The sequence below is a fragment of the Ruegeria atlantica genome, from assembly GCF_947495585.1.
In the GTDB taxonomy this organism is placed as follows: Bacteria; Pseudomonadota; Alphaproteobacteria; order Rhodobacterales; family Rhodobacteraceae; genus Ruegeria; species Ruegeria atlantica_G.
The window spans coordinates 572,622-1,028,449 of sequence record NZ_CANLZK010000001.1; the positions used below are offsets into that span (position 1 = coordinate 572,622).

448 protein-coding genes, 9 tRNA genes, 1 other RNA gene and 3 pseudogenes (2 of these 461 cut by a window edge) are annotated in these 455,828 nt (G+C 57.2%); 244 read left to right on the forward strand and 217 right to left on the reverse strand.

The window, feature by feature from the left end; genetic code table 11:
* From QMP16_RS02770 to QMP16_RS02810, 9 genes are all read left to right on the forward strand, one after another.
* Positions 1-718, forward strand: the 3' portion of a protein-coding gene (locus QMP16_RS02770) for a lysophospholipid acyltransferase family protein (protein ID WP_282118510.1). Its footprint begins 161 nt before the window's first position; 718 of the gene's 879 nt are visible here — the last part of the coding sequence; its start codon lies off the left edge, out of view; the stop codon is at positions 716-718.
* Between the two features lie 8 nt (positions 719-726).
* Positions 727-1,536: a glutamate racemase gene (gene murI / locus QMP16_RS02775; protein WP_282151131.1), complete on the forward strand. Its 810-nt coding sequence runs from the start codon at positions 727-729 to the stop codon at positions 1,534-1,536.
* A gap of 94 nt (positions 1,537-1,630) precedes the next feature.
* On the forward strand, positions 1,631-2,659 hold the full coding sequence (gene argC / locus QMP16_RS02780) for an N-acetyl-gamma-glutamyl-phosphate reductase (RefSeq protein ID WP_282151132.1): 1,029 nt from the start codon (positions 1,631-1,633) through the stop codon (positions 2,657-2,659).
* Between the two features lie 7 nt (positions 2,660-2,666).
* On the forward strand, positions 2,667-3,113 hold the full coding sequence (gene ccmE, locus QMP16_RS02785) for a cytochrome c maturation protein CcmE (protein WP_108858699.1): 447 nt from the start codon (positions 2,667-2,669) through the stop codon (positions 3,111-3,113).
* A gap of 124 nt (positions 3,114-3,237) precedes the next feature.
* Positions 3,238-3,849, forward strand: a complete 612-nt coding sequence (locus QMP16_RS02790) for a holin-associated N-acetylmuramidase (protein WP_282151133.1) — start codon at positions 3,238-3,240, stop codon at positions 3,847-3,849.
* Positions 3,840-4,418, forward strand: coding sequence for a holin family protein (locus tag QMP16_RS02795; protein WP_282151134.1), 579 nt, complete (start codon positions 3,840-3,842; stop codon positions 4,416-4,418). The genes QMP16_RS02790 and QMP16_RS02795 overlap by 10 nt, the downstream gene beginning before the upstream one ends.
* A 74-nt stretch (positions 4,419-4,492) precedes the next feature.
* Complete coding sequence (locus QMP16_RS02800) at positions 4,493-6,457, forward strand: heme lyase CcmF/NrfE family subunit (protein ID WP_282151135.1); 1,965 nt, start codon at positions 4,493-4,495, stop codon at positions 6,455-6,457.
* Positions 6,454-6,909: a cytochrome c-type biogenesis protein gene (locus QMP16_RS02805; RefSeq protein ID WP_058271538.1), complete on the forward strand. Its 456-nt coding sequence runs from the start codon at positions 6,454-6,456 to the stop codon at positions 6,907-6,909. The genes QMP16_RS02800 and QMP16_RS02805 overlap by 4 nt, the downstream gene beginning before the upstream one ends.
* A gap of 75 nt (positions 6,910-6,984) precedes the next feature.
* A complete protein-coding gene (locus QMP16_RS02810) occupies positions 6,985-7,761 on the forward strand; it encodes an enoyl-CoA hydratase-related protein (RefSeq protein ID WP_282151136.1) in 777 nt (258 codons plus the stop codon).
* 5 nt (positions 7,762-7,766) lie between these two features.
* Here the strand turns inward: QMP16_RS02810 and bmt are convergent, their stop codons facing one another.
* Both bmt and QMP16_RS02820 read right to left on the reverse strand, forming a co-directional pair.
* Complete coding sequence (bmt, locus tag QMP16_RS02815) at positions 7,767-8,783, reverse strand: betaine--homocysteine S-methyltransferase (protein ID WP_282151137.1); 1,017 nt, start codon at positions 8,781-8,783, stop codon at positions 7,767-7,769.
* A gap of 115 nt (positions 8,784-8,898) precedes the next feature.
* The gene (locus QMP16_RS02820) at positions 8,899-9,216 is read right to left on the reverse strand and encodes a DUF1476 domain-containing protein (RefSeq protein ID WP_058277863.1); all 318 of its coding nucleotides are present in this window, start codon (positions 9,214-9,216) and stop codon (positions 8,899-8,901) included.
* 187 nt (positions 9,217-9,403) lie between these two features.
* Between QMP16_RS02820 and purC the strand changes: the two genes are divergently transcribed.
* The 6 genes from purC to QMP16_RS02850 all read left to right on the forward strand — a co-directional run bounded on the left by purC (position 9,404) and on the right by QMP16_RS02850 (position 15,169).
* A complete protein-coding gene (gene purC / locus QMP16_RS02825) occupies positions 9,404-10,159 on the forward strand; it encodes a phosphoribosylaminoimidazolesuccinocarboxamide synthase (RefSeq protein ID WP_058271542.1) in 756 nt (251 codons plus the stop codon).
* A 138-nt stretch (positions 10,160-10,297) separates the two neighbouring features.
* The gene (locus QMP16_RS02830) at positions 10,298-10,966 is read left to right on the forward strand and encodes a MarC family protein (protein ID WP_282151138.1); all 669 of its coding nucleotides are present in this window, start codon (positions 10,298-10,300) and stop codon (positions 10,964-10,966) included.
* 118 nt (positions 10,967-11,084) lie between these two features.
* Positions 11,085-11,315, forward strand: a complete 231-nt coding sequence (purS, locus tag QMP16_RS02835; RefSeq protein ID WP_282151139.1) for a phosphoribosylformylglycinamidine synthase subunit PurS — start codon at positions 11,085-11,087, stop codon at positions 11,313-11,315.
* Positions 11,316-11,338: 23 nt separating this feature from the next.
* On the forward strand, positions 11,339-12,007 hold the full coding sequence (purQ, locus tag QMP16_RS02840) for a phosphoribosylformylglycinamidine synthase subunit PurQ (RefSeq protein ID WP_282151140.1): 669 nt from the start codon (positions 11,339-11,341) through the stop codon (positions 12,005-12,007).
* 36 nt (positions 12,008-12,043) lie between these two features.
* The gene (locus QMP16_RS02845) at positions 12,044-13,822 is read left to right on the forward strand and encodes a sensor histidine kinase (RefSeq protein ID WP_282151141.1); all 1,779 of its coding nucleotides are present in this window, start codon (positions 12,044-12,046) and stop codon (positions 13,820-13,822) included.
* Positions 13,823-13,834: 12 nt separating this feature from the next.
* Positions 13,835-15,169, forward strand: coding sequence for a sigma-54-dependent transcriptional regulator (locus QMP16_RS02850; protein ID WP_108858689.1), 1,335 nt, complete (start codon positions 13,835-13,837; stop codon positions 15,167-15,169).
* Positions 15,170-15,488: 319 nt separating this feature from the next.
* Here QMP16_RS02850 and QMP16_RS02855 read toward each other — a convergent pair whose 3' ends face one another.
* A complete protein-coding gene (locus tag QMP16_RS02855) occupies positions 15,489-15,710 on the reverse strand; it encodes a hypothetical protein (protein ID WP_186437365.1) in 222 nt (73 codons plus the stop codon).
* Between QMP16_RS02855 and QMP16_RS02860 the strand changes: the two genes are divergently transcribed.
* Positions 15,678-18,506: an Rne/Rng family ribonuclease gene (locus QMP16_RS02860; RefSeq protein ID WP_282151142.1), complete on the forward strand. Its 2,829-nt coding sequence runs from the start codon at positions 15,678-15,680 to the stop codon at positions 18,504-18,506. The two genes, QMP16_RS02855 and QMP16_RS02860, sit on opposite strands and share 33 nt — an antisense overlap.
* 46 nt (positions 18,507-18,552) lie before the next feature.
* On the opposite strand, the gene QMP16_RS02865 is transcribed toward QMP16_RS02860, so the two are convergent.
* Entirely contained in the window at positions 18,553-18,786 is a 234-nt protein-coding gene (locus QMP16_RS02865) for a sulfurtransferase TusA family protein (protein WP_282151143.1), read from the reverse strand.
* 105 nt (positions 18,787-18,891) lie between these two features.
* Here QMP16_RS02865 and QMP16_RS02870 point away from each other — a divergent pair, with 105 nt between their 5' ends.
* The 4 genes from QMP16_RS02870 to QMP16_RS02885 all read left to right on the forward strand — a co-directional run bounded on the left by QMP16_RS02870 (position 18,892) and on the right by QMP16_RS02885 (position 23,222).
* Positions 18,892-19,644 (forward strand): cytochrome c biogenesis CcdA family protein, encoded by a 753-nt coding sequence (locus QMP16_RS02870; RefSeq protein ID WP_058271899.1) that lies wholly within the window; start codon positions 18,892-18,894, stop codon positions 19,642-19,644.
* A gap of 63 nt (positions 19,645-19,707) precedes the next feature.
* Positions 19,708-20,922: a hypothetical protein gene (locus QMP16_RS02875; RefSeq protein WP_282151144.1), complete on the forward strand. Its 1,215-nt coding sequence runs from the start codon at positions 19,708-19,710 to the stop codon at positions 20,920-20,922.
* Positions 20,919-22,268: a cytochrome P450 gene (locus QMP16_RS02880; protein WP_282151145.1), complete on the forward strand. Its 1,350-nt coding sequence runs from the start codon at positions 20,919-20,921 to the stop codon at positions 22,266-22,268. The genes QMP16_RS02875 and QMP16_RS02880 overlap by 4 nt, the downstream gene beginning before the upstream one ends.
* A gap of 72 nt (positions 22,269-22,340) precedes the next feature.
* Complete coding sequence (locus QMP16_RS02885) at positions 22,341-23,222, forward strand: fructose bisphosphate aldolase (protein WP_282151146.1); 882 nt, start codon at positions 22,341-22,343, stop codon at positions 23,220-23,222.
* A 3-nt stretch (positions 23,223-23,225) separates the two neighbouring features.
* Here QMP16_RS02885 and QMP16_RS02890 read toward each other — a convergent pair whose 3' ends face one another.
* The 5 genes from QMP16_RS02890 to fumC all read right to left on the reverse strand — a co-directional run bounded on the left by QMP16_RS02890 (position 23,226) and on the right by fumC (position 26,193).
* Entirely contained in the window at positions 23,226-23,828 is a 603-nt protein-coding gene (locus QMP16_RS02890; protein WP_282151147.1) for a DNA-3-methyladenine glycosylase I, read from the reverse strand.
* Between the two features lie 64 nt (positions 23,829-23,892).
* Positions 23,893-24,111 (reverse strand): ribbon-helix-helix domain-containing protein, encoded by a 219-nt coding sequence (locus QMP16_RS02895; protein ID WP_058277874.1) that lies wholly within the window; start codon positions 24,109-24,111, stop codon positions 23,893-23,895.
* Positions 24,108-24,284 carry a DUF4169 family protein gene (locus tag QMP16_RS02900; RefSeq protein WP_282151148.1) on the reverse strand — a complete coding sequence of 59 codons (177 nt, stop codon included), beginning with the start codon at positions 24,282-24,284 and terminating at the stop codon, positions 24,108-24,110. The genes QMP16_RS02895 and QMP16_RS02900 overlap by 4 nt, the downstream gene beginning before the upstream one ends.
* On the reverse strand, positions 24,281-24,805 hold the full coding sequence (gene aroQ / locus QMP16_RS02905) for a gamma subclass chorismate mutase AroQ (RefSeq protein WP_282151149.1): 525 nt from the start codon (positions 24,803-24,805) through the stop codon (positions 24,281-24,283). Before aroQ (QMP16_RS02905) ends, QMP16_RS02900 begins: the two co-directional genes overlap by 4 nt.
* A complete protein-coding gene (fumC, locus tag QMP16_RS02910; protein WP_058271555.1) occupies positions 24,802-26,193 on the reverse strand; it encodes a class II fumarate hydratase in 1,392 nt (463 codons plus the stop codon). The genes aroQ (QMP16_RS02905) and fumC overlap by 4 nt, the downstream gene beginning before the upstream one ends.
* Positions 26,194-26,400: 207 nt before the next feature.
* Here fumC and QMP16_RS02915 point away from each other — a divergent pair, with 207 nt between their 5' ends.
* Positions 26,401-26,964 (forward strand): hypothetical protein, encoded by a 564-nt coding sequence (locus QMP16_RS02915; protein ID WP_348774576.1) that lies wholly within the window; start codon positions 26,401-26,403, stop codon positions 26,962-26,964.
* A gap of 33 nt (positions 26,965-26,997) precedes the next feature.
* On the opposite strand, the gene QMP16_RS02920 is transcribed toward QMP16_RS02915, so the two are convergent.
* From QMP16_RS02920 to QMP16_RS02950, 7 genes are all read right to left on the reverse strand, one after another.
* Entirely contained in the window at positions 26,998-27,459 is a 462-nt protein-coding gene (locus QMP16_RS02920; RefSeq protein ID WP_282151150.1) for an SspB family protein, read from the reverse strand.
* Between the two features lie 76 nt (positions 27,460-27,535).
* Entirely contained in the window at positions 27,536-28,789 is a 1,254-nt protein-coding gene (chrA, locus tag QMP16_RS02925; protein WP_282151151.1) for a chromate efflux transporter, read from the reverse strand.
* Entirely contained in the window at positions 28,786-29,601 is an 816-nt protein-coding gene (locus tag QMP16_RS02930) for a chromate resistance protein ChrB domain-containing protein (RefSeq protein WP_282151152.1), read from the reverse strand. Before QMP16_RS02930 ends, chrA begins: the two co-directional genes overlap by 4 nt.
* A gap of 126 nt (positions 29,602-29,727) precedes the next feature.
* A complete protein-coding gene (locus QMP16_RS02935; protein ID WP_282151153.1) occupies positions 29,728-30,159 on the reverse strand; it encodes an ester cyclase in 432 nt (143 codons plus the stop codon).
* 99 nt (positions 30,160-30,258) lie between these two features.
* Positions 30,259-30,604, reverse strand: a transfer-messenger RNA (tmRNA) gene (gene ssrA / locus QMP16_RS02940).
* Positions 30,605-30,640: 36 nt separating this feature from the next.
* On the reverse strand, positions 30,641-31,003 hold the full coding sequence (locus QMP16_RS02945; RefSeq protein WP_058277883.1) for a DUF4345 family protein: 363 nt from the start codon (positions 31,001-31,003) through the stop codon (positions 30,641-30,643).
* 10 nt (positions 31,004-31,013) lie between these two features.
* Entirely contained in the window at positions 31,014-31,745 is a 732-nt protein-coding gene (locus tag QMP16_RS02950; RefSeq protein WP_282151154.1) for a FadR/GntR family transcriptional regulator, read from the reverse strand.
* 86 nt (positions 31,746-31,831) lie between these two features.
* Here QMP16_RS02950 and QMP16_RS02955 point away from each other — a divergent pair, with 86 nt between their 5' ends.
* From QMP16_RS02955 to QMP16_RS03040, 18 genes are all read left to right on the forward strand, one after another.
* The gene (locus tag QMP16_RS02955) at positions 31,832-32,623 is read left to right on the forward strand and encodes a DUF2182 domain-containing protein (RefSeq protein WP_282151155.1); all 792 of its coding nucleotides are present in this window, start codon (positions 31,832-31,834) and stop codon (positions 32,621-32,623) included.
* A 4-nt stretch (positions 32,624-32,627) separates the two neighbouring features.
* Entirely contained in the window at positions 32,628-33,332 is a 705-nt protein-coding gene (locus QMP16_RS02960; RefSeq protein WP_282118485.1) for a DUF1326 domain-containing protein, read from the forward strand.
* Entirely contained in the window at positions 33,332-33,838 is a 507-nt protein-coding gene (locus QMP16_RS02965) for a DinB family protein (protein WP_282151156.1), read from the forward strand. The genes QMP16_RS02960 and QMP16_RS02965 overlap by 1 nt, the downstream gene beginning before the upstream one ends.
* Positions 33,839-34,942 (forward strand): dimethylsulfoniopropionate demethylase, encoded by a 1,104-nt coding sequence (locus QMP16_RS02970; protein WP_282151157.1) that lies wholly within the window; start codon positions 33,839-33,841, stop codon positions 34,940-34,942.
* 58 nt (positions 34,943-35,000) lie between these two features.
* The gene (gene acuI / locus QMP16_RS02975) at positions 35,001-35,996 is read left to right on the forward strand and encodes an acryloyl-CoA reductase (RefSeq protein WP_282151158.1); all 996 of its coding nucleotides are present in this window, start codon (positions 35,001-35,003) and stop codon (positions 35,994-35,996) included.
* 185 nt (positions 35,997-36,181) lie between these two features.
* A complete protein-coding gene (gene frr, locus QMP16_RS02980; RefSeq protein WP_058271567.1) occupies positions 36,182-36,745 on the forward strand; it encodes a ribosome recycling factor in 564 nt (187 codons plus the stop codon).
* 9 nt (positions 36,746-36,754) lie between these two features.
* Complete coding sequence (locus QMP16_RS02985; RefSeq protein ID WP_282118480.1) at positions 36,755-37,486, forward strand: isoprenyl transferase; 732 nt, start codon at positions 36,755-36,757, stop codon at positions 37,484-37,486.
* Positions 37,483-38,265, forward strand: coding sequence for a phosphatidate cytidylyltransferase (locus tag QMP16_RS02990; RefSeq protein ID WP_282118479.1), 783 nt, complete (start codon positions 37,483-37,485; stop codon positions 38,263-38,265). The genes QMP16_RS02985 and QMP16_RS02990 overlap by 4 nt, the downstream gene beginning before the upstream one ends.
* Positions 38,265-39,437, forward strand: coding sequence for a 1-deoxy-D-xylulose-5-phosphate reductoisomerase (gene dxr, locus QMP16_RS02995; protein ID WP_282151159.1), 1,173 nt, complete (start codon positions 38,265-38,267; stop codon positions 39,435-39,437). The genes QMP16_RS02990 and dxr overlap by 1 nt, the downstream gene beginning before the upstream one ends.
* 4 nt (positions 39,438-39,441) lie before the next feature.
* The gene (rseP, locus tag QMP16_RS03000; RefSeq protein WP_282151160.1) at positions 39,442-40,794 is read left to right on the forward strand and encodes an RIP metalloprotease RseP; all 1,353 of its coding nucleotides are present in this window, start codon (positions 39,442-39,444) and stop codon (positions 40,792-40,794) included.
* Between the two features lie 90 nt (positions 40,795-40,884).
* Complete coding sequence (locus tag QMP16_RS03005) at positions 40,885-41,013, forward strand: hypothetical protein (protein ID WP_282151161.1); 129 nt, start codon at positions 40,885-40,887, stop codon at positions 41,011-41,013.
* 124 nt (positions 41,014-41,137) lie between these two features.
* On the forward strand, positions 41,138-43,498 hold the full coding sequence (bamA, locus tag QMP16_RS03010) for an outer membrane protein assembly factor BamA (protein ID WP_282151162.1): 2,361 nt from the start codon (positions 41,138-41,140) through the stop codon (positions 43,496-43,498).
* Between the two features lie 7 nt (positions 43,499-43,505).
* A complete protein-coding gene (locus tag QMP16_RS03015) occupies positions 43,506-44,090 on the forward strand; it encodes an OmpH family outer membrane protein (protein ID WP_282151163.1) in 585 nt (194 codons plus the stop codon).
* Between the two features lie 72 nt (positions 44,091-44,162).
* Positions 44,163-44,636, forward strand: coding sequence for a 3-hydroxyacyl-ACP dehydratase FabZ (fabZ, locus tag QMP16_RS03020; protein WP_282151164.1), 474 nt, complete (start codon positions 44,163-44,165; stop codon positions 44,634-44,636).
* The gene (lpxA, locus tag QMP16_RS03025; protein WP_282151165.1) at positions 44,633-45,418 is read left to right on the forward strand and encodes an acyl-ACP--UDP-N-acetylglucosamine O-acyltransferase; all 786 of its coding nucleotides are present in this window, start codon (positions 44,633-44,635) and stop codon (positions 45,416-45,418) included. The genes fabZ and lpxA overlap by 4 nt, the downstream gene beginning before the upstream one ends.
* A 3-nt stretch (positions 45,419-45,421) precedes the next feature.
* The gene (locus QMP16_RS03030) at positions 45,422-46,216 is read left to right on the forward strand and encodes an LpxI family protein (protein WP_282151166.1); all 795 of its coding nucleotides are present in this window, start codon (positions 45,422-45,424) and stop codon (positions 46,214-46,216) included.
* Positions 46,216-47,382: a lipid-A-disaccharide synthase gene (lpxB, locus tag QMP16_RS03035; RefSeq protein WP_282151167.1), complete on the forward strand. Its 1,167-nt coding sequence runs from the start codon at positions 46,216-46,218 to the stop codon at positions 47,380-47,382. Before QMP16_RS03030 ends, lpxB begins: the two co-directional genes overlap by 1 nt.
* Before the next feature lie 31 nt (positions 47,383-47,413).
* On the forward strand, positions 47,414-47,950 hold the full coding sequence (locus tag QMP16_RS03040) for a hypothetical protein (protein ID WP_282151168.1): 537 nt from the start codon (positions 47,414-47,416) through the stop codon (positions 47,948-47,950).
* A 10-nt stretch (positions 47,951-47,960) separates the two neighbouring features.
* On the opposite strand, the gene mnmA is transcribed toward QMP16_RS03040, so the two are convergent.
* Entirely contained in the window at positions 47,961-49,106 is a 1,146-nt protein-coding gene (gene mnmA, locus QMP16_RS03045; protein WP_282151169.1) for a tRNA 2-thiouridine(34) synthase MnmA, read from the reverse strand.
* 129 nt (positions 49,107-49,235) lie between these two features.
* Between mnmA and QMP16_RS03050 the strand changes: the two genes are divergently transcribed.
* From QMP16_RS03050 to QMP16_RS03070, 5 genes are all read left to right on the forward strand, one after another.
* Positions 49,236-49,529, forward strand: a complete 294-nt coding sequence (locus QMP16_RS03050; protein ID WP_108858661.1) for a DUF1153 domain-containing protein — start codon at positions 49,236-49,238, stop codon at positions 49,527-49,529.
* A gap of 82 nt (positions 49,530-49,611) precedes the next feature.
* Positions 49,612-50,328 (forward strand): response regulator transcription factor CtrA, encoded by a 717-nt coding sequence (gene ctrA / locus QMP16_RS03055; protein ID WP_113790658.1) that lies wholly within the window; start codon positions 49,612-49,614, stop codon positions 50,326-50,328.
* 124 nt (positions 50,329-50,452) lie between these two features.
* Positions 50,453-52,579, forward strand: a complete 2,127-nt coding sequence (ligA, locus tag QMP16_RS03060) for an NAD-dependent DNA ligase LigA (protein ID WP_282151170.1) — start codon at positions 50,453-50,455, stop codon at positions 52,577-52,579.
* The gene (gene recG, locus QMP16_RS03065) at positions 52,576-54,666 is read left to right on the forward strand and encodes an ATP-dependent DNA helicase RecG (protein WP_282151575.1); all 2,091 of its coding nucleotides are present in this window, start codon (positions 52,576-52,578) and stop codon (positions 54,664-54,666) included. Before ligA ends, recG begins: the two co-directional genes overlap by 4 nt.
* A gap of 111 nt (positions 54,667-54,777) precedes the next feature.
* Positions 54,778-54,900 (forward strand): hypothetical protein, encoded by a 123-nt coding sequence (locus tag QMP16_RS03070; RefSeq protein ID WP_282151171.1) that lies wholly within the window; start codon positions 54,778-54,780, stop codon positions 54,898-54,900.
* 185 nt (positions 54,901-55,085) lie between these two features.
* Here the strand turns inward: QMP16_RS03070 and QMP16_RS03075 are convergent, their stop codons facing one another.
* Positions 55,086-55,724, reverse strand: coding sequence for a MarC family protein (locus QMP16_RS03075; RefSeq protein ID WP_282151172.1), 639 nt, complete (start codon positions 55,722-55,724; stop codon positions 55,086-55,088).
* 59 nt (positions 55,725-55,783) lie between these two features.
* Positions 55,784-56,236 carry an iron-sulfur cluster assembly scaffold protein gene (locus tag QMP16_RS03080; RefSeq protein ID WP_282151173.1) on the reverse strand — a complete coding sequence of 151 codons (453 nt, stop codon included), beginning with the start codon at positions 56,234-56,236 and terminating at the stop codon, positions 55,784-55,786.
* Positions 56,237-56,284: 48 nt separating this feature from the next.
* On the opposite strand from QMP16_RS03080, the gene hisI reads away from it, so the two are divergent.
* Positions 56,285-56,674, forward strand: a complete 390-nt coding sequence (gene hisI, locus QMP16_RS03085) for a phosphoribosyl-AMP cyclohydrolase (RefSeq protein WP_282151174.1) — start codon at positions 56,285-56,287, stop codon at positions 56,672-56,674.
* Between the two features lie 6 nt (positions 56,675-56,680).
* Here the strand turns inward: hisI and gluQRS are convergent, their stop codons facing one another.
* From gluQRS to QMP16_RS03105, 4 genes are all read right to left on the reverse strand, one after another.
* Entirely contained in the window at positions 56,681-57,577 is an 897-nt protein-coding gene (gluQRS, locus tag QMP16_RS03090) for a tRNA glutamyl-Q(34) synthetase GluQRS (RefSeq protein WP_282151175.1), read from the reverse strand.
* Positions 57,574-58,188, reverse strand: a complete 615-nt coding sequence (locus QMP16_RS03095) for a class I SAM-dependent DNA methyltransferase (protein WP_282151176.1) — start codon at positions 58,186-58,188, stop codon at positions 57,574-57,576. The genes gluQRS and QMP16_RS03095 overlap by 4 nt, the downstream gene beginning before the upstream one ends.
* Before the next feature lie 37 nt (positions 58,189-58,225).
* Positions 58,226-59,566 (reverse strand): methylenetetrahydrofolate--tRNA-(uracil(54)-C(5))-methyltransferase (FADH(2)-oxidizing) TrmFO, encoded by a 1,341-nt coding sequence (trmFO, locus tag QMP16_RS03100; RefSeq protein ID WP_282151177.1) that lies wholly within the window; start codon positions 59,564-59,566, stop codon positions 58,226-58,228.
* Between the two features lie 264 nt (positions 59,567-59,830).
* The gene (locus tag QMP16_RS03105) at positions 59,831-60,616 is read right to left on the reverse strand and encodes an enoyl-CoA hydratase (protein WP_282151178.1); all 786 of its coding nucleotides are present in this window, start codon (positions 60,614-60,616) and stop codon (positions 59,831-59,833) included.
* Positions 60,617-60,674: 58 nt separating this feature from the next.
* On the opposite strand from QMP16_RS03105, the gene QMP16_RS03110 reads away from it, so the two are divergent.
* Positions 60,675-61,118, forward strand: coding sequence for a PaaI family thioesterase (locus QMP16_RS03110; protein WP_282151179.1), 444 nt, complete (start codon positions 60,675-60,677; stop codon positions 61,116-61,118).
* Between the two features lie 58 nt (positions 61,119-61,176).
* Here the strand turns inward: QMP16_RS03110 and QMP16_RS03115 are convergent, their stop codons facing one another.
* Positions 61,177-61,404: a DUF1127 domain-containing protein gene (locus QMP16_RS03115; RefSeq protein WP_058271589.1), complete on the reverse strand. Its 228-nt coding sequence runs from the start codon at positions 61,402-61,404 to the stop codon at positions 61,177-61,179.
* Positions 61,405-61,503: 99 nt separating this feature from the next.
* Here QMP16_RS03115 and QMP16_RS03120 point away from each other — a divergent pair, with 99 nt between their 5' ends.
* Positions 61,504-62,907 (forward strand): PLP-dependent aminotransferase family protein, encoded by a 1,404-nt coding sequence (locus QMP16_RS03120; RefSeq protein WP_282151180.1) that lies wholly within the window; start codon positions 61,504-61,506, stop codon positions 62,905-62,907.
* A gap of 4 nt (positions 62,908-62,911) precedes the next feature.
* Here the strand turns inward: QMP16_RS03120 and QMP16_RS03125 are convergent, their stop codons facing one another.
* Positions 62,912-63,274 (reverse strand): nuclear transport factor 2 family protein, encoded by a 363-nt coding sequence (locus QMP16_RS03125; RefSeq protein ID WP_282151181.1) that lies wholly within the window; start codon positions 63,272-63,274, stop codon positions 62,912-62,914.
* A 242-nt stretch (positions 63,275-63,516) separates the two neighbouring features.
* Between QMP16_RS03125 and rplM the strand changes: the two genes are divergently transcribed.
* Complete coding sequence (gene rplM, locus QMP16_RS03130) at positions 63,517-63,975, forward strand: 50S ribosomal protein L13 (protein WP_058271592.1); 459 nt, start codon at positions 63,517-63,519, stop codon at positions 63,973-63,975.
* Between the two features lie 5 nt (positions 63,976-63,980).
* A complete protein-coding gene (gene rpsI / locus QMP16_RS03135) occupies positions 63,981-64,466 on the forward strand; it encodes a 30S ribosomal protein S9 (protein ID WP_109311665.1) in 486 nt (161 codons plus the stop codon).
* Positions 64,467-64,539: 73 nt separating this feature from the next.
* On the opposite strand, the gene QMP16_RS03140 is transcribed toward rpsI, so the two are convergent.
* From QMP16_RS03140 to QMP16_RS03175, 8 genes are all read right to left on the reverse strand, one after another.
* The gene (locus QMP16_RS03140) at positions 64,540-65,700 is read right to left on the reverse strand and encodes an ABC transporter substrate-binding protein (protein WP_282151182.1); all 1,161 of its coding nucleotides are present in this window, start codon (positions 65,698-65,700) and stop codon (positions 64,540-64,542) included.
* 30 nt (positions 65,701-65,730) lie between these two features.
* Positions 65,731-67,617: an AMP-dependent synthetase/ligase gene (locus tag QMP16_RS03145; RefSeq protein WP_282151183.1), complete on the reverse strand. Its 1,887-nt coding sequence runs from the start codon at positions 67,615-67,617 to the stop codon at positions 65,731-65,733.
* A 5-nt stretch (positions 67,618-67,622) separates the two neighbouring features.
* The gene (locus QMP16_RS03150) at positions 67,623-68,396 is read right to left on the reverse strand and encodes an ABC transporter ATP-binding protein (protein WP_282151184.1); all 774 of its coding nucleotides are present in this window, start codon (positions 68,394-68,396) and stop codon (positions 67,623-67,625) included.
* Positions 68,393-69,157 (reverse strand): ABC transporter ATP-binding protein, encoded by a 765-nt coding sequence (locus tag QMP16_RS03155; RefSeq protein ID WP_282151185.1) that lies wholly within the window; start codon positions 69,155-69,157, stop codon positions 68,393-68,395. Before QMP16_RS03155 ends, QMP16_RS03150 begins: the two co-directional genes overlap by 4 nt.
* Complete coding sequence (locus QMP16_RS03160; RefSeq protein ID WP_282151186.1) at positions 69,154-70,251, reverse strand: branched-chain amino acid ABC transporter permease; 1,098 nt, start codon at positions 70,249-70,251, stop codon at positions 69,154-69,156. The genes QMP16_RS03155 and QMP16_RS03160 overlap by 4 nt, the downstream gene beginning before the upstream one ends.
* A gap of 3 nt (positions 70,252-70,254) precedes the next feature.
* A complete protein-coding gene (locus tag QMP16_RS03165) occupies positions 70,255-71,130 on the reverse strand; it encodes a branched-chain amino acid ABC transporter permease (RefSeq protein WP_058277918.1) in 876 nt (291 codons plus the stop codon).
* A 75-nt stretch (positions 71,131-71,205) separates the two neighbouring features.
* Complete coding sequence (locus QMP16_RS03170) at positions 71,206-72,234, reverse strand: alcohol dehydrogenase catalytic domain-containing protein (protein WP_282151187.1); 1,029 nt, start codon at positions 72,232-72,234, stop codon at positions 71,206-71,208.
* A gap of 183 nt (positions 72,235-72,417) precedes the next feature.
* Positions 72,418-72,912 (reverse strand): hypothetical protein, encoded by a 495-nt coding sequence (locus QMP16_RS03175; protein ID WP_282118451.1) that lies wholly within the window; start codon positions 72,910-72,912, stop codon positions 72,418-72,420.
* Between the two features lie 666 nt (positions 72,913-73,578).
* Between QMP16_RS03175 and QMP16_RS23630 the strand changes: the two are divergent.
* From QMP16_RS23630 to QMP16_RS03190, 3 genes and pseudogenes are all read left to right on the forward strand, one after another.
* Positions 73,579-73,722, forward strand: a pseudogene (locus QMP16_RS23630) (IS256 family transposase); the annotation flags it as partial.
* A gap of 500 nt (positions 73,723-74,222) precedes the next feature.
* On the forward strand, positions 74,223-75,479 hold the full coding sequence (locus tag QMP16_RS03185; protein WP_282151188.1) for a hypothetical protein: 1,257 nt from the start codon (positions 74,223-74,225) through the stop codon (positions 75,477-75,479).
* 380 nt (positions 75,480-75,859) lie between these two features.
* Entirely contained in the window at positions 75,860-77,659 is a 1,800-nt protein-coding gene (locus QMP16_RS03190) for an SUMF1/EgtB/PvdO family nonheme iron enzyme (protein WP_282151189.1), read from the forward strand.
* Positions 77,660-78,240: 581 nt separating this feature from the next.
* On the opposite strand, the gene QMP16_RS03195 is transcribed toward QMP16_RS03190, so the two are convergent.
* From QMP16_RS03195 to QMP16_RS03205, 3 genes are all read right to left on the reverse strand, one after another.
* Positions 78,241-80,535: a hypothetical protein gene (locus tag QMP16_RS03195; RefSeq protein ID WP_282151190.1), complete on the reverse strand. Its 2,295-nt coding sequence runs from the start codon at positions 80,533-80,535 to the stop codon at positions 78,241-78,243.
* Positions 80,528-81,649 (reverse strand): hypothetical protein, encoded by a 1,122-nt coding sequence (locus tag QMP16_RS03200; RefSeq protein ID WP_282151191.1) that lies wholly within the window; start codon positions 81,647-81,649, stop codon positions 80,528-80,530. Before QMP16_RS03200 ends, QMP16_RS03195 begins: the two co-directional genes overlap by 8 nt.
* 347 nt (positions 81,650-81,996) lie before the next feature.
* Positions 81,997-87,609 carry a RecQ family ATP-dependent DNA helicase gene (locus tag QMP16_RS03205; protein WP_282151192.1) on the reverse strand — a complete coding sequence of 1,871 codons (5,613 nt, stop codon included), beginning with the start codon at positions 87,607-87,609 and terminating at the stop codon, positions 81,997-81,999.
* A 110-nt stretch (positions 87,610-87,719) separates the two neighbouring features.
* Between QMP16_RS03205 and QMP16_RS03210 the strand changes: the two genes are divergently transcribed.
* Positions 87,720-87,926: a hypothetical protein gene (locus QMP16_RS03210; RefSeq protein ID WP_282151193.1), complete on the forward strand. Its 207-nt coding sequence runs from the start codon at positions 87,720-87,722 to the stop codon at positions 87,924-87,926.
* 114 nt (positions 87,927-88,040) lie between these two features.
* On the opposite strand, the gene QMP16_RS03215 is transcribed toward QMP16_RS03210, so the two are convergent.
* Complete coding sequence (locus QMP16_RS03215) at positions 88,041-88,430, reverse strand: hypothetical protein (RefSeq protein WP_170393097.1); 390 nt, start codon at positions 88,428-88,430, stop codon at positions 88,041-88,043.
* A 380-nt stretch (positions 88,431-88,810) separates the two neighbouring features.
* On the opposite strand from QMP16_RS03215, the gene QMP16_RS03220 reads away from it, so the two are divergent.
* From QMP16_RS03220 to QMP16_RS03250, 7 genes are all read left to right on the forward strand, one after another.
* Positions 88,811-89,602: a hypothetical protein gene (locus tag QMP16_RS03220; protein WP_282151194.1), complete on the forward strand. Its 792-nt coding sequence runs from the start codon at positions 88,811-88,813 to the stop codon at positions 89,600-89,602.
* A gap of 81 nt (positions 89,603-89,683) precedes the next feature.
* Complete coding sequence (locus QMP16_RS03225; RefSeq protein WP_282151195.1) at positions 89,684-90,091, forward strand: helix-turn-helix domain-containing protein; 408 nt, start codon at positions 89,684-89,686, stop codon at positions 90,089-90,091.
* Positions 90,092-90,314: 223 nt separating this feature from the next.
* Entirely contained in the window at positions 90,315-92,084 is a 1,770-nt protein-coding gene (locus QMP16_RS03230; protein WP_282151196.1) for a hypothetical protein, read from the forward strand.
* A gap of 188 nt (positions 92,085-92,272) precedes the next feature.
* Entirely contained in the window at positions 92,273-93,793 is a 1,521-nt protein-coding gene (locus tag QMP16_RS03235) for a hypothetical protein (protein WP_282151197.1), read from the forward strand.
* 287 nt (positions 93,794-94,080) lie between these two features.
* Positions 94,081-94,467, forward strand: coding sequence for a hypothetical protein (locus QMP16_RS03240; RefSeq protein WP_282151198.1), 387 nt, complete (start codon positions 94,081-94,083; stop codon positions 94,465-94,467).
* A 10-nt stretch (positions 94,468-94,477) separates the two neighbouring features.
* Positions 94,478-94,891, forward strand: coding sequence for a hypothetical protein (locus QMP16_RS03245; protein WP_170393091.1), 414 nt, complete (start codon positions 94,478-94,480; stop codon positions 94,889-94,891).
* A 687-nt stretch (positions 94,892-95,578) separates the two neighbouring features.
* Positions 95,579-96,658, forward strand: coding sequence for a tyrosine-type recombinase/integrase (locus QMP16_RS03250; RefSeq protein ID WP_282151199.1), 1,080 nt, complete (start codon positions 95,579-95,581; stop codon positions 96,656-96,658).
* 256 nt (positions 96,659-96,914) lie between these two features.
* Here the strand turns inward: QMP16_RS03250 and QMP16_RS03255 are convergent.
* Positions 96,915-97,004, reverse strand: a tRNA-Ser gene (locus QMP16_RS03255).
* Between the two features lie 117 nt (positions 97,005-97,121).
* On the opposite strand from QMP16_RS03255, the gene QMP16_RS03260 reads away from it, so the two are divergent.
* The 10 genes from QMP16_RS03260 to QMP16_RS03305 all read left to right on the forward strand — a co-directional run bounded on the left by QMP16_RS03260 (position 97,122) and on the right by QMP16_RS03305 (position 105,067).
* Positions 97,122-97,970, forward strand: a complete 849-nt coding sequence (locus QMP16_RS03260) for a DUF2059 domain-containing protein (protein ID WP_282151200.1) — start codon at positions 97,122-97,124, stop codon at positions 97,968-97,970.
* Positions 97,970-98,770 (forward strand): DUF2059 domain-containing protein, encoded by an 801-nt coding sequence (locus tag QMP16_RS03265; protein ID WP_282151201.1) that lies wholly within the window; start codon positions 97,970-97,972, stop codon positions 98,768-98,770. The genes QMP16_RS03260 and QMP16_RS03265 overlap by 1 nt, the downstream gene beginning before the upstream one ends.
* A 208-nt stretch (positions 98,771-98,978) precedes the next feature.
* On the forward strand, positions 98,979-99,590 hold the full coding sequence (locus tag QMP16_RS03270; protein WP_282151202.1) for a 50S ribosomal protein L21: 612 nt from the start codon (positions 98,979-98,981) through the stop codon (positions 99,588-99,590).
* An 11-nt stretch (positions 99,591-99,601) separates the two neighbouring features.
* Complete coding sequence (gene rpmA, locus QMP16_RS03275; protein ID WP_058271644.1) at positions 99,602-99,871, forward strand: 50S ribosomal protein L27; 270 nt, start codon at positions 99,602-99,604, stop codon at positions 99,869-99,871.
* 84 nt (positions 99,872-99,955) lie between these two features.
* Positions 99,956-100,456: a GNAT family N-acetyltransferase gene (locus tag QMP16_RS03280; protein ID WP_282151203.1), complete on the forward strand. Its 501-nt coding sequence runs from the start codon at positions 99,956-99,958 to the stop codon at positions 100,454-100,456.
* Positions 100,453-101,061 carry a LysE family translocator gene (locus QMP16_RS03285; protein WP_282151204.1) on the forward strand — a complete coding sequence of 203 codons (609 nt, stop codon included), beginning with the start codon at positions 100,453-100,455 and terminating at the stop codon, positions 101,059-101,061. The genes QMP16_RS03280 and QMP16_RS03285 overlap by 4 nt, the downstream gene beginning before the upstream one ends.
* Positions 101,058-101,594 (forward strand): GNAT family N-acetyltransferase, encoded by a 537-nt coding sequence (locus QMP16_RS03290; RefSeq protein WP_058277925.1) that lies wholly within the window; start codon positions 101,058-101,060, stop codon positions 101,592-101,594. The genes QMP16_RS03285 and QMP16_RS03290 overlap by 4 nt, the downstream gene beginning before the upstream one ends.
* A 37-nt stretch (positions 101,595-101,631) precedes the next feature.
* Entirely contained in the window at positions 101,632-102,666 is a 1,035-nt protein-coding gene (gene obgE / locus QMP16_RS03295) for a GTPase ObgE (protein ID WP_108858609.1), read from the forward strand.
* Positions 102,654-103,760 carry a glutamate 5-kinase gene (gene proB / locus QMP16_RS03300; protein WP_282151205.1) on the forward strand — a complete coding sequence of 369 codons (1,107 nt, stop codon included), beginning with the start codon at positions 102,654-102,656 and terminating at the stop codon, positions 103,758-103,760. The genes obgE and proB overlap by 13 nt, the downstream gene beginning before the upstream one ends.
* Positions 103,761-103,804: 44 nt before the next feature.
* Positions 103,805-105,067, forward strand: a complete 1,263-nt coding sequence (locus QMP16_RS03305; protein WP_282151576.1) for a glutamate-5-semialdehyde dehydrogenase — start codon at positions 103,805-103,807, stop codon at positions 105,065-105,067.
* Here the strand turns inward: QMP16_RS03305 and QMP16_RS03310 are convergent.
* The gene (locus QMP16_RS03310; RefSeq protein WP_282151206.1) at positions 105,064-105,660 is read right to left on the reverse strand and encodes a histidine phosphotransferase family protein; all 597 of its coding nucleotides are present in this window, start codon (positions 105,658-105,660) and stop codon (positions 105,064-105,066) included. The genes QMP16_RS03305 and QMP16_RS03310 overlap by 4 nt on opposite strands.
* A 44-nt stretch (positions 105,661-105,704) precedes the next feature.
* Between QMP16_RS03310 and QMP16_RS03315 the strand changes: the two genes are divergently transcribed.
* The 5 genes from QMP16_RS03315 to tsf all read left to right on the forward strand — a co-directional run bounded on the left by QMP16_RS03315 (position 105,705) and on the right by tsf (position 109,504).
* Complete coding sequence (locus QMP16_RS03315) at positions 105,705-105,887, forward strand: DUF3553 domain-containing protein (RefSeq protein WP_282118443.1); 183 nt, start codon at positions 105,705-105,707, stop codon at positions 105,885-105,887.
* A gap of 98 nt (positions 105,888-105,985) precedes the next feature.
* The gene (locus QMP16_RS03320; RefSeq protein ID WP_282151207.1) at positions 105,986-106,741 is read left to right on the forward strand and encodes a GNAT family N-acetyltransferase; all 756 of its coding nucleotides are present in this window, start codon (positions 105,986-105,988) and stop codon (positions 106,739-106,741) included.
* A gap of 4 nt (positions 106,742-106,745) precedes the next feature.
* Positions 106,746-107,582, forward strand: coding sequence for a lysophospholipid acyltransferase family protein (locus tag QMP16_RS03325; RefSeq protein ID WP_282151208.1), 837 nt, complete (start codon positions 106,746-106,748; stop codon positions 107,580-107,582).
* A gap of 166 nt (positions 107,583-107,748) precedes the next feature.
* Positions 107,749-108,552: a 30S ribosomal protein S2 gene (gene rpsB, locus QMP16_RS03330; protein WP_282151209.1), complete on the forward strand. Its 804-nt coding sequence runs from the start codon at positions 107,749-107,751 to the stop codon at positions 108,550-108,552.
* Between the two features lie 76 nt (positions 108,553-108,628).
* Entirely contained in the window at positions 108,629-109,504 is an 876-nt protein-coding gene (gene tsf, locus QMP16_RS03335; protein ID WP_282151210.1) for a translation elongation factor Ts, read from the forward strand.
* A 369-nt stretch (positions 109,505-109,873) separates the two neighbouring features.
* Here tsf and QMP16_RS03340 read toward each other — a convergent pair whose 3' ends face one another.
* The 3 genes from QMP16_RS03340 to QMP16_RS03350 form a co-directional block, all read right to left on the reverse strand.
* Positions 109,874-110,629: a LuxR family transcriptional regulator gene (locus QMP16_RS03340; protein WP_282151211.1), complete on the reverse strand. Its 756-nt coding sequence runs from the start codon at positions 110,627-110,629 to the stop codon at positions 109,874-109,876.
* The gene (gene aroQ / locus QMP16_RS03345) at positions 110,626-111,075 is read right to left on the reverse strand and encodes a type II 3-dehydroquinate dehydratase (protein ID WP_282151212.1); all 450 of its coding nucleotides are present in this window, start codon (positions 111,073-111,075) and stop codon (positions 110,626-110,628) included. The genes QMP16_RS03340 and aroQ (QMP16_RS03345) overlap by 4 nt, the downstream gene beginning before the upstream one ends.
* 126 nt (positions 111,076-111,201) lie before the next feature.
* On the reverse strand, positions 111,202-112,203 hold the full coding sequence (locus tag QMP16_RS03350) for an NADPH:quinone oxidoreductase family protein (protein ID WP_282151213.1): 1,002 nt from the start codon (positions 112,201-112,203) through the stop codon (positions 111,202-111,204).
* A 134-nt stretch (positions 112,204-112,337) separates the two neighbouring features.
* On the opposite strand from QMP16_RS03350, the gene QMP16_RS03355 reads away from it, so the two are divergent.
* Positions 112,338-113,156, forward strand: a complete 819-nt coding sequence (locus tag QMP16_RS03355) for an SDR family oxidoreductase (RefSeq protein WP_282151214.1) — start codon at positions 112,338-112,340, stop codon at positions 113,154-113,156.
* A 23-nt stretch (positions 113,157-113,179) separates the two neighbouring features.
* Positions 113,180-114,205, forward strand: coding sequence for a phosphotransferase family protein (locus QMP16_RS03360; protein WP_282151215.1), 1,026 nt, complete (start codon positions 113,180-113,182; stop codon positions 114,203-114,205).
* 8 nt (positions 114,206-114,213) lie between these two features.
* Here the strand turns inward: QMP16_RS03360 and QMP16_RS03365 are convergent, their stop codons facing one another.
* On the reverse strand, positions 114,214-114,822 hold the full coding sequence (locus QMP16_RS03365) for a 2-hydroxychromene-2-carboxylate isomerase (RefSeq protein WP_282151216.1): 609 nt from the start codon (positions 114,820-114,822) through the stop codon (positions 114,214-114,216).
* 196 nt (positions 114,823-115,018) lie between these two features.
* Here QMP16_RS03365 and QMP16_RS03370 point away from each other — a divergent pair, with 196 nt between their 5' ends.
* Complete coding sequence (locus QMP16_RS03370; protein WP_282151217.1) at positions 115,019-116,248, forward strand: serine hydrolase domain-containing protein; 1,230 nt, start codon at positions 115,019-115,021, stop codon at positions 116,246-116,248.
* A 49-nt stretch (positions 116,249-116,297) separates the two neighbouring features.
* Positions 116,298-117,167 carry an acyl-CoA thioesterase gene (locus QMP16_RS03375; RefSeq protein WP_282151218.1) on the forward strand — a complete coding sequence of 290 codons (870 nt, stop codon included), beginning with the start codon at positions 116,298-116,300 and terminating at the stop codon, positions 117,165-117,167.
* On the opposite strand, the gene QMP16_RS03380 is transcribed toward QMP16_RS03375, so the two are convergent.
* The 12 genes from QMP16_RS03380 to QMP16_RS03435 all read right to left on the reverse strand — a co-directional run bounded on the left by QMP16_RS03380 (position 117,164) and on the right by QMP16_RS03435 (position 128,934).
* Positions 117,164-117,931, reverse strand: a complete 768-nt coding sequence (locus QMP16_RS03380) for an SDR family oxidoreductase (protein ID WP_282151219.1) — start codon at positions 117,929-117,931, stop codon at positions 117,164-117,166. The two genes, QMP16_RS03375 and QMP16_RS03380, sit on opposite strands and share 4 nt — an antisense overlap.
* A gap of 120 nt (positions 117,932-118,051) precedes the next feature.
* A complete protein-coding gene (locus tag QMP16_RS03385) occupies positions 118,052-119,281 on the reverse strand; it encodes an acyl-CoA dehydrogenase (protein WP_282151220.1) in 1,230 nt (409 codons plus the stop codon).
* A 125-nt stretch (positions 119,282-119,406) separates the two neighbouring features.
* Positions 119,407-120,096, reverse strand: a complete 690-nt coding sequence (gene phoB, locus QMP16_RS03390) for a phosphate regulon transcriptional regulator PhoB (protein ID WP_058277939.1) — start codon at positions 120,094-120,096, stop codon at positions 119,407-119,409.
* Between the two features lie 12 nt (positions 120,097-120,108).
* Positions 120,109-120,810, reverse strand: coding sequence for a phosphate signaling complex protein PhoU (gene phoU / locus QMP16_RS03395; protein WP_282151221.1), 702 nt, complete (start codon positions 120,808-120,810; stop codon positions 120,109-120,111).
* Between the two features lie 16 nt (positions 120,811-120,826).
* Positions 120,827-121,624 (reverse strand): phosphate ABC transporter ATP-binding protein PstB, encoded by a 798-nt coding sequence (gene pstB / locus QMP16_RS03400; RefSeq protein WP_058271912.1) that lies wholly within the window; start codon positions 121,622-121,624, stop codon positions 120,827-120,829.
* A gap of 12 nt (positions 121,625-121,636) precedes the next feature.
* Complete coding sequence (pstA, locus tag QMP16_RS03405) at positions 121,637-122,998, reverse strand: phosphate ABC transporter permease PstA (protein ID WP_282151222.1); 1,362 nt, start codon at positions 122,996-122,998, stop codon at positions 121,637-121,639.
* Positions 122,995-124,467, reverse strand: a complete 1,473-nt coding sequence (gene pstC, locus QMP16_RS03410) for a phosphate ABC transporter permease subunit PstC (RefSeq protein ID WP_282151223.1) — start codon at positions 124,465-124,467, stop codon at positions 122,995-122,997. The genes pstA and pstC overlap by 4 nt, the downstream gene beginning before the upstream one ends.
* A gap of 82 nt (positions 124,468-124,549) precedes the next feature.
* The gene (locus QMP16_RS03415) at positions 124,550-125,590 is read right to left on the reverse strand and encodes a substrate-binding domain-containing protein (RefSeq protein WP_108858624.1); all 1,041 of its coding nucleotides are present in this window, start codon (positions 125,588-125,590) and stop codon (positions 124,550-124,552) included.
* A 196-nt stretch (positions 125,591-125,786) separates the two neighbouring features.
* On the reverse strand, positions 125,787-126,833 hold the full coding sequence (locus tag QMP16_RS03420; protein WP_282151224.1) for an ATP-binding protein: 1,047 nt from the start codon (positions 126,831-126,833) through the stop codon (positions 125,787-125,789).
* 31 nt (positions 126,834-126,864) lie between these two features.
* Complete coding sequence (locus QMP16_RS03425; RefSeq protein ID WP_282151225.1) at positions 126,865-127,389, reverse strand: gamma carbonic anhydrase family protein; 525 nt, start codon at positions 127,387-127,389, stop codon at positions 126,865-126,867.
* Complete coding sequence (gmk, locus tag QMP16_RS03430; RefSeq protein WP_058271617.1) at positions 127,386-128,027, reverse strand: guanylate kinase; 642 nt, start codon at positions 128,025-128,027, stop codon at positions 127,386-127,388. The genes QMP16_RS03425 and gmk overlap by 4 nt, the downstream gene beginning before the upstream one ends.
* 16 nt (positions 128,028-128,043) lie before the next feature.
* A complete protein-coding gene (locus QMP16_RS03435; RefSeq protein WP_282151226.1) occupies positions 128,044-128,934 on the reverse strand; it encodes a YicC/YloC family endoribonuclease in 891 nt (296 codons plus the stop codon).
* A 245-nt stretch (positions 128,935-129,179) separates the two neighbouring features.
* On the opposite strand from QMP16_RS03435, the gene QMP16_RS03440 reads away from it, so the two are divergent.
* Entirely contained in the window at positions 129,180-129,854 is a 675-nt protein-coding gene (locus QMP16_RS03440) for a PAS domain-containing protein (RefSeq protein ID WP_282151227.1), read from the forward strand.
* A gap of 60 nt (positions 129,855-129,914) precedes the next feature.
* Here QMP16_RS03440 and QMP16_RS03445 read toward each other — a convergent pair whose 3' ends face one another.
* On the reverse strand, positions 129,915-131,285 hold the full coding sequence (locus QMP16_RS03445) for a class II 3-deoxy-7-phosphoheptulonate synthase (protein ID WP_282151228.1): 1,371 nt from the start codon (positions 131,283-131,285) through the stop codon (positions 129,915-129,917).
* Between the two features lie 169 nt (positions 131,286-131,454).
* Here QMP16_RS03445 and QMP16_RS03450 point away from each other — a divergent pair, with 169 nt between their 5' ends.
* Complete coding sequence (locus tag QMP16_RS03450) at positions 131,455-132,459, forward strand: GlxA family transcriptional regulator (RefSeq protein WP_282118425.1); 1,005 nt, start codon at positions 131,455-131,457, stop codon at positions 132,457-132,459.
* A 7-nt stretch (positions 132,460-132,466) separates the two neighbouring features.
* Here QMP16_RS03450 and QMP16_RS03455 read toward each other — a convergent pair whose 3' ends face one another.
* Positions 132,467-133,561 (reverse strand): PQQ-dependent sugar dehydrogenase, encoded by a 1,095-nt coding sequence (locus tag QMP16_RS03455; protein WP_282151229.1) that lies wholly within the window; start codon positions 133,559-133,561, stop codon positions 132,467-132,469.
* Positions 133,562-133,714: 153 nt separating this feature from the next.
* On the opposite strand from QMP16_RS03455, the gene QMP16_RS03460 reads away from it, so the two are divergent.
* From QMP16_RS03460 to QMP16_RS03500, 9 genes are all read left to right on the forward strand, one after another.
* Positions 133,715-134,896: an ABC transporter substrate-binding protein gene (locus QMP16_RS03460; RefSeq protein WP_108858629.1), complete on the forward strand. Its 1,182-nt coding sequence runs from the start codon at positions 133,715-133,717 to the stop codon at positions 134,894-134,896.
* Between the two features lie 130 nt (positions 134,897-135,026).
* On the forward strand, positions 135,027-135,815 hold the full coding sequence (locus tag QMP16_RS03465; RefSeq protein ID WP_282118423.1) for an ABC transporter ATP-binding protein: 789 nt from the start codon (positions 135,027-135,029) through the stop codon (positions 135,813-135,815).
* Entirely contained in the window at positions 135,812-136,654 is an 843-nt protein-coding gene (locus QMP16_RS03470; RefSeq protein WP_282118422.1) for an ABC transporter ATP-binding protein, read from the forward strand. Before QMP16_RS03465 ends, QMP16_RS03470 begins: the two co-directional genes overlap by 4 nt.
* Positions 136,647-137,090, forward strand: a complete 444-nt coding sequence (locus QMP16_RS03475) for a hypothetical protein (protein WP_282151230.1) — start codon at positions 136,647-136,649, stop codon at positions 137,088-137,090. The genes QMP16_RS03470 and QMP16_RS03475 overlap by 8 nt, the downstream gene beginning before the upstream one ends.
* Before the next feature lie 248 nt (positions 137,091-137,338).
* Positions 137,339-137,662 carry a hypothetical protein gene (locus tag QMP16_RS03480; protein WP_170557293.1) on the forward strand — a complete coding sequence of 108 codons (324 nt, stop codon included), beginning with the start codon at positions 137,339-137,341 and terminating at the stop codon, positions 137,660-137,662.
* Between the two features lie 222 nt (positions 137,663-137,884).
* On the forward strand, positions 137,885-138,238 hold the full coding sequence (locus tag QMP16_RS03485; RefSeq protein WP_282151231.1) for a hypothetical protein: 354 nt from the start codon (positions 137,885-137,887) through the stop codon (positions 138,236-138,238).
* A gap of 116 nt (positions 138,239-138,354) precedes the next feature.
* The gene (locus tag QMP16_RS03490) at positions 138,355-139,365 is read left to right on the forward strand and encodes a branched-chain amino acid ABC transporter permease (protein WP_058271609.1); all 1,011 of its coding nucleotides are present in this window, start codon (positions 138,355-138,357) and stop codon (positions 139,363-139,365) included.
* Positions 139,362-140,675: a branched-chain amino acid ABC transporter permease gene (locus QMP16_RS03495; RefSeq protein WP_282151232.1), complete on the forward strand. Its 1,314-nt coding sequence runs from the start codon at positions 139,362-139,364 to the stop codon at positions 140,673-140,675. The genes QMP16_RS03490 and QMP16_RS03495 overlap by 4 nt, the downstream gene beginning before the upstream one ends.
* A 187-nt stretch (positions 140,676-140,862) precedes the next feature.
* Positions 140,863-141,114: a hypothetical protein gene (locus QMP16_RS03500; protein ID WP_282151233.1), complete on the forward strand. Its 252-nt coding sequence runs from the start codon at positions 140,863-140,865 to the stop codon at positions 141,112-141,114.
* Positions 141,115-141,155: 41 nt separating this feature from the next.
* On the opposite strand, the gene QMP16_RS03505 is transcribed toward QMP16_RS03500, so the two are convergent.
* Positions 141,156-142,697, reverse strand: a complete 1,542-nt coding sequence (locus QMP16_RS03505; protein ID WP_282151234.1) for a helicase HerA-like domain-containing protein — start codon at positions 142,695-142,697, stop codon at positions 141,156-141,158.
* A gap of 432 nt (positions 142,698-143,129) precedes the next feature.
* Between QMP16_RS03505 and QMP16_RS03510 the strand changes: the two genes are divergently transcribed.
* Positions 143,130-143,738 carry an invasion associated locus B family protein gene (locus tag QMP16_RS03510; RefSeq protein ID WP_109311523.1) on the forward strand — a complete coding sequence of 203 codons (609 nt, stop codon included), beginning with the start codon at positions 143,130-143,132 and terminating at the stop codon, positions 143,736-143,738.
* 63 nt (positions 143,739-143,801) lie between these two features.
* Here QMP16_RS03510 and QMP16_RS03515 read toward each other — a convergent pair whose 3' ends face one another.
* The 4 genes from QMP16_RS03515 to QMP16_RS03530 are packed head-to-tail and all read right to left on the reverse strand — an operon-like array spanning position 143,802 to position 148,041.
* Positions 143,802-145,010 carry a beta-ketoacyl-[acyl-carrier-protein] synthase family protein gene (locus QMP16_RS03515; protein ID WP_282118416.1) on the reverse strand — a complete coding sequence of 403 codons (1,209 nt, stop codon included), beginning with the start codon at positions 145,008-145,010 and terminating at the stop codon, positions 143,802-143,804.
* A 9-nt stretch (positions 145,011-145,019) separates the two neighbouring features.
* Entirely contained in the window at positions 145,020-145,277 is a 258-nt protein-coding gene (locus tag QMP16_RS03520; RefSeq protein ID WP_058271604.1) for an acyl carrier protein, read from the reverse strand.
* Between the two features lie 32 nt (positions 145,278-145,309).
* Positions 145,310-146,401 (reverse strand): UDP-3-O-(3-hydroxymyristoyl)glucosamine N-acyltransferase, encoded by a 1,092-nt coding sequence (gene lpxD / locus QMP16_RS03525; protein WP_282151235.1) that lies wholly within the window; start codon positions 146,399-146,401, stop codon positions 145,310-145,312.
* Positions 146,402-146,436: 35 nt separating this feature from the next.
* Positions 146,437-148,041, reverse strand: coding sequence for a L,D-transpeptidase family protein (locus tag QMP16_RS03530; protein WP_282151236.1), 1,605 nt, complete (start codon positions 148,039-148,041; stop codon positions 146,437-146,439).
* A gap of 354 nt (positions 148,042-148,395) precedes the next feature.
* Between QMP16_RS03530 and QMP16_RS03535 the strand changes: the two genes are divergently transcribed.
* Positions 148,396-148,965: a YcbK family protein gene (locus tag QMP16_RS03535; RefSeq protein ID WP_113790634.1), complete on the forward strand. Its 570-nt coding sequence runs from the start codon at positions 148,396-148,398 to the stop codon at positions 148,963-148,965.
* A gap of 265 nt (positions 148,966-149,230) precedes the next feature.
* On the opposite strand, the gene QMP16_RS03540 is transcribed toward QMP16_RS03535, so the two are convergent.
* The 9 genes from QMP16_RS03540 to QMP16_RS03580 form a co-directional block, all read right to left on the reverse strand.
* Positions 149,231-149,307 (reverse strand) — tRNA-Arg (locus QMP16_RS03540).
* A gap of 66 nt (positions 149,308-149,373) precedes the next feature.
* Positions 149,374-150,594, reverse strand: a complete 1,221-nt coding sequence (locus QMP16_RS03545; RefSeq protein ID WP_282151237.1) for a cysteine desulfurase — start codon at positions 150,592-150,594, stop codon at positions 149,374-149,376.
* A 13-nt stretch (positions 150,595-150,607) separates the two neighbouring features.
* Entirely contained in the window at positions 150,608-151,174 is a 567-nt protein-coding gene (locus QMP16_RS03550; RefSeq protein WP_282151238.1) for a Yip1 family protein, read from the reverse strand.
* Positions 151,171-151,656 carry a YIP1 family protein gene (locus QMP16_RS03555; protein ID WP_058277968.1) on the reverse strand — a complete coding sequence of 162 codons (486 nt, stop codon included), beginning with the start codon at positions 151,654-151,656 and terminating at the stop codon, positions 151,171-151,173. Before QMP16_RS03555 ends, QMP16_RS03550 begins: the two co-directional genes overlap by 4 nt.
* Positions 151,656-152,936, reverse strand: coding sequence for a SufB/SufD family protein (locus QMP16_RS03560; RefSeq protein WP_282151239.1), 1,281 nt, complete (start codon positions 152,934-152,936; stop codon positions 151,656-151,658). Before QMP16_RS03560 ends, QMP16_RS03555 begins: the two co-directional genes overlap by 1 nt.
* Complete coding sequence (sufC, locus tag QMP16_RS03565) at positions 152,936-153,691, reverse strand: Fe-S cluster assembly ATPase SufC (RefSeq protein WP_282151240.1); 756 nt, start codon at positions 153,689-153,691, stop codon at positions 152,936-152,938. Before sufC ends, QMP16_RS03560 begins: the two co-directional genes overlap by 1 nt.
* 70 nt (positions 153,692-153,761) lie before the next feature.
* A complete protein-coding gene (gene sufB, locus QMP16_RS03570) occupies positions 153,762-155,282 on the reverse strand; it encodes a Fe-S cluster assembly protein SufB (RefSeq protein WP_058271676.1) in 1,521 nt (506 codons plus the stop codon).
* Between the two features lie 17 nt (positions 155,283-155,299).
* The gene (locus QMP16_RS03575) at positions 155,300-156,343 is read right to left on the reverse strand and encodes a cysteine desulfurase family protein (RefSeq protein WP_282151241.1); all 1,044 of its coding nucleotides are present in this window, start codon (positions 156,341-156,343) and stop codon (positions 155,300-155,302) included.
* A 60-nt stretch (positions 156,344-156,403) separates the two neighbouring features.
* Positions 156,404-156,862, reverse strand: coding sequence for an Rrf2 family transcriptional regulator (locus QMP16_RS03580; protein WP_058277972.1), 459 nt, complete (start codon positions 156,860-156,862; stop codon positions 156,404-156,406).
* A 177-nt stretch (positions 156,863-157,039) separates the two neighbouring features.
* Here QMP16_RS03580 and QMP16_RS03585 point away from each other — a divergent pair, with 177 nt between their 5' ends.
* The 6 genes from QMP16_RS03585 (at position 157,040) to QMP16_RS03610 (ending at position 162,879) form a co-directional block, all read left to right on the forward strand.
* Positions 157,040-157,693: an alpha/beta hydrolase gene (locus tag QMP16_RS03585; RefSeq protein ID WP_058271679.1), complete on the forward strand. Its 654-nt coding sequence runs from the start codon at positions 157,040-157,042 to the stop codon at positions 157,691-157,693.
* Entirely contained in the window at positions 157,693-157,938 is a 246-nt protein-coding gene (locus QMP16_RS03590; protein ID WP_058271680.1) for a hypothetical protein, read from the forward strand. The genes QMP16_RS03585 and QMP16_RS03590 overlap by 1 nt, the downstream gene beginning before the upstream one ends.
* Positions 157,935-159,092 (forward strand): HD domain-containing protein, encoded by a 1,158-nt coding sequence (locus tag QMP16_RS03595; RefSeq protein ID WP_282151242.1) that lies wholly within the window; start codon positions 157,935-157,937, stop codon positions 159,090-159,092. Before QMP16_RS03590 ends, QMP16_RS03595 begins: the two co-directional genes overlap by 4 nt.
* A 391-nt stretch (positions 159,093-159,483) precedes the next feature.
* Complete coding sequence (locus QMP16_RS03600) at positions 159,484-159,819, forward strand: DMT family transporter (protein WP_282151243.1); 336 nt, start codon at positions 159,484-159,486, stop codon at positions 159,817-159,819.
* Between the two features lie 76 nt (positions 159,820-159,895).
* Entirely contained in the window at positions 159,896-161,713 is a 1,818-nt protein-coding gene (gene typA, locus QMP16_RS03605; RefSeq protein ID WP_282151244.1) for a translational GTPase TypA, read from the forward strand.
* Positions 161,714-162,045: 332 nt separating this feature from the next.
* Positions 162,046-162,879 (forward strand): hypothetical protein, encoded by an 834-nt coding sequence (locus QMP16_RS03610; RefSeq protein WP_282151245.1) that lies wholly within the window; start codon positions 162,046-162,048, stop codon positions 162,877-162,879.
* Between the two features lie 146 nt (positions 162,880-163,025).
* On the opposite strand, the gene QMP16_RS03615 is transcribed toward QMP16_RS03610, so the two are convergent.
* The 4 genes from QMP16_RS03615 to recA form a co-directional block, all read right to left on the reverse strand.
* Positions 163,026-163,649: a transglutaminase-like cysteine peptidase gene (locus QMP16_RS03615; RefSeq protein WP_282151246.1), complete on the reverse strand. Its 624-nt coding sequence runs from the start codon at positions 163,647-163,649 to the stop codon at positions 163,026-163,028.
* A 366-nt stretch (positions 163,650-164,015) separates the two neighbouring features.
* The gene (locus QMP16_RS03620; RefSeq protein ID WP_170557245.1) at positions 164,016-164,303 is read right to left on the reverse strand and encodes a DUF1330 domain-containing protein; all 288 of its coding nucleotides are present in this window, start codon (positions 164,301-164,303) and stop codon (positions 164,016-164,018) included.
* Between the two features lies 1 nt (position 164,304).
* The gene (gene alaS / locus QMP16_RS03625) at positions 164,305-166,974 is read right to left on the reverse strand and encodes an alanine--tRNA ligase (RefSeq protein ID WP_282151247.1); all 2,670 of its coding nucleotides are present in this window, start codon (positions 166,972-166,974) and stop codon (positions 164,305-164,307) included.
* 246 nt (positions 166,975-167,220) lie between these two features.
* Positions 167,221-168,288 (reverse strand): recombinase RecA, encoded by a 1,068-nt coding sequence (gene recA / locus QMP16_RS03630; protein WP_108858591.1) that lies wholly within the window; start codon positions 168,286-168,288, stop codon positions 167,221-167,223.
* 192 nt (positions 168,289-168,480) lie between these two features.
* Here recA and QMP16_RS03635 point away from each other — a divergent pair, with 192 nt between their 5' ends.
* Entirely contained in the window at positions 168,481-169,074 is a 594-nt protein-coding gene (locus tag QMP16_RS03635; protein WP_282151248.1) for a sulfotransferase family 2 domain-containing protein, read from the forward strand.
* Here QMP16_RS03635 and QMP16_RS03640 read toward each other — a convergent pair whose 3' ends face one another.
* From QMP16_RS03640 to guaB, 3 genes are all read right to left on the reverse strand, one after another.
* Complete coding sequence (locus QMP16_RS03640) at positions 169,075-171,369, reverse strand: ATP-binding protein (protein ID WP_282151249.1); 2,295 nt, start codon at positions 171,367-171,369, stop codon at positions 169,075-169,077.
* Positions 171,370-171,473: 104 nt separating this feature from the next.
* The gene (locus QMP16_RS03645) at positions 171,474-172,631 is read right to left on the reverse strand and encodes an RsmB/NOP family class I SAM-dependent RNA methyltransferase (RefSeq protein ID WP_282151250.1); all 1,158 of its coding nucleotides are present in this window, start codon (positions 172,629-172,631) and stop codon (positions 171,474-171,476) included.
* Between the two features lie 83 nt (positions 172,632-172,714).
* Complete coding sequence (gene guaB, locus QMP16_RS03650) at positions 172,715-174,163, reverse strand: IMP dehydrogenase (RefSeq protein ID WP_282151251.1); 1,449 nt, start codon at positions 174,161-174,163, stop codon at positions 172,715-172,717.
* Between the two features lie 218 nt (positions 174,164-174,381).
* On the opposite strand from guaB, the gene QMP16_RS03655 reads away from it, so the two are divergent.
* Positions 174,382-176,424 (forward strand): ASKHA domain-containing protein, encoded by a 2,043-nt coding sequence (locus QMP16_RS03655; RefSeq protein ID WP_282151252.1) that lies wholly within the window; start codon positions 174,382-174,384, stop codon positions 176,422-176,424.
* Positions 176,425-176,547: 123 nt separating this feature from the next.
* On the opposite strand, the gene QMP16_RS03660 is transcribed toward QMP16_RS03655, so the two are convergent.
* The 5 genes from QMP16_RS03660 to QMP16_RS03680 all read right to left on the reverse strand — a co-directional run bounded on the left by QMP16_RS03660 (position 176,548) and on the right by QMP16_RS03680 (position 180,529).
* Positions 176,548-177,510, reverse strand: coding sequence for a DUF6492 family protein (locus tag QMP16_RS03660; protein ID WP_282151253.1), 963 nt, complete (start codon positions 177,508-177,510; stop codon positions 176,548-176,550).
* A 240-nt stretch (positions 177,511-177,750) separates the two neighbouring features.
* A tRNA-Gly gene (locus QMP16_RS03665) sits at positions 177,751-177,824 on the reverse strand.
* A 384-nt stretch (positions 177,825-178,208) separates the two neighbouring features.
* Complete coding sequence (locus QMP16_RS03670; RefSeq protein WP_058277989.1) at positions 178,209-179,270, reverse strand: methyltetrahydrofolate cobalamin methyltransferase; 1,062 nt, start codon at positions 179,268-179,270, stop codon at positions 178,209-178,211.
* Between the two features lie 9 nt (positions 179,271-179,279).
* On the reverse strand, positions 179,280-180,206 hold the full coding sequence (locus QMP16_RS03675; protein WP_282151254.1) for a methylenetetrahydrofolate reductase: 927 nt from the start codon (positions 180,204-180,206) through the stop codon (positions 179,280-179,282).
* 26 nt (positions 180,207-180,232) lie between these two features.
* Positions 180,233-180,529, reverse strand: a complete 297-nt coding sequence (locus tag QMP16_RS03680; protein ID WP_058271696.1) for a virulence factor — start codon at positions 180,527-180,529, stop codon at positions 180,233-180,235.
* Between the two features lie 241 nt (positions 180,530-180,770).
* Between QMP16_RS03680 and QMP16_RS03685 the strand changes: the two genes are divergently transcribed.
* On the forward strand, positions 180,771-181,883 hold the full coding sequence (locus tag QMP16_RS03685) for a Ppx/GppA phosphatase family protein (RefSeq protein ID WP_109311858.1): 1,113 nt from the start codon (positions 180,771-180,773) through the stop codon (positions 181,881-181,883).
* Positions 181,883-182,599: an RlmE family RNA methyltransferase gene (locus QMP16_RS03690; protein WP_058271698.1), complete on the forward strand. Its 717-nt coding sequence runs from the start codon at positions 181,883-181,885 to the stop codon at positions 182,597-182,599. The genes QMP16_RS03685 and QMP16_RS03690 overlap by 1 nt, the downstream gene beginning before the upstream one ends.
* A 1-nt stretch (position 182,600) precedes the next feature.
* Here the strand turns inward: QMP16_RS03690 and QMP16_RS03695 are convergent, their stop codons facing one another.
* The 3 genes from QMP16_RS03695 to QMP16_RS03705 all read right to left on the reverse strand — a co-directional run bounded on the left by QMP16_RS03695 (position 182,601) and on the right by QMP16_RS03705 (position 185,651).
* The gene (locus QMP16_RS03695) at positions 182,601-182,789 is read right to left on the reverse strand and encodes a hypothetical protein (protein WP_058277992.1); all 189 of its coding nucleotides are present in this window, start codon (positions 182,787-182,789) and stop codon (positions 182,601-182,603) included.
* A 97-nt stretch (positions 182,790-182,886) separates the two neighbouring features.
* Positions 182,887-184,788 carry a multiheme c-type cytochrome gene (locus tag QMP16_RS03700; RefSeq protein WP_282151255.1) on the reverse strand — a complete coding sequence of 634 codons (1,902 nt, stop codon included), beginning with the start codon at positions 184,786-184,788 and terminating at the stop codon, positions 182,887-182,889.
* Positions 184,785-185,651, reverse strand: coding sequence for a YihY/virulence factor BrkB family protein (locus QMP16_RS03705; protein ID WP_282151256.1), 867 nt, complete (start codon positions 185,649-185,651; stop codon positions 184,785-184,787). The genes QMP16_RS03700 and QMP16_RS03705 overlap by 4 nt, the downstream gene beginning before the upstream one ends.
* A 178-nt stretch (positions 185,652-185,829) precedes the next feature.
* Between QMP16_RS03705 and QMP16_RS03710 the strand changes: the two genes are divergently transcribed.
* The 8 genes from QMP16_RS03710 (at position 185,830) to QMP16_RS03745 (ending at position 194,257) form a co-directional block, all read left to right on the forward strand.
* Entirely contained in the window at positions 185,830-186,915 is a 1,086-nt protein-coding gene (locus QMP16_RS03710) for an AI-2E family transporter (RefSeq protein WP_282151257.1), read from the forward strand.
* Between the two features lie 3 nt (positions 186,916-186,918).
* Positions 186,919-188,031 carry an acetoin utilization protein AcuC gene (locus tag QMP16_RS03715; protein ID WP_282151258.1) on the forward strand — a complete coding sequence of 371 codons (1,113 nt, stop codon included), beginning with the start codon at positions 186,919-186,921 and terminating at the stop codon, positions 188,029-188,031.
* Positions 188,032-188,139: 108 nt separating this feature from the next.
* A complete protein-coding gene (locus tag QMP16_RS03720) occupies positions 188,140-189,117 on the forward strand; it encodes an AAA family ATPase (protein WP_282151259.1) in 978 nt (325 codons plus the stop codon).
* A gap of 17 nt (positions 189,118-189,134) precedes the next feature.
* The gene (locus tag QMP16_RS03725; RefSeq protein ID WP_282151260.1) at positions 189,135-190,082 is read left to right on the forward strand and encodes a DUF58 domain-containing protein; all 948 of its coding nucleotides are present in this window, start codon (positions 189,135-189,137) and stop codon (positions 190,080-190,082) included.
* Complete coding sequence (locus tag QMP16_RS03730) at positions 190,079-190,552, forward strand: DUF4381 domain-containing protein (protein ID WP_282151261.1); 474 nt, start codon at positions 190,079-190,081, stop codon at positions 190,550-190,552. Before QMP16_RS03725 ends, QMP16_RS03730 begins: the two co-directional genes overlap by 4 nt.
* A gap of 41 nt (positions 190,553-190,593) precedes the next feature.
* Positions 190,594-191,535 (forward strand): VWA domain-containing protein, encoded by a 942-nt coding sequence (locus QMP16_RS03735; protein ID WP_282151262.1) that lies wholly within the window; start codon positions 190,594-190,596, stop codon positions 191,533-191,535.
* Positions 191,532-193,037 carry a VWA domain-containing protein gene (locus QMP16_RS03740; protein ID WP_282151263.1) on the forward strand — a complete coding sequence of 502 codons (1,506 nt, stop codon included), beginning with the start codon at positions 191,532-191,534 and terminating at the stop codon, positions 193,035-193,037. The genes QMP16_RS03735 and QMP16_RS03740 overlap by 4 nt, the downstream gene beginning before the upstream one ends.
* Entirely contained in the window at positions 193,034-194,257 is a 1,224-nt protein-coding gene (locus QMP16_RS03745) for a hypothetical protein (RefSeq protein ID WP_282151264.1), read from the forward strand. Before QMP16_RS03740 ends, QMP16_RS03745 begins: the two co-directional genes overlap by 4 nt.
* 2 nt (positions 194,258-194,259) lie before the next feature.
* Here the strand turns inward: QMP16_RS03745 and QMP16_RS03750 are convergent, their stop codons facing one another.
* Positions 194,260-194,913 (reverse strand): Crp/Fnr family transcriptional regulator, encoded by a 654-nt coding sequence (locus QMP16_RS03750; protein WP_233493432.1) that lies wholly within the window; start codon positions 194,911-194,913, stop codon positions 194,260-194,262.
* 221 nt (positions 194,914-195,134) lie between these two features.
* On the opposite strand from QMP16_RS03750, the gene QMP16_RS03755 reads away from it, so the two are divergent.
* From QMP16_RS03755 to cls, 3 genes are all read left to right on the forward strand, one after another.
* Positions 195,135-196,745 carry an arylsulfatase gene (locus QMP16_RS03755; RefSeq protein ID WP_282151265.1) on the forward strand — a complete coding sequence of 537 codons (1,611 nt, stop codon included), beginning with the start codon at positions 195,135-195,137 and terminating at the stop codon, positions 196,743-196,745.
* Between the two features lie 73 nt (positions 196,746-196,818).
* On the forward strand, positions 196,819-197,793 hold the full coding sequence (locus QMP16_RS03760) for an HAD family hydrolase (protein WP_282151266.1): 975 nt from the start codon (positions 196,819-196,821) through the stop codon (positions 197,791-197,793).
* 24 nt (positions 197,794-197,817) lie between these two features.
* Entirely contained in the window at positions 197,818-199,230 is a 1,413-nt protein-coding gene (cls, locus tag QMP16_RS03765; RefSeq protein ID WP_282151267.1) for a cardiolipin synthase, read from the forward strand.
* On the opposite strand, the gene QMP16_RS03770 is transcribed toward cls, so the two are convergent.
* Complete coding sequence (locus QMP16_RS03770; protein ID WP_109311846.1) at positions 199,227-199,661, reverse strand: ion channel; 435 nt, start codon at positions 199,659-199,661, stop codon at positions 199,227-199,229. The genes cls and QMP16_RS03770 overlap by 4 nt on opposite strands.
* Before the next feature lie 170 nt (positions 199,662-199,831).
* Between QMP16_RS03770 and QMP16_RS03775 the strand changes: the two genes are divergently transcribed.
* From QMP16_RS03775 to QMP16_RS03785, 3 genes are read left to right on the forward strand one after another with little or no spacing between them, the layout of a single operon-like run.
* Positions 199,832-200,479, forward strand: coding sequence for an ABC transporter ATP-binding protein (locus tag QMP16_RS03775; protein WP_282151268.1), 648 nt, complete (start codon positions 199,832-199,834; stop codon positions 200,477-200,479).
* A complete protein-coding gene (locus tag QMP16_RS03780) occupies positions 200,476-202,890 on the forward strand; it encodes an ABC transporter permease (protein WP_282151269.1) in 2,415 nt (804 codons plus the stop codon). Before QMP16_RS03775 ends, QMP16_RS03780 begins: the two co-directional genes overlap by 4 nt.
* Complete coding sequence (locus QMP16_RS03785; protein WP_282151270.1) at positions 202,880-203,920, forward strand: lipocalin-like domain-containing protein; 1,041 nt, start codon at positions 202,880-202,882, stop codon at positions 203,918-203,920. Before QMP16_RS03780 ends, QMP16_RS03785 begins: the two co-directional genes overlap by 11 nt.
* 14 nt (positions 203,921-203,934) lie before the next feature.
* Here QMP16_RS03785 and QMP16_RS03790 read toward each other — a convergent pair whose 3' ends face one another.
* The 3 genes from QMP16_RS03790 to QMP16_RS03800 all read right to left on the reverse strand — a co-directional run bounded on the left by QMP16_RS03790 (position 203,935) and on the right by QMP16_RS03800 (position 208,043).
* Positions 203,935-204,366 (reverse strand): universal stress protein, encoded by a 432-nt coding sequence (locus QMP16_RS03790; protein WP_058271716.1) that lies wholly within the window; start codon positions 204,364-204,366, stop codon positions 203,935-203,937.
* Entirely contained in the window at positions 204,363-206,972 is a 2,610-nt protein-coding gene (locus QMP16_RS03795; protein ID WP_282151271.1) for a TRAP transporter permease, read from the reverse strand. The genes QMP16_RS03790 and QMP16_RS03795 overlap by 4 nt, the downstream gene beginning before the upstream one ends.
* Before the next feature lie 102 nt (positions 206,973-207,074).
* Complete coding sequence (locus tag QMP16_RS03800) at positions 207,075-208,043, reverse strand: TAXI family TRAP transporter solute-binding subunit (protein ID WP_058271718.1); 969 nt, start codon at positions 208,041-208,043, stop codon at positions 207,075-207,077.
* A gap of 419 nt (positions 208,044-208,462) precedes the next feature.
* Here QMP16_RS03800 and QMP16_RS03805 point away from each other — a divergent pair.
* Positions 208,463-209,925 (forward strand): annotated as a pseudogene (locus QMP16_RS03805) (BCCT family transporter).
* A gap of 332 nt (positions 209,926-210,257) precedes the next feature.
* Here the strand turns inward: QMP16_RS03805 and QMP16_RS03810 are convergent.
* Positions 210,258-210,343: transfer RNA gene (locus tag QMP16_RS03810), tRNA-Leu, on the reverse strand.
* 146 nt (positions 210,344-210,489) lie between these two features.
* On the opposite strand from QMP16_RS03810, the gene QMP16_RS03815 reads away from it, so the two are divergent.
* Complete coding sequence (locus QMP16_RS03815; protein ID WP_282151272.1) at positions 210,490-211,068, forward strand: YqaA family protein; 579 nt, start codon at positions 210,490-210,492, stop codon at positions 211,066-211,068.
* Positions 211,065-211,529 (forward strand): disulfide bond formation protein B, encoded by a 465-nt coding sequence (locus QMP16_RS03820; RefSeq protein ID WP_282151273.1) that lies wholly within the window; start codon positions 211,065-211,067, stop codon positions 211,527-211,529. The genes QMP16_RS03815 and QMP16_RS03820 overlap by 4 nt, the downstream gene beginning before the upstream one ends.
* Positions 211,530-211,535: 6 nt before the next feature.
* Here the strand turns inward: QMP16_RS03820 and QMP16_RS03825 are convergent, their stop codons facing one another.
* Complete coding sequence (locus QMP16_RS03825; RefSeq protein ID WP_058278012.1) at positions 211,536-212,120, reverse strand: HNH endonuclease; 585 nt, start codon at positions 212,118-212,120, stop codon at positions 211,536-211,538.
* Between the two features lie 213 nt (positions 212,121-212,333).
* Between QMP16_RS03825 and QMP16_RS03830 the strand changes: the two genes are divergently transcribed.
* The gene (locus QMP16_RS03830; RefSeq protein WP_282151274.1) at positions 212,334-212,939 is read left to right on the forward strand and encodes an rRNA large subunit pseudouridine synthase E; all 606 of its coding nucleotides are present in this window, start codon (positions 212,334-212,336) and stop codon (positions 212,937-212,939) included.
* A gap of 31 nt (positions 212,940-212,970) precedes the next feature.
* A complete protein-coding gene (locus QMP16_RS03835) occupies positions 212,971-213,396 on the forward strand; it encodes a VOC family protein (protein WP_282151275.1) in 426 nt (141 codons plus the stop codon).
* A 4-nt stretch (positions 213,397-213,400) separates the two neighbouring features.
* On the opposite strand, the gene QMP16_RS03840 is transcribed toward QMP16_RS03835, so the two are convergent.
* From QMP16_RS03840 to QMP16_RS03855, 4 genes are read right to left on the reverse strand one after another with little or no spacing between them, the layout of a single operon-like run.
* Positions 213,401-213,703 (reverse strand): putative quinol monooxygenase, encoded by a 303-nt coding sequence (locus QMP16_RS03840; RefSeq protein WP_282151276.1) that lies wholly within the window; start codon positions 213,701-213,703, stop codon positions 213,401-213,403.
* Positions 213,697-214,200, reverse strand: a complete 504-nt coding sequence (locus tag QMP16_RS03845) for a GNAT family N-acetyltransferase (protein WP_282151277.1) — start codon at positions 214,198-214,200, stop codon at positions 213,697-213,699. The genes QMP16_RS03840 and QMP16_RS03845 overlap by 7 nt, the downstream gene beginning before the upstream one ends.
* A gap of 2 nt (positions 214,201-214,202) precedes the next feature.
* A complete protein-coding gene (locus QMP16_RS03850) occupies positions 214,203-214,868 on the reverse strand; it encodes an alpha/beta hydrolase (RefSeq protein WP_058271726.1) in 666 nt (221 codons plus the stop codon).
* Positions 214,865-215,497: a DNA-3-methyladenine glycosylase family protein gene (locus QMP16_RS03855; RefSeq protein WP_282151577.1), complete on the reverse strand. Its 633-nt coding sequence runs from the start codon at positions 215,495-215,497 to the stop codon at positions 214,865-214,867. Before QMP16_RS03855 ends, QMP16_RS03850 begins: the two co-directional genes overlap by 4 nt.
* 97 nt (positions 215,498-215,594) lie before the next feature.
* Here QMP16_RS03855 and QMP16_RS03860 point away from each other — a divergent pair, with 97 nt between their 5' ends.
* Positions 215,595-216,812: an MFS transporter gene (locus QMP16_RS03860; protein ID WP_282151278.1), complete on the forward strand. Its 1,218-nt coding sequence runs from the start codon at positions 215,595-215,597 to the stop codon at positions 216,810-216,812.
* Here the strand turns inward: QMP16_RS03860 and QMP16_RS03865 are convergent.
* Positions 216,809-217,225 carry a MarR family winged helix-turn-helix transcriptional regulator gene (locus tag QMP16_RS03865; protein ID WP_282151279.1) on the reverse strand — a complete coding sequence of 139 codons (417 nt, stop codon included), beginning with the start codon at positions 217,223-217,225 and terminating at the stop codon, positions 216,809-216,811. The two genes, QMP16_RS03860 and QMP16_RS03865, sit on opposite strands and share 4 nt — an antisense overlap.
* A 91-nt stretch (positions 217,226-217,316) precedes the next feature.
* Here QMP16_RS03865 and QMP16_RS03870 point away from each other — a divergent pair, with 91 nt between their 5' ends.
* Positions 217,317-217,907 carry a YceI family protein gene (locus tag QMP16_RS03870; RefSeq protein WP_282151280.1) on the forward strand — a complete coding sequence of 197 codons (591 nt, stop codon included), beginning with the start codon at positions 217,317-217,319 and terminating at the stop codon, positions 217,905-217,907.
* On the opposite strand, the gene QMP16_RS03875 is transcribed toward QMP16_RS03870, so the two are convergent.
* The 3 genes from QMP16_RS03875 to cysS are packed head-to-tail and all read right to left on the reverse strand — an operon-like array spanning position 217,908 to position 221,718.
* A complete protein-coding gene (locus QMP16_RS03875; RefSeq protein WP_282151281.1) occupies positions 217,908-218,690 on the reverse strand; it encodes a squalene/phytoene synthase family protein in 783 nt (260 codons plus the stop codon).
* A complete protein-coding gene (gene cimA / locus QMP16_RS03880) occupies positions 218,687-220,321 on the reverse strand; it encodes a citramalate synthase (RefSeq protein WP_282151282.1) in 1,635 nt (544 codons plus the stop codon). The genes QMP16_RS03875 and cimA overlap by 4 nt, the downstream gene beginning before the upstream one ends.
* Entirely contained in the window at positions 220,321-221,718 is a 1,398-nt protein-coding gene (gene cysS / locus QMP16_RS03885) for a cysteine--tRNA ligase (protein WP_282151283.1), read from the reverse strand. Before cysS ends, cimA begins: the two co-directional genes overlap by 1 nt.
* Before the next feature lie 215 nt (positions 221,719-221,933).
* On the opposite strand from cysS, the gene QMP16_RS03890 reads away from it, so the two are divergent.
* Together QMP16_RS03890 and QMP16_RS03895 are read left to right on the forward strand one after the other, a co-directional pair.
* Positions 221,934-222,278 carry an MmcQ/YjbR family DNA-binding protein gene (locus QMP16_RS03890; protein WP_282151284.1) on the forward strand — a complete coding sequence of 115 codons (345 nt, stop codon included), beginning with the start codon at positions 221,934-221,936 and terminating at the stop codon, positions 222,276-222,278.
* Positions 222,279-222,336: 58 nt separating this feature from the next.
* Positions 222,337-223,524 carry a pyridoxal phosphate-dependent aminotransferase gene (locus QMP16_RS03895; protein ID WP_282151285.1) on the forward strand — a complete coding sequence of 396 codons (1,188 nt, stop codon included), beginning with the start codon at positions 222,337-222,339 and terminating at the stop codon, positions 223,522-223,524.
* A gap of 6 nt (positions 223,525-223,530) precedes the next feature.
* Here the strand turns inward: QMP16_RS03895 and QMP16_RS03900 are convergent, their stop codons facing one another.
* Positions 223,531-224,049: an outer membrane protein gene (locus tag QMP16_RS03900; protein WP_282151286.1), complete on the reverse strand. Its 519-nt coding sequence runs from the start codon at positions 224,047-224,049 to the stop codon at positions 223,531-223,533.
* A gap of 417 nt (positions 224,050-224,466) precedes the next feature.
* Here QMP16_RS03900 and QMP16_RS03905 point away from each other — a divergent pair, with 417 nt between their 5' ends.
* Positions 224,467-226,011 carry a trimethylamine methyltransferase family protein gene (locus tag QMP16_RS03905; RefSeq protein WP_282151287.1) on the forward strand — a complete coding sequence of 515 codons (1,545 nt, stop codon included), beginning with the start codon at positions 224,467-224,469 and terminating at the stop codon, positions 226,009-226,011.
* A gap of 54 nt (positions 226,012-226,065) precedes the next feature.
* On the opposite strand, the gene QMP16_RS03910 is transcribed toward QMP16_RS03905, so the two are convergent.
* Both QMP16_RS03910 and QMP16_RS03915 read right to left on the reverse strand, forming a co-directional pair.
* The gene (locus QMP16_RS03910) at positions 226,066-226,311 is read right to left on the reverse strand and encodes a hypothetical protein (RefSeq protein ID WP_108859061.1); all 246 of its coding nucleotides are present in this window, start codon (positions 226,309-226,311) and stop codon (positions 226,066-226,068) included.
* A 544-nt stretch (positions 226,312-226,855) separates the two neighbouring features.
* Positions 226,856-230,476 carry a vitamin B12-dependent ribonucleotide reductase gene (locus tag QMP16_RS03915; RefSeq protein ID WP_282151288.1) on the reverse strand — a complete coding sequence of 1,207 codons (3,621 nt, stop codon included), beginning with the start codon at positions 230,474-230,476 and terminating at the stop codon, positions 226,856-226,858.
* Positions 230,477-231,010: 534 nt separating this feature from the next.
* Here QMP16_RS03915 and QMP16_RS03920 point away from each other — a divergent pair.
* A complete protein-coding gene (locus QMP16_RS03920) occupies positions 231,011-231,445 on the forward strand; it encodes a hypothetical protein (RefSeq protein ID WP_109311824.1) in 435 nt (144 codons plus the stop codon).
* A gap of 10 nt (positions 231,446-231,455) precedes the next feature.
* On the opposite strand, the gene QMP16_RS03925 is transcribed toward QMP16_RS03920, so the two are convergent.
* The 4 genes from QMP16_RS03925 to pdxH all read right to left on the reverse strand — a co-directional run bounded on the left by QMP16_RS03925 (position 231,456) and on the right by pdxH (position 233,305).
* Positions 231,456-231,532: transfer RNA gene (locus QMP16_RS03925), tRNA-Pro, on the reverse strand.
* 43 nt (positions 231,533-231,575) lie between these two features.
* Entirely contained in the window at positions 231,576-232,043 is a 468-nt protein-coding gene (locus QMP16_RS03930) for a DUF192 domain-containing protein (RefSeq protein ID WP_282151289.1), read from the reverse strand.
* A gap of 7 nt (positions 232,044-232,050) precedes the next feature.
* Positions 232,051-232,557 (reverse strand): cold-shock protein, encoded by a 507-nt coding sequence (locus QMP16_RS03935; protein ID WP_432653392.1) that lies wholly within the window; start codon positions 232,555-232,557, stop codon positions 232,051-232,053.
* 142 nt (positions 232,558-232,699) lie between these two features.
* Positions 232,700-233,305, reverse strand: coding sequence for a pyridoxamine 5'-phosphate oxidase (gene pdxH / locus QMP16_RS03940; protein WP_109311823.1), 606 nt, complete (start codon positions 233,303-233,305; stop codon positions 232,700-232,702).
* 135 nt (positions 233,306-233,440) lie between these two features.
* Here pdxH and fabI point away from each other — a divergent pair, with 135 nt between their 5' ends.
* The 5 genes from fabI (at position 233,441) to trpE (ending at position 239,444) form a co-directional block, all read left to right on the forward strand.
* The gene (gene fabI, locus QMP16_RS03945) at positions 233,441-234,247 is read left to right on the forward strand and encodes an enoyl-ACP reductase FabI (protein WP_108858520.1); all 807 of its coding nucleotides are present in this window, start codon (positions 233,441-233,443) and stop codon (positions 234,245-234,247) included.
* 4 nt (positions 234,248-234,251) lie between these two features.
* Entirely contained in the window at positions 234,252-234,761 is a 510-nt protein-coding gene (gene gpt, locus QMP16_RS03950) for a xanthine phosphoribosyltransferase (RefSeq protein ID WP_058271741.1), read from the forward strand.
* A 57-nt stretch (positions 234,762-234,818) separates the two neighbouring features.
* Positions 234,819-235,994, forward strand: coding sequence for an aminotransferase (locus QMP16_RS03955; protein WP_282151291.1), 1,176 nt, complete (start codon positions 234,819-234,821; stop codon positions 235,992-235,994).
* 84 nt (positions 235,995-236,078) lie between these two features.
* The gene (locus tag QMP16_RS03960; RefSeq protein ID WP_282151292.1) at positions 236,079-237,920 is read left to right on the forward strand and encodes a peptidylprolyl isomerase; all 1,842 of its coding nucleotides are present in this window, start codon (positions 236,079-236,081) and stop codon (positions 237,918-237,920) included.
* 12 nt (positions 237,921-237,932) lie between these two features.
* Positions 237,933-239,444: an anthranilate synthase component I gene (trpE, locus tag QMP16_RS03965; protein ID WP_282151293.1), complete on the forward strand. Its 1,512-nt coding sequence runs from the start codon at positions 237,933-237,935 to the stop codon at positions 239,442-239,444.
* A gap of 45 nt (positions 239,445-239,489) precedes the next feature.
* Here the strand turns inward: trpE and QMP16_RS03970 are convergent, their stop codons facing one another.
* Positions 239,490-241,082, reverse strand: coding sequence for a divergent polysaccharide deacetylase family protein (locus tag QMP16_RS03970; protein WP_282151294.1), 1,593 nt, complete (start codon positions 241,080-241,082; stop codon positions 239,490-239,492).
* 195 nt (positions 241,083-241,277) lie between these two features.
* Here QMP16_RS03970 and QMP16_RS03975 point away from each other — a divergent pair, with 195 nt between their 5' ends.
* From QMP16_RS03975 to lexA, 6 genes are all read left to right on the forward strand, one after another.
* Positions 241,278-241,859 (forward strand): anthranilate synthase component II, encoded by a 582-nt coding sequence (locus tag QMP16_RS03975; protein ID WP_058271745.1) that lies wholly within the window; start codon positions 241,278-241,280, stop codon positions 241,857-241,859.
* Complete coding sequence (gene trpD, locus QMP16_RS03980) at positions 241,856-242,875, forward strand: anthranilate phosphoribosyltransferase (RefSeq protein ID WP_282151295.1); 1,020 nt, start codon at positions 241,856-241,858, stop codon at positions 242,873-242,875. The genes QMP16_RS03975 and trpD overlap by 4 nt, the downstream gene beginning before the upstream one ends.
* Positions 242,872-243,684: an indole-3-glycerol phosphate synthase TrpC gene (gene trpC, locus QMP16_RS03985; RefSeq protein WP_282151296.1), complete on the forward strand. Its 813-nt coding sequence runs from the start codon at positions 242,872-242,874 to the stop codon at positions 243,682-243,684. Before trpD ends, trpC begins: the two co-directional genes overlap by 4 nt.
* Positions 243,684-244,157 carry a cyclic pyranopterin monophosphate synthase MoaC gene (moaC, locus tag QMP16_RS03990; protein ID WP_282151297.1) on the forward strand — a complete coding sequence of 158 codons (474 nt, stop codon included), beginning with the start codon at positions 243,684-243,686 and terminating at the stop codon, positions 244,155-244,157. Before trpC ends, moaC begins: the two co-directional genes overlap by 1 nt.
* Entirely contained in the window at positions 244,154-245,326 is a 1,173-nt protein-coding gene (locus QMP16_RS03995) for a molybdopterin molybdotransferase MoeA (protein ID WP_282151298.1), read from the forward strand. Before moaC ends, QMP16_RS03995 begins: the two co-directional genes overlap by 4 nt.
* 78 nt (positions 245,327-245,404) lie before the next feature.
* The gene (gene lexA, locus QMP16_RS04000; protein ID WP_058271750.1) at positions 245,405-246,103 is read left to right on the forward strand and encodes a transcriptional repressor LexA; all 699 of its coding nucleotides are present in this window, start codon (positions 245,405-245,407) and stop codon (positions 246,101-246,103) included.
* Here lexA and QMP16_RS04005 read toward each other — a convergent pair.
* The gene (locus tag QMP16_RS04005; protein ID WP_282151299.1) at positions 246,100-248,142 is read right to left on the reverse strand and encodes a ComEC/Rec2 family competence protein; all 2,043 of its coding nucleotides are present in this window, start codon (positions 248,140-248,142) and stop codon (positions 246,100-246,102) included. The genes lexA and QMP16_RS04005 overlap by 4 nt on opposite strands.
* A 78-nt stretch (positions 248,143-248,220) precedes the next feature.
* Between QMP16_RS04005 and gltX the strand changes: the two genes are divergently transcribed.
* Entirely contained in the window at positions 248,221-249,621 is a 1,401-nt protein-coding gene (gene gltX / locus QMP16_RS04010) for a glutamate--tRNA ligase (protein WP_282151578.1), read from the forward strand.
* Positions 249,622-249,742: 121 nt separating this feature from the next.
* Positions 249,743-251,038: a citrate synthase gene (gene gltA, locus QMP16_RS04015; protein ID WP_108858508.1), complete on the forward strand. Its 1,296-nt coding sequence runs from the start codon at positions 249,743-249,745 to the stop codon at positions 251,036-251,038.
* A gap of 56 nt (positions 251,039-251,094) precedes the next feature.
* Here the strand turns inward: gltA and QMP16_RS04020 are convergent, their stop codons facing one another.
* On the reverse strand, positions 251,095-252,159 hold the full coding sequence (locus QMP16_RS04020; RefSeq protein ID WP_282151300.1) for a PA0069 family radical SAM protein: 1,065 nt from the start codon (positions 252,157-252,159) through the stop codon (positions 251,095-251,097).
* Positions 252,160-252,459: 300 nt separating this feature from the next.
* Between QMP16_RS04020 and QMP16_RS04025 the strand changes: the two genes are divergently transcribed.
* The 3 genes from QMP16_RS04025 (at position 252,460) to QMP16_RS04035 (ending at position 255,112) form a co-directional block, all read left to right on the forward strand.
* The gene (locus QMP16_RS04025; RefSeq protein ID WP_108858505.1) at positions 252,460-253,158 is read left to right on the forward strand and encodes a corrinoid protein; all 699 of its coding nucleotides are present in this window, start codon (positions 252,460-252,462) and stop codon (positions 253,156-253,158) included.
* Between the two features lie 157 nt (positions 253,159-253,315).
* Positions 253,316-254,368 carry a Hint domain-containing protein gene (locus QMP16_RS04030; protein WP_282151301.1) on the forward strand — a complete coding sequence of 351 codons (1,053 nt, stop codon included), beginning with the start codon at positions 253,316-253,318 and terminating at the stop codon, positions 254,366-254,368.
* Between the two features lie 75 nt (positions 254,369-254,443).
* Complete coding sequence (locus QMP16_RS04035; RefSeq protein ID WP_282151302.1) at positions 254,444-255,112, forward strand: DUF1638 domain-containing protein; 669 nt, start codon at positions 254,444-254,446, stop codon at positions 255,110-255,112.
* A 3-nt stretch (positions 255,113-255,115) separates the two neighbouring features.
* Here QMP16_RS04035 and QMP16_RS04040 read toward each other — a convergent pair whose 3' ends face one another.
* Entirely contained in the window at positions 255,116-255,526 is a 411-nt protein-coding gene (locus QMP16_RS04040; RefSeq protein WP_282151303.1) for a SufE family protein, read from the reverse strand.
* A gap of 139 nt (positions 255,527-255,665) precedes the next feature.
* On the opposite strand from QMP16_RS04040, the gene QMP16_RS04045 reads away from it, so the two are divergent.
* Positions 255,666-256,190, forward strand: a complete 525-nt coding sequence (locus QMP16_RS04045) for a hypothetical protein (protein ID WP_282151304.1) — start codon at positions 255,666-255,668, stop codon at positions 256,188-256,190.
* Positions 256,191-256,196: 6 nt separating this feature from the next.
* Here the strand turns inward: QMP16_RS04045 and rnd are convergent, their stop codons facing one another.
* From rnd to purM, 3 genes are all read right to left on the reverse strand, one after another.
* Positions 256,197-257,354, reverse strand: coding sequence for a ribonuclease D (gene rnd, locus QMP16_RS04050; RefSeq protein ID WP_282151305.1), 1,158 nt, complete (start codon positions 257,352-257,354; stop codon positions 256,197-256,199).
* Positions 257,355-257,470: 116 nt separating this feature from the next.
* Positions 257,471-258,067 carry a phosphoribosylglycinamide formyltransferase gene (gene purN, locus QMP16_RS04055; RefSeq protein WP_282151306.1) on the reverse strand — a complete coding sequence of 199 codons (597 nt, stop codon included), beginning with the start codon at positions 258,065-258,067 and terminating at the stop codon, positions 257,471-257,473.
* Positions 258,064-259,110 (reverse strand): phosphoribosylformylglycinamidine cyclo-ligase, encoded by a 1,047-nt coding sequence (gene purM, locus QMP16_RS04060; protein ID WP_282151307.1) that lies wholly within the window; start codon positions 259,108-259,110, stop codon positions 258,064-258,066. The genes purN and purM overlap by 4 nt, the downstream gene beginning before the upstream one ends.
* Before the next feature lie 107 nt (positions 259,111-259,217).
* On the opposite strand from purM, the gene QMP16_RS04065 reads away from it, so the two are divergent.
* A tRNA-Ile gene (locus tag QMP16_RS04065) sits at positions 259,218-259,294 on the forward strand.
* A gap of 483 nt (positions 259,295-259,777) precedes the next feature.
* Here QMP16_RS04065 and QMP16_RS04070 read toward each other — a convergent pair.
* From QMP16_RS04070 to QMP16_RS04080, 3 genes are all read right to left on the reverse strand, one after another.
* Positions 259,778-259,948, reverse strand: coding sequence for a hypothetical protein (locus tag QMP16_RS04070; RefSeq protein WP_158507028.1), 171 nt, complete (start codon positions 259,946-259,948; stop codon positions 259,778-259,780).
* Between the two features lie 235 nt (positions 259,949-260,183).
* Complete coding sequence (locus QMP16_RS04075) at positions 260,184-260,471, reverse strand: hypothetical protein (RefSeq protein ID WP_282151308.1); 288 nt, start codon at positions 260,469-260,471, stop codon at positions 260,184-260,186.
* 111 nt (positions 260,472-260,582) lie between these two features.
* Positions 260,583-261,902 (reverse strand): ATP-binding protein, encoded by a 1,320-nt coding sequence (locus QMP16_RS04080; protein ID WP_282151309.1) that lies wholly within the window; start codon positions 261,900-261,902, stop codon positions 260,583-260,585.
* A gap of 44 nt (positions 261,903-261,946) precedes the next feature.
* Between QMP16_RS04080 and QMP16_RS04085 the strand changes: the two genes are divergently transcribed.
* The 3 genes from QMP16_RS04085 to QMP16_RS04095 all read left to right on the forward strand — a co-directional run bounded on the left by QMP16_RS04085 (position 261,947) and on the right by QMP16_RS04095 (position 263,219).
* Entirely contained in the window at positions 261,947-262,861 is a 915-nt protein-coding gene (locus QMP16_RS04085) for an MBL fold metallo-hydrolase (RefSeq protein WP_282151310.1), read from the forward strand.
* Between the two features lie 77 nt (positions 262,862-262,938).
* A tRNA-Asn gene (locus QMP16_RS04090) sits at positions 262,939-263,013 on the forward strand.
* Between the two features lie 131 nt (positions 263,014-263,144).
* A tRNA-Asn gene (locus QMP16_RS04095) sits at positions 263,145-263,219 on the forward strand.
* 20 nt (positions 263,220-263,239) lie between these two features.
* Here the strand turns inward: QMP16_RS04095 and QMP16_RS04100 are convergent.
* The 4 genes from QMP16_RS04100 to zwf form a co-directional block, all read right to left on the reverse strand.
* Positions 263,240-264,859 (reverse strand): long-chain-fatty-acid--CoA ligase, encoded by a 1,620-nt coding sequence (locus QMP16_RS04100; protein WP_282151311.1) that lies wholly within the window; start codon positions 264,857-264,859, stop codon positions 263,240-263,242.
* Positions 264,860-265,043: 184 nt separating this feature from the next.
* Positions 265,044-266,657, reverse strand: coding sequence for a glucose-6-phosphate isomerase (gene pgi / locus QMP16_RS04105; protein ID WP_282151312.1), 1,614 nt, complete (start codon positions 266,655-266,657; stop codon positions 265,044-265,046).
* Positions 266,658-266,662: 5 nt separating this feature from the next.
* On the reverse strand, positions 266,663-267,334 hold the full coding sequence (gene pgl, locus QMP16_RS04110) for a 6-phosphogluconolactonase (protein WP_282151313.1): 672 nt from the start codon (positions 267,332-267,334) through the stop codon (positions 266,663-266,665).
* Positions 267,331-268,785: a glucose-6-phosphate dehydrogenase gene (gene zwf, locus QMP16_RS04115; protein WP_282151314.1), complete on the reverse strand. Its 1,455-nt coding sequence runs from the start codon at positions 268,783-268,785 to the stop codon at positions 267,331-267,333. The genes pgl and zwf overlap by 4 nt, the downstream gene beginning before the upstream one ends.
* A gap of 161 nt (positions 268,786-268,946) precedes the next feature.
* Here zwf and QMP16_RS04120 point away from each other — a divergent pair, with 161 nt between their 5' ends.
* The gene (locus QMP16_RS04120; RefSeq protein ID WP_282151315.1) at positions 268,947-269,900 is read left to right on the forward strand and encodes a radical SAM protein; all 954 of its coding nucleotides are present in this window, start codon (positions 268,947-268,949) and stop codon (positions 269,898-269,900) included.
* Here QMP16_RS04120 and QMP16_RS04125 read toward each other — a convergent pair whose 3' ends face one another.
* Both QMP16_RS04125 and QMP16_RS04130 read right to left on the reverse strand, forming a co-directional pair.
* Positions 269,901-270,596, reverse strand: coding sequence for a hypothetical protein (locus QMP16_RS04125; protein ID WP_282151316.1), 696 nt, complete (start codon positions 270,594-270,596; stop codon positions 269,901-269,903).
* A gap of 91 nt (positions 270,597-270,687) precedes the next feature.
* Entirely contained in the window at positions 270,688-270,957 is a 270-nt protein-coding gene (locus QMP16_RS04130) for an usg protein (protein ID WP_058271768.1), read from the reverse strand.
* A 193-nt stretch (positions 270,958-271,150) separates the two neighbouring features.
* On the opposite strand from QMP16_RS04130, the gene gyrA reads away from it, so the two are divergent.
* Positions 271,151-273,880, forward strand: a complete 2,730-nt coding sequence (gene gyrA, locus QMP16_RS04135) for a DNA gyrase subunit A (protein WP_282151317.1) — start codon at positions 271,151-271,153, stop codon at positions 273,878-273,880.
* Between the two features lie 17 nt (positions 273,881-273,897).
* Here the strand turns inward: gyrA and QMP16_RS04140 are convergent, their stop codons facing one another.
* The 4 genes from QMP16_RS04140 to QMP16_RS04155 all read right to left on the reverse strand — a co-directional run bounded on the left by QMP16_RS04140 (position 273,898) and on the right by QMP16_RS04155 (position 278,707).
* Entirely contained in the window at positions 273,898-275,010 is a 1,113-nt protein-coding gene (locus tag QMP16_RS04140; protein ID WP_282151318.1) for a DsbA family protein, read from the reverse strand.
* Positions 275,011-275,280: 270 nt separating this feature from the next.
* A complete protein-coding gene (locus QMP16_RS04145) occupies positions 275,281-276,750 on the reverse strand; it encodes a carboxypeptidase M32 (RefSeq protein ID WP_282151319.1) in 1,470 nt (489 codons plus the stop codon).
* Positions 276,751-276,755: 5 nt separating this feature from the next.
* Positions 276,756-277,901 (reverse strand): heme A synthase, encoded by a 1,146-nt coding sequence (ctaA, locus tag QMP16_RS04150; protein ID WP_282151320.1) that lies wholly within the window; start codon positions 277,899-277,901, stop codon positions 276,756-276,758.
* 62 nt (positions 277,902-277,963) lie between these two features.
* Complete coding sequence (locus tag QMP16_RS04155) at positions 277,964-278,707, reverse strand: RNA methyltransferase (RefSeq protein WP_282151321.1); 744 nt, start codon at positions 278,705-278,707, stop codon at positions 277,964-277,966.
* A gap of 153 nt (positions 278,708-278,860) precedes the next feature.
* Here QMP16_RS04155 and QMP16_RS04160 point away from each other — a divergent pair, with 153 nt between their 5' ends.
* From QMP16_RS04160 to QMP16_RS04175, 4 genes are all read left to right on the forward strand, one after another.
* Positions 278,861-279,481: a thiamine phosphate synthase gene (locus tag QMP16_RS04160; protein ID WP_282151322.1), complete on the forward strand. Its 621-nt coding sequence runs from the start codon at positions 278,861-278,863 to the stop codon at positions 279,479-279,481.
* A gap of 54 nt (positions 279,482-279,535) precedes the next feature.
* The gene (locus QMP16_RS04165) at positions 279,536-280,429 is read left to right on the forward strand and encodes a PfkB family carbohydrate kinase (RefSeq protein ID WP_113790158.1); all 894 of its coding nucleotides are present in this window, start codon (positions 279,536-279,538) and stop codon (positions 280,427-280,429) included.
* Positions 280,426-281,340: a pseudouridine-5'-phosphate glycosidase gene (locus QMP16_RS04170; protein WP_282151323.1), complete on the forward strand. Its 915-nt coding sequence runs from the start codon at positions 280,426-280,428 to the stop codon at positions 281,338-281,340. The genes QMP16_RS04165 and QMP16_RS04170 overlap by 4 nt, the downstream gene beginning before the upstream one ends.
* 67 nt (positions 281,341-281,407) lie before the next feature.
* The gene (locus tag QMP16_RS04175; protein WP_282151324.1) at positions 281,408-282,085 is read left to right on the forward strand and encodes a DUF502 domain-containing protein; all 678 of its coding nucleotides are present in this window, start codon (positions 281,408-281,410) and stop codon (positions 282,083-282,085) included.
* Here QMP16_RS04175 and QMP16_RS04180 read toward each other — a convergent pair whose 3' ends face one another.
* Positions 282,086-283,111 carry a patatin-like phospholipase family protein gene (locus tag QMP16_RS04180; RefSeq protein WP_282151325.1) on the reverse strand — a complete coding sequence of 342 codons (1,026 nt, stop codon included), beginning with the start codon at positions 283,109-283,111 and terminating at the stop codon, positions 282,086-282,088.
* Between the two features lie 64 nt (positions 283,112-283,175).
* Positions 283,176-283,949, reverse strand: a complete 774-nt coding sequence (locus tag QMP16_RS04185; RefSeq protein ID WP_282151326.1) for a 3-hydroxybutyrate dehydrogenase — start codon at positions 283,947-283,949, stop codon at positions 283,176-283,178.
* 293 nt (positions 283,950-284,242) lie between these two features.
* Here QMP16_RS04185 and QMP16_RS04190 point away from each other — a divergent pair, with 293 nt between their 5' ends.
* Positions 284,243-286,057, forward strand: a complete 1,815-nt coding sequence (locus QMP16_RS04190; RefSeq protein ID WP_282151327.1) for an extracellular solute-binding protein — start codon at positions 284,243-284,245, stop codon at positions 286,055-286,057.
* A gap of 469 nt (positions 286,058-286,526) precedes the next feature.
* Positions 286,527-286,763 (forward strand): hypothetical protein, encoded by a 237-nt coding sequence (locus QMP16_RS04195; RefSeq protein WP_058271932.1) that lies wholly within the window; start codon positions 286,527-286,529, stop codon positions 286,761-286,763.
* Here the strand turns inward: QMP16_RS04195 and QMP16_RS04200 are convergent.
* Positions 286,752-287,375, reverse strand: coding sequence for a helix-turn-helix domain-containing protein (locus tag QMP16_RS04200; RefSeq protein ID WP_058271780.1), 624 nt, complete (start codon positions 287,373-287,375; stop codon positions 286,752-286,754). The genes QMP16_RS04195 and QMP16_RS04200 overlap by 12 nt on opposite strands.
* Positions 287,376-287,440: 65 nt before the next feature.
* Between QMP16_RS04200 and QMP16_RS04205 the strand changes: the two genes are divergently transcribed.
* The 5 genes from QMP16_RS04205 to QMP16_RS04225 all read left to right on the forward strand — a co-directional run bounded on the left by QMP16_RS04205 (position 287,441) and on the right by QMP16_RS04225 (position 293,493).
* On the forward strand, positions 287,441-288,958 hold the full coding sequence (locus tag QMP16_RS04205; protein ID WP_282151328.1) for a class I adenylate-forming enzyme family protein: 1,518 nt from the start codon (positions 287,441-287,443) through the stop codon (positions 288,956-288,958).
* Positions 288,955-289,614, forward strand: a complete 660-nt coding sequence (locus QMP16_RS04210) for a DsbA family oxidoreductase (RefSeq protein ID WP_282151329.1) — start codon at positions 288,955-288,957, stop codon at positions 289,612-289,614. The genes QMP16_RS04205 and QMP16_RS04210 overlap by 4 nt, the downstream gene beginning before the upstream one ends.
* Before the next feature lie 75 nt (positions 289,615-289,689).
* Positions 289,690-290,898, forward strand: a complete 1,209-nt coding sequence (locus QMP16_RS04215; RefSeq protein WP_282151330.1) for a multidrug effflux MFS transporter — start codon at positions 289,690-289,692, stop codon at positions 290,896-290,898.
* A gap of 280 nt (positions 290,899-291,178) precedes the next feature.
* Positions 291,179-292,843 carry a tetratricopeptide repeat protein gene (locus QMP16_RS04220; protein ID WP_282151331.1) on the forward strand — a complete coding sequence of 555 codons (1,665 nt, stop codon included), beginning with the start codon at positions 291,179-291,181 and terminating at the stop codon, positions 292,841-292,843.
* Positions 292,840-293,493, forward strand: a complete 654-nt coding sequence (locus tag QMP16_RS04225) for an SH3 domain-containing protein (protein WP_282151332.1) — start codon at positions 292,840-292,842, stop codon at positions 293,491-293,493. The genes QMP16_RS04220 and QMP16_RS04225 overlap by 4 nt, the downstream gene beginning before the upstream one ends.
* Here the strand turns inward: QMP16_RS04225 and mfd are convergent.
* Positions 293,490-296,948, reverse strand: coding sequence for a transcription-repair coupling factor (gene mfd, locus QMP16_RS04230; protein ID WP_282151333.1), 3,459 nt, complete (start codon positions 296,946-296,948; stop codon positions 293,490-293,492). The genes QMP16_RS04225 and mfd overlap by 4 nt on opposite strands.
* 19 nt (positions 296,949-296,967) lie before the next feature.
* The gene (locus tag QMP16_RS04235) at positions 296,968-297,495 is read right to left on the reverse strand and encodes a component of SufBCD complex (RefSeq protein ID WP_282151334.1); all 528 of its coding nucleotides are present in this window, start codon (positions 297,493-297,495) and stop codon (positions 296,968-296,970) included.
* 119 nt (positions 297,496-297,614) lie between these two features.
* Between QMP16_RS04235 and hemB the strand changes: the two genes are divergently transcribed.
* The 4 genes from hemB (at position 297,615) to QMP16_RS04255 (ending at position 302,467) form a co-directional block, all read left to right on the forward strand.
* The gene (gene hemB / locus QMP16_RS04240) at positions 297,615-298,613 is read left to right on the forward strand and encodes a porphobilinogen synthase (RefSeq protein ID WP_109311774.1); all 999 of its coding nucleotides are present in this window, start codon (positions 297,615-297,617) and stop codon (positions 298,611-298,613) included.
* Between the two features lie 142 nt (positions 298,614-298,755).
* Positions 298,756-299,328 carry a YSC84-related protein gene (locus QMP16_RS04245; protein ID WP_058278080.1) on the forward strand — a complete coding sequence of 191 codons (573 nt, stop codon included), beginning with the start codon at positions 298,756-298,758 and terminating at the stop codon, positions 299,326-299,328.
* Positions 299,329-299,500: 172 nt separating this feature from the next.
* Positions 299,501-301,963: a penicillin acylase family protein gene (locus tag QMP16_RS04250; RefSeq protein ID WP_282151335.1), complete on the forward strand. Its 2,463-nt coding sequence runs from the start codon at positions 299,501-299,503 to the stop codon at positions 301,961-301,963.
* Between the two features lie 108 nt (positions 301,964-302,071).
* On the forward strand, positions 302,072-302,467 hold the full coding sequence (locus QMP16_RS04255; RefSeq protein ID WP_282151336.1) for a nuclear transport factor 2 family protein: 396 nt from the start codon (positions 302,072-302,074) through the stop codon (positions 302,465-302,467).
* A 12-nt stretch (positions 302,468-302,479) separates the two neighbouring features.
* Here QMP16_RS04255 and QMP16_RS04260 read toward each other — a convergent pair whose 3' ends face one another.
* The 5 genes from QMP16_RS04260 to trkA all read right to left on the reverse strand — a co-directional run bounded on the left by QMP16_RS04260 (position 302,480) and on the right by trkA (position 307,334).
* Entirely contained in the window at positions 302,480-302,764 is a 285-nt protein-coding gene (locus QMP16_RS04260) for a putative quinol monooxygenase (RefSeq protein WP_282151337.1), read from the reverse strand.
* 18 nt (positions 302,765-302,782) lie between these two features.
* Positions 302,783-304,054, reverse strand: coding sequence for a GTPase HflX (hflX, locus tag QMP16_RS04265; RefSeq protein ID WP_108858469.1), 1,272 nt, complete (start codon positions 304,052-304,054; stop codon positions 302,783-302,785).
* Complete coding sequence (gene hfq, locus QMP16_RS04270; protein WP_005982826.1) at positions 304,054-304,293, reverse strand: RNA chaperone Hfq; 240 nt, start codon at positions 304,291-304,293, stop codon at positions 304,054-304,056. Before hfq ends, hflX begins: the two co-directional genes overlap by 1 nt.
* Positions 304,294-304,419: 126 nt before the next feature.
* Positions 304,420-305,958, reverse strand: a complete 1,539-nt coding sequence (locus QMP16_RS04275; protein ID WP_282151338.1) for a TrkH family potassium uptake protein — start codon at positions 305,956-305,958, stop codon at positions 304,420-304,422.
* Entirely contained in the window at positions 305,958-307,334 is a 1,377-nt protein-coding gene (gene trkA / locus QMP16_RS04280; RefSeq protein WP_282151339.1) for a Trk system potassium transporter TrkA, read from the reverse strand. Before trkA ends, QMP16_RS04275 begins: the two co-directional genes overlap by 1 nt.
* A gap of 96 nt (positions 307,335-307,430) precedes the next feature.
* On the opposite strand from trkA, the gene QMP16_RS04285 reads away from it, so the two are divergent.
* The gene (locus QMP16_RS04285; protein ID WP_113790140.1) at positions 307,431-307,913 is read left to right on the forward strand and encodes a hypothetical protein; all 483 of its coding nucleotides are present in this window, start codon (positions 307,431-307,433) and stop codon (positions 307,911-307,913) included.
* 12 nt (positions 307,914-307,925) lie between these two features.
* On the opposite strand, the gene QMP16_RS04290 is transcribed toward QMP16_RS04285, so the two are convergent.
* From QMP16_RS04290 to dusB, 5 genes are all read right to left on the reverse strand, one after another.
* Complete coding sequence (locus tag QMP16_RS04290) at positions 307,926-309,335, reverse strand: sigma-54-dependent transcriptional regulator (RefSeq protein WP_108858466.1); 1,410 nt, start codon at positions 309,333-309,335, stop codon at positions 307,926-307,928.
* The gene (locus tag QMP16_RS04295) at positions 309,332-311,620 is read right to left on the reverse strand and encodes a sensor histidine kinase NtrY-like (protein ID WP_282151340.1); all 2,289 of its coding nucleotides are present in this window, start codon (positions 311,618-311,620) and stop codon (positions 309,332-309,334) included. Before QMP16_RS04295 ends, QMP16_RS04290 begins: the two co-directional genes overlap by 4 nt.
* 99 nt (positions 311,621-311,719) lie before the next feature.
* Positions 311,720-313,087 carry a response regulator gene (locus QMP16_RS04300; protein ID WP_282151341.1) on the reverse strand — a complete coding sequence of 456 codons (1,368 nt, stop codon included), beginning with the start codon at positions 313,085-313,087 and terminating at the stop codon, positions 311,720-311,722.
* Between the two features lie 38 nt (positions 313,088-313,125).
* The gene (locus QMP16_RS04305) at positions 313,126-314,190 is read right to left on the reverse strand and encodes a two-component system sensor histidine kinase NtrB (RefSeq protein WP_282151342.1); all 1,065 of its coding nucleotides are present in this window, start codon (positions 314,188-314,190) and stop codon (positions 313,126-313,128) included.
* Positions 314,187-315,173, reverse strand: a complete 987-nt coding sequence (gene dusB / locus QMP16_RS04310) for a tRNA dihydrouridine synthase DusB (RefSeq protein ID WP_282151343.1) — start codon at positions 315,171-315,173, stop codon at positions 314,187-314,189. The genes QMP16_RS04305 and dusB overlap by 4 nt, the downstream gene beginning before the upstream one ends.
* 181 nt (positions 315,174-315,354) lie before the next feature.
* Here dusB and QMP16_RS04315 point away from each other — a divergent pair, with 181 nt between their 5' ends.
* From QMP16_RS04315 to QMP16_RS04340, 6 genes are all read left to right on the forward strand, one after another.
* Positions 315,355-316,485, forward strand: a complete 1,131-nt coding sequence (locus QMP16_RS04315; RefSeq protein WP_282151344.1) for a bifunctional 2-C-methyl-D-erythritol 4-phosphate cytidylyltransferase/2-C-methyl-D-erythritol 2,4-cyclodiphosphate synthase — start codon at positions 315,355-315,357, stop codon at positions 316,483-316,485.
* A complete protein-coding gene (locus QMP16_RS04320) occupies positions 316,482-316,979 on the forward strand; it encodes a phosphatidylglycerophosphatase A family protein (RefSeq protein WP_282151345.1) in 498 nt (165 codons plus the stop codon). Before QMP16_RS04315 ends, QMP16_RS04320 begins: the two co-directional genes overlap by 4 nt.
* Positions 316,976-317,452 (forward strand): CinA family protein, encoded by a 477-nt coding sequence (locus QMP16_RS04325; protein WP_282151346.1) that lies wholly within the window; start codon positions 316,976-316,978, stop codon positions 317,450-317,452. The genes QMP16_RS04320 and QMP16_RS04325 overlap by 4 nt, the downstream gene beginning before the upstream one ends.
* Positions 317,453-317,612: 160 nt before the next feature.
* Positions 317,613-318,794 (forward strand): ammonium transporter, encoded by a 1,182-nt coding sequence (locus tag QMP16_RS04330; RefSeq protein ID WP_109311760.1) that lies wholly within the window; start codon positions 317,613-317,615, stop codon positions 318,792-318,794.
* A 143-nt stretch (positions 318,795-318,937) separates the two neighbouring features.
* The gene (locus tag QMP16_RS04335; protein ID WP_282151347.1) at positions 318,938-319,618 is read left to right on the forward strand and encodes an orotate phosphoribosyltransferase; all 681 of its coding nucleotides are present in this window, start codon (positions 318,938-318,940) and stop codon (positions 319,616-319,618) included.
* Positions 319,619-319,843: 225 nt separating this feature from the next.
* A complete protein-coding gene (locus tag QMP16_RS04340) occupies positions 319,844-321,334 on the forward strand; it encodes a replicative DNA helicase (RefSeq protein ID WP_282151348.1) in 1,491 nt (496 codons plus the stop codon).
* A 3-nt stretch (positions 321,335-321,337) separates the two neighbouring features.
* On the opposite strand, the gene QMP16_RS04345 is transcribed toward QMP16_RS04340, so the two are convergent.
* Positions 321,338-321,877: a GNAT family N-acetyltransferase gene (locus tag QMP16_RS04345; RefSeq protein WP_282151349.1), complete on the reverse strand. Its 540-nt coding sequence runs from the start codon at positions 321,875-321,877 to the stop codon at positions 321,338-321,340.
* A 230-nt stretch (positions 321,878-322,107) separates the two neighbouring features.
* Between QMP16_RS04345 and alr the strand changes: the two genes are divergently transcribed.
* The 8 genes from alr (at position 322,108) to QMP16_RS04385 (ending at position 328,621) form a co-directional block, all read left to right on the forward strand.
* On the forward strand, positions 322,108-323,142 hold the full coding sequence (gene alr / locus QMP16_RS04350; protein ID WP_282151350.1) for an alanine racemase: 1,035 nt from the start codon (positions 322,108-322,110) through the stop codon (positions 323,140-323,142).
* Positions 323,139-323,921, forward strand: coding sequence for an MlaE family ABC transporter permease (locus tag QMP16_RS04355; RefSeq protein ID WP_282151351.1), 783 nt, complete (start codon positions 323,139-323,141; stop codon positions 323,919-323,921). The genes alr and QMP16_RS04355 overlap by 4 nt, the downstream gene beginning before the upstream one ends.
* A complete protein-coding gene (locus QMP16_RS04360) occupies positions 323,918-324,664 on the forward strand; it encodes an ABC transporter ATP-binding protein (protein ID WP_108858454.1) in 747 nt (248 codons plus the stop codon). Before QMP16_RS04355 ends, QMP16_RS04360 begins: the two co-directional genes overlap by 4 nt.
* Positions 324,665-324,732: 68 nt before the next feature.
* The gene (locus QMP16_RS04365; protein ID WP_282151352.1) at positions 324,733-325,116 is read left to right on the forward strand and encodes a hypothetical protein; all 384 of its coding nucleotides are present in this window, start codon (positions 324,733-324,735) and stop codon (positions 325,114-325,116) included.
* Positions 325,117-325,120: 4 nt separating this feature from the next.
* Positions 325,121-325,570 (forward strand): paraquat-inducible protein A, encoded by a 450-nt coding sequence (locus QMP16_RS04370; RefSeq protein WP_108858452.1) that lies wholly within the window; start codon positions 325,121-325,123, stop codon positions 325,568-325,570.
* A gap of 147 nt (positions 325,571-325,717) precedes the next feature.
* Entirely contained in the window at positions 325,718-326,500 is a 783-nt protein-coding gene (locus tag QMP16_RS04375) for a DNA repair protein (RefSeq protein ID WP_282151353.1), read from the forward strand.
* Positions 326,501-326,620: 120 nt separating this feature from the next.
* Positions 326,621-327,982 carry a DNA repair protein RadA gene (gene radA, locus QMP16_RS04380; RefSeq protein WP_058271934.1) on the forward strand — a complete coding sequence of 454 codons (1,362 nt, stop codon included), beginning with the start codon at positions 326,621-326,623 and terminating at the stop codon, positions 327,980-327,982.
* 39 nt (positions 327,983-328,021) lie between these two features.
* The gene (locus QMP16_RS04385) at positions 328,022-328,621 is read left to right on the forward strand and encodes a CvpA family protein (protein ID WP_058271814.1); all 600 of its coding nucleotides are present in this window, start codon (positions 328,022-328,024) and stop codon (positions 328,619-328,621) included.
* A gap of 204 nt (positions 328,622-328,825) precedes the next feature.
* On the opposite strand, the gene QMP16_RS04390 is transcribed toward QMP16_RS04385, so the two are convergent.
* On the reverse strand, positions 328,826-329,161 hold the full coding sequence (locus tag QMP16_RS04390) for a hypothetical protein (protein WP_282151354.1): 336 nt from the start codon (positions 329,159-329,161) through the stop codon (positions 328,826-328,828).
* Between the two features lie 800 nt (positions 329,162-329,961).
* On the opposite strand from QMP16_RS04390, the gene QMP16_RS04395 reads away from it, so the two are divergent.
* The 4 genes from QMP16_RS04395 to QMP16_RS04410 all read left to right on the forward strand — a co-directional run bounded on the left by QMP16_RS04395 (position 329,962) and on the right by QMP16_RS04410 (position 332,865).
* A complete protein-coding gene (locus QMP16_RS04395; protein ID WP_282151355.1) occupies positions 329,962-330,102 on the forward strand; it encodes a hypothetical protein in 141 nt (46 codons plus the stop codon).
* 36 nt (positions 330,103-330,138) lie between these two features.
* The gene (gene purF, locus QMP16_RS04400) at positions 330,139-331,662 is read left to right on the forward strand and encodes an amidophosphoribosyltransferase (protein ID WP_282151356.1); all 1,524 of its coding nucleotides are present in this window, start codon (positions 330,139-330,141) and stop codon (positions 331,660-331,662) included.
* Positions 331,663-331,930: 268 nt separating this feature from the next.
* Entirely contained in the window at positions 331,931-332,179 is a 249-nt protein-coding gene (locus tag QMP16_RS04405) for a hypothetical protein (RefSeq protein ID WP_282151357.1), read from the forward strand.
* Positions 332,180-332,220: 41 nt separating this feature from the next.
* Positions 332,221-332,865, forward strand: a complete 645-nt coding sequence (locus QMP16_RS04410; protein ID WP_282151358.1) for an SDR family NAD(P)-dependent oxidoreductase — start codon at positions 332,221-332,223, stop codon at positions 332,863-332,865.
* A gap of 59 nt (positions 332,866-332,924) precedes the next feature.
* On the opposite strand, the gene QMP16_RS04415 is transcribed toward QMP16_RS04410, so the two are convergent.
* The 4 genes from QMP16_RS04415 to QMP16_RS04430 form a co-directional block, all read right to left on the reverse strand.
* Positions 332,925-333,767, reverse strand: coding sequence for an ATP-binding protein (locus QMP16_RS04415; RefSeq protein ID WP_282151359.1), 843 nt, complete (start codon positions 333,765-333,767; stop codon positions 332,925-332,927).
* 117 nt (positions 333,768-333,884) lie between these two features.
* Positions 333,885-334,760: a twin-arginine translocase subunit TatC gene (tatC, locus tag QMP16_RS04420; RefSeq protein WP_058278110.1), complete on the reverse strand. Its 876-nt coding sequence runs from the start codon at positions 334,758-334,760 to the stop codon at positions 333,885-333,887.
* A complete protein-coding gene (gene tatB, locus QMP16_RS04425; RefSeq protein WP_058271821.1) occupies positions 334,757-335,215 on the reverse strand; it encodes a Sec-independent protein translocase protein TatB in 459 nt (152 codons plus the stop codon). The genes tatC and tatB overlap by 4 nt, the downstream gene beginning before the upstream one ends.
* A gap of 6 nt (positions 335,216-335,221) precedes the next feature.
* Complete coding sequence (locus tag QMP16_RS04430; RefSeq protein ID WP_058271822.1) at positions 335,222-335,437, reverse strand: twin-arginine translocase TatA/TatE family subunit; 216 nt, start codon at positions 335,435-335,437, stop codon at positions 335,222-335,224.
* A 217-nt stretch (positions 335,438-335,654) separates the two neighbouring features.
* On the opposite strand from QMP16_RS04430, the gene QMP16_RS04435 reads away from it, so the two are divergent.
* Together QMP16_RS04435 and QMP16_RS04440 are read left to right on the forward strand one after the other, a co-directional pair.
* A complete protein-coding gene (locus tag QMP16_RS04435) occupies positions 335,655-335,963 on the forward strand; it encodes a hypothetical protein (protein ID WP_282118279.1) in 309 nt (102 codons plus the stop codon).
* A gap of 15 nt (positions 335,964-335,978) precedes the next feature.
* Entirely contained in the window at positions 335,979-336,650 is a 672-nt protein-coding gene (locus tag QMP16_RS04440; protein ID WP_282151360.1) for a helix-turn-helix transcriptional regulator, read from the forward strand.
* 61 nt (positions 336,651-336,711) lie between these two features.
* Here the strand turns inward: QMP16_RS04440 and QMP16_RS04445 are convergent, their stop codons facing one another.
* The 8 genes from QMP16_RS04445 to QMP16_RS04480 all read right to left on the reverse strand — a co-directional run bounded on the left by QMP16_RS04445 (position 336,712) and on the right by QMP16_RS04480 (position 344,135).
* Complete coding sequence (locus tag QMP16_RS04445; protein ID WP_282151361.1) at positions 336,712-337,878, reverse strand: LysM peptidoglycan-binding domain-containing M23 family metallopeptidase; 1,167 nt, start codon at positions 337,876-337,878, stop codon at positions 336,712-336,714.
* A 63-nt stretch (positions 337,879-337,941) separates the two neighbouring features.
* Positions 337,942-338,592, reverse strand: a complete 651-nt coding sequence (locus QMP16_RS04450; RefSeq protein WP_058271826.1) for a protein-L-isoaspartate(D-aspartate) O-methyltransferase — start codon at positions 338,590-338,592, stop codon at positions 337,942-337,944.
* Positions 338,589-339,371: a 5'/3'-nucleotidase SurE gene (gene surE, locus QMP16_RS04455; RefSeq protein ID WP_282151362.1), complete on the reverse strand. Its 783-nt coding sequence runs from the start codon at positions 339,369-339,371 to the stop codon at positions 338,589-338,591. Before surE ends, QMP16_RS04450 begins: the two co-directional genes overlap by 4 nt.
* Positions 339,372-339,491: 120 nt before the next feature.
* Positions 339,492-340,577, reverse strand: a complete 1,086-nt coding sequence (locus QMP16_RS04460; protein WP_234998988.1) for an ABC transporter ATP-binding protein — start codon at positions 340,575-340,577, stop codon at positions 339,492-339,494.
* Positions 340,578-340,657: 80 nt separating this feature from the next.
* The gene (locus QMP16_RS04465) at positions 340,658-341,704 is read right to left on the reverse strand and encodes a methyltransferase domain-containing protein (RefSeq protein ID WP_282151363.1); all 1,047 of its coding nucleotides are present in this window, start codon (positions 341,702-341,704) and stop codon (positions 340,658-340,660) included.
* A gap of 105 nt (positions 341,705-341,809) precedes the next feature.
* A complete protein-coding gene (locus QMP16_RS04470; RefSeq protein ID WP_282151364.1) occupies positions 341,810-342,922 on the reverse strand; it encodes a hypothetical protein in 1,113 nt (370 codons plus the stop codon).
* 2 nt (positions 342,923-342,924) lie between these two features.
* The gene (locus QMP16_RS04475) at positions 342,925-343,704 is read right to left on the reverse strand and encodes an SDR family oxidoreductase (RefSeq protein ID WP_282151365.1); all 780 of its coding nucleotides are present in this window, start codon (positions 343,702-343,704) and stop codon (positions 342,925-342,927) included.
* Between the two features lie 68 nt (positions 343,705-343,772).
* A complete protein-coding gene (locus QMP16_RS04480) occupies positions 343,773-344,135 on the reverse strand; it encodes a nuclear transport factor 2 family protein (RefSeq protein WP_282151366.1) in 363 nt (120 codons plus the stop codon).
* A 109-nt stretch (positions 344,136-344,244) separates the two neighbouring features.
* Here QMP16_RS04480 and QMP16_RS04485 point away from each other — a divergent pair, with 109 nt between their 5' ends.
* From QMP16_RS04485 to QMP16_RS04500, 4 genes are all read left to right on the forward strand, one after another.
* A complete protein-coding gene (locus tag QMP16_RS04485; protein WP_282118272.1) occupies positions 344,245-345,852 on the forward strand; it encodes a peptide chain release factor 3 in 1,608 nt (535 codons plus the stop codon).
* A gap of 21 nt (positions 345,853-345,873) precedes the next feature.
* Positions 345,874-346,311, forward strand: coding sequence for a hypothetical protein (locus QMP16_RS04490; protein ID WP_282151367.1), 438 nt, complete (start codon positions 345,874-345,876; stop codon positions 346,309-346,311).
* The gene (locus tag QMP16_RS04495; protein ID WP_282151368.1) at positions 346,308-347,237 is read left to right on the forward strand and encodes a glycosyltransferase family 2 protein; all 930 of its coding nucleotides are present in this window, start codon (positions 346,308-346,310) and stop codon (positions 347,235-347,237) included. The genes QMP16_RS04490 and QMP16_RS04495 overlap by 4 nt, the downstream gene beginning before the upstream one ends.
* Positions 347,238-347,406: 169 nt before the next feature.
* Positions 347,407-348,837: a DEAD/DEAH box helicase gene (locus tag QMP16_RS04500; protein ID WP_282151369.1), complete on the forward strand. Its 1,431-nt coding sequence runs from the start codon at positions 347,407-347,409 to the stop codon at positions 348,835-348,837.
* Here QMP16_RS04500 and QMP16_RS04505 read toward each other — a convergent pair.
* Genes QMP16_RS04505 through QMP16_RS04515 form a run of 3 tightly spaced genes read right to left on the reverse strand, consistent with a single transcriptional unit; the run spans position 348,834 to position 350,838 of the window.
* On the reverse strand, positions 348,834-349,736 hold the full coding sequence (locus QMP16_RS04505) for a DMT family transporter (RefSeq protein WP_282151370.1): 903 nt from the start codon (positions 349,734-349,736) through the stop codon (positions 348,834-348,836). The two genes, QMP16_RS04500 and QMP16_RS04505, sit on opposite strands and share 4 nt — an antisense overlap.
* Positions 349,737-349,757: 21 nt before the next feature.
* Positions 349,758-350,642, reverse strand: coding sequence for a fatty acid desaturase (locus QMP16_RS04510; RefSeq protein WP_282151371.1), 885 nt, complete (start codon positions 350,640-350,642; stop codon positions 349,758-349,760).
* The gene (locus tag QMP16_RS04515; protein WP_058278218.1) at positions 350,635-350,838 is read right to left on the reverse strand and encodes a DUF2061 domain-containing protein; all 204 of its coding nucleotides are present in this window, start codon (positions 350,836-350,838) and stop codon (positions 350,635-350,637) included. Before QMP16_RS04515 ends, QMP16_RS04510 begins: the two co-directional genes overlap by 8 nt.
* A 106-nt stretch (positions 350,839-350,944) precedes the next feature.
* On the opposite strand from QMP16_RS04515, the gene QMP16_RS04520 reads away from it, so the two are divergent.
* Positions 350,945-351,808, forward strand: coding sequence for a helix-turn-helix domain-containing protein (locus tag QMP16_RS04520; RefSeq protein ID WP_282151372.1), 864 nt, complete (start codon positions 350,945-350,947; stop codon positions 351,806-351,808).
* 93 nt (positions 351,809-351,901) lie between these two features.
* Complete coding sequence (locus QMP16_RS04525) at positions 351,902-352,084, forward strand: hypothetical protein (RefSeq protein ID WP_058271838.1); 183 nt, start codon at positions 351,902-351,904, stop codon at positions 352,082-352,084.
* On the opposite strand, the gene QMP16_RS04530 is transcribed toward QMP16_RS04525, so the two are convergent.
* The 4 genes from QMP16_RS04530 to QMP16_RS04545 are packed head-to-tail and all read right to left on the reverse strand — an operon-like array spanning position 352,081 to position 355,622.
* Positions 352,081-352,842, reverse strand: a complete 762-nt coding sequence (locus QMP16_RS04530; RefSeq protein WP_282151373.1) for an SDR family oxidoreductase — start codon at positions 352,840-352,842, stop codon at positions 352,081-352,083. The two genes, QMP16_RS04525 and QMP16_RS04530, sit on opposite strands and share 4 nt — an antisense overlap.
* The gene (locus tag QMP16_RS04535; RefSeq protein WP_282151374.1) at positions 352,839-354,305 is read right to left on the reverse strand and encodes a carnitine 3-dehydrogenase; all 1,467 of its coding nucleotides are present in this window, start codon (positions 354,303-354,305) and stop codon (positions 352,839-352,841) included. Before QMP16_RS04535 ends, QMP16_RS04530 begins: the two co-directional genes overlap by 4 nt.
* Positions 354,306-354,313: 8 nt before the next feature.
* Complete coding sequence (locus QMP16_RS04540; protein ID WP_282151375.1) at positions 354,314-354,652, reverse strand: hypothetical protein; 339 nt, start codon at positions 354,650-354,652, stop codon at positions 354,314-354,316.
* A gap of 55 nt (positions 354,653-354,707) precedes the next feature.
* The gene (locus tag QMP16_RS04545) at positions 354,708-355,622 is read right to left on the reverse strand and encodes a 3-keto-5-aminohexanoate cleavage protein (protein WP_282151376.1); all 915 of its coding nucleotides are present in this window, start codon (positions 355,620-355,622) and stop codon (positions 354,708-354,710) included.
* A gap of 133 nt (positions 355,623-355,755) precedes the next feature.
* Here QMP16_RS04545 and QMP16_RS04550 point away from each other — a divergent pair, with 133 nt between their 5' ends.
* Entirely contained in the window at positions 355,756-356,742 is a 987-nt protein-coding gene (locus QMP16_RS04550) for a GlxA family transcriptional regulator (RefSeq protein ID WP_282151377.1), read from the forward strand.
* Between the two features lie 70 nt (positions 356,743-356,812).
* On the opposite strand, the gene QMP16_RS04555 is transcribed toward QMP16_RS04550, so the two are convergent.
* From QMP16_RS04555 to QMP16_RS04570, 4 genes are all read right to left on the reverse strand, one after another.
* Complete coding sequence (locus tag QMP16_RS04555) at positions 356,813-357,859, reverse strand: aldo/keto reductase (RefSeq protein ID WP_282151378.1); 1,047 nt, start codon at positions 357,857-357,859, stop codon at positions 356,813-356,815.
* Between the two features lie 289 nt (positions 357,860-358,148).
* Positions 358,149-359,342 (reverse strand): NADH:flavin oxidoreductase/NADH oxidase family protein, encoded by a 1,194-nt coding sequence (locus QMP16_RS04560; protein ID WP_282151379.1) that lies wholly within the window; start codon positions 359,340-359,342, stop codon positions 358,149-358,151.
* Positions 359,343-359,496: 154 nt separating this feature from the next.
* Positions 359,497-359,955, reverse strand: a complete 459-nt coding sequence (locus QMP16_RS04565) for a DNA polymerase III subunit chi (protein WP_282151380.1) — start codon at positions 359,953-359,955, stop codon at positions 359,497-359,499.
* A 4-nt stretch (positions 359,956-359,959) separates the two neighbouring features.
* Positions 359,960-361,426 (reverse strand): leucyl aminopeptidase, encoded by a 1,467-nt coding sequence (locus QMP16_RS04570; RefSeq protein WP_282151381.1) that lies wholly within the window; start codon positions 361,424-361,426, stop codon positions 359,960-359,962.
* A gap of 240 nt (positions 361,427-361,666) precedes the next feature.
* Here QMP16_RS04570 and lptG point away from each other — a divergent pair, with 240 nt between their 5' ends.
* The 5 genes from lptG (at position 361,667) to rsmA (ending at position 368,062) form a co-directional block, all read left to right on the forward strand.
* The gene (lptG, locus tag QMP16_RS04575) at positions 361,667-362,767 is read left to right on the forward strand and encodes an LPS export ABC transporter permease LptG (RefSeq protein WP_282151382.1); all 1,101 of its coding nucleotides are present in this window, start codon (positions 361,667-361,669) and stop codon (positions 362,765-362,767) included.
* Positions 362,767-364,929 (forward strand): LPS-assembly protein LptD, encoded by a 2,163-nt coding sequence (locus tag QMP16_RS04580; RefSeq protein ID WP_282151383.1) that lies wholly within the window; start codon positions 362,767-362,769, stop codon positions 364,927-364,929. The genes lptG and QMP16_RS04580 overlap by 1 nt, the downstream gene beginning before the upstream one ends.
* Positions 364,920-366,173: a peptidylprolyl isomerase gene (locus QMP16_RS04585; protein WP_058277601.1), complete on the forward strand. Its 1,254-nt coding sequence runs from the start codon at positions 364,920-364,922 to the stop codon at positions 366,171-366,173. The genes QMP16_RS04580 and QMP16_RS04585 overlap by 10 nt, the downstream gene beginning before the upstream one ends.
* Entirely contained in the window at positions 366,170-367,135 is a 966-nt protein-coding gene (gene pdxA, locus QMP16_RS04590; RefSeq protein ID WP_282151384.1) for a 4-hydroxythreonine-4-phosphate dehydrogenase PdxA, read from the forward strand. Before QMP16_RS04585 ends, pdxA begins: the two co-directional genes overlap by 4 nt.
* A gap of 84 nt (positions 367,136-367,219) precedes the next feature.
* The gene (gene rsmA / locus QMP16_RS04595) at positions 367,220-368,062 is read left to right on the forward strand and encodes a 16S rRNA (adenine(1518)-N(6)/adenine(1519)-N(6))-dimethyltransferase RsmA (protein WP_282151385.1); all 843 of its coding nucleotides are present in this window, start codon (positions 367,220-367,222) and stop codon (positions 368,060-368,062) included.
* A 58-nt stretch (positions 368,063-368,120) separates the two neighbouring features.
* Here rsmA and QMP16_RS04600 read toward each other — a convergent pair whose 3' ends face one another.
* The 3 genes from QMP16_RS04600 to prfA all read right to left on the reverse strand — a co-directional run bounded on the left by QMP16_RS04600 (position 368,121) and on the right by prfA (position 370,852).
* Entirely contained in the window at positions 368,121-368,717 is a 597-nt protein-coding gene (locus QMP16_RS04600) for a DUF4167 domain-containing protein (protein ID WP_108858419.1), read from the reverse strand.
* Positions 368,718-368,954: 237 nt separating this feature from the next.
* Positions 368,955-369,800: a peptide chain release factor N(5)-glutamine methyltransferase gene (prmC, locus tag QMP16_RS04605; RefSeq protein ID WP_282151386.1), complete on the reverse strand. Its 846-nt coding sequence runs from the start codon at positions 369,798-369,800 to the stop codon at positions 368,955-368,957.
* Complete coding sequence (prfA, locus tag QMP16_RS04610) at positions 369,797-370,852, reverse strand: peptide chain release factor 1 (RefSeq protein WP_282151387.1); 1,056 nt, start codon at positions 370,850-370,852, stop codon at positions 369,797-369,799. The genes prmC and prfA overlap by 4 nt, the downstream gene beginning before the upstream one ends.
* A 63-nt stretch (positions 370,853-370,915) precedes the next feature.
* Here prfA and QMP16_RS04615 point away from each other — a divergent pair, with 63 nt between their 5' ends.
* The gene (locus tag QMP16_RS04615; RefSeq protein ID WP_082637102.1) at positions 370,916-371,203 is read left to right on the forward strand and encodes a hypothetical protein; all 288 of its coding nucleotides are present in this window, start codon (positions 370,916-370,918) and stop codon (positions 371,201-371,203) included.
* Here QMP16_RS04615 and QMP16_RS04620 read toward each other — a convergent pair.
* From QMP16_RS04620 to QMP16_RS04640, 5 genes are all read right to left on the reverse strand, one after another.
* Positions 371,144-371,551 carry a DUF1499 domain-containing protein gene (locus QMP16_RS04620; RefSeq protein WP_282151388.1) on the reverse strand — a complete coding sequence of 136 codons (408 nt, stop codon included), beginning with the start codon at positions 371,549-371,551 and terminating at the stop codon, positions 371,144-371,146. The genes QMP16_RS04615 and QMP16_RS04620 overlap by 60 nt on opposite strands.
* A gap of 63 nt (positions 371,552-371,614) precedes the next feature.
* On the reverse strand, positions 371,615-372,562 hold the full coding sequence (gene speB, locus QMP16_RS04625; protein ID WP_282151389.1) for an agmatinase: 948 nt from the start codon (positions 372,560-372,562) through the stop codon (positions 371,615-371,617).
* Positions 372,559-372,960: a DUF5360 family protein gene (locus tag QMP16_RS04630; RefSeq protein ID WP_282151390.1), complete on the reverse strand. Its 402-nt coding sequence runs from the start codon at positions 372,958-372,960 to the stop codon at positions 372,559-372,561. Before QMP16_RS04630 ends, speB (QMP16_RS04625) begins: the two co-directional genes overlap by 4 nt.
* Positions 372,957-373,919 carry an agmatinase gene (gene speB / locus QMP16_RS04635; RefSeq protein ID WP_282151391.1) on the reverse strand — a complete coding sequence of 321 codons (963 nt, stop codon included), beginning with the start codon at positions 373,917-373,919 and terminating at the stop codon, positions 372,957-372,959. Before speB (QMP16_RS04635) ends, QMP16_RS04630 begins: the two co-directional genes overlap by 4 nt.
* Before the next feature lie 12 nt (positions 373,920-373,931).
* Positions 373,932-375,095 carry a M20 aminoacylase family protein gene (locus QMP16_RS04640; RefSeq protein ID WP_282151392.1) on the reverse strand — a complete coding sequence of 388 codons (1,164 nt, stop codon included), beginning with the start codon at positions 375,093-375,095 and terminating at the stop codon, positions 373,932-373,934.
* Between the two features lie 66 nt (positions 375,096-375,161).
* Between QMP16_RS04640 and mazG the strand changes: the two genes are divergently transcribed.
* From mazG to QMP16_RS04655, 3 genes are all read left to right on the forward strand, one after another.
* Positions 375,162-376,019 (forward strand): nucleoside triphosphate pyrophosphohydrolase, encoded by an 858-nt coding sequence (gene mazG / locus QMP16_RS04645; protein ID WP_282151579.1) that lies wholly within the window; start codon positions 375,162-375,164, stop codon positions 376,017-376,019.
* Between the two features lie 63 nt (positions 376,020-376,082).
* On the forward strand, positions 376,083-377,024 hold the full coding sequence (locus tag QMP16_RS04650) for a nucleoside hydrolase (protein WP_282151393.1): 942 nt from the start codon (positions 376,083-376,085) through the stop codon (positions 377,022-377,024).
* The gene (locus QMP16_RS04655) at positions 377,021-377,470 is read left to right on the forward strand and encodes a GNAT family N-acetyltransferase (RefSeq protein WP_282151394.1); all 450 of its coding nucleotides are present in this window, start codon (positions 377,021-377,023) and stop codon (positions 377,468-377,470) included. The genes QMP16_RS04650 and QMP16_RS04655 overlap by 4 nt, the downstream gene beginning before the upstream one ends.
* A 48-nt stretch (positions 377,471-377,518) precedes the next feature.
* Here the strand turns inward: QMP16_RS04655 and QMP16_RS04660 are convergent, their stop codons facing one another.
* From QMP16_RS04660 to QMP16_RS04685, 6 genes are all read right to left on the reverse strand, one after another.
* Positions 377,519-377,686: a hypothetical protein gene (locus QMP16_RS04660; protein ID WP_282151395.1), complete on the reverse strand. Its 168-nt coding sequence runs from the start codon at positions 377,684-377,686 to the stop codon at positions 377,519-377,521.
* A 151-nt stretch (positions 377,687-377,837) separates the two neighbouring features.
* The gene (locus tag QMP16_RS04665; RefSeq protein WP_282151396.1) at positions 377,838-378,377 is read right to left on the reverse strand and encodes a GNAT family N-acetyltransferase; all 540 of its coding nucleotides are present in this window, start codon (positions 378,375-378,377) and stop codon (positions 377,838-377,840) included.
* Positions 378,378-378,423: 46 nt separating this feature from the next.
* Positions 378,424-379,701, reverse strand: a complete 1,278-nt coding sequence (eno, locus tag QMP16_RS04670; protein ID WP_058271864.1) for a phosphopyruvate hydratase — start codon at positions 379,699-379,701, stop codon at positions 378,424-378,426.
* A 145-nt stretch (positions 379,702-379,846) separates the two neighbouring features.
* Entirely contained in the window at positions 379,847-380,728 is an 882-nt protein-coding gene (locus tag QMP16_RS04675; protein ID WP_282151397.1) for a DMT family transporter, read from the reverse strand.
* 136 nt (positions 380,729-380,864) lie between these two features.
* Complete coding sequence (locus QMP16_RS04680; protein WP_058277587.1) at positions 380,865-381,278, reverse strand: Fur family transcriptional regulator; 414 nt, start codon at positions 381,276-381,278, stop codon at positions 380,865-380,867.
* 71 nt (positions 381,279-381,349) lie between these two features.
* Positions 381,350-382,054, reverse strand: coding sequence for an endonuclease/exonuclease/phosphatase family protein (locus QMP16_RS04685; RefSeq protein WP_282151398.1), 705 nt, complete (start codon positions 382,052-382,054; stop codon positions 381,350-381,352).
* Positions 382,055-382,259: 205 nt separating this feature from the next.
* On the opposite strand from QMP16_RS04685, the gene QMP16_RS04690 reads away from it, so the two are divergent.
* Positions 382,260-383,147 (forward strand): DMT family transporter, encoded by an 888-nt coding sequence (locus QMP16_RS04690; RefSeq protein WP_282151399.1) that lies wholly within the window; start codon positions 382,260-382,262, stop codon positions 383,145-383,147.
* 85 nt (positions 383,148-383,232) lie between these two features.
* Entirely contained in the window at positions 383,233-384,204 is a 972-nt protein-coding gene (locus tag QMP16_RS04695; RefSeq protein ID WP_282151400.1) for a cation transporter, read from the forward strand.
* A gap of 11 nt (positions 384,205-384,215) precedes the next feature.
* Here QMP16_RS04695 and QMP16_RS04700 read toward each other — a convergent pair whose 3' ends face one another.
* Positions 384,216-385,634, reverse strand: coding sequence for a protein adenylyltransferase SelO (locus QMP16_RS04700; RefSeq protein ID WP_282151580.1), 1,419 nt, complete (start codon positions 385,632-385,634; stop codon positions 384,216-384,218).
* Positions 385,635-385,719: 85 nt separating this feature from the next.
* On the opposite strand from QMP16_RS04700, the gene QMP16_RS04705 reads away from it, so the two are divergent.
* From QMP16_RS04705 to QMP16_RS04715, 3 genes are all read left to right on the forward strand, one after another.
* On the forward strand, positions 385,720-386,139 hold the full coding sequence (locus QMP16_RS04705) for a cupin domain-containing protein (RefSeq protein WP_282151401.1): 420 nt from the start codon (positions 385,720-385,722) through the stop codon (positions 386,137-386,139).
* A gap of 3 nt (positions 386,140-386,142) precedes the next feature.
* Positions 386,143-387,045 (forward strand): fatty acid desaturase, encoded by a 903-nt coding sequence (locus tag QMP16_RS04710; RefSeq protein WP_282151402.1) that lies wholly within the window; start codon positions 386,143-386,145, stop codon positions 387,043-387,045.
* 170 nt (positions 387,046-387,215) lie between these two features.
* A complete protein-coding gene (locus QMP16_RS04715) occupies positions 387,216-387,836 on the forward strand; it encodes a hypothetical protein (protein ID WP_282151403.1) in 621 nt (206 codons plus the stop codon).
* A gap of 181 nt (positions 387,837-388,017) precedes the next feature.
* On the opposite strand, the gene QMP16_RS04720 is transcribed toward QMP16_RS04715, so the two are convergent.
* Complete coding sequence (locus QMP16_RS04720) at positions 388,018-389,091, reverse strand: anhydro-N-acetylmuramic acid kinase (RefSeq protein WP_432653393.1); 1,074 nt, start codon at positions 389,089-389,091, stop codon at positions 388,018-388,020.
* Positions 389,092-389,299: 208 nt separating this feature from the next.
* On the opposite strand from QMP16_RS04720, the gene QMP16_RS04725 reads away from it, so the two are divergent.
* Entirely contained in the window at positions 389,300-390,568 is a 1,269-nt protein-coding gene (locus QMP16_RS04725; protein WP_282151405.1) for an MFS transporter, read from the forward strand.
* Positions 390,569-390,659: 91 nt separating this feature from the next.
* Entirely contained in the window at positions 390,660-391,913 is a 1,254-nt protein-coding gene (gene tyrS / locus QMP16_RS04730; protein WP_282151406.1) for a tyrosine--tRNA ligase, read from the forward strand.
* Positions 391,914-391,995: 82 nt separating this feature from the next.
* On the opposite strand, the gene QMP16_RS04735 is transcribed toward tyrS, so the two are convergent.
* Positions 391,996-393,015, reverse strand: a complete 1,020-nt coding sequence (locus QMP16_RS04735) for a hypothetical protein (RefSeq protein ID WP_282151407.1) — start codon at positions 393,013-393,015, stop codon at positions 391,996-391,998.
* A gap of 204 nt (positions 393,016-393,219) precedes the next feature.
* Between QMP16_RS04735 and QMP16_RS04740 the strand changes: the two genes are divergently transcribed.
* Together QMP16_RS04740 and QMP16_RS04745 are read left to right on the forward strand one after the other, a co-directional pair.
* The gene (locus QMP16_RS04740; RefSeq protein WP_282151408.1) at positions 393,220-393,975 is read left to right on the forward strand and encodes a 3-hydroxyacyl-CoA dehydrogenase; all 756 of its coding nucleotides are present in this window, start codon (positions 393,220-393,222) and stop codon (positions 393,973-393,975) included.
* Between the two features lie 9 nt (positions 393,976-393,984).
* The gene (locus tag QMP16_RS04745; protein ID WP_282151409.1) at positions 393,985-394,536 is read left to right on the forward strand and encodes a sugar O-acetyltransferase; all 552 of its coding nucleotides are present in this window, start codon (positions 393,985-393,987) and stop codon (positions 394,534-394,536) included.
* Here QMP16_RS04745 and QMP16_RS04750 read toward each other — a convergent pair.
* The 3 genes from QMP16_RS04750 to QMP16_RS04760 all read right to left on the reverse strand — a co-directional run bounded on the left by QMP16_RS04750 (position 394,533) and on the right by QMP16_RS04760 (position 397,715).
* Positions 394,533-396,341: an ABC-F family ATP-binding cassette domain-containing protein gene (locus QMP16_RS04750; RefSeq protein ID WP_432653394.1), complete on the reverse strand. Its 1,809-nt coding sequence runs from the start codon at positions 396,339-396,341 to the stop codon at positions 394,533-394,535. The two genes, QMP16_RS04745 and QMP16_RS04750, sit on opposite strands and share 4 nt — an antisense overlap.
* A gap of 67 nt (positions 396,342-396,408) precedes the next feature.
* Positions 396,409-397,143: a GNAT family N-acetyltransferase gene (locus tag QMP16_RS04755; RefSeq protein WP_282151410.1), complete on the reverse strand. Its 735-nt coding sequence runs from the start codon at positions 397,141-397,143 to the stop codon at positions 396,409-396,411.
* Positions 397,144-397,241: 98 nt separating this feature from the next.
* Positions 397,242-397,715, reverse strand: a complete 474-nt coding sequence (locus QMP16_RS04760; RefSeq protein ID WP_058274497.1) for an outer membrane protein assembly factor BamE — start codon at positions 397,713-397,715, stop codon at positions 397,242-397,244.
* An 84-nt stretch (positions 397,716-397,799) separates the two neighbouring features.
* Between QMP16_RS04760 and QMP16_RS04765 the strand changes: the two genes are divergently transcribed.
* The 8 genes from QMP16_RS04765 (at position 397,800) to QMP16_RS04800 (ending at position 403,193) form a co-directional block, all read left to right on the forward strand.
* Positions 397,800-398,336 carry a YceD family protein gene (locus QMP16_RS04765; protein ID WP_282120524.1) on the forward strand — a complete coding sequence of 179 codons (537 nt, stop codon included), beginning with the start codon at positions 397,800-397,802 and terminating at the stop codon, positions 398,334-398,336.
* Positions 398,337-398,542: 206 nt separating this feature from the next.
* Positions 398,543-398,749 (forward strand): 50S ribosomal protein L32, encoded by a 207-nt coding sequence (rpmF, locus tag QMP16_RS04770; RefSeq protein WP_037316137.1) that lies wholly within the window; start codon positions 398,543-398,545, stop codon positions 398,747-398,749.
* Between the two features lie 24 nt (positions 398,750-398,773).
* Positions 398,774-399,862 (forward strand): phosphate acyltransferase PlsX, encoded by a 1,089-nt coding sequence (gene plsX, locus QMP16_RS04775; protein WP_058277573.1) that lies wholly within the window; start codon positions 398,774-398,776, stop codon positions 399,860-399,862.
* 21 nt (positions 399,863-399,883) lie between these two features.
* Positions 399,884-400,855: a beta-ketoacyl-ACP synthase III gene (locus QMP16_RS04780; protein WP_282151411.1), complete on the forward strand. Its 972-nt coding sequence runs from the start codon at positions 399,884-399,886 to the stop codon at positions 400,853-400,855.
* Between the two features lie 96 nt (positions 400,856-400,951).
* Positions 400,952-401,254: an integration host factor subunit alpha gene (gene ihfA / locus QMP16_RS04785; RefSeq protein WP_058274526.1), complete on the forward strand. Its 303-nt coding sequence runs from the start codon at positions 400,952-400,954 to the stop codon at positions 401,252-401,254.
* Between the two features lie 18 nt (positions 401,255-401,272).
* On the forward strand, positions 401,273-401,914 hold the full coding sequence (locus tag QMP16_RS04790) for a MerR family transcriptional regulator (protein ID WP_282151412.1): 642 nt from the start codon (positions 401,273-401,275) through the stop codon (positions 401,912-401,914).
* Between the two features lie 61 nt (positions 401,915-401,975).
* A tRNA-Pro gene (locus QMP16_RS04795) sits at positions 401,976-402,052 on the forward strand.
* A 61-nt stretch (positions 402,053-402,113) separates the two neighbouring features.
* Positions 402,114-403,193 (forward strand): 2'-deoxycytidine 5'-triphosphate deaminase, encoded by a 1,080-nt coding sequence (locus QMP16_RS04800; protein ID WP_282151413.1) that lies wholly within the window; start codon positions 402,114-402,116, stop codon positions 403,191-403,193.
* A 52-nt stretch (positions 403,194-403,245) separates the two neighbouring features.
* Here the strand turns inward: QMP16_RS04800 and QMP16_RS04805 are convergent, their stop codons facing one another.
* The 6 genes from QMP16_RS04805 to argS form a co-directional block, all read right to left on the reverse strand.
* Positions 403,246-403,416 carry a hypothetical protein gene (locus tag QMP16_RS04805; protein WP_159089934.1) on the reverse strand — a complete coding sequence of 57 codons (171 nt, stop codon included), beginning with the start codon at positions 403,414-403,416 and terminating at the stop codon, positions 403,246-403,248.
* Between the two features lie 63 nt (positions 403,417-403,479).
* On the reverse strand, positions 403,480-404,136 hold the full coding sequence (gene scpB, locus QMP16_RS04810; protein ID WP_282151414.1) for an SMC-Scp complex subunit ScpB: 657 nt from the start codon (positions 404,134-404,136) through the stop codon (positions 403,480-403,482).
* Positions 404,129-404,923 (reverse strand): segregation and condensation protein A, encoded by a 795-nt coding sequence (locus tag QMP16_RS04815; protein WP_058274503.1) that lies wholly within the window; start codon positions 404,921-404,923, stop codon positions 404,129-404,131. Before QMP16_RS04815 ends, scpB begins: the two co-directional genes overlap by 8 nt.
* The gene (gene nagZ / locus QMP16_RS04820; protein ID WP_282151415.1) at positions 404,913-405,920 is read right to left on the reverse strand and encodes a beta-N-acetylhexosaminidase; all 1,008 of its coding nucleotides are present in this window, start codon (positions 405,918-405,920) and stop codon (positions 404,913-404,915) included. The genes QMP16_RS04815 and nagZ overlap by 11 nt, the downstream gene beginning before the upstream one ends.
* Complete coding sequence (locus QMP16_RS04825; protein WP_282151416.1) at positions 405,917-407,029, reverse strand: SPOR domain-containing protein; 1,113 nt, start codon at positions 407,027-407,029, stop codon at positions 405,917-405,919. Before QMP16_RS04825 ends, nagZ begins: the two co-directional genes overlap by 4 nt.
* Positions 407,030-407,068: 39 nt before the next feature.
* The gene (gene argS, locus QMP16_RS04830) at positions 407,069-408,814 is read right to left on the reverse strand and encodes an arginine--tRNA ligase (protein WP_282151417.1); all 1,746 of its coding nucleotides are present in this window, start codon (positions 408,812-408,814) and stop codon (positions 407,069-407,071) included.
* 131 nt (positions 408,815-408,945) lie between these two features.
* On the opposite strand from argS, the gene QMP16_RS04835 reads away from it, so the two are divergent.
* The gene (locus QMP16_RS04835; RefSeq protein WP_282151418.1) at positions 408,946-409,497 is read left to right on the forward strand and encodes a hypothetical protein; all 552 of its coding nucleotides are present in this window, start codon (positions 408,946-408,948) and stop codon (positions 409,495-409,497) included.
* Here QMP16_RS04835 and QMP16_RS04840 read toward each other — a convergent pair whose 3' ends face one another.
* Positions 409,498-410,640: a deoxyguanosinetriphosphate triphosphohydrolase gene (locus tag QMP16_RS04840; protein ID WP_282151419.1), complete on the reverse strand. Its 1,143-nt coding sequence runs from the start codon at positions 410,638-410,640 to the stop codon at positions 409,498-409,500. It abuts the gene before it with no gap.
* Positions 410,641-410,716: 76 nt separating this feature from the next.
* On the opposite strand from QMP16_RS04840, the gene QMP16_RS04845 reads away from it, so the two are divergent.
* A complete protein-coding gene (locus tag QMP16_RS04845; RefSeq protein ID WP_282151420.1) occupies positions 410,717-411,040 on the forward strand; it encodes a HesB/IscA family protein in 324 nt (107 codons plus the stop codon).
* A 282-nt stretch (positions 411,041-411,322) separates the two neighbouring features.
* Positions 411,323-412,102: an exodeoxyribonuclease III gene (gene xth, locus QMP16_RS04850; protein ID WP_282151421.1), complete on the forward strand. Its 780-nt coding sequence runs from the start codon at positions 411,323-411,325 to the stop codon at positions 412,100-412,102.
* Positions 412,103-412,106: 4 nt separating this feature from the next.
* On the opposite strand, the gene QMP16_RS04855 is transcribed toward xth, so the two are convergent.
* Together QMP16_RS04855 and dksA are read right to left on the reverse strand one after the other, a co-directional pair.
* Positions 412,107-413,258, reverse strand: coding sequence for an FAD-dependent monooxygenase (locus QMP16_RS04855; protein ID WP_282151422.1), 1,152 nt, complete (start codon positions 413,256-413,258; stop codon positions 412,107-412,109).
* Between the two features lie 70 nt (positions 413,259-413,328).
* Positions 413,329-413,751: an RNA polymerase-binding protein DksA gene (gene dksA / locus QMP16_RS04860; RefSeq protein ID WP_058274529.1), complete on the reverse strand. Its 423-nt coding sequence runs from the start codon at positions 413,749-413,751 to the stop codon at positions 413,329-413,331.
* A gap of 372 nt (positions 413,752-414,123) precedes the next feature.
* On the opposite strand from dksA, the gene QMP16_RS04865 reads away from it, so the two are divergent.
* From QMP16_RS04865 to QMP16_RS04885, 5 genes are all read left to right on the forward strand, one after another.
* A complete protein-coding gene (locus tag QMP16_RS04865) occupies positions 414,124-414,969 on the forward strand; it encodes an AAA family ATPase (RefSeq protein WP_109311345.1) in 846 nt (281 codons plus the stop codon).
* Positions 414,970-415,085: 116 nt separating this feature from the next.
* Positions 415,086-415,535 carry a GNAT family N-acetyltransferase gene (locus QMP16_RS04870; protein WP_282151423.1) on the forward strand — a complete coding sequence of 150 codons (450 nt, stop codon included), beginning with the start codon at positions 415,086-415,088 and terminating at the stop codon, positions 415,533-415,535.
* On the forward strand, positions 415,532-416,899 hold the full coding sequence (locus QMP16_RS04875) for a DUF2927 domain-containing protein (RefSeq protein ID WP_282151424.1): 1,368 nt from the start codon (positions 415,532-415,534) through the stop codon (positions 416,897-416,899). Before QMP16_RS04870 ends, QMP16_RS04875 begins: the two co-directional genes overlap by 4 nt.
* Positions 416,900-416,902: 3 nt before the next feature.
* Positions 416,903-417,073: a hypothetical protein gene (locus QMP16_RS04880; protein ID WP_186437468.1), complete on the forward strand. Its 171-nt coding sequence runs from the start codon at positions 416,903-416,905 to the stop codon at positions 417,071-417,073.
* A gap of 3 nt (positions 417,074-417,076) precedes the next feature.
* Positions 417,077-418,261 (forward strand): vWA domain-containing protein, encoded by a 1,185-nt coding sequence (locus QMP16_RS04885; protein ID WP_282151425.1) that lies wholly within the window; start codon positions 417,077-417,079, stop codon positions 418,259-418,261.
* Between the two features lie 3 nt (positions 418,262-418,264).
* Here the strand turns inward: QMP16_RS04885 and trhA are convergent, their stop codons facing one another.
* Positions 418,265-418,933 carry a PAQR family membrane homeostasis protein TrhA gene (gene trhA / locus QMP16_RS04890; protein ID WP_282151426.1) on the reverse strand — a complete coding sequence of 223 codons (669 nt, stop codon included), beginning with the start codon at positions 418,931-418,933 and terminating at the stop codon, positions 418,265-418,267.
* Positions 418,934-419,153: 220 nt separating this feature from the next.
* Here trhA and QMP16_RS04895 point away from each other — a divergent pair, with 220 nt between their 5' ends.
* Positions 419,154-419,840 (forward strand): M48 family metallopeptidase, encoded by a 687-nt coding sequence (locus QMP16_RS04895; RefSeq protein WP_282120510.1) that lies wholly within the window; start codon positions 419,154-419,156, stop codon positions 419,838-419,840.
* A 71-nt stretch (positions 419,841-419,911) separates the two neighbouring features.
* On the opposite strand, the gene QMP16_RS04900 is transcribed toward QMP16_RS04895, so the two are convergent.
* The 5 genes from QMP16_RS04900 to QMP16_RS04920 are packed head-to-tail and all read right to left on the reverse strand — an operon-like array spanning position 419,912 to position 425,126.
* Entirely contained in the window at positions 419,912-420,454 is a 543-nt protein-coding gene (locus QMP16_RS04900) for an RSP_2648 family PIN domain-containing protein (RefSeq protein ID WP_282151427.1), read from the reverse strand.
* Positions 420,451-421,653, reverse strand: coding sequence for an RSP_2647 family RNA methyltransferase (locus QMP16_RS04905; protein WP_282151428.1), 1,203 nt, complete (start codon positions 421,651-421,653; stop codon positions 420,451-420,453). The genes QMP16_RS04900 and QMP16_RS04905 overlap by 4 nt, the downstream gene beginning before the upstream one ends.
* 38 nt (positions 421,654-421,691) lie before the next feature.
* Positions 421,692-421,964 carry a hypothetical protein gene (locus QMP16_RS04910; protein ID WP_282151429.1) on the reverse strand — a complete coding sequence of 91 codons (273 nt, stop codon included), beginning with the start codon at positions 421,962-421,964 and terminating at the stop codon, positions 421,692-421,694.
* On the reverse strand, positions 421,951-424,740 hold the full coding sequence (locus QMP16_RS04915) for a glutamine-synthetase adenylyltransferase (RefSeq protein ID WP_282151430.1): 2,790 nt from the start codon (positions 424,738-424,740) through the stop codon (positions 421,951-421,953). The genes QMP16_RS04910 and QMP16_RS04915 overlap by 14 nt, the downstream gene beginning before the upstream one ends.
* Positions 424,737-425,126, reverse strand: coding sequence for a nuclear transport factor 2 family protein (locus tag QMP16_RS04920; protein ID WP_282151431.1), 390 nt, complete (start codon positions 425,124-425,126; stop codon positions 424,737-424,739). The genes QMP16_RS04915 and QMP16_RS04920 overlap by 4 nt, the downstream gene beginning before the upstream one ends.
* 147 nt (positions 425,127-425,273) lie before the next feature.
* Here QMP16_RS04920 and QMP16_RS04925 point away from each other — a divergent pair, with 147 nt between their 5' ends.
* From QMP16_RS04925 to QMP16_RS04945, 5 genes are all read left to right on the forward strand, one after another.
* Positions 425,274-425,696, forward strand: a complete 423-nt coding sequence (locus tag QMP16_RS04925) for a DUF2852 domain-containing protein (RefSeq protein ID WP_282151432.1) — start codon at positions 425,274-425,276, stop codon at positions 425,694-425,696.
* A gap of 65 nt (positions 425,697-425,761) precedes the next feature.
* Positions 425,762-426,193, forward strand: coding sequence for an RDD family protein (locus QMP16_RS04930; protein WP_282151433.1), 432 nt, complete (start codon positions 425,762-425,764; stop codon positions 426,191-426,193).
* A 77-nt stretch (positions 426,194-426,270) separates the two neighbouring features.
* Positions 426,271-427,095, forward strand: coding sequence for an arginyltransferase (locus QMP16_RS04935; protein WP_282151434.1), 825 nt, complete (start codon positions 426,271-426,273; stop codon positions 427,093-427,095).
* Positions 427,096-427,101: 6 nt separating this feature from the next.
* On the forward strand, positions 427,102-427,491 hold the full coding sequence (locus tag QMP16_RS04940) for a VOC family protein (RefSeq protein ID WP_282151435.1): 390 nt from the start codon (positions 427,102-427,104) through the stop codon (positions 427,489-427,491).
* A gap of 413 nt (positions 427,492-427,904) precedes the next feature.
* Positions 427,905-429,932 carry an NADH:flavin oxidoreductase gene (locus QMP16_RS04945; RefSeq protein WP_282151436.1) on the forward strand — a complete coding sequence of 676 codons (2,028 nt, stop codon included), beginning with the start codon at positions 427,905-427,907 and terminating at the stop codon, positions 429,930-429,932.
* A 97-nt stretch (positions 429,933-430,029) separates the two neighbouring features.
* Here QMP16_RS04945 and QMP16_RS04950 read toward each other — a convergent pair whose 3' ends face one another.
* Positions 430,030-430,236: a hypothetical protein gene (locus tag QMP16_RS04950; RefSeq protein WP_282151437.1), complete on the reverse strand. Its 207-nt coding sequence runs from the start codon at positions 430,234-430,236 to the stop codon at positions 430,030-430,032.
* 72 nt (positions 430,237-430,308) lie between these two features.
* Positions 430,309-431,166 carry a recombinase family protein gene (locus QMP16_RS04955; RefSeq protein WP_282151438.1) on the reverse strand — a complete coding sequence of 286 codons (858 nt, stop codon included), beginning with the start codon at positions 431,164-431,166 and terminating at the stop codon, positions 430,309-430,311.
* A gap of 20 nt (positions 431,167-431,186) precedes the next feature.
* On the opposite strand from QMP16_RS04955, the gene QMP16_RS04960 reads away from it, so the two are divergent.
* The 3 genes from QMP16_RS04960 (at position 431,187) to QMP16_RS04970 (ending at position 432,229) form a co-directional block, all read left to right on the forward strand.
* Positions 431,187-431,351: a hypothetical protein gene (locus tag QMP16_RS04960; protein ID WP_282151439.1), complete on the forward strand. Its 165-nt coding sequence runs from the start codon at positions 431,187-431,189 to the stop codon at positions 431,349-431,351.
* Between the two features lie 112 nt (positions 431,352-431,463).
* On the forward strand, positions 431,464-431,763 hold the full coding sequence (locus QMP16_RS04965) for a hypothetical protein (RefSeq protein ID WP_282151440.1): 300 nt from the start codon (positions 431,464-431,466) through the stop codon (positions 431,761-431,763).
* Between the two features lie 133 nt (positions 431,764-431,896).
* Complete coding sequence (locus QMP16_RS04970) at positions 431,897-432,229, forward strand: hypothetical protein (protein WP_282151441.1); 333 nt, start codon at positions 431,897-431,899, stop codon at positions 432,227-432,229.
* Between the two features lie 666 nt (positions 432,230-432,895).
* On the opposite strand, the gene arcC is transcribed toward QMP16_RS04970, so the two are convergent.
* Genes arcC through QMP16_RS04995 form a run of 5 tightly spaced genes read right to left on the reverse strand, consistent with a single transcriptional unit; the run spans position 432,896 to position 438,995 of the window.
* Entirely contained in the window at positions 432,896-433,834 is a 939-nt protein-coding gene (gene arcC / locus QMP16_RS04975) for a carbamate kinase (protein ID WP_282151442.1), read from the reverse strand.
* Between the two features lie 3 nt (positions 433,835-433,837).
* The gene (gene argF, locus QMP16_RS04980; RefSeq protein ID WP_282151443.1) at positions 433,838-434,836 is read right to left on the reverse strand and encodes an ornithine carbamoyltransferase; all 999 of its coding nucleotides are present in this window, start codon (positions 434,834-434,836) and stop codon (positions 433,838-433,840) included.
* Between the two features lie 59 nt (positions 434,837-434,895).
* The gene (locus QMP16_RS04985; RefSeq protein WP_282151444.1) at positions 434,896-436,122 is read right to left on the reverse strand and encodes an arginine deiminase; all 1,227 of its coding nucleotides are present in this window, start codon (positions 436,120-436,122) and stop codon (positions 434,896-434,898) included.
* The gene (locus QMP16_RS04990; RefSeq protein WP_282151445.1) at positions 436,119-437,498 is read right to left on the reverse strand and encodes an amino acid permease; all 1,380 of its coding nucleotides are present in this window, start codon (positions 437,496-437,498) and stop codon (positions 436,119-436,121) included. Before QMP16_RS04990 ends, QMP16_RS04985 begins: the two co-directional genes overlap by 4 nt.
* Before the next feature lie 9 nt (positions 437,499-437,507).
* Entirely contained in the window at positions 437,508-438,995 is a 1,488-nt protein-coding gene (locus QMP16_RS04995; RefSeq protein ID WP_282151446.1) for a YfcC family protein, read from the reverse strand.
* Positions 438,996-439,886: 891 nt separating this feature from the next.
* Between QMP16_RS04995 and QMP16_RS05000 the strand changes: the two genes are divergently transcribed.
* Positions 439,887-441,509, forward strand: coding sequence for an arylsulfatase (locus tag QMP16_RS05000; RefSeq protein WP_282151447.1), 1,623 nt, complete (start codon positions 439,887-439,889; stop codon positions 441,507-441,509).
* Positions 441,510-441,690: 181 nt separating this feature from the next.
* The gene (locus QMP16_RS05005) at positions 441,691-441,930 is read left to right on the forward strand and encodes a hypothetical protein (protein ID WP_282151448.1); all 240 of its coding nucleotides are present in this window, start codon (positions 441,691-441,693) and stop codon (positions 441,928-441,930) included.
* A 336-nt stretch (positions 441,931-442,266) separates the two neighbouring features.
* Here QMP16_RS05005 and QMP16_RS05010 read toward each other — a convergent pair.
* Positions 442,267-442,973: pseudogene (locus QMP16_RS05010) on the reverse strand (IS6 family transposase).
* On the opposite strand from QMP16_RS05010, the gene QMP16_RS05015 reads away from it, so the two are divergent.
* Complete coding sequence (locus QMP16_RS05015) at positions 442,857-443,381, forward strand: alpha/beta-hydrolase family protein (protein WP_282151449.1); 525 nt, start codon at positions 442,857-442,859, stop codon at positions 443,379-443,381. The pseudogene QMP16_RS05010 and the gene QMP16_RS05015 sit on opposite strands and share 117 nt — an antisense overlap.
* 388 nt (positions 443,382-443,769) lie before the next feature.
* On the opposite strand, the gene QMP16_RS05020 is transcribed toward QMP16_RS05015, so the two are convergent.
* The 3 genes from QMP16_RS05020 to QMP16_RS05030 form a co-directional block, all read right to left on the reverse strand.
* Positions 443,770-446,124 (reverse strand): TRAP transporter large permease subunit, encoded by a 2,355-nt coding sequence (locus QMP16_RS05020; protein ID WP_282151450.1) that lies wholly within the window; start codon positions 446,122-446,124, stop codon positions 443,770-443,772.
* A 17-nt stretch (positions 446,125-446,141) separates the two neighbouring features.
* Positions 446,142-447,068, reverse strand: coding sequence for a TRAP transporter small permease subunit (locus QMP16_RS05025; protein ID WP_282151451.1), 927 nt, complete (start codon positions 447,066-447,068; stop codon positions 446,142-446,144).
* A gap of 121 nt (positions 447,069-447,189) precedes the next feature.
* The gene (locus QMP16_RS05030) at positions 447,190-448,272 is read right to left on the reverse strand and encodes a TRAP transporter substrate-binding protein (protein ID WP_109311369.1); all 1,083 of its coding nucleotides are present in this window, start codon (positions 448,270-448,272) and stop codon (positions 447,190-447,192) included.
* Positions 448,273-448,520: 248 nt separating this feature from the next.
* On the opposite strand from QMP16_RS05030, the gene QMP16_RS05035 reads away from it, so the two are divergent.
* Both QMP16_RS05035 and QMP16_RS05040 read left to right on the forward strand, forming a co-directional pair.
* The gene (locus QMP16_RS05035) at positions 448,521-449,954 is read left to right on the forward strand and encodes a cache domain-containing protein (protein ID WP_282151452.1); all 1,434 of its coding nucleotides are present in this window, start codon (positions 448,521-448,523) and stop codon (positions 449,952-449,954) included.
* Positions 449,951-450,598 (forward strand): response regulator transcription factor, encoded by a 648-nt coding sequence (locus QMP16_RS05040; protein ID WP_058277545.1) that lies wholly within the window; start codon positions 449,951-449,953, stop codon positions 450,596-450,598. Before QMP16_RS05035 ends, QMP16_RS05040 begins: the two co-directional genes overlap by 4 nt.
* Before the next feature lie 83 nt (positions 450,599-450,681).
* Here the strand turns inward: QMP16_RS05040 and QMP16_RS05045 are convergent, their stop codons facing one another.
* Positions 450,682-451,065 (reverse strand): bleomycin resistance protein, encoded by a 384-nt coding sequence (locus QMP16_RS05045; protein ID WP_282151453.1) that lies wholly within the window; start codon positions 451,063-451,065, stop codon positions 450,682-450,684.
* Between the two features lie 48 nt (positions 451,066-451,113).
* Entirely contained in the window at positions 451,114-451,959 is an 846-nt protein-coding gene (locus QMP16_RS05050) for a HalD/BesD family halogenase (RefSeq protein WP_282151454.1), read from the reverse strand.
* A 422-nt stretch (positions 451,960-452,381) separates the two neighbouring features.
* Here QMP16_RS05050 and QMP16_RS05055 point away from each other — a divergent pair, with 422 nt between their 5' ends.
* From QMP16_RS05055 to QMP16_RS05065, 3 genes are all read left to right on the forward strand, one after another.
* A complete protein-coding gene (locus QMP16_RS05055; RefSeq protein WP_058274261.1) occupies positions 452,382-454,133 on the forward strand; it encodes an acetolactate synthase 3 large subunit in 1,752 nt (583 codons plus the stop codon).
* 67 nt (positions 454,134-454,200) lie between these two features.
* A complete protein-coding gene (gene ilvN / locus QMP16_RS05060; protein ID WP_282151455.1) occupies positions 454,201-454,761 on the forward strand; it encodes an acetolactate synthase small subunit in 561 nt (186 codons plus the stop codon).
* A 291-nt stretch (positions 454,762-455,052) separates the two neighbouring features.
* On the forward strand, positions 455,053-455,787 hold the full coding sequence (locus QMP16_RS05065) for a helix-turn-helix domain-containing protein (protein ID WP_282151456.1): 735 nt from the start codon (positions 455,053-455,055) through the stop codon (positions 455,785-455,787).
* Between the two features lie 5 nt (positions 455,788-455,792).
* Here the strand turns inward: QMP16_RS05065 and QMP16_RS05070 are convergent, their stop codons facing one another.
* On the reverse strand, positions 455,793-455,828 hold the final stretch of the coding sequence (locus tag QMP16_RS05070; RefSeq protein ID WP_282151457.1) for a DUF2189 domain-containing protein. Its footprint extends 747 nt past the window's final position; 36 of the gene's 783 nt are visible here — the last part of the coding sequence; the start codon falls outside the window, past its right edge; its stop codon occupies positions 455,793-455,795.

Genomic DNA, 455,828 nt, shown 5'->3' on the forward strand with positions numbered 1-455,828 from the left:
TTTCTGGTCGGTCATGGTTGAGAGGTACGGGCTTTCGCTGGACGTGGTCGGCGGATCGTTGTCGAACATCCCCCGAACCGGGCCGCTGATCCTGATTGCCAACCACCCGTATGGCATTTTGGACGGAATGATGATGGGTCACATTTTGTCCGAAACGCGCGGCGATTTTCGCATTCTGGCAAACCATGTGTTTCGCAAGGCTGAAGACTTGGACAACATTGTCTTGCCGATATCGTTTGAAGAAACGAAAGAGGCGATGAAGCAGAATATTGAAACGCGCAAAACCGCGCTGAACTATCTTGGTGATGGCGGTGCCATTGGGATATTCCCGGGTGGAACGGTCAGCACTGGCTTAAAACCGTTCTCTCATCCGATGGATCCGGGCTGGCGCGGGTTTACCGCAAGAATGGTGGCTAAATCCAACGCGACTGTCGTGCCGGTTTTCTTTGACGGACACACCTCGCGCTTGTTCCAGATTGCCAGCCATCTGCACAACACTTTGCGTATGGGATTGCTAATAAAAGAGTTCAAGAAACGCGTCGATACGCCGGTTAAAGTGGTCATCGGAGAGCCGATTTCCCGCGACGTTTTGGACCCGTTATCCACTGACAAACGCAAGATGATGGATTTCTTGCGCAAAGCCACGTATGAGCTGTCCCCGAAGCCGCTGAAGTCTTATGACTATGGCTATGAATTTGAGGAACGGCATCGCGCCTGAAGGGGCAAATGGCAGTAGGCATCTTTGATTCCGGGTTGGGCGGCTTGACCGTCCTGAACGCCGCGCAGAAACGTCTGCCCGACGTGGATTTTCTGTATTTCGCGGACAGCGAACACGCGCCCTACGGCGTGCGGGACGCTGAAAACATTTACGACCTGACACGCAGGGCGGTAAACGATCTGTGGAACCGGGGCTGTGACCTGGTGATTCTGGCCTGCAATACTGCTAGTGCTGCGGCGTTACGCCGGATGCAGGAAGAGGGGGTGCCCGAAGGCAAGCGCGTGCTTGGCGTGTTTGTTCCGCTGATCGAAGCGCTGACGGAACGGCAGTGGGGTGACAACAGCCCGCCGCGGGAAGTCGCCGTCAAACACGTGGCCCTGTTCGCGACGCCTGCCACAGTGTCCAGTCGGGCCTTTCAGCGGGAATTGGCGTTTCGGGCCATCGGTGTCGATGTCGAGGCGCAGGCCTGTGGAGGTGTCGTGGACGCCATCGAAGACGGTGACATGATCCTGGCCGAAGCGCTGGTGCGGTCACATGTGGATGCGCTGAAGCGCAAGATGCCCGAGCCGCAGGCGGCGATACTTGGGTGCACCCATTACCCGCTGATGGCCGAAACCTTCCAGCGAGCCCTCGGGACGGATGTTCAGGTGTACAGTCAGGGTGATTTGGTCGCCGAAAGCCTGGCGGATTACTTGCAACGGCACCCGAGAATGCAGGGTGACGGCGACGGTGGCTTTCTGACCACCGGTAAGCCCGCGTTTGTCAGTGACAGGGCGACGCAATTCCTCCGACGACAAATCACCTTCGAGGCCGCCTGACTTAGGTCAAGGACGCAGCCTGTTTGATCCCGTAGTTCAACGACCGTCACACCGGCGATCGTATCCTGTGACACACTGAAACAAGAGGTCTCACATGACCCATAGAATCGCAATTTTGGGCGCATCTGGTTATACCGGCGCTGAACTGGTGCGGCTGATCGCCGAGCACCCGAATATGGACATCGTCGCGCTGGCCGCCGAGCGTAAGGCTGGTCAGTCGATGGCGCAGGTCTTTCCGCATCTGCGGCACATGGACTTGCCGGATCTGTGCAAAATTTCCGAAATCGACTTTTCGCAAGTCGACCTGTGTTTCTGCGCTTTGCCGCATAAAACCAGCCAAGAGGTCATTCGGGACCTGCCCAAGAACCTGAAGATCGTCGATCTGTCTGCGGATTTCAGGCTGCGCGACCCCGAAGAGTACGAAAAGTGGTACGGAAACCCGCATGTGGCAATGGAGCAGCAGGAAGAGGCGGTCTATGGCCTGACCGAGTTCTATCGGGATGAGATCCGCAATGCGCGCCTTGTGGCCGGAACCGGCTGCAATGCGGCAACTGGTCAGTACGTGCTGCGCCCGCTGATTTCTGCCGGCGTCATTGATTTGGACGATATTGTGTTGGATCTGAAATGCGCTGTGTCCGGGGCAGGGCGGTCGCTGAAGGAAAACCTGCTGCATGCAGAGCTTAGCGAAGGCTACAACGCCTATGCGATTGGCGGCACGCACCGCCATCTGGGTGAGTTTGATCAGGAATTCTCGGCTCTGGCCGGGCGGACCGTTCATGTGCAATTCACACCACACCTGATCCCGGCCAACCGGGGTATTCTGGCAACGACTTATGTCAAGGGTGATCCGAGCAGCGTTTATGAGGCGCTGGCAAAGGCTTACGTAGACGAACCCTTTATCCAGATGCTGCCCTTTGGCGAGGCACCCTCGACCCACCACGTGCGGGGATCGAACTTCTGCCATATCGGTGTGGTGGCAGACCGGATCGAACGCCGTGCCATCGTGATCGGCGCGCTGGATAACCTGACAAAAGGTAGCAGCGGGCAAGCCTTGCAGAACGCCAACCTGATGTTAGGTGAGGATGAAACCCGGGGCCTGATGATGGCCCCCTTGTTCCCGTGAGGACGGTATGAAAACGCTCAAGAAACGTCGTCGAATTCAGGTTATTGTGCTGGCAGCTGTCGCTTTGGCGCTTTCGACGGCGTTGATTGGGTATGCCATGCGGGACGGCATCAATTTCTTCCGTTCACCCAGCCAGGTGATCGCCGAGCCCCCCAAGCCGACCGAAGTATTTCGGATTGGCGGGCTGGTCGAAGAAGGCTCGATCGTGCGGGGGCAGGGCAAGACGGTACGCTTCGTCGTGACCGATGGTGGCGATAGTGTTCCCGTAGCTTTTACCGGCGTTCTGCCGGACCTGTTCACAGAAAATCAGGGAATGATCGGCACTGGATCTTACGTAAATGGCGTTTTCGAAGCCACTGAAATTCTTGCCAAACACGATGAAACCTACATGCCGAAAGAGGTCGTAGACGCCTTGAAGGAACAGGGTGTCTATAAGGAGGTCGACGGAGGCTGATTCAGGACCGAATTCTAGTTTGAAAACAAGGGCGTTGCGTGCACATGACACTCAGCGCCCTTTTTAATTGCCACGGGTTAACTAATTTGCCCGAGCCTTTTCGCAATCACAGGCGGAGGGTGCGATGCAGACGGTTCAGCAAATTGCGACTGAGATCGTGGGGCGAGAGGGCGGGTTCGTAGATGACCCGGATGATCCGGGCGGCGCAACAAACTATGGTGTGACGGTTCATGCCATGCGGCGTCTGGGTCTGGATTTGTCCGGTGATGGAGTGGTGGACCGAACGGATGTGCGAAGGCTCAGCAAAGCACAGGCCACCGACATTTTCGTCCGGCATTATTTTGAGCTTCCGCGCCTGAGTCTGTTGCCCAAGATGGTTCAACCCTCGGTGTTTGACATGTACGTCAATGCAGGTTCGCAGGCAGTCCGCATTCTGCAGCGATTGTTGCGCGAAATGGGATTCGACGTAGCCGTTGACGGTGTTGTCGGTCCACAGACAGCTCGGGCATGCCAAAGCGCGGCCAAGTCCGACCCGGTAACGTTCGCAGATGCCTATGGGGTCGCGCGCCGCAACTATTACTTCCGTCTCGCGGATCGAAGGCCCGCGTCCCGAAAATACGCGCGTAGCAGGGCGGGCGGTAAAGGGGGCTGGATCCGGCGGGCGGAAGAGTTTGTTTCGCCGCCCTACCACCTAACGGATGCAGAGTTTCAAATGAGGGTTTCACGATGGGATTGATCTCGGGTATTTTGGGTTTTCTGTTTGGAAACGAGCGCAACATCATACGTGAAACCGTCGAAGTCTTTCGGGAAAATGCCGAAAGCGGCGCCGAGAGGGGTTTGCAGGTTCGACAGCAAGCCGTCAGTCAGTTCGGGGCGGAATTCCATGGCGCTGGAAAAGCTCCGTTTGATAGCGTTATCGACGGTCTTAACCGCCTGCCGAGACCTGCGATGGCACTGGGAACGCTTGGTCTTTTCGTGGCGGCCATGGTCGATCCGATCTGGTTTTCGGCGCGTATGCAGGGGATCGCCTTGGTGCCCGAGCCGTTGTGGTGGTTGCTGGGGGTGATCGTATCCTTCTATTTTGGCGCGCGTCATCAGGCTAAAGAGCAAGAATTGCAACGTGAGATTTCGGCCACAATGATGCGCACTCCGCAGGTACTTGGGAACATAAAGGCGCTGGCGGCGATGCGTAGCGACAGCGTGGGTGTGGCCAATGCCGACCCGGACGCGGCACTGACAGCAGAAACAATAAAATCCGACGAAAACCCAGCGTTAGAGAAATGGCGGCGTAAAAGGACCGGCTGACCCGCGACACTATGTTCGCGGCAAGAGGGCGAAAGTGATTGGTGCTTGTCACGCAACAGGATTATATCCGGGGCATGATTACAGAACTTGGCCATTTCGCCCTGATCCTCGCCTTCCTCGTCGCAATCGTGCAGTCGATCGTTCCCTTGATCGGCGCAGCCAAACGCTGGGTCGGCTGGATGGGGGTCGCGGAACCCGCCGCAATCGTCCAGTTCTTGCTGGTTTCATTCTCGTTCGGAGCCTTGGTCTGGGCGTTCGTGACTTCGGACTTTTCCTTGCGTGTGGTCGTCGAGAACAGCCATTCGGCCAAGCCGATGCTGTACAAGATCAGCGGGACATGGGGAAATCACGAGGGCTCGATGCTGTTGTGGGTTCTTATCGTGTCGTTGTTCGGAGCAATGGCTGCCTTTTTTGGGGGCGGCTTGCCACCGACATTGAAAGCGCGGGTTCTGTCGGTTCAATCGATGATTGCGGTGGCGTTTTTTGCGTTCATCCTGTTTACCTCGAACCCCTTTGATCGGCTGATCGTCGCCCCGTTTGACGGTCGCGACCTGAACCCGTTGTTGCAGGATCCCGGCTTGGCCTTCCATCCGCCGTTCCTTTATCTGGGTTATGTGGGGCTTAGCATGGCATTCAGTTTTGCTGTGGCGGCCCTGATCGAAGGGCGCGTTGATGCCGCATGGGGCCGCTGGGTGCGTCCGTGGACCCTCGCCGCGTGGATATTCCTGACCATTGGCATCGCTCTGGGATCATGGTGGGCCTATTACGAACTGGGTTGGGGGGGCTTCTGGTTCTGGGACCCGGTGGAAAACGCCTCGTTCATGCCATGGCTTTTGGCCGCTGCCTTGTTGCATTCCGCCATCGTAGTTGAAAAACGCGAAGCGTTGAAAAGCTGGACCATCCTGTTGGCCATCATCGCATTTGGCTTTTCGCTGATCGGGACATTCATCGTGCGGTCGGGCTTGCTGACATCTGTGCATGCCTTTGCAAATGACCCGGAACGCGGCGTCTTTATCCTGATCATTCTGGTGCTCTTCATCGGTGGGGCACTGACCCTGTTCGCGGCCCGCGCGCAAGCGATGGAGGCAAAGGGTGTGTTCAGCGTGGTCAGCCGAGAAAGCGCTTTGATTCTAAACAACATTCTGCTGGCCGTCAGCTGTTTCGTGGTGTTTTTCGGAACGATGTGGCCGATGGTGGCCGAGATGGCGTTTGACCGTAAGCTCTCGGTCGGGGCGCCATTCTTCAATGCCGCCTTCACGCCCTTCATGGTGGCCTTGGGAATTGCTTTGCCGATAGGGTCCATGTTGCCATGGAAACGGGGCAAATTGGGCAAGACGGCATATTCCCTGCGCTATGTGTTCATCTTGTCGGTCGCGTTGGCCCTGTTGGTCTGGGTTATGCAGACCGGACGCAGCGCCCTTGGGCCAATCGGACTGTTTCTTGGGGCCTGGATCACTTTAGGTGCGGCTGTGGACTTGTGGAGCCGCACCGGTCGCAAAGGCAGCATCCAACGTTTGTTCCGTTTGCCGGGCGCGGACTGGGGTAAAGCGGTGGCTCATACCGGGCTAGGCGTGACCATCTTTGCCATTGCCGGTCTGACCGCGTGGGAGGTTGAAGATATCCGCGTTGCGCAGCCCGGTCAGCCGTTTGAAGTTGGGCAGTTCACACTGACGCTTGGAAACGTCCGCGAAGTTAAGGGACCGAACTATTTCTCAACCACTGCGGATGTTCAGGTTGAAAAGAACGGGCGGTCCATGGGCACGCTGCATCCCGAGAAACGCAATTATCCCGTTGCCCGGATGCCTACTACCGAGGCGGCAATCGACTATCGCTTTTGGGGTGACCTCTATGTCGTGATAGGGGACCAGCAAGCCGATGGTGGCTGGGTCATGCGGACCTATATCAAACCTCTGGCCAACTGGATCTGGGGCGGATGTATCCTGATGGCACTGGGCGGGCTTCTGAGCTTGACGGACCGCAGGTTCCGGGTGGCGGCGGGTGCGCGCAAAGCACCCACGGGTGGAGTACCGGCGGAATGAAGCGTCTGATCCTGATTTTCGCCCTGATTGCATCGCCCTTGTTTGCGGTGCAGCCAGACGAGGTACTGGAGGATCCGGTCCTGGAGCAACGCGCGCGTGACCTGAGCACCGGCCTGCGCTGCCTTGTCTGCCGCAATGAAAGCATCGACGAAAGCAATGCCGAACTTGCTCGCGACCTGCGCCTGCTGCTGCGCGAACGGCTGGTCGCGGGCGATACGGATGAGGAAGCGGTCGATTTTATCGTGGATCGTTACGGTGAATACGTTCTGTTAAAGCCGACGGTTACGGGGGCGAACCTGATGCTTTGGCTTGCCGGTCCGATCATGCTGTTGATCGCCGCCGTGATAGGCTGGAGTTTTTTACGCAACCGATCTCAGGCGGTGGGCACTGAAGTCAAGGACGGCCTCAGCGAAGCTGAGAAAGAACGCCTGCGCCAGATTCTTGACGACTGACCCACCGTATTTCTTTCCCTTCGTCTTGAATTGAGTCAGGGTTCCCTAATGCCGTGAGCATGGGGAGAGGACTACATGGATTATGAGGCTATACTGCTGGAAATCACTGACAATCTGGCAGTGGTAACTCTGAACCGACCAGACAAGATGAACGCGCTGACCGCACAGATGCGGGCCGAGGTCACCCATGCGATGACACATGCGGCCCGGCATACGCGGGCCATCGTGCTGACGGGGGCAGGGGGTGCCTTCTGCTCGGGTCAGGATCTGGGCGATTCTTCCAGCACGGGCCGGATTGATCTGGAACGTACGCTACGCGACGAATACGATCCGATGTTGGAATCCATCTACAACTGTCCGGTGCCAACCATCGCCGCGGTCAACGGACCAGCAGCCGGGGCCGGGGCAAACATTGCTCTCAGCGCCGATGTGGTGATTGCGACTGAAAGCGCGTATTTCCTGCAGGCTTTTTCCCGTATCGGTCTGATGCCGGATGCAGGCGGCACATGGTTTCTGCCACGACAGATGGGGTTCGCCAAAGCCATGGGGGCGGCTTTGTTCGCCGACAAGATCAGCGCCAGACAAGCGGATGAATGGGGCATGATCTGGGAAGCGGTGGCTGACGACGATTTCGACGCGCATTGGCGCAAGCGGGCCGCTTATCTGGCCAACGGTCCGACTACCGCGTTTGGCGCGATCAAACAGGCGATCCGCGGAACCTATGACAACACTCTGCCGCAGCAACTGGAGATGGAGGCGCATTTGCAGGGTGATTGCGGTCGTTCACGCGACTTTGCCGAAGGCGTCGTGGCCTTCATGGAAAAACGCCCCCCGAAATTCGAGGGGCGTTGAACAATTTAAGCGCGACGCCGGCGGCGATTGCGCCGTTCAGGCACTGCCGCATCGTCTCCGGTACCGTCCGAAGCTGATGAGAACGGGCCCAAAGCATCCGTAATCTGATCCAGTGTCGGGCGCGTGCCGCGGCTGCTTGTATCCAGTGCCTCGCGCATTTTGCGCAAGTGATCTGGCATGGTGCCACAGCACCCGCCGATGATCGTGGCACCCGCATCCCGTGCCATCGCGGCGTACTGCCCCATCAATTCAGGTGTGCCGTCATAGTGGATGTGGCCATCGACATATTTTGGAATGCCCGCGTTGCCTTTGGAAATCACCGGACGTTCTGTTCCCTGCGCCGCAAATCCAAGCACAGTACGCAGGATGTCCGACGCACCGGTGCCGCAGTTGGCACCGAATGCAATCGGCGGATTGGGCAGGGTTTCGACCAGTTGGGCCAGATCAGCAGAGGTCACACCCATCATGGTACGTCCGGCAGTATCAAAGCTCATGGTGCCACACCAGGGCATGTCGGCCAGCGCAAAAGCTTCCGCCGCCGCTCTGAATTCCTCTGGTGCGCTGATGGTTTCGACCCATAGAACGTCCGCGCCACCTTCTTTCAGCGCTTCGGCTTGCTCGTGAAACATCTCAACAGCGCCGGCATGGGACAGGCTGCCAATCGGTTCCATGATCTCACCGGTGGGGCCAACCGAGCCTGCGACAACAACGGTGCGTCCGGATTTGTCCGCCACTTCACGGCCCAGTTCGGCACCGATCCGGTTCAACTCACCAACCCGGTTCTGGGCGTCGTGCAGTTTCAGGCGCGCGGATGTGCCGCCGAAGGTGTTGGTCAGAAACAAGTCGCTGCCGGCATCAACCGAACCTTGGTACAAAGCGCGGATTTTATCCGGTGCTTCGACATTCCACAGCTCGGGCGCGTCACCTGATTGCAGGCCCATATTGAACAAGTTCGTGCCTGTGGCACCATCGGCCAGCAAAGCATCATTTGTTTCCAGAAGTTTATTGAGCGCATTTGTCATGGGGGTATTCCCAAATAGCCGAATAGGGCCGTTAAAAATAGAGACGCCCCGTGTCTCATGACCGGGGCATCAAATCAAATTCATAAAACTCATGAAGATCATGAGCCGAGTGTTTTTATTCGGTTTCGCTCAGGACCTGCGCTTTGGCTTGGGGCAAAAGCTCGGCCATTTTTGCGCGGATTTCCTCATCGGACGACAGCGCGCCCAAATCACCGGAAACCTTGCGCACGACATCTTCGTGCCCGGCCTCTTCGAAATCGGCGATTACTACGGTTTTGGCATAGGCTTCGGCGTCCTCGCCGGACTTGCCCATCTTTTCTGCGGCCCAGAGGCCCAGCAATCTGTTGCAGCGCGCCTGTGCTTTGAACTGCATTTCTTCGTCATGAGCGAATTTTGCTTCAAAAGCGTTTTCGCGTTCGTCAAAAGTGGTCATTGGTTGCGGACCTCATAGCTTACATCTTCTTAATTGATGATATGACTATAGCTGAGCGCCTGTGCAAGGGAATTGCGCTGTGTCAAAGCCTCTCGGTCCGCTGAACTTGCGGGAAAGTGGGGCTTGGACTATGAGGGCGCCAACGCGAAGGGACTCATTCCCTCGCCCCGGACTGGAAAGGTCGCTCATGGCGCGTCGCAAAAAGATCTACGAAGGTAAGGCCAAAATTCTGTATGAAGGCCCGGAACCCGGCACCATTGTGCAGTATTTCAAGGATGATGCCACCGCGTTCAATGCGGAGAAGAAGGACGTCATTGACGGTAAGGGCGTGTTGAACAACCGCCTGAGCGAGTTCTTCATGACTGGCCTCAACCAGATTGGCGTTCCGACCCATTTCATCCGTCGCCTGAACATGCGTGAGCAATTGGTGCGCAATTGCGAGATTGTTCCGCTTGAAATCATCGTGCGCAACTATGCCGCGGGAACAATGTCGAAACGTTTGGGCATTGCCGAAGGGACGCAACTGCCGCGCCCGATTGTCGAGTATTGCTACAAAGACGACGCATTGGGTGATCCGCTGGTCACCGAGGAACATATCGCCGCTTTTGGCTGGGCCAGCCAACAGGACATGGACGATATCCTGAGCCTCGCGCTGCGCGTCAATGACTTTATGAGCGGCATGATGTTGGCTGTCGGCATTCGTCTGGTCGATTTCAAGATCGAGATTGGCCGTGTTTATGACGGGGATTTCCAGCGTTTGATCGTGGCCGATGAAATCAGCCCCGACAGTTGCCGTCTGTGGGATATCGAAACCGGTCAAAAACTGGACAAAGACGTATTCCGCCGCGATCTGGGCAGTCTGACGGACGCCTATTCCGAAGTCGCACGCCGGCTGGGCGTTTTGCCGAAAAGTAACGTCGCTAAGCCTACGCTGATCAACTGATCACACAGGCGAACCGCATATTGTTAAAAGCATCGCTTTACCCAAAGCGGTGCTTTTTTCTTTGTATCTGGCGGTTTGACAGGGTTACCGGTTGTCCGGCATTGTCGGGCAAATTCGAAAACGAGGGTGGCGCTATACATGGCCGAATTGTTTGATCAGGCAGTTTTTCTAAAATTCCTTGCAGCCCTTCTGGCTATTTTCAACCCGCTCTACGGAATCCCGATTTTTCTTAGCATGACAAAAGGATATTCGGCCCCCGAACGTCGGCGGGTAGCGTTTATCGTGACAGGGACGGTGATTATAGTCGGTCTGATAGCGGTTGTGATCGGAGAAGAGATCCTGGCTGTGTTCGGGATCGACATACCTTCGTTCCGTATTGCCGGGGGGCTAATCATCTTCGGAATTGGTATGTCGATGCTGAACGCGTCGGACAGGCCGCAAGGGGATCAGCAAGCTGTAGAGGATGGGCATAGGAAAAAAGAAAACATCGCCGTTGTACCGCTTGCTATTCCGTTGACTATCGGGCCTGGCACTCTTGCGATAACAATCGTTTACTCTCATACGCTTAGCGATGGTGCCGAAGTAGTAACCCTTGGAACGGCAATCGTGATCGCCTGTTTGATCGTTGGCTTAGGCTTGTTGTTCGCCGATCCGATCTCGCGCCTATTGGGTATGACGATGATTAATGTCATCACCCGGGTCATGGCCCTCATATTGGTGGCGGTGGCAATCGAGATGGTTTTGACAGGCACATTCAATGCAATCGACGCGCACTATCCCGGTTTGAATTCCGGAGGTGGCGGGTAGCGGGTGTAAGTGCGGTCATCTGCCCACTTCAAGAAGGGTTGTCGAACGCCTTTCAGCACGTTATCCCCCGCGCAACGGAACGGGCCGACAACATCGGTCCTCAGCTGGAGTTGCGAGAATGAAAGCACGTGTGCATGTGATGCTCAAGAACGGGGTCCTCGACCCGCAGGGTGAGGCGGTGCGTCACGCATTGGGTGCCATGGGCTTTGATCAGGTCGAAGGTGTGCGGCAGGGCAAGGTGATCGACCTTGAACTGGCCGATGGCGCGACCGAGGCAGACATCACCGAGATGTGCGAAAAGCTGTTGGCCAACACGGTCATCGAACGCTACGAAGTCGAACTGGTCTAAACCTTATCCCCGGAGGCCCCGCTATGCGCGCAGCTGTCATCGTATTCCCAGGCTCGAACTGTGACCGGGATCTTGCCGTCGCTTTCGAACAGGCGGGTTTTCAGGTCGATATGGTCTGGCACAAGGACGCCGCGCTGCCCGAAGGCGTGGATATCGTCGGTGTTCCGGGCGGCTTTTCCTACGGCGATTACCTGCGCTGCGGCGCCATCGCCGCGCAGTCACCGATATGCAAGGCCGTGGTTAATCACACCGAACGCGGTGGTTATGCGGTTGGTGTGTGCAACGGGTTCCAGATCCTGACTGAAACCGGCATACTGCCGGGCGCTTTGCTGCGCAATGCCGGTCTGAAATACATTTGCCGCACAGTCGGCCTGAAGGTGGAAACCAGCGACAGCGCCTTCACCGAAGGTTACAATGCAGGCGATGTGATCGGTATTCCAATCGCGCACCATGATGGTAACTATTTTGCGGATGACGCCACACTGGCCAAACTGCAGGATCAGGATCGGGTCGCGTTCACCTATACCGAGAATCCGAACGGCTCGGTCGGGGATATTGCCGGTATCCTGTCTGAAAACCGCCGGGTGCTGGGAATGATGCCACACCCTGAACGTGCGGCAGACGACGGCCATGGCGGTACGGACGGAACGGCATTGTTCCGCGCATTGTCTGGCGTTCTTGCCCCAGCGTGACTTGAGCTTACGTCGCAGCCCGCGTAACTTTCTGGGATGAGTTCCGAAGTTCGCTCTGGCTGGTCCTTTCTGACAAAACCGTTTCGTGGTGCGCCATTGGGTTGGCGGCTGCGCTTGGCGGTTATCTTTCTTTTGATCGCAACGGTTACCACGGTTTACGTGACCAACCGTCTACTGACGGACCGGTTTACCGAATCCACACGAAACCGGGCCGAAGTGCGGCTGGCGCTGTACTCAGGCAACTTGCTGAGCGAACTGCGCCGAAACGCAATTGTTCCGCAGCTATTAGCGCGCGACCCCACGTTGATTTCCGCGCTGCAGTCCAGTGACTATTCGCTGTCCACCCAGCGTTTGATCTCGTTTGTTGAAGAGATCGGTGCGGCCTCGCTGATGTTGCTGGACGGTGATGGACGTACTGTTGCGGCCACTGATCGCGCGCGTTTGGGAGAGCCACACCGCGGTTCGCCGTATTTCATTGATGCGGTGCGGGCGAATTCGACAATCTTCACGGTGATTGAAAAAGATTCGGGCGGCTACAGCTTTGTCTATTCAAGACGAATGGAGGCGAATGCCGAGGTTCTTGGCGTTATCGTGGTCGAAGTTGACCTGCAGAAATTCGAGCGCGCCTGGGCAGGTATTTCCGACGCTGTGATGGTGACGGACAGCACCGGGACGATCATTCTGTCGACTGAACCGCAATGGCGCGGGCTTGAAGAAAACGCCGCATTGCTGCGCCAGCCGGCGCAAGGTGCTATCCAGCGTGCAATTCGTGCCACGACCGACTGGACCGCCTTGCCGCCAGACGCCTACCTGCAGGGCGAGGCAGTGATGCGGATGGAAACGCGCATCCCGTTTCGCGGCTGGAAAATGACCTCGTTCACCACCTACGAGTCGATTAGGGAAAAAGTGAACAGTGTTATCGCGCTTGAGATCATGGGTTTTGCGATTCTTCTGGCCTTGGCCTTCTACGCGCTTAGCCGTCGAGCCACGTTCCGCATGGCGTTGTTCCAGCGCGAGTCGGCAGAGCTCCGCGCATTGAACTCAAGGCTGAAGCGGGAAATTGCTGAGCGGGAACGGGTTGAAAAAACACTGGAAGTTGCCGAACAGACGCTGGCGCAAAGCTCAAAACTGGCCGCTTTGGGCGAGATGTCGGCGGCCGTGAGCCATGAGCTAAATCAACCTCTGGCTGCAATGAAAACCTACCTTGCTGGCGCGCGTCTTTTGCTGCGTCGGAATAGGCCGGAAGAGGCGCTGGCAAGCTTTGGTCGGATCGATGGTCTGATCGAAAGGATGGGGGCGATTACCCGCCAGCTCAAATCCTATGCGCGGAAGGGTGCGGATACGTTTTCCCCAGTAAATCTTAGTGAAGCACTGGCATCGTCCCTGTCCATGATGGAGCCGCAGCTGCGCCAGCGTCACGTCAAGATCACCCAGATATTGCCCGACGAACCCGTGTCAGTTATGGGCGATCGGATGCGGATTGAGCAGGTAATGGTGAACCTCTTGCGCAATGCGCTGGACGCCACCAAATCAGTATCCGAACCGGATATCGAAATCATACTGGCAGCGGGCGATACGGCGGTGCTCACAGTGCGCGATAACGGCTATGGAATCGAGAACATCGAAAACCTGTTCGAACCGTTCTATACTACGAAACAGCCCGGCGACGGGGTCGGTCTGGGGCTTGCCATCTCATCCGGGATCGTGAACGACCATGGTGGACGGCTGACAGCACGAAACAGCCCGCAAGGCGGGGCCGTGTTCGAGATGCAGTTGCCGATACTGGGAAGCGACGGCCTAGAGGCCGCGGAATAACGAGGAATGACTATGGCACAGGCCATGAAGATCGCCATTGTGGATGACGAACAGGACATGCGCCAGTCGATCAGCCAATGGCTGGCACTGTCGGGATATGACACGGAAACCTTCGCCAGCGCAGAGGACGCGCTGAAAGTGTTGGGACCGGAATATCCGGGTATCGTGATCTCGGATATCAAAATGCCCGGCATGGACGGCATCCAACTTCTGAAAAAGTTGATGGGCGCCGACAGTACGCTGCCGGTCATCATGATCACCGGCCACGGGGATGTGCCGATGGCAGTTGAGGCGATGCGCGTCGGGGCGTTTGATTTTCTAGAAAAGCCTTTTAACCCGGATCGCATGTCGGAACTGGCCAAACGCGCCAGCAACGCGCGCCGACTGACCTTGGACAATCGTGCCCTGCGGCGTGAGCTGTCAGGTGGAACCCAGATCATGAACAAACTGATCGGGGCCAGCCCGGTCATGGAACGTCTGCGCGAAGATATCCTCGATCTGGGGCAGGCCGATGGCCATGTACTGATCGATGGTGAGACCGGCACTGGCAAGACACTTGTGGCCCATGCGCTGCACGCGGTCGGCAGCCGCGCTGGCAAGAAGTTCGTACTGGTGTCCTGTGCCGCGCTTGAGGAAGAGGCGCTGTCGAAACGCCTGTTTGGCCCGATGATGCCGGAAGATGCGCAATTGCCCGCGATCGAAGAGGCGCGGGGCGGTACACTTGTGCTGGAAGACGTAGAAGCACTGAGCGATACGCTACAGGCCCGGTTGCTAAGCGTGATGAACGATCAGGGCACCCCGGCTGAAACCCGGATCATCGCAATTTCGAACCTGCAGGAAGCAGGCAAGACCAGCGAAGACGTTCTGCGCCCGGACCTGTTCTACCGTCTTGCTGCGTTGCGGATCACCATGCCGCCTCTGCGCCAGCGTGGCGAAGATATCCTGACGTTGTTCACCCGACTGAGCGAGCAGTTTTCTGAAGAATATGGCTGCGAAGCGCCGCAAGTGAGTGCCCAAGAAGCGGCGCAGCTGTTGCAGGCGCCCTGGCCGGGAAATGTGCGGCAGTTGATCAACATCGCGGAACGGGCTGTTCTGCAATCGCGACGTGGATCGGGGACGATTGCGTCGCTGTTAATGTCTGATCACGAAGAGATGCAGCCGGTCATGACGACCGAAGGCAAACCGCTTAAGGAGTATGTTGAGGCGTTTGAACGGATGCTGATCGACAATACAATGCGGCGGCACAAGGGATCGATTGCGTCTGTGATGGACGAACTTTGCCTGCCACGCCGGACCTTGAACGAGAAAATGGCGAAATACGGGCTGCAGCGCTCGGACTATTTGTGAGAAAGAGTGGGGGCCAGCCCCCTCTTGAGCCTGCGGCTCAAATCACCCCCGGGATATTTCTGGCCAGATGAAGTGATCCCGGGGCTTTGTATTGTTCTTCTCGCAGTTTGCCCATTGTGTTTTCCACAGGACTGCTTTTATTGTATCTGGACGGGCAGGGCTAATTTGCGCCCAAAAGTCCCGAATCTTTGAGTTTCGCTGCTCTGCCGTTGATGGTGATCAATCCCGCAAGGCAAAGCAGACCGATTATGCCCCATAGGGGCAGATGAACGCCTGAGCCCGCATCAGCGGGCGAAAGGAATAAATGGGCAGGCGGCGGTTAGATCTGCGCCTGTCGGAGAAGAACCGCGATGACGCGCGCGCAACGATTGAGTATACGGGCAGGGGGCCACAGCGCCAGACCCTGCCGCGCGCCGTCCGAAATCGCCCTGACAAGACACCACCCCAAAAGCGCCTGTCCCCCCGGACGGGTAAGGACAACGCGTTTGGCGCGGTGCACCAAGGACACATGGCTAAGAAAATGCTTATCGATGCCACCCACGCGGAGGAAACCCGCGTCGTGGTGGTTGACGGAAACAAGGTCGAGGAATTCGATTTTGAATCCGAAAACAAACGCCAGCTTGCTGGCAACATCTATCTTGCAAAAGTAACCCGGGTCGAACCGTCGCTACAGGCGGCCTTTGTTGATTATGGCGGGAACCGGCATGGTTTCCTGGCGTTTTCGGAAATCCATCCGGATTACTATCAGATCCCGGTTGCCGACCGCGAAGCGCTGATGGAAGAAGAGCGCGCTTATGCCGAGGCAATGAAAGCGCGCGACGAAGCCGAAGAGACCAAGCCGAAGAAACGCCGGTCGCGGTCGCGGACGAAGGCTGCGGACGTGAAATCCGACGATGCGGTCGAGTCGATTGAAGTATCGAACGAACCCACCGGTATGGAAACCATTGATCTGGACGAAAGCGAAGACGGCGCTGATGGGCCAGAGCTTGAGGGGACATCCCCGGCAGATCGCGTTGCTGAAACACCGGTAGAAGAGCCTTTTGATGATGCGGGGGCGCCTGAAGCAGACGCTGAAGGTGCAGCCGAAGGTACGTTGTCGGAAGACGGTAGCGAGGCAGCGAATAGCTCTGATGCGCCTGCAATCGAAGCGACTGAAGCCAAAGATGAAGAAACTGCCGACAAGTCCGATGACGCAGTTAACGAAACAGAGGCACAAGATGCACCCGAAGCTTCGGGGGACGCGACCGAAGAAAACGAGGGCAAGTCTGAAGAAGAAACGCGGCCCGATGCCACCGCGAAGGACGATTCAATTGAATCCGTCGCCGACGAAGATGACAGCGAAGACATTCGCCCGGTTCGCAAGCCGCGGCCACGTCGCTATAAGATTCAAGAGGTTATCAAGGTCCGTCAGGTCTTGCTGGTGCAAGTCGTCAAGGAAGAACGTGGCAACAAGGGCGCTGCCCTGACCACCTACTTGTCTCTGGCAGGTCGGTATTGCGTTCTGATGCCGAATACCGCCCGTGGTGGCGGGATCAGCCGCAAAATCACCAATGCGCCGGACCGTAAAAAGCTCAAGGAAATTGCTGCGGAAATTGACGTTCCAACCGGTGCGGGTCTGATTATCCGGACAGCCGGTGCCAAGCGAACAAAATCTGAGATCAAGCGCGATTATGAATACCTGCAACGCATGTGGGAGCAGATCCGCGAGCTGACGTTGAAATCGATCGCGCCTGCGAAAATCTATGAAGAAGGCGATCTGATCAAACGGTCGATCCGCGATCTCTATAATCGCGAAATTGATGAGGTTCTGGTCGAGGGTGAAGGCGGCTATCGCATCGCCAAGGACTTCATGAAGATGATCATGCCGTCGCACGCGAAGAACGTGAAACGGTACGAGGATGCGCTGCCGCTGTTTGCACGCTATCAGGTCGAAAGCTATCTGGCGGGGATGTTCAACCCGACTGTTCAGCTGAAATCGGGTGGGTATATCGTGATCGGCGTGACCGAAGCGCTGGTCGCGATTGATGTGAACTCGGGTCGGGCGACGAAAGAAGGCTCGATCGAGGAAACCGCGCTCAAAACCAACCTTGAGGCCGCGGAAGAGGTGGCCCGCCAGCTGCGTCTGCGCGACCTGGCCGGTCTGATCGTCATCGACTTTATCGACATGGACGAGCGCAAGAACAATCTCGCCGTCGAAAAGCGTATGAAAGAACGGCTGAAAACAGACCGTGCGCGCATACAGGTCGGCCGTATCTCGGGCTTTGGCCTTATGGAGATGAGCCGCCAGCGTCTGCGTCCCGGCATGTTGGAAGCCACAACTCAGCCATGCCCGGCTTGCCACGGAACAGGTCTGATCCGGTCGGACGACAACATGGCGCTGTCGATCCTGCGGCAGATCGAGGAAGAAGGCACACGCCGTCGTTCGCGCGAGGTGCTTGTTCGTTGCCCTGTCAGCATCGCAAACTTCCTGATGAACCAGAAACGCGAGCATATCGCACAGATTGAGGCCCGCTATGGCCTGTCTGTGCGTGTTGAAGGCGACGTACATCTGGTCAGCCCGGATTTCTCGATGGAGAAATTCAAGACGGCAAGCCGGATCGTTCCCGAAGCCAGCGCGCCCGTTGTTTCCGTGGATGCGTCCCTGATGGATCTTGTCGACGCCAGCGAGGAAGAGCCGGTCGAAGAGGAAACCACTGTTCAGGCCGAAGAGGATGCCAAGCCCAAGCGCAAGCGTCGTCGCCGCCGTCGGAAAAAGAGCAATGGTTCTGACGAAGCTCCTGAGGTGAACGCTGAAGAGGGTGACGCGGCGGCGGCCGAGGAATCGGATGAAGCCAAAACCGAAGCGGCAGATGACGCAAAACCCGAGGGTGAAGCATCTGAGCCTGCCGAAGAGGAAAAAGCAGCCAAGCCCAAGCGTCGCCGCGCACCGCGCCGCAAGAAAAAGGACGCGGAACCTGTTGAAGTTACAGAAGAAGTCGCTGCTGAAGCTGTTGTGAGCAAGGATGCCCAGGCCGCAAGCCCTGAAGCACCGGCCGAGGAAACTGGTGTGACAGATGCACCTGTGGAAGCTCCTGTCGAAACCGCCGAGAAGGTTGAACAGGCCGAATCGGTGGCAGAACTGCCCACGCCCGAAGCGGAAAGCGTCGTTGAAGAAAAGGTTGAACCTGCAGAGGCCGAACAACCCGAACCTGTGGCCGAAGTGGCCGCAGAAGACCCGCAAGAACCAGCGGACGTAATGGTTGAAGAAGCCGCTGAGCCGGTTCTGGAGGTCGTGGCCGAAGAACCGGAGCAGCCGGCCAAACCCAAGCGGCGTGGTTGGTGGTCACTGGGTCAGTAACAAGAAGAGGCGGGCCATGTGCCCGCCTTTTTCTTTTGGGCCGATCTTAGTGAGATTTCTGGATCAAATAGATCTGATGGCCGTCTGCGTCTTCCTGCGACAGCAATTGATGCCCACTCTCAGAGCAGAAATGCGGGACATCAATTATGGCGGCAGGATCATCTGCCAGCACGCGCAGAACGGCGCCCGCAGGCATGGATTTCAAACGCTTGCGCGCTTTCAGGACGGGCAAAGGGCACAACAGACCCAGCGCATCGAGTGTTTCTGATGAATTTGACATAAGGTTCAGATATTTCCACTTTGGCAGGGTGTCCAGCGTGCAACCACGAGGATGTGACCGAATGGCCCCGTGACGTTGGCCGCCCCATACCATATGTGCTGAAACATGTTCGGTATAGATATCATCGACGCGGGCCTGCTGCCTGCCATGTTCATCGCGATGCTGGGCGGGTTGATCAGCTTTCTGTCGCCCTGCGTTTTGCCCATCGTTCCGCCGTACCTGGCTTATATGAGCGGTGTGACGATCAACGAAATGCAGGATGAGGCGAAAGCACGCCGCAAGGCAACCTTGGCCGCTCTGTTCTTTGTTCTGGGTCTGTCTACGGTGTTTTTGTTGCTGGGTTTCACCGCTTCTGCCTTCGGGGTGTTTGTCCTGCAGAACCAGGTGTTGTTCGCAAAGATCTCTGGCGCTGTGGTCATCGTCTTTGGCCTGCATTTTCTGAACGTCTTCCGCATCCCCTTTCTGGATCGCGAGGCCCGGATTGAGACTGGTGATTCCGGTGGATCAGTGTTTGGGGCTTATATCCTTGGTCTGGCCTTTGCGTTTGGCTGGACACCGTGCATTGGGCCGCAGCTGGGCGCGATCTTGTCGCTGGCCGCGTCCGAGGCCTCGGTCGCACGGGGAACCCTGTTGTTGGGCGTCTATGCGGCGGGCCTGGGTATTCCGTTCCTGCTGGCTGCGATGTTCCTGAACCGGTCGATGTCGGTGATGAATCGGATCAAGCCTTACATGGGCACGATCGAAAAGGTGATGGGTGGCTTGTTGCTCTTCGTGGGCATCATGCTGATCACTGGCCTGTTCACTGAATTCAGCTGGTGGCTGTTGGAGACATTCCCGGCGCTGGCAAATTTCGGATGACCTGCTGATCTGACTTACCTTGACGCTTAGCCTGCGTTAACCTGCGCTGCAGAAGGTAAGGCCATGAGCAGTCAGAAAAATCAACCTCGGGTGTGTAAACGCCGGGTATTCTACATACCCGGCTACGACCCGATTCCGCCGCGGCGGTATCGTGAGCTTTATCGCACCGAAGGCAAGCTGCAGGCCGAGATTTCCGGTTATGAAATTTCGACGTCCGCCAAGTCAGGCGATGGCCCCTATGGGTGGCATGTCACATCGCGTCAGGACGGCGTCGAGGTTCAAGTAGATGTGGATGTACTTGTCTGGTCGGATCTGGTGCGTGACAGCATGTCGAACTCGATCCCGGCGACCTATCTGCAACTGGTGCGGACCGCATGGATCTATATGTCGTCCGGAACGCTGTGGCGCCTGATGCGGTTGCGCAAGGGGCCGGTGATTGCCGCACTGTATCCAGTTGGAATGTTGCTGGCTCAACTGCTGTTGGCGATCTTGCTTGCCGGGGCCATGACATGGGTTTTGATGCTGTTTATCGGCTGGCTGGGCGTAATCCTTGCGGTTGGAGCCGCTTACGGTCTGATGCGCTGGTTTCGCCAGCAAGACGGCCAGCTTTTTGCCTATTACCTGATGCATGATTATGCCTATTCCGCAAAACTCAAAGGGGCGACGCCAGTTGAATTGCGCAATCGCCTGCATGTATTCGGTGCATTGATCCAAGAGGCGCTGAATTCAGACGCAGATGAGGTGCTGGTCGTCGGCCATAGCTCAGGGGCCCATCTGGGTGTCAGTGTTCTGGCCGATGTTATCCGAGACAGCAGGCAGCGCGACGATAGCCCCGCGTTTTCGTTCCTGACATTGGGGCAGGTCGTGCCCATGGTGTCATTTCTACCCGAGGCGCGGGGTTTGAGGGCAGATTTGCATTTCTTGTCCACGCAGGAAGGCCTGACCTGGGTCGACGTCTCGGCCCCCGGTGACGGCTGTTCTTTTGCGCTGTGCGATCCGGTTTCCGTCAGCGGTGTCGCCACCGCCGAAAAGAAATGGCCTCTGGTTCTGTCTGCGGCCTTTACACAGACTCTGTCCCCCGAACGCTGGAAGAACTTGCGATGGAAATTCTTCCGCCTGCATTTCCAGTATCTCTGCGCGTTCGACAAGCCCGATCGGTATGACTATTTTCGTATAACTGCCGGGCCTCAAACCTTAGGTCAGAGGTTTGAGGGCCGGGCACCGTCGAAATCACGGATGGATAAGCCGGTCTCAAAATACGTTTCGGTGAAGGCATGACGCCGCCCAAGCCAACTTCACGCCCCGATAAAGTATCGCTTTGGCGGTATCTGAAGTTGTTTCGCAAGGATATTCTGTCAGCCCAACCCCAAAGGCTGTACCGCGCCTGGATGGCTGAATTTCGCACGCCGTTCTTTCGATCATACTTGGTAAATCAGCCAGAATTGATCGACACAGTTCTGAAAAAACGCCCTGATGATTTTCCCAAATCTAACCGCATAAGTGAGGGGCTGCGTCCGTTGCTGGGGGACTCTGTCTTCCTGACCAATGGGGACACCTGGAAGAGGCAGCGCAGGATAATTGATCCCGCGTTCGAAGGCGGCCGTTTGAAAGATACCTTTCCGGCGATGCATGCGGCTGGTCAAGCAGCGGTAGACCGGTTGCGTCCGCAGTCAGGCGGTGTCGTTGAGTTTGAAGAGGTCACCAGCCATATCGCGGCGGATGTCATCTTTCGCACCTTGTTTTCGGTGCCCATCGAACACGAAATTGCCGCTCAGGTTTTTGACAAGTTTCGCAGCTATCAGCGTGAACAACCCATTCTGAACATAGCGGCCTTTGTCCCTCTGCCAAAATGGTTGCCGCGATTGCATTCGAGACGCACCAAGAAGAATGCAAAGGATATCAGGGCGCTAATCCAGCGACTTACGGCGGATCGGGCTGAACTGATCGCTCGTGGTGGCGCGCCGGATGATCTGGCAACCAAGATCATGACCACGCGTGATCCCGAAACTGGGCGTGGGTTTGACACGCAGGAAATGGTTGATCAAGTGGCGATCTTCTTTCTTGCCGGGCATGAAACCAGCGCGTCCGCTCTGGCCTGGACGCTGTATCTGTTGGCCATGTATCCGGAATGGCAGGACAGTCTGGCCGAGGAAGCTGCGGCGCTCGACACGCCCGATTTTTCTGTAATGTCGCGGCTAAAGCTTAGCCGGGATGTGTTCCGCGAAGCGCTGCGGCTTTATCCGCCCGTGCCGATGATGGTTCGTGAAGCGAAATGCCCCGAACGTTTCCGCAACAGGGATGTCCCCGAAGGGTCGCAAATCGTGATCAGTCCGTGGCATCTGCATCGGCAGGAAAGGCTCTGGGAACGTCCCGACGAATTTGATCCGACCCGGTGGGGAACTGAGAATGGAAAGACCTGTCAGCGCAACGCGTACATTCCATTCTCGACAGGATCCCGCGTATGTCCCGGTGCCGGGTTCGCCATGATCGAGGGGCCGCTTCTGTCATCCATGCTGCTGCGACACTTCCGGTTCGAGTTGGTCGCGGGACAAACGCCCATTCCGGTCGCGCATTTGACCGTCCGATCGAAAGACGGAATTTGGTTGCGCTTGGTTGAGCGCTAACAAACTACCATCCTTTCACGCCTTGCTGTATGCGGTTTGAAATCGCGGAATCATATTGAACGGGAAAGTCTTATGTCATCAGCAGAACAGCGCGCACAAATGTCCAACGGCGCAGGATTCATCGCAGCATTGGATCAAAGCGGTGGCTCGACCCCCAAGGCGCTGGCGCTTTATGGCGTGGACGCATCTGAATACAGCTCGGACGAAGAGATGTTCGGTGAAATCCAGAAAATGCGCGCGCGGATCATTCTGGCGGATGATTTCACCAAGGACAAAGTGATCGGCGCGATTCTTTTCGAACGCACTCTGGGCGAGCAAATTGATGGTCAGAAGGTCGCCGACTATTTGTGGTCAGTGAAAGGCATTGTACCTTTCCTCAAGATTGACAAAGGCTTGGAAGACGAAGCGAATGGCGTTCAGATGATGAAACCCATCCCGGGTCTGGCCGCAACATTGGCCAAAGCCGATGGTGTTTTCGGGACCAAGGAGCGCTCGGTCATTCATGAGGCAAACGCCGAAGGCATCGCGGCGGTTGTTGCACAGCAGTTCGACGTTGCGCGTGAAGTCGTGGCTTCCGGAATGGTTCCGATTGTTGAACCTGAGGTGAACATCAACTCCGCCACCAAAGCCGAAGCCGAAGACATTCTGAAGGCTGAAATCCTGAAAAACCTTGATCAGTTGGCTGACGGACAGGACATCATGCTCAAGTTGACGATCCCTAACCAAGCTAACCTCTATGACGAATTGGCCGATCATCCGCGTGTTCTGCGCGTGGTTGCGCTGTCGGGTGGTTATTCGACGGAACAGGCCTGCGATCTGCTGGGCCAGAACGGTAAGATGATCGCGTCCTTCTCGCGCGCGTTGACCGAAGGATTGTCAAAAAAGCAATCAGATGCCGAGTTCAACGCGGCCTTGGGCGGAAACATCGACAAGATTTTCCGCGCGTCAATCTAAACACTATTGGGGTTTGGTGAATTCGCGGCGCAACTGCGCCGCTTTTTCACGCATGACGCAACCTTCGGCGTGATCATTCACCAGCCCCATTGCCTGCATAAAGGCAAACACGGTCGTCGGCCCGACAAACTTCCAGCCCCGTTTCTTCAGGTCTTTCGACAACGCCACAGATTCCGGCGACGTTGAAGCGGTTTGCGGGGTAGGCGGTGTATCCGCCTCGTACCGCCACACATATGCGGCCAGAGACGCTTCGGCAGCGACTAACTCTTGCGCGCGGCGTGCGTTGTTAATCACGGCCTCGATCTTTCCACGATGTCGCACAATTCCTGCATCTTGTAACAAGCGCTTTGTATCTGCATCATCAAACGCGGCTACTGTGTTGATATCAAAAGCTTTGAAAGCTTTCCGAAAGTTCTCGCGCTTGGACAGGATAGTGCGCCAGCTTAGACCGGATTGAAAGCTTTCGAGGCATAGCTTTTCGAACAGACGCTGGTCGTCACCAACCGGATACCCCCATTCCTGATCGTGATAGTCAAAGAACTCGGGCGCGGCCTGACACCACGCGCAGCGTGGTTTTCCGTCTGGCCCTAGAACTGTATCAACCACCGGCCTGTACTCCTTTTGTTCCTGATTACTGTAAGCGGTTTCAGGATGTCAGAGCAAGACTGATCTACTTGGATTGATACCAGTGTAGAATGAAAACCCGTATGGCCGATGCAAGTCCGATGTCCGGGTCACGCTCGACATCAATTTCGGCCGCCAGAGCGTTGATCGGTAGGTTTTTTTCCTTGGCAATGGTCCGGAACGCCTGCCAGAATTCATCTTCCAGCGATACGGATGTCCGATGGCCTTTCAGCGTCAGGGATCGTTTGACCGGGCGTCCGCTCATTTGTCCAACTTACGGCCTTCGTGGTCTTGGTTCAGCTTGTGTTGCTGCTTTTTTGCCAGATCCTTTTCGGCCTTGGTGCGGCCAAAAGCAACGGCATTTTGATCAGCGCGGGCCTTGTTTTCGGTCCGCACTTTTTCTTTTCGAAATTTGTTCAGATTGACCGGTTCCGTCATTGCGCATGTCTCACTTTGGTCAGACTATCGAACAATTCCGCACGGCTGTCATCTGAAAGGCATTCGACATTCACGGTGTCCAGAAAATCAGCCTGCGACGCAGTTGAGACCGTTGGTTGATCCGACAATGTGTCAAGGATTTGCCCGCCCAAATCCAACAGAGCGGGGCGTATTTCGGTCGTCAGATCCGCATAGTTTTCGGGAACAGAGGTTTGGTCTTCGGTCCACCGTTCAATCCAACAGGATTGAATCTCTTTCGCGGCTTCGATCTGCGCTTCGAAAAACAGCTGAGCGCTGTCCGGGTCAACGCCCGCAAGCGCTGCTTGTTCCAAGGTTTTGTCAATCACGACTTTTTCACGCTCAAGGTCTTCGACCGGGCGGTCATTGGCGTGTTTGAACGCAGCAACGTCCTGCATCCATTCCAGCCGAGAGTCGATCAGGTCGAACAGGTCAGCGTGAGCCGAGGTCGCTGTGCCCGCAATAAGCAGGCACAGGCAGGCAGGCTGACGCCACCCGATCACTTGGGGCCGATCATGTGCTCGGGCCGCACGACCGCATCGAATGTCTCCTCATCAACAAAGCCCAGCGCAATGGCCTCTTCCTTGAGGGTCGTGCCGTTCTTATGCGCCGTTTTGGCGACAGTAGTGGCGTTGTCGTAACCGATGGTCGGGGCCAGCGCCGTGACCAGCATCAGGGATTCCTTCATCAGCTTATCGATGCGTGGTTCATTGGCCTTGATGCCCAGCAGCATACGCTCGGTAAAGCTGTCGGTGGCATCACCCAGCAGCTGAATGGATTGCAGCAGATTGTACGACATCATTGGATTGTAGACGTTCAACTGGAAATGACCCTGTGAGCCAGCGAACTTCATCGCCGCATCGTTGCCTATTACATGCGCTGCCACCTGAGTCAGCGCTTCGGCCTGTGTTGGGTTCACCTTGCCGGGCATGATCGACGAACCTGGCTCATTTTCCGGCAGGATCAACTCACCCAAGCCAGACCGCGGGCCAGAGCCCAGGAACCGGATGTCGTTGGCGATTTTGTAGCAAGAGCCAGCAATAGTCGCCAGCGCGCCCGACAGGAAGACCATAGCATCATGGGCGGCAAGCGCTTCGAATTTGTTGGGTGCGGTAACGAAGGGCAGGCCGGTGATGTCAGCCATGTTCTTTGCGACGGCCTCATCCCAGCCATCATGCGTGTTCAGACCGGTGCCAACAGCTGTGCCGCCTTGTGCCAGTTCATAGATGCCGGGCATCGCGGCTTCGACCCGGGCGATACCCTGACGGATCTGGTGTGCATAGCCGCCGAATTCCTGTTCCAGGGTCAAAGGAGTCGCATCCTGAGTGTGTGTGCGGCCGATTTTGATGATACCTGCGAACTCTTTCGCTTTGGCTTCTAGCGCGGATGCAAATTTCTCAAGCCCGGGCAGCAATACGTCGCGCACGCTCATGGCGGTGGCGATGTGCATTGCCGTCGGGAAAGTGTCGTTCGACGACTGACCCATATTGCAGTGATCGTTCGGGTGCACAGGCTCTTTCGAGCCGATCACACCGCCCATGATTTCAATCGCGCGGTTTGCGATGACCTCATTCGAGTTCATGTTCGACTGAGTGCCAGAACCGGTTTGCCAAACGACCAGAGGGAAGTTGTCATCGAACTTGCCTTCAATCACCTCGCTTGCGGCCTGAATGACGGCATCGGCGATCTCAGCATCCAGCTTGCCGATGGCCTTATTCTCCATCGCACAGGCCTTTTTGATGACGCCCAGCGCACGCACGATAGCGACGGGCTGCTTTTCCCAGCCGATCGGAAAGTTCATGATCGAGCGTTGAGTCTGTGCACCCCAATATTTGTCGGCGGGAACTTCCAACGGGCCAAAGCTGTCGGATTCGGTGCGGGTCTGGGACATCGGTCACTCCGTCTAGTATGCAGTCGTATGCCGTTTACCCGTGACGGCGTCATCGCGCAATCGGCCAGTTGCGCGCACCATAAGCGTAAGCCGACCAAAGGTATAGGCGTTGGGGTGGGGCATTTTTCTTTGATACACAGGTACTAGGACCATTGTGTGCGCCTGTGACTGGGGTAGAATAGCAAGATCAAAACGCTGGAGGGTCAGGTGCTGCAATTTAACCGGGTTAATCCGCTGCGGTTTATCGCATTCGCGGTGGGTGCCGTATTCTGGCTTGTCTTTGCTAATCTTCAGGCCCAGGCCGGGGACATCACGCCCTTTATCGGGGATTACGTCGGTTCAGCCAATTTAGTTGACGATGATGGTACCGAAACCCCACGCGATATGAGCGTTTCGATCCATGAAACGAAAGAAGGGTTCAATGTCAGTTGGAAGACCACGACCTATAAGCCGGATGGCCGGGTCAAAGATCAATCCTTCTCGATCGATTTCAAGCAATCTGACAGGTCCGACGTGTATTCAGCGGCGATGAAGCGCAATGTGTTTGGTCACGAGGTCCCCCTGGACCCGATGCAGGGTGAACCGTTCGTATGGGGCCGGATCGAGGGCGAGACACTGACGGTGTTTTCGTTGTTCATTGATGAAAACGGTGGCTATGAATTGCAGCAGTTCGATCGTAAGTTGGCCGACGGTGGGCTGAACCTGTCCTTTTCGCGGTTCCGTAACGGGATTAAATCCCGCTCGGTCGATACGTTCCTCGAAAAACAGTAAATCCCGCGAGAGGCGGGGTTTGTAAGTCTGAGCTTACTTTCTGAAGCTGTCCAGTGAAACGACATCCGCGTCTTGCTGGACCGGAGTTTCCTCAACCTCAATCGATTCTTCGACGATATGGGTCGCAACCTCTTCTTCGTCTTCCGGACTTTCGAAACGAAGTCCGAATTCAACCGACGGATCCACGAAGGTTTTGATCGCATCATACGGAATATAAAGCGGTTCTGGTGCGTCACCGAAATTCAGCGTGATCGCGAAACCGTTGTCGCCGACATCAAGGTTTTCGAACCAGTGCTGCATGACGACCGTCATTTCTTCGGGGTAACGTTCGCGCAGCCAGTCAGCTATTTCAACTCCGTCCTGCCGTGTATCGAACGTGATAAAGAAATGATGCGCCCCAGGCAGACCGTTTTCAGAAACGTTTGTCAGAACCTTCTGAATGAGGCCGCGCATCGCGGTGTGCATCAGGGTTCCATAATCGATGTCCTGCGACATGTGTGATCCTCAAAAGTGGTTACCCCAAGCATAGGGGATTCGTTCGGAAACGAAAGACCGGGAGATGGTGGATTGTTCAAAGAAAATGAAATCCAACTCCGGCTATGGCCATCAGAGCCAGGGTCATTCCCATGCCGAATTTTAGTTTAAATATCAACACCCCGGCCATGAACGTTAAAAGCAGTGCTTTTATGTTCAGTGTCGCAAGTTCGGGCCATTGGATGGTTAATGGCCCCCATGCCGATTCCGGGATTGTGCCGAAAAGAACGTTAAGAGCAAACCACACGGAAAGGTTGAGAATCACACCGACAACCGCCGCTGTTATCCCGTGCAAGGCTGCGGACAGCCGTGGGCGGGCGGCCAGTTGGTCAAGATAGGGCGCGGCAAGGAAGATCCACAGGAAGCATGGAACAAACGTGGCCCAGAGCGCGACGGCACCGGCAGCAAGTGCCAAAGGGATGCCGCCCGAAATCTGCCCCGTCAGCATGGCCACAAATTGCGTCACCAGTATCAAAGGACCCGGCGTTGTTTCCGCCAGCCCCAGCGCATCAATCATCTGATCTGTGCTGATCCACTGATACTTGTCGACGACGGTTTGGGTCATATACGCCAGAACCGCATAGGCGCCGCCGAACGTAACAACCGCCAGACGGGCGAAGAACCACCCGAGATCGCTCAGCAATTTCTGACCAGTCACGTTCAGCAACACCAATGGGCCAAGCCATAGGGTCAGCCAGATGGCGCAGGTGCGTAGCGGGCGCGTCGCGCCGGGGGCAGGAGGTGTTTGGACGGTGTTGGCCTCACCCTTGAAACTCAGATACCCCCAAAGCGCCGCAGCCAGAATGATCAAGGGAAAAGGCAGGTTAAAGGCAAAGATTGCAACAAAGCCCAATCCGGCGATTGCCCGGTGCTCCACATCGGTCAGGGCTTTGCGCGACAGGTTTCTAAGCGCCTGAAGGACAATGATGATTACAGTTGCCTTCACCCCAAGGAAAGCGGCCTGAACCAGAGGCAGATCACCAAAAGCTGCGTAAAGCCCGACCAAAACGGCGATGATCAGCGCGCCGGGGATGACGAACAGGCCGCCGGCGATCAACCCTCCGATCACGCCGCGCAGCCGCCAGCCGGCATATGTGGCAAGTTGCATGGCCTCGGGTCCGGGCAATAGCATGCAAAGAGACAGCGCCCGCAGATACGATTGTTCGTCCAACCACGGGCGTTTTTCCACCAATTCCTGATGCATCAGTGAGATTTGCGCCGCAGGCCCCCCAAAGGACAAAAGCCCGATGCGACCAAAGATACGGACCAGCTCCGATAGGGTCGGGGTCATGATTTGCGGTCCATTGGCCAGTCGTGTTGTTCTTCAAACCCGTCGCGCGCCCAGCGATACAACGCATCGTACAGATGCATTCCTGCAGCAAGGTTTTCGTGATCGTCACGGTATTGGCGGGACAACCCGACAGAGACAGCAAGCAACCCGGCGGCTTCTGGAGCGAGGTCATGGCGATTGGTGTCTGCGGCCCTAACGATCATTGCAAGCCGATCCAGCGCGGGCGTGTGCAGTGCGAATTCGTCCAGCATGGTGTCAAAGGTGCATTTGTCTTGCCGGTGGCTCCAATGAGCGCCTTCGATGTCAAAAGGGGTCGCGTCAAATATTGCAGCGGTGGCGTCGACTTCCGACGGGGCAACAAACAGAAACCGGGCATTTGGGTCCACAAACCGCCGGATCAGCCAAGGGCAGGCGATGCGATCGATCTTTGGTCGGTGTCGAGTTACCCAAAGGGATCCTTTGGACATCAGCATCGAAAACGCTTTCGCAGGCACACGCGGAGCGTCCGGCATGTCTCGCCACGCAAACATGCCGCCCTCCAGATACTCGGCCTGAACACCTTCGCCCCGCAACAAAGAAACGACGGCCTGGCTGAGTTTCTTGCCTTTCTGGCAAATTACGACTGCAGGTCGGTCACCGATCAGGTTGACCAGCCCTTCGATATCTTTCGCAGGATGGCGTATTGAGCCGGGGATAAGATACGGGTCAGCCTCAAAATCCACATCCATACAGATGTCGATCAGAATGGGGGATTGCGGCGTACCTATCAGTCTTAACAATTGCTTTGGGGTGATCGAGTTTGGCGCGGGCACAGCATGTCTCCTGGTTTTGTCGGATACATGCGAAACTTGGGCTGACGCCTCACGGGGTGTTCGCAATCTTACCCCATGGCACTTGCTACCGCGTAAGCGCCGAGGGGGTCAAGATTGCTTATTTGGTCAGGCCCAATCCAGCCTTTGACCGGTCATACACACAGGCAAAGTGTCCTGCGGGAACTGGCCGAGCTGTTCGAAGAGTGAGATGAAATCGAACTGGTTATACGCCTCAACCATTCGGCCGTTTTTGATCCGTCCCATGACGCTGCCGGTGGCCTGAAGCGGGGCACCATTATCGGCGCGCGTCGTGCGCAGGTGAATGATGGCGGATATCCAATCGCCGTTTTCGATGATTTTGGGCATATCGACCTGAATGTCGCCAAGGATGTGGCGAAAGGCCATGACCAGATCCCGGAAATCATCCGCACCGACCTGCATTTCCGGAATAAGCCCTTCGGCCATGGCTTCGGGGGCAAAATACTGGTCAATCGCGTCTGTATTGCCGTTTTCCCAAACCTCGGAATACCACTCTCTGAGTAAATCTGCGTGCGACATCCCAGCTCTCCTTATTTTGCTGGGGTCAGCATGAGACCAAAAAGTGAAAAAACTCTGAACATGTACATGCTCAGCGAAAAACTCAGACTTTAGGTGGAAAGTGCAGGTTTCTGTTGCCAGGTACCTGCGAACCCCGCCTTACGCGGCTAGGCGCAAGGGCTTAAGTTTCGGTCTTGCTACTGCTTACGCAGCAACTGCAACCGGAGCACGATTGTCATTTGCAATTGTACTTTTCGGGCCGATACGGTGGCACCCCGCCGAGACAAAGCTAACCCCTTTAGACGTTCGTCGATCCTATTTCGGCCCCATGATCCCCAAATGAAGGATGTTGGTGGAGCCGCCGGGTACCGCCCCCGGGTCCGATCCGCTTATTACGAGCGCGTTTATGTCCATAGTCCCGAAGGACATACCCTATATAGGTGAGCCTGCCGCCGGATGCAAACCGGGAATCTTGCCGGGCGTTGGAAATAATTACAGTGGGTTAGGCGGCCCTGTTGATGTTGGCCAGTATCAACCAAAGTGCAAGGACCAGTTCGATTCCACCAAAAGTAGCCGCCTTGACCAATGGTGGGTTGTCCAGAAAGACTGAAACAAACCGGCCCAATGCCGCGCCCGCGTAGACAACACCCAGCATTGCGTAGGCCATCGGGTTGTTGAGGAACAAAACAGCCACGCCAGTGACGACGAAAAGCCCGCCGACCGAAGCACGCATCTCGCTCAGCCCCATGTTGCTGTTGGTGGTGCTCAGATCCAGCGCGCCCAAGGTAAAGCTAGGCGCGAGAAACCCGAACAGGCCGAACCCAATGGTCATGAGGGCTGCAATCACGTTCAAAGCGGTGGTCATTTTATTTTCCTTACGCCGGATTACGTCGCTGCTGCGCCACGTCTTGCGCCAATTGCCTTGTGTAGCTCTCAAGCTCATCTAGCGTCGTGTCCACTTTGGTCGAGTCGCGATCTTCCAGCGCATTGGCGATTTGATTGTGGAAGGCAATAATTGCTTCCCGGGACCGCGCTGTGAAAGTGATCATGTTCATCAATGGCTGCATGGCTTCGACCGCGCCGGCCAGTTGATAAGACAGTACGGGATTGCCGGCACCATCAACCAGCGCCCGGTGAAACGCCACGTCCGAAGCGCAGAATGCTTCATCTGTCAGGCCGGGTTGGGATTGGCGGTGAACTTCGGCACGCATGGTGGCCAACTGATCCGCTGTACGGCGTTGCGCGGACAAGGCGGCGCAGGCGCGTTCGAGAGCGAAGCGCGCTTCGCAGGCGGTGTCGAAACTGACCGCATTCATCGACAGCAACAGGGTCGATGTCGTGATCTGCTGGGAATACGCGCCCTCAAAACTCAACCGGTTTACAAATGCACCACCGCTTGCACCGCGTTGCGTGCGGATCAGGGATTGCGCCGCAAGACGCTTCAATGCCTCCCGCACGGTTGGGCGAGATACCTGGAATTGCTCGGACAATTCTGCCTCGGAGGGCAAACGTTCATCCACGATCAATTCGCCCGAGATGATTGCGTCACGAATAGCCTGAGCGATCTGAGCCGACAGATCAGCAGGTTTTTTGGGGTCGATTTTCATATTCCGGGGACCGTTGGTGAATTTTTATTTGTCTGACATTTAAAAGTCTGACATTTGAAAAGCAAGGACTGAGTCGGGAGGAGCGCGTGAGTCGCACAGTTCTACGCACCGCATTTTGGCTGGGGTTTTATGCCCTGATCCTGTCCGCGTGGTGGTTCATGTTCACCATGAGCCGCGACATGGATCTGGATTGGATCGGTCGCCCCGGCCCAATGGGTCAGGCCATGGCGGCCATGGACCCGCGCATGGACATGTATATGCCCATGGCCGAGTTTGGCCCGCTGTTCTGGATGTGGGCTATCATGATGGCGGCGATGATGCTGCCGACGCTCGTGCCGACGTTACGCAGCTATGACGATCTGATCCGCAGCGCCAATGGCTCGCGCGCAGGTTGGTTGGGTGTTCTGTCCGGATATCTGGTCGTCTGGGTTGGCTTTGCAGCTTTGATCACCGCTGTTCAGTTGGCGCTGTTGTTTGGTGGGGTCGTTGACATGCTGGGCATCGGCAAATCCGGGTATTTCGCAGGTGGCCTAATGATCGCCGTCGGCGCATTTCAGTTCACCCGCTCGAAAGAGGTCTGCCACGGCGTCTGTCACGCCCCTATGACCTATTTCCTGGGGCACTGGAAAACCGGGTTCACTGGCGGATTGCGCATGGGGCTGGGACTGGGCGCATTCTGTGTGGGCTGCTGCTGGGGCTTCATGGCGCTTGGTTTTGTTGGCGGTGTCATGAGCCTGTTGTGGATGGGTCTCGCGACCCTGTTCATGGTTTTGGAGAAACTACCCCAGATCGGGCACGCAGTGACCCGACCGATGGGATTTGCATTGATAGCGGGCGGTCTTGTTCTGCTCTTCTATCCAATAAGCTACGGAGGATAAGCCTATGGCTAAGAACAGAAAACCCGAGGCCGACAAGCTGCCGATCAGTCAGCGCATTGACAGCCGTATGCCCAATCCCAAGCGGCGCGAGATGAGCCCGACAGATTGGGCAATCAAAGGCGAATTGATCCTGAACTGCTCGTGCGATGTGTTCTGCCCCTGCGTGGTTTCATTAGGCGCGCACCCTCCGACCGAGGGGCATTGCCACGCGTGGATGGGAATTATCGTTGATGAGGGCCACTATGAAGGCGAAGACCTGTCCGGTCTGAACGTCGGACTGCTGGTCGATATTCCGGGCCGAATGGGCGAAGGGCAGTGGAAAGTGGCCGCTTATGTCGATGAGCGTGCCAGCGGCAAGGCCTACAACGGGCTGTTGCAAATCTTCAGCGGTCAGGCAGGCGGGACCACCGGTTTGTTTACCATGCTGGTCAGCGAGATTATCGGGGCCGAGCGCGCGCCGGTTCAGATTGAGCGCGACGGCAACAAACGCCGCATCGCGATCGGCCGCAAGATTCAGGGTGAAATTGAGATGCTGGGCGGCAAGGACCCCGAGCATCCGGTCATGGTGTCAAACTCGAAATATTGGATGGGTCCGGACATCATCGTGGCCCGCGGCACCAAGTCCAAGGTGCGCGACTACGGCCGTGTCTGGGATTTTGGCGGAAAATCTGCCGAAATCTGCCCAATCGACTGGCACGGGCCAAAGTGATGATCACCGCGGCCTATGCGCAGGAGATGGCCCGATATAATCACTGGCAAAACAGCCAGTTGAAGGGGTTTCTTGCCGCGCTTTCGAATGAGAAACTGAACCGCGAACGTGGAGCGTTTTTTGGTTCGATCCTGGGCACGGCAAATCATCTGCTTTGGGGGGACTGGATATGGATGTCGCGGTTTGACAAAGGGCAGGGTCCCGGCGGCGGTATCCCGGAAAGCCCGTCACTTTGCGCCGATCTGGCGGAATGGTTGCCGTTGCGCGATCAAATCGACCAGCGGACAACCCAATGGGCCGCGTCCTTGAATGACGAGGACCTGCGCGGCCCGTTCACATGGTTCTCGGCCGCCAAAGAAGCCGGTGTTACAAAACCGTATGCGCAATGCGTCATTCATTTCTTCAACCACCAAACACATCACCGGGGCCAGCTGCATCAGATGCTGACTGAGACGGGTTCGGCCGCTCCGGTGAGCGATCTGGTTTTTCTGCCTGAGGAGGCTTAAGTGGCTCAGATCTCACTCTCGCGTCGCCTGCGCCGAACACCTTTTTCGGATGGTGTCGAAGCTGCTGGGGTTAAAGGATATACGGTTTATAATCGTATGTTATTGCCCACTGTTTTCGATTCTGTTGAGGCGGATTATCGGCACTTGAAAAGCCATGTGCAGGTTTGGGATGTATCGTGCGAACGGCAGGTCGAACTGCGTGGGCCGGACGCCGCGCGGCTGATGCAGATGCTAACGCCGCGGGATCTGCGGAGGATGTTGCCCGGTCAGTGCTTTTACGTTCCCATTGTCGATGAAACAGGCGGAATGCTGAATGATCCTGTGGCGGTGAAGCTTTCGGAAGATCGGTGGTGGATTTCGATTGCCGACAGTGACTTGCTGCTTTGGGTCAAGGGCATTGCCAACGGATACCGCCTGGATGTGCTGGTCGACGAACCCGATGTGTCTCCGCTGGCGATACAGGGGCCGAAGGCGGATGACCTGCTGGCCCGTGTTTTTGGCGACCGGGTGCGTGACATTCGTTTCTTTAAATTCGACAAGTTCGAGTTCGAGGGACGTGAACTCGCAATCGCACGGTCTGGTTATTCCAAACAAGGTGGTTTCGAAATCTATGTCGAGGGTTCGGACATCGGTATGCCCTTGTGGAACGCCCTTTTCGCGGCGGGTGAAGACCTGCACGTCCGCGCGGGCTGTCCCAATCTAATCGAACGGATTGAGGGTGGGTTACTGTCATACGGCAACGACATGACCGACGACAACACGCCGCATGAATGCGGTTTGGGCAAGTTCTGTAACACCCATACGGCGATCGGTTGTATTGGCCGAGACGCTCTGCTGCGCGTGGCCAAAGAGGGCCCGGTGCAACAAATCCGTCCGATCTCAATCCAAGGAGACGCCGTGCCGCCATGCGACCGCCCTTGGCCGGTGGTAGCTGCAGGCAAGCGGATTGGTCAGATTACGTCGGCCGCTTGGTCCCCGGATTTCGACACCAATGTGTCAATCGGTATGGTCAAGCTGAGCCATTGGGAACCCGGCACACGGATCGAAATTGAAACACCGGACGGAATGCGTGGCGCAACCGTGCGAGACAAATTCTGGATATGAATGGGAATTATCAGTTCAGCAAAGGCTGGTGACCGGTTGAAAAGAAAGGAAAATTGAAATGTTCAATGCGTTGGTAATGGATAAGGACGAAGACAGCGGACTGGCAAGCGCTTCGCTCAAACAGCTTTCCGTTGGGGATCTGCCCCATGGCGAAGTGACAATCGCTGTTGAGTATTCAACCGTGAACTACAAGGACGGCCTTTGTATGTCGCCGAAGGGCGGCGGGCTGGTGCGCAGCTATCCGCACGTGCCCGGCGTTGATTACAGCGGCACGGTCGAGGCGTCCTCGGACGATCGCTACAAACCCGGCGACAAGGTCGTTCTGACCGGCTGGCGCGTGGGTGAAGCGCATTGGGGCGGATATTCCCAAAAAGCCAACGCCCTGGCGGATTGGCTAGTTCCCTTGCCCGAAGGTTTGGACACACGTCAGGCCATGGCAGTGGGCACGGCCGGTTTCACAGCGATGTTGGCGGTTATGGCACTTGAGGATCAAGGCATGCAGCCGGGTCATGGTCCAGTGCTTGTTACCGGGGCCGCTGGTGGTGTTGGTTCGGTTGCGACCGCCATTCTGGCCAATTTGGGCTATGAGGTGGCTGCCGTGACAGGCCGGCCAGAGGCGGGTGAATATCTGAAATCACTCGGCGCCACCACGATTGTCCCACGCGAGGATCTCAATGAAACCGTGAAACGCCCGTTGGAAAGCGAGTCCTGGGCCGGGTGCATTGACGCAGTGGGGGGCGAGATGTTGGCCCGAGTGCTGGGTCAGATGAAATACGGTGCCTCAGTCGCAGCTGTTGGACTGGCCGGAGGGGCAGGGCTGCCCGCAAGCGTCATTCCGTTCCTGTTGCGCGGTGTCAACCTGCTGGGCATCGATAGTGTGATGCAGCCCTATGACAACCGGGTTCGCGCATGGCAACGCGTCGCAACCGACCTGCCGATGGACAAGCTTGAGGCAATGGTTCATCCCGCGACCCTGGGCGATCTGCCTCAATTAGGTGCGGATATCCTAAAAGGGCAGGTCAAAGGCCGTGTTGTTGTCGATGTAAACGCCTGATTCCTATGCACATAGTCGAACCGGCTGACATCGATGTTGGCCGGTTCAGTTGCCATTGAAAGAACCCGAAAATGCCAGAAACACCTCTGGTCATTGGCTCAATTCCGGATCATCATTGCTATACATCCCAATTGCGATGGACTATGAGCCATGCAAACATCACCTGAAGACGGGGAGTGAGCAGCATGTCTGACGATTTTGAACTAGACACCGACGATCTGAAGCGCCGTATGGATGGCGCTATGGGCAACCTTAGAACTGAATTCGCTTCGCTGCGAACGGGCCGTGCGTCGGCGTCGATGCTGGAACCGGTCATGGTTGATGCATATGGGTCGATGACCCCAATCAACCAGGTCGGTACCGTGAACGTCCCCGAACCGCGTATGGTGACGGTGAATGTTTGGGACAAAGGCCTGGTGGGCAAGGTTGAAAAAGCGATCCGTGAAAGCGGTCTGGGCATCAACCCCCAGCTGAACGGCACCATCATCATGCTGCCGATCCCCGAATTGAACGAAGAACGCCGCCGCGAGCTGGGCAAGGTTGCCGGGCAATATGCCGAGCACGCCCGTGTTTCGATCCGTAACGTCCGTCGCGATGGCATGGACCAGATCAAGAAAGCCAAGGCTGACGGCATGTCAGAAGACGATCAGAAGTTCTGGGAAAGTGAAGTCCAGGACCTGACCGACCAGATGATCAAGAACGTAGACGCCGCGCTTGAAACCAAGCAGGCCGAGATCATGCAGGTCTGAGCCCGCATTATGCCTGACACAACTCAACCCTCACCCGCTATCGGGCCACGCCACGTAGCCATCATAATGGATGGGAACGGGCGTTGGGCGCAGGCGCGCAACCGGCCCAGGCTGTTTGGGCATCAGGCCGGTGCCCGGCGGGTACGAGAAGTGGTTGAGGCCTGTCCGGAATTGGGCATCAAGTATCTGACCGTCTTTGCCTTCTCGACCGAGAATTGGAAACGGACCCAGGTGGAAGTCGCCGGCTTGATGAGCCTGTTTCGACGGTACATCATCAAAGAAGCACGCAACTTGACCAAAGCCGGTGTGCGCGTACGCTTTATTGGTGATCGGGTTCGGCTGGATTCCAAGCTGACCGAACTGATGGACACTTTAGAGGCTGCAACTCAACACAACGATCTGGTGCATCTGACCATTGCGTTAAATTATGGCGGGCGGGATGAAGTTGCCCGGGCGACCAAACGGTTGGCGCGTGACGTCGCCGAAGGCCGCTTGCGCCCCGAAGATGTGGACGAGGAAACCCTGCCCAAGTATTTGGATACACATGTTCTTCCCGATCCGGATTTGGTGATCCGGACCAGTGGCGAAGCCCGTATATCCAACTTTCTTTTGTGGCAATCGGCCTATTCGGAATACGAATTCATCGACACGCTCTGGCCCGACTTCACCTCGGCCGAGCTGGAACGGCTGTGCCGAAACTTTGGAAGCCGCGACCGGCGGTTCGGAGCGGTTCCGGCATGAGCGAGGGCCGATGGTCTGACCTAACCGCCCGTGTTCTGTCTGCTGCGGTGCTTGTGTGCATCGGCTCGGTCGAAGTGTGGCTGGGCGGCCTGTGGTTCGAAGCCTTTATCGCAATCGCCTGCGGATTGATGACTTGGGAACTGGTGCGGATGATCGATCCGGACCGCAATGGTGTGGCGATCCAGTTGGGCATCCTCACCGGTGTTGCTGTCGTTCTTAGCTATCATCTTCCGCCGCTTTATACGCTGCCATTCCTGCTTGCGCCGGCCTTGGTCGGAGCAGGGCAGATCAGTCGATCCAAGGGGATCTACGCGCTTTTCGCTTTCTGGATTGCTGCATCGGGTCTGGGCTTCATCTCAATCCGCGAAAACATGGGGTTCGGCTGGATGGTCTGGCTTATCTCGGTGGTCGTGGCAACGGATGTTGCAGGATACTTTGTTGGCAAAACCTTTGGCGGCCCTAAGTTCTGGCCTAAGGTCAGCCCAAAGAAAACATGGTCGGGCACCGCAGGCGGGTGGGCAGCAGCAGCTTTGGTTGGCACGATCTTTGCAGTTCATGCCGGCTTTGGCGTCATGTTTGTGGTAATTTCGGTGCTTGCGTCGATGGCCAGCCAGGCCGGGGACATTGTCGAAAGCGCAACAAAGCGCAAATTTGCGGTCAAAGACAGCTCGAACCTGATACCAGGTCATGGCGGGTTTCTGGATCGCTTTGACGGCATGATGGGCGCGGCCCTGTTCGTTTTGATAGCCGGGATTCTCTATTCCCCCGGAGCGATGTGATGCGCAAAATCTCAATCTTCGGCGCGACCGGATCAATTGGGCAAAATACGATTGATCTGATTGATCGCGACCCCGCGTCCTATGACGTCGTCGCTCTGACAGGCGGGGCGAATATCGAAAAGCTGGCGGAAGATGCCCGGCGTTTGAACGCCGATGTGGCAGTTACGGCCTATGAAGACCGGTTGGATGATCTGCGCACGGCCCTTGCGGGCTCGGGCGTCAAAGTGGCCGCTGGTCAAAATGCGCTGACGGACGCTGCGGCACGGCCTGCCGATTGGGTTATGTCGGCCATTGTGGGCGCCGCCGGTCTGGAACCGGGCCTTGAAGTGCTCAGGCAGGGCGGCACGTTGGCGTTGGCCAATAAGGAAACGCTTGTCTGCGCCGGTGCGTTGGTTCTTGAGACGGCCAAAGCGAACAATGCGCGACTTTTGCCGGTCGACAGCGAACATTCAGCCGTATTTCAGGCGCTTGTCGGCGAGGATATGTCTGCGGTCGAGCGTATCATCATCACAGCAAGTGGCGGCGCGTTCCGCGATTGGCCACTGAGCAAGCTAGCGCATGCAACAGTCGAGCAAGCCTCGAATCATCCGAACTGGGACATGGGTCAGCGGATCACAATCGACAGCGCGTCTATGTTCAACAAAGCGCTGGAGCTGATTGAAACCAAAGAATTCTTTGGCGTGTCTCCGGATCAGATCGAAGTGCTGGTGCACCCGGAATCCATCGTTCACGCTCTGGTCGGGTTCCAGGACGGCGCTGTCATGGCCCATATGGGCGCCCCGGATATGCGCCATGCCATCGGGTACGCTCTCCACTGGCCCGATCGGAAGGACTTGCCGGTCGAACGGTTGGATCTTGGAAAACTGAGGCAGCTCAGGTTCAGCGAACCTGATGAGGCGCGGTATCCCGCGCTGCGCTTGGCACGCGCCGTGATGGAACGCGGCGGCCTGTCAGGCGCTGTTTTCAACGCCGCCAAAGAACGGGCGTTGGATCGGTTCATTGCGCGTGAAATCGGTTTCCTTCAGATGGCCGACATAGTCGAGACCGTTCTGGACAGGTTTGAGGCCGCAGGCGACCTTATTGATGCCCCTTTAACCCTTGATAACGTGCTGCAAACGGACCATTTGGCACGTACGTGGGTCGATGACATCGTCATCCAACGAGCAGGATAGAATTTTGGACGTACTTTCTCTGATCCCTCAGTTCGGCAATTTGCTGTATACGATCATTGCCTTTGTCATCGCACTTTCGGTGATCGTGGCGGTGCACGAGTACGGCCACTACATTGTTGGACGCTGGTCCGGTATTCATGCCGAGGTGTTCTCGGTCGGGTTTGGCCCGGTTCTCTGGAGCCGCATCGACAAACGCGGCACGCGATGGCAGATCGCCGCACTGCCTTTTGGTGGGTATGTCAAATTCCTGGGCGATGCGAATGCGGCGTCGGGCAAAGACGAAGCCGCGATGGAGGAATTTACCGAGCAGAGCCCGGAGGATTTGCGCCGCACTATGCATGGGGCACCTCTTTGGGCCCGGTCGGCCACAGTTGCAGCAGGTCCGGTTTTCAATTTCATCATGTCGATCCTGGTGTTTGGTCTGATTTTCCTGACCCAGGGTGTGACTAAGGACCCACTGACCGTCGGGACCTTGCACCCTTTACCCGGCACCGTTCAGCAATTGCAGGACGGTGACGAAATCATCGCCATTGGCGGTGTCGCGGTGCCCGATTTTGACGAGGCGGGCGCGTGGACTGACTTTGTTGACGCGTTGCCGGTGGAACCGGTTCTGGATTATACAGTAATCCGCGATGATCAGAGCGTGGATGTGACCGGCCCCTGGCTGTTTCCGCCGCTGATCCAGCAAGTTAGCCCCCGCAGTGCGGCCATGGATATCGACCTTCAGCGTGGTGATGTCATCACATCTGTCAACGGAGACCCGATCTTTGCTTTCGATCAGTTGAAAGAGCATGTCGAAGGGTCCGACGGGAAAGTTCTGCTGTTGAATGTCTGGCGCAACGGGGCCGATCTTGAATTCGCCCTTGCCCCGCGCCGCACCGACGAACCACAGGCAGAAGGCGGCTTTGTCACGCATTGGCGCATTGGTATCGTTGGCGGCATGATGCTGGAACCTGCGACTGAATCTGCTGGTGTACTCGAATCTATTTCGGGCGGTGCACGTCAAACCCTGCGCGTCATAGACGGCTCACTGTCAGGTATCTGGCACATGATTACCGGTGCCATCAGCACCTGCAACATGTCCGGCCCGATTGGGATTGCCGAAACCTCGGGTGCCATGGCCAGCCAAGGTGCGCAAAGCTTCATCTTCTTTATCGCCGTGCTGTCTACCGCTGTTGGCCTGCTGAACCTGTTTCCAATACCGGCCCTGGATGGCGGACATCTGGTGTTTTATGCCTATGAAGCTGTTACAGGCAAACCGCCAAGCGATGGCGCGCTGAAGATATTGATGGGGGTAGGGGTATCCTTGATCCTCGGCTTGATGATCTTCGCCCTGTCCAACGATCTGTTCTGCTGATTGCGGCAATGCGCGCCAACAATAGCCGCAATTTCGCCCCAATCCGCAGATAGTTTTATCGCGTCTCAATTTTATTCGGCAGATGCTCAAATGACCAAGGCACTTCGAAAATCGTATCAAAGCTTTAGCTTCCTTTTCATGTTGAACTGGGACTTTTTGCTGTTTTTCGGTGCGACTGCACTCGCCATCGGCGGCTGGACCTTCTTGGCCAACATGTGATTCTTACCAAAAATTGAACATGATTGGCAGCGGCCCACTGGGCCCCTTTGTGTTTTCGTCTTTTGACAAGGAAACCTAATCTCGCTACTCAACAATAAAGTCCTAAAATTCGGGTAGAAAAAAAATGACTGATAGGCGAGGCGCAGGCACATCCTGCGGGGGGCAGAAGCCAGCAAACAATATTTTGTGGCAGACGCTACGTATTTTTTCTTTTGTTTTTGTAGCAAGCTTTACCTTCCTGCCGGAGGCTGCGCGCGCGCAAAGCTACACTATCAATTCGTTCGATGTTGAGGGTAACCGGCGGATCGAAAGTTCGACAATCATTGCCCGGACTGGAATCCAACCCGGCCAGACAGTGACCGCCGGACAGTTAAACGATGCGTTTCAGCGTTTGCTTGACAGTGGTGTTTTTGAGACAGTTGAGCTGACGCCGCGCGGGAACACTCTGGTGATTGAGGTCGAAGAATATCCGACGATCAACCAGATCAGCATCGAAGGCAATCGTCGCGTAAAAGACGATCTTCTGCTTGAGGCCATCAATTCTCAGCCCCGCCGGGTTTTCACACCACAGCTTGCCGAAGCGGACGCGGATCAGATCGCTGAAATCTATTCAGCGCAGGGCCGCGTTTCCGCGACCGTCATCCCGCGCATCATTCGCCGCAGCGACAACCGTGTCGATCTTGTCTTTGAAATTGCCGAGGGCACCACGATCGAGGTCGAGCGTGTCAGCTTTGTCGGCAACCGGGCATACTCGGATCGCCGCTTGCGGCGAATTCTTGAGACTAAGCAGGCCAACATTCTGCGCACGTTCCTGCGCGGCGACACGTTTATAGCTGACCGGATCGAATTTGATAAACAAGTCATCCGCGACTTCTATCTGTCGCGCGGATACGTCGATTTCCGTGTGAACAGCGCAAACGTTGAATTCACCCGCGAACGTGACGCGTTCTTCCTGGTTATGAACATCACCGAGGGGCAAAAGTTCTCGTTCGGCAAGATTTCGACCGTCAGTGAAATTCCTGGGGTGGATCCTGCCGCTTATCAAGCAGCGTTGAAAATCCGTCCGGGCGTGACTTATTCCCCGTCTCTGATCGAAAGCTCGATCGCCCGCCAAGAACGGTTGGGTTTGAAACAGGGTGTTGATTTCCTTCGGGTCGAACCGCGGGTCACGCGTAACGCACGTGATCTGACGCTGGACGTTCAGTTTGTTCTGACCAGAGGGCCGCGGATCTTTGTTGAACGCATCGACATCGAAGGCAACACAACGACATTGGACCGCGTGATCCGCCGCCAGTTCGATACGGTCGAAGGTGATCCGTTCAACCCACGCGAAATCCGCCAGAGTGCTGAACGTATCCGTGCTCTTGGGTTCTTTGCCGTGGCAGATGTTGAGCCGCGCGAAGGGACCACGCCCAGCCAGGTGATTGTGGATGTGGATGTCGAAGAGCAGCCCACCGGCTCCTTGAGTCTTGGTGGTAGCTACTCGATTTCCGACGGTTTCGGGATTGCAATTGGCCTGAACGAATCCAACTTCCTGGGTCGCGGTCAAAACCTTGGGTTGACCCTGTCGACGGCGCAGGATTCCGAACAATACATCATTAACTTCACCGAACCATATTTGCTGGGTCGCCGGTTGCAGTTCGATCTTGGTCTTGGCCTGGCATCGACGAATTCGAGCTTTGCGAGTTACGATACCAAGCGCGTCTTCTTCGAGCCGCAGCTGAGCTACGCGATCAGCGAATTGTCTTCGCTCCGTCTCCGCTATGGTTGGAACCGCAGCGAGATGACGCAGCAAGATGATGAAGTGAACGGTGCTGTTATCGCCTCGGAGATTGAGCAGGGTAAACGGACATCCAGCACATTGGGCGTATCCTACCTCTATGATAGCCGACGCGGTGGTCTGAACCCGAATGCGGGCGTTTTGTTTGAGGTGGGCGTCGATGCGGCCGGTCTTGGCGGCGACAACGAGTTCTACAAGACCACAGCGCGCGGCATCGCGCAGACACGTGTCCTGAACGAGGAAGTTGTTCTGCGGGCATCGATGGAAGTAGGTGCACTGCATTGGCAGGGCGACGACTTCAGTCGTGTGATCGACCGCTTCTTGATTGGTCCGAACACGTTCCGTGGCTTTGAACCTGCGGGTCTGGGTCCGCGTGACCTGTCGAACGGTCAAGACGATGCGATCGGTGGTAACTATTACTGGGTTGCCCGCTTTGAATCAGACTTCCCGCTTGGCCTGCCCGAAGAACTGGGTCTGCGCGGCGGTGTGTTCTACGATGTTGGTAACGTCTACAACATCAACAACGTGAACACCGCTGGTGCCGACATCGTGGGCGCGGACGGGTCTGTCCGCCATGTGATCGGTGTGTCGGTTCTGTGGGAAACGCCTTTTGGGCCGCTGCGGTTCAACTTCTCGAAAGCCTTGAAGAAAGAAGATTTCGACAAGGAACAGAACTTTGACCTGACCGTTCAGGCACGGTTCTGATCGCCAGATGTTGAAGCGGATATGTAATGAAGTGCAGGGCCCAATTCGGGCCCTGTGCGTTTTTCTGGTGCTGGCCTGCGTGTCGACCGCTCAGGCGCAGCAATTAGGCGTTCCTCAGGCGAATGTTCTGACACTGTCCAGCGACCGGTTGTTTTCCGAGTCGCAATTCGGTCGCCGCGTCATGCGCGAGATCGAAATCGAAGGCACATTGCTGGCCGACGAGAATGAACGGATCGTCGCTGAGCTGAGCAAGGAAGAAAAAGACCTGACCGAAAAGCGCGCAGAACTGCCAACCGAGGAGTTTCGCCCTCTGGCCGAGGCCTTCGACAATAAGGTTCAGTCGCACCGCGAAAGTCAGCGCGCCAAACTGGACGCGCTTGCGCGCCAAAGCGAGGAAGCGCGCCAGACTTTTCTGGTTCTTGTGCAACCGATCCTGATCGAGTTGTTGCGCGAATCCGGGGCATCGGTGGTTATCGAGCGGTCCAATGTCTTTCTCAGCTCGGACCGAACCGATGTGACGGACACGGCGATTGCGCGGATCAATGAACAGATTGGCGATGGCAGCCAACTTGAAGACGAAAGCAAAGAATAGGTTTGCTTGCCCTTAAGGCGCGGTGTTGCTAACCACGCGTCAAAGAGAAATCCAGAACGGGACGACTGCACTATGACCACGGAAACCAAAAGCGCAGACATTCAGCTGATCCAGCGGATATTGCCTCACCGCTATCCGTTTCTGCTGGTCGACAAAGTCGTCGAAATCTCGGGCTTTCAATCGGCTGTTGGCATCAAGAATGTCACCATGAACGAGCCGCATTTCCAAGGGCATTTTCCGGGAACCCCGATCATGCCGGGCGTGACCATTGTCGAGGCGATGGCACAGACCGCAGGGGTCATGCTGGGCGTGGGCATGGATGTAATCGACAGCGAGCTGCTGATCTATTTCATGAACATCGACAAATGCAAATTCCGTCGCAAGGTGATCCCGGGCGACGTGCTTGAGATGCATGTCGAAACGGTTCGCGGTAAAAAGGGTGGCAAGATCTTCAAATTTGCCGGTCGCGCCACGGTCGAAGGAGAGGTCGCGGCCGAGGCCGAGTTTTCGGCCTATGTCGACTGGGATATGGAAAAGACCACATGAGCGGCATCCATCCAAGCGCAATCATCGAAGACGGCGCGCAGATTGGTGAAGGCTGCGTCGTAGGTCCGTTCTGCTACGTGGGTTCTCAGGTCAAGCTTGCGGATCGGGTCGAGCTGAAATCGCATGTTGTGGTGACCGGCGATACCTCGGTTGGTGAAGAGACCGTGATCTTCAACTTTTCGGTCATTGGAGAGATCCCGCAGGATTTGAAGTTCGGCGGTGAGAATACGCGTCTTGAGATCGGCACGCGCAACCGGATTCGCGAACATGTCACTGTGAATACCGGGACCGATGGCGGCGGCGGCGTTACGCGGATTGGGGATGATTGTCTGCTGATGGCGGGCGTGCATGTGGCCCACGATGTCCAGATTGGCAATCGGGTGATCATGGTGAACCATGCCGGCGCAGCGGGTCATTGCATCATTGAGGATGACGTGATTGTCGGTGGTATCTCTGGATTGCATCAGTGGGTCCGCGTCGGGCGTGGCGCGATCATCGGCGCGTTGACCATGGTTCCAAATGACGTGATCCCATATGGCCTGGTTCAGGCGCCGCGTGGCGAACTTGATGGTCTAAATCTCGTCGGCCTCAAACGGCGCGGTGTCTCACGTGAGGATATTGCCGCTTTGCGGGCGGCCTTCCGCGAATTGTCGACTGGCGATGGTACGTTCATGGAGCGCGCGCACCGGGTCGGCACGGATAACGAAAGTGAATACGTTCAGCGGATCGTCGATTTCGTGACCGGACATTCGGATCGGTCTTTCCTTACACCGGGGAAATAAACAATGCTGGCGCTGATTGCTGGAACAGGCGTTTTGCCGGGTGAAGTTGTCGCGCAACTGTCCGACCGCCCGGTGGTCTGTGCGATGGAGGGCTTCCGCCCGGATACTCTGACCCCGGACGTCGAGTTTCCATTGGAACAGGTTGGAACATTTATCGCCGACATCAAGGCGCGGGGTGTGACCCAAATCTGTATGGCAGGTGCGGTGGGACGCCCGCCCATTGATCCCGCAAGGATCGACGCGGCAACAATGCCTTTGGTCCCAATCCTGCAACAAGCTATCATGTCCGGCGATGATGCGGCGCTGCGCGCGGTTATCGGCATTTTTGAGGATGCAGGTCTGGAGGTTAAGGCAGCCCAGGAAATCGCGCCGAACCTTCTTCCGAAACTGGGATGTCTGACGCAGGCGCAACCGTCTGAGGCCGATCTGACGGATGCGGATCGTGCATCGGGTATCGTCCGGGCGATGGGTGCTGCGGATGTTGGGCAGGCCTGTGTGGTTTCAAAACGGCAGGCGCTGGCGATTGAGGGTATCTTCGGCACGGCATGGATGTTGCAGTCTCTGACTCAGCGCCCCGATGCGGGCGGCGGCATTTTGTTCAAAGCCCCGAAACCAGATCAGGACGTTCGTGCAGATCTGCCTGCGATCGGGCCTGATACTGTGTCTGGCGCAGTTGCGGCGGGGCTGTCGGGAATTGTGATCGAAAAGGGCGGCGTCCTTGTGCTTGAGAAAGACCGCGTGATTGCGGAATGTGACCGGCTGGGCCTGTTTTTGTATGTCCGCGAGCGGACGAACTGATGCGGGTTTTCGTCGTCGCCGGTGAACCTTCGGGGGACCGGCTTGGCGGGGCTTTGATGGAAGGCCTGCGCGCGCTGGTACCCGGAGTTGAATTTCAGGGCGTTGGCGGCCCTCTGATGAAGGCACAAGGGTTGGACAGCCTTTTTCCCATGTCCGAATTGTCGGTTATGGGGCTGGTCGAGGTTCTCCCCAAGTTTTTTCACCTCAAACGTCGGATTTCTGAGACAGCGCAGGCTGTTCTGGATAGCAATCCAGACGTTCTGATCACCATCGACAGTCCCGATTTCTCATTGAGGGTTGCCAAGCTGGTCAAAGCGAAAAGTACTATTCGCACAGTCCATTATGTTGCCCCCAGTGTCTGGGCATGGCGCCCCGGGCGTGCGGACAAGATGGCCAAGGTCATCGACCATGTGCTGGCCCTGTTGCCGTTCGAGCCGCCCTATATGCAGCGCGCGGGGATGGAATGTGACTTTGTCGGGCACCCTGTCGTCAGCGAACCAGTGGCGACCGAACAAGACATTCAGGCCTTTCGTGAGGCGTACGGCCTAGGCCAAGCGCCCATCGTTCTGGCCTTGCCCGGTTCGCGGCGGGGCGAGGTGGATCGTCTGGCTCCGGTCTTTGGTCAGGCGTTAAGCCTGTTTCTGAAACAGCGCCCTGACACGCGCGTTGTCGTGCCGGCAGTTGCTCATATGGTCGATGCGGTCACCGAACATGTTCAGGACTGGCCAGGGTCGCCCGTCGTGGTTGACCCCCGAGATTTGCCCTCTGATCAGGCGCAGGCGCAGAAAAGGGCGGCTTTTGCTGCGGCCGATCTTGCGCTGGCGGCGTCTGGGACAGTTTCATTGGAACTGGCGGCACAGGCCACGCCAATGGTGATTGCCTATAATCTGAACTGGCTGACGACACTGATCGCAAAGCGCATGGTGAATTTGGACACAGCGACGCTTGTCAATCTGGTGTCTGAAACGCGCGCGGTTCCTGAATGCCTGCTGGATGATTGCGAGCCGGATAGGATAGCCTCGGCACTCTCAGACGTGGCCACCGGTCCGGATGCGCAGCGCAGCGCGATGGACGTGACCATGGTTCGTCTGGGGCGGGGTGGTGAAGCGCCGGGTCTGCGCGCCGCCCGAGCGGTTTTGAACAGGCTGCCCAATCGCCATGATTGAACACATTCTGTTCGCATTTTCCGCTGCGATCGTGACCATATCAACTAACCTGGACAATCTGGTCATCCTGTTTGGCCTAATCATGGTGATGGAAACGCGCCGGGCCGTGTTTGGTTTTGCGGCGGCGCAAATGATAATTCTGAGCCTGTCGCTTGTGATTGCCAGCGGGCTGGATCACAGCCGGTTTCTGAATTGGGTCGGTTATCTTGGGATTATCCCTTTGTCTCTGGGCCTTTATGGCATTTGGCAACAACGGAAAGGCTCGGGCGGGCGTCAACTGCCCGATACCGGGGCTATCACCTCAGTCGTCGCGCTGTTTTTGACGCTATCGATTGATACGCTTGCGGCTATGACTCCGCTGTTCGCGGATTCGACGCCAGCGTTTCGGTTGACGGCCTTGATTGGGGCCGGGTGTGCACTGGCAACGCTGATCGGAATTGCAAGTTGGGGCGCACCACGCGCTCAGGTTTTAGGTCCGCGTTTTGCCCGCCTTGACAGGATTGCACCTTACATCATGGTGGCAGTCGGACTGTATATTCTGGTGAACAGCCCAACCGACGTCTTGTAATCCGGGTGCCTCAGTAACCGCGCCAGATCCAGCCGCCGCCGTATATGCGACTGCTTTCATTGGAGTAGAACACACAGGCCTGACCGGGCGAAATGCCTTCCTCGGGTGTCAGCAATTCGACTTCGGCAGCCGTTTCAGACAGAGGTCGGATAATCGCCTCGCGCGGCGGGCGGGTCGACCGCACCTTGACCGACAGGTGCCATTCGTCACGCGAAGTAAAAGGTTCATCCCCCAGCCAGTTGATCTCGCGCACCGGAACGGTCCGGGTCGCCAGCAGCTCTTTCGGGCCAACGACAACCTGCTTTTTGTCTACGTCCAGCTTCACCACATACAAAGGCTCGCTCAGCCCGCCGATACCCAGACCGCGGCGTTGACCAATGGTGTAGTGGATGACGCCATTATGCTGCGCCAACACCCGACCGTCGGAATGAACGATCTCACCCGGTTCCGCCGCACCGGGGCGCAACTTTTCGATCACGCTGGCATAGTTGCCATCGGGCACAAAGCAGATGTCCTGACTGTCGGGCTTGTCCGCCACCGACAGCCCGTATTGCGCGGCCATCTCTCGGGTCGCGTCCTTCGATGGCAAGTGGCCCAGAGGAAATCGCAGAAAGTCCAACTGCTCAGGCGTGGTGGAAAACAGGAAATAGGATTGATCCCGGTTCGCGTCCTCGGCGCTGTGCAGTTCGGGCCCGTTCGCGCCCATCTTGCGCTGGATATAGTGACCGGTGGCCATGCAGTCGGCTTCAAGGTCCTTGGCGGTTTCCAGGAGGTCCTTGAACTTCACGCGCTCGTTGCACCGGATACATGGGACCGGAGTCGCTCCGGCCAGATAGCTGTCGGCGAATTCGTCGATCACAGCATCTTTGAAGATGTTCTCGTAATCCAGAACGTAATGCGGAAAGCCGCGCTCCTCGGCCACACGCCGTGCGTCATGGATATCAATCCCCGCGCAACAGGCGCCTTTCTTGGCCAAGGCCGCGCCGTGGTCATACAACTGCAGCGTCACGCCAACCACGTCATAGCCCTGATCAGCCAGATAAGCGGCAACAACTGAACTGTCGACGCCGCCAGACATGGCAACAACCACCCGCGTATCTGACGGGGGTTTGGCAAAGCCAAGCGAGTTCAGCGGTGTCTCGGTATCGAGGGCCATGACGATTCCAGTGCGGGTTAAGAAAGACCGGCAGAATATAGGAAAATTCTACACACTCTCAAGGGGCGGTTTCACGCGACATTAAGTAGGCTGTTGTCAGCTTTGTCGCAGCTGAAAAAGGGTCAAGAGATGTATTTGCACAAAGTCGAAGGGCCAAGGTCCGTAACCCTGCCGGATGGAACGGTTTTATCGCGAAACGATCTGCCACCTGCAGAGACGACCAGATGGGTCGCTTCGCGCAAGGTCATTGTGGTGCGCGGCGTTCTATACGGGCTGATTTCTTTGTCGGACGCCAAAAAACGCTATGGGCTAAGCGATGAAGAGTTCAATTCTTGGGTTTCTGCGGTCGCTGAACACGGCGCGGATGCTCTGAAAGTGACGGCATTAAAAAAATATCGACAACCTAAAGATGAAAGTGAATAAATGATTCAACGGTAACGTCAGGTTAACCATTTTTGAGCAGTCTCAATTTGAATTGTTAAATTGACCCAAATTGGAGCAGTAAATGCGTATACTTCTTGTCGAGGATGATCCAACCACGTCGAAAAGCATTGAGCTGATGCTGACGCACGCCAACCTCAACGTCTATGCGACGGATCTGGGCGAGGAAGGCATCGATCTTGCCAAACTGTACGACTATGACTTGATCCTTCTGGACCTGAACCTGCCGGACATGAACGGTCACGAAGTATTGCGGCAGCTGCGCATTGCGCGGGTTGAAACACCCATCCTGATCCTTTCGGGCGCTGATGACACCGAAAGCAAAATCAAGGGCTTTGGTTTTGGCGCAGACGATTACATGACCAAACCCTTCCACCGAGAGGAGCTGGTTGCCCGCATCCACGCAATCATTCGTCGGTCCAAGGGGCATTCCCAATCCATCATTCATACAGGTCGGGTCGCGGTGAATCTGGATGCCAAAACCGTTGAGGTTGAAGGCAAGGCTGTTCATCTGACCGGCAAGGAATACCAGATGCTCGAACTGCTCAGCCTGCGGAAGGGCACAACGCTGACCAAAGAGATGTTCCTGAACCATCTTTATGGCGGTATGGACGAGCCCGAGTTGAAAATTATCGACGTTTTCATCTGCAAACTGCGCAAAAAGCTCAGCAATGCGACCGGCGGCGAAAACTATATCGAAACCGTCTGGGGCAGGGGCTACGTGTTGCGCGATCCCCAAAGCAACAGCTTGGACGAACGTCGGATCGCTGTTGGAGCCTGACTTAAAATGAAATCTGGTCGCTGTAGGTTCAGGGCGACCCCCTCACTCATGGAACAGCACATCTGGACCTAGCCATGGCCTCGCCCTATCACTGGGTTCAAAGACTATGTGACAGGGCGAGGCCATGAGCGATTCAATTGCGGTAACAGAGCTGACGGAAGATCAAGCACGTGCCGAGCTGGCACGGCTTTCGGAATTGATTGCGCGGGCCAACACGCTGTATCACGCCGAGGACGCCCCAGAGATCTCGGACGCCGACTACGATGCGCTAAAGAGGCGAAACGCGGACATCGAGGCGCGTTTCCCCAAGTTGAAACGGCTCGACAGCCCCACAGATCAAGTGGGCGCAAGACCGGCGGAGGGATTTTCAAAACTCGTACACGCTGTCAGAATGATGTCCCTGGGCAATGCGTTCAACGATGAGGACGTTTCGGATTTTGACCGGTCAATCCGCAAATATCTGGGATTGAGCGACACGGCCGAGCTGGGTTTTACTGCTGAACCCAAGATTGACGGTCTGTCCCTATCGCTAAGATATGAACAGGGAAAGCTCGTGCAGGCGGCAACCCGAGGCGACGGCGAGATTGGTGAAAACGTGACTTCGAACGCGCGGACGATCTCGGACATTCCGCACCGCGTCCAAAACGCTCCGGATGTTCTGGAAGTACGCGGTGAAGTTTACATGTCGCATGAAGACTTCGATAAGCTGAACTCGCGACAGACGGAATTGGGCGAAAAGGTATTTTCAAATCCACGAAACGCTGCCGCAGGGTCGTTGAGGCAGCTTGACGCGAAAATCACACGATCCCGTCCGCTGCGGTTTTTCGCTTATGCCTGGGGTGAGTTGTCGGCCCCTTTGGCCGATACACAAATGGGTGCCATCGAACGGTTGGCGGAATTCGGTTTCTCAACCAACCCACTGACAGCATTGTGCGAAACAACAGATCAGTTGATCGGACATTACCGCAGCATCGAAGCCCAACGCGCCACTCTTGGCTATGACATCGACGGCGTTGTCTACAAGGTGAACGACTTGGCGCTGCAGGCACGGTTGGGGTTCAGGTCCACGACCCCAAGATGGGCCATTGCGCATAAGTTTCCCGCTGAACTTGCATGGACAAGGCTGGAAGCCATCGACATTCAGGTGGGTCGAACGGGTGCGCTCAGCCCGGTTGCCCGGCTGCACCCGGTAACTGTTGGTGGCGTCGTCGTGTCCAATGCCACGCTGCATAACGAGGACTATGTCGCTGGTCGCGACGCAAAGGGCGGTACGATCCGGGATGGGAAAGATATTAGGGTCGGCGACTGGGTGCAGGTTTATCGCGCGGGCGACGTGATCCCAAAAGTGGCGGATGTCGATATTTCGAAACGTCCAGATGGCGCGCAACCTTATGATTTTCCCACAACCTGTCCGGAATGCGGCAGTGATGCGGTTCGGGAAGAAGGCGATGCCGTTAGACGCTGCACCGGTGGGATTATTTGCCCGGCGCAGGCTGTTGAAAAATTAAAACATTTCGTATCTCGGAAAGCGTTCGATATCGAAGGGTTGGGCGCCAAGCAGATTGAAATGTTTTACGATGACCCGGACTTGCCAATCAAAACCCCGGTGGACATCTTTACACTGCAGACCAGAGATGCGGCCAATCTCAACAAGCTCGCCAACCGCAAGGGTTGGGGCGCGCAAAGTGCCGGGAACCTTTGGGCTGCAATTGATGAAAAACGCCAAATCCCATTCGGACGCCTTCTTTTTGCATTGGGCATTCGACATGTCGGAGAGGCCGCATCGAATCTGATCGCGAACCACTATGGCGCCTGGACAGAATTTGAACGCGCCGTCACCGCAGCCGCTGATTTCGAAGGTCCTGAGTGGGACGAGCTTTTGGGTATTGATGGCGTAGGTGACGTCATGGCGCGCGCGTTGGTTTCTGCATTTGCTCAGGACGCAGAACGCGCCAGCATCGACGCTTTGGTCGAGCAATTGGACGTGCAGGACGCCAAACGACCCGACACATCGGGCAGTCCGGTGGCTGGCAAGACGGTTGTCTTTACAGGGTCACTTGAAAAGATGACCCGCGCCGAAGCCAAGGCCCGGGCCGAGGCACTGGGGGCCAAGGTCTCTGGTTCGGTCAGCAAGAAGACCGATTTGCTGGTAGCAGGCCCGGGTGCGGGCTCCAAGGCCAAGAAGGCAGCAGAACTTGGTATCGAGACGCTGGACGAAGATGAATGGCTGCACCTGATCGGCACCGCATGAGCGGCCGCCCTGAAATCCTGTTTCCCCTTTTCGCGGGGCTCGAGACTCTGGAGGGCGTTGGCCCCAAGACTGCGCAGACAATGGTGCAGGCGGGGATCGAGTCGCCGCGTGATGTGCTGTTCGGCTTGCCCTACGCTGTCGTGGACCGCAGGCGGCGCGATACAATCCAGGGGGCTGATCTGCCAACGACATTGACGGTTGAGGTCACGGTCGGTACCCACCGACCGTCGCGAAGCAAGGGCGGGGCCTACCGCGTTCATGTCGAAGACACGCAGACCGAGTTTCAGTTGGTCTTTTTCCACGCGCGTGGCGACTATTTGAAAAAAGTTCTACCACAAGGCAGCCGTCGTGTGATCTCTGGCAAGCTCGAACTGTTCGACGGCATGGCGCAGATGGTCCATCCAGATCACATGCTGCCCGTGGAAAGCGCGGATGACATTCCTGAGTTCGAGCCGGTTTATCACCTGACGCAGGGCATCACCCAAAAGACGGCGTACAAGGCGGCACGTAGCGCATTGACCCGCGCACCAAAGCTGGCTGAGTGGATTGACCCTGCGCAAGTGTCAAAACAGGGCTGGGCGGATTGGGCCACGGCTGTATCCGCGGCGCACAATCCACAGGGGGCGGATGATGTGGCCGCGCATGCGCCAGCCCGGGAACGCCTTGCCTATGATGAGCTTTTTGCCCATCAGGTGACGCTGGCTCTGGCGCGACAACGCGAGCGAAAGGCCCGGGGCATCGTGAGCGTCGGCACTGGTGCTCTGCAAGCTAAAGTTCTTGCTAATCTGCCTTACAAACCCACCGGGGCCCAGGCGCGGGCGATCAAGGAAATAACCGCCGACATGGGCTCGGACGCACGGATGAACCGATTGCTGCAAGGCGATGTGGGCGCAGGGAAGACCTTGGTCGCCTTCATGGCACTTCTGGTCGCGGTCGAGGCTGGTGGACAGGGTGTCATGATGGCGCCGACCGAGATTCTGGCCAGGCAGCATTTGGAAGGCCTGCGCCCGCTTGCCGAAGAGGCCGGAGTCGTTCTGGAAATCCTGACGGGACGGGACAAGGGCGCCGAACGGCGTGCAAAGTTGGCCGCCCTAAAACAGGGCGATATTCACATCCTTGTCGGCACCCACGCGGTGTTTCAAAGCGATGTGGAGTTCCACGCCCTGCGACTTGCCATTGTGGACGAACAGCACCGGTTTGGGGTCCGACAAAGGATGGAGCTGTCCGAAAAAGGGCAGGGCGCGGATGTTCTGGTGATGACCGCGACACCGATTCCGCGCAGCCTGGCTTTGGCGCAATATGGGGACATGGACGTCTCTGTTCTGGATGAAAAACCACCGGGGCGGAAACCGATCAAAACGGCGATTATCAGCACCGAGCGTATGGATGACGTCGTGGCGCATTTGCGTCGGGCTATCGATGAAGGACGTCAGTGCTATTGGGTCTGTCCGCTGGTCGATGAATCCGAAGTCTCGGACCTGACGGCAGCGGAAGAGCGGTTCAAACGGCTGCGTGCCATACTGGGCGAGGGTATTGTCGGCCTGGTCCATGGCCAGATGCCCGCGTCCGACAAGGATGCCGCAATGGCCGCGTTTCAAGAGGGCCGAACAAAAGTACTTGTTGCCACGACTGTAATCGAGGTTGGCGTGAATGTTCCGAACGCCTCGATCATGGTGATCGAACGGGCTGAGATATTCGGGTTGGCTCAACTACACCAGCTGCGCGGCCGCGTGGGACGGGGTGAGGCGGACTCGACCTGCTTGTTGATGTATCAACCCCCGCTCAGTGAAGGTGGGCGCAAACGGCTGGAAGTTCTGCGTGAGACCGAAGACGGGTTCCGGATATCAGAGACTGACCTGCAGATGCGCGGCGCAGGTGACCTGATCGGTACGGCCCAATCCGGGTTGCCTAAATTCCGGATTGCGGACCTGGAACGCCAGGCCGGATTGATGGCTGTAGCACAGACGGACGCACGCAATTTGCTTAGCAAAGACCCGACCCTGGCCACGGAACGTGGGCAGGCGGTGCGTGTTCTACTTTGGCTTATGAAACAGGATCAGGCAATCCGTTTGATTTCAGTGGGTTAGCAATTTAGTTCCGCAAAGTTCACAAATGTTCTCAAAAAGTTCTTTACCGACTCAGCAAAATATGAGAACAAAAGGTCAACAAAGGATTAAAACCCGACCGGAGGTGAGACCATGCTGACCCAGATCAAGACCGCCATAAGCCGTTCGCATTCCACGCTATTGCAGGATGCGGCGGGTGCGGTTTCATTGGTGGTGATGCTGGTGGTTGCCCTTTACCTTCCCGGAACGTTCTGACCCTTTCTGCCTGCGATCTCGTGCCGAAAACTCCGCGCCGTCGTCCCCATTTCAGTCAAGGGTGACCTGCCTGTCCCAATTCCCTTGAAAGGGCCAAACCTCGGCCCTGCGCGAAAAACGGATCCCACACGAGACACGCATTGCTTGCCGCCGCCCTTTCCGCCCGGAAGGAGCGGCGGTTTTTTTTACAACTGACCGGTTTTGAAGATTTCGAGCATGGCCGACAGCACGGAATTTACCGCAACCGATGCCAGGATCATCCCCATGATGCGGCTGATAATGGCAGCACCGGAATGGCCAATCAGTCGAATGATCGGTTCGGCCAGAAGCATCAAAACAAAGGCGATGGCCACGACAGACAACATAACCAGTGCCGTAATGCCTTGATCCGCCACGCTGAACCGGTTGTTGTCAGTCAGGATAACCACGGCCAGCATTGCACCAGGCGACGCCAGTGAGGGTACCGCCAATGGAAAGATCGCGGGGTTGGGCTTGTGGAATTTGTCTTCCTGATCGTCTTCTGCTGCGCGTTGCTCGACCTCTTGTTTGCTTTCGCCAAAGATCATCGTCAGGGCGAACAGGAACAGGATGATCCCTCCGGCCACTTGGAACGAGTTCAACCCGATATCCAGCGCCTCGATCAGCAATTGCCCAAAAATAAGGAAGAACAGCAAAACTCCGGCACTAATGAGCGCGGCCAACAGGGCTGTTTTGCGACGCGCCGCAGAGCCAAGCCCGGCTGTAACGGCGATAAATACGGGAATTGTTCCAATCGGATCAATAACGACCCACAGGGTAACAAAATGTTCCAGCAAACTATTCAAACCAAATTCTCCCCAAAACTTTGGCGGAGGTTAGATGGGTTTGAATTGAATTACCATCTTCAGGCGCAATTGGCCTGTTCGGCTTGTTCCATAGCTTCAGCAGTAGCAACCAACGCCAGCAGAATCGAAGCGTGCCGGTTCTTGTAATCACGCGCAGGCATAAGAACTTCCAGCCCGTCAAACGGTGCGTCCGGAGCAGGGCCGTCTTTCTTCAGCATAGCCGACAGTTGATCCCGCGCGGTTTCGATTTGCGCGCGCGTGGTTCCAATCACAGCGGATCCAACGACCGAGGCCGAGGCCTGACCCAGGGCGCAGGCCTTAACGTCCTGACCAAAGTCGGACATGTGACCGTCCTCAACCTTGACGTCCACGGTCACGGTCGATCCGCACAATGGCGAACGTTTCTTGACGGTCGCATCAGGGTTTTCCAGTCGTTCCAGATGCGGAATGTCCGCAGCCAGGGCCAGAATGCGCCCGGAATACAGCTTTATCAGGTCGTTCTCGCCAGACATGGCTTTCCCTCGTTGCGTGTTCCCCATACATAGTGGCCATCCACCGGGATGCAAAAGGTTTTTACAATGTCCGAGACCGTCACTTTCGATCCGTCGAGCCTGAAGTTTAACGACGCCGGTCTGATCCCGGCGATCGCACAGGATGAAGCCTCTGGCGAGGTGTTGATGATGGCCTGGATGAACGCGGAGGCCGTTGAAAAAACACTGGAAACGCGCCGCGTGACGTATTGGTCGCGTTCACGTCAGTCGTTCTGGATCAAGGGCGAAACCTCGGGGCATGTTCAGGAACTGATCGATTTCCGCGTCGATTGTGATCGCGACTGCCTGCTGGTCCTGGTGCGACAGACCGGCGCGGCGTGTCATACGAACCGGCGCACCTGTTTCTACACCGCAGTGCGGGATGGTGAAGAGGTCGAGCTAATGCGGCCGATGGACTAGGGTCGGTCACAGCCCGACCATGGCCCGAACCTGTTCTGCGGAAATCCCGTCGGCACGATACTTGGAGATGGCGCGCGCGTCGTCGCGTTTGGCCAAGCGTTTGCCTGCATCATCTCGGATCAGTTTGTGATGATGATAGACGGGTGTCGGCAAGCCGAGCAAAGCCTGCAGTAGAACATGAATACGCGTCGCCTCGAACAGGTCCTGACCGCGTACGACGTGGGTAACGCCTTGTTCTGCGTCATCCAGAACGACAGATAGATGGTAGGATGTTCCCATATCGCGCCGGGACAATACCACGTCTCCGATTGTGTCCCGTAACTCATCAGCAGTGAAAGTGACGGGGCCCGTTTCCCCTTCCGGACCCGCGCCTGTTTCTTCGAAAACCGCCGCTTTTGCAAATGGTTGAGTGGCAGTCCTAAACATATCTGGAACTACACGTGCAGCCATTTCAATGTCCATTCGAAGGGGCGTATCGTGCGGGATCGGCCCCGATCGCTCTGACACATCCCTGCACGTGCCCGGATAGATGATCCCATCCGGCCCGTGCAAAGGAACTCCTTCCTGCGGCGCTCCTGCGGCGGCGGCAATGTCCCGACGGTTGCAGGTGCACGGGTACAACAGACCTTGCGACCACAACGTTTTCAGCGCCTTTTCATAAGTCGACACACGAGACGATTGCCGCATCACAGGTTCTGGCCAGGTCAATCCTAGCCAGGTCAGATCGTCATAAATCTGCTTTTCCCAATTTGCGCGGCAGCGGGAGCGGTCGATATCTTCGATCCGCACCAAAAACTGACCGCCTTCAGCGGCGGCCATATAACTGGCAAGAAGTGCAGAATAGGCATGGCCAAGATGAAGCGGCCCCGTAGGAGATGGGGCAAATCTGGTAATTAATGTCACGTCTTCTCAACAACATATACGTCAGATTTAAGGTCCATACCGGGAAGATGCGGCCCATATTCCCGAAACAACAACCGCGCAGCGCCCATGTCCAGCCAATCGTTCAAACGGGTCGTAAAGGACGGATCGTCAAGTGTGTGATCATTGAAAGAAAACGCCAGCAAGCCACCTTTGGGTAACGCCTTCATCAACAGGTCGAATGTCTCTGGCGGGGCGGCACCGGTTCCGATCACGCCAATCGCGGTGATTGCCTTATAGGCATCTTGCTCCAGCGGTTCCGGATCGGTGATCTCAAACGCCCTGAGGTTTCTGTAAACCTCCTTGGCGGCTGCCGCTTCAAGCATCTTTGGCGTGGGATCCACACCATCGATTACCTGAAATCCCGTATCGTGCAGGGCTTTGCCGGACAGACCCGTGCCACAACCGTAATCCAGAACAGGCGTTTGCGGTTCGGGCATCTGGGACCAAAGCGCCTCGGCGACGCGGCCAGGCGTAGCGTAGCCATGTGACCCAACTTCGGCGTCGTATGACGAGGCCCATTTCTGATAATGCGTACGTGTCGCCTCGGGCGTATCAAGCCCGTAGGCGTCTTTGAGGTATTTGTCGCTCATACCCGTATGTTAGGCCGGTAGGGTGCAATGCGTCCAGTCAGCAATGCGCCAGCCAGTCTGTCCATTCCGTCTTGGCCCGGTCGGTGTAGGCCTTGTACCGGTCCTTACGGCCCCGGCGACCCCCTTTGAGGCCATCAACCGGGCGAAACAGACCAAAGTTGACGTTCATGGGTTGAAAGGTCTTGGCTTCGGCCCCGCCGGTGATGTGGTGTATCAACGCGCCCATGGCACTGTCTTGCGGGACCTCGGGCAGGGAACGCCCCAGGATCTCGGCAGCAGCCATCCGGCCAGCTAACAATCCCATGGCAGCACTTTCCACATAACCCTCGACGCCGGTGATCTGGCCGGCAAACCGAATATTCGGCTTTGATTTCAGCCGCATCTGCGCGTCCAGCAATGTCGGAGAGTTGATGAACGTGTTGCGATGAATCCCGCCTAGGCGCGCGAAACTGGCATTCTCAAGCCCGGGGATCATGCGGAATACGTCAGTTTGTGCACCATATTTCATTTTAGTCTGAAAGCCGACGATGTTGAACAACGTACCCAGTGCGTTGTCTCGGCGCAGTTGCACAACGGCATGAGGTTTGACGTCAGGCTGATGCGGATTGGTCAGGCCTACCGGTTTCATCGGACCGTGGCGCAGCGTCTCGCGGCCCCGTTCCGCCATAACCTCGATGGGCAGGCAGCCGTCAAAATACCCGGCAGTTTCACCTTCGTGAAATTCGGTTTTGTCTGCGGATAGCAGGGCGTCAATGAAGGCCTCGTACTGATCGCGGTCCATGGGACAGTTCAGATAGGCCGTCCGCTCTTCTTCGGTTTCGCCCTTGTCATAACGTGACTGCATCCACGCCTGGCTCATGTCGATGCTGTCGGCATAGACAATAGGCGCGATCGCGTCGAAGAACGCCAGAGCCTCAGCACCTGTCTGGGCCCTGATCGACTCGCCCAGCGACGAGGACGTCAACGGACCGGTCGCAATGATCCAGTGGCCGTCGTCGGGCAGGGCGGTGACTTCTTCGCCCGTCACCTCAACCCGCGGATGGGCCTGCAGCTTGGCGGTCACTGCTTCGGCAAACGGATCACGATCCACGGCCAATGCGCCACCGGCGGGCAGGCGATGCGTATCGGCGGTGCCCATGATGATGCCGTTGGCTTCGCGCATTTCCCAATGCAGCAGACCGACGGCGTTTTGTTCGTCGTCATCCGAGCGGAAGGAGTTCGAACACACCATCTCGGCCAGATTGCCGGTCTGGTGCGCAAAAGTGCCCACTTTGGGCCGCATTTCGTGGATTACAACGTCCACGCCCATTTCCGCTGCTTGCCAGGCCGCCTCGGACCCCGCCATGCCGCCGCCAACTATATGCAATTTCTGTGTCATGAGGTGCCACATAGGGCACAGCATCGCGCAACGCAACACACGCCAGATTTCGCGTTGATTAGCCAGTAATTTAAGGAGGGTACTTGGGGTCGCCGCAGCGGGAATGTCAGCGCCGGTGAGAGAAACCAGCTTGGAGGGACCTTCCGCCTACAGCGACCCAAAAGCGTATTTGGGCCTAAGCCATGTCTCAGCTTTGCCACAGTGTGGCCCTTTTGAAAAGGACTAAATTGCGAACAGTCGCGAAAATTTCCTTAAATAATCTCGTTATTGTTCCCAATTTGGCGGTCTTTTTTCGATAAATGCAGATATTCCTTCTTCGGTATCCCGATGCATCATATTCTGTGCCATTACCTCGCCGGTATAGGCGTAGGCCTGTTCGATCGGCATATCCAATTGCTTGTAATAGGCCTGTTTGCCCACTTTGACAGCTGATCCAAGCTTGTCGGCCAGTTGTTCGGCCAGCGCCATCGTTTCATGTTCCAACAACATTTCGGGTACGGCCCGGTTGATCAGGCCCAGTTCGGCCGCGCTTTCCGCGGAGATGAACTTGCCTGTCGTCAACATCTCAAATGCCTGTTTCCGGGGGATATTCCGGCTGAGGGCCACCATAGGGGTCGAGCAAAACAACCCGATATTGACTCCGTTTACACCAAAGCGGGTGCCTTCGGCTGCAATCGCCAGATCACAGGTGGCCACCATTTGGCAACCGGCTGCCGTGGCGATGCCGTGGACTTGCGCGATCACGGGTTGGGGCAGGGATTGAATCGACAACATCATCTTGGCGCACTGCGCGAACAGGTCCTGGAAATAGGCTTTTCCCCCATCCTCGCTCTGACGTCCCGCAGTCATCTGTTTCAGATCGTGACCTGCGCAAAACGCCTTGCCTTCGCCGGACAGGATCACGGCGCGAATGCTCGAGTCGTTACTTAAGGCGTCGAATTCAGCCTGAAGTGCTGCCAGCATCTCTTCGCTCAGGGCATTCAGGCGCTCTGGCGCGTTCATTTTCAACCGGGCAACGCCATTCATGTCGTTACGTTCCAGAATTCCCATCTTGCTCTCCGAACTGATGTCGGGCCAACTCTAGGGCGGCAATTCGAGGAGGGGAAGTATGTCGTTGGTTTTGAACCGCAAACAACTGTCAGATTATCTGGTCGAAGTTTTTCCGCAGGTCGAGAAGGACTTTGTCATCGACAGCCTGGATGAAAACTCAATCACCATGCGGCTGAAGGTCGGAGACAGGCATCTGCGTCCAGGGGGGACAGTTTCAGGCCCGTCGATGTTCGGTCTGGCCGATGTAAGCGTCTATGCAATGATCCTTGCATTGAAAGGACGTCAGTCGCTGGCGGTGACGACGGGGTGTTCGATGGATTTCATGCGCAAACCCGATGGAGCCAACGATATGATCGCGCGCTGCAGCTTGCTAAAACTGGGCAAGACGCTTGCGGTAGGCGATGTTCTGATGTTCTCGGAAGGCTCTGTCAAACCCGTGGCGCGGGCTACGATGACCTATTCTTTGCCGCCTGCAGGGTCTGCAGCAGCGGCGTTTGGATAAAAAAGGGCCGGGTATGAAACCCGGCCTAGGAAGAGGTCCCGATAGGGACTGGGGATAATTAATACTGCCAGAAATAGCGTTTGATCTCACGGTCGGCCGCGGGGCGGGTCAGGCCGACATCTTTAAGCATGCGATCATCCAGCTTTGACAGGTTAATTCTGCTGCGGCGCTGTCGTTCCCACTGTGTGACAGTCGCCGCAAACCGCACGGCCAGCGCGGCGATCATCGGCAGCCGAGGGCTATCGTTCAGCAGCATGAGGGCGGGGTTGTGCATATGGCGTGTCATCTTGGGTATCCTTTCAAATTGTATTGACACAAAGTACTAATGTTCGGTACATGTGTGTGATACATTCGGGATTGTGTCAAAAGCAAAGGAAGAATTGTAATGGATACAATTTGGCCAGAGGCGTTACCAAAATCCAAAGGTCCCAAGTACACACTGGTCGCCGACACAATACGAAAAGCGATTGAGAACAAAGCACTGGAGGTAGGGTCTAAACTGCCTCCAGTCCGGGAGCTTGCGTATCGGTTACAAATAACGCCCGGCACGGTTGCCCGGGCATATACGATTCTGACGGAAGAAGGCTTGCTACAAGCCGAGGTCGGACGTGGTACATTTGTCGCCCCTCCAAAATCACCTTTGCTGGACGATGTGTGGGCAAGACAACTTCACCTGCGCGACGACAAGTACAACGCCGATGTCAGCTTGTTCAGCCCCAGATTACCGGATGTGGGGCAGGTGGCATTGATCAGGGAATGTCTTAAGAAAGTGTCCCAAGCCGATCCGCGTTTGCTGATGAATTACCCGACGCGCGATGCGTACCAACCCATGCGGCAGGCGGTCGTTGAATGGCTCTCAGATCTGCCGCTTGGCGCAGTGACCCATGATGATGTGGTTCTGACGCATGGTGGGCAAAATGGTCTTTGCCTGGTGTTTCAGACGATCCTGCGCGGCCCCAAACCGGTCGTTCTGGTTGAAGATCTGTCATATGCCGGTTTCCGTCGGGCAGGTGAGTTGATGCGAGCCGAGGTTGTCGGCGTGAAGATGGACAAGTGGGGCATTGACCCTCAGGCTATGGATCACATTTTGCGTCAGACCCAGGCGCAAGCGGTTTGCGTTTCGCCCGAGGTGCAAAACCCAACCGGTACACATACGCCGCTGGAACGTCGAAAAGAGGTTGTGGAAGTCGCCCGCCGCCATGATTTGCAGATCATTGAAGACGATTGCTATCGAATGGGGGACGCACGCGAGCCCAGCTATCGTGCATTAGCACCTGAACGGGGTTGGCATGTTTCGTCGATCTCAAAAATCCTGACGCCAGCCCTGCGGGTCGGGTTCGCCATCGCCCCGCGCGAACGCAGCGTCGATCTTCGGCGCTCAGCCGAATACGGCTATTTCGGTTTGGCACAACCGCTTGCAGAGCTGACCCGGCTGTTGCTGTCTGATCCACGGACACGGCAGATCGCCAGGTACGTCCGCGCCCGGATGGGCGATTATGTCCGGGTGACGGTCAATGCGCTTGGCGGCTTTGATCTGAACTGGGCACCGGACGTGCCGTTTGTCTGGTTGAACTTGCCGTCGGGTTGGCGTGCCGCCGCATTCAGCCGTGCTGCTGAACGCGAAGGCATTCAGTTACGGTCTGCCGACGAGTTCGCGCTGCGGGACGGCCGTGCACCCAATGCCGTACGCATTGCGATGAACGGGCACGTGTCATTGGAGCGGTTCGAGGCCGCAATGCAGCGCCTGCGGGCGCTTTTAGATAATCCGCCGGAACAGATCAGCGTTTAGGCCCCTAGCTCAATGGGGCGGGGTCGCCAAAGAACCCGGCCAGATGTGAAATCTTGCCTTGTTCATCCAATCGAACGAAATCGTGGCCGGTCACCATTACGGTGCCGTCGGGGTCAACCATATGCCAAGTAAAGTGGACGACATCGTGATGATTGTTGGGGTTACTGGTCAGCTCAACCCGCCCGCCAGAGCTTTGGAGGACTTCCCCGATATGATCGCACAGGTTTGACCGTCCGTTCACTTCTGCCGTCGGGTCTACATAGACGCCATCCGTGGCGAAACACTTGGTTAATAGGTCAAGGCGTTGACCTTGGTTGGCCTGTTGCCAGGCCGCCCCGTAATCGGCGATGGTTTGCAGCCAATCCATTCTCTGGCCACTCCTTTTTTGATCGCTGGTCTACGACAGTATATCTGGTCGGGGATATTTGCGGTAATCGATGGTGATTTCATGGGGTAAAATAATACCTATTTCTTAATACACTGTAATTGCTAAATTATTTTTGATTTCATGTTCTTGACGCGCCACAAGGGTACATCTAAATACGCAACATCGAATTCGGACCGCTCCGTATGTGAGCGGTCTTTCACATCAAACAGGACTATCCTGCCATGAAAACCTTTTCTGCAACACCTGCAGACATCGACAAGAAATGGATCCTGATCGACGCCGAGGGCGTTGTTCTGGGCCGTCTTGCTTCGATCGTCGCCATGCGTCTGCGTGGCAAGCACAAAGCGTCGTTCACTCCGAACATGGATATGGGCGACAATGTCATCGTGATCAACGCTGACAAAATCCAGATGACCGGCAAGAAGCGCGAAGAAAACTTCTACTGGCACACTGGCCACCCGGGCGGCATCAAGTCGCGCACCAAGCAGCAGATCCTTGAAGGCAAGCACCCCGAGCGTGTTGTGACCCAAGCGGTCAAGCGCATGCTGCCTGGCAACCGCCTGTCGCGTCAGGTTATGACCAACCTGCGTGTTTATGCCGGTGCTGAGCACCCGCATGAAGCCCAGTCGCCCGAAGTTCTGGATGTTGCATCCATGAACAAGAAAAACACCCGGAGCTAATGACCATGGCTGATCAGATCAATACTCTCGAAGAGCTGAGCGCCGTTGCAGGCGTTGAGGTTGTGGCCGAAGAAGTCATCGTGCGTGAACCCGTACGTGACGAACTGGGTCGCTCTTATGCCACCGGCAAGCGTAAAGACGCTGTTGCCCGCGTTTGGATCAAGCCGGGTTCCGGCAAGGTCACCGTGAACGGTAAAGACCAGGACGTGTATTTCGCACGCCCCGTTCTGCAGCTGATCCTGCGCCAGCCGTTCCAGGTTGCTGGCGTTGAAGGTGAGTTCGACGTTGTTGCAACCGTCAAAGGCGGTGGCCTGACCGGTCAGGCCGGCGCGGTCAAGCACGGCATCTCGAAAGCACTGCAGCTGTACGATCCGTCCCTGCGCGGCGCACTGAAAGCCGCTGGCTTCCTGACCCGCGACAGCCGCGTTGTGGAACGTAAGAAATACGGTAAGCGCAAAGCGCGTCGTTCGTTCCAGTTCTCGAAGCGTTAATTCGCTGCCGAGTGCACAAAATCAAAGGGCTCGCATGTGCGAGCCCTTTTTCGTTTGAGATGCGTGTTGGGGGTTATTCTTCGTACACCATCTTCCAGGCACCGTTTTCCACAACATTCACATAGACTGAATCGGCCCCCTGGTGATCATCGGGCCCAAAAGTCATGTGGTTGCCCACCAGTTCATCTTGATAGTCCAGCGTTTCCATCGCGGCGATAAAGCTTTCATGCGTCAGATCGGGGCCAGCAGCCTCAAGTGCTTTGACCATCGTTTCAGCAGCAGAATATCCCAGCATTGCGAACCCGACGGGATCTTCACCGGTTGCCGTTTTATATTCTTCGATAAAGGCGGCAGGGGCGGGGTCTTCTGCGCGGGACCACAGATCCTGCCACGACGCGGCGGCGTAGAACCCGTCTGTCACTCCGCCCGGCACCTGCGCAACGACGGTCAGGAAACTGGCCGAGGTGCCAAGGAACTTCATATCTGCAAGGCCCATCTTTTTGGCCGTGCCAACAACGGTAATGGCCTGACGTACGCCCAGAGCGATCGTTACGATTTCGCACCCTTCTTCCTTGAGCTTGCTCAGCGAGCCCACGAAATCCGTTTCATCCGGCTTGTGCGTGGTCTCGGCGACAAACGCGATCCCGGCTTCTTCGGCACCGGCCTTGGTACCTTCGACGATTTCGGCACCAAAATCGGTTGGCAAGTACATCGAGCATACAGACTGCCCGCCGAACTCGCCCGCCAGATACTTCACGCCAACACGGCTTTGGTCAAAGTAGGTCGAAAAGGCCGTGAACTTGTTGTCCATCGGTTCCTGCAGCATTTGCCGTGCAGCCGACAGAGGGGCGACATTGGGAATACCTTTTGGATCCAACAACTTGAAGCCCGCGACATTCATCGGGGTTCCCAGCGACTGTAGCATCGCAAACACCTTGTCGCGGTTCAGCAGCTTATTATAGCCCTGCATCGCACGCGGCATCTGATATCCGTTGTCCTCGACCACATAGCGGATCGTGCGCCCATGCACGCCGCCATTAGCGTTCACGCGATCGAACACCACATTCGCACCTTTGATGGCCGGAACACCGACGGCCGCGAAGATACCGCTCAGATCGTTGACCGAACCGATGACGATCTCATCATCCGTGACACCCTGTGTCTGTGCATTGGCAAGGGTCGCCGAAGCCGTCAAGGCGGTGGCCGCCGCCAGCCGCATGATCACATTCTTCATCTTTCTCCTCCCTTTGGGTTATCTCTTTTTTTAATTGTACATGTCTTCAATAAGATGGCCGTGTTTCTTTTCGACAAAACTGCGTTTCAGCTTCATTGTTGCGGTCAGTTCATCGTCATCCGCTGTCAGAAGCACATCAATCAGGCGAAAGTCTTTGATCTGTTCGACCCGCGCGAAATCCTTGTTCACGGCATCGATTTCCGCCTGAATCTGATCTTTGACTTCGGATGCGGCACATAAGGACGCAAAATTCGAGAATGGAATCTTCCGGTCTTGTGCAAATTTCTCAACGTTTTCCTGATCAATCATAATCAGCGCGGTCAGGTACTTACGCTTGTCGCCGATGATCACCGCGTCCGCGATATAGTGGCTGAATTTCATTCGGCTTTCGATCTCGGCAGGGGTGATATTCTTGCCACCGGCAGTGATGATGATGTCTTTCATGCGTCCCGAAATAGTGACGTAGCCGTCGTCATCGATATGCCCTAGATCGCCGGTTCGCAGCCAGCCATCGGCGGTGAAAGTCTCGGCCGTTTTGGCGTTGTTACGCCAATATCCCTGAAAGATATTAAGGCCTTTCAGCTGAATCTCACCGTCTTCGGAGATACGGATGTCATTTCCCGGCACAGCGCGTCCGATGGTCCCGACCTTATTGCTTTCAATGGTGTTTAGCGTCGCCAGACCCGAAGTTTCGGTCATCCCGAACCCCTCGACCAACGGCACGCCAATTGCCCAGTACCATTTCAACAGATCGGTCGAAATCGGGGCCGCACCTGAACCGCCGCGCCGTATTTTGTCCATACCCAGCATGCGGCGCAGATTGCGCAGAACCAGCCGGTCCCACACCCAAAATTGCGCGGCGACACCGACTGGGACGGGTTTGCCGGCCAGAATGTACTCGGCCCGCGCAAGCCCTACCTTCAGGGCCATGCCAAAGGCTGCGCGGCCCGTGGGCGTCGCATCCTGCGTCATGATCTGAACGTAGGAATAAATCTTCTCCCAAACCCGCGGAACGGCAGTAAAGGTCGATGGTGAGATCTCTTGCAGGTTCGTAAATACGGTCTCCGGGCTTTCGGCAAAATTGACGATGCATTTGGCGGCGAGAGGGAAATAGATGGATACGTCACGCTCTAGAATATGGCACAACGGTAGAAAGCATAGCTGTTCGTCCGTCTCTAAGGCAGGCAACGCATGTGCCCCACATTCTATTGCCGCAAGGATGTTCTCATGGCTCAGCATCGCGCCCTTCGGCATTCCCGTGGTGCCCGAGGTGTAGATCAGAAGTGCTGTATCCTGTGGCGACGCCAGCGCGATTTCGGCCTCGAAACGATCGGGATCTTCAGCTTCGGCTTGTTGGCCCAGCGTATACAGCGCGTCGATCATCATGCAGCGCGCATGATCCAGATCGTGCAGGCCTTCATCGTCAAGAATGATGACATTCAGAAGGCAGGGAACCTCATCTTCGACCTGCAGGAACTTGTCCAACTGCTCTTCGTTTTCGACGATCAGAAATCGGCTGTCACTGTCATTGATGAGATATTTCAATTGGCTGGCAGAATCGGTGGTGTAGACGCCCGATGCGATGCCTCCAACGGCCTGAATGCCCATGTCGAACCAGGCCCATTCCTTGCGGTCCTCTGACAGAATCGAGACAACTTCGCCTCGTTGCAATCCCAATTTGCGCAGTGCAAGCCCAATCCACTTGGCATGCTGCCAATAGTCGGCCCAGGAATACGACTTCCAGATGCCAAGGTCCTTTTCGCGGTGCGCCGTGCGATCACCAAGCTCAGTGCAGCGGTTCCGAAATAGCTCGCAGATTGTCGTGCACTCATCGACACAGACCGGGCGCTGGCCGGGGTTTGCGTTCAGGCGAACGCCGTTGACTGTGATCTGAGGGGGCAGGGTGCTGATATTCATCTGTCTCACCTCCACGTCTTTTTCCGCTTCCAACGGCGGTTTTCCCGCGCGCCTTCTTCCTGAACGCCCAGATAGAAATTCTGGATGTCCTCTGACCGCATCAGAACATCTGCTGCGCCGTCCATGACGATGCGTCCGACCTCCATTACATAGCCATGGTGGGCCAGTTCCAGGGCGGCGTTGGCGTTTTGCTCGACCAGCATCATGGTCATGTTTTGCTCGTCATTCAGTCGTTTGAGGATGCCAAAAATTTCCTGAACCAGCAGCGGTGACAGACCAAGCGAGGGTTCATCCAACAGCATGATCTTTGGGTTGGCCATCAAGCCACGGCCGATTGCCAACATCTGTTGCTGCCCGCCAGATAATGTTCCCGCCTCTTGGTTGCGACGTTCCTTGAGGATCGGAAAGTATGAGAACACCAGATCCCGATCGTGATCGATCTGACCCTTGTCCTTCAGGGTATAGGCCCCGAGGCTGAGGTTCTCGTCGACCGTCAGCAATGGAAACACTTCACGCCCTTCGGGCACATGAACGATGCCTTGCTGCACGACCTTGTGTGGCTCGGACCCCTGAATTTCGTCGCCGTCAAACGTGATCTTGCCCTTTTCCGGATCCATCACGCCAGAAACGGTTTTCATCAGCGTGGTCTTGCCCGCGCCATTGGCGCCAAGGATCGAGACAATTTGGCCCTGATGAACATCCAGAGAAACACCCCGGATCGCCATGATCGGACCATAAAAACTTTCGATGTTGCGGATTGTCAGGATCGGCTCGCTCATGAGGCTTTCCCCAAATAGGCCTCGACCACCGCCGGGTGCGACTGAACCTCAGCAGGTGTTCCCAGCGCCAGTTTCGCGCCGTCCGCCATTGCAAGAACGCGGTCTGAAACGCCAGACACCAGCCCCATATCATGCTCGACCATCAGTACCGTGATCCCCATCTGCCGCCGGATATCGTCAATCCACCAGCGCATGTCGGTTGTTTCTTCGACTGACAGACCCGAGGCCGGTTCGTCCAACAATAGCAGCTTGGGATCGGTGGCCAGTGCGCGGGCCACCTCGACTACCTTACGCACGCCATAGGGCAGGCCAGAAATCATTTTGTCGCGGAACGCCTGCAGGTCGAGGAAGTCGATAATCTCTTCGACCTTTTCGCGGTTCTCCAGTTCCTGTCTTCGTGCGGAGGGCAGAAACAACACCTCGGACAGCATGTTGGTTTTGCGGTGGCGGTGCCGTCCGACAAGCAGGTTCTGCAAGACCGTGGCATGCTCGAAGAGTTCGATGTTCTGAAATGTCCGCGCCACACCATATGCAGCCACGCCGGACGGTTTGGCCTTAAGCAAGTCGTGCCCGTCGTAACGGATTTTGCCTGCGTAGGGGTCGTAGAAACGCGAGATTAGGTTGAAGACCGTGGACTTCCCTGCACCATTAGGGCCAACGATGGCGAAAACCTCGCCTTCCTCGACTTCGAAAGATAGATCATTGACGGCAGTCAACCCACCGAATTTCAGGGTGACGTTTTCGAACTCAAGCAGGCTCATCTCAGGCGCTCCGTCTTGAGGTAGGATTTCTGACGCTTGAACATGTCTTTGCGATAGAAGGGAAACAGCTCGAACCACGTGCGAATTTTCAGCCAGCGCCCGTACAGGCCCATCGGTTCAAACAGGATGAAGGCGATCAGGATCATACCGAAGATACCGAATTCCAATCCCGGGATGGCGACGGTATTGCCACCAAACACTGCGCCCACATACTCCTTTGATATCGACAGGAACTGGGGCAGGAACCCGATCACGATCGCTCCAAGGAATGCACCGTGGACGGATCCCAGACCACCGATCACGATCATCATCAGTAGCTGGATTGAGATCAGGACGCTGAACGTCTCATTGTTGAATGCGCCCGAGAACATACCCATCAACGCGCCCGCCCATCCGCTGACCGCGCAGGACAGCGCGAACGAGATCATCTTGGTCCGTGCAATGTCCACGCCCATGGCCTGTGCCGACACTTCAGAATCCCGAACAGCGATAAAGCTACGCCCCAAAGGCGCGCGCAACAGGTTGATGTAGCCAAGCGTCACCAGCACCGCCACACCAAGAACCAACCAGAAGAACTGAACCGGAGTGCCCCAGCGGTCGACCAGGAACCCGAAGATCTCGACACCGCCAAGATATTTGCCCGCGACACCGCCCGTAATCGGCTCGGCCAGAACGATGACGTCATCCATCAGGATGGACAGGGCCATTGTGAAGATCGCGAGATATATCCCGTGCAGTCGCAGGGCAGGGATGGCGACCGTCACTCCGGCCAACCCGGTCAGAATACCAGCCAAGGGGAAGGCAATCAGGAACGGCACGCCAGCTTCAAGAAGAATGACGTTGGCGTAGCAACCAAAGGCCAAAAACGCGGCATGACCTAGGCTGACTTGCCCTGTGTGACCCGTCAGGATCATCAACCCCAGGCCCGCGATGGCCCAGATCAGCACGTTTGTCAGCTCACCCAGGTAGAAGTCGTCCAGCCACCACGGAGCGGTCGCGACAACTGTCAGCAAGATCAGGTACAGGCAAAGCTGATACGCGTCCTTCCATGGTCGGATATCCTGCATGTAGTTGGTTTTGAACACAATCCGCATGATTTAGACCTTCTTGACCCGAACCTGACTGAACAGCCCATTCGGGCGAAAGATCAGCACCGCCAGCAGCAGCGCATAAGGCGCGATCTGGCTGTACCCTGCCGCGATGTAGCGGCTGGCAAAGGGCTCGATCACACCAACGATCAGCCCGCCAGCCAATGCTCCCGGCAGGCTTCCAAAGCCACCGATTACGGCTGCGGCGAAGGCCTTGATGCCGAGCAAACCGGTGGTTGGATCGACAGACCCCTTGGCCGCGAACAAGATGCCTGCAATCCCCGCGACAACCCCCGCCAAAGCCCAGATAAAGCCCTGCACACGCTTCACCGGTATTCCCATGTAATACGCCGCCAACTGGTTCTGCGACGCGCCCTGCATCGCAAGACCCAGCTTGGTTCGACTGAAGAAAACATACAGCCCCCAGGTCAGCAAGATGGTCACGACGATGACCGCGACGTCCTCCATCCCCAGCACCAGTCCGCCAAAGCGGACTTCCTTGCCGGCCAACGGGTTTTGAAGCGTCTGCGGCTCGTGCCCCCAGATCAACCCGGCTGCGAACCGGATTACGAAACCCAAAGCGATGGTCAGGATAACAACTGCCGTTTGGCTTTCTCCAAACAAACGCCGGATGATCAGGCGATCAAGCAAGTAGCCCAACGCGCCCATGATCCCCAATGAAATCGGCAAGGCCATCCAGAAGGGCAGCCCCATATACTCCGTATTCGTAAGCCCGATCGTCACGAAGGCGCCCAACATCATGAAGTCGCCCTGCGCGAAATTCACTGCCTCGGTGGCCTTGTAAATCAGAACAAAGCCAAGCGCGATCAGGCCGTAGACACAGCCATTCGCCAGCCCGCTGATCAGCAGCTGCGCGTTATCCAAGTTTGTCCTCCCATGCCGGTTGGCCCGGCGTTCCTTACGCCCCGGACATCCTCCTTCGTCCGGGGCTTTGTTCTACTATGGCGTGATAATCACCTTCCCGTCACTCTTTTTCAGAGCATTGGCCAGATTTGCCACCACATCACGCAAGCCAAGCCGTTCAGAAACATCCGTTTTCCAGCGTCCGTCAGCAAACCGGGCCTGTACCTCACCAACGACTCTCATCTGGTCCGCCGGAGGCGTTGACGTCATCCACTTGGTCAACCAGAACCCCTCGATCCGCTTGCCCATAAAGATCAACTGACCGGTCTGTGTCAGCTTTGGCAATTCGGGGCTGAGCTTGCCGTAAATGACCCACCGGGCACCGTTGGGCATCGAACAGAAAATCTGCTCGGAGACCTGATCCGTCACGGCATCCAGAAAGACACGTGGTTTCAGTTCCATGCTAAGCTCTGCGAATTTCTGTATCATGTCCGGGTCGGACGTGACCAAGACCTCATGAGCGCCAAGTTCTTTCAAGGATTCAACTGCCTCGGCCCGACGCACGATTGCGATTGGTTTCAGTCCCAAATCGCGTCCAAGCGAGCACATGAGTTTGCCCAACTGGCTGGTGGCCGCGGAAACGACAAAAGCATCGCCCGCACCCCGCGCGATGTCCACCATGGCCATCGCCGTCATGGGATTGATGACCTGGGCGGAACCATCTTCGTCTGAGATATCGGGTCGCAGTGGGATACACATCAGCGCCTGCGTCACGACATACTCCGCCCACGCCCCGGAACCAGCCGCCACAAAGGCAACCCTTTGTCCCTGCAACGCTTCGGCACCGGTGCCGGTGGCCACCACGTCGCCACAGCCTTCGAACCCGGCGGGCGTGCCTTTGACACGCGGTTGCCCGTATTCTCCCTTGATAAAGTGGAGATCGGATGGATTCACCGACGCCGTCCGTAATTTGATCAGCACCTGACCGGGACCAGGTTCGGGCACGGGAAGCTCGGCCTCGGCCAGCCAATCGGCGGCATCCTCGATAAAAGGACCTGTGGCCGATCCGGAATAGCCGTCATGGGTTTGAATGACGGCGAACATGTTTGGGGGCAGGGTGGTCATTATGTCTCCTATCTCCTGTGCGGACACAGCACAGAACAGGTCTGTTGCAAGTGGTGTTGCGTTGGATTTAGGGGCAGCCAATCAAACGGGTGCTGAGACGTCAATCAGAGTTGCGCCTGACGTAACGGGAATGCGCGCCCGGTAAAGAAAAAGGGCCGCTCAAAATAGAACGGCCCCCAGAAATTATTGTTGTCCAGTCAAAAGCGTGCGCAGCTCTTCGATCTTCTGAGCAATCAACTGAGGGGATGCCTTGATTTCATCCAGGATACCCAAGGCTTTTGTTTTCAGGTCCTGTGACAACTGGCTATCCTGAACCGAAGCTACCATGGCGTCATAGTCAAAATTCTCGACGGAAAGCGTACCTTCTTCGATCCAGGAATTCAGCAAGTCTTGCCCCTGATTGGCCAGGGACGCGACCTGATCTCCGGCCTGGTCGGCCAGATCGGAGGCCGCCTGTCCGGCTTGTTCGGCCGCTTCGGTGGCCTGGTCAGCAATGGAAGATGCGGCTTCGCTCGCCTGTTCGGTGGCGGCATCCACGGCATCATTTACGGCCGCACCTGCGTCCTGGGCCGCCGATTGCAGGCTTTCGGCAGGCGTGGGTTCGGGTTGATTGAGGTAATAGTAAGCTCCGGCGCCAAGTCCGGCGACGATAACAGCTAATATGAGAGTACGCGACATGGGGTTCTCCTTGAAATATGTGTCGCTTAGATGAGGGTAAATTATCAGTGATCAAAGGGGAATTCCCAGAAATTCATTTCAATTCGGGGGTTTGAGCCAGCCTGCGCCGATCTGATGGAACCAGGTGGCAATAACACGCCGTCATGCGGACAGCACGGCAGGTGAGCTTGATTATTCGCCAAAATCCGAGGCGGAATTGGGCCGGAAGCAGACGCATATGGCGTGGTTTCGAGACGGTGGAACATCAAACTCAAAAAAACTTGCGAAGTAGCTTTGCTTCGTATCATCTCAGATCCTTCTGTTTTTTCAGTTCGTATTGCAACAGAGACACAAACAAAAAACGCCACATAGGGCACTGAGAAATAACGTTCAGATGGCTGCCAATCCTGATTCGGGAAAATGGCGGAGAGACAGGGATTCGAACCCTGGGTGGGCTTGCACCCACAACGGTTTTCGAGACCGTTTCTAAAGGTGGTTTGGCAAATTTGCCTCATATAAAATAAGGGGCAGGCGAGCCAACCTCGGGCAAAATCAGCAGGACTGGCAGCACGGGTTGGCATAGAAAGACGGCATAGTTCCAAAGCCATGCAAGCGAGTTGGATTCTGGCGTTGAGGAGGCTGGATGAGTTTGACGCCAATACCTCTAAAAGCGACAATTGCGGAACGGCGATCTATCTGGCAGGGACCAACACCCGACGCGTCAAGCGGGTGCTGTTCGGCCTGTTCGAAGGGGCAATTGGCAAGGGCGTGGTCAGCCGGGCATGGCGAAAGGCGAAGGTCGACTGGGACTTTTGGCGTGCCCGGGATCTGCCCATCCGGCATTGCACGTGTCATAAGCACCGGAACCTCCTGGGCATGCTCCCAAGCGCCAGCTCGACGAACTGGGTGAGGACCACCGCGACACGCGGCTCCATGCGGTAGCCCCTGTCGGCCGAATTAGGTAGCAGGTACACAGCCAGGTGATCGTACAACGGCAAATAAATGAGAGGTTCCGATATTCGGTTGGACTATCCTCACTCACATTGCTTGAACCGCTTCCACACATCTGGCGTGAACTACGGTTTTTCACCAATCACCTGAGACCCTGCTGTGATAGGGAATTAGGCCGGGATTGGGCTTTTCTGAAATGTTGCGGAAGCTTGCGAAAAAACGGGCGGATGTTCGCGAACCATACGTTCAGGTCGGTATGGCTAAGACGGCGCGAACAGGAGGATTTCAACTTCTGGTGAGACGGTTTTTGCCAATATTTTGGTTGTTCCGGACCAGCTGGTCCTGCACAACTCAACCAAAAGAAGACCTGAGGCACGCGCTTGACGACGATAATCGACAGCATATTGGCATCGCGGGATGATTTGTGGCCGCTCCAGGATACGTTCTACTTCAAGGAGGGTGACGCAGTCTTCGAGATCTCGCCCGCGTCCAGTTTCTCGGCGGAGATTCCAGCGGACAACCAGAAGCTCTATTCAGAGACGTTTCGGTATGCCTGGCAGGTGCCGCGCCGGACAGCGGAGGGAAGCACTCAGGTTCGACGTTGGTTGGCGCGGATGACCTTCGCTGCGATCGGCTTTCTGCTGTTCGCGGCTTTTGAGATAATCAAGGCATACGTGGCACCGGTCGGAGATGCGACGGCATCATGGGACGTGCTGATGGAAGACGTCCGACTGAAATACGGCCTCTTCATAGCCGCTTTGTGTGGCGCGGCGCCGCAGCTTCTGGAGCAATGGCTGGGGCCAAGTCACTTCTATGAGAAAATTGCCTTCCGCGCGGCGGCACAGGGCCGGCGCTCTCGTGTTTTATTCTTCACGGACAAGGTGATTATCAAGCCGGGGACGGTTTCACAGATCACTATTCACCGTGATGAGCCGGATGTATCTCTCCGGGTGGTGCGGGGCAAAGGACTTTATGGTTTGGAGGTGCGGTTTGGCGGCAAGGTGATGGTCGTCTTCGGCCCGACGTTGAACGAAAAGGACGTCAACCTGCTACAGGATTTCCTGGGCATGTGGTGGCATGGCGAGGAGTATTTGGCTGCGGCGGCCGGACACATGATCCTGACAGACGGCGACTCAAGGCTTTTTGATATCATAATGATGGAGAAGTCGAGCTTTAGCGCGTCGGCATATGACGCGAAGGTGAACGTAGAGTTCGTCGACGAGCGCGCACGTAAAAACTGGATGCCCATTGGGGCGTCGGTGCACGTGTCGCCTGGCACATGTCAGGTCTCTGGGCGATGGGTCGATCGAGGACTGTCAAAGCTGAATTATACCGACATGATGACGTTGCTGCGGGACCAAAAGCTCTCCGTCCTCGACGCCACGCTTGAGGCCGAGGAGGGCATTATTGAGATCCCGATCCGGACGGAAGATGAGTATCGCATGCTGGTCCAGCTGATGAGGGATTACGCGGATGCTTTCCTCTATCTCGAGGGCGACGGTGGAAACTACATCGTGGAAATTGCTGATCCAGACGTGCCTATTCGCGGCCCTCGTCGCTATATCGGGGGCACGGATCATCTGAAGACGATGATGGATCTGGCTCGAAATTTTCGAGATTTTCGGGCTGAGATGTAGCAGCGTTCGCTCTGCTTTTCTCTGCCTGAAGCTGGCAGGGAAGGTGCTGAAGGTTCACATCCAGATGGTTTGTCCCGTGATAGGATGGACAGAGGGCGACTGGCGCGAGTGTGCACTTCAACAACCTAAAGCTCCCTGCGGGTTAAAAGTTCGATTTCAACCCTGAAATACGCCGTGGAGCAGTGTTTACTCTGCAAAAGAAAATTATTGATAAAGCAATCGATGGTGATTGACATGGTTGAGAGAGCGCCATACTTACAACCTTAAGGCTATGGTCGGCCTGGGGCAGCTGCGAAGTTCGGTGCGGTTGACAAAGAGACCTACAGCAGTCGCTGCACCAACATGTTCTGCTACTTCCACCGAACAGTGGAGAGGCGAATATGCTTCAGACAACATCAAAATTTGCGCCGAAATACCTTCCGTTCAATAAGTTTCACGTCGCGGAGATCACAGGAATAGAGCCCGATTTTTTGCGCGGTTCAGCACGCCGCCTTGCAAAAGACCGTGAAAGCATCAAACACACGACCGTTCTGAATTATATCTGCAAAGCGCTCGGTTTTCGGGGAGGGTTTTCAAGCTTCAAGCAGACTCATTCGCAAGAACTCAGTGTCTTCATGGAGCGTCATAAGTTGAATGGTGCCGGGCTATACGATCCAGGAATTCAGGACAAACCGATTCAGATCGATTTGGCTGAGATCTCTGGGCGATGCTTCCAGTCAGAGAATAACTCTCCGGCGCGCATCTTTACTGGCGCAGGTGTAGACTGGTTTGACCTTCTTGAGGCAGCTTTAGATGTTTCAGGTTTTGAGGTGAAAAACCGGTTCACAGGGCGAAAAATAACGGATGCAACAGAGATAGCGAATGCGCGGCGTGACATCCCGATGAACTGGATTGTTCTACACGAAAACAAGTACCTGTCGTTGGATGCGTGCTGGACTCTCAACACGCTGCTTGGTGATCAGTTGCTCCAATACGAAGGGCAACAAGGAGATGCTCAAACTTCATTTGTCGCGAAAGTATACTTCCCGGATTATATGGAAGCTGAGGAGATTGCGCGCGACGAAGAAAGGTATCAGGGCGCGGCAGAGATGCTGACACGTATCCTGCCCAAATTGGACCGCGGCTGGGTTGATATCTTGCGGTTCAACAAAAACCTGATATTCGTTCGTGACTGGACCGGGGGCTATGACTTCGTATTTCCTCAGCTTAGGAAAACGAAGTTCAACCACAACATTCACACACCTTATCTGAAAAATGCCGACGTTCCGAAGTCGGATGACCTCTATCACTTCCGACGCTGGTATTTCTATGAATATGACGGCTGGTCGGAGTTGGATCGGCACAATGCGGAGCGTCACTTTTATGCGCAAAGCAACCAGCCATGCAACTACCCCGGTGAAGAACAAGTCCTCCGATCCTACTTTCTTGCCTCAGGACGCTACACTGCACCGTCCGAAAAGGCATCGTTGGTCGAAGGTTTCATGGAAGTCACCATCGGCACCAAGCGGCTGGCCGTTTCGGATCCAATCTCGGTTGCGCAATTCCGGGATTTCATGATGCAAGAGAACGAATTCTACACTCGCTATCGACCTTGCGCGCCTCAGCAAGACGATTGGAGGCTGTACAATCAGGATGATGACATCCAAGTCGCTCCGGCCTCTGCTACTTGGTATGACGCGACAGCATTTGCCGCGCATGTCAGTAGGTCGAGAAAACTGCCTGTCCGACTTCCTACCGAGGAGGAATGGCTCGCGATCACTCACGAATTTCGGTCCAGCCTCCGTTTGATCCAAGTCGACTACGAGTTTCTCAATGAAGGCCGGATAGTCGAGAAATGTGAACGGGATGAGGAACACCAGTTTTGGGGGACCAGATATCAGTGCGATGAGGCTGATCTTCCATGGGAGAAGACAAAAGATGATGTCTGTTTTTTGAGAGCCATCGACTTCGGGGAATGGCTCATGCTCGAAGGGGCTGCGATCAATAGTCTACACTTCGGAGCGATGAATTTGGCTCCTCTTCATCTCTCTGAGACACATAACTCTGAAACGGAGGAAGGCGACAAGTCTCCGCACTGGGAAAGAAGGGTTTCTGCCGAGAGGGATAGAATGTCTCCGCGTTCCACTGGGGCATACAAAGGTATGCGAGTCGGGTTCAGGCTTGTCTACGAACTTGCTTAAATTCGCGCGGTAATTTCTGCCGGTGACGCTTCCTCGCGCCCAGCGAGTGCGGCCTTGCCAGACCAAAATTCAAAAATGGTCATGTAGAAATAACCGAGCGGCAATGAGTGTGAAAGCACGGTTCAATCAAATTTTTTCAAGGAGAAAATACGATGGGTAAAGGTCAAGGAAATGGCGGAGGCTGGCCGAGCTCCACTGGCAAACCTTCTGGCGGCGGACGTTCGAACGGTCCCGCAGGAGGAGGAAAACGGAAGTAACATGGATATGGCAGGGGCCTTTTAGGCCCCTGTCTACTGTCTGGAAGTCAGTCTATCTCGCCTCAGGATGATTGCCGGATCGGAAAGCGGCGCTAAAGGCTATTGCCACTACGTCTGCTCTGAAAAGAACATAGCGCTTGACCTGCCCCCCCGCTTATAGGGAGAGTTCGCCGGGGCTGTCACGTTGAGTGATCTGCTGAAAGACATAGTCATACAAATTGTTGAAAGCTCTGTTTGGCGTAGGGAAACCAACCAAAACCATTCGAATAGGAGGTGCGGTCTCGCGGCAACCGCCAGGGCCGTCACAGTGGCGTCGAACAACTTCTAAGATTCCTCGATTTTAATCTCAAAAATAGGTGTACTCGACCAGGTCAAGTGTTCAGAGAACCGCAGTTGTAGCTGGCCGACAAAACCGTCTTCGGTTGCGTAATTCACTTCTACACAATGGCTCTCATCGTCTGACTCAGAGTATTGAATGTTGGAGAGCGTGTTTCCGGAAAACAGCCAAGCGACCCTATTTTCAAAATCCGAACCATACAAATCTATCCCATTCACCGTCGCGATATAGGATCCATATTTTGCTTTTTCGGGTTGGTGTTCGATCCTAATATTTCCTTGCTTATCAGCACGTTCATAACGAAGATCTCTTATGACCCGCCCTTCGGATGCTCTTGAAACCAAAAGAACAGGGCTACTGCCCGTTTGATGTGCCAGTGGCTCCAAACTCCGCCAAAACTCCTCCTGACCGATACCATACTCAATAGTTCTAAGTGTACGGTCGCGCTGATCGAATGCTCTCCAGATCCGAATGCCGGTTTCTCTTTGAATACTTGAAGCGAAAAATTCTTCGAAGTTTGAGACCCGGTCGTCCATTGGCGGATCGGTCAGATAAGCCTTCTTAATTTCGCCAAATTCCCGGTCAATTGGCGACGCTTCGCTGAGGTTTGAAACGCGATAGATTTGTATGTCTTGAAAGAAGGGAAGGTTTGAAGGCCCCTTTAGGAGTGCATCTTCAACGGCTGAACGGATGCGTTCAAGCTGAGTTGCGTCAACGTCGCGATCTTTTAGACGCTTCTGTCGCACTGAATTTATAGCGGTTTCTACCGTTTTGAGAGTTTCCATGATGCTCTCAATTGAAAGGTCAGGTACGGATTCTGAAGTAAGCAACCGTAAACCCCTAAAAATTTGATCTGGTTTTTCCTCAAGTACAGATTTCAGACGGCTGATCTCTTGCAGACATTTTCGTAAGGATTGGTCACCCTCAGGCAAGAATTCTTCTTCTTCCGCCAATGTCTCAACACCCCTTGAAAGCGAAGCATCGCCGCCTTCCTGATGGGCAGCCAAAATAATCGCTGCAATAGACAAACCCAATCCGTCCCTGTCGTGCAAAGTGCTTGGGCTGTAGACCCTTCCTGGAACAACGCGCCGTTCGGTCATGTTATCCAAAGAGTTCACCAGCTGGTCGAGGTCCCTGGCGTATGATCCTTCCGAATAGCGCTCACCAGCCATTTCAAGACGAAGAACATCCAAGAAGGTGGAGGAAAAGTTGAACACTCTCGAGCGCGATCTGCTTCCCATCTCGTCGCCTCTTTCTCGACGCAATACCGCCCGTGCGTTTCGACCCCCGATGTCCGAAACCTGTTTTCCCTCGATTGACCAATGGAGCAAAAGAGCAGAGACAAGAAGGAGGACGTCATCATGCGCGCCGCTAATGATGCCAGAGAATACTTGGTTGGGTGAAGGCGATTGATCGTATCTGAAACAAAGCGGTTCGACTTGTGCTAACGCTTCATGCCAGTTCTTTTTCAAGAGATCTGGATAAACCAAACGCCGATGACGAAACTGGTGGAGATCGTCGAAATCTATTCTCAAGTTCTCTGGCCAGCGCACCAAGGCTTCATGAAAATGGTCAGCTCCTGCTTCGTCTTCATTCCATACGGCAACGGCGAGGCAATATGCTGTGTTAGTAAGGTGCTGCCAAAGGAATACCCAGCTTTCACGATAGGTCGACCAACACTCATCATCAGTACGAGACGAGTTTTTGGACCAACCGTAAATTGAAGCTGCTTTCTGAAGAAGGCTCTCCCAAGAACCGATCAGTTCTGGAAGGATACCCAAATAAGCCTTGGCATCCGAGCCAGACAGGGCCAGCCGCGGTTCAGCAGATTGGCCTTCGGAGGCCTCAATCAAGGTTCTCTTGGTTAACCATGCCTCAATCATGTGCATCATCATGGGTTCCAGATCGACAATCTTTTTGACGACATCAGGCGACAAGATTTGTCCGCTGGAGGGCTTCATTAGGCGAAGCGGGGTATATGCGAGTGATTTTATGAAGTGACCATCTTCAGGGATCCTTTCAGCAGCTCGTTCAAACAATCGCCGGTATTGTCCTGTCCATTCTCGGTGGGGGGGCATCCAAGAGTCACCTTGGATTTCCGCGAAGCTGAACGGCCTTCCATCAGTGGAGGGAGTTGAACTCAACTCCAGTAAGAAGCGATGGTAGCGCGTCATTTCAGCAATGGCGTCATCAAATGCCACAGGCGCCATCCTGGCTATCTGCTCCAGTGTTTTGTCCGCGAGCTCCTCAAGAATCTGCTCTGGTGTTGGAAGATCACTCATCTTCACTCTTCCTCCGAAATCTAAAGGCTCTTTGGATCAAGAACTTCTCGAAGCGATTCAATGGAATTCCGCCGCGCCTGCAACACCACTCCACACGGCCCTGTAGTGGAACTTCTAAACGCGGAGTAAACCAGATAACCGGCCCCTGATCGAAGAAGTCGGTTTGATGATTGGAGTTGTTGCTTGAGGCCTTCTGGCACCGCTTTTCCCAATTTCGCAGAGCCCAATGAAGCAACACTACTCGTAGGTCAGACAAAACTACTTGAGACGAAAAATCTGTCTCAATCTCAACGAGATTAGGTGCTCCGATGTCGAAGCCGAACATTACGCTTGGTTGTCCGCTCTTGTTACTTGCATCTCCAAACACTCCGTTGGATGCGGATGCATACAAGTGCTCTCTAATGCGGTTGAGAAAGACTTTGGGCAAAACAACATGGGCCGTATACCGTTCCCTCATGCGCTCACGGGACGAGTGCTGGACAAACTCCAGAGTGGTCGCAATGAAATGCGCCAAGCCCGTCAGATTGACCAAAAGCCAAACTAAATGGATGCCCGCAATGCTTAACTCAAACACCTGCAACTCTATACCGACGTTGAAGTAGTCGAGTACGAGTTGACCCGGCCAGACGAGTTGAGCACACATTACCGCCAACAATGCAACCGAACTGGCAATCACTCCGAATGCGCAGGACTCGAAGTAATATAGTCTGACATCGGTTGAAGACCTTTCACGCTGGGCAAGGATTGTCACAAGTGCCAAAGCCAACGAGATAACACCAAGGACGCCGACCTGAGCGGTGATAAAATGGCTGGAAAGGCCAGAAAGCTGCTGAGACAGCTCGCGGGACCAGATAGCCTTCGAAATCCCAGGTAGCCAATGTGGAAAATACAGCGAAATTGCGACTTCGGAAATGACAAACCCCAAATAGACTGCGATGTAATACTTGATGTATCGCCCGAATGTTCCGATGGAAAAAAAGCCAAGCAGGAATTTGAGTGACGCCGAGTAACGCGAACGGCGAGCCGTAGGGTTGCTTCGGATTTGATTTCGAACCTCTTTTCGCGCCAATCTGTTTAGGCTTCCTGTCCACCCTCCATCTTTCCAATTGATCATTTGGGGAAAATCTCGCCGTGTATTCAGTTAAGTAATGTATTATTAGTAGTTACGCGTCGACTTTAAGGTAGGTTGCTCCAAATGCCTTCACCGCCCGGCGTTCCTGCATTGCGCCGGCGAGGTTGAACGCCACGCCGCTTTCGCCCTGGGTAGGAGAGATCGCCTACGGTTTCGAAAGTTGCTGCAGGTGCTTGATAGGCTACGAGCGCTTCCGTGGGCAAGGAAGAAATACCGTCAGCCAGTCAAGCCGATGCCAGTTTACCGCAAGACGGGTCATGTGGCGTTGAATCGCCAACGGAAATTATTGGTTGGGCGCCGACCGAAACTCCCAAAACTGACCCAGCCCATTAGTCTTCAATCAGCGAAAAATCGTCGTCATCGCCCGACTTTCTTTTGCGGTTCCTTAGTTTCTTTGTTCGTCTCGGGCCTTTGGGTGCGTAGTTGTCGTTCAACGCTTTCTCGACCAACCATGTCGCAGGGTGATCAGGGAAACCTTCGCCGTAGTGGCGGATCAGATCGATATATTTGAACCCAAGCGCAGATATCTTACCGATCTCCTTGCCTGTAGAGGCGTTTTTGACCACAAGGCCGCCGCCCTTGGCCGCCAGTGCGATGTCTTTCTGTTTCAACGCTGCCGAAAGCTCATTCCAGGAACGCGTATCAGCAATAGCTGTGGTGAGGAGTGTTTTGAGGTCGAGTTTCGATGGACGATCAATCTCCTGTGGTTCTTGAACCGAGATATCCATTGCATTTGCAGACGGGTCGGCCGCTTGTCGATATGGATTGTCTCTTACACGGACGGTCTGAACATCCTCTCGGGCTGTTGGTTTCGGCTGAGTATGCGAGGCTTCGGTATTCTCATGTCGGAAGATCAACTCTGGCAATAAGGTCTCCCAACCATCGCGCTTATGGTAGTGGGCGTAGTCTTCGCCACTATCAATCTTACGCCAGTTGATTATGGCCCCGATCTGGCCAGACGCAAAAACATGCCCGCGGGGTGGCTTCCACGATTTGGCCATACGTCCGACAACACGTTTTAGGGCGTCCAACAAAACCCAATGAGGTTGTTGAAACTCAAGGGAAAGGGTGTCCCCTACATTCGCTGTGCGCACGGCGTTGTGGACTTCATGTGCATCCCTTTGGCGACCGGCGAATGACAAATCTACAATATCGAGCGCGGGCATCTGGTATTTTGTTGCAGGCAAAGAGGTTTCGTCGAGATCGGGCGTCACATGCCTGATAAGAACTGAATCTGAACCCGTTTTCAGAAAGGGGTGCGTTCCGGATGTCAGCACTGTTAGGCTTTGCTGTGCGCGGGTCATTGCCACATAGAATAGGCGACGAGGGGCTTCGTTATCCTCCTCTTTCGAGACTCGGGTCCAACCGCCGTTTAGAATGGCGACATGGTCAAATTCAAGGCCCTTGGCCCTGTGCGCCGTCAGCAACAGCAGTCCACGTTGTTCACCGCGTGTATCCCGGGACCAGTCCGCGATCCATTCAATGATGTCAGGTACTGGCATAGATTTGGTGCCCAACTCACGGGCCAGTTCCGCCACACCTTCTGCCAGCAAATCCACCCATTTGTTGCGAGACTGAACGTTCAGGACCGTGAGGATATCCTGAATGCCCAGAAGTGCGCCTTGTTTCTCGCGTAACCCGGACACCAGACGTTGGGTCTCCCTAAGTCGCCAAACATTCGGAAGGTCTTCGTTGGCCATATCCACGCGCAGACCTTGTGCTTCGGCATAGGTCCGAACTGCATCCAGTGATTTCCAGTCTCGGGAAATCACAGCAACGCGGGACCAGTTCCAATTGGGGTCCAGGCGAGAAAGGCGTATCAGCTCGTTGATTGCTGCTGCAGATTGCTGCATCGCGCCAGCTGGGACGTCCAGCAACTGCACTCGGCCATGGGCAACGGAATCTTTCCCCTCCAGACGTCCGCCGCTGGGTTGAGAGAGCCGCGCCTGATTGATTGTGATTTGGTGATCCATTTTCATGCGTTCAGGCGCCTTGGATATGACCTGATTGGCGGCTTCGATAATATGTGCTGTCGACCGGTAGTTTTCGATCAGAAAAGATGGTCTGGCCTTATAGTCCTCTTCAAATCTGCGGATGAAATCCACGGAAGCCCCGTTGAAAGCATAGATATTCTGGTCGTCATCGCCCACGGCAAACAGGCTTAGTTTAAGCTCGGCATCTTCCAGAGAACGACCGGCCACGGCGGAAATGAGCGCGTATTCCTCCGGGCCAATGTCCTGGTATTCATCCACCAAAATCCAGCGAAACCCCTGAATCAGGCTCTCGCGTTGCGCCTCTGCTTCGGCTTTTGTGAGGCCTTCGGGGTTGAGCTGGCGCACCGCCTCCATAATGACATTGTCGAAGTCTTCTGTCGCGGCCTGAACCCCCGCAAAACTGGCGCCAACCAGCTTCATCGCAAGCGAATGGCAAGTCGAGATCGTAACCCCCGCCGCATCATCGCCCACCAGCGCTCGTAGGCGAACACGGATTTCGGCAGCGGCATGGCGATTATAGGCCAGTACCAGGATACCGCGCGGGTCTTCGCGCTTCATCCGTAATAGATAAGCGATCCGGTGCACTAAAACACGGGTCTTCCCAGATCCGGGACCCGCCAAAACCAACACATTGGTCTGGTCCCGATCGTCCGCAACAATGTCCTGTTGGACCTTGTTGCCCAGATCTTCGACAATGGCGGTCCAGGACTTGCTGGTTGTCTGTCGCTTGACCTCTCGTGCCATGCCCGGCATCCAACGTTTCATGAACTGCTCTTTGTTGAGCAGGAAGTAATCCTCCGATAGGCGTTCGGCGTCTGTGATCTTCTCGAGGCCGGTTTCCGCGTAAGTTGCCATGACATGGGTCTGAAGCGTCTGTTCGGCGTAATGCTCTTCCAGAGGGAGGAAGTCCGATTGCGTGAACTGACCACCTTCGGGATTGAGGAATACGGTCATGGCGGGGCGGAATACGGTCAACCCTTTCCCCAGTGTCAAAACGCCCTGTTCATGCATCCAAAGCAGGGAGCGTTCCAACAGCTTGGTCATATCCCGCAGACCGCTGGATTTCAGAACGGCATCTTGTGTGAGCTGCGCCAGAAGGTCACCTACGGTAGTTTCGACCTGCAGATCTTTGCCACGCGCGCCTTTGTCGAGTCGACCCGTCAAAAACTTCAAAAGAATCCCGGCAGCTTGCCACCGAACCTCAGCGGTTTGGGCAATGACTTCCCACGTTCTTATCCGCGTCACGTTTAGAGTGTTTCGGCTGATTTTGCGCAAGCGGATATTGCCGGTGCCTCCATCCTGCCCCTTGCCATCCCGAGCTATGCCCCGGATCAGTTTGTCGATTAAATCGGGGCGGGCATCGGCATGGTCCTGATTGCGCAGATGCTGGCAGGTTTCCTGCAGGTTCAGCGGTATTGGAGTCTCTTTGTCCGCATCCGGTGCCAGCTCTCGCATCGACGCGATCAAATCCCGTTCCAGGTTTGCGGCCTCTGTGAGGCGCCCGGAGGAAGACTGCGCCACACCGACATGGATGAAGAGCGTCATCGCAACGTCGTTGCGCGCGATGCCAAAGCTTTCGAGATTGGCCATCGCCTTGGTCAGTGCGCCGGGTGTCAAACCGCTGACGCCGCAGAGCTGATCGGTTGAGACCCCTTCATCCGCCGGGGCCAAAATCAGATGCTGCACGATGGCCAGCAATTGTTTGCGATGCGCTTGAGTGATCTCCGCATCCGCAAGCCGTTGTTTCGCCTCGTCCAGTGTGCGGACCGTTAGCGAAGAAGGGAAAATACGAACACGGTTCTCTTCTCGCGAAACAAGTGTTGCTTCTTCAAGCCACGATACGGCCGTCTTGACTCGTGTGTCATCAGTCGCGCTGTCCCGTTCAAATTCTTGATCTTTTTCGAACCGGACAATCTCACCCGCAGTGGCGACGATCTTGCCGGTTTTGCGTGTGCGTTCGTCGATCCGGCGTAGGGCTTTGAGAATGGCTCCGATTTCATGCCGTGCCAAACGCGAACCCGCGGACAGCCTGAACTGGCGTTCTACATCATCCCCCGCGTACAGAAGCACGCAATCGGCGATTTCCCGGTCGCGTCCGGCGCGCCCAGCCTCCTGCAGGTAGTTTTCCAAGGACCCTGGGATGTCTGCGTGCACCACCAGCCTGATGTCGGGTTTGTCGATGCCCATGCCAAAAGCGTTGGTGGCTGCGATCACCCGCAGGTCTCCGACCCGGAACCGTTCCTGAACGTCGTGTTTGTCATCGGACCCAAGTCCAGCGTGGAAATGTGCCGCGTCCATACCTTGTGATTTTAGAAACTCGGCAACGCGCTCGGTCTCTTTACGCGTCGCGCAATAGATCACGGCGCCGGATCGGCCCTCAGCGGGAAGCAGCTCTTCGATCACGTTCAGGACATCGGTTAGTTTGCTGTTCTTAGTCGTAGGCCTGACATCAAATGTAAGGTTTTTCCGCGATGCTCCACCATCAAGGGACAGCAGCTCGACCCCGGCGCGAGACTGAAAATGTTCGACGATATCGGCGACGACCTCTGGTTTGGCGGTGGCCGTGAGACAGAGGATTGGGGCAGGGGCTTGATCGCCCGAGAACTCTTTGATGAAGCGTCCCAGATATCTGTAATCCGGCCTGAAATCATGACCCCATTTCGACACGCAATGCGCCTCGTCAATAGCCCACAGGCCAACTTCGCGCTGAGCCAGTACCGACCGGATCGATGTACTGCGTAATTGCTCGGGCGAGATGATCAAAATGCCCGCATCCCCCATGCGGACCTTGTCCAAAGCGTCTTGTCGCTCGGGCATGGACATCTGACCATTCACAGTCACGGAACAGGAAATGCCTACGCGCTCCATACCCTGAACCTGATCTGCCATCAGCGCGACCAACGGGGAAATGACCACGGTCAACGCCCCTATTTTGTCGAACCGCGACAAGGCTGGCACCTGATAACACACGGACTTTCCAGTGCCTGTTGGCAAGATGCCGAGCAGGCTTGTTCCGGACATGGCCTCATCGACAATGCGTTCCTGTAGAGGGCGACCATCTGGGTCCACAGGCTGTGGGCGGAAACTGTCGAACCCGAACCACCTGTTCAGCGCACGGACCGGGTCATTCTGTTCAGCACACCACTGACAGGCGGGATCTTTGCAGGACGTATCCCTGAGATGCCGGACAATCAGAGATGCCTCGCGAAATTGCGCCCGAACCCAGGGCGGCATGACCGAGTCCCCACCCGCTACGGTGATCCAGGATAGCGCATAGGCCATGGGCCATCCGTTTCGGGGATTGCTAAGCCTTGCCAGAGTCTGTTCGACCCGTTTACTACAAGCCCGACCGTCCAGCATCCGACGGATGGCGGGAACGGCTTCATCCTGCGGCGGGCAATTGGCTCTTCTTAGGTACTTGAAAACTGCGTCGAACCCTTCGGATTGTTCCGTTCGAGTGGCCAGGAAGTGATAGGCTACAAGCGCATCTGGTTCGCTTTCGGCAAGGTTTTGAAAGGCATCGAGCTGATTAGCGAACACCTCAAATACAAGCCGGGCGTCAAGTTCTGGATCATTGATATGCCCCGCAGCCAGCCGCCCGTCCTGATAGTGTTTGACCAGATGGTGGTACGGGTTGCGAGGGAAGGCCAGCGGGTTCAGCCACAATGTATCAATTGGTGCCCGCATGATCTGGGTCAGATGTGGTCTGGCGGCAATTAGGTGTTCCATATCGTGGTGCAGGAAATTGTGCCCAATCGAATGTGGGACGCCTGCGATGGCCTCTTCCAGGCGATCGAGATCTTTCTCCAGCGCGCTGGATTTCGACTTCAAAGCCGGTTGCTCATCGTTTCGAACGGCGGCAAAGGCAAATACCTTCGAGGTTTTGGGATCCACCTCCAGATCGATGGACAGACATTTGGAAAGAAACTCGTTATGTCGACCGTTCATTTGTGATGCGCAACTGTTCCAAGACTGTAGTCAGAGAATACCTTTTTGAGACCATGTACAACCCGGGCGGGAAGTGATGACTAAACCTATTGGTTGCAAAGCCACAAGTGATGGCGATCAATCAAAGTCCGGATACGGCCTTGACGGGGTGGTTCCAACAAACCAGATATTTTTTGCTTTTAGTCTTTATCCGTTTTCGGGAACCGCGCAGCGGTGATGCTGATTATTTTGAATGGCCGGTTTGGGATGGCCACGCAGGTCTTGGTGATTGGGCCTCAGGCCAATTGCATCGCGCGTCGAGCTTAACAGGTGGGTGAAAAATTTGGGGCCGTTCACATCCAAATAAGCAAAGCAACTTGCCGATCGTGTCCTCGGCAAGTTGCACTTTCTATAGTGCCAAGCTTGAAAGGGCGGAAGTGGAGAACCGCGGGCTAAGCGAATGCTCCATCAAGTCCGCCCAATGGCTTCGAATTGAAGGATGTTAACATCCAGCCTCCTGCCTCCTCAGGCACATAAAGTTTCTCGGGTGCCAAACGTTGTTGCAGAACGTCATAAGCGGTTTGCATGAACTCCGGCGGCAATTTGAAGTTTTCGACCGAGAAGTTTTCAACTCCATCGAAGCTCACTTTTTCAATCACAGGTATCAGACCAGGGCGGCCGAAATCATCGCTCCAATCGCCGCGGAAAAAAAGCACTCCCAAAACGGAACACTCAGTCATTGATAGTGTGAACCGAATGGTCCGGCCATCTTGATCCAGGAGCAATGCTCCGTTGGCAATGGTATTAACCATAGATTTCGACAGATACTCTTTTAAAGTCATAGGTTTCTCTTTGATTGCGGTTTGCCTCGTAAACAGGAAGTGGGATCAGAACCGGAAGCGAGAAGTAATTCTTTGGATATTTTTTGCTCGACGATTGTCAGTCCCGAAAAAAACAAATCCAAATGGGCCGCAGGCCATTTGTTGATTTCCTGATTTCAGGCACTTCCATGACTTCGCGGTCATAAAATATGTTTATAATCAGTATTTTATAGAAAATTTCGTCGCATCGATCCGGGATGAAGAAGCGATCCTCCGGTTGACCAAAATCACGATCCGGGTCTCGCGCACCGTCGATCCGGTATTTTCACACACCTATCAAACCGTCTTTGGAGCGAGCGTGTCGGTACGAATTTTTTGACATACGAAACACGGAGAACGACATGCCCGAAGACAATGGCCGCTTCATCATTTCTCGTCCGATGGCTGAATACATCAAACTATCGCCGCTGGGACCCAGTGCAAAAAAGCTGCTGATTGCGCTGATATATCTGCAGCATCTTGAAGAGGATGAATGGCCGAAGGTCGTGCTCGACAAGGAGCCGATCAGGTATGAATACTCAGACAAGTACCTTTGTCGGCACTACCACACGCTGAATACATTTCGGACATTGGGTTTTGCGCCAAAGTCCAAAAGTGCTCGTTTCCTCGAGAATGCGATCCACGATCTGCGAATGAAGACGGATCTCTTCGACGTGTTGGAAGTTCAGGCGGGCAAACCAACAGTCCTTGTCTGGCAGTTTTCGATTTATGCCGCCGTATTGATGTCCATGCGAAGACCCTATGCACTCATGCACACCAGAGACATCGCCCGCATGAAAACCGATTTAGAGCCCGGTTTCATCACCTTGTTGACACTGCACGAAAATATGGATTGGCCGGAGTTCTCGCTCTTTAAAGCGGTTCTCCATAATCGTGGCTGGGAAGGTTTTCGCGACGCTCCCATACCTGACATGCGAGGATTCAAGCCTAAACTGAAGCGGCTCCTGAGAAAGTGGAGCGCTCTCAAGTCTCATGAATACGCTGCCGTGATCTGTCAAAACGGTGAACGTCCGGGCGTCACCGATGTCCGCATTCGTGTTCGCCACGCAAGAACAAAGTGGTCCGAAAACAGTTTTTACAAAGTCTGCATCCGCGACGAGTTGGTAAAGATCCCTAAAGGCACCAACTGTTAGTCGGCGGCCTTTAACGTGGGGCAGCAAAACAAGTTTCGGCATTTTTTTCCCAGATCGTCGTTGTGGACCCATCTGCTCTTTATGAAGCGACTATCCACACTCAGAACCAACTCCGCAGCGCTGACCGGCTTGCCAAGCTTGTCACAAACCCAGATATCGAACCGCTGGCAATTGCATCCGGACACCGTGCGCCGGGTACTGCGCGAATTGAGTATTCGTCCCGCGCCCGGGCCATGGAAGCGCCCGCGCTATGCCATCACGGATGTCTGGCGGGTCGAACGCGTGCCCCATGCCGAGATGCTGGATCAAGATCAACATCCAGCACTGCTTGAGCCACTGCTGACTGGCAAAGACCTTGCTGCGGAATTCGGCTGCGTTCCGGCAACCATCCGCAATTACGCCCGCGACAACATCATTCCAAGCCTCCGGATAGGTGGCTCGATCCGGTTCCGGAAACACCAGATTCAGGGGCTTTTTGATGCTGTGTGAGGCCGAAAACACCGCAATTCGCACCTTTGCTCGATTTGAAAAAAATGAGGAATACACCCACAAAACCTCATTTAAATACGTTTTGGAGCCCTTTTCCTCATTTCGTTTTCAGAGTGCCGAAATTCGAAAAAAGAACCTCAAAACGCATCTCTGAAGATCACCCGGATTTCCAAGATTAACCGCGTCACTAACGCCGAAAAAAACACCAATGATGGAGGCAAGAATGCAGATGACCCTCGAGCAAGCCGTCGAAAAACTCGACGCCGGAGACTACCCTTACTCGCAAGCAAACGCGAAAAAGATCCGGGGATCCGCAAACAAATGTAGGAAATTGCCCGCGTACAACTGTCCGCTGGCGATGATCCCGATCGATGTCGATGCCTTCGTCAAACGATGGTCAAGTCACATCGCCAACAAGGATGCGCCCGAAGGATTCGACACTTTCAAGCAGTTTGAAACGTGGCACGGCAACGTAAAGAGCCTGATGGCGCACGCGTCAGGATTGCGCGCCGAGGAAAAGCGTTTGCGCGGGCTGGAGGACGACTGGTCACAGCTCCAGAAAGCTGCGACCGCTCTGATCCAACCGCGTAGAAAAGGCAATAACATCCAAACACCAGAACTTATTGCACTGACCGTTCTGACAAGCCTGGCAAGAAGCAAGGGCGTCCAGCCGGCGCAGCTGAATATTGATATGTTGCACCTCTGGATGAAAGACTGTCACGATCAGGGCCGCAAGAACGCAATTCGTAAAGCTGCGCGTCTGCGGGATCGCCTGCATGAGTTCCCGGAGACTGTCGGACCCTCGCTTTTGCCATCTGTTATCGGTGAGATTCCCAAGGCCACACGTCACCGCGTGACACCAGATTTACCGGCCGAAGTCATCTCGGCTATTAGACAATACCAGGCGACGATGCGCCTCGGTCGATTTTATGATGGGCTCCTGGCAGGCCGCCGTCGCGCCCCGCTCTCTCCGCAGACTGTCAAATCTGCTGGGGAAGATCTGAACTGGTACTTCACCTGCCTTTGTGAACTCGGTCGATTGGATTTGAGCGGTGGCCAATCCATTGCGAAGTTGACCACGGCGGATAACCTGTTTGCGGCCTTCGATGCGGAAGTAGGCGGCGAATACTACTGGAAACCGCTCGGCGCCAGAACGCTCAAAAAGAATATGGGTACAGCATTTCGTTTCGCCCGTGAGTTTCACCCTGAACTCTCAAAAGTTCAAAAAGAGTTCTTTGAGACCGAATATTTCAAAAATTGGGACACCATGACGGAGGCAAACCAGGCGTTCTGCCGGCGCCTTGTCACGTCACCTCGGCGTGTCGAAAAGTTTCTGTCTCTCGCAGGTGAATTTCATATCCAGGCTGTGCCGCTCATCCAAAACTATAAAGATCTTTCGATGGGTGATCAGGCGCGAGCTGTGAGACTTTCACTTGCCGCTGCCATGGCCGCTGTTTTGACCTTTATGCCGCTTCGGGTTGATACACTGGTCAATCTGTCAGTCACTGGCGAGAAGGCCAATGTTTCCTTCCCGATTGGTTCGCGAACCGTCAGCTTCGCCATTCCAAAGGAAATGATGAAAAACAAGAAACCTCTGACAGCGTTGATCAAGAAACGCGGCAAGGTTGATCCTCGTTGCATCCTGGAATGGTGGCTAAACAAAGCGCGTCCACTCTTCATGAAGCGGCTTCACAACCCGGATCCACGTCTGCTGCTTGGGGGAGCCCGCTACAGCAACGCGGCTGATGCCTGGCGTTACGCCACCGCATCGGCCGATGCATACATGAAGTTGCATCAGGTGCGTCACGCCATCGCCTCGATCCTGATCAATCAGCCCGGCGCCGATCTGAACGTCGTATCCGCACTTCTCAACAACTCTCCAGCCACGGTTTCGAAGACTTACGCATTCTTTGACCAAACTGCAGCCATTCAACGCGGCCAGGATGGATTGGATGCCGTCAACAACGCACTCGCAAAAGGGAAAAACAGATGAAGTATCTGATCACGGAACAGGAATTGCCGCCGCCTATGCGTCGGTATCTCGCCGATGTCGATACTGGACGGGCCTATTATGCAAAAAGTCTTCACCCGAGTAGGCATGCTCTTTCCTCAGCCTTTCGCGGTCTCATCGAGACCGCGCGACATCATGGTTATGCGGAAAAGCTATCGCGGGAGACTGGAGTGGCTTTTTTTGATCGCCTGAGGGCGGACGGGTGGCAAGAAAACAGCCTGAGTAGTCAGGCAGGGCTGCTTCGGAAATACGCGTTTGAAACCGAAGAGGGCATGGAGTGGGCGATCGAGAGCGGCGCATTTGACCGCCGCCCACTCGAACTCGTCTTTCGTGCACCGCACTGGTCGCGATTTCTCGCAATCCAATCGGAGTTGCAGGAGGTCTGCGAGCCTTCGCTGATCCGTCTTGCCGATCGCTGGATGCGCTGGCGTCAGTCGATGCCTCGACTTGATGATGCCACAATGCAAAGCTTCAAGGCAGACGCGCGTAACCTCGGGCTTCTGGCTGAATTGATGTCGGAAATTGATCCGGAGAACCCGGACACAATCTTCCTACAACAATGTCAACGCATACGTCGAACGGTTACCCGCCCAAAATCGCCTTCGCATAAGAAGCCCTCGTTTCATGACCTTCCGGAACCTTTCCATACGGAAATGGCTCGGATCGCCGCGCGGTCCGAAAAGCCCAACGGGTTGTCCAGTGCCCGGATCGAATTGTTGTCCTGCGCTCTGCGACGCTTGGTTCGGATCACCAATAGCAGGCAAATGCCAGTGGAGCTTTCGATGGAGACGGCGAAAGCCTTCGCCGAAGACGTATTCGACAGCGACATCAAAACGCGAAGCAAAGCAAATTACTGCGACGCACTCGCAGGCTTTGCAAAACACGCCAACTATCCCAGCGAAATTCGCGAGGCGTTTATGGAAACGCACAATGCATTGAAACTGGAGTCCTCGTCTGATCTGCGTCGGAAGGAGGTGGCTTTGGCACAGAACCCACTGAATCTCGTTGACCTCGCAGAAATTGCCCATGCGCAACTTCAACAGGCTCCTCACCAGGATCATATCCGTACCCGTCGGCGTGACTACGCGCTTGCTGGCGCTATGGCTTTGTTGACGAAACTGCCATTGCGCTCTCTCGACCTGCGGACCGGGCGGATCGGTAGGGAATTCCTTAGAGATAGTGAAGGTTGGCGCGTGGAGATCGAGACATCCAAGACTGGAACTTTCATCAACGGTCGACTTGCAGAATGTCTGATCCCCTATCTGGATGCGACGCTACTAATGGGAGTCGGCGAAATGCATCTTTGGGCCGTCTATGAGGCGCGGGTCGGAACGGCACTGTTCGGCAATCCTGCTCGCGGTTGGAAACCTTTCGGTGACAATTGGCTATGGGAAAACATGCGGCGACTGACTGGCCACGGGCCACATGTCGCTCGTAGTCTCACATATGATGCCGTGGTGGAGGACCCCGATCTGGATCTACGCGTCGCGCAAGCGCTCTGCGGTCACGCCCAAGAGACAAGCCGACATTTCTATGAGCTGAACGCAGATCGCTACCGGCGATTGGAAGCGCAAGACATCCTCGCGAAAATTGCTGAATCGAGACCGAACAAAAAAGCCTTCGGCGCCTTTGTTGAAAACGCGGTTCCGCAGCTGGATCGAGAATGCAAGACCCAGACAATGCAAACGTGATCGCGATATAATTCACCGCGCCCCAGATTGATAACAAGTGCGGCATAGGCGGCAAAATCTACTCAATAGCCCTCGGCGACTCCTCACTTCGATCGGTCGCGTGCCTAATAGGGTGTGAAGTATCCCGGCCCTGACTTTCTCTCATCTTGCTACGTCTTTGTGAGCAGCAAGATGAGAGAAAGCTCAGAGCTCAGATCAACATAAACTACGTGCAGGGTGAAAGGAGAACGCCCCCGCCTGCGCGCTTGTCGTCCGATGGGGGCGGCGTAAACACAGGGTAATTCCCAATGAATAACAACCAAATCCTGACGCAGGTCGGCATGTTCCTCGAATCTGCTGATCTCGATCTTCAACATGCAGTGTTGCTGCTCGGTGGATCCGCAGCCCTGATGCGCCTGCAGCGATTGCGCGCGTCGGTCGCAACTGCCAACGCCTACACGGTCCAGCATCGCCGTGGCCTGGAATGGCTGCGCGACCTGCTCACTCTGGAGCACGTCGGTGATCCGGACCGTATTGAAAGCGGATTTTTCGCTGAGATTTCACCGGAAGATCCGGCGGTACTGGTCATCTGCGGGCTGACTGACCAGCTGGAAGCTTTGATCGCCAGAATTGATGAACCAACGCACACGTCTTTAGTGGCTGATTTAGTGGCTGAGAGTGAAGCGGCGGCGTGAGGAGATCGTGATGAGCTACACATACATTCGCCGGGAACAAACGCTCGAGGAACTGGGTGCTTGCGTGATCTCGCAAGCGGCCGCTTTTGCAGACGACTGCGCGCGGCATGGACCAATTCCGCGCGGGCTGATGCGGCGCAGCTTTTCGTATATGCTGGAGCGGCTGGAACGCGGCGACGTTCTCGATGAGCGGGACGATGCGTGTATCGCAATGATCGGCAAAGATCTCGTCTCCGCTGCAAATGCGCGGTGCGCGGGGTACGGAAACAAGGTGCTCGAGATGGACACTGAAGAAGATGTTCTGATCGACAGCGAACTGGAGCACCTGCGTCGCCGGATTCTGGCATGGAGTCAGTTTCAGTTTCTCCGAAATCGCCTGAGGGCGCGGGTGAAGGCGCAATTGCTGATTGGTGCATCGTCCTGACAAGATGCGGAGCGGCGACGTTCAACTGCGCCGCTCGCAAATCCTAACAGGCAACCGACCTCCATTGCTCCACACAGGCTGCTGAATCAGAAATTTACCGACGATCCCGGGCATCGCGAATCCATCTTCGTGAGATGGAATTGACCCAGTCGTTTCAGTTTCGGTCTCAAAATAGGGATTCAAACCAATCTCCAAGCTTTGAGTAGCCGCGCCTAACTGCTCCTTACACCCAAACGAAGTTGTGAGGAGAAAATGAAAACTCGTGCACCAGAGAACACCAGAAAATTCGGGGCAGGGATGCCTGAATCGTAATTGGGCGTTCGCGAGGTGATCGAAGCGGCTCCGCCAGGTTGGTCATCTTGGCCACAAGCTCTGCCGCTTCAACCTCTCAGTTTCCACCAACGGCACAGGATAGGGCCCCGAAAGACAATAATGGGACATGAAAACAATGGCTAAACGAGCAGTCCGAAACCCTGCTTCATTCGAAAACCTTGAGCTGATTGATGGGCTGGCCAACCGACCTCCTCCCATCAAGGCAGCAGTCGTCGCGCGCCTCAGCGGATTCTCCCAAAGGAAGATCACTGACCTCGCAAGCAAGCAGGAAATCCCTGGCGCCACAAAACGTGAAGGTCTCTGGCTTTTTGACCAACACGCAATTCACATCTGGCTCAATGAGGGAAACAAAAAATGTCGAGCAACATCTACAAGCAATCGGGAAGCAAAAACTGGCATCTCCGTGTCACGATCGACGGAGTCCGCCACAGAGAGTCGCTTCGAACAACTTCGAAGCGCGTCGCGGAAAAGAAGGCGAAAGACCGCATAAAGGAATTGCGGGCGAAAGCCGATAAGGGCGAAGACGATTGGTTGTTTCAGGTCGGTTACGTCAAGTTCTACGACGGAATGGGGCAGGGAGACACCGCTTGGTCGGACGAGACCGTCAAGCGTTACAAGACAAGCCTGCGCCAAATACTCAACATCCTCGATGAGCTTTGTGAAGATGAGGACCGTGATATTCGCGATCTCTTTGCAACGGACATTACAACGGCCGTGGTATCCGAGTTCGTCGAGCGAAGGAAAGACAAAGGTGTCACTGTGTCTACGATCAACCGCGATCTGACCGCGTTCCGGCACCTGATGGCTGAGATGAAAAACCAAGGTTGGGTTAGTGAGAACCCAGTCGTGTCCTATGAACGACAGGGAATGAAAGAGAATTTGCCAGACATTGAAATTCCAACCGATGACGCAATCAGGAAATTGGGGGCCAGAGCACCGGGAACACTGGCGTTCTTTCCGGAGTTCCTAAACGAAACCGGGGGGCGGGTCACCGAAACGGCGATGCTCAAGTGGTCCGACATAAAGGGATTGGAGCGGCCGACTGAAGGCAACGTTAAGGTCACCTATCGGAAAACCAAGGGGGGCAAGATCCGGGTCGTATTATTGCGACAAGCGGCGATCGACATCCTCCTTCGCATTCCGCGCTCCAATTCGTCTCCATACTTATTTTGGAACCGGAGCGATCACGGCTACTACAAGGATGCGTCGAACCTGTTCTGGGAATACGGGCAAGAAACTGGATTTGGCTCACGCCTGCACGATATCCGGCACAAGTTCGCGATCGAACGTCTGCAGGAGGGCTGGAGCATCTACCGGGTCAGCCGCTATATCGGCCATGTGTCGGTGAGGACGACCGAGCGCTATTACTTCCGGTATCTGACCCAGGAAGAGCAAGATGCCGCGAGTTCCGATGGGGACAACGGCTTCCGGTAAATCTTCGCTGGCTCATGACCTGAATACGGGCCTCGCAGATCTGCGGGGCCCGTTTCCTTTTGTCGATCTTCGATCAGCAATGGTTGTCTGAACGACGCATTTGCCGTGAAAATTGGATTGGACCGATGACATAGCCGGCGCAACCGGAGCTCGAAATGTGACATAGTATGTCAAGTTTCGGGATTGTGAGGGCTGGCATGGGCACCTGATGAGTCGCCTCGTTGGCGATAACTATTCTTACTTATCAGGGATATAGTGGCGGAGAGACAGGGATTCGAACCCTGGGTGGGCTTGCACCCACAACGGTTTTCGAGACCGCCCCGTTCGACCACTCCGGCACCTCTCCGCGGGGGTCTGTGAGGGGGGGATTTAGTGAGGAACGCGCGGGGGTGCAAGCAGAAAATTCTTGAAAATGACAAAGCCGGGATTTTCCGTTGCCTGACGCGGTATTTCCCCTAGGCTCATGAGTATGACTTATCCTTTACGCCAAACTATCCTGCCGCTATTCGCCGCCGTTCTGTTCGTAATCTACGGGTCGCAGCAAGCACTTGCTGCCGGACGGGACCGGATCGAAGCCTTTTTGACAACAACCGGGTTCGACGTTGCACTTGAAAGCATCGCGCTGGCCTCGGCCTCGGCCCCGCAAATGTTGGGAATCGATCCTGACGGGTTTGGGTCGGACTGGACACGCCTGACCGAAGAAGTCTTTGACACCAAGGACATGCGCGAAACAGCCGTATCTATTCTGGAACAAACGCTGAGCGATGAGGCGCTGACTCATGCGGTCGAGTTCTATGCATCCGACCTAGGGCAACGGCTGGTCGAGTCCGAGAATGCATCGCACATGGTTGAAGATGACGATGCCAAGCAACTGGAAGGGCAGAAAATCGTCTCGGACCTGATCAAGGATGGATCCAAGCGGGTCGAAAATCTGAAACGCATGAACAATGCAATTGATTCCAGCGGGACGGCATTACGTGCGCTGCAGGAAATTCAGGTGCGCTTTTTGCTGGCTGCCAGCGCCTCGGGGGTGATTGACTTGCAACTGGGCGCGGATGAACTGCGTCAGATGATGAAGCGAAACGAGACCGGCATGCGACAAGCTTTGCAGCTGTCCGCGCTTGCCGGGGCAGCCTATACCTATCAGGATTTCTCGGATACTGAAGTCGTCGCCTATGCTGAGGCATTGGAGCAGCCTTTGATGCAAGAAGTCTATGAGCTGCTGAATGCCATCCAATACGAAATCATGGCCATGAAGTTTGAAGATCTGGCCGCGCGGATGGCGGAACTGCACCCGGCCCAGGATATCTGATGCGCCTGATCGCTGCTTGTTTCGCCGTTTTGCTGACAGCCATGCCACTGGCGGCGTCCGAGCGGGTTGAACGCCTCATGCTGGCACTTCAATTGGAGCAGGTCGTCAATATTCTGCGCGACGAAGGCTTGGCTCAAGCGAAAGGCCTGAACGACACATTTCTGGGTGGTGACGGCGGGGCGTTCTTTGATAATCAGGTGGACGAAATTTATGATCCGCAGTGGATGCAGGAGCAAATTTCTGGGACTTTTGAGGTCAGCCTGACAGCCAGCCAGATGGATCGCGCCATCCTGTTCTTTGAAAGTGATGTCGGGCAAACCGTTATAACTCTGGAAAACTCGGCCAGAAAGGCCTTTGCAGATGAAACCATCAAGGACATGGCGCGTGAAAACTATCTGAACGGGGCAGGCGGCACCCAACTTTACCGGCTGGTCGGCGAGTATATCGAAGTCAACGACCTGATCGAAAAGAACGTACAAAGCTCGCTTAGTTCGGATTATAACTTTTTTCGCGGCCTCAGCGCGGATGCCGGAACCAGCTCGGAAGATATTCTGGCGCAGCTCCTGTCGGACAAGGACAGGCTTGCCGAGGAAAACCGCATCTGGTTGTATTCCTTCCTTCTGGTGGCCTATCAACCGCTCGATGAGGCTCAGATGCGGGAGAACATTGCTTTTTCCCGTACTGAGACCGGACGCGCAGTAAACGAAGCCTTTTTTGACGGATTCGATAAGATGTATGACCATATCTATTTTCAACTGGGTCAGGCGGTCTCACGGGCGCTTAGCGCATCGGATCTTTGATCCTGTATTTGATGTTGACTTTGCCGATCAATCTATGGATAAGCGCGCATCCCGGCCGGTTTTCCGCGCCGGGTGTCGTTATTATTGACCCCAGGGCCTTGTCCCACGGGTCGTCACACAGCCCGAAAAGGGCGCGCTGTTCGAGGTGGCGAAAGCCAAAAACGCCCGGTAGGGGACCATAGAACGCGATTAGACAAAGGAAAGACGCATGTTTGCGGTCCTCAAGACTGGCGGCAAGCAGTACAAAGTTCAAGCGGGCGATATCCTCCGCGTTGAAAAATTGGCTGCCGACGCAGGTGAAACAGTTCAATTCAACGATGTTCTGATGCTGGGCGGCGACGCTCCGGTTGTTGGTGCACCGTTCGTCGCAGGCGCAGGCGTTCAGGCCGAAGTGATCGAACAGATCAAAGGTGACAAGGTCATCAACTTCGTAAAACGCCGTCGTAAGCACAGCTCGAAGCGTACCGTTGGCCACCGTCAGAAGCTGACTCTGGTCAAGATCACCGACATTTTGGCGTCAGGCGCCGACAAGTCGGGCATCAAAGCTGCAACCGGTTCGGCGCCGGCTGGCGAAGCTGCCCCCGTGGCAAAAAAGCCTGCCAAGAAAGCTGAAGCCAAAGCAGAGGCACCTGCCGCTGCCGCTGACGATCTGACCCAGTTGACCGGTGTCGGCCCCGCCGCTGCCAAGAAGCTGAATGAGGCCGGTATCGAGAGCTTTGCCGCTCTGGCCGCCTTGTCGGACGATCAGATTGCTGCTATCGAAACGGTCAAAGTGAAACCCGAATGGGTTGAGCAGGCCAAAGATCTGGCTAAAGGCTAAGGAGAGACAGAATGGCACATAAAAAAGCTGGCGGTTCCTCCCGTAACGGTCGCGACTCAGCTGGTCGCCGCCTTGGCGTGAAACTGTATGGTGGCCAGGCCGCCATTTCAGGCAACATCATCGTGCGTCAGCGCGGCACCAAGTTCTGGCCGGGCGAAGGCGTAGGCATGGGCAAAGATCACACCATCTTTGCAACAGTGGATGGCGCCGTGAAGTTCCACAAGGGACTGAAAAACCGCACCTTTATTTCGGTCCTGCCAGTGGCGGAGGCCGCAGAGTAAGCCGAAACCCAGAAGGTTTAAGAAAATTTCATGGGGGACCGGCAGAAAGTGCCGGTCCCCTTTCTCGTTTTCAGGAGCGGTCCCATGACCGAAGTGATAAAAACAGAGCGTCTTGTCTTACGTCGGTTTCGGCGTGAGGACTCGTCGCGTCTTGTCACTCTTCTGAACGATCTGGACGTGGTGCGCTGGTTGACAGTGGTGCCGCATCCCTATGAGGCCACGCATTCGACCGAATTTGTCGACGCGATGGCTGCCGAAGATGATGCCTTTGCCATCACTCGGGAAGAGAACGTCATTGGCTGCATCTCGACCGGATCTCAGTTGGGGTATTGGGTTGCCAAAGCGTCCTGGGGGCAGGGCTATGTGACCGAAGCCTCCCGTGCGATGATTTCGAGGTTCTTTCGATCTGATCGGCAGGAACTCACCTCGGGTTATCACGTCGGCAACGAACGGTCCAAGGCGGTTCTGTCCAAACTTGGGTTCAAACCAGATGGGCAGCATCGTGCGACGGCGCGGTCGACCAACGAAGATGTGATAATTCAGGACGTTCTGCTGCGTCGAGCGGACTGGGAGGCGATGCAATGACCGTTGCAACCGCCAGTTTCCTGATCTTCGCAGCCTCTCAGGTCGGAACGCCCGGACCCGCCAACATGGTCCTGCTAGGCACAGGTGCACGCTATGGGTTTCGGGCGGCTCTGCCGTTTGTGGCCGGTGTGATCCTAGGCAAACAGCTGATCATCTGGCCGGTGGGTTTTGGTCTGCTGCAGCTCGCGGATCAGGCACCGATTGTCTTTTCGGTCCTGAAATACGCCTCAGCGGCGTATATCTGCTGGTTGGCGTGGAAGATCGCGAACCTGCGTCTTTCGCGCAGTGAAGCCACTGGAGACGTGCCCGGTTTTTGGGCGGGTTTGATCGTTCATCCCCTTAACCCAAAGGCATGGGCCATGATCATAGCCGGTTTTACCGGGTTCGTTGCGGTTGGCACGCCCAGCTTTAACGCGACGTTCACGATCGCTCTCTGTTTATTGCTTTGCCAGGCGGTTTTACACCCGATCTGGACATTTGCCGGAGATAGAATTGCCCACGTGGTTGAAGGTCGGCCCGTGGAAAAATATCTGATGTGGACGTTAGCAAGTCTCACTGTTGCGTCCGTATTTTTTGTGTTGTTCGGAGGAGGAACGCACTCATGAAACTCGAGACAATAATAAACCAGCCGGTACTCGAAACCGAGCGGTTCGATCTGCGCCCATTGCGCCGGTCGGATATGGGTCTCATCGAGCATTATGCAGGCGATGAGCGCGTGGCACGTATGACCACGTCGATCCCGCATCCGCTGCCACCGGGGTCGGTCGAGGCGTTTGTGACGCGTTCGATGGCTGAAGACCGGGATGAGGACGTCTGGGCGATGGACGCCACCAAAGATGGTGGGCCGGAACTGATTGGTCTGATTTCGCTTACACGGCTGGATCGCAATCAGTCCGAAGTTGGCTATTGGGTGGCGCCTGTTTACTGGAATACAGGCGTAGCCTCACTGGCCGTCGAGATGTTGGTGAAAGCTAACCCGCTTGAAAACTCGAATTTGTTTGCCAGCGTGTTTCAGGACAATCCTGCCTCGGCCCGGGTTCTGACCCATTGTGGGTTCCAGTATCTGGGTGATGCCGAAAGTTACTCGGTGGCGCGCGATGCGAATGTGCCCACCTGGACATATAGTAAAAAACTCTGACTTGTGGCCGATGGGGCCCTTGCAGTAGGGGACAGTTATGAAATTTCTCGATCTTGCAAAGGTCTACATCCGGTCCGGGGCCGGCGGTGGCGGGTGCGTCAGCTTTCGGCGTGAAAAATACATTGAATACGGCGGTCCCGATGGCGGTGACGGCGGTAAGGGCGGGTCTGTCTGGGCCGAGGTTGTGGATGGGCTGAACACCCTGATCGACTTCCGCTATCAGCAGCATTTCTTTGCCAAAAACGGCCAGCCCGGTCGTGGTCAGCAGCGTACAGGCAAGGATGGTGACGAAATCATCCTGCGTGTGCCTGTCGGAACTGAGATTCTGGACGAGGACGAAGAGACCGTCATCTGCGACCTGACAGAGGTCGGGCAGCGTGTTCTGCTGGCCAAGGGCGGCAATGGCGGCTTTGGTAACCTGCATTTCAAATCTGCAACCAATCAGGCTCCGCGCCGGGCCAACCCGGGGCAGGCTGGGATCGACCGCACGATCTGGCTGCGGCTGAAGCTGATCGCGGATGTGGGCCTGTTGGGCATGCCCAATGCAGGTAAATCGACCTTTCTGGCGGCCACATCGAACGCGCGCCCCAAGATTGCTGACTATCCGTTCACGACCCTGCATCCTAATCTTGGTGTTGTCGGTGTCGACAATGTGGAATTTGTCGTCGCGGATATTCCCGGCCTGATCGAAGGTGCCCATGAGGGGCGCGGGATCGGTGACCGGTTCCTTGGCCACGTGGAACGTTGCGCTGTTCTGCTGCATCTGGTCGACGGCACCTCGGAGACTGTCGCCGAGGATTACCGCACCATCATTCATGAACTCGAAGCTTACGGCGGTGAACTGGCTGAAAAGCCCAGGATCACAGTTCTGAACAAGGTCGATGCGCTGGACGAAGAGGAACAGGCGCTGCAAAGGGCTGAGCTGGAAGAGGCTGTTGGAGGCCCTGTGATGACCATGTCGGGCGTCGCTCATCTGGGCGTGACCGAAGTGTTGCGCGCTTTGCGTGCGCAGATCGACGAAAACCGCCTGCGGCAAAAACCCGTTGAGGAGACCAAGTCTTGGCAACCCTGACCGCAGCACGCCGATTGGTGGTCAAAATCGGCTCTGCCTTGCTGGTGGACCGTGATACCGGGTTGCTGAGGTCGGATTGGTTGCTCTCGCTGGCCCAAGACGTAGCCTGGCTCAAAGGGCAGGGAACTGACGTCATTTTGGTCTCATCCGGCTCGATTGCGTTGGGGCGCGGTGTTTTGGGCCTGCCCGTGGCGGATTTGCCGTTGGAACAATCTCAGGCCGCCGCTGCTGTTGGCCAAATTCGGCTGGCGCGGGCTTATGAAGAGGCTTTGACGCCGCACAAAATCACAACGGCGCAGGTTTTGGTGACGCTGGAAGACAGCGAGGACCGGCGGCGGTATCTGAATTCGCGCGCGACGCTGGAAACTTTGCTGAGTCTGGGCGTGGTTCCGATCGTTAATGAAAACGATACCGTTGCTACGGATGAGATCCGCTACGGCGACAATGACCGGTTGGCGGCGCAGATCGCCGTGACGGTTGGGGCCGATCAATTGATCCTGTTGTCGGATGTCGACGGTTTCTACACCGGGAACCCGAGTGAAGACGGAAACGCCAAGCGTTTCGATGTTATTGAGACCATCACGCCCGAGATCGAGGAAATGGCAGGCGATGCCGGTTCCGGTCTATCCAAAGGCGGAATGAAGACCAAGCTACTGGCCGCTAAGATGGCAACTGCTGCCGGTTGTGATATGGCGATCACCGAAGGTTCGACTTTGAACCCGCTGAAATCGCTTGAAGATGGCGCCAATTGCACTTGGTTTACAGCGACGTTGGATCCGCATGCCGCGCGCAAGCGCTGGATTTCGGCCATGAAACCGCGCGGTGAAATCGTAGTGGACGCAGGCGCGGCCAAAGCGTTAGGTAACGGCAAAAGCCTGCTGCCTGCTGGTATCGTTGAAGTAACGGGCGATTTCGGCCGCGGTGATCCGGTTGCGATCATGGACCACCAGTCGAGGCGTTTGGCGCAGGGCCTCAGCCGGTATACCGCGCAAGAGGCGGATGCGATCAAGGGTCGGAAGTCCTCGGAGATCGAAGCCACACTGGGCTATCCAGGCCGGGCCGTCCTGATCCATCGAGATGATTTGGCGCTGTAGAGGCGCGATGATAGAACCAAATGACCGACCGAAAGGCACCTGAGATGAAGGATTTCGACAACATTCCCGCCCTTATGGCCGATCTTGGTAAACGCGCCAAAGCAGCCTCGGCCGATCTGGCCTATGCAAGCGCCGAGCGTAAACATGCCGCCCTGATTGCCGCGGCTGACGCTGTTTGGGCCAACCGCGCGGATATCATTGAGGCCAACAAGAAAGACCTAGAGTTTGGGCGTGAAAAGGGCTTGAGCCCGGCGATGATGGACCGGCTGATGCTGGACGAAGCGCGGATTCAGGGCATGGTTGACGGGCTGCGCACGGTCGCGGATCAGGCAGACCCCGTGGGCGAGGTTCTGACCGAATGGGACATGGCCTCGGGTCTTAACATCCAGCGTGTTCGCACGCCTCTGGGCGTTATCGGAGTGATTTACGAAAGCCGTCCGAATGTGACGGCGGATGCAGGCGCACTGTGCCTGAAGTCGGGCAATGCAGTGATCCTGCGCGGCGGCTCGGAAAGTTTCCATTCCTCGACCGCCATTCACGCTTGTCTGGTCCAAGGGCTAAAGGCTGCAAACCTGCCAGAAGACGCCATTCAACTCGTGCCCACGCGGGACCGGGCCGCAGTGAAAGAGTTGCTGACCATGACCGATTGTGTGGACGTCATCGTTCCGCGCGGCGGAAAAGGTCTGGTGGGGTTGGTTCAGCGCGAAGCACGCGTGCCCGTCTTTGCGCACTTGGAAGGTATCGTGCACATCTATATCGACAAGGCTGCAGACCCCCAGAAAACGCTGGACGTGGTGCTGAACGCTAAAACCCGGCGCACTGGGATTTGTGGTGCTGCCGAGTGCTTGCTGATCCATCAGGATGTGGCTGAAACACTCGGCCAGGATATCATTTCTGCTTTGCTTGCGGCGGGCGTCGAAATCCATGCCGAAGGCGCGTTGGCCCTGGACGGCACCATTGCGGCCGCGGGCGACGACTGGGGCAAGGAATTCCTCGACAGCATCATCGCGGCCAAGCCGGTGGCTGATATCGATGCAGCGATCGCGCATATCCGTCAGTACGGTTCGAACCACACCGATTGCATCATGACCGAGGATGCCGATGCCGCTGCCCGGTTCTTTGAACGGCTCGACAGTGCGATTCTGATGCACAATGCTTCAACCCAGTTTGCCGATGGTGGCGAGTTCGGAATGGGGGCCGAGATCGGAATCGCAACCGGCAAAATGCATGCGCGCGGCCCGGTCGGGGCCGCTCAGCTGACGAGCTTCAAATATCTTGTCCGCGGAAACGGGACCGTCCGGTCTTAAAACCGGATAGCGACGCGGGTTGAGGTGGTTTCCGCCACAACCCGCCGACCCATCGAGGCAGTGGTCTGGGGCAGCAGTGCAAACTGCACCTGTGCTGGCGTCACCTTATTCGCAAATTGGCCTTTGGGTAGGTTCTTCCAAAGATCAGCCTCTATATTCAGCTTGTCCGCCACACCGGTCACCGTCCAACTGCCGCCGTTATTTGCCACGGTGACATCGCCCCCCATCGGCATGGCGCTTTCGCAACACATCAGGGCCAGAAAGGCGAGCTTGACCTGATTGCGGGGCATGGCATCGGTCACGTGCCAGTTGACACGCACACGACCAACGCTTTCGACGTCTTTCAACAGCTCTGTGACCTCAGCCCGACCCAACGGTTGATCGCTGGCCGACCCAAAAGCGACGCGGAAGAACCTGATCTTTGCTCCGGCGCTTCCGACGCTGCCCGAGATCAGCTCCATCTCGGGGCCCTGCATGGTTCCGACCATCTCAAGCAGTTCCAGCCCGTTGTTTATTGCGCCAATGGGGCTGATCAGATCGTGACAAATTCGCGACCCAATCAGTTCGGCCAGATTGACGTTGGTGTCGCCCATGCGTACCTCTCCTGTTGTATCTGCCGCCGGACCGGAGCCCGATCATGACAGACCTCAATGCCATACTTGCACCGGGCATGTATGTCCGCCACCCCGATTTCCCCGATTGGGGCGTCGGACAAGTGCAGTCCAACATTGGCGGCAAAGTCACCGTGAATTTCCGCGATCAGGGAAAAGTGGTGATTGACGGAACCCGCATCGCCCTGACGCCCGTCTTTGATCCGTGAAACTGGTTTAAGAATGGTTAACGATGGGCCACCGCCGCGCCGGTTGCCATTTGACCGAAAACTGCGGTATCAGCGCGCAAACAAAAGCGGAATAACTGATGCCGGATGCAGGCCCTTCTTTCACCGTCAAACTTGCCGAATCCGAGGCCGAACTGCGCGCAGCCCAAAGGCTGCGATATGACGTATTCGTCCGCGAATTGGGCGGCGGCGGCAAGATGGTGGACCACGAGGCAGGGTTAGAGCAGGATCAGTTCGATCCTTTTTTTGATCACATGCTGGCCTATGATGACGCCACTGGCGAAGTTGTGGGCGTTTACAGGCTGTTACCGGGTGAACGAGCCGTCGAATTGGGACAGTTCTATTCCGAGGATGAATACGATCTGACGGTACTGAAACAGAGCGGCCGCAAACTGTTAGAGCTTGGACGTTCCTGCCTTCACCCGGACTATCGGGGCGGAACGGCGATGTACCACTTATGGAACGGTCTGGCGGGCTATGTGGCCGAGCGCGATATTGAGGTGCTGTTCGGGGTCGCCAGCTTCCACGGCATCAATGTACAGGAGCTGGCCCAGCCTTTGTCGATGTTGCACCACAATCATCTGGCCCCGCCGGGCCTGCGGGTCAGGGCGCAACCCGATGTGTTTCAAAGCATGGACCTTGTCGCGCCGGATGCGCTGGATCGCCGTGGGGCGATGGTACAGGTTCCCGCGCTGATCAAGGCGTACCTGCGGCTGGGTGGCTTTGTGGGCGAGGGGGCGTTTATCGATCACGCGTTCAACACAACAGATGTTTGCCTGATTCTCGACACGGCGCGCATGAACGAGCGCCAGCGGCGTATCTACGGCGGAGCCTGATCCAGTGAACGATCCGCTTTGGGACAGTGACGACGCACCAGACCCGATTGAATTGGGCGTATTTGGCTGGGCATTGGTGATCTTGCGCGGCCTTCCCTTGGCACTGCTGGTTTTTGGCGGGCTGCTCGTTTTGTTGACCGTTCGCCTGATCGAGCGCCCGCTGTTTGAGTTACGGCGTCCGATCACCCCGTTCATCGCGCAGTTTGTCTGTCGCAATGCGCTCCGGCTTCTTGGCATCGGCTTTCGCACCTCCGGCGAATTGATGCGCGAACGCGGCGCTGTGGTCGCGAACCACACATCATGGCTCGACATCTTTGCGCTGAACGCCCGTAAGCGGGTGTACTTCGTGTCCAAGGCCGAGGTGGCCAAATGGCCGGGTATCGGCTGGCTGGCCCGCGCCACGGGCACGGTGTTTATCGAACGTGACCGGAAGAAAGCCCGCGAACAGACACTGATCTTTGAAGAGCGCTTGAAAGTCGGACATAAGTTGTTGTTTTTTCCCGAGGGTACCTCGACCGATGGTCTTCGTGTTTTACCTTTTAAAACAACCCTTTTCGCCGCGTTCTTCTCAGATGAATTGCGGGACTTCATGCATGTTCAGCCTGTATCCGTAGTCTTTCACGCACCCAAAGGGCAGCCTGACAGGTTCTATGGCTGGTGGGGCGATATGGATTTTGCCCCGCATCTTCTCAAGACCTTGGGCGCGCGTCGGCAGGGGACGGTAGAATTGATTTACCACGTTCCAGCCAAAGTCAGCGATTTTGCCGACCGCAAGGCGTTGGCGGCACATTGCGAAGAGGCAGTGCGCCACGCGCATGCAATTGCGCGGCTTGAAAAATAAGGCCATTTGGCACTTGCACAGGGCGAAATCCTACCGTATACGCGCGCCATTAAAACCCGCAGGCGGGGTTTGGGCTATTTGAGGGAGACATCCTTATCTGGCCCGCCGGTTGGAGCATCCGCTTCTTTCACCCCCGCCCAGGCGTAAACCGGAAAAGGAAAATAGCATGGCTCTTCCCGAGTTCACCATGCGTCAGCTGCTGGAAGCTGGCGTTCACTTTGGTCACCAGACACAGCGTTGGAATCCCCGCATGGGCCCGTTTATCTACGGCTCGCGCAATGGCATCCACATCATGGACCTGACCCAGACCGTTCCAATGTTGGACCAGGCTCTGCAGGCCGTTCGTGACACCGTTGCAAAAGGTGGCCGCGTTCTGTTCGTTGGTACCAAGCGTCAGGCAGCTCAGCCGATCGCAGAAGCCGCTGAAAAGTCGGCTCAGTACTACATGAACCACCGCTGGCTAGGCGGCACGCTGACCAACTGGAAAACCGTTTCTCAGTCGATCAATCGTCTGAACCAGATTGACGAAGCCATGGAATCGGGCGCCGAAGGCCTGACCAAGAAAGAGCGTCTGGGCATGGAACGTGACCAAGGCAAACTGCAGGCATCGCTGGGCGGTATCCGCGAAATGGGCGGCGTTCCCGATCTGCTGTTCGTCATCGACGTCAAAAAAGAAGCCCTGGCCATCGCCGAAGCCAACAAGCTGGGTATCCCGGTTGTGGCAATTGTCGATACCAACTGCTCGCCCGATGGCGTGGATTACATCATCCCCGGCAACGACGACGCAGCGCGCGCGATCTCTCTATATTGCGATCTGGTTGCTCGTGCCGCTCTGGACGGTATGACCGCTCAGATGGGTGCTGCAGGCGTTGACCTGGGCGCATTCGAAAAAGCACCGGTTGAAGAAGTCGTTGCGGAAGAAGCACCCGTTGCGGAAGAAGCCACGCCGGAAGCCAAAGCCGAAGCGTAAGCTGCCCGTCACGTAAATGACATATGGGGCAGGGTAGACCTGCCCCAATTCCGTTTGAATTGAGGAGAGCCAAAAGATGGCAATCACAGCAGCAATGGTTAAAGAACTGCGCGACTCGACCGGCGCAGGCATGATGGACGCAAAAAAAGCGCTGACCGAAACCGACGGCAACATGGACGAAGCCGTTGATTGGCTGCGCACCAAAGGTTTGGCCAAAGCGGCCAAGAAATCCGGCCGTACCGCAGCAGAAGGTCTGGTTGCAGTTCACGTCAACGGTGGCAACGGTGTTGCTGTCGAAGTGAATTCGGAAACCGACTTCGTCGCAAAGAACGCCGAATTCCAGGAAATGGTTGGCAAAATTGCTTACGCAGCAGAAGGCGTCGACAATGTCGAAGCTCTGTTGGCCGCTGATCTGGGCGGCAAGAACGTTGCTGACACCCTGACCGACAAGATCGCCACCATTGGTGAGAACATGTCGGTTCGCCGCATGGCGAAACTGTCGGGCGACACTGTTGTGTCCTACGTCCACAACGCGGCCACCAATGGTATGGGCAAAATCGGTGTTCTGGTTGCTCTGTCCGGTGGTGACGAAGTGATCGGCAAGCAGATTGCGATGCACATCGCAGCTGTGAACCCGGCGGCTCTGTCCGAAGCGGACATGGACCCGGCTGTTGTCGAAAAAGAAAAGCAGGTTCAGATGGACATCGCCCGCGAATCTGGCAAGCCGGAGCAGGTGATCGAAAAGATGATCGTTGGCCGTATGAAGAAATTCGTCGCGGAATCAACTTTGCTGAACCAGTCGTTCGTTGTGAACCCTGACCTGACCGTCGAAGCCGCTGCCAAAGAAGCAGGCGCAACCATCACTGGTTTCGTCCGTCTGGAAGTTGGCGAAGGCATCGTGGTCGAAAAAGAAGACTTCGCAGCCGAAGTTGCCAAAGCCGTACAGGGCTAAATCGGGCAGAGGCCCTGAAAGGGGCCTCAACCTAAACAGAATTAAACCGGCTACTTTCCCAGTAGTCGGTTTTTTTGCGCCTTTCGGCGTAGGAACAGATCATACACTACTATCGGAAGGATTGAGGGGCCCCGCAGATGGGGATGGTCGAGGCCCCCCAAAATTCCGACTAAGAGACGCGGACAAATAGACGCCTTTATGTCAGAGCGACCGGAGAGCTTTGGTATTGCAAAGATCCGATCAAAACGTTCCCAGGCTAAAGCCACCACTCACGGAACAATATCACTTTGCAACTGGGGCTCAGATTTGGGAAGTCATGTTTTCCTTACCCTACGTAAATTGACGCAATTTAGCGTCAAAAAGAACACATCATGCTTCCATGATGAACATCTGATTTTGAAGGGATGCTTTGAGCACGGCTTGCGCTGTTGTTTCGACTGACAGAGACTCACGGGCAAGCCTCAGGTGCTTCTCAACGGTCGCCGATGTCAGCCCCATCAAAAGCGCTATGTCCTGCGTCGTCTTCCCATCGCCAACCCATTCAAGCGCCTCGCGCTGACGCTTCGTCAGAGCGCGATTGGGGGTGTTGTAGGGCAGGGTGAGAATCTTCAGATGCGCGACATTGTTCATCAACAAGATGTCATCGCCATGTTCCGCCCAGATTGCGTCGACCTCATCCTGACCAACGGCCCCACCAGCCGAAAGAGAGATCGCCCCCTTGGACCGCATCGACACCGAGGTGAAACTGACAGTGTATCCCGCCACAACGCCTTTTGACCGGTTGAACTCGTAAACCTGGCGTTCCTGGGCGGTCATCGTGCCGTCGGAATTCATATCCTGAATCATTCTCCAACTGGCCGCGCCTTCATTGTGCAGCGCCCATTTCAGCATTGGCGCATGAAAGTACAGCCCGTCGCGCACGAAACCATCAATGTACTCTTTGCCGTGGTTTGTAAGGATGGTGAAGTCTTCAGGGTCACCCAAAGACGTCTCAGTCCTGTAACGTGTATAGCCGTACAGCAGACGGTCGAACCCAAAATTTGCCATCTGGCGGCAATGAGCGTCCCAAAGCTCCTCCAGAGTTTTGACGTAGCTGAGGAAATTCAGATACTCACCCAGCTTCATACGGACCCCTCATTTTGCAAATGCGCCGACAGCGCATCCAACGCCATCACATAGCTCTGAAGCCCAAAGCCGCAGATCTGTCCCAGTGCAACCGGCGCCACATAGGATTTGTGCCGGAAGGGTTCGCGAGCGTGTATGTTCGACAGGTGAACCTCAACAACTGGCAGCTCGACCGAAGATATCGCGTCCATCAAGGCAACCGAGGTGTGGGTATACGCCCCGGCGTTCAGAATGATCCCATCCTGTGTGCCCTTGGCCGCGTGGATCGCGTCGATCAGCACACCTTCGTGATTGGATTGCAGGTGTGATATGTCCAACCCAACCGACGCGCCGTGGCTTACACAGGTTTCTTCGACCATTTTCAGTGTTGTACGGCCATAAACCTCGGGTTGTCGTGTGCCCAGCAAGTTCAGGTTCGGACCGTTCAAAATCAGAACTTTATGCATTCATTCTCCGTCCCATTACTGGTTGATAAACGTGATTTGGCATGGATGTCCACTAACCTGCGCACTCATCAGGCGAGTGTCGCGCATCGGACACCATCAAATCTTGAACTGAGCGTCGAATACCAGTCAGGTTTCGGGCATCGTTATCACAACTTTACCAAGAACGGTGCGGTCGTTCAGTAAAGTCAGTGCCGCGCTTGCACCCGCTAATGGAAACCGTTCGCTGATTTGCGGTTTTATCAGAGATTTGGCGTATAAGTCGAACAATTCCCTGACATTTTCGGCATTTCCTTTGGGATCACGATAAACCGATGCCCCCCAGAACACACCAACAACCTGGCAGCCCTTCAACAAGGGAAGATTGAGTGGGATTTTGGGAATACCGGCCGGAAACCCGACAACAAGGAACCGGCCATTCCACGCCATGCTGCGCAGCGCTGGTTCGGCATAATCTCCGCCAACGGCATCATAAACGACATCCACGCCATTTGCGCCCGCTCTAGCCTTGATTTTGCCAGAGAATGCCTTTTGGGCATCGCGGTCCATCTGGCGGGAATATACGATTGTGTCGTCCGCCCCGATTTGACGGCAAAATTCCGCCTTTTCCTGCGAGGATACGGCCGCTATGACACGCGCCCCCATCGCCTTGCCCAGCTCAATGGCCGCGCTACCGACACCGCCTGCGGCACCCAGCACCAAAAGCGTTTCACCAGGCTGCAATGCGGCACGGTCTTTCAGCGCGTGGTAGGACGTGCCGTAGGTGAAAATGAAACATGCCGCGTCATCGAATGGCATCGATGTGGGGAATTTCACGGCTGTAGCCGCCTTGACCGTCAATTGCGTGGCAAAACCGCCATATCCGGTCAGCGCCAGAACCCTGTCCCCAACCTCGAACCCGTTCACGCCTTCGCCAACGCCCAATACCTCACCTGCGATTTCCCCACCCGGGGCAAATGGTCTGGGTGGTTTAATCTGATACAGGTCCTGGATCATCAACGTATCGGGGAAATTGACGCCAGCAGCCTTGACCCCAACCAGCAACTCTCCCTTTCCTGGCACCGGGTCGGGCAGGGTCGTAAGTTCCAAAGTATCCGGTCCGCCCGGCGCGACGCTGAGTAACGCTTGCATATTGACTGTCTTGTCCTTGTTATTCGGTTGAGAGGACCTTTGGCGCAGCGGTGAATGTTGTCAAGAATTCCGCAGGGTGCAAATCTCGCCGAAAATCGCCACCTGTGCCACAATTCAAAACCGAGGAGCAGACCATGACGCCTGAAACCCTATTTTCGCTGCAGGGAAAAACCGCACTGGTGACAGGTGGTGCCACCGGGATTGGCCGGATGGCTGCGGAATCGCTTGTAAGGGCAGGGGCACGCGTGCTGATCGCGTCGCGCAAGGGGGAAGCCTGTGAAGCCGTCGCGGCCGAGCTGAATGCTCTGGACGCGCCCGGCAGCGCCGAAGGTTTCAGCGGAGATGTCGGAACGGAAGACGGCGTTCTGGCAATGGTCGATGAGGTCAACAATCGCACGGATAGGCTTGATATCCTGATGAATAATGCGGGTATCTCTTGGGGTTCGCCGCTGGGACAGTTTCCCCATCACGCGTGGGAAAAGGTCAATTCCGTCAACGTCGCTGGTCTGTTCGAACTGACGCAGCGCCTGTTGCCGATGCTGATGAAGTCCGGAACACCTGATGATCCGGCGCGCGTGGTCAACGTTGGATCGGTAATGGGTGAAGTACCGATGGGCGACGGTGCCTACAGCTATTCCGCATCCAAAGCTGCGGTGCTGCACTTGACCAAGATTCTGGCCAAGGAATTGTCGCCCTATCACGTCACTGTAAACGCGCTTGCCCCGGGACCATTTGTATCACGGATGACAGCCTTTGCGACGGCAGACGAGGGGACGCGCGAAAAGGTTGGCAAGACGGTACCGCTGGGCCGTGTAGGTCGCGACGAGGATATCGCCGGGTGCATGTTGTTCCTGTGCGGGCGTGGCGGCAGCTATGTGACCGGAGCCGTCATCCCGGTTTCTGGAGGCCTAAACGTGGTGACCGCCGGCAATCTCTTCGCCGAAGCACTATAGGGCCGGGGGAATAGTTATTGGAAATGCTTGATAAATCACAACTCGACCTGACGGCGCTAAACACCTATCTCAGCGCAAATTTGGACGGTTACATGGGGCCGCTGGAAGCGACGAAGTTCGCCATTGGACAATCCAACCCGACTTTCGAACTGCGCACACCGTCCAAGACTTACGTGCTACGCCGTAAACCGCCAGGCGTTTTGCTGAAATCAGCCCATGCTGTGGAACGCGAGTTTCGCGTTCAAAGCGCACTGGCCGATAGCGCGGTTCCGGTCCCTCGGATGATGCTGCTTTGCGAGGATGACGACGTCATCGGTTCGGCGTTTTATGTCATGGAACGCTTGCAGGGACGTGTATTCCTTGAGCCGAGGGTGGATGAGGCCGACAACGCAACTCGCAGTGGTGTATTCGACGAAATGAACCGCGTGCTGGCGGATTTGCATGACGTCGATGTGGACGCAGTAGGCCTGTCCGACTATGGCCCGCCGGGCAACTACTTTGAGCGCCAAATTGCCCGATGGACCAAACAATATCGAGCATCCGAGACAACGACTATCCCCGAAATGGATGCACTAATTTCCGCGCTTGAGGGGGCCATTCCAGACGATGACGGGCAGCGAACTTTGGTGCATGGTGATTACCGCATCGACAATCTGATGTTCGAACAGAACGGTTCGCTCTGCATTGGCGTTCTGGATTGGGAGCTGTCGACGATCGGGCACCCATTCGCGGATCTGGCAGCGGTCATCATGCAGTGGCAACTGCCCCCTGGAAACGAGGGGCGCGGATTGGCAGGTGTCGACCGTCAAGCCCTGGGAATACCGTCAGATCAAGAGTTTGTCGGGCGATATTGCCAGCGTCGCGGCTTACCTGGAATCAAAAATTTCGGGTTCTACCTGGCGTTCAATTTCTTCCGAATGGCCGGAATTCTTCAGGGTGTGTACAAGCGTGCATTGGACGGCAACGCGTCTGACCCCAAACGCGCGCAGGTGTTCGGGGCCTATGTTCCGGTGTTCGCAAAACACGGGCTTGCCGCGCTGGATTCGTAGTTCGGGTGTCAGTCCGGCGCTTTGGAAAGTTCTAGTTTCAGATTGCCCAAGCTGTTCTTGCCAAAAAACATCTCGGTGCCCACAAACATTGTGGGCACTCCGAATACGCCTCGTTTTACGGCAGCCTTGGATTGCTCTTTGAGCCGCTGCTTTACCTCAGCACCCGTCATGGCCTCGCGGATCTTGCGCGCGGGAAGTTTGTTTTCCTGCATGATATCCATCAGCACACCCAGTTCATCGACTTTTTGACCATGTACCCAGATCGCATCAAATATTGCGTTTATATATTTAGATTCCCAGGATTTACCGGAGGCGAACACAGCACCGCGCATGGCAAATTTGGTGTTCACCGGGAAATGTGGGCTCATATGAAAGCTCAATCCGCGTCTGCGGGCAAAACGATGAAGATCATGTGTTAGATAGGCTGATTTCTGGCGATTTTCAGAAAATGCCTCGAAAGGGTTCTGATTATGCGTCGCCTTGAATATCGTCGGAAGTAACACGGGCACATAGCTTACCTGCATGCCATTTCGTTCCGCCAGTTTGGGCAAGACCTTATGGGCCAGAAATGCGTTTGGGCTGCAAAAATCAAAAATGAAATCTATGGTCTGCGTCATTGTCTAAACTCCGATACGACGATCTGTGAAATGAACTCTGAACCACCAGACGAATCTATAACGCGTCTAGTGTACAGGCGGGAAGGCTGGCGCGCACTGGCCGTTGGTCACGATGTGGGAAATCAGGAATTCCTCTATTAATTCAGTGCGTCACCGGTCAAGATCAACCAAACCGCCGAGGAGGTTCTAGAAACCCATGCGCAGCCAGACCACCCTTGATCCTACCCGCCTGAACCGCATACGGGACTGGATGCAGCGCTATGTCGATGAGCGCAAATACGCGGGCAGTTCATTACTATTGACCCACCATGGGTCCGAGGCGTTCTTTCACGCCTGTGGCCTTAGAAATGTTGAAAAGGGCCTACCGTTTCAGCGCGATACGATTGCGCGGATCTATTCGATGACGAAACCCGTCACCTCGGTCGCGGTGATGATGCTGGCCGAGCGTGGGTTGTTCCAACTCGACGCGCCACTCTCTGAATTCCTGCCTGAATTTGCTTCCGTGCTGGCTCTTGTGCCCGGGGCGGAGAGGCTGGATCAAACCGAAGATGCTCCATCCCCGACACTGCATCAGCTTCTGACCCATACAAGCGGATTCAGTTATCCGTTCAATCCCGGTGTTCTCCCGGCAGCAATGGATGCACGGAAGCTAATTTTTAGCCCAAATCAAGGGCCTTTGAAGGACAGGATCAGCGCACTGGCACAACTGCCATTGGCATTCCAGCCCGGAACCCGTTGGGAATATTCAGTTTCCACTGATGTGTTGGGCCGCGTGGTCGAGGTTGTGTCCGGCAAATCCTTGGATCAGTTCTTCGAGCAAGAGATCTTTGAGCCGCTTGGGCTGGCCGAGACCGGATTTTCTGTGCCCAAAGGGGCAGGGGATCGGTTCGCGTCTCTCTATACGCCGCTGGCTGGGGACGCGATGGCGCTGAATTCGGCCGAGACCGGCGATGACACTCTGCGATTGACGGACGAGGCAGGCGCATCCCCATTTGAAAAGGCGACGACCTTTTCGGGTGGTGGCGGTCTGGTCAGTACGATCGACGACTACGTTAAATTCACCGAGATGATGCAAAACCGGGGGCAGGGCAACGGCCACCGCTTGCTGGGTCCAAAGACAGTCGACTTCATGCTTCAAAACCACTTGCCGGGCGATATCGCCTCGATGGGCCCGCAGAGCTTTGCCGAGCAACCGATGGAAGGCATGGGATTTGGTCTGGCCGGGTCAGTCATCATCAACCCCGGCAGAACCCGAACACCTGGATCATTGGGGGATTTCAGTTGGGGCGGTATGGCTTCGACATTCTTCTGGATTGACCGCAGCAACGATCTGTCGGCCGTATTCTTCACCCAATTGTCCCCGTCCAGCTCTTACCCGTCCCGATCCCAGCTTAAGGCGCTAGTAATGGGCGCGTTAGTTGAATGACCCGCGTGGCGCTGATACGCCTTTTTCATAGCCAATCGGAGAGTCGCCAATGACCGAAGCAGAACGTGTCCTTCTTGACCTTTTGAACCTCGAAAGGCTCGAAGTGGACTTGTTCCGGGGCACAGGTTCAGGCGGCGAAACACCGACACGAATTTTCGGCGGGCAGGTCGTGTCTCAGGCTCTGGCGGCGGCGTACCGAACTGTGGATGATCGGTTGTGCCATTCGTTGCACGCCTATTTCATTCGTCCCGGCGATCCAACTATTCCTGTTATTTATCAGGTCGATAGAGCGCGAGATGGAGGTTCATTCACAACACGGCGTGTGGTCGCGATCCAGCATGGCAAACAAATCCTGAACGTGTCGGCTTCGTTTCACATTCAGGATGAAGGCTGGGATCATCACCACGAGATGCCCCAGATGGAAGCCCCCGAAAGTTATCCATCACGCACAGAACTACGCGCGAAGTACGTGGATCTGGTGCCCAAACACCTGCGCGGAGAGTTGACACGCGAGCGACCTATCGAGGTCCGTGAGGCCAGCCATCTTGATCCGTTTACACCCGAAAAGACGGATGACAGAAATCAAGTCTGGTTCCGTATGCCCGGTGCCGCGGGCGCTGATGCTGCCACTCAGCAGTTGCTGCTGACTTACGCGTCTGACATGTATCTGATGGGATCAGGTATGCGACCGCACGGCCTCAGCTGGTTTACGGGTGAAGTCAACGCGGCCAGTCTTGATCACGCTATGTGGTTCCACGCGCCGATCCATTTCGAAAACTGGCATCTGTATTCGATGGAATCGCCGTGGAGTGGGCGAGGGCGCAACTTCAACCGAGGGTCGATCTATGCACAAGACGGCACTTTGGTTGCTTCGGTCACGCAGGAAGGACTGATGCGCAAAGCGCAGAAGAAACTTTAATCATCGTCCGTAAATTGTTGATTTAACTTGTTCATGCCCCTAAGCCAGCTGTCGTAATCGCTGGACTTGTGCTGAATGTAATCCAACACCTGCGCATGCGGCAGCACCAGAAACTGTTCGGCTTCAATGGCTTGGACACAGGCTTGGGCCACGTCTTCGGGCTCTAGCATACCATCGATTGACGCTACCGAATCCTCAAAGCCGCGTGTCATTTCGGACCGAACCGCTTGCGGACATAGAACGGAAACGCGCAGGCCTTTATGGCTGTATGTCAGCGACAGCCACTCAGCAAAAGCCACGGCGGCGTGTTTGGAAACGCCATATGGTGCAGCGCCGGGCTGGTTCAAAAGTCCTGCAGCCGAGGCCGTTGTCATTATGTAGCCGCCGCCGCGCGCAATCATGCGCGGAACCAGATGACGCGCGGTCCAGACATGCGACATGACGTTGATCTTCCAGATCCGGTCCCAGTCTTCGTCCGGAACGTCCAGGCCACCAAGGGTCAGGATACCAGCATTTGCACAGAACAGGTCAATCGGGCCAATCTCATCTTCGACGTGATCGATCAACGCTTTGATACTGGCTTCGTCAGAAACATCGCATGTGACCGCGTGCCCGTTGATTTCCGTGGCCACGGTATGCGCGGCTTCGTCGTCGATGTCAGCGCAAACGACCGTTGCACCTTCGCGCGCGAACCGGATTGCCAGACCTTTTCCGATACCGTTGGCTGCACCGGTGACCACGACAGTTTTGCCATTCAAGTTCATCAGGGGCTCCGAATTGGACGATTTGAAAGGCATCGTAAGACATTGGCAATTTTGGGAAAACCGGAAACTGCCAATGCTAATAATTCACCATAATACCGATTATGCGGTAATTGGAATATCCTAGTAGAAGGCCTGAAGTCCCGTCTGTGCCCGCCCCAAAATCAACGCATGAACGTCGTGTGTGCCTTCATAGGTGTTCACGGTTTCCAAATTGACCATGTGACGGATAACCTGGAATTCCAGCGAGATGCCATTGCCGCCGTGCATGTCGCGGGCATTCCGCGCGATCTCCAACGCTTTGCCGCAGTTGTTGCGTTTGACGATCGAAATCATTTCGGGCGCAGCTTCGGCCTGATCCATCAAGCGGCCAACGCGCAGGCTGGCTTGCAGGCCCAAAGCGATCTCGGTTTGCATGTCCGCCAGTTTGCGTTGGAACAGCTGCGTCTGCGCCAGCGGCTTGTTGAACTGTTTGCGGTCCAGACCATACTGACGCGCACCGTGCCAGCAGCTTTCAGCGGCGCCCATGACGCCCCAGCTGATCCCATAACGGGCACGGTTCAGACAGCCGAACGGTCCTTTCAAACCCTGAACATGTGGCAGCAAGGCGCCCTCGTCCACTTCGACGCCGTCCAGAACGATCCCACCAGTGATCGAAGCCCGCAGGCTCATTTTGTTCTGAATTTTAGGCGCGCTCAAACCTTTGAGGCCCTTGTCCAAAACAAAGCCACGGATCTTGCCGTCATGCGCGTCGGACTTGGCCCACACTACAAAGACGTCTGCGATAGGTGAATTCGAGATCCACATCTTACTGCCGGTCAGCCGATAACCACTGTCGATCTTTTCCGCGCGGGTTTTCATGCCGGCCGGGTCTGAACCCGCATCAGGCTCTGTCAGGCCAAAGCAACCGATCCATTCGCCACTGGCCAGTTTTGGAAGGTACTTCCGGCGCTGTTCTTCGCTGCCATAGGCATAGATCGGGTACATCACCAATGAGCTTTGTACCGACATCATCGAGCGATAGCCAGAATCCACACGCTCAACCTCGCGCGCGACCAGGCCGTAGGACACATAACCGCCACCAAGACCGCCGTATTCTTCGGGGATCGTGGTGCCCAAAAGGCCCATTTCACCCATTTCGCGGAAGATTTCCGGGTCCGTTTCCTCGTTCTGGAAGGCTTCCAGAACCCGTGGTTGCAGCTTTTCCTGACAATATGCCTGCGCACTCGCGGCGATCATGCGCTCATCTTCTGTTAGCTGATCCGCCAGACGAAATGGATCGTCCCACGAGAACGCCCCCATGTCAGGTGCATCTTTGGCGCGCAAAGTCGGTTTGGTGTTCGGGGCGTTCATTTTGGTTCTCCGCTAGTCGGCTTTGTCGCAAAATACCCTGCCGTAACCGCAAATAACAGCTACAGTTTCGCAACGAACCATGAGTAAACCGCATAGAACAGGGCAGTGCGCCCTGCCCCGTGTTTTTACCCCAGCGCATACCCTGCGCCGCGAACCGTACGCACGGGATCTTCACCGCCATGCTGCGTCAGCGCCTTGCGCAAGCGGCCGATGTGAACGTCAACCGTTCTGGTATCGACGTAGATATCGCGCCCCCAGACCCGGTCCAGCAGCTGTTCGCGGCTCCAGACACGACCCGGTTTTTCCATGAACGTGCTCAACAGACGAAACTCGGTCGGGCCCAGTTTCAGCGGCTTGCTGTTGCGGCTGACCTTATGTGTCTCGGAATCCAGAATGATATCCGCAAATTCAAGCTTGATACCGACCGTCGCCGGGCGAACACGGCGCAACTGTGTGCGCACGCGCGCCATAAGCTCGACAACCGAATACGGCTTGACCACATAGTCATCCGCCCCGGTTTCCAGCCCGCGCACCTTGTCGACCTCTTCCGACCGGGCGGAAAGCATGATGATGGGGATTGATCGTGTATCCGGTCGCGTTTTAAGGCGGCGGCACACTTCGATCCCACTGAGGTTGGGCATCATCCAGTCCAAAACGATGATGTCCGGATTGTCTTCATCAACCAATAGCAACGCCTCGTCACCATTGGCCGCCTTGGATACACGAAACCCTTCTGCTTCGAGGTTGTAAGCCAGCACTTCACGCTGGGCCAGTTCATCTTCAACAACCAGTACCGTAGGCTGATCAGCGGACATAATCATTGCCTCCTAGGCGGTTTGCGAGGTGGTATCGGCTTTGGGACGTGCTTCTGACGGCCGTTCCCCAGTCACCAGATAAACCACCTGTTCAGCGATGGCTGTAACGTGATCGCCCATCCGTTCGATGTTCTTTGCGATGAAATGCAGGTGCATGCACGACGAGATGTTGCGGGGATCTTCAGCCATGAAGGTCAGAAACTCGCGGAACAGGCCGTTATACATCTGGTCTACTTCTTCATCCCGCTGGATCACGTCAGCGGCCAATTCTGCGTCACGTTGAATATAAGCGTCCAACGCGTCGCGCAGCATCCGCTCGACCTCGCGCGCCATACGGCGCAGGGCGGCGGCACTGCCGTTGATCTCGCCGGCGTCGACAAGAACCGTGGTGCGTTTGGCAATATTTTTGGAATAGTCGCCGATACGTTCCAGGTTGGCCGAGACCTTCAGAACCGACAGAACCAGACGCAGATCGCTCGCTGTGGGTGCCCGCAGCGCAATCACCCGCGCGGTTTCTTCGTTGATCAGATCCTCAAGCGCATCAATGGCTTTGTCGCCCTGACGCACCTCTTGGGCCAATTCGATATCCCGGGTTTCAAGCGAGCGCGCGGCGTTCATGATCGCGGCCTCGACCAGACCGCCCATCTTCATGATATGGGCCTGAACCGCTTCAAGGTCGCGGTCGAATGCAGATGCAATATGTTGTTCGGTCATGTTCAAATACCTGTCCTCAGCCGATACGGCCGGTGATGTAGCTTTCCGTGCGGGGGTCTTCCGGGTTGGTAAAGATCTGGCCGGTCTCGCCGAATTCAACCAGATTACCCAAATGGAAGAACGCCGTTTTCTGGCTGACCCGCGCAGCCTGTTGCATTGAGTGTGTCACGATCACCACCGAATAGCGCGACCGCAGTTCGTCAATCAGTTCCTCGACCTGGGCTGTGGCAATCGGGTCCAACGCCGAGCAAGGCTCATCCATCAGCAAAACCTCTGGTTCCGTTGCCACGGCGCGGGCAATACACAGGCGCTGCTGCTGACCACCGGACAGGCCGGTTCCGGGGGCGTCCAGGCGGTCTTTGACTTCATCCCAGATCGCAGCGCGACGCAGAGATTTCTCAACGATATCATCCAGTTCTGATTTGTTCTTTGCAAGACCATGGATGCGCGGACCATAGGCCACGTTGTCATAGATCGACTTGGGGAACGGGTTGGGTTTCTGAAACACCATTCCGACCTTGGCACGCAACTGCACCGGGTCGACGCGCTTGTCGTAGATATCTTCGCCGTCCAGCAGGATATCGCCCTCGACCCGGCAAATGTCGATGGTGTCGTTCATCCGGTTGAGGCAGCGCAGAAATGTGGACTTGCCGCAGCCCGATGGGCCGATAAAGGCCGTCACGGTCTTGTCCTCGATCTGGACATCCACGTCTTTGATGGCGTGCGTGTCGCCGTAATAAACCTGAACGTTGTTGGCGGCGATCTTGATGGCTTTGGAGTCCACGGTTCTCTCCACTCGTGTCATATCATTCATAATAGCCCCCATTTACCAGCGGCGTTCAAAGCGGCGGCGCAGAAGTACCGCAATGGTGTTCATTGTAACGAGGAAGATCAACAGGATGATGATGCCCCCCCATGCACGTTCATAAAAGGCCGGGTCGGCGCGCTTGGACCATTCATAGATCTGCGCCGGCATGGCCGAGTTGGGCGACAGGAAACCCGCAACAATTCCGTCGGGAGGGTTTGAGGCGATAAAGCCCACCATACCGATCAGCAGCAGCGGTGCGGTTTCCCCCAACGCCTGTGCCAGACCAATGATGGTGCCGGTCAGAATACCGGGCGCGGCCAACGGCAGAACGTGATGGAACACGGCCTGCATTTTCGAGGCCCCTACCCCAAGCGCCGCATCTCGGATCGATGGCGGTACAGCTTTCAGCGACGCGCGGGTCGAGATGATGATCGTCGGTAATGTCATCAGTGTCAGCACCAGGCCACCCACCAGCGGGGCGGAAGTTGGGAGGTGCATGTAGTTGATGAACACAGCCAGACCCAGAATGCCGAAGACGATGGAGGGAACGGCAGCCAAGTTCGAGATGTTGACTTCGATGATATCGGTCAACCGGTTTTGCGGTGCAAACTCTTCAAGATAAATCGAAGCCGCCACACCGATGGGCAAGGCAAGCGCCAGAACCACCAACATCATGAACAATGAACCCAGCATGGAGACACCGATCCCAGCCGCTTCGGGCCGTTGGTCAGAGGCATCTGCACCGAGAATGAAATCGGGGTTAAACGCCTTATACAGCACGCCCGCATCGCGCAGCTGATCAACGAAATCCAACTGCTCGACCGAAATGCTCTTGTCGTTGGCAATCGACTCGCGGGTCACGCGGCCTTTCATGTATCCATCGACACGGCTGTTGACCAAAAAGCGGAAGCTGACGGTATTGCCGATCTCATCTGGGTTGGCGATCACATAGTTCCGCAACTCGGCCTGCGCTGCTTTAGACAGGATCTTACCCATTGCCTTGGGTTTCAGGTCTGTTTGGATGCCCAGCTTTTCGACTTCGCTTTCCAGCGCAGACGCGATCAGAGGGGCATAGCCAAAGGTCGAAACCTTCTTGATATCCTCGATGTTCCGGTTGCCCTTCTTGTCCAGCTTGTCGGCCTTCAGCTCGACATTCAGTTCAAGAAAGCTTTGCTGAAATGCGCCGGTTCCGGCAGTGACGATATTGGTCACCAGCACAATCAGCATCAGCAAGCCGATCCCAATGGCGGCGATGCCGTACATTTTGAACCGGCTTTCAGCCGCATTGCGCCGTTTCGTGCGCGCATCCTTTTCGAACAACGAGCCACCTTTGGGCTTCGTGGTCGGAGCAGCGTCAGGCGTTTGGGAAATATCGGTCATTCGTACTGCTCCCGGTATTTGCGTACGATGTAGAGGGCGAAGATATTCAGCCCCAGTGTGATGATGAACAAGGTCAGACCCAGCGCAAAGGCCACCAGCGTTTCGGGGCTGGCAAAGTCAGTATCGCCGGTCAGCTGGCTGACAATCCGCGTGGTGATGGTTGTCATCGCCTCGAACGGGTTGCCCGAGAATTTTGCAATCGCACCGGCGGCCATCACAACGATCATCGTTTCACCAATGGCGCGGCTTGCGGCCAGAAGGATCGCGCCGACAATACCAGGCAGCGCGGCCGGTAGTATCACGTTGCGCACGGTTTCCGAATGCGTCGCACCCAGACCCAGTGAGCCGTCGCGCATGGTTTGTGGCACCGCGTTGATAATGTCGTCCGACAGCGACGAGACAAACGGGATCAGCATAATCCCCATAACCAACCCGGCAGTCAGAACCGCGTTCGAGCTGGCCATCCAGCCCACACCCAGCATGCCGCCATCGCCGAACATCGACACCAACGCCGGACCCACAGTCAGCAGAGCAAACAGACCGTAAACGATGGTCGGAATACCGGCGAGTATTTCCAACAGCGGCTTGGCGATGGACCGCGTCACGCCCGAGGCATATTCAGACAGATAGATCGCGGCAAACAGGCCAATCGGGACCGCCACAAGCAGCGCGATCACAGAGATGTACAGCGTGCCCCACAACAGCGGCAGGATCGACAGTTCACTGCCACCGCGGAAGTTCGGTGCCCATGTGCTGCCAAAAAAGAAGTCCTTCCACGAATGCAGTTGGAAGAAGTTCATCGTCTCAAAAAGCATCGAAAGAACAATGCCGATGGTTGTCAGGATCGCGATTGACGCGGCCAGCAATAGCAAGGCCAGAACCCCCTGCTCTACCACGTTACGGGCCCTAAACTCCTTGTGCGTACGCACATAAGCAAAGGCGGCCCCAAGCAGTGCCAAGGCCAAAACCACGACCTGCATCGCAACTGTCCCTGTGGACGTCATGCTGCGGAACTTCTGTGCTGCGACCAAAATCGGCTGTGTGATGTCCTGAGTCAGAACCTGGCCTGCGTCTTTCAGCGTTTTGGTCAGCGCTTCAATATCCGCATTGCCGTTTCGGGCTTGAGTTTCGGTCATCGCACCGCTGGCGACAGCGCCGTCCAGGCCGTATGCGACGCGGCGCACTTCACTCATGATCAGCCCACGCTCCGACCCTTCGGGCACTGCCTGATCAGGAATGAGGCTGGATACCGTGCTGTTTACGATCATCGGCTGGGCAAGAAGCCAGACGATCAGCACCCCAACTGCGGGAACCAGAGCCGTCAACGCAACGTTGTATCCGTAGTAAGACGGTAAAGAATGCAAATCGCGGACGTTACCACCCGCACTTGCCAGAGCGCGGGACCGACCCGCAAAAAATCCGATCACTGCCAGCGCAAGCAGGATAAGCAACAGCCAGGATAACGCCATGAGAACTCCGTGGGGATGGCAGAGATGGAGTCAAAAAGAACCGGGGCGCGAAAAACCGCCCCGGTTCCGTTCGTATGTGTGATTAGGAACCACCGCCCAGAACGGTTTCGTTGGCAACAGCTTCCTGTACCTTGACCAGCTCAGGGTCGGATACCAGGCCGTATTCTGCCAGCGGGCCGTCGGGCCCTGCGATCTCGTCGGCGACGAAGAACTCAGCATATTCTTTCAGGCCGGGGATCACGCCGATATGTGCTTTCTTAACGTAGAAGAACAGCGGGCGCGAAACCGGGTATTCACCGGTTGCGATCGACTCGGTCGAAGGAACAACGTCAGACATGGTTGCGACTTGCAGCTTGTCGGTGTTGTTCTCGTAGAACGCCAGACCAAAGACGCCGATGCCGTCTTTGTTGCTGTCGATGCGGGCCAGAGTTTCAGTGTAGTCGCCGTCGATGTCGACAGAAACGCCGTCGGTACGGATGGCGATGCACTGCTTTTCGGCTGCTTTCTTGTCGTCGCCGGCGGCTGCCTTGAACACTTCGAAATCGCCCAAGTGCTCACAACCTGCCAGGATCACCTTGTCTTCAAACACTTCACGTGTGCCGTGCTTGGTGCCGGGAATAAAGGTAGCGATAGGTTGTGCCGGGAAATCCGGGTTCACGTCGGCCCAGGTTTTGTTCGGGTTGTCGACAACTTCACCGTCTACAACGATTTTCGCGGCCAGCGCTTTGTACCAATCTTCCGGCGTGAACTCGAACGAGTTGCCGTTGATGTCGGATGCGAAAACGATGCCGTCATAACCGATCTGAACTTCGATGATGTCGGTCACGCCGTTTTCGGCACAGGCTTTGATTTCTTTTTCACGGATCGCGCGCGAGGCGTTTGCAACGTCGATGGTGTTTTCGCCAACACCTTCACAGAAACGCTTCAGGCCCGCCGAGGAACCACCCGATTCAACAACTGGCGTCGGGAAGTCAAAGTTTTCACCGAAGGCTTCAGCCACGATCGAGGCATAAGGCAGAACGGTCGACGACCCTGCAACCTGAACCTGATCACGAGCGGCGGCCGTGGTGGCCGATACAGCAGCGATGGTGAGAGCCGAAGCCGACAGTTTAACAAAGGACATTACAGTCTCCTTGAGAAAGGTAAATTCTGATCACCCCCATGATGATCTTGGGGCGAACCCCTAAGAGGCGTCGGTAAGCCTTTTGTGACAAGTACGTAACGGTTTTATGACACGTAACGATTTTCTTACGTTTTCTTAACTTGACCCAACGGAACATCGTTCGCGTTCGAAATGGACCCGCGCTGGAAGTCCGAGATCAGCGTGGCAAAATCACTGTAAATACAGAACCTTTGCCCAGAGTGCTTTCGACACGCAACCGGCCCCTATGGCGGTTGACGATGTGCTTTACAATCGCCAGGCCCAGCCCCGTACCGCCCAATTCGCGGGACCTGTGACTGTCGGCGCGATAGAAACGCTCGGTCAGGCGCGGCAGATGTACGGCATCAATGCCTGGGCCTTTGTCTGCGATCTGTACCCGAACCGCAGGACCGCGCATGGCGGTGTCGCGTTCAGATGCTTGAATGCGCACATCAACATTACCGCCGCTACCACCATATTTGATGGCGTTCTCAACGAGGTTCGTAAACACTTGGCGCAGTTGGTCGCTGTCTCCCGTCACCGAGATTGGTCCCGAAGACGTATCCAGTGTCAGGTCCACATTTGCAGCCTCGGCCAGGGGACGCAGCGTTGTCAGCGTAGATTGCAGCAGGCCCGTCAGATCAAGCTGCTCCCTGGGGCGAACCCGCTCTTCGCTCTCGACCCGGTTCAGAGATAGCAGATCGCCGACCAGCCGGTTCATCCGATTGGCTTCGTCGGTCATGATCTGCAGAAACCGCTCACGGGCGGCTGCATCGTCTCGCGCTGGACCGCGCAATGTTTCTATGAATCCCATCAGAGCGGTCAGAGGCGTACGCAGTTCGTGGCTGACATTTGCCACGAAGTCGCGCCTCATTTGTCCGGCCTGTTCCAGATGCGTGACGTCCTGGAAAACGACCATCACGGCACCACCCTCAACCGCGCCCACACCGTTCATGTAACGGCATTGCACTTCGAAAGTGGTGTCCTGGGCACCATCATTGGACAAATGACGCGTTTTGGACGAGCCCTTGCTGCGCAAGCTCTGCTCTATCGCGTCGATAACTTGTGGTTGCCGAAGGATCGTCGCGAAATGACGGCCTTCGATGTTCTGACCCAGCATTGTTCTGGCTTCGGTGTTGGCCGCTATGATGCGCTCGGTCTGATCAACCACAAGCGTGGGTATCGGAATGGCCGACACAATTTCAGCAAGCAGGTCATTTGGCATTTCCGTCACTCTTGATGCGTTTGGAATCAACCTAGGACACAGGTTTCAAAGTTTTGCGAAACGCGCGCATATTCTGTTGATAATGCAGCGCACTGAAGGTGATTTTTTGCGCCGCAGCCTCATCAAGTTCCCGCACAACTTTACCCGGTGACCCCATGACCAGAGAGTTATCGGGTATCTCTTTGCCTTCCGTAATCAGGGCGCCGGCACCGATCAGGCAGTTTTTTCCGATCTTCGCCCCATTCAGGACAATCGCGCCCATTCCGATCAGCGTATTTTCCCCGATCGTGCAGCCATGCAGCATGACCTTGTGTCCGATGGTGCAGTTCTTACTAATGGTCAGCGGATACCCGGCGTCGATATGCATGACGCAGTTTTCCTGGACGTTGCTGCCCTCGCCCACGCGGATCTCTTCGTGGTCGGCGCGGATCGTGCAACCGAACCAGACCGAGGCACCCTGTTCCAGAACGACTTTCCCAATCAGGTTTGCGTCCGGCGCAACCCAGGTGTCTTCATGGATTTGCGGCACGTGGTCACCCAAAGCGTAAATGGTCATGCCAAGCCCTCAAATTCGTTTTGCAGCGTGCGGACATGGTTCTGTAGGCTGGGCTGCTGAATGCGGCGCATGCGTTCGGCGCTGACGATGGTTTTCAGCTTCTCTTCGGTGGCATCCAGATCGTCATTGATCAGAACATAGTCATAATAGCCCCAGTGGCTGATCTCATCCCAACTTTTCAGCATACGTTTGGCGATCACATCTTCACTGTCCTGACCTCGGCTTTCCAGCCTGCGGCGCAGCTCAGGGATCGACGGCGGCAGGATAAAGATCGACAAAGCGTGCTTGCCCAAATCCGAATTTCGGATTTGCACCTCACCTTGCCAGTCCACGTCGAACAGAACGTCTTTGCCGCTGTTAATGGACTCTCGTACCGGACCCGCAGGTGAGCCGTAGAAATTGCCGAACACGTGCGCGTGTTCCAGCATTTGTCCCTCGGACACCTGCTGCCGGAACGCATCTTCACTAAGGAAGTAATACTCGCGTCCGTCTTCCTCACCTGGACGTGGTGCGCGGGTGGTGGCCGAGACCGAAAACTCAAGCTCAGAATCCCACTGCATCAGCCGTTTCGCCAGGGTCGATTTACCGGCCCCCGAAGGCGAGGACAGAATGATTAATAGGCCGCGTCGATCCGCCATTTGGGCGCTCCTGTGGTTATTCTACGTTCTGCACTTGCTCGCGCATCTGATCTATTACGGCCTTCAACTCAAGGCCTACCGCTGTCAATTCCGCGCTTTGCGCCTTTGAGCACAAAGTATTGGCCTCGCGGTTGAACTCCTGCATCAGGAAATCCAGCTTGCGCCCAACCGCCGCGTCCTGCGCCAGCAGATCGCGGGCTGCCACGACATGCGCTTTCAGGCGATCTATCTCTTCGGTGATGTCCGCCTTGACGGCAATCAGCGCCAATTCCTGAGCAACGCGGTCCGGATCAGCCCCCTGCGCGTTGTCCATTACCCGCGCCAGATTATCCCGCAGCGCCTCGGCCATCTTGTCCTTGCGCTGCTCTGCCAGCTCTGCCGCCTGGACCGTTAATGAAGCAACCTGGCCTAGTTGATCATCCAGAACAGTCGCCAGCGCCCGCCCCTCGGACTGGCGCATTTCTATAAATTCGCCCAATAGGCTACTGAACTCTGTCGTCAGTTGGCTAACCAACGGGCCCGGGTCATCCCCATCACTGCCCGCATCCAACATACCCTTGATCGAGATCAGATCAGCGGCCGTCGAGGGCCCAAGGTTTACGTCCCGCGCAATGGCCATTTCCTGCGTTCGCGCCACAGCCTCAAGAACGGCACCCATGGCAGTCTCGTTCAGGACCAGGTCCGCCTGCGTCTCATCTCGGCTGAGGCGCAAAGACAATGTCACATTGCCTCGGCTGAGTTGTTTCGACATGGCGGCGCGCAACGCGGCTTCAAGCCCGGTCAACCAGTCCGGCACGCGCAGACGCATGTCCAGCCCCTTGCCGTTCACGCTGCGCAACTCCCACGTCCAGCAATGCGGCCCAAACGCCCCTTTGCCCGAGGCGAAACCCGTCATGGATTTAATCATGCCTGCCCTTTCCATAGCTGCCCGTTTTCAGTTTGCTGGGCGCACCTAATGCGAACCGCGCGCACAGGGCAAGAGTTTGCTGACTCTGCCTTTGTTCGCCAGTCGTTAACCATTCGTTAAAGATTTACTCCAAAATTGAATCAACCTGCGTCAGTCTTACACCTGCGAACACCGGTCTCGGATAGAGGTCCCCAGTATTTCGCATTTTAGGAAAATGACGGTCGATAGGCGCCAGGGTGATAATGATGAAAACCTTTTTCGGGAACGGTTTCGGGTCAAGTTTTGGAAAGATCGTCGCTATGGATCGATTTGACAGCGGGCACAGCCTTTCGCCCATCCGGCAGGCCGAGGCGTATTGGACGGCACTTTTGACAGGTGACGGTGTTCCCATGCGGTCGCAAATCGACCCCCGCGGGCTTGAGAACATTTTGGAATACACTTTCGTTCTGGAACGCATCGCCCCCGGACTTACCCGGTTCCGTCTAGCTGGGAGGCATCTGAACCAACTGGCCGGGATGGAAGTGCGCGGCATGCCGCTGACCTCCTTCTTTGAACTTGGCGCGCGGGACCAGATCAAGACAGTTTCAGAACAGGTATTCGCACAGCCAGCAATCGCCAATCTGACCCTGGGTTCATCGGGCCGGTTGGGGCGTGTGCAATTACAGGCCCGCATGCTTCTATTGCCGCTGAAAAGTGATCTAGGTGATGTCAGCCGCATTCTGGGCGTAACGGTCAGCGACGGCGTTATCGGTGCAACACCCCGACGGTTCACAATCTCAGAAACCAATCTACGCCCGGTGTCGGATGTGCAGGTTCCTCAACAACCGTCGGAAACGGTTGAGACGGGCTTCGCTGAAGATCAGCAGAGATTTGATCGTCCCGGCGCCCATCTGAGGCTGGTTGTTTCGCGCGACGACTAAGTCGCAAACAAAAAAAGGCGGGCCCATGCAGCCCGCCTTTTCCGTTGATTTTCAATACCTTTAACCGGCTGCGCGGTTCTTGCGGTCGCGGCGCAGGTTGGTCAGCTCTTCTGCGACAAGGAATGCTAGTTCCAAGGACTGCGATGCGTTCAGGCGTGGGTCGCATGCCGTGTGGTAACGATCTGACAGGTCCTCTTCGGTAACCGCGCGCACGCCGCCGGTGCATTCGGTGACGTCCAGACCGGTCATCTCAAAATGCACACCGCCGGGAACCGTGCCTTCGGACTGATGGACGCCAAAGAAGTCGCGTACCTCACGCAGGACCGAGTCGAACGGACGGGTTTTGTACCCGGTTGCCGACTTGATCGTGTTGCCATGCATCGGGTCGCAAACCCAAGTGACCTTGGCACCCTCTTCCTTAACCGCCTTGACCAGACGCGGCAGGTGCTCGCCTGCCTTGCCTGCGCCAAACCGTGCGATCAGGGTCAGGCGACCCTCTTCGTTTTCCGGATTCAGCTTGGCCATCAGAACTTTGAGGTCCTCGGCTGTCGTGGTCGGGCCACATTTCAGACCAATCGGGTTCAGAACACCGCTGCAGAATTCGACATGCGCACCGTCTGGCTGACGCGTACGGTCGCCGATCCAGATCATGTGGCCGGACCCTGCCAACCAGTTGCCAGACGTCGAATCGAGACGGGTCAGAGCCTCTTCGTATTCCAGCAGCAAGCCTTCATGGCTGGTGTAAAACTCCACGGTTGAGAACTCGTGCGTAGTGTCCGCTGTGATCCCGGCGGCATCCATGAAGTCGATCGTGTCTTGAATACGGTCTGCAATTTCCGAGTATTTCTGAACATCCTGTTCATCTGTGAAGCCCAATGTCCACGAATGCACCATGCTCATATCGGCGAATCCGCCGGTCGAGAATGCACGCAACAGGTTCAAGGTTGCGGCAGCCTGAGTGTAGGCCTGCAGCATCTTTCCGGGATTCGGGATGCGGGCTTCGGGCGTGAAGGCCAGTTCGTTGATGATGTCACCGCGGTAGCTGGGCAGCTCAATACCGTCCAAAACCTCGGTCGGCGCACTGCGCGGCTTGGCAAACTGGCCCGCCATGCGGCCCACTTTGACCACGGGCACCTTGGCACCATAGGTCAGTACCATCGCCATCTGCAGCATCACCTTAAAGGTGTCACGAATTGCATCCGCGCTGAATTGCTCAAAGCTTTCAGCACAATCCCCGCCCTGCAACAGGAAAGCCTCGCCGCGACCGGCCGCACCCAAATGTTGCTTGAGACGCCGTGCTTCGCCAGCAAAGACCAGCGGGGGATACTGAGAAAGCTGAGCCTCGACTTTGGCCAACGCGGCCGCATCGATATAGTCTGGCATCTGAACCCGGGGCTTGTTGCGCCAGTTCGTTTTTTGCCATTCGGTCATAGCTTTGATCTCCGCTGAAGTAGTCAGGTCGTCTCTATACAAAATGCATTGAAGACTGACCATATCCCTTTTGCGCCTCTTGACGTCGGAAACAAGCTTTGATCATGGTGGCTGGCAACAACGACGCCGGACGCGACGTAACAACGCGCCGAATCAAGGACACCAAGCCATGCAAGAGCAACGCCAAGTTGTCACAGTGGAAAGCGCTGAGGCCAATCCTCGGCATTTCGTGTTTGTCCTTTTGGACAAGTTTTCCCTGCTGTCTTTTGCCTCGGCGTTGGACAGCCTGCGGATTGCCAACCGTATGGCAGACAAAGAACTCTACACGTGGGCCCTGGCCGGTGAAGGTGGTGATACGGTCAGCTGTTCTGCCGGGACTACCTTTAACGTTGAAACCGACTTGGTCGAACTGCAACGCGACGACGTGATTCTGATCTGCGGTGGCGTAGACGTTCAATTGGCGACAACCAAGAAAGTGCTGAATTGGGTCCGGCGCGAGGCCCGGCGCGGTTTGCGCATCGGCGGATTGTGTACGGCAGCTTATACGTTGGCCAAAGCCGGGTTGCTGGACGGCAAACGCGCCACGATCCACTGGGAGAATTCTGACAGCTTTATCGAAGAATTCGACGAGGTCGAGCTTACCAAATCGGTTTTTCAGATCGACGGTAACCGGATGACGACCGCGGGCGGCACGTCCTCAATCGACCTGATGCTCAAGATCATTGCCGATGATTATGGTGAGGATCTGGCGAATGCCGTAGCGGATCAGATGATCTATTCCTCGATCCGTACCGATCAGGACACACAGCGCCTGTCGACCCCGACCCGGATTGGTGTGCGTCATCCAAAGTTGAGCCAGGTCATCCTGATGATGGAAAAGAACATCGAAGAGCCGATATCACCCTCGATTCTGGCCAAGGATGTCGGCATGTCCACGCGCCAGCTGGAACGCCTGTTCCGTCGTTACCTCAGCCGCTCGCCAAAGCGATACTATATGGAGCTGCGCCTACACAAAGCGCGCAACCTGCTGATGCAGACGGATATGAGCGTGATCAACGTGGCTCTGGCTTGCGGCTTTGCCTCGCCCAGTCATTTCTCAAAATGCTACCGGGCCCATTACAACACAACGCCTTACCGTGAACGTGGTGCGCAAAGCGGGCGGCTTTCCGTCTGATCCGCGCCTATTTGGGGGTCATGCGATAGATGGCTCCCTGTCCCACCGAAATGAACCAGATCGCCCCATCAGGGGCTTCGACGATGTCCCGAACACGCTCGGTTTCCGGTCCCTTGATCTGTTCGACCTCGCGCAGCGGTGTTCCTTCAAGGCGCGAGATGTAGTCAAACTTGAGCGACCCGACAAAGATATCGCCCCGCCACTCTGGCCATAGCTTGCCGGAATAGACCAGCAAACCGGACGGGGCGATGGACGGATCCCAATAGTGTTCAGGCTGTTCCATACCGGGTTTCGAAGTGCCCTCACCGATCTTCTGCCCCGAATAATGGACGCCATAGGATATCACCGGCCATCCGAAATTCAGCCCCTGTTGGATCAGGTTCACTTCATCTCCGCCTTGCGCACCATGCTCTGAAATCCACAAGCGTCCTTGCCTGTCCAACCCAGCGCCCTGCGGGTTGCGATGACCAAATGACCAAATCTCAGGGCGAATTCCGGCTTGTCCGACAAAAGGGTTGTCGGTGGGCACCGAACCATCCCGATTGATACGAATGACGGTCCCCATGTGGTTTGACCTGTCCTGCGCTGACGGACGGTCTCCGCGATCCCCAATCGTTACAAACAGCGTTCCGTCCTGCGCCTCGACCACACGCGAGCCAAAGTGTCGGCCGGTCGAACCTCCGGGAACCGCTTCGAAAATGATCCGCAGGTTGTCCAAACGGCCCCCGTTTTCCGACAGGCGCGCCACGGCCACCGCCATTCCTGCCCCGCCACTTTGGGGTTTGGAGAAGGTGAGAAACACCTCGCGAGACTGTGCAAAATCCCGTGCCACGGTGATATCGAGCAACCCTCCCTGCCCGTTCGCAGCCACCTTGGGCACCCCGGCAATGCGTTTGACCTCGCCTTGCGAGACAAACAAAAGCTCGCCGTCCCGTTCGGTCACCAATGCGCCGCCCCCGGGCAATAACCCGATGGCCCAAGGTGCATCCAGCCCGGTGACCATCGCCGTGACCTGAATCGTCCCGGCTGAGGTTTGAAGGGTATCGGCGCTGATGGGGCCAGCAAAAACCGACAGGACCAGAATCGCGGCAGCCCTAAACATGAGAATCTCCAACTCTGGTAAAATGTGACAAGCTCATCAAAACAAATAGGTTTATTATTGGCAAAAACACATTTGCGTTAGGACTTTTCTTTTCCAGACAGCTTGCCTAGGGTCTTGCCCAGAACGAATACGTTCCAATAAGGGAGTAACCATATGAAAAAGCTGCTTACTGCAACTGCAGCATCCGCTCTGCTGGCTGGTCCGGCACTGGCCGAAGACGTCACTTTGGGCGTTCTGTTTGGCTTCACCGGCCCGATTGAATCGCTGGCACCAGCGATGGGTTCGGGTGCCGAAATGGCGATGGCCGAAGTCACCGAATCCGGCAAACTGCTGGACGGCTCAAAGGTCACCGCGTCGCGCGCTGACACCGGCTGTATCGACAACGGTCTGGCGACATCGAACGGCGAACGCATGATCGCGGACGGCGTTGCCGGTATTGTCGGCGGCGACTGCTCGGGTGTGACCGGCGCGATCCTGCAAAACGTTGCGATCCCGAACGGCATGGTCATGATCTCGCCGTCGGCGACATCGCCGGGTCTGTCGACTATGGAAGACAATGGTCTGTTCTTCCGCACCGCACCGTCGGATGCGCGTGAAGGCGAAGTGATGGCTGACATCCTGAAGGATCGCGGCATCAACTCGATCGCCCTGACCTATACCAACAACGACTACGGCAAGGGTCTGGCAGACGCGATCCAATCCTCGTTCGAAGCAGCCGGCGGTGAAGTGACCATCGTTGCCGCGCACGAAGACGGCAAGGCTGACTACTCGGCTGAAGTTGGTGCGCTGGCGTCGGCTGGTGGCGACATTCTGGTTGTCGCAGGCTATCTGGACCAGGGCGGTCTGGGCATCATTCAGTCCTCGCTGGACAGCGGTGCCTTTGACACATTCGGTCTGCCGGGCGGCATGATCGGTGACTCGCTGCCTTCCAACGTCGGTCCCGACCTGAACGGCTCGTTCGGTCAGATCGCCGGTTCGGGCGGTGAAGGTGCTGAAAAGTACTTTGCCATGGCCGAAGCCGCAGGCTTTGACGGTTCGTCGCCCTATTCGCCTGAATCCTATGACGCTGCCGCGCTGTTCATGCTGGCCATGCAGGCGGCAGGTTCCACTAACCCGGCTGAATACGGTGCCAAGATCTTGGATGTCGCCAACGCCCCGGGTGAGAAGATCTATCCGGGTGAACTGGCCAAAGGTCTGGAGCTTCTCGCCGCTGGTCAGGACATCGACTATGTCGGCGCGTCGGGTGTTGAGCTGATCGGCCCCGGTGAAAGCGCGGGTTCTTATCGCGAGATCGAAGTAACCGACGGCGAAAACAAGACCGTCAACTTCCGTTGAACCGGTCTTAAACGTCATAAAATCAAGCAGCCCGGGCCTTGTGTCCGGGCTGTTTCAATGAAAAAAGGCCGCACCTCACCTTTTGGGGTCGAGGAAGCAGAAACACCGACAAGGGTGGCTAGGGGAAAAGATGATCGTCGTCGAGGACGTGCACAAGCATTTCGGCGGGTTTCACGCGGTGGATGGGGCGTCGCTGGAAATCCAAAAAGGTTCGATCACAGGCCTGATCGGGCCGAACGGGGCGGGAAAGACCACCCTTTTCAACGTGATCGCGGGCGTTCTGCCTCCGACAAGCGGCAGAGTGTTCATGGACGGCGAAGAGATCACCGGTCTGCCTCCGCATGACTTGTTTCACAAGGGTCTGCTGCGCACCTTTCAGATCGCGCACGAATTCTCTTCGATGTCCTGCCGCGAGAATCTTATGATGGTGCCCGGCACGCAATCAGGTGAGTCCCTGTGGAACACCTGGTTTGGTCGCAAGCGCATTGCCGACGAAGAACGAGCCCTGAAGGCCAAGGCCGATGAGGTGCTTGAGTTTCTGACTATCGAACATCTGGCCGACCACAAGGCGGGTCAGGTCTCTGGCGGGCAAAAGAAGCTGCTGGAACTCGGCCGCACCATGATGGTCGACGCCAAGATCGTGTTTCTGGACGAGGTCGGCGCAGGCGTGAACCGCACCCTGTTGATGACCATCGCCGACACGATCCTGCGTCTAAACAAGGAACGCGGCTATACTTTCGTCGTCATCGAGCACGACATGGATTTTATCGGCAAGATCTGCGACCCGGTCATCTGTATGGCCGAGGGCAAGGTTCTGGCTGAGGGTACACTGGACGAGATCAAGGCCAATGAGCACGTGATCGAAGCCTATCTGGGGACCGGCCTCAAGAACAAAGACAAGCTGGAGGCCCAAACATGACCGCGGGTGCAGGCGATAATCCCTATCAGGACGATCACGGCAACAAAGACGCCTCGATCACCAATACCCGCGGCGTTGGCACCATGACGCCCGCGCATGCGAAAAGCGGTCCCGTTTCCAAGGTTGAAGGCGGCCCCTTTCTGATCGGCGACACCATGACCGGCGGTTATGGCAAAGGGCCGGACATCCTGCACGACTGCACTATCGCGGTCGACAAGGGTGAGATCGCAGTCATCGTTGGCCCCAATGGCGCTGGCAAATCGACGGCTATGAAGGCTGTCTTTGGTATGCTGGATGTCCGTTCCGGCGCGGTGCGGCTGGATGGAGAGGATATCACCAACCTCACCCCGCAGGACCGCGTAATCCGCGGTATGGGGTTTGTGCCGCAAACCTCCAACATCTTCACGTCAATGACAGTCGAAGAAAACCTTGAGATGGGTGCCTTCATTCGCCGCGACGATATCAGCCAGACGATGGAGCAGGTTTATGACCTCTTCCCCATCCTGCGTGACAAACGGAACCAGCCGGCCGGAGAGCTGTCGGGCGGTCAGCGTCAGCAGGTCGCCGTCGGCCGCGCGCTGATGACCCAGCCTAAGGTGCTGATGCTGGACGAACCAACCGCAGGTGTATCGCCCATCGTGATGGACGAGCTGTTCGACCGGATCATCGAGGTTTCCCGCACTGGTTTGCCAATCCTGATGGTGGAGCAGAATGCTCGTCAGGCCCTGGAGATTGCCGACAAGGGTTACGTTCTGGTTCAAGGTCGAAATGCTTATACCGGTACAGGCAAGGAACTGTTGGCCGATCCTGAGGTGCGAAAGAGTTTCTTGGGTGGGTGAGTTGAAGGCCGTGGCGACGCTCGCGTTTACCGCAATTGGCAGTACAGCGCTTTCAACTCCCTGCGCCTTGCAAGAAACCTGCGCGTATGTGGAGGACTGCGAGGGCGCTGAACTCACGCTCGAACTTTTGGGTACTCCACCAGAGCTTGTTCAAAGCAATTTTGGTGACTTTTCTGTGGATCAGATAGCAAGGGCAGGCGAAATCACTTCGAAAATCCGTTTATCAAATGGACAAGAGTGGACCGCCACCGCGAAAAACGACTTGCTGACCGCATCTCGGACACAGGACGACAAACACATAAACATGTATGTGACGAAGACCTCAGACACCGAAGTGGCAGTGACACTTCTTACCCTGCCAATGCGCTATGTCGATTATGCGCAAGCAGGCCAAGCAAGACGCGCATTCTCCGGAAAATGCGGACTGGAGTTTTAATGGAGTTCCTCAATGCCATTATGGCGCTCTCCAACGTCATCCTTGTTCCCGAAATTGTCTGAAATCAATACCCGAAGTTTCCCGAAATTCTCCTACCATCCCAAGATTTCCACGCCTCGGCTGCAATCCGGTCACATTGTGCGTTTAGCGCCGGGCTTTGTGAAGGAAACGGTTTCCCGGTCAACCAAAGTTAGCTCCGTGAAATCAAGCGAACCTTCTGAATGAAAAACTCTATTCAGGACCCATAAATGAAAAAATGGATGTGTGTGGCCGTCGCCACCTTGTGCGCAACTGCCGCAACGGCGGAAGAGCGCCACTTTGTCTGCGTCTCAGACCGCGACGGTAGCGAAGTGCGCCTCAACAGGGCACCGGAAGGAGACAAGGGCAACATCGAAACTGCGAACATTTCCGGCGATGCCATGGTGCTTAAAGGCGTTGGCAACATGACGTTTGTCTATATCGAAGGCGCGGATGTCATGACCTTTGTCGTCCATTATGACGACATGTCTTATGATCTTTCAGTCAAAGGCCCGCATGCCGGTACCGATCACGGGACATGTAAAGAAGTCTAAGTGCTCTCTCAGAGAGCCCCGAAACAAATCGGGGCTATCGAGGTTAATATCTCAAGAAATATCAAGAGGATGTGAGCACATGCTCACTCCTCTTTTTTTCCGAATGATATTGTCTAGGTCAGATGAGGGCGTCGCGGATCTCCGTTCGCTCTTCATTCTCAACCACCCGCATTCCAGCAGAAACCCCAATCTGGAAGGCGGAGGAAACCACCAAGGGACACCATGAAAAATCTGACTGCACTGACACTCGCCCTTCTCGCCCCCTCATATGGTTTGGCTGCTGGTTCCGGACCGCTAGACGGCGCTGATTTTGTCGTGACCTGCGTCTCGGACACCGATGGTAGTAGCGTTACTCTGGCCCGTTCGGGTGCGACTGATACCGGCTTCATCGTAACGGACACAATTCGGGGTGAAGCCAAGATTCTACCGGGTGTTAACTCGCTGACGTTTCTCCACATCATGGACAAAGACGTGGTCACTTTTGTCGTCGATTTCGACGACCTAAACTATGACATGTCCATCAAGGGGCAGCACACTGCAAACGACCGTGGCATTTGCGATGACCCCGTAAGCTGACAAAGCGATAACTCTCTCACATTCCGGCCCTTTCAGTCCAAAAAAGGGAGCGCAAATTGTTGTGTCTGACATAAGCGTCGTGCCATAAAGCCGCACCCGGACAGTGAGAAGAATTGATGGACTTACTAAACGCGCTTGTTGCGCTTTCGAACTTTGTGATCGTGCCTGCGGTTGCTTACGGCAGCCAGTTGGCTCTGGGGGCGCTGGGGGTCACGCTTATCTACGGCATCCTGCGGTTTTCGAATTTTGCCCATGGCGACACGATGGCCTTTGGCGCGATGATTGCCGTGCTGGTCACCTGGGGCCTGCAAGCCGCCGGAGTGAGTTTCGGACCGCTACCCACCGCACTGTTGGCCCTGCCATTTGCGATCCTGGGCTGCATCGTTCTGGTTCTGATAACCGACCGGCTGGTCTATCGATTTTATCGAGAACAAAAAGCCAAACCGGTGATCCTTGTGATCGTTTCTATGGGCGTCATGTTCATCATGAACGGCCTTGTTCGCTTTATCATCGGACCGGATGACCAAAGGTTTTCAGACGGCGCGCGATTCATTATATCCGCCCGTGATTTCAAGGCGATGACCGGATTGCGTGAAGGGCTTGCGATCAAGACCTCTCAGGGCATCACTCTGGTAGTTGCCGTTATCGCGGTGGCGCTGCTGTTTTGGTTTCTCAACAAAACCCGCACGGGCAAATCGATGCGAGCCTATTCCGACAACGAGGATCTGGCACTGCTCTCGGGTATCAACCCCGAGCGCGTTGTGATGATCACCTGGATCATCGTAGCAGCATTGGCGACCACCGCTGGTGTTCTCTATGGGTTGGACAAAAGCTTTAAGCCGTTTGTCTATTTCCAACTTCTGCTGCCGATCTTCGCCTCGGCCATTGTCGGCGGTCTTGGCAACCCGCTGGGCGCCATCGCTGGCGGGTTCATTATCGCGTTTTCCGAGGTCACCGTAACTTATGCGTGGAAAAAGGTGCTGACTTACGTCGCGCCAGAAAGTCTGGCGCCTTCGGGACTAGTGCAATTCCTATCCACCGATTACAAATTCGCCGTCAGCTTTGCCATCTTGCTGATCGTGCTTCTGTTCAAGCCTACCGGCCTGTTTAAAGGGAAAGCGGTATGACCGAGTCTGTCAAAAACACGCTGCTTTTTGTTGTCGTTGGCGGCTTGATCCTGCTGACCGGTTTCACACAAAGCTGGAACTCCGCGATCCTGATCCTGAACATGGGGCTGATCTCTGCCATCATGGCGATTGGGGTGAACCTGCAGTGGGGATTTGCTGGCCTCTTTAATGTCGGTGTCATGGGTTTTGTGGCGCTGGGTGGTCTGGCTGTTGTGTTGGTATCGACCGCTCCAACACCCGGTGCGTGGTCTTCGGGCGGGTACGGCATCTTTCTTTCCTTGCTTTTGGGGGCTGCGACCGTTGTGGCGGCGGTGCTGGTGGCGACCCGGATGCCAAAGGGCCGCGCCCAAACCTTGACGATTGTCGCCATTCTTATTGTAGGCTTCTTTGTTTACCGCGCGGTATTCGATCCCAGCGTGGCTGGTGTTGAAGCAATCGATCCGGCAGTTGCCGGCAACCTCGGCGGTTTGAACCTGCCGGTCCTTGTGGCCTGGCCTGCGGGTGGTCTGTTGGCTGCTGGTGCGGCGTGGCTGATCGGAAAAACGGCGCTGGGTCTCCGCTCGGACTACCTGGCAATTGCAACGCTTGGCATTGCCGAGATCATCATTGCGATTATGAAGAACGAAGACTGGCTGGCCCGGGGCGTCAAGAATGTCTACGGAATCCCGCGCCCTGCCCCCGTGGTAGGCTACGAGGTCGAACTGCAGAACGATCCCGGCTTTGTCGCGCGCGCCGATTGGTTCGGGTTGGACCCCGTCATCGCATCGACGCTTTCGGTCAAACTGGGCTATTCGCTGCTGTTCATGATCGTTCTGCTTGCTTTGCTGTGGATGGCGCAAATGGCGTTGAAAAGCCCGTGGGGCCGCATGATGCGCGCCATCCGCGACAATGAGGTCGCGGCAGAGGCTATGGGCAAAGATGTCACCCGCCGCCACCTGCAGATATTCGTGCTCGGCTCGGCCATCTGTGGCATCGCCGGTGCGATGATGACAACTCTGGACGGGCAACTTACGCCGGGCACATACAATCCGCTGCGGTTTACGTTCCTTGTCTGGGTGATGGTCATTGTGGGCGGTTCAGGCAACAATTTCGGTGCTGTTCTGGGCGCATTCCTGATCTGGTTCCTGTGGGTTCAGGTCGAACCAATGGGGTTGTGGTTCATGAGCCTGATCACATCGAGTATGCCAGATGGCAGCGCGCTCAAATCTCATTTGATCGACAGCGCCGCGCATATGCGGTTGTTCACCATGGGCCTAGTCCTGCTGATTGTTCTCAGGTTCAGTCCAAGGGGTTTGATTCCGGAAAAGTAAGGTCACAATCCATCAATTCTTGAAACCGCGCCAACTGACTGGTGCGGTTTCTTGATTTTATACGGTATACGGATTAGACGAATCCCAGTACCGCCTTGATCCAGCCCTCTTTTTGGCCAGTATTTACGCTAAATTGATGCTTGGCCCGCGATCATTCGGGAAACCTACGAGTTTAAAAAGAGTGCACATGAATACTTCCTTCACTAAAATAGCCCTTACCGTCCCGCTGTTCGCCATGCTTGCTGGATGTATCCCGTCGCCGGAAGAATTGGAAACCGCGCCGGTAAAGGTGCAGACACCTAAGGGTGAAGTTACTTGCCAACTATATCGTACAGACCGTGTGATCTGGGATCGGGCGACCAACTTCCCGGCCACCAAAATGTCGGTCTCCGAAGCGGACGCCTATTGCAAACAAGAAGGCCAGCGCCGCCTGAAGTAAAATACGTGTGCCGGGCAGAAGGTTCCTGCCCGGCACTACCCTTATCTGGCTTTGAACAAACCGCCCAGAATGCCGCGCACAATGCGGCGTCCGGTTGTTCCTTTCAATTCCTTGATCACAGCCTCGCTCATCGCGGTTGCGAACGTGTCTTTCTTGCGCATCACGCGAGAGGATGACCGCCCAACCCGGCTGCCGGAATAGCGTCTTGCTGTCGCAAATTCACGCTCGGCCGTGGATTGGGTTTCCAACTGTTCCTCGGCCTCTGCCGCTGCTTGCGCTGCTGCATCTGCGCGGGACTGAAGGATTTCAAAAGCCGATTTCCGGTCCTTCAACTGCCCGTATTTCACGTTCATCGCTGAGGCATCCATCAGCGCCTTCCGCTCGGCCTTGGTGATTGGCCCCAGTTGCGACCCGGGCGGGCGGATCAGAGTGCGTTCGACGATCCCTGGCACGCCTTTTTTCTGCAACATCGAAGTCACGGCCTCACCGACACCAACCTCGCGGATCGCCTCTTCGGTATCGAAGGCCGGGTTTTCACGATAGGTTTCTGCCGCAAGCCGCAGGTTTTTTCGATCCCGCGCCGTGAATGCGCGCAAAGCATGCTGCACCCGGTTGCCAAGTTGTCCCAGAATGTCTTCCGGAACGTCCGCCGGATTCTGCGAGATGAAATAGACACCCACCCCTTTGGAGCGAATGAGGCGGGCGACCTGCTCGACTTTGTCTACCAGAACCTTGGGCGCATCATCGAACAGCAAATGCGCCTCGTCGAAGAAGAACACCAGTTTGGGTTTGTCCGGGTCGCCAACTTCGGGCAGTTCCTCAAACAGCTCGCTCAGCAGCCACAGCAGGAATGTTGCATACAGACGCGGTGACCCCATCAGCGTGTCGGCGGCAAGGATGTTCACAACGCCCTGACCGTTTTCATCGACGCGCATCAGATCGGCCAGCTCCAGCGCGGGTTCACCAAACAGTTTGGTGCCGCCCTGGTTTTCCAGAACCAGCAGGCGGCGTTGTATGGCCCCGATCGAAGAGGTTGAGACGTTACCGTATCGCAAAGACAATTGTGCCCGGTTTTCCCCTATCCAGACCAGCAACGACTGAAGGTCCTTAAGGTCCAGCAGTGGCAGTCCCTCTTCGTCTGCCACCCGGAACGCGATGTTCAGAATGCCCTCTTGCGCTTCGCTCAGATCCATCAGGCGCGACAGCAGCAGAGGTCCCATCTCGGTTACTGTTGTGCGAACAGGATGTCCTTGTTGCCCGAACAGATCCCAAAACGTGACCGGGCACGCGCCATACGAATAATCGGCAAAGTCGATCCGCCGGGCGCGACCCTGAAACGCTTGGTGAAGCTTGTGGCTTTCGCTTCCCGCCTTGGCCAGACCGGACAGGTCCCCTTTGACGTCAGACAGGAATACCGGAACACCGGCTTGGGAAAACCCCTCGGCCAGAATTTGCAGTGTCACTGTTTTTCCTGTTCCCGTCGCCCCCGCGATCATGCCGTGGCGGTTGGCATATTTCAGCGTCAGCGACTGCGGCTGGCTGTAGTCGTTGCCACCGCCGCCCAAGAATATGTTTTGGTCCATGAATGTAAGGCCTTATTTCCACCGATCTGCGGCCAGCATACAAAGTTAACCTTTAACTGCGAAAGTCTAATTGCTGCCTTAGTGGCTAAGGTTACGGGGCGGCATATTTCCTCCCTGTCGACTGACCGCGCCTTCGGGCGCGGTTTTTTTCACAAATCATGGCCGTTACATTAAAATTTCAGGTTTTCAGTTGACCGATGCCCCCGCCTTTCGTAACGTCTGCGCATAAATAAGTCGGCCAGTCCGACGGGGAGAAAATTTTTAGAAGGGAGCCGCTCCACCGGCTCCCTTTGTTCTTTTCTGTCGTAGCGTTACATTTCCGAAAACCCGGCAAAAAACCGTTCACATGTTGAAATGACCCACCTTAGCCCCTGACAGTGTGGGACAAGGGTGATAGACGAGTGAAAAAGCCAACATAAGACCGAGGCAATCATGATCAAGAACACCCTTTCCGTCAGCCTGGTGACCGCTTCTTTGTGGTGCGGAGTCGCATACGCTCAGGAAACGACGCAAGAAACCGAACAACAACCCCAGACCTCGCAAACTCAGATTGGCAACGATCTGGACCTGGGTGAAACCGGTCCGCGTAACGGCGAACAATACGTCAAGGAAGAAAAAGGCGACTGGGCGATCCTGTGCATCAAGACCGATGCCGACGAGGACCCCTGCGCGATGCGTCAGATCCTGACCGGCGAGCAAGGCCAGCCGATCGCGGAAATTACTCTGGAAAAATTGCCCGAGGGCGTGGCTGCGGTTGCCGGAGCAACTGTGGTTGTCCCGCTGGAAACAATGCTACAGGCGCAGCTGGCGCTTTCGATCGATGGTGCTCCGGGCAAGCGCTATGACTACCACCACTGTAACCCCGTTGGCTGTGTCGCGCAGATGGGCTTTACCGAGGGCGACGTGGAGGCAATGAAGGTCGGAACCAAAGCGACCTTGTCGCTTGTGTCGGTTCTCGCACCAAACCAACTACTGCAACTGGAAGTTTCGCTGTCGGGCTTCACAGCAGGTTTTGAAGGCTTGAAAGTTCTGCAGAACTGAGGTTTCGCTAAACTAAAGAAGCCGTCGGGATTTGCCGGCGGCTTCTTTGTTTGAAATCAGCATTTATATGCGTTTTAGGGCTATTACCGCATTCAGCCCGCCAAAAGCAAAGGCGTTGCTAAGTGCTACGTCCACTTTCGCCTCGCGGGCTTCGTTTGGCACAACATCCAGCGCGCATTCGGGGTCCGGCTCTTCATAGCCGATGGTCGGAGCGATCACGCCATCCCGCAGTGCCATGATACAGGCCAGCAGTTCGACCGCGCCGGTGCCACCGATAAGGTGGCCGTGCATCGACTTGGTCGAAGAAATCATCAGCTCATCTGCATGGGGGCCAAAAACACCGGCCACGGCCGCGCATTCCGTCTTATCATTGGCCGCGGTGCCGGTTCCATGCGCGTTGATATATCCAACACTGTCAGCGCTTAACCCTGCATCCGCAAGCGCGCCCGACATGGCACGCGCAGCGCCCTGTTTGCTGGGCATGACAATGTCCGACGCATCTGACGACATCGCAAAACCCACGACCTCACACAGGATATCAGCCCCACGGGCGCGGGCGTGCTCGAATTCTTCGAACACGAAGACACCTGCGCCTTCGCCCTGCACCATGCCATTGCGATTCGCGCTGAACGGGCGGCAGGCGTCCTTGGACATGACACGCAGCCCTTCCCAGGCTTTGACGCCACCAAAACACAACATTGACTCCGACCCACCCGTCAGCATCGCCGGAGCAGCACCGCTGCGTACCATCTGGAACGCCAGCGCCATTGCGTGGTTGGACGAGGCACAGGCCGTCGACACCGTAAAGCTGGGGCCCTTAAGGTTATGCTCCATCGAAACGTGACTGGCCGCCGCATTGTTCATCAGCTTGGGAACGACAAACGGATGCACCCGGTTTTTGCCATCCTCATAAACGGAACGGTAGTTGTCATCCCAGGTCGAAACGCCGCCGCCAGCGGTTCCCAACACAACGCCGGAGCGGGCCGCGAGGTCGCCGTGGAATTCGATCCCGGATTGTTCAATCGCTTCTTTGGCCGCTGTCAGAGTGAATTGTGTGAACCGGTCATACAGGGTCATTTGCTGGCGGTTAAACCGCCCCTCTGCCTCGAACCCGCGGACCTGACCACCAATCTGAATGGCCAGTCTTTCAACATCGCGAAATTCAAGAGCAGAGATACCGCAGCGCCCTTCGCGCATAGCCTCTAACGTATCAGGCACCGAATGGCCCAGTGAATTGATTGTACCGGCCCCGGTGATAACGACGCGTTTCATAGGATTATGTCAGACCTTTTCCGACACCAGCTTTTGGATACCGGTGATGATGGCCGCGACATTCGAGATGTCGAAGTCGCTGGCGCTCGGCTCGTTTGCGTTGAACGGAATCGAGATATCGAACTCTTCCTCGATGGCAAAAATGCTCTCGACCAGTCCAAGGCTGTCGATACCCAGATCTTCGAGCGTGCTTTCGGGTGTCACATCCGACGGCTCCAGCACGGCCTGCTCTGCAATGATTGCGATGACGCGGTCGCTGATGCTCATGTCGATCCTCTAATTATCATGTTGTGGTTGATTTAATCGCTCGGAGGCTGTTTGGAAACAGCCTTTTTCAGCGCCTCAACGTCACGTGCCAATCTCGGCAGCCGGCGCTGCGCTTTGTAAATGTCTGTATGCGTTTCCATTTTGATGGCGGGATAGCCCATAACCACGCGCCCTTTGGGAACGTTGGATAGGATTTTTGTGCCCCCGCCCGCAATCACACCATCGCCGATAAAGATATTGTCCGACACTCCGGTCTGTCCGCCCAAAACAACGTTGTTTCCAATTTCAACTGATCCGGACACACCGGATTGCCCGCATAACAGGCAATCCTGCCCGACACGTGTGTTGTGCCCGATATGAACCTGGTTATCGAGCTTTGAGCCATCGCCGATGCGGGTGTTCCTGATGGTTCCATTGTCAATGGTGCAATTCGCACCGACTTCGACATCATCGCCAATCTCAACGGCACCCAAAGAATGAATGCGGAGCCAGCTTTGCGCCCGGGCTTCACCCTGATCGCCCATGGATTTGCGGGCGTTTTCCACGCCTGATACCTCGGGCGTCACAAAGCTGAAACCGTCACTGCCGATCCTAGCGCCGGGTTGCGCAATGAAACGATCACCGATCTGAGCCCTTGCTCCGATACTCACCATCTCGCGCAGAAACGCGTCGTCGCCCAGAACGGCATCCAGACCGATCACGCAATGTGGGCCGATGACCGCATTCTTACCGATACGCGCACCGGCACCAACAACCGCCAATGGACCGATCGAGGCACCCTCGCCTATCTCCGCCGTTGGGTCGATTACGGCAGAGGGGTGAATGCCCGGCTGCACTCCTTGCCCGCGATCCAGCATTGCCGTGATACCCGCCATCGCCATGCGTGGACGCGGCACAAAAATCGCGGCCTCCAGCCCCAGAGCCTGCCAATCCGCACCTTCCCACAAAACGGCGGCGCGGGCGGCACCCGTGCTAAGCGCGTCCGCGTATTTCGGCGACATCGCCATTGCCAGGTCAGACGGCCGGGCATCGACCGGTTCTGCGGCGCGCTCTATAATAAGGCCAAGTTCACCCTGACAGTCCACGCCCAAGGCTTCGGCGATTTGCTGAATAGTGTACTGCATGACGGGCTTCCCGAATTAAGGACCTGCCCCGGTGATTACCCCTGAACGTCCGGCAGGGCTACCCCTGCTTTCTGCAGAGCGTCCCAGATTTTCCGGTCCCGGTCATAGACATCGCGGCGGTACTGAACCTCACCTTTCGGACCGACATAGGCGGTGCGATAGATCAGATGTACCGGAACATGCTGTTCCAGCGGGACAGTCGTTTCCTTGCCGGACGCCAATATACGGTGGAAAAACGCCTTTGGGTCCTCTTCCTGTTTGGCCAAAAGTGCATAGGCAAACTCGAAGGGTTGCGCCAACCGGATACACCCGTGCGAGAACGCTCGCGTCTCACGTGCAAACAGAGATTTCTGAGGCGTATCATGCAGATAGATGTTGTGCTTATTGGGAAACATGAACTTTACCAACCCCAGCGCGTTGCTTTTGCTGGGGGGCTGACGCATGGCAAACGGGAAGTTTCTGGTGTTGAACTGGGTGAAATCAACCGCGCCCCGATTAACCAGACGACCACTGCGATCCGTGATCTGGATGTGGCCTACGGCGTTTGGATTTGACTGCAATTTTGGCAGATATTCCTTGGTGATGATCGAGCGCGGCACATACCAACTGGGGTTGATGACCATATGCTCCATCTCGTCCGAAAATTCTGGGCTGCGACGGTCATGCACGTTCTTGCCAATCACGGCGCGGGTTTCAAAGGTAACCCTGCCATCGTCCACGATCTTGGCCGAAAAGTCGGCCTGGTTGACCAGAATGTGCCGCTCACCCCGTTCACGCGGCAACCAGCGTTCTCGTTCCAGTGCAACATAAACGGCCTTCAAACGCTCGGACGCCGTGCGGTTAAGCTCGGTGATCGTGCCCTCACCGGCGACACCATCAGTGGCCAGACCGTGCGCCTGCTGGAAGTCTTTGACAGCAGCCAGCATTGCCTCATCGAATTCCGGGCTTGCGGTCGGACTTAGATACTCCATTGTAATCAGACGGTTACGAAGCTTAATTACATTAGATCCGGTATCGCCATATTCCAACTTACCCACAGGTACGCCAGCACCCCAACCGCCTTGGTTGACCAATGCCTCAAGCGCGATTTTCTGTTTCATCAGTGCGCGGTACTGAATGGACTGCGGCGCGAGCTGATCGAAATACGCGTTCCCCTCCGCGGTAAGCAGGCCCTGCAAATGGTCATTGGCCGACCGACGCGATACTTTGCGGACTAACCCGTCGTCAATCTGCGCAGGACGCAAAGCGCCCGAGTACAGATCACTTGCGTAGCTGACAAACGCCTTGCTCAGTTCGACTTCAACCGAACCCAAATCCCGCAGCGATCTGGCGTCCTGCATTTTTGATACGATCGACTGTACGTCATAGGCCCCTTCCGGCAGGCCATGCAGGTTTGTGGAAGATAACGCCTTTATCAACCGCGCTCTGCGCGCTTCATGCTCAGGCGTGTCGCCCACCCAAATTGGCGCAAACGCGTTGGCGCGATAAAACTCAGCCAGGCCCGACCCTGCAGGCGCAAACTCGGCCACAGCCATTTGAAATGCCGTTCCGAGTGCAGACTGGGCACTTGCCACAGAGGCAGATGCCGTAATGCAAGCGGCGAAGATAAGACTTTTAGGCAACCGATAAAGTGCTCGCATGGGATGACCTTGATTATTCAATACTTTGCGCGTTCTGAGGCGCGTTCCGAACGAATATGGTTTTCAGCTGGACGTTTTGTCCATTCACAAATACATCAATCCAAAGCATCCATCCGAGCCTGATGCGCGTTTGCATCGGCTATATTGCGCGAACGCCTAATTGCCTCAATAGTATACCGATTTACATCACCTGCGCAAAAAATCGCCGAAAATTCCCCCTTGAAAAGGTGAATGTGAAAGATTTCTTGGCTAGCTTTTCGTACTGTGTCATAAATCCCGCATCTGGGACGGAAAAAAATTAAGATCGCGCGCGTAACATCGTGTGCAGGCAGGAACAGTACGGGACGAAACGAAATGACCACGAGCAGTACATCGGGCTTGACCCGGCGTGCCCTATTGGGCGCATTCGCTGCAACTGCAGTTGTAGCAGCACCGACTTATTCCAATGCAGCAGGTTTTTTGCGCGGTGGCGGCGATATCCGTCGTATCCGTATGTATTCGGGCCGCACGGGCGAACGGCTTGATATGATCTATTGGGTCGACGGAAAGTACATCAAGGACGCCGTCAAGGAAGTGAATCACTTCATGCGCGACTGGCGCACTGACCAAGCCAAGTCCATGGATCTGCGAACCATCGACATCATGGCAGCCTCTCACAATCTTCTGGACGTGAATGAGCCCTACACTCTTTTGTCCGGCTACCGCTCCCCCCAAACCAATGCAATGCTGCGGTCACGTTCGCGCCGTGTGGCCAAGAACTCGCTGCACATGAAAGGTCAGGCTGCTGACTTGCGCCTGTCGTCACGTTCCGTGTCCCAGATGGCCAAAGCAGCTATGTCCTGCCGCGCTGGCGGTGTCGGCAAGTATCACCGCTCGAACTTCGTCCATATGGATTGCGGCGAGGTTCGCAGCTGGGGCGGCTAAAAAACACCCAAACTGTTTCTCAACGACGAACGCTCTTGGGCGCTCTTTGTTTCCTTCGGACGTCCAGCACATTTCATTTCGCGGGAAGCGAGACCTCAAGGAAATAAACAACCACTGCACGCGGTTTTGTTTTCGATAGTAGTACCACTGCCGCCTATCTGCTGTAGTTGCGTGTTTGATTGCATCAATTTGCAGAGAGGAACTTTTGCTCACTAATTGTTGAACAGTTCGAGGCAATTTTGGCAGTTCAAAATCTAATCAGAAATGGCGCACCTGAGAGGATTCGAACCTCTGGCCTCTGCCTTCGGAGGGCAGCGCTCTATCCAGCTGAGCTACAGGTGCCTTGGCCGTTAGCTAACCTTGTTCTGATCCGGGTGCAACTGCAAATATTTCCGGATCGGCCAGGTTTCACGCAAACAAATCGTGTGCCAATTCCAGCGCGTCGATCAGTATGTCGACCTCGTCCGTGGTGTTGTACAGACCAAAGCTAGCGCGGCAAGTCGCGGTTACACCGTAGAAATCCATAAGCGGACCGGTGCAGTGATGACCGGCACGGACAGCCACGCCTTTCTTGTCCAGAATGGTCGAGACATCATGCGCGTGCCCTGCCCCGTCCATCGTAAAGCTGAAGATCGCGGCCTTGTCCGGGCGTGTGCCCTGCACCTGCAACCAGTTCAGACCAGTCAGTCTCTGCATAGCATAGTCGCGCAACCCGGCCTCATGAGCGGCGATATTTTCCATCCCCAGATCCATCATGTAATCCAGCGCAACACCCAGACCGATGGTTTGGACAATACCGGGCGTTCCGGCCTCGAATTTCATTGGCGGGTCGTTGTAGATCACCTGGTCCTTGCTGACCTCTTTGATCATGTCGCCGCCACCGATAAAGGGACGCATCTCGGCCATGCGTTCGGATTTGATGTAAATCGCACCCGACCCCGAAGGGCCATAAAGCTTGTGGCCAGTGATTGCATAGAAATCGCAGCCGATATCGGCGACATTGACGGGCATGTGCACAGCGCCCTGGCTACCATCGACCAGCACCGGCACGCCTTTAGCGTGCGCGCCTTCTGTGATCGCTTTGACGTCGACCACTGTGCCCAACACGTTCGAACACTGCGTCACTGCAACCAGCTTGGTCTTGGGGCCGATCGCGTCGATCACGGCCTGCGGGTCAAGGCCATCATCTGCGTCCACATCGACCCATTTCAGGACGACGCCCTGACGTTCACGCAGGAAATGCCAGGGAACGATATTGGCGTGGTGTTCCATCACGCTCAGCACGATCTCATCCCCGGCCTCCATGCGCGGCATGGCCCAGCCATAGGCGACCAGGTTGATCCCCTCGGTCGTGCCTGAGTTCAAAACAATCTCATCCTCATCCGCCGCGCCCAGAAAACGGGCGATGGTTCCGCGAACGGATTCGTATTTCTCGGTCGCCAGATTGGACAGGTAGTGCAGGCCGCGGTGAACATTCGCGTATTCTTCGGAATATGCCCGTGTCACCGCATCAATCACGACCTGCGGTTTCTGCGCCGATGCGCCATTGTCCAGATAGGTCAACGGCTTGCCGTTCACTTCCCGAGACAGGATTGGAAAGTCTGAGCGGATTTTCTGCACGTCATACATGGTCTTTTATTCCCTATACGGGGCCGCCGGGCGTTAATGCGAGGACAAAGGGCACTGCAATCAAAGCAGATAACACGATGACCCCGAAAGATTTAGCAAGCGAACCGAACTGGTGCGCTTCATTCAGAAAATGGAGCGTGACGTAAAGGCTGATAATCGCCGTGGCCAGCAAAAACATCAGCATCAAAAACGGCAGCACGAACGTAATGACCAGCGTGATCACCATCGCAGCGATCTGAAGGTACTGCAGCCAGATGGTCAGCGTCAGGATGTCATCGAATGTTGCACGGCCACCCAGAAACCTCCCTACGAACAGGAATGCCCCGACGCTTAGCAGCATGGCGCCGGCAGATCGGACCAGACCCAGGAACACAGGCGTAGGTGGGGGTACGGATTCATCACCGGGGACTGGAAGCAAATGATCAATACCCAGTTGCACAAGGCCGTTGAGCACCACGGCCAGAAAGAAAGAAAGCCATAATATTTCACGCCCCGGCCGCATGTCCAAAAGGCGTCGGGCCGCTTGGGCGGGGTGTGTCAGGGTCAAGATCGCGAGATCAACAAAGCCAGTGGGATTCATTCTTGCCGCCTTTGCGCTTGACTGAGACCTGCCAGCCAGAACCAAAGGAACACTGCGAACCAGACGATCCCGACGAGTGTCAGGGCCGGGCCAGATCCTATGAAACCGCCGACTAAACCATTCAACAAAACCAGAGGTGTTGAGGACAATAGCGCCCAGAACAGAGCCAATCTAGCGCCATACGACGTCCCCTGACCGCCAACCAACCGGGCCGCACCGTATGAGACAAAGGCCAGCAGGTAGAAAAACAGAGGCAGAATAATGACAGTGCCCATCAAGGCACCTCCCATCAGCATATCCAGCTCTAGCCCTTCGATATGCGCGCGTCGCGCAAGGCTGGGCAATTGCGCGATGAATGCAACGATGCAAAACGCCATGACAAACATCAGCGCCCTGTCCTCGCGCGGGCCAAGATCCAGAAGCCGCCGCACGACACGACCCGGCCCCCGATAGGTAGCCACGATATCCGAGGTCAAAGGCATCAGATGTGTCGCGACAGCCAGCCTTCAAGGCGGTTCACAATGGCATCAGCCAATACCTCATCCTCGATCTCATCGACGGCTTCGGCCAAAAATGCCAGCGTCAGCATATTGGTGGCGTCCTTAACCGAAACCCCGCGCGAACGCAGGTAAAACAGCGCCGTCTCATCAATCGCACCCGAGGTCGAGCCGTGCGAACACGCAACATCGTCGGCATAGATCTCAAGCTCGGGCTTAGCGAGGAACTGGCTGTCGTCATCCAGCAGCAAGGACTGGCTGATCTGATATCCATCAGTCTTCTGTGCGCCTTCCTTGACCAGGATCTTACCCTGGAACACGCCGGTCGCGCCGTTGCGCAGAACTTTCTTAAAGACCTGACGGCTTTCGCAGTTCACCGCGTCGTGGGTAACGAAAACCGTGTCGTCATGGTGGAAATCACCATCACCTACGCAGGCGCCTGCCACATGAGCAATTGCGTCGTCGCCGGTCAGTTCGATCACCTGTTCGTTGCGGGTCAAAACTCCATTTACCGTCAGCGTGAAGGACTTAAAGACAGATTCCCGTCCCAACCGCGTGAACATGTGAGTCGCAGCGCGACGTTCATGGTCCCTGCCCTGTGCGCGCACGTGATGCAACGTACCGCCATCGGCGATGTCGATCTCGATACATTTGTTGAACCGCGATGCCGCAGGACCGTTTTCCAGAACCGTCACCTCAGCGCCGCTTTCAACACGGATGATGTGGTGCAGCATGGCGTCCGAGGTCTCGGACGCATGGCGATAGATCAGGCTGATCGGCTTGGACGGTTTACCGGTGACGTGAATCGCGACGCCGTCTGCGGCAAAGGCGGTATTTAAAGCAGCCAACGGCCGCTGAACCGGGGATTGTCCGCGCGATTCCAGTACGCCGTACAACTCTTTGGCCCAGTGGATATCCTTGCAGCAGATATCCTCGATCCGGTCGATATTGACACCTTCGAGTTCCAGATCATCCGACTCTTCGACACTGAACACACCGTCGATGAAAACGATCTTCAATCGGTCGAGATTGCCAAACAGCAGCGGTTCGTCTGAGTGGAACAAAGCGGCATGCGGCTGATCGGCCGAGATCAGGGTGTCAGGGCGCGTGTACTTCCAATACTCGTCGCGCCGCCCCGGCAGACCCATTTCCAGCACTCGCGCCAGCGCGTCTTCGCGCGCGGCTCGGGTGCAGCCGGCCTCGGGCATGGTCAGCGTGGCCAGCCGTGCCTCGGTCGCGGTTTGTTTTACTTCGGGCAAAGCCATCAGTTCACCTCGGCCAGGATGTCGGCATAACCGTTGTTTTCAACTTCCAACGCCAGTTCGGGACCACCGGTTTTAACGATGCGACCGTCCGCCATGATATGCACAACATCAGGTTTGATGTGGTCCAACAGGCGTTGATAGTGGGTGATGACCAGGAAACCACGGCCTTCATCACGCAGCGCGTTCACGCCTTCGGCCACCAGTTTCATCGCATCGACGTCCAGACCTGAATCCGTTTCGTCCAAGATGCACATCTTGGGTTCCAGCATCGCCATCTGCAGGATTTCGTTCCGCTTCTTCTCACCGCCTGAGAAGCCAACGTTTACCGGACGCTTAAGCATGTCCGCGTCGATTTTCAGCGAATTTGCCTTGGCGCGCACTTCTTTCAGGAAGTCGGCGGCAGACAATTCGTCTTCGCCGCGCGCCTTGCGCTGAGCGTTCACGGCCGTGCGCAGGAAGGTCATGTTGCCAACACCCGGGATCTCAACAGGGTATTGGAACGCCAGGAAGACACCCGCAGCCGCGCGCTCTTCCGGCTCCATCTCCAAAAGGTCCTCACCTTCCAGCGTGGCAGAGCCTTCGGTCACTTCGTACCCATCGCGGCCCGACAGCACATAGCTGAGCGTTGACTTGCCCGAGCCGTTCGGCCCCATGATCGCATGTACTTTTCCGGCCTCAACCGTCAGATCGACACCTTTGAGGATTTGCTTTTCTTCTTCCTCAAGTTTCACGTGCAGGTTTTTGATTTCCAGCATTTTTTGTCCTTTTGCGTACCGCAAGGGGCCATCCGGCCCCGATATGTTCTAAATTCAGAGAAATGCGGGGTTAACCCACTGATCCTTCAAGGCTGATGGCCACAAGCTGCTGCGCTTCCATGGCAAACTCCATCGGCAACGCCTGCAGGACGTCCTTGCAGAACCCGTTGACGACCAGGGCCACGGCCTCTTCCTCGTCCATGCCGCGCTGACGGCAGTAAAACAGTTGATCGTCATCCACCTTGGATGTCGTCGCCTCATGTTCCACGCGCGATGAATTGTTGCGAACCTCGATATACGGCACCGTGTGTGCGCCGCATTTATCGCCGATCAGCAAGCTGTCGCACTGGGTGTAGTTGCGGCTGTCCTTCGCCTTCGGGTGCATTGACACCAGACCACGATAGGTGTTCTGCGCTTTACCCGCGCTGATCCCTTTGGACACGATGCGCGACTTGGTGTTCTTGCCCAGATGCACCATTTTGGTGCCGGTATCAGCTTGCTGCATGTTGTTGGTGATGGCGATCGAGTAGAACTCACCCTGGCTTTCGTCACCGCGCAGGATGCAGGAAGGGTACTTCCAGGTCACGGCGGATCCGGTTTCCACTTGGGTCCACATCACCTTGGACCGATCACCCCGGCAATCGGCGCGCTTGGTCACAAAGTTATAGATACCGCCCTTACCGTTTTCATCCCCGGGGAACCAGTTCTGAACGGTCGAGTATTTCACCTCGGCATCTTCTTCGATGATGATCTCAACAACGGCCGCGTGCAGCTGGGCCGTGTCGCGCTGCGGCGCGGTGCAGCCTTCCAAATACGAAACGTAAGAACCCTTGTCCGCGATAATCAGTGTGCGTTCGAACTGACCCGTGTTTTCCGCGTTGATGCGGAAGTAGGTGCTCAGTTCCATCGGGCAGCGGACGCCTGGTGGGATGTAAACGAACGAGCCATCCGAGAACACGGCCGAGTTCAGCGTGGCGTAAAAGTTGTCAGAAACAGGCACAACGGTGCCAAGATATTTTTTCACCAGTTCAGGGTGCTCCCTGATCGCCTCTGAGATCGAACAGAAGATCACGCCGTGTTTGGCCAGCTCGTCCTGGAACGTTGTACCAACGGAAACCGAGTCGAACACCGCATCCACGGCCACCTTGCGACCTTCAGCAGGCATATCCTCGGCGCCTTCGACACCGGCCAGAATCATCTGCTCTTTCAGCGGGATACCAAGCTTTTCGTATGTGGCCAGAAGCTTGGGATCGACCTCATCCAACGATTTGGGCTTTTCCTCCATCGACTTGGGACGGGCATAGTAATACTGGTCCTGAAAGTCGATCTTGGGATAGTGGACCATAGCCCAGTTTGGCTCGTCCATCTTGGTCCAGCGTTCGAAGGCCGCCAGACGCCATTCCGTCATCCATTCGGGCTCTTCGTTCTTTTCCGAGATCAGCCGGACGATATCCGGGTTCACGCCCTTGGGCGCATACTCCATCTCGATATCGGTATCCCAACCGTATTTGTAGGTACTGACCTCGCGTACCGCGTCCACGGTTTCCTGATCGACACCTTCTTTTACCTGGGTCTGGTCCAAAGCGGCCATATGACACCTCCGTCAGATCACGCGGCGCGCGCGCGATGCTTCTTTTCTTTTTCAAGCCACGTTTCGGCGAAACGCAGCACATCTTCTTCAGTGGTCAAAGGTCCCAGAGACACGCGGATCGCGCTTGCTGCTGTGACCTCATCAAAACCCATCGCGGTTAACACCGCGCTTGCCCTGACCTTGCCGCTGGAACAGGCAGAACCTGCACTGATAGCGAAACCTGCCAGGTCCATCTGCATGACCTGCGTTTCGCCCTTCCAGCCGGGAGTCGCGAAACACGAGGTATTCGGAAGGCGGTCCTGACCTTTCCCGACAAAAATAGTAGATTTAGAACCAGCCTCAAGGGCATTTTCTAGAATATTTCTAAATTCACGAACCTGTTCCCAGATACCATTTGAAAGATCCCGCGCTGCGGCTTCAGCTGCCGCCCCGAACCCCGCGATTCCAATGACATTTTCGGTGCCTGACCGTCGGCCCATCTCTTGTCCACCGCCTTTGATCATTGCAGGCAATTCAGTGCCACGTTTCAACACCACCGCGCCAATACCTTTCGGGCCGCCTAGCTTATGGGCCGAAATCAACGCCATCTGGACGCCCTGCCAGTTAAAGGCCACCGGCAATTTACCAAAGGCCTGTGTCGCGTCGGTTACAGCCAATCCTTTGGGTAACGACTGCACAATCCCGGTTTCGGAATTCGCCAATTGCAGGGTCGACAGCTCGGGGTTTGACACGTCCACCTGACCGGATTGCAACGTGGGCAAGTCTTCGGTGATCCATGATCTGATCGCGTCATGCTCAATCGCGGACCCGTGCAAATCACGATTAGCCAATGTCAGCGCGGCCCCTTCGGTCGAACCTGATGTGAACACAACGTCTGCCCCATCCGCACCAAATGCGGCTGCAACCTGCGCCCTTGCCCGCTCGATCAAAGCCTTGGCGGCGCGGCCTTCGGCGTGAACGGACGAAGGGTTCCCGCACAATTCCATCGCCGCCACCATGGCCTCGCGGGCCTCGGGGCGCAGCGGTGTTGTTGCGTTATGATCCAGATAAACACGATTCATGGATACATCTTTTCCTGGTCGCAAAGCGGGGAAGAAACCCAAGAGGTAAACAGCATTGGATTACTCATCAACGATGGAAAACAGACTGGGAACTGCCGGGCACGGGGCCAAGTCGTTCTTGATCACGTCAGACAGGCGCGTCTGGTGCAAAAAAACGTAGACATGCGCACTGAGACCTTCCCAAAGACGGTTGGTCAAAGACTGCGCCCGGCTGCCCGAGGATGCCCCGGATGCCCCGGCACCTTTTTGCAGCGCGTCCACGGTTTCATCCACCGCCGCCAGAACTTCGACCACCCGAATCTCGGAAGCAGGCCGCGCCAGACGATACCCGCCACCCGGTCCACGTACGGACGAAACCAGTTCAGCCCGGCGCAATTTGACGAAAAGCTGTTCAAGATATGGAAGCGAGATATCCTGACGTTCGGAAATTTCGCTAAGCGTCACCAGGCGATCCGAGGGCTGTAGAGCAATATCAGCCAGTGCAACCATCGCGTAACGACCCTTTGTCGAAAGCTTCATTGTCTTTCCCTCATGGCAGGTTATAAGCGAAAACATTGACGCCGCCGCCGCCAGTGCGTATCTCCGACAGGCAGCGCCTTGCGCAAAGCATCATAATTAGAACCGTTCTAAAGTGCCTTACGATTACCGTCAAGTATATCGTGGCATCAGGAAGAAAAAGACAGGACCAAAGCACACATGCCCGAGGTGATTTTTCCCGGACCCGAAGGCCGCCTGGAAGGCCGCTACCACCCGCAAAAGGAAAAAGACGCACCGATTGCCATCGTGCTGCACCCGCATCCACAATTCGGCGGGACCATGAACAACAAGGTGGTCTATAATCTGCACTATGCGTTTTACAACATGGGCTTCACCGTGTTGCGATTTAACTTCCGCGGCGTGGGCCGCAGCCAGGGAGAATACGATCAGGGCATCGGTGAACTGAGCGATGCCGCGTCAGCGCTGGACTACCTGCAGTCGATGAACAACAACTCCAAGCACTGCTGGGTTGCCGGCTTCTCGTTCGGTGCCTGGATCGGAATGCAGCTGCTGATGCGCCGCCCCGAAATTACGGGCTTTATCAGCGTGTCGCCGCCAGCCAACATGTATGACTTCTCGTTCCTGGCCCCCTGCCCTTCATCCGGCCTGATCATCAACGGCTCGTCCGACCGTGTTGCCCCGCCCGCCGACACCACGTCGCTGGTCAACAAGCTGCACGAACAAAAGGGCATCACCATCACGCATAACGAGGTTGAGGGTGCTGATCACTTCTTCCAGGACCGTCATATGGACACGCTGATCACCGATGTCAGTGACTATGTGAAGCGTCGCCTGACCGAGAACACGCGCTAATGTCGAATACCATCACAACGCTTGCGGCCAAACTGGCCGAGGACACGATGAAGGTGATGGACGAAACCGGCAATGATCGTTTCTTTGTCGAGGTAGGAGAGCTTTTGGGCGCGTCCTCACAAACCTTGGAAGAGGCCTTTCTGACTGAAATGCGTGTACGCATTGCTGAACGCAAAGCGCGCAAGTTTGTCATCGACGCACTGACCAAACATCGATCCCAGGTAAAAGCGATTGAAAAGAAATGACTGAAAGACTGTCCGCGCAACTTGAATTCCTGAAACGCGCGGACAGGCTGAAGTCGGTCGATCGCGCCAATGCGCTCCTGGATCGGTCCCGCCCTGAAAACTCTGCAGAACACAGCTGGCACCTGGCCTTATGGGCATTGACGATGGAGCCGTTGGCGGGTGACGACGTTAACATTAACCGCGTCATACGCATGCTGCTGTTGCACGATCTGGTCGAGATCATCGTCGGCGATCACCCCATTCACCTGGAAACCGATTGGAACGCCGTGGAACGCGCCGAGCGCGCGGCGGCGGACGAGTTGTTTAGTCTCTTGCCGGACGATCAGACGTCTGCGTTTCAAGCCCTGTGGGAAGAGTTCGAGGCCGACACGACGCCGGACGCGAAATTCGCCAAGTATCTGGACCGATGCCAACCGCTGTTTCAAGTCTTGTGTTCGCCAACCCCCAACCCGGATCATGTTGAAGTAGCGCGGGAAAACCTCTGCAGTGGTCGCGCCGCGTATTTGGCGCGGGAATTCCCCCAAGCACACGCTCTGGCCAGCGCCATGCTGCACGCGCAGTCAACGCCCGAAACTGCGTTTTCTGAACGGCTGGCTTTTCTGACTGAGGCAGACCGCCTGAAGTCCGTTTACCGCGCCTCGCGCCTGTTGTCTGACGATCGGTTTGAGAACTCGGCCGAACATTCCTGGCACATCATGCTGTTTGCTTGGGTTTTGGCGGAATACGCGCAGCCCGGTGTATCGCTGGACCAAGTCCTGAAAATGCTTCTATTGCATGACATCGTCGAAATTGATGCCGGAGATCATCCCATCCACGGACAAGTCGACCACGCCGCACAAGAAGCCGAGGAAAAGGCAGCAGCCGACAGGTTGTTCGGGTTGTTGCCCGAGGCACCGCAGCACGCCTTCCGGACGCTATGGGAGGAGTTCGAAGCCGCCGAGTCGCCAGACGCGCGATTTGCCAAGGCGATCGATCGGTTTCAAACCCCGATCGGGAACCTTGAAACAGGTGGCGGGTCCTGGGTCGATTACAACGTGACGTTTGCCCAGATCGAACGCCGTGTGGGAATCCCGATCAATCGCGGTGCACCAGCGCTGTGGTCATGGTTGCGACCGAAACTGAGCACGTATTTTTCAGAAAACACCGTCGGTTGAGCCAATAGAAAAAGGGGCACAAAGGCCCCTTTTCCAATCGTTCCGGCAGGCACTTAAACCTGAAAACTTTGAAACCGCTCAACACCACTGGCTGCGTTTATGTCGACGGACCCCCCGCCCGCAAGCCACCCAAGCGCCACTATGAATGCCGAAGCAACGATCACGGATATCGCAAATTTCGTCATTGAAAACTCATAAAAGAAAACTAAAAAACCACCCATTTCATATCAGAATTTTTCTCTTTGAAATAGTATGGTTATCCTGACCTCTTCGGTGGGCAACGCCGGTGCTTCCGGCACCGGACTTTTCCCGATATCCATTCAAATTCCCCTTGTCGGGAATTGGGAATTTGTGGTCAACCTCCCCAACTGCAACTGAATCGAGACCTGCCGTGCCCAAAGCCTATCTCATCCTATTGCTGGCGGTTTTCGCCGAAACAATTGGCACAACGGCGCTGCAGGCCAGCCAGCAGTTCAGCCGGTTTTGGCCCTCTGTTTTGGTTGTCGTGGGTTACGGAGTTGCTTTTTACTTACTGGGCCTCACCCTGAAATTTATGCCGGTCGGCATCGTCTATGCCATTTGGTCAGGCTTGGGGATCGTTCTGATCGCCATAATAGGCTTCATTGTTTTTGGTCAGCGCCTGGACTGGCCTGCGGTGCTCGGTTTGGCGATGATATTGGCCGGAATCCTGATCATTCACCTGTTTTCCAGCACAGCGGGCCACTGACGACCGGTTAGGGCTGGCCTATTCAGTCAATCCGCGTTATGCGCGCGGCAACTTCCCGTTCAAAGGCTGACCTCTCATGGACCTGCGCAATATCGCAATCATCGCTCACGTGGACCACGGTAAAACGACCCTGGTGGATGAGCTGCTCAAACAATCCGGTGCGTTCCGGGAAAACCAGGCGGTGGCCGAACGCGCCATGGATAGCAATGATCTGGAGCGCGAACGCGGCATCACCATCCTTGCCAAAGCGACCTCGGTCGAATGGAAGGGCACGCGGGTCAACATCGTTGACACTCCCGGCCACGCCGATTTCGGTGGCGAGGTTGAGCGGATCCTCAGCATGGTCGACGGTGTTGTCCTGCTGGTAGACGCCGCCGAAGGCCCGATGCCGCAGACCAAATTCGTGACGTCCAAGGCGCTGGCGCTGGGCCTGCGTCCCATCGTGGTGCTGAACAAGGTCGACAAACCCGACGCTGAACCAGACCGCGCACTTGATGAATGCTTTGACCTATTCGCCAACCTCGGCGCTGACGATGACCAGCTGGACTTTCCGTCCATGTACGCCTCGGGCCGCTCGGGCTGGGCGGATATGGAGCTGGACGGGCCACGCAAGGACCTGACCGCCCTGTTCGATCTGATCGTTGATCACGTCCCTGCCCCAAAGCAGGTCGAAAACAAAGACGAACCCTTCCGCATGCTGGCCACGACGCTGGGCAGCGATCCGTTCATCGGTCGCATCCTGACCGGTCGTGTGGAAAGCGGCACTTTGAAGGCGGGCGACAACCTCAAGGCGCTAAGCCGTGATGGCACGCTGATCGAAAACTTCCGTGCGTCGAAAATCCTGGCGTTCCGCGGACTGGCCCAACAGCCCATCGACGTGGCCGAAGCCGGTGACATCGTCACCATCGCAGGCATGAGCAAGGCAACCGTAGCCGACTCGCTGGTTTCGCCGCAGGTTGACGAAGCCCTGCCCGCACAGCCCATCGATCCGCCAACCATCACCGTGACCTTCGGCATCAACGACTCGCCGCTGGCCGGTCGGGACGGCAAGAAAGTTCAGTCGCGTGTTATCCGCGACCGCCTGATGAAAGAGGCCGAGTCGAACGTCGCGATCCGCATTTCCGACACACCCGGCGGCGATGCCTTTGAGGTCGCTGGCCGTGGCGAATTGCAGATGGGCGTTCTGATCGAAAACATGCGCCGTGAAGGGTTCGAACTCAGCATCTCGCGTCCGCAGGTTCTGTTCCGCGAAGAAGACGGTCAGCGCATGGAGCCCATCGAAGAAGTCACCATTGACGTCGACGATGAATATTCAGGCTCGGTGATCGAAAAGATCACTGGCGCGCGCAAAGGTGAACTGGCCGAAATGCGCCCGGCCGGCGCGGGCAAGACCCGTATTATCGCGCATGTACCGTCGCGCGGGTTGATCGGATATCACGGCGAGTTCCTGACCGACACACGCGGCACCGGTGTTCTGAACCGTGTGTTCCACGGCTGGGCGGCCCACAAAGGCCCGATCCCGGGTCGTCGCGCGGGGGTTCTGATCTCGATGGAAAACGGACAGGCCGTGGCTTATGCGCTGTGGAACCTGGAAGAGCGCGGCCGGATGTTCGTTGCCCCGCAAACCGACGTGTATCAGGGCATGGTCATCGGCGAACACTCACGCGATAACGACCTTGAGGTGAACCCGCTCAAAGGCAAGAAACTGACCAACGTGCGCGCCAGCGGTTCCGATGACGCCGTTCGCCTGACACCCCATATCCAGTATTCTCTGGAAGAGGCGATTGCCTATATCGATGATGACGAACTGGTTGAGGTCACTCCAAACGCCATTCGGTTGCGCAAGCGTTACCTTGACCCGCACGAACGGAAACGGATGGCAAGATCGGCCTGATCCGGTCTGTGATATTGTTTACATAATCCAAACAATAAGCCGTTCGTGGTAAAATTACTTCTAGAATTACCATCCAAATCAAAGGAAAGCCCGTCTTGCTGACGGGCTTTTTCTTTTGTTTTTCATACTGTTTCACCAATAGGTTGCAAATCTACTGTGGTTTATCGCTGTTACTCGACCATCAAATGAGGCAATATGCGGATGTATTTTTGTCCAAACTGTGGCACAATTACTTTGTTAATAGGTGTTGGTAATGAGTTTAAAGGAGTAGCGCTATGCGCGTAAGATCCCGTTTATATTCGATTGTATTTTTATCCGCGACATTTCCACTGATGGCAACAAGCCCGGCTCATGCGGCTGAAGTTTGCAAAGTCAAAACAGCCCGGCAATCTGTATCCACCGAAACGCTTTGTAGTTGCAAAGTCGTCGACAAGCGGATGCTGCGCTACATTCAGCGCCGCGCCGACTTTGAGGATATCTTGGCCCGCACATCGCAAGCCTGTCCTCTGTTCGCAGCGATTTTGACTGATATCCCGACGGCAACCGTTGCAAGAAACCGCACCAGCGACGGCGATGACAGAAGCTCTTCAAGTGGTAACAACGGTTCGTCCGAAAGCAACGGCGGTGCCGGAGTATCCGGAACAAGTGGTGAATCCGGCAATGGTGGTGATGGCGGCAGCGGCAATGGCGGCGGAGGCAATGGCGGCGGCAACGGTGGTAGCAACGACGGTGGCAACGGTGGCGGTAATTCCGACAGCGGTGACGGCAACGGCGACAGCAATGGCGGCGAAAACTCCGGCAGCGGTGACGGCAATGGCGGCAGTAATGGCGGCGGTAACTCCGGCAGCGGCGACGGCAACGGCGGCAGTAATGGCGGCGGTAACTCCAGCAGCGGTGATGGTAACGGCGGCAGCAATGGCGGCGGTAACTCCGACAGCGGCAGCGGTAATGGCGGCAGCAATGACGGTGGAAACTCCAATAGCGGCGACGGCAATGGCGGCGGCAATGGCAACGGCAACGATGGCGGTAGCAGCGACGGAAGCGGTGGCGGTGCCGGTGGTGGCGGCGCCGATGGCAGCGGTGGCGGCCACGGCGGCGGTGGCAGCGACGGCAGTGGCGGCGGAGCCGGTGGCGGCGGTGCCGATGGCAGCGGCGGCACCCTCTGACGTGATCAAACGCAAAGCAGCCTGAAATTTTGGGCTATGCCTTAAAAAAACGCCGAAAACGTCTCGACGTTCGGTCTTACAAACAAAGGGGCGACTATCATGTCGCCCCTTTTGCCAAAGATAACCTGATAGATCAGTCGATATTTTTAACTTCTTCCGTACACACCAACCCAATGGCTGGGTTTCGTCGGATCCTGCATCCGAAGGAACAAATACCGCGTGGCCGACCAGGGTTTGATCCGGTTGGTCAAATTATCCAGCACCAAATCCCCCCGAGCGGAGCGATAGACAAGAACTGCATGTGCATTTCGGCGCGTATCCAACACTGTCGCGATCAGCAATTTGTTAGGATCAACGCCCGCCCTTATCAAATCTCTTTTCTTCAAAAGAGCAAAATCCTCGCAATCCCCGCCGCGCGTTGTCGGCAAAGCCCATCGCTCGGTGGTGCGGTATTGCGTCTGATCCGAAACCGCGCGCGTCGTCGCATTGACCTGACGGTTGATCCGCTCAATGATCTGCATTTCCTGCTGGGACGTCATGCGTACCGACGCTTTATTGGCGCAAGCCCAAGCGTACTGTCGGCACAATTGCTGTGCACCCGAAGGCGGAGGGGACGCCGCGAGGGTTCGGATGAAGCTGCCCTCACTTGCATCCACATGGGAACCGACAAGCATGGCCCCGCAAACCAATGCCGCAATCCCCACTGCCCGACCTGAATGTGTTTTCAGCCGCCCAAGAGCGGCCTTGAGTCCGATATCTACCGATTTCATGCCTGAACCTCGATCCCTGTCTACGCAACGATTGACGACAAACAGGACCGTATTCGATTAGAAACAACTAATGGTAAACGGTAGCGCTTGTACAATCTGAGGCGAACGTGAAGGGGAAAAAAGGCGGAATTTCGTCACTTAATATGGCTATTTCGCGCAAGAAATGAGGATAATACGCCACAATCTAGGCAGGAAAAATACCAATAACTCTCTTTGAAAGACAATAAGGCGCTGGAATCACAAAGATTCCATATGGGTCGAAAATTGCCACAATACAGTTCACTTCATTTGTGCATAGTTCGGCTGAATTTCGCCCATGAGCTGATCTGATTGGCGGAAAACCCGCCAATCAGATTCGCCAGACCTTTAGTCGGTGATTTCTACGACGACCAGTTCACGCTCACTTGCGCCGCGCGCGTGGTCCAGGGCCTGCTGGTATTCCGGTGAATTATAGCACTCGACCGCGGCCTCGACGGATGGAAATTTGGCGACCACATTGCGCGGGCGCTCTTTTCCTTCCAGTTGGACGTAACGTGCAGCGCGGGCAATAAACGCCCCGCCGTGCTTGGCAATCGCAGGCCCAGCGAGCTCCGCGTATTTCGCATATGCGTCCGCATCCGTCACGGTGACGTGGGCAATCCAGAGTGCAGCCATCTTATCCTCCCAAAACCTGTTCTGCGGCTTTGATCGCCGCATCTGCGTTCGACGCGTCCTTGCCACCGCCCTGTGCCATGTCGGGGCGTCCACCGCCGCCTTTACCGCCCAGTTCTGCGACAGCCGCACGAACTAGATCAACGGCCGAGACTTTGTCGGTCAGATCGGCCGTCACACCGGCGGCCACAGCAGCCTTACCGCCCGCATCCGCGATCAGTAAAACGGCACCGGACCCCAAACGGCTTTTGTGTTCATCAATCAGCGCAGGCAGGTCTTTGCCCGATACGCCGTTCAGCGCCTGCGCAAGGAAGGCAACGCCGTTCACATCACGCGCTTCGCCGCCACCCTGCCCGGCCCCGCCGGCCATGGCCAAGTCACGGCGCAGCTGCGCCACTTCGTTTTGCAGCGATTTTCGTTCATCCAACATTGCTTTGACGCGGCCGACAACGTCATCCGGCTGCGCCTTGAGTTCCGATGCGATCTGACCCAGACGCTGATCCTGCTGGGAAAGATGCCGCAGCGCCTCGTCACCGGTCAGCGCCTCGATCCGGCGCACTCCCGCACTACTGGCGCTATCGCCCAGAACCACAAAAGTACCGATGTCACCAGTCTGGCGAACATGCGTACCGCCACACAGCTCAATCGACCAGGTTTCGCCATCCTGACCCTTGCCGGTCGGAGCTTTGCCCATGGACACGACACGGACCTCGTCGCCGTATTTCTCACCAAAAAGCGCCTGCGCGCCCAGTTCGCGCGCATCATCGGGTGTCATGATCCGAGTTTCGACAGTCGAATTCTGACGGATAAAGTCATTCACATCACGTTCGACCTTTTGGATCTCATCCCCACTCAGCGCCTTGGAATGGCTGAAGTCGAACCGCAATCGGTCAGCCGCGTTCAGCGAGCCGCGCTGTGCAACATGATCGCCCAGCGTTTCACGCAGCGCTTCGTGCAGCAGGTGCGTGGCCGAGTGGTTCGCGCGGATTGCCGTGCGCCGCGCATGGTCGACCTCAAGCTCGACAGCGTCACCTTTGGACAAAGCACCCTGATCAACGGTCACTTTGTGCGCATAGACTTTGCCATCAGCGAATTTTCTGGTGTCTTCGACCCGCGCCATGTCATCGCGTTCTTCAAGACGACGGATTTCGCCAGTATCACCGATCTGACCGCCAGCTTCGCCATAAAACGGCGTCTGGTTGACAATCACCCAACCGGATCCGCCCTTTTCAATTGTGTCGACCAATGCACCATCGACCACCAAAGCGGCAATCTGCCCTTCGGCCTTTTCCGTGTCATAGCCCAGAAAATCCGTAGCTCCGGCAGTATCCAGCACATCAAACCACACTGCCTGATCCGCAGCCTCACCCGAACCGGCCCATGCCGCACGGGCCTTGGCTTTTTGTTCGGCCATGGCCGCGTCGAACCCGTCCGTGTCCACAGAACGACCCTTTTCACGCAGGGCATCCTGCGTCAGGTCCAATGGGAACCCATACGTGTCGTACAATTTGAATGCCGCATCACCCGGAAGTGCCGCGCCCTCGGGCAAGCCTGCAACTTCATCATCCAGGAGTTTCAGACCACGATCGAGGGTTTGCTTGAACCGCGTTTCTTCCAACAGGAGCGTCTCTTCGATCAACGGCTGCGCCTGTCCTAACTCAGTGTATTGCGCGCCCATCAGCTGCACCAGACTTGGCACCAGCTGATACATAACCGGATCTTTCGCCCCCAGAAGATGCGCATGACGCATAGCACGACGCATGATCCGGCGCAGCACATAGCCACGCCCGTCATTGGACGGCATCACGCCATCAGCGATCAGGAAGGATGTCGCGCGCAGGTGGTCCGCAATTACCCGGTGGTGCACATTCTGGTCGCCATAGGGGTCAACCCCGGTGGCATGAGCGGACGCTTCGATCAATGTCTTGAACAGGTCGGTGTCATAGTTGTCATGGCTGCCCTGCAGCAGCGCGCCAATCCGTTCCAGCCCCATGCCAGTATCGATCGACTGCATGTCGAGTTCGACCATCGAGCCGTCTTCGAACTGCTCGTTCTGCATGAAAACGATGTTCCAGATTTCGATGAACCGATCGCCGTCTTCGTCGGGCGATCCCGGAGGGCCACCCCAGATGTGATCGCCATGGTCGTAGAAAATTTCGGTACACGGTCCACACGGACCAGTCGGACCCATCTGCCAGAAGTTATCGCTGGTGGCGATGCGGATAATCCGGTCTTCGGGCACGCCGACCTTTTTCCAGATCTCGAACGCCTCGTCATCCGTGTGATACACCGTTGCCAACAGACGGCTCTTGTCGATGCCGAATTCCTTGGTGATCAACTCCCACGCAAAAGGGATCGCCTCGTGTTTGAAGTAGTTGCCGAAGGAAAAATTGCCCAGCATTTCAAAGAATGTGTGGTGACGTGCGGTATAGCCAACGTTATCGAGGTCATTATGCTTACCACCGGCGCGCACGCATTTCTGTGCGGTCGTGGCGCGTTGATAATCACGGGTTTCAACACCGGTAAACAGGTTCTTGAACTGCACCATGCCCGAGTTCACGAACATCAATGTCGGGTCATTGCGCGGAACCAGCGGGCTGGACGCGACAATTTCATGCCCCTGTTTGGCAAAATAATTCAGAAAGGTTGAGCGGATATCGTTCAGCGTGGGCATATGGCTCTCTCGGCGCGCAATCTCAGTGTTCTGAAATGGTTTATCCCCGTCCCCAAGGATAGTCCACAAAGATAAATCGGCCTTGTTTTTTAAGGGCTAGAAAACCCCTAACCAAGTGCAGCACACACCAATTGAACGGGATCACCATATATAGAACGAGTTAAGGCGGCCACGCGGACCGCCTTATTTCGAGTATTCTAAGTTCTTGCAAAACCGGGAGGCTTTTGCAGCCCCCAATTGGGGCTGTTACGCCTCGAGGATGTCGTCTTCCTCGGCAGAACCGGGTGGCATGTCGAACTCCAGGCCGTGCGCGGCCCGAATCTTGTCTTCGATATCCAGAGCAATGCGGCTGTTGTCGCGCAGGTATTGCTTGGCATTCTCACGCCCCTGCCCGATCCGTTCGTCGCCATAGCTGAACCACGAGCCCGATTTCTCGACCACTCCAGCCTTAACGCCGAGATCCAGCAACTCACCCATCTTGCTGATGCCTTCGCCATACATGATGTCGAATTCCACCTGCTTGAAGGGCGGCGCCACCTTGTTCTTGACCACCTTGACGCGCGTCTGGTTGCCAACAACCTCATCACGATCTTTGATCGCGCCAATCCGGCGAATATCCAAACGAACCGAGCTGTAGAATTTAAGCGCGTTACCACCAGTCGTGGTTTCGGGGCTGCCGAACATAACGCCGATCTTCATCCGGATCTGGTTGATAAAGATCACCATGCAATTCGAGCGGCTGATCGAGCCTGTCAGTTTACGCATCGCCTGGCTCATCAATCGGGCCTGCACGCCAACACTGCTGTCGCCCATGTCGCCTTCGAGTTCCGATTTCGGCGTCAAAGCCGCAACTGAGTCGACGACAACCATATTCACAGCGCCCGAACGCACCAGCGTATCGGTGATCTCAAGCGCTTGTTCACCGGTGTCAGGCTGCGAGATCAGAAGCTCATCCAGATCAACACCCAGTTTGCGGGCATATTGAGGATCCAACGCGTGTTCGGCATCCACGAATGCGCACACACCACCGCGTTTTTGCTGTTCTGCAATGCAATGCAGCGTCAGCGTCGTCTTACCCGAGCTTTCCGGGCCATAAATCTCAACAATCCGGCCCATCGGCAGACCACCAATTCCCAGCGCGATATCCAAGCCCAAAGACCCGGTCGAGCTTGCATCGATGTCCTGCTTGGCATCCTCGCCCAGCTTCATAATCGAACCTTTGCCGAACTGCCGTTCGATTTGCGCCAGCGCGCTATCAAGCGCCTTTTGCTTGTCTGCGTTTTTCTTGTCGCTCATTGTCAGAAGATCCGCCATTGTCCTGTCGCCTTCTCTTTTGTCACACCCATGATCGGGCGGCAATCACTGCTTTGTTCGCCTCTTGTTCCTTATGGGACCAAAAAGAGAACATTTCAACTAAAACTTACAATACTTACTGTTCGGCAATTGTGTTAAAGAGTCGTTTACGCCAATCTGCGACTACTAAATTAAGCGGCGAAGGGCGAATAAATGCTTGTTTTCTATAAAGAACGCCTTGCGTTTCTGGCAGTCCCAAAAACAGGCAGCACGGCCTATCACACCGCCCTGAGCGCGCGGGCCGACTTTGTCGTCACCGGCCCACCTGAATTGAAACATGCGCCTGTTCGCCGTTATGACAGGTTTTTTCAAAACATTTTTCGCAAAATGTATGACACCGAGATGGAAATCATGGCCGTCGTGCGCGAACCTATCGACTGGCTCGGAAGTTGGTACAAATACCGCAGCCGAGACGACCGCATCGGGCATCCGCATTCAACCCGCGACCTGAGCTTTGATGATTTTGTGCAAGGTTACATGAAAAACCCCCGCCCGGAATTCGCAGATGTCGGCAGTCAAAGCCAGTTTTTCCGTACCCGTAACAACGGGTTCGGTGCGACGCATGTTTTTAAGTACGAAAATCAGGACAAGATCCTGAGCTTTCTGCAGGACCGGTTGAACATAGAAATCACCCTGCAGCGCGAGAATGTCTCACCAAAGCGCGACCTATTCTTGTCGCCGGAAACAGAAAAGAAGTTCCGCAAACACCACGCCGACGAGTTTTCCTGCCACGAAGCGGCGCTTTAGTCAGTTCAGTTGGTGAAACACAGCCTCGGTCAACTGCGTCAGAGAGAACGGCTTGGGCAAAAATGTGGAATTCGCAATCTCGGGACCTGAATCACCAAAGGCGCCTTCGGTATAGCCAGACATAAAGATCACCCGCACATTCGGTCGGGTCTCCATCGCTTTGCGCACCCAGGTTGGCCCGTCCATGCCGGGCATGACCACGTCTGTCACAAAGGCATCCACATGCACCGACCCATCCTCCAGCAGGTGCAGAGCCTCTTCGGCGGACCCGGATTCGAGCACGGTGTAGCCCTTCAATCGCAATGCACGTGTGGCAAAGGCCCGAACCGGGGCCTCATCCTCAACCAGCAGAATTACGCCTTCACCCTGCCGGGACGCCGGTTTTTCCGGAAGGCTGGCGATATCCTGGTCGATTTTCTGCGGTGCGGTTGAAACCGGCAGATACACGGTAAATTCGGTTCCCTTGCCCTGAATACTGTCGACAAAGATGAACCCTCCGGTCTGTTTGACGATGCCATAGACCGTCGACAATCCAAGACCGGTCCCCTCACCGGTGCGTTTGGTCGTATAGAATGGCTCGAACACTTTTTGCAGCTTGTCCGCTGGGATGCCAGTGCCGCTATCAATCACTTTCACGGTGACGTATTCGCCGGGTTGAACCGTTGCACGATCCCGCCGGAACGGTTCGGTCAGAGACACAACCTCGGTCTCGATACGTACCTCGCCCCCTTCGGGCATCGCGTCCCGTGCGTTCACGACCAGGTTCATAAAGACCTGTTCGAGCTGCCTTTTGTCTGCGCGCACAGGCTTCAGCACGGGATCATGGCTTAACGTCAGGCGAACCTTTTCGCCCACCAGGCGGTTCAAAAGATGGATCAGGTCGGAAATTGTGTCGCGCAGGTCCAAAACCTCGGGCTGCAGGGTCTGCTTGCGCGAGAAGGCCAGAAGTTGACTGACCAACGCCGCGGCCCGGTTGGCGTTCTGGTTGATCTGAACCAGGTCACCGTAGTTTGGATCATTCTGATCGTGCCGCAGCAGCAATAGATCGCAATGCCCTGAAATCGCAGTCAGAAGATTGTTAAAATCATGCGCCACGCCGCCCGCCAATTGCCCGACAGCCTGCATCTTTTGCCCCTGCACGAATTGAGCTTCCAGTGTCTTCAACTCTGTCGCATCATTCAGGACAGCGATCAGACAAATCTGTCCCTTGCACGTCACTCGGTTCAGCGTGACCTGCACGAAAACCTCTTTATCCTGTCGTGACAGGCGCAGAAATTCCGATCGGGGAACGGCATTCTCTTCGGTCGCGGTGCGGGTCAACCAATCCAGGATGGGATAGCCAAGCCCGTGCATGATTTCAGCCACGTTTGACTGGCCCGGCTGGATCTCTCCGATCAGCTTAATCGCCATCCGGTTCGCATCCAAAATTTCGCCTTCGGGGGACAAACACATCACTGGTACGGGCAGCTCAGCGAATGGGGCATTGCCCCCAGATGGGCCTGCAGATTTCATCGGCAACAAAAGCAGATCGCGCACAGTGCCCAAGCGGGACAGCTCGGACACGGTCACCGGCACCTGACCGTCCGAAGTTTCAGCCAGCGAGATTTCACCCGGTTGCGGGATGTCATTGGGAAATATCTTACCCATAACGTCAGGCCTGTTACCGATCATGGCCTCTGCCATTCCATTCACGCGCAGAATTGCCCCGTTGCGACCCTCTGTCAGCACTGGAACCGGGGCGTCATCCCATTGCCCGCCTTCATCCAGATGAAACCGCCAGCAGAACACATCCTGCCCCACGCTGAACACCGAGATCGGGATTGTCGAGCCAACGGTCACGATATCTTCGCGGGCGCGTTCGTGGATTTCCGCGATGGATTGCAGGCGCAACAGGATCGCTGCGGGGTTAGCGAATTTGGATTTCAGGCAATGCTGCAATCGCGCACCCGGAAAAGCATTTATCTGCGCCCTTGCCCGCGTGTTCGCGCTCAGAATATCGCCATTTGCGTTGGCGATCACCGTCGGACATAAGTCCTGTTCGGTGAAGACGGCCATCACTTCTGCCGAATTGCGTGCCGTCCGTTCGGCCGTGACCCCCCGAAAAACTACCAGAAGACCGGCTGATAACAGCGAGACGCCGGCAACAACAAGCCCCGTATTCCAGGCGGTCGGTAAAACGTCTGTCAACGGTGTTACGCTCAGCAATGTGCCTAGAACAACGAGCGGCACAAGGCGCGAGAAGGCCGGTGTTTTTCGCGAGGTCGGCTCAGAAAAGATCTCTGCAGTGTCGGACATTAACAACTCAGGTCAAAAGGCTTTTTCACACTCAGCCCGAATTTGGTTAACGCCCCCTTAAGGACAGCGAAAACATCTACCTAGGGTTGTTATGCAATGACGCACTATCGCGTCAAGTGCGACGTAAAGAACCCGTCTGCACCGTGTGTCACAAGCCACGACTTTCGCATCGTTTCGGTCCAGTCGGGATTCAGTTTCAAAAATCCGTCGACAATTTCGCCGTTTTCATCATCTAACATGGAGCAGGTCGCATAGGCTAGAATTCCACTCGGTCCAACCAGTTGAGCGGCGGAATTCAGGATGTCGGACTGAAGTACATTCAGCGCGTTCAACCCCTCTTCGGACAGCGCCCACTTGCCTGCCGGGGCACGCCGCCACGAACCGCTGCCCGAGCATGGCGCATCCGTCAGGACAATATCGAACGGAGCCTGACGGGCCACATCTTCCGGCTGCAGGCAGGTAACACGCACACCGGCCCGTTTCGCCCGCGTCGGCAGATCGCGCATGCGCCCTGCGTTCACATCATGCGCAAAGACCTCGACACCCGAATGGGCCGCCAAAGCCAGGGACTTGCCGCCACCGCCTGCGCAATAATCCAGAACGCGCAGTCCCGGCCGCAAGCCGAGCGCTGCGACAACGGCTTGGCTGGCTGCGTCCTGCAATTCGACCAGACCTTCGGAATAGGCGCGGCTTTGGGCGATTTTCCGGGCCCCTTCAGTGGCCTCCAAGGCGGTTTCACACGCCGGATGGTCTTGCGCGCTGATCCCGTCAGCACTCAACGCAGCAATCGCACCAGCCCGATCGGCTTTGGCAAGGTTGGCCCGCAGGTGAACAGGTGCACGGGTTTGCAATACCTTTGCCGCCGCCTCTGCTTGATCACCAAGCGAGGTTTGAAAACGCGGCCAGAGCCATTCGGGGATGTCGCACCGCTCGGCGTCCGAGCCGAACGCGCGCGGCGCATCGGCGGCAGTTAACGGCTCTGGCGTATATCGTTCACCTGTAAACAGCGTCTCGGGATCACCGCCGTTTGACCGGATCGAACCAATCATCAAACCGCGCCCGGTTTCTGCCCCGCCCAAGGCTGAGAAGGTCCGTTTGCAACGCAGCGCTTCGAACACGTGATCGCGCACGGCGGCCCGGTCTTTCGAGCCCGCAAACCGACTGCGGCGCGCCCATCCTGTCAAAGCCTTTTCAACCGGTGCCCCTGCGAGGATATCATCAAGGGTTTCGATCGAAGCCTGAACGCGCGCTGCTGGGGTCATAAGATATTTCCGATTTCTCTGCTAAGCCCAAAAAACGCAAAACGGCGCCCGCGTCGGGGCGCCGTGCTGCAAACTCTGTTGCGTCACATTACCCGATAGTTCGGGCTTTCACGCGTGATCTGAACGTCATGCACATGGCTTTCTTTCAGGCCAGCGCCGGTGATTTTGACGAAGTTACAGTTCTTGCGCATTTCTTCGACCGTTGCACAGCCGGTATAACCCATCGCCGCGCGCAGGCCGCCGACCAGCTGGTGAACTACTGCACTGGCCGATCCCTTGTAGGGCACCTGCCCTTCGATCCCTTCGGGAACCAGCTTGTCGCTGGCCGCGTCTTTCTGGAAATAGCGATCCGCCGACCCGCGCGCCATGGCGCCAAGGCTGCCCATTCCGCGATAAGATTTGAACGAACGGCCCTGGTACAGGATCACCTCACCCGGGCTTTCATCCGTTCCCGCGATCATCGAGCCAACCATTGCACAGGACGCGCCTGCCGCGATTGCCTTGGCAAAATCACCCGAGAATTTGATGCCACCATCGGCGATGACCGGAACCTCTCCGGCGGCCGTCGCGCAGTCCATGATCGCTGTCAATTGAGGTACACCGACGCCTGCAACCATCCGGGTTGTGCAGATGGAGCCCGGCCCGATGCCAACCTTGATTGCATCCGCCCCGGCATCGATCAGCGCCTTGGTGGCCTCGCTCGTCGCTACATTGCCCGCAATGATCTGGACCTCGTTCGAGAGTGTCTTGACCCGCCGCACCGCGTCCAGAACGCCTTGCGAATGCCCATGTGCAGTGTCGACCACGATGATATCAACACCCGAATCCACCAATTGCTCGGACCGTTCGAAACCAGAATCGCCAACAGATGTCGCCGCAGCGACCCGCAAACGACCCAACCGGTCCTTACAGGCGGTCGGGTTCAGCACGGCTTGTTCGGTATCTTTCAGGGTCAGCAGGCCTGTCAGCTTGCCTTCGCCATCGACCACCAGCAGTTTTTCGATCCGGCGCGCTTTCATCAGGCTCTTGGCCTCTTCCAGATCTGCAGGTTCCTGCAGCATCGCCAGATTGTCCGATGTCATCATCACGTGAACCGGCGTCTCGTCCGAGGTCGCAAAGCGCATATCGCGATTGGTCAGGATACCCACGACGCGACCGCTTTCATCGACGACCGGAAAGCCGGTAAAGTTATAGCGCTGCACCAGTGCTTTTGCGTCCGCCAGCGTTTGGTTCACGCTCAGCGTGACCGGGTTGTATACGATACCCGACTCAAATCGCTTCACGCGACGAATCTCTCGGGCTTGCTCTTCGACCGTCAGGTTCTTGTGAACAACGCCGATACCGCCTGCCTGCGCCATTGCGATGGCCATGCGCGCCTCGGTCACCGTGTCCATGGCCGAGCTGAGCAGCGGGATGTTCATCGTGATTTCACGCGTCACACGTGTGGCTGTATCCGCCGTCGCCGGCAGCACCGACGAGGACGCCGGAACCAATAAAACATCGTCAAAGGTAAGTGCCTCACGAATCTGCATCTGTTAACCCCATGCAAAAGCCCGTTTGGCGGTGACCCTATTACATGGATTTAACCTAAGGAAAAGCCCCTGACCTAAACTAGTTTCCCTTCGCTGGCCGATACTGCGGCAAAAAACGACGCAAGACGTTCAAAACGTGCCGCTGAATGGCCTTTCCCTTTGCGCACAAACCCATATCTTGCCGGGCATACGCGCGAATACAAAAGGCAGGCCAAAAAATGACCACCGACCCCCTTGTCGTCTTTACTCCGTCAGGCAAACGCGGGCATTTCCCCGTGGGCACTCCGGTTCTGACCGCTGCACGGCAGTTGGGTGTGGATCTGGATTCGGTCTGTGGCGGCCGTGGGATTTGTTCGAAATGTCAGATCACACCCAGCTATGGCGAGTTTCCTAAACACGGCGTAACCGCATCCGAGAACGCGCTGAGCGAATGGAACGCGGTCGAACAGCGTTACGATGACAAACGCGGCTTGAAATCGGGCCGTCGCCTGGGCTGTCAGGCGACGGTTCAAGGCGACATCGTGATCGATGTCCCACCCGAAAGCCAGGTCCACCGTCAGGTTGTTCGCAAGGCCGCCACCGCACGGGCCATTACGATGGACCCGGCAACCCGGCTGTATTTCGTGGTGGTGGAAGAGCCCGACATGCATTCGCCAACAGGCGATCTGGAAAGGCTGGAGCGCGCGCTGCGCGAGCAGTGGAACATTGACGCCATCACCGCCGATCTTTCGCTGATGTCCAAGCTGCAGCCCGTCCTGCGCAAGGGCAAATGGGAGGTCACTGTCGCCCTCCACAAAGGCCACAAGGATGAAGTGGCGCGCGTGGTCGAAATCTGGCCCGGATTGCATGAACATGGGCTTTATGGTCTGGCCATCGACCTTGGCTCGACCACAATCGCGGCGCACCTGACAAATATGGAGACCGGCGAGGTCAAGGCGTCCTCGGGCCTGATGAACCCGCAGATCCGCTTTGGCGAAGACCTTATGAGCCGCGTTTCCTATTCGATGATGAACCCGGGCGGTGATCAGGAGATGACCAAAGCCGTGCGTGAGGCGATCAACGATCTGACCACCTCAATCTCTGAGGAAGCCGGGATTAACTCCGAACTGATCGTGGAAACGGTGTTCGTCTGTAACCCAGTGATGCACCACCTGCTGCTGGGTCTGGACCCGGTTGAGTTAGGTCAGGCCCCCTTTGCTTTGGCGACCTCGGAAAGCATGTCCCTGCCCGCGCGTGAGATGGACCTGACAAATATGAACCCGCGCGCACAGGTCTATATCCTGCCCTGTATTGCGGGCCATGTCGGCGCCGACTGCGCCGCGGTGGCACTGTCGGAGGAACCGGGAAAGTCCGAAGACCTCGTGCTAATCGTGGACGTGGGCACCAACGCTGAAATCCTGTTGGGCAATACCAGCCGCGTCTTGGCGTGTTCCTCGCCCACCGGCCCGGCATTCGAAGGCGCGCAAATCAGTTCCGGTCAGCGAGCCGCACCCGGCGCTATTGAGCGCATCGAAATCGACCCTGTTACCAAGGAACCGCGCTTTCGCGTGATCGGGTCCGAAAAATGGTCCGACGAGGAAGGTTTCGATCAAGAGATTGCGACAAGCGGCATCACCGGCATCTGCGGCTCGGGCATTATCGAAGCGGTCGCCGAAATGCGAATCGCCGGGCTTTTGGACGAGAGCGGCCTGATCGGGTCTGCAGGCCAGACCGGCACCGTACGTTGCGTCCCCGAAGGCCGCACCCACGCCTATCTGATCCACGACGCCAGCGCCGAGGGCGGTCCGCGCATAACGGTCACGCAGGGCGATATCCGCGCCATCCAGCTAGCCAAATCCGCGCTCTATGCCGGTGCGCGCCTGTTGATGGATGAAATGAACGTCGACACGGTGGATCGCGTCGTGCTGGCCGGGGCGTTCGGCGCGCATATCTCGACCAAGCACGCGATGGTTCTGGGTATGATCCCCGATGCGCCTTTGAACAAAGTCTCAAGTGCCGGCAACGCGGCTGGTACCGGCGCGCGAATTGCCTTGTGCAACATTGGCGCCCGGTCCGAGATTGAGCGTGTCGTACGCGAGATCACCAAGGTCGAAACAGCCATCGAGCCGAAATTTCAGGACCATTTCGTCGCCGCAAATGCCATCCCGCACAAGACGGACCCGTTCCCGGAATTGGCGCAGGTGGTCACTCTGCCCTCGCCTTCCTTCAATGCCGGTGGTGGAGAAGAAGGCTCTGGTCGCAGACGGCGCAGGCGGTCATAGTCACCCTTGAACTAAGGGAGGCGACATGCAGATCGCAAACGAGGAACAGGCTGAGTACTGGGGAAAATATTCGTCCGGATCCAAATGGCTGACCTATGAGGACCAGCTGGCCTATGGCGCAGTTCAACTCTTAACATCATTCAACAACGAAAGAATTTCGGCCTGTGAGCCAATATTTTTCTTTTCCAGTGCAAGAGCAAGCCTACCAAGTTCTCTATTTGAAAGCAGTTTCAGCGCCTTGTAGTGTACAGCGATAGTAAGAGTGTTTGGGTCATCAATGGCACTCATCATTTCTAAGAATCCAACCTGCCCGCCATCAGGCCAATATCCTACGTGTCGGCGTTTTTCTTCGCCGAAAACGCTTCTTGGACTCCCAAAGTTATCAATCGCCCACGCGTTAATTAGCATAAACTCCGATGGCCTCTTTCTGGAAGCGAACAGCACCTCCAAAGCTCCATTTTTTGCTTCTACATCTCGACATACAGCACTTAGTATTTCTTTGGTGACTGGAAACGGAGTAACGAATTTGGTCGTTTCGGGAATATCAGAGATTCTTTTTTTCATAGAGAGCACATTGAGGCTTTCAGCCAACCAATTCTTATGAATCCCCTCCGCTACGGGTTGGAAGGAGGTTAAAGGTCTATTTTCAAAGCCAAAAAAGTCCCTGTTCATCAAAGGGCTGACAAACAAATTCTTTGCGTCAAGGATCACAATTTGCTCGGTTGGGGATACCCTTCCCGCCGCCAACTTAATCGCTTGCTGAATTCGATAACCGTTGTTTCCTCGCCAACCTCTGTGTCTATGAAATAGCAAACGGTTGATATACCGGGACTTCAACCCAGGAAATCCTGCCCAACTTTTCATAAACATATCGTCGCCACTAAGAAAAGTAACGATCCCCGAGAGCGCACCGTAGTTTGGAAGCATCTCTTCTAAACCAGACCTCATGTGATGTTCTTGTTGATCGTTGACTACAACTATTATTTTGGAAGTGGTTTCTCGGTCGACAAACTGAGCCATAGATTTTGCTTGCAACGCTAACAATGCTAAATCCCTGTGATGAACCACAGTAACAAATGTAATCATGTCAGGGCCTTCAGATACTTGGGACGTGTTTTGAGGTGCGGAATTGGTTGTGATACAGGCGCATTCAATTGCCAACACTACGAAAACTGAATGTAGTCCACAGCGAAACTAAAGCGAAGACATCGGTATCACCATTATCACCGAAAGGCTTGCGCCGGATTGCCGCTACAAATCTGGCTGCCTCATTCGCTGATTTGAAACACACGATTCCTCTGAAAGTTGTTTCAATAGGGAATAAAATGGAGCGGGTAGCGGGAATCGAACCCGCGCGTTCAGCTTGGGAAGCTGACAGGCTACCATTACATCATACCCGCCGCGTTTTTCACCGATATCATCAGAGGCTCATCGACTTCAAGAACCCATCATCGGAAAAGCGGCGCCGCCTTTTTCCGTCCAGACGCACTACAGCCTTCGAACAGGACAACGCACCTGGTTCCGTGAATTAGAAATACCTTCTGCCTCAACGCCAGTTGCGCTTGCAGATCGACCAGCCCCTCGAAATATTCATTTTTCCCAAACGCTTGCTTAAGTCAGCGTCTGCCTGTGTTGGGCGACGAGGTTGACTCATCTTCGTACGTGACGGGTATCGCGATATCGCCACTAATCTAGCGATCTTGTCAGGTTCCGGCGGCGATCAGACTCAATACGAAAAAAGGCCGGACACTTGGTCCGGCCTTTGTTCACTAGAAGTGAATGGATCATGCGCGACGACGACGCCCGCCACCACGACGGCCACCAACAGCGCCCGCTGCGCCGGCCTCTTCCGGGGATTTGTTGAACCGAATCCACTCGCCACCATGCGGGTCATTATTGGTCAGCAGGTTGGCGGCACGGATAGCTTCCATTTCCTTACCGGCGCGCGGCTTGGTCGAGCCCAGACCGAACAGCTGACAGAAGGTTTCGTCATCCATGTCCGCAGGCAGAATGATCCCCTTGGCTTCGACCTCGGCCTTTTTCTCGGCCAGCTTTTTGGGACCCACAGGCAGCGCCACCGGGTTCATGATTGCCGACGTCATACCTGCGCCCATTGCCATCGGCAGGAACGCATTGTTGATCCCGTGGCGGTTTGGCAGACCAAAGGACACGTTCGAAGCACCACAAGTCGTGTTTACGCCCAGTTCTTCGCGCAGGCGACGGACCAGCGCAAAAACCTGCTGACCCGCGGTTGCCATCGCGCCGATGGGCATCACCAGCGGGTCAACAACGATGTCATGCGCAGGGATACCGAAATCGGCGGCCCGCTCAACAATCTTCTTGGCCACTTCGAAGCGCACATCGGGATCTTCGGAAATACCGGTATCATCGTTCGAGATCGCAACAACCGGCACGTTGTATTTTTTGACCAGCGGTAGAACCAGTTCCAGACGATCTTCTTCGCCGGTGACCGAGTTCAGCAATGGGCGGCCCTCGGCAGCTTCAAGACCAGCTTCCAAAGCGCCGGGAACGGACGAGTCGACACATAGCGGCACGTCAACCAGACCCTGCACCAGCTCGACGATCTTGCGCATCAGTGGCGGTTCGGTCTCGTTCGGGTTGGGGTTCGAATTGTAGACAACGCCTGCGTTGATATCCAGAACGGTTGCGCCAGCGGCAACCTGCGCCAACGCGTCTTTCTCGACGGTCGAGAAATCGCCGGCTTCCAACTCGGCCGCCAGTTTCTTACGGCCCGTCGGATTGATCCGCTCACCGATCACGCAGAACGGTTCGTCAAAGCCCAGAACGGCAGTTTTTGTTTTTGATTCTACGACTGTACGCGTCATGTCCGTTCCTTAGGAGTTTACAGGCTTTGCCGAAGCGCCGCCGTTATTGATGGCCCAGTTGGCGTTGGTCTTGATGCCGCCAAGCGGGAAGAAGTGTACATTGGTGATGTTGAAATCCGGGTTGGCCGCCTTGTGGTTGGCCAGCTCGGTGATCACATCGGTCGGCTCGTAGGGCAGCAGCAGCTTTGACACGTCCATGGCACGCTTTTGCAGGACCTTCAGCGACGGGCCAACACCGCAGGCGATGGCAAACTTGATCAGCGTCTGCAGCTTGGCCGGACCGGCGATACCAATATGAACCGGAATATCGATACCAGCTTCTTTCAAACTGTCGGCCCATTCGATGATCGGTTTGGCTTCAAACGCAAACTGTGTTGCCAGCGCCATTTCGGCATCAGTGGTCTCGCTGAATTTCTGCTTCCAGCGCAATGCGTCGTCGACATTCTTAGTCGAGCCGTCGGGGTCGATATCCTTGTTGCCCTCAGGGTGACCCGCGACGTGCAGACGCTTGAAGCCTGCCTTGTCGAACAGACCACTTTCCAGCAACTGCATCGAGCTATCGAAATCGCCATGCGGGTTGGTAACCCCACCGGCCAACAGCAATGCCTGATCAACGCCTGCCTCGCCCTGATACATCGAGATCCAGTTTTCCAAAGTCGCCGCATCCTTGATGATCCGCGCCGGGAAGTGCGGCATCACTGGATAGCCTTCGTCGGCGATCCGCTTGGCGGTTTTGACCATATCCTCGATGGGCGTGCCTTCGATATGAGCAATGTAAACGCGGGTGCCTTCTGGCAGCAGCGCGCGGAAATCTTCGACCTTTTCGGCGGTGCGCGGCATCACCTCGATCGAATAGCCTTGCAAAAAGGCTTCGACGGTCGGGTTTACAGGGCCGTTTTCGACCGCATCACGTTTCTTGAAGTTCAGCAAAGCCATTGCGGCCTCCCATAGATGTCTCGGGCTCATGCCCAACCGTCATTGGCGATCAGGGCTTTGATGCGGTCCTGATCGTATTCTGTTTCCAAACGCGTGGCTTCGGCCTCGGCAATCTCGGACGGGTCGCCGTCGACTGCAAAGGGGGCCGCCTTGCGCCACTCGGCCAGATAGGCATCGCTATCCTTGGCGTTCACCTTCATGGCCGCGCGGTCGATGGCTTGTTCGAACCGTTCCTCCAATTGCCGCTTTGCGCCACGACGGCCTTTGCCGACGATGACTTGGGCGGGAATATCGCGCCAGTAAACAATGGTGACGTCAGGCATTGCGTTTGATTCCTCCTAACCAGATGGACCGGTTCTAAACGTCTATGTGGGGGCAAGTCGGTCGATTTTCGACACACGGCGCATTTCCAGCGACGTTTTTGCCCGCGATGGGATACCGGGGTTGTAACGAAGACTGAACCAAACGCGCATATCAAAATTCTCATCACTTTAATGAGCGTCTTGCACGACGCAATCGCCCGACCTATGGTCGGGGTAACTCGAAAATCGGAGGGCGTTTAATATGGCGCCCAAGCGTCCCAAAGGTGCGGGCGCGTTCCCGAAGGCGGTCGAAAGCCCCGCGCCGGCAAGACCCGATCCAGATGCGTTGTATGCGGCGCTGGATTTGGGAACCAATAGTTGCCGCATGTTGATAGCCCAGCCTAAGGGCAGCGGCTTCCATGTGGTCGACAGCTTTTCCAAATCCGTGCAATTGGGCGCGGGTTTGGAACGGACCGGACGGTTGTCTCGGTCTTCTATGGCGCGCACCATACAGGCGCTTCGCATCTGTCAGCAAAAGCTGAAACGCAACAAGGTCAGGCGCATGCGTCTGGTCGCAACCGAGGCGTGCAGGCGTGCCAAAAACTCACGCGAATTTATCCGGCAGGTAAAACGCGAAACCGGACTGACGCTTGAGATCATCCAGCCCGAGGAAGAGGCGCGCTTGGCCGTGATCTCCTGCGCGCCGTTGGTGTCCACCAAGACCGATCAATTGCTGGTCGTGGATATTGGTGGCGGATCAACCGAACTGGTGTGGATCGACATCTCATCCGTACCGCGCCGGGACCGCCCCGCCGCGATCATGCGGTTGCACCATGGGTTTCACACGACTGACAGCCCCTTCCCTGCGGCAAAAGTCGTCGACTGGATCAGCGTACCCCTGGGTGTTGCAACCCTACGCGACCAGTTTAACGACGTCGAAGATGACTCGGCTCGCTTTGCTCTGATGAGTTGGTTTTTCGAAGAAAACCTCGCCGATTTCGCGCCTTACAAGGACGAGCAAGCCCGCCTTGGGTTCCAGATCGTCGGTACCAGTGGCACGGTTACAACCGTTGCGGCCTCGCACCTTGGGCTCAAGCGCTACGACCGGACCAAGGTCGATGGTTTGCGCATGACCAGCGATCAGATTGACAAAGTCATACGAGGGTATCTAGAACTCGGCCCTCAGGGTCGCCGACGTGATCCCCGTATTGGGGATGACCGGCAGGCGCTGATCATGTCCGGCTCGGCCATTTTGCAGGCGCTGTTAAGATGCTGGCCCACCGACCGCCTTTCCGTGGCGGACCGGGGGCTGCGCGAAGGCCTGCTTTATGCGCAGATGAGCGCGGACGGCGTACTGGAAGACGGACCGTTCTGATGGCGAAGACACCAAGTGGCAAAAACAACTCGGGGCGCGGGCAGCGTGACCTGAAGGTCAAGGTAAAGACTGCACGCGGGCGTAAGCTCAGCTCGACCCGTTGGCTCGAGCGGCAGCTGAACGACCCCTATGTGAAACGTGCGCAGGTCGAAGGGTACCGTGGGCGCGCAGCGTTTAAGATATTGGAGCTGGACGAAAAGTACCGGTTCCTCGTGCCGGGTGCACGTGTCGTCGACCTGGGCTGTGCGCCGGGTGGATGGTTGCAAGTCGCGGTCAAACGAGTGAACGCGCTGGGCGAACGTTCCGGCAAGCGGATCGGCACAGTTCTGGGTGTCGACCTGCAAGAGGTCGAACCGGTCGCAGGTGCCGAGGCACATGTGCTGGACTTCATGGAAGACGATGCCGACGACAAAGTCAAAGAGTGGCTGGGCGGTAAGGCTGACGTGGTGATGTCGGACATGGCCGCGTCGTCATCTGGGCACAAGCAAACCGACCACATGCGCATAATGGCTCTGTGCGAAACGGCGGCTTACTTCGCCTTTGACGTTCTGGAAGAGGGCGGCACTTTCGTTGCCAAGGTTTTGGCCGGTGGCGCCGAAGGCGATCTGCAAAAGCTGCTGAAGCAGAAATTCGACAAGGTTGCGAATGTGAAACCACCCGCGTCGCGTTCGGACAGTTCCGAGAAGTTCGTGGTCGCAACCGGGTTTCGCGGCTGACTCAATCGTCCAGAGAAATCCGGTCTTCGGTCAGCACCTGTTCGCGCAGTGAAGCGGCGGCAATACCTTGTATCAACAACGCTTCGCCGTGATTGATGTATTCCGGTGGTCGGGCCCGCAATTCCTCGATCCGTTGCGACAAAGCCAGTGGCTTTTTGAGCTTGGACGTGTGGACCGGTTTGAGAAACATGTGTCACCTATAAGCTGGGGCAATTCTTGCCTCAGCTTGATCGGTAACTGTAAAATTTGCCGGGAAAATGACGAAAACCGGGCCAAGCCGTGCCGTTTCAGCGGCGCAGTTGCTGCTTCAACTGCAAAAGGTTTGGGTCCTCTGGGATGATCTCTAACCCCTGCTCCAGAACATCGCGTGCGGCCTGAGGCCCACGATTGATCTGCGCCAGCTGCACCAGCATTGGCCAGGCTTCGGCGCGTTGCGGGTCAAGGGTAACCACCTCTTGAAACGCCCGCTCGGCAGCTGGCGCATTGCGGAACGTTAGGGCCATCCCGCCAAGCACAAGATGCGTTTCAGGAAAATCCAGTCGGTTGGAAATCGCCGACTGCCACTCGGACATGCCCTGCCCCGACAATTGCTGCTGTTTCGCGGTCAGGGCCTGCGGTGGAATGTTCAGAAACTCTTTCGCTGCCGAAATGCGGACGTTTCGCAACGGGTCGGACAGCAGCGGCTCAAGCCGTTGGATTTGATCGGGCAAGCTGGCCTGACGCTGCAGCGGTGCCGCCGTTGCGCGAACCAAAGCGTCTTCGTCCGCCAATAACTCTGCCGTTCTGGCTGCCACGTCGGCAGATCCATAAGGTTGCAGCAGATAGGCAGCCGTGGCGCGCACGATGCCGGGCTGATTAGGATCGGTTGCGATGTCCAGTAGCTCGCCTGGCCCATCCGCACGACCAAGCGTTGCTGCCTGAAAGGCCGATCCAAAATGCGGTTCTCGATGCGCGCTGTCAGGAAACCAGCCTTCGATCTGTTGGGCGGCCCATGTCTGATCCTGATCCGAATGGCAATCCGTACAGGCATCCTGCCCCAGCCCCAAATCGGGACGAGGTACACGGAAACTGTGATCGCGCCTGCCGTCGACACCCATATAGACACGCTCGATCATATGGCAGGACTTGCACTGCGCACCCTCGCTATTCTCTGGGTGATTGTGATGTTCCGGCACGTCGTACTCTTTGGCAGCCAGGGTTGGAAACTTGGGATTCGCGGCAGGCGAGTGACACTGCGTACACACCCCGTTTCCATCTGCCCTCAGACTCGCACTATGCGGCTCGTGACAATCCATGCAACCCACGCCGCGGTCATACATCTTGGATTGCAGGAATGAGCCGTACACATAGACTTCATCCAAAATCTGACCGTCCGGGTGGTACAATCCCGGACGCAGGACCGCCAGATTGTAGGCGTCATGATAGGGCGTTCCGGGCAGCGGGTTGCCATCTCCATGCGCCTCACGACGAGAATGACACCCGGCGCATTGCTGAATCTCGGCCTCGGTCTGGCCCTTACCCCAATCCATCAAGAACCCGGTATCGCCCAGACCCTGCGGCAGGCTTTGCCCCCCGACCCACTCGATATGCGCAGAACCCGGGCCATGGCAGCTTTCGCACCCTACCCCGATCTCGGCCTGTACCGAGTCGTACGTTCTGGTTTCAGCGTTGTACTGTTTCTCAAAACCGGTCGCGTGACATTCCGCACACCGTGCATTCCAGTTCTTGTAGGGTCCGGTCCAGTGCAACCCGTCATCTGGGGGTAAATCCTGTTCGGGATAGAGGTGAAACCACTGCTTGTTCTCGGTATCCCAAACAACATCGAAACTCTGCAACCGGCCGGGTTCTGTTTCGAACAAGTATTGCTGCAACGGCTCAATGCCGACGACGGAATGTACGCCGTATTCGGTGGTCACTCCGCCTTTTTCCGTGACTTTTGCGCTCAGCGCGCCTTCGGTGTCGGTGAATTCAACGGACATCCCGTCATGGTCGAACCGCGTTCCGCCAAAATCGGCAACAACAGCCCCGTCTTCAACCTCGGTCCAGGCCAGCGCGTGGTGGGAATTAGACCATGCCGCCGCCTCGTCCTTGTGGCAATCGGCACATTGATCCGACCCGACATAGGCCGGAGACTGGCCAAAGGCGGCCACAGGCACAAACAGCCCGACACACAACGTCAGAAATTTCACTGAGAACCCCGATCCTGATTGTCTTCCAGATCCATCAAAGCGCCGTTGTATTCGGCACCAAGGATCAGAATTGCCGCGCACAGGTACAAAAAGATCAGCGCCGCCATGACGCCAGCCAAACCCGCATACGTGGCGCTGTAGCTGGCAAATTGCGCGATGTAGATCGAGAACCCCCACCCGCCGGCCGCCCACAAGGCCAACGTCAGAACGACGCCAGGCAGGATTTGCATCAGCTTGTGCCGCCGCGTTGGCAGGATCAGATGCGCCAACAGGACAGTGCCCGCCGGAACCGCAACCGTGAAGGTCCAGCGCAACCTGTCTACCGACAACCAGTCCGACACGTTCACATCAGTCTTCTCGCTTACTAGTTGGGTGTAGGCGGGCAAAACAACTTCGACCGCGGCAATGGCCAGAATGGCAACACCACCAACAATCACCAGCCCCAGGCACAGCAACCGGGTTTTCCAGAACGGCCAAACGTCGCTATCGTGATAAGCTTGGTTCATGGCCGCCCGCACCGCCATCACACCGTTTGAGGCGAAGAAGATCGCCAATAGACCACCCAGCGTTATGACGCCCGAGCCGGATTCCTGCAGGACGGCCCGCAATTCAGCCACGATTGGCCCCGCGACATCTTTGGGCCACGCCCCAAACACAAGCTCGATCAGTTCATCAGTGACATAACCCTGAGACAACGACCCCGCCAAAGCCACAGTGAACAACACAAATGGAAACAAGGCCATCATCAGAGACATGGCGACGTGGCTGCTCATCACGAACCCGTTTTTGTTGTTGAACCGCACTACGGCCAGCCACAAGGCTTGAACCGGTCTACCAACGAAAGGAATCACACGTGCATTCATGCGCTCAGCCTAACCCGCCTCAGCTTTGCTCTGAAATGGCAAATCCCTTCAGAACGTAAATTATCTCGCCCAAATATTTGGGCACATTGCAGAATCTCGTCCAGCGGTGCAGGATCATCTACCAGAGCGACCACCAATCGTTGTAACGTGCCACGCGGCATCACAGGCGGGCTAAGCGATGACTTTGGAACCTGATCAGAACACGGGCGGCCCGCGGCTGAGGCTGTCGGTTGTCCGGGACACGACAATTGTTGCCACACTGATTGTGCTGGGACTTTACGCGGGCTCAGCATTCTTGATCCCGCTGACCATGGCTTTGTTGATCAACGTTTTGATTATCGCGCTGAGCGACCGGGTTATCTCAATGGCGCGGGTGCCCGTCTGGCTGGCCAACATCGCCGCAGTCACAGTTGTTTTGGCTGGCTTGTTCGTGATCATGTACATCCTCGGCAGCCAGGCGACGCAGTTCGCCCGATCCATCAGCACGTATGAAACCCAGTTCGACGGCGCCGTGAACCGGGTCACAGGGCTGGTTGGCAATGACGTCACCACGTTTATCCGTGACAATCTGGTCAGTATCGACATGTCCTATGTCGCGCGTGTGTTGCTCAGCAGTGCAACATCGCTGCTGAACCAATTTTTCCTGATCAGCCTGTACGTGGCATTCCTGATGGCCGAGCGTCTGGCTTTTCGCAAAAAGATACAACTGGCTGCGGGCAATCCCGAAACCGGGGCCGAATTCACCACAATTCTGGATGCGATCACCGACAGCCTGCAGCGTTATGTCGGGGTAAAAACCTTCATCAGCCTAGTCACGGCAGGCATCAGTTACTCGGTATTCAAGGCGCTTGGGCTTGAATACGCCGAAACATGGGCCGTGCTGACCTTTGCGCTGAACTTCATCCCGTCCATCGGTTCGATCATCGCGGTGATTTTTCCGGCCATGATTGCGCTGGTTCAATATGAAACAATTGGGCCTTTCCTGATCATCGTGCTTGGTTGCGGCACCATCCAGTTTCTGATCGGCAATTTTGTTGACCCCGCCTTGCTGGGCCGGTCGCTGAACATGTCTACGTTTCTGGTGATCCTCGCGCTGACGTTCTGGACAACCGTTTGGGGGCTGATCGGTGCGTTCCTGAGTGTTCCGTTGACTGTCTGCATTCTGATCATCTTCAGCCACATTCCTGCCCTAAGGCCAGTGGCTATTCTGATGTCTCTCGATGGCCGCCTTGGTGATGACAACGCACCCGCACGGACCCAATAATCTGTGCAAAACCCGATCTTCATAGGGTCCGAGATCTATCGCCATTCGACCTATGGTTCAAAACACCCGCTGGCTATCCCGCGCGTCTCCACCGTCATGGACCTGTGCCGCGCGCTGGGCTGGATCAATTCGGAAAATTACAGGGTCAGCCCCCGTGCAAAACCCGGCGCGCTGCACCGCTTTCACACACCAGACTACATAGATGCGCTGCAGGCTGCGGAAAAAGCTCAAAGCGTCTCGGATGACGTACGCTCGACCTATGCGCTGGGCACGCTGTCCAACCCGGTATTCCCCGAGATGTACAGACGCCCCGCCACTGCGGCCGGAGGATCCATGTTGGGCGCCGAACTGATCCGCGATGGCGGCATTGTTTACAATCCTGCGGGCGGAACACATCACGGCCTGCCCGACCGTGCCAATGGGTTTTGCTATCTGAACGACCCGGTTTTGGCGATCCTGACCCTGTTGCGAATGGGCCTGGACCGGATTGTCTACGTCGATATCGACGCCCATCACTGCGACGGGGTCGAGGCCGCCTTTCAGGGCTCAGACAAGGTTCGGATGATTTCCATTCATGAAGCCCGCCGTTGGCCGTTCACCGGAAGGCTTGATGATGACGCGGGTGGCGCGGCGTTTAACCTTCCGGTGTCCAGAGACCTCAACGATGATGAATTTGACGCCATTCTCGACCAGCTGATCCTGCCCGCGGCAGAGGCCTTCAAACCGCAAGCCCTTGTCCTGCAATGCGGCGCCGATGCGGTTGCCGAGGACCCGCTGTCGCGCCTGGCGCTGTCGAACAATTCCCACTGGAAGGCCGTCGCCGCACTGAAAGGTCTTGCGCCACGCGTTCTGGTCCTGGGCGGAGGCGGTTATAACCCGTGGTCAGTTGGCCGCTTGTGGACTGGTGTTTGGGCCACCTTGAACGACTTCGACATCCCCGAAGTGCTGGAGGCGGACGCGCAAGCCATCCTCGACGCATTGACCTGGAACCGGGCAGCTGGCCGAAATCCTCCGATTCACTGGCTTCGAACGCTGCGCGACGCGCCAAATCACGGACCTATCCGACCAGAACTGAAGGAAGATTTGCGCCGACTGACCGCGCGGATTTCACGGTAGATCGGCGAAACAAAGGCTGCTAACATACCGCTGTTACGACACATTTTCTAATTACCGCACAAAATCACAAAGTCAGTTTGGAAAATTGACGCCGATTGGACCCGCCAAATGAATGCACTTAATCAGATAAATGATCTCAAAGCCCGAATGGGACAATCCATTATCGGACAGACTGACGTGATCGACCGCCTGCTGATCGGGATGTTGGCCAACGGAAACCTGCTGATCGAAGGGCTTCCAGGTTTGGCCAAGACCCGCGCGGTAAAGGCAATGGCACGTAACCTGGATGCACGTTTCAGCCGGATTCAGTTCACTCCGGATCTGCTGCCATCGGACGTCACGGGGACCGAGGTGTTTCAGCAGACCGATGACGGTGGCACATTCCGGTTCGAACCAGGACCTATCTTCGCCAATATCGTTCTCGCGGACGAGATCAACCGCGCTCCCGCCAAAGTTCAGGCTGCGTTGCTTGAAGCGATGGAAGAACGGCAAGTTACCGTCTCGGGAACCACGCATAAAATGGAACCGCTGTTTATTGTGATGGCGACCCAGAACCCGATCGAACAGGAAGGCACCTATCCCTTGCCCGAAGCGCAAATGGACCGGTTCCTGATGCATGTTCAGATCACTTACCCCCCGGTTGAGGATGAGGTTGAGGTGATCCGTCTGGTTCGGGGCGAAGAAATCGCGGCGGGTAAAGGCGCAACCAATGAAGCGCCGCCGACAATCCCGCAGGACGCCGTATTCGCCGCGCGTTCTGAAATCGGTCAGATCCACGTATCCGACGCGATGGACCGCTACATGGCCGATCTGGTGCAGGCCACGAGAACGCCCGGCGCGCTCAGTGAAGAGCTGGCCAGCTGGATCGACATCGGAGCAAGCCCGCGCGCCTCGCTTGCTTTGGACAAATGCGGTCGCGCGCATGCCTGGATGAACCAACGCGACTATGTCGACCCGGCCGATATTCGCGCCATCGCCCATGATGTATTCCGCCACCGCATCACCCTGAGCTTCGAAGCACAAGGCAGCGCCAAATCTGCGGATGATGTGATTTCGGAAATCCTGCAGCTTGTTGCGCTGCCCTGAAACCAAAGGAACGCCGCGTGTCCCAGACCGCCGCATATCCCGACGACCCACGCATACACGTTGATGCGGACCACCTTTTAAAGCTGGGTCCAAAGTCCCGCGCGATCAGCCTGCTGCCCAGCCAACCTGCCCGTTCGATCCTAAACGGCCGGCATGCCTCACGCTTGCGCGGGCGCGGTCTGAACTTTGAAGAACTGCGGAATTATCTGCCCGGGGACGACATCCGTACCATCGACTGGAAAGTGACCGCGCGCACCGGAGAACCCCATATTAGGGTCTATACCGAGGAACGCGACCGCCCCGCCCTTTTGCTTGTGGACCAGCGCGTTTCGATGTTTTTCGGCACGCAAGTCTACATGAAATCGGTCATCGCGGCCGAAGCCGCGGCGATCTCTGCACACCGGGTGCTGGGGCAAGGCGACCGGGTCGGCGGGATCGTCTTTGGCGATTCCGATGTGGCCGAACACCGACCCCAACGCCGACCCGCTGCCCTGACGCGGTTCCTGTCATCCGTGGGCGCGCTGAATTCAAACCTACGCGCAACGTTGCGGGATGAGCCAACCGTGGTGTTGAATGATATGCTGAAACAGGCCGCGCGGATCGCGCATACCAATACTTTGGTGTGTGTCTTTTCTGATTTCGATGGGCTGAATGAGGTGTCAGAGAAACTACTAAGCAGACTTTCTGCCTCGAATGATTTGATATTGTTCAATATTTCTGATCCCAGTTCGCGTGAACTTGCCCCGAACCTTCGGCTTACGGTGTCCGATGGCGACCGCCAGATTGAACTCGACAGCTCGGACCCCGATTTGTCGCACCGAATAAGAATAGCGCTGGAAGATCGACTTGCCCAGCTACAGACGTGGTCGCGCCGCTATGGATTTCCCGTAGTACCGCTGACCACGGCGGAGCCGACGCTCGACCAGTTGCTCAAGCTATTTGGTCATCCCGGAAGCCGAAGATGAGCGTCGATGTCGAAGGCAAATCACTGGTTGACCTGCTGGACATGCTGGAACCTGCCCCGGCGCCAGAGCCCATATCCATGATGCCGCAGACTTGGGGATGGGGCGTTTTGGCCCTAATCCTTGCTGGCCTTATCATCCTTTGCGTTTACGCCTTTCTTCGCCACCGACAGTTTAATGCATACCGGCGTGAAGCGTTGATCGAATTGGCTGCGTCAGACAACGACGCCGCAAAGATAGCCGAGATACTCCGCCGTACAGCTCTGGTCGCGTATCCACGTCGGAAAGTCGCTGCACTGCATGGAGAAGAATGGACCAACTTCCTAAACCAAACCTCTGATAATGTTACCTTTACTGATGGCGCTGGCCGCCAACTTGTGGAAGCTCCATACAGAGATGTAAAAGCCGATCCTGATCTGGAAATCCTCGCGCGAAATTGGATCAAGTCCCATAAGCGGGAAAGGCCAGCGTGATGTTCTCCTTTGCCGCACCTTGGGTTTTCCTCCTGCTCCCGTTGCCATTTTTAGTGTATCGGCTTGCCCCACCGTATCGCGAAAAAAGCAGCTCGATCCGCATCCCATTCTTTCGCCATGTCGCACAGGCCGCTGGAGTTGAACCCAAGTCAGGATCCGTCATTCCCCGCCGAGCACGGTTTCAGGCCGCCACAATCGCATTAATCTGGCTTCTTTTGGTAGCAGCCATGGCCCGCCCCGAAAAACTTGGTGAACCATTGGTTATCGAAAAGTCGGCGCGCGACGTGGTGCTTGCCTTGGACATTTCAGGATCGATGGACCAGCGGGACTTCACAACAACGGATGGCGCTCCAAAACAACGGCTGGCCGCGGTTAAGGATGTGCTGCGTCAATTTATTGCCGAACGCCAAGGCGACCGGATGGCTTTAATCATCTTTGGTACTCGGGCCTTTGTCCAAGCCCCCTTCACGGAAGATCTGAACAGTTTGAATGGGTTCCTGGATCAAACTCAAGTTGGCATGGCCGGTCCCAATACTGCGCTGGGGGATGCAATTGGTCTGGGCATACGCACCTTTGACTCCAGCGAAGTCGACCAGCGCTTGATGATCGTTCTAAGCGACGGGGCGGATACGTCCAGTCGCATGACGCCGGTAAACGCCGCAGCAATCGCGGCCGAGAAAGGCGTCGTCATCTACACAATCGGCGTTGGTGATCCTGACGCCTCGGGCGAGGACCGGGTGGATCTGGATGCCTTAAAGGACATCGCAGACCGTACGGGCGGTGAATACTTCTTTGCAGATGACGAAGAAGCATTGGCTGACACATACGCACGCATTGACGAGCTCAACCCCCGGGTCGTGGAAACGCAAAGCTACAGACCACGTGAAAGCCTTGCCCATTACCCGCTTGCGTTGGCATTGCTGACAATGCTCATGTCCATGACCGGTCAACATGTCATCCAACGGCGTCGAGGTGCAGCATGAGCGGCGCGTTGGCAGATTTCCATTTCTTGCGAGCCTCTTGGCTGCTGTTCCTCATCCCTATTGCGATCCTCTGGTGGGTGATGCGCCCCAAACCCAATTCGCACTCCCAATCCATAACCGGCATCGCGCCGCACCTTGCCGCTGCCCTGACCTTGGGGGCAGAAAACAAGAAACGTGTGTACCCGATAGACGTCGCGATGATCGCAGCAACCCTGGTCACCTTAGCCGCGGCCGGACCCACATGGTCACGGGCCCCGAACCCTTTGGTTACGGACACGGCACCGCTGGTAATAGCACTGAAGGTCACGAACAGTATGGAGGACCCGGACCTGCCACCTTCCCGGCTGGATCGGGCCAAGTTCAAAGTGACTGATCTTATCAATGCGCGTGTCGGAGCACAGACGGCGTTGATCGCCTACGCCGGAACCCCACACAGCGTTGTGCCCCTGACCGAAGACGCCAACATCCTGCGCCCGCTTTTGGAGGGCCTCGCGCCAGCAGTCATGCCAAAACAGGGGGACGCAGCCGCGGACGCACTGACCCTCGCCGAAACGATCCTGAACGACAGAGATACACCCGGCGCAGTTTTGTTTGTTCTGGACGACCTCGACCCGTCTCAACTCTCTGCTTTTGAGAACACAACAGTGCCCGTGTTCTTTCTAACAATGCTGCCGAACGGTCAAAACATCGCTCAGTTAAACGACCTGAGGACCGCGACGATCGTGCCATTCTCTAACGATGAACGTGATATCAACCACTTAGAGCGTCAAATTCAATCCGCTTACACTGCGGCGCTGGACGACGATGATCGATTGGACTGGCAGGACAGAGGGTGGATGTTGGCCTGGCCCGCCGCGCTATTGTCGTTACTTTGGTTCCGGCGCGGTTGGGTGATCCGTTTGGTGATGCTGGCTGTATTTTTTACAGCTCCATCAGGGCCCGTAAGGGCCGATGGTTGGCGGGATTGGTTTCTGACCCCGGATCAACAGGGGCAGATTGCGATGAACCAGAAACGCTATGCTCAGGCGGCAGAGCTGTTTGAAGACCCGTATCACAAGGGCTATGCGCAGCTGAAAGCAGGTCAGTACCCCGAAGCCGCGGCAGTTTTTGCCGAACTGGACACGCCTGAGGCCGCCTTTTCCGAGGGAATGGCGCGCATTCGAAACCGCGAGTACAGGCCAGCCATAGCAGCGTTCGAAACAGCTTTGGAGCGTCGACCAGACTGGCCCGAAGCGCAGCACAACTTGGACGTTTCCAAAGCGATCCTCGACTTCGTTGAAACAACCCGGGAGCAGTCGGACACAGGCGAAGAAGCGGGCATCGGGGCCGATGACACAGTCTTTGACAATGAAGCCGGGCGCGGCGAGGACACGACCATTCAGGCCCCGACCGAAGGTGCGCAGGCTATGTCTGCCGATCAGTGGATCAGCACGATCGACACAGATATGCAGGACTTTCTGCGAAATCGCTTCCTGTTGGAAAATCAGGAGCAGCAGCAATGAGATACCTCATATTCCTCATGCTGTTTTTCCCGGCACAGCTGGGGGCGCAGACAGGTGTTCAACCGCAGGTCACAGCCGAGGCACCGACCGATCCGGTTACTGTCGGGCAACCGGCCATCGTACGGATAAAGGTTCTTGTCCCCACTTTCATGCCGTCCCCGCCGGTTTTTCCGTCGCTCGAACAAGAAAACATGCTTGTTCGCCTGCCTGAGCGTGCTTCCGGCCCAATCAGCGAAACTGTGGATGGCGAGACCTGGTCCGGTGTTCAACGCAGCTACCGTCTGTATCCGCTTCTGGCTGGGCCGATTGAATTCGGCAAGCAAGAGGTTGTGGTGACCTTTGCCGATCCCGAAACGAATGCTCCAACGACGGTCAATGTTCCCTTGCCCGAAATGACCTTGAACGCCGTTGTACCAGAGGGCGCACGCGATCTGGACCCGCTGATCCTGGCCACGGGCTTCACGGTCGACCAGCAGATCGACGGATCAACCGAAATGGAAAACGGGGGTGCCATCACTCGACGCCTGACTGCCAAAATTGTCGGCACGACGCCCCTTCTGGTGCCGGAATTGATCCCCGGCATACAGGACCCGCTTCTGAGCGCCTATCCGAAAGAGCCGCGTTTTACCGAAAGCGAAGACCGGGGTGTTCTGTCTGGCCAGCGCGTTGATGAGATCGTCTATCTTGCGCAACAAGGTGGCCAGACCCAACTGCAGCCTATCACGATCCGGTGGTACAATCTGGACACCAATAAGGTTGAGAAAATTAATATCGACGCGGTTGATCTAACGCTTGCTCCACCGAAGTGGCGGCCGCCGGATGCGGATACGATTTTCAGTTTGCTTGCCTTGGCGGCTGGTTTGACATTGGTTCTTTGGGCATTTGTACGGTTCCTTGTTCCACGTGTCACAAGTTGGAAACAGGTGCGGCGCAACAGATATCGAATATCTCCGGACTTTGCGTTGGATGCATTGAGGGAAGCCTTGCAAGCCAATGATATTTCAATGTCTTATTCTGCCTTGGAGATGTGGAAGCTGCGAAGCGACACCCCCGACAAGGCAATTGGCCTGGAAGAACAACTGGCAAGGATCGGGGCCGCAAGATACTCATCACGCACGGGCCCAAAACCCGAGGCTTGGGCAGCGGCATTGTCCGAACTCAAGGTTATGAACCAAGCGGAACACCGCGCTCGGAACCCGCTACCGCCGCTTAACCCGTAGGGTCAGCACTGGCAGGCGGCGATCAACTTGCGCCTATCCTTAAGCCGTACGCGGCCATACCCAAGCTCGATCAATCCCAGCTCTACCAAGTTGTGCAATTTACGGTGTAGCGTAGGCAACGACACTGCCACCATTTCGGCCAGTTCATCCTGTGACACGACGATCCACCCATCGGATTTTGAGGCCCCTTCATCCAGGTGCAAAAGGCGCAGAACCAACCGTTTTTCCGCCCCGGTCACTGCCAAATTTGCCATGATGCGCAGCGCAGTTTGCATGTTCTCATGCGATAAAGCATAGAAATCACGAACATATTCGGGGTTGTCACGAACAAGTCGGTCCAGCCGCCGAGACGGAAAAAACAATGCTCGCGTTTTCTGTGTCGCAACAACACTTACCAGTCGGTTGGACTCGGCTAACAACGCAAGATCACCGATCCAGAACCCGCCACCCTGCCTGTGGACAACGAAGTCCTGCCCGTCATCCGCAGGTGCAGTGATTTGAACGGAACCCTCTAGAACCGCAAAGACCCCGTTGGCGGGATCTCCGTAGTTATACAGCGCCTCACCCTCATCGAAAGATTTTGCGACCCCGCATGCAAGTAAATCCGATTGAAAGCTTGCGCCTCGCGCCCCGAACCACCCTGAGGCAAGCAGCATCTGTCGGTCACGTGGGTTTTCAAACATTAGTATTCATCAATCTCATCATATGATAGGTTTCCGAGCATTGTCATAGCCTAAGGTAAGGCTATTCGATTCTCGACGTAATGTGAATTTTTCCTATCGGGAATCAATACGTTGTTGGCGGAAAAGATAATCGCCGTCATCAATTACTTTTAGATCAACGGATCATTAAGATCCGGCCAATTCAGGAGTAAACCATGTCACCACCCCTTTCGATTGCAGATAGTTGGCGCGGTACATTGCGCAAATTCGCCGTAGCTTCCGTCGCGGTTGCGCTGGCCCTGCCCGCCTGGGCCCAGGATCAAAAGCCCAATATTCTTGTGATCTGGGGCGACGACATCGGACAATCTAATATCTCGGCCTATACGATGGGCCTGATGGGATACCAAACGCCGAACATCGACCGTGTCGCGAAAGAAGGCATGATCTTTACCGACTATTATGGTGAACAATCCTGCACGGCCGGTCGTTCATCTTACATTATGGGCCAGTCTGTTTTCCGCACGGGCCTGTCGAAAGTTGGCCTGCCGGGTGCTGATCTGGGAATGCAGGTCGAAGACCCGACCATTCCGGGATTGTTGAAGGACCACGGTTATGTGACCGGTCAATTTGGTAAGAACCACCTTGGCGACAAAGATGAGCATTTGCCGACAAACCACGGTTTTGATGAGTTTTTCGGAAATCTTTATCACCTGAACGCCGAAGAAGAACCGGAGAACGAAGACTATCCAGGCGATGCGGTTCTGGCCGATGGTCGCACCTTCCGTGAAGCCTATGGCCCGCGGGGCGTGATCAAATCCAAAGCGGACGGAACCATCGAAGACACCGGCCCGCTGACCAAGAAGCGTATGGAAACCGTTGATGATGAAACCGTCGCAGCCGCGATTGACTTCATCAAGCGGGCCAATGAACAAGGCCAGCCCTTCTATGTCTGGTGGAACGGCACGCGCATGCACTTCCGTACCCACGTCAAAGATGAAATGCGCCAACAGGCCAACGAGATCTTTGGTGGCGTTGCTGACGAATACACCGCTGGCATGATCGAACATGACATGCATGTCGGGCAACTGCTGGACCTGCTGGACGAACTTGGCATCGCGGACAACACCATCGTGCACTATTCGACCGACAATGGTCCGCACATGAACACATGGCCGGATGCTGCTGCGACGCCGTTTTGGGGTGAAAAGAACACCAACTGGGAAGGCGGCTGGCGCGTTCCGTCAATGGTTCGCTGGCCTGGTCAGATCGAAGCGGGCTCGATCACCAATGAGATCGTGCACCACATGGACTGGCTGCCTACATACCTGGCGGTTGCTGGCGACCCGGACATCAAGGAAAAGCTGAAAACTGGCTATAGCTCGTCCGGTATGGGCCGTGACTACAAGGTGCATCTGGATGGATATAACATTCTGCCCATGCTGACCGGCGAAACAACCGAAAGCCCACGCGCCGAGATTTTCTATTTCTCGGATGATGGTGACCTGACGGCTCTGCGCTATGACGACTGGAAGCTGATCTTCCTTGAGCAGAAAGCATGGGCGACCCTGCGTGCCTGGATCGAGCCCTGGACCGAGCTGCGTATCCCTCTGATCGTGAACCTGCGTCGTGACCCATATGAGCGCGCCTACCGCACCTCCAACACTTATTATGACTGGTTGTTGGATCGGGCGTATTTCCTGGTTCCTGCTCAGGAATACGTGGGCAACTTCCTGGCAACCTTCCAGGAATTCCCGCCGCGCCAGAAGGCGGCAAGCTTCAACCTGGATCAGGTCATGGACAAGCTGACGACACCAACAAACAACTAAGTCGTATCTAAAATCCAATCGGGCCGCCCCTTAAAAGGCGGCCCTTTTCATCTTGAAATTAAACGAGAAATTCATGCGACATTTTGTTCTAAGCGCCCTACTGTCCTGTGCCCCTCTGTGTCTGCTTGCTGATCCTCTGCCCAGTTGGACAGAGACCGAAAGCAAAGACAGGATCATCGAGTTTGTCGCCGCCGTGACCGACCCACAGCGCCCTGAATACGTGACGCCAGCAGAAAGGATCGCCGTTTTCGACAATGACGGCACGCTTTGGGCCGAACAGCCTGTGTATTTTCAGCTGATATTTGCCATGGATCGGCTGGCTCAGATGGCCGAGGATGACCCTTCAATCCTAACTACGCCCGTTTTGCAGGCCGCTGCGACAGGCGATCTGAAGACGGTCGCGGAAGGTGGCCATGATGCCTTGATCGAGGTGTTGAATGCCTCTCATTCCGGCGTCACTGTCGACGAATTCCAAAGCGCTGTCGCCGACTGGCTGGAAACCGCCCGGCACCCGGAAACCGAACTGCCCTATGATCAGATGACCTATCAGCCGATGGTCGAGTTGCTGCGGTATCTGCGAGACGAAGGGTTCAAGACCTACATCGTCTCCGGCGGTGGAGTGCACTTTATGCGCGTCTTCGCCGAAGACGCCTATGGCATTCCGCCCGAACAGATTCTGGGTACATACATGGACACCACTTATGACAGCGCGGAAGGCGAACCGGTTATCACCAAAGCCGATGGCATCGCTTTTGTGGACGACAAAGAAGGCAAACCGATCAACATCGAGCGGACGATCGGCAGACGCCCCATACTGGCCGGGGGAAATTCGGATGGCGATTTTGCCATGTTGGAATGGACCACCGCAGGCGATGGGCCACGTTTGGGTGTCTTGATTCACCATACCGATGCAGAACGTGAATGGGCCTATGACCGGGAAAGCCCAATCGGCAAACTGGTCGATGGACTGGACAAAGGGCCAGACATGGGTTGGGTGATTGTAGATATGGCGCAAGACTGGTCGCGCATCTACACTGGGGCGAACTGAACCACCACGGAGCCCGATAACCCTATGTGGACACTGCTTGTTTCTGCCTTCGTCTTTGCGCTTTACACAACAGCAGTTTTCTTTTCTGTCCGCGCGGCCCAAACCGCGCGGACACCTCAGGGCGCGGTCGGATGGGTGGTCTTTCTGATCTCGGCACCGATGTTTGGCGTGCCGCTTTACCTGTTTTTGGGACACCATAGATTTCGGGGCTACCGTATCGCGCGCAAGGAAAGCCAGCGCGTGGTTCAGGGGATCAAGACCTTCGCCGACTACTCAACGCCCGATGCCGACAAATTGCTTATCAACCCCAAACCGTTCGAGGCGCTGGCGCATATGCCCGTGTCGCGCGGCAACGGGGCAGAGCTGCTGATTGATGGGCAGGCCACCTTTGATGCGATTTTTGAGGCCATCGATGCGGCCAAGACTTACGTCCTGATCCAGTTCTATATTGTTCGCGCCGATGCCTTGGGTCAGAAACTGAAAGACAAGCTGATCGAAGCAGCCAAACGTGGTGTCAGCGTTCGGTTCATGATGGATGCCGTCGGCAGTTATGCCCTGTCCAATGACTACATCGAAGAGATGCGCGAGGCCGGTATCGCGGTTTCGGATCCAAATGAACAACGCGGACCAAAATTTCGTTTCCAATTGAACTACCGCAACCACCGCAAAACCGTTGTTATCGATGGCGAAACTGGATTTATCGGCGGTCACAACATCGGCGTCGAGTATCTGGGCCAGGACCCGCATTTCGGACATTGGCGCGACACCCATGTCAGGTTGACCGGCCACATTGTCCGGCAATTGCAGTTGATCTTCATCGAAGACTGGCATTGGGCGCATGAAGAAGATCTGATCGACCAGTTGGATTGGGCCGGGTCCGAGGCGGACCAGGATATCAACGCGCTGCTGGTTGCGACAGGCCCCGGCGATGAAACCGAAACCGGATCGATGATGTTCTTCGCCGCGATCACAGAGGCGCGGAACCGGATCTGGATCGCGTCCCCCTATTTCGTACCCGACATCGATATCATGACCGCCTTGAAACACGCAGCATTGCGCGGTGTCGATGTGCGCATTCTTGTTCCTGATGTCATTGATCACCGCCTGCCGTGGCTGGCGGCTTTTGCTTATTTTGATGAAGTTCGCGCCTGTGGTGCACAAGTCTTGCGCTATACGGACGGGTTCATGCATCAAAAGGTCTTCGTTGTGGATGACTCACTGGCCGCAGTGGGCACGACTAATCTGGACAATCGATCATTTCGGTTGAATTTCGAGGCAATGGCCCTGTTCTTTGATCCCCAGACCACAGCCGCAGTCGATGCGATGCTGCAAAAAGACTTTGCCAAAAGCTATGAGCTGACGCGCTATCTGGAACAGCAGCCAGTTTACATACGCCTTGGCGCTCCGCTGGCGCGATTATTCTCACCCATCCTTTAGGCCATGAACCTTTCCTGAAACACCCGAGTCATAAGGGCGACCATGTAGGCCGTGGACAACCCAAAGGCCAACAGGCCTGTAACTGCGGCAAAAGTACCGAAAATCCGCAGATCTTCGCCTAGTACGATGTCGCCGTAGCCAAGCGTTGTGAACGACACCAGCGAAAAATACAGCGCCGTGTTCCAGTCGGGCAATACATCGCCGAAAACCCAGACGATGGCCCAAATCCAGACCTGAATGGTGTGGGTCGCGACGATAAAGGCCAGCGCGGTTGCAATTGGACCGGCCGTTGCCAAAATGGCGCCTCTGGCTTCCCAACGCTCGATCAGCCTGTTGATGGCCAGCGTGCACATGGTCAGCAGAAAAATTTCGACCAGAAAGCAAAGCCCGAGAAACGTGCTGCCCCAAAGGATCTGCTGTGACAAGGTCATGTTTTCGCATCCTGAATTGTACCGACGACGGATCGCCTCACAATGACCTGCACTGCAGGCTGAGACAACCCGATCACCCATGTTCATAGTGCGGCGAAAGGAACCTATGACGTGTCAGCGCTGGACAGTTGGCGAAACTGTTGCAAATCCTTGTAAAAATGAGGGCGAACATGCTTGTGATATTTGACAAGGTTCAGAAATCCTATCCCGGTGGTCGGCCGGTCCTGCGCGACGTGTCCCTATCGCTGGATCGCGGCCAAACACTGGCCCTAACCGGCGAAAGCGGCAGCGGTAAAAGCACCCTCCTGAACCTTGCTGCTGCATTGGACACTGTGGACAGCGGGGAAATCACACTGGACGGCGTAGCCCTGTCGCAACTGGATGATCCGGGCCGGGCCGCCCTGCGCCGCACGTCCTTGTCGCTGGTGTTTCAGCAATTTAACCTGATCCCATCTTTGACAGCAGGTCAAAACCTGTCGTTTCATGCCCGGTTGGCCGGGTGCCACGACCCCGATTGGTGCGCCCATTTGGCGCAGCGGCTGGGCCTTTCCGATCTGCTTGATCGATATCCCGAGAACCTGTCGGGCGGACAGCAACAGCGTGTTGCTATCGGTCGTGCCATGGCCGCCCGGCCCAAATTGTTGCTGGCGGATGAGCCCACGGGAAACCTGGACGAAACCGCCAGCGCCACCGTTCTTGAACTGATGTTGGCTCTTGTTGCGGATACAGGGGCCGCGCTGCTTTTGGTCACCCATTCGCACGAGATTGCGGCCCGTTTGGATCGGCGTGTGCATCTGGCTGGCGGGCTTATCGCATGACGCTGACCGTCACTCAGGCGCTGACCTCTCATTGGCGGGCACACCGGCTGCAACTGGCGACCCTGCTGATCGGCCTGGCCCTTGCAACCGGTCTTTGGTCGGCGGTGCAGGCTATCAATGCCGAGGCCCGCGCCAGCTATGACCGGGCCGCTGATCAACTGGCGCTAGGTCGGTTTGACGAATTGCACAACCCCGCCGGTCCAATCCCCCTGTCGCGTTACGTCGAGCTGAGGCGCGCGGGCTGGCAGGTTGCTGCGGTACTGGAAGGCCCATTGCGGGTTCAGGGTCAGACACTACGGGTCCTTGGCGTTGATATGGTGGCCTATCCCGCCCTGCCCGCCGTCACGCAGATGGAACAAAGCGGCACGCCACCCGACCCTGCCGATATGTTGACTGCGCCGGGGCGATTGCTGACGACCCCGGTTTTGGAGCCGCTATTGGCCGACCAGACCGGTTTGCCTCCGATCTTGGTCAGCGATGCCTTACCGCCCGATCTGATCCTGACCGACATCGGTGTGGCCGAGACGTTACTGAAGAAGCCGGGAGAGATTTCGCACCTGATCATTTTACCGGATCAGCCCGGTTCAATTCCACCGCTGTCGACTATTGCCCCCGAACTGGAGCGGGTCCCGGCACAGGAACAACTGGATACCGCACAACTGACCGACAGTTTTCACCTGAACCTGTCCGCCTTTGGCCTGTTGTCCTTTGCGGTGGGTCTGTTCATCGTGCACGGAACCGTGGGCCTGGCCTTTGCCCAACGGCGCGGCATGATCCGAACCTTGCGCGCTTTGGGTGTTTCGATGCGACGGCTGGTTTGGCTGATCATGGCTGAGCTTTCCGTGCTGGCGATTGCCGGCGGAATACTCGGTTTGGTGTTGGGCTTTTTTCTCGCAGGCGCGCTGCTGCCGGACGTGGCAGCAACCTTACGCGGGCTTTACGGCGCACCTGTCAGCGGCCAGATCTCATTGCAACCACAATGGACACTGTCCGGGTTGGCGATGGCCTTGGGCGGCACGTTTCTGGCCAGCGGACACGCCTTGTACCGCTTGTCGCGAATGCCGATCCTTAGCGGCGCAGGCTTGCAGGCCTGGCGCAGCGCGGCCTCGGGTAGCTGGGTCGTCGCCCTTGCCGGTGTCGCCGCTATTGTCGGTGGCATTCTGACCCTGTTGTTGTTCGGGGGGTTGGTGGCCGGTTTCGTCATGGTGGCCGGGTTGTTGGTCGGGTCCGCGTTGGTATTGCCCTATGCCTTGTCGCGCGTCCTGATCCTGTTTCAGCGTTCAGCGAAAGGGCCAATAGCCCAATGGGTCTGGTCGGACATGCGCGCCCAACTGCCGGGCTTATCTTTGGCGCTGATGGCCCTGTTGCTGGCGCTTGCCGCGAATATCGGCGTAGGCACGATGGTTTCCAGCTTTCGGTTGACCTTTACCGGCTGGCTGGACCAGCGCCTTACATCCGAGCTCTACGTCACCGCTGCCACCGATCAGCAGGGTCAGGACATTGCAGAATGGCTGAACCCGCAGGTAGATGCCATCCTGCCGATCCGTAGCGTTGAACTGGCGCATTCGTCGGGACCCTTGTTTCTCTATGGCATCATTGACGATCAGACTTATCGTGAGAAATGGCCGCTGATCAGTTCTTCGGAACGTGTTTGGGACCGGGTCCACGACGGAACCGCTGTGCTGATCAACGAACAACTTGCCCGCCGGGAAAACCTTTGGCCTGGCGACTCTTTGGCCATCACACCCGCCGACACGATGATCATCGCAGGTGTCTATTCGGACTATGGCAACCCAACCGGTCAGGCCATCGTTTCCATGGCCCAACTTGATCAGATCGCGCCCGGCGCTGAGGCGCGCCGGTTTGGCATTCGTGTCGCGCCTGACAGGACCACAGAGCTGGCCCAGGCCTTGCGCGAGCAGTTTGACCTGCCCCGCCGAGCAGTCGTCCAGCAAGCCGCAATGAAGGCGCAATCCATGCAGGTGTTCGAAAAGACATTCGTTGTGACCTCTGCCTTGAACATCCTGACGCTGGGGGTTGCAGGGTTCGCCATTCTGACCAGTCTGCTGACATTGTGGACCCAGCGCCTGCCCCAGATTGCGCCCATCTGGGCACTTGGGCTGACCCGTGCAGAACTGGCCCGGCTTGAGCTTTTGCGCAGCGTGCTGCTGGCCGCTTTGACCGCCTTGCTGGCTCTGCCGCTGGGGTTGGCTTTGGCGTGGACCTTGCTGACGGTCATCAACGTCGAAGCGTTTGGCTGGAGGCTGCCGATGTACCTGTTCCCTGTCGACTGGGTCTATCTGTTGGGTCTGACCCTGCTTGCGGCAACCGTTGCCGCGGCCCTGCCTGCCGCCCGTTTGCTGCGCCTGCCGCCTGCGGATCTACTGAAGGTGTTTGCCAATGAACGTTAGGATCTGGCTGATCGTCTTGCTGCTGGCCGTGCCGGGCATTGCCCGCGCACAGGGATACGCAGGCTTGGGCGGTTCGGCTGAAGGGTTCACTGTGCCCCAGCCGGAGTATGCGTTTCAATTCCCGCAGGATCATGGCCCCCACCCGGACTACCGGATCGAGTGGTGGTATCTGACAGCAAACCTGAAAGGTGAAGACGGGCGCGATTACGGTATCCAGTGGACCCTGTTTCGGTCGGCACTGAAACCGCATGAGGTCGAGGGATGGCAAAGCCCACAGATATGGATGGGCCATGCTGCGGTGACCACGCCCGACAAACACTATTTCGCGGAGCGTCTGTCGCGCGGCGGCATCGGTCAGGCAGGGGTTACGGCAGCGCCATTCGAGGCTTGGATCGACGAATGGCACATGCGCGGGTCAGACCCAAACGCGGTCAGCCTCTCTGCGAACGGTGCGGATTTCGGCTATGACCTAAAGCTCGAAGCCAACGGGCCGTTCGTTTTTCACGGCGAGGACGGATATTCGGTGAAATCCGGCGACGGGCAAGCCAGCTATTACTATTCCCAGCCGTTTTACGAGGTACAAGGCGTTTTGCGGCTGCCAGATGGCGACGTGGCGGTCAACGGACAAGGCTGGCTGGACCGCGAATGGTCATCACAACCTTTGGCCGCAGATCAAAGCGGCTGGGATTGGTTCTCGCTCAGCTTTGACAATGGCGACAAGATGATGGCTTTTCGGTTACGCGGCGACCGAGGTGATTTCACCGCGGCAACGTGGATCGCCGCCGATGGTACGACGACTGCGATCCCCGATGGTTCGGTCGCGTTCGAGCCGCTGACGACCGCGCCCGTTGCTGGCCGCGACGTACCTGTCAGATGGCGCGTCACATTGCCTGACCGGGATTTGGACGTCGAGGTATCAGCGCTGACACCCAACGCGTGGATGGCCACCCGGTTTGAATACTGGGAAGGTCCCGTCCAGATCAGCGGTAGCCATTCCGGACGGGGATATCTTGAGATGACAGGGTACTGATCCGCCCAATTTTCTTAGCGCACCACGTAGACAGAGACGTCTGAATGCCGCACGACCCGTGCAGCATTCGGGCCCAGCAGATAATCTTTCAAGTCGGGTTTGTGCGCACCGATCACGATCAGATCGCTACCAGCACTGTCCGCAGTTTTCAGGATTTCCTGATAGGCAGTACCCGTCGCGACCACGTGGCGGATCTTTTCATTCCGATCCGCCCCCAGTGTGGACACACACATCTCGGCCAGTTTGGTGTGCGCCTCTTCCAGCGCCTTGTCGTGAAAATCACTTTCGAAAAAGCCGGACACCCAGCTTTCTCCGAAATCCGGCAGGACCGTCACCACATCCAATTGAGCACCTTCCTGATCGGCCAGCTTCGCAGCTTTCTTCAGGACATGCGTATCAAGATCGCCGTTGCTGATATCGACGGCGCAGAGAACAGCGTTTGTCATGCGGTCACCTCTTGTCTGGCGGCGCGGCCGCGCTGAAGGAAAGCGATCAGTCCCAGCAAGAGCATTGCCGGAATGTAGATCAACTGTTTCGGTGGCTGACTGGCGGGCAAGCTGACCGAGGTCAGGCGCACTGCCTCATCCCCGTAGTAGTCGAAGATATCCAAGTCATCCGCGACAGGTGTCCCGAACAATGGCTCTTCGAGTTTGACCAACCCGTCTTCTTCAAGCAGCAGCAAGCCCATCGCGTCGACACGCGCTTGCCCGCCCTCTTCGCTGCCAACGGGAACAACCACGGTCGTGTCCGTCATCTCAAGCGTGTCAAAGTCCGGCCCGCTGATGACCATACGCACCTCGGTACCCGGAGGGGTTTCGCCGATGGTTTCCACAAACGCAGCAGGCTCGACCGAGGTAAACGGCGGCGCGATGCGGTTCATGAAGAAGTCGGGCCTGAACAGCGCGAATGCCACCAGGATCAGTGCGATGCTTTCATAGATCCGGCTGCGGGTCAGAAAGTACCCCATTGTCCCGGCCGTGAAGACGAGGATGGCGATTGTCGCAAATATCGCCACCGTTATCCCCTCGACCCACGTCACATCGATCAATAGCAAGTCGGTGTTGAAGATGAACACGAACGGCAAGGCCACGGTGCGCAGGCTGTAGAAGAACGCAATGAACCCGGTTTTGATTGCGTCACCACCCGATACCGCGGCGGCCGCAAAGCTGGCCAATCCAACCGGCGGGGTCACGTCTGCCATGATCCCAAAGTAGAAGACGAACAGGTGCACTGCGATCAACGGCACGATAAGTCCGCTTTGCGCACCTAGCTCAACAACCACACCAGCCATCAGCGAACTGACCACAATATAGTTTGCGGTGGTCGGCAGGCCCATGCCCAGGATCAGGCTCAGCAGGCCGACCATAATCAGCATCAGGATCAGGTTGCCGCCTGACAGGAACTCAACCAGGTCGGCCATCACTTGTCCGACACCAGTCAGCGTCACAGTGCCCACGATGACGCCAGCTGTTGCCGTTGCCAGCGCGATACCAATCATGTTTCGCGCGCCGTCGATCATGCCCTGCCAAAGGTCTGCGACACCATCAATGAACGTGTTGTAGACGTTGCTTTGCCCGCGGAATATCGCCTTGAGCGGCTTCTGCGTTAGCAGGATCACGAACAGCAGCGTCGTGGCCCAGAAGGCCGACAGACCCGGTGACTTCTGCTCGATCATCAAGAAGTAGACCAGCACGATAATCGGCAACAGGTAGTGCAGCCCAGCTTTGTAGATGTCGGCAATGATCGGCAAGGTCACTTCCTTGGCGTTTGGATCGTCCGGCTCAAGATCCGGCACCTGAGCGGCCAGATACAGCAGTGCCACATAGATGGCACAGATGATCAGGCTGAGGACCAGCCCAGCCGATGACGGCACCCAGTTTGTCACCGCTTCGACCGGGAATTGAGAACCGTAGCACAGCCCGGCAAAGACCAGGAAGAAGGACAACATACCGACAACTGTGCGCGCCAGCTTTACGTCGCGGTCGCCCAGCGTAGGCATGTTCCGCTTCACGGCCTCAAGGTGCACGATGTAGACCAGCGCGATGTATGAAATCGCGGCAGGCAGGAAGGCGTGGGTGATCACCTCGACATAAGAAATGCCGACATATTCCACCATCAAGAAGGCCGCAGCCCCCATCACGGGCGGCATGATCTGACCGTTCACGGATGAGGCAACCTCGACCGATCCAGCTTGTTCGCTGCTAAAGCCCACGCGCTTCATCAGCGGTATGGTGAATGTACCGGTTGTCACAACGTTGGCGATGGACGAACCCGAAATCAGGCCGGTCGCTGCCGAACCCACGACGGCCGCCTTGGCAGGACCACCACGCAGGTGCCCCAAGGCACCGAAGGCCATCTTGATAAAGTAGTTCCCTGCCCCGGCCTTATCCAGCAAGGCCCCGAACAGAACGAACAGGAAAACGAATTTGGTCGAAACCCCAAGCGCGATACCAAACACGCCCTCGGACGTGATCCACATATGGCTCATGGCCTTTTTCAGGCTTGCGCCTTTCCAGCGAATAACCTCGGGAACCCAATCAGAGGATCCGAAAAACACATATACCAGAAAGATCGTCGCAATGATCGCCATTGCGGGGCCAAGCGCACGACGCGCGGCCTCGAACAACAACAGCAGACCAACCAGGGCGACCCATTTGTCGGTGTCATCCGCAAGACCGCCTGCATCGACGATCTTGTTGTAAAAGAAATAGCCATACAGCGCGACAAACGCGCCCAGCAGCCCCATGATCCAATCCTGAACCGGGATATAGTTGCGCGGGCTTGATTTCAGCGCCGGATAGGCTGCAAAGGCCAGAAACAACGCAAAGGCCAGGTGAAACTGCCGCGCGTTGTTCACAACGCTGCCGGGCAGCACATAGTTCGCAAGTGGCGAGGCCAGGACGACCTGAAAGATCGACCAGATCGCGGCTACCACGGCCAGGAATATCCCGACATTACCGACCGGATTACGTCCACCCGCATCGGATGAGGCCACAAGATCCTGTAGCTCTTCTTCGGATAGCGGACGATTGGATTGTGTGTCGGAACTCATGAAATGTCTCCCCGTCGCGGCCATTTTTGGCCTTCTGATCCACCCGATTTGTTCGGGTTTGGGTCGCAGGGCGCCCGTTGGGCACCCTGCTTTAGGTCTGGCTTACTGAACCCAGCCTTTTTCTTTGTAGTACTTCTCGGCACCCGGATGCAGCGGAGCCGACAGGCCATCTGCAATCATCTCTTCGGGCTTGAGGTTGGCAAATGCAGGGTGCAGCTTTTTGAAATCGTCGAAGTTCTCGAAGACCGAGCTGACAACGGCATAAACCGCGTCATCTGACACGTCTGCCGAGGTCACGAACGTCGCGCCCACACCAAAGGTCGAGGTGTCGCCATCCGAACCACGGTACATGCCACCGGGGATTGTTGCGGTGCGGTAGAACGAGTTGTCGTCAACCAGCTTGCTGACGGCGTCGCCGCTGACGTTCACCAGAACCGAGTCACAGGCTGTAGTCGCTTCCTGGATCGAGCCCGACGGGTGACCAACGGTGTAAACCATCGCGTCGATCTGGTTGTCACACAGAGCCGCCGACTGTTCAGCCGCTTTCAGCTCGGTCGCCAGTTCGAAATCGTCGGTGGTCCAACCCATTTCGCCCAGCAGGACTTCCATCGTGCCGCGCTGACCGGAACCGGGGTTACCGATGTTGACGCGCTTGCCCTTCAGGTCCTCGAAGTTGGTGATGCCGGAATCGGCACGTGCAACAACGGTGAACGGTTCGGGGTGTACCGAGAAGACGGCGCGCAGGTTTTCGAAGGGGCCAGCCTCTTCGAATTTCGAGCTGCCGTTATACGCGTGGTACTGCCAGTCGGACTGAGCGACACCAAACTCCAGCTCGCCTTCGCGAATGGTGTTGATGTTGTAAACCGAACCACCAGTCGACTCGACCGAGCAACGCACGCCGTGCTCTTTGCGGCCTTTGTTCACCAGACGGCAGATCGCACCACCGGTCGGATAGTAAACGCCGGTCACGCCGCCGGTACCAATGGTGATAAACTCTTCTGCATAAGCGGCCGGAGCCATAAGAGCAGCGGTAACGACCGCGCCCAGGCTAAGCTTGCTGCTATTTTTCATTTTTGAGAACTCCCAACTCTTATTGTGGATGAGAGACAGCTCAGCGGCCCCCATCCAGGGACCTTGCCGGTACGGCAAGCGAACCCGTCTTGCAACGGGTCAAGCATCTGAAATTTAAAAGTCTCCCAACGCCTTTGACGTTTCATTCAGACACTCCGCTTGTCAACCCCTGCGCGGGGTATGAAGGCCCCGATCCGCAGATGTGATGAGATTTCCGAAAGTTTCCCCCTTTAACGGGGCGGTTTCGCACAGACCGGCGCCACTGGGCCGGATCAGGAACAACCGTGCCAGCTAAATATCCAAAAACACTTTGAAAGTTTGGATTCCGCAGCCTAGGCTTGACCTAACGACCCGATGTTTCATGAATTTACGCGGAAGGGTTCTGGACAGTGGACGGCAAATCACCCAGTCCGACGCTTGTGATCGCCCTAGCCCTTAGTGCGGCCATCGCAATCTGGGGCATTGTTGACCCGCAAGGCCTGGGTCGCATTGCTGCATCGGCGGTTGAGACGCAATTCAACAGCCGCGGCTGGTTCATCATGCTTGAGGTCAGCGGGCTTTTGTTTGTGGTCCTCTTTCTGGCCCTGTCACGATTTGGGGATATCCGCCTTGGCGCTGACACAGCCGAACCAGAGTTTTCAACGACCGCATGGATCGCGATGTTATTTGCCGCAGGAATGGGTGTCGGTCTACTGTTCTATGGCGCAGCCGAGCCGCTGACCCACTACGAAGTGCTGCGTCAATATAATAGCGACGCAGAAGCGGCCAGTTATGCGATGTTCGTGACCTACTTGAACTGGGGGTTCCACGCCTGGGCGATTTACGGAATCGTCGGATTGGTCATCGCCTATTTTGCCTATCGCCGAAATCGCACTTTGTTACTGAGTGCCCCAGTCACCGACGCACTTGGCGAAGCAGGATGGACAAAAGCGCTGGGGTGGTTTTCGATCTGCTCTCGATCGTCGCAATTGCCGTCGGTTTGGCGGGCTCTATGGCAATGGGGGTATTTCAGATCCAGACCGGACTGGCAGGCCTGTTGGGTATAGAAACCCCAGGCGTGCTGACGCTGCCCGTTTTTGCCGCGCTTTGTATTGCGTTCATCATACCGTTGCGTCGCGATCTGGGCGACGGAATGGCCCTGCTGTCCAACGCAGCAATGCTGATCGCCGTCGGGATGATGGTCTATCTTCTAGTGCTGGGTCCCACATCTTATCTGATGGATGGCATCGTTTCGGGATTCGGACGCTATCTGTTTGGTGTCCTGCCAGCAGGGTTCTCTACGGCTGAGTTCTTCGACGACCTGTTGGTCGACTGGTTCCACGGCTGGACGCTGAACTATATGATCTGGTGGCTGGCTTGGGCACCCTTCGTGGGCATTTTCATCGCCCGGATTTCCCGCGGACGCACGATCCGAGAGTTTCTGATCGGAGTCGTCGTCACTCCCACACTGTTCTCTATCCTGTGGTTCGGCGTTTTCGGCGGCTTGGGTTTTTTCGATGCTTTGCGTCAGGACGGAGCCTTATCAGCCGTCAACGCAGAGAACCTCGACGCAACAACATTTGCGTTGCTTGAGCGCTTCCCGCTAGATGGCATCACAAGAATAGCAACAATCCTGGCCGCGTTCCTGTTCGTGGTTACCAGCGTCGTAAGCGCCGGGTTCACCCTTGCGATGATAGGGACCGGAGGCGACGACAACCCCTCCCCCCGAATTCGTACGATTTGGGGCATTATCCTTGGCGCGTTAGGGATGGCGATGATTCTGGTGGGCGATATCTCTCTGGTAAGGTCCATAATAGCGCTGTCAGCCATTGCCTTCGTGTTTATCGTGCCAATTCTTGTTGTCTGTCTGTTCAAACGTCTGGCGCAGGAGGACCGATCATGAGTGGCCAACTGATCGACACCGCACTGAACCTAAGCGTTTTCGCCTATGTTGGGTTTCTGGCGTGGCTGATCCTGCGGCGCAGTAAGTGAGCGCAGAAACTGGGAATGGATTCGGCTTGAACAACCCTAGTCTGTTCGCTTTTTCCTGAGTTTGCCGGAAAACTTGCCCGAAAAAGCTGCGCGCAATCCGGAACTTAGATTGTCGCCAAGCTTTCCAACGACCGTCAAAACCCCGACATTTTCGGTACCGGACCAAAAGTGGCAACATGAGCATTCGAAATACCAAAAAAGAAAAAACAGAGAGCAGGTTCCCCTAACCCTCTGTTTTTACCTTGGTACCCAAGGCCGGACTCGAACCGGCACGTCCGCTAGGACGGGGGATTTTGAATCCCCTGCGTCTACCATTCCGCCACTTGGGCCACGAACACTGGATTAGCGCTCATAATCGGGAAGGTCCAGAGGCAAAAAACAACCGATATTCAGTTTGTTTTCTTCAGGCACGGTTGACGCCCCATCAGGCGCATGGTTTGGCTGACGCAACAAGAGAACGGGATTTTAGCATCTGATGTTGCGATCGCTCTATGACTGGACCATTCGTCTGGCCGAACACCCGCACGCGCTTTGGGCTCTGGCCGTTGTGGCATTTGTCGAAAGCTCGTTCTTTCCGATTCCCCCGGACGTTCTGATGATTCCCATGATTCTTGCACGCCCGTCACGCGCCTGGCTGATCGCGACCGTTGCCCTGGTGGCGTCGGTGCTGGGAGGCATGCTGGGATATGCGATCGGCGCGTTCTTCTATGAAAGCATCGGCCAACCCATTCTCGAATCCATGGGCAAAGCGCATGCCATGGAAGAGTTCAACACCAAGTTCAACGACTTCGGATTCTGGGCCGTGCTGGGCGCAGGGATTACCCCATTCCCGTATAAGGTAATCACCATCATGTCCGGTTGGACGGGCATGCCGCTGGGCACATTCATCGCCACGTCGATTCTGGCCCGCGCGCTCAGGTTCTTTGTTGTTGCCGGACTGCTTTGGGGCTTTGGTGAACCCATTCGCAACTTCATCGAAAAGCGTCTGGGGCTTATGTTCACTCTGTTTGTCATCCTGCTGTTCGGTGGGTTCTTAGCGGTGAAGTTCTTATGACACGCAAAAAACTGTTGATCCTGATTGCGGCAGGCGGTTCCGCCGCACTGTTGTTAGGCGCCTGGGCGTTTCAGCATCTGGGCGGAATGGCCCCTTGCAAAATGTGCATCTGGCAACGCTATCCCCACAGCGCGGCCGTTCTGATTGGCGTGTTGGCCTTTACCTTTCCGGGCATTCGCCCTCTACCGCTTTTAGGTGCGGTTGCCGCGATGGTAACTGCCGGGATTGGCATGTACCACGCAGGTGTCGAGCAGAAATGGTGGGAAGGCCCAACCAGTTGCACGTCGGGCGATATTGGCGGGTTATCCGCTGAAGAATTGATGGATCAGATCATGTCCGCGCCACTTGTGCGCTGTGATGATATCCCGTGGGAGATGTTCGGCCTGTCGATGGCTGGCTGGAACGCTCTGCTATCTGCTGGTCTGGTTTTGGTCTGGCTGGCCGCGTTTCGTGCGAAATAAGCGTTACTACGCGTCCAGTTCGGCATCCCAATACAGAAAGTCGATCCAACTGTCATGCAGGTGGTTCGGGGGGAACTTGCGTCCGATGTTTCGCAGTGCCTCGGCATCTGGCTGACGCGGCGGCTTGCGCAGCGACATGCCCGCCTGCCGCAGCGACTTCGATCCCTTCCTCAGGTTGCAGGGGCTGCACGCCGCCACAACGTTCTGCCAACTGGTCACACCCCCGGCAGCCCGCGGAACAACATGGTCAAAGGTCAGGTTGTCCCGGCTTCCACAATACTGGCAGCGGAACTCGTCCCTTAAAAATAAATTAAAGCGCGTGAAGGCCACGCGCTTTCTGGGTTTTACATAGTCTTTCAGGACAACGACCGACGGTATTCGGATCTCGGTACTGGGGCTTCGGACGACCTCGTCGTATTCGGCCACGATGTCCACCCTGTCCAGCCAGGCCGCCTTGATCGCTTCTTGCCAGGGCCACAGGGATAAGGGGTAATAGGACAAGGGGCGATAATCGGCGTTCAAAACCAATGCCGGATGGTGCTTTAGGGCACCCGGTTCCCTGACAAATTCGGTCCTGAATTCTCCGTCCATATCGGAATCGCTCCTCGCTCTGCTCTGCCCGTTATTGACACCAGAGCGGGGAACACCCGCCCCGGCCTTAACTTAACTATATATCGTGTTAAAACTCTGACAAGCCCTGAGTTTCCACAACATCTCGGGTATTGAGTATGCCTGCTCCGTAACAAAGACGTGACAGTTATCCACAGGTTGCGTTCTCTGCCTCTGGCAGGCTATGGCGGGATCATGAGCTGGTTCATACGATTCAACAAACCCTTCGATGTGTTGCCGCAGTTTACCGACCGCGCAAATGCAGAGACGCCGCGCAGCACTTTGTCGGATTTCATCGACCTGCCCGGTGTGTATCCGGCTGGGCGGCTGGATCGCGACAGCGAAGGCTTGATGCTGCTGACTGACAACGGCCGGCTGCAGGCGCAAATATCGGACCCCAAGCACAAGATGCCCAAAACCTATTGGGTTCAGGTGGAAGGTTCACCCGATGCTGCCGCCCTGAAAGCGCTGCGCGACGGGGTCGATCTGAAGGATGGTAAAACGCGCCCGGCCAAGGCCCGGTTGATGGATGAGCCCGAAGGCCTGTGGGCACGAAACCCACCTATCCGCGTCCGCCAGACTATACCGGACAGCTGGATTGAGCTGACCCTGCGCGAAGGCCGCAACCGGCAGGTTCGACGTATGACGGCAGCGGTCGGTCATCCCACCCTGCGCCTGATCCGCGCCCGGATCGGGGACTGGACGCTAGCGGGGTTGGCGCCCGGCCAATGGGACAGCTTGACAGCCCCTACATTGGATTCCGCGCCGCAACGTAAACGGGACCGCCGACCGCGCAGGTGACAAAAACGTCCTTTTGTGATAGGGTTAAGGCATGAAAGTCACCCGAAGCACACCATCCCCAGAGGGGATCCTTGAGGCCGCGCTTTATGTTGGCGATCTGGACGCGGCTGAACGATTCTATGGTGAAATACTGGCATTAGAGTGTATTCAACGCGTCGCGAACCGGCATGCATTTTTCCGTGTCGGCGGATCGGTGTTGTTGCTGTTCAACGCTGATGAGACGGCAAAACCGCCGGAAAATCCGAACCTGCCGGTCCCACCGCATGGCGCACGCGGGCCCGGTCACGTCTGCATGACTCTATCGCGGACAGAGATAGACGAAATGCGCAAGCATCTGCTGGAGTGGAACATTCCCATAGACGCCGAGTTCGATTGGCCAAGCGGGGCACGATCGCTGTATGTTCGGGACCCCGCCGGGAACTCGGTAGAATTCGCTGAAGGTCACCTGTGGGATTGAGACCCTAGCGCAGCGGTTGCTTTTCTCCCCCGACAATCCTGTAGATGTCGCTCGAAACAACGCCCACTTCGCCCAGAACAGCCTGAAACTCGGCCATATGCGGGGAAACGAAATGCGCCTCGAGCGCGGCCTGATCCTGCCATTCTTCATACACGCGGAACTTGTTGGATTGCCCGAGTGTCTGGCTGAATTCATAGATCAGGCAGCCGGACTCTTTTACGGTCTCGGCGACCATTTTCTGTGCGGCCTCAAGTGCTTTGTCGACACTATCTAGCGACACTTCAACCGTTCCGGTGACAATCAGCATGTCGTTTCCTTCTTCAATTCAAACCGTTTCGAAATCCTGTCGACTGGCGTTCCGTCTTGCAGAGAAACAGCATAAGTGACCGAATAGTCGCGGAAACCCATCTTGTCGTAATAGCTAAGCCCCTGCCGGTTGTCGGCCCGGATCGTCGCGTTGAGCGCGCTGAACCCAAGGGCCGCAGCGTAGGTTGTGGTTTCAGAGAACAACGCCCGCCCTGCCCCTTTCAACACCGGCTCTCGCCGGGTGAAAGTCGCTATATCCGCGCAATCTTCCGGCAGGTTCTCATTCGTGCCAAGCCATTGAAACCCGGCCACCGCACCCTGTTCATCAAGGGCAACGTGGCAACAGATTTTGTCTGCGCCGTTCAGGTAGACTTGGGCAAACAGCGCCTCAGAAAACGGTGTTTCAAACGCGGTCGTCCCGCCGATAGCAATGATTTCGTTGAGAATCCGACAGGCAACTGCCACATCCTCAGGCATCATGGGACGGACCGCGATCATCGCTACAGGCTCAGCTTGTCGCGCATGAAGGCCAGCGCGACGCTAAGACCGTCCGGGGCAATCCCGTGGCCGGTGCCCTTCATGACATGCGCATAAACTTCTTTGAAATCTGCGGCCTGCAGTGCTTCGGCAGCTTCGGGCAGAGATTGCGGCGGAACCACGTCGTCGGCATCACCATGCACCAGAAGGATGGGCATCCGGCTGACGGTTTCGTCGGGCAGCAGGTCCGGTTCCAACAACCGGCCAGAGAACGCAACAATCCCAGCCACCGGGTCTTCGCGGCGCGGCGCGACGTACAGGCTCATCATCGTACCTTGCGAGAACCCAAACAGAACCACCTGTTCGGGCAGCACATCCTCATCCACCATCAGGGCATCCAGGAAGGCGTTGAAATCGTCGGCGGCCATTTCCATGCCACGGCGTGCTTCTTCTTCGGACGACCCGTCAATCCACGGGATCGGAAACCACTGATATCCGTTGGGCATTCCGGGAATCTGTTCCGGCGCATCGGGTGACACAAACAACGTGTCGGGCAGATGTTCCCCCAGCGGATCGGCCAACCCCAGCAAATCGGCCCCGTTGGCGCCATAGCCGTGCACGAACACCACGACCGAGCGTGTATCGCCCGAAACCGGCTCTTTTCGGAGCGCATTCAAAACCCGTGTCATCTGATCCCTTCTCGTTCTTTTGCCACCCGGTAATAGGCCCACAAAACCCGCGCCGCAACCGACCGCCAGGGCGACCAGGCCTCGGCCATCTGGCGCAGCTGTTTGTCGGTCGGTCGATCGGGCAAATCATAGAGGATGCGCGCAGCCTCTTGCAGCGCCAGATCGCCCGGCGCGATCACGTCAGCGCGGCCAAGCGAAAACATGGCGTAGATCTCGGCGGTCCAGACGCCAATACCCGACACCTCGGTCAGGATCGCCACCACGTCATCGTTTGAAACGTCCCGCAAGGCTTTGTAGTCAATGCGCGCCTCAGCCAAAGCGCGGGCGTAGCGGATTTTTTGCCGGCTTAACCCAACTGCACGCAGATCATCGTCGGTGGCCCACATGATTTTGCGCGGGCCGGTCAGTTTCGCATCCTTCAACCGGTTCCAGATCGCATTGGCCGAGGCCACACTCACCTGCTGACTGACTATGGCGCTAAGCAGTTGCGCAAACCCGTCCGGGCGACGGCGCAAGGGCAACGGGCCGGTCTGTTCCATCGCATAGGCCATTCGCGGGCAGCTTTCGGCCAGCCACGTTGCGCCTTCTTCCACGCAGTCGGGTGTTTCTATGATCCGTCCAACGGACATGTGCTCTCCGGCCTCGATGATCGACTGCACGTTAGGCCGCTTTGCCGCAGATGCAACCCGCTTGTGCACAATCGTTTTCGCCATTACGCATGTGCTCATGACGATGACCGCCACCCCCTCCGACAACAGTCAGGCCAAACGGAATGTCGCCGTTCTGGTGGCCGCGCAGGCCTTGCTTGGCGCACAGATGCCGATGATCTTTATCGTCGGTGGGCTGGCCGGCCAATCATTGGCAACCAATCCCTGCCTGGCGACTCTGCCCATATCTTTGATCGTCCTTGGCTCAATGCTCGCCGCCACTCCGATTTCGGCCATCATGCAGCGCTGGGGACGCCGCGCAGGGTTTCTGGTTGGTGCAACCGCCGGGGCCTGCGGCGGGCTTGTCGGCGCATATGGCTTGTTTCTGGGGTCATTCCCAGTGTTTCTGGCTGGCAGCCTGCTGACTGGCATTTACATGAGCGCGCACGGTTTCTACCGCTTTGCGGCCGCTGACACCGCATCAGACGCGTTTCGTCCCAAAGCGATTTCCTATGTCATGGCGGGCGGTCTGGCTGCGGCAATCATCGGACCTCAGATCGTCAAACTGACCTCGACCGCGTATGTCATTCCATTCCTCGGCACGTATATCGCTGTCATCGCGGTGAACGTCATTGGCTCGGCCCTATTCTTTTTCCTCGACATCCCGACCCCACCCAAACCTGCGGCTGATGCCCCAAAGGGCCGGTCCCGGATCGAGTTGCTGAAGACGCCGCGCATCGCGGTTGCGATCATCTGCGCCATGGTATCCTACGCGCTGATGAACCTTGTCATGACCTCGACGCCACTGGCCGTCGTGGGTTGCGGGTTCAGTGCCAATGACGCCGCTGATGTCGTCACCAGCCACGTGTTGGCCATGTACATCCCCAGCTTTTTCACCGGTCAGCTGATCGCCCGCTTTGGCGTCGAAAAAATCGTGGCATTGGGCCTGCTTATTCTTGCCGCTGCCGGAACGGTCGCATTGCAGGGGGTTGAACTGGGCAATTTCTTTGTTGCGCTGATCCTGTTGGGGATCGGTTGGAACTTTGGCTTCATTGGCGCGACAACCATGCTGGCTGAATCCCACGACGTCAGCGAACGCGGACGTATGCAGGGGCTTAACGACCTGCTGGTGTTTGGCGGCGTGACCTTCGCCTCGCTCGCCTCGGGCGGGTTGATGAATTGTTCGGGCGGCTCCCCGGTCGAGGGCTGGACCGCAGTAAACGTCGCAATGGTGCCGCTGCTTACACTGGCGGGTGGCGCGCTTATGTGGCTGACGATGAGACCACGGACTGCCTAGTCGCAAAGACGCGTTATCGGGTCAAAAGAACCTGAATTTTGCGCCTCGGCCATACCCTCATCGATGTGCTTTCGATAAATGTCCCACATCTGCCGCCTCAGACTGCGGCCATTGTCGGTGATCCGCAGAATCTTCCCCCGCCCGTCACCCACCGCAGCATGGCGCGTTATCAAACCATCTTCGGCCATACGCGCGACCTGTCGGGAAAAGCTGGACTGATCGAACAACAACTGTCGTTCCAACTGCTTGGGCCGCAATCCTTCGGGGGAACGCTCCAACTCCCACAGAACATCGTACCAGTGCAGCCGGGGAAATCCGGCAGCAACCAGAGCGCGCTCGGTCCGGGAAAAGATCCGGGTGCGTGTCTGGTTCAGTGCGATCCAAGCCGCCTCTCGTTCTTCAAATCCGCTCATCACGCCTCCGCGAGGATTGTGGTTTTTCTTTGCTCATAATTTTAGATGCATTTACATGTTAATCATCAACCCTGCAAATCAGAGAAATGTCATGAAGCTGTTTACCGCATCTGCCCTCGTCTTGGCACTGGCCACACCAGTCCTTGCCGAAACCTATCACTTTGATCAAAGTCACACCGAAATCCGTTTCTACTACAACCACGCGGGACTGACCGAACAATCCGGCGAATGGACCGCCGTATCCGGCACCGTCGAGTTTGATCCCGAAAATGTCACCGCAACCAGCGCGGATATCACAATCGACGCCTCAAGTGTCGAAACCGGTTGGGGGCCGCTCAACGATCACCTCAAAAGCGGTGACTTCTTCGATGTCGAAGCTTACCCAAACATCAAATTCATCTCGACCTCGGCGGTGCAAACCGGTGCAAGCACCCTGCAAATGATTGGAGATTTGACAATCAAGGATCAGACCAAGCCCGCAACGCTTGAGATCGACCTGACCTTCATGGGCGAACACCCTCTGGCCGGATTTTTCGATTATTACAAAGGTGACTGGGTTGGCGTCGAAGCCGCTGGCCAACTTTTGCGCAGCGAGTATGGCGTCGGGATGTTTGCCCCGGGAACGTCGGACTTGGTGCAACTGAAAATCTCGGCCGAAATGCGCGCCGGCGGCTGGGAGTAATTACCAGCGCCCCGTCGCCGCCTGCACCATCAATGACAGGCGGCGGCGGATTTCACCCGGACCGAGTGTACCGGCAGCGACCCTGTCCGGGCGCGCTATGGCCTGCTTCAGAACCAATTCGGTTTGCCAACCGGCATGCAGCGCAGCGGCGGCTTTTACCGAAACCGAGCGCCGCTGAGTACGGGCCCGTTTCAACCGCCCGTACGCTTTTTCGGCCAGACGCTGAACACCCGCAGGCGTGCCATCCAGCAGCGGAATTCGCCCGCGCGCTTCAAGGTCCGGGATGGCGCGCAACCAATTCGCGACCCCAACGGCATAGCCAAAGTCCCGCATGACTTCCTCATCCGCCGACCCCAGCGCTTGTGCCGCTACCACCGTGAGCGTGCCCGCGCTGTGGTTTATGTACGCGTCGAAATGATCTTCGTCCTCGAACGGGTCGCGATAGATATCCCAACGCCTTACGGCCACATATTCATCCATCATCGACGCAAGATGAGGGGACAAGACACGCGACAGCGGCGTAACGATCTCATGCCGGCGAACAGTCGGACCTTCGGCAATTTCTTGCAACGCATCACGCCACCATTGCAGGCGCATCTCGGCAATCATCGGTTCTTGCGTGACCCAGGGTGCCCGGGCGACTTCGATGTTCAGCGCATAGATCGGAAACAACACCGCACGTGCGGAAACCGAGGCCGCCATGGCCGCCATGAACCGGTCGGGATCCACCCGATGCAACAGCGCGGCACAGGCCTTGACGTCATCGTCAAATGGAGCACTCACTCGGCGACTGCCGACTGTGGGCCGCAATCACGCACCAGTTTCCATTGGATCGCATCCAGCAACGCCTCGAACGAGGCATCGACTATGTTCGCGCTGACGCCAACGGTGGACCACCGGAGACCCTGCCCATCTTCACTGTCGATGATAACGCGGGTTACAGCCTCGGTGCCGCCCTGCGTGATACGTACCTTGAAGTCGACCAGGTGCATATCGTCCAGAATCCTCGAATACTGCCCCAAATCCTTGGCCAGCGCCTTGGCCAGCGCGTTCACCGGACCCCGGTCACCGCCGGACCCATCCAGAGACTCGCTGACCGACAGCTTCTTTTCGCCGTCGACCTTCACCACGACAACGGCTTCGGACAAGCTGACCATCTTGTTGTACTTATTCTTGCGCCGCTCAACGGTGACCTTGTACCGCTTTACCTCAAAGAATTCAGGCAGTTGACCCAGTTCGTCCCGCGCCAGAAGCTCAAAGCTGGCCTGCGCGGTGTCGTAGGAATAACCTTCTGCCTCGCGCAGCTTGATCCGTTCGAGGATGCGGCCCAAGGCCGGGTCACCGGGTTCGACCGACAAACCGGCCTCGATCAAGCGCTGGCGCAGGTTCGACTGCCCCGCCTGGTTCGACATCGGAATGATCCGTGTGTTCCCAACCGACGCCGGATCCACATGTTCATAGGTCGTTGGGTCCTTAAGGATCGCGCTGGCATGCAGCCCAGCCTTGTGCGCAAATGCGGACGCCCCGACATAGGCCGATTGTTTGCTGGGCACCCGGTTCAGGATCTCGTCCAGCATGCGGCTGACGCGGGTCAGACCCGCCAGCGCCTCGACACTGACGCCGATGTCAAAGTTCGATGCATAAGGTTCTTTCAGAAGCAGCGTCGGGATCAATGAGGTCAGGTTCGCATTTCCGCAACGCTCTCCCAATCCGTTCAAGGTTCCCTGAACCTGCCGCGCGCCCGCATCGACAGCCGCCAAAGAACAGGCCACCGCGTTTTCCGTATCGTTGTGGGTATGGATACCCAGCCGGTCCCCCGGCAGGCCCGCCGCGACCATCTCGGACACAATCCGAGACACTTCCGCAGGCAAAGCCCCCCCATTGGTGTCACACAAAACAACCCAGCGCGCACCGGCATCCATCGCGGCCCGACAAACCTCAAGCGCATAGGTTGGATTGTCCTTGTAGCCATCAAAGAAATGCTCGGCATCAAACAGCGCCTCGCGCCCCTGCGCTACGATATGTGCAACAGAGGCACGGACGTTCTCGACATTCTCATCCAATGAGATGCCAAGCGCATGGGTCACGTGGTAATCGTGCGACTTACCCACCAGACAGACAGCCCGCGTACCCGCGTTCATCACCGCCGCAAGAACATCGTCATTCTCAGCCGACCGGCCCGACCGTTTGGTCATCCCAAAGGCGGTCAAGCAGGCCGACGTCTTAGGAGCCGCATCGAAAAACGCACTATCCGTCGGGTTCGCCCCCGGCCAACCGCCCTCGATGTAATCCACACCCAACTCGTCCAGAGCCTGCGCGATCTGCACCTTCTCAGCGGTCGAGAACTGCACCCCCTGCGTTTGTTGCCCATCGCGCAAGGTGGTGTCGTAGAGGTAGAGGCGTTCTTTGGTCATCATACGCCCTCCAGCTTGGCCGCATCGAACCCAGTGCCTGGAACCAGTTCGACACCGTCCTTGCTCATTCGTACTTCCAGACCAGCGGCCACGTAAGCTGCCTTTAGGCGATCGACTTCCGAGAAATCTTTGCTCTGCATTGCACTCGCCCGCGCATCAGACAATCTATCTGCATGAGCTGAAAGATCCACCGAAGCCGTATCAGCCCAAGCACCCATTTCTTGCGACAACAGACCAAGTAACTGAGCACCGGCCAGCAACGAGGCCGCATCACCATCAGCCGCCAAACGGTGCAACTCCGCCAAAGCACCCGCCGTGTTCAGGTCGTCCCCTAGCGCAGCAACGACTGCGGGTGCAGCGCTGGCGGCGGGCTCGATGCCCGCTGTCAGCGCCCGCCACTTGCGCAGCGTCGCCTCAGCCTCGCGGGCTTTTTTCTCGGTCCAGTCCATCGGCTTGCGATAGTGGGTCTGCAGGAACACAAAGCGGATCACCTCACCCGGCACGCCCTGTTCCAGCAAGTCATGCACGGTGAAGAAGTTGCCCAGAGATTTGGACATCTTCTTGCCTTCAACCTGCAACATCTCATTGTGCAACCAGTACCGCGCGAACTCACCGTGCGGATGGGCGCATTTGCTCTGCGCGATCTCATTTTCATGATGCGGGAACATCAGGTCGTTTCCGCCACCGTGAATATCAAAGCTGTCACCCAAAAGCTCATAGCTCATGGCCGAGCATTCGATGTGCCACCCCGGACGACCGCGACCCCAAGGCGAGTCCCACCCCGGCAACTCATCGGTCGAGGGCTTCCACAGCACAAAATCCATCGGGTTCCGCTTGTATGGCGCAACCTCAACCCGGGCACCGGCGATCATGTCATCCACCGACCGACCAGACAAAGCGCCGTAGTGTTCCTTCCAGCTGTCAACCGCGAACAGAACGTGCCCTTCGGCTGCGTAGGCGTGACCCTTCGCAATCAAATCCTCAATCATCGCAACCATTTGCGCGATGTACTGAGTCGCACGCGGCATCTCGTCTGGCTCAAGTGCGCCCAACGCGCCCATGTCGTGCAGATACCAGCCGATGGTTTCATCCGACCGTTCCTGCACCAACTGCTCCAGCGTTCCAGCAGCACCCGCTTTCTGGCGTGCCAGCGCGGTCGCGTTGATCTTGTCATCTACGTCGGTGAAATTGCGTACATAGGTCACGTGATCCGCGCCGTAGACATGGCGCAGCAACCGATAGAGCACGTCGAAAACCACCACGGGCCGCGCGTTGCCCAAATGGGCGCGATCATAAACCGTGGGTCCGCAGACATACATCCGCACGTTATCGGCACTGATCGGAACGAAATCTTCTTTCGCCCGTGTCCGTGTGTTGTGCAGTTTGATCGTCGTCATCGGTCGGCTCCTAAAGACAGCAAATGCTTGCGCTTGGCGCGGGCTTAGCAACTTGTCTCAGGGATGAAAACGAAAGAAACCGGCCCGCTTGATAAATCAGCAGGTAATGCAGCAGATAATGATGCAGGTCATACGGTTCATGTCCTTCCCCTAGCATGGACAACGCGTTCAGCCAAGACTTGAGTTCAATCTCAAGGTGACGCACCCTTTCGACCATGAGCCGAGAATTTGTCAATTCCATCTGCCGCACGTTTCCAGGCGCTGACCTTTCCGACCCCTGGGGCGGAGGCCATGATGCCTGGAAGGTTGGCGGCAAGATGTTTGCCTGCATCGGCACCGCCAACGATGGCGTGTCCGTCAAAACGCCTGATATCGAGACAGCTCAGATGCTGATCGAAGCAGGCGTCGGTACCAAAGCCCCCTATTTTCATCGCAGCTGGATCCGCCTGCCGTTTGACTGTGACGAGGATGAACTGCGTCATCGGCTGGCCACATCCTACGATCTGGTCAGGTCTTCCCTGACGAAAAAAGTGCAGTCTACTTTGCCTCCACGAAGCTGATTGACATTTTCCAATGCCTCTGGCCCATTCTGCGCTGAAGACAAGATCGGAGCGTGCCATGAAACTGTCGCAGCGTATCACTCATCTGACCGGAGGTGGCAGTGATGGGTGGGATGTATTTTACCGCGCGCGCCGGATGATCAGCGAAGGGCACGTCATTACTGAACTCACCATTGGTGAGCATGACATTCGCACGCACCCGACCATTCTGGATGCCATGGATCTATCGGCACGTCAGGGAAACACCGGCTACGCTGTGGTGCCCGGGTCGGATTTGCTGCGCGATACCGTTGCGGCGCGCATTCAGGCCCGCACTGGTCAGAAGACAAGCCGAAACAACGTGTTGATCACGCCGGGCGGCCAATCTGCCCTGTTCGCAGCCCACGTAGCGGTGTGCGATCCCGGTGATGTCGGCCTGTATTTCGATCCCTACTACGCGACTTACCCCGGCACGATCCGGGGCGCCGGTGCGACAGCCCGCGCCATCCAGACCACCGCCGAGGATGCATTCCAGCCGCGCGCGCAGCAGATCGATGCGGCGACAGACGGTGCGGTTTCGCTGTTGATCAACAGCCCGAACAACCCCACTGGCGTCGTATATTCCCGCGAGACGCTGGACGGTATCGCAGGTGTTTGCCGTGACCGCGACCTGTGGCTGATCTCGGATGAAGTTTATGACACGCAGGTCTGGGAGGGTGAGCATATCTCGCCACGTACCCTGCCCGGAATGGCCGAGCGTACTTTGGTCGTTGGTTCGATGTCCAAGTCACACGCGATGACCGGGTCCCGATGCGGTTGGGTGGTCGGCCCTGAGCAGGTGATCGCCCATCTCATCAATCTGGCAACGCACACAACTTACGGCGTGCCCGGGTTCATTCAGGACGCCGCCAGTTTTGCCTTGAGCGCGGGCCATGATCTTGAAGAGGAAATCGCCGCCCCGTTCCGGCGTCGTCGCGCGTTGGCGGTCGAGATTCTTGCCACTCAGAACACCATCGGCCTCGTGCCGGCACAGGGTGCGATGTACTTGATGCTGGACATCCGCGCAGCCGGGCTAAGCGGTGAGGCATTCGCCAACGCATTGCTGGATACACACGCAATTGCCGTCATGCCCGGTGAGAGTTTTGGCACAGCGGCGGCAGGACACGTGCGCGTTGCGATGACAATTGATGACGACCGCTTTGCTGCAGCACTCAGAACAATTTGCGATTTTGCCGCCGTCTTGGCGGAAAGTCACGCGGCAGAATAGACGGCCTTAAAACCGGAAGGTTGTACGCAGGTTGAACACGTTGGCGTCAATATCGCCCTGGCTTCGGGTAACGTCGCTAAAATTCTGACGCAAGGCCTCACCGCTGATGACGAAACTGTCGCCGATAGGATAGGCAATTCCGATCCCGTACACTGCGGCGGTGTCATTTTCAGGCGACGCATCCAATCGGGCCGCGCCCACAACAACATAGCCCAAGGCCGGTCCGAAATCATAACCACCGCGCAACTTAAGGCGGGTCAGACTGTCTACACTGCCTTCACCCTGCCCCAGATCCAGAGAAAGCCTGTTGTATTCCAGCTCACCCCCAAGAACGAAATTACCGAAGTCATGGTCATAACCGACAAGCGGTCCAAAAGTCGTGTCGTTTCCGCCAGAGCTATTTGGGCCATCTACATCCGCATAGCCAAAGCTGAAGCCCGCATACGCCCCCGTCCAATCCTCTGCATATACCGGTGCAATGCCGATTGTCAGGCAAGTGGTCATGAGGGCCATCAGGGCTTTCATCAACCTCTCCAAAATTCCTTGCAGCGCGCCCGACAGATAACGGGCTTCATCACATAAAACTTGGCCTGCAATCGTCAAAAATCCATTGAGATCACGGACCACTCTTAAATAAGTGATAGAAGCTTAACAGAATTTCCCACATTCGGGAAAAAACTTTACCCGACGGCAAGAACGTGATGCGGACAAGGCACAACACTTCGTTTTTGGCCCCTCAGGTCGCAAACAGGACAGATTGTGCGCCCTCGTATTGAGAGAGTTTACATCACCAATTGAGGACCCGCATGCAAAGTTACGTTTGGAAGATTCGCCTGATCAGCCGTACCATTGGTGCGGATCGCGGGCGTGCCGCGCGTGGGCGGCCGGTTGTGGTCTGAGTACACTCACCCTGAACGTACTTTCTCGACCGGACCTAAAATTATGAACGAACAATCCCGAAATACATCGCGCAGCGGCGGTCGTGCCGCGCGCCGTGCGGCCCGTGCCACAGCGCTGCCCGAACATCTGCGCCCGATCCGCCCCGGCATGGAGGGCGGCACGCTGAAGGTGCTGACCCCGGCGCAGATCGAGCGTATTCACCAAGCCGCGCTGACCGCACTGGAAACCATTGGTTTGGCGGACGCCCCACAAAGCGGGATCGACTATCTTGTCGGCGCTGGCTGTATCTTGGGTGACGACGGGCGTATCCGCTTCCCTCGCGCCTTGGTCGAAGACACGATCGCCAAGGCCAATCGATCGGTCACTTTGCATTCAAGGGATGGCAATTCCGATCTGGAACTGTCGGGCAACCGCGTCCACTTTGGTACTGCCGGCGCGGCTGTCAGCATGGTTGATGTTCACGGGCAGGAATACCGGGATTCGACCCTTCAAGACCTGCACGACGCGTCCCGAATCTGTGAACAACTTGAAAACATTCACTTTGTTCAGCGCCCAATGGTGTGCCGCGACATCGCCGACAACCTCGAGATGGATTTGAACACGGTCTACGCCACCACGTCCGGAACGTTCAAACATATCGGCACGTCCTTCACCGAACCTAGCCACGTGGCCCCTGCGATCGAGATGCTGCACATGATCGCTGGCGGCGAGGATAAGTGGCGTGAACGGCCCTTTATGTCGAACTCGAACTGCTTTGTTGTTCCGCCGATGAAATTCGCAACCGAAAGCTGCGAAGTCATGGAGGAATGCATCAAAGCGGGCATGCCCGTTCTGCTGCTATCGGCCGGAATGGCCGGTGCAACCGCGCCTTCGACAATCGCCGGTGCAATCGCGCAAGCCACCGCAGAATGCCTGGCCGGATTGGTTTACGTAAACGCCGTAAGTCCCGGTGCACCCGCGATTTTTGGCACCTGGCCCTTTGGCCTTGATCTGCGCACAGGTGCGATGTCCATTGGGTCTGGCGAACAAGCACTCCTGACAGCGGGCTGCGCCCAAATGCACCACTTCTACGACCTGCCGGGCGGCGCGGCCGCCGGTGCATCGGATGCGAAACTGCCCGACATGCAAGCCGGGTGGGAGCAGATGTGCTCGAACGTCATGGCCGGGCTTTCGGGTTTGAACATGGTGTATGAGTCCGCAGGCATGCATGCCTCGCTGCTGGGATTCTGCCATGAAAGCCTGATCCTCAGCGATGATCTAATCGGGCAAGCGCAACGCTGTGTACGCGGCATCGAAGTGACGGACGAAACGCTGGCACTGGATCAGATGGCCGAAGTCTGTATCGGCGGACCCGGTCACTATCTGGGAACCGATGCAACGCTGAGCCGCATGCAGGCGGACTATGTCTACCCGACTTTTGGCGACCGGTCGTCTCCGAAGGAATGGGTTGAAATTGGCAAACCCGATTTGATCGAAAAGGCGGTGAAGCGGAAGGAAGAGATTCTCTCGACGCCGTCTCCGGCCAGATTCGATCCGCTTTTGGATACCGAACTGCGCGGCAGGTTTAACATTTACTTACCGGCGTAACCCATTGAAATATAGCGGCCCGTGGGGGTACGGGCCGCCGATGCCTTCGCGGGATTAGCCGTTGCTGGGCGGTAGCAACCCTGCTTCCTGCGCGATGGCAATTTCATCTGCGTCCAACGACCCGTCGCCGTTGGCGTCCATCGCCGAGAAACCATCGGCGTCAACCTCGGGCAGAACGGCCTGAACTTCTTCTATGGTCAGAACTCCGTCGCCATTGGTGTCCGCCGAGGACTGCGCAGCAGCCATCGCCGGCAGGCCCAATACGAATGCGGAAATGATTGCCAGGTTTTGCGGTTTCATTGTGATGCCTCCTAAGTGGTATTTGTGTGTGTTTTCGTCCGGACAGGCACCACAGACACCAAATCGATGAACGTCGTCACCCCAACCCGGCAACACGTCCTGTTTCGCGCCATTCTCCGCGTGTTTGTCCGAGTCGCGTCTGCAATCAACCGCTGGGCGAAACGTACAATCCACGTTTCGGCGGTTCTTGCCCGATACGCCTGTGCCGTTCCGGCAAGGCCCTGCCTAAATCACCGACTCGGGAGGCAAAAAGAAAGGGGGCCGAAGCCCCCTGTCAGTTTCGCCATCCAGGCTCCATTCGTTGACCGCCCGGTGTTTTGTTTGCCTGCGGCCTGGACGTCGCATGGAACGAGCGCACCCGTCCCGTGAGAGAGTGGGAAAGAGCAAATATTCCGCCCCACCCTGTTCCCGGTCGACACGGGCATGTCGACCGAGTGGAACAAGGCGTGTTTGGTAAGTCTCAACGCCTTGCTCCGTGTTCGTCGGGATCGGACATCCGAGGGGAAACCCCGATCCCTACACCCCGCCTGACGGGGCGTTTTCCTTAGCTACACCCGCTGGTTGCCCCGCAGGTGTTGCACTTCATGCAGGTGCCATTGCGCACCAGCGTGTAATTTCCGCATTCGCCGCAAGGATCGCCCTCGTACCCCTGCATCTTGGCCTTGGTCCGTGCGTCCATCCCCGTGGCAACGGCAGTTTCCGCAACCGGAGCTTCGAATTGCGCGGCCGGTTCTGCCATGCCGTTCACTTCCGGTTGGCCGCCGTTGAACACCACCAGATCCTGCGGCAAACGTTTGCGCAGATAGCCGGTCGAGCTGATTTGTTTCAACACTTCCAAGGACTTGGACGCGGCGCTGTCACTGATTTCTGATACGTTGGACAGTCCGTCTTCTTCGCCGCGGCCCAGATCGTCGAAGGTTGCGCCTTCGGGTTTCACATGGGCCAGATCGGTGCGATCCAGATAAGACACGGCCAGTTCGCGGAAGATGTAATCCAGGATCGAGGTCGCGTTCTTGATCGAGTCGTTGCCCTGCACCATTCCCGCCGGTTCAAACTTGGTGAAGGTAAAGGCGTCGACGAATTCTTCCAGCGGCACACCGTATTGCAGGCCAACCGACACTGCGATGGCAAAGTTGTTCATCATCGCCCGGAAGCCAGCGCCTTCCTTATGCATGTCGATGAAGATCTCGCCCAGCTTACCGTCTTCGAACTCACCTGTTCGCAGATAGACCTTGTGGCCACCGACGATCGCTTTCTGGGTGTAACCCTTGCGGCGATGCGGCAGTTTCTCACGATGGCTGCGGATGATTTCCTTGACGACGACCTTCTCGATGACCTTTTCGGCGAGAACGACGGCTTTTTCATGGGCCGTGCCGCTTTCCAGCACCTCTGCTGCCTCGTCATCGTCCTCGACCAATGCGGCCGCCAGCGGCTGCGACAGTTTCGAGCCATCACGATACAGCGCGTTGGCCTTCACACCCAGCGACCAGCTGAGTTCATAGGCTTTCTGGCAATCCTCGATGGTCGCGTCATTCGGCATGTTGATCGTTTTGCTGATCGCACCCGAGATGAAGCTTTGGGCCGCGGCCATCATGGTGATGTGGCTATCAACCCCAAGGAAACGCTTACCTTTCTTGCCGCACGGGTTGGCGCAGTCGAAGATCGAATAGTGCTCTTCCTTCAGGTGCGGCGCGCCTTCCAGCGTCATGGTTCCGCAGACATGGTCATTGGCTGCGTCGATATCCGCCTTGGTAAAGCCCAGATGGCGCAGCAGATCGAACGTCGGATCATTTAGCTTGGTCGCCGGGATGCCCAGAACGCCGGTGCAGAAATCCTCGCCCAGTGTCCACTGGTTGAAGACGAACCGGATATCAAAGGCGCTTTCCAGCGCGGCATCCACCTTGGCCAGCTCATTTGGGCCAAACCCGTGACCGGTCAGCGAGGTGTGGTTGATCCCCGGCGCGTTGCCGATGGTGCCGTGACCTACCGCGTAACCCACGATCTCTTCAATCTGAGACGAGGAATAGCCCTGCTTTTCCAGCGCCGACGGCACCGAGCGGTTGATGATCTTGAAGTAACCACCACCCGCGAGCTTCTTGAACTTCACCAGCGCAAAGTCGGGCTCGATCCCGGTCGTGTCGCAATCCATCACCAGACCAATGGTCCCGGTGGGCGCGATCACCGTGGCTTGCGCGTTACGGTATCCGTTCTTTTCGCCAAGGCTCAGCGCCTCATCCCACGCCGACATGGCCAGATCGACCAGACGCTTGTCCGGGCAATTGCCGTGGTCTAGAGGCACCGGCTTCACGGCCAGTTTCTCATACCCATCGGTCACACCCTGCGAGGCACGGCGGTGGTTGCGGATGACGCGCAGCATATTGTCTGCGTTGCGCTCGTAGCCCTTGAACGGGCCAAGCTCTCCGGCAATCTCGGCCGAGGTGGCAAAGGCCACGCCGGTCATGATCGCGGTCAGTGCGCCACAGATCGCCCGACCCTCATCCGAGTCGTAGCTGTAGCCCATGTTCATCAGCAGACCGCCGATATTGGCATAGCCCAGACCCAAGGTGCGGAAATCATAGGACAGTTGCGCGATTTCCTTGGATGGGAACTGCGCCATCGTGACCGAGATTTCCAGCGTCAGGGTCCACAGACGCGAGGCGTGCATGTAGTCTTCCGCCTGGAACTCACCATCCTTGAGGAAGGTCAGCAGGTTCATCGAGGCAAGGTTACAAGCCGTGTCATCAAGGAACATGTATTCCGAGCACGGGTTCGAACCGCGAATCTCACCATCTTTGGGGCATGTGTGCCATTCATTGACGGTGTCGTGGAACTGAATGCCGGGATCGGCACAGGCCCATGCGGCGTGGCCGACTTTTTCCCAAAGGTCGCGTGCCTTGACTGTCTTGGCAACTTTGCCATCGGTGCGGTTGATCAGTTCCCAATCGGCATCTTTCTCAACTGCGGTCAGGAATGCGTTGGTCACGCGGATCGAGTTGTTCGAGTTCTGACCCGAGACCGAGCTATAGGCTTCCGAATCCCAATCCGTATCGTAAGTCGGGAACTCGATGCTGTCGTGACCCTGCTTGGCATAGTCCAGAACGCGCTTGATGTAAGTTTCTGGGATCGCAACCTTTTTCGCTTCGCGAACCGCGTTCTTCAGGGCGTCATTCTTCTTGGGATCATACGCGTCGTCTTGCGCGCCGTCCCATGTGCGGATGGCCTCGAAAATACCGTTCAGCATCTTCTCGTGCATCTTCGATCCGGCTACGATCGAGGCCACCTTCTGCTCTTCGATCACCTTCCATTCGATGAATTTCTCGATGTCAGGGTGATCAGCATCGACGATTACCATCTTTGCTGCTCGACGGGTTGTTCCGCCTGATTTGATCGCGCCAGCGGCGCGGTCGCCGATCTTGAGAAAGCCCATAAGGCCCGAGGACTTGCCGCCACCCGACAACGCCTCGCCTTCAGCGCGCAAGTGGCTGAAGTTGGTCCCGGTACCCGAGCCGTATTTGAACAGGCGCGCCTCGCGCACCCACAGATCCATGATGCCGCCTTCGTTCACCAGATCATCATCGACTGACTGGATGAAGCACGCGTGCGGCTGCGGATGTTCATACGCGGATTTCGATTTGGTCAGCTTGCCGGTCTTGTAGTCGACATAGTGGTGACCCTGCGCGGGACCGTCGATTCCATAAGCCCAATGCAGACCGGTATTGAACCACTGCGGGCTGTTCGGTGCGGCGCGCTGGGTCGCGAGCATATAGCGCATCTCATCAAAGTAGGCGCGCGCGTCCTCTTCCGTCGAGAAGTAGCCACCCTTCCAGCCCCAATAGGCCCAGGCGCCCGCCAGACGGTCAAAAACCTGCTTAGAAGACGTCTCACCATCGAACTCCGCGCCATCGGCCGGGACCGAGCGCCACAGAAATTCGGGGACGTCTTTCTCTTTTACTTTCTTCAGCTTAGACGGCACGCCCGCTTTACGGAAATACTTTTGCGCGATGACGTCGCTGGCAACCTGGCTCCAACGCGTGGGCACTTCGATGTTGTCCAGGCGAAAAACGATGGTGCCATCGGGGTTTCGAATCTCAGACGTCGCTGAGACAAAGTCCAGTGCCGCATAAGCGTCCTGCCCCGGTTTCGTAAATTTCCTGTCAATCTTCATGTCCGCACGCCCTAGATTCAATCAACTTGTCTTTCAGCGTCAGGTCCTCAGACGCGGACCGATCGCCATGCCGTATAAAATTAGGCGCAATAGACCAGCCGCTGCATTCCGCAGCGCAAAACCGATCAAACGGTTGCACGTTACTATGATGTGCTTTCCGACCCTCGCCCTGTGCCCTATTCTGGTTTTGATACCAGATTTTGTGGCAACCCTTCCGGCCCATACAACTTGACGTATCGACCCATAGATCGTCAACGCCATTTTTAGGTCATTTTTGATATCTTTTGTGTTGACCCATTTCTGACAACTTGCTTCCAGACACCCTGTTCTGATTCCTCCACAGGTTCATCCACCAAGTACACCCAGCGTTTCCAAAAACCCGCAGGTAAATTAACTGTGTTTCCCGGCACAGTTATCGGAATTTGATAATCTAACGCTAAGGTGTCTACGTTGAATGAGAATCACGAAGCGGTCATTTTGAACCGCGGCGTCAGGTAACCCGCCGGGCGCGATCACTCAAAGGGGAGCGGACAGATGTCGTTGTTACGTTTACTTCCGATTCTGGCCCTGATCGTGGCCTGCACACCACAAGATGTGCGCCCTCCGGCACGCAGCGCCCAGTTCGATGATTTTCCCAAAAGGCTGTTCGACACGTTCGAGATAAGCTGCGACGGCCCGGGTGAACGCTTTGAAAGTACCGGGAATCGGGTTTTCGAATGCACCGAGCTTCTACCTCCGGACATGACCGCTTTTCTGATTCTAAACTATGACGGTTACCCTCAGGATCTGCCCAAAAGCGTGATGCGGCTGACAACGACCAAAAACAACTCGGGCTACCGTGTCGATGCTGAGCTGTATTTCAACGTCCCACGCAAAAGCGGCCCGTCGGTAAAAGTACCAGTGGAAAGCGAAACGCTGGATAAGGCGCTTGGCGCGCTTTACCAAGCGTTGGGTGGATCGCCAACATAAGTGAAAGAAGTGGTCGGGGCGGCAGGATTCGAACCTACGACCCCCTGTACCCAAAACAGGTGCGCTACCAGACTGCGCCACGCCCCGAACCGTGCGCCTTCCTAACCATGCCAATCTGATTTGAAAAGCCCTAACAGGACCAAATTGCAGGACCTTGCGAAAAAATTTCGTGCCGCATGACGGTTCCGGGCTTAATTGAGTAGCGCGCGGCAAGTCCCGCGTTGATTTCGAGAACCGCAAAGACGGAATCACCACCTTCGATTGGTGTCAGATCACCGGGAATCGCACCTTGATGAACATGCGTCACGGTCCCAGCCCTATCGATGAAAATGATGTCCAAGGGAATCAGTGTGTTCTTCATCCAGAACACCACAGGTTGCGGCGGGTCAAAAACGAACAGCATGCCCGAACGGTTTGGCAACGACTCGCGGAACATCAATCCACGCGACCGATCCTGCGGGCTAATCGCCAATTCGATATTGAATCGGATCTGCGCCGAGTCGTTCTTGATGTCGATCTGATCAGGCTTGCACGCAGCCCAGGTCATCCCGGACCAAAGCAACAAAACCGCTAAAAGACCCGGAAAAAACTTAGGCATGAAACACTCAGTCGTCCAAAGCAGCTTCCCAGGCCAGTACCTGAGCCGCCATACGTCCACGCTTGCCACTGATGACTCGCATCGCGAGGGCCTCGCCCGGCTGCAGGTCCGACAGACCAGAGCGGCGAAGAACTTCGATATGCAGGAACACATCTTCACCACGGCCAAAAACATTGGCGAACCCAAAGCCTTTGCCTTTGTCGAACCATTTGACTCGCGCGGCCTCTAGCGGGGCAGCGGCGATCTCAATCGGATCAAGCTCGGCAAAATCAGCCAGCATCATCGTGTCCGTCCGCGCGGGCGGATCGACACTGATGACCTCGACCGCCTGAACACCACGGTCCGTGCGATGGGTCATGATTTCTATGCCCGCACCATCTGCGACCGAACTTTGGCCGAAGTTGCGCAACACATTGACGTGCAACAAAATATCCGGACCGCCCTCATCAGACACAACAAATCCGAAGCCCTTTGCAGGGTCGAACCATTTCACGTGTCCACGGACGCGGTACATGTTGTTCAGATCTTCTGGCACGGCGTTCCCATCGCGAAAATTGTCATTTCGTTAAGGGTCCGATGTGTATGGGAATGGCTCGCAAATTCAAGCTGAAAAAACCCTTTGTTTTCGGCTTCTTGCATTTCACGATACGCGAACGTCATGGATTTAACCTCTGTATCTGCCAGTCGGAACCCACTTGATCCCGCTGCCATCGGAACCTGTCGTGCAACCGAAAGGCCCCATCGGCCCAGAATTCGATTTCGGTTGGCACCAGCCGATAGCCGCCCCAAAACGGCGGGCGTGGCGGGTTCGGGCCCAACTTGGCCGTCACCTTGGCCACCTCGGCCATCAGAACCGAGCGACTGCTGAGAGGCTGAGACTGCTTGGACGCCCAGGCCCCCAATCGGCTTTTTAGCGAGCGGGACGCATAATACTCATCCGCCTGCGGCCCGCTTTCTCTGGTTATTGTACCACGAACTCGGATTTGCCGCCGCAGAGATTTCCAATGCATCACAAAAGCAGCTTTTCCAGCGCCGTCCAACTCGGCCGCCTTAGCACTTTCGTAGTTGGTGTAGAACACAAAAGCTGCCGGTTCGATCTCTTTCAGAAGAACCATTCGCACATTCGGCATACCGTCCGAATCGACGGTCGCCAAAGCAATAGCGTCCGGATCGTTCGGTTCATTCTCTTTGGCCTCAGCCAGCCACCGCCCCGCTATTTCAAACGGATCGGTGCCGGCAAATATGCCGCTACGTTCGCTCATTCCCATCCCCTGGAAACTAATAAAGCCCACCCTAGGGCGAGAACCCGCCACGGGCAAGAGCGCGCGGCCTTGATGCAGCGCACCCAATGGCATAAACCATCCCAACATAACGCGAAGACAGGCGGAGAACCAAACATGTCAAATCAGTTGATGGCCGGCAAACGCGGCCTCATCATGGGACTGGCCAATGATAAATCAATCGCATGGGGAATAGCCCGTGCCTTGTCCGAATCCGGAGCAGAGCTGGCTTTTTCTTATCAAGGCGACGCACTTAAGAAACGCGTTGATCCACTGGCGGCACAACTTGGCAGTGAAATTGTTCTGCCCTGCGACGTCAGTGACGAAGAATCGATTGATGCGCTGTTCACATCTCTGGAAGAGAAATGGGGCAAGCTGGACTTTGTTGTTCACGCCATCGGTTTTTCGGACAAGAACGAACTGCGGGGCCGCTACGTCGACACGTCGCGCGCGAACTTCAAACTGACCATGGACGTGTCGGTCTATTCCTTTACCGCTGTGATGCAACGGGCCGAAAAGATGATGTCCGAAGGCGGCAGCGCAGTCACCCTGACCTATTACGGTGCTGAGCAGGTGATGCCGCATTATAACGTGATGGGTGTCGCCAAAGCTGCACTTGAGGCATCGGTCAAATATCTGGCCGAGGATTTGGGCAAGGACGGTATCCGCGTGAACTCGATCTCGGCCGGTCCGATCAAGACATTGGCCGCCAGCGGGATTGGCGACTTCCGCTACATTATGAAATGGAACGAGTATAACTCGCCCCTGCGCCGCAACGTGACTATCGATGATGTTGGTAAATCGGCACTGTATCTGCTGTCGGACCTCAGCAGCGGTGTAACAGGAGAAAACCTCCACGTGGATTCGGGTTATCACATTGTCGGCATGAAAGCCGTCGACGCACCTGACGTCGAAAAGGGTTAATGACATGAGCGCCAAGGATCGCCTTCCCCACGAAAAAGGGTTTCACATCAGCTGGGATCAGATCCACCGTGATTCCCGCGCCTTGGCCTGGCGTCTGGACGGGCAAGGCCCGGATGACGGCGCATGGCGCGCTGTTGTGGCCATCACCCGTGGCGGTATGGCGCCTGCGATGATCGTCAGCCGCGAGCTGGACATTCGCACCGTCGACACAGTCAGCGTGCGCTCGTACCACCATCAGGACCAAGGCGAAGCCGAGGTGTTGAAAGCCCCCGATGCCCAGCTGATGCGCGACGGCGAAGGTATTCTGATCATCGACGATCTGGTCGATAGCGGCAAAACGCTGGAGCTGGTGCGCGCAATGTACCCCAAGGCGCATTTCGCGACAGTTTACGCCAAGCCCAAGGGTCGTCCGATGGTGGACACGTTCATCACCGAGGTCAGCCAGGACACCTGGATCTTTTTCCCTTGGGATATGGCCCTGCAATATGTCGAGCCCTACCGCGGGACCGACTAAAAGAACCCTCTCAACCCACAAAGAGTGAGGCAAAGCCTTACAAAGGACAGGCCCGTCATGACCCAGTCCCGTACCACCGCGACATTTGCCCCTCCGGTCATGGAGGCGCGGCGCTGGTTGGAGGGGGTGGAGTTTCCTGATGACCGTCCCCTGATCAACGTCAGCCAGGCGGCCCCGGTCGATCCACCGCCCCTGGCGTTGCGCGAAGCGATTGCCAGCTTTGCCGTGACCGAAGACAGCGCCCATCTTTACGGGCCGGTTCTGGGCAATCCTGCCCTGCGATCTGAACTCGCCCTTCAGATCGGGTCGCATTATGACACGCTGGTGTCCAGCGATCAGGTGGCAATCACCTCGGGCTGCAATCAGGCATTTGCGGCTGCGGTCACAGCGATCACCGATCAGGATGACGAGGTGATTGTTCCAACGCCCTGGTACTTTAATCACAAGATGTGGCTGGACATGGCAGGCGTCCGAACCGTGGATCTGCCAACCGATGACGCTCTGCTGCCCGATCCGGACGCAGCCCGTGCTCTGATCACTGACAAAACCCGCGCTATCGTTCTGGTGACCCCGAACAATCCCGGCGGAGTGGAATACCCTGCCCCTTTGGTGCGCGCATTCTTTGATCTTGCGCAAGAGGTCGGCATCCGGCTGATCGTGGACGAAACATATCGGGACTTCGACAGCCGCAGCGGCCCACCGCATGACCTGTTCGCCCAGCCTGACTGGGATCAAACCCTGATCCACCTCTATTCCTTTTCCAAAGCATACAGGCTGACCGGCCACCGTGTCGGCGCGATTGCGACCGGCACTGACCTGCTATCCGAGATTGAAAAGTTTTTGGACACAGTCGCCATCTGCCCAAGCCAGATTGGCCAGCACGCAGCCCTTTGGGGAATGCAGAACCTGTCGCAATGGCTGGCAGGTGAACGGGATGAGATCCTCGACCGCCGCGCCGCAATTGCCGAGCTGTTGCCAAGCCTGACGGACAAGGGTTGGCGGCTGCTGGGTCTGGGCGCTTATTTCGCCTATTTCGAACACCCGTTCGATATCCCATCGAACGAACTGGCCCAACGACTGGTCCCCGAGGCCGGCATCCTGCTGCTGCCCGGCACAATGTTCATGCCCGAAAATGATGCGGCCGGAAAACGTCAGGTTCGTATCGCATTTGCCAATCTGGACCGCGCCGGATTGGGGCAATTGTTCGAACGGCTGGCTGCTCTGTCCTTCTGAGCTTGCTCCCCGACGGTGCGCGTCGTATTCAGGGCCGCAACCGACGGGGCAGTTACCTGCCGACAAAAGCACGAAGAGGGCACAATGGCCGCAGGCGTAAAAAAGTTATCAAAGACCTTTGTCTGGATTCTCATGGGCCTTTTGATGCTCGGACTTGCAGGGTTTGGCGCAACCAGCCTCTCTGGCACCGTGCGTTCGGTGGCCCAGGTCGGGAACGAGGATATCTCGGTTGATGACTATGTCCGCGAGCTGCAGCGCGAGATCCGCGCGGTTGAACAACAGACAGGCCAGCCTTTGCAAATGTCGCAGGCCATTGAGTTTGGTCTGGATCGTCTTGCCTTGTCGCGCCTGACGGCTTTAGCAGCGCTGGACAATGAGGTCGGTTTGTTGGGTATCTCGATCGGTGATGAGAACCTGCAGGAAGAAATTGTTGCGATTCCAGCTTTTCAGGGCGTCAACGGCACATTTGACCGCGACGCGTATCAGTTCCAACTGGAACAGGTCGGCATGTCCGATACCGAGTTCGAATCGGACCTGCGCAAGGAAACATCCCGCACAATCGTGCAGAGTGCCGTGGTTAGCGGTGTGAAGATGCCCGAAACCCTCACGCAGGTGTTGACCGACTACGTTGGTGCCCGCCGCAGCTTTACCGTCGCAACTTTGGCACCGGACGCCCTGCCCGTACCTGTTGCCGCCCCGAGCGACGAGCAGATCCAAACGTTTTATGACGAGAACACCGAGCTGTTCACCCTGCCGCGCACCAAAAAGCTGACTTATGCGATCCTGTCACCCGAAATGCTGCTCGACGACGTGGAAGTCGACGAGGATTCGGTAAAGCGTTTGTACGAACAGCGCGCAGCTGAATTCCAACAGCCCGAGCGTCGCCTAGTTGAACGCCTGACCTTTCCGGATCAAGAAGCAGCACAAACTGCCATGGCTCAGCTAGAGGTCGGCGGTGCAACCTTCGAACAACTGGTTCGGGATCGCCAGCTTGAGCTCAGCGATATCGATCTTGGCGACGTCACCCGCGAGGATCTGGGCGAAGCCGCCGATGGTGTCTTTGCTGCTGATCTGGACGCTGTTGTCGGCCCGCTGCCTTCCACCTTCGGACCGGCGCTGTTCCGCATCAATGGCTCGCTTGCCGAAAACAACACGTCGTTTGAAGATGCCGCCCCTGCCCTGCGCGAGGAATTGGCAGCCGATCGCGCCCGCCGCCAGATCGAGGCGCAGGCCGAGGATATCAATGACCTGCTGGCCGGTGGCGCGACTTTGGAAGAACTGACCTCCGAGACCGAAATGGAGCTGGGTCAAATCGACTGGACCGCGCAAACCGGTGAAGGCGTCGCCGCCTATGACGGGTTCCGCAGCGCAGCCGAAGCCGTGCAGGATGGCGACTTTCCCGAGGTCGCGTTTCTTGAAGATGGCTCGATCTTTGCCCTGCGTCTGAACGAAGTTCTCGAACCCCGGCCGGAGCCGATTGAGACCGCACGTGACCGCGTTGTTGCCGCCTGGATCCAGGCCGAAACCAACAAGGCGTTGGAAGAACAGGCAAATGCTGTTCTGGAGCAGGTGCAGACCGACGGTGACTTTGCCGCAACCGAATTGCCGTTCCGGGTAGAAAACGCCCTGACGCGCACGGCCTTTCTGGAAGATGTGCCCGCAGATTTCATGACGCAAGTCTTTGAAATGGAACAAGGAGATCTGCGCGTCATTCCCGGTGCCGGAACCGCGTTTATCGTGCGTCTGGACGAGCTGCTGCCGCCTGCCGAAACAGATGAGCTGCGTCAGGTCCAAGCGGCCCTTACCGCGCAGTTGGATCAGGCTTTGGCCCAGAACATCTTTGATGCATTTGTCCGCGATGCACAGGTCCGTGCCCGTCCCGTCGTAGATCAGCAGGCCCTGAATGCTGTTCAGGCGAGCTATTAAAAGAGACTGAATATGGCGCTGACCCCCGACTTCGACAGCTTCGCCCGCGCCTATGAGGCAGGCGAGAATCAGGTTGTCTATACCCGCTTAGCCGCTGATCTGGACACGCCGGTTTCCTTGATGCTCAAGCTGACAGGCGCCCAGAAAGACGCGTTCATGCTGGAATCGGTTACCGGCGGTGAGGTGCGTGGCCGTTATTCGATCATCGGGATGAAGCCGGACCTGATCTGGCGGTGCCAATGCGAGACGTCCGCGCTGAACCGCTCGGCCCGGTTCGACCCCGATGCGTTCTCGCCGCAAACCGGCAACCCGATGGATAACCTGCGGGCGCTGCTGGCGGAAAGTAAGATCGACCTTCCGGACGACCTGCCCCAAGCCGCAGCCGGGCTGTTTGGCTATCTCGGCTATGACATGGTGCGGCTGGTTGAATACCTGCCTAACGTAAACCCCGACCCGCTTGGCCTGCCTGATGCCATCATGCTCAGACCCTCGGTCATCGCGGTACTGGACGGCGTTAAGGGCGAAGTCACGGTCGTGTCTCCCGCATGGGTCAGCGAAGGGCAATCGGCCAAGGCTGCTTACGCACAGGCCGCAGAACGAGTTATGGACGCGGTGCGCGATCTGGAACGCGCCATGCCCGCCGAAACTCGCGATCTTGGGGATGCTTCCGAGGTGGCTGCGCCAGTATCGAATTTCACCAAATCCGGCTATTTGGAAGCGGTCGAAAAGGCCAAGGAATACATCCGCGCGGGCGACATCTTTCAGGTCGTCCCAGCACAGCGCTGGACGCAGGATTTTCCGCAACCTCCCTTCGCGCTCTATCGTTCGCTTCGGCGTACGAACCCGTCGCCCTTCATGTTCTATTTCAACTTTGGCGGCTTTCAGGTCGTGGGCGCCAGCCCCGAGATTCTGGTGCGCGTTTTTGGAGATGAGGTCACGATCCGCCCCATCGCCGGCACTCGCCCGCGCGGCGCGACCTCCGAAGAGGATAAGGCCAACGAGGTCGATCTTCTGGCCGACAAGAAAGAGTTGGCCGAGCATCTGATGCTGCTGGATTTGGGTCGCAACGACACCGCTCGGGTCTCAAAGATCGGCACTGTGCGACCGACCGAAGAGTTCATCATCGAACGCTATAGTCACGTAATGCACATCGTCTCCAACGTTGTTGGTGAGTTGGCCGAAGACAAAGACGCTCTGGATGCCTTCTTTGCCGGAATGCCTGCGGGCACCGTTTCAGGCGCGCCAAAGGTCCGTGCAATGGAGATCATTGACGAGCTTGAGCCCGAAAAGCGTGGCGTTTACGGCGGTGGTGTGGGGTATTTCAGCGCGGGCGGCGACATGGATATGTGTATTGCCCTGCGCACGGCCATCGTGAAAGACCAGAAACTTTATATTCAGGCAGGCGGAGGCGTGGTCTATGACAGCGACCCCGAGGCCGAATTCATGGAAACCGTCCACAAATCGAACGCCATTCGGCGGGCGGCTGCAGACGCGGCCCGGTTTACCGGCTCTGGCAACTCTTAAAGAATAGCGGCTGACCTCATGGTCAGCCGTTTTTCATCTTCAGCCTTACTGAGCTTCTTGCGTCATGACCGCTGAAATCGGGGCCATGGCCACGCGGCCACCGCGATCTTCCAGCCCCCATAGCAACAGGGCCGAGATCGTGTCCGGTCGCAGCCGTCCCAACATGACGACAGTTCCCTGCTGACCAGCCCGGAACGCCGCCTGATCCAAGAAACGTCGCATGATCGTTGGGTCCTGACGGGCACCGTCGATGTCGCGAAAGATGACCCCGGAAGGGATGCCATTGCGAGCGGCCAGTTTCTGGACCGTGTTCAGGCCATTATCCTGGGTGATAAGCCCGCGCCCGGTATCACCGGCAATTGCGGCCACCTGATCGGCCAGTTTGCGATTGCCCTGAATGCCGGTTCCCACGCCTTCCAGAATACCAACGGTTTCCGGCAGAGTGTCCAGCCACACAGCCATCGAAACCTCAGCATCTTGTGCGCTGGCCGCCTTAGGCAAGTCGGCAAGGGCCAGAACCTCGAAACCCGCTGCGCGATGGCGGGCCATTTTTTCGGCCGCATCGGGGTCAGACGGGCTGACGGCAAAGCTCAGTGGGTATGGGAAATCCTTCAACGCCTCGGCTCCAAAGGCCCCTTCATCATCAATCAAAATGATCGACATAAGTGGTTTGGCTTCGGGGTTTTCGAACTTGGCGGCATAGGCATCAATTGGCTTACCGGGCAGAAGTATCGCGGGTTGCTCGTCCGCTGAGACCGGCGCGTCATCGCGTTCAGTCAGCGGGACGACTCGTTTACCAATGGTCAGACCGTCAGTATCCGTTTCTTCACCGCCGATCTGCGGGACCGCTGCGATCCGGGGCAGCTTTTTAAGCTGTGGGTCTTCTTCCCCTTCTACCGCGATCGGGTTGTCCTCAAGCGGATCGACCTCGGGCTCCAGGGGTTCGATTGCCGTGGGTTCAGGCTGCGGCTCGGGTTCCGGTTGAACCGCTGCGACCTCGGGCTCGGGCAGAGGCTCTGGTTCAATTTCCGCTTCGGTGACTTCGGGCAACGGCTCTGCGACTTCAGGCTGGGCCTCTGTCACCTCGGGCTGCACCTGTTCTACTTCCGGCTCGGGCAGTATTTCCAGAACTTCAGGCGCGGGCTGCGGCTCAACCTCGGCAATGGTCTCTTCTTGCTTAGGTGCAACCGGCGGTTCCGGCGCGGTTTCCGAGATAATCGGTTCACCTTCGGTGCTGGGCAATGGCTGCAATTGCGCAGGCGACTGCGGCACAACCGGAGCCTCGTTTGATGTGGTTACCTCAACCGTTTCAGGTATTTCGACCCCTTCGACCTGCGTGACGGCCTCACTGATCGTCGGCTCAGTGTCTGGCACAGTCTCCACGTCCGCCAGCCCTGCAAGATTGTCCGTTTGATCCCCGGACGCATCGGATGTCACCGGCGGCGCGGTCACCAGATCGGCATCTGCCACCGTCTCAGCCGCTTCGGTGCTGACCTCGGGGGTCGCAGCCGGTGCAGGCTCGGGGGCCTCGGCGTTTACAACCGGTTTCCGGGTCAAAGGGGTATTCAGGGATAGTACCACACCAAGCAGACCAACAACGACCGCCCCTGCGATCATCCCGCCTAAAAATCCGCCCATCTTAACTGCCTCTCGCCTTCATCCTGCTTCGATCGCCTCAACGCCGTTTACCGCGCCTTTGGCCTGCGATTGCGCCCTGAACAGGATGTCCTCTTGACGCTGCCCCGCAAGCCTGAGCATGTATGTCCCGACATTATACCGTGGCCAAGGGCTGTATCGCCAGTCCGAAATGCCCAAGCCGAGACAAGTGCCCAAATGCTGCTGCTGATCGACAACTACGACTCGTTTACCTACAATCTGGTACACTATTTAGGCGAACTTGGCGCCGAAATGGTCATTCGACGAAATGACGCCCTGGATGTGCAAGAAGCCATGGCGATGAACCCCGCGGGGATCCTTCTTAGCCCCGGTCCGTGCGATCCCGATCAGGCCGGTATTTGTCTGGCGCTGACAGAAGCGGCAGCCGAAACAAAGACACCTCTTCTGGGGGTCTGTCTTGGTCATCAGACGATTGGGCAGGTGTTTGGCGGCAACGTTGTCCGCTGCCACGAGATTGTCCACGGCAAGATGGGTATGATGCACCACACCGGTAAAGGCGTGTTCGCTGGCTTGCCCACCCCGTTTGAGGCGACCCGCTATCATTCGCTTATCGTGGATCGGGACACGTTGCCAGATAGCCTTGAGATCACAGCAGAACTGGAAGACGGCACCATCATGGGCTTGCAACACAAAGAATTGCCCATTCACGGCGTCCAGTTCCACCCGGAATCAATCGCCTCTGAGCATGGCCACGCTCTGCTCAAGAATTTCCTGTCCGAGATGAAAGTTCCTGCATGAGCGACGCTCTGAAGCCATTGATCGGAGCCGCTGCCGATCGACCCTTAACGCGTGCCGAGGCTGAACAGGCTTTTAGCATCCTGTTTGATGGCGAAGCCACGCCCAGCCAGATTGGCGGCCTGCTGATGGCGATGCGCACACGCGGTGAAACGGTGGACGAATATGCAGCCGCTGCCGCCGTGATGCGTGCAAAGTGCAATGCGGTGAAAGCACCGGCGGGTGCGATGGATATCGTTGGCACTGGCGGCGACGGCAAAGGCACTCTGAACATTTCAACCGCCACGGCGTTTGTTGTGGCTGGGGCTGGTGTCACTGTCGCCAAACACGGCAATCGAAACCTCAGTTCTAAGTCAGGTGCCGCGGACGCCTTGGGACAGCTGGGCATCAACGTTATGGTAGGGCCGCAAACCGTTGAAAAGGCTCTGCAAAAGGTCGGCATTGGATTCATGATGGCGCCCATGCACCATCCTGCGATTGCGCATGTCATGCCCAGCCGACAAGAGCTTGGGACGCGTACGATTTTCAACATTCTTGGCCCGTTGACCAACCCCGCTGGAGTTCGGCGTCAACTGACCGGTGCGTTCAGTCGCGACCTGATCCGCCCAATGGCGGAAACGTTGGGACTGCTGGGCGCTGAACACGCCTGGTTAGTGCACGGATCAGATGGCACGGATGAGTTGACGATCACCGGCGTAAGCTGGGTCGCCGCGCTGGAAGATGGCGTTGTGAAAGAGGTCGAGCTGCATCCTGAAGACGCAGGGCTGCCGGTCCACCCGTTTGAGGACATCATCGGCGGCACGCCCGAGGAAAACGCCGTCGCATTCCGCGCCTTGTTGGACGGCGCGCCATCGGCCTACCGCGACGCGGTGTTGTTGAATTCCGCCGCGGCCCTTGTGGTTGCAGGCGCTGCTGATGACTTGAAAGACGGCGCTGCCAAGGCGCGGGAAAGCATCGACAGCGGAAAAGCTAAAGACAAAATCGCGGCCCTGGCCCGAATTACGCAGGAGGCCGCATGACCGAGACGGTTCTGGACAAGATCAAAGCCTACAAACTTGAAGAAGTTGCGGCAGACAAAGCGCAGAAGTCGCTGGAAACACTGGAAAATGAGGCCCGCAACGCGCCCGAGGTTCGCGGTTTTGCCGATGCGCTTCGAACAGCGGCACGTCGGGGTTACGGCCTGATTGCCGAGGTCAAGAAAGCCAGCCCGTCCAAAGGTCTGATCCGCCCGGATTTCGATCCACCCGCTCTGGCCAAAGCCTACGAAGAAGGCGGCGCTGCCTGTTTGTCGGTGCTGACCGACACACCCAGTTTTCAGGGTGCAAAGGAATACCTGACCGAAGCCCGGGCTGCCACCGAGCTTCCGGCGCTGCGCAAGGATTTTATGTACGACCCCTATCAAGTGGTCGAAGCGCGTGCTCTGGGTGCGGATTGCATCCTGATCATTATGGCATCGGTAGAAGACGCCCAAGCCGCCGAACTGGAACAGACTGCATTCGACTGGGGTATGGATGTCCTGATCGAAGTTCACAACCAGGAAGAACTGGAACGTGCAGCAGAGCTGAAAAGCTCACTGATTGGGATAAACAACCGTAATCTCAAGACTTTCGAGACATCTCTTGATACGACGCGCCACCTGTCTAAGCTTGTACCAGCAGGCCGGACGATCGTTTGCGAAAGTGGTTTGAGCACACCGGAAGATCTGGCAGACATCGCACGTTACGGCGCGCGCAGCTTCCTGATCGGTGAAAGCCTGATGCGTCAGGACGACGTGGCAGCAGCCACCCGCCACCTTTTGGCAAGCCCTCTAATCCCCGGAGTCATGTGATGCCGCTGACCCATTTTGATGCTCAGGGACAGGCCCATATGGTCGATGTCTCGGACAAGGAAGTCACCGACCGCGTCGCCGTGGCGGCTGGCCACATCAAAATGGCGCAGGACACCTTTGATCTGATTTCCGAAGGCCGCGCCAAGAAAGGTGATGTTCTAGGCGTGGCGCGTCTTGCGGGCATCATGGGCGCGAAGAAAACGCCTGATCTGATCCCTTTATGTCACCCGCTCCCGGTCACCAAGGTAGCTGTCGAACTGACGCTGGATCCCGACTTGCCCGGTGTGCAGGTCCAGGCCACAGTCAAAACATCGGGCCAGACCGGTGTCGAGATGGAGGCGCTGACCGCCGTGTCCACGGCTGCGCTAACGGTCTATGACATGACCAAGGCCGTAGATAAGGCTATGGAAATCGGCGGCATCCGCGTATTGCTGAAAGATGGCGGAAAATCAGGGCGTTACGAAGCGAAATGATCACTGTCGAAGAGGCCCGTGTGCTGTTGTTTGAACTGGTATCGCCCCTTCCAGCCGAGACCGTTGCTTTGTCCGACGCCGCAAGTCGTGTTCTGGCTCAGGATATCGAGGCCACTCGCGACCAGCCGCCTTTTGAGGCATCCTCGATGGATGGTTACGCGCTAAAAGCGACTGAGGTCGAGCTGCACGCGATGTTCAAGGTCATCGGCGAGTCGGCCGCTGGCAACCGCTACACCGGTCGCGTCGGGCCCGGACAGGCAGTGCGTATCTTCACCGGCGCCCCAGTCCCCGAAGGTGCTGATTTCGTTGTCATACAAGAAGATACCGAACGTCGCGGCGACCTGATCACAATCTCGGACCTGCCAAGCCCAAAAACGAATATCAGACCTGCGGGCGTCGATTTCAAAGCAGGCACGAAGATCTCGGCCCCACGTCAGTTGCGCGCCGAGGACATCGCGCTGATGGCGGCGATGAATGTTGCGACCGTACCAGTGACTCGAAAACCTGTCGTCGCTCTGATCTCCACCGGTGATGAATTGGTGATGCCGGGCGAAACCCCGGGCCCCGATCAGATCATCGCATCCAACACGTTTGGCTTGAAAGCACTGCTGGAGGGCGCTGGCGCACACGTCCGCATCCTTCCGGTCGCGCGCGATACGGTCTCATCGCTTGAAACTGCCTTCGGACTGGCCGAAGGAGCGGATCTGGTTGTGACCATCGGCGGCGCATCGGTTGGAGATTACGATCTGGTGTCAGATGTCTCAACCGGGCTGGGAATGGAGCAATCTTTCTACAAGATCCGAATGCGCCCCGGCAAACCCCTGATGGCAGGTCGATTGGGACAAACGGCAATGGTCGGCCTGCCCGGAAATCCTGTTAGTGCAATGGTTTGTGGCTATCTCTTTCTGTTGCCAATGGTACGTCGGATGTTGAGTGTCGAACAGGTCCTACCCCCATTGCGAACCGCAAGGCTTGCTGAACCGCTCGGCGAAAACGGTCCGCGTGAGCATTACATGCGGGCTATGCTGGATGAAACCGGCATTCGCGCATGTTCCGATCAGGACAGTTCACTGCTCAGCGTTTTGGCGCAGGCAAATGCTCTGTTGGTGCGGACTCCGCATGACCCCGCCCGACCTGCCGGGGATGAGGTTCATTACCTGCCGATCTAAATCCCGCTCAAATCCGTTGACACAAAACGTGAACATGCGTAGAACAAAAGAAAACGCATGACCGATGAGGTGTGAGCAATGTTGACCAAGAAGCAGTTGGATTTGTTGGAATTCATTCACAAACGCGTTCAGGCGGACGGTGTTCCGCCCAGTTTCGATGAAATGAAGGCCGCGTTGGACCTCAGGTCCAAATCCGGCATCCACAGATTGATTACGGCACTAGAGGAACGTGGGTTCATTCGGCGTCTGGCGCATCGTGCGCGGGCCATTGAAATCGTCAAACTGCCGGAAAGCCTGGGTGGAGAACCCACAGTGGCCTTCAAGCCGCGTGTGATCGAAGGCGACAAGCCTTCCGGCCCCCGCCCCGCGAACTTTGAGCCGGTGACCGTCGATGCGATGGAATTGCCAGTGATGGGCCGCATCGCCGCCGGTGTTCCAATCGAAGCGATCAGCCACGTCTCGCACCGCGTCGCGGTACCCGGAACAATGGTTTCCGGAAAAGGAGAGCACTACGCGCTGGAAGTGCGTGGCGACTCGATGATCGACGCGGGTATCAACGATGGCGACGTGGTGGTAATCCGGGAAACCTCGGTTGCCGACAACGGCGATATCGTTGTTGCTCTTGTCGAAGATCAGGAAGCCACCTTGAAGCGGTTCTTCCGCCGCGGGCAGGCGATTGCGCTTGAGGCCGCGAACCCCGCCTATGAAACCCGCGTTCTGCCGGAAGATAAGGTCAAGGTGCAGGGTCGTCTGGTTGGACTGATCCGCAGCTACTAAAACTGCTTGGTAGCTCGGTTCCCGGATGTGTTCGGGGACCAGAGCCTGTCGCCCATCACCTCTTTAGACGTTGTGATCTTGCCGCCCGACAGGGACAGGCTTCCCGTTGCCAGCAGCCGTTTCGGATCAAAGACTTCACAGCCACCGGACAGTTGCAGCGCCACGGCAGAAATCACGATCTGATCGGCATTGCAGGCACTGATCCCGCGCGCCGCGCGTTTGCCTGTAACGTGCAACACCTCTTTGCCCTGCCAGTCATACCGTTGAATGGTGCCGGAATCATGCGGCCAACGGCTGGCCGCATGCAGCTGATCTGCCCCGTCCCCATCATTTTCCAGCCAGACGGTTGCGACAAACCCGCTTCCCTTTTTCTTACTCAAGGCGCGTCCTTGTTCGGTCATCACGCCAACAAGACCACCACTATCCGCAACCAGTATTTCAGGGCGATTTCCCTGCCCCCATAATATCAACGCCACGGCCATTGGTGCCACCCCAACCCATTTGGCCCGTCCTTGCCACAGCGCAAGCCACAGGCCGCCAAGCGCAATTAGCGGCAGGACAGGGGTCGGCGGGCTGACAACATATCCTTGCGCGCCGTCAAATCCCGATACCCATTGCGAAACCGCAAGAATCCACTCTAAACCCAGCCCCATCACTGCCAGCGGCACCATCTCAAGACCGAATGGCGACAGCAGTGCTGCCACCACGGCCGAGGGGACGACAATCATGCCCATGACCGGCACCGAAAGCATGTTGGCCAGAAGGCCATAGTGAGACAATGTGTTGAAATGCGCCGCACCAATTGGCGCGGTTGCAAACCCCGCGATAGCCGAGGAAATCAGAAGGCCCGCGACAGGTTTCAGCCACTTTGGCCCCGGCATCGGTCCCAATTTACGCAACGCTCCGAACACCGCCACAAGCGCTGTCGTTGCGGCAAAAGACATTTGAAACCCCGGGCTAAGCAAGGATTCGGGGCGCAGAATGAGTACAATAAGGGCGGCGACCGCAACGGCCCGTAGGGAAATAGCGCGTCTGTCGATCAGTATGGCCATCAACATGACACTCGCCATGACAAAGGCGCGTTCCGTGGCGACGTTTCCCCCAGACAGTAACAAGTAGATCGTGGCCGAGACCATCGCACAGACAGCCGCCAGTTTGCGCACAGGCAATCTGAGAGCCAGCGCAGGAATGGTTGAAAACAAAAGCCTGCACATCAAGTAGACGAACCCGGTCAGCAGGCCCATGTGGAGGCCCGAAATCGCCAACAGATGCGCCAGGTTGGAAGCGCGCAGTGACTTTAGCGTTTCTTGCCCCATACCGCTGCGATCACCCGTTGTGACGGCGGCCGCAAACCCGCCAATCTCACCCGGCAGGATCGTGCGGACATGGTTGGAAATCGCCATTCGCCGTGCTGTAATGCGGATGCCTTCGGGCTGCGGGGGCGCAGCGATCAGCACCGGAACTCGGGTGTATCCCACGGCCCCCAGTCGTTGAAACCACGCGTGTCGCCGAAAATCGAACCCTCCCGGTTCCACCGGGCCTTGTGGGGGCGACAAATGGGCAGTGGTCATGATCCTTTGGCCGGGCGCTAGTGACCGTGCGCCGCCGTGCAGGGAGAGCCGCACGCGCCGCGGCCGCCGGTCACCGGGCACATCCCCTATACGCACCCGATCCAGCGTAATCCGCAGCGCATCCGACGCAGAGCGATCCATGGCTACGACCCGCCCCTCGACCGGGCCGTAATAGCGCCATGACAGGACCGGCTCTGCTACCGTATGGGCGCGCGCACCTGCCAGGATGAAGCCGGCAGCGATCAGCGCCCCCCCTGTTGTCAACGTAGCCCAGCCAGACGGCAGCCTGCGCGCCACGCCCAGGCAAATGGCAATCACGGCCACGAGGCTTGCGTAAACCATCCAGCCCGGTTCAAACCGCAGGCTGAAATACAGACCAATACCGACGGCCAGACACACCGGAGACCACTGAAACAAATACCCTGTCTGGTTCAGTAATGCGGCCTCGACCCGTGCCAGAACACGCATGGTTGCCCCCGTCCTTCCGGCTCGTTAGACAGGCGCCAATCTATGCCCGACACGGTTACCAAAAGGTTAATCCACACAATGTCCGATCAGGTCGTCACTCGTTTCGCTCCGTCCCCAACCGGTTTCCTGCATATCGGCGGGGCCCGTACGGCGCTGTTCAATTGGCTTTATGCCCGCGGCCGCGGCGGCAAGTTCCTGTTGCGGATCGAAGACACCGACCGTGAACGTTCGACCCCCGAAGCAACGGCTGCAATCCTGCAAGGGATGGAGTGGCTGGGTCTTGATCACGACGGCGATGTAATTAGTCAATTCGAGGGTGCCGAACGTCACGCCGAGGTGGCGCATCAGTTGCTGGCTGAGGGCAAGGCGTACAAGTGCTTTTCAACGCAGGAAGAGATCTCGGCCTTCCGCGAACAAGCGCGGGCCGAGGGGAAATCGACCCTGTTCCGCAGCCCTTGGCGCGATGCAGACGCGTCCTCCCATCCGGACGCTCCGTTTGCGATCCGCATCAAAGCGCCTCAGGACGGCACGACGGTAATCCGCGATCAGGTTCAGGGTGACGTGACCATTCGCAACGATCAGTTGGACGACATGATCCTACTGCGGTCGGACGGCACTCCGGTCTATATGCTGGCAGTTGTGGTCGACGATCACGATATGGGCGTGACCCATGTAATCCGTGGAGACGACCACCTGAACAACGCCGCGCGGCAGATGATGATCTATGAGGCGATGGGCTGGGACGTTCCGGTATGGGCGCACATCCCCCTGATCCACGGGCCGGATGGTAAAAAGCTGTCCAAACGCCACGGTGCTTTGGGCGCGCAGGAATATCAGGCCATGGGTTACCCAGCGGCTGGTATGCGCAACTATTTGGCGCGTTTGGGTTGGAGCCACGGCGATGATGAATTCTTTACGGACGCGCAGGCCAAAGAGTGGTTCGATCTTGACGGAATCGGCAAAAGCCCCGCCCGTTTCGACCTGAAAAAGCTGGAAAATCTGTGTGGACAGCACATCGCCATCGCGGATGATGCTGCATTGCGGCAAGAGATCGAAGCCTATCTGGCAGCGGCAAATTTACCTAACCTCACGGAAACACAATCCGGTGATCTGGAACGTGCGATGTATTGCCTCAAGGATCGCGCGCGGATGTTCCCGGAACTTCTTGAAAAAGCTCACTTTGTGTTGACATCTCGGCCAATTGACCCCGATGAAAAGGCTGCAAAAGCGCTGACCTCAGTATCCGATGGTATACTGAGTGAATTGACGCCGCACGTGCAAAATGCTAGCTGGACGCGAAACGAACTGGAGCAAACCCTAAATTCGTTTGCAGAAGCGAAAGAGGTTAAGTTCGGCAAACTGGCGGGTCCGTTGCGGGCTGTGTTGGCAGGTCGGGCAGTGACGCCTTCAGTTTTTGACATGATGCTTGTGCTGGGGAAGGAAGAAACCCTGGCCCGGCTTTCTGACGCAGCGACGTAAACCCAATCTTCATATTTGGGTAACGCTGCTCCGCTAACACCCGGACTGCGCGCCCGCGCGCAGCCGTTGCCCGCAAGGTCGGACAGCGATTCGACATGCGTAAGAATGAGGAAGGGACACTATGACCGACAGCAATAAAACAGCCACTCTGACAGTCCATGGTGAAACGTACGAGTTGCCGGTTCATTCTCCGACCGCTGGACCTGACGTCATCGACATCCGTAAACTGTACAGCGATGCCGGAGTGTTCACCTACGACCCCGGTTTTACGTCGACCGCAAGCTGTGACAGCACCATTACCTATATTGACGGCGAAAAAGGCGAGCTGCTGCACCGTGGCTATCCGATCGACCAGCTGGCCGGAAAATCGCATTTCCTAGAAGTTTGCTATCTGCTGCTGTACGGAGAGCTGCCGCAAGCCAAAGATCTAGAGCAGTTCGAAACCACCATCACGCGCCACACCATGCTGCACGAACAGATGCAGTACTTCTATCGCGGCTTCCGTCGGGATGCGCATCCGATGGCGATTATGGTGGGTGTCGTTGGCGCAATGTCGGCGTTCTATCACGACTCAACCGACGTATCTGATCCGCATCAGCGCGAGGTCGCTTCGCACCGTCTGATCGCCAAGATGCCGACGATCGCCGCATGGGCCTATAAGTATCACATCGGCCAGCCCTTCGTTTATCCGCGCAACGATCTGGACTACGCGTCCAACTTCCTACGCATGTGCTTTGCCGTTCCCGCTGAAGAATATGAGGTGAACCCGATCCTCAGCCGCGCGATGGACCGGATTCTGACGCTGCACGCAGATCACGAGCAGAATGCGTCGACCTCGACCGTGCGTCTGGCGTCATCCTCGGGCGCAAACCCGTTTGCGTGTATCGCGGCGGGTGTGGCTTGCCTTTGGGGCCCTGCCCATGGTGGCGCAAACCAGGCCTGTTTGGAGATGTTGGAGGAGATCGGTTCCGTCGATCGTATTCCGGAATACATCGACCGTGCCAAGGACAAGAACGACCCGTTCCGCCTGATGGGCTTTGGCCACCGCGTCTACAAGAACTTCGACCCGCGCGCGACTGTAATGAAGCAATCAGCCGACGAAGTGCTGGAACTGCTTGGCGTAGACAACAATCCGAAGCTGCAGGTTGCCAAGGCACTAGAAAAGCAAGCACTGGAAGATCCGTATTTCGCCGAGAAGAAACTGTTCCCGAATGTGGACTTTTACTCGGGCATCATCCTCGAGGCGATGGGTTTCCCCACCTCAATGTTCACGCCGATCTTCGCGCTGTCGCGCACCGTTGGCTGGGTCAGCCAATGGAAAGAGATGATCGCAGATCCACAGAACAAAATCGGTCGTCCGCGTCAGCTGTATCTGGGCGAAACGACCCGCGATTATGTGGACATCGAAAACCGCTGATAGCCGGTTACAATTTCGAAACGCCTCGGACCCGTGTCCGGGGCGTTTTTTTTGTTTTAGAATAGTGTCAGTTGATCCCCGGCCTGCGCGGGCCTGGAGAACAGATCACATCGTAGCGGCGGTGTTTTTGTGGCCAGCCCCAAACGTTTGACCGCGAGCTTGAAGCGCTTGGCCACCAGCCCGGCATACTCACCCTCCCCCCGCATGCGGTGCCCCCAACGCGGGTCATAGTCACGACCACCGTGCATTTCGCGCAGTTTGGACATGACCTTTTCAGCTCGCGCCAGCTCATGCTGATGCAGCCAGGATTGCCACAGCTCAGAGACTTCGCGCGGAAGGCGCAGCATGATCCAGGTTGCGGAATCAGCGCCCGCGTCTCGCCCGGCTTCCAGCATGGATTCCAATTCGTGATCCGTCAGACCCGGTATCAAAGGCGATGTCATGACGCGTACCGGCACTCCTGCATCGGTCAACCGTCGGATCGTCGCCAGCCGTCTTACAGGGGATGGCGCGCGTGGTTCCATACGTCGAGACAAGCCTGGGTCCAAAGTTGTCAACGAAATGCCGACCCGAATCAATCCAAGTTGCGCCATAGCGGTAAGGATATCCAAGTCCCGCTCGATCATCGCACCTTTGGTCACGATTGCGACCGGGTGCTGGAACTCTTGCAAGACCTGCAGGCAAGCCCGTGTGATTTGGTGGTATTTTTCGATCGGCTGATAGGGGTCGGTGTTTGTTCCCATCGCAATGGTCGCCACTTTGTACCGGGCTGAGGACAGTTCTTTCCTCAGAACCTCTGCCGCGTTTGGCCGTGCAATCAGCCGGGTTTCAAAATCCAATCCCGGCGACAACCCTAGATAGGCATGTGTCGGACGGGCAAAACAGTACACGCACCCATGCTCGCACCCGCGATACGGGTTGATTGAGCGGTCGAACGGCAGATCAGGCGATCGGTTGTAGGTGACCACACTGCGCGCGACCTCTTCCCGGACCTCAGTTCTGAGCTGAGGAAGCTTCTCTTCCATCTCCCAGCCATCGTCGCAGGCCTCGGTCGCAAAGCGTTCGAATCTGCCTGAGTCATTACTGGCCACGCCGCGGGCCTTTATGTTGAGTGCAGGCATATTTGTTCCCGTTATGTTCTCACTCAGAAATCAATAGACCCTGAATCGCCATGCGACAAGGAAAACTGTGCGAACCGCCCTATTCGCCCCCGATCCTGGACACCCGGTTTTTCCCCGGTTGTGAACAGATTGCAGGATGTTGTTGCAGATAATTCCATCGTGATCGCAAACAATTTGACGTATAGGTCGGTCCCGGAACTACCAAGGTCGCAATCGTAACAGTCTAACTGCGACGAAATGGCCAAAACGGAAAAAATGCCACCACGGGCCGATGGCCCGCCCAGCACAGGGAAATGCCCCATGTCCGATGAAGAAGACATCGTCCTGTCCGAACTCAACGACGACGAACTTGTCGAGCAGATGTTCGACGATCTTTATGACGGCCTGAAAGAAGAGATCGAAGAAGGTGTGAACATCCTGCTTGAACGCGGATGGACACCATATGACATCCTGACCAAAGCTCTGGTCGGTGGCATGACCATCGTGGGCCACGATTTCCGGGACGGCATCCTGTTCGTGCCGGAGGTTTTGCTGGCCGCCAACGCGATGAAAGGTGGCATGACGATCCTCAAGCCGCTGCTGGCCGAAACCGGCGCGCCACGTGTCGGCAAGATGGTGATTGGGACCGTTAAAGGCGACATCCATGATATCGGCAAAAACCTGGTGTCGATGATGATGGAAGGCGCTGGTTTCGAAGTTGTCGATATCGGCATCAACAACCCGGTCGAAAACTACCTGGAAGCCCTGGATTCCGAACAGCCTGACATCCTGGGCATGTCAGCCCTGCTGACCACTACGATGCCCTACATGAAAGTGGTCATCGACACGCTGATCGAACAGGGACGGCGTGAAGATTACATCGTACTGGTTGGCGGCGCCCCTCTGAACGAGGAATTCGGCAAGGCCATCGGCGCAGACGCCTATTGCCGTGACGCGGCAGTAGCGGTGGAAACCGCCAAAGAGTTTGTATCCCGCAAACACAACCAACTGGCCAGCTAATCCAGCTGACACGGAAATGATCAAGGCCGCCCTTTCCGGGGCGGCCTTTTTGTCTTCAACTGCTTGATAAGCAGTACAGGTTTTATTACCTGTCAATTGTGATTGTGCGAATCTGTTGTGACGCACGTGTTGTTAACGAGTACATATAGGGTGCGTTATGCCTACGACGTTTAATGCTATTTTTCTTGGCCAACTTGATATCATTGATACGGTTGAAGGAAACAGTGGCGCGGAAGAAGCCGGCCTTCTTGTCGGCCAGACGTTTGGAGGCCCGAACGATCCGCTATTAAACGATGCCGTCACGTGGAGCCCCGTCGGCAACACTTTCGGTCGATATGACCACGACAACGCAGCTTTCGGCGGAAACTTCCAGGACCAGTTTTCAATCGACGGCGGCCCACCGCAGACCTTCGACACTTCCGTGCAGTACTTCGCGACGATTACATATGTCGATGGCACCCCCCCGGTTCAGATCACCGCTGTTATCGCACAAGATACTGACGGCAACACCTACCTTGTTCCCGAGATTAATGCCAATTCGGACCAAGATGCGCTTGAACTAAGTGGCATACGGTCTCTTACACTGGACGGCATCGCAAACAACAGCAACTCTGGTCTGAGTAACAACCGGCAAGAATGGGACATCGCCAGATGTTTCACGACAGGCACTCTGATCAAGACCGGTCGTGGGCTGGTCAAGGTCGAGAATCTGCGCGTGGGCGACAGGATTCCGACGCTGGATCATGAGTTGCAAACACTGCGTTGGATTGGCTCTCAGACCGCGCGTGCCGCAGGCGTGTTCACGCCTGTGCTGATCAAGGCGGGTGCACTTGGTAATGATCGCGATCTCTTGGTCTCGCAACAGCACAGGATGCTGATCAGCGACTGGCGGGTCGAGTTGCATACAGGCCACGCCGAGGCGTTGGCGCCTGCCAAGCACTTGATAAACGGCCGCGATATCGTGATGAAGCCCGGCGGTCTTGTGACCTATTATCACCTGATGTTCGATCAGCACGAACTGATCTGGGGCGAAGGCTGCCTGAGCGAGAGCTTTCACCCCGGAATCCAGGCGTGGAACAGTTTTGAGGATGAAACACGGCAAGAGATCCTGTCGCTGTTTCCGGAACTGGCCAGTCACGGGATCTCTGCTTATGGTCCCCCTGCCCGCCCGTCGCTTCAATCTTTTGAAACGCTTGCGTCGGTGGCCTGACACGGGATGTCGGAAGCGGGCTTGCCTTGATCCGTCATTCATTCTTTGATGCTGCAATCCTTCAGGGAATTGACGATGCAGCAGAACAACACACCGGATGACGTAAGCCTGACGACAAAAGGCTATACCGAAGACACTCGGCAAGGCGGCATACTGCTGTTGGCATGCGGTGCGCTGGCGCGCGAAATCCTGCATCTGAAAAAGCGCAACGGCTGGGATCATATGACCCTGACTTGCCTGCCCGCCATACTGCACATCCACCCTGAACGGATTACGCAGGCTGTGGAAGAAGCTGTTGCCAAGCATCGCGGTAACTTTGACCAGATTTTCGTCGTCTATGCCGACTGTGGCACCGGCGGCCTATTGCAGAAAGCCTGCGAAGAGATGGGCATCGAGATGATCAGAGGCCCGCACTGCTATTCCTTTTTCGAAGGAAATCAAGCCTTTGAAGACCATGGCGATGATGAAACGACGGCCTTTTATCTAACGGATTTTTTGGCCCGTCAGTTTGACGCCTTTGTGTGGAAACCGCTGGGCCTGGATCGTCACCCCCAGCTGCGGGACATGTATTTCGGGAACTATACCAAGCTTGTCTATCAAGCCCAAACAGACGACCCGGACCTGACGGCTCGCGCACAGGAATGCGCCGAACGCATGGGTTTGACGTTTGAACGACGCTTCACAGGCTATGGCGATCTTGAAACAACTCTGACCGAGTGGGCCACCCGCAAGCCGACGGCCTGAACGTCAGGCGTTCTCTCTCGCGACTTCGCGGATACGCTCGATCATCGACCGCAAACCATTTGACCGCTGTGCGGACAGGTGATCGTTCAGCCCAAGGCGCGCCAACTCACCGCCCGCGTCTACCTTTGGGACTTCGCCAACAGGCAGGCCATTATACAAAGACCGCAACACCGCAATCAGCCCGCGCACGATCAACGCGTCGCTGTCACCGTCGAACCGGAAAACACCGGCGTCGATTACGGGATGTAACCACACCTGACTGGCACAACCATGCACCTTGGTGGCCGGCACTTTGAGCGCATCATCCAGCGGCTCCATCGCCTTGCCCTGATCAATGACGTGGCGATACCGGTCTTCCCAGTCATCCAGAAACTCAAAATCCTCGACGATTTCCTCAAAGGCGGGCGTTGCCATTTCGCAGCGGTCCTTTTTGTTGCGATCACATTTGTGACCTATGCCTCTGTTGGGCACCTGTCCAGCCCCGGTGTGGGTTTTCAATCTTTGGAATTTACGATAACCCATTGCTGAAAATACTTCTCTGGGCTTTGGGACCATGAAAAAATCAACACCTCTTCTATTGGTCAGCACTCTGGCACTGGCCGCCTGCAGCGGCTGGAGCGAGTCGCGCGTGAATCCGACCAATTGGTTCGGATCCAGTACACCCGCCCCTACTGAAGTATCCGTAAACGAAGCTGATGCTCTGGTGCCCGAAGGGCGCGACGGCCCGGGTCTGTTTTCGCGACCTGAAAAGGAAGTGATCGGCTTTGCCATAACCAAGGTAGATGAGCTACGCATCGACCCCACACCAACTGGGGCAATCATCTATGTCAAAGGTACGGCCTCAAGACAGGGGGCTTACAATGCGCGTCTTGTACGCGTGGAAAGCGAAGAGAACGAAAAGAACGGCATTCTGGAATATACGTTCGAAGTCAGCTATCCAAGCTACGCGACCAATCTGGGCTCCGAAAGATCGCGTGAGGTCAATGATGCCACGACGGTTGGCCGAGACGAGCTGCGAAACATCCGTCTGGTTCGCGTTCGCGGCGAACAAAATACATTGGAATCCCGGCGGCGCTAAACGCCGCTAAAGCGACACGACTTGTACGGATTGCCCCTTGGCGGCCAGAGCGATCTTGCCGTCACACAGTTTCAGGGCATCCTCGCCAAACACCTCAAAACGCCAGCCTGACATCGAAGGCAGCTTGCGCTCGCCCGCAGCCAACTGGTCCAGTTCGGAACTGGTTGCGATCAGCTTGGCCGCCACGCCCGAGCTTTCGGTTTTGGACTTGAGCAACACGCGCAGCAGATCGGCAAGCGCCGGGTTGATCTTTAGCTTGTCACGGCTGTTATCGACCTGCGGCAATTGATCGGCAGGGCAGTTTACCCCCCGTTTCACCGACGCCAGAATACCATCGGCAATCGCGCCTTTGCGCGCCTCACGCAGCAGCAAGCGCGAACCGCCAAGATCCGATGGCGTTTTCGGCTTGGTCGAGGCAAGCTCGATAAGCGCGTCATCTTTGAACACACGGCTGCGTGGAACATTGTTTTCCTGCGCATAGGCTTCGCGAAACTGCGCTAGCTCGCGCACGACAGCCAGGAACTTGGCCGAATTCGTCCGGGTTTTCACCCGCTTCCATGCATCTTGGGGACGGATATCGTAGGTTCCGGGCTGCGTCAGGGTGCGCAACTCTTCGGATACCCAATGACTACGCTGCGACTTGTTCAACTGGGCCGCCAGATATTCGTAGATCTGGCGTAAATGCGTAACATCTGCCAAGGCATAGGTCTTTTGCGCATCTGTCAGTGGCCGACGTGACCAATCGGTAAAACGTGAGGTTTTGTCGACGCCTTCCTTGCAGATCTTGCGCACCAAAGTCTCGTATCCCACCTGCTCACCAAAGCCACAGACCATCGCGGCGACCTGGGTGTCGAACAGAGGTTGCGGGAATACGGACGCCTCGACCCAGAAAATCTCAAGATCCTGTCGCGCGGCGTGGAACACTTTGACCACGCTTTCATCGCGAAACAGGTCATAAAGCGGGTCCAGAGACAGGCCATCAGCCAATGGGTCCACCAGAACGGCGCTGCCTTCATCATCAGATGGAACCGCAAGCTGCACCAAACAGAGTTTTGAATAGTAAGTCCGTTCGCGCAGAAACTCGGTATCTACGGTGACATAGTCATAATCCGCCGCGGCCTTGCAGAAATCGGCCAGCTCTTGCGTCGTCGTCAGGGTTTTCATGCGCGGTACTGTTCTTGCTCTTGTTCTGTGCGGCTGATTGTCTGTTTCATTCCGTACCCAGCCGTATTGCGGACCATAGGATGAATTTGACGCGCGTGTAAATCACCCTGAGACGTTCAGGGCAGCAACACCGGAGTCCGATCCCCACTGGCGTAACGGCGCAACACTGCGGGGTAGAGTTTGTGTTCCCATACCAGCACCCGGGCGGCCAATGCCTCGGACGTATCACCCGGTTCAATATCCACTCGCGCCTGCCCAAGGATCGGACCGTCATCCAAGGCTGCGGTGACTTCATGGACCGAACATCCATGTTCGGCATCCCCGGCTTCAATAACGCGCGCGTGGGTATTGAGACCCTTGTATTTCGGCAGAAGCGAAGGGTGGATATTCAGCATCCGCCCCTGAAAACGCGAAACGAAATCACCCGTCAGAACACGCATGAACCCTGCAAGGCAAACGATATCGGGTTGCGCTTCTTCCAGCGGTTTCAGCAACTCGGCCTCAAACGCGGCGCGGTCGCCCTTGAACGGGCGGTGATCCACCCACGCGATTGGAATGCCGCGCTCAGCAGCTTTCTTCAGACCACCTGCATTCGCATCATTGGACAATACCAGACAGGGCCGCGCGGGGTGATCGCCGGTCATGCTGTCGACCAGCGACACCATGTTCGAGCCACCACTCGAGATCAGAATTGCGACGCGCTTATGGCTCACAACAGGGTGCCCGAATAGGCCATGCCCGCTGTCCCGGTCACAGTGCCGATCCGCGCAACCGTTTCGCCCGCGTCGGCCAGCAACGCCGCCAGATCATCTGCGCGATCCGCTTCACACGCGACGATCATGCCAATGCCGCAGTTGAAGGTTTTCAGCATCTCGGCCTCGACGATCCCACCGGTTTCGGCCATCCAGCGGAATACAGGCGGCAGGTCCCAAGCATTCAGGTCAATCTCGGCGCCAAGCCCCTCGGGCAACACGCGCGGCAGGTTTTCGGTCAGGCCACCGCCAGTGATATGAGCCAGTGCATGAACGCCCCCTGCCCGGATCGCCTGCAACGCAGGTTTCACATACAGACGCGTTGGGGTCAGCAGCGCCTCACCCAGAGTGCCGTCGCTGAACGGTGACGCGGCATCCCAGCCCAGCCCCGAAATCTCGACCAGTTTGCGGACCAGCGAATAACCGTTGGAATGCACCCCGTTCGACGCCAGCCCCAAAAGCACGTCGCCGTCCTGAACGCCGGCCGGCAGATGCGCACCACGCTCCATCGCGCCGACCGAGAACCCGGCCAGATCGAAATCACCATCCGGGTACATGCCGGGCATTTCTGCAGTTTCACCGCCGATCAAAGCGCATCCGGACTGGACACAGCCTTCAGCAATGCCTTCGATAATCCGTGCGGCTGTGTCGGTATCCAGTTTGCCGGTCGCAAAGTAATCCAGGAAAAACAGCGGCTCAGCACCCTGACAGATCAGGTCGTTGACGCACATGGCGACTAGGTCGATGCCCACACCGTCGACAACACCGGTATCAATGGCAATGCGCAGCTTGGTGCCCACCCCATCGGTGGCCCCAACCAGAATCGGGTCCTGATATCCGGCATCCTTTAGATCGAACAGAGCGCCAAATCCGCCCAGCCCGCTCATCACACCCGAGCGGTTGGTGCGTTTTGCGGCCGGCTTGATCCGGTCGACTAGGGCATTCCCCGCATCAATATCAACGCCTGCATCGGCATAGGTGATTCCGTTCTTGCCCGTGGTCATGGCCAGCCCCTTATGAATGGTTCCCGCGCGGGTTATTCGATTGTGCGACTTGTTGCAACGGTCAGGCTTGACGCGGCTGTTCACCATGGTACTCAAAGCGATCAGGCGGGCCTGTAGCTCAATTGGTTAGAGCAGAGCGCTCATAACGCTTTGGTTGCGGGTTCAAGTCCTGCCGGGCCTACCACCGTCTACTTTTTCATTGTTATCAGTTAAAGATTCTTGCCAGGCCAGCGGTGCATGGTGTTTCTACTGTCCTGCTCAAACATAAGATGCATTCTTCTAAATCTGCAGGATTGCCCAGTAACTCTGAACCTTATTCAAACCCCTAGTGTTCGGAGTCCCCACTCAAGCGGAAGTGCCATTTGGTACATTCAAGAGAAATGACACATCCGCATACTATACTTTTGGATACATCACCTATTCGGATTGGTTTTTGGCTATCCCATTTCCATTTAGCGAAACTTGTAAATTCATGTTTTTGTGATCTTGCACGTCCCATACATGTGCATCCCAGCCTCCGACCAGCACCCAGTAGGAGGAAATCAACCGGCTTCGCGACCCCTCCGCTCACTCGAATCGCGAAGCTGGTTTTTTTGTGCCGTTTTCGAAATGGAAATAGGCTTTCAAAGCCAAAGCGCACCGGCAAACCTCCAATTGAAGTCCCTACCTACTTTGGAGGTTCACCGAAGTATCCACCAAAGTATCCGACCATCGCACCCAATACGCCAACTACGATGACAATCGAGATCAATGCGCCACTGCTTTTTGAGTAATATCCAAGCGTCACGAGCCCGACGACAAATATACCAACCAAGAAATACAATACAGTGTTGTCCATACCTAAACCTATGCCGTAAAGACGTTCTGTAACGTTACGATAGAAATGCGCCTCAAGTCTAATGGGCGAGTTACACAGCATTCGAAGCTAGGGTACGAACTCGTCCCCGCCCAAAAAAACCCGCGTTGTTCGGAGGGAAACCGTTACAAACAACGCGGGCGGCAGTTGGGGTAGTGAAGGCGATACGGAGCGAGTCAAGAATTGGACCAAAAAACCCCGGAAAAAGCCGTTCGGTCTAATATGAGGCGGTAACTTTACGCTTCAACGCTTCAGGATCTGTCGCTTCAGCCTTTTGGAAAACTGCCAAGGTGACAAACAACCCGCCGATCAGAAGCAAATGGCCCAATGCGGTTACACCGAAAACAAAATAGCTACCAACCATCAACGAGAAGATTGCGCTCCACATCCATGCCAACATCTGCATCAGCATGTGTGCTGTGGATAGAGAGTATTTCTTTAGTGGGTTTTTCGTTTCATCCATTACCGATACCCACGATGATTTCACGTCGAAACTATTGGTCATGACTTCCTCCCATTCTAAAGGTTGTACGGGGTGATCGGTGCTTTAGACCAAATAAAAAATGCGCGCCGCTTGTGGTTGCGACACAAAACGTGAATTCCGATCTCACCAAAATCATCGCCCAACAATGATATCCGCGCAAAGACCGCCCAGCCTTTCACTTTTGCCAAGTCGCAGAACGCCTCCATGTGCGCGGGCAATATCCGCAACAATCGCCAATCCTAGACCAACGCCACTGCCCTGATTCTGATTTCGCGCGGGATCAAGGCGCGAGAACGGTTTTACAGCCTCAGTGCGCTGCTCTACCGGAATACCCGGTCCATCATCTTCGACCCGGATGCGCATGGTTTTGGGCGTCAGGGACAAGCTGACCTCGGCCCGGTTGCCATATCGCACCGCATTGCCAATCAAATTTTCGACCGCGCGGCGAATGGCCATGGGGCGCAGCATCGCCGTGCCGTCACCTTCGACTGAGACTAATTCGGCCTGATGACCTGCCCGGCGCGCGTCTTCGACGATCTGACGCAACAACAAAGCAGGTTCGATCGCCTCGGCTGGCCCCTCGGCGACGCCACGTGAGAAATCAAGGAACGCATCCAGCAGCAATTGCATTTCGTCCACGTCCTGTTTCAGCGGTGCTGCCTCATCTTCGGGCAACATGGAAAGACCCAGTTTCAGCCGCGTCAGCGGTGTTCTCAGGTCGTGGCTTACACCCGACAGCATCATCGTGCGCTGTTCCATCTGTCGCTCGATTCTAGCCCTCATTTCCAGAAACGCACTGCCAGCAGCGCGCACTTCTATTGCGCCCCCCGGCGTATATGGCACTACCCTGCCCCGACCAAAGGCCTGCGCAGCGTCAGAAAGGCGGGTAATAGGCCGCAGCTGATTGCGCATATAAAGGAATGAGATCGTCGTCATCACAACGGCAAAGAACATCATGGTAACAATCAACTGATGCGGCGCCGTGGGCGACAGGCGACGACGATCAATCGTCAACTGAAGCAGCCCCAGATCGGTTTCAAGATACAACCGAGCTTCATCACCCGAAGGCAAAGCGACTGCGACCAGATCGGGCAGCCCCGCTCGCAAATGGTATTCGACCTGTGGTGCGATAAAATCGTACCAGCGACGCCTGTCCGTCATCGGGTTTTCGTCGCCGTCAACAAAACGGGCTTTCATATCAAGCACCGACAAATCCAGGCGTATCGCTGCCAGCGCCTGCTGCTGGGTCTCGGCCCTTTTCATGGTTTCTAGCACCAACGTCACTTCGCGCGTGGCGGTCTTGGTCATCTGCGCGGTGACGTCTTCGAGATGCTTTTGCAAAAAGGCAATCCCAACCACCAACAGCAGTACGACAACTGGAAGAACCAGAATTAGTGCGGCCCGGGCATACAGGCTGCGCGGCATATATTGTTTGAGCCATCGACTGAACATGCGCTAAACCTAACGGGCTGATCCGCCAAGAGAAAGAGCTCAGAATGCAGGCGCCTGACGATTTCAACCCGCCCCCCGGTCTGGCAATCGCCTTACAACCCGGGCTGCGGCGGATACTGGCCCCGAATCCGTCCCCGATGACCTATCGCGGTACGAACACGTACCTTTTGGGAGAACGTAATTTGGCGGTTATTGATCCCGGTCCTTTGAGCGATGCGCATCTTGGGGCGATTCTGAACGCGGTGCGCCCCGGACAGCGGATCAGCCATATCATCGTCACGCACAGCCATCTGGACCACTCGCCGCTCGCGGCGCCATTGGCTGAACGCACAGGTGCGCCGATTCTGGCCTTTGGCGGACCGCAGGCCGGACGCAGCGCAGTGATGGCACAACTGGCGCGGCAGGGTCTGGCCGGCGGCGGCGAAGGGATAGACACTGCGTTTCGCCCGGATGTCGAAGTGGCGGATGGTGAGGTGATCGCGGGCGACGATTGGCAACTTGAGGTCATCCATACGCCCGGTCACCTGGGCAATCATATCGCTTTGGGTTGGGGCGATGTCTGCTTTACTGCCGATCACGTCATGGGCTGGGCCAGCTCACTGGTTTCTCCACCGGATGGGGACCTGACAGACTTTATGCAGGCGTGCCACAGGTTGCGTGCGCGGGATTGGGCCGTGTTTCACGCGGGTCACGGTGCGCCGATCACCAACCCTTCTGAACGGTTGGATTGGCTGATCACTCACCGGCTGTCCCGCGAGGCGCAGATACTGGCGGCGCTGGAGGAGCAGCCCGGAAACGCCCGCCAACTTGCCGAGCGCGTCTATACCGACACGCCAGCCGCGCTTTTGCCCGCGGCTGAACGCAACGTGTTCGCACATCTAGTTGATCTTTATGGAAAATCTCAAGTTTACACTTCCGACGCACTTTCAGTCGATGCCATGTTTTCAAGGTCAGCATGAACAGGCAGAACTTTTTTTCCGTTTGATGCAGTTCCCCTCTGGACGGGCAAAAAACGGGTTGTTATACGCCCCTCAGTTCCGGCGTAGCTCAGCGGTAGAGCAGTTGACTGTTAATCAATTGGTCGTAGGTTCGATCCCTACCGCCGGAGCCAAAATCTCCTGATATCAAGACCCTCATTCGGCACCAAATTCGGTGCTATTCGGATTGATGTCATTTTGGCGAAAATAATTCTGCCCCCCCACTGGACGCCGTAGAAACAGGTTGCTATACGGCGCGAACCGTTCCGGCGTAGCTCAGCGGTAGAGCAGTTGACTGTTAATCAATTGGTCGTAGGTTCGATCCCTACCGCCGGAGCCATTTCCAACAATATCAGGCGCTTAGCCCATCAAGGCACCCTCGAAGTCTGCGCGCAGATTGCGTTTCAGGACCTTCCCGGTCGCGTTCAGTGGTAGCGCATCCACAAAGACAACCTTATCGGGCACCTGCCATTTGGCGATTTTACCGTCGAAGAAAGCCAGCAATTCTTCTTCACTCGGGTCCGTGCCTTCGGCTTTGACGGCAACCAACAAGGGGCGTTCGTCCCATTTGGGATGTGGCACACCAACAACGGCTGCAGTGGCAAGTTGCGGGTGGGCTACGGCGATGTTTTCCAACTCGACCGAACTGATCCACTCACCCCCGGATTTGATGATGTCCTTGGACCGGTCGCGGATAGTCATGTACCCGTCGGGGTCCAGTGTTGCGACGTCTCCGGTAGCGAACCATCCGTCTTGCAGCAGGTCTTCATCCTGCATCTGGAAATAGCTGTCCAACACCCAATGCCCGCGTACCAGCAGATCGCCCTGCGTGACGCCGTCATGGGGCAGATCATTGCCGTCATCATCGACGATTTTCAACTCGACCCCGTAGGGCGGACGACCCTGGCTTTCGCGCAGCTTGTGTTGTTCTTCAGGCGGAAGGTCCAGATGTTTGGCCAGTGGGTTGTTCGTGCTTCCCAGCGGACTCATCTCGCTCATGCCCCAGGCGTGAACCGTATCGACGCCATAGGTCTCGCGGAAAATTTGGATCATCGAGGGCGGGCACGCAGCACCGCCAATCACAGTGCGGTTCAAGCTGGCCAGCTTGCTGCCTGACTTCTCGGCATGTGCCAGCAAACCTTGCCAGATCGTCGGAACCCCCATTGCCAGCGTCACGCCATATGTATCGACCAGATTCACCAGTGCTTCGCCATGTAGACCCGGCCCGGGCAGCACCATGCGTGAACCCGACATGGCGCAGGCATAGGGCGACCCCCAGGCGTTGACATGGAACATTGGAACCACCGGCATCACGACATCCATAGCAGAAAAGCCTATGACATCTCGCGTGTTCGATCCGAAACTGTGCAAAACTGTGGAACGATGGGAATAAAGAACGCCTTTGGGATTGCCCGTCGTGCCCGAGGTGTAACAGAGGCTGGACGCTGTGTTTTCATCGAAACTGGGCCACTGAAAATCGCCATCGCCAGTTTCGATCAGGTCATCATAGAACGCGACGCCAGGGATTTGGGCAACGGCGTCTTCATTCCGTGGGCCCATCAAAACGAAATGGCGCACTCCGGTCAGGTGTTCGTGCAGGGCCGCGACCAGAGGGATGAATGTCGCATCAAAGAACAGAACCCGGTCTTTGGCGTGGTTGATAATGTAAGTCAGCTGTTCCGGGAAAAGCCGGGGGTTCACCGTGTGGCACACAAAACCCGCACCGGAGGTGGCATAGTAGATCTCCAGATGTCGCCGGTTGTTCCAGGCCAACGTGCCAATTCGATCCTGCGGCTCCAACCCCAGCTTGGTCAGCGCCGAACCCAGCTTTCGCGCGTTTTGTGCCACTTGCGCCCAAGTGGTTTCAATGACCGACCCATCGGTTTCGACCGAGTAGATCTCGGTCTGGCCATGATAGCGTTCGGCGTGATCAATCAGCGACGAAATCAGCAAAGGCTGCGTCATCATCTGTCCCAGCATGGACATCCTCCCATTACCAGCGCCGCCTTTGTTGGGCAGTGCTGTCTGCTTGCCTGATGCCACCTGCCCGCATGCGCAAAGCAAAGTGTTCAGTGCGTTCCCTAGAACAGACCCTGCCAATCATTTAATTGTCTGACAATAAAAGAATGCGGCTTGCCTTCACGGCAGACCGCAAAAAACCGCGTTACTGATCGCGGTGGCGCATTGCATAGGCAACCAAGGCAGCGGTCGAGCCGTCCTTGCCAGTCGCGCTTTCTTCTCCGTCCACGATCGGGCCGAGAGATGTGGCAAGTTCCTTGCCCAGCTCAACGCCCCACTGGTCGAACGAGTTGATGCCCAATAGGACGCCCTCGACAAACACACGATGTTCGTAAAGCGCGATGATCTGGCCCAGAACAAACGGCGTGAGCATTGGATACATCAACGTTGTCGAAGGACGGTTGCCCGGAAAAACGCGGTGACGGGCTTGCCGTTCCAGCTCGTCCCCTTCCAGCCCCTTTTCCGCCATTCGTTGTCGCGCTTCACCCAAGGATCGACCGCGCATCAGCGCTTCGGACTGCGCCAGGCAATTGGCCAGCAACAAACGGTGATGGTGGGTCAATTCCGGTTCGTGCCCTTCGGCCGCGACCATAAACTCACAGGGGATCACGTCGGTGCCCTGATGGATTAGTTGATAGAACGCATGCTGCCCGTTGGTGCCCGGCTCACCCCAGACGACGGGACCCGAGGGTACGGTCAGAGTGTTGCCGTTCATGGCAACAGATTTGCCGTTCGACTCCATCTCGAGCTGTTGAAAATACGCTGGCAATCTCAGCAGGCGCTGATCATAAGGCAGCACGGCCCGGCTGGCATGACCCAGAACCTGACGATGCCAAATGCCGACCAAAGCCAGCATGACCGGCATGTTTTCGATCCAGTCGGCGGCGCGAAAGTGGACGTCCATCGCCTCTCCACCACGCAGGAACGCGTCAAAAGCATTCGACCCTACAGCGATCATTACCGGCAGGCCCACCGGGCCCCAGACCGAATAGCGCCCGCCGACCCAATCGGCAAAACCGAACACACGCTCTTCGGGGATGCCAAAGGCTTGGGTCTTGTCCAGCGCGCTGGACACGGCGGCAAACTGCTTGCTCGGATCGCCGCCGCCATCTTCCATCCACGCCCGTGCCGTTCGGGCGTTGGTCATCGTTTCGATTGTCGTGAAGGTCTTGGAGGCAACAATCACCAGTGTCCGCGTTGGATCAAGCTGGCGCAGCGTATCGGCGATATGTGCACCGTCCACATTCGAGACATAGTGCAGTCTTGGTCCATCATGATACGGGGACAGCGCATGCGTCGCCATCACTGGGCCCAAATCCGAACCACCGATCCCGATATTGACCACATCGGTAAAGGCGCCCCCTGCCCCGGTGACCGCGCCGCCACGCACCTCTTCTGCAAAGACGCGCATCCGTTGCAACGTGTCCAGAACGTCGGGCATGACGTCCAACCCATCAACTTCGACAGGACCACCGTCCAGATTGCGCAGCGCAGTGTGCAAAACCGCGCGACCTTCGGTTTCGTTGATCTTTTCCCCGTCGAACATCGCCGCGCGGCGCGAGGCCAGACCCGCCTCATCACACAAAGCGATCAGAGCATTTCGGACCTCATCCGTGATCTGAGTTTTGGAGTAATCAAACAGCAGGTCGCCGGTCGATGCCGAAAATCTCTGCGCGCGGTTCGGATCGGTTTCAAACAGACCCAGGATGGCTTCGTCCCGAGCGTCGGATGCAAGGTTTTTGAGCGAGTTCAATTGCATCTGCGTTACTCCGCCCAGTGCACTGTCATGCCGGTCAGCGTAGCGGCGATCGGGGCCTCTTCTGGTGGCAGCGACATGGCCTTGTCCAACGCGTCGCGTTTGGCGGCGCCATAAATGATCAGGTGTTTTGACAGCGCGCCGTCCAGCACCGGGCCGGTCAGCGTGATCCGCGCCTCGGGCTGGGTTTCGGTGCGCGCAACCGCAAGAATGGGCGCATGGCTGTCCAACGCAGCCTCAAGCCCCTGCATCCCTGGAAACAGTGACGCGGTGTGCATATCCTCACCCATCCCCAATACCAAAACCGACAATGGCAAAACCGGCGCGATCAGGTTTTCGATTTCCGGCAGGACATCGTCGGGTTCCTTACCCTCAAGATACAGCGGCACATACTGGGCAACCGAAGCCCGGTTCGTCAGCAGGCGCTGCCGGATCAGCCGTTCGTTGGATCGATCACTGTCACCCGGAACACAGCGCTCATCGGTCGGCAAAACCCGCACCCGGTCCCATGCCAGATCGGCCGCGCAAAGACCGTCGAAGACCGGCCCCGGCGTCGTACCGCCCGGCACGGCCATTGAGACCGTGTCGTGATGCAGCAAGGCAGCCTCCAACTCTCCGGCCAAGGCGTTTGCGACATCAATTGCCAGCATGTCGCGATCAGCATATTCCTGAATCTTCATGGGTTTATTCCTTGCCAGCGGCGACCATCTCGTTTCATCAACAGCTCGGCGTCGCCCGGGCCTGTGCTGCCGCTTTCATATGGTTTTGGTACGTCACCGCGCGCGTGCCAGCCCGCGATGATCGGGTCGGTCCAAGCCCATGCGGCCTCGACCTCATCCCCGCGCATGAACAGGGTCTGGTTGCCTCGGATCACATCCATCACCAGCCGCTCATATGCATCCGGGGGGTCTTGGTTTCCCGACCCTAGCGCCTCGGCGAAGCTCATGTCTAAGGGCACATCGACCAGACGCATACCGCCCGGCCCCGGTTCCTTGATCGTCACCTTCAGCGTTATACCTTCGTTCGGTTGCAAGCGGATCGATAGGACATTGGCGTGGCGTCCGGCCTCTTCGCCAAAAATCGAATGCGGCGCATCCTTGAACATCACATTGATCACCGAAGACCGCGCCACTAGACGCTTACCCGTGCGCAAGTAGAACGGCGTACCCGCCCACCGCCAATTGCTGATGTGCGCCCGCAGCGCCACATAGCTTTCGGTGGTCGAGCGCGGATTGCCCACAATCTCGCGGTATCCTTTTCCGTTGCCACCACCATCGAACTGTCCACGCACGATATGGTGTGGCTGGACCTGGTCCAACGCCCGAATAACTTTGAGTTTTTCGTCCCGCACAGCGTCCGGATCAAACTTTGCCGGCGGCTCCATCGCGATCAGGCACAGCAACTGCATCAGGTGATTCTGCATCATGTCGCGCATGGCACCTGCGCGCTCATAATACTCTTCCCGCCCGTCGATACCTACGGATTCGGCCACCGTGATCTGGATGTGATCAACATACTGGCTATTCCACAGCGGTTCGAACAGCATATTGCCAAAGCGGACGGCCATTAGGTTCTGGACGGTTTCCTTACCCAGATAGTGGTCGATCCGGTAGATCTGGCTCTCCCGAAAATGCTCAGCCAAGGTCGCGTTTAACGCCCGCGCACTCTCCAGATCGTGGCCAAAGGGTTTTTCAACGACGATCCGCGTGCTTGGCGTTGCAAGATCATGCGCTTTGATCCTTTCGGCCAAAGGCCCGAACAGGCGCGGACCGACCGAGAAATAGAACGCGCGCACCCGATCTTGGTTCAGCTTGTCAGAAAGCTGATCCCAGCCCTCATTCGAATATCCGTCGAGGGTCACATAATCGACGCGGTCCAGAAACGCGCGCAATGCGCCCTCGTCCCGGCATTGCGCAGTCGCATGGGTTCGCAGCGATTCGGCGACCATTGCCTGAAACCCCGCGCGGTCGTGGACCGTGCGCGCCGCGCCTATGATTTGCACACCTTCGGCCCACTGCCCTGAGCAAAAGCGCCGAAACAGGGCCGGTAGAATCTTACGTTGCGCCAAATCACCGGTCCCGCCAAAAATGACGAGATCGAACGGATCAACAGGTATGACGCGAGAAACCATGGTTTTTCCTTATCTTGCCCCGCCGGGCATGTCCAATGTTAGCGCAATCGGTCAGCGTAAATCCCCCATTATCAAAACTCTGTCAGGTCGCACTTGCCTGACTTAACTAATCCGAGTCGAGCAGCTACATCAGAAGTAACTTCAAAGAACCGGATACCGGAATGAAAGACAACGCGCCTCAGACCGCCAATATCGGCAAATTTCAGAACAAATTGGTGACAGCAGATGGGCAGACCCGCGCTTCCGTGGCGTTGAAAAACCCCGAGACGTTGTGGTTCAATACCGGCACTCTTTGCAACATCGAATGCGTCAACTGCTACATCGCCAGCAGTCCAACCAACGACGCGCTGATCTATATCACCACCGAAGAGGTGCGCGACTACTTGGACCAGATCGAAGAACGCGACTGGCCGGTGCGTGAGATTGGGTTCACCGGGGGCGAGCCTTTTATGAACCCCGAAATGATCGACATGACTCGTGTCGCGTTGGAACGCGGCTATGAGGTTTTGATCCTTACGAATGCGATGCTGCCGATGATGCGCCGCAAGATGCGCGAGGGGTTGCTGGATCTGAAGCGCAACTATGGAAACAAGCTGACACTTCGCGTTTCCTTGGACCACTATCGCCCCGAACTGCATGACGAGGAACGCGGCAAAGGCAGCTTTGACAAGACCATCACCGGAATGGAGTGGTTGCGCGACAACGGGTTCAATATCGCCATCGCCGGTCGCACGGTCTGGGGCGACAGCGACGCCGACAGCCGCGCCGGGTATGAGGCGTTTTTCAAGCAGCACAACTTTGACATCGACGCACAGAATCCCGGCCAGACCGTTTTGTTCCCCGAGATGGACGAAACCGTCGAAGTCCCCGAAATCACAACTGCTTGCTGGGGCATTCTGGATAAAGCACCCGAGGCTGTAATGTGTTCGAATGCCCGCATGGTGGTCAAACGCAAAGGCGCAGAACGGCCTACCGTTCTGGCCTGTACCCTACTGCCGTACGAGCCTGAGTTTGAAATGGGCACCACACTGGCCGAGGCCGAGGCCGACGTGCACCTCAACCACCCACATTGCGCAAAGTTCTGCGTTCTAGGCGGCGCCAGCTGCTCGGGCTGATCAGTTCAGCTCGGGCGATTTCCAGTATTTTGTGCCTGACGCCCCAGCCGAAACGCGCCAGCCCTTTTTGCTGAGCACAAAGAACGACCGCCCGTCTATGAACCTGAGCGTCTCATCGGTGCGCTCATCTCCATACATCGCGCCGGATTCCGCAGTCGCGTCGTAACCTTGCGTGATAAAACTGTCCAAATCTGCTTGGGTTTCAAACAGGATCACGAATTTGGTTTCGAACCCGCCGATACCGATCGCCGCGCCCACGCCGCCGGTTCCCATATTCATATAGGTGTGCTGACCAGTCTCTTTGTTCACGGCAACACCGCGCCCGTACCCTGCGGACACCGGGAAAACTGTCACTTTGCGGGAATCGAACGCAGCATATCCCGCACTGACATCATATAGCGCTTGTGCTTCGGGATTTTCGGCAAGTAACTGCGCCAACACATCGACGGCCATGACATCCAGCTTCGCGCGGGTCTCTTCGGGCGTCGCCTCGTTGGACAGCAAATCAGAGGTGGACGTGATGGTTTCGTCAACCGCGTTCGCCCCTTTTTCGAGTGTCTGCCCGACGGTTTCTGCCCCGCGTCCGACAGCATTAGCCGTATTTTCAGCGCCCTTCTTGATTTTATCAAGGACACCTTCGGCCGACACAGGCCCGGCTAGGCAGATGGCAACTGCTATCAAAAAAACTCTGGGCATTCCGTGTTTCCGCTTGTGGCCAATGACTTCGCCGCCACGATACCGGATGCACCGGAAATGTATATGGGTTTGGGCCTGATGCGCCCGGGCGTCAATTCACTCGGAATTCGCCTACCACGTTGCGCCATTCCCCGGGCGCGATCATTTTTCGATGTGTAAACCGCACGGAATGCAGCGGTCCTTCGATCTCTCGCTGCCAGAATTCAATAAAATCGAATAGTTTGGGATGATCCGGCGCAAGGTCGTATTCTTGCCAGATAAATGTATTGAGCACGTGAATATAGTCGGGCATGTGATAGAAAAATTCGGCCGTTGTCAGCCCATACCCCTTGAGCATCAGTTCTGTTTCGCTTTGCTCCATGCAGACCTCCAAAATTGTTGCAAGGTCTCTTCAGCATAACACAGAAACCACCTAACCCTTGGTTAACAATATGTTACCCCAGTGTTACGGGTGTTTTTTGCCCAGATTGCGCTGCTTGCTTGCACCTTATGTGCCGGGTCTGATAAGGTACATCCACAAGATATAGACCCAGCACAATAAACGGGCAGGTTACGTGAGCGATACGCCAGAAACCCCAGAAAACATAGATGAAACACCGCCCCAGCGTCCCGTATATGACGGCCCGACGGTATCCATCGAATCCGAGATGCGCACGTCCTATCTGGACTATGCGATGTCGGTCATCGTGTCCCGCGCGATCCCCGATCTGCGCGATGGCCTGAAACCGGTGCACCGGCGCATCCTCTATGCCATGCACGAGACGGGCAATACCCACGACAAGTCATACCGCAAATCGGCCCGTCCGGTTGGCGATGTCATGGGTAAGTACCACCCGCATGGTGACAGCGCGATCTATGACGCGCTGGTGCGGATGGCGCAGGATTTCTCGATGTCGCTGCCGCTGCTAGATGGTCAGGGCAACTTTGGCTCCATGGACGGCGATAACCCGGCGGCCATGCGCTATACCGAAGTGCGGATGGACAAGCCCGCCGCATCTCTGTTGGCCGATATTGAAAAAGAAACGGTCGATTTTCAGGACAACTATGACGGCAAGGACCGCGAACCAACGGTTCTTCCCGCCCGTTTCCCGAACATGCTGGTCAACGGTGCCGGTGGTATCGCCGTCGGCATGGCAACCAACATCCCACCGCACAACCTTGGCGAAGTCATCGACGCAACGCTGGCGCTGATAGATGAACCGGATCTGACATCCGAACAGCTGATCGAATATATCCCCGGCCCTGATTTCCCAACCGGTGGTGTGATGTTGGGCCGTTCCGGCGCGCGCAAAGCCTATCTGGAAGGGCGCGGTAGCGTCATAATCCGCTCCAAGACCCGCGTCGAGGAAATCCGCAAGGACCGCTACGCCATCGTCGTTGACGAGATCCCCTATCAGGTGAACAAGGCCTCGATGATCGAAAAGATCGCCGAAGCCGTTCGCGAAAAACGCATCGAAGGCGTCAGCCACGTTCAGGACGAATCCGACCGCAATGGGGTGCGTGTCGTGGTCGAACTCAAACGTGATGCGACGCCCGAAGTTGTTTTGAACCAGCTTTTCCGTTTCTCGCCGATGCAGACCTCGTTTGGCTGCAACATGTTGGCGCTGAATGGTGGCCGGCCAGAGCAGTTGACCCTGCGCCGATTCCTGACCTCCTTTATTGACTTCCGTGAAGATGTCGTCGCCCGTCGCACTGCGTACGACCTGCGCAAGGCCCGCGAACGCAGCCACATCCTGTGTGGCCTAGCCGTGGCCGTGTCGAACGTTGATGAGGTGGTCGCCACAATCCGGTCATCCGCTGACGCGGCGCAAGCGCGAGAAAAGCTGATGACCCGCCGCTGGCCTGCGGCTGAGATCGAAAGTTATCTGCGCCTGATCGACGATCCTCTGTCCAAGATGAACGACGACGGCACCTATAACCTGACCGAAGTTCAGGCCCGCGCCATCCTCGACCTGCGTCTGCAGCGACTGACTCAAATCGGTGTCAAAGAGGTTACGGACGAGCTGGAAGAACTGGCAGGTAAGATCCAGGAATACCTCGATATTTTGTCCTCGCGAGAGCGCATCATGTCGATCATCGGAGATGAGCTGCGCAGCGTTCGTGAACAGTTTGCCGTGCCCCGTCGCACCGAGATCGTCGATTGGTCCGGCGACATGGAAGACGAGGACCTGATCGAACGTGAGGATATGGTCGTGACCGTCACGTCGGGCGGCTACATCAAGCGTACGCCGCTGGCCGATTTCCGCGCACAAAAGCGCGGCGGCAAGGGCCTGTCGGGGATGCAGACCAAGGAAGAGGATGTTGTCACCAACCTCTTCGTGGCCAACACACACACGCAACTGCTGTTCTTCACGACGGATGGCATGGTCTACAAGCTCAAGACCTGGCGCCTGCCGCAGTCGGGGCGCACAGGTAAGGGCAAGGCAATCGTCAACATCCTGCCGATCCCAACCGGTGTTTCCATCGCCGCGATCATGCCGGTGGATGTACCCGATGAAGAATGGGAAAACCTTCAAATCATCTTCGCCACCAGCGCGGGCGACGTGCGTCGTAACCGCTTGTCGGACTTCACCAATGTCCGACGCAACGGCAAGATCGCAATGAAACTGCCCGAAGATGTTGAGCTGGTGAACGCCCGCATCTGCTCGGAAGATGAAGATGTGATGCTGGTCACCAATTCGGGCCGTGCGATCCGCTTCCGCACCACCGATGTGCGGGTATTCAATTCGCGCGAATCCACCGGTGTACGCGGTATCAGGCTGTCCAATGGCGACCGCGTGGTTTCGATGTCGGTGATCCGCCATTTCGAGGCGACCCCCGAAGATCGTGTGGCTTACCTCAAAATGCGCCGTGCGGTTGCAGGGCTTACCGAAGATGACGCTGGTGACGACGAGGAAGCCGCAGCAAGCAGCGATTTCAACCAGGAGAAGTATGCCGAGATGTCGGCCGCCGAAAACCTGATCCTGACAATCACGGCGGGCGGCGCAGGCAAGCTGAGCTCCAGCCACGACTATCCTGTACGCGGACGCGGCGGGATGGGTGTGGCCGCCATGGACAAGGCGATGCGTGGTGGCGAACTCGTCGCCTCGTTCCCGGTCGATATGGAAGATCAGATCATGCTGGCGACGTCCAAAGGCCAATCGATACGAGTGCCGGTTGATGGGATTTCGTTCCGCTCCCGCTCGGCCGGTGGCGTGAAGGTCTTCAACACCGGCAAAGGCGAAGTGGTCGTCAGTGTTGCCTGGATCGCCGATCAGGGCGACGAGGACGAAGCGGAAGAGTAACCGACAGATCCATAACATTATTCAGGCGTTACACTTTCGGGTGTGGCGCCTTTTTTTATCAAAAGGTCTTCGATTGCCCAAAGGCGATCCTGTCCCCAGACACTTTCCCCGGCGACGCGGAAACTTGGGACACCCCATAGCCCGATCTCTTGCAGACGGTCCTGATTGACCGCTACCCGATCTCTCCAACGATCTGAACTAGCGTGCGGTTTCGCACTCTGCCAATCCAACCCCGCGTTTTCGATGATAGTCCGAAGCCCCCGATCGGTTGCTGCATTCAGACCCTCGGACCAAACGCCGCGCAGGAAGGCGGAACAGAACTCAGGCAATTTTTCCTGCGCTTCGGCATAATCCAGTAAGGCATAACCACGCTCGACCCCTTTGCCCAAAGGATCACAGATACGCCCAAACGGGATCCCCAACCGCCGCGCTTCGCGCATGCAATCATAAAGGATGTAGGAAGACTTGGGTGGAGGGACGGGTAAACCTCGCATCAACATTGGCAAAACCGGCCTCAGAACCAGCCGTGCGTTGTAGTGGCGTGCCAAGTCGACGGCCCGGTCAAATGCCAGATAAGAATAAGGGCTGCGGAAAGAATAGAAGAACTCAATCTCCTGATCCTGAGACTTCTCTTGGTCCAATTGCACTGAAGGCAAAGACACTATCGGTGACGACCCGCTTCCCAGACCCGCGTGCAGCAACCGGTCTTCGAGATAATGAAGACGATCAACGCCCCAATACCATTCGTCATCGTAGTGAAATGTTCCGCCGAGATAGTGACCCAAATCGGAAAGTTGTTGGTCACCATCCTCGATCAGCGCAGCCGTTAAGGGGTGATCTGAGGACGAAAAACCCTTTCCCGACCAAAGATCTTCGCTGATATCTCGGACATTTTTAACAAAGCTCTCATTCGTCAGTTCGGCTGCCATCTGTTTTTCCGCTGCCGCAATGGAATCCTCGGCAGGAACTGAGCCTTCAGGAGGGCCGAGACCAAGCTTTCGGGCCAGTCTTGCCGCATCTTTGATGGCATTTTGCCGATATGCTGCCGGGTCCGGCAAAGCCTCGGCCGGAGGGCCCGAAATCAGATGCGGGCGCAGCTCGACATCATAGGTGTCTCGAAACTGCTGCAAGACCTGTGCGGTGAGGTGACAGTATGGGTCAGAAACATCATGGAAATAATGGACAACGCGCGGGCGGTTCAGCACGTGATGCTTTGCCTCCAGTACGCGTCTACGCGCCACCAGGCGCGTGTTGCTGGTCAGAATTGACGCTAAGTGTGGTTTGACATGTGTTGCAAAGAACAAGGTGGTTCCTTTGGTAAAACCGGTCGAACCACCCTACCCTCATTCAAGTCAAAACCAATGCACCTACACGGCAACTTGACGAAACGTTTTCTGACCTCAGAGCCCGTATAATTCGCCAAATTTTTGTTCCAGATACCCAAGTAGCGGGTCCGGTCCGGGTTCCATACCGCTTGCACGCTGAATGGTCTCGCGCGGAGTGTAAAGCCCACCGTGTTGCTGGACATTCTCACGCAGCCAATCGGTTGCGCCTGTCGTGTCACCTGCTGCCAGTTGCGCATCCAGTTCCGGCACAGCGTTCCGCAACGCTTGATAAAGGCATCCCGCATAGACATTGCCCAGCGAATAGGTTGGGAAATAACCAAACAGACCCACTGACCAGTGCACATCCTGCAGACACCCGTTTGACGGTGTGTCGACGGCATAACCAAAATCCGCCTTGAAGCGGTCGTTCCACGCAACCTCCAGGTCATTCACCTGCAAATCACCGGCCATCAGTGCGCGTTCCAGATCAAAGCGCAGCATGATGTGGAGGTTGTATTGCACCTCATCCGCCTCGGTGCGGATGTACCCGTTGTGAACACCGTTGACCGTTGCACAGAACGTATCCGGGTCGGAGATGCCAAAATCGCCAAACGCGTCTTTCATTTGGCCAAACAACCAACCGGTAAAGGCACGGGATCGGCCCAGTTGGTTCTCGTAAATCCGGCTTTGGCTTTCATGCACGCCCATCGACACACCCCGCCCCAGCGGCGTCAGGGCATAAGCCGGATCAATCCCCTGTTCATAGGCGGCATGGCCGACCTCGTGGATTGTCGAATAGAAGCAGTTGAACGGATCGGTTTCACTGGTCCGGGTGGTGATCCGAACATCCGAGCCGCTGCCCGAGCTGAACGGGTGAACGGCCTTGTCGATACGGCCTGTATTCAGGTCATACCCGAAAGTGGTTGCCAGTTTTTCCGACAATTGCATCTGTTTCAGCTCATCGAAACTCCCCGTCAAAGCCTGAGGTGCAGGTTCATCCAGAACGGCGGCGCGCAGAGCTACCAGACGCGGGCGCATCTGGTCAAAGATTTCGGCGATCTGCGATCCGGTCGTGTAAGGCTCATAATCCTCAACCATCGCGTCGTAGATATTTCCACCCTGCGCCAGTGCGGCACCTTCTTCACGCTTTAGCGCCACGACCTCATCCAGCACGGGCAAGAAAGCGGCGACATCTTCGTCTGCGCGGGCCTGCGCCCAGGTTCCCTGTGCTGCTGACGTCACGCGCGCAATGGCCGTTGCCAGATCGGCAGGAACCTTGACGGTCCGTTCATAGGACCGGCGGATTTCTCGCAACTGCGCCTGCCCCACCTGATCCTGAGGCTCGGCTTGCTCCAGCCATTCAGCCACACGGGGATCGGATCGGCGCGCGTGCAAAACCGCTTCAATCGCTGCCATTTCCTCGGCCCGCTGCGACGCGCCCCCCCGGGGCATCACCGTTTCCTGATCCCAGCCCAAACGCCCGGCAATTTCGCCGAGAGCCGAGGTTTCGCGCTGAAACACCATCAGATCGTCATATGCACTCATGGAATTCAGGCTCCGCGCAATGAGGTTGCTATTGGGTAAGCGGTCAGGAACCGCGCCCGCAGAATAAGAGTCCAGACGACGACGGCCATGAACTGGTGGAAGATGGCGATCTGCCACGGGGCTGCGTAGATCACGGTCGCGATCCCAATCACCACCTGCAGCGAAAGCGCTGCGAAGGCCGCGTTGAAGGCAAAGCGCGTTTGCGGATGTGCACTAGTGCTGCCGCGCCGCCAGACGACGATGCCGAAGATGAACAGCAGATAGCCCGCGCAACGGTGGATGAACTGAACCAGACCCGGGCTTTCAAAGAAGTTGCGCCACATCGGTTCCAGCATCGCCATGTCAGGCGGCAGAAGCTGACCACCGATCAGCGGCCAATCGGTATAAGACCGCCCGGCGTCGATCCCGGCGACAAGCGCACCAATGAGTATTTGCAAAAAGGCGAAATGCATCAGCCCGGTGGATAGCGAGAACAATTTTGCCTCTTTCGCGCGGCGGGCCTGCATCAGGTCGCGCTCCTCGCGGCCCAGCTCAAAGATGTACCATGCAAGGAATCCGAGAATCACAAATGCCAGCCCCAGATGAATCGCCAGGCGATAACTGGCCACGGCGATCATCCCCTCGCCCTGTGTCACGCCCGAGGCGACCATCCACCAACCGACTGCACCCTGAACACCGCCCAAAAAGCCTGGGATCAACAACTTACCGGTCCAGCCGGTTGGTATTTTCCGCGCTACAAGGAAGCCAAAGAAGCCAAGAGCCCAGACCAGCCCAATCACGCGCCCCAGCTGACGATGGCCCCATTCCCACCAGTAGATGGATTTGAAGTCTCCCAGCTCCATCCATTGGTTCTGAATGCGCCACTGGTCGATTTGCTTGTATTTGTCGAACTCGGCTTGCCAGTCCGCCTCATTCATCGGCGGGATGGCCCCGGTGATCGGCCGCCATTCGGTGATCGACAACCCGCTGTCGGTCAGGCGGGTCAGCCCGCCCACAGCGATCATGCCGACCACCAGCGCAAACAGGATCATCAGCCAAGCGCGAATGGCCTTGCGCGCACCCCCGCGGCCACGATCGATCATACCCGGTTGAACGGCTTGTTGTTTTTCAGTGTCTGAGACGTCTTCGAAGATGCTGCGCTTACCGCTCATGCTGTCCTCTTGTGCCTTGGATTTCGTCGCAAGCTAGGGTGAAGCGGAACATAGGTCCAGCCTCAGCCTTTGTCTTTCCAGCGGACCATCTGCCGCATGACCCCATGCAGCATCTGCACATCCGCCCGCGTCATGCGCATCCGCGACCACAGGTTGCGCAGGTTGGTCTTCATACCCTCGGCCTTTTCGGGCGGATAAAAGAACCCCGCCTCTTCCAGCCGGTCTTCATAGTGTTCGACCAGTTTCTCGACCTCGATGCCCGTGGCCCAGTCGCCCTTGCCCAGATCGGTGGCCTCATGAACCACATCGCCGGTCTGGCGCATCCATTCATAGGCGGTCAGAAGCACGCATTGGCCAAGATTCAGCGAGGCGTATTCCGGGTTCACCGGAACCGAGATGATCGCGTTTGCCTTAGCGATGTCTTCGTTTTCAAGCCCTGCGCGTTCCGGGCCAAACAGAACACAGACCTTTTCACCAGCAGCAACCTTTTCGGCAGCCAGTTGCATTGCGCGTTCCGGGCTGTAGACCGGCTTTGTCAATCCACGCTGCCGCGCCGTGGTCGCAAAAACAAAAGTGCTGTCGGATAGCGCACCGGCCAGTTCGTCGTATAGCTGCGCCTCATCCAACAGACGCCCGGCGCCGCTGGACATCGCCACAGCCTTGGGGTTCGGCCACCCATCCCGAGGCGCCACAATGCGCATCCGATCCAGCCCGAAATTCCACATCGCCCGCGCGGCGGCACCGATGTTTTCACCCATCTGCGGGCGCACAAGCACGAATGAGGGCTGAGATTTATCGCTGGGCATGGCTGTCTCCGAAGGTTCCGCCTGCTCTAATCTGCGCGCACAGGCAGGGCAAGCCATCCGCGCCTTCATTTGGGCCGGAAACCAGCATAAAAGTTTGCTTCCCCGCCGCAATCCGCTAAACCGCGCAAAAGACTGAAAGCGAAGGACGCGCCAATGGACACCCCCGAGCAGCCGCAGATTTACCTGATTACGCCACCGACCATCGAACTGAGCACCTTTACGAACCGTTTGGCCAGCGTGTTGGACGGGGCAGAGATCGCCTGTATCCGATTGGCGCTGGCTGGTGGAGATGAAGACACGATCGCCCGCGCGGCGGATGCCTGCCGTGAGGTTGCCCATGCGCGCGATGTGGCGCTGGTGATCTCGAACCATGTTCTGCTGGCGCAGCGGTTGGGGCTGGACGGGGTGCATCTGGATGACGCCGCGCGCTCGGTCCGGTTTGCACGAAAGGAATTGGGCGCGGAAGCCATCGTTGGCAGCTTTTGCGGTGCGTCCAGCCATGACGGCATGTCGGCTGGCGAGGCCGGTGCGGACTATGTCGCCTTTGGACCAGTGGGCGCGTCAACGCTGGGTGATGGCACAATCGCCGAAATGGATCTGTTCCAGTGGTGGTCTGAGACGATCGAAGTTCCGGTCGTTGCCGAGGGTGGCCTGAACCCCGACCTGGTTCGCGATCTGACCCCCTGCACCGATTTTTTCGGTATCGGGGACGAGATCTGGTCACAGGATGACCCTCTGGCCGCGCTGAAGGGTCTGACCGACGCGATGCGCTGATCGGTGCGAGCGTTAACGCTTGCACCTACGCCGGGGCTGCGGCATGACGACGACATGACACAAAACAGCGACATCCTTTGTATCGGATCGGTTCTTTGGGACGTGATTGGCCGGTCCGCCAGCGCCATGCGGCAAGGGTCGGACGTGCCGGGGCGGATCACCCGCCTACCGGGTGGCGTGGCCATGAACATCGCCATGACACTGGTGCGTTTTGGCATGACCCCCACCCTGCTGACCGCCATCGGGCGCGATCCTGAGGGCGATGAGTTGGCAAATGCCTGTTCCCGACTGGGCATGGTGACGGATCACATTTACCGTTCGCAGGATTTGCCGACCGACCGTTACATGGCGGTCGAAGGGGCCAACGGCCTGATTGCGGCCATTGCCGACGCGCATTCGCTTGAGGCCGCGGGTGCCAAAATCCTGCGTCCACTGATGCACGGGCCGCTAGGGTACGAAAACGAGCCGTTCGAAGGCCCTATCGCGCTGGACGGGAACCTGACCCTGAACTTGCTTGAGGAAATCGCCCAAAGCCCCGCCTTTGCGCGCGCCGATCTGCGTGTGGCACCAGCCTCGCCCGGTAAAGCCGAACGCTTGCTGCCGTTCCTGAAACATGCGCGGGCCACGCTGTATGTGAACCTCGAAGAAGCCGGCATCCTGTGTCAGCGCGAATTCAAGGATTCCGAAAGCGCCGCCAAAGGTCTGCTGGATCGCGGCGCGCTGCGGGTGTTGGTCACCGACGGCGGAAGTTCTGCCACGGTTGGTAATGCGGATGAAATCCTGACCCAAACACCCCCGTCCGTTCTGGTTACCCGCGTAACCGGTGCAGGCGACACATTCATGGCGGCCCACATCGCCTCAGAATCTGACGGAGCATCAAGCGAAGAGGCCCTGGCCCGCGCTTTGCACGCCGCCGCAACTTACGTATCCGGAGAAACCCCACTGTGATCGACATTCAATATTCCGCCGAGGTCCGTGCCGCAAAGGACGCAGGCCAGCCTATCGTGGCGCTGGAAAGCACCATCATCACCCATGGGATGCCCTACCCTCAGAACATCGAGGTCGCGGCACAGGTTGAACAGGACATCCGCGACGCGGGCGCAATTCCGGCAACCATGGCCGTGATTAAAGGCAAACTGCATGTGGGCCTTGAGGCTGATGAGCTGAAAGCGTTGGGTCAGGCGCAGGGCGTCGCCAAGCTGTCGCGCGCTGATATGGCCGCCTGCATGGCAACCGGCGGCACTGGCGCGACCACGGTCGCGGCCACGATGATCGCCGCGCATTATGCTGGGATCGAGGTGTTTGCCACCGGTGGCATCGGCGGGGTGCATCAAGGTGCCGAGACGACCTTTGATATCTCAGCCGATCTGCATGAGCTGGCCCAATCTCCGGTTACGGTTGTGGCCGCGGGCGCAAAAGCCATCCTCGATCTGGCAAAAACGCTCGAGGTTCTGGAAACGCTGGGCGTTCCGGTCATCGCCTACGGGCAAGACGAATTCCCGGCCTTCTGGTCGGCCAAATCCCCTTATGCCGCGCCCCTGCGCATGGACAGTGCCGAGGACATCGCCACGGCGCACGCCACACGCCGCGCGCTTGGCTTGCCCGGCGGCCAGCTTGTTGCCAACCCAATTCCGACCGCCGATCAGATCCCGGCCGAAGAACTGGCTCCCATCATTGCATCGGCACAGGCCGACGCAGACACGCACCGGATCAGCGGCAAGGGCGTCACGCCCTACCTGCTGCAACGGATTTACGAACAGACCGAAGGGCGTTCGCTGACGGCCAATATTGCCCTGGTTCGTAATAACGCGCGACTGGCGGCCGGAATTGCTCGGGCGCTTTCCGACCGAACCGATTGACATAAGCCTATTGTACCAAGGCACCCAACTGCTTAACTAATTTGGCAGAAAACCGCTCAGGACCGCAATGAACACGCCATTTGACGAAGAACCACAACGCCGCCCGGGCCTGTTTTCGCGACTGCGCGCGTCTTTCCTGACGGGCATCGTCGTGATTGCGCCAGTGTGGCTGACCATTTGGCTGATCTGGTCCGTGGTCGGCTGGATCGACAGTGCGGTTCTGCCCATAATTCCACAACGGTTCCAGCCGCAGGAATACGTGGGCATCAACCTGCGCGGCGTCGGCGTTGTCATCTTCCTGATCTTCACTGTTCTGGTCGGATGGATCGCCAAAGGTATTCTGGGCCGGTCCCTGATCCAAATTGCCGAAAATCTTGTCAGCCGGATGCCCGTTGTCCGGTCTGTCTATTCGGGGATCAAGCAGATCTCGGAAACGGTTTTTGCGCAGACTGAACGGTCGTTCGAAAAAGCATGCCTGATCCAATACCCGCGTCGGGGCATCTGGGCGATTGGTTTCGTCTCTACCGCAGCAAAAGGCGAAGTCAGCGAGCGGGCTGAAACCGGGGGTGAACTGCTGGGTGTCTTCGTCCCGACCACGCCCAACCCGACCTCTGGCTTCCTATTGTTCTTCCCGGCCGAGGACGTGATCCTGTTGGATATGACAATCGAGGACGCCGCAAAGCTGGTGATTTCCGCAGGCCTTGTTTACCCCAACGAAAAAGACCCGACGCAGCCGCCCGAGTGATCAGCCAAACATCTCGGGCAGGTCGACGGTGCTGCGTGCGCCAAGATCAGCTTTGTGATCGCCAATGAACCGATGCGCCGCGGCGCGCCCGGCGTCCTTCAGTTTATGCAGTATCACAGGGTTGGGAACCGTCTTGGTTGCCACGGACAAATCGTTCATCAATTCGTCATCCGCGATCATGTGAACAAATACGCGGCTCATCTCTCCGGCCGTCAGCTTGCCGTCCGCCAACAGACGCTGAACAAAATTGATCGCCCGCAGCTCGCGAAACAGGGATGAGTTAAAGCTGATCTCATTGATCCGGTTCTGGATCTGCTGCGGAGTTTTTGGCACCTCATCACGCTCAAGCGGGTTGATGTTCACGACCACGACGTCTTCAGGCAAATCATTGTTAAACAGGGGATAAAGCGCCGGGTTTCCAGTGTAGCCACCATCCCAATATGCCTCAGTCCGGCCCGAGCTGGGGTCAAATATCTCGACGGCCTGAAACAGGCTTGGCAGGCAGGCCGAGGCCAAAATGGCATCCGTTGAAATCTCTTCCCCGGTGAACACCCGGATCTTGCCGCTGCGCACACAGGTCGCGCAGATAAACAACTGGGGTCCCTGATCCGTGCAAATCTCATCAAAGTTGAACCGATCCACAACCGGTTCCAGGGGATTGCGGTAAAACGGACCATAGGCATAAGGCGACACCATTCGCGACCAGGCATCACCAATCGAGAATGGCAGTGAATACTCCATCGACTGGGCAATCTGTGCGGGCTCCAGCGCCTGCATCCAGTTGGCAAGGCGCATATCCCCCACAGCACCCATCCGTGCCCATAGCCCGTCCAGACAGGCCCGCGCGCCGTCGCGTCCGTTGTGCACCATCCCGGATTTGAACGCAGCGCCATTCAGCGCCCCGGCCGAGGTCCCAGTGATGGCCGCGACCTCGATATCCTCTTCGTCCAGCAGCCTGTCCAGAACGCCCCAGGTAAAGGCACCGTGCGCTCCGCCACCCTGCAAAGCCAGATTGATCCGTTTCACCGTCCTGCCCCTTCATCTTTTCCAAAATACTCCGGGGGTGCGGGGGCAGCGCCCCCGTGAAACCTCACAACGCCGTCCAGCCACCATCCACGGAAATCGTCGTACCCGTGATCTGCGCTGCCGCATCCGAGCACAAGAAGATCGCGGTGCCACCCAATTGCTCGACCGTGGCGAATTCTTTCGAAGGTTGCCGTTCAAGCATCACGTTCTTGATCACGTCCTCACGGCTCATGCCGTATTCCTTCATGGTGCCCGGGATCTGCGCTTCGACCAATGGTGTCAGGACGTAACCCGGGCAGATCGCGTTGCATGTGATCGGCTCCTGCGCGGTTTCCAGCGCCACGGTTTTGGTCATACCAACCACTCCGTGCTTTGCCGCGACATACGCAGCCTTGAACGGAGACGCCGTTAACCCATGTGCCGAGGCGATATTCACAATACGTCCCCACCCAGCCTTGCGCATCATTGGCAGCGCGGCGGCCATCGTATGAAAAGTCGAGTTCATGTTGATCGCGATGATCGCATCCCACTTATCGACCGGAAATTGATCAACCGGCGCAACATGCTGAATACCCGCGTTGTTCACCAGAATATCGCATGCCCCCGCCTTTTCGATCAGCGCGCGGCATTCTTCACCTTTAGACATGTCTGCCTTGATATAGCGTGCGCTGGTACCGGTCTCTTTCGAAATCTCGGCGGCCAGTGCATGATCTTCGTCGCGGTCGGTAAATGAATTCAGCACCACGTTGGCCCCGGCCTTCGCCAGCTCACGCGCGACGCCCAATCCGATCCCTGAATTCGATCCGGTGATAATGGCTGTTTTTCCCGAAAGGCTCATGGCCGAACTCCCACAAAATCAACTTTGGCAACACAGTGCCATGCTGCAGCTGCAAAGAAAACGGGGAAACATTCGGGCGGCGCAACCTACGTCAGATCCGAACAAAAAAAACGCCCGCACGAAGCGGGCGTTAAGTTATTGAGGCAGGTTTCATACAGGCAAGAAACCTATCGAGCAGTGCATCCTTTATAAGCAATTCCGTGCCTTCGTCCAAGCTAAAAGTTTGAAAATAAGAAAAATCATCGCTACGATGAATCCCAACAAAATAAGGCCAGAGCAGGATTGTTTCCAAAATGAGCCCCGATTTTCTACGCCCCGTTCGTCCATTGATCGCGGGAATCACTGCACTTTTGAGCACGTCAATTGCCCATGCAGAATCGACCCATGGCATAGCTATGTATGGTGACCCGGCCTTACCACCGGATTTTGTGTCCCTGCCCTACGCAAATCCGGACGCGCCAAAAGGCGGGAAAGTCGTGTTCGGAAATACGGGCGGCTATAACAGTTTGAACCCGTTCGTGCAAAAAGGCAGCTCGCCTTGGCAATTGCGATTTTGGACCCACGAGGGCCTGATGGGTCGATCCTGGGACGAACCTTTCACTCTTTACGGGCTGTTAGCCGAATCAGTTGAGACAGCGCCGGACCGGTCCTGGGTCGAATTCACACTGCGTGAGAACGCCGAATTCTCGGATGGTACGCCAGTCACAGTGGATGATGTCATCTGGTCATATGAGACTTTGGGCACCGAAGGTCATCTGCGTTATCGCGGGCTGTGGGGCAAGATCGACAGCATCGAACAGACCGGTCCCCGCTCGGTGCGCATCACCTTCAACGAGCCCGACCGCGAGCTTGCCCTTATCGCAGGCCTGCGCCCGATCCTGCAGAAAGCCCAGTGGGAAGGTAAAGATTTTGCCAATGCCGGATTGCATGACATTCCGGTCGGAACCGGGCCCTACGTCGTCGACAGCTATGAGGCCGGTAGATACGTGAACCTCAAGCGGAACCCGGATTATTGGGGCACTGACATCCCCTTCCGTAAAGGCACCATGAATTTGGACGAAATGCGGATCGAATTCTATGGCGACGGCACTGTTCTGTTCGAGGCCTTCAAAGCCGGAGAACTGACCGCGATACGTGAATTCAATGCCGACAAATGGGCCAATCAATACAATTTCCCGGCCGTCCAACGCGGCGATGTGGTCAAGACCGAGATCCCACACGGCAAGCCTTCGGGCATGACCGGGTTTGTCATGAACACCCGCAAAGCGCCATTTGCCGACTGGCGTGTCCGCGAGGCGCTGACACTGGCATTCAATTTCGAGTTCATCAACGACACGATTACCGGCAACGCGCAGCCGCGCATCACATCCTATTTCTCGGGCTCGGGTCTGGCGATGCAACCCGGCCCGGCAGGTGGTCGTGTGGAAGAGCTGTTATTGGCGTTCAAGGACGAACTGCCCCCCGGAACGCTTGAAGGCTATACCTTGCCGGAAAGTGACGGATCGGCCCGCAACCGCTCAAACATCCGCGCTGCAACCAAACTGTTGGCTGAGGCTGGCTGGACCATCCAGGACGGCGTGCTGCGTAACGAAAACGGCGATGCTTTTACGCTGACCGTGTTGCTGCAACAGGGCGACACCGAAAGCGAAACAGCTATAGAGATCTACACGCGCGCGCTCGAGCGCCTTGGCATCGCTGTGAACACCGAGCAGGTCGACAGCGCCCAGTTCACCAGCCGTACATCCGAGCTGGATTTCGACATGACCTATTTCCGTCGTGCATTGTCCCTGTCACCCGGTAACGAGCAGCGTCTGTATTGGGGAAGCGAAAACGCGAATACTCCGGGCACGCGCAATTTGATGGGGGTGGCTTCACCCGCTGTGGACGGAATGATTGACGCCATGCTGGCTTCGGAAAGTCATGAGGATTTCGTCGCTGCAACGCGCGCGCTTGATCGTGTGTTGACCGCCGGGCGCTATGTCATTCCGATCTGGAACTTTGATGTGGGCCGGATCGCCCACGCCAAGGAACTCAAGCAGCCGGAAAGCTTGCCGATCTATGGCGATGGACCAGAGTACATGCCGCAGGTTTGGTGGTACGAACAGTAACGGGTCACGCGCGGCACCTAAGCGACGTGGGCGAAAATCGGCGCACGGCCTATTGGCACCGCATATTGCGGGTCGATTTTTTGCCACGCCAACATGTTGCAATTGACCCAACGTCAAGTGTTCCCCTAAAAAACTCACACAAAAAGCTTTACTGACCGGGGTTTAGCGATATAGCTTGTACATATACTGCAGTACGCTGCACGAATTGATTATTGCTTTGAAATTCAAAACGTAACTCTTCGTCCGGTGTGCAGCTCATCGAATTTACGGACCGGCCTCCACTCACTCAAAAATCAGGTCCGTCTGCCCGTTGCGGATAGGCTGCAACGGGCGCTTTCGACCCCGTCAAAAATCAAACCGCCTCCCGATCTCGGGTGCGACATTTTGTCATGCCCGAACGCCCCCACCACCTTCGTACGCTGGTTCTTGGGACGAGCGGTTTGAAACCATGAAAACGGAAAGCTGTCTAATGTTGAAATGGACCGATCTGACGCAAGACTGGAGTGCAATGTATACCCGCGCCAAACGGCGCTTTCCAAACCTGCGGGATCAGGACATGGTGCGGTTAAGCCAAGACCGCAAATGTTTCGAAGCGTATCTGGCTGAACGCCATCAACTGACCATGAACGAAGCCCACGAAGAGCTTGAGGACTTTTTGTTCACGGAAGGTTTGAACCGGGAATTCAGCCGGTCGTTAAGTAAGTGATGTCACCCACAGGATCATTGCATCTTCGTCGCTGACCGAGATTACATTGTGACCCATGCTCCCGTCGTAATAGGCGCTGTCGCCGCGGCGCATTTCGACTGGTTCATAAAACTCGGTATAAAGGCGCACAACACCCGTCAGGACATACAAGAACTCTTCGCCGTCGTGGCGGACCCAGCCGTCGAACTCATCCATTGACCGCGCGCGGACACGGGCCCGATAGGGCAACATCTGCTTTTTTGTCAGCGTTTCGGCCAGCAGTTCATGTTCATAGGTGGTTGTGGGATGGGCAGACCCTTCGCCCATGCGCGTCACGGCCATCCGGCCGATCACCTGGTCCCGCTGTGGCGCCGTAAACAGCTGCGGCACCGAAATCTCAAGACCGGTCGCAAGCTTTTTCAGCGCGTCATAGGTGGGCGACATCTGACCGTTTTCGATCTTGCTGAGTGTTGAACGCGCCAAACCGGCCTGCGTGGCCGCCTGTTCAAGCGTCCATTTCCGCGCTTTCCGCAGCTCGCGCACACGCGCGCCGAGGTCCAGTGGTTCAACTTCCGTATGTTCGCCCGAGTCCCGGGCAATGCGGATCAGAGATGTCTGGTCTTGGGTGCTCATGCGTCATTCTATAGGCGCAGCCCGTCGCGCTTGCAACGCAGCAGTGGTCGCGCTAGCCAGTTGCCATGCTTTCTATTTTTGATCAGGGGCCGCCGCCGGCCTGCCCGTCTCCGTTCAATCTGGCAGCGCATGTACTGCGCTGTGCGGACAGGCTTTCGGACAAGACCGCCCTGTCCGTCGTGGGTTCCACGGATGCCCGGAATTGGACGTATCGCGAGTTGCAGCAGGCCATTCTGGGCACTGGCACAGGGTTGTTGAATGCCGGTTTAAAGCCCGGCGATATCGCGTTGATGCGGCTTGGGAACACGGTCGATTTCCCGATTGCCTATCTCGGAGCGATTGCTGTCGGCATCATCCCGGTCCCAACATCATCGCAGCTGACCGAGCCGGAAACAGAGCGCATGATCAAGGACCTCAGGCCTGCCGCCATTCTGCGTGACCCACAGGTTGCGTGCGCCGCGCACCCGATTCAGATAGATCTGTCCGATTTGGCCGGAATGCGTGATCTGCCTGCTGCTGAGTTTCAAATGGGTGACCCGGAACGGATGGCCTATGTCGTCTATACTTCGGGCACATCGGGAAAACCGAGGGCTGTGGCCCACGCCCATCGTGCCATCTGGGCGCGTCAGATGATGGTGGATGGCTGGTACGGGCTGCGTGAAACCGATCGCCTGTGTCACGCGGGCGCGTTCAACTGGACCTATACCTTGGGCACCGGTCTGATGGATCCGTGGACCATTGGCGCAACGGCTCTTATCCCGGCGCCTGGCACCGATCTGGACGCACTACCTACCCTGCTACGCCATCATCAAGTCACCATCTTTGCTGCAGCACCGGGCGTATTCCGTAAGGTGGTGAACTCAACAGACGACCTCGACCTGCCGGAATTGCGGCATGGGTTATGCGCCGGAGAAAAACTGTCACGGCATCTGCATGAACAGTGGACGCAAGCGACCGGCACTGAACTCTACGAAGCTTATGGCATGTCCGAGTGTTCGACTTTCATTTCGTCCAGCCCGGCGCATCCAGCGTGGTCCGATGCATTGGGACAGCCGCAGCCTGGCCGCCGTGTGGCCATCCTGGGACCTGACGGTCCCGTACCTCAGGGTCAGGAAGGCACCATTGCCGTACACAGGTCCGACCCCGGCCTGATGCTGACCTATCTCAACGCCCCGGAAGAGGCCGAAGCCCGGATGCAGGACGGCTGGTTCCTGACCGGCGATCAAGGGGCCATGGCCGTGGATGGCCAGATCACCTATCTAGGCCGCGATGACGATATGATGAATGCAGGCGGCTATAGGGTGTCACCGGTTGAGGTCGAGGCGGCGCTGTCCCGATTTCCTGGCATCGCACAGGTCGGGGCTGCGGCAGTCGAGGTTAAACAGGACACATTTGTGATAGCAGCCTTCTATACAGGACCGGAAAAGCTGGACGACGACGCCCTGCGCACCTATGTCGAGGCAAATCTGGCGCGCTATAAGCAACCGCGCGCCTTTATCCATCTGCCTGAACTGCCCACCGGCGGGAACGGGAAACTTCTGCGCCGGGCGCTGCCGGCCTATTTCAAGGCGACCAACCCATGACCGAGACCGTCAAGCTTGATATCATGTCCGACCCGATCTGCCCGTGGTGCTATATCGGCAAAACCCATCTGGACAAGGCGCTGGCGGCGATCCCGGACCATCCGTTTGTGATCGAATGGCATCCATTCCAATTAAACCCCGACATGCCGGATGCCGGGATGGATCGCCGCGAGTATCTCGAACGCAAGTTCGGGGGCAAGGAAGGCGCGGTGCGTGCCTATGCTCCGGTCGTTGATCATGCTGAGAATGCAGGTCTTAAGATCGACTTCGAAGGTATGAAGCGCACGCCCAACACTCTGGACGCGCACCGCCTGATCCATTGGGCCGGGATTGAAGGCAAACAGAATGCCGTGGTCGATGCCTTGTTCGATGCCTATTTCGTGCAGGCCCGCGATATCGGCGATCATGAGGTTCTGGCGGATATTGCCGACAATGCGGGCATGGACGCCGCAGTCGTTCTAAAACTGCTGAAATCCGATGCCGATCGCGAGGATATCAGCAACCGTGACAGCCATTCCAGGCAAATGGGCGTCAGCTCTGTCCCGACGTTCATCGTTGCCAATCAACATGCCGTCCCCGGGGCGCAACCCCCTGAAATGTGGGAAAAAGTGATTGCTGAAATCATGTCTCAACTTGAGGCTTCCCCTGCAAATTAGCACAGACCTCTGTGCAATTTGACACCTAGCGTCAACTGATTTGCCGTGATAGCGCGAACAGATCAGGAGGGCGTTATGGCCAATCGCATGTCACGGGGTGAGTTCGTAGCACTTGTCGCAATGATGTTTGCGACAATCGCGTTTTCGATCGATTCCATGTTGCCTGCACTGCCAAATATCGGCGCGCAACTCAGCCCCAACGACGTCAACAAAGCCCAGCTGATCCTGACTTCGTTTGTGTTGGGCATGGGGATTGGCACGTTTTTCACCGGTCCGCTGTCGGACGCCTTTGGCCGCAAACCAGTGATTTACGTCGGATCGGCACTGTATATCATCGCTGCGGCAGCTGCCTGGGCCAGTTCATCACTCGAAATGCTATTGGTCGCCCGTGTCTTCCAGGGGATCGGATGTGCGGCCCCGCGCGTGGTGGCCATGGCAATTATTCGCGACCTGTATTCGGGCCGCGAGATGGCGCGGATTGTATCGATTGCAATGATGATCTTCACCCTGGTACCGGCGATTGCGCCAATGCTTGGTGCCGGCGTGATCGCACTGACCGGATGGCGGGGTATCTTTGCCTCATTCATCCTGTTCTCACTGATAACCATCGTCTGGATGGGCCTGCGCCTTCCGGAACCCTTGTCGGCCGAAAACCGTCGCCCGCTGCGCCTGCCCCTTATACTCGACGCTGCGCGCCAGATGTTCACACATCCAACTGTCCGACTGTCGATCTTGGTTCAGACACTGTGTCTGGGCATGTTGTTCACCATGCTGACGATGGTTCAACCGGTCTACGATGTCATCCACGACAGTGCCGACAGTTTTCCGTTCTGGTTCGGGTTCGTGGCGTTAGTGGCGGGCTCAGCCAGCCTGCTAAACGCGGCACTCGTTATTAAATTGGGCATGCGCCGGATCGTGACATGGGCGTTAGGCGCGCAGGTCCTCTTTACCACAGCCGTCATCGCCCTGAATGCGGCAGACCTTTCGCCCACGCTGTCCTTCGCCGTTTTTGTAAGCTGGCAAACGGCGGTCTTCTTTATGGCAGGCATGACTATGGGCAACCTGAACGCCATCGCGATGGAGCCGATGGGCCATATCGCGGGCATGGCGGCTTCGGTGATCGGGGCAATCTCGACCGTGTTTGCTGCCGCGATTGCAGCCCCCATCGGGCAGATGTTCAACGGGTCCATCACCCCGCTGGCTGTCGGCATCCTGGCCATGAGCGCCGCGGGCTTCGGCCTGATGCTGCATATGGGGCGGATCGAAAACAGGCTGCCAGCCTGATCTGTCCGACGGAAAAAAAGTACGCTAAACTTCCCTGAAACTATGGGGCACCAATGGCGAAGAACTTCCATCATCCCAACCCAAGGTCACGTAAACCAAGTGAGTTTTCGGGCACTTGGAAGGGTCGTGCTTACCGGCGCGGTGTCGCCAGAGCCCTATTGATAAACCTGTTGGTGTTTTTTGCGGTGTTCACGTTGGCAGTCTATGTCGTGCAGGTCCGGGAAAATGCACGGCAAAATCCCAAGGTTTGGACTTTAGGAACCCATTGAAGAGGGGATCAATGAGCGACTATTACGATCTTGGCGCATATTCCTGTCCGATAACGACGGCTTCAACAGACGCACAGCTCTGGTTCGACCGGGGGCTGAATTGGACCTACGGCTACAACCACGACGAAGCGGTTGTCTGCTTTCAGCGCGCGCTTGAATTTGACCCTGACTGCGCGATGGCCCATTGGGGCGTGGCATATGCGGCAGGGCCTAATTACAACCTGCCTTGGAACTTGCTGGATGACCGCGGACAACGAAAAGCGCTGGCGCTGGCCTACGATGCCACGCAGAAAGCCGTGGCTTTGGCCGAAGGGTGCAGCCCGACGGAACAGGCGCTGATCCACGCCCTGCCCGCGCGGTATCCACAGCGCGATCCCGTCGACGACATGCATAGCTGGGACCACGATTTCGCCGGCGCGATGCGGGCGGCCTTTGGTGAATTGCCTGATCACCTTGATCTGCGAACCATATATGTCGAGGCGCTGCTCAACCTGACCCCATGGCAGATGTGGGACCTGAAAACCGGTAAACCCGCCGAGGGCGCCGCGACTCTGGAAGCGCAAAAAGCCCTGGAAGACGCGATGGCAGACGATCCGACGGCGATGTCGCACCCGGGTCTGTTGCACCTCTATGTCCACCTGATGGAGATGTCGCCAACACCGGAAAAGGCGCTGAAGGCCGGGGATATCCTGCGCACTCTGGTTCCCGATGCAGGGCATTTGGTGCATATGCCAACCCATATCGATGTGCTGTGCGGGCACTATCAGAACGTCGTTCACTGGAATGAAAAGGCGACCGAGGCTGACTTGAAGTATTATGAGCGCGAAGGCGCGTTCAACATCTACACAGGCTATCGCCAGCACAACTATCACTTTGCCATCTACGGCGCGCTGTTCCTTGGCCAGATGGAACCCGCGCTGCGCGCCAATCAGGGCATCTGGGACACCACCCCCGAAGAGATGCTGCGCACCGAAAGCCCGCCCATGGCGGATTTCTTCGAAAGCTACATGTCGATGGGGCCGCATATCCTGATCCGGTTTGGCCGGTGGGAAGAAGCAAAGGCCTTGCCCTTGCCCGAGGATCAGGACCTCTACCGCACTGTCACCGCAACCACCCATTACGCCCGTGCAATCGCCTATGCGGCCACAGGTCTGGTGCCCGAAGCAGAGGCCGAAGAGCAACTATTCCTTGCCGCTAAGGATCGGGTTCCGGAAACCCGGCTGCTGCACAACAACCGCGTGATCGACTTGCTGGACATCGCCCGCGAAATGCTGCGGGGCGAGATTGAGTATCGCAAAGGCAACTATGACGCCGCATTCGCCCATCTGAAGCGCTCGGTCGAATTGGACGATACGCTGCCCTACGACGAGCCATGGGGGTGGATGCAACCCGCGCGCCACGCGCTTGGTGCGTTGTTGTACGAACAGGGCCATATGGCCGAGGCCGAAGCGGTGTATCGCGAAGATCTGGGGCTTGGCGGCACTCTCAGCCGCGCCTCAATCCACCCCGACAATGTTTGGAGTTTGAAGGGCCTGCACGATTGTCTGAAAGCACGCGGTGAGAGTGTCGAGATCAAACTGATCAAACAGCGTCTTGTTCTGGCGCTTGCCCGCGCTGACCGGGCCGTCGGGGCCTCGTGTTTTTGCGCGCAGGCAGCAATGAAGGCCGCAGAATGATCCGCTCACTACTGCTGTCGCTGGTGATTTGCGGCCCGGCACTGGCTGACCGCCAATCCTTTCCGCCGGTCGATGAAGCAGACCGCGACCCTACACTCGTGGCCTTTCGGGATAGTTTGTTGGCGAGCGTGGTCGCACGGGATACCGACGCCGTTATCGCAGCTGCTTGCCCGGACATCTACCTCAGCCATGGTGGAAGCGGTGGGCCCGGGGAATTCCTTGAATACCTCGCCCCGGAAAACAGCTCTCTAGAAGATCAGATCCGCCAAGCCTATTGGAGCGATCTGGAAACCACCCTGTCCCAACCGGGCTATTTCGACGACGAGGGCGAGTTTTGGATGCCACATCAATGGCAGATCACCTTGCCTGCCTCATTGGACCCTTACGTGGCCTACTTTGTGACTGGTAAGGACGTGACCCTTCGGCAAGCTGCCGAACCAAGCTCCCCAGCGCTGAGCCTCATCAGCTACGAGATCGTCATCGTCCCGAACTATCGCGACGGTGCCGCCTATCAACCGGTGATGCTGACTGACGGCACGCGGGGATTCATGCACGGCGACTTTCTCTGGCCCATGACAGGCCACCGCGCCGCATTCGTAAAATCCGACGCGGGCGAATGGCAATTGTGCACTTTCGTCAGCGGAGACTAGGCTTTCGCCTTTTTCTTCTTCGCTGCCATGACCTTTTCCGCCAGATCGCGGCCGATGGCGAATGCGCCTTTAATCTTGTCGCTGTCCTTCTTCCAATCGCGTCTGACGACGATCTTGTTGTCCTTGACCTTGGCCAAACCGCGCTGGTTCTGAATGAACTCTACCAAACCCTCCGGCGAGGCGAACTTGTCGTTGTGGAACTGGATTGTCGCGCCTTTCGGCCCGCCATCCAGCTTGGCGATCCCTGCGCGTTTGCACATCGCCTTGATACGCACGACCAGCATCAGGGTGTTCACCTCTTTCGGCAGCGTGCCGAACCGGTCAATCAGTTCTGCGGCAAAGCCTTCCAATTCGACCTTGGTCGAAAGCGATGACAAGCGACGATAAAGCCCCAAACGCACATCCAGATCGGGCACGTAATCTTCGGGGATCAGAACCGGCACGCCCAGATTGATCTGTGGCGCCCATTGGTCGTCGGCTTCAGACAGCCCCTCCATCTCGCCTGCTTTGATCTTGGCAATCGCCTCTTCCAGCATCGATTGATACAGCTCATAGCCGACATCGCGCATCTGGCCGGACTGTTCCTCACCCAGCAGGTTGCCGGCGCCACGAATGTCCAGATCCTGCGACGCCAGCGTGAAACCGGCCCCGAGTGTATCCAGCGAGCCCAGAACCCGCAGGCGTTTCTCGGCGGTCGTCGTCAGTTTCTGACGCGGCTTGGTGGTCAGGTACGCATAGGCGCGGGTTTTGGACCGTCCTACCCGACCACGAATCTGATAGAGCTGCGCCAGCCCGAACATATCCGCCCGGTGCACGACCATCGTGTTCGCGGTCGGAATATCCAACCCGCTCTCGACAATCGTCGTCGCCAACAACACGTCATATTTTCCGTCGTAAAAGGCGTTCATACGATCATCGAGTTCGCCCGCCGCCATTTGCCCATGTGCTACCATATAAGTCAGCTCGGGCAGCTGTTCTTTCAGGAACTCCTCGATCTCTGGCAGGTCGGAGATACGGGGAACAACGTAAAAGCTCTGCCCGCCACGATAGTGTTCGCGCAGCAGCGCCTCGCGGACAGTGACCGCGTCGAATTCGCTGACATAGGTACGAATGGCCAGACGGTCGATCGGCGGTGTGCCGATGATCGACAGATCGCGCACCCCGGTCAGTGACAGTTGCAGTGTCCGAGGGATCGGTGTGGCGGTCAGGGTCAGAACGTGAATGTCGCTGCGCAGCTGCTTAAGTCGTTCCTTGTGACCGACACCAAAATGCTGTTCTTCGTCGATGATCAACAGGCCCAGATTGTTGAACCGGATACCCTTGGCCAGCAAAGCATGGGTGCCGATCACGATGTCGACGGTCCCGCGCGCCATACCATCACGGGTCTGCTGCGCATCTTTCGCGGACACAAAGCGCGATAGCTGCCGCACCTCCAACGGGAAGCCACGGAACCGTTCCTTGAAGCTGGCTGCATGTTGACGGGCCAGCAAGGTGGTCGGTGCGATCACGGCCACCTGAACACCGGACATCGCGGCGACAAAGGCCGCGCGCATGGCAACCTCGGTTTTGCCAAAGCCCACGTCACCACAGATCAACCGATCCATCGGCGCGCCGGAATGCATGTCCTCCATCACCTCGGAAATCGCGCGCAACTGATCATCGGTTTCCTGATATGGAAAGCGCGCGCTGAACTCCTCCCACGCGTGGGGCGGCGGATCCATGACCGGAGCTTTGCGCAAAGCGCGTTCCGCAGCGATACGGATCAGCTTGTCCGCCATCTCGCGGATGCGTTCTTTCAGCTTGGCTTTCTTAGCCTGCCAAGCGCCGCCACCCAAGCGGTCCAGCAGACCTTCGTCATGACCGTATTTCGACAGCAGCTCGATGTTCTCAACCGGCAGATACAGCTTGGACTGTTCGGCATATTCCAGCAGCAGGCATTCGTGCGCAGCGCCGGCTGCCGTGACCACTTCCATCCCAATGTACCGCCCGATCCCGTGGTCGACATGCACCACCAGATCACCAGGGCTGAGCGATTGGGTTTCGGTCAGGAAGTTCTCGGCCTTGCGGCGCTTCTTAGGCTGGCGGATGAGGCGGTCACCTAGCACGTCCTGCTCGGCGATCACGGTCAGACCGGGCGTTTCAAACCCGTGCTCAAGCGCCCAGACAGCCAGATGCAATCCGCGTTTGCCAACCCGGGTGCCATCGGTGACAGGGACGGCTTCGGCCAGGCCTTCATCCTCGATCAACCCCGTCAGGCGCTCTCGTGCCCCTTCAGAATAAGACGCAATCAAGACGGGCCCCTTGGCCATCTTGTCGGTGATATGGCTTGCCAAAGCACCAAACAGGCTGATGTTTTCCTGCTGCCGCTCTGGTGCGAAATTGCGGCCGATCCGCCCGCCTGCATCGATCACACCGGGACCGCTGGCCTGAGGCAGCGGGCTGAACTGCATCACCCGCCGGTCCCCGACCGCCTGCTCCCACGCGGCATCGTCCAGATAGAGCAATCCGGGAGGTGTAGGCTTATACACCGTATCCATGCGCGAGCGGTTTTCCAGCGCCAGACGCCGCGTTTCATACTGATCGGCAATTGTATCCCAGCGGGCAAGCCGCGTAGGTGTCACCTGATCATCCACAGTGATCGTCGCATCCGGCAGATAATCAAACAGGGTTTCCAGCTTTTCGTGGAAGAACGGCAGCCAGTGTTCGATGCCTTGGTGTTTGCGCCCTGCGCTGATCGCCTCATACAGCGGATCGTCGGTGCCCGCCGCGCCAAATTCGATGCGATAATTTTGGCGGAACCGCGTTATGGCAGCGTCATCCAGAATGACCTCGGAAACCGGGGCCAGTTCGATCACGTCCAGCTTTTCGGTCGTGCGTTGCGAAACCGGGTCAAATCGGCGCGCGCCGTCCAGCACGTCTCCGAACAGATCCAAGCGAACGGGGCCGGATTCACCGGGGGGGAAAATGTCGATGATACCGCCGCGAACCGCATAATCACCTGGCTCCATCACCGTCGGACTTTGCGTGAACCCCATGCGAACAAGGAAGTTCCGCAGCGCCGTTTCGTCGACGCGATGGTTCACGCGGGCGGTAAAGGCAGCCTCGCGCAGCACATCCCGCGCAGGCACGCGCTGGGTCGCGGCATTCAGCGTGGTCAGCAGGACAAACCGATCCGGCATCTGATGAACCAGTGCCGCCAAAGTCGCCACACGCGCCGCTGCTATGTCGGCGTTGGGCGACACCCGGTCATATGGCAGGCAGTCCCACCCGGGAAACACAAAGACCGGCATATCGGGGGCAAAGAACGCCAGTGCGGCCCGCATCGCCTCCATCCGTTTATCGTCACGCGCGACGTGACAGACCGGCCCGCCAGCGCGCGCAATCTCATTCAGAACAAGCTGTGCGTCAAACCCTTCGGGAGCGCCGCCAACCGTCACATGGTTCGGAGCTGTCATCGCCTTGCCTTTCTGATTTTCATCCCCCGAGAACGCCGATCGAGACGTTCTGGTACATACCCCAAAGTGACGTGATGATAATTGAGATCATGCCAATGATCTGGGTGTAAATCCTGCAGCGCACAAGGATCTTCGCCACGCTTTCGACTATCGGCTCGATGCTCTGTAGCTTGCGTGCGGCGCGAATGTTGATCAGGGTCACCAAACTCACAGGAAACAGCAACAAAAACACGGCCTGTGCAAATTCAACGCCATAGTAGAAACCCAGCATCGCAAGCCCGGTAAAAAAGAAACAGCTCAAGGCAAGAACAACCAGGCCTGACATATCAACGATGTAAAGCAGCCTGTTGCCGTTAATCCGTACGATATCCAGCAGGTCCTGCTCGGACTGTCCGCCGGAACGACGGGCACGCACAAGCAGATCGTAAGGAACCCCCATTGCCCAATGGCTGGCCGATGACCAGAGCACCGCCAACACAATCCAGTACCACAGATTCGAAAAGCTGCGCATGTCGATGAGTTCGAAAATCGAAGAGTGCAAATCCACGCATCAGCCCTTTGTTCATTGTCCTTGGGGCGTTCTTCGCGCAGGCGCGTCCAATGTTACCCTTGAGACCATCGGGAATTCATGCCACCCAATGCACGATTATTCAAGGAGAGCGCGACATGAAACCGACCATCGCCCCCTACCCCCTTACGCGATTTCGCCGGGCGCGCCAATCCGATGCCATTCGTGGGTTGGTAAGGGAAAACACGCTGACGACAGACGATCTGATCTGGCCGGTTTTTGTGCGCGATGGTGAAGGCATTGAAGAACCCGTACCTTCGATGCCCGGCGTTGTGCGGCGCTCGGTCGATCTGATCGCCAAGGCCGCAGTTGAGGCGCAGGCTATGGGCATCCCGGCGATCTGTATCTTTCCTTATACTGATCCCAGCCTGAAAACCGAAGATTGCGCCGAGGCGTGGAACCCAGACAATCTGTCGAACCGGGCCATTCGGGCGATCAAATCTGCGGCCCCCGATATCGCCGTGATGACCGACGTGGCGCTGGATCCATATAACATCAATGGCCATGACGGCTATGTCGTGGATGGCGAGATCGTGAACGATCAGACCGTCGAGGCGCTGGTCAAAATGACACTGGCGCAGGCTGAGGCCGGGGCCGACATCATTGGACCCTCAGACATGATGGATGGCCGCATCGGCGCAATGCGCCGCGCACTTGAGGCTGCAGGGCACCACAACGTGATGATCCTCAGCTATGCCGCTAAATATGCCAGCGCATTCTACGGCCCCTTCCGCGATGCAGTGGGCGCGTCCGGTGCGCTGACCGGAGACAAGAAGACCTACCAGATGGACCCGGCCAATTCGAACGAGGCCCTGCGCCTGATCGAACGTGACCTGACAGAAGGCGCAGACATGGTGATGATCAAACCAGGCATGCCCTATCTGGATATCTGTCGCCGCGTGAAAGACACGTTTGGCGCGCCAACCTATGCCTATCAGGTGTCCGGTGAATACGCGATGATACAGGCAGCTGCGCAGAACGGCTGGATTGATGGTGAGAAGGTCATGCTGGAAAGCCTGCTGGCCTTCAAACGTGCGGGTTGCGACGGAATCCTGACCTACTTTGCACCGCAGGTTGCTCGCGTTCTTCAAGGCTAAAACCCCGGGCGGTCGCGATTTTTCGCCGATTGTGAACGCTGTTGGGCCAGCTTTCCCGTGACACACAGGCGCAATCGGCGTATTCTTGCACACAAGATCGGGAACACCCGACACTTCAGGCAGTTTATACAGAGAAAAAAACATGAGCAGTTCCAACTCTCCCCGACTAAACCGTCGTGGCTTTGCGCTTGGCATGGCCGGGCTCACACTGACCGCTGCATGCGGAAACGGTGTAGGCAATTCCAATGCGGCCCAGATCGACGCCCGTGTGAACGTGACGCTGAACGAAATGTTCAGCAAGTACCCCAACACCGTCGAGATCGCCGAAAAAGCCGACGGCATGCTGGTGATGCCGTTGATCACCGAGGCCGGTTTCATCTTTGGCGGTGCCTATGGCCAGGGCGCGCTGCGTATCAACGGAGCAACGGTAGACTATTACTCGGCCCTATCCGGCAGTGCTGGTCTGCAGATCGGCGCGCAACAATATGCGCATGTCCTGTTCTTTATGACGCAAGACGCCCTAGATGACTTTCGCCGTTCCAGCGGTTGGACCGCGGGTGCGGATATCGGCTATGTCGTCGATGCCACCGGCGACTCGCTCTCAACCGACACAACCCAATTGCGCAAACCGGTACTTGCCGCCGTTTTCGGACAGGCCGGTTTGAAATTCGGCGCGACCGTCGAAGGCACCAAGTACACGCGCATTATCCCCTGATACCGAATACCACCCCCCCTTTGCCACGGACCCCGCCACATGTTCAAAACCATGTGGCGGGGTTTTTCATCTCAACATGTTAACTCAACGTTCGCGCGGCGTTCCTCTTTCGGTTGCCCGGTCCTTCCAGTAGGGTTCAGCCAATAATTTCTTATGGGGATATGGGGCGTTCATGGGTCTTGTCTTTCGCTGGCTGGTTCGGATTGCTACGGGCCTGATCCTGTTGGCCGTTGCGGCTGTGGGTCTTGTCTACTTCCTGGCCAGCCAGTCCCTGCCGGATTATGACCAGACCGTCGAAGTCAGCGGGCTGCGTGCGCCGGTCGAGATCGTGCGTGACACCGCCAATGTTCCGCATATTCTGGCCGAAAGCGACCCGGACGTGTTCTTTGGCCTGGGCTATGCCCATGCGCAGGATCGCCTGTGGCAGATGACCGTGATGCGACGCACTGCACAGGGCCGTTTATCCGAAGTGTTTGGCAAGCGCACAGTCACCATCGACAAGCTCTTGCGCCGTTTTGACCTTTACAGTCTTGCCCACCGCTCGGTCGAGGTGCAGGACGATTACACCAAAGCTGCGCTGCGCGCTTATTCAGCGGGTGTAAATGCCCGGCTGGATGAGATCAATGAGAACGCATTGGGTCGCGGCGCGCCCGAGATGTTCCTGTTCAACGCATCTGTTTCGCCGTGGCAGCCCGGCGACAGCATTGCGATCATCAAACTGATGAGCCTGCAACTGTCCGGCCATTTGAAAGATGAGGTCCTGCGCGCCCGCACATCCCTGATGCTGAACGATCCTCAGCGGCTTGTCGATATCCTGCCAGACGTACCGGGTGCGGGCATCGCGGCGCTGCCGGAATATGCGTCTTTGTTCCCAGAACTGCCGCGCTATGCCGAAGGCACCCCGATGCCAGACTCGCCTCTGTCACCATTCCCTAAACGCGGCTTGGCCGGGGCGTCGAACGCGTGGTCGGCCGCGCCCTCGCGTTCCGCGATCGGAGGCACCCTGCTGGCCAATGACCCCCATCTGGGTCTGACCGCGCCGGGCATTTGGTACCTGGCACGGCTTGAGCTTGCCAAAGGCGGTGTTATCGGCGCGACCATTCCGGGCGTTCCGGCGATCATGACGGGCCGCAGTGATAGGTTGGGCTGGGGTCTGACGTCGTCTTACCTGGACGATCAGGATGTTCACATCGAACAATTGAACCCGGAAAACCCGGAAGAATACCTGTCGCCTGATGGTTTCAAACGGTTCCGCTCCCGCCCCTCGATCATCGAGATCAAGGACGAAGCCCCCATCACCTTGACCCTGCGCTGGACCGACAACGGACCCGTCTTGCCCGGCAGCCATTACGATCTGGAAACGATCACCCCGCCCGGGCACGTTGCCTCATTGGCCTGGACCGCACTTAGCCCGCGCGACACGTCGATGACGGCTTCTATGGCACTGATGAATTCGGACAATGTGCGCGACGCCATCGATGTGGCCGAGCTGTTTATTGCGCCGTCGCAAAATCTGTCGCTGGTCGACAAGGACAAGATCGGAATGAAGCTGATCGGCGCAATGCCTGGCCGAGACCTTCGCAACCAAAGCCGCGGCCGTATCCCAACGCCCGGTTGGTTGGCCGAGAACCTGTGGCAAGGCCGCTTGCCTTATGCGAACAACCCCGAATTCGTGACGCCAGCAGGCGGGATTCTGGGCAATACAAACAACAAGATCATCGACCGCCCTTTCCCCAACCATGTCTCGTATGAATGGGGCGATACGCAGCGCGTGCACCGTTGGGAGCGCCTGATGCAATCGCGCGAGGTTCACACCCGGGACAGCTTTATCGAGGCGCAGCTTGATACCGTCAGCTTTACCGCCCGCTCGCTTCTGCCGCTAATCGGCGCCGATCTTTGGTTTACCGGAGCCTCTGCGCCCGAGGGCACACCGGAACGCCGTCGTCAGGTCGCGCTGGCTCTGCTGGCCGAGTGGAACGGTGAGATGAACGAACATCTGCCTGAACCGCTGATCTATGCTGCATGGTTGCGTGCACTGCAGATCCGGCTGATCTCGGACGAGCTGGGGCCGCTGGCGGCCGAATACAAACATGTTGAGCCGCTTTTCATCGAACGGGTGTACCGCGATATCGACGGCGCGTCGGTCTGGTGCGACGTGCGCCAGAGCGCACCCGTGGAAACCTGCACCGACATGGCACGACTGGCGCTGGATGATGCGCTGATCTGGATCAGCGAGAAATACGGTGGTTCGCTGGAATCCCTGCGCTGGGGAGATGCCCATCAGGCCACGCATGACCACCCTGTTCTGGGCACGGTTCCCGTTCTGCGGTTCTTCGTCAACATCCGCCAATCCACCAGCGGCGGCGACAACACCCTGCTGCGCGGGCGGACATCGGGCGAAGGGCCCAACCCTTTCCAAAACGTCCACGGTGCGGGCTATCGCGGTGTCTATGATTTTGCCGATCCCAACAGTTCGGTCTTTATCACGGCAACGGGTCAGTCGGGGCATTTCCTGTCGCGCTACTACGACGATCAGGCCCAGCTTTGGCGGCGAGGTGAGTATATCCCCATGTCACTGGACATGGATCTGGCCCGCGCGGCAGCGGTCGGCGTAACCAACCTGACCCCGCGCTGATTTCACTGCTTCGGCAGGACCTTGCCCCTTTTGCAAGCTGCCGTGGACGCGCGCAGGTGTTTTCGCCTACGATCTGCAAGCCGACAATTCGGGACCTTGGGGGTACAGATGGCCAGTTTTCGAGATATGATGAACAATCTCGCACGCGATTACGCAATCGCATGGAGCTCGGGCGACCCAGATGCGGTTGCCAGCTTTTTTGCGCGTGACGGACAGATCACGATCAACCGGGGTGAACCAATTGTCGGCCGTGCCGCCGTCGCAGACATGGCGCGCGGATTCTACGCCGACTTCCCGGATCTGGAAGTGCGCTGCGACATGCTGCGTTGGGCCGGATCACACGCGATTTTTGTCTGGACGCTGGAAGGCCATCACTCAGAGACCGGCAACCACGTCGTCACGCGTGGTTGGGAAGAATGGGAATTGACCGCTGACAATAAGGTGCAATCGTCGCTGGGTTGGTTCGATGCTGACGACTATCAGCGCCAGATAGACGGGCTGTAGCAGACGCCCCGCCTAAACGCGCGTGATCTGGTAGTCGCGCGAAATGCCTTCTGTCACCTTGAACCAGGTCGAGGCTTTGGTTCGCGCCTGATGGGCGTCAAAGGCCGCTTGGTTTTTAAAGATTTCACGCACGTTGAACCGGCCCGGAATATCCGCGTCTTCTGTAACGTCGAATGAGATGCACCCCGGTTCGGCCCGCGTCAGGGCGATGTGGTCCGGCAACGCCTCCCGCACCTGCGTGATCCGTTCGGCAGGCACGGAAATATGACCACGCAGAACCACCTTAGCTCCTACCATCGTGACCTCGCGTATCGATCAAAGCGCGGCGAACTGCGCCGCTTGCTTGTCGGTCCACAATACGGTGATTTGAAATCCGTCATCCGTCTGCTCTTCGGATTGAACGACATCCTGGCGGAACAGCCATGCGCGCTTGTTGCCTTCGGCAAACGCCAACGTCAGAACCGTTTCGTGCCGAACCCCTTGCAAATTGACTGCGATCTCGGCCAGCAGCGGTTCGATGCCCTCGCCCGTCACGGCGGAAATAGCAAAGATCGACGGGTCGCGGTCGGCCCGGGCAAACGTGGCCTCGCGCTCATCTTCGTTCAACAGGTCGATCTTGTTCCAGACCTCAAGCCGGGGGCGTTCGTCATCAACACCCAACGAGGTCAAAATGGTTTCGACATCCCGGGCTTGCGCCTCGGTGTCTTCATGGCTGATGTCCCGCACATGCACGACGATATCTGCGCCCAGAACCTCTTCGAGTGTGGCGCGGAAGGCCGCGACCAGTTCGGTTGGCAAGTTCGAAATGAACCCCACCGTGTCCGACAGAATCACCTCGGGACCATCGGGCAGTTCAACCCGCCGCATAGTCGGATCCAGCGTGGCAAACAGCATGTCCTTTGCCATTACCTCGGCCCCGGTCAGGCGATTGAACAAAGTTGATTTACCGGCGTTCGTATAGCCCACCAACGCAACAATCGGATATGGCACCTTGGCCCGAGCAGCACGGTGCAAGGTCCGGGTCTTGATCACCTTCTGCAATTGACGGCGCAAGCGCACAAGCTGATCGTCGATCGCCCTTCGGTCAGCCTCGATCTGGGTTTCACCCGGACCACCGACAAACCCCAATCCGCCCCGCTGACGTTCAAGGTGGGTCCAGGCGCGAACCAGACGCGTACGCTGATAGCTAAGCGCGGCCATCTCGACCTGCAGCACACCTTCACGGGTGCGCGCGCGGTCGCTGAAAATCTCCAAAATCAACCCGGTCCGGTCGAGGATTTTAACCTTCCACGCCTTTTCCAGATTGCGCTGTTGAACAGGGGTAACCGGCCCGTCGATCAGAACCAGCTCGACCTCGGCGTCATGGAACCGTTCGCCCAATTCTTCGATCTTACCGGTCCCGAACAACAGCCCCGGCTGGGCACGTGGCAGACGCACAATATCGGACCCGATCACATCCAGATCGGGCAAAGCGGCAGCCAGCGCCACCGCCTCTTCCAGCGCCGGTCCAGGGACACGGCGCTGTTCATCTGATTTGATTTCCGGATGCAGCACCCAAGCCCGGGTGCGCGTCCTGTCGTGTTCCATCAAGAGGCGTCTTCGCCCTCATACAGGTTGATCGGCTGCGACGGCATGATCGTTGAAATTGCGTGTTTGTAGACCAGCTGCGACTGTCCGTCGCGGCGCAACAATACGCAGAAATTGTCGAACCAGGTGATGACACCCTGCAATTTCACACCGTTGATCAGGAAAATTGTGACCGGGACCTTTGCTTTCCGTACATTATTCAGGAACGCGTCCTGCAGATTCTGTCTGTCCGAAGCCATATTATTATAATCTCGCCATTGTTCTTGCTACGCGCTGCGGACCAACGCGCTCCCTCTGGCAGAGTATGGAGTGTCGTTAACCGATATTCCAGATGAAAAATAAGGTGTCGGCAAAGGTGAGGATTCTTAGTCTCGCCAGAGGGTTGGCGTAATCAGCGCAATGATCGCCAAAGTTTCCAACCGTCCGATCACCATCGCTGCACACATGGTCAGCTTTGCGCCCCAGGGCAAATCGACCAGACGGATGGGAACATCGGTGGCCAGTTCAATCAACGGCCCGGTGGTGCTGAGCGCCGCGACGCTGAGGACCATCGCCTGTTCAAACCCCGACCCCATCGCGGCCAGCAGCAGATTGAACAGCGCTGCGGTCAAGGCGAACATCATCAGGAAGATCCAAGCGATAAAGGCCCCGTCGCTTTGAATGCGACGGTTACCGCCGCCAATGCCACTAACGGATGAGGGATAGATCAACCGATCAATCTCGCGCGCGCCATTGAGGTACAGGGCAAAGACCCGCAACAGTTTGACCCCGCCCGCCGTTGTGGCCACCCCTCCTCCGATCAGGGCGAGACCCATCAGGATCAGTCCGGGGGTACCAAGGCCGGATAATTGCTGGGCATCATTCCAGTTTGCGCTTTCGAATCCGGCTGTGGTCAGGAAAGACAACGCCGTAAAGATCATGCCCCAGATCACGCTGAGTGCCTGAAGCGGTTCCAGCTGATTGCCGATTTCCAGGACGCCGGCCCAGACGCGCGCGAACAACAGTGCCGCGACGACAACCACAATCATCAAGCCAATCCGGAATTCGGGGTCTTGGTCCAGCCGGGAATAGCCTGTGGTCGCCGTATCGGTCGAAAACGTCAGCCGCGACAAGGCGAAGAACAGGAACAGAAACAGGATCGCCTCGCCCGTTATTCCGGCCTGCGCCCCCTCCAGCCCGCCGACCGGAGAAATCCCTGACGTGGCCATGGTTGACATAGCGTGACACACCGCAGTCAGGCCGTTTTCTCCGGCGATCAGCAGCAGGATCCATATGGTTGCGGTCAAACCGGTATAGACTGGTGTCAAGGTCCGGGTCACACGGATCAGACGGCCGCGGGGGTCGACCTCTTCGCTTTGTGCAACGCCCGACACCGGGCGACCGGGTTGGCCGCGCGCTGTAATCTCGAACCCACCCAGCGACAAGGGCGCCAGAATTGCAGCCGCAGCAATCCACATCAGCAAACCACCCATCCAGCCAACCAAAGCGCGCCACAAGTGCAGCGGCGCGGTCAGGCGGTCGGGGTCCGGAAACAGGTCTGCACCGGTGGTGGTCACAGCACTGACCATATCAAAATACGCATTCAAAAAGGTGGTGGTGCCCAAGGCATCATGCAGCGGAATTGCCAGAAACAGCGGCAAAACGGTAAAACAGCCCAGCAACACGGCCAGTTGCCCCAGCGTCCCACGTCGCGGCACGCGGTTTGATGCTGCCACAGCAATCGTGGACACCACGAACAGCCCCAGAAGACCGGAATAGAAAAACGATCGCGACGTGTCGTGATCATCCAAGGCCAGCGCGTAAATCGCCGGAATCCACATCGACAGCGCGGCGATTCCCGAGATCAACAGAAACAGCGGCAATCGCTGTATCAAAGTGATCTGTTGTCTCAGAGCGCGCGCCATCAGAAGAAATCAATTGAAACCTGCATCAGGCGCTCGACCTCGGGCACGTCCTTGGCCATCGCAAAGATCGCCACTACGTCCTTTTCGTCGATCCGCAGGCTGCCTGTCGGGCGCAAAAGCTCATCGCCTTTTCGTACGGCACCTACCAGAACACCCTCGGGAAAATCGATATCCCGCAGCTTCTGTCCGGCCATGGGCGAGGTCGACAGCACCTCGGCCTCGATCACTTCTGCCTCGGCATCCCCGATAGAATACACCTGCCGCACCCGCCCGTGGCGAATATGGCGCAGGATCGAGCTGACAGTAGTTGCACGCGGGTTGATATAGGCGTCGATCCCCAGTGGGCCCATCAGGGCAACCATGCTGGGATCATTGATCAAGGCAATTGCCAAGGCACAACCTTCGGCCTTGGCCCGCACCGCAGCCAGCATGTTGGCACGGTCGTCATCGGTGACCGCCAACATCGCGTCGGCGCGTTCGATCCCGGCCTCGCGCAACAAGGCGGCATCCAGCCCGTCGCCATTCAGGACAATCGTCCGCTCAAGTGTTTCGGCGGCTATTTCAGCGCTTTGGCGATCACGCTCGATCACCTTGGCACGCACACGGCTTTCACGTTCTTCCAGCGTTCGGGCAACTTCCAGACCGACATTTCCGCCGCCCACAATTACCACGCGGTCCTGCTTTTTGTGGGTCTTGCCGAAAACCTCCATCGTGCGATCCACGTCTTTGACATTGGTAAAAACATAGCATTCGTCGCCGACAAACAGCTGATCTTCGGATTCAGGCGCAAACAGCGTGCCATCGCGCCGAACACCGACAACGATTGAGCTGAGCGTCGAAAACAGGTCCGTGAGCTGCCGCAAGGGTGTGTTCACGATGGGGCAATCTTCGTCGATGCGAATGCCCAGAAGCTGCGCCTGTCCATCCATAAACATCTCAGTATCAAAGGCGGACGGGGCCGAAAGGCGGCGCATGGCAGCGGCTGCGACTTCGCGTTCAGGGCTGATCACGACGTCGATGGGCAAGTGGTCACGACGGAACAGATCCGAATGGATCGCCTGCAAATACGATTTCGCCCGCAACCGCGCGATCTTGCGCTGGATGGAAAAGATCGAATGCGCCATCTGACAGGTGACCATATTCACCTCGTCCGAATGGGTCGCTGCGATGATCATATCGGCATCACGCGCGCCTGCCCGTTCCAGCACGTCAGGATAGCTGGCAAATCCGGCAATCCCCTGAACATCCAGCGTTTCCGTCGCCCGGCGCACCAGATCGTGATTGTTGTCCACCACCGTTACGTCATTCAGTTCGCCCGACAAGTGACGTGCGATCTGCCAGCCGACCTGACCGGCACCGCATATGATGACCTTCATGTTTCTGGCCCTTCTGCCTGAAATCCTTGAATGACAGATGCCCCTATAGCGGTCAATTGAATTGTCATTCAGACAAAGCTGGGGCAAGATAACCCTATGAAATCAGTGCTTCACTTACTAATTCCGCTGACTGTCCTGTCCGCTTGCAGCGGCCCACTTTCGCTGTATTACCGCGAAGGTGAAAGCGTGTCGCGCGCGCAGTCCGAGACCACGCAATGTCAGGTCAAGGCAGTGAATGACGTTCCCGTCGCCAATCAGGTGCGGCAAAGCCCGCCCACATACTGGCCGGGACGTACTTATTGCGACAACCGGGGACACTGCTATCGCTCGCCTGGTTGGTGGGAACCCGGGCGCGTTTATACGGTCGACGTGAATGCCGGTCTGCGCAATCAGGTTGAGGCCCAATGCATGGCTAAAAAAGGCTTTCGTCCGATCAGCCTGCCGCCCTGCAAACAGAGCGTAAAGTCTCAGGTTCCACCTGCGCGCACAACGAAACTGCCGCCGCTGGGAACCCAATCCTGCTATGTGAAGTTCGACGACGGCTCATTTCAGATCATCAACCCGGGTCAGGCAGGGTGATGTCCCGGCGGATTATTCCGCCGGTTCCGGTTCGTCGATTTGCGCCACCCGCGCCCCGGATTTGTTCGAGGTCACAACACCAAGCGATTTCAGCTTACGGTGCAGCGCGCTGCGCTCCATGCCCACAAAGCTGGCGGTCCGACTGATATTGCCTCCGAAACGGTTGATCTGGGTCAGCAGGTACTCACGCTCGAACGCCTCGCGCGCTTCGCGCAGCGGCAGGGTTGCCAGTGCCCCAGACAAAACCACGCGACCCGAGTCGTCGGTTTTCTCTTCTTCGGTCGGCAATTCGCGGGCTTCGATTGGACCTGTTCCATCGCCCAGGATCAGGACACGCTCGATCAGGTTCTTCAGCTGACGCACATTGCCGGGCCAGGTCATGGTCTGCAACAATGCCACCGCCTCTTCCGAGATCTCGCGAATTGGCAAGCCTTGGGATTCGTTGCACATTTCAATGAAATGCTGCGCCAGAACCGGAATATCCTCGCGCCGGTCCTCCATCGAAGGCACGGCGATCGGCACAACGTTCAGGCGGTGATACAGCTCTTCACGGAACCGGTCGGCTTCGATTTCGGCATCAAGATCGCGATTTGTCGACGAGATGACCCTCAGATCCACTCGCACCTTGTCAGACCCGCCTACCCGCTGGAATTGCTGGTCGACCAGAACCCGCAGAATCTTGGATTGCGTCCCCAAGGGCATGTCGGCCACTTCATCAAAGTAGATCACCCCGCCATGGGCCTCTTCCAGCAAGCCGGATTCGATCCCGCGTTCCGTTGACTCGCGCCCGAATAGCACCTCTTCGACGCGTTCAGGCTCAATCCCTGCGCAGTTAACGGTGACGAAAGGAGCGTTGGCGCGGTTGGAATGGGCGTGGATGTAACGCGCGGCGATCTCTTTGCCCGACCCGGCTGGCCCGCTCAACATCACGCGGCCGTTCGACTTGGTGACCTTGTCCAACTGGCTCTGCATCGCCCGGAACGAGGCCGATTTGCCGATCATGTCTGAGTTGGTGACCTCACGCCGCTTGAGCGAAGCATTCTCGCGGCGCAAGCGCGAGGTCTCCATGGCGCGGCGGATCACGACCATCAACTGATCAATGTTAAAGGGCTTTTCGATAAAATCGTAAGCGCCCTGCTTGATGGCCGCCACAGCAATCTCGATGTTGCCGTGACCGGAAATGATCACCACCGGGACATCAGGGTTGTCGCGTTTAACCGACTTCAGGATATCGATCCCGTCCATACGGCTGTCTTTCAGCCAGATATCAAGGATCAACAGTCCCGGTGGCTCGGAATTGATCGACGACATACACTCGTCCGAGTTTGCCGCCAGCCGGGTGGAATAGCCTTCGTCCTCCAGAATGTCGGACACCAGTTCGCGAATATCGCGTTCGTCATCTACGATCAGAATGTCGCTCATCTTTGGCCTGCTTTCAGTTTGTTAGTATGAATTGCCTGCTTTTGTGGCGCTGCAGTCTGGGAAATTTTGCCCCCTGGCAAACGGATCACAGCCATCGCACCGAAATGGTCCTGTCCGTCGAATACGGGCGCGTCTTCCAAAGTCAGCGCTCCGCCATGTTCTTCTATGATTTTCTTGACGATGGGCAGGCCCAGACCCGTGCCCTCGTCGCGCGTAGTTACATAGGGTTCAAACAACCGCGCCCGATCTTCGGGCAACCCAATGCCATTGTCCGCTATTGTAATGACCGTCCCCGCATCATCGTTGGAAATGTCCACTTTGATTTGTGGCTTCAAATTTTCCGGGGGACCTTTTTTCTTAAGTGTTTCAATGGCCTCACCCGCGTTCTTTATCAAGTTTGTCAACGCCTGGTTCAACATCGTCGCGTCGACATCCGCTAGGATGGGCTTGTCCGGTAGGGTCGCGTCGATCTGCACATCCGGCTGTCCGGCTTGCTGCAACAGAACAGCTTCGCGCACCAAGCCGACGACGTCTTCCTCACGCCGATCGGGTTCAGGCATTCGCGCGAATTTTGAGAACTCGTCCACGATCCGCCGCAGATCGTTGGTTTGCCGCACGATCACATCGGTCATGGATACAAGGCTGTCGCAATCCTCTTCGTCCAGTTTGCGCGAGAATTTGCGCTTGATCCGTTCCGCGCTAAGCTGGATGGGCGTCAGCGGGTTCTTGATCTCATGGGCAATACGGCGGGCCACATCGCCCCAGGCCGCCATACGCTGTGCACTGACCAGATCGGTCACGTCATCGAAGGCCACCACGTAGCCCTCCAGCCCTCCATCTTCGCCGCGCCGGATCGCCATTCGCACCAGCAAGTTTTCCAACCGCCCCTTACGCGTGACCTTAACCTCACCCTGCACGGCCTCTTGACCGCTGGCTTTCAGATTTTCGAACAAGGGAAGGAATTCGGGAACCGCGATGCCGATTGCCAGTTGTTCTTCACCGCGCGACCAGTCCAGAAGACGCTCGGCCGAGCGGTTTACGAATGTGACACATCCATCCGAATCGACGCCGACTACACCGGACGTCACCGAGCTCAGTACAGAATCGAACAGGCGGCGGCGGCGTTCGATCTGACGCGTGTTTTCCAACAACGTTTCGCGCTGCCCTTTAAGTTGCCGCGTCATCTGATTGAAATAACGACCTAACATGGCGATTTCGTCATCGCTGGCCTCTTCGATGACCTGAACGCTCAGATCCCCGGCGCCGACCCTTTGTGCGGCGGTTGTCAGACGGCCAACCGGGCGCGACAGGCGTTCGGCGAACCACATCCCCAAAGACATCGCGGCAAGGATCAGAATGACTGCAAAGCCCAAGTACAAGAGCCCGAATTCAAAAAGAACCCGGCCCCTTTCACTTTCAAGCTGTTGGTAGAATTGAACCGTTTCTTTGGTGTCATCCAGCAATTTCAGCAGTTCGCCATCCACCTCGCGGCTAACATACAGATACCGGTCCAGATAAGCCTGCAACGGCACCAGCGCGCGGAACTCGTTGTTTTGCCAATCGGCAATGATCAGAAGGCCACTGTCGGTGGCTTCAACCATCTGTTCCGGTGTCGGCGGTTCATAGTTGAACAGGTAGGACCGGTCGCCGCGGGATTTGATTTCGCCACTGCCATCAATGACATATGCCTCGCGCAGGCCCCGCTGAATCTGCGATTGCCCCTGTGCCAGAACCTCGCGCAGTTCGGCGTCCGAGATGTAAAAGTCCAGCGTTCGCGCATTGTCGAGGAATCGGGAAAGAACGATAGCGTCCTGTGTCAGGCCGCTGCGGTGCTCAAACTCATAGGCCTCGGCGGCGGACAGGGATGATCCGACAACCTGACGGACCCGATCCGAAAACCATCCTTCAAGCCCGATATTCACTGTAAGGCCGGCAAAGATCGCGACGGTCACGGTCGGTACCAGGGCCAGCAAGGTGAACGCCCCGATCAACCGCAGGTGCAGACGAGACCCGGCAGATTTTGCCCGGCGCGCAGCGATCAGACTGAACACCTGCCCCAACACCAACGCCGCGACGACCAGCACATAGACCAGATCCGCCAGCAGAATCAGCCGCAGCGTGGGCGCTGCCGAACCCAAATCAAACGGACCGATGACCAGATACGTGGCCAACGCCAGAAGCGGCCCCAAAAGGACCAGCCCCAGGGTGCTAAAATTGCGCAGTTTTCGGGATTTCCGCCACCGATCAATCGATAGGATCAGCCCGCTCTGTGCTCGGGTTGCCACCGTCTGCCCTCATCCTGATGTGCCGCTTGCGCGGCGTACCGCCATATCTCGTGGTCGTTGCCGGGCTTGCACCCGGATGCCACGCTTTGTGTGGCGATATTACATCAGTTTGCGTCGGCGTGTCACCTGAATATCGAGATCGGTGATTTTTTTGCGCAGCGTATTCCTGTTGATCCCCAGCAAATCCGCACATTTCGCCTGATTTCCGCCGGTTGCGTCCAGTGCCTGCTCGATTAAGGGGCCCTCAACCTCGCGCAGGATGCGCTGATACAGGCCCGGAGGTGGCAACAAATTGCCGTGCAGATCGAAATAGCGACGCAAATGACGGGCCATAGAGGCCGAAAGTTTCTCCCTTTCGCCGTCACCAAGAATCGGTTCCGCTTCGGGCTGATTGCCCAAAACCATCTCAACCTCGGCTTTCGATATTTCTTCGGCCCGGCTGGTCAGGCTTAAACGTCGGATCGCGTTTTCCAACTGTCGCACATTACCGGGCCAGGAATACCGCCGCACCAGTTCTACCGCCTCGGGGCTGAGCCAGCGTTTAGTGCCATGTTCCCGTTCCTCGCGGGCAAGGAAATGATCAACCAGCAACGTGATATCGTCCACCCGCTCGCGCAGCGCAGGCACATGGATCGTCGCACCGCACAGTCGATAATACAGATCCTGACGTACCCGCCCGCTTTCCATGACTTCGGTCAGATCCGATTGGCTGGTCGCCATGAAACGCGGAAGATGATCGCCGGGCGTGTCCATCATCCGGACAATACGTGCTTGAACCTCGTCCTCGATATCAGCGATCTCATCAATCAACAGGGTGCCCCCCCGCACCCTGGCCATAATGCGCGCAGGCCCTTCTAGGTCACGCAGATCACCGGCAGTCGCAGTGACGAAGGGCAACGTACGCCGGTCCGAAAAATCATGAATAGCCCTCGCTATCAATGACTTGCCGGTGCCACTTTCACCGGAAATCATGACAGAAAGATCGGTATTCATCACACGTGCCACAAGGCGATACAGCGCCTGCATCCCCGGAGTGCGCCCAACCAGAGGCAGCTCCTCAGGGCGGTCTTCGGCAGGTACGACCGCATCCGCCTGCACGCGCTGCTTTTGCTCCAAGGCCCGTGCGGTCCGCTTCATCAGGTCCGGCAGGTCAAAAGGCTTGGGAAGATAGTCATATGCGTCCGCCTCGGCCGCCTGAATGGCGGTCATGATCGTGTTCTGCGCTGAAATCACGATAACCGGCAGCCCCGGACGGTCCTGTGCGATTTTAGGCAACATCTCGAGCCCGTTGCCATCCGGCATGACCACGTCCGAGATTACAACATCCCCTTTGCCCTCGCCGACCCAGCGCATCAGAGTGGTCAGCGAGGATGTCGCATGCACCTTACACCCGGCCCGCGTCAGGGCCTGAGTCAGTACGGTTCGAATTGTGCGATCGTCATCTGCGACCAGTACTGTGCCATCCATCAGGTGCTCTCCTTACTATCTCTGCCCGTTTGTCCATCTCAGGTCGCGTCGCGCGGCGCGCGTCTGAGGGACAGGCGGAATACGGTGTGTCCCGGAACCGACTCGGCCAAAATCCAGCCGTCGTGGTCCGAGATGATTTTACTGACCAGCGCCAGCCCAAGACCCGTGCCGTTTTCCCTGCCCGACACAAACGGATCGAAAATGTCGCTGCGGATCTTGTCCGGCAGCCCTGGGCCGTCGTCGATGATTTCGATCTGCAGGGGCAAAGAATGCCCCGAACCGTCGCTGCGGCGCAGGCGGAAGGAATGTTCGAAATACGTCCGCAGGCGGATTGTCCCGCCTTTGGGGGACGCCTCAGACGCATTTTTGAGCAGGTTCAACACCACCTGCAAAAGTTGATCTGGGTCACCATAGGCCAGCGGCAACGAGGGGTCGTAATCTTCGATAATCGTCATATGCGCGCCAAAACCCAACAGCGCCGAGCGCCGCGCACGGTCCAGAACGTCATGGACATTGACTGGTTTGAAATCTGGCTGGGTCAGGTTCCCAAATTGCTCGACCTGCTCTAACAGCTTCACTATTCGGCGGCTTTCAGCAACGATAAGATCTGTAAGTTCAAGGTCTTGTTGGCTGATATTCATGCTTAGAAGCTGCGCGGCCCCGGTGATCCCCGCCAACGGGTTCTTGATTTCATGCGCCAGCATTTCGGCCATGCCAATCGCCGATTGCGCAGCAGATTTTACCGTGTTGCCCCGCGTCATCCGCCCCGCCAGTTCGCGTGGGGACATGGTCATGATCATCGACCCCGGATGCCCAAGCAGCGGCGCAATTTGCAAAGCGCATTGCAGCGGCGCCCGATTACCTGACCCCACATCGACATCATTCACGAAAAGCGGTGTGCCCTGTTGGCGCGCACGCAAAAACGCTTCTTCCAGTGGGGCATCCACGGCGATCTGGTCCCAGACCGGGTGACCGATCACTGCATTGCGGGAGGCGTTCAGGAACCCCTCTCCGGCGGAATTCACATCGGTGATCCGGTCATCGGCATCAATAATGAAAGCCGGAACCGGTAGTGAAGCCCAGATGTTTTGGTCCGAGGTCATGCTGCTGCCTCTGCGTCGCCGTGCAGGGCATCGCCCAACAGGCGCAGCACCTCGGTGGTATCCCGCGAGGTCAGAACCGCACGGCGCATGGTGGCCGGGGTCGCGGCCTCATCCATGTACCAGCCCAGATGTTTACGTGCCACGCGCAGACCCAGATCGGTGCCGTAAAAGTCCAGCATCGCCTCATAATGACCGCGCACCATGTCGATCAGGTCGTCATTGACGGGGATGACCGGCGCTTGTGCGCCATACAAATCGTGGCACATCTGGGCCAGCAGCCATGGCTTACCCTGCGCCCCGCGCCCGACCATCACACCGTCGGCGCCTGACTGGTCCAAAGCCGTGCGCGCTGCATTAGTATCTACGATATCCCCGTTCGCGATGACGGGGATCGACACCGACTCTTTCACCGCCCGGATCGCTTGCCAGTCCGCGTGTCCTTTGTAGAACTGGCACCGCGTGCGCCCGTGGATTGTGACCAGTTGGATGCCCGCACCTTGCGCCCGGCGCGCCACGTCCGGCGCGTTCAGCAGGTTGTCATCCCAGCCCAGACGAGTTTTCAGAGTGACCGGAATGTCGACAGCCTCGACCACGGCCTCAATCAGCGTCAGCGCGTGATCCGGCGTCTTAAGCAGCGCCGAACCGGAATAGCCGTTCGTCACTTTCTTTGCGGGGCAGCCCATATTGATGTCGATCACCCGCGCGCCACGATCGGCCACCTGACGCGCAGCCTCGGCCATCCAATGCGCCTCACGCCCGGCCAGTTGTACGGCGGTGTTTTCAACGTCAGCAGACAGCTCAGCCCGTTCCCGAACGCCCGGTTTGGCCTGCACCATTTCCTGACTGGCGACCATTTCGCTGACGACCATGCCCGCGCCAAACCGCATCACCAGATCGCGGAATGGTCGATCGGTGATCCCGGCCATCGGGGCCAGCATGACCGGCGGATTTAAGGTTTTGTCGGCGAGGTGCAGGGTCAACATGCTTAATCCTTGGGCAGTTGCGTCTTAGATATCGAATTCGGCGCATATGAACAACAAAACGGCAGGAAACAAGCTTGCAAAATCACCACTTGCCTATTTTTTAAGCAACTTGACGCGGGTGATTGCCTCTACATTCACCGCAGCTTAAACACTGCGCTCAAATCATCGGAGAATTCGCCCAATGACCACCGCCGCCATCATCGTCGCCGCAGGACGCGGATTGCGCGCCGGAGGCGGCATTCCCAAGCAATGGCGACCATTGGCCGGACGCAGAGTTGCGGATTGGACCATCGACCGGTTTCGCCATCAGGTTGATCATATTGTTCTGGTGCTGTCCGAGGATGATCAGAACGCTTGGGATGAGTTTTTAGGCTCTGATCTGCTGCTGGCAAAAGGTGGCAGCGATCGTGCCGGGTCGGTACGGAACGGGCTGGATGCATTAGATGGGCTGGGGATCGAACATGTCCTGATTCACGACGTCGCCCGCCCCTGCTTAAGCAGCCAGACTATTGCGGACGTCCTGACCGCCCTGACCAAGCATGAGGCTGCAGCACCCGGTCTGGCCGTTACAGATGCGCTCTGGACCGGTGACGAAGCCGATGTGACCGGAACGCAGGACCGGACGGGTCTTTTTGCGGCGCAGACCCCACAGGGTTTTCGCTATGACGCGATTGTCGCGGCGCACGCGGCCCATTCTGGCGGCGCGGCGGACGATGTCGAGGTCGCCCGTGCCGCTGGCATGAACGTGGTGATCGTGCCAGGCGATGCCGATAACATCAAAATCACAAGACCCGAGGATTTTGCCCGGGCGGAACGCGTATTGGGGACAGACATGGATGTGAGACTGGGCAACGGCTATGACGTGCATCGCTTTGGCGACGGGGATCACGTAATCCTGTGCGGCGTCAAAATTCCCCATGACCGGGGGCTACAGGGCCATTCGGATGCGGATGTCAGCATGCACGCGGTTACTGATGCAATCTATGGCGCGCTGGCGCAGGGCGATATCGGTCAACACTTCCCGCCAACGGACCCGCAATGGAAAGGCGCGGCAAGCGAGATCTTCCTGCGCCACGCGGTCGAGCTGGCTGGGCAGATGGGGTACAGCATCTCGAATGTGGATTGCACACTGGTTTGCGAGTTTCCCAAAATAGGACCGCACGCGCCTGCAATGCGCGCGGAAATGGCCCGGCTCTTGGGGTTGCGGGCAGATCAGGTCTCGGTGAAGGCGACCACGTCTGAACGTCTGGGCTTTACCGGGCGCAGCGAAGGCATCGCCTCGCTGGCCACAGCTTGTCTGGTGAAATCATGAACGCGGCGCGCTTGATCGGAACTGTTTGCGGGGTGGGTTACTTGCGCCCTGCACCCGGAACATGGGGATCTCTGGCCGCCCTGCCCCTGGCTTGGGTTCTGCATACGTTGGGTGGTTTTCCCTTGTTGGTCATCGCCACTGTGGCCGTTTTTGTCGGTGGCCTGTGGGCAACCAAAGTGATGACTGCTGGGCAGGAAGATCACGACCCGTCCGAAATCGTCATCGACGAAGTTGCCGGACAGTTCATCGCGCTTTGGGCCATTTCCTACCCATCTTGGGCGCATGGAATTGATATCACAGCCCTTTGGCCCGGCTGGATCGCAGGTTTCCTTCTGTTTCGCCTATTCGACATCACCAAACCCGGCCCTGTCGGTTGGGCCGACCGCAAAGGTGACGCGATGGGCGTGATGCTGGATGATGTGATCGCCGGCGTCTTCGCCGGGATTGGCGTTCTGGTTCTCGCCGGCATCTCACACGGTGTTCTGGGCCTATGAGTGTCGCCGCCTTGCTTGACCGCGCCAAGGCGCATGGCGTGATGATCGCGACAGCTGAAAGCTGCACCGGCGGCATGGTCGCCGCTGCGCTTACGGATATCCCGGGCAGCTCGGCCGTGGTGGATCGCGGGTTTGTCACCTACACCAATGACGCCAAGCAGCAGATGCTGGGTGTACAGGTCGAAACGCTGGACGCCCATGGTGCGGTGTCCGAAGAAGTGGCACAGCAGATGGCCGATGGCGCGTTGAGAAATTCAAAAGCGCAACTTGCAGTGTCCATCACCGGCATCGCAGGCCCTGGCGGATCCGAATTCAAACCCGAAGGCCGCGTGTGTTTTGGATTGGCGGTGGATGGGCAATCGACGACAACCCAAACCGTGGAATTCGGCGCGTTGGGGCGTGACAAGGTCCGGCTGGCCGCCCGTGATCATGCCTTGGACCTGCTGTCACGCGGCCTTTCGTTAATTGCTTAATAATCTAGCACCCCACTCATTTTGGTGCTCATTTAATCACCGGTTCACAAAAGGCCCTTAAAACAGGCGCCAAAAACGCCCTCCGCCTCTTTTTTCCCCGTCCTCTCTCCGCTTCAACGCCAGCCACGCAAGCTGAAGACGCCACAGAGGAGACCGGCTGATGAACGGAGCCGATACCGCCTGGATCATAGTTGCAACTGCACTGGTCCTATTCATGACATTGCCGGGCCTCGCCCTGTTCTATGGCGGCCTCGTGCGCGCCCGCAACGTGCTGAGCGTTTTCATGCACTGCTTCTCAATCGCCTGTTTGATGAGCATCCTGTGGTTGGTCGCCGGATACTCGATCGCATTTGGTGACGGCGGGTCGGGTCTGTGGGGCGGTCTGGGCAAAGCCTTCCTGAACGGAGTTGACGTCGACAGCCTGTCGGGCACCTTGCCCGAGGTTCTGTTCTTTGCCTTTCAGATGACCTTTGCAATCATCACCCCCGCCCTCATCATCGGCGCTTATGTCGAGCGTGTGGGTTACGGGTTTGTCATGATCTTCTCAGGCTTGTGGATGCTGCTGTGCTACGCACCCGTCGTTCACTGGATCTGGGGCGGCGGTATTCTGACCGATGGCGGCATTCTGGGCGAGATCGGCGTGCGTGACTTTGCCGGTGGCATTGTGGTGCATGAAACGGCAGGTCTGGCCGCGCTGATCATCGCCGTGGTCCTTGGCCCGCGCCGCAACCGCACAACCCCGCCACACAACCCTGGCTACGTCATGATCGGTGCCGCGATGCTTTGGGTTGGCTGGTTTGGCTTCAACGGCGGTTCACAATTGGCGGCAGATGGCGGTGCCGCTATGGCGATAACAGTCACGCATATCTCGGCCGCAACCGCTTCGCTGACATGGGCGCTGTATGAACGCATCAAATACGGCAAAGCCTCGATGGTGGGCCTGGTTACAGGTACGATTGCGGGTCTGGCCTCTATCACCCCAGCCTCGGGATATGTCGATCCGGTTCAGGCGCTGATCATCGGTGCCGTAGCAGGCGTGTTGTGTCAGGAGGCCGTGAACATCATCCGTAACAAGCTGAACATCGACGACACTCTGGACGTGTTCGCGGTGCACGGCGTAGGCGGCATCTTTGGCACCATCATGATCGCTGTGTTCGGCCTGGGTGCCTGGACCGCGCAGTTGGGCGGGCTGGTCATCGTAGGTGTCTTTACGGCAGTTGTCACATTTGTGTTGATCAAGGTGGTTGCGCTGATCACCCCGCTTCGCGTAGATGCAGAAACCGAGACAAACGGGCTCGATCTTTCGGTACACGGCGAGCGTGCCTATGACATGAGCAGCTAAGCCCACCTTGGCTGCCTCTTGCCCGCAAGGGCCAAAGCGGGCCTCTTCGTGAGGTCCGCTTTTCTTTTGCGTACACCCCTCTCGACTCTGGGTCTGAGGACAGGCTATCAGCCCGCAATGCCATTCAGCCCAGAGGTACCGTTATGATCCCCAGTTCATTCCCCGACAGCACCGAGATTGCCCGCCTGACCGCGCGGATGTTGCTGGAGATCAAGGCTGTCCACTTCAATTCGCGTGAGCCGTTCACGCTGGCCAGCGGATTACCCAGCCCGACTTACATCGACTGCCGCAAGCTGATCTCTTACCCGCGAATCCGGTCGACCCTGATGGATTTCCTGACCGTCACTGTGATGCGCGAAGCGGGTTTTGAGGCGTTCGACAATATCGCAGGTGGTGAGACTGCGGGCATTCCATTCGCCGCAATGGTCGCAGAGCGTATGGCGCTGCCGATGACCTATGTCCGCAAAAAGCCCAAAGGATACGGTCGCAACGCCCGTATCGAAGGCGCGATGAGCGAGGGAGAGCGCGTGCTGCTGGTCGAGGATCTGACCACCGATGGCGGGTCCAAGCTGTCCTTCGTGGATGCGATCCGCGAAACAGGTGCCACTTGCGGGCACACGGCGGTCATCTTCTACTATGGCATCTTCCCCGAGACCGAAAAAACGTTGGGCGACCACGGCATCCAATTGCATCACCTGTGCACATGGTGGGATGTTCTGGCCGAGGCCAAAGCGCAGAAAGCCTTTGATCAGGAAACACTTGACGGTGTCGAAGCTTTCCTGAAAGACCCGCGTGGCTGGCAGGAAGCAAGTAAATCCACGTAAACCTCTTGTGGACAGATTGGGGATAAGCCCAGAAGAATCGGTCGACCGGCCACGATATCTGGTGACTTTTCCCCCAATTCCTACATAATAAGCTACGCATACACAGGTATCCAAACTGTCAGGAAAGTTATCCCAAGGCTTTATCCATAGTTAGCCACAGGTATTTCCAGATAGCCGACACGCCAAAATAGCGTGTAGAAAGCGCCGCAGGGCAGCGGGGACAAAATGAACGAGATAAGCAGTATCGAGCAGGCAGCAGCTCGGATTCAGAACGCCGAAACCATGCCGCATTCCATTGAGGCCGAACAGCAGCTTCTGGGTGCGATCCTGACCAATAACGATCTTTATGATCGGGTCGCCTCTATCATCGGGGCCGAGCATTTCTATGACCCGGTTCACTCCCGGATTTATGAGGTCGCCTCGACCCGGATAGCTAAGAATGCGCTGGCCTCGCCTGTGACGTTGAAATCCTTCATGGCCGAGGATGAGGGCTTGCAGGAACTGGGTGGCCCGGCCTATCTGGTCAAACTGGCGGGCGCATCGATCAGCGCCTTTGCGGTGCATGACTATGCCCAGATGATTTATGATCTGGCAATCCGGCGCGAGCTGATCCGCCTGGGCCGCGATATCTCGGACAAGGCAGCGCGGGTCGACATCAGCAGCGAACCAAAAGAACAAATCGTCGAAGCCGAGCAACATCTTTATCAGTTATCCGAGCAGGGCCAGACCGAACAGGGATTTCAATCCTTCCTCAAGGCGGTCACAGAAGCCGTCAACGTCACCAACGAAGCGTACCAGCGCGGCGGTGGCATGGCAGGGATTTCCACCGGTCTGGCCGACTTGGACAAACAACTGGGTGGCTTGCACCCGTCTGACCTGATCATTCTTGCCGGTCGTCCGTCGATGGGAAAAACCTCTCTGGCGACCAACGTGGCATTCAATGTCGCCAAGGCGTACAAACGTGGGCTGAAACCAGACGGCTCAGAGGGCGCGGTTGACGGCGGTGTCGTTGGCTTTTTCTCATTGGAAATGAGTGCCGAACAGTTGGCCGGTCGGGTTCTGGCTGAAGCCTCCGAAATCTCATCCCATAAGATCCGCCAGGGTGACATGACCGAGTCCGAGTTCCGCCGCTTTGTTGACGCGGCCAAGGAACTGGAAGCCTGCCCGCTTTTCATTGACGACACGCCCGCCCTACCGATATCGCAGCTGGCGGCTCGGGCACGCCGTTTGAAGCGGACACATGGTTTAGACCTGCTCGTTATCGACTACCTGCAGCTGTGCCGGGGAATGGCCGAAAACCGCGTCAACGAAATTGCCGAAATCTCGATGGGCATGAAAGCCATCGCCAAGGAATTGCAAATTCCGGTGATCGCCCTGTCCCAGCTTTCGCGTCAGGTTGAAAACCGCGACGACAAGCGCCCACAACTGTCCGACTTGCGGGAATCAGGCTCGATCGAACAGGACGCCGACGTGGTGATGTTCGTGTACCGTGAGGAGTACTACAAGGAACGCGAAAAGCCCGGCGATCACGAACTTGAAAAGATGGAAGAGTGGAAACAGGCAATGGAACGTCTGCACGGCAAGGCCGAAGTCATTGTCGGCAAGCAGCGCCACGGTCCCATCGGCACGGTTGACCTCTCGTTCGAGGCGCAGTTCACCCGATTTGGAAATCTGGTCAAACCCTGGCAACAGGACGGACAGATTGAGGGGTATTAACCCTCACCACAACTCGGGTTTGTTGAATGCACTGACACAGTGAGATGGCCCCTTGAACGGCGCCATCTCAGCCCCTGTCAACGATTGCCCCAACCACCCGTGCGGATGGCTTAACGGCAGAGGAGCTTGGGCGACTTTTTCTGAAATCGGAAAAAACCCGGTTTTGCCGTAGTAGTTCGGGTCGCCGTAAGTCACCACAAAATCCACTTTGTCACGGCGCAGCTCGTCCAACCCAAACGCGATCAGTCGCTGCCCTATCCCCGCTTTCTGGCTATCCGTACGCACGGCAACCGGCGACATCAGGAACACCTGTCGCGGATCTTGGTCAAAGCGCAGCCGCGAAAACAGGATGCAACCCAGCACTTGGGGGCCATCATGGGCAATGGCTGCACTCAAATCACCGTCAGGCGTTGTGGCCAACAGATCCGAAACCAACGCGCCGATCGCGGTCCCTTCTTCATCGCTTGCCGAAGCCGTGAACACCCTCCTGAACAAGCCGGGCAGCGCGGCCTCCCATTCATCTTTCCCTGTCGTGAATTTCATGGTGAACTCTCTCCAATCGTACGTGGGTCTGTATCTGGTTCAACGATTACACGCCGATGCACCCGGTTGAACATAGGACGGATACAATGGCGATGCAGAGGCGAGCCGAACATGTTTTTACGCCAATGCCTTGCACCGTTGGCCAATAGTTGCCCATGAACGCGGACAAGTTTGCATTAATAGCCGCCTACCCCCTTGACCTGCCGTGATCCAATGTCATGAACGGTTCCATGAGTACCGCACGTTTGACGATTAATCTTCAGGCGCTGGCCAGCAACTGGCGCGCGCTCGATGCAAAAACGGATGTCGAAACCGGCGCCGTGGTCAAAGCTGACGCCTACGGCCTGGGGGCCGAGCCTGTGTCCGCGACCCTGGCAGAGGAAGGCGTTCGCAAATTCTTTGTTGCAGTTGCCGAAGAAGGGGTTGCCGTGCGTAAGGCCATCGGCCCCGGACCGATGATCGCTGTATTCTCGGGTCATATGGAAGGTGACACCGATCTGCTGCGCGATCACGATCTGACGCCGCTGATCAATGCGCCCGAGCAATTCATGCGCCATCAACAGGCGCTTCCGGATCATCCCTTTGGTATTCAGCTGGACAGCGGCATGAACCGCCTTGGTCTGGAACCTGCTGACTGGGCTGAACTGCGCCCAAAGGCCGAGGCACTGAACCCCGCCGTAATGATGTCGCACTTGGCCTGTTCGGACGAACCTGATCATCCAATGAATCGCCAGCAACTGAAGACCTTCCGCGAGATGACTGATGGCACCGCATCACCAAGGTCGTTGGCGGCCACGGGCGGTACGTTTCTTGGACCCGAATTCCACTTTGATTTCTGCCGCCCCGGCGTCGGCCTGTACGGCGGCATGCCTTTTGCCGAAGCGAAACCGGTGGTGACGGTTGACCTGCCGGTGATCCAAGTTCGCCCGGTCGACGTCGGTGAAACGGTCGGATACGGCAACAGTTGGATTGCGCGTCGTCCCTCTCGCATTGCAACCGTTGCCGCCGGTTACGCTGATGGTTTGCACCGCGCGATCGGTGGTGGGATCGACGTGTTTTTTGGCAACCAGCCCTGCCCGGTTGTCGGGCGCATTTCGATGGATCTGATCACGGTCGACGTCACCGATCTGCCCGAAGATCCCGAACGCCTGCGCATCCTGAACGGACATCAAACAGTCGACGACCTGGCCGAAGCCGCCGGCACCATCGGATATGAAATCCTGACGTCGCTGGGTGCACGCTATTCCCGGGGATACGTCGAATGAACCCTTTGGCCGTGCTGGGTGGGTTGGGCCGTGCTGTCCTGTCCATGCTTGCCAATTTTGGCAAGGTGGGAATATTCGCGCTGGACGCGATATCACACATCTTTCGGCCACCGTTTTACCCGCGCGAATTTGCCGTTGCCCTGATGAATGTAGGCTGGCTGTCACTGCCGGTTGTTGGCCTGACCGCAATCTTCACTGGTGGTGCGCTGGCCTTGCAAATCTATGCGGGCGGCGCGCGTTTCAACGCCGAGGCCGTGGTACCCCAGATCGTTGCCATCGGCATGGTGCGCGAACTTGGGCCGGTGCTGGTTGGCCTTATGATCGCCGCGCGCGTAACCTCATCCATTGCAGCAGAAATCGCTACGATGAAAGTGACCGAGCAAATCGACGCGCTGGTCACCCTGTCGACCCACCCGATGAAATACCTGACCGCACCGCGCGTTCTGGCCGCTCTGATCACCGTGCCGTTGCTGGTCGGGATCGGAGATATCATCGGCATAGCAGGCGGTTATGTCGTTGCGACCCAAAATCTGGGTTTTAACGCAGCGACTTATCTGCAAAACACCGTCAATTTTCTTGAGACCAAGGACATCGTGTCGTCTCTGGTAAAGGGCGCGGCCTTCGGCCTGATCGCGGCCATCATGGGCTGCTACTACGGCATGAATTCCGGCCGCGGCGCACAGGGTGTGGGCCGGGCCACCAAATCCTCGGTCGAATCCGCCGCGATCATGATCCTGGCCGCCAACTTCATTCTCACAGGGGTGTTCTTCTCGGTATGATCAGGATGGAGAACGTAGCAAAAGCCTTTGGCGACAATCAGGTTCTGCAGAGCATGAGCCTTGAGATCCCCAAGGGAACCTCGATGGTCATCATCGGTGGTTCAGGCACCGGCAAGTCCGTGGCTCTGAAGTGCATTCTGGGCCTGATCAAGCCCGACAGCGGCATGATCTACGTGAACGGCAAAGACGCGGCCAAGGGCGACCGCGATAAGTTTTTGGCCCGCTTTGGAATGCTGTTTCAGGGCGCGGCGCTGTTCGACTCCCTGCCCGTCTGGCAGAACGTTTCCTTCCGCCTGCTGCGCGGTCCGTTGAAGCGCCCCGCCGAATACGCGCGTGAGATCGCCATCGAGAAACTGCGCCGAGTGGGCCTTAAATCCGATGTCGCCGACCGCTTTCCGTCGGAACTGTCCGGCGGAATGCAGAAGCGCGTGGGCCTTGCCCGTGCCATCGCCGCCGAGCCCGAGATCATCTTTTTCGACGAGCCCACCACCGGCCTGGATCCGATCATGTCCGGCGTCATCAACGATCTGATCCGCGAGATCGTGACCGAGATGGGCGCCACCGCGATGACCATCACTCACGACATGAGCTCGGTCCGCGCGATTGCCGACAACGTGGCCATGCTGCACGGAGGGGTCATCCAATGGACCGGCCCGGTCAGCCAGATGGATGCCTCGGGCGATCCTTATGTCGAGCAGTTTATCAGCGGGAGTGCGGAAGGGCCGATTGAGGCGGTGCGGTGATAAGTAGCTCGAGCATTCTTGAGGTTTCGAACATTGTAAGGCTTTTAGGCCTCGCCTATTTAACTGGATTGGGGGTTTCAACATCAGGCGCCTTTCCTGCATTTGGAAAGTCTCTCGCTTCAAAAGTCAAATACGCCCAAGCCCAAGCGCACATTCACCGCCAGCAATTCGGTTGGGGCGTTGGAGAGGCTCCAGACAAAGTGGTCAAAACTAAGAACCCCGTCCTATTGTCGCTACTCACGGTTTTTCTTATTGCGATGGCGTACTTTGGTTTGGTCTGGGTAAGGAATGCTCAGATTCCAGCGCTAAATTTTGCACTAGGTTTTTCCTTTTTCGGATTAGGGCTGTTTTTACGTAAGCAATTCTTGCACGACTGGACAGGCCGACCATGGAAACTCGATTTCGCGAGTTTTCTGATTGGACTATTATTCGTTGTTACCCAAAAAATATGAAGCCATGTTACGCCTCGCTACCCTCTCGCTCCTGATCCTCTACCCCATCGCGTGGTTCGCCCCGCTGATGCGCGCGGGGTTCCTGCCGATCTTCGGCCTCAGCGAGATCAGCGTCATCACCGGCCTGCAATCGCTGTGGAAATCAGACGTCTTCCTCGCGCTGATCGTCACCATTTTCGCCCTCTTCGCGCCCTATATCAAAACAATCGGTACCGCCCTGATCCAATGGGACATGCTGGACCCACGCGTCCAACCCGCACTCAACATCCTCGGGAAACTGGCTATGGCCGACATTTTCCTCATCGCGCTTTACATCACGCTGGCCAAGGGTATCTCTTACGCAACCATCGAAACCGCGTGGGGTCTTTACCTGTTTACGGCGTGCATTCTGGCCTCGCTCGCATTGGGCCACATTACCGAAATGACACGCAGATCACGAAATCCTCAGACGTAATTGATTGAAAACGCTTATCTGAGTATCATCTTTATATTTCGAGCAGAAAATTTTTGTAGTTTCGGTCCTGAGCGGATCATTCTGTGTGTGTTAGATGTTCCCCGCTTTGGGCTGGTGTGTTCCGGTTTCAAAAGGAGTTCGTCTAAGATGACTGCCCTCCATAACATCACATTGCAATTTCAGAATGCCTTTTTAAGACTGACTTTTTTCCTCATTTGCACCGCGGCATTGTTCCTGGTCGGTGTCTGTCTTTTATCCGCTTTGGGGGTTCTGCCCTGGCTGTCCATGCAGGCCGGTTTCGGCAACGATCCGGCTATGGACGCGGGCATGTATATCCAGGTCGGCTTGACCGTGCTGATTCTCATGCTGGCGTTCTATCTGCCCGCTAATGCCCGGATGATGGCGCTTGAAACGTCACATCGTAAGTTCTCATTGAACATGTATGACGTGGCTCAGGCCTACCAATTGGCTCATTCAGCGGATCGCGGCGAAACGTTTCTGCTGTCCTCAGAATTCGACGCAGTTAAGGAAAGGATGGCCTTCCTGCGCCACCACCCCGACCTGCAATCGCTCGAACCCGAAATCCTGGAGTTGGCCGCACAAATGAGCCACATTAGCCAAGAGCTGGCAGAAACCTATGGCGATGCCCGCGTCAGCCGTGCCCGCACGTTCCTGCAGCAACGTCAGGAAGAGATTGAAACGTTCCAGAAACGGATCGAAGAAGCACAGGTCATCCAGCACGAGCTGCGCCAATGGACCCACGATATCGAGATGGAAGAATCCATTGCCAAATCGCAGCTGGCGCGTTTGCGGGACGAACTGTTTGAATTGCTGCCCGAATTGTCGGCACAGCTTCAATCGCCCGTCGACGACCGCGATCCCAAGAAATCGAGCGTCATAGCGATGTCGCCGCCCCGCGCCGCCGAATAGGCGCGATAATGCCCGCCGGGAACGATGGCTCATCGGGCCTGAGGACGCGGCGCGCCACCGGCGGAGATGAAAGCCCTGCTAGGGCTTGAAGAACCGCCCGCGCTCGGGCACCAAGGCCGAATGGCAAAGACAACTTTCTCCTGCTCGGCCTGTGGCGCAACGCATTCCCGGTGGTCCGGTCGGTGCGACGGCTGCGGTGAATGGAACACAATCACGCAAGACGTACCTCTTTCGGCTGGCCCTGCAAAGAAATCCCTCGGCGGCAAACGTGGCCAGTCCATTACACTCACGGACCTGTCGACCGAGGAAACACCGCCGCCGCGCACCTTGTGCGGCGTAGAAGAACTAGACCGCGTTTTGGGTGGCGGTCTGGTCCCGGCCTCGGCCCTGCTGGTTGGGGGCGATCCAGGTATTGGCAAGTCGACGTTGCTGTTACAGGCCGCAGCGCGGTTTGCACGTGCGGGCGTCAAGACGATTTACGTGTCTGGCGAAGAAGCCAGCGCGCAGGTGCGCATGCGCGCGCGCCGTCTGGGTCTAGAGGACGCACCGGTCCAACTGGCCGCCGAAACCAACCTGCGGAACATTCTGACGACGCTTGAAGCAGAGAAACCCGGTCTGGCCATCATCGACTCGATTCAGACCATGTGGGCCGACAATGTGGACAGCGCACCGGGCTCGGTGTCACAAGTCCGGGCCGCAGCACATGAATTGACCACGTTTGCGAAACGGCACGGTGTTTCAATCATCATGGTCGGCCACGTCACCAAAGAAGGCCAAATTGCAGGTCCTCGCGTCGTCGAACATATGGTCGACACCGTTCTTTACTTCGAAGGCGAACGCGGCCATCAGTTCCGCATCCTACGGGCGGTCAAGAACCGCTTTGGCCCTGCGGACGAGATCGGCGTGTTCGAGATGACAGGCAAAGGGCTTGCACAGGTCACAAACCCTTCGGCTTTGTTTCTGTCCGAGCGCGGCAAACCAAGCCCCGGATCGGCCGTATTTGCAGGGATCGAAGGCACACGCCCCGTTTTGGTTGAACTACAAGCACTTGTGGCCCCGTCCCCACATTCACAACCGCGCCGTACCGTTGTTGGTTGGGACAGTGGGCGTCTGGCAATGATCCTCGCCGTGCTCGAAGCACGCTGCGGCATCCCTTTTGCAGGTCTCGATGTGTACCTCAATGTCGCTGGCGGATTGAAAATCGGTGAACCTGCCGCAGATCTGGCCGTTGCAGCAGCCCTGTTGAGTGCCCGAGAAGACACAGCCCTGCCTGCAGATACCGTTGTTTTCGGAGAAATCTCGTTATCTGGGGCACTTAGACCGGCCCCGCAGACCGAAAACAGGTTGAAAGAAGCTCAAAAACTTGGTTTCACATCGGCAATCGCTCCGGCGGGCGGCAAAACCGGTACTGTGGCAGGTCTGACACTCACCCGACCCTCTGATTTGGTTGGGTTTGTTGGCGAAACCTTCGGAGCAGGTTAAAGTCGCCCCCTGAGGGGCAGAAAAAAACAGGCGAGGGCCATGGAAGGTTTTACAATAATTGACGGGGTCGTTGCCCTGATCGTCGTCGTTTCAGGCATTCTTGCCTATTCGCGCGGCTTCTTACGTGAGGTTCTGGCCATCGCAGGCTGGGTCGCAGCCGCAGTGCTGGCCTTTATTTTCGCGCCCCAAGCGGTGCCACTGGTCAAAGAGATCCCGGTTGTTGGGGATTTCCTGCGCGACAGCTGCGAATTGTCCGTCATTACGGGCTTTGCTGCGGTGTTTGCAGTTGCACTTATTATTGTCAGCATCTTTACGCCCTTGTTTTCGTCGATCGTCCAGCGATCTGCTTTGGGCGGACTGGATCAGGCACTTGGCTTTTTCTTCGGCATCGCCCGCGGCATCCTGTTGGTTGCCATCGCGTTCTTTGTCTATGACACGGTCATGACGGGTCAGTCCTATACGATCGTTGACGAAAGCCGCTCGGCCAAGGTGTTCGAACAGTTCAGCGACAAGATCGAAGAACAGAACCCCGAAGCGGCTCTTGGCTGGGTCACCCGCCAATATGAAGAACTGGTCGCCAGCTGTGCGGAAGGTTCCGCACCGGCCGAGGATCTGACAGCCCCTACGACTACGGAATAAATGCCTGGCACGGGTCCCACCCATGCCGCAATTGTTGAAACGAGCCGCCGCTTTGCCGGCGGCTCGTCTTCGTTTGTGCCCGAGCTTTTGTAATTGTCTGGAAGATCATTCACTGAACGGTTGTCATTAAGAACATCTTGGGTGTCTTGCCGGGTCTTCAAAAAACCCACACATCCCGATCAAAACCCTCCTAAAAGCTCACTTCTACTTGAGTTTCCAAGTGTTCTTTTTCGGTTGTCCGTTTTCGTAGATCCGAAACTCATTTGCGCCGATACGTTCGACGCTCCAGCACTTTTGCCCCCAATTCCCTTTCTCACACCACTGATCGTCTTTGACGAACCAGTCCCCCGTGTATTTGTCCTTACCGTCCCAAAGCCCGTTGAGTTTGCCGTTCTTCTTGCTTGTTGCCTTGCTGTATGCCTGAATCCACGGCGTCTTTCCGTCATTGTTAGAGACGCCAGACAACTGGCCGCCAGGTATTGTGGCAAGAAGCTCTTCCTGAGTCATGAACACCTGTGCAAACCCTGTTGTCGTCGTCATGGCTCCAAAGCCTGCAGCAATGACTGCCACGCTCAGAAATGAACGCACACTTTTGAGTTGAAAATTACAAAGTCCGTAAGACATGAAACACATCCTTTTCGACAAATTCGAGATTGTAATGACTACTTTTCCCGTTGAGCTACCAGAGAGTCTCAACGCTAGGATTGTATCATAATGCCACCAGAACCCCAAAAACTGACGCTGATGGCGCACTGTGGAAGGAAATCACGTCTAATCCGGTCGCATTCCGGGCGCCCGACCAGAGTCACCGGATATCCGCTTGTCAGAGCCCAGTACAAAAACAATTTGCTGAAGAGTTTTCGAGATCTCTTTTCGACAAAAAGGGCACTGGTTCGCAGCTACACCCGTTTTTTTTGCTTAGTAAATCTTCGAGCTCACACAAACCCTTCGCCTGCACAAACCGTGCATCTAATCGTCTTCAAACCGAAACAGCCGTCGCAGCGATTGGATATCGGCTTTCCGTGAATGTCGCGACTTTTGATAACCTCTCCCGATCCGTTACAGATCTGGCAAGGTGCCCGCCCCATACCCCTGCATCGGTGACACCGGCGCTTTACCGGTTCTTCTTTTTTGTTTCCTTGTTTGTGCTGCCACATGGCGGGTATCCGATCGAACCTTTATCATTGCCGAAAACTCACTATGTCGACCATGACACCACATGCCTGCGGTCCCTGTCACCTTTTCATGTTGTTTTTGACAAAATCCGCATGCGTCAAATCGCGAATGTGATCCTTTGATGACACAGGCGCGCTTAGGCATTATGTGAGTGGCGAACTGACATGGAATCGGAGCTGCCGATCTTGCTGTATCTGTTTTCTTACGCGCTTGCCCTTGCGACGCTGGCGCGTTTGCGCCGCCAATCGGCCGGGCGACAATGCGTACAGATACCGCTGCGCAGACGGTCCGACCCGCACACCTAATCAACATAAACACGTCATGGAAATTGGAGCCCGTATATGTGTGGCATTTTAGGGATCGCAAGCAGGACACATGATGTCTTTGCGGAAATCTATGACGGGCTGCTGATGTTGCAGCACCGGGGTCAGGATGCCTCGGGGATAGTGACTTATACTGGTGAGTTCTTCCGTGAGAAGAAAGCCAACGGGTTGGTCAAGGACGTCTTTAACGCCAATGACGCCGAGACCCTGCTGGGACAAGTCGGTATGGGGCATGTGCGCTATCCTACGGCCGGATCGCTCAGCGCGGCCGAGGCGCAGCCGTTTTTCGTCAACGCGCCCTATGGCATCTATTTGGTCCATAACGGCAATATCACCAACACCGCCGAGCAGCGCGAGAAAGTCACCGCCAAATACAGCCGCCATCTGCGCACCACTTCGGATTCAGAGATTCTGCTGAATGTTCTGGCGGACAAAGTGGCCGACGCAATCAAGGTCAATGGCAATGCCGAACCCATCCGCAATATCTTTGCCGGTGTAAAGATGACAATGGAACGCGTTCAGGGTGCTTATTCAGTGATCTGTCTGGTGGCCGGCGTTGGTATGCTGGCGTTCCGCGATCCCTACGGCATTCGCCCCCTGTCGGTTGCCAAGCGCGATGTGGATGGGGACGGCGACGACTATGCCTTTGCGTCCGAAGACGTGGCATTCGGTATCAACGGGTTTGAAAAGCTGCGCGATGTGAAACCGGGTGAGGCCATCCTGATTGACCTCGACGGCAACATGCACACGTTCCAGGCAGTCGACGGTCAGCTGACCCCTTGTATCTTTGAGTACGTCTACCTGGCCCGTCCGGATTCGCTGTTGGATGGTGTTTCGGTCTACAAAACCCAGATGCGTATGGGTCAGACGCTGGCGCGCCAGATTGAGGCTGCAGGGCTAGAGATCGACCGCATCATCCCGGTACCCGATAGCGCACGCCCAGTGGCGCTTGAGGTCGCGAAAGCCACGGGCATTCCTTACCGTGAGGGTCTGGTCAAGAACCGCTATGTAGGCCGCACATTCATCATGCCCGGTCAGGAAGAGCGTCAGAAATCCGTACGCCGCAAGCTGAACGCCGTTCCGTTGGAGTTTAAGGGCCACAACGTATTGCTGATCGACGATTCCATCGTACGCGGCAACACGATCAAAAAGATCGTTCAAATGTGCCGCGAAGCCGGTGCCAAGAAGGTGTTCATCGCCAGCGCCTCGCCACCGGTGAAGTTTCCAAACGTTTACGGCATCGACATGCCCACCAAGCATGAGTTGATCGCAAACGGTAAGAACATTGAGGATATCCGGCAGGAGCTGGGCGCAGACGCCCTGTTCTATCAGGACCTCGATGACCTGATTTGGTCCGCCAAGGAAGGCAACCCAGATATCGAATCCTTCGATTGCTCGTGCTTTGACGGAAATTACATCACCGGCAGCGTCAGCGAAGACTATCTGGACAGCCTCGAAAACAGCAGCAGGGTCAGCAAGAAAAAGCAGGACATGCAGGTGCCCGGCGGGTCCTGGAATGCGGCCAAACTGGCGTCCGGCTAAGGACATATCAGCGAATCAGATTGCAGTGATGGCCCGTTTCGCAATTGCGATGCGGGCCTTTTCACGTATGGGCCGCGCCTGATCGGTTGGTTTTCGCGCACAACTCTTCGATGAAGAAACCGCAATTGCAGGGGCTTCGGCGGCGCAGCAATTCAGCTACGCTATCGCGCACTCCCCGCCCCTTTAGTTCCGGTCCTTCGTTTGATAGCGCATCTGCCGAACCACTCATAAAACAAGGGGTCAGGCCAACGCGGCCGGGCCGGAAATCATGTCAAACGCCAACGTCAAAAGCGCGGCCACACAGACAGGCGCGTTGAAGAAGAACGCAGTCGCTGTCCTGGGCATCTTTGGCCCAAAAGCTGACATGCGTGCGTTGGTGCGCCTGTCGTCAGGCCGGGTCAAAGAGGTCAAGCCCGGCAGCCGGGTGTCGTCGGGCACTGTGATTGCCATTGATGACGAAGGCGTCATGCTGCGACAAAGCGGCCAGACCAAGCGGATCGTCATCCCTGGAAGTTAATCTGTCTTGACGCCCTGCGCGCATGGGTTCAAACCGCCCTTATGACCGATCAGACTAAAATTGCCCTCATCACCGGGGCCTCGCGTGGATTGGGTGCTGCCCTGGCCGAAGCTCTGGCACCCGAGTATCACATCGTCGCCGTCGCCCGCACCACTGGTGGGCTGGAAGAGTTGGACGACCGGATCAAAGCCAAGGGTGGTGCCGCCACGCTTGCGCCGATGGACATCGCGGATCCGAACGCCATGGCGACCCTGTGCCGGGGAATTCATGACCGATGGGGCAAAGTTGATCTGTGGATGCACACTGCAGTCCACACCTCGGCCCTGACGCCTGTGCATTTCGTGGACCCCAAGGAATGGACGAAGGCGGTCAACATCAACGCAACAGCCACGTCGGTTCTAATCCCGTATATCGCGCCCCTGTTGGGCGACAGCGGCCATGCGGTGTTTTTTGACGATCCCAAAGCGGGTGAGAAGTTCTATGGCATCTATGGAGCAACTAAGGCCGCGCAATTGGCGCTTGCCCGCAGCTGGGCGGTGGAGACAGAACGCACGGGTCCGCGCGTGTCGATCGTGGAACCCGCGCCAATGCCCACGGCTGTGCGCGCTCGGTTCCACCCCGGCGAAGACCGCAATGTCTTGACCAGCCCTGCCGATGAGGCGGCCCGAATTCTGACGCTATTGTAGGAATAGCCCTTTAGGCCATGCCTCCGGTGGGGATACTTTGGCCAGATGTAGCGGGCGGTCTACGCGATATGTACGCCGTTGCGCCCGGCCAGATCGACAAAGAACTGCCACGCCACGCGACCCGAACGTCCGCCCCGGGTGGCTTGCCATTCGATGGCCTCGGCGCGCAGGACATCGGCGTCGACGGACACACCATGAGCCGCGCAATACCGATCGATCATCGCAAGATATTCATCCTGATCGCAGGGGTGGAAGCCCAGCCACAGGCCGAACCGGTCAGAGAGCGAGACTTTTTCCTCGACCGCCTCTGACGGATTGATCGCGCTGGAGCGTTCGTTTTCGATCATGTCCCGCGGCATCAGGTGACGGCGGTTCGAGGTCGCGTAGAAGACAACGTTTTCGGGGCGGCCCTCGATGCCTCCGTCCAGCACCGCCTTGAGCGACTTGTAATGCTGGTCATCGTGGCTGAACGACAGGTCATCACAGAACAGGATGAACCGGTGTGGCGCTGCCCGCAGGTGGTTAAGAAGACGCGCGACCGAGCCCATATCTTCACGCTGAAGTTCGACCAGTTTGAGGTCAGGAAATTCTGCCTGCAACGTACCGTGGACAGCTTTCACGAGGCTGGATTTACCCATGCCCCGTGCACCCCACAACAGCGCGTTGTTGGCCTTGTATCCGGCCGCAAAGCGGCGCGTGTTGTCCAGCAGCGTATCACGTGAACGATTAATGCCCACTAACAGGTCCAGATCGACACGGTTGACCTGTTTGACCGGCTCCAGCCGGTCCGGCTCGACTTGCCAGACAAAAGCTGGGGCAGCTTCGAAGTCGGGCGCGGCCAATGGGGCCGGTGCCATGCGTTCCAAGGCGTCAGCGATACGGTTCAGGGCTTGGTCGTTCATAGGCGCCTCCGGTCGGTTTTGCTGGGTTCAAACCATGTTCCGCCGGGCGCAACAAGAGCCGCGCACAAAAAAGGCGCGCCCCCAACGGGCGCGCCTGATTGTTACCGATCATCAGGATTACTTGCCTTCTTCTTCCTGAATGATCTCTTCATCCGCTTCTTCTTCGTCGTCATAGTATCCATCGGCGCGCAGTTGTTCCTCGCGCTTCTTCTCAACACGTGCGACCAGGAAGATCGAAACCTCGTACAGCCCATAGACGACCACGAACAGGATGACCTGCGTGATCACGTCAGGCGGTGTCACCAGCGCGGCCAGAACCAGAATGGCAACCACAGCGTATTTACGCACGCCCCCCAGACCTTCGGCAGTTACCAACCCGGCTTTGCCCATCAGGGTCAATAGAACCGGCAGCTGGAAACACAGCCCAAAGGCCACGATGAACTTGATCGTCAGGTTCAGGTATTCCTGTGCCGAGCCCTGGAAGACCACGCTCAGCGGCGCTGTGACCGTGCCGTCAACCACCGCCTCGCCTTCCGCTCCGAACTGCTGGAAACCCAGGAAAAAGTCGTAAGCCAGCGGCGTGACCACGTAAAACGCAAAGCTTGCCCCCAGCAGGAACATGAACGGCGACGCCAGCATGAACGGCAGGAACGCATTCTTTTCTGTCCGGTACAGGCCTGGTGCCACGAACCGCCACATCTGCATCCCGATATAGGGGAATGCCAGTATGAAGCCGCCCAGCAGCGAGACCTTGATGGCGACGAAGAAACCTTCCTGCGGTGAGATGAAGATCAGTCCACAATCCTGTCCGCGATCAGCTAGAACCTGACACAAGGGATTCGTCAGGAAGTTAAACAGCGGCGTAGCGACCGTGAAACAGATTATCATCCCGATCAGAAACGCCACGACGCAGTGAATCAACCGCGTGCGCAGTTCTGCCAGATGCTCGATCAATGGGGCCGAGCTGTCTTCGATCTCGTCGGTATTGCTCATGTCTTGCTTTCAGTATTCAGCGCGGCTTCGGCCTCTTCAGCCTTGGCTAGCGCATCCGCAGCTTCTTTGGCCTTACGCTCGGCAGCGGCACGCGCGGTCGAGGCCTGGATCTTCTTAGCCTGCTCGGCACGTTCAGCAGCCAGCTTGCCTGTCTCGCTGTCGGGGTCGAACTTGGTCGGGTCCATGCTCTTGGCCATTTCCTGTGCGGCCTCTTTGACACCGTCCATGGCGGTGTTCACAGGATTGGTGGCCGCATTCAGACCCTTCTTGATCTCGTTCACGCCCGCCTGATCCGCCGCCTCGTTCATGGCGCTGCTGAACTCGCGCGCCATGCCACGGGCCTTGCCAACCCAGCGGCCGACATTGCGGAACAACACCGGCAGGTCCTTTGGCCCCACAACGATCAGGGCAACAACGCCGATGACCAGAAGCTCGGTCCAGCCCAGATCAAACATCTGCGCTTAGACCTTGTCTTTGTCTGTCTCGGGCGTGACGTCTTTGGCCACCTCGGACGCGTCCTGCTCCAGCTCGTCCGCACCTTCTTTGACGCCCTTCTTGAACGAGGTGATGCCTTTGCCCACTTCGCCCATAAGCGAGCTGATTTTGCCGCGGCCAAACAGCACCAGCACCACAACGGCAATCAGCAGAAGACCGGGAAGTCCGATATTGTTAAGCATGTCTCTTCTCCTTTGAAGTCGGCGCACGCGCGCCGGGAATGTGATCTGGCACTGTGTTTACGCCCGTGCGGTCCATCGCAAAAGCGTGTCGGCCCGGTTCTGTGTCCAAAAATGAACGGATCACGCGATTTTTGAGGACTCGCATTTCTCAACTGACAGGTTTATGTCAGTTGTAAACACGTACAACAGCCCTGTCTCATCAAAACAGGAGCATGACGTGACACAAATCGCAGAAACCGTAACCTTCAAACTCGCGGCCGATGTAACAAAGGAGGATTTCGTGAACATCATGAAAGGCACAGAATCCTTTGTTCGCAACGCAGATGGCTTTGTCTTTCGGCGCCTCAGCGCAGGGGATGATGGGCTTTGGACCGACACAGTCATCTGGGCCAACATGGATTGCGCTCAATCCGCCGCCGCAGCCTTTCCAAAGCAGGATTTCGCTCCTGCGGTGATGGCCGCAATCGCGCCGGACACGGTCACCATGCGCCACGATGCAATCCATTGGACCATCGGAGCGTCATGACACACAGGACATCCCATGCGCCGCTCTGACCGGCTGTTCGATATCATCCAGATCCTGCGCGACGGTAAACTGCACCGTGCGCAGGACATCGCGGACCGACTTGAGGTGTCGGTTCGCACCATCTATCGCGACATGGATACGCTGGTTGCCTCGGGCATCCCCGTCGAGGGCGAACGCGGCGTGGGCTACATGGTGCGTGAGCAGATCACCCTGCCCCCACTGAACCTGACCCCTGCCGAGCTTGAGGCGTTGAACCTCGGTATGGCCATCGTGGCCGAAGCCGCAGACCCCGACCTCAAGGCCGCAGCCACGTCGCTGGCCGACAAGATCGACGCCGTGTTGCCCACGCAGGTAGTGGCCGAGGCTGATAGTTGGAAATTTGCGGTCTATCCCTTTGCCGATGCGGCCCGTGGACTGGCGCATATGGCCCCGATCCGCGCCGCCATCAAATCGCGGCAAAAGTTACGACTGTCCTACCGACGGATCGACGGCGTTCTGACCGATCGGGTCATACGCCCCCTGTACATGGAATACTGGGGGCGCGTCTGGACCCTGACGGCATGGTGCGAGCTACGCCAGGGGTTCCGCGTTTTCCGCATCGACCTGATCGAAGCAATCTCGCCCCTGCCCGAGGTCTTCGCAGACGAGCCCGGCAAGCGCCTGAGCGATTATGACCCGCACGCCTGACGGGTTTCATCTTTTCTCAAATACTCTGGCCGAAGGCATCGCCCGCTCAGGGCCATAACCCTCACCGCAGATAGGGTTCCGGATCGACAGATTCGAACCCTTTACGCACCTCGAAATGGACGTAGGCATTGTCGCCGCCGCGCAAGGAGGCGATCTTTTGGCCGCGCTTGACGCGAGCACCCTTTTTCACAGTGATGTTCTCGACATTCGCGTAGACGGTCAGCAGATCACTATTGTGCTTTACCACAATGATCGGCACTTGATCCGCGTCCGCCGTGATTGCGGCAACAGTACCCGCAGCGGCAGCGTTAACCGGGCTACCCGGCGAGGCCGCAATGTCGATTCCTTCGTTCGAGCCCTTTTTATAGGTGCGGATGATCGTTCCTGTGACCGGCAGTCCAAGCGCAGAATTGCTTTGCGTTGTGGGTGCTTCGGCGGTCACGTCTGGCGCGGGTTCTGCCGGCTTGATATCTTCATCCGGCAGCGGTTGCGTCGCACTGGGCGGGGTCGGCGTGGGCGAGCCCTGCCCTGGTTGGGTGATCGTGGTCGCAGGAACGGTTGCAACGGCAGCTTCCTGACGGGGTGCCGCCTGGTTCTTGATGGGAATCAGCAGAAACTGCCCTTCGCGCACGGTAAAGTCGGACCCAAGCCCGTTCCACTCGGCCAGAGCGTCGACCGGCACGTTATACAGGCGCGCGATCGTATACGCGGTTTCGCCGCGCTTGACCTTGTGGCGAATGGGTTCGGGTCCCGCCGGCGCAGGGGCCGGTGCAGGCGCTGCGGTTGGTTGTGCCGGTTCCAGCGTAGATGTGCGCACCGACCCATCCGCGGGCGCCGCGTCAATCGCAGTGCCTGCAATTGTCGCGATATCGACAGAGCTGGCCGTGCTGACGGTACGGGGCAAGGCGACCACTTCGCCATCACGCAGCTGGTCCGCAGCTTGCAATCCGTTAAAACGCGCGACTTCCGCTGCCGGTAATCCGACCCGGGCGGCGACATCGCCAACCGTGTCGCCCCGGCGCGCAACGGCTACTTGATAATTAGGATAGGTGATCACGCCACGCGCATCCGGTGCCGGCCGGTTCGCGGTGGCCGCCTGCGCCGCATCGGCCGTAGAAAACCCGCCGACATTGCCTCGCAGGTCATAATCTATGGGGCCTTCGCATCCCGCGAGGAACGCCAAAGACGCAACACCTGCTGCGACTGCTGATTTGGAAACTGCTCTCATTTTACTGTCCTCACCGCCTGCCCCTGTTGTCCGGGGTTCCAGCGCTTATCGCGAAATATTTCTTTACGCTCCGTCTTTGCCAAGCCCTTCTAGCAGGGGCACGAACCGAACGGGCAACAATTCATCATAGTCCAGACCGGTCTCGGTGCGTCTGACCCGGATCAGGGTCTGAACCGCATCCGACTGTCCCACCGGCAAAACCATGATACCGCCGATTTTGAGCTGCGCCAAGAGCGGCCCGGGCGGGTCCTCGGCGGCGGCTGTCACAATGATACGATCAAACGGGGCTTGTTCCGACAAACCGAACGACCCATCCGACAGCATCGCCGTCACATTGGTCATTCCCAATTCACGAAACAGCTCGCCGGTTTCGCGCACCAGACGTTTATGACGTTCGACCGTATAGACCCGGCGCGCCAGCTTGGACAGAACCGCCGCCTGATAGCCCGAGCCTGTACCAACCTCCAGCACCGTGTCACGAGGGCGCACATCCAGCGCCTGCGTCATCAGCCCCACCACCGAAGGCTGGCTGATCGTCTGACCGCAGGCAATCGGCAGCGGTGTATCTTCATAGGCTCGCTCGGCGAACAGACCCTTGACGAAACGGCCTCGGTCGACCTGTTCCATCGCGGCCAGAACGCGCGCATCCGTTACGCCGCGGGACCGCAGAGCAAAAAGGAACTGCATGGTTGTTTCTGGATCAAGCCCGCTCATTCGACCGACTTCAGTTGTTCCAGAACGTCATGAGCCGTCAAGTCCGCACGCATCGGTGTGACCGAAATGTAGCCCCCAAGGTTAACTGCCGCATCGGTTCCGGGTGCTGTCGGATTGTGCTGATAGCCGCCCTTGATCCACAAGAACCGCCGGCCGGAGGGCGAACTGTGCGGTTCAACCGAGAAATTGGTATCCCGGCGAAAACCCTGCGGCGCGATGCGCGTCCCCAGAACCTCATCCGCAGGCACAGGTGGAAAATTCACGTTGTAAAACAGGCGGTAATCGCCCTGCTCTTCGGGCGTTGCTTTCAGAATTCGCCGCACGAGGTCGGCCCCGTAACGCGTTGCAGCCTCAAAAGGATCATCCAGACCCAGGTTGCGCGGTCCGAAATACTGCGACAAGGCAATCGCAGGAATACCCTGCAGGGCAGCTTCCATCGCCCCACCCACCGTGCCGGAATACAGCGTGTTCTCGGCCGAGTTGTTGCCCCGGTTCACTCCGGACAAAACCAGATCCGGCGGCGTGTCCTTCATGACGTCGTGCAGCCCGGCCAACACACAGTCAGCGGGCGAGCCTTCGGCGGCATAGCGACGTTCGCCCAGCTTGGCGACCATCATCGGGTGCGTATAGCTGATGCAGTGGCCGACACCTGATTGTTCGAACGCAGGTGCCACGACCCAAACCTCGCCATCCGGGCCTGCCAGATCGGCGGCAATCGCCTCAAGTGCGATCAGCCCCGGGGCATTGATCCCGTCATCATTGGTCAGAAGTATACGCATAAGCCCCATCCACCCGGCGTTTTGCCCTTGATAGACCCGCCCCCGCGTCGCGGCAAGCAAAGCGCGCGTCCAATCTGATGCTTTCGCGCACCACTTGGCGCTAAACTGTGGCTTTCCAGCCTAAACCGGGAAAACGAAACACCTGTCACGTCGGATGGTCAGCCACATGACCCGTCCCGGACTGGGAACAAAGACATTGGGCACCGTCGCCCTCAGGATCGAGCCGTCATGGTCCATCCGAAATTCAACAAGGCTTTCGTTGCCCAAAAACCGTGCCCGCTCGACTACGCCCCGCGCGGCAACGCCGTCGGTCGGTGTCGGCAGCGGCCCCTTGCCGTTACGGTCAAAGTCCAGCCGCACGTGCTGAGGGCGGAATACGATTTCGACATCTGTATTGTCCGGAACGCCGGGTGCCAGAAATTGCCCGAATGGCGTTTCGGCCAAGGCTCCATTCACTTTGGATTGCAAAACATTGATATCACTAAAAAACGCCACCGCCGCCTTGTCCGCCGGGCGGGTAAAGACGTTGTAGGGCGCGCCTTGTTGCACGACTTTACCCCGCCGCATCAGGGCGATTTCATCCGCCATGCGCATCGCTTCTTCCGGCTCGTGCGTGACAAGAACAACAGCGGCATCCTCTTCCTTGAGGATCGCAAGCGTTTCATCCCGAATGCCGTCCCGCAACCGGTTGTCGAGGCCCGAGAAAGGCTCATCCATCAACATGATCCGCGGACGCGGGGCCAATGCGCGGGCCAGTGCCACACGTTGCTGCTCGCCACCTGACAGATGATGCGGGTAGTCGTCGACGAAACGCATCAGGTCAACCTTGCGCAGCAGCGCTTCGACGCGGGCGCGTTTTTCGTCCCTATGCCCCTTCAGGCCAAAGGCCACATTGTCGGCAACGCTGAGATGCGGAAACAGGGCAAAGTCCTGAAACATCAGCCCTATTTCACGCCGTTCGGGCGGCACACGAAACACCGTGTCACAGATCAACTTGCCATCGACATAGATTTCACCGGATTCCTGCATCTCGACCCCGGCGATCATGCGCAGGGTTGTCGACTTGCCGCAACCTGACGGGCCAAGCAGACAGGTCACCTGCCCCGCCCGCACCGTCAGCGAGACGTCATCCACTACAACCCGCCCCTCATACCGGGCGATCAGATTTCGGATTTCCAGTCGAGGAGGAGTAGCGTTTTCTGTCACCGATGGGCCCCGTTGCCTTTCCCGATCAATTCCATCGGGCTTAGGCGGGAATAACAACCCCGCCCCTCAGGTGCAAGAGATCAGCAACAGCCGCCGGATGGGGCCTCGCCCATGGCTTCAAACGGGCTTTCACCGCCACAGCCTTCGAAAATGCCGTAGTGGGTCGAGAAATCGCCAATGAAGTCGAAATGCCGGGCAAAACGGGTGTCTTTCAACATCATCCACGTGTTGCCGCAAACAGGAAAGACCTTGCCTGCCTCGATCGCGTGGTGATCATCCAGTTCGAACAGATGCGGGGCGTTCGGGATGGTGCCCTTGTAGATCACGGCCTGGCCGTAATCTTCACACGCAGGCTCCAACTCGGGCAGCTTGAACAGACGGTAGGTGGCGGACAGGAATTTAAGAGGCGCAACACGCTCTTCGAGCACCGCGTTTTCAATAGTCAGCGGACGATGCGTGACCCGACGCGGGTCGCCAAAGCCAGCCCTGCGCGACATCGACAGAAAATCGTTCCAGTACAACGCGCCTGACAAGCATTCGCCGTACAGAACCTCATCCTCGGCCATCTCTTTGGGCACGCGGCGGTCTGAATAGACGTCCGAGAAATACATCTCGCCCCCGTCTTTCAACAACCGGTGCGCGCCGCGCAAAACAGCCTCTTTATCGGTGGCCAGATTGATCACGCAGTTCGAGACGATGATGTCAAAAGAACCGGGTTCCAGGTCAAGCACATCCAGCTTTTCGATATAGCCATGGTGGAATTTCACATTGCTGTCAGAATGCCCAAAGGCTTGCGCGTGATAGTCCTGATGCGCGCGCGCTACGTCCAATTGCTCCGGCGTCATGTCCACGCCGACAACGCGCCCCTTTTCACCTACCATTGCGGACAAGGCATAAACATCACGTCCCGCACCACAGCCGAGATCTAGAATGCTCATCCCCTCAAGGTCGTGCGGAGCGATCAAACCGCAGCCATAGTAGCGCGTCAGAACTTCGTCATGAATTTTCGAAAGGATCTTTTTGAGATGATCCGGCATGTCATCAGGCGTACAACACGCGTTTGTCTGCAAGTCCGAGCTGCCCTGCAAGACTTCGCCATAATAATTCTGCACTGACTCATGCTTCATCGCGGTTATCCTTCTGTCTGATGGCTGCATAGCAGCTAAAGCAGCGCGGGGCTTGGCGCAATCCGGGCCTTTAGAATCTGACGAAAGCGTGAGGGCGTGTAGGGGTTATGCCAGCAGTTCGAAATCAACGCCCGCGCGCAGTTTGCCGTTCACCTGTATCTCAAGCCGATGCGCACCAGGGATAAGTTTGAACGTGGTGGCGTCACCTTTGAGCTTGTGCTTTTTGGTCAGGGTAAGAGCACCATCTGCCAACGCGGACTGTTTCAGCTTGTGCACTTTGGCTGAGTTTTTACCCCCAGGCCTTTGAAAATGAACAATGTAATCGACCAGAACCGGTTGTTTTCCATTTCCATTCAGCACGACATCAAACTCCAGCGCTCCACCGATCTGCGCGTCACCCTTGATGGTAACATCGGCCGAAACTTCAGCATCGGGATCAAAGCCCAGCATCTTCATGGCGCGCGGATGGCCTGCTTTCACAAGCCCACGCAAGGTGTGCGAGGTCATCCAGCCCATCTCGGCCTGATCCTGCCGCCCGTTCCTGCCCCAATCCTGCAACCGGTCCAAAACCAGATCGGGGTCTTTTTTGGTGATGTCATTCAAATGGTTGGCCACCGACCGGGTGACATAGCGCGTTCCATCGGCATGCAGCCGATCCAGTAAAGGCAGCGGATCGGTCAGGTCCAGCCCCACCGCCTGCCCCCAAGGCAAACGCGGTCTTGTGCCTTCGCTGACCAGTCGACGCACGTGATAGCTGTCATGCGCGCACCATTCCTGCATCCGCGCCAGCACCTGTTCCTGATGGGTATTGAGGAACGGCCTTATGGCCCATTCCATTGAAAACCTTTGGGTCAGTTCCTCGAGCACATCCAATGACTGCTCAGGATGATCCATCCCCACGGCAACAACCCAGTCACCCAGCGGGGCAAAGATGAAGTCGCCAAAATCGTCATCCGTTTTGCCGGGATCCAAAGGCGGCGGCAAAGCGCGCAGCAGCGTTGGTGCGATCTGAGGCAAGTTGCCCGGCACCGCCTGTTGCAGGCATTCAGCGATCCAGGCCATCCGCTCTTTCAGCTCCAGATCCAGCAGACGCGACATGACCTGCGCCTCAAACGCCTCGGCATCAAAGGACGGGTCCGCGCCCGCGAAAAGCCCCGCCAAATAGCGGGTCTTTTCGGCATTAAACAGTTGATCTTTAAGTGAGAAGTTTTGAGCCATGATCACATCGTCAGATTGGTGGCGCCACCATCCAGCAGTATGTTCTGCCCGACAATGAAACCGGCATTCTGCGAACACAGGAACGCACAGGCTGCACCAAATTCTTCACGCGTTCCATACCGGCGCGCCGGGATGGTTGCCGCGCGTTCAGCGCGCGCCTCGTCCATCGAAATTCCTTTTTGCGCGGCGACACCGCCATCCAACGATTCCGCCCGGTCGGTGGCATGAATGCCCGGCAGCAAGTTATTGATCGTTACCCCTTTCGGCGCCACCTGACGCGCAGTTCCCGCGACATATCCCGTCAAACCGGTGCGGGCCGCGTTCGACAGACCCAGTGCGGGGATCGGTGCGCGCACAGATTGCGAAGTGATATTCACCACCCGGCCCCAGCCCTTGTCCATCATCCCCGGCAACAGCGCCTTCATGAACGCAATCGGCGTCAGCATGTTGGAGTCCAGCGCTTTGATGAAATCATCGCGATCCCAGTCCGACCACAAACCGGGGGGCGGGCCTCCGGCATTTGTCACAAGGATATCTACACCCTGCGCGGCTTCGATTACCTGCGCCTGTCCTTCAGCCGAAGTCACATCGCAGGCGATAGTCTGAACTTGTACGCCATGCTCAGCGCGAATGCGGTCAGCCGATGCCCCCAAAGCCTCGGGCCCGCGCGCGTTCATCACCAGATCAACACCCGCCGCCGCCAGTGCCTCGGCACACCCAAGACCCAAACCTTTGCTACTGGCGCAAACCAGCGCACGTTTACCTTTGATCCCAAGATCCATCTGATCCTCCCTGTCTTTGCCGCACATCTAGCACCAGCCTTTCAGGGAAGACCAGAAACCAAAACACGTTAGTAAAAGAACTCTTCGCGCACGATCTTGCTATCCGCGACGTGGTAAATGGCGACTTCGCGCATATCAAAGCTGTCACCGCTTTCCAGCACAGTACCCTTCACTTCGAAAATCACGGCAAAGCGGTCCTCACCATGCACAAATGGGTCACTTACCGAAGCTTCGGTTACATCATGTGCGCCTTCCCACCATTCGTGTTTGCCGCGGATTGCGTCGCGCCCGGCGACTTCGCGCCCCATACCCGAGTAATCCACAGCTTCGACAGAAACGGCATTGTCTGCATAGAGCTTATCCAAATTCGCTTTGGCCCGGCCCTCACGGCAACCAGCGACCAGTTCGTTTGCGATTTCTTTTAAATTCATCACACCTCTCCATCATTTGTTCACTATATGTTCTTTTTGCCATTATCAGGCGATTCTGAACACCCCCTTTGTCTTGCCTCGGCAGAATTCCCCGCATATACGCGCGTTCATGCTTGATATCGCCTCGAACCAACCCGTTTTGCCGCCCGAGATCGCCCGGCGCCGGACATTCGCCATCATCTCGCACCCGGATGCGGGCAAAACGACGCTGACTGAAAAGTTCCTGTTGTACGGGGGCGCTATTCAGATGGCCGGCCAGGTGCGTGCCAAGGGCGAAGCCCGGCGGACCCGTTCGGACTTTATGCAGATGGAGAAGGATCGCGGTATCTCGGTTTCCGCATCGGCGATGTCATTTGACTATGACACCTTCAGGTTCAATTTGGTGGATACGCCCGGTCACAGCGATTTCTCGGAAGACACCTATCGCACGCTGACAGCCGTGGACGCCGCTGTGATGGTGATCGACGGCGCGAAAGGCGTGGAAAGCCAGACGCAGAAACTGTTCGAGGTCTGCCGCCTGCGTGATCTGCCGATCCTGACCTTCTGTAACAAGATGGACCGCGAAAGCCGCGATACGTTCGAGATCATCGACGAAATTCAGGAAATGCTGGCCATAGACGTCACCCCTGCAGCATGGCCAATTGGTGTGGGCCGCGACTTTATCGGCTGCTATGACATGCTGCGCGATAGGCTGGAACTGATGGACCGCGCCGACCGAAACAAAGTGGCCGAAAGCATCGAAATCAACGGACTGGACGACCCGAAACTGGCCGAACACGTGCCCGAGCACCTGTTGGAAAAGTTCCTGGAAGAGGTTGAGATGGCGCGCGAGCTGCTGCCCGCCATGGACCCGCAGGCGGTGCTTGAGGGGCATATGACCCCGATCTGGTTCGGCTCGGCCATCAACTCGTTCGGTGTCAAGGAACTGATGGAGGGCATCGGCGCTTATGGCCCGCAGCCGCAGATCCAGTCTGCCGAACCCCGTCAAATCGCACCGGATGAAAAGAAGGTCGCCGGATTTGTCTTCAAAGTTCAGGCAAATATGGACCCCAAGCACCGCGACCGCGTGGCTTTTGTTCGTATGGCGTCGGGCCATTTCAAGCGCGGTATGAAACTGACCCATGTGCGGTCGAAAAAACCGATGGCGATTTCGAACCCTGTGCTGTTTCTGGCGTCCGACCGTGAATTGGCCGAAGAGGCCTGGGCCGGTGATATCATCGGCATTCCCAACCACGGCCAGCTTCGCATCGGCGATACGCTGACCGAAGGTGAGGCGATCCGAGTGACCGGCATCCCGTCCTTCGCGCCGGAACTGCTGCAAACAGTGCGCCCGGGCGACCCGATGAAGGCCAAGCATCTGGAAAAGGCGCTTATGCAATTCGCCGAAGAAGGCGCGGCCAAGGTGTTCAAACCCTCAATCGGTTCGGGCTTTATCGTGGGCGTCGTTGGTGCGTTGCAATTCGAAGTGCTCGCCAGCCGGATTGAGATGGAATACGGCCTGCCCGTGCGCTTTGAGGCGTCGCAATTCACCTCGGCCCGCTGGGTCAGCGGCGGCAAAGCCGAAGTCGAGAAGTTCGTCGAAGCCAACAAGCAGCACATCGCCCATGATCATGACGGCGATATCGTTTATCTGACGCGCCTGCAGTGGGACATCGACCGGGTCGTCCGCGACTATCCCGAGCTGAGCCTGACGGCCACGAAGGAGATGATGGCGTGATGGCACGGGCCGAAAGTACGAATGGATGATGATCTAACGAATTCGGGTGGCCTGCCCGCCCTGCAAGACAGGTTCGAAAGGCGACGAGCGCCTTTCGACTACTCGGACGAGGTACTACCGGCAGAAGATGTCGATCTGACCCATTTGGCGCGTCAGATTGTTCCTGAAAGCGCGACACGGCCGCAACCCGGTGAAGCCGACACATCCTGGGCGCGCAAACGCCGACACATCGCGCAGGAATTCGTAGGAAAAACTGAATTGGCCTTTCTGAACGCGCAGCTCATCTCGAAGCCGCGGAAGAGATCCTGGCCGAACCACGCCCCGACCCTGTTTTGCCGGTTGTGGGCCGAGCATTCGGATCATCTGTTCAAGGCTTTGAATCGCGATCCCGGGACAGTGTTCCGGCGCCTGGCCAAAATGCGTGAGACTCGTACAGCGCGTAAGGAAGCGCGCCAATGACGACCTGGGGAATCGTGTCCATGGTCCGTGGGTCGACCCAGGACATACTGAAGTTCGCGGCCCATCACCTCGATCTGGGTGCGGACTATCTGTACATCTATCTGGACGAACCCAATCATGAGGCGCACCGAACCCTAAGGAAACACCCGAAGATAAGGGCGCGAATCTGTGATGATGCCTTTTGGGAAAATCGCAAACGCGACCGCCCGGACCGCCATCAGGTTCGTCAGACACTTCATGCCACATTCGCCTATCGCAACACCGATCTGGACTGGCTGGCCCATATCGACGTGGATGAGTTCCTTTGGTCTTCAAAACCCATCCGGGAGCAGTTGCAATCCGTCCCCGCGGAAATCCCTGCCGTCCGCGTCCGGCCAATGGAGGCAATGGCAGGCGGCGAGGATCTGTTCAAGGCGCATATCCCCAGCGGCCCGGACCGCTCAGCCATGGTACAGTCCGTCTATCCCAACTATGGCAGCTTTGTACTCGGCGGGTTCCTCAGCCACGTTCAGGGTAAGCTGTTCGTCCGCACAGGCATGGAAAAGCTGAACTTTCGCATCCACAACCTGTTTCAAAACAAAAAACTTCTACCCTGCAAATTCGAACTTCCGGGGTTGGAGCTGTGTCATCGCCACGCCCCTGACTGGGATCACTGGGCGGCGCATTACCAGTTCCGGATGGCGCGTGGGTCCTATCAACCCGGCATGTCCCCGAACGTTCCGCGCGAACTGGGCGGTCTGAACAAGAATGAGTTGTTCAACTGGATCGAGACAGAACAGGGCCAGGACGGCTTGCGCGCGTTTTATGACGAAATTAGCGGTGCCGATCCCGGCGTACGCGCACGTCTCGAAGAATATGGGTTGATCCGGCACAGACCGCTGGATCTGGACGCTAAGGTTGCGAAACACTTTCCCGGAAGCTGCTGAATTGTTGCGGAAAACCAGCACTGGGCGTTAGCGACGTCAGGTTAAGGGCTCTTCATTTGACCCTGCCCCATGATTTTGTTATGTCCGCGCAAAGCCGAAATGCGCGTGACAGCGTATGGCCATCCGGGCCCGGCATTCCTTTGACGCGCGGGCTAGGTCTAGTGTCCGCATGAACCGGACATACATGACAAAATTCAACGAACTGAACCTGAACCCGAAGGTCCTCAAAGCCATTGAGGAAGCCGGATACGAAACGCCCACGCCAATTCAGGAAGGCGCGATACCCGCTGCCCTTGAAGGTCGGGATGTTCTGGGCATTGCTCAGACCGGTACCGGCAAGACGGCCAGCTTTACGCTGCCGATGATCACCTTGCTGGCTCGTGGGCGCGCCCGTGCACGTATGCCGCGCTCGCTGGTGCTGTGCCCGACCCGGGAACTGGCCGCGCAGGTGGCCGAGAATTTCGACACCTACGCCAAACACCTGAAACTGACCAAAGCGCTGCTGATCGGCGGCGTTAGCTTCAAAGAACAGGACGCGTTGATCGACCGGGGCGTTGACGTCCTGATCGCCACGCCGGGTCGCCTGTTGGACCATTTTGAACGCGGCAAGCTTCTTTTGACCGGTGTTCAGATTATGGTTGTCGACGAAGCTGACCGGATGCTGGACATGGGGTTCATCCCCGATATCGAACGCATCTTCTCGCTGACGCCGTTCACGCGCCAGACCTTGTTCTTTTCGGCCACTATGGCGCCCGAGATTGAGCGGATCACCGACACCTTCCTGTCCGCACCCACGCGGGTCGAGGTTGCGCGTCAGGCCACCGCTTCGGAAACAATTGAACAGGGCGTCGTGATGTTCAAAGGCGGTCGTCGGGATCGTGAGGCCAGCCAGAAACGCAATGTCCTGCGGGCACTGATCGACGCTGAAGGCGAGAAATGCACCAACGCCATCATCTTCTGCAACCGCAAGACAGACGTGGATATCTGCGCCAAGTCTCTCAAGAAATACGGCTATGACGCCGCCGCGATCCACGGCGATCTGGATCAATCGCAGCGCACGAAAACACTCGACGGCTTCCGGGACGGGTCTTTGCGCCTACTCGTGGCCTCGGACGTGGCCGCGCGAGGATTGGATGTGCCAACCGTCAGCCATGTGATCAATTTCGATGTCCCCGGTCACCCCGAGGATTACGTCCACCGCATTGGCCGCACTGGTCGCGCTGGACGTGAGGGCAAGGCGATCACGATCTGCTCTTCCCGCGATGAAAAGGCGCTGGCGGCGGTAGAGAAGTTGATTCAGAAGGAAATTCCCCGTCTGAACAACCCGATTGAGGCCGATGACTCCAAAGCCGATTCGCCAAAAACCGAGAATCAGCACAAAGCGGCGGACACCAAAAAGTCCGAGCGGCGCAAAAGTGAGCCCCGCACGGAAAGAGAGCCTCGCAAGGATAGAGAACCGCGCAAGGATAGAGAGCCCCGTAAGGACAAAGAGTCCAAAGGTCGCGGCCGCAGAGACGACAGGGGCCCTGCAGTTGTCGGCATGGGCGATCACCTGCCCAGCTTCATCGCCCTCAGCTTTGACGAGCGCCGCGCAGGCTAAATCGTAAGCACCAGTGCCAGTATCGAGGCACCAAGCAACGTCATCCCGGCGATCTCGCGCCGGGTGATTCTTTCGCGGAAAAACAAGATCGAGGCGAACAGGCTGAAGATCAGCTCGACCTGCCCCAGAGCTTTGACATAGGCCGCGTTTTGCAGCGTGAAGGCAAAAAACCAGCAGAACGAACCGCATAGACTGGTTAGCCCGACAAAAACGCCCGTTCGGCGTGTGTCCCAAACTGCGCGCAGCTCGGCCCGGTCGCGCCACAGCAACCACAGTCCCATGCTGAGGAATTGGAACGAAACCACCACGGCCAAGGTGACCAGTGCCCGAAACCAGGCGTCTAAATCCCCCAGTTCCAACGAGGCACCGCGATAGCTAACGGATGAGAAAGCAAACAGCACGCCCGAACCCAGCCCAAGGCGCGATGCACGGTTGGTGAGGTGTGCCCACCAAGCCCCTTCCCCACCAGGGCTTTTCGATAACAGCAAGACCGCCACCAGTCCCAGAACAATCGCAAACAACGCACCCGAGGACACCTGATCGCCCAGGACCAGAAATCCGACGATGGCGGTTTGGATAACTTCGGTCTTCTTGAATGTAATACCGACGGCAAAATTGCGTTGCTTGAACAGGGCCACCACGCAGATGGTCGCCAGTATTTGCGTAGTCCCGCCGATCACTGCAAACAACCAGAAACGCCCGGTCAGGGCCGGCAGGCTGAACCCGGTCAATTGCATCGCCACGATCAGCGCAAGAATGGCCAACGGCATGGAATAGGCAAAACGCGCAAAAGTCGCGCCGGCTGCCGAAAGTTTCACAGTGCTCAGCGACTTTTGCAGCATGAACCGCACGGTCTGAAATGCTGCGGCGGCGATGGTGATGGGAATCCACAAACTCATGAATTCCCTTGTGTCGTCAAATCAACCCTTTGGCCAGAGCGGATGCTCGACCGGGTCTTTGGTACGCCAGAAATAGGACCGGAAAATCTGCCCGTAAGACCGATAGACATAAGCTTGGTTGCTGGCCAGATAGCCGTCTTTTCCGGCACGATAAAGCGCAGGCAATCGGTACCACGGAGCACCGGGATTCATGTGATGAACGACGTGCAGATTGTTGTTCAGAAACAAAAAAGCCAACAATCCACGATCTTCAACAATGACCGTTCGCGCACTGGAGCATTCGTGCGCCCGGTGTTCAAGAAACGTCCGGATCTTGACCAAGCCCAAACCAATGTAAGCAGACAGAACAAAAGCCCAAAGCGGCATCGGAGACTGCGCAACTACCCACAAAACAGCGACCACTCCTGCCAAATGCAGCGTCCATGCCAGGAGTATGGCTCTGTCTCCGTGTTTGGCGCCGCGCAACTCATCCCGAAAGAAGATATACTGACCAATCGCCGGGCCCAGTACCACGCGCCCAAACAGTGTGTTGTTCGCTCTCAACAACCGCTTTTGCCAGTCTTTGAGCGTATTCCAAACCTTCGGGTCCAGATAGTTCGACTCAGGGTCGTCATAGGGGTCGGTCAGCGTCGAATCCCTGTGATGCGCCAGATGCAGATCGCGGAACCGGTTGTACGGAATGAACAAGGTCAGAGGCAACGCCATCAGCGCTTCGTTCACCCAGCGCGTACGGAACGGATGCCCGTGCAGCGCCTCGTGCGTCAGCGACGAGTGCAGCGCCGCGACCAAGCCCATGGCCGGGATTGCCAGCCAAATGGGAAGTGTGAATATCACCGCCAGCCACGCTGCATAACACGCAATGATCAGGGCAAAGGTGCCCCACTCGGGACCTGGCCGCTCAGACATTTCGGCCCCATGTGATGCCTGCCCAGACACGCTCATAGATCACGTACATCGTCAGGCCGATGCCCGTGTTCACAATCGCCAACGTCCCACCAACTGCGGCAGAACCTGTCGCGATCAGACCCACCAGCGTCATCATGACCAGGCCCATCGCATTCCACACCACAGCCTTCACGACCGATCTTCGTCGCGTTTCCATTCCGTCACCCATATTATTGTTATGTTTTAAGAATTACGGATCGTGGCCGAGTTGAAAATTCTGAATATGATTAACAAAATTCAACATCCATGATATAAATTAACATATGACGGAAAAATTAGACAAACGAGATCGCGCTGCGCAGTTTCGCCAACGCCTTGCCCGCGCGATGGAAGAACGTGACATCAGCCAAAGCGCGCTTGCCCGGGATATCGGTGTCGACCGATCGACCGTATCCCAACTTTTGACCGGCGAAGGTGCGCGTCTGCCCAACGCCCATGTCGTTGGCAGCTGCGCCACAGCGCTTGGTGTTTCGGCTGACTGGCTGCTGAGCTTATCGGATCGGCCCGAAAGCGCTGCAGAGCTTCTGGCGCTTTCTCTGAGTATGACCAAGGCGCCACGCGCGCTGGTCGATGAGCGCATTTTTGAATGGCACAAAGAGGCGGCTGGCTACAAGGTTCGCTATGTACCTGCCACCCTGCCCGACATGCTGAAAACCCGCGCCGTGCTAGAGTGGGAATACGCCCCGCATCTGGGGCGAACAGCGGATCAAGCCATCGGCGCATCAGAAGACCGGCTGACGTGGATGCGCAGCGCTCAATCAGATTATGAAATCGCCATGCCACTGTATGAGATCGACAGCTTTGCCCGCGCGACCGGCTATTACGAAGGCCTGTGCCCAAAAATCCGTCTGGAACAGATCGACCACCTGTTAGAGCTGAGCGACCAGCTTTATCCCCGCATGCGCATCTATCTGTTTGACGCCAAACGCCTCTACTCTGCGCCCGTCACAATTTTTGGCCCGCTGCTGTGTGTGTTCTACGCGGGCAGCCACTATATGGCCTTTCGAGACCGCGACAGGATCGAAGTTTTTTCCCGTCATTTCGATACGTTGGTGCGCGAAGCGGATGTGACTGCGCGGGACTTCCCCGATCATCTCAGGCAGCTGCGATCAACGATTTCCGCCTGATAACGGCCTCATAGATGCGTAAGCGACCAAGGTGTGATATCGTCACTTGGCGCGAACTTTCGAGCGATCCGATCACTACGGAGGACAATAAGAATGGACGCATTAAAAACTGCTCAATACGCACGGGCGCTTTATTCCGCCCACGGAGATCAGGCCGAGGCGGAAGCTGCGCAGAAGATGCGCGAATGCAAAGACGCCGGGAACATGCAGCAAGCCCGCGACTGGCAGGCGGTTCGCCAGAGCATCCGCCAGATTCGCGGACCCAATCAGGGTTAGATTTTCGGGTCCGGGTTGACGGTGTGCCCATCAACGGCAATCACCTGCCCCGACACCAGCCGCGCCGCATCCGATGCAAGGAACACGGCCATATTGGCGATGTCGTGACCTTCGACAAAGCGACCCATTGAAGTGCCCGAGGCGTAACCGTCATAGACTTGGTCACGCGTCATGCCCTTGGCGTCGGCTTCTCGCTGCAGCACGCCTTCCATCCGTGGGCCTTCTACTGAGCCAGGGCAGATGACATTGCATCGCACGCCATGCGCGCCAAGCTCCATCGCCAGAGTCTTGGCCAGACCGATCATCCCCCACTTCGCAGCAGCATAAGGCGCGCGATTAGGGTACCCATATTGGCCAGCCGTCGAAGACGTAATGACCACCGCGCCACTGCCCTGACGTTTCAGGATCGGCGCCGCGTGTTTGGCGCACAGAAAGGCACCCTCCAGATTTACTGCAAGGCACATGCGCCAATCGTCCAATGCAACGTCTTCAACCGAAGCGGTTGGTCCCGCGATTCCTGCGTTTGCACACAGGGTGTCCAAACCACCCCATTCCGCCTCAATGTCTTGGAACAAGGTGGCCACGGCATTCTCGTCCGCGACGTTCGCCTCGGACCGCCGCCAATGGGCCGGACAATCTGACAGCGCCTTCGGGTTGACGTCAGCCACCCAGACCTGCGCACCAGCTGCGTCAAAGGCTTCGGCCATAGCGCGGCCAACGCCCGACGCGCCAGCCGTGATCAGAACGCGCGCACTCATGCCGGTTTGCGGATCGCAGCACCCGCACCTTCAGGATAAGGCAATCCAGCCTGAGCTTCGGCGATCCGGGCCATAGCCGCTTCGATCTCGGCCGAAGGTGCGCTCGGACGACGGGTTTCCAGACTTACATGCAGCAGGAAGCTTTCGCCCGTGGCCAAAAGGTTGTCGCCTTCGTACATGGAATGGAACACGTGCAGTTTCTTGCCCTGCCCCAACAACATCTGCGTGCGCACTTCGATCTTTGCACCCGCGTGGACTTCGTCGATATAGCGGAGGTGGTTTTCGGCCGTAAAGTAACTGCCACCCGAGGAGATGTAATCCGCATCGCAGCCCATGATTTCCATGAAGCGGTCGGTCGCTGCGGCGAAGGCTTCAAGGTACCGGGCCTCGTTCATGTGGCCATTATAATCCGTCCAATCCAACGGCACTGCACGCGCCAGTGTCAGAATTGGCTGGCTCAGATCGGCCTGATCCATCGTCGGAAGTGCGCCCGGTTTCAGCGCCACGTCATGCTGGTTCAGAACAGCACCGGCCCCATAGTTCTGCGCCTTGAGCGCCCGCATCATGCCAACGAGGTTATTGTCGCGAATACGCTCCAATTCGCGGATCGAGTGCATGCCCGATTGTGCGTCAGACTGATCCGCGATCATGTCGACCAGCTCATCAGTGAACTCGGGCACATCCATCAACTTGGTCCAGGGCCATTGCAACGCCGGGCCGAACTGCGCCATGAAATGCCGCATCCCTGCCTCGCCACCGGCCACGCGATAGGTTTCGAACAGACCCATCTGTGCCCAGCGAATGCCAAAACCCATGCGAATTGCTTCGTCGATCTCTTCAGTCGTGGCGATACCGTCCTTGACCAACCACAGCGCCTCGCGCCAGACAGCTTCGAGGAACCGGTCAGCAATATGCGCATCGATCTCTTTTTTGACATGCAGAGGGAAGAAACCCACCGATTTCAACAGGTCCTTCGCGCGGTCGACCATCTCGGGCGTGTTCTTGTTGGTCGGCACCAATTCGATCAGCGGCAGCAGGTAAACCGGGTTAAACGGATGCGTAACCACGATTTGTTCAGGGCGCAACGCGCCTTCCTGCAACTCGGACGGTTTGAACCCGCTGGTTGACGACCCGATGATCGCCTCCGGATTGCAGGCCTCTTGCAAGCTTTTGTAAACCTTCAGCTTCAGATCCAGCCGTTCAGGTACACTTTCCTGAATCCAGATGGCGCCTTGCACGGCGTCAGTCAGATCGTCATGGAAGGTAAGCGCCCCCTCAGACGGCAAAAGCACATCACTCAACCCCGGCAGAGACCGGCGCGCGTTATCGAGCACCTCGCCAATCTTGCGCTCGGCCTCCGGGTCCGGATCGAACACGCGGACATCCCAACCGTTAAGCAAGAACCGCGCGGCCCACCCGCCGCCGATTACACCACCACCGATGATAGCTGCTGTTTTTGTCATTTCTTTTCCTAGTCGATACAGATCACCAGCTCGCGTCCCGTCTCATCCAGATGAGGAATGCACCCGAACTGCGGCGTGACCGCGCTGCATTGTTTGGTCTCGGACAGGCAAAAGCCTTGACAGTCCGAACCTTTTTCACAGGTCTTGCCCGCATCTGCCAGCGGCAGAACGCACACATATTGCTGGGCTTTGCCTGCAACCTCGTAGACACCACCTTTGGCTTCGCAAGCCTGCCTCCCATTGTTCACAGAAGCCGCCTCCGCCTTTTCATCCGCTGGAAGGCAAGCCGCCATAAGTCTCGCTCCGACGACAGCCAGACACCGCAACATCACTTTCATGAGTCTCATTCCCTCAGTTGATGCCCCGGTGTCATGGCAAGGCGAACTTCCGACAAGAGAAAATTCAGCCCTTAGGTGCTCGTTTCACCAGCCCCAGCTTTTCACGCACTTCCTGCGCGCCGATCACCCGCGCGCCCATGTTCGAAACGATGGTGTTCGCCCGCTCAACCAGCTGCCAGTTTTCCGCAAGAACGCCTTTGTCGAGGAACAGGTTGTCCTCAAGTCCAACCCGCACATTGCCGCCCGCCAGCACAGAAGCCGACGCATATGCCATCTGGTTCCGCCCAAGCGCGAATGCGCTGAAGGTCCAGTCATCAGGCACGTTATTCACCATGGCCATAAAAGTGTTCAGATCATCCGGAGCACCCCAAGGCACGCCCATGCACAGCTGAACCAGTGCCGGGCTGTCCAGAACGCCGTCCTTCACCAACTGCTTGGCGTACCACAGATGACCGGTATCAAAGGCCTCGATCTCAGGCTTCACGCCCAGATGCGTCATCATCCGGCCCATCGCCTGCAGCATGCCTGGCGTGTTGGTCATGACATAGTCAGCTTCGGCAAAATTCATGGTGCCGCAATCAAGAGTACAGATTTCGGGCAGACATTCAGCCACATGCTCCACCCGAGCAGCCGCGCCGATCATGTCGGTGCCGTCCTCGTTCAACGGCAGCGGAGATTCCGTCGGGCCAAAGATCATGTCACCGCCCATCCCGGCGGTGAGGTTCAGCACAACGTCGACCTCGGCTTCACGAATGCGATCAGTCACCTCGCGGTACAGGTCCAGACGACGGCTGGGTGCACCGGTTTCCGGATCACGCACGTGGCAATGCACGATGGCCGCGCCTGCCTTGGCCGCGGCGATCGCACTTTCGGCAATCTGCTTGGGCGAACGCGGCACATGCGGGCTGCGATCCTGTGTTCCGCCCGAGCCGGTGACAGCGCAGGTGATGAAGACTTCGCGGTTCATTTCCAGTGGCATGGTGTTTTCCCCAACTTATACCCGGTTTTGACCTAAGTTATCCTCAGGCTTCTCCCCGGATTCCGATTTGCGTTCATCCCCGACTCTGGCGCAGCTTTATGGAAACAACTTGCCAGAATGCGAATCGAACTTGATGAAATCCGCAAAAAACATATTGCAGCCCGAACATCGCGCCCTAAAAACGGCCGTGCTGGTTCTGGATGAATGCAACACGCTCAGCTTTGCCTCGGCCGTTGATCCCATGCGCGCCGCCAACCGTCTGGCGGACCGCCCAGCCTTTGACTGGGATTATGTGACGGCCACAGCGGAACCGGCGATGCTGACCAGCGCCCTGAATGTTCCAGGCACACCGCTGGCTCGGTTGCAGGGTTGCGACCTGATGATCGTCATTGCAGGTTTCCAACTGGCCCGTCACGCCACACCCAGCCTGCTGGCAGGTCTACGCCGGATTGCAGGCACCGGAGCCACTATGGCCGGTATCGACGGCGGCCCATGGCTGCTAGCTGAAGCCGGCCTGCTGAACGGCCACTCCGCCACAACGCACTGGGAGGATCTGGACAATTTCGCGACCCGCTTCCCCGAAGTCGATGTTCGCCCTGACCGATTTACTGTGTCCGGCAACCGGCTGACTTCAGGCGGCGCGATCCCCGCAGTCGAGATGATGCTACACATCATCGCCGCGCGCCACGGCGCAGGTTTTGCCGCCCGCGTGTCCGGCCTGTTCCTATACGAGGGCGCACCCGAACCGTCCAAGCCACAAAGCCGTACAGGCGCGCCGCATCGTCATACGGCTCTGACAGCAAAGGCGAACTCGTTGATGGAGACATCGCTCGAGGACCCGCTACCGTTGGCCGTCATTGCCGACTCTCTGGGCACCAGCCCTCGTACTCTGCAACAACAGTTCCGTCTGCGCCTGAACACAACGCCACAGGATCACTATCTGCAACTGCGCCTGGCCGAAGCGCGGCGTCTGGTCACCGATACGGATATGCCACTGATGGACGTGGCACTCGCCACAGGCTTTGCCTCACAATCCAGCTTTGCCCGTGCCTTCCGCACCGCCCACGGTCTGTCGGCCAGAGACCTCCGTCAGGATCGGATCCAGCCTACACATCACTGACCGGATCCGCTTCATCTGGCTAAAAATATCCCGGGGGAGGCGCGCAAAGCGCGGCGGGGGCAGAGCCCCCTTAGAACGGCATCGGATGCGCGCGATGCGCGGCACTGATATCCGCCAGGACATCATCCGCCAACACCACCTCCGTGCCCGCCAGAATATGGGCCAGCTGCGCAACCGTGGTCGCTCCGAATATGGCAGACATCATGAACGGGCGTGTCCGGCACCATGCCAGCGCCATATGCACCGGATCCAGTCCGTGCCGCTGCGCTATCTCCAAATAAGCATCGACCGCACCAAACACACGCTCGTACTTACGCCCGCCCATGGTCGGAACCAGATCCATGCGCGAGCCTTTAGGCACCGCTCCACCCTGATATTTGCCGGTCAGAAACCCTGCCGCCAACGGAGAAAACGCCATCAGGCCAACATCCTCGTGCACGCTTAGCTCGGCCATGTCGGTGTCGAAATGGCGGCACAGCAGAGAATACTCATTCTGAACCGAAGCGACCCGTGGCGCGCCCTTCTGTTCGGCCAGCCGCAGCCATTGCGCGGTGCCCCATGCGCTTTCATTCGACAGGCCGAACGCGCGGATATTGCCCTTATCGACTTGCTGTTGCAGAGCGTCAAGGCACTCCTCCATATTCTCCAGTACGTCATCGGTGTTGTGACCAGACGGCGCATAGGTCCAGTTCTGCCGAAACATATAACTGCCGCGATTGGGCCAGTGAAACTGATACAGATCGATGCAATCCGTCTGCAGCCGACGCAGAGACCCCTCGATCGCTTCGGGAATCGTTTGCGCAGAAATTGGTGCCCCGTCGCGTGCATGCGCGAAACCTGCACCGGAGTGTTTGGTCGCCAGAATATACTCCGCCCGCCGCGCGGCGTTCACCGCGTTCCAGTTGCCCAGGATTTCTTCTGTCCGCCCCACGGTCTCTTTCAGGACAGGGTTCACCGGGTACATCTCAGCGGCGTCAACGAAATTGATCCCAGCCTCCAGCGCCATGTCGATCTGGGTGTGTGCATCCGCTTCAGGGGTCTGCGTCCCAAACGTCATGGTGCCAAGGCACAGATCCGTCACTTCAATACCAGTGCGCCCCAATGGGTTCTTTTTCATCTCAAAATCCTTCTGCTCGCAACGCCGCGCACCCTAAAGCAGAGAACCGTCAGAGCAAGGGTGCAGGCGATCAATTCCGGTGCAACAAGGGGTTGGGCTTACTCAAACCTCTCTGCAAAAAGCGGAATAAAGCCAAACTCAGCACACGGCGTTTCTGCCCCCTGTGATACGGGTATCCATGCCGATTCCAGCGAATGCGCTTTCCTTTCAAAGTTTTGGTCCGCCATGCGGACCAATGCTTCCGGTCACTGCGGCTGCGCCAATGTCGGCTCTAGGTTGCTCGTGAGATTCAGTTGAAATGAGAATTCCAAACCTCTCGTCGAACCTCATCTCTGGCCTCGTATGCCGCTATTGCTTCGTCTAGATCATCTGGTTCAAGCGCGCTTTCTCCCCTGGCGATCCGCGTGACTTGCATCGTGTACCATGCAGTCACTCCGCCTTCCGGAGGGTTTTTGAAACGTGGGAATTGCGGCTCGTCGCGTTGATCGGAAAGCCAAAATGACGGCAATTCTGGATCAACGACCAATGCGCGGGCCAATCCAACGAGATCGGCTTTGCCTTCTGCAATGGCGCTTTTGGCCTGTGCAAGCGTCTTGAAACCGCCCGTCACCATAAAGGGAATGTTCGTTTTCGCACGCGCACGCGCAGCAAAATCTAGAAAATAGGCGCCGGAACCCGCACGATCCGATGATGACGCAGCACCCGGAAAATATGTGCCACCGCTGACATCAATCAGATCAATTGTTGTTTTGTCTAATGCCGCAATGACCTCAAGAGATTCATCTTCAGCGAAGCCGCCTTCAAGTTGATCTGTAGCGTTCAATTTGATGCCCACAGGGAAATCCGGGCCAACGGCATCGCGCACGGCGCTGATCACTTCCAGCAGCAGTCTCATCCGGTTTTGCAATGAACCGCCATAGGCATCTTCGCGTTTGTTGAATAGCGGAGACAGAAACTGATTAAGTAAGAATCCATGGGCCGCATGCAACTCAACGCCACCGAACCCGAGCTGCTTGGCAAGGTTTGCTGTGCGTGCAAATTCGGCCGGCAGTGCATGGATCTCATCCAAGGACAGCGCGCCACATTTCAGACCGGGCAAATCAAGTCTACTCGGCCCCTTCGGCGAGCTGATCGGAGCATCCGCCATCGCACCTGCATGTCCAAGTTGCGGCCACAAATGAGCGTCGTTGGTTGCCCCTGCCTGTGCAAGTTTTCTTAGAAATGCGAAATCGGATTGATCGTTCAAAACCAAATTGCCGGGCTTCTCTGCGAAATGAGGTGTGCCCTGCACTTCGCCGATGATCGATAGGGCGAGGCCGCCAGTTGCCCAACGCTCATAGAGCTTGATTTGATCATCACTTGGATTGCCTTTGCCGTCACCAAGCGAGTCAGACATCGCCGATTTAGCAATTCGGTTTTTAAGAGTTACGCCGCAGGGAAGAATTAGCGGCTGGTGCAAGAGAGACTGGGTTCTATTGGACATTTGGTTCCTCAAACTTAGGCCTTAACAATTGAAAGCTGTCATTTTTGCCTTGCACCGCATCCGTCAATTTGGGCTTCAATCCGGTCATTGAGGCATTTCTGATCGCACATCTTTGCGCAATCACCACCACGCCTTCCGGAAAGTGGCTCGGGCCCTAAGCCTCAGCTTTCTTTTCCCAGCGCCCGGATTCTTCGGACCAGTATTGGGCGGAACATCCCGCACCGGTCAAAGCCTTCCACTGCCCGCGCGCGCGTTGAACGGCCTCTGCGTCATTACCGTCAAACAGGATACATACGCGGTCCAGTTTCTTGATCTCGTCGGGGTCGACCGCCGCGCCATCTACCGCCATGACACAAGACGCATCATTGGCAGCCTGCGCCTCGGTCGTCAGCAGGATCGGCTGCGCGGCATCGTGCGGACCACCTGCGCGGCCATGTGGCAGGAACCCTTCTTCGGGCCCCTGCCACAGCTTTTCATCCAGCCAGTCCATCCGCGCGGGATCGCTGCCCCGCACGGCAATCTTCCACCCGGCCTGCCGTGCTTTGTCCAGCAACACCGGCAAGGTATGCTCCAACGGTTGGCGGGTCAGGTGATAGAAATAGACGGCCCCCATCGGTTTACTCGAAGTTGTCCTGAACGAAACGGCTCAGCGCGCGTACGCCCCAGCCGGTTGCGCCCTTCGGGGCGTAGGATGTCTCGGACGAGACCGAAGCCACACCGGCAATATCCAGGTGAATCCACGGCATGTCTTCTTTTACGAACCGCTGCAGGAACTGCGCCGCCGTGATCGAACCCGCCGGGCGCCCGCCCACGTTCTTCATGTCGGCAATCCGCGACTTCAGCTGCTTGTCATAGGCTTCGCCCAACGGCATTCGCCATGCGCCTTCGTCCTCGGTCCCTGCCGCCTTCAGGAAGGCATTACAGAACGTGTCGTTGTTCGAAAATACGCCCGCGTTCTCATGCCCAAGGCCGATGATGATCGCTCCGGTCAGGGTGGCCAGATCGACCATGCCCACAGGCTTGAACCGCTCTTGCGCGTACCACATCACGTCGCACAATACCAAACGGCCCTCGGCATCGGTGTTGATGATCTCGACCGTGTCGCCCTTCATGGATTTGACCACATCGCCCGGACGGGTGGCGTTGCCCGAAGGCATGTTCTCGACCAGACCAACTAGTCCGACAACGTTGGCCGTGGCCTTGCGCTTGGCCAGCGCGCGCATGGTGCCTGCAACGACACCCGCGCCGCCCATGTCCATGGTCATGTCTTCCATACCACCCGCAGGTTTCAGCGAGATACCACCGGTGTCGAACACCACGCCCTTCCCGACCAATGCCAGCGGCGCGTCATCTTTGTCGCCGCCATTCCATTGCATCACCACAACCTTCGAAGGGCTGACCGACCCCTGCCCGACGCTCAGCAGCGTACGCATGCCCAGCTCGGCCAGCTTGTCCTCTTCCAGCACTTCAACCTCAAGCCCCAGTGCCTTCATCTCGTCCAGCCGGTCGGCAAATTCCGTGGTGGTCAGGATATTCGCAGGCTCATTGGTCAAATCGCGGGTCATGCGGACACCGTCGGCGACCGCGTAGAGCGGTGCAAACGCAGCCTCGATCTCATCCGCCTTCTGGTGGGTTATGATGACCGAACCGGCCTCATCAGACTCCTTGGTCTTGTGCGCATCAAAATCATAGCTGCGCAGCGCGATGCCCATGGCCAGATCCTCGGCCTTGACCTGATTGCCTGACATCACCAGCAAGTCCTTGCTGCCCGCCAGCTTGGCCAGCGCGGCACCGGCCTTGCGGGCCTCGGCCGGTTCGGGACGGCGCGGCAGAACCAAAACGTCCAGCGCCTCGGCTGCCATGCCGGATGGCCACGCCATCGAGATCACGTCACCGGTTTTCACCTTTTCGAACCGCTCGCTTTCGACCAGCCGTGTCACAGCCCCGCGGGTCAGGCGGTTGGCGCGACGGGCGGCGGGGTTCATTTTGCCGTCGGACGGGATGATTATGGCCACGCGCCCTTCGGCCTGCGCCATCGTATCCATGTCGGGGTCCTGGAAACGGATCGGTACAAGACTGCTCATTGCGAACTCCTCAAAATCAGTTCCCCAAGACCTAGCCCGCGCCGCGCGGCTTGACCAGATAGCAGTTTTCCCCGGCCCGCATTTGGACTACAGTCCCGGAAAAAATCCGACAGGCTCGGGGGAGAAGGTTTTGGCAAGACAGAGCAGGCATAGGCTGTCGCGCACAATTGCGTGCAGCGGTGATTCTGGTCTGCACCCGACCAAAGGCTGTTTGCGCGTCTTTTCGGCAGGAGTTCCTTCGTGATCCTCGACCGCTACTTCGCCCGCCGATTCATTCAAAGTTTCCTGGTCATAGGCAGCATTTTCCTGACGCTGATGATTCTGATCGACTTGATCGAACAGGTGCGCCGCTTTGACGATGCAAACCTGTCCTTCGGTCAGCTGTTGCAGTTGACGTTGCTGAATACGCCTGCCGCGATCAGCGAAATGCTGCCGCTGCTGGTCATCCTCTCCACGATCGCGTTGTTTATCGGTCTGGCCCGCAGTTCGGAACTGGTCGTGACGCGCGCAACCGGTCGTTCAGGCATCCGCGCCCTGTTGGCCCCTGTGGTGATCGCCCTGATCATCGGCGCACTGGCGGTTGGCATGCTGAACCCAATCGCAGCCGCCACGTCGGAAGAGTACAAACAGCTTGCCGAATCCTACAAAAACAACGGCGGATCCACGCTGTCGATCAGTGCAGATGGTCTTTGGTTGCGGCAGGGATCGGCCAATGGTCAATCCGTGATCCACGCCCAGGACACATCTAACGGCGACAGGTTCACCCTTAATCAGGTGACGATCATTACCTTCGCCCCGGACGGCACACCGACCCAGCAGATCGTGGCCGACCAGGCCGATCTGGAGAACGGTACATGGGTCCTGACCAATGCCAAGATCTGGGCGCTGGAAGGCGGTGTGAATCCAGAAACCCACGCCACTGAACACGTCCGGCTTGAGGTTCCCACATCGCTGACACGCCAGCGGATTCTGGACACGCTTGGCGATCAGGATTCCGTATCGGTCTATGACCTGCCGGAACTAATCCGCGACCTGCGCGAAGCCGGGTTTTCGACCAAGCAATATGAGGTCTGGTTGCAGGTCCAACTGGCTCGCCCTCTGTTTCTGATGTCGATGGTCCTGATCGGCGCGGCCTTCACTATGCGCCACGTGCGATTTGGCGGCACCGGGATCGCGGTTCTGACCGCCGTCCTGCTGGGATTTGGTATCTACTTCATTCGCAACTTTGCCCAAATTCTGGGGGAAAACGGTCAATTGCCTATCTTAGTCGCGGCCTGGGCCCCGCCCTTCGCAGCCATTCTTCTGTCCCTCGGCCTTTTGCTGCATGCGGAGGACGGCTGATGCGGCTTATTGCCAGTTTGTTTCTGTCCGGTGCAGTCGCACTGACCATGCCCGTGGGCGCATTCGCGCAATCTCAACCCGCTGCCGGTGCCGCACAGGGTGCCACGCAAGAGGATCAGCCTGCCCTGCTGGTGGCCGACCGGATCTATATCACACCCGAGCGTAATCTGGTGGCCGAAGGGAATGTCGAAGCCTTTCAGGGCGACACCAAGGTCACGGCCACGCGCATCACCTATGACCGCGAAACCGGCAACCTGTCGCTGGAAGGCCCGGTCCGCATCGATCAGGGCGGCGCAACCACGTTGCTGGCTGATTCCGCCGAACTGGATGACGGAATCATGAACGGTCTGCTGATCGGTGCCCGCATGGTGTTCGATCAGCAGGTTCAGATCGCCTCGGTCCAGGCTGCGCGCGCGGGGGGGCGTTACACACAGTTCAGCAAGGTCTCGGCGACGTCCTGCCATGTCTGCGCCAATGGCAAACCGCCGCTGTGGCAAATCCGCGCCCGAAAGGTCACGCATGACCAGTTAGAACGCCAATTGTATTTCGAAGGAGCACAGTTCCGGATACTGGATTTCCCGGTTTTCTACTTCCCCTATCTGCGCCTGCCCGACCCGACACTGGACCGCGCGACAGGCTTCCTTGTTCCGTCGATTCGCACCACATCGCAGCTGGGAACCGGCGTGCAGGTGCCGTATTTCTTTAAGCTTGGCGACCACAAGGACCTGACGCTGACCCCCTATATCTCGGGGAAAACAAGAACACTGGGCTATCGCTATCGCCAGGCATTCAAACGCGGCCGGATTGAGCTGAACGGCGCTTTCACCCGCGACGACCTGCAAGAGAACGAGGATCGGGGCTATCTCTTTGCCAACGGTTATTTCTTCCTGAACAACGACTTCCGCCTTTTGTTTGATGTGAAGACAACTTCGGATAACGCTTATCTCGCGGACTATGGCCTACCTGATTTTGACCGGTTGCGCAGCGAAATCGCGCTTGAGCGGATCAAACGCGATACCGCCTTCCGCACCAGTTTCATCCATTACAAATCCCTACGAGACAGCGAAAATGAGGAAGTGATCCCATCGCGGATCTTCGACCTGTATTTTCAGAAACGCTACTTCCCAACCTCTGTCGGCGGTGAAGTTCGCTTGGGCTTTGTGGCCCACAATCACACACGTACCAGCGATCAGGATATTGTTGGCCGCGATGTCGCGCGTGCCACATTCGATGCGGACTGGATGCGCAGCTGGATTTTCGCATCGGGCCTCAGGGCTGATGCCCGGTTCGGTACATCGGTGGATATCTTTGACATCCGAGATGACAGCCAGTTTCCTGACCAGGTGACCCGCGCGGCCCCCCGCGCCGCACTCACCCTGCGTTACCCGATGACCCGGCGGGAAAAGTCAGGCGCCACGCAGGTGCTTGAACCCATCGCGCAAGTCGGTTGGACGAACGTGACAGATCAGGACGTTCCCAATGACGAAAGCACCTTTCAGGAATTCGACCAGGGGAACCTGTTGTCCCTGTCACGCTTTCCGGCCCCGGATCGCCGCGAAGATGGCGCGACGGCGGTATTCGGGGTCAACTGGGCGCGCTATGGCGCAGATGGCTGGCGCGCACTTGCCACTGTCGGACAGGTCTTCCGCTCGACCGCGGATCCCAACTTCAACCTGACATCGGGCCTACAGGGCACAGCCTCCGACGTGTTGCTGGCCGGTCAGTTGCAAACCGCCAATGGGTGGTCTTTGGCGGGTCGTGGACTGTTGAACGGTGATTTCAGCTTTTCAAAGGCCGAGATGCGCGCAGGCTGGAACAAACGGAATGTCGGCCTTACCGGCAGCTATGTCTGGCAAGAACCGGACCCGGCGGAAAATGTGGATGATGAGATTTCCGAGATCCGCATGAATGGGCGTTACCGTGTCGACCAAAACTGGTTGACGCAGGCCTATGCGCGCTATGATCTCAGCGAATCCGAACCGATCCGTTATGGGCTGGGCGTCACGTACCAGAGTGAGTGCGTAAAAGTTAACATGACCGTCAGCAGGCGATTTACCTCATCATCAAGTATTGAGCCTTCGACAGAATTCGGGTTTACCGTTGCCCTGACAGGTTACTCCGTCGAGGGTGGCGGCCAACAGTACAAGAGAAGATGCAGTTGATTTCACGTTTCTCGCGAATAGTCCGTTCCGGTTGGTTAAAGCCGGTTGCACCGGCACTGGCTGCCGCCTTGCTGGCCCTGTCCACTGGTCACAGCCAGGCTCAGAGCCTGTTTTCACCTGCGATCAAGGTCAACCAGGACATTGTCACCTGGTACGAACTTCAGCAGCGCCAGCAATTCCTGACTGTTCTGGGTGCCCCTGGCGCCACCGAGGACGAAGTCCGCGACTCGCTGATCGACGAACGACTGCGCAAACAGGCCATGCGCGACGCAGGAATCGAGGTCGCACCTGAAGACATTCAGGTGGGCATTGATGAGTTTGCAGCCCGTGGCCGTCTTTCGACCGATGAGTTCCTGCAATTGCTGGGCGAATCTGGCGTTTCCCCCGAAACCGTACGGGATTTCGTCGCTGATCAGCTGTCGTGGCGCGACTACGTCAGTTCGCGCTTTCTGTCGCAGGCCAGGCCGAGCGAAGACGAGATCAACCGAGCTTTGGGACAGGCCGGGAGTGGCGGGCTTCAAGTCCTGATGTCGGAAATCATTATTCCGGTCACGCCGCAAACCTTAGCCCAAGCCGAATTGCTGGCCGAAGAGATCGCACTGCTTGAAGGTTTCGATGCGTTTTCCTCTGCCGCCACACAGTATTCGGCAGCTGGTACACGCGATGACGGCGGACGTTTGGAATGGCTTAACCTGACCGACTTGCCCCCTGCCCTGCAACCCGTGATTCTAGGTCTCAAAACGGGCGACATCACACAGCCCTTGTCGTTGCCCAACGCGATCGCCTTGTTCCAGCTGCGCGGATTGCGCGAAGTAAGCACCAGCGCACCGCGTTACTCCAAGATCGACTACGCGATTTACAACATGGCCGGCGGCCGCAGTGCCGAAACCCTGGCCAAAGCCGCCGAGTTGCGCGAACAGATTGATAACTGCGACGACCTCTACGGTATCGCCAAGGATCAACCTGCCGGGGTACTGCAACGTATCGAAGCCAGCCCGTCCGAGATCCCCCGCGATGTGGCGCTTGAGCTGTCCAAGCTGGACCTGAACGAAGTTTCGACGACGCTGACGGGAAACAATGGTCAGACTCTGAAATTCCTGATGCTGTGTACGCGCACATTGGACCGGGGCGAAGACACGACGCGCGTGGATGTAGCCAACGCCCTGACGCAACAGCGCCTGCAGGCCTTTGCCGAAAGTCTGGTTGAACAGCTCCGCGCCGACGCGACGATCATCGAGCAATGACCGCGCCCATCGCGCTTAGCTGTGGCGATCCCGCTGGAATAGGCCCCGAAATCGCCGCCAAAGCCTGGTCAAAACTGCGCGCGAGTTGCCCGTTTTTCTATATCGGCGATGCGGCGCATCTGCCGGCAGGTACGCCTACGCAGCGGATCAGCGATCCGGCACAGGCCATTGATATCTGCGCGAATGCCCTGCCTGTTCTGCAATTGAGCTTTCCCGCCACAAACGCAGCAGGCCAACCGGACCCATCCAATGCGCCCAGTGTGATCGACGCAATCGAAACCGGTGTTTCCCTAGTTCAATCCGGTGCCGCATCGGCGCTGTGCACTGCACCGATCCACAAAAAGGCCCTGATCGACGGGGCCGGGTTCGCCTATCCTGGCCATACCGAATTTCTAGCCGCTCTGGCCGGGCGCAAGCGCGTCGTGATGATGTTGGCCAGCGAGCAGCTTCGCGTGGTGCCCGCAACGATTCACATTCCGCTGTCGCGCGTCCCGTCCGAGCTCACCCCCGACCTGCTGCGCGAAACCATCGGCATTACCGCTGAAGGCCTGCGCAGACAGTTTGGCGTCCCCCATCCCCGCATCGCCATTGCAGGCCTCAACCCGCATGCGGGCGAAGGCGGTAAAATGGGGCATGAAGAACTGGACTGGATCGCCCCTCTGATATCTGATTTGCCGGGCGATACCTGCACGGTTACCGGCCCACACCCGGCGGACACGATGTTCCACGCTGCCGCCCGCGCCCGATATGACGCCGCAATTGCCATGTATCACGATCAGGCGCTGATCCCGATCAAGACACTCGACTTCGACCGTGGCGTGAACGTGACTCTCGGCCTGCCTTTCATTCGCACCTCGCCCGATCACGGCACCGCACTGGATATCGCCGGACGGGGGATAGCCAACCCCACCAGCCTGATCGAGGCGCTGAAACTAGCCCAACGGATGGCACAAAGCGCTTGATCCTTCACTTGGCTGAAAATATCCCCGCCGGAGGCAAAAAATAACTGGCGTTCCCCCCCGGACACGCGCCACGGTAATCGGATCATGAGTTCAATCGACACCCTTCCCCCTCTACGCGAGGTTATCGCGACACATCAGCTCTCGGCGCGTAAATCGCTGGGGCAGAACTTTTTGCTGGATCTCAACCTGACGGCCAAGATCGCACGGCAGGCGGGCGATCTCACGGAATGCGACGTGCTGGAAATCGGACCCGGCCCCGGTGGTCTGACCCGTGGCCTGTTGTCCGAAGGTGCGCGCAAGGTCGTTGCGGTCGAAAAAGACACCCGCTGTATCGCTGCCCTGAACGACATCGCCAGCGCCTATCCGGGTCGTCTTGAGGTCATCAACGGCGACGCCCTGGAAATCGATCCGCTGGCGCATCTGACCCCGCCGATCCGCATCGCCGCAAACCTGCCGTATAACGTTGGCACCGAATTGCTGGTGCGCTGGCTGACCCCGCCCGAATGGCCGCCGTTCTGGCAAAGCCTGACGCTGATGTTCCAACGCGAAGTCGCAGAACGCATCGTTGCCCAACCCGGGGGCAAAGCCTATGGCCGCCTTGCGATCCTTGCCCAATGGCGGGCCGAGGCGCGCATTGCGATGTCCCTGCCCCCCGGGGCTTTTACGCCGCCGCCAAAGGTCTCAAGCGCTGTTGTGCATCTGACGGCCCTGCCCGAACCGCGCTATCCGGCGGATGCCCGGGTTCTGTCGCGCGTCGTGGCCGCAGCCTTCAACCAGCGCCGCAAGATGCTGCGCGCATCGCTAAAAGGTGTGGCGCCGGATATCGAGGACCGCCTGCTCGCGGCTGGGATTCAACCAACAGAGCGTGCCGAACAAGTCCCGCTCGAAGCGTTCTGCGCGCTGGCCCGAGAAGTTCAAAAAAGCTAACGCGCAAAGAAAAAGCCCCGGAGCAAACTCCGGGGCTTTCTGAACTCTATGGCGGAAATTACTCAGCCGCTTCAGGTGCATCACCGTTACTTGTCGGCGCGTCCTCTGCCCCCTCTGGCGCAGGCTTTGGCTTACGCGTACGCGGGCGACGCGGTGCTTTTTCTTTTTTCGCCGGTGCTTCGGTGGCCGCCGCAGCAGCAGCATCCTTGCTCTCCGGGGTCTCAACCAAACCGGATTCCGGGGTGGCTGCCTCGGGTGTGAAATCCATCACGTCTGGTTGCGGCGCTTCGGCCGGGTCTGACTGACGAGCAGCAGCTTCGCGCTCCTGGCGCTCGGCGCGTTCGCGATCCCGCTCGGCCTGACGCTCGCGGTTCTGGCGGTCTTGCTCTTCGCGGCGCGCTTCCATTTCGCGCTGTGCCTCACTCAGCAGGCGCAGATAGTGTTCTGCGTGCTGCTGAAAGTTCTCAGCGGCCACACGGTCATTGGACAGTTGGGCGTCGCGCGCCAACTGATTGTATTTGTCGATAATCTGCTGGGGCGTACCGCGCACCTTGCCTTCGGGACCCGAGCTGTCAAAAACCCGGTTTACGACATTGCCCCCAGAAGGACGGTTGCGGTTATTCTTGACCCGAGAGCGGGATTTGGAAGATCTCATTTACTTTACGTCAGCCTTGTCATTCGCTGTCGATCATCTCGCATCCTGCACTGCTCAAAAGCTTAGCTGTGACGCGATGTCGACTATTTTGGGCTTGGCGTCCGGGGCCCGCTGAACCAGCGTCAGCCCTCCGACTGGTGTTGAGTAAACACGTCCTGTGCGTACAGACAAGGGGGTTGTCCAAAAATTCGCAGCTTTTTTACATTAATCGGCGTATTTCGGCCTCAGGTTGCCGCATTAATGCGGCATTTTGGCAAAAACGACGCGATCGCGACCGTCCAGATCGGGAACGATCCGTGTGGCTGTCAAACCCGCCGACTCGAACAAAGCCGCGACGCTTTGCCCCTGCGTTGGCCCGATTTCCACCAACAGGCGACCGCCGGGCAATAGAAAGTCCGGCACACCCGCCGCGATGCGGCGATAAGCGCCCAGCCCGTCCCCTTCGTCCGTCAGCGCCATACGCGGTTCATGCACGCGTACTTCTGGTGAAAGGTCGGCCATTTCTTGCAGTGAAATGTAGGGCGGGTTCGAAACGATCAGATCAAACTGACCATCAATATTCTGAAACCAGTCCGATTGCAGGATTTCCACCCGACCCTGTACCTGATGCTGCACTGCATTTGCGCTGGCCTGCAGACAGGCGCCCTCACTCAGGTCCGCACCCACGCCCGAGGCACTGGCCCGTTCGGCCAGCAACGTGATCAGGATACAGCCTGAGCCGACACCCAGATCCAGTACATGATCGAACGGTTCGCTGAGCGCGGCTTCGATCAGTGCTTCGGTTTCCGGCCGTGGATCCAGCACATCGCGACTGACGCGGAACCGTCTGCCATAAAACTCGCGCTCGCCCAACAGGTGTGACACCGGAACACGCACCGCACGCAGCGAGATCAACTGATCATAGCGCTCTGCAATCTCTGGTGACAGCTCTTCGGGCGCGATCAGAGTGACCCGGCTGGCTTCGATCCGTGCCGCGTGGGCCAAAAGAACCCGGGCGTCTCGCGCCGGGTCGGCCACACCCGCCGCCCGCAGTCGCGCCGTGGCCGAAACCATCGCCTGTGCTGCTGTCAGCGCCGCAATCATTGCGCCATATCCGCCAATAGTCGCGCCTGATCATCAGCGGTCAGTGCATCTATCACCTCGTCCAGATCGCCCTGCATCACCTGATCCAGCTTATAAAGCGTCAGGTTGATGCGGTGGTCTGTCATGCGGCCTTGCGGGAAATTGTAGGTTCTGATCCGCTCGGACCGATCCCCCGACCCCACCTGGCTAGCCCGGTCCGCCGAACGTTCACTGTCGATCCGCTGACGCTCCTGATCATACAGCCGGGTTTTGAGCACCTGCATCGCAATCTCGCGGTTGCGGTGTTGCGATTTCTCCGAGCTTGTCACAACGATCCCCGTCGGCAGGTGGGTAATCCGAACCGCCGAGTCGGTTGTGTTCACGTGCTGCCCCCCCGCGCCTGAACTGCGCATGGTGTCGATGCGAATATCATTGGCGTCGATCTGGATGTCCACATCCTCGGCCTCGGGCAAAACCGCGACCGTCGCAGCCGAGGTGTGAATGCGTCCGCCACTTTCGGTTTCCGGCACGCGCTGCACCCGGTGCACGCCGGATTCGTATTTCATCCGGGCAAACACGTTCTCGCCCTTGATGTGGGCAACGACCTCTTTGATCCCACCCAGATCCGAGGCCTGTTCTTCGATGATCTCAAACTTCCATCCCCGCGCTTCGGAATAGCGCTGGTACATGCGCAGAAGGTCCCCGGCGAACAGCGCGGCCTCATCTCCGCCAGTTCCGGGGCGGATTTCCAGCATCGCCGGACGCGCATCCGCCGCATCACGGGGCAACAGCGCAAGCTGCAAGGCGTGTTCGGATTCGGGGATGCGGGTCTTCAAAGCCGGAATTTCTTCTTCCGCCAGTTCTTTCATGTCTGGGTCGGCCAGCATCGCCTCGGCCTCGGCAAGATCGTCGACCAGCTGACGCCACGCCATGATCTGATCCACAACCGGCTTGAGGTCGGAATATTCTTTGGCCAAGGCCGCAATATCCCCACCCGAGGCACCATCTGCCATGGCCGCTTCGAGGTACTGGAATCGCTGGGTTATCTGTTCAAGTCGTTCTTCGGGGATCATCCGGGCGGTGTCTATCAATCCGGCCCTTTGGTCAAGGCCCCTCACTATGCTAGGCTAATGCACATGAAACGGTTGATACTTGTTTTTACACTGCTCGTAACGCCCGCCCTGGCCGACGTGGTCGGCCCCGGCGGCAAGGTTCAGGACTGCTATTGCACCGACAAATCCGGAACCCGCGTCGAACTGGGCGAGATGATCTGCCTCCAGGTCGATGGCCGCATGTTCATGGCGCAATGCCAGATGTCTCTGAACGTACCGATGTGGCGCGAGGTTCAGGAGGGATGCTTGTCCTCAGGGCTGCAACAGAGCAAGCCACTCATCAACACGAGCGCGGTTTACCCCAAAATCTGACCGGCCAAACCTGAGACGAGCATAGATGCGAAGCGTGTCTCCGTCCTGTTGCACTGTCGTGTAGTCCGGAAAGCCGATCACTTTCGTACGCGTGATGTAGGTAATCATCCCTTCATCAACAGACCCGGCCAGAACTGACGTTCGGTCTGAAACGCGTGCGAACGCATCCAGCCGCATCAGGCCATCCGGCCCCGTTTCGACCACACGGACGACACCTCCATCAAGATCACGGTCCTGATCACCTATCGGTGCCACATGCCATTTTGCCGGGTCTGATGGTGCAAAACGAATGTATGCTCCAAACAAAATTACCAGAACAACAATCAGCCACAGCGCCATTTTTTTCATCCCCGGACCAGCCCTTTCGCCGACCATATTCGGATCGCTTTGGCAGACAAGGTGCGAACTCTTTTACCGTGACGTCACGCCTGGCAATATGCACAGCAGTTCGAACAACAAGTTCGCTGCAGTCAGCGCCGTGTTGCCTGACGGATCGTATGGCGGCGACACCTCGACCAGATCGCACCCGACCACTTTCACACCCGACAACGCATGAATCAGTTGCAGCGCTTGCGGCGTGGTCAGCCCTCCGATTTCAGGTGTTCCGGTGCCGGGGGCGTAAGCCGGGTCAAGACTGTCGATGTCATAGGTGATGTAGACCGGATGATCTCCAATCGTTTTACGGATTTGCGAGCCGATCTCGGTCAGGTTTTGCTGCCACAGCTCCCACGCCGGGAATTGGCGAAAGCCCCAGTCCTGCGCCTCAGTAAAGTCGCTGGCCGCATAACCCGAGCCGCGGATACCGATCTGAAAGGTCTTGTCCGGGACGATCAGCTTTTCCTCATAGGCGCGGCGGAAGACAGTGCCGTGCGTTTCACGCTCGCCGAACATCTCTTCATTCACGTCGGCATGGGCATCCACATGAACCAGCGCGACCGGCCCGTGCTTGGCCGCAATGGCGCGCAAAATCGGCAGCGTGATCGAATGGTCGCCGCCCATCGCAACGGGAATCACCGCCTGATCGAGAATTGAATCGTAGCTTTCCTTGATGATCTTCAGGCTGTCGGCCAGCGAGAACGTATTGATGGCCAGATCCCCGATATCCGCGATCTGCAGGCAGTCGAACGGAGCGGCCGAATTCGCCATGTTATAGGGCCGGATCATCGCGCTTTCGCTGCGGATCTGTTTTGGCCCAAACCGCGTGCCGGACCGCCATGAGGTGCCGATATCCATCGGAATGCCGAGAACGGCCACGTCCAGTTCTGCCAGCGAGTCCGCCTGCGGCAACCGCATGAACGTGTTCGGGCCGGAGAACCGGGCCAGATCATTGCCACTGATCGGTTGGTTAAAGTCTGTCATATGATCTGCCTCTCCCGCCTGGCCTGCCCGTGTACTAAAGCGAATACCGGAAGTATGACTAACCAAAGGTTAAGACCCCACCAGATCGGGTCGAACCACAGCCTTATTGTCCAAAATGATAGCGCCATCAGACCGGCGCAGAACATCAAGCTCAGCGCGATTACCGCAACCAGTTGTTTAAGCACCGGATCGCGCAGCCAGAACCGCCCCAGCAACCCCAGCACTGCAAACCCAACATCCAGCGGAAAGAACGACCAATTCCACGCCACGATCAGTGGGTTTTCATAATCTGAATACATCTGCTCGGGCGGGACAAGCTGCCACCCAGCCACCGCAGCAAGCGCCAGCGCCCAATAGAGCAGCATCCCCGCTTCGGTGACGGTCAGCAGAACCTTCATACCAGCTTGTTCCACCCCAGCAGGCAAATGATCTGAGTAGCAACATGCGCACCAGCAATGGCCGTCGCGCCTGAGGTGTCATAGGGCGGTGAGACCTCGACCACGTCGCCTCCTTTGATATTGATCCCGGCGATATCGCGCAGGATGATCTGCGCCTGAATGGAACTCAGACCACCCCAAACGGGCGTTCCGGTGCCGGGGGCAAAGGCCGGGTCCAGACCGTCGATGTCAAAGCTCAGGTAGACCGGGCTGTCTCCCAAAATACTTTTGATCTTTTGCGCCACGGCGGCGGGGCCGGATTCGTACACCTCGCGCGCGTCGATGATGTTGACGCCCAGAGTATCCTCGTTGGTCGTGCGGATACCGACCTGAACCGAGCGTTTCGGGTCCACGATCCCGGACTTCACCGCCTTGTAGAACATCGTCCCGTGGTCCACGCGGGACATGTCGTCATCGGCCCAGGTGTCCGTATGCGCATCGAATTGCAACAGAGACATCGGCCCGTATTTCTCGGCATAAGCCTTGAGGATCGGAAAGCTGATATAGTGATCACCGCCTAACGTGACCGAAGACACATCAGCGGCCAAAATAGTGCGGATGTGGTCGGTCAGTGTGTCGGGAAAGGCCGGGATATTGGCATAATCATAGGCCATATCGCCATAATCCACGATCGCCAGCTCGCTGAGCGCATCGAACGGCCAGCCGTAGGGCGCATCCGGCGATTGCAGCGCGCTGGCCTCACGTATGGCACGCGGTCCAAGACGGGTACCCGGACGGTTCGTCACCGCTTGATCAAAGGGCACACCTGTGACTGCGATATCCACGCCTTTCAGGTCCTTAGTGTAAAGGCGACGCAGGAACGAAGTCGCGCCGCCAAAGGTATTCTCGTAGGACAACCCCTTGAGATCAGGATTGGTAAATGCCTCATCAACCTGATTTTTTGCGTCTTCCAGTGCCATGTCTTCCCCCCGTCAGCCCAGCGGCTGCGCCTTTTCGACGATCCGTGCAAAGAACGAAGCGCCGACCGGCGCGATCTCGTCGTTGAAATTGTATTTCGGATGGTGCAGCCCGGCGCTCTCGCCCTGCCCCAAAAACAGATAGGCGCCGGGGCGCGATTGCAGCATGTACGAGAAATCCTCGGCCCCCATCTCGCGGCCCATGTTGCCCACCACACGCTCGGCCCCGGACACGTCCCGGGCCACCTCGGCGGCAAATCCGGCCTTTTCGCCGTCGTTGATCGTGGCCGGGTAGTTCTTTTCATAATCCAGCCGCGCCTCGACGCCGTAAGAGGTCGCCTGCCCCTGTACGATTTGCTCCATCCGCTCGATTACCATCTGCTGAACGTTTGGATCGAAGGTTCGAACAGTGCCGTTGATGAAAGCCGTATCGGGGATCACGTTATTCACCGTCCCGGTGTGGATTTGCGTGACCGAGACGACCAGGTCGTCCAGCGCATAGTTGTTGCGGCTGACGATAGTCTGAATGGCCTGCGCAATGCCGCAGGCCGCCATCACCGGGTCGCGGGCTTCATGCGGCATGGCCCCGTGACCACCAACGCCTTGAATATGAACCTCGAACGTATCCACCGCCGCCATGATCGGCCCCGGAGTGGTGTGAAACGCGCCCACGGGCAGGTTCGGTGCATTATGCAGCGCATAGACCTGAGAGATGTCGAACCGGTCCATGATGCCTTCTTCGACCATCACGCCCGCGCCGCCGCCCTCTTCTTCGGCTGGCTGAAAGATCAGCGCCACACGGCCGCGAAAATTCCGTGTCTCGGCCAGATAGCGCGCCGCGCCAAGCAGCATCGTAGTATGCCCGTCATGACCGCAGGCGTGCATCTTGCCCGGATTGGTCGAGGCGTAGTCGACGCCCGTTTCCTCGGGGATCGGCAGCGCGTCCATATCGGCGCGCAGACCAATCGTAGGCCCCTCACCCCGCCCGCTGATGATCGCGACGATCCCGGTCTTGGCGATACCTTCGTGCAGCTCGTCCACTCCGAATTCGCGCAGACGGTCCGCTACGAACGCTGCCGTTTCATGGCATTCGAACTCCAACTCGGGGATTGAATGCAAGTGTTTGCGCCATTCGGCCATATCGGCTGAGTAATCGGCAATTCGGTTGACGACGGGCATCTGGGGTGGACTCCTGATCGGGACTGCGGAATGGATGCATCTGACACCGGAACGAAAGGGTTCGCAATGGCCGAAAATCCTCTGATCCACGACAGCGATGCAGGCATCGAGCGCCTGTTGGAAATCATGCGCCGTCTGCGTGACCCTCAAACGGGCTGCCCGTGGGACATCGAACAGGATTTTGCCACCATCGCCCCCTACACGATCGAAGAGGCCTATGAGGTTGCCGATGCCATCGAGCGCGAAGCCTATGATGAGCTGAAAGGCGAGCTGGGCGACCTGCTGTTCCAGTCGGTTTTTCACGCACAAATGGCCGAAGAAGCCGGGCATTTCACCTTTCAGGACGTGGTGCGGACCATGTCGGACAAGATGGTCGACCGTCACCCGCATGTATTTGGCGATGAATCCCGCGATAAATCAGCGGACCAGCAGACCGTGGATTGGGAAACCATCAAGGCGGCTGAGCGCGCCGGCAAGGAACAGAAAGGGGCGCTGGACGGTGTCGCGGCCAACCTGCCTGCCCTGTTGCGCGCGCACAAGCTGCAGAAACGCGCGGCCCGCGTGGGGTTCGACTGGCCTGATGCCAGCCATGTGCTGGCCAAGATCACCGAAGAGGCTGCAGAGCTGGAGGAAGCGCGCAATGCAAAGGACGCAGACGCGCTGGAGGATGAATTCGGCGATCTTCTGTTCGTGATGGTCAATCTGGGCCGTCATCTGGGCATCGAGCCTGAGGCCGCCCTGCGCCGCACCAATGCCAAGTTTACCCGCCGGTTCGAGCAAGTAGAAGCGCGGCTGGCTGCGCGCGGGAAAACACCATCTCAAAGCGATCTCGAAGAAATGGATGCGCTATGGGACGAGGTCAAAATTGAAGAGCACCGCGCCAACGGCAAACTCCCGCCGTTGGGTGCTACAACGGAGGCCTGAAACCACTGGACAAGCGTGGTGACACTTGCGAGTGTCCGCGCTTCAATACCCCGGAGGCAAAGCATGGCACCGCGCAAAATCATCATCGACACCGATCCCGGGCAGGACGACGCAGTCGCTATCTTGCTGGCTTTGGCAAGCCCGGAAGAGATTGATGTTCTGGGTATTACCGCCGTTGCCGGGAACGTGCCGCTGGAACTGACGGCCAAGAATGCGCGGATCGTCTGTGAACTGGCCGGCCACTCGCATATCCCTGTTTATGCCGGGTGTGACCGCCCGCTAAACCGCCCTCTGGTCACCGCAGAACATGTGCACGGCAAGACCGGCCTAGACGGTCCCGTCCTGCCTGATCCGGAAATGCCACTGGCCGACGGGCACGCGGTCGACTTCATCATCGACACCCTGCGCGCACATGAGCCGGGAACCGTCACACTTTGCCCGCTTGGCCCGTTGACGAACATCGCATCCGCCTTTCAAAAAGCGCCCGATATTGTTGATCGGGTACAGGAAATCGTTCTGATGGGCGGTGCGTACTTTGAGGTCGGCAACATCACCCCAGCGGCGGAATTCAACATCTATGTCGATCCCGAAGCTGCTGATATCGTGTTCAAATCCGGCATCCATGTCGTTGTCATGCCGCTGGACGTAACCCACGACGCGCTAGTCACGAAACACCGCAATGACGCCTTCCGCGCCCTCGACAGTAAGGTCGGGCATGCCGTGGCCGAGATGACGGATTTCTTCGAACGTTTCGATATAGCGAAATACGGCTCGGAAGGCGCGCCGCTGCACGACCCGTGCGTGACCGCCTATCTGATCCGGCCCGAACTGTTCTCAGGCCGACACATCAACGTACAGATCGAAACGCAGTCCGAACTGACGATGGGTATGACCGTCGCTGATTGGTGGAGCGTGACAGACCATCCGCCCAACGCGATGTTCATTGGGGAAATCGACGCTGACGGTTTCTTTGCCCTGCTGACCGAACGGCTGGCCCGGCTATGAGCGCCGCACTTCGCCTTGCGCGCCCCGAAGATCTGGACCGCCTGATGGGCCTGGTGACCGCGTTCCACACCGAAGCCGGGATCGCGCAGGACATGGACCAGACCCGCAATGCGCTGACCCCCTTGCTAGAGGGTATTCCCCACGGTTGCGTCTACCTGATCGGTCCAGGACGTGCGCCGCTGGGTTATGCAATCCTGACGTTCGGCTGGTCCGTCGAGTTCGGCGGCATGGACGGATTCATAGACGAAATCTACATCCGCCCGGCCGTGCGCGGCCGTGGCATCGCCACCGAAGTGCTGCTGGACCTGCCCAAAGCCCTGGCCGAGGCTGGCCTGACCGCCCTTCACCTGGAAGTCGATCGCACGAACGAGGCCGCGCATAAGCTGTACTTGCGCACTGGCTTCCAACCGCGCGATCGCTATGTCTTGATGAGCCGAAAGCTCTAAATCGGTCAGATACTTACGGGCGTCGCCGCCCGTCCCCCCGTGAAAGCCCTAGCGGGCTTCACCGCGATACATGTAGGTCGGCGATTCCATTGCCAAAACCGGGTCACTTGCGGACACCGCATCCCCGGTGATCGGATAAGTGCCGGGCCCCGCACAGGCCGCCAAAAATACAGTGCTGATCACTGAAGCTACGAGAAGGATTTTCGAACCAGTCATGTCGTTTCCCTTTCTGTAATGCAGGCACATTACGAGACACCGGGATCGGACAAATAGGTAAAAGTTCACACAAAATTGAATTTATGTAGGTGTATTTCTAACAAGTTTGATTTTTACAAGCGATAACAACACGTAAGACTTTGAAAAAAAATCACTCGATTTGCGAGTTTTCTGCCTGAGCACCGGACAAAGGCATCTCAAAAAACAATAATGTGTCTTTCGCGATCTCCGGAATCTCGGAATATGCGTCGCGCAGTTGGAAGCCCATCGACAGGTACAGACGCGTTGCCGATTCTAATGGTTTGCCCGTGTCCATGCGAATGCAGTCAAACCCCTGTTCACGGCACTGTTCAATCAAGGACATCATAACCGCATATCCTGCCCCCGTCCCTCGGGCGGCGTCATTTACAAACACCCGTTTAATTTCGGCAATGCCCGGCCCGATTGTCCGGAACATTCCGCACCCAACGGCATGTCCATCCTTTAGTACCAGCCTTACACCACCGCCCGGTGGGGCGTGTTCGACTTCGATCTCGTCCATCAGCCGGGCATAAACGTCGCGGGGATAAAAGGTTTTTACGACGCGCACGGACTTGGCGTCCAACGTCAGCAGGAAGTCGCGATATTCCCAACACAAACGCCGAACCTCATCAAAGTGGTCCGGCGTTTCAGCTTCGATAACTTTAAGCAAAACACGATCCTCGAAAAACACGAGGATCAGTCTAGCATTATTGACCTCAGTTGCGAAGGATCGACGCGCCCGCGTATTCCGCAACTTCACCCAGCGATTCCTCGATACGGATCAGCTGGTTGTACTTGGCCAACCGGTCCGACCGCGCCAGCGAGCCGGTTTTGATCTGACCGCAATTGGTCGCAACCGCCAGATCGGCGATGGTCGCATCCTCGGTTTCGCCCGAGCGGTGCGACATCACGTTGGTATAACGCGCACGGTGCGCCATATCGACGGCACGAAGTGTTTCAGTCAGCGATCCGATCTGGTTCACCTTGACCAGCATCGAGTTGGCACAGCCGCGCTTGATCCCTTCGGCCAGACGCACGGGGTTGGTCACGAACAGGTCGTCGCCCACCAGCTGCACCTTGTCGCCAATCATGTCGGTCAGAGCTTTCCAGCCGTCCCAGTCATCTTCGGACATGCCATCTTCAATGGAAATGATCGGGTAGTCATTGACCAACGCCGCCAGGTAAGCCGCGTTCTCGTCCGAGCTCAGAGAGATCCCCTCGCCCGCCAGCACGTATTTGCCGTCTTTAAAGTATTCGGTTGCGGCACAATCCAGCGCCAGGTGGATTTCCTCGCCCGGTTTGTAGCCCGCCTTTTCGATGGACTTCAGGATGAAATCCAATGCTTCGCGGGTGGACGCAATGTTCGGGGCAAACCCACCTTCGTCACCGATACCAGTGTTCAGGCCAGCGGCGGACAGTTCTTTCTTCAGTGTGTGGAACACCTCGGAGCCCATACGCACGGCTTCGCGGATATTCGCGGCCGAGGTCGGCATGATCATGAATTCCTGAATGTCGATCGGGTTGTCGGCATGTTCGCCGCCGTTGATGATGTTCATCATCGGTACTGGCAGAACGCGGGCCGACGTGCCGCCGACGTAGCGATATAGAGGTTGCGTGGTGAAATCTGCCGCAGCCTTGGCTGTGGCCAGCGAGACGCCCAGAATGGCGTTTGCGCCCAGACGGCTCTTGTTCTCGGTCCCGTCCAGTTCGATCATCGCGCCGTCGATGGCGACCTGCTCGGTCGCGTCATAGCCGACCAGTTCTTCGGCGATCTCACCGTTTACGGCGGCGACAGCTTCAAGCACGCCTTTACCCATATAGCGCGACTTGTCACCGTCACGCTTTTCCACTGCTTCGTACGCACCGGTTGACGCACCCGAAGGCACAGCGGCGCGGCCCATGGTGCCGTCTTCCAGAATCACGTCCACTTCGACGGTTGGGTTGCCCCGGCTGTCCAGGATTTCGCGTGCGTGGATGTCGATGATGGTACTCATGAGGCCCGTCCCTGTGGCTGCATTTGGTTGCATGCCTCATAACATCACCGAGCCAAAAGTAAACCAGCGACGTTACCGCTAACGGTTATGTTCATGGGGATTTAGGGCTAATAGCCACGTGTTTGCGCCAACGTGCGACGATCCGTCAGGCCGCAACCGCCATTGCACGCGCCAGCCGGCGTTCGCGAACAAAGGTGTACATGCCAGAGCCAAGGATCAACGCGGCACCGGCCACCGTCATCAAATCAGGCCGTTCGCCAAACATCAGCATCCCTGCCGCGATGGAAAACACGAGCCGGCTGTACCGGAAAGGTGTCAGGGCCGAGGCCTCACCGATCCGCATGGCCGTCACGATGCCGTAATATCCCAGGACGCCAAAGCCAATTGCCCCCAGATACGGACCAACTTGCGTGGATTGCAGTGGAACAACTGGCTGAGCCAGAAACACCATCAGAACCACCCCGGCAAGGGCAACGGCGATATAGGCCTGCATGGCAACAACGGACGAGGCCACTCGGACGTCCAGTTTGCGTGTAATCAGATCACGCGCGGCGATCGCAATTACGGTCGCTACAACGAACAGCGACTCGGGCTGAAACCCTTCCAAACCCGGGCGAATAATCATCAAGACACCAATAAAGCCTATTCCGATGGCGCTCCAACGTCGCCAACCGACCTGCTCGCCCAAAAACAGTGCCGCCCCCATAGTCACGGCCAGCGGCATCGCCTGAAAGACGGCAGCAACGGTGGACAGCTCGACCAGCGACAGCGCGGTAACAAAGGTCAGGGCTCCTACCGCCTCGGTCCCTGCCCGCGCCAGCGGCAGACCTTTCCACGCCTCCGGATCAAAGATGCGTTTACGCGTGGCCAATGACATCAGTACGAACACCAGCCCGCAGACCAGACCCAAGGCGATCATGATCTGACCCGTAGGTACAGTGATCGACAGATGCTTGATGAACATGTCCTCAAGCGCGAAGGCCGCCATCGATCCGATGATCAGCAAGATGCCGTGTACGTTGTTCATACGCGTGTCCGTTGAGATGGCGCGGGAAATTCCGCGACCTTAAGTCAGCAAAACCGTATCATCCGCGACGCCGCAAGCGATATTGCGACATGTTTCATGAATTGCCGTGCGGCAACCAATCGCGTTTCGTGATGGATCAGCCCTGTTTCAGCGGCACGCCGTACAGTTCCAACCGATGCCCTTTCAGCTTGTACCCAAGCTTGGCTGCGATCTTTTCCTGCAGGGCCTCGATCTCGGGGTCGACAAATTCGATCACTTCCCCCGACTGCATGTCGATCAGATGGTCGTGGTGGTCCCTCTCGGCATCCTCATAGCGTGCACGCCCGTCGCCGAATTCCAACCGCTCCAGAATCCCTGCCTCTTCGAACAGCTTCACGGTGCGATAGACCGTGGCAATCGAGATACCCGAATCCACCTTAGAGGCGCGGGCGTACAGCTCTTCTACATCCGGATGGTCATCACTTTGCTGCAACACCTGAGCAATTGTGCGGCGCTGACCCGTCATGCGGAGACCTTTGGCTTCGCAACGGGCGATGATCGTGTCGGACATAGTGACCCTCAGAGTAGTTCGGGTTTCTGTCTTAATACGTCTGCGCCGCTGGCGCCACAGGGGATTTGCGCCTAAGCGACCTTGCGAAGATCAGCCCAGATCGGCAGGTGATCTGATGCGATATGCGCAGGCCGCGCTTTGTGGACGCCATGTACAACGGCCTCAAGCCCAGCGCCCAGCGCGATCCGATCCAGTGCGCCCAGAGGCTGTGCAGCCGGGAAACTGGGAACCGGGGGCAAAAAATGCATGTCGGGTGCAAGATGATCGAGCACTGGCTGGCGCGACCACTCGTTGAAATCTCCGGCCCATACGGTAGGCATTTGATCCAGATCCTCATCGCAGCGCCGGAGTTGATGAATCTGCTGCCGCCGAGATGCGGGCAAAAGACCCAGATGCATCCCCATCACCCGAAGCGGCCCGATCTGGGTGTCAAACTCGACCCGAACTGCACCGCGGGGCTCCAGCCCGGGCAAATCATGGTGAGCGGTCTTGCGCACGTCAATTTTGTCCCCGCGCCAGATGACCGCGTTGCCGTGCCAGCCCAAGCTTCCAGCGCCCCCCAGATCGACAATCTGCCAACCGGCTTCATCCAACATGAAATGTGGCAAGGCGGCGGGTCGCGGCGGCAACCTTTTGTCGGCCTCTTGCAGCACCACAATATCAGCCTGCATGCCTTCAATGACCTGCATTATGCGCTGAGGCTGGCGGCGAAAATCCAAGCCCACGCATTTCTGGATGTTATAGCTAGCAATCCGCAGGGTTGATTGAGGCGACATAAGGTTCCGATCAAATGGACGAACCCTAAAGTGCCATGCTGGTGGCGGGGCGCAACCCCAGTCTTCTGCAGGAGTGGCAAATAAGAGCTTTTCGCGCTGCCAAAGTGCCCAATATTCTGGCAGGCGGCGCGATCAGGAATGCTGCGCTTGATCAACGGGGTGCCGATACTCTATCCCCGTGGAACGCGTCCAATTGAGGCCTGAAGTGGTTTCCAGCAACACACTCTCGAACAACCGCACTTGGGCAAGCATTGTCCTGGTGATCGGTGGCATGATGTGGGGTCTCTATTGGATCCCCGTTCGGTTTCTCTTTGACTTGGGCCTGACCGGGCCCTGGCCGGGTATTGCGATGTATAGCGTTGCGCTGCTGGGGCTGGTTCCCTTCATCTGGAAAGAGCGAGGAACGCTGGCCCTGCAATGGCGCGACCTCGTGTTCAGCGGTGTGTTCACCGGCGCGGCCTTCAGTCTTTATTCCATCAGCCTAGTTTATACGGATGTGGTGCGGTCGATCCTGTTATTCTACCTCACCCCGATCTGGGGCACGATTCTGGGCCGGGTGTTTCTGGGCGAACGCCTGAGTTTGGGGCGGATTGCTGGCCTTGCCTGCGGTGTCGGTGGTCTATTCGTCGTGCTGGGCGACTCGGGTGGTATCCCGCTGCCCCAAAACAGCGGCGACTGGATGGCGTTGGCCTCGGGCATGTGCTGGGCGCTGGGTACGTTGGGGCTGTACCGAACCAGTACGATCTCAGCCTCGGGTCAAGTCTTTGCCTTTGTCGCAGGCGCGCTGATCCTTTCCCTGGCCAGCCTCACGGTCCTGCCCGAACCTGTGTTGCCGACAATTGTGCAGGCGGATCTTCTTTGGACCCTTCAGTTTGTGCTGCTGTCGGCCTTCTACACCTTACCCATGGTGTTCATGACAATCTGGCCCGCAACCAAACTGTCCCCTGCCCGCGTCGGCATCCTCCTTATGAGCGAGGTTGTCGTCGGCCTGGCCTCGGCCGCCGCGTTCTCGGGCGAGCCGTTCGGGTTGCGCGAGCTGTTGGGCGCTATCCTGATTGTCAGTGCTGCGGTGCTTGAAATCGTGCGGGACTAGGACAACCCGCCATCGCAGGTGTTGGCCTATCCCCATCGAACGGGTATCTGTTGCGGAGTTTGATGCCCTATCAGGACGTTACCAGATGTCGATGCCAAATGCAGAACGCAGAAAGCAGCTTGAGGGGCGCGCGCTCATCATTGCCATGGGCGGCAACCTGTTCATGGGCGCGGCTGGTATACTGGCCGGGATTTTGTCGAACTCCAATGCGATCATGATGGACGGGCTGTATTCGCTGGTCGGCTTTGGATCGGCATTCCTTGGCCGCCGTATCAGTTTGAAGATTGATGCAGGCCCCGACAAGCGACGCCCGTTTGGCTATGCAGCGGATGAGGCGATCTTTTCCACCTTCCGCTCTTTGTCTCTGTTAGGACTGGTGCTGTTCGCCATCTCGAACGCGACTAAAAACATCTACAGCTACTACAACGGCATGATGCCTGAACCGCTGATATTTGGGCCGATGTTCATCTACTTTGCTGCCATCGGCCTTACCTGCGTGCTGTTATGGGCGTTTCACTATTTCACTTGGAGGCAGACCGGGAAGGCCAGTGCAATCCTACGGCTGGAATCCAAGGCAGCGCTGTTCGATGGTCTGTTCACGGCCGCCGCAGCAATTGGCCTTGGGGCAATCTACCTGTTCCGGGATGGGGCCCTATCGGCGATCGCACCCGTCGGCGACTCGATCATCGTACTGTTCCTGTGCGTTCTGGCCATCGGATCATACCTACGCGACTTCCGTGGTGGGTTGGGTGAGCTGGCAAACGCCACCGCAAGCCCCGAACTTCTTGCTGCTGCGCGTCGTGCCTTGCGCCCGGCAATCGCAGAGGACGGTGGCGCATTGCGGGACATGTCCGTAACCAAGCAAGGTCGGACCATTTTGATCACCGTCTACTACAACCCGCTGCGCGCGATCACTGCCGAAGAGGTCGACACCCTGAACCTGCGCATGGTCCGCGATGCGCGCAGGGCAATCGATGGGGCGGATGTCTACCTGATGATCTCGCAATACGCCCGCCGTTGGCCGGATGAGGTCAATCCCTATCGTGATGAGGCCTGAGCGCCAGAACTTCAGGTTCCACAGAACGTCGCATGGACAACTTCGGTCTCTGATGGCAGGCGTTTCAGATCATCCGCATCGGGCTGATCCTCATAAGGTCGCGCCAGAACAGTGTTCAGCCTTTGGAACGGCTCGTAATCGCCCTGAACAGCCGACTGTATCATCTGCTCAACACGGTGATTGCGCGGGATGAAGGCTGGGTTTGCGGCGGCCATTATTGTGGATGGGTCCTGCTCACGCCCCAGACGCGCGTTCCACGCTTCGGACCAGGTGTCGTACGCCGCAGGATCGGTGAACTGATCACGCGCGGCATCACCGCCCAGCGCCCGGAAGGTGTTGGTGAAATCCGCTTGGTTCTGCGCCATGCGTGTCAGCAGGTCCGAGATCAGCTCCAGATCGCCCTCATCCTCGGTCACCAAACCAATCTTGGCGCGGAACCGCTTCAACCAGTTCTCTTGTAGCTGCGCAGGCATGGCGTGTACGATCTCGGTCGCCTCTTCGACGGCGGCGTCCTTGTCTTCCATCTGCTGGATCAGTGCGGTTGCCAATTGCGCCACATTCCAAACGGCGATGTCAGGCTGGTTGGAATAGGCATAGCGGCCCATCCGATCGATCGAGCTGTAGACCGTGTTCGGGTGATAGCTGTCCATAAACGCGCAAGGACCATAGTCGATGGTCTCACCCGCGATTGAGCAATTGTCGGTGTTCATCACCCCATGGATAAATCCTACGCTCATCCATGCCGCGATCAGCCGCGATTGCGCCTCGACCACCGCGCGCAGCAGGCCCATCGGACCATCCGCGTCGGGATAGTGGCGGTCTATTGCGTATTCCGTCAGGCGGCGCAGGCTGTCCAACTGACCGCGCCCGGCAAAAACCTGAAATGTACCGACCCTCAGATGACTTTGCGCCACGCGGGTCAGAACCGCGCCGGGCATCGGCCCCTCGCGCAGCACGATCTCTCCGGTCTCAACTGCCGCCAGCGCGCGGGTTGTTGGGATGCCCAGGGCATGCATTGCCTCGGACACCACGTATTCCCGCAGCACAGGCCCCAGCCATGCGCGGCCATCCCCCTGACGGCTGAACGGGGTCGGTCCGGATCCTTTGAGCTGGATATCCCGGCGGAGGCCATCTGTCCCGATCGTTTCGCCCAGCAAAACAGCACGACCGTCACCCAACTGCGGGTTATAGTTGCCGAACTGATGTCCCGAATAAAGCTGCGCAATCGGCTCTGCGCCTTCGGGCAGCGTGTTGCCGGCGAAGGCTTCGGCCATCTCCTCTACCTCCCCCGGTGTGACCTTCAATACCTTCGCCAATTCCGAGTTGAAGGCGATCAGGCGTGGGGCACGCACAGGAATAGGTGCCTGCCGCGCATAAAAGCTGTTGGGAAGACGGGCGTAGCTGTTATCAAACGGGATCGTCAGGGTCATGCGGCAAACATATTCCTTGCGCACACGAATACCATAGCGGATCGCACCTTCCCGTGCATAATCATCGCAAAAGACAAGAGGCCCCATGACCGCACAAGAGATCATCGACCACCTGAAACTGGAACAACACCCCGAGGGTGGTTGGTTTCGCGAAACCTGGCGCGCAGATAACGCGGGCCGCGCCACCGGGACCTGCATCTATTTCCTGCTGGCCGCAGGGGAAAGCAGCCACTGGCACCGCGTGGACGCGACCGAAATCTGGCTCTACCACTCCGGCGCCCCGCTGATCCTTTCGCTGAGCGCAACAAATGACGGCCCTGCTACCGACCACGTACTAAGCCCGGATCTGTCGCAAGGCGCACCGCAACTAATCGTGCCCGAAAACCACTGGCAGGCGGCGCGCACCACCGGAGACTATACGTTGGTCAGTTGCACTGTTTCACCCGGGTTCCAGTTTGACGGGTTCGAACTGGCCGAGCCAGGGTTCGACATAACGCGCGGATGATGCATGGATCACCGCGCCCTCATAGCGTCGCTGCCACCTGAGGCCAAAGATCAGCTACAACGGCGCTCGGATGCAGCAGGTCTGCGGCATCTGCTGGGTTATCTGGTGTTACTGTCCCTCACCAGCGCGGGTATCGCGTGGCGGGTCCCTCTCTGGCCGCTCCTGATCCTGCCACAGGGTGTCTTGTTGGTGTTTCTGTTCACGCTCAGCCATGAATGCACCCATAAGACCCCGTTCAAGACCGGCTGGCTGAACGACGCTGTCGGACATCTTGTTTCAGTCCCGATTGCCCTGCCCTTTACGTGGTTTCGGTATTTTCACCTTGCGCACCACAAATGGACTAACCACCCGGAGAAAGACCCCGAGCTTGGCAGTAAGCCACGACCGAACGACTGGTTGAGCCTTCTGATCTATCTGTCCGGCTGGCCCTATTGGAAAGGCATGGCACATGTCCTGTATCAAAACGCCTTTGGTCGCATCGACGCCCCGTACTTACCTGCGCGCCAACACACCGCCATGCGGGCTGAGGCACGTCTGTTGTTGATACTCTACGTAGTCGCAGCCCTAAGCCTACTCCTGTCGCCGCTGCTCTTCTCGCTTTGGATTTTACCCGTTCTGCTGGGGCAACCATTCCTGCGCCTCTATCTACTGGCGGAACACGGCTTGTGCCCGCCAGTCGCCAACATGCTCGAAAACTCGCGCACCACGTTCACCAATCGCATCGTGCGTTTTGTGGCCTGGAACATGCCCTACCACGCCGAGCACCACGCCTTTCCGAATGCGCCCTTCCACCAGCTGCCTGCATTGCACAGCTGGGCGCGGGAACATTTGAAGTCGACTTCGGACGGATACTCCCAGTTTACAAGTAATTATGCACGAAGCGTGAAGCACCAATCATTCAACTAGTTGTTTACGGAAAGGCTGCTTTGAGCCCTTAGTGCACGATGCCGCGCTCAGTACAGATGGCCGCATTGGTGCTCCGTCGAACATTTGAGCGCCGGCAGCCAAAATTGTAACTTGACCCATACAACCCTAACATGGAGCAATAAAAGCATATTCAAAGCAGGAGAGATTCCGTGAAGCCTCCCTTAGCGAAATTTTTTGCTACAACGGTCAACGCAAGTTTGTTGCTTCTTATTCCGCAGGCCGTCTTATCTGATGAAGCCAGTAGCCGAGTTTCAAGCGCATTAGAACGGGCTTATGAAGGTTCCCGCTTTGATCAACTTGATGCATCTATTGATCAATGCATCGTAAGGTTCCACAGGAGAGATAGCGAAGGGTGTTCCCAAGGAGGAACAATTCAGGCGAACAGTTATTTCGTTGATCTTCGGCATCACACTGCGACATATCTTGATAGATATGCCCGTGAGGTCAACGGTGAGTGGCGGTTCCGCATTGAACTGGAACCTAAAGGTAAGTGGAAGACAAGGGCCGGAGAAATTGACCAAGAACAAGATAATCTTCTAAGTTCGGCGCGCGCACAATTGGGCTGGGGCCAACATGCGGCAATTGCTGCGAATGAAAAATTTCTTTTGCAGAATGACGTGGACAGTTTTCATTCGCTAAGTACTGTCGAATATTGTCCAATGGGCCAATCACAAAGTCCATTTCTCAGGCCAATATCGCTTCAAGGAGAAATTGTGGATGGCTTGGTGGAAGCTTTCAATCAACTAATGGTCGATTGCAGCGCTATTTAGACAATTACTCCCAGCATAAGTTTTTGGACGGCGTTCTTCATCAGAGAGACTTGGTAGGGAAAGTGCATTATTTCGCGCCTGCGCTGCAACAGATCATATAGGTTGATCCAAAAGCGGACCTAGACACCCTCCGACTTAATGGCAGGTTTGTCCCGCAAAGCAGAAACCGGGCAATTTGCTTTTAACCCACCGCCCCATTCGCAACCGAACTCACAACCCCACCACCAACCAGTGCCTTCACACCCGTTGTTCCCGGACACGAGGTCGGCAGCCTGCGGGCGACGCGTGCCGCCAGATAGGCGAAAGCCTGCGCTTCAAGCATATCTCCGTCCAGACCCACGGCCTCGACCGGTTCAACCGGGCAGTCCAATGCAACGCGCAGCATCTCCATCAATACCGGGTTGTGTCTACCGCCTCCGGTGACCAACAGACGCGAGGGCGGCTTGGGGCAGTGTTCCATCCCCTGCACCACGCCTGCTGCACACATGCCGGTAAGCGTGGCAACCGCGTCCGCATCGCTAAGCTCTTGCACCAGTTTGATCATCTCGGAAAAGTCGTTCCGGTCCAGTGATTTCGGCGGCATACGGGTGAAAAAAGGCTCGGACAAAAACAGTTCGAGCGCGCCTGTCTCAACGGTGCCACCGCGCGCGACGGCTCCGTCGCGATCCATCGGCAGGCCCAAACGCGCCTGCATCAGATCGTCAACCGGTGCATTCGCGGGACCAGTGTCGAAAGCCAGCAACGCGCCGGGGGCTTCGGGGCCATCGAAACTGGGGTCCACATAAGTCAGGTTCCCGACACCGCCAAGGTTCAAAAAGCACAGCGGCTGGGTTGCCTCGATCCACTTGGCGCAGGCAAAGTGAAAGAACGGCGCCAACGGGGCGCCTTCGCCGCCCATCGCCACATCATCGCTGCGGAAATCCCAGACGACTGGCACGCCCAATGCCTGAGCCAGCCCTTTCCCGTCGCCCACCTGCAACGTCCCACGCCCGCTCGGTTCATGCGCAAGAGTTTGGCCGTGCACACCGATCAGGTCGACCTCATCGAATTCAGACAGCACCTCGGCATGGGCCAGGGTAACAAGCTCTGCCGCAGCATCCACGTCCGGCCCGTGCCACTGCCCTAAAGCGGCGCGCAGAACAGCGCGCTCGTCGTCGGAGTAGGCACGATACCCACTTGGACCAAATCCGATAATCCGGTGCCCGTCCGTTTCGACGACCGCAGCATCCACCCCATCCATCGAGGTGCCGGACATCGCGCCCAAAACCCTGATCGCACCTGTTCGTTTGATGGCCCGCCCCACGCGTATCTCTCCTGCCGAACTCCGTGGTACCGTCATGGTTGATCGGTACAGTCTGTTTAACCTGCCCGTTCAGCTAAACCCAAGGCAAGCCAGATCATACGAGGGTCGCGCTTTTTCCCGACAATTTGGTATAAGGAACACAAATCAGTTTTAGGTACATATGGCAGACACATACTCGCAGAAACAACCATCCGAAGACCGGAACTATTTTCTGATCTTCTGGTCCGGCGCTCTGGCCACGATCGGAGGGCAGTTGATCAACCCAAATCTGGTGCTGCCGTTCCTGTATCTGGCTCTGGGCGCACCAACGTTTTTTGCAGGAATGCTTCTGCCCTTTGTCACCGGATCGCGCCTGGTTGCCGAGATCTTTGTCGCACCTTTCATTAACCGGGCAACCCGCGCCAAGCTGGCCGTTTACGCACCCAACTTGTTGACAGCCGCGGTACTGGCGGCGGTGGCCCTGTTTTCAACAAAACTGCCCAGTGTGATGATCGTACTGCTGTTCCTGATCACTGCGATGGTCCTGGGATTGTGCCAGGGGATTACCAGCCTTGGAACCAGCCAGATCTACGGCATTTCAGTCCCCGAAGCGAAACGGAACCGGATGGTGTTTGCGCAGGCAACCATCTCGGGCGTTTTGGCCATCATCGTCGTTCTGATCACGCGCGACCTGCTGTCCGGGGACCAACCGATGCAGCGCCACATCGTCGTTCTGTGGTGCGGCGTGATTGCCATGTTTGCCGCAGGTGTTGCCTTTGCAGGGGTGCGACTGCTTGAGGATGAACAGCGCGCCCCTTTGCCGGAGCCGAATAAAAAACCCAAGCCCCTGGCCGAGCTGGCGACCGGATTCAAAACCGGCATGGCCTATCCCTGGTATCGCAAGTTTCTTTCGGCCCGACTGATCTTTGTATCGGTCGAGCTGGCGATGCCCTTCTACACAATCCATGCTGCGACGCTGCATATGGGGACCAAGCATTCGCTCAGCTATTTTGTCATAGGGGCCAGCCTTGGAATGGTGATCGGTTCGCTTTTGTGGGGATGGCTCAGCGATCGTGTCTCGGTCAAACCTGTGATGTGGCTGGGGTGCATGATCGCCGCAATCTCGGCCCTGATGGCGCTTGGCTTTACGTTCTTCGGCTACGCTCAGAACGTCTGGGTCTACACACTGGTGATCCTGCTGCTATCGTTGGGCGGGAATGGGGTGATCTATGGGCGCTACCTGTATCTCATTCAGATGAGCGTTGAAAAAGAGCGCCCCTACCTGGTTGCACTAGGGGATGTCAGCGCTGGCCTCGTTGGAATTGTTTTTGCTGCGATCCTTGGCGCAGTCGCACATTTGCATGATCCGATCACGCCGATTGTTGTCCTTGTGGTGTTGAACACCATCGCAATGTTCTATGCCTTCCGCCTGCCCCCGGTCAAAAGCTGACACAGCCCGCGTTTTCTTGGAAATGGTGCCTTTTCCTTACCCAAAGCGCCGCCTATACAGTGCCCCGCAACATAAACCCAAAGGGCACGATATGACCTACCACCCCAAATCGGATTTCATCGCCACGATGATCGAGCGCGGCTTTCTCGCCGACTGCACCGATTATCAGGGCCTTGACGAGGCGCTGATCAGTGGGTGCAAACCGGCCTATATCGGCTTTGATGCGACGGCCAAGTCGTTGCATGTGGGCAGCCTGATCCAGATCATGATGCTGCGCTGGTTCCAGAAAACCGGCCACCAGCCAATCACCCTTATGGGCGGCGGCACCACCAAGGTGGGCGACCCGTCGTTCCGTGCGGATGAACGCCCCCTGCTGGGTCCCGAACAGATCGACGAGAACATTGCGGGCATCAAAAAGGTGTTCTCGGCCTATATCGACTATGACAGCGATGCCGAAAACAAGGCTTTGATGCTGAACAATGCCGAATGGCTGGATGGCCTGAACTACCTTGATTTCCTGCGCGATATCGGGCGGCATTTCTCGGTCAACCGGATGCTGGCGTTTGAATCGGTGAAATCGCGTCTGGACCGCGAGCAATCGTTGAGCTTCCTTGAATTCAACTACATGATCCTGCAGGCCTATGACTTCCTTGAGTTGAACCGCCGCTATGGCTGCGTTCTACAGATGGGTGGAAGTGACCAGTGGGGCAACATCGTCAACGGTATCGACCTGACGCGTCGGGTGCTGGATCATGAGATCTACGGCCTGACGTCGCCCTTGCTGACCACCAGTGATGGCAAGAAGATGGGCAAATCTCAGGACGGTGCGGTCTGGCTGAACGCCGAGATGCGCTCGCCTTACGAATTCTGGCAGTTCTGGCGGAATACGACTGACGCGGATGTTGGCCGGTTCCTGAAGCTTTACACCGAAATGCCGGTGGATGAGTGTGATCGACTGGGCGCACTGCAAGGGTCCGAGATCAACGAGGCCAAAATCCGCCTTGCCAACGAGGTCACCGCCTTGCTGCACGGTGCCGAGGCTGCGGCCAACGCCGCGGCCACTGCGCGGGAAGTGTTCGAAAAAGGTGGCGTTGGGGATGATCTTCCGACCTTGACCCTCAGCGCGGATGAATTGGGCGACGGCATGTCCATCGTGCAGGTCATCGTGAAGTCGGGTCTGGCAAAGTCCGGTAAAGAGGCCAAACGGCTGATCGCGGAAAACGGTGCCAAGCTAGACGACGCGCCGTTAACCGATGCCGGGCTGATGATCGATGCGGGCGCGCTGTCTTCCCCGATCAAGCTGAGCGCGGGCAAAAAGCGCCATGCACTGGTTCAATTGGGCTAACCAGACAATCGTTCAAAAAAGAGATAAAGGCCACCCGACTGGGTGGCCTTTTTGCTGTGGACGCTTGCTGGAAGGGCCGCTTCTAGCGCTCTTCCTTGCCTCCGCCATTGCTGCCGCCGTTCCCATGACCGCCGCCGCCCTTTCCTTGGCCATTGTTGCTGCCACCGTTGCCGGTGCCAGGACCAGAGCCGCCGTTGTTGCCGCCGCCATTGCCAGAGTTTCCGGCGTTTCCATTGCCATTGCCAGGTCCGCCGTTGTTGCCGCCGTTTCCGTGACCGCCGCCATGGCCATCGCCGTTATTGCCACCGTTTCCGTGACCGCCACCATGGCCACCACCATTATTGCCACCGTTTCCGTTACTGCCGCCATGGCCACCACCGTTGTTGCCGCCGTTGCCATTGCCGCCGCCGTGACCGCCGCCGTTGTTGCCACCGTTGCCATTGCCGCCGCCGTGACCGCCGCCGTTGTTGCCACCGTTGCCATTGCCGCCGCCGCCATTGCCACCGCCGTTGCCGTCACCAGGGCCGTCACCACCGCCACCATCACCGGGGCCGTCGCCGCCACCACCATCACCGGGGCCGTCGCCGCCGCCACCATCACCGGGGCCGTCGCCGCCACCACCATCACCGGGGCCGTCGCCGCCACCGCCATCACCGGGGCCGTCACCGCCGCCGCCGTTGCCCGGGCCGTCATTGCCACCGCCGCCACCGGGGCTATCATTGCCGCCGCCTTCGCCGTTTTCGCCTCTGTTGCCCGTGTCAACCTCGGCAAACTGATCGCCGCTCCGGTCTTCTCCGCGGTTAAAGAACCCAGCGACCGAACTGGTCGGCAGATCGGTCAGCAATGACGCCAGTCCGGGGCATTGCGCGCTGGTGTTACGCAGAGTTGTTGCAAAATCCGACCGGTTCTGCAGGCGCTTCAGGAAACTCGGAGTTACATGTGTGCAGTCACACATCGTCGTATAGTCGCCCTTGTTGGCAGCATCCCGCGCCGTTCTCCAATCGCACGCCTCGGTGGACGCGCTTGCGCTGCTTGCCACCAAAGCCCCCATAAACGGGGCTGCGACCAATACCGCCAGCCCGGGTTTTGTCCTGGTCTTCATAATATAGCTCTCCTTACTCGCTAAGCGGCGCCCCCTCGACGCCTCACGCCATTGCGTCTCGATATGAGACCTGCGCATTAAGCTCAGTTAAATGTCTTCTGAGGATGTTTTGAGAATTGCCCCTAACCCCTTCAAATCTGTAGACAGGTCAGGCTTCATCGGATTAAATGAACACACGTTCATATCCGAACAAAGGAGACCACCATGCAATTGTCGACCACCGCCGCAGTCATCACAGGTGGCGCTTCGGGTTTGGGCGAAGCCACTGCCCGTCATTTCGCCGAACACGGCGCGCAGGTCACCATCCTGGATCGCGACGCCGCGCGTGGCCCTAAGGTTGCCGAAGACATCGGCGGGCATTTCGCTCAGACCGATGTGACAGATGAAAACTCAGTAGCGGCGGCAATCGAGCACGCGAAGGGCAAGATGGGTCGCATCACGGCCACTGTGAACTGCGCCGGGATCGCCTATGGGATCAAGACAGTCGGCAAGGATGGTCCCCACCCTTTGGACGCGTTTCAGCGCACAATCGACATCAATCTGGTGGGTACGTTCAATGTCTCGCGCCTGGCCGCAGCTGAAATGGCTAAGAACGAACCCGAAACGGACGGCGCGCGTGGAGTAATCATCAACACTGCTTCAATCGCAGCCTTCGACGGACAAAAAGGACAAGCGGCCTATGCAGCCTCGAAAGGCGGTGTCGTGGGGATGACGCTGCCAATGGCGCGCGATCTGGCCTCAACCGGCGTTCGCGTGATGACCATCGCTCCGGGGATTTTCATGACACCGATGCTGGCCGGTCTGCCCGAAGAGGTTCAACAACAACTGGCGGCAGATGTCCCAAACCCTGCACGTCTGGGTGATCCGAAAGAATACGGGCGGTTGGCCGGTTTCATTGTCGAGATGGGCTACTTGAACGGAGAAGTCATCCGCATCGACGGAGCCCTTCGTATGCGTTAAGCCTGTCCCATGACAGAGCGGGAAAAGATGCAGTCCGGGCAGTGGTATAAATGCCTGGACCCGGAACTTGAGGCGCTGCGCACCCGCGCCCGGCACGCGGTCCACGCACATAACACCTGCCCGCCTGACGCCCGGGGTGCCATGGCACCCGAGTTGCTGGCGTTGTTCGCTCGCGTCGGGCCGGATTGCTTACTCGAGGCTCCGTTTCATTGCGCCTACGGGCTTAACATCCACCTCGGCGCGCGGGTCTATTTCAACACGGGTTGTGTCATTCTGGATACCGCACAGGTTCAGATCGGTGATGACTCGATGTTCGGCCCGCATGCCCAGATCTACTGTGCTCAGCACGCCAAAGACCCGGCAGAACGCGCACAAGGTTTGGAAATCGGGATACCGGTGACCATTGGCCGAAACGTCTGGGTTGGCGGAGGTGCCATCGTGATGCCCGGCGTCACCATCGGCGACAACGCCATTATTGGCGCAGGCAGCGTTGTGACCAAAGACGTCGCGGCCGGGGAAACGGTTGTCGGCAACCCTGCCCGACCATTGACGCGCCGCTAGGCGCCTTCGGCCTTTTCCTCAAGCACCAGCCACTCTTCTTCGGCGGCGGCCAGTTTCTCTTGCCGTTCGACCAGCGCCTCAGTCGCCTTCTGGAACTTGACTGGTTCACGGGTGAACAGCTCAGGATCTGACATAAGCTCTTCCAGCTTGCCGATTTCGGCCTCTAGGCGGGCAATCTCGGCAGGCAACTTCTCAAGCCGATGCTTATCCGAGAAAGATAGCCCGGATTTCGGCTGCGCTTCTTGCTTTTGCTTTGACTTCGAAGTCTTTGCTTTTTCAGCTTTCTTTTCTGCAACGTCACCCCGTTGCGCGATGTAGTCCGACCATCCGCCCGCATAGACGGTCGCGCGGCCATTGCCCTCCATCGCAATCGTTGTGGTGGCAACTCGGTCCAGAAAATCCCGATCGTGGCTGACCAGCAGGACGGTGCCGTCATAGTCGTCCAGCAGTTCCTGCAACAGGTCCAGCGTTTCAACGTCCAGATCGTTGGTCGGTTCGTCCAGCACTAAAAGGTTCGAGGACTTGGACATCAGTTTCGCCAACAGCAAACGCGCTTTTTCGCCACCTGACAATGACTTAACGGCCGCTCTTGCCTGCGCATCATCGAACAGGAATTCCTTGAGATATCCGACCACGTGTTTGGGCTGACCCCCAACCATCACCTGATCCGCCTTGCCCGAGACCCGCATCTCGGGATCGCCGGTCAGGCTGTCCCACAGGGTCATTTCGGGATCCAGCTGCGCGCGAGCCTGGTCGAAAACCGCGATCTCAAGATTGGTGCCCAGCGTCACTGTTCCTTCGTCGGGCTGTTCCTGACCCAGCAACATCTTGAGCAGGGTTGTCTTGCCCACACCATTCGGTCCGACAAAGGCAACCCGATCCCCACGTTGTGCCAACAGATCAAAGTTCCGAACGATCTGCTGCGCGCCAAAAGACTTGGACAACCCCTTGGCTTCAATCACTTTTCGCCCAGACTTTGGCCCGCCTTCCAGCGACATTGCCGCTGATCCCTGACGTTTGATCTGCGCGGCCTTTTCAGCGCGTAAGGCCTGCAAAGCCCGCACCCGGCCTTGATTTCGCTTGCGCCGTGCACTGATACCTTCGACCGCCCATTTGGCTTCAGACTTGATCAGACGATTCAGCTTGTGACGCTGTTGATCCTCTTCTTCCCAAATCTTGTCGCGCCAGGTTTCAAAAGCCTCAAACCCTTGTTCCTGCCGCCGTACCATGCCGCGGTCGATCCACAACGTCGCGCGGGTCAAAGCGCGCAAAAACGCACGGTCATGTGAAATCAGAACGAAGGCTGCGCGGGTCGATCCCAGTTCGCGTTCCAGCCAGGCAATCGCTTCGATATCCAGATGGTTCGTCGGCTCGTCCAGCAGCATCAGGTCCGGCGCTTCGGCCATCAGCTTGGCCAATGCGGCCCTCCGACGCTCGCCACCCGAAGCGGTTTCAATCGGGCGGGAGGGATCGAACTTCAACCCCTCGCCCGCGCGTTCGACCTTGTACAGCTCACCCGGCTCCAACTCGCTGGACGCATAATCGCCCAAGGTCGCAAACCCTTCCATGCCGGGGTCCTGCTCCATGTAGCCAACAGATTTTCCGGGCGGCACCACGATATCACCCTGATCAGGCTCGACCAGACCGGCCATGACTTTCATCAGGGTCGACTTTCCCGACCCGTTTCGCCCAACCAACGCGACTCGGTCGCCCGGCTGAACCACTAGGTCCAGCCCCGAAAACACCGGATCGCCCCCGAAAGTCAGGGATATGCCGGACATCTGCAACAAAGGAATTCTCGCCATGCCGCCAGCTAAACCGGTGGACACAAAGCGTCAACGCCCCTGTTTCACCTTTTCGAAAATACTCAAACTACCGGACCACTGCGCGCAGCAACCGTTTACGGGCCGGAGGAATCGCGCCGATCTCAAGCCCGGTGAATACATGCAGCGTATTCATATGCCGATCCACCACCGCATGATCACTGACCCAGCCGCCCATCATCAGATAGGTGCGCAACAATGGAGGCATCCGCAACATAGCCTTTTTCACATCGGGCCTACGCCGAAGGCGAGAGGCAAACTTGAATACATCGGGGGCCTTGACCCGCGGCAACCAACGCTTTGGCGCCAGATGCCGTTGCTTCAACATGGCAAAGGCGTCCAGATACTCGACCGTTTCGGTTCCTGCAAAGGATGAGCAGCCGAACAACATCTTGACGTTGTTCTGGTCCACGTAGTTGGTCATCGCACCCCAGGTGACCCGCAGGATATCCGGGTCTGTCCATTCCGGGTGAATGCAGAAACGGCCCATTTCGACCATGCGGCCGTCGAACCCTTTGAGGGCAGACAGGTCATAGAACTGGGCAGAATAGCTGCGGTCAACCTCGGCCCCGTGCTCTATTGTCAGCAACCTGAAACAACACACCAACTGTCCATCGGAGCGCGAGTCTTCAACAAGAATATGCGCGCAGACCGTATCAAATTCATCCCGGTCAATCTGATCCGTCCCAAATGCCAGAGTTCGCAGTTGCTGCGCCGCCTCCACATCCTGTGGGGACTGCGCCAAACGAGCCCGGTATCTGCCCTTGCCCAGCAATAATGCCATGGTCGCATCCTCCGCGGTTGCTGACCTGCTTCATGTTGCAGCGGTTCTAACACAGAACATGTGACTGTCCTGTGACCGTCGCAAGAGGCGGCGCAGACTTAATTCGCGCCCGGAATGTTCGCGGGGTTGAAGTTGCCGATATTGCCCAACAGCTGGCGCAGGAAGCCACGGTTCTGAACGCTGGATTCGGTCACGCGGCGGTCCAGTACCACCACATACCCATCCTCAAGGCCAAAACGTTCGATATTCCGCACAACGCCACGCTGATCAAAGCTGATCGCAACCAGTTCGCGCGACACCACTTCGGGGCGCTTCGGACCATAATGGCGCACGCGAGAGCGGACATAGTAAAAACCCGAATCCTTCACCAGCCCGGCAGAGCTGGGCGCTCCGATGGTTTCAACAACGCTGTCGCGGGTATCGACGCCCACTTTGATCTCAGCCAGTTGGTCAGCTGGCGGGACGTATCCGTGATTCTTGAAGATTGGCGTGCAAGCGCCAGCCGCAACCAAACAGGCCGCAAAGACAAGCCTTTTGGACGCCGGTTTCAACCTGTTCACAACCTTCAACATTTACATCCTCTTGCCTTGGGACCTTGCGGACCCTATCCGATTACATAAACCGCAGCCCCGGTTCAACACACGAAAGGGTCACGAATGACGACTAATACATCTCTGCGGGTGGCCGACCTGCCCCAAAACGCGCCCACACCGTTTGATCTGCGCCCCGATAGCAAGGGGCTGGACGCGATCAAAACCGAACTGGGATTGTTGGGCCTGCGCAAGCTCAGCTTTGTGGGTGACGTAAGGGCACAGGGCAAACGCGATTGGATTCTTGCCGGAAAACTGGGGGCGACGGTGATTCAACCCTGTGTCGTGACACTTGAACCCGTAACCACGCGCATCGATATCCCTGTATCACGGGTCTATCTGAAAGACTGGCAAAACCCCGACGAGCCTGAATTCGAAATCCCCGAAGGCGATGAGACCGAAGCACTGGGCGCGGAAATCGACCCTGCGTCGGTGATGGTTGAGGCGCTGTCACTTGCCCTGCCCCAATACCCACGGAAGGACGGCGCAGAATTGGAACAGGCCGGCTATACTGAGCCGGGCAAACAGGCGATGACGGACGAAGACGCAAAGCCGTTTGCCGGACTGGCGAATTTGCGCGATGCTTTGAAAAAAGACGAGTGACATAGGTCTGTTTTCCTGTCATAGCAGGCCTCCAGAAAAATCGCTTGAACATGCCGAGAATCGCAGTATTTTCGCGCGCTCAACGGAATTTGGGTTGGACATTGCGGGGCCCGTCCCCTAAACGCGCGTCAAACCACTAGAAAAACGAAGAATGAAACCCGGCCAGCAGCGAATCTGCTGACCCTTAATAGACAAAGGTTGAGACCATGGCTGTCCAACAGAACAAAGTTTCCAAGTCGCGCCGCAACAATCGCCGCGCACATGACGCTCTGGTTGCTGCAAACCCGAACGAATGCGCAAACTGTGGCGAACTGAAGCGCCCGCACCACGTCTGCGCGTCCTGCGGCCATTATGATGACCGTGAAGTCGTCGCTCAGGCCGACGAAATCGACCTGGACGAAGACGCGGCCTAAGCCTCATAACTCGTAGGCCAAGGCATGACGGAACAGCCCACGCAAGCCGGACGGATTACCATCTCGGTTGACGCTATGGGCGGAGATTCGGGGCCCGCGACTGTTGTTGCGGGCATTGCCAAATCGGCAAACAAGAACCCCGATATCGCCTTCGTTCTGCACGGGCCCGAGCAAAAGTTGCGCAAACTTGTCGCCAAACGGCGTGTCCTGCAGGGACGCGTCGTTTTTCGTGATTGCCCCGACGTGGTCACGATGGAGGACAAGCCTAGTCAGGTCGTCCGCAGCGGCAAGCAGACATCGATGTGGTCGACGCTGGAAACAGTGCGCAAAGGCGAAGCCCACGGGGCTGTTTCCTGTGGCAATACCGGCGCACTGATGGCGCTGTCGATGATGCGTTTGCGCAAATTGCCGGGTGTAAACCGCCCGGCCATCGCGATTCTGTGGCCCTCGCGCAACCCTCAGGGCTTTAACGTGATGTTGGATGTCGGCGCCGATGTGCGGGCCGACGCCAAGGATCTGTTGCAATATGCATTGATGGGGGCGTCTTATGCCCGCAACGGCATGGCACTGGATCGGCCCCGGATCGGTTTGCTGAATGTTGGCACCGAAGAACACAAAGGCCGGGCCGAACTGAAAGAAGCCCACGCGATGATCTCGGAATTCGCAGAGCAAGCGAATTTTGACTTCGCAGGCTTCGTGGAGGGCAGCGACATTCCCGGTGACAAGGCGGATGTCATTGTTACCGATGGCTTTACCGGAAACGTCGCAATCAAAACCGGCGAAGGCACGGCCAGCCTGATCGGTGACCTGCTGCGCGAGGCCTTCAAATATTCCCCCCTGTCCCGGCTCGCATCGGTTCTGGCCATCACCTCGCTGCAACGGTTGAAGAAACGCATCGATCCACGCCAAGTGAATGGCGGTGTGTTTCTTGGCCTCAACGGAACCGTGGTCAAATCACATGGTGGCGCAGATGCCACCGGAGTTTCGGCAGCGATCAAACTGGCCTTTACCCTGGCCGAGTCGGGTTTCGCCGAAAAATTGGCGGCACGGGTTGCATCGACAGCCCAGCTTGCACAAGATGCCGCGCACGTACCGCCAAAGGCGGGCGAATAACAATAAAGGCAGTACCCCCAAATGGCAGGCCGTTCAGTTGTTGTAGGTGTCGGACACTATTTGCCAGAGCGCATCGTTCCGAATTCCGAATTTGAAGAGACGCTAGATACGTCGGACGAGTGGATCAAAGCTCGCTCGGGAATCGAACGCCGCCACTTTGCCGCCGATGGTGAAACCACGTCCGATCTGGCGACCAACGCTGCCTTGGCCGCCCTGGCCGATGCTGGCCTGAAGGCCGAGGATATCGACGCCATCATTCTGGCGACATCGACTGCTGACCTGACTTTCCCCTCAGCCGCGACGATGGTCCAGGCGCGCCTGGGCATGACCCACGGATTTGCGTTTGACGTGCAAGCCGTCTGTGCGGGCTTTGTCTTCGCCCTCAGCAACGCCAACGCTTTGATCGTGTCCGGTCAGGCCAAACGTGTGCTGGTCATCGGCGCCGAGACGTTTTCGCGCATCATGGATTGGACTGATCGGTCCACTTGCGTGCTGTTTGGCGACGGTGCCGGCGCGTTGATTCTTGAGCTGCAGGACAGCGAAGGAACCGCGCAGGATCGCGGCATTCTGTCGACCGACCTGAATTCTGACGGGCGCTACAAGGATTTGCTCTATGTCGACGGCGGCGTGTCGACTCAATCGACCGGGCATCTAAGAATGCAGGGCAATCAGGTGTTCCGACACGCGGTCGAAAAGCTGGCGAAGACCGCAGAAACCGCTCTGGGGCGTGCCGGTCTGACCAACGCGGACGTCGATTGGATCGTGCCGCACCAAGCCAACATCCGCATCATTCAGGGCACTGCCAAGAAAATGGGCCTGCCGATGGAAAACGTCGTCGTGACGGTTCAGGATCACGGTAACACGTCTGCTGCATCGATTCCCCTGGCTCTGTCAGTGGGCAAACAACGGGGCCAGATCAAGACCGGCGATCTGATCGTGACCGAGGCTATCGGCGGCGGCCTGGCATGGGGCGCAGTGGTCCTGCGCTGGTAACCGGCGCAAAACGGCTTACACAGCCTCGTGCAATTCATTGATATTGACAGCGAATTTGCCATCACCATATTCTCTAATATCAACAGGGGAAATGGTATGGGCGAAAAAACACTGACGCGAATGGATCTGAGCGAGGCTGTTTTCCGCGAGGTTGGCCTTTCACGTAATGAAAGTGCGCAGCTTGTCGAAAGCGTCTTGAACCACATGTCGGACGCACTGGTCCAAGGTGAACAGGTCAAGATTTCATCGTTTGGTACGTTCAGTGTTCGGGACAAAACCGCCCGCATCGGCCGTAATCCCAAAACCGGCGAAGAGGTGCCAATTCAGCCTCGACGTGTCCTGACATTCCGCCCGTCGCACCTGATGAAGGATCGCGTCGCCGCAGGGAATCGCAAATAAATTCGGGACGGAACGGTCATGAGCAAGTCCCCCGACGCCTTTCGCACAATAAGTGAAGTTGCGGACTGGTTGGGCGTTCAAGCTCATGTCCTTCGCTTCTGGGAAAGCCGTTTCAGCCAGGTCAAACCCGTAAAACGCGCGGGTGGCCGCAGGTATTACCGGCCAAACGATATGCGCCTTTTGGGCGGTATCAAGAAACTGCTGCACGAGGACGGGATCACCATCAAAGGTGTCCAACGCATCCTGCGCGAACAAGGCGCGGCCTATGTGTCCTCGCTGTCGCCCAGCCTGGATGAGCCCGCGGCGCCTGAAAGCGCCCCGGCAGACGACACCGTTGTCGTGCCCTTTTCCGCCAAGCCTGCCACGCCCAGCGATCAGATCGATCTGGATCTGGGCGATCCGGCCCCGGTGGCCAAGGCAACTGCGCCGGCTGAACAAGCCCTTCCGGCCGAGACGCCCCCGCCTGCCCTGCAGCAATCACAAGCAGAGCCACCTCAGCCCGCGCCCGAGTATCTGGATGAAGCCCCCTTGATAGGCGGAATCGCCACACAAGCGTGGGAACGGACCGATTTTGACGACGATCTTCTGCGTCGGATCGCACCCATCGCCAAGGACTTGCGTGCTGTCATCAACCGAATTGAGAACCGGTCGGCAGGATAAGAAAAAAGGCGATGATTTCCTCTTGCCCCCGCCGGGAAAGTCTTTATGAACACCTCAACGTCGGGCTATGGCGCAGCCTGGTAGCGCGTCCGTCTGGGGGACGGAAGGTCGCAGGTTCGAGTCCTGCTAGCCCGACCAAATCACACCGACGTTTATGGCAGACAGGCCAGATCCCGCTCTGGCAACAGAGGGGATCGGAATGACAGGTGTATGTCCAAACCAACAGATCGAGGCGATGATCGGCCGCGGTGAGATCACCGCCAGCCCCGAGGTCATCCCGGCGCAAATTCAACCCGCAAGCCTTGATTTACGTTTAGGTACAGTTGCTTACCGGGTCCGCGCCTCGTTTCTGTCCGGCGAAGGACGCACGGTCGCAGATCGTTTGGCCGAGTTTGAGATGCACCGCATCGACATCACCGACGGAGCGGTTCTGGAAAAAGGCTGCGTCTATCTGGTGCCGCTGATGGAATCGCTGGCCCTGCCCGCCGATACCAGCGCGGTAGCAAATGCCAAAAGCTCGACAGGGCGGTTGGATCTACTGACCCGCACGATCACCGATGGTGGCACCGAGTTTGACCGGGTACCGGCAGGCTATACGGGGCCGCTTTTTGCCGAGATCTGTCCACGCTCATTCTCGGTTCTGGTGAGACCGGGCATGCGGCTGAACCAGATTCGCTTTCGTCAGGGTCAGGCAGTGCTCAGCGACGCGGAACTAACCGCATTGCACAACGACTCGCCACTGGTTGACGGACCGGCGGTCATTCAGGATGGGCTGGGGTTCTCGGTCGACCTGCAATTGCCCGACACTGATCTGGTTGGCTATCGGGCCAAACCGCATACCGGTGTGATCGATCTGGACCGGATTGGCGAATACGACCCGCAAGAATACTGGGAAGAAGTGCGCACCACCGATGGCCGTATCATCCTGGACCCCGGCGCATTCTATATCCTGGTCAGCCGCGAGGCGGTCCATATTCCCCCCATGTATGCGGCTGAAATGGCCCCCTACCTTGCAATGGTCGGCGAGTTCCGGGTGCACTATGCCGGATTTTTTGACCCCGGCTTCGGTCACGCCGCAGCGGGCGGAGCGGGATCACGCGGCGTGCTGGAAGTACGCTGCCACGAGGCTCCCTTTGTTCTGGAACATGGGCAGGTCGTCGGGAGGCTGGTCTATGAGAAGATGGCCGAAATGCCTACACAGCTTTATGGAGCGGGTATCGCGTCAAACTATCAGGGACAGGGGCTGAAACTGTCCAAACACTTCAAGGCTGTTGGTTAACACTTCTTGAACCGGCGCACATGTGGGCCACGAGCTGCGCCGGGCTTACCTGCTAGGCTTGACGGTTGCTGTCGTCATTTGCGCCCGAGTCATGAGGCACAGCCGATCTTTGTTTCGGCTTTCCCATCCGGCCCGCCACATCAAAACCCTTGTCGATTCCTTTGTTGACGACCCGCCGCATGATCTGGCGGATGATCATGTCGATGATGCGATTCATATTCATTGCTCAACTCCTCAGATTGGCCACAACATAGGTGATTCCAACGGCAACAAAAGGGCCAAGTTATCACTCTTCCTCGAACAGCTCGGTCTGGTCCTCATCTTCGCTGTCATCACGCCCTTCGCCCAACGGCATCGTGCCCGGGGGCGGCCGGTTTTCCAGCAACCCAGCGGCCCGCAATTCCTTGAGCCCCGGAAGATCGCGGGCGTTTTCCAACCCGAAATGATCTAGAAACTGTGGCGTCACAACAAAGGTGACCGGACGGCCGGGTGTCATCCGGCGACGGCCCAGACGGATCCACTCCATTTCCAACAGTTGGTCGATTGTACCGCGCGAGACCGAGACGCCCCGGATCTCCTCGATCTCGGCCCGCGTGCAGGGCTGATGATAAGCGACAATGGCCAGCGTTTCGATCGCTGCGCGGCTCAACTTGCGGGTTTCAACCGTTTCCTTTTGCATCAGAAAACCCAGATCGGGGGCGGTGCGAATAGCCCAAGCCTCACCCACGCGGACAACGCGGACACCCCGGCCTTCATACCGTTTCTGCAAAATTTCAACCGCTTGCGCCGCGTCGCTGCCATGGGGCATCCGCGCCTCAAGGTCGGCGATGGTCACTGGTTCGGAACTGGCGAACAGCACAGCCTCGACCATGCGCTCCTGTTCCGCCAGGGGAGGCGCTTCGAACAGGGTGCCGGTGCCTTCGTCTTGCGGTTCGTCAGTCACGTGTGTCAGTCCTTTTGCGCAAATGGATCGGAGCAAACGTCTCGGTTTGCTTCATCTCCATATGTCCTTCTTTCACCAGCTCAAGCGAGGCAGCAAAGGTCGCTGCAGTGGCCGAGCGGCGACGCACCGGGTCAGCGTCCCAGCCCTCGGGCAGATAGGATTCCATATCCGTCCAAGCCCCGGCAAACCCGATCAGCGGGCGCATCCGCTCTAGCGCCTGTTCCATTGTGAAAACTGAATCGCGGTCCATAACAAAGGGGCGGAACTCGTCACGAGTTCGGATACGGGCGTATCCCTGCATCAGATCCAACAGCGTGGCAGAGTAAGTCACGGTGCGGATACGGGTGATATCCTCACCCTGCCCGCGTTTGAAGAAATCGCGCCCCAGTTGATCACGGGCCATGAGACGCGCGGCAGAGTCGCGCATGGCCTGCAGGCGTTCCAACTGGAACGCCAGGTGAGCGGCCAGTTCCTCGCCCGAGGGGCCTTCGTCATCCGGATCCGGTGGCAACAAAAGCCGGGATTTAAGGAAGGCCAGCCAGGCGGCCATGACCAGATAGTCTGCCGCAAGTTCAATCCGCAGCGCGCGCGCTTTTTCCACAAAGGAGAGATACTGCTGCGCAAGCGCGAGAACCGATATTTTCCGAAGGTCGACCTTTTGGGTTCGCGACAGGGTCAACAATACATCCAACGGACCTTCGAATCCGTCGACATCAACAATCAACGCCTCTGCCGCAAGACGATCCGCGACCGAGGCCGGGTCTTCGCTAAAGAGATTATCGTTCATATACCTGCCCGCCCATTAGGGCAGATAGTTCCGCTTCGGCCGCTTGGATGTCAAGTTCCACAGGCTTCTGTCGCATCGACAACGCCCTTTCCGCGCGCTTTTGCGCTTGCGCGGTCATTTCTCCGGCTGTTTCCAGCACCTTGGCACGCGCGTCAATCGTTCCGTTACAGTGCAGAACCACGTCGCACCCTGCGGCCAGTGACTGACGCGCAATGTCTTCGGGCACCCCACTCAGCGCTTTCATCGAGATATCGTCGGTCATGATCAGACCGTCAAAACCGATTTTATCGCGGATCAGCCCGATCATCGCAGATGAAATCGTAGCCGGTTGCGGATCAATCCGGTCATAGACCAGATGCGCCGTCATCCCCATCGGCAGATCGTTCAGCGCCCGAAACGGTTCGAAATCCGCTTGCATAAGCTGGTCCTGTGTCACGTCCACATGCGGCAGGTCATGGTGGCTGTCCAGCGTTGCCAATCCATGCCCCGGCATGTGCTTGAGCACCGGCAAAACACCGCCATCCAGATGGCCTTTGGCGACCGCACGCCCAAGAACTGAAACCCGTTTGGGATCAGAGCCATAACAGCGGTTCTTCAAAAACGCATGGGTATCGTCGCGCACCAAATCGACCATCGGGGCGCAGTTGCTGTCAATGCCAAGCTCAAACAGCTCTTTTGCGATCAGTCTATACCGCAGATACATGGCGCGTTCCGCCTGATCCCCAGCGCGGCCCGCATGATCCAGGGGCGGCATCCATTCGCGTGCCAATGGCGCGCGCAGACGCTGTACACGGCCACCTTCCTGATCGATGGTGATAGGGCAATTGCGCCCTACGGCGTCACGAAAGTCATCGCATAGGGCACGAACTTGTTCAGCTGTATCTATGTTGCGCGCAAACAAAATGAACCCGAATGGGTTCATCTGCTGGAATAGTCTCTTTTCCTCTGACGTCAGGCGCAGCCCTTCGGCATCGGTGATCGCAGCTCCGAATGTCACCGAACGGCAACCGGGATACAGTCTGCACCTTGTGCGACCAGAGCGGCACAGAACTGACGCGAGTCGCTCAGGTCATCAAACCCAAGAACACGCAGACGATAGAATGTCCGGCCGCCACTTGAGGTTTTCTGGATAACACGTTGTTTTCCATCCATATAATCACCAAATCGGCCATTCATGCGATCCCATTCCGCGCGAGCCACATCCGAGCTTTCATACGCACCCAGCTGGGCCATGCGCGTGCCTTTGGACAGTGTATTCGGATCCACGTCCACCCCAACGGCGGCTTTGACAGCGGCGTTGATCGCAGCTTCGGTACTGCTGTTGGATGAAATCCCGCTTGGCGTCGCTCGGGCTGGGCGCGTGGACGGACGCAGGGACCGGCGGACACCGGGCAGTGCCGCCAGTTCCGGGTCCGGCAATTGTGCGGCCAGATCAGCAGGGTCAATGGCGGGCTCTTCCTCGGGCAGTGCCAACGAGGCGAGTTGTACGCCCTGCTCTGCCGGGTCATCCGTTTTCGCCGCCCCACCGGCCAATTCTGCAACCAGGGCATCGACTGTATTCTGGCGCAGCTGCGCCGCCTCTTGATCCGAGATCTCTTCTTCGACGACATGCACGGCTTGCGTCGGCTTCAGCGGTTCAACAGGTGTATCTTCGTCTGTCAGCGAAACCGGGCGCGGCGCGAGGATCAGGCGATCTGCTGGCGGCGCTGCCGTTCCAACGGCTGCCACGGCATTGACGGCCAGACCCTGGTGATCGGCCGGGGTGCCGCCGGGGTTTTCCGGCTGAATGCGCATTGGCCCCTCGATGGCGCGAACAACAGGCACGCCACTAACGTCGCGCATCACCAGTTTGAAGCCCCAGACGCCGATCCCGGCGACCAATGCCAGCGACGCTACTGCACCCATGACGTTGAAGATACGGCCCAGCCCTGCCCCTCGCGGAGCCTGTTCATAGCCGTAGGAGTCGTCGGGATACTCATACCCATCCTCAGGATGTGGCTGATTCGTGTAATGCATCTCCTCGGGGCGCATCTGCCCCGAGTAATCGTAACTTGCCATGTCCGCCTCACCGCCCGATTGCGCCTTAAAAAGTGGCGCGCGGGTCATTTCTTGCCTACCTCGTACCGGCGCGTCGGGCGGTGTTAGTTACCGCATCTCCTGCGCCGGAGTGACGCCAAGAATACCCAAGCCCGCTGAAATCACAACAGAAACGGCCCGGGCCAATGCGATTTTTGATTGGCTTGTGGCAACATCGCCATCCTGAATGAATCGCAGTTGCGTTTCATCGTTGCCCTTATTCCATAGCGCGTGGAAGTCACCCGCCAGCTCATACAGGTAAAAGGCAACCCGATGCGGTTCGTTGGTGCGTGCGGCAATTTCGATCAAACGCGGCCATTCAGCCAGCTTTTTGGCCACCGTCAACTCTGAGGCATGGTCGATCTTGCCCAGATCAGCACCCTTGAGAGTCGCGTCATCCGTCGCGATTTCCGCCTCGGCGGCACGGCGCAGTACACTCATGACACGGGCATGAGCGTATTGCACGTAGAACACAGGGTTCTCGCGGCTTTGTTCCAGCACCTTGTCGAAATCGAAGTCCAGCGGCGCGTCGTTCTTGCGGGTCAGCATTACGAACCGGGTCACGTCCGGGCCAACCTGATCGACCACATCGCGCAGAGTGACAAAGTTCCCTGCCCGCTTGGACATCTTGAACGGCTCGCCATTCTTCCACAGCTTTACCAGCTGCGTCAGCTTGATATCCAACGGCACTTTGCCATCGGACAGGGCCGAAACAGCTGCCTTCATCCGTTTGACGTAGCCACCGTGATCCGCACCAAACACATCGATCAACGCGTCAAAGCCACGGGTCACCTTGTCGTAATGATAGGCGATATCCGGGGCGAAATAGGTCCAGCTGCCGTCTGATTTTTTCACCGGGCGGTCAACGTCGTCGCCATGTTCGGTCGATTTGAACAGGGTTTGCTCGCGCGGCTCCCAATCCTCGGGCTTTTTGCCTTTGGGTGGTTCCAGCACGCCCTCGTAAATCAACCCCTTATCGGTCAGGGACTTAAGCGCAGCCTCGATCTTTCCGGTGCCATAAAGCGATTTTTCGGAATAGAACACGTCCATCTCGACACCCAGCGCCTTCAGGTCGGCGCGGATCAGATCCATCATTGCGTCGGTCGAAAACTCGCGCAGTTCTTCCAGCCATTCGCTTTCCGGCTTGTCGATCAGGCTGTCGCCGTATTTCTCTTTCAGCGCCTCACCGATCGGGATCAGATAGTCACCGGGGTACAGTCCCTCGGCGATCTCGGGGCTCAGACCGTTGGCCTCGCGATAGCGCTCATATGCGGACCGCGCCAATACATCCACCTGCGCGCCGCCGTCGTTGATGTAATACTCACGGGTCACATCATGGCCCGAATACGCCAACAGGCTCGCCAGAGCGTCACCGAACACGGCGCCACGCGTATGGCCCACATGAAGTGGCCCAGTGGGGTTCGCGGACACATACTCCACGTTCACTTTCTGGCCATGTCCCATGGACGAGCGGCCATAATCAGTGCCCTGTTTCAACACCGCTGCCAACACACCCTGCCACACCGATGCCGCAAGCCGCAGGTTCAAAAAGCCGGGCCCAGCCACTTCGGCACTGGTGATCCGGTCATCCGCCGCCAGCTTCCCGGCCAGCACGTCAGCGATGTCGCGCGGCTTCATCTTGGCCGGTTTCGCCAGCACCATCGCGGCGTTGGTTGCCATGTCGCCATGCGCCGCATCGCGCGGCGGTTCGACTGCCACGTTGTCAAAACTCAGCCCCTCGGGCAATGCGCCTTCGGACTGCATCTGTGCCAGCGCGTCCAGCACGAGGCCGCGGATCTCGGAAAACAGGTTCATTTCGGATGTCCTTTTGCTTGCCCGGCGGTTTACCACGCAAAGCGGCAAGGTCAATGGAAGCGATCAGTTTGGGCTTGGATTAGCGGTAGACTCAGCTAACGTCGGTGGAAATTCAAGCCGGAGACACCCCTATGCGCCTTGCCCTGCCCCTCGTCATTGTTCTGACCTCTGCCCTGCCGCTTTGGGCCGACATGCCTGAACCGCAAGGCCATGTACTTTTGACCCTTGGCGGAGCGGTCACGGAAACCAACCTGCCAGCACGCAGCGAAAATGACGGAGGATTGCTGGGATACTTGGAGGTTCAGCACGACGGAGCCGCCGGCTTTGATGCGGCCATGTTGGACGGACTGGACCAGGTTGAAATCACTATTCCTTACGGCCCGGAAGACAATCAGAGAGACATCGCCTTTTCCGGGCCACACCTGTCGGACCTGTTGATCATGGCCGGGGCCGAAGGAAAAACCGCCAAGCCAATGGCTATGGATGGCTATCAGTCCGAAATTCCTTGGGACAGCATCACCGCCCATCAACCCATCGTCGCGACCCATGCGGACGGCTCACCGATGGGCGTTGGCGGCTATGGCCCCACTATGATCGTCTTCCCCCCGACCGATGACCCCGACCTGGCCGCCGAACAGTCGGGCCAGCAGGTCTGGGCGTTGGCTTACATCGGGGTCGAGTGATCAGGCACCTGCCAGCCTTGCATGATCCTGCAGGGCAAATCGGTCGGTCATTCCTGCAATGTAGTCCGAGACAATCCGCGCCAGCGCTGTTTCATCGCTGGCCGCCTCAATATCCTCATGCCAGCGAGCGGGCATCTGTTTCGGATCGTTCATGTAGATTGGGAACAGATCTTCCACGACTTTGCTAACCTCGGCGCGCACGTCCATGACGCTGGGCGCGCGGTACATCTGCTTGAACAAAAAGGCGCGGATTTCCCTGAGTTGCGCCCACAAGCCACCCGAGAACTGGATCACCGGATAACCAAGATTGCGAATTTCCTCGACGGTCTCCGCGCCCGAACTCGTGATCAACCCACGCGACGTGACAATCACATCGGAAACCATGACGCCGAAAACACGGCGCAGCGCCTCATGCCGGCGCCGATAAGAATCCAAACCCGGATATCTCCGATCCACCTCGGCATAGCAGTTACCGACGATAGGCAATTGCCCGATTTCATCATCCGTGAACAGACCCGCCCTCAACCCGTCCAACAGGTCATGGTTGTTATAGGCTATGTCATCCGAAAGGGCGGCAACTTGTGCTTCGGCACTCGCATGAGTGTACAACTCCAGATCGAAACCCGCGTTGCACTCGGCCAGCGCCCACGGCAAATCACCGGTGACCGGCCCGTTATGCTTGGCGATCCCCTCTAGGCACTCCCATGTCAGGTTGCATCCGTCAAACTCGGCATAGTGGCGTTCCAGCTTCGTGACGATGCGAATGGCCTGTGCGTTGTGGTCAAATCCGCCGTAAGGCTCCATGAGCGCATGTAGGGCATCTTCGCCCGTATGTCCGAACGGTGTGTGTCCCAGATCATGCGCCAACGCCACGGCCTCGGTCAGTTCGCCGTTCAAGCCCAAAGCTCCGGCGATTGTTCGCGCGACCTGTGCAACTTCGATAGAATGGGTCAGGCGCGTGCGATAGCTGTCGCCCTCGTGCTCTACAAACACTTGTGTCTTGTGCTTAAGCCGCCGAAACGCGCTGGCGTGAATGATCCGGTCCCTGTCGCGTTGAAAGCATGACCGGAAACTGCTTTCCTCCTCTGGCACAAGCCGCCCCCTGGCGCGGCCTGGGTTCGAGGCAAAACCCGCTATGTTCAAAGGCCTTGTCCTTGTCGCCTGTCCTTGCACTTTCTATATTGTAAGGCGTAAAGGAAATAAACCTTTGGAGTTTGGCATGAATCTGCCCCCCACAGTTACAGAACGCGCCTTTGAACGTCTCGCCGAGATCGGTGCAGCCGATCAGGGACAAGCCCTGCGCGTCGCAGTGGAAGGCGGCGGATGTTCCGGATTTCAATACGAAATCGCGCTGGACGAACCGCAAGAGGACGACCTTGTCCTCGAAGGCAATGGTCAAAAAGTGATCGTGGACGCGGTTTCACTGCCTTTTCTTGAAAATGCTGTGATCGATTTTACGCAAGAACTGATCGGTGCCCGGTTTGTAATTGAAAATCCGAACGCCACTTCCTCGTGTGGCTGCGGAACCTCGTTTTCGATGTAACAGGCAGTGGGGGCTTTGCCCCCACACCCACAGGATATTTTTGGCCAGATGAAGAAGGGATCCGCTCTCCGACGCAATGGCCGAAGAGCTTCACCTGGCGCGATCATCGGCGTCCCCGCCTGTATCGCAAGAGAGTAGTCTCGCGATTTGGTTAACAATCCGTATCTTCATCTGGCTATAAATATCCCGGAGCGCGAGGCAGAGCCTCGCTAGCCCGCTATCCTCCTTGCCGCTGGGCCAGTTCTGCGCGATAGGTTGCCGTAAGGCTTCGGAGGATCGCGCATGAAAATCGCCACGTTCAACATCAACGGTATCAAAGCGCGGGCCGAGGCATTGCCCCGATGGTTGGATGAAGCCCAACCGGATGTGGTGCTGTTGCAAGAGATCAAGTCGGTCGACGAGAATTTTCCCCGCGAGCTGTTTGAAGAGCGTGGCTATAGCGTCGAAACACATGGGCAAAAGAGTTTCAATGGCGTCGCGATCCTGTCCAAGCTACCGCTCGAAGATGTGTCTCGGGGCCTTCCCGGTGACGACGAGGACGAGCAGGCCCGTTGGATCGAGGCGACCGTCATTGGCAAAAAAGCCCTTCGGATCTGCGGTCTGTACCTGCCGAACGGTAACCCGGTGCCGGGTCCGAAATACGAATACAAGATGTCCTGGATGGAGCGACTATATGACCGCGCGCGCGATTTGCTGGCGAGCGAAGAGCCCGCGCTGATGGCTGGGGATTATAACATTATCCCGCAGGCCGAAGACGCCAAACGTCCAGATGCATGGCGCGAGGATGCTCTGTTCCGGCCAGAAAGCCGTGCGGCGTTTCGCAAGATCCTGAATCTGGGGTTCACGGAAGCGTTTCGCGCCGTCACCCAGGGTCCTGAGCATTATTCGTTCTGGGACTACCAAGCCGGTGCCTGGAACCGCAATGACGGGATCCGTATCGACCATTTCCTGCTTACGCCGCAGGCCGCCGATCTGTTGCGCGATTGCAGGATTGATGCCGAGATACGCGGGCATGAAAGGCCCTCGGACCATGTCCCGGTCTGGGTCGACTTGGACCTGTGAAACCTCAGGCCGTCGCGTCGTAGCTGTAAATCCAGTCGTATTTCCGGGACAACCGTGGCCCGACCGCCATCAGAGCGGCCTGTGCCGCCAAGCGAATCGGGCCGCGCAGATGAAAATTTCGGGCGTTGGACCCAGCCGCGGCAACTACGCGTTGCGCCCTTTGATGACGGCGGGATTCATAGGTGGACAGCGCCTGCTCTATACCGGATTGGTCATCAAAAGATCGGGCCAGGACCCACGCATCTTCAAGCGCAAGACAGGCACCCTGCGCCATAAATGGGAGTGTCGGGTGAGCCGCATCCCCTAACAATGCAACGCGCCCATTCTGCCAGCGTTCGGCGACGGGCCGCAGAAACAACGCCCAGATGTGGGGTTCCTGTACCTGCCCCAGAATTTCCCCTACCACGCCGCCAAAGTCGGAAAATCGTGCGCGCAGTTCCTCGGGGTCACCTCGTCGGCGCCAGCCTTCTTCCTGCCAATCGGATCGTTCCTCGATCGCGACGACGTTCATCAGTGTGTGTTCGCGCAGAGGATACGTGACAACATGCCGGCCCGGCCCCATCGTCAGAACGGCGCAGGGTTTGTGATCGCGACGCGCCCAAGGAATCGTCGCCCGCCAGGCCACCTGATGGGTGAATTTCGGTGCTTCGGGCCCGTTCAGGTCTGCGCGGATCGTGCTTCGCCCACCGTCGGCAGCAATCGCACAATCAACGCGTAGGTTTGTACCATCTTCTAGAATAATCTCGGCTTCGGTGGGATGTTTGCGCACCTGCACAACTCGTGCGCCCAGTCGAAACTCGACACCGTCCCGAAGCGCTGCTTTGTGCAGCAACCCCAGCAGGTCAGCACGATGGTAGTAATAGGTAGGTCCAGCGACTGGGGCCGGTATCTCGCTGACAGACTGCCCTGTTCGATAGTCGCGCAGAACCGTTCCATGGGACCGCTGACCCGGCTCGGGTGTTTCACCCAAAACGTTCAGGGCACGCAGCACAACCATTCCGTTGGCGCTGATCTGCAAGCCGGCGCCGACCTCGGTCAATTCAGCTGCCTGCTCAAAAACCACGACCTCAGCGCCGCGTTGCCGCAACGCCAGAGCGGCGGCGATCCCACCGATACCACCGCCGATGATGCCAAATTTCAGACCGTTGATATTCATATCACTGGCTTAAAGCAAAAACGCCGGAGCAAAAGACCCCGGCGTTTGAGAATTCTGATTTTTCCAGCGATCAATCGTCGCGGTGGACCTTTTCGCGGCGCTCGTGGCGTTCCTGCGCCTCAAGCGTCATGGTCGCAATCGGGCGCGCATCCAGACGCTTCAGCGAAATCGGGTCGCCCGTCTTCTCGCAATATCCGTATTCGCCTTCGTCGATCCGGCGCAGGGCCGAGTCAATCTTGGCCACCAGCTTGCGCTGGCGGTCACGTGTTCGCAGTTCCAGCGCACGGTCAGTTTCCTCGCTTGCGCGGTCTGCGACGTCCGGAATGTTGCGAGTGTTGTCCTGCAGCCCTTCGATCGTATCGCGGCTGCCTGCCAAAAGTTCAGTTTTCCAATCCAGCAGCTTACGACGAAAATACTCTAACTGCTTGTCGTTCATGAATGGTTCGTCTTCGGCTGGACGATAATCCTCTGGCAGAAATACTTCCTGCTTCATTTTTGCTCCCTCGGTGTGGCCTGCAACGCCGGTCACCTTTGCTTCACCTGACATGCGGCAATCCCCTTCTGCGGAGCGTTTATCCGACAGCGGGGGGAATGTCACTATGGAAACTTTGCCCGGCTGCGTGCTGTTTCAGGTCGTCTAAATATGAGACTTAAAACAACAAATCCTTGTTTTTCTGTGAAAATTGGCAGGCTTTTTTGGGGCGCTCTCAAAATAGTCGCGCCCTATGTTAGCGCCCGAATCAACCAAAGGCATTGGAGTCGCACATCAATTTCGCCCCGCGCGACGTAGCGACCTGTCTTGTCAAATTTTTCACCCCGCTATAACCCCAAAGACACATGCCGCGCGATATTGAATGAGGGGCCCATGACCGCACGTTTCCAAGGTACAGCCGAATATGTTGCCACCGATGACCTGACAATTGCGGTGAATGCCGCCGTTACGCTGGAACGTCCCCTGCTGGTCAAGGGTGAACCCGGAACCGGCAAGACTGAACTGGCCAGACAGGTAGCAGGCGCGCTGGGGCTGAAGATGATTGAGTGGAACGTGAAATCCACCACCCGCGCGCAGCAAGGCCTGTACGAATATGACGCGGTCAGCCGCCTGCGCGACAGCCAGTTGGGCGACGAGCGCGTGCATGACGTATCGAACTATATTCGCAAGGGCAAACTGTGGCAGGCCTTTGAGACCGATGAAAAGGTCGTGCTGCTGATCGATGAGATCGACAAGGCCGATATCGAATTTCCCAATGATCTGTTGCAAGAGCTCGATAAGATGGAGTTCCACGTCTACGAAACCGGGGACACCATCAAAGCCAAAAACCGCCCCATCGTGATCATCACCTCGAACAACGAAAAGGAACTGCCCGACGCGTTCCTGCGGCGCTGTTTCTTCCATTACATCCGCTTTCCGGATGAGGCGACCATGCGCCGGATCGTCGACGTGCACCACCCGGGCATCAAGGATGCATTGCTGACCACAGCGCTGACCCAGTTTTACGAAATCCGTGAAACGCAGGGGTTGAAGAAAAAACCGTCGACCTCGGAAGTGTTGGACTGGCTCAAGCTGTTGCTGGCCGAAGACCTGACCGCCGAGGACCTCAAACGCGACGGGGCCAATGCGTTGCCCAAGTTGCACGGCGCGCTGCTGAAAAACGAACAGGATGTTCACCTATTTGAACGCCTCGCCTTCATGGCGCGCAGCAAACGCTGAGAATATTGAACACTTGGTGATCCCCGCTTGCCTTGCGGGGGGCCGGGTGTCAGCATTGGCCAAAAGACCGTCCGGCGTCGTCGGGCAGTTCGGCCTGACGACATAGGAGCCAATGCTTGTCTGACACCCTCAATATCCGGGCGCTGCAGCCCGAAGATCGCGCCGAGTGGGCCGAGATGTGGCGCGACTATCTGGCGTTTTATGAAACGACCGTGCCAGAGCAGACATATGACAACACCTTTGCACGGCTGCTGGGGGATGACCCCAATGATTTTTTCTGTTTCGTGGCCGAAGCGGATGGTCAGCTTGTCGGTCTGACCCATTACCTATTTCACCGCCATGCGTGGAAAGAAGAAAGCGTTTGCTACCTGCAAGACCTGTTCGCCCGGCCCGAGGCGCGCGGAACCGGCGTTGGCCGCGCCTTGATTCATGCGGTGTATGATGAGGCCGACCGGCAAGGCGCGCCATCCGTCTATTGGCTGACGCAAGAGTTCAATCACACGGCGCGCAAGCTCTATGATCGGATCGGCAAACAAACGCCCTTTATCCGGTATCAACGCCCATGATTAGGGTCGCTGCGGTCCTGATTGGCTTTGCCGTCGCCGGATGCACCGCGGTTGCCCCCCCTGAACCGCCAACACGCGTTAAGGCGATCGAGGCAAACCTGCCGCCCGCCAAAGCGTTCGCGTCAACCCGACCCAGACCACCCGCCCGGTCGAACGCTAATATTGCAGCCGATTTTCTTTCTTTGCACTTCGCGCTCGAAGGCGGCGCCACCCTGCCCGTCTTCACCCGGTTCGAGGGCCCCGTCACCGTTCGGCTTACGGGATCACCCACACCGTCAATGCAGCGCGATCTGACCCGGTTGTTGACGCGTCTGCAACGCGAGGCCGGGATCGACATTCGCCAGATAACGGATGGCCAGTCCAACATAACAATCGAGGCCGTCAGCCAGGAGCAGATCCAGCGCATCCTGCCGCAAGCCGCTTGTTTCGTGGTTCCCAACGCATCCAGCTTTGAGGAATATCGACAGGACCGGCGCAAACGCAAAAGCAGTTGGACCGCGCTGCGCAGCCGCGAACGGCTGGGCATTTTCATTCCCTATGACGTGAGCCCGCAGGAAAAGCGCGACTGCCTGCACGAGGAACTGGCACAGGCTCTGGGGCCGCTGAATGACCTGTATCACCTGCCGGATTCGGTGTTCAACGACGACAACATCCACACCATTCTGACCGGTTTTGACATGCTGATCCTGCGCACGGCTTATTCGCCCCAATTGCGCAGCGGCATGACACGCGAACAAGTCCAGGCCGTCCTGCCCGGCATCCTTAGCCGGCTGAACCCACGCGGCGACACTTTGCCGGCGCAACCTGTTTCGGACACGCCGCGCGAGTGGATCAACGCCGTCCAAAAGTCGCTTGGATCAAGGCCAAGCACACGCAACCGGGTGAAAGCCGCGGAAAGAGCGGTTCAGATCGGGCAGGAACAGGGCTGGACCGACCATCGGCGGGCATATCCGCATTATATTCTTGGCCGCATGGCGCAATTCGACAATCCGCAAGAAGCGATCCGACACTACGAAACTGCCATGCAATTTCTGCGCTCTGCTCCGGGAACTGAAATTCATCAGGCTTATGTGACCACGCAAACCGCGGCCTTCGCGCTTTCGCAGGGAAAAGGACCAGAGATCCTGCCCGAACTGGACAAGGCAATTGCTGTCATGTCGCGGGCCGAAAACGCCTCTCAATTGGCCACTCTGTTACTGTTGAAATCCGAAGCGCTCAATCAGGCCGGACGCCCGAAACAGGCACGTACCGTCAGGCTGGACAGTCTGGCATGGGCGCGATACGGCTTTGGCTCGGAAGTCGTGGTCCGGTCGCTGATGCAGGAAGTTGCCGAAGGTCCGTCCACCAACAACAGAGGCGGGTAACGCATGGTCGTAGTTTTGGGAATGGCGTTATTGGGGGCGATCCTTGGCGCGATGAAGGCTCGCAAACGCAATGGCAGCGGCGCGGATATTGCCCAATATGCGGCCGGTTACGGCATCGCATTTGCCATTGTAGGTCTGGTGCTTTCCCTGATCCTGGTTCGTTTGGTGGGTTAACGCATGTTTCTGCCCTTTTTCGAAAACCTCCGCAAAGCTGGCATTCCCGTATCACTGCGCGAGTATCTGACTTTTCTGGAAGGCATGAAAAAGGGTCTGGCGACCTATGATGTCGAGGCGTTCTATTACCTCGCCCGCGTGTCGATGGTGAAGGACGAGCGCAATATCGACAAGTTCGATCAAGCTTTTGCCGCCAGTTTCAAAGGTCTGGAAGACATCAGCTTTGATCAGGTACTAGAAGCCGTCGATATCCCTGCCGAATGGCTGGCCAAGATGGCCGAGAAACACCTGTCAGACGAAGAAAAAGCCGAGATCGAGGCCATGGGCGGCTTTGAAAAACTGATGGAAACGCTGCGTGAGCGTCTCAAGGATCAGGAAGGCCGCCACCAGGGTGGCAACAAGTGGATCGGCACCGCGGGGACGTCGCCGTTCGGGGCTTATGGTTATAACCCCGAAGGTGTGCGTATCGGCCAGAAGGAAAGCCGTCATCAGCGCGCCGTAAAAGTGTGGGACAAGCGCGAATTCAAGAACCTGGATGACACGGTTGAATTGGGTACGCGCAATATCAAGGTCGCGCTGAAACGCCTGCGTCGTTGGGCCCGCGAAGGTGCGGCCGAGGAACTGGATCTGGACGGAACCATCCGCGCCACCGCCGAACATGGCTATCTGGACGTCAAAACCCGCCCCGAGCGTCACAATGCAGTCAAAGTGTTGTTGTTTCTGGATGTGGGCGGCTCGATGGATCCACATATCAAAGTTGTCGAAGAGCTGTTTTCCGCTGCAAGAACCGAGTTCAAGCATCTGGAATATTACTACTTTCACAACTGCCTGTATGAAGGCGTCTGGCGTGACAATCACCGCCGATGGGATCAGCAGACTCCGACCCACGAAGTACTGCGCACCTATGGTTCAGACTACAAGTGCATCTTCGTCGGCGACGCCTCGATGAGCCCTTATGAGATTGCCTATCCCGGCGGCGCGAACGAACATTGGAACAAAGAAGCCGGTCAGGTCTGGCTGCAGCGCGCGCGCGAGCAGTGGACATCAAATCTGTGGATCAATCCGGTGCCGGAAAAGTACTGGGAATACACCCATTCCATCGGCATGATCCGCGAGGTTTTCGAGGACCGCATGGTGCCGATGACGCTGGCCGGTTTGGAACAGGGGATGCGGGAACTGACCCGCTGACCGTCATATCTGCAGAACCGGCGCCCAGGCAATACGGAACGAAACCGCAAGGAAAAACAACACGCTGCCTGTCAGAACGAAGACATGCCAGATTGTGTTGTGGAACGGCAACCAATCCAGAAGATAAAAGGCGATGCCTGCGGTATAGACGATGCCTCCGGTGATCATCAGCGCCACAACAGGCTTCGACAAGTCGGCCAGCAGCGATTGACCCGCCCAAACGGACGCCCATCCCATCAACACATACAGCGCCAAACCAAACCAACGGAACCGGTGCGGGTCGATCATTTTCAGGATTGATCCAAGGGTTGCAGATGACCAAAGACCGATCATGAGTCCGGTCATTGGGGCACCGGAAAGTAAGATGAATGGCGTGTAAGTACCTGCAATTTTTACATAAATTCCCGAGTGATCGAGGCGGCGTAGCAGCTCACTCCATCGATCAGATTGCACCATGTTGTACAAAGCCGAAAACGACAGCATCAGTATGAGCGTGAAGCCGTAGATCGAGACCCCAAGAACAGCCGCAGGCTCGGTCCGGTATAAGGCGGTCAACGCGATCAGCGCCGGAACGGCAACAATAGCCGCTGCAACGCCAAGGATATGAACAACGCCATCACTGAAACGTTCAGCCCTGCTATAGGCCGGGCGGATATCGGCAAATGACCACATAACTTCAAAGTTATGGCGCAACCTGCCCTGCGACAAGTCTGGCAGCTGCGGTATTTCACCTGTTCACCTCAGTTTGATTGCCCTCAAGCGGGTTACCGGCGGCGATTTTCTTTTGCGCGGTGGGCCGTTGGAAGCAATGGACAACAATCTTGTTGTTTAACGCGGAGTTTATGACACTGGGCTAGTTGCCTATTCCCCTGCCCAGAACCATATTTGTACCATGCTACGTCTTACCCCGATCCTGCTGGCGATCGCCTACGCCATTGTGATGTACCGAATTTCCGTCTGGCGCACCCATAAGGATTTGGATGCAAAGTCGACTGAGCTGGCCGACCCTGCCCTGAAACGCATGACCGACCGGCTGGCTGCAGCGTTAGAGATCGACCGGGTGCCGGTCTACATCTACGAGATTGACCCCGTGAACGGTCTGGCGGCACCGGACGGTCGGATTTTTATCACGCGTGGATTCTACCGCAAATTTCGCAGCGGCGAGGTTTCCGCCGAAGAAATGGCCAGCGTCATCGCGCATGAGCTCGGTCACGTGGCGCTGGGGCATGCGCGCCGTCGGATGATCGACTTTTCCGGACAGAATGCGCTGCGGGCCGCATTGATGATGCTGCTGAACCGCTTTATCCCGTTCATCGGCGCGTGGATCGCCAATATGCTGACGCACCTGCTGGCGTCGCGCCTGTCGCGCAGTGATGAGTATGAGGCTGATGAGTATGCCGCCGCTTTGCTGACCAAAGCCGGGATCGGGATCGGACCGCAGAAGTCGCTGTTTCACAAGCTGGAAGACCTGACGCAGCAGCGTGCTGGCGTTGTGCCCGCCTGGTTGATGAGCCATCCAAAAACAGACGAACGGATCGCTGCCCTGGAGGCATTAGAGCAGCGTTGGAACCGTGGCTGATCTAACGGCAGCGAGAGGCCAGCTTTTAGCGCTCTCCGGGATATTTTTAGCCGGATGAAGCTGGATCCCGTTTACGCGGCGAGCGCTTTGCCCAGACGTGGGAGGCGGGCTTTTTTCATCAACGGACGCAAGGTCCATTGGTCGCCCGACAGGCGGTTGGCCTCGGCGAGGACACGGTTGGCTGTGTCGCTTATGCCGTCGGGATCGGATTGCCAGAAGCCGTGCAGCAGACCGTCCGGATCGCGCCGGTCCAGCCCTTCCTCGGACAGGATGTTTCTGGGAAAGTCCTTGGCGTTGACAGTGACGATCACGTCCGCCGAGGATGCAACGGCCGTTGCCAGAACGTGGATATCCGCGCTGTCCGGCAGCCAGAGCCGCTGTTCGACATTGGTTGCCGCAGGAAACTCGGCTTTCGGCCAATTGGCTTGCGCCAGTGCGATTTCGGCGCGTGCCTGAGCCTCGCCTGTTGGGCCCAGCTTACGGGCCGCACGCGCCCATTCCTCGAGGATGCGCGCCGACCACACGGGGGTAAAATGGCCTAATTTGGCAGCGCCGAGCAGCATCTCTCGCATCACCGTGGGGTAGATGACACAGGTATCCAGAACCGTCTTCACAGCCGGTAAAACACAGCTTTGAGATAGCCGCTTTCCGCCAGTTGCGGCAGTTGCGGATGGTCGGGACCGGCGAAGCCTGTATGGATCAGTTGCGCCTGTCGCCCTGCCCGCCCAATCCCGCGCGACGAGGCGTCGCGGAAACGGCCCAGATCTGCCGCGTGCGAGCACGAGCACAGGCCCAGATAGCCGCCGGGTTTGACCAGAGCTGCCGCCAAGCGGGCCACACGTTCATAGGCGCGCAGGCCCGCGTCCAGCGCTTGTCTGGAAGGTGCAAAGGCTGGCGGATCACAGATGACGACGTCGAACTGCGCGCCCTCTTCACCCAATTGGGTCAGGACATCGAAGGCATCGCCTTGATGGGTTTGGAATGTGTCAGCAAAACCAGAGGCCTCGGCCCCTTTGGTCGCGAGATCCAGCGCGGCTGCAGATCCATCCACAGACAGCGCCTGCCCCGCGCCACCCGCCAACATGGCCAGCCCGAAACCACCCACGTGGCTGAAGACGTCCAATACCTGCGCGCCCGGTTGCACCAATCGCGCGGCGAAAGCATGGTTAGGCCGTTGGTCAAAGAACAGACCGGTTTTCTGACCGCCGGTCAGATCGGCCATGTAGGTCGCGCCGTTCATCGGCACCGGTAGCGGTACATCGGGCGCAGTGCCACGCAGGGTGAGGTTCACATCATCCAGACCTTCCAGCCCTCGGGTCCGGCCCGAGGCGTTTTTGAGCACGGTTGTCACGCCGGTGACAGTGACCAGAGCCTCGGTCAGAGTTTCCAGGTGCGCCTCGGCCCACGCGGCATTGGGCTGGATCACACAGGCATCGCCAAACCGGTCGATGATGACGCCGGGAAAGCCGTCCGCTTCGGCATGGATCAGGCGATAATAGGGTGCGTCGAACAGGCGTTCGCGCATCTCAAGCGCGCGGCGCAGGCGGGTTTCGAACCACGCTGCGTCCAGTTGCCCGTCCAGATCGCGGTCCAGAACGCGGCACATGATTTTGGAGTCAGGATTCACCGCAACCAGCGCTATGGGCGCGCGTTTGTCATCCTCAAGCACCGCCAGTGCCCCTGCCGGGATCTTGCGTGTCCGACGGTCCGTCACGATGTCATTGGCATACACCCACGGAAAACCGTGGCGCAGGCCACGTGCGTTGGCTTTGGGTTTCAGGCGGATACGGGGGTGATCGGCAGTTTGGGTCATGACGCCCTCATAGTCGCGAATACCTCGAGGGAAAAGCCCTAGCGGTGGCGCGATCGCCAACCGCCCCGCCGCTTGGGGGCTTTGGCAGATTGCAACCCCTCAGCCAGCACCTGCGTCATAGGGTGATCGGCGTCCTGCTGGGAATAGGCTGCATGCAGGTCGATCAACGCCTGGGATTGGTCCCGTTCAGCGGGCAGGCTCAGCGCCCAGTCCAGAAAAATGCTACGGCATTCAGGCAATGTGATGCCTTCGATCCGATACGCCTCGCGGATCAACCCCTTGTGATCATTTGGATCTTTACTCTGTGCCATCATCTTCGTCCCTGATCACGCCGCCAATAATCTCAGCGGCCGTGCTGTAGTTGTCTTGCAGCGCGCTTTGCAGCTGTTCAACCTGTTCAAATCCAGTCGCGCGGCACAGGAAGGCAGATCCGCCCTCGCCGACCTTGTCAGCTTCGATGACCTTGCCGGACAACAAGCGCGCCGCACACTGCACGGACCAGCATAGGTCGTAGCAGTCCTTCAGCGTTTGCGCCTGAGCGACGTCCAACAAACCAGCAGCGACGGCGCCATCCAACCCGGAATGCACATCGCGCTGTACGACGCCCGACAACAATGCCCCGGTTTCGGCCATCAGCTCGATATCCATCATCCGGCCGGGACCGTTTTTGGCGTCCCAGATCCCTGCTGGTGATTTGGCAGCGGCCAAGCGGGCGCGCATCTCGGCCACTTCGCGCAGGGCCTTCTGCTGGGCACGCGGTTGCGACAGCAAGTCTGTGCGGAACGCCTCGATGTCTTCGGCCAGACCTTCGTTTCCGGCGATCACGCGGGCCCGTGTCAGGGCGAGATGTTCCCAGACCCAGGCCTCGTTCTGCTGATAGTTGGTAAAGCTGGCCCAACTTGTCGCCACCGGCCCCTGATTGCCTGACGGACGCAGGCGCATATCGACCTCATACAGCCGCCCTTGCGACATCGGCGCTGATAGGGCCGTGATCAGCGCTTGCGTAAACCGTGCGTAATAAGTGCGAGTGGCCAGTCGGCGTGGCCCCTCGGACATATCCTGATCCAGAGGGTCATAGATCACGATCATATCCAGATCGGATTGCGAGTTGATCCGCCCAGCCCCAAGGGACCCCATGCCCAGCACGGTTGCACCGCGCCCTGGGGCCGGACCGTGTTTACGGGCAAACTGTTCGGACACACGCGGCAGGATCGCAGCGATCACAGCGCTGGCAAGCTGAGCGTATTGCTGCCCCGCTTGTTCACCATCGATCAGCCCGCGCAGGTGATGAACGCCAACGCGGAAGTGCCATTCCTTGCACCAGCGGCGGGCCAGATCCAACTGGCTCTCGTAATCCGCTTCCTCCGAAAGAGCCTGATCCAGATCCGCCTGCAACGTGGCTTGCCCCGGCCAGTCGCTAAAGAAACTACCGCCGATCACCGCATCAAACACCGATGCATTGCGCGACAGATGCGCCGCAAGCGCGTGGGATGTCCCGACGATATCAATCAGCAGGTCGATCAGGTGGGGGTTGGCCTCAAACAGTGAAAACAGCTGAACGCCGGCGGGCAAGCCTGACAGAAAACCATCCAGCGCCCGCAGCGCCTCGTCCGGTTGCGCCGTTTTTGCCAAACGCGATAGCAGCTCGGGCTTGAGACGTTCGAAAATCCGCGCGCCGCGTTGCGATCGCAGGGCAGGATATGTCGTCCAGCGGGCCAGAACGTTCTGGTCAAAATCCACCTCGCCAACTGGCGCGCGCGTCGAGGAACCGGGCGCAAAAAAGCCTTCGGTCAGGTCGTGCACTTCGGTCAGCCTGTGGGTCAGGTCACGGGTCAGTTCGTCGACGTCTACTCCCATCAGGCAAGCGACGCGTTCTATCCCGTCCGGCGATTGCGGCACCTTGTGGGTCTGAGCGTCATGGATCATCTGGATACGGTGTTCGACCTCACGATGGGCGCGGTAGTGGTCGGTCAGCTTGTCTGCCACGTCCTGCGGGACCCAGCCTTTTTCGGCAAGCGCCGCCAATCCGGGCACCGTGCCGCGCACGCGCAAGTCAGGGTCTCGACCCCCAGCGATCAACTGGCGGGTCTGGGTAAAGAACTCGATTTCGCGAATGCCGCCCTGCCCCAGTTTCATGTCATGACCCGGAATGGTCAGAGCACCGCCGGTTCCCTTATTTTCACGTATGCGCAGCCGCATGTCATGGGCGTCCTGAATGGCGGCAAAATCCAGGTGACGCCGCCAGACAAAGGGGCGCAGCGTATCCAGAAACCGTTGTCCTGCCACAATATCGCCAGCGCATGGGCGTGCTTTTATATAGGCCGCGCGCTCCCACGTGCGGCCCAGGCTTTCATAGTACCGTTCGGCTGCCTCAGCCGCCATACAGACCGGCGTCACAGCCGGATCCGGGCGCAGGCGCAGATCAGTGCGGAATACAAACCCATCCGCCGTCTTATCGCTGAGCGTGGCGCAGAAATTGCGTGTCGCCCGCACCATGCCTTGCCGCGCTTCGTAGAAGTCATCGGGATCAAACCGCGTCTCATCGAACAGGACGATCAGGTCGATGTCCGAGCTGTAATTCAACTCGTACGCGCCCATCTTGCCCATCGCCAGGATAATCATCCCGGCGGCGGTTTCGACATCGTCCGGCCCCATGCCCGGAAGTTTGCCGCGCCGGATCAGGTTGGCGATCTCGGCCTTGGCCGCCACATCCGCCGCCAACGCGCCAAAATCGGTTAGCGCCGCGGTCACCTTTTCCAACGGCCACGCGCCCGCCAGATCAGCCAGAGCGGTTAGCAACGCCATCCGTCGCTTGGCCAGCCGCAGCCCCGGTTTCAACTGATCCGGCGGTAGCATTCGCGCAGCCTGCAAAACGTCGGCCAGCGCGTCATCGGGGTGTTGGAGCGCTGAGGCCAACCAATCGTTTTCGTGATCGATCAAGTTTTTCAGATAGGGGCTGGACCCTGCTGCCCCAGCGATCAACTCGCCCTGTTCGGATGTAATGCCGCTGACCGCCGCGCGCGCATCATCGCCAAGCGACTGGTCGAATGCACGTGGCAGGCGCTGAATGGAAAGAGGCCCGGTCATTTCCCCTCCAGGGGCGTATCCTGACTGAAACTGTTGACCCAGACGTCATGCCGCCGCTCCCAAAGCGACGAGATTAGCATCGCCTCCCAACCCTCGGCCTTGGGTCGCTGATAGTCGGCCCGGTACGACAGCAGAACGATATCCGAGGTCAAAACCCGCAACCGGGTGTCGCTTAGCTCATAGCGCGCCATCGTCGGAGCGTCGGCAAACTGTCCCACGTGATCATCCCGGTTCGCAAACCCCGTCGGATAAACCCCAAGAAAATCTGGGCTCAGCAAGGCCCGGTCTGCAGCCGCATTGCCTTCCATCAGGGCGGTCCAAACCTGCTTTTCCAGGTTTAGAATTTCATCCAGCGTCGGAGGTGTCGTGTTTTCAACATGTTGCATAGGCGGAAAGTGCGCCCGTTCCGCAGCAAGGTCAACCGTCGCAAAATCCAAAATGTAAATCATTTTTACATCGACCCCTTGCAACCCCCGCTTCAGTCCCCATCTAGACAATGTGAACGCAATTTACATCAAACCCGGAGAACCCAAATGACCGCATTGTCCGACCACGCCGTCCCACAAAATCCGGGGTGGCTCTCTCGTGCCGAAGCCTGGATGGATGACAAGGGCAAAGGGGCCTGGATCGCCGCCATGGTCCTTGGTTTCATCTTTTTCTGGCCCGTTGGCCTGGCGCTTCTTGCCTATATGATCTGGAGCAAACGCATGTTTAGCAAATCCTGCAGCAGTCGCAAATCCTGGCACAGCCACATGAGTGCGATGAAGCCATCCGGCAATAGCGCGTTTGACGCCTACAAGTCCGACACCCTGGCCCGGCTCGAGCGCGAACAACAGGAATTCGAATCCTTCCTGCGCCGCCTGCGCGACGCCAAAGACAAGGCCGAGTTTGACCAGTTCATGGACGAACGCGCCCGTGAAAACAACGATGAGGCTGAAAACGGCGAACGCGCCTAAGCCGACCTTGCCCTGTCCCGCCATTCGGGACAGGGTGTCCTAAATTCTCAGCCGGAAATCAAAATATGACCCACCTGCCCGACCCAGACCGACAGCCGGAGTTTTACCAGTCTGTCGCGACCAAGCGTTTTATCGCCTGGCTTTTCGACGTCGCCTTTATCTCGCTGTTGTGTACGGTGGCCATCCTGCTGACCTTTGGTCTGGGCTTTTTCGTCCTGGCCTTGATCTACGCCGTCGTCAGTTTCGTCTACCGAGTGATTACCATCGCCAATGGCTCGGCCACACTGGGCATGCGCTTTATGGGGATCGAACTGCGCGATTCATTCGGGTCCCGGATGGATTTGGGCAAAGCGGTGGCCCACACAGCCGGTTATTTTGTCAGTATGGCGTTTCCGGTCATTCAGATCATCTCGGTCATCATGATGCTGACCAGCGCACGCGGCCAGGGACTTACCGATGCGTTCCTTGGAACTGTCATGATCAACCAGCGCGCGTAAAAAATTCAACAACGTGAATCACTTGGCGGTTTTAGGATCGGTTGTTATCATCCGGTCCAAGGAAACACGGAACGTTCATGCGACACACGCTGCCAATCGCGCCACAATTCTATGTGACGGCCCCACAGCCTTGCCCTTACCTTGAGGGCAGGATGGAACGTAAATTGTTCACTGCCCTTCAGGGGGAAGGTGCGGATCAGCTGAATAACTCATTGTCCCAACAAGGGTTTCGCCGATCGCAAAATGTGTTGTACCGCCCGTCCTGCTCCGATTGTGCAGCCTGTTTGTCGGCCCGGATCGACGTGACGGCCTTCCGCCCAAGCAAAAGTCAGAAACGCGCGGCCAAACGCAACGCGTACCTGCAACGCAGGGCAAATTCTCCCTGGGCCACGGATGAGCAATACGAACTCTTCCGCCGCTACCTGGATACCCGCCACGCGGATGGTGGAATGGCCGATATGGACGTTTTCGAGTTCGCCGCGATGATCGAAGAAACCCCGATCCGCAGCCGGGTCGTGGAATATGCCGACCCAAGTACCGGAGATCTGATCGGCGTTAGCCTGACGGATGTCCTGGATGACGGCCTCAGCATGGTCTACTCGTTCTACACCCCCCAGCAACCGCAAAACTCGCTGGGCACGTATATGATCCTCGATCACATCGACATCGCGCGCGAAGCCGGGTTGCCATATGTCTACCTCGGATACTGGGTGCCGGGCAGCCCCAAGATGGGTTACAAAGCGCGCTTCTCAGGGCTTGAGGCCTATTACCAGGGCGAATGGATCAGCGTAAACAACCCATCTGAACTGACGGATTCCAGCCGCCACCCTTTGTCCACCGCGCCAATCGCGGAACAGGTTGCCAGCATCCAACTGCCCGACCGCCACCCTACCAAAGGCTGATATCCCATGCCCCAAAGTCTTTTCGCCGTCACCCTCGTGGTGCCGGACTACGATGACGCGATCGCCTTCTATACCCAAACACTCAGTTTCACCCTGCTGCAGGATGTTGATCTCGGCGGTGGCAAACGCTGGGTTCGGGTTGCACCGCCAGGTCCGGGCGACGCGTCCCTGCTGCTGGCCAAGGCAGATGGCCCAAGCCAAACCGCCGCCATTGGAAATCAAACCGGCGGGCGTGTCGGCTTTTTCCTTCAAACGGATGATTTCCAACGTGACCACAATGCAATGGTCACTGCAGGCGTCCATTTCGAAGAAGACCCACGCAATGAGCCCTATGGCACCGTCGCCGTCTGGCGCGACCCGTTCGGCAATCGCTGGGACCTGATCCAGTTCACCTGATCCGCACTTCATCTGGCAAAAAATATCCCGGGGTTGAATTGGTCGCAGACCAAGAAGGGGCAGCGCCCTTAGCCCGTTCGTTAGTTGCACTTTCAGTTGTGGTTGAGAAGTTATCACCCCTGATTGTGATCTCTGGGGCGTTGCCCAAGCGCGAACGTCAAAATCGGCCCTGAGCTGACTTTGGTGGATCGTGCGGCGAGTGTCAGGTACCCGTCACTGACCAAGAAAACTTCTGCTTTCGAGGCTCTTGGTCAGGTCGTCATTTTGTGCATCCGTGTCGGAAGCAGTGAACTCTCACCCGTGCTTTCCCGGTAGCATACCTTCGGAATGAACCTCCTCAGGCATTGAAGCTGACCAACGGACCCGATCCAGGGCGGCTTTCAAACAGATATCGTGACCGAAGGGAATTGATCGTGGCGAAATTACTTGATCCGTTTCAGCTCAAGCACCTGACGTTGCGCAACCGTATTGTCAGCACCTCTCACGCACCTAACTATGTCGAAGATGGCCACCCACGAGACCGTTACAGGCTGTATCACGAAGAGAAAGCCAAGGGTGGCGTTGCCCTGACCATGATTGGCGGGTCGACCAATATCGCCCCCGACAGCCCCTCGGTGTTCGGCCAGCTTTATGCTGGCGACGACAGTATCATCCCGTGGTTTCGGAAACTCACGGTTGGCGTTCAAGCGCATGGGGCCGCCGTCATGTGCCAGATCACTCATATGGGGCGCCGAACCGCTTGGGATGATGGCAATTGGCTGCCGGTTTTGGCACCCTCCGGCGTGCGCGAGCGCGCGCACCGCGCCTTTCCCAAAGTGATGGAACAAGAGGACATCGACCGGGTGATTGGCGATTTTGCCGCCGCGGCGCGACGCTGTCAGCAGGGCGGGTTCGATGGGATCGAACTACTGTCACATTCGCACCTGCTCGGCCAGTTCCTGTCACCGCTGACCAATCAGCGCGACGATGACTATGGTGGAGCGTTGGAGAACCGCATGCGTCTGACCCTGCAGGTGCTGGACGCCGTGCGCGCAGAGGTCGGCCCCGAGATCATCCTGTCCATGCGCATCACCGGCGATGAGTTGATTGAGGGCGGGCTTAGCGCCGAGGACTGCGTTGCCGCCGCCCGGATGCTGGAAGACAGTGGCCATGTCGACCTACTCAACATTCTGGCTGGGGCGCCCTACGATGATCTTGGTCTTGCCGAATGGGTCCGCCCCATGGGCCTGCCCGCCGCGCCGCATATCACCGTGGCAGGGCGTATCCGTGAGGCCGTCAACCTGCCGATTCTGCATGCAGGCGGCATCGCCGACATTGCAACGGCCCGACACGCGGTTACCGGCGGTCATGTCGATCTTGTGGGCATGACGCGCGCCCAGATCGCTGATCCCTATCTGGTTGCAAAACTTGCACGCGGCGAAGAGGAACGCATCCGCCCCTGTGTTGGCCTCGGGTATTGCGTGGACCGGGTCAATCTGGGCAAGCCCGCCGTTTGCGGTCATAACGCCGCCACCGGGCGGGAACAGACATTGCCCCATGTCATCGCGCCCAGCGACACCCGCAAGAAGGTCGTTGTCGTCGGCGGCGGACCCGGTGGCCTGGAGGCCACGCGGATCAGTGCCCTGCGCGGTCACGATGTCGTTCTGTTCGAGGCGTCAGATCGATTGGGGGGTCAGCTTGTTTTGGCCGCCAAGGGCGGGACACGCAGACAGGTCTGGGGCGTTGCCGATTGGTTAATTTCCGAAGTGATCACCTTGAACGTCGATCTCCGTACGAATACCTTTGCCGAGGCCGATGACGTTCTCAGAGAAACCCCAGATTTGGTCATTGTTGCCACTGGCGGCTGGCCCGAACCCTTGGCCATTCCCGGCGGCGATCTGGCGATCTCGAGTTGGGAAGTGCTGTCCGGGGAGGCACGCGTCTCGGGTGACGTGTTGCTGTTCGACCAGGTCGGAGACCATCCTGCTGCCGTCACGGCTGACACGCTGGCGGGAGCCGGTTGCAGCGTCGAACATTTGACTCCCGACCGGGCGCTTCTGCACGATCTTGGTCCAACGACATCCGCCGTCGCCTTGCGCGATATGGCTGCGGGCGGGGTCACCTTCACCTGCCTCCAGGAACTCCACGCTCTGACCCGCGATGGAAACCGGGTCAGTGCTTGCCTTCGCCATGTATTGACGGGTGAGTTCAGCGAACGTCTTGTCGACCATGTGATTGTCGAGCATGGCTTGATCCCGATGGACGACCTCTATCACGATCTCAAGCCGCACTCGAAAAACCTTGGACAGGTCAATCACAAGGCGATGATAAGCGGAACGTTCCCATTCACCGATGCTGTGCAGAGCGGTCAATTCTACCTCGCCCGCATTGGTGACGCAGTCGCAAGCCGCAATATGCACGCCGCAATTCTCGATGCCTTGCGTATTTGCAATATGTTCTGAAAAAAGCCACCCGCATCGATCGCTGAAAGTTGGGGAGCGTCCATTGGCACTAAGCGCAGCGAAGGTCCGCATTCCGCCCATTTCCTCGCCCCCACTCTCAACAGGGGACAACAACGGGTTCGTCCTGGGAGCTGCCACTCAGCAGAGCTCCGCTCCTGAGATGCCATTCGGCTTGCGACCCGTGTTGCGCTCGCTCGTCTGGCATCAACGTGGTCTTGTCGATGAGCATCGCCAGATATCCATGCGCTTCCTCTACATAAGCCTTGTCGGAGAGCAGATGCTCGAGGTTGTTGAGCGCGCTCATAAATCGTGCGCGCGTCTTCAACCTCAGCCTGGCTGCGCGCGATCTGTGCTTCAACTACCGTGATGCGAGATGTCAAATCGCTGATCTCTTACTCCAGAGCGTCCGCCTTGGCTTTAAACGTGACAATTTCCTCGCGCCTTCTGCGAAAGCCGCGAGGGTATTGTCAAGCCCTGCGGTTGCTCTGTCGCGCGCCGTTTCAAATCGTTTGAGGTCAGCCTCCAACTGCCCGTCTGCGAGCTTGCCGCGTTCGTCTTCCAGTGCCTGCTCAAAACGTTTTAGCAGGTCGTCTGACCGAAATGCCGCCCGCAGCGCCCCAAACACTCGCGCTTCAATGCGCCTACGCGAGATCGGACGTTTGTTTTTACATGCGGCACGCCTTGCTTCTCTGCAGCGGTAGCTCGTCTTGTTGATGGTGACATACGGTGCTCCGCAGCACCCGCACTTTAACAGGCCAGACAGAAGAAAGACGTTGCGCCGTGCCGCACGGGCCGCTTTGGGCGTGTCCGCGGCCCGCCGTGCCAGCTTGGTCTGCACGGCGTCCCAAAGTACCTGATCTTTGATGCGCAGCTCAGGGATCTCCTGCTTCACACAGTCTTCGGGTGTGGCCTTGAGTTTCCGCTGACCAGTCTCTTGGTGATACGTGAGCGTAAATTGGCAAATGCTGGCAATCCCGATGTAATGCTGGTTGCGCGGAATGCCTTCGCGTCGAGACGGATTGCCACGGATCATGGAGCCATCCCATGAGCCACCATTGGGCGCCCGTATGCGGTCCTTGTTGAGGCTTTGGGCAATCAACTGCGCCGAACGAACGGTTGCAAACTCTTCAAAGATACAGCGCATAACTCGCGCTTGATCGGGAACGATCTCCCGGTTGGTGCCGGTTTCTGCCTCACGCTTTCGGTATCCACGCGGTTGTTTTGCCGCGCTCACAAACCAAAGACGGGCGCCGGATGCTGCAGCCTTCAGTGCACGCTCTGATCGAGGACTATGAGAAGGCGCAGGACAGCGTTGGAGATTGGTTTGCAGAGCTTGGATTGAAGCAGAGAGGGGCGCAAGAAGGCATTGCGAGACGCGGTGCATCAGCATCGCAAAGATCAGACATCAAGCGCCAATGAGACCGGAAGCCTCGCGAGCCTTCCGGAGTATGTGGATCATGTCAGCCCGCGCAAATGGCGGGAAGAGAAAGAGCGGCAACTGGCAGACCGTGAAGCCCGCATTCGCACGCGAGTGACGCGGGCCGAAACAGTTTTGAAGACCGCGAAGGCCGTCACGGAGGGCGACCCCAAAACGCTGGCGGAGATGGCGCAGCCTGATGGGAAATCCATCGCCGCGCGCTTGTTTGGAAGAGCATTTGTGGCATTGCGCGCAAAAGCTCGCGAGGAGGCAAGGCAGGAAGCTCAAGCTGAGGTGCAGAAGCACTTTGGGGAGATCAAAGCGCGTCGGTCACTGGTGGGGCACATCACGATGCTCAAGCGCGCGATCAAAAAATGGCACCAAACAGGGCAAAACAAGGACCCCGAGGTTTAAGGGAGTCAAACTTTTTTCTCGCTTAAGACCGATGAACATACCTGATGAGTGTCGGTGGCGGCAATAAGCCCCCACCGACATTCACGGGGAGCAAATGCTCCCAAAAAAATACGGTAAACAAGAGGGACTTCTCATGAACCTACCGACAAACCTCTCCTCGGCGCAGTTGCGCGCGCTCGGGGTCATCGCAGACATCGGCAAAGCGCAGGCCGAGGACGCCGCAAAAATCATGGAGGCCTTTGCGGATACGCTGCCTGCATTCCTTGAAACCGCGGCCGAAGACGAATCCTTCGGGCGCAAAGTCTTCGTGCTCTTTGAAGCCGTCGCCAAAATCGGCGCAGCCAAAAAGATGCAACGTCATCCGCTGCGCCCAGCAGGCATCGACCAAGAGGTCGAGACACTGCGGGAGACGAAGAAGAGCAAGCCGAAGGTGAAGGCAAGACCAGATGCGGAACCCAAGGGATAAGCGGCTGACGGCAAGCACAACGAACAGAAAAAGGGCGTGGTTCAAGCTGTGCCCTTCATCGATGTGTTGTTTTTTGCTGCCCTGGCTATTCAGGGTACTCGCAATGTCTAAAGCGGACCTTCATGGCGCCCTCCTCCAAAGTAGGCAATGCGGACGAAGCGGTCGGTCATCAAACAAGATTTACTACTTTGCCAACTTTCGAAATTCTTACGAAATTGCGTTTTCCCGTATAGTGCGTTGTTGTAGAATGTACTTTTAAATTTTGGCCAAAGTCTAATTTCAGAGGCGCCCGATTTTGTGCTTTGGGCTCAATATTGGCGGAACCATGATTGCGCGACAGTTCAACCTTTTTTGCTCGATAATAGGCTTAGCGCCTATTATTTGTTTCGCGACCTCAGCATCTAAGTTCTTAACCGCCAGCGAAGCGTCAGAAAATTTATGACTAAATTTCATAAAGTTTGCCAAGCCCCGCGCTGTAGTCGCCACGATATCTTGGCAGAGTGTCTGCTTCGTGACTGGCCAGCATTCCGCCCAAAAAACTTCAGAGAGACAGTTGAAGTTTGCGGCGTGATAGCGCGTACCCGCGATCTCGTGACCCGCAGCGTGCATTACCCACCGGGGCGTCTCACATAAGGCATTACAATGAACAAAGCCTATTTTTCGAGCCTAGTGAAACTGTGTTTGCCCCGCTTCCACCGAGACGGTTGTTCCTTTTTCGCCACGTACTGCTGCGGGGACATCAGCAAGGGCGCAAATGATCGCGCGACCGCCCGATGATCGCGCAAAGTCTTGCGCGGCTTGTACCTTTGGCCCCATTGATCCTGCAGGAAAATCATATTCATCCAACGCATCCGGAGTGATCGATCGAATACCTTTTTGTTCAGGCGTTCCCCAATTCAGGAACACGGCCTCTGCATCCGTGGCGATGACAAAGAAATCTGCACCCAGTTTCTGAGCCAGCAGACAGGACGCAAAGTCCTTGTCGATAACAGCCTCGACACCGACCAGTTTTCGCTCGGAACCTGCCTCGTACATCGTTGGGATGCCCCCTCCGCCGGCAGCGATCACGGTCGCACCCTTTTCCAAAACCCAACGGATCGGTTCGACCTGAAAGATACGTTTCGGGCGCGGCGAGGGCACCACGCGTCGCCAGTACTCGCCATCCGGTTTCACCGTCCAGCCCTTGTCAGCCGCCTCCTTCTTGGCGTTCGCTTCTGAATAGACCTGCCCGATGAATTTGGTCGGGTTTTCGAAGGCCGGGTCGCTTGGGTCTACTTCGATCATGGTCAACAGGGTGGCGATGTGATGCTCGAAGGGCAGGATGTTTCCAAGCTCCTGCTCGATCATGTAGCCGATCATCCCCATCGTCTCGCCTACGAGGACGTCCAGCGGGTATTCCTCGACATCGGTGTACATGATTTCTTGCAGGGCCAGCATCCCGACCTGCGGACCATTGCCATGAGTGATGACGGTTTCATGCGCTTCGCAAAGCGGGGCGAGAGCTTTGGCGGCAACCTTCGCATTCTTGCGCTGATTGTCCGCCGTCATTGACTCACCCCGTTTTAGAAGCGCGTTGCCGCCGAGTGCTACAACAACGCGACCCATGGATCAGGCCCCCAACGTGGCGACGAGGATCGCCTTGATGGTGTGCATCCGGTTTTCGGCTTGCTCGAAGGCAATATTCATATCGCTTTCGAACACTTCGTCAGTGACTTCCATTTCGGTGATGCCGAACTGATCGTGAATGTCCTGACCGACTTTAGTGTCTAGGTTGTGGAAGGCAGGCAAGCAATGCATGAACTTTACGCCGGGGTTTCCGGTTTTTTTCATCAGTGCCATGTTAACCTGATAAGGGCTCAGCAGCTTGATGCGCTCCGCCCAGACCTCTTTGGGTTCACCCATCGACACCCAGACGTCAGTGTGGATGAAATCCGCGCCTTCGACAGCTGATATATCGTCCGTGATAGTGACTCGTGCGCCGGACTTTTCGGCACGCTCCATCGCAAGCTCCCGAACGTCGTCATGAGGCTGAGTTTCTTTCGGCGAAACCATCCGGACGTCGCAGCCCATGATTGCGCCCAGCATCAGCAGCGAGTTACCCATGTTCGACCGGCAATCGCCTGAGTACGCATAAACGATGTCCTTGCGCGGCTTGTCGGCGTGCTCGATCATGGTCTGCATGTCCGCGAGCATCTGGGTCGGATGCCAATCGTCGGTCAGGCCATTGTAAACTGGGACGCCGGCATATTCTGACAGGGTTTCCACCATGTCCTGACCTGCACCACGAAATTCGATGCCGTCGAACATGCGGCCCAGAACGCGGGCCGTGTCCTTCATGGATTCCTTGTGGCCGATCTGCGAGCCCGATGGATCGAGATAGGTAATATTCGCGCCTTGATCGTAGGCCGCCACTTCAAAGGCGCAACGGGTGCGTGTCGAAGTTTTCTCGAAGATTAGGCAGATGTTCTTGCCGGTCAGCGACGACTGTTCTGCGCGCGCGTATTTCGCGCGTTTCAGGTCGCGAGCCAAATCCAGCAGATACAGCATTTCACGCTGGCTGAAATCGGCAATTTTCAGATAGCTACGGCCTTTTAAGTTGAATGCCATTTTGTCTCTCCCTAGCAAAAAATCTTCGGGCGCAGGGGGGGGCTGCGCCCATAGTAAATTCAATAGGCGGGGTCGCGGTCGATCGGGCAGGTCATACAATGGCCACCACCGCGGCCACGACCAAGTTCCTGACCTGAGATCTCGATCACTTCGACACCGGCTGCGCGCATCTTACCGTTCGTAAAAGTGTTGCGCGCATAGCCAACGACAACACCAGGCGAAAGGGCCACGACATTGTTGCCGTCATCCCATTGCTCCCGCTCGGCTTGAAATTCGTTGCCACCCGTTGAGATCACTTCGAGTGAATTCAGCCCGAGGGCTTCCTTGTAGACGTCAAACAGGTGACCTTTTTCAACACGGATATCCAAATCCCCACGGTCGCCCGGGCGGATCGAGATACAGGTGATCTGGTCTGCCACTTCTGAGAATGCAGTGACCTTGTCGTGGTCCAAGCAGGTAAAGACCGTATCCAGATGCATGGCCGCGCGGCTTTTGGGCATGGCACAGGCGACAACACGTTCTGCGCCGCCCTTGCGGAATAGAGCTTCTGAAACCTGTGCCACAGCCTGTCGGGTGGTGCGCTCGCCCATTCCGATAAACACTGTTCCGTTGCCCACCGGCTGCACGTCGCCACCCTCGACCGAGGCGAGGCCAAAATCGTCGTCGCTGTCGCCCCACCAGAACTCGAAATCCGCGTCCTTAAACATCTTGTGGTGCCGATACACCGTTCGCATGATCAGGGTTTCAGGCTTACGAGCGGGCCAGAACATCGGGTTCGTCGTCACACCGTTGAAGACCCAACAGGACGGGTCGCGCTGGAACTGGGCATTCGGGATGGCCGGAAGGATGAAGTCACCAAGCGAAACCAGATCGCCGAACTGCTCATCAATCATACCTTTGGGCAGATCTGCGAAGATTATGCCGCCGAGCATATGTCGGGCAAGCGGCTTGGCGTCCATTTCGTCCAGCCAGGCGCGCATTTCCAAGGAAAAGCCCAGACCGACCATGTTGGGCGTGATAAGCCGATCCAGTAGAAACGCGCGGGCGTCGGCATCTGATCGGATCGCTTCAGCCAGCAGATCCTGAATGTCATAAACCTCGACCCCGCGTTCGCGCATGAGTGAGCAGAACTCAGCATGGTCCTTGCGGGCCTGTTCAACCCAGATTACATCATCGAACAGAAGCTCTTCGCAATTTCGCGGTGTCAGGCGGTCATGCGCTAGTGACGGGCGCGAAACTATCACCTTGTTGAGCTTTCCGATCTCGGAATGAACGCCAAGCTTCATTTTAACTCTCCTTTCGAACTATCCGTTTTATGAATGTCTTCAACGTAATTGGCCTGGCTCCAGCGAACCCAGACATGGATTGGAACGCCGGCAAGCAACAAGACAGAGCCAACCAAAACGGTTTCAGCACCTGAACCGATGAAGGCCCAGACGGAATAAATGAACCCTAGCGCGCCCAGAACCACGACCTTGGCCAGTTCCGGACCATGCAGGACTTGCCCACCTTTCAGCCGGATCATAATTTCGGCCACCGAGCAGATGGCATAGGGCAAAAGGCTTGCGACAACGGCAAGCAGAATGACGAAGTTGAATGCAGCGACCAATCCTTGGGCGTAGTTGATAATGATCAGCACTGAGGCTAGCGCGTTCGACAAGATCAGTGCATTTGCCGGTGTTCCAAACTTAGATTTTCGCGCCAAGGCTTCCGGGAACACGCGATCCAAGGCCGCCCCGTAAGGGACCTGACCGCTGAGAAGGGTAAACCCGTTTAGAGTACCGAACGTTGATATCACCGCGCCTATGGCCACGAGGATACCACCAATTGGGCCAAACATAACGTCGCCAACGGCAGCAAGCGGCGCAGCGGACACAGCAAGAAGCTCGGCGGGAATGACACCCATCGATACGGCAGTCACCGAGATATAGACGCTTGCCGCAATAATCACGCCGATCACGGTGGCACGTGGAATGGTCTTTTCAGGCTCAATAACGTCGCCGGAAGGAACCGTTGCGGACTCTAGGCCCAGGTAGGCCCAAAGCGTCAGGGCTGCCGCAGCTGAAATCGCCGTAAACGCCGTGGTGCCACTTTGGTTGACTGGAATGTAGTTTTCCGTGTTGATCCAGAATATGCCCAATGTTCCAATTAGGATCAGTGGGGCGAGTTTGAGAACGGTGGTGACGACCTGAACTAAGCCCGCCCCTTCTACGCCGCGAATATTGATCAGAGTCAGCGACCAGATCGCAACCAGAGCGGTCGCCAGGCCGTACATGGGGACTTCGATAATGATCGGGAAAAGGAAACCCAGATAACCCACCAGGGCCACAGCCACGGCTGCGTTTCCGGTCCAAAGCGCGATCCAATACCCCCAGGCTATGATAAACCCGGCAAAGTCTCCGAATGCCTCTTGCGAGTAGGCATAAGGGCCGCCAGGTTTGGAAACCACCCGAGACAACCGGCCAAAAATGATCGCTAATACAAGCGCCCCGGCCGATGTTACGATCCAGCCACCAATTGCAATCGGACCAAGAGGTGCGAGTGACGCCGGAAGTAAAAATACTCCGGACCCGACCATGTTTCCAACAACAAGGGCGATGCAAGCCGTTAGCCCTAGGGCTCCCGATGATGAAGTTGTCTCTGAAGCGGCGCGATCGGTCATGGCGACTGCTCAGTTTGATGTTGTGTCAGAAGTCTCAGTTACGGGACCGTCTATCCCTGGATCAGTGATGGCCCCAACAGTAAGCGCGGCGCAGATGATAACGGCAAGTATAACAAGCAGCGGAAAAACAAAGCGTAGCCACCGGTCATAGGAGACACGGCCAATGGCCAGCCCACCCATGACGACGGCAAATGTCGGGTTGAACAGGTTCACCCATCCGTTTGCCGACTGGTACGCTGTAACCACAAGGTCACGACCGACGCCCGCAAAGTCTGCCAGTGGCGCCATGATCGGCATCGAAAGCGTGGCCAGCCCAGACGAGGACGGCACCAGGAATGACATCAAGATCTGAATGCCAAACATCGCGTTGATAAAAGCAAACTCGCTCAGCCCCGAAACAAACCCCTCGGCTCCGGCGAGGATTGTGTCGGTGATTTTGCCCGCGTCCATAATGACGACAACACCGCGCGCGACGCCGATGATCAGCGCAACCCCCAGCAGATCGCGCGCACCATCGACGAAGTTTTCCACAAAGGTCCCTTCGTCCATTCTGGACCCTTCATCTGTTTTCCCGACCCACCAGACGATGATGGACATCACAAGGAACAGGCCAGACATCTCGGCCATCCACCACCCCAGCGCGACAACACCATAGATCATGATGGCGAAGGTAATCCCGAAAAGAATCAGAATGATGGAACGCGTCTTGGTCATCTCGGGGAACGTATCATCACCTTCCGAACCCTTTAGGAAATGCGCCCGGTTTTCCTCGGCCTGATCAGCCACAACGGACAATGACGGGTCGGCTTTCACGCGTGATGCGTATCGCATGACGAATGCGATGCCTGCAGTAAGACAAAGGATAAGGATAATAAACCTCAGAACGATCCCGTTCGTGAACGGAATACCCGCACCTTGCGAAGCAACAACTGTCGCAAATGCGTTGAAGGTTGAGCCCAAGGTCCCTATGCCTGCGCCAAGCATGATCACCGCGACACCGGTCAAGGAGTCGTACCCGGCCCGAATAAAGACCGGAATAATCAGCGCGTAGAACGCGAGGGATTCTTCGGCCATACCATAGCTTGTCCCGCCGAAGGCAAAGGCGATCATCAGGATCGGAATCATCAGGATTTCCCGCCCGGCCAACCTGTGCAGCAACCAACCAATGCCAGCGTCGATAGCTCCTGTCTTGGTGACAACCATCAGGAAGCCACCAATGACTAAAACAAACAAAGCGACATCAATTGCGGCGTTGGATGAACTTCCCAGAAGACCGGGATCGTACATGCCTGCAATCGGGGCAAGGATAACTGCCGTAAGTCCCTGAGGGTTCGGCTCGACTTCGTGGTAGGTGCCCGGAACAGGCGCTTCGCTGCCCAGAGCTTCGTTCATCTGACGGTCATACTCGCCGGCCGGAATAACCCAGCTAAGGGCAGCCACGGCGGCAATCAGAATGAACAGAATGGTAAAGGCGGTGGGAAATTTGAACTTGGACATTTGAGACTCGCGCTGGATGAAGCTGAGAAACTGGGCAGTCAAATATTTGAATATTTATGTCTCAACTTAGTATTAACGTGGCAACTTGTCACTTTCGTAAAACGCGAGGTAGTCGAACACATTGAACAATGTCTGCCATGGGCTCGGTTCGGTCATTTGCAGAATTATCGCGAGCGTCCGCTTCGCGGACTTTGCCGCCATTGGCCCGCTTTCACCGGAGGACCGCAAACAGCGCAAACCGGACATTGATAGGAAGGTTCCAAAATCCTGGCTGCGCAAAGTCGCCCACGGTGTAAAGCGATGGCCTGCTCTGGGTGCGCCCAACCCAATTCGCGATTACGGCCGCTTCTAGCGCGTTGGTCGAACTGAGCCGCCCAATTTTAGTGGTCCAAATTGAAAGTTAGTGCATGATTGGCCTTTGATCTATCAGGACGAAGACTTCCGGGGCGGATTTGCACACGACGAAGCTTTGACAAATAGATGAATCGCAATAATGTAATGTGAGTTGTTGGTTCTCTGCCGTTTTCCACTGACAACCTTCGTTGAACATGAGGCGGTCAAACTTTTATGCGGGTAAAGCAAGCGCTATTCGTGGGTTAAATCACTCAAAAAAGTGAAACGTTGATTTAGACTTAAAAACGACGACAGAGATTACCGAGGATGATCGCAAGGATCATCCAAAGTTTAGTGTCCTATCGACTAGTTGTTCGGTGTGATTAAACGGCGCCCCGAGAGGCCGATGTATCCAAAAGTATAAGAGGCCATTCGGAATAGGTCGTAGTGTGTTCAGTTCTGCACTGTATCAAAACCTTTAGAAACGCGCAGTTTCAAAACTTTAATACTTTTTACCCGGAGTAGGAGATAAACATGATTAAACCTCACCAAGTTGTCATGCCATTGGCTGCTTTCTTTTGTACTTTCGCGATCTCCGCGACGGCTCAGGACTTCGATCCGACGTCTTTGTCGACCTATGGCAGCAAGCCCAACATCATTATGATCGTTTCTGACGATACTGGGTATTGGGACCTTGGTGCCTATCATGGGGGAGCCGCGCGCGGCATGGACACGCCCAATCTTGATCAAATGGCCAAGCAAGGGATGATGTTCACAGATTTCTACGCTCAATCCTCTTGCACGCCGGGGCGTGCCGCGATGCAGACCGGGCGTTTCCCGAACCGCTCGGGCATGACGACGGTTGCTTTTCAGGGTCAGGGTGGTGGACTACCGGCGGCAGAATGGACGATTGCGTCTGTTTTGAAGCAGGCTGATTACAACACTTACTTCATGGGCAAATGGCACCTCGGGGAAGCAGATTATGCCATGCCGACAGCCCATGGCTACGACAAGATGGAAAACACATTTCTCTATCACCTGAATGCGTACACCTATGCGCTGGACGACTGGAATGTGCAGATGTCCGATGATCAGAGAGCATTTTACAAAGAGAACACCACCGGCGTTTTTGAAGGCGTGGCCGGAGATCCTGCCAAGGAAGTGCTGACTATCGAAGACATGACGACTGCTGATTTGGCCGCGCTGGACAAGGTTGGTGCGGAAAAGGCGGTGGCAGAACTGGAGCGTCTTGCTGGCCTGGACCAGCCATTCTTCATGTCTATCAACTGGGCTGCGAACCACCAGCCTAACCTGCCGTCGCCTGATTTTGTGGGCAAGTCGGCGGTAAAGAACAAGTATGGCGACAAGGTGGTAGAGCTTGATTTCCACACTGGTCAGATCCTCGACAAGGTGGAAGATCTCGGAATTGGGGAAAATACCCTGATCATTTACACTGTTGATAATGGCGCATGGCAGGATGTGCATCCTGATGCCGGCATGACACCGTTTCGTGGCACCAAAGGGACTGACCGTGAAGGGGCATACCGCGTACCTTTCTTCGCAAAGTGGACCGGTAAGATCGAGCCGAACACGAAGTCGAGCGACATCACCGGCGGCACCGATCTGATGGCCACCTTTGCCAACCTCGCCGGCGTTCCGTTGCCGACCGAAGACCGGGAAGGGCAGCCGACGATTTTTGACAGCATTGATATGGCTCCGGTCCTGTTTGGAGAGGCCGACCCACAGCGCAACACCTGGGCGTATTTTACCGAGAATGAACTCACTCCAGGCGCGGTGCGCGTCAATGAATGGAAGGCCGTCTTCAACATGCGCGGCGACAACGGTGCGCGTGCCGGATCCGAAGCTCCTGCTGCCGAATTGGGATGGCGTGGGGCCGAAATGTACGTTGCTACCGTTCCGCAGGTGTTCAACCTTTGGGAAGACCCTATGGAGCGCTACGACATCTTCATGACCACCGGGCGTGAGAACACTTGGACGATGCCGACACTGATGGGCGAGGTTGAGCGGGTTGTGAGAACCTACATCGACTATCCCCCACGTCCGGTGCAGAGCGAATCCTACTCCGGCCCAATTACGCTCAGCGAGTACCACCGCTTCACGACGGTGCGTGACCAGTTGAAAAAGGACGGCTTCAATTTGAGCCTGCCAACCGGCAACTGACGCAAATGGTCGGGGCGTCGTTATGCGGCGCCTCGACACATCAATAATGTAAACGGAGTAAGTGCTTCTTCACACTTTCTCTAGGCTGGAGTTAGTTTTTTGGGATGCTATTGGCGAATGCCACGGACTTTCGCTCAGCGCCCGCAATCCCCTTAACTTGTGATTCTGAAAGGTGATCTACATGTCAAAGCACTGGTTGATCAAAGCAGCCTTTGGATCCGCTTGTCTGGTAATCGCCAGCAATCAAGCCTTCGCTGACCCCCTGACGTCTTGGAACGCCGGTGCGACTAGATCTGAGATCGTCGACTTCGTTACGACTGTATCGGATGAGACGTCCGATAAGTTTGTGCCTTCGGAAGACCGCATCGCAGTGTTTGACATTGACGGCACTCTTTGGGTTGAAAAGCCGCTCTACACTTAAGCATACGCAATTTTTTCCGAAATGAATCATCAAATAGAAGACGATCAAACCTTGTTGACACAGGAACCATGGAAATCCGTCGCGAACAAGGATTTTGGATACTTCGAACAGCTATACGCAACTTCAGAATACGAGACGCTCGCAAGCCAGCTATTTGCTGCTCCGTTTGGTGGAATGACATCGGATGATTATGCGAAATGGGCTCGAGATTTGCCGATAGTTTCAAGCACCCGGAGCTAGGTGTTGGAATAGATGAGTTGACCTACCAGCCGATGGTTGAACTGGTGCTGTCAGACTAATTCGAACCAGTCTCAGTTTGCCGCGGAAACTGCGAACCTATCCGGAACAAAGTTGACGCCACTCGGCAAGAGCGGCGGTGCGGGTCAGCTTGAAGGTGTCCCGGCTGGTGAGCGATCGTTCCTGGTTGAAGTGGTTGTAGACGGAAGAATGGACGGAGGCGAATTTCTGCAAACTTCGCATACGCCTGAAACGCAGCATGGCCCGTTCTCTTCGTCGAAACGGCAGGTGCGAGTTCTCGACGCGGTTGTTGAGCCACCTGCCCGTCCTTTGTTTTTCGGTAGCGCCAAGCTCTCTGAGCGCGGCTCTGTATGAGGCGAAGCGATCCGTGACGACGGTTTCTGCATTGCCGTGCCGCCTCATCAATTTCCTGAGGAATTTCAGTGCTGCAGCCTTGTTTCGGCGTTTGGTGACAACGGCTTCCAGCACCTCGCCTTCATGATCAACAGCCCGCCAAAGATAGTGCCGCTTACCATTTACCTTCACGAAAACCTCGTCAACGTGCCACTGCCATTTGGAGAACGAGCGCAGCTGCTGAACACGCTTCCGCCTTATCTCAGCAGCAAACATCGGGCCAAACCTGTTCCACCAATATCGGACAGTTTCGTGGCTCACGTCGTGCCTCGCTCATGCAGCAGATCTTCGACATTCCGAAGCGAGAGCGGGAAACGGATGTACAGCATCACTGCAAGGCGAATGATCTCAGGGCTGGTTTTGAAATACTTGAAAGAGGTAGGATTGGTCATGTGCAAAAGCTACGCAACACCCCTGCCCGCCTCAAGCAAAGTTCTTCTGACAAGACCATCGCGGACTGGGGGGAGATGCGGATCGTATTCCTGCAGTATTCCAGCGATCCGATCGTCTTCTACGATCCGAGTTCGCTTTGGCGGGCACCGCCCTGGATGAACGAACCTCCAGCTGAAGATGTTTCAAAGCATCTCGTCTTCATCCCGGTAGTCACGCAGTTTCAGTTGGCCCTCGACATGGCGTTATCTTTTGGCACGCCACCAGGACATGGCCACGCCTATTTTGCGCAGGATTACATCTCGCCCTGGGTCGAGGTCACGGCACCAGCGGACTGGAATGCTACTGACACCAAACGGCTGAAAGCGCATTGCGATATCGGGTACCAGCTTGGATGCCAGAACCGGTGAGCCAGTGTTGGTGTTCCTTAATCTGTCTGGCGAACTCGGCACAAGCCGTCGCTAGAAGCTGAGAGATTAATCCGCATTCCTGAGAAGCGGCGCACAAGGCGAGAGTCTGCTTTGGGCTCTGGGCCGACTTTCGCCGCGGTAATAGCCAATGAGCGTAAAAGAGCCGTCCGCGCCGTCCAAATATCCTGAACACCATTAGCTTGATAGCGTGTTTATTGCCTTAGCTCTCGGCTACGTGCGAGAGCGCCAAGGCATTTGGCCCAAGCTGGCAAGTGCGAAGTGGTGCGCTACAAAAGTGCAATCGGCGGCTTGGCAGCGCCCCTTCCCCCAAGCACTAAAACAAAGGGGGCCCAAAGGCCCCCTTTTCAATTTGATTAAGTACGCCGGATCAATTCGGGATCAGATCCGGAACAATGGTCACGATCGACGGGAAGAACCACAGGATCGCAATCCCAACCACCTGAATGATCACGAACGGAATGATCCCACGATAGATGTGGCCTGTTGTGACCTCTTTAGGCGCAACCCCCCTGAGGTAGAACAGCGCAAACCCAAACGGCGGCGTCAGGAACGACGTCTGAAGGTTCACCGCCACCATGATCGTCACCCATTTCGGATCGAACGAGCCACCATAAATCACCGGTCCCACGATGGGGATCACGATGTAGATGATCTCGAGGAAGTCCAGCACGAAGCCCAGAATGAACAGCACCAGCATCACGATCAGGAAGACCGTGAACTCGTTGTCAAAGCTGCGCAGGAATTGCTGAATATAGTGCTCACCCCCGAACGAGATCACCACCAGGTTCAGCAGTTGCGATCCGATCAGGATAGTGAACACCATCGAGGTCACCTTGGCCGTCTCGCGCACCACCGGCGTCAGAACACCGCTGGTGAACAAAACCCAGCACCCAAACAACAGACCGAACAGGGCATACAGATAAGCACCGTAAGCAATTATGAAGGCGACCCAGGTCTCAAAGTTCACATTGCTCTGATTGATGCGTAGATCAAAGTTCACGCCCATCAGCAGCGCAATGATCACGGCAAAAGTGGCCCAGATGATCACCTTGCCGGAACGCTCCTGATCCTGCAGCTTGCGATAGGCTGCCAGCATGATCGCTCCGCCCGCTCCCAACGCGGCCGCTGGTGTCGGGTTGGTCACACCGCCCAGAATTGATCCTAGCACCGCGATAATCAGAACCAATGGCGGGAAGACCACCCGGATCAGATCATTCGTGGCACACCGGGCTGCCGCCTCCTTGCAGCCGTACATTGCCAAGGCAAAGGGCAAAGCCAGAAGGACGAAGGTCAATCCCGAAGACGTTGTTGGTGCAATCAACAGAACATCAACCAGCAACATCAACAGCAAACCGATAGCGCCCAAAATCAACGGCTGCTTTAGTTTGGATGGCGCAATGCCGCGGCCCATGACCAGTGTCAGACCCAGCAAAACCACAATCACCGCAACACCAGTACCAATCGGCGCCGCAGCGGCGATCTTGGCCTCTCGCGCCTCGACCAGCGCCTCTTCACTCAGTCGTTCGGCATTGGCGACACCGCCTGCGGCGTCAATCGTTTCCTGCTCGGATACCGCCTGATCCCAGGCGGATTGTCCGTGCAGTTCGATCATCGACACCTTGCACTGCTCGGACACATTGGTGCGCAGCGACGCGCCCGCACCGATGTCCGAGAACGCCGAGACGTTGATATTCTGGCTACCAATGACCCCCGAGCTGCCCAGCAGGACTGCGCCAACGATCAGGGCAACAGGTGCGCCAAGCAACCAAGTCAGGCCTTCACTGCGCGTGATCGGCTCACCACTACCACCGGACATCGGCACCGCTGGTGCCTTATCAGGGTTCAGCAGTGCATAGCAAAATGCATAAATCGCGTAGAGCAACGCCAGCATGATCCCAGGTAACAAAGCGGCCTGAAACAGCGTACCGACCGAAACCACAGCCGGTTCCCCCAGATAGGTCAGCGCATCGGTACAGCCTGCGTCCTGAGCGCGGGTTTCCTGTGCGGTCGAATAGAGATCACCCGCCAAGGTGCCCAACAGAACGATCACGATGGACGGCGGAATGATCTGCCCCAACGTGCCCGATGCCGCAATCACACCGGTCGCCAGTTCAGGCGAGTAGTTGTTGCGCAACATGGTCGGCAGCGCCAGCAGGCCCATGGTTACCACGGTCGCACCAACAATACCGGTCGAGGCCGCCAGGAATGCACCCACGACCACGATCGACACGGCCAGACCACCCGGCAGCGGCCCAAAGACACGCGCCATTGTTGTCAGCAGATCGTTCGCGATCTTCGAGCGTTCCAGAGTGATGCCCATCAGAACGAACATCAAAACGGCCAGCAGGGTCTCAATAGACTGCCCCGCTAGAACGCGTTCGTTCATGCGGTTCACGATGAACGACACGTTGCGATCCAGCGCGGTTTCCCAACCAGCGGGGAAGACCGCCTCGCCTACCCTTGGTAATTCCGGGTATCGGAATATGGATACGGAATCCGGTTTGACCCCGGAATTCACCAGATCACGATAGGCTGTTGAGCCAGTGTCGATGGCCTGATGGATCAGCAGTCCGGCACTGTCCAGCGCGGCGATGATCCCGAATGAGATGATACCGGCCCCACCGATGGCAAAGGCCACCGGGAACCCGGAAAGGATGCCCCCAAAGAGGCAGAAGAATACGATAATGAGGCCTATCTCGACGCCATCAAGTCCGAATAACATAGTCTGGGTCTCCGTCCCTAATGTGCGCCTTCGTAGGCTTCTTCACCCTCGCCAAGGCTGTCCTTGTCGAGATATTTTCCAACGCTGTCCGGCCCTTCCACGTATTCCAGATACGAGCGGTACAGGAATGCGATCGCGTGCAGGAATACCATCGCGGCAAAGGCCACGAGCAGTATCTTGAACAGGAAGTATCCGTTGAACCCATTTGGGCTGAACCCGATGGTTTCAATGTTCCAGCGCAGCGCGCGGGATTTCATCACCAAACGATCCAGCGTGTCACTGGCCGACGGTTTCGGCACGATCAGGTGCCGCCACATGAAGTACCAGCCATACATCCAGGTCAGCACCGCCATTGGCATCATGAAGAAAACCGCACCCAACATGTCGACCACGCGTTTGGCGCGGTGGCTGATACCAGCATAGATAAGGTCAACTCGCACGTGACCGCCTTGCACGAATGTGTATGTGCAGCACAGGCAGACGACCATCGCGTTATAGAGTTTCAACTCTTCCGCGAACCAGCTGATATCCATCTGAAACGGAATACCCAGTCCAAACGACATATCCGGGCGGGTAAACACGCGCTGCATGAACACGATGACGATCTGCTGAATGACCATCAACAGACCGGCCCAGGCAAAGAAACGCCCGGTGGTGTTGGCGAACCCTTCCAGGCCCCGCACCATGCCCCACATGAAATTCCGGTAGTACAGCCCGATGGCTGTCAGAACCAGAAAGAGTGTGAAAACCACAAAGAAGAACTCGACTGATCCACCGTAATAGACAAAGCGCATGATCGCTTCTTTGTCCGACCAGTTCAGCCAGAGTTGCGGATGCGTGATGGCGTATCCGAAATTATAGAAGGCTTCGGCAATGTTTTGAACGAACCACACAAGTCCGTTCCACAGGGCGCCGAAGAACGAGATACCGTTTTCGTCCTGCATGTTGTCCCCAGGTCGTATCAGTTGCACTGCTGATTATAGCGGTTTGATGGGTCCGCGCATACGCAACAGAGAAAGGTTTCCCCGCGAAAGCGGGGAAACCAATTGATCGTTTGGAAAACGTTTAGCCGCGAACGCGGTTACGCTGCGTTGTGTAAACGCCCGATGACAGGTCAAGCCAACCAGCCGACGATGCCGACGACGCCATGGCGCTGTCGTGGATCTTCTTGAACAGCTCGTCGCCCATGTTTTCGTCCAGCACTTCCTGGCTGGCCGCACCAAACGCATCCCAAACGCTGTCCGGGAATTCCATGACCTTGACGCCACCTGATTGCAGGCGCTGCAGAGCGGCACCGTTGTTGGCCAGGAATTGTGCCAGGTTCCACTGGTGTGCTTCGGCAGCGGCAATCTCGATGATCTTCTGCTGAGCGGGTGTCAGGCTGTCGAACACGTCGCGGTTGGTTGCCAGCGACAGGCCTGCGTTCGGCTCGTGGAAACCGGCGGTGTAGTAAACCTTGGTGATTTCCTGGAAACCGGCTTTTTCGTCAGCCCACGGACCGATCCACTCGGTACCGTCGATCGCGCCGGACGACAGCGCCTGATACACTTCCGAACCCGGAATGTTCTGCACGGACGCGCCCAGTTTACCCAGAGCTTGGCCACCCAGACCGGGCATACGGAATTTCAGACCTTGGAAGTCTTCTGGACCGTTGATCTCTTTCGAGTACCAGCCACCCGCCTGCGCGCCGGTGTTACCTGCCAGGAACGACTTCAGTCCAAAGATCTGGCCCAGCTCGTCATGCAGCTCCATGCCGCCGTCCTGGTAGTACCAGTTCACCATTTCCTGAGCGGTCATGCCGAACGGAACAGCGGTGAAGAAGGCATAGCCCGGGTGCTGGCCAACAAAGTAGTAGTCCGCCGCGTGATACATGTCGGCCTGACCCGACGATACCGCGTCAAAGACTTCGAATGCGCCAACCAGTTCACCGGCAGCCTTGATGTCAACGGTCAGGTTGCCGTCCGACATCGCAGTGATGCTGTCGGCGCAACGCTGTGCGCTGTCGAAAACACCCGCCAGGCCGCGACCCCACGAGGTTACCATGGTCAGCGTGCGCTTACCCTGCGCATATGCCGGTGCCGCCAGCGTGGTGGCTGCAGCTGCCGAGCCGCCCAGAGCAGATGTTTTTAGAAATGAACGACGATCCATATGAGTGTTCCTCCCCTACATATTCAAAACCCGGGCAATTGCCGGGCGTAGTCGTTTTCAGTGCGCGTCAGCCTAATGACCAAGATGTGAATGTGAATACCTAGTACTACGTAGGGGATCGCGTTTTTGATGTTTTCCCGGATGCAAACCGTGACAAATGCAAAATAATTCTGCGCGCCGGCCCTCTCATATGCGCCAATTCACCAAAAATTTTGCAATTTGCCGCCTGCTTGCGTATCGATTCGCCTATGAGGGGATTCCGTAATCTGATTTCGCTGACCTATGGCCAGAAATTGTCGCTTGTGGCGGCGATCCCTTTGGTCGTGGCGGTGGCCGCGATTGCGTTCTTTGTGGCGCAGGAATCCCGTGCAACTGCCGAACGGGAAATTCAGGCACTTGAACGACGTCTGATCGAGGCCAAAAAAGAAGAGCTCAAGAACTATGTCACGCAGGCCCGCAACGGGTTTGCCTATATCTATGGACGTGCATCACCAGAGGACCAGGTTGCACAAAACCTTGTAACACAGATCCTTTCGGCAATGATCTACGGCAAGGACGGTTTCTTTTTCGTCTATGACTATGACGGCAACAACCTTGTCAGCCCGCGCCAGACCGAATTCATCAACCAAAACTGGGTGGGTCTGACCGACAGTGATGGCACCCCCATCGTGGACGAGTTCATCCGGCTAGCCCGCCAGGGTGCGGGCTGGCACAGTTTCATGTGGCAGAAACCCTCGACCGGGGAAGAAGCGCAAATGATCGCCTATGTGGTCGGCCTGCAGGATTGGCGGTGGGCTGTCGGCACAGGAGTATTCATCGACGACATCGTCGCGACAGTCGCCAACGCGCGGGCCGAGGTCGAGGCCCGTGTGCAACGGACTTTCTCTTACATTGGCGCAATTGTTCTTGCCGCGGTGTTGGTTGTCTTCACCTCGGGCATGTTGCTGAACGTCCGCGAGCGCCGCCTGGCAGATGCCAAACTTAAAGAACTGACGCAGCGGGTTTTTGATGCGCAAGAGGAAGAGCGTGGGCGCGTGGCGCGCGAATTGCATGACGGTATCAGCCAGATCCTCGTCGGTGTCCGCTATGCGCTGGACAATGCCCGCCGTCGCCTGTCTCGCGGTGACGATGCCGGGGCACAGGCACCTCTGGAAAAGGGCATCGACACACTGGGCGCGGCTATTACAGAAGTCCGCCGCATCAGCCGCGACCTGCGGCCCGGCGTGCTGGACGATCTGGGCCTTGGCCCTGCCCTCAAGGCGCTGACCGACGATTTCTGCGAACGCACCGGGATCGAAACCGAATTCTCGACCGTGGTGTTCCGCAACCGGCTGGACCAGGACAGCAAGATCGCTCTGTATCGCATCGCCCAAGAAGCGCTGACCAATATCGAGCGTCATTCCGGGGCGACACGTGTTACAATCGACCTGCGCGGCCACAAGAAAGGCGCGACAATGCGGATCACCGACAATGGCCGTGGGTTACGCACCACACCTGATCCCGCCAACCCCGGTATCGGCTTGCGCAACATGCAGGAACGCATCGAACAGCTTGACGGATCGCTGCGCATTCTGTCATCACGCGCCCCACGCAGCGGCACAGTGATCGAGGTCAGCCTGCCTCTGAGCCACATGCTGCCGCCGCAAGAGGACGCAACGCCTAACCGAAAGGCTGGTACATGAGCGATCAGACAATCCGGGTTCTTATCGTTGACGACCACCCCATGGTCGCTGAAGGGATTCAATCGATCCTTGAAAGCTATGATGAGATCGAGGTGGTCGGAACACTGGGCAGCGGACAAGAGGCTGTGGATCAGGCGACCGATCTTGCGCCCGACGTGATCCTGATGGATCTGAACATGCCCGGCTTAGGCGGCCTCAGCGCGACCGAGATCATTCTGGAACGTCTACCCCGGACACGCATTCTGATCCTGTCCATGCATGACAGCCCTGAATACATTTCGACCGCGCTCAGCCATGGCGCCAGCGGATACGTTCTCAAGGACGTGCCGACGGATGAGATCAAACAGGCCATCGACGCCGTGATGCGTGGTGAGCAGTACTTGTGCACCGGAGCCAGCGGATCGCTTCAGCCCAAAGGCGATAGCGCCCGCGAGGCATTGACCGGGCGCGAACAGACAATTCTGCTGGAATTGGCGCAGGGCAAATCCAACAAGGAAGTCGCCGCAGCATTGGATATCTCGGTTCGAACCGTTGAAACGCACCGCAAGAACATCCGGCGCAAACTTGGGATTTCATCCACCGCTGGCCTGACCCGCTATGCGCTTGAACATGGCGTACTACAAGGCACAAGCCCTGGCTTCTGACCCCGCAGCGCGGAATGCGCTGCCTGGCCCAACCGGAGGACGTGCGCCGAAGGCGCATCGACGACGGGCGGGAGCTTTTTAACTCAAGACTTTGCTCGCAAACCTTCGCCAAAAAACACCAGTGTTCCGTCCTCATCCAGGACGTGAAACTCGCGTTGTTGATACGGCTGATCAAACGGCGGACGCACGCGCCCCTCTGGTAAATCAGCTAACCCTGCCTTGAGGGTTTCATACAGATCATCAATCCCGGCCACATCGATGTAAAAGGACTGATCATCCCCCAAGGCACGACCATCATCGCGCGGCGGGCATTCAAGCAAGCGAATGGCGACCTTGCCACGCGACAGGAAGGCATAATTGTCCTGCCTGAAACCGCAGGAAAATCCCAACCGATCGCAATAGAAATCAATCTGCTTTTGCAGTGACGAACACAGAACAAATGGCGTGAGCTGTAGCAATTCCGGCATATGCCCCTCCGACGGTAGCCCCTGCTCTCGATTGTAACCCGCGACCGGTTAATCCAACAACTGATCCTTGCGCAATCCAGCACGCTGGTGATGATGCGGCAGAACCCGCCCATACAGCTGTTGGGTACGCTCAACCCCGCCACACATGCCTTCGGCTTCGACAAAGGAAAAGATGCCTACATATCGGCTGCGCTTCCCTTGGACCGGAGCGACCCGGTGCAATGCATATCTGCCCTTGAAGATCTGCAGATCCCCGGGCTGCAGCTCCAACGTCCTGACCAGCGCCCTGTTTCCGTCCAGAACAGAGGCCACGGATGAGAAATTCTCGTATTCGGTGCTGCGCAAGTTCGGCACGTATTCAAAGGCCCCACCCGTCTCGCCATTCTGGATGGCCAGTGTCACGGTGTAGTTGTTGGTATCGAAATGCCAGGGAAAGCCCTGCCCTTCTTCGACCACGTTGACGATCACATCCGCCAGCGGATCGTCATAGCGAAAGAACCGATCCTCCGGCTCATCCAGCCCATCGCGTATGAACGGCAAAAAGCCCTCGAACTCATAAATTCGGCGCAAAGGTCCTGATTTGGGAAAGTTATCCGCGGGAACGAAAGCGTTGGACCGATCATAGAATCTGCGTATCGGGTGGTTCAGGTCCAAACGGGGATCGTCCTGTGAGAAATAAGCGTTGGTGCGGTTGAAAGAGCGATGCGCCCGGTCGGCCACGGCATCCGCCTCTTTCAATAGCTGCGCCAAACCTTCGGGGTGGATAAAACCGGGCAAAACGGCGCAGCCGTCCTGATCCAACTCGCTGCGCAGATCACCGATCAGTCGTTCATATGCGCGCGAGTCCGGGCAATCGATCGGATACCGCCCCAGATCAACGAGATCATGGATCATCCACCGCCTCCCTTCCTTGTTCGGTCACTCTCAGCGTGCCGCAGTCAAAACTACTCATCATGCTTGTTTCGGACATAGCGATGCCGCTTTTTGACTACCTTCAAGGCAGAAATCCGGAGGTCAAAAGGGGCATTTTTCCTGAATATTCCCTGCATGCGTCAATCTGCGCAATAAAATGTCGCAAAATTCACCCTCAGAGTTACAAAATTGGTGCAAAAGCCTGTTGACGCCCCTTCCCCCGGCTCATAATGTCCCTGCACGCAAAGAAGGAGCCTCTGGCGATGAGAACGCTAGTCGTAATCGTAGGAACCACGCGCATGGGCCGGTAACGGTAAACCATAATCGAACCCATGCGCCTCCGAAAATCTCGGGGGCTTTTTTTTGTCAAACGCAAGACACATGTCGCGAACGGAGCAAAGCAGATGACACGTGAGATGACCGGCGCAAAGATGGTAGTTCAGGCCCTCAAGGATCAGGGCGTGGACACGGTATTCGGATACCCCGGCGGTGCTGTGCTACCGATTTATGATGAGATTTTTCTGCAAAACGATATTCGTCACATTCTGGTGCGGCATGAACAAGGCGCAGTTCACGCAGCCGAAGGTTATGCTCGCTCGACCGGCAAGCCCGGCGTTGCCCTTGTGACCTCTGGCCCCGGCGCGACAAACGCCGTGACCGGCCTGACGGATGCGCTGCTGGATTCGATCCCGATTGTGGTTTTGACCGGACAGGTTCCGACGTTCATGATTGGCTCGGACGCGTTCCAGGAAGCGGACACCGTCGGCATCACCCGCCCCTGCACCAAGCATAACTGGCTGGTCAAGGACACGGACTCGCTGTCCGACACGATGCACGAGGCATTCCATGTCGCCACCTCGGGTCGCCCTGGTCCGGTTCTTGTCGATATCCCCAAGGACGTTCAGTTCGCAACCGGTGACTATAGCGCTCCAAAGCCCTCGACCTCGCACTACCAACCGATAGTGAAGGGCGATTTGGAGGAGATCACCGAACTGGTCGCCGCAATTGAGACCGCCAAGAAGCCCGTCTTTTACACCGGCGGCGGCGTCATCAACTCCGGCACAGCGGCCAGCCAGTTGCTGCGTGAGCTGGTCGATGCGACCGGCTTCCCGATCACCTCGACCCTGATGGGTCTGGGCGCCTACCCGGCTTCGGGCAAAAATTGGCTGGGCATGCTGGGCATGCACGGACTCTATGAGGCCAATTTGGCCATGCATGACTGCGACCTGATGATCAACATTGGTGCGCGGTTCGATGACCGGATCACTGGGCGGATCGACGCGTTCTCGCCCAACTCGAAAAAAGCCCATATCGACATCGACCCGTCCTCGATCAACAAGGTGATCCGCGTGGACATTCCGATTGTCGGCGATGTTGCCCATGTGCTGGAGGATATCCTGAAGGTTTGGAAAGCGCGTGGCCGCAAGACAGATGAGGCGTCGGTTGCCAAGTGGCAGGATCAGATCACCGAATGGCGCAAAGTGAACTGTCTGGCCTACACCAACAGCGAAAAGACGATCAAACCGCAATACGCGCTTGAACGGCTGGAAGAGCTGACCAAAAAGCACGACCGTTACATCACCACCGAGGTCGGTCAGCACCAGATGTGGGCCGCGCAGTATCTGGGCTTCGAAGATCCGAACCGCTGGATGACGTCAGGCGGATTGGGCACGATGGGCTATGGCTTCCCGGCCTCCATCGGTGTGCAGATGGCGCACCCTGACGCGCTGGTCATCAACGTCGCGGGCGAAGCCTCTTGGCTGATGAACATGCAGGAAATGGGCACCGCCGCACAGTATCGCCTGCCGGTGAAACAATTCATTCTGAACAACGAACGCCTTGGCATGGTTCGTCAGTGGCAGGAACTGCTGCATGGCGAGCGGTACTCGCATTCCTGGTCCGAGGCCCTGCCCGATTTCGTCAAACTCGCCGAGGCCTTTGGTGCCAAGGGTATCCTGTGTTCCGACCCCGCCGATCTGGATGACGCAATCATGGAGATGATCAACTATGACGGTCCTGTCATCTTTGACTGTCTGGTCGAAAAGCACGAGAACTGCTTCCCCATGATCCCGTCGGGCAAGGCGCATAACGAAATGCTGTTGGGCGAAGCCGAAACGCAAGGCGTGATCGATTCCAAAGGTTCGGTTCTGGTCTGACACAATTCGACGGATTTTGTCGGGTGCTCTGGCAGCCGACCATCAAAGGATTATGAAAGGGACATAAATGTCTGCCCTACATATCAAAAAAGGTGCAACGCGCCATTCCGCCTACAACCTACGCCCCACGTTTTCGGACGTGCAGGAACGCCATACGATTGCGGTTTTGGTTGAAAACGAACCGGGTGTTCTGGCCCGCGTGATCGGACTGTTCTCGGGCCGGGGTTACAACATCGAAAGCCTGACCGTCGCCGAGGTGGATCACACTGGCCACCTGAGCCGGATTACCATCGTCACCACCGGCACCCCTCAGGTGATCGAACAGATCAAAGCCCAATTGGGCCGTATCGTTCCGGTACACGAGGTTCACGACCTGACTGTCGAAGGCCCCTCGGTCGAGCGGGAACTGGCGATCATCAAGGTTGTCGGCGCGGGCGACAAGCGGGTCGAGGCGTTGCGTCTGGCCGATATCTTTCGCGCCAGCGTCGTAGATAGCACGTTGAATTCGTTCATCTTCGAGCTCACCGGTGCCCCGGACAAAATCGACGCCTTTGCCGATCTGATGCGCCCGCTGGGCCTTATCGAGATTGCACGCACCGGCGTGGCCGCCCTGCTGCGCGGCGACTGACTTTTTCGCCTCGCCCCCCCTTTTGGATACCGGGGCGAGGCGCAGTCCCAGGACATGTTCAAACAATATCGCTGTATGTTGCTTATGAGCATGGTTACCCAAAAAGATCATACAAATTGACGTAAAGCCTATTGCGTTTGCCTGCCCCGACGTTAACTTCGGAGGCGTAGCGTGGTGTTGGGATGCGCCAGCTGGGGTCACCAGTACGATTGTGAATGCATGCACGGCCAAAAAGGTCGGGTGCGTCGCGCTTTTTGAAATGACACTCTGGAACCTGGGACAGAAATGACCATGAGTATCCGCAGTCCTGATGAATTGCGCCAGATGTTCGGCGACAATCTGCGACAATTGTCGCGGCAATATTCGTCCGTGTCCGAGCTGTGCCGTCAACTGGGCATCAACAGGACCCAATTCAACAGATATCTGGCGGGTGAAAGCTTTCCCCGCCCCGATGTTCTGGATCGCATGTGCCGGTTTTTCGAGGTCGACGCCCGTATCCTGTTGCGGCCTCTGGAGGAAATTGAAACACCTCCGGAACATCCGGCTGCTTCGGCCCTGACTGAATTCCTGGGGTCCGGCCCCTCAACGCTAACCGAAAACCTGCTGCCGGCGGGCTTTTATTATGCGACGGAAACGGGACTGGACGGATCTCCCATGACCAGACACCGGCTGATCCACACGCGCCGATTGCCGCAATGTACGCTGGTGCGCAGCTATGAGCCCGAAAATGAGGGGATACCGGCCGACACCACCAGACGTGAAGTACAGGGCATCGCGGCCTGCGCCGGGCGGCAGATTTTTATCCTTATGTCCAGCCGCGCGGCCCAAAACAGCCGTATCTACCTTGTAACGCGCGGCGCTGAAGAAAACTCCGAGCGATGGCGTGGCATTGCAATTTGCCTGTCCAAAACCAACGCTCAGGCGACCACAATGCGCCGGATTTCGCTGAATTATCTGGGCACTCATGCAAAGGCCGCCCTGCCAGCGGCGCGCGCTGCCAAGCGGCTCAAGCAAAGCGCTGCATAGGCTCTTCAGGCGTCTATCCCGGCCCCTGCCAGAGTGATCAG

Bases quoted from the DNA above. Each gene is read 5' to 3' on its own strand.
- murI (WP_282151131.1), top strand. From the start codon at position 727: ATGGCAGTAGGCATCTTTGATTCCGGGTTGGGCGGCTTGACCGTCCTG.
- argC (WP_282151132.1), top strand. From the start codon at position 1,631: ATGACCCATAGAATCGCAATTTTGGGCGCATCTGGTTATACCGGCGCT.
- ccmE (WP_108858699.1), top strand. From the start codon at position 2,667: ATGAAAACGCTCAAGAAACGTCGTCGAATTCAGGTTATTGTGCTGGCA.
- QMP16_RS02790 (WP_282151133.1), top strand. From the start codon at position 3,238: ATGCAGACGGTTCAGCAAATTGCGACTGAGATCGTGGGGCGAGAGGGC.
- QMP16_RS02795 (WP_282151134.1), top strand. From the start codon at position 3,840: ATGGGATTGATCTCGGGTATTTTGGGTTTTCTGTTTGGAAACGAGCGC.
- QMP16_RS02800 (WP_282151135.1), top strand. From the start codon at position 4,493: ATGATTACAGAACTTGGCCATTTCGCCCTGATCCTCGCCTTCCTCGTC.
- QMP16_RS02805 (WP_058271538.1), top strand. From the start codon at position 6,454: ATGAAGCGTCTGATCCTGATTTTCGCCCTGATTGCATCGCCCTTGTTT.
- QMP16_RS02810 (WP_282151136.1), top strand. From the start codon at position 6,985: ATGGATTATGAGGCTATACTGCTGGAAATCACTGACAATCTGGCAGTG.
- bmt (WP_282151137.1), bottom strand. From the start codon at position 8,783: ATGACAAATGCGCTCAATAAACTTCTGGAAACAAATGATGCTTTGCTG.
- QMP16_RS02820 (WP_058277863.1), bottom strand. From the start codon at position 9,216: ATGACCACTTTTGACGAACGCGAAAACGCTTTTGAAGCAAAATTCGCT.
- purC (WP_058271542.1), top strand. From the start codon at position 9,404: ATGGCGCGTCGCAAAAAGATCTACGAAGGTAAGGCCAAAATTCTGTAT.
- QMP16_RS02830 (WP_282151138.1), top strand. From the start codon at position 10,298: ATGGCCGAATTGTTTGATCAGGCAGTTTTTCTAAAATTCCTTGCAGCC.
- purS (WP_282151139.1), top strand. From the start codon at position 11,085: ATGAAAGCACGTGTGCATGTGATGCTCAAGAACGGGGTCCTCGACCCG.
- purQ (WP_282151140.1), top strand. From the start codon at position 11,339: ATGCGCGCAGCTGTCATCGTATTCCCAGGCTCGAACTGTGACCGGGAT.
- QMP16_RS02845 (WP_282151141.1), top strand. From the start codon at position 12,044: ATGAGTTCCGAAGTTCGCTCTGGCTGGTCCTTTCTGACAAAACCGTTT.
- QMP16_RS02850 (WP_108858689.1), top strand. From the start codon at position 13,835: ATGGCACAGGCCATGAAGATCGCCATTGTGGATGACGAACAGGACATG.
- QMP16_RS02860 (WP_282151142.1), top strand. From the start codon at position 15,678: ATGGCTAAGAAAATGCTTATCGATGCCACCCACGCGGAGGAAACCCGC.
- QMP16_RS02865 (WP_282151143.1), bottom strand. From the start codon at position 18,786: ATGTCAAATTCATCAGAAACACTCGATGCGCTGGGTCTGTTGTGCCCT.
- QMP16_RS02870 (WP_058271899.1), top strand. From the start codon at position 18,892: ATGTTCGGTATAGATATCATCGACGCGGGCCTGCTGCCTGCCATGTTC.
- QMP16_RS02875 (WP_282151144.1), top strand. From the start codon at position 19,708: ATGAGCAGTCAGAAAAATCAACCTCGGGTGTGTAAACGCCGGGTATTC.
- QMP16_RS02880 (WP_282151145.1), top strand. From the start codon at position 20,919: ATGACGCCGCCCAAGCCAACTTCACGCCCCGATAAAGTATCGCTTTGG.
- QMP16_RS02885 (WP_282151146.1), top strand. From the start codon at position 22,341: ATGTCATCAGCAGAACAGCGCGCACAAATGTCCAACGGCGCAGGATTC.
- QMP16_RS02895 (WP_058277874.1), bottom strand. From the start codon at position 24,111: ATGAGCGGACGCCCGGTCAAACGATCCCTGACGCTGAAAGGCCATCGG.
- QMP16_RS02900 (WP_282151148.1), bottom strand. From the start codon at position 24,284: ATGACGGAACCGGTCAATCTGAACAAATTTCGAAAAGAAAAAGTGCGG.
- fumC (WP_058271555.1), bottom strand. From the start codon at position 26,193: ATGTCCCAGACCCGCACCGAATCCGACAGCTTTGGCCCGTTGGAAGTT.
- QMP16_RS02920 (WP_282151150.1), bottom strand. From the start codon at position 27,459: ATGTCGCAGGACATCGATTATGGAACCCTGATGCACACCGCGATGCGC.
- chrA (WP_282151151.1), bottom strand. From the start codon at position 28,789: ATGACCCCGACCCTATCGGAGCTGGTCCGTATCTTTGGTCGCATCGGG.
- QMP16_RS02935 (WP_282151153.1), bottom strand. From the start codon at position 30,159: ATGTCGCACGCAGATTTACTCAGAGAGTGGTATTCCGAGGTTTGGGAA.
- QMP16_RS02945 (WP_058277883.1), bottom strand. From the start codon at position 31,003: ATGACCACCGCTTTGAACGTGATTGCAGCCCTCATGACCATTGGGTTC.
- QMP16_RS02950 (WP_282151154.1), bottom strand. From the start codon at position 31,745: ATGAAAATCGACCCCAAAAAACCTGCTGATCTGTCGGCTCAGATCGCT.
- QMP16_RS02960 (WP_282118485.1), top strand. From the start codon at position 32,628: ATGGCTAAGAACAGAAAACCCGAGGCCGACAAGCTGCCGATCAGTCAG.
- QMP16_RS02965 (WP_282151156.1), top strand. From the start codon at position 33,332: ATGATCACCGCGGCCTATGCGCAGGAGATGGCCCGATATAATCACTGG.
- acuI (WP_282151158.1), top strand. From the start codon at position 35,001: ATGTTCAATGCGTTGGTAATGGATAAGGACGAAGACAGCGGACTGGCA.
- frr (WP_058271567.1), top strand. From the start codon at position 36,182: ATGTCTGACGATTTTGAACTAGACACCGACGATCTGAAGCGCCGTATG.
- QMP16_RS02985 (WP_282118480.1), top strand. From the start codon at position 36,755: ATGCCTGACACAACTCAACCCTCACCCGCTATCGGGCCACGCCACGTA.
- QMP16_RS02990 (WP_282118479.1), top strand. From the start codon at position 37,483: ATGAGCGAGGGCCGATGGTCTGACCTAACCGCCCGTGTTCTGTCTGCT.
- dxr (WP_282151159.1), top strand. From the start codon at position 38,265: ATGCGCAAAATCTCAATCTTCGGCGCGACCGGATCAATTGGGCAAAAT.
- QMP16_RS03005 (WP_282151161.1), top strand. From the start codon at position 40,885: ATGACCAAGGCACTTCGAAAATCGTATCAAAGCTTTAGCTTCCTTTTC.
- bamA (WP_282151162.1), top strand. From the start codon at position 41,138: ATGACTGATAGGCGAGGCGCAGGCACATCCTGCGGGGGGCAGAAGCCA.
- QMP16_RS03015 (WP_282151163.1), top strand. From the start codon at position 43,506: ATGTTGAAGCGGATATGTAATGAAGTGCAGGGCCCAATTCGGGCCCTG.
- fabZ (WP_282151164.1), top strand. From the start codon at position 44,163: ATGACCACGGAAACCAAAAGCGCAGACATTCAGCTGATCCAGCGGATA.
- lpxA (WP_282151165.1), top strand. From the start codon at position 44,633: ATGAGCGGCATCCATCCAAGCGCAATCATCGAAGACGGCGCGCAGATT.
- QMP16_RS03030 (WP_282151166.1), top strand. From the start codon at position 45,422: ATGCTGGCGCTGATTGCTGGAACAGGCGTTTTGCCGGGTGAAGTTGTC.
- lpxB (WP_282151167.1), top strand. From the start codon at position 46,216: ATGCGGGTTTTCGTCGTCGCCGGTGAACCTTCGGGGGACCGGCTTGGC.
- mnmA (WP_282151169.1), bottom strand. From the start codon at position 49,106: ATGGCCCTCGATACCGAGACACCGCTGAACTCGCTTGGCTTTGCCAAA.
- QMP16_RS03050 (WP_108858661.1), top strand. From the start codon at position 49,236: ATGTATTTGCACAAAGTCGAAGGGCCAAGGTCCGTAACCCTGCCGGAT.
- ctrA (WP_113790658.1), top strand. From the start codon at position 49,612: ATGCGTATACTTCTTGTCGAGGATGATCCAACCACGTCGAAAAGCATT.
- ligA (WP_282151170.1), top strand. From the start codon at position 50,453: ATGAGCGATTCAATTGCGGTAACAGAGCTGACGGAAGATCAAGCACGT.
- recG (WP_282151575.1), top strand. From the start codon at position 52,576: ATGAGCGGCCGCCCTGAAATCCTGTTTCCCCTTTTCGCGGGGCTCGAG.
- QMP16_RS03070 (WP_282151171.1), top strand. From the start codon at position 54,778: ATGCTGACCCAGATCAAGACCGCCATAAGCCGTTCGCATTCCACGCTA.
- QMP16_RS03080 (WP_282151173.1), bottom strand. From the start codon at position 56,236: ATGTCTGGCGAGAACGACCTGATAAAGCTGTATTCCGGGCGCATTCTG.
- hisI (WP_282151174.1), top strand. From the start codon at position 56,285: ATGCAAAAGGTTTTTACAATGTCCGAGACCGTCACTTTCGATCCGTCG.
- QMP16_RS03095 (WP_282151176.1), bottom strand. From the start codon at position 58,188: ATGAGCGACAAATACCTCAAAGACGCCTACGGGCTTGATACGCCCGAG.
- trmFO (WP_282151177.1), bottom strand. From the start codon at position 59,566: ATGACACAGAAATTGCATATAGTTGGCGGCGGCATGGCGGGGTCCGAG.
- QMP16_RS03105 (WP_282151178.1), bottom strand. From the start codon at position 60,616: ATGGGAATTCTGGAACGTAACGACATGAATGGCGTTGCCCGGTTGAAA.
- QMP16_RS03110 (WP_282151179.1), top strand. From the start codon at position 60,675: ATGTCGTTGGTTTTGAACCGCAAACAACTGTCAGATTATCTGGTCGAA.
- QMP16_RS03115 (WP_058271589.1), bottom strand. From the start codon at position 61,404: ATGACACGCCATATGCACAACCCCGCCCTCATGCTGCTGAACGATAGC.
- QMP16_RS03120 (WP_282151180.1), top strand. From the start codon at position 61,504: ATGGATACAATTTGGCCAGAGGCGTTACCAAAATCCAAAGGTCCCAAG.
- QMP16_RS03125 (WP_282151181.1), bottom strand. From the start codon at position 63,274: ATGGATTGGCTGCAAACCATCGCCGATTACGGGGCGGCCTGGCAACAG.
- rplM (WP_058271592.1), top strand. From the start codon at position 63,517: ATGAAAACCTTTTCTGCAACACCTGCAGACATCGACAAGAAATGGATC.
- rpsI (WP_109311665.1), top strand. From the start codon at position 63,981: ATGGCTGATCAGATCAATACTCTCGAAGAGCTGAGCGCCGTTGCAGGC.
- QMP16_RS03140 (WP_282151182.1), bottom strand. From the start codon at position 65,700: ATGAAGAATGTGATCATGCGGCTGGCGGCGGCCACCGCCTTGACGGCT.
- QMP16_RS03145 (WP_282151183.1), bottom strand. From the start codon at position 67,617: ATGAATATCAGCACCCTGCCCCCTCAGATCACAGTCAACGGCGTTCGC.
- QMP16_RS03150 (WP_282151184.1), bottom strand. From the start codon at position 68,396: ATGAGCGAGCCGATCCTGACAATCCGCAACATCGAAAGTTTTTATGGT.
- QMP16_RS03155 (WP_282151185.1), bottom strand. From the start codon at position 69,157: ATGAGCCTGCTTGAGTTCGAAAACGTCACCCTGAAATTCGGTGGGTTG.
- QMP16_RS03160 (WP_282151186.1), bottom strand. From the start codon at position 70,251: ATGCGGATTGTGTTCAAAACCAACTACATGCAGGATATCCGACCATGG.
- QMP16_RS03170 (WP_282151187.1), bottom strand. From the start codon at position 72,234: ATGACCACCCTGCCCCCAAACATGTTCGCCGTCATTCAAACCCATGAC.
- QMP16_RS03175 (WP_282118451.1), bottom strand. From the start codon at position 72,912: ATGTCGCGTACTCTCATATTAGCTGTTATCGTCGCCGGACTTGGCGCC.
- QMP16_RS03190 (WP_282151189.1), top strand. From the start codon at position 75,860: ATGCTTCAGACAACATCAAAATTTGCGCCGAAATACCTTCCGTTCAAT.
- QMP16_RS03195 (WP_282151190.1), bottom strand. From the start codon at position 80,535: ATGAGTGATCTTCCAACACCAGAGCAGATTCTTGAGGAGCTCGCGGAC.
- QMP16_RS03200 (WP_282151191.1), bottom strand. From the start codon at position 81,649: ATGATCAATTGGAAAGATGGAGGGTGGACAGGAAGCCTAAACAGATTG.
- QMP16_RS03205 (WP_282151192.1), bottom strand. From the start codon at position 87,609: ATGAACGGTCGACATAACGAGTTTCTTTCCAAATGTCTGTCCATCGAT.
- QMP16_RS03210 (WP_282151193.1), top strand. From the start codon at position 87,720: ATGGCGATCAATCAAAGTCCGGATACGGCCTTGACGGGGTGGTTCCAA.
- QMP16_RS03215 (WP_170393097.1), bottom strand. From the start codon at position 88,430: ATGACTTTAAAAGAGTATCTGTCGAAATCTATGGTTAATACCATTGCC.
- QMP16_RS03220 (WP_282151194.1), top strand. From the start codon at position 88,811: ATGCCCGAAGACAATGGCCGCTTCATCATTTCTCGTCCGATGGCTGAA.
- QMP16_RS03225 (WP_282151195.1), top strand. From the start codon at position 89,684: ATGAAGCGACTATCCACACTCAGAACCAACTCCGCAGCGCTGACCGGC.
- QMP16_RS03230 (WP_282151196.1), top strand. From the start codon at position 90,315: ATGCAGATGACCCTCGAGCAAGCCGTCGAAAAACTCGACGCCGGAGAC.
- QMP16_RS03240 (WP_282151198.1), top strand. From the start codon at position 94,081: ATGAATAACAACCAAATCCTGACGCAGGTCGGCATGTTCCTCGAATCT.
- QMP16_RS03245 (WP_170393091.1), top strand. From the start codon at position 94,478: ATGAGCTACACATACATTCGCCGGGAACAAACGCTCGAGGAACTGGGT.
- QMP16_RS03250 (WP_282151199.1), top strand. From the start codon at position 95,579: ATGTCGAGCAACATCTACAAGCAATCGGGAAGCAAAAACTGGCATCTC.
- QMP16_RS03260 (WP_282151200.1), top strand. From the start codon at position 97,122: ATGAGTATGACTTATCCTTTACGCCAAACTATCCTGCCGCTATTCGCC.
- QMP16_RS03265 (WP_282151201.1), top strand. From the start codon at position 97,970: ATGCGCCTGATCGCTGCTTGTTTCGCCGTTTTGCTGACAGCCATGCCA.
- QMP16_RS03270 (WP_282151202.1), top strand. From the start codon at position 98,979: ATGTTTGCGGTCCTCAAGACTGGCGGCAAGCAGTACAAAGTTCAAGCG.
- rpmA (WP_058271644.1), top strand. From the start codon at position 99,602: ATGGCACATAAAAAAGCTGGCGGTTCCTCCCGTAACGGTCGCGACTCA.
- QMP16_RS03280 (WP_282151203.1), top strand. From the start codon at position 99,956: ATGACCGAAGTGATAAAAACAGAGCGTCTTGTCTTACGTCGGTTTCGG.
- QMP16_RS03285 (WP_282151204.1), top strand. From the start codon at position 100,453: ATGACCGTTGCAACCGCCAGTTTCCTGATCTTCGCAGCCTCTCAGGTC.
- QMP16_RS03290 (WP_058277925.1), top strand. From the start codon at position 101,058: ATGAAACTCGAGACAATAATAAACCAGCCGGTACTCGAAACCGAGCGG.
- obgE (WP_108858609.1), top strand. From the start codon at position 101,632: ATGAAATTTCTCGATCTTGCAAAGGTCTACATCCGGTCCGGGGCCGGC.
- QMP16_RS03305 (WP_282151576.1), top strand. From the start codon at position 103,805: ATGAAGGATTTCGACAACATTCCCGCCCTTATGGCCGATCTTGGTAAA.
- QMP16_RS03310 (WP_282151206.1), bottom strand. From the start codon at position 105,660: ATGGGCGACACCAACGTCAATCTGGCCGAACTGATTGGGTCGCGAATT.
- QMP16_RS03315 (WP_282118443.1), top strand. From the start codon at position 105,705: ATGACAGACCTCAATGCCATACTTGCACCGGGCATGTATGTCCGCCAC.
- QMP16_RS03320 (WP_282151207.1), top strand. From the start codon at position 105,986: ATGCCGGATGCAGGCCCTTCTTTCACCGTCAAACTTGCCGAATCCGAG.
- rpsB (WP_282151209.1), top strand. From the start codon at position 107,749: ATGGCTCTTCCCGAGTTCACCATGCGTCAGCTGCTGGAAGCTGGCGTT.
- tsf (WP_282151210.1), top strand. From the start codon at position 108,629: ATGGCAATCACAGCAGCAATGGTTAAAGAACTGCGCGACTCGACCGGC.
- QMP16_RS03340 (WP_282151211.1), bottom strand. From the start codon at position 110,629: ATGAAGCTGGGTGAGTATCTGAATTTCCTCAGCTACGTCAAAACTCTG.
- aroQ (WP_282151212.1), bottom strand. From the start codon at position 111,075: ATGCATAAAGTTCTGATTTTGAACGGTCCGAACCTGAACTTGCTGGGC.
- QMP16_RS03350 (WP_282151213.1), bottom strand. From the start codon at position 112,203: ATGCAAGCGTTACTCAGCGTCGCGCCGGGCGGACCGGATACTTTGGAA.
- QMP16_RS03355 (WP_282151214.1), top strand. From the start codon at position 112,338: ATGACGCCTGAAACCCTATTTTCGCTGCAGGGAAAAACCGCACTGGTG.
- QMP16_RS03360 (WP_282151215.1), top strand. From the start codon at position 113,180: ATGCTTGATAAATCACAACTCGACCTGACGGCGCTAAACACCTATCTC.
- QMP16_RS03365 (WP_282151216.1), bottom strand. From the start codon at position 114,822: ATGACGCAGACCATAGATTTCATTTTTGATTTTTGCAGCCCAAACGCA.
- QMP16_RS03370 (WP_282151217.1), top strand. From the start codon at position 115,019: ATGCGCAGCCAGACCACCCTTGATCCTACCCGCCTGAACCGCATACGG.
- QMP16_RS03375 (WP_282151218.1), top strand. From the start codon at position 116,298: ATGACCGAAGCAGAACGTGTCCTTCTTGACCTTTTGAACCTCGAAAGG.
- QMP16_RS03380 (WP_282151219.1), bottom strand. From the start codon at position 117,931: ATGAACTTGAATGGCAAAACTGTCGTGGTCACCGGTGCAGCCAACGGT.
- QMP16_RS03385 (WP_282151220.1), bottom strand. From the start codon at position 119,281: ATGAACGCCCCGAACACCAAACCGACTTTGCGCGCCAAAGATGCACCT.
- phoB (WP_058277939.1), bottom strand. From the start codon at position 120,096: ATGTCCGCTGATCAGCCTACGGTACTGGTTGTTGAAGATGAACTGGCC.
- phoU (WP_282151221.1), bottom strand. From the start codon at position 120,810: ATGACCGAACAACATATTGCATCTGCATTCGACCGCGACCTTGAAGCG.
- pstB (WP_058271912.1), bottom strand. From the start codon at position 121,624: ATGAATGATATGACACGAGTGGAGAGAACCGTGGACTCCAAAGCCATC.
- pstA (WP_282151222.1), bottom strand. From the start codon at position 122,998: ATGACCGATATTTCCCAAACGCCTGACGCTGCTCCGACCACGAAGCCC.
- pstC (WP_282151223.1), bottom strand. From the start codon at position 124,467: ATGGCGTTATCCTGGCTGTTGCTTATCCTGCTTGCGCTGGCAGTGATC.
- QMP16_RS03415 (WP_108858624.1), bottom strand. From the start codon at position 125,590: ATGTCCTTTGTTAAACTGTCGGCTTCGGCTCTCACCATCGCTGCTGTA.
- QMP16_RS03420 (WP_282151224.1), bottom strand. From the start codon at position 126,833: ATGCCAAATGACCTGCTTGCTGAAATTGTGTCGGCCATTCCGATACCC.
- QMP16_RS03425 (WP_282151225.1), bottom strand. From the start codon at position 127,389: ATGACCATTTACGCTTTGGGTGACCACGTGCCGCAAATCCATGAAGAC.
- gmk (WP_058271617.1), bottom strand. From the start codon at position 128,027: ATGGCGGATCGACGCGGCCTATTAATCATTCTGTCCTCGCCTTCGGGG.
- QMP16_RS03435 (WP_282151226.1), bottom strand. From the start codon at position 128,934: ATGATTAAATCCATGACGGGTTTCGCCTCGGGCAAAGGGGCGTTTGGG.
- QMP16_RS03440 (WP_282151227.1), top strand. From the start codon at position 129,180: ATGAAAACCTTTTTCGGGAACGGTTTCGGGTCAAGTTTTGGAAAGATC.
- QMP16_RS03445 (WP_282151228.1), bottom strand. From the start codon at position 131,285: ATGACCGAATGGCAAAAAACGAACTGGCGCAACAAGCCCCGGGTTCAG.
- QMP16_RS03450 (WP_282118425.1), top strand. From the start codon at position 131,455: ATGCAAGAGCAACGCCAAGTTGTCACAGTGGAAAGCGCTGAGGCCAAT.
- QMP16_RS03455 (WP_282151229.1), bottom strand. From the start codon at position 133,561: ATGTTTAGGGCTGCCGCGATTCTGGTCCTGTCGGTTTTTGCTGGCCCC.
- QMP16_RS03460 (WP_108858629.1), top strand. From the start codon at position 133,715: ATGAAAAAGCTGCTTACTGCAACTGCAGCATCCGCTCTGCTGGCTGGT.
- QMP16_RS03465 (WP_282118423.1), top strand. From the start codon at position 135,027: ATGATCGTCGTCGAGGACGTGCACAAGCATTTCGGCGGGTTTCACGCG.
- QMP16_RS03470 (WP_282118422.1), top strand. From the start codon at position 135,812: ATGACCGCGGGTGCAGGCGATAATCCCTATCAGGACGATCACGGCAAC.
- QMP16_RS03480 (WP_170557293.1), top strand. From the start codon at position 137,339: ATGAAAAAATGGATGTGTGTGGCCGTCGCCACCTTGTGCGCAACTGCC.
- QMP16_RS03485 (WP_282151231.1), top strand. From the start codon at position 137,885: ATGAAAAATCTGACTGCACTGACACTCGCCCTTCTCGCCCCCTCATAT.
- QMP16_RS03490 (WP_058271609.1), top strand. From the start codon at position 138,355: ATGGACTTACTAAACGCGCTTGTTGCGCTTTCGAACTTTGTGATCGTG.
- QMP16_RS03495 (WP_282151232.1), top strand. From the start codon at position 139,362: ATGACCGAGTCTGTCAAAAACACGCTGCTTTTTGTTGTCGTTGGCGGC.
- QMP16_RS03500 (WP_282151233.1), top strand. From the start codon at position 140,863: ATGAATACTTCCTTCACTAAAATAGCCCTTACCGTCCCGCTGTTCGCC.
- QMP16_RS03505 (WP_282151234.1), bottom strand. From the start codon at position 142,697: ATGGACCAAAACATATTCTTGGGCGGCGGTGGCAACGACTACAGCCAG.
- QMP16_RS03510 (WP_109311523.1), top strand. From the start codon at position 143,130: ATGATCAAGAACACCCTTTCCGTCAGCCTGGTGACCGCTTCTTTGTGG.
- QMP16_RS03515 (WP_282118416.1), bottom strand. From the start codon at position 145,010: ATGAAACGCGTCGTTATCACCGGGGCCGGTACAATCAATTCACTGGGC.
- QMP16_RS03520 (WP_058271604.1), bottom strand. From the start codon at position 145,277: ATGAGCATCAGCGACCGCGTCATCGCAATCATTGCAGAGCAGGCCGTG.
- lpxD (WP_282151235.1), bottom strand. From the start codon at position 146,401: ATGCAGTACACTATTCAGCAAATCGCCGAAGCCTTGGGCGTGGACTGT.
- QMP16_RS03530 (WP_282151236.1), bottom strand. From the start codon at position 148,041: ATGCGAGCACTTTATCGGTTGCCTAAAAGTCTTATCTTCGCCGCTTGC.
- QMP16_RS03535 (WP_113790634.1), top strand. From the start codon at position 148,396: ATGACCACGAGCAGTACATCGGGCTTGACCCGGCGTGCCCTATTGGGC.
- QMP16_RS03545 (WP_282151237.1), bottom strand. From the start codon at position 150,594: ATGTATGACGTGCAGAAAATCCGCTCAGACTTTCCAATCCTGTCTCGG.
- QMP16_RS03550 (WP_282151238.1), bottom strand. From the start codon at position 151,174: ATGAATCCCACTGGCTTTGTTGATCTCGCGATCTTGACCCTGACACAC.
- QMP16_RS03555 (WP_058277968.1), bottom strand. From the start codon at position 151,656: ATGCCTTTGACCTCGGATATCGTGGCTACCTATCGGGGGCCGGGTCGT.
- QMP16_RS03560 (WP_282151239.1), bottom strand. From the start codon at position 152,936: ATGGCTTTGCCCGAAGTAAAACAAACCGCGACCGAGGCACGGCTGGCC.
- sufC (WP_282151240.1), bottom strand. From the start codon at position 153,691: ATGCTGGAAATCAAAAACCTGCACGTGAAACTTGAGGAAGAAGAAAAG.
- sufB (WP_058271676.1), bottom strand. From the start codon at position 155,282: ATGGCCGCTTTGGACCAGACCCAGGTAAAAGAAGGTGTCGATCAGGAA.
- QMP16_RS03575 (WP_282151241.1), bottom strand. From the start codon at position 156,343: ATGAATCGTGTTTATCTGGATCATAACGCAACAACACCGCTGCGCCCC.
- QMP16_RS03580 (WP_058277972.1), bottom strand. From the start codon at position 156,862: ATGAAGCTTTCGACAAAGGGTCGTTACGCGATGGTTGCACTGGCTGAT.
- QMP16_RS03585 (WP_058271679.1), top strand. From the start codon at position 157,040: ATGCCCGAGGTGATTTTTCCCGGACCCGAAGGCCGCCTGGAAGGCCGC.
- QMP16_RS03590 (WP_058271680.1), top strand. From the start codon at position 157,693: ATGTCGAATACCATCACAACGCTTGCGGCCAAACTGGCCGAGGACACG.
- QMP16_RS03595 (WP_282151242.1), top strand. From the start codon at position 157,935: ATGACTGAAAGACTGTCCGCGCAACTTGAATTCCTGAAACGCGCGGAC.
- typA (WP_282151244.1), top strand. From the start codon at position 159,896: ATGGACCTGCGCAATATCGCAATCATCGCTCACGTGGACCACGGTAAA.
- QMP16_RS03610 (WP_282151245.1), top strand. From the start codon at position 162,046: ATGGCAACAAGCCCGGCTCATGCGGCTGAAGTTTGCAAAGTCAAAACA.
- QMP16_RS03615 (WP_282151246.1), bottom strand. From the start codon at position 163,649: ATGAAATCGGTAGATATCGGACTCAAGGCCGCTCTTGGGCGGCTGAAA.
- QMP16_RS03620 (WP_170557245.1), bottom strand. From the start codon at position 164,303: ATGGCTGCACTCTGGATTGCCCACGTCACCGTGACGGATGCGGACGCA.
- alaS (WP_282151247.1), bottom strand. From the start codon at position 166,974: ATGCCCACGCTGAACGATATCCGCTCAACCTTTCTGAATTATTTTGCC.
- recA (WP_108858591.1), bottom strand. From the start codon at position 168,288: ATGGCGGATCTTCTGACAATGAGCGACAAGAAAAACGCAGACAAGCAA.
- QMP16_RS03635 (WP_282151248.1), top strand. From the start codon at position 168,481: ATGCTTGTTTTCTATAAAGAACGCCTTGCGTTTCTGGCAGTCCCAAAA.
- QMP16_RS03640 (WP_282151249.1), bottom strand. From the start codon at position 171,369: ATGTCCGACACTGCAGAGATCTTTTCTGAGCCGACCTCGCGAAAAACA.
- QMP16_RS03645 (WP_282151250.1), bottom strand. From the start codon at position 172,631: ATGACCCCAGCAGCGCGCGTTCAGGCTTCGATCGAAACCCTTGATGAT.
- guaB (WP_282151251.1), bottom strand. From the start codon at position 174,163: ATGCAGATTCGTGAGGCACTTACCTTTGACGATGTTTTATTGGTTCCG.
- QMP16_RS03655 (WP_282151252.1), top strand. From the start codon at position 174,382: ATGACCACCGACCCCCTTGTCGTCTTTACTCCGTCAGGCAAACGCGGG.
- QMP16_RS03660 (WP_282151253.1), bottom strand. From the start codon at position 177,510: ATGATTACATTTGTTACTGTGGTTCATCACAGGGATTTAGCATTGTTA.
- QMP16_RS03670 (WP_058277989.1), bottom strand. From the start codon at position 179,270: ATGACGCGTACAGTCGTAGAATCAAAAACAAAAACTGCCGTTCTGGGC.
- QMP16_RS03675 (WP_282151254.1), bottom strand. From the start codon at position 180,206: ATGGCTTTGCTGAACTTCAAGAAACGTGATGCGGTCGAAAACGGCCCT.
- QMP16_RS03680 (WP_058271696.1), bottom strand. From the start codon at position 180,529: ATGCCTGACGTCACCATTGTTTACTGGCGCGATATTCCCGCCCAAGTC.
- QMP16_RS03685 (WP_109311858.1), top strand. From the start codon at position 180,771: ATGGCGCCCAAGCGTCCCAAAGGTGCGGGCGCGTTCCCGAAGGCGGTC.
- QMP16_RS03690 (WP_058271698.1), top strand. From the start codon at position 181,883: ATGGCGAAGACACCAAGTGGCAAAAACAACTCGGGGCGCGGGCAGCGT.
- QMP16_RS03695 (WP_058277992.1), bottom strand. From the start codon at position 182,789: ATGTTTCTCAAACCGGTCCACACGTCCAAGCTCAAAAAGCCACTGGCT.
- QMP16_RS03705 (WP_282151256.1), bottom strand. From the start codon at position 185,651: ATGAATGCACGTGTGATTCCTTTCGTTGGTAGACCGGTTCAAGCCTTG.
- QMP16_RS03710 (WP_282151257.1), top strand. From the start codon at position 185,830: ATGACTTTGGAACCTGATCAGAACACGGGCGGCCCGCGGCTGAGGCTG.
- QMP16_RS03720 (WP_282151259.1), top strand. From the start codon at position 188,140: ATGAATGCACTTAATCAGATAAATGATCTCAAAGCCCGAATGGGACAA.
- QMP16_RS03730 (WP_282151261.1), top strand. From the start codon at position 190,079: ATGAGCGTCGATGTCGAAGGCAAATCACTGGTTGACCTGCTGGACATG.
- QMP16_RS03740 (WP_282151263.1), top strand. From the start codon at position 191,532: ATGAGCGGCGCGTTGGCAGATTTCCATTTCTTGCGAGCCTCTTGGCTG.
- QMP16_RS03745 (WP_282151264.1), top strand. From the start codon at position 193,034: ATGAGATACCTCATATTCCTCATGCTGTTTTTCCCGGCACAGCTGGGG.
- QMP16_RS03750 (WP_233493432.1), bottom strand. From the start codon at position 194,913: ATGCTGCTTGCCTCAGGGTGGTTCGGGGCGCGAGGCGCAAGCTTTCAA.
- QMP16_RS03755 (WP_282151265.1), top strand. From the start codon at position 195,135: ATGTCACCACCCCTTTCGATTGCAGATAGTTGGCGCGGTACATTGCGC.
- QMP16_RS03760 (WP_282151266.1), top strand. From the start codon at position 196,819: ATGCGACATTTTGTTCTAAGCGCCCTACTGTCCTGTGCCCCTCTGTGT.
- cls (WP_282151267.1), top strand. From the start codon at position 197,818: ATGTGGACACTGCTTGTTTCTGCCTTCGTCTTTGCGCTTTACACAACA.
- QMP16_RS03770 (WP_109311846.1), bottom strand. From the start codon at position 199,661: ATGACCTTGTCACAGCAGATCCTTTGGGGCAGCACGTTTCTCGGGCTT.
- QMP16_RS03775 (WP_282151268.1), top strand. From the start codon at position 199,832: ATGCTTGTGATATTTGACAAGGTTCAGAAATCCTATCCCGGTGGTCGG.
- QMP16_RS03780 (WP_282151269.1), top strand. From the start codon at position 200,476: ATGACGCTGACCGTCACTCAGGCGCTGACCTCTCATTGGCGGGCACAC.
- QMP16_RS03785 (WP_282151270.1), top strand. From the start codon at position 202,880: ATGAACGTTAGGATCTGGCTGATCGTCTTGCTGCTGGCCGTGCCGGGC.
- QMP16_RS03790 (WP_058271716.1), bottom strand. From the start codon at position 204,366: ATGACAAACGCTGTTCTCTGCGCCGTCGATATCAGCAACGGCGATCTT.
- QMP16_RS03795 (WP_282151271.1), bottom strand. From the start codon at position 206,972: ATGAGTTCCGACACACAATCCAATCGTCCGCTATCCGAAGAAGAGCTA.
- QMP16_RS03800 (WP_058271718.1), bottom strand. From the start codon at position 208,043: ATGAAAAATAGCAGCAAGCTTAGCCTGGGCGCGGTCGTTACCGCTGCT.
- QMP16_RS03815 (WP_282151272.1), top strand. From the start codon at position 210,490: ATGTTGCGATCGCTCTATGACTGGACCATTCGTCTGGCCGAACACCCG.
- QMP16_RS03820 (WP_282151273.1), top strand. From the start codon at position 211,065: ATGACACGCAAAAAACTGTTGATCCTGATTGCGGCAGGCGGTTCCGCC.
- QMP16_RS03825 (WP_058278012.1), bottom strand. From the start codon at position 212,120: ATGGACGGAGAATTCAGGACCGAATTTGTCAGGGAACCGGGTGCCCTA.
- QMP16_RS03830 (WP_282151274.1), top strand. From the start codon at position 212,334: ATGAGCTGGTTCATACGATTCAACAAACCCTTCGATGTGTTGCCGCAG.
- QMP16_RS03835 (WP_282151275.1), top strand. From the start codon at position 212,971: ATGAAAGTCACCCGAAGCACACCATCCCCAGAGGGGATCCTTGAGGCC.
- QMP16_RS03840 (WP_282151276.1), bottom strand. From the start codon at position 213,703: ATGCTGATTGTCACCGGAACGGTTGAAGTGTCGCTAGATAGTGTCGAC.
- QMP16_RS03845 (WP_282151277.1), bottom strand. From the start codon at position 214,200: ATGATCGCGGTCCGTCCCATGATGCCTGAGGATGTGGCAGTTGCCTGT.
- QMP16_RS03850 (WP_058271726.1), bottom strand. From the start codon at position 214,868: ATGACACGGGTTTTGAATGCGCTCCGAAAAGAGCCGGTTTCGGGCGAT.
- QMP16_RS03855 (WP_282151577.1), bottom strand. From the start codon at position 215,497: ATGTCCGTTGGACGGATCATAGAAACACCCGACTGCGTGGAAGAAGGC.
- QMP16_RS03860 (WP_282151278.1), top strand. From the start codon at position 215,595: ATGACGATGACCGCCACCCCCTCCGACAACAGTCAGGCCAAACGGAAT.
- QMP16_RS03865 (WP_282151279.1), bottom strand. From the start codon at position 217,225: ATGAGCGGATTTGAAGAACGAGAGGCGGCTTGGATCGCACTGAACCAG.
- QMP16_RS03870 (WP_282151280.1), top strand. From the start codon at position 217,317: ATGAAGCTGTTTACCGCATCTGCCCTCGTCTTGGCACTGGCCACACCA.
- cimA (WP_282151282.1), bottom strand. From the start codon at position 220,321: ATGACCAAAGAACGCCTCTACCTCTACGACACCACCTTGCGCGATGGG.
- cysS (WP_282151283.1), bottom strand. From the start codon at position 221,718: ATGACGACGATCAAACTGCACAACACACGGACACGGGCGAAAGAAGAT.
- QMP16_RS03890 (WP_282151284.1), top strand. From the start codon at position 221,934: ATGAGCCGAGAATTTGTCAATTCCATCTGCCGCACGTTTCCAGGCGCT.
- QMP16_RS03895 (WP_282151285.1), top strand. From the start codon at position 222,337: ATGAAACTGTCGCAGCGTATCACTCATCTGACCGGAGGTGGCAGTGAT.
- QMP16_RS03900 (WP_282151286.1), bottom strand. From the start codon at position 224,049: ATGAAAGCCCTGATGGCCCTCATGACCACTTGCCTGACAATCGGCATT.
- QMP16_RS03905 (WP_282151287.1), top strand. From the start codon at position 224,467: ATGAACGAACAATCCCGAAATACATCGCGCAGCGGCGGTCGTGCCGCG.
- QMP16_RS03910 (WP_108859061.1), bottom strand. From the start codon at position 226,311: ATGAAACCGCAAAACCTGGCAATCATTTCCGCATTCGTATTGGGCCTG.
- QMP16_RS03915 (WP_282151288.1), bottom strand. From the start codon at position 230,476: ATGAAGATTGACAGGAAATTTACGAAACCGGGGCAGGACGCTTATGCG.
- QMP16_RS03920 (WP_109311824.1), top strand. From the start codon at position 231,011: ATGTCGTTGTTACGTTTACTTCCGATTCTGGCCCTGATCGTGGCCTGC.
- QMP16_RS03930 (WP_282151289.1), bottom strand. From the start codon at position 232,043: ATGCCTAAGTTTTTTCCGGGTCTTTTAGCGGTTTTGTTGCTTTGGTCC.
- QMP16_RS03935 (WP_432653392.1), bottom strand. From the start codon at position 232,557: ATGTACCGCGTCCGTGGACACGTGAAATGGTTCGACCCTGCAAAGGGC.
- pdxH (WP_109311823.1), bottom strand. From the start codon at position 233,305: ATGAGCGAACGTAGCGGCATATTTGCCGGCACCGATCCGTTTGAAATA.
- fabI (WP_108858520.1), top strand. From the start codon at position 233,441: ATGTCAAATCAGTTGATGGCCGGCAAACGCGGCCTCATCATGGGACTG.
- gpt (WP_058271741.1), top strand. From the start codon at position 234,252: ATGAGCGCCAAGGATCGCCTTCCCCACGAAAAAGGGTTTCACATCAGC.
- QMP16_RS03955 (WP_282151291.1), top strand. From the start codon at position 234,819: ATGACCCAGTCCCGTACCACCGCGACATTTGCCCCTCCGGTCATGGAG.
- QMP16_RS03960 (WP_282151292.1), top strand. From the start codon at position 236,079: ATGGCCGCAGGCGTAAAAAAGTTATCAAAGACCTTTGTCTGGATTCTC.
- trpE (WP_282151293.1), top strand. From the start codon at position 237,933: ATGGCGCTGACCCCCGACTTCGACAGCTTCGCCCGCGCCTATGAGGCA.
- QMP16_RS03970 (WP_282151294.1), bottom strand. From the start codon at position 241,082: ATGGGCGGATTTTTAGGCGGGATGATCGCAGGGGCGGTCGTTGTTGGT.
- QMP16_RS03975 (WP_058271745.1), top strand. From the start codon at position 241,278: ATGCTGCTGCTGATCGACAACTACGACTCGTTTACCTACAATCTGGTA.
- trpD (WP_282151295.1), top strand. From the start codon at position 241,856: ATGAGCGACGCTCTGAAGCCATTGATCGGAGCCGCTGCCGATCGACCC.
- trpC (WP_282151296.1), top strand. From the start codon at position 242,872: ATGACCGAGACGGTTCTGGACAAGATCAAAGCCTACAAACTTGAAGAA.
- moaC (WP_282151297.1), top strand. From the start codon at position 243,684: ATGCCGCTGACCCATTTTGATGCTCAGGGACAGGCCCATATGGTCGAT.
- QMP16_RS03995 (WP_282151298.1), top strand. From the start codon at position 244,154: ATGATCACTGTCGAAGAGGCCCGTGTGCTGTTGTTTGAACTGGTATCG.
- lexA (WP_058271750.1), top strand. From the start codon at position 245,405: ATGTTGACCAAGAAGCAGTTGGATTTGTTGGAATTCATTCACAAACGC.
- QMP16_RS04005 (WP_282151299.1), bottom strand. From the start codon at position 248,142: ATGCGTGTTCTGGCACGGGTCGAGGCCGCATTACTGAACCAGACAGGG.
- gltX (WP_282151578.1), top strand. From the start codon at position 248,221: ATGTCCGATCAGGTCGTCACTCGTTTCGCTCCGTCCCCAACCGGTTTC.
- gltA (WP_108858508.1), top strand. From the start codon at position 249,743: ATGACCGACAGCAATAAAACAGCCACTCTGACAGTCCATGGTGAAACG.
- QMP16_RS04020 (WP_282151300.1), bottom strand. From the start codon at position 252,159: ATGCCTGCACTCAACATAAAGGCCCGCGGCGTGGCCAGTAATGACTCA.
- QMP16_RS04025 (WP_108858505.1), top strand. From the start codon at position 252,460: ATGTCCGATGAAGAAGACATCGTCCTGTCCGAACTCAACGACGACGAA.
- QMP16_RS04030 (WP_282151301.1), top strand. From the start codon at position 253,316: ATGCCTACGACGTTTAATGCTATTTTTCTTGGCCAACTTGATATCATT.
- QMP16_RS04035 (WP_282151302.1), top strand. From the start codon at position 254,444: ATGCAGCAGAACAACACACCGGATGACGTAAGCCTGACGACAAAAGGC.
- QMP16_RS04040 (WP_282151303.1), bottom strand. From the start codon at position 255,526: ATGGCAACGCCCGCCTTTGAGGAAATCGTCGAGGATTTTGAGTTTCTG.
- QMP16_RS04045 (WP_282151304.1), top strand. From the start codon at position 255,666: ATGAAAAAATCAACACCTCTTCTATTGGTCAGCACTCTGGCACTGGCC.
- rnd (WP_282151305.1), bottom strand. From the start codon at position 257,354: ATGAAAACCCTGACGACGACGCAAGAGCTGGCCGATTTCTGCAAGGCC.
- purM (WP_282151307.1), bottom strand. From the start codon at position 259,110: ATGACCACGGGCAAGAACGGAATCACCTATGCCGATGCAGGCGTTGAT.
- QMP16_RS04070 (WP_158507028.1), bottom strand. From the start codon at position 259,948: ATGGACAACACTGTATTGTATTTCTTGGTTGGTATATTTGTCGTCGGG.
- QMP16_RS04075 (WP_282151308.1), bottom strand. From the start codon at position 260,471: ATGACCAATAGTTTCGACGTGAAATCATCGTGGGTATCGGTAATGGAT.
- QMP16_RS04080 (WP_282151309.1), bottom strand. From the start codon at position 261,902: ATGTTCAGTCGATGGCTCAAACAATATATGCCGCGCAGCCTGTATGCC.
- QMP16_RS04085 (WP_282151310.1), top strand. From the start codon at position 261,947: ATGCAGGCGCCTGACGATTTCAACCCGCCCCCCGGTCTGGCAATCGCC.
- QMP16_RS04100 (WP_282151311.1), bottom strand. From the start codon at position 264,859: ATGCTGGGACAGATGATGACGCAGCCTTTGCTGATTTCGTCGCTGATT.
- pgi (WP_282151312.1), bottom strand. From the start codon at position 266,657: ATGCAATTGAACTCGCTCAAAAACCTTGCATCCGACGCTCGGGACGAA.
- pgl (WP_282151313.1), bottom strand. From the start codon at position 267,334: ATGAAGATTCAGGAATATGCTGATCGCGACATGCTGGCAATTGATGTC.
- zwf (WP_282151314.1), bottom strand. From the start codon at position 268,785: ATGGTTTCTCGCGTCATACCTGTTGATCCGTTCGATCTCGTCATTTTT.
- QMP16_RS04120 (WP_282151315.1), top strand. From the start codon at position 268,947: ATGAAAGACAACGCGCCTCAGACCGCCAATATCGGCAAATTTCAGAAC.
- QMP16_RS04125 (WP_282151316.1), bottom strand. From the start codon at position 270,596: ATGCCCAGAGTTTTTTTGATAGCAGTTGCCATCTGCCTAGCCGGGCCT.
- QMP16_RS04130 (WP_058271768.1), bottom strand. From the start codon at position 270,957: ATGGAGCAAAGCGAAACAGAACTGATGCTCAAGGGGTATGGGCTGACA.
- QMP16_RS04145 (WP_282151319.1), bottom strand. From the start codon at position 276,750: ATGAGTGCATATGACGATCTGATGGTGTTTCAGCGCGAAACCTCGGCT.
- ctaA (WP_282151320.1), bottom strand. From the start codon at position 277,901: ATGAGCGGTAAGCGCAGCATCTTCGAAGACGTCTCAGACACTGAAAAA.
- QMP16_RS04155 (WP_282151321.1), bottom strand. From the start codon at position 278,707: ATGCCCAGCGATAAATCTCAGCCCTCATTCGTGCTTGTGCGCCCGCAG.
- QMP16_RS04160 (WP_282151322.1), top strand. From the start codon at position 278,861: ATGGACACCCCCGAGCAGCCGCAGATTTACCTGATTACGCCACCGACC.
- QMP16_RS04165 (WP_113790158.1), top strand. From the start codon at position 279,536: ATGACACAAAACAGCGACATCCTTTGTATCGGATCGGTTCTTTGGGAC.
- QMP16_RS04175 (WP_282151324.1), top strand. From the start codon at position 281,408: ATGAACACGCCATTTGACGAAGAACCACAACGCCGCCCGGGCCTGTTT.
- QMP16_RS04185 (WP_282151326.1), bottom strand. From the start codon at position 283,949: ATGAGCCTTTCGGGAAAAACAGCCATTATCACCGGATCGAATTCAGGG.
- QMP16_RS04190 (WP_282151327.1), top strand. From the start codon at position 284,243: ATGAGCCCCGATTTTCTACGCCCCGTTCGTCCATTGATCGCGGGAATC.
- QMP16_RS04195 (WP_058271932.1), top strand. From the start codon at position 286,527: ATGTTGAAATGGACCGATCTGACGCAAGACTGGAGTGCAATGTATACC.
- QMP16_RS04200 (WP_058271780.1), bottom strand. From the start codon at position 287,375: ATGAGCACCCAAGACCAGACATCTCTGATCCGCATTGCCCGGGACTCG.
- QMP16_RS04205 (WP_282151328.1), top strand. From the start codon at position 287,441: ATGCTTTCTATTTTTGATCAGGGGCCGCCGCCGGCCTGCCCGTCTCCG.
- QMP16_RS04210 (WP_282151329.1), top strand. From the start codon at position 288,955: ATGACCGAGACCGTCAAGCTTGATATCATGTCCGACCCGATCTGCCCG.
- QMP16_RS04215 (WP_282151330.1), top strand. From the start codon at position 289,690: ATGGCCAATCGCATGTCACGGGGTGAGTTCGTAGCACTTGTCGCAATG.
- QMP16_RS04220 (WP_282151331.1), top strand. From the start codon at position 291,179: ATGAGCGACTATTACGATCTTGGCGCATATTCCTGTCCGATAACGACG.
- QMP16_RS04225 (WP_282151332.1), top strand. From the start codon at position 292,840: ATGATCCGCTCACTACTGCTGTCGCTGGTGATTTGCGGCCCGGCACTG.
- mfd (WP_282151333.1), bottom strand. From the start codon at position 296,948: ATGACAGCTCCGAACCATGTGACGGTTGGCGGCGCTCCCGAAGGGTTT.
- hemB (WP_109311774.1), top strand. From the start codon at position 297,615: ATGAAACCGACCATCGCCCCCTACCCCCTTACGCGATTTCGCCGGGCG.
- QMP16_RS04245 (WP_058278080.1), top strand. From the start codon at position 298,756: ATGAGCAGTTCCAACTCTCCCCGACTAAACCGTCGTGGCTTTGCGCTT.
- QMP16_RS04250 (WP_282151335.1), top strand. From the start codon at position 299,501: ATGGGTCTTGTCTTTCGCTGGCTGGTTCGGATTGCTACGGGCCTGATC.
- QMP16_RS04255 (WP_282151336.1), top strand. From the start codon at position 302,072: ATGGCCAGTTTTCGAGATATGATGAACAATCTCGCACGCGATTACGCA.
- QMP16_RS04260 (WP_282151337.1), bottom strand. From the start codon at position 302,764: ATGGTAGGAGCTAAGGTGGTTCTGCGTGGTCATATTTCCGTGCCTGCC.
- hflX (WP_108858469.1), bottom strand. From the start codon at position 304,054: ATGGAACACGACAGGACGCGCACCCGGGCTTGGGTGCTGCATCCGGAA.
- hfq (WP_005982826.1), bottom strand. From the start codon at position 304,293: ATGGCTTCGGACAGACAGAATCTGCAGGACGCGTTCCTGAATAATGTA.
- QMP16_RS04275 (WP_282151338.1), bottom strand. From the start codon at position 305,958: ATGGCGCGCGCTCTGAGACAACAGATCACTTTGATACAGCGATTGCCG.
- trkA (WP_282151339.1), bottom strand. From the start codon at position 307,334: ATGAAGGTCATCATATGCGGTGCCGGTCAGGTCGGCTGGCAGATCGCA.
- QMP16_RS04285 (WP_113790140.1), top strand. From the start codon at position 307,431: ATGAAATCAGTGCTTCACTTACTAATTCCGCTGACTGTCCTGTCCGCT.
- QMP16_RS04290 (WP_108858466.1), bottom strand. From the start codon at position 309,335: ATGAGCGACATTCTGATCGTAGATGACGAACGCGATATTCGCGAACTG.
- QMP16_RS04300 (WP_282151341.1), bottom strand. From the start codon at position 313,087: ATGGATGGCACAGTACTGGTCGCAGATGACGATCGCACAATTCGAACC.
- QMP16_RS04305 (WP_282151342.1), bottom strand. From the start codon at position 314,190: ATGACCTCGGACCAAAACATCTGGGCTTCACTACCGGTTCCGGCTTTC.
- dusB (WP_282151343.1), bottom strand. From the start codon at position 315,173: ATGTTGACCCTGCACCTCGCCGACAAAACCTTAAATCCGCCGGTCATG.
- QMP16_RS04315 (WP_282151344.1), top strand. From the start codon at position 315,355: ATGACCACCGCCGCCATCATCGTCGCCGCAGGACGCGGATTGCGCGCC.
- QMP16_RS04320 (WP_282151345.1), top strand. From the start codon at position 316,482: ATGAACGCGGCGCGCTTGATCGGAACTGTTTGCGGGGTGGGTTACTTG.
- QMP16_RS04325 (WP_282151346.1), top strand. From the start codon at position 316,976: ATGAGTGTCGCCGCCTTGCTTGACCGCGCCAAGGCGCATGGCGTGATG.
- QMP16_RS04330 (WP_109311760.1), top strand. From the start codon at position 317,613: ATGAACGGAGCCGATACCGCCTGGATCATAGTTGCAACTGCACTGGTC.
- QMP16_RS04335 (WP_282151347.1), top strand. From the start codon at position 318,938: ATGATCCCCAGTTCATTCCCCGACAGCACCGAGATTGCCCGCCTGACC.
- QMP16_RS04340 (WP_282151348.1), top strand. From the start codon at position 319,844: ATGAACGAGATAAGCAGTATCGAGCAGGCAGCAGCTCGGATTCAGAAC.
- QMP16_RS04345 (WP_282151349.1), bottom strand. From the start codon at position 321,877: ATGAAATTCACGACAGGGAAAGATGAATGGGAGGCCGCGCTGCCCGGC.
- alr (WP_282151350.1), top strand. From the start codon at position 322,108: ATGAGTACCGCACGTTTGACGATTAATCTTCAGGCGCTGGCCAGCAAC.
- QMP16_RS04355 (WP_282151351.1), top strand. From the start codon at position 323,139: ATGAACCCTTTGGCCGTGCTGGGTGGGTTGGGCCGTGCTGTCCTGTCC.
- QMP16_RS04360 (WP_108858454.1), top strand. From the start codon at position 323,918: ATGATCAGGATGGAGAACGTAGCAAAAGCCTTTGGCGACAATCAGGTT.
- QMP16_RS04370 (WP_108858452.1), top strand. From the start codon at position 325,121: ATGTTACGCCTCGCTACCCTCTCGCTCCTGATCCTCTACCCCATCGCG.
- QMP16_RS04375 (WP_282151353.1), top strand. From the start codon at position 325,718: ATGACTGCCCTCCATAACATCACATTGCAATTTCAGAATGCCTTTTTA.
- radA (WP_058271934.1), top strand. From the start codon at position 326,621: ATGGCAAAGACAACTTTCTCCTGCTCGGCCTGTGGCGCAACGCATTCC.
- QMP16_RS04385 (WP_058271814.1), top strand. From the start codon at position 328,022: ATGGAAGGTTTTACAATAATTGACGGGGTCGTTGCCCTGATCGTCGTC.
- QMP16_RS04390 (WP_282151354.1), bottom strand. From the start codon at position 329,161: ATGACGACGACAACAGGGTTTGCACAGGTGTTCATGACTCAGGAAGAG.
- QMP16_RS04395 (WP_282151355.1), top strand. From the start codon at position 329,962: ATGGAATCGGAGCTGCCGATCTTGCTGTATCTGTTTTCTTACGCGCTT.
- purF (WP_282151356.1), top strand. From the start codon at position 330,139: ATGTGTGGCATTTTAGGGATCGCAAGCAGGACACATGATGTCTTTGCG.
- QMP16_RS04405 (WP_282151357.1), top strand. From the start codon at position 331,931: ATGTCAAACGCCAACGTCAAAAGCGCGGCCACACAGACAGGCGCGTTG.
- QMP16_RS04410 (WP_282151358.1), top strand. From the start codon at position 332,221: ATGACCGATCAGACTAAAATTGCCCTCATCACCGGGGCCTCGCGTGGA.
- QMP16_RS04415 (WP_282151359.1), bottom strand. From the start codon at position 333,767: ATGAACGACCAAGCCCTGAACCGTATCGCTGACGCCTTGGAACGCATG.
- tatC (WP_058278110.1), bottom strand. From the start codon at position 334,760: ATGAGCAATACCGACGAGATCGAAGACAGCTCGGCCCCATTGATCGAG.
- tatB (WP_058271821.1), bottom strand. From the start codon at position 335,215: ATGTTTGATCTGGGCTGGACCGAGCTTCTGGTCATCGGCGTTGTTGCC.
- QMP16_RS04430 (WP_058271822.1), bottom strand. From the start codon at position 335,437: ATGCTTAACAATATCGGACTTCCCGGTCTTCTGCTGATTGCCGTTGTG.
- QMP16_RS04440 (WP_282151360.1), top strand. From the start codon at position 335,979: ATGCGCCGCTCTGACCGGCTGTTCGATATCATCCAGATCCTGCGCGAC.
- QMP16_RS04445 (WP_282151361.1), bottom strand. From the start codon at position 337,878: ATGAGAGCAGTTTCCAAATCAGCAGTCGCAGCAGGTGTTGCGTCTTTG.
- QMP16_RS04450 (WP_058271826.1), bottom strand. From the start codon at position 338,592: ATGAGCGGGCTTGATCCAGAAACAACCATGCAGTTCCTTTTTGCTCTG.
- surE (WP_282151362.1), bottom strand. From the start codon at position 339,371: ATGCGTATACTTCTGACCAATGATGACGGGATCAATGCCCCGGGGCTG.
- QMP16_RS04465 (WP_282151363.1), bottom strand. From the start codon at position 341,704: ATGAAGCATGAGTCAGTGCAGAATTATTATGGCGAAGTCTTGCAGGGC.
- QMP16_RS04470 (WP_282151364.1), bottom strand. From the start codon at position 342,922: ATGGCTCAAAACTTCTCACTTAAAGATCAACTGTTTAATGCCGAAAAG.
- QMP16_RS04475 (WP_282151365.1), bottom strand. From the start codon at position 343,704: ATGGATCTTGGGATCAAAGGTAAACGTGCGCTGGTTTGCGCCAGTAGC.
- QMP16_RS04480 (WP_282151366.1), bottom strand. From the start codon at position 344,135: ATGAATTTAAAAGAAATCGCAAACGAACTGGTCGCTGGTTGCCGTGAG.
- QMP16_RS04485 (WP_282118272.1), top strand. From the start codon at position 344,245: ATGCTTGATATCGCCTCGAACCAACCCGTTTTGCCGCCCGAGATCGCC.
- QMP16_RS04490 (WP_282151367.1), top strand. From the start codon at position 345,874: ATGGATGATGATCTAACGAATTCGGGTGGCCTGCCCGCCCTGCAAGAC.
- QMP16_RS04495 (WP_282151368.1), top strand. From the start codon at position 346,308: ATGACGACCTGGGGAATCGTGTCCATGGTCCGTGGGTCGACCCAGGAC.
- QMP16_RS04500 (WP_282151369.1), top strand. From the start codon at position 347,407: ATGAACCGGACATACATGACAAAATTCAACGAACTGAACCTGAACCCG.
- QMP16_RS04505 (WP_282151370.1), bottom strand. From the start codon at position 349,736: ATGAGTTTGTGGATTCCCATCACCATCGCCGCCGCAGCATTTCAGACC.
- QMP16_RS04510 (WP_282151371.1), bottom strand. From the start codon at position 350,642: ATGTCTGAGCGGCCAGGTCCCGAGTGGGGCACCTTTGCCCTGATCATT.
- QMP16_RS04515 (WP_058278218.1), bottom strand. From the start codon at position 350,838: ATGGAAACGCGACGAAGATCGGTCGTGAAGGCTGTGGTGTGGAATGCG.
- QMP16_RS04520 (WP_282151372.1), top strand. From the start codon at position 350,945: ATGACGGAAAAATTAGACAAACGAGATCGCGCTGCGCAGTTTCGCCAA.
- QMP16_RS04525 (WP_058271838.1), top strand. From the start codon at position 351,902: ATGGACGCATTAAAAACTGCTCAATACGCACGGGCGCTTTATTCCGCC.
- QMP16_RS04530 (WP_282151373.1), bottom strand. From the start codon at position 352,842: ATGAGTGCGCGCGTTCTGATCACGGCTGGCGCGTCGGGCGTTGGCCGC.
- QMP16_RS04535 (WP_282151374.1), bottom strand. From the start codon at position 354,305: ATGACAAAAACAGCAGCTATCATCGGTGGTGGTGTAATCGGCGGCGGG.
- QMP16_RS04540 (WP_282151375.1), bottom strand. From the start codon at position 354,652: ATGAGACTCATGAAAGTGATGTTGCGGTGTCTGGCTGTCGTCGGAGCG.
- QMP16_RS04545 (WP_282151376.1), bottom strand. From the start codon at position 355,622: ATGCCACTGGAAATGAACCGCGAAGTCTTCATCACCTGCGCTGTCACC.
- QMP16_RS04550 (WP_282151377.1), top strand. From the start codon at position 355,756: ATGAAATCCGCAAAAAACATATTGCAGCCCGAACATCGCGCCCTAAAA.
- QMP16_RS04555 (WP_282151378.1), bottom strand. From the start codon at position 357,859: ATGAAAAAGAACCCATTGGGGCGCACTGGTATTGAAGTGACGGATCTG.
- QMP16_RS04560 (WP_282151379.1), bottom strand. From the start codon at position 359,342: ATGTCCAATAGAACCCAGTCTCTCTTGCACCAGCCGCTAATTCTTCCC.
- QMP16_RS04565 (WP_282151380.1), bottom strand. From the start codon at position 359,955: ATGGGGGCCGTCTATTTCTATCACCTGACCCGCCAACCGTTGGAGCAT.
- QMP16_RS04570 (WP_282151381.1), bottom strand. From the start codon at position 361,426: ATGAGCAGTCTTGTACCGATCCGTTTCCAGGACCCCGACATGGATACG.
- QMP16_RS04580 (WP_282151383.1), top strand. From the start codon at position 362,767: ATGCGGCTTATTGCCAGTTTGTTTCTGTCCGGTGCAGTCGCACTGACC.
- QMP16_RS04585 (WP_058277601.1), top strand. From the start codon at position 364,920: ATGCAGTTGATTTCACGTTTCTCGCGAATAGTCCGTTCCGGTTGGTTA.
- pdxA (WP_282151384.1), top strand. From the start codon at position 366,170: ATGACCGCGCCCATCGCGCTTAGCTGTGGCGATCCCGCTGGAATAGGC.
- rsmA (WP_282151385.1), top strand. From the start codon at position 367,220: ATGAGTTCAATCGACACCCTTCCCCCTCTACGCGAGGTTATCGCGACA.
- QMP16_RS04600 (WP_108858419.1), bottom strand. From the start codon at position 368,717: ATGAGATCTTCCAAATCCCGCTCTCGGGTCAAGAATAACCGCAACCGT.
- prmC (WP_282151386.1), bottom strand. From the start codon at position 369,800: ATGATTGCGGCGCTGACAGCAGCACAGGCGATGGTTTCGGCCACGGCG.
- prfA (WP_282151387.1), bottom strand. From the start codon at position 370,852: ATGATCCCCGAAGAACGACTTGAACAGATAACCCAGCGATTCCAGTAC.
- QMP16_RS04615 (WP_082637102.1), top strand. From the start codon at position 370,916: ATGAAACGGTTGATACTTGTTTTTACACTGCTCGTAACGCCCGCCCTG.
- QMP16_RS04620 (WP_282151388.1), bottom strand. From the start codon at position 371,551: ATGAAAAAAATGGCGCTGTGGCTGATTGTTGTTCTGGTAATTTTGTTT.
- speB (WP_282151389.1), bottom strand. From the start codon at position 372,562: ATGACAGACTTTAACCAACCGATCAGTGGCAATGATCTGGCCCGGTTC.
- QMP16_RS04630 (WP_282151390.1), bottom strand. From the start codon at position 372,960: ATGAAGGTTCTGCTGACCGTCACCGAAGCGGGGATGCTGCTCTATTGG.
- speB (WP_282151391.1), bottom strand. From the start codon at position 373,919: ATGGCACTGGAAGACGCAAAAAATCAGGTTGATGAGGCATTTACCAAT.
- QMP16_RS04640 (WP_282151392.1), bottom strand. From the start codon at position 375,095: ATGCCCGTCGTCAACCGAATTGCCGATTACTCAGCCGATATGGCCGAA.
- mazG (WP_282151579.1), top strand. From the start codon at position 375,162: ATGGCCGAAAATCCTCTGATCCACGACAGCGATGCAGGCATCGAGCGC.
- QMP16_RS04650 (WP_282151393.1), top strand. From the start codon at position 376,083: ATGGCACCGCGCAAAATCATCATCGACACCGATCCCGGGCAGGACGAC.
- QMP16_RS04655 (WP_282151394.1), top strand. From the start codon at position 377,021: ATGAGCGCCGCACTTCGCCTTGCGCGCCCCGAAGATCTGGACCGCCTG.
- QMP16_RS04660 (WP_282151395.1), bottom strand. From the start codon at position 377,686: ATGACTGGTTCGAAAATCCTTCTCGTAGCTTCAGTGATCAGCACTGTA.
- eno (WP_058271864.1), bottom strand. From the start codon at position 379,701: ATGAGTACCATCATCGACATCCACGCACGCGAAATCCTGGACAGCCGG.
- QMP16_RS04675 (WP_282151397.1), bottom strand. From the start codon at position 380,728: ATGAACAACGTACACGGCATCTTGCTGATCATCGGATCGATGGCGGCC.
- QMP16_RS04680 (WP_058277587.1), bottom strand. From the start codon at position 381,278: ATGTCCGACACGATCATCGCCCGTTGCGAAGCCAAAGGTCTCCGCATG.
- QMP16_RS04685 (WP_282151398.1), bottom strand. From the start codon at position 382,054: ATGTCGCCTCAATCAACCCTGCGGATTGCTAGCTATAACATCCAGAAA.
- QMP16_RS04695 (WP_282151400.1), top strand. From the start codon at position 383,233: ATGTCGATGCCAAATGCAGAACGCAGAAAGCAGCTTGAGGGGCGCGCG.
- QMP16_RS04700 (WP_282151580.1), bottom strand. From the start codon at position 385,634: ATGACCCTGACGATCCCGTTTGATAACAGCTACGCCCGTCTTCCCAAC.
- QMP16_RS04705 (WP_282151401.1), top strand. From the start codon at position 385,720: ATGACCGCACAAGAGATCATCGACCACCTGAAACTGGAACAACACCCC.
- QMP16_RS04710 (WP_282151402.1), top strand. From the start codon at position 386,143: ATGGATCACCGCGCCCTCATAGCGTCGCTGCCACCTGAGGCCAAAGAT.
- QMP16_RS04720 (WP_432653393.1), bottom strand. From the start codon at position 389,091: ATGTCCGGCACCTCGATGGATGGGGTGGATGCTGCGGTCGTCGAAACG.
- QMP16_RS04725 (WP_282151405.1), top strand. From the start codon at position 389,300: ATGGCAGACACATACTCGCAGAAACAACCATCCGAAGACCGGAACTAT.
- tyrS (WP_282151406.1), top strand. From the start codon at position 390,660: ATGACCTACCACCCCAAATCGGATTTCATCGCCACGATGATCGAGCGC.
- QMP16_RS04735 (WP_282151407.1), bottom strand. From the start codon at position 393,015: ATGAAGACCAGGACAAAACCCGGGCTGGCGGTATTGGTCGCAGCCCCG.
- QMP16_RS04740 (WP_282151408.1), top strand. From the start codon at position 393,220: ATGCAATTGTCGACCACCGCCGCAGTCATCACAGGTGGCGCTTCGGGT.
- QMP16_RS04745 (WP_282151409.1), top strand. From the start codon at position 393,985: ATGACAGAGCGGGAAAAGATGCAGTCCGGGCAGTGGTATAAATGCCTG.
- QMP16_RS04750 (WP_432653394.1), bottom strand. From the start codon at position 396,341: ATGGCGAGAATTCCTTTGTTGCAGATGTCCGGCATATCCCTGACTTTC.
- QMP16_RS04755 (WP_282151410.1), bottom strand. From the start codon at position 397,143: ATGGCATTATTGCTGGGCAAGGGCAGATACCGGGCTCGTTTGGCGCAG.
- QMP16_RS04760 (WP_058274497.1), bottom strand. From the start codon at position 397,715: ATGTTGAAGGTTGTGAACAGGTTGAAACCGGCGTCCAAAAGGCTTGTC.
- QMP16_RS04765 (WP_282120524.1), top strand. From the start codon at position 397,800: ATGACGACTAATACATCTCTGCGGGTGGCCGACCTGCCCCAAAACGCG.
- rpmF (WP_037316137.1), top strand. From the start codon at position 398,543: ATGGCTGTCCAACAGAACAAAGTTTCCAAGTCGCGCCGCAACAATCGC.
- plsX (WP_058277573.1), top strand. From the start codon at position 398,774: ATGACGGAACAGCCCACGCAAGCCGGACGGATTACCATCTCGGTTGAC.
- QMP16_RS04780 (WP_282151411.1), top strand. From the start codon at position 399,884: ATGGCAGGCCGTTCAGTTGTTGTAGGTGTCGGACACTATTTGCCAGAG.
- ihfA (WP_058274526.1), top strand. From the start codon at position 400,952: ATGGGCGAAAAAACACTGACGCGAATGGATCTGAGCGAGGCTGTTTTC.
- QMP16_RS04790 (WP_282151412.1), top strand. From the start codon at position 401,273: ATGAGCAAGTCCCCCGACGCCTTTCGCACAATAAGTGAAGTTGCGGAC.
- QMP16_RS04800 (WP_282151413.1), top strand. From the start codon at position 402,114: ATGACAGGTGTATGTCCAAACCAACAGATCGAGGCGATGATCGGCCGC.
- QMP16_RS04805 (WP_159089934.1), bottom strand. From the start codon at position 403,416: ATGAATATGAATCGCATCATCGACATGATCATCCGCCAGATCATGCGG.
- QMP16_RS04815 (WP_058274503.1), bottom strand. From the start codon at position 404,923: ATGAACGATAATCTCTTTAGCGAAGACCCGGCCTCGGTCGCGGATCGT.
- QMP16_RS04825 (WP_282151416.1), bottom strand. From the start codon at position 407,029: ATGACCCGCGCGCCACTTTTTAAGGCGCAATCGGGCGGTGAGGCGGAC.
- argS (WP_282151417.1), bottom strand. From the start codon at position 408,814: ATGAACCTGTTTTCCGAGATCCGCGGCCTCGTGCTGGACGCGCTGGCA.
- QMP16_RS04835 (WP_282151418.1), top strand. From the start codon at position 408,946: ATGCGCCTTGCCCTGCCCCTCGTCATTGTTCTGACCTCTGCCCTGCCG.
- QMP16_RS04845 (WP_282151420.1), top strand. From the start codon at position 410,717: ATGAATCTGCCCCCCACAGTTACAGAACGCGCCTTTGAACGTCTCGCC.
- xth (WP_282151421.1), top strand. From the start codon at position 411,323: ATGAAAATCGCCACGTTCAACATCAACGGTATCAAAGCGCGGGCCGAG.
- QMP16_RS04855 (WP_282151422.1), bottom strand. From the start codon at position 413,258: ATGAATATCAACGGTCTGAAATTTGGCATCATCGGCGGTGGTATCGGT.
- dksA (WP_058274529.1), bottom strand. From the start codon at position 413,751: ATGAAGCAGGAAGTATTTCTGCCAGAGGATTATCGTCCAGCCGAAGAC.
- QMP16_RS04865 (WP_109311345.1), top strand. From the start codon at position 414,124: ATGACCGCACGTTTCCAAGGTACAGCCGAATATGTTGCCACCGATGAC.
- QMP16_RS04875 (WP_282151424.1), top strand. From the start codon at position 415,532: ATGATTAGGGTCGCTGCGGTCCTGATTGGCTTTGCCGTCGCCGGATGC.
- QMP16_RS04880 (WP_186437468.1), top strand. From the start codon at position 416,903: ATGGTCGTAGTTTTGGGAATGGCGTTATTGGGGGCGATCCTTGGCGCG.
- QMP16_RS04885 (WP_282151425.1), top strand. From the start codon at position 417,077: ATGTTTCTGCCCTTTTTCGAAAACCTCCGCAAAGCTGGCATTCCCGTA.
- trhA (WP_282151426.1), bottom strand. From the start codon at position 418,933: ATGTGGTCATTTGCCGATATCCGCCCGGCCTATAGCAGGGCTGAACGT.
- QMP16_RS04895 (WP_282120510.1), top strand. From the start codon at position 419,154: ATGCTACGTCTTACCCCGATCCTGCTGGCGATCGCCTACGCCATTGTG.
- QMP16_RS04905 (WP_282151428.1), bottom strand. From the start codon at position 421,653: ATGACCCAAACTGCCGATCACCCCCGTATCCGCCTGAAACCCAAAGCC.
- QMP16_RS04910 (WP_282151429.1), bottom strand. From the start codon at position 421,964: ATGGCACAGAGTAAAGATCCAAATGATCACAAGGGGTTGATCCGCGAG.
- QMP16_RS04915 (WP_282151430.1), bottom strand. From the start codon at position 424,740: ATGACCGGGCCTCTTTCCATTCAGCGCCTGCCACGTGCATTCGACCAG.
- QMP16_RS04920 (WP_282151431.1), bottom strand. From the start codon at position 425,126: ATGCAACATGTTGAAAACACGACACCTCCGACGCTGGATGAAATTCTA.
- QMP16_RS04925 (WP_282151432.1), top strand. From the start codon at position 425,274: ATGACCGCATTGTCCGACCACGCCGTCCCACAAAATCCGGGGTGGCTC.
- QMP16_RS04930 (WP_282151433.1), top strand. From the start codon at position 425,762: ATGACCCACCTGCCCGACCCAGACCGACAGCCGGAGTTTTACCAGTCT.
- QMP16_RS04935 (WP_282151434.1), top strand. From the start codon at position 426,271: ATGCGACACACGCTGCCAATCGCGCCACAATTCTATGTGACGGCCCCA.
- QMP16_RS04940 (WP_282151435.1), top strand. From the start codon at position 427,102: ATGCCCCAAAGTCTTTTCGCCGTCACCCTCGTGGTGCCGGACTACGAT.
- QMP16_RS04950 (WP_282151437.1), bottom strand. From the start codon at position 430,236: ATGAGCGCGCTCAACAACCTCGAGCATCTGCTCTCCGACAAGGCTTAT.
- QMP16_RS04960 (WP_282151439.1), top strand. From the start codon at position 431,187: ATGCTGCAGCCTTCAGTGCACGCTCTGATCGAGGACTATGAGAAGGCG.
- QMP16_RS04970 (WP_282151441.1), top strand. From the start codon at position 431,897: ATGAACCTACCGACAAACCTCTCCTCGGCGCAGTTGCGCGCGCTCGGG.
- arcC (WP_282151442.1), bottom strand. From the start codon at position 433,834: ATGGGTCGCGTTGTTGTAGCACTCGGCGGCAACGCGCTTCTAAAACGG.
- argF (WP_282151443.1), bottom strand. From the start codon at position 434,836: ATGGCATTCAACTTAAAAGGCCGTAGCTATCTGAAAATTGCCGATTTC.
- QMP16_RS04985 (WP_282151444.1), bottom strand. From the start codon at position 436,122: ATGAAGCTTGGCGTTCATTCCGAGATCGGAAAGCTCAACAAGGTGATA.
- QMP16_RS04990 (WP_282151445.1), bottom strand. From the start codon at position 437,498: ATGACCGATCGCGCCGCTTCAGAGACAACTTCATCATCGGGAGCCCTA.
- QMP16_RS04995 (WP_282151446.1), bottom strand. From the start codon at position 438,995: ATGTCCAAGTTCAAATTTCCCACCGCCTTTACCATTCTGTTCATTCTG.
- QMP16_RS05000 (WP_282151447.1), top strand. From the start codon at position 439,887: ATGCCATTGGCTGCTTTCTTTTGTACTTTCGCGATCTCCGCGACGGCT.
- QMP16_RS05005 (WP_282151448.1), top strand. From the start codon at position 441,691: ATGTCAAAGCACTGGTTGATCAAAGCAGCCTTTGGATCCGCTTGTCTG.
- QMP16_RS05015 (WP_282151449.1), top strand. From the start codon at position 442,857: ATGCAGCAGATCTTCGACATTCCGAAGCGAGAGCGGGAAACGGATGTA.
- QMP16_RS05020 (WP_282151450.1), bottom strand. From the start codon at position 446,124: ATGTTATTCGGACTTGATGGCGTCGAGATAGGCCTCATTATCGTATTC.
- QMP16_RS05025 (WP_282151451.1), bottom strand. From the start codon at position 447,068: ATGCAGGACGAAAACGGTATCTCGTTCTTCGGCGCCCTGTGGAACGGA.
- QMP16_RS05030 (WP_109311369.1), bottom strand. From the start codon at position 448,272: ATGGATCGTCGTTCATTTCTAAAAACATCTGCTCTGGGCGGCTCGGCA.
- QMP16_RS05035 (WP_282151452.1), top strand. From the start codon at position 448,521: ATGAGGGGATTCCGTAATCTGATTTCGCTGACCTATGGCCAGAAATTG.
- QMP16_RS05040 (WP_058277545.1), top strand. From the start codon at position 449,951: ATGAGCGATCAGACAATCCGGGTTCTTATCGTTGACGACCACCCCATG.
- QMP16_RS05045 (WP_282151453.1), bottom strand. From the start codon at position 451,065: ATGCCGGAATTGCTACAGCTCACGCCATTTGTTCTGTGTTCGTCACTG.
- QMP16_RS05050 (WP_282151454.1), bottom strand. From the start codon at position 451,959: ATGATCCATGATCTCGTTGATCTGGGGCGGTATCCGATCGATTGCCCG.
- QMP16_RS05055 (WP_058274261.1), top strand. From the start codon at position 452,382: ATGACACGTGAGATGACCGGCGCAAAGATGGTAGTTCAGGCCCTCAAG.
- ilvN (WP_282151455.1), top strand. From the start codon at position 454,201: ATGTCTGCCCTACATATCAAAAAAGGTGCAACGCGCCATTCCGCCTAC.
- QMP16_RS05065 (WP_282151456.1), top strand. From the start codon at position 455,053: ATGAGTATCCGCAGTCCTGATGAATTGCGCCAGATGTTCGGCGACAAT.